Consider the following 342,216-nt stretch of genomic DNA (forward strand, 5'->3'; position numbering starts at 1 on the left):
GTACTGCAGGGGGGACCCTGTGGGAGAGTAGGACGCCGCCGAACAATCATTGTGGGAAAGCCCCGCACCTCTGGTGCGGGGCTTTTCTGCGTTTAGGGTGACTTCTATGCGCTACGACCTGGTCATCTTCGACAACGACGGCGTGCTCGTGGACAGTGAGCCCCTCTCCAACACGATCCTGGCCGGCTACCTCACGGAGCTGGGACACCCCACCACGTACGAGGAGTCGGTCCGCGACTACATGGGGTCGGCCGTGCACCGGATCCACGAACTGGTCCTAGAGCGTTCGGGGGAGCGGCTGCCCGCAGACTTCGACGAGGTCTTCCACGGGCGCGTGTTCGCCGCGTTCCAGCGGGAGTTGGAGGCCGTCGCCGGGGCCGAGGACGTCGTGAAGCTGTTGGCGGACGCGGGAGTGCCGTACTGCGTGGCGTCGTCCGGGAGCCATGAGCGGATCCGGGTCGGGCACCGGAAGACGGGGCTCGACGCGTTGTTCCGCGACGAGATCGTCTTCAGCGCCCAGGACGTCGGCCGCGGGAAGCCGGCACCCGACCTCTTCCTCCATGCCGCCGAGCGCATGGGCGTCGCCCCGGAGCGGTGCGCGGTGGTCGAGGACAGCGCCCTCGGGGTGCGGGCGGCGGTGGCGGCCGGGATGGACGTGTACGGGTTCACCGCGATGACCCCGCGGGAGCGGCTGGTGGGGGCCACGGGGTACTTCGGGGCGATGGACGAGCTGCCGGCCACATTGGGCATGTGATCCATCTACCGCGCGGTAGGTTCCGGCCCTACGCTGTGCCGCCATGACGGATGCGCGTGTGCGGCGTGGGCGGGGAGCTCTCGCGGTCGGCTTTTTCGTGCAGGGTGTCACCTTTGCCCTGCTCGTGACCCGAATACCGGCGATCCAGGACCGGTACGGGATCTCCGACGGGTTGCTGCCCCTGTTCCTGGCGGCCGTGCCCGTGCTCGCCGGCGTGGCGAGCGTGCTCACCGAGAAGGTGGTGGCCCGGGTCGGCCCCGCGCGGGTGCTGCGCTGGGCCCAGCCCGTGGTGCTGCTGGCGCTCCTGGCCGTGGGGGCCGGGTCGCAGCTGTGGCAGGCGGCGGTGGCGCTCGGGGTGTTCGGGCTCGCGGTCGGCGCGCTCGACGCCTCCATGAACATGCTGGGGGTGAGCCTCCAGCGGGCGTACGGGCGGAGCATCATGCTCGGCTTCCACGCCGCGTACAGCCTCGGCGGGATCGCGGGGGCGTCGCTGGCCTGGGCGGGGGCGCACTGGCATCTGTCGCTGTTCGTGTCGTACCTGCCGGTGGTGGCGGTGCTGCTGCCGGTGGTGCTCGTCGGGAGCCGCTGGTACGTGGCCGGGGAGCCGGGAGAGCCGGGCGAGGTCGCCGGGGCCGGCGGGGCCGCGGGCGGTGGTGGTGTGGTGTTCCGGATGCTGCTGCCGCTGTGTCTGGTGATGACCTTCGCGTACATCGGGGACTCGACGGTCTCGAACTGGTCGGCGAAGTACCTGCAGGACGTCCTCGGCTCCTCGGAGGAGCTGGCGACCGTGCCGTACAACGCGTACATGGTGACGACGCTGCTCGGGCGGTCCGTCGGGGACTTCGGGGTGCGGCGGTTCGGCGCGGTGCTCGTGGTGCGGTGCGGGGCGGTGCTCGCGGCGCTCGGGTTCGCGGTGGTGGCGGTGGCGCCGGGGGCGTGGGTGGGGATGGCCGGGTTCACGGTCCTCGGGCTCGGGCTGAGCGTGATCGTCCCGCAGACCTTCGCGGCCGCGGGGCGCCTGTTCCCGGCGGCGAGCGATGCGGCCGTGGCGCGGCTGAACGTCTTCAACTACGTGGGCTTCCTGGTCGGCTCGCCGCTGGTGGGGGCGCTGGGCGACGCGTGGAGCTATCGCGGGGCGATGCTGGTGCCGATGGTGCTGGTCCTGGTGACGGTGGTGTACGCCACGTCGTTCGGCTCGGAGAAGGCCCGATACGGTGGCTCGCATGAGCGGCCGCGCACTGTTGATGTGGGATGAAGCTGTCACGGGCTACGACTTCGGGTCGGAGCACCCGATGGATCCGGTGCGTCTGGCGCTGACCATGGGGTTGGTGCGGGCGTACGGCCTCGACCGGGCCGTGGACGTGGTGGCGGCGAAGCCGGCGGGGGAGTCGACGCTGCGGCTCGTGCACCGCGAGGACTATGTGGCGGCCGTGCGGGCGGCCTCGGTCGATCCGCGCGCGGCCGACCAGGCGTACGGGCTCGGGACGGTGGACGATCCGGCGTTCGCGGGGATGCACGAGGTGTCGGCGCTGATCGCCGGGCAGTCGGTGGGGGCCGCCGAGGCGGTGTGGCGCGGGGACGCGGCGCACGCGGTCAACTTCGCGGGCGGGCTGCACCATGCGATGCCGGGGGCGGCGTCGGGGTTCTGCATCTACAACGACGCCTCGCTGGCCATCGCCCGGCTGCTCGAACTGGGCGCGGAGCGGGTCGCGTACGTGGATGTGGACGTGCACCACGGGGACGGGGTGCAGGCGGCGTTCTGGGACGATCCGCGGGTCCTGACGATCTCCCTGCACGAGCATCCGCGGACGCTGTTCCCGCAGACCGGCTGGCCGGAGGAGACGGGCGGTGCCGGGGCCGGTGAGGGCGGTGCGGTGAACCTGGCGCTGCCGGCCGGGACCGGGGACGCGGGCTGGCTGCGTGCCTTCCACGCGGTGGTGCCGGAGCTGATCGCCGATTTCCGGCCGCAGGTGCTGGTGACGCAGCACGGGGCGGACACGCACTTCGAGGATCCGCTGGCGCACCTGGCGGTGTCGCTGGACGCGCAGCGGGCGGTGCAGGAGGCCTGTCACGAGCTGGCGCACGCCCATGTCGAGGGCGGCAGGTGGGTGGCGCTGGGCGGCGGCGGGTACGCGGTCGTGGACGTCGTACCGCGGTCGTGGACGCATCTGGTGGGGATCGCGGCGCACGCTCCGGTCGATCCTGAGTCGGTGATCCCGTCCTCGTGGCGGGACGAGGCGTACGCGCGGACGCGGCAGCCCGGTCCGGTGCGGATGACGGACGGGCGGTGGCCGGTGGGCTGGCAGGACTGGGCGGCCGGCTATGACCCGGCGGACCGCCTCGACCAGGCGATCCTGGCGACCCGCAAGGCGGTGTTCCCGCTGCGCGGGCTGCTGGTCTGAGCCTGGCCTGAACCCGTCGCGCACTGGTGCGTGGGGGTTACGCCAACGGGGCGGTGTGCGGGGGGTTTCGGCTCCGGCGCAGTGTCGTTCCGGCAGCATCGGGAGGGTGTTGAGTACCGGGGCGCTGCGGGCGCATCTGTTGGCGGCGGGGTTGGCGGGGACGGTGTCGACCCCGCGGGAGACGAGCCTGCGCAGCTATCGGCTCTTCGCGGCGCGCGACCCCCGGGTGACCTTGGGGATCGATCCGCTGTGGGGGTGGGACGAGGCCGAGCTGCTGCGGCTGATGGCGGACAAGTGCGGGGTGTCGGGCGATCCGGCGCACCGCTCGGGGCCCGACGTGATCGATCCGGAGCGGACGCTGCGGGGGCTCGACGCGTTCGCCGCGCGTCTCGGTGAGGCGGCGGCGAGGCGGGCTCCGGTGCTGTTCGGTACGGGGCATCCGCATCGTCTGCTGGGTTTCTACGCCGCGCTTGCAGACGCTTTGTCGGCGGCGGGATGTCTTGTTCTCACCCCGGCGCAGGGGCGATGTGTCGACATAACGACCCGGTTCGGCCTACGTACGTACCTCGTGGACTACGTACGGGGTGTCGCGCTGGTGCGCGAAGCCGACCTGTCCGCCGCAGGGCGTGAGACCGGGGCGCACACGCACTCGCCGCTGCCGGTTAGGGCCGTCCTGGAAAGCGCAGCCGGGGAGGGCCGGCCGCTGCCGGAGCTGGTGGTCGGGGACCACGGCTGGGTCTGCGGGGCAGGTCAGCTGGGTATCGAAGCCATCGGTCTCGCCGATACGGACGATCCCGCGCTGTTCGTCGGCGAGGCGGAAGGGCAGGTGTCCGTGGCCGTTCCGCTTGATGACGGGGTGCGCTCGGACTACTACCGTCCACTCACTCGCTATGTACTCAATCGAGCGTGTCTGTCACGGTAAACGGCCGATGGCAGCTCCTCTTCCCCACTCGTACCACCCGCCCCTAGTCTGGGCGTGAGCGCTCAGCGACGAAGAGTCACCGGAGGGGAAGCCGGTGGGCGTCGTGTGCGGAAGGTACAGGTGGGTCATGGCTGCTGGCGACAGGCCTCTCAACGAGGTGAAGTTTCTGACCGTGGCGGAGGTCGCCTCGGTGATGCGCGTCTCGAAGATGACCGTGTACCGCTTGGTGCACAGCGGTCATCTGCCGGCGATCCGGGTGGGGAGGTCCTTCCGGGTGCCGGAACAAGCGGTTCACGAATACCTCAGGGAGTCCTTCGTGGGGGTGGCGACCGCGTAGCGAGCGCGTGGCCGGGAGCCCGGTTCCGCCCTCGGATTACGAGCGGGTCGCTCGGGGCGGTAGGCTAGCCCCTCGTAGGTCGTGTGGGCCCAGACGCCCCGCACCGATCCCCGCTGGCGCGGGGATGTTCCGAGTAGTGAGCGAGGGTAGTCGTGGGCTCTGTTATCAAGAAGCGGCGTAAGCGGATGGCGAAGAAGAAGCACCGCAAGCTGCTCAAGCGCACCCGTGTTCAGCGTCGCAACAAGAAGTAAGCGACCGCTGTAACGACGGCGTTCTGCGTCGGCGTGGCCCCCCACCGGTTTCCGGTGGGGGGCCACGCCTTTTATTGCGCCGAAATGTGGAGGCGCTACGGTGGCGGTCAGCGGAACACCGATGGAAGACCGACGGAAGGCGCTTGTCTTGGGCAAGGTCGTGCTCGTCACCGGTGCGGCCCGGCACCTCGGCGCCCGTCTCGTACGGCGCCTCCAGCGGGACCCGGAGGTCGGGCGGGTGATCGCCGTGGACGCGGCGGAGTCCCCGCATCCGCTCGCCGGCGCCGAGTTCGTACGCGCCGACATCCGGCAGCCCGCGATCGCCAAGGTCCTGGCCCAGCACGAGGTGGACACGGTCGTCCACATGGACGTCACCGGAACGGCCATGGGCGGCGGCGGCCGTACGTCGGTCAAGGAGACCAACGTCATCGGCACCATGCAGCTCCTCGGCGCCTGCCAGAAGTCGCCGCGGGTGAAGCGGCTCGTGGTCAAGTCCAGCACCAGCGTGTACGGGGCCGCGCCCCGCGACCCGGCGGTCTTCACCGAGACGACGCCCGCGAAGTCGCTGCCGAGCGGGGGCTTCGCCAAGGACGCGGTCGAGGTCGAGGGATACGTGCGGGGCTTCGCCCGGCGCCGCCCGGACGTGGCGGTGTGCGTGCTGCGCTTCGCGAACATCCTCGGGCCGCGGGTGGACTCCCCGCTCGCCGAGTACCTGGACCTGCCGGTGCTGCCGACCGTCCTCGGCTACGACCCGCGGCTGCAGTTCGTCCACGAGGACGACGTCATGGACGTCCTGGAGCTCGCGTCCCGGGAGCCGCGCCGGGCCACCCTCAACAGCGGCACGTTCAACGTGGCGGGCGACGGGGTGCTGCTGCTCTCCCAGTGCGCGCGGCGACTCGGCCGGCCGACGGTGCCGGTGCTGCTGCCCGCGGTGACCTGGGTGGGGCAGGCGCTGCGCACGGTCGGGATCACCGACTTCTCGCCGGAGCAGATCCGGCTGCTCACCCACGGCCGGGTGGTGTCCACGGTGCAGATGCGCGAGACCCTCGGCTTCACGCCCCGCTACACGACGGCGGAGGCCTTCGCGGACTTCGCGGCGAGCCGCGGGCCGGGCCTGCTGCCGCCGGAGCTGCTCGCGGGGGCCGTGGACCGGCTCGCCGGCCGGCTCGCCCCCGCCCCCACCTTCCCAGCCCGCTGAACAGGAGCCCAGATCGCGATGGCGGACGCCAAGGTCATTCCGTTCGACGACGACCGGTCGCGGGCCCGGCGCCGGCCCCCCGCCCGCGGCGGCGGGGAGGCCGCCGTGCGGGCGCTGCCGGCGCAGCAGCCCCCGGTGGCGGAGGAGGCGTCCGAAGGGCCCGGGGAGCCCGTCGAGGGCCGGCAGCCGCGGGACGGTTGGGAGCGGCGCCTCGCGGGCGGTCTGGCGTTTCTGCGGCGGCGGGTGACCGGTGACTACGAGGTCGACGAGTTCGGCTACGACAAGGAGCTCACCGACCAGGTCCTGATGTCGCTGCTGCGCCCGGTGTACGAGAAGTACTTCCGGGTGGAGGTGAAGGGCGTCGAGAACATCCCGAAGGACGGCGGAGCCCTGGTGGTGGCCAACCACTCCGGGACGGTGCCGCTGGACGGTCTGATGATGCAGGTGGCCGTGCACGACCACCACCCGGCCGGGCGGCATCTGCGGCTGCTCGCGGCGGACCTGGTCTTCATGCTGCCGGTGGTGAACGAGCTGGCCCGCAAGGCCGGTCACACGCTGGCCTGCGCGGAGGACGCGGAGCGGCTGCTGCGGGCCGGGGAGGTCGTCGGCGTGATGCCGGAGGGCTTCAAGGGCATCGGGAAGCCCTTCGCCGAGCGGTACAAGCTGCAGCGCTTCGGGCGGGGCGGCTTCGTGTCGACGGCGCTGCGCGCGGGGGTGCCGATCGTGCCGTGCTCGATCGTGGGCGCGGAGGAGATCTACCCGATGCTCGGCAACGCCAAGACGCTGGCGCGGGTGCTGGGGCTGCCGTACTTCCCGCTGACCCCGACCTTCCCGTGGCTGGGGCCGATGGGCGCGCTGCCGCTGCCGACGAAGTGGACCATCCAGTTCGGCGAGCCGATCCCGACGGACGGCTTTCCGCCGGAGGCGGCGGAGGATCCGATGCTGATGTTCAACCTGACCGACCAGGTGCGCGAGCAGATCCAGCACACGCTCTACAAGCTGCTGGTGCAGCGGCGGTCGGTGTTCTTCTGACGTACGGGTTCGTGCGAGGCGGGGGTACGGGAGAGGGGGCGCCGCCTGTGTCAGGCGGCGCCCCCTCTCCCGTACCCCGGGGCTACCTCACGTCCTCGCTGTCGATGCCCAGGCCCGGCAGCAGGCCGGGGAGGATGGGCGGGATCGTCACGTCCGGCGTGGTGGGTGTGGCCTCGTCGGTCGGGGTGCTGCTCTGGCCGCTCGTCGGCGGGTTGAGCAGGCCGCCCGTGTTGCCGCCGAGGAGACCCTCCTCCTTGGGCGCACCGGTGCCGGTGCTGGAGCCCGAGGGGTGCGGCTGGGTGGCCTCGCCCTTCGCGGAGGGGGTGGCGGCCGGGGTGCCCGGGTGGTGCGGGCCGGCCGACGGGGTGTTTCGCGGCGTGCTCGGGCCGCCGGAACCGATCGTGCCGCGCTCGGGGGTGCGCGGGAGGACGGACTGGAGCGGCTCGACCTCTTCGTCTATGGCCTTGAAGACGTCGTTCACCTGGTTGCCCACGTCGGCGAGCTGGACGGGGAGCCGCTCGCGCAGTCCCTCCCAGGTGGCCCGGTGGGACTGGGCGAAGGCGTTGAGCCGGGCCATGGGGCCGATCTCGCCGTCCCGCTCGTAGGCCTGGCGGAGCAGCCGGTGGCCTTCGGCGGCGTCGTGCTCCATGCCGCTCAGCACCCGGCGGATCTCGCCGAGCGACTCGTGGTCGAGGTCGCCGGCGCGGCCGCGCTCCATGAGCCTGCGGGCCTCGCTCAGCCGGGTGGACGCCTGGTCGAGGTAGATCCCGCCGCGGTCGGCGTCGTCGTCCGCGATCCCGAGCTTGATGTCCTCCATGCCCCGCTTGAGTCCGTAGAGCGGGTCACCGGGGAGGGCGTCGGAGCTGGCGGCGGCCACGCCGCTGAACGCTCCCGCGGCCACACCGACCGTGAGTCCGCCCGCGGCGAGGCCCTTGGTCCAGCGGGACCGTGGTCGCAACTTCCGGAGCGGGGAGGCCCGGTGGGCTCCCTTGCCGCTGCCGGCGGTCCGCTGCTCCGGCACGGTAGGGCCCGCGGAAGCGCCTCCCTCCGCGAACATCGCCTCCATGGCGGCCACGAGCTGGGCCCGCTGCACCACCTTGACCTCGGGGTCCATCTCCGGCTTCGGCAGCTCGCCGAGACCGTTCGCCAGGGCCAACAGCCGTCCCTGCTCGGCCGATTCGGCCGTCGCTTCGGGCTGCTCGGCCGCCGCGCCCTCGGACGTCCGATCCTCCAGGGCCTGGGCGAAGGCGTTCGCCCGCCGGTGCGCCGATACGTTCGCGATCACTGGCGGCACCTCCTCTCGTCATGACGGTCGACTCCCCGGGGGGTTCGGAGGGTTGCACACCTTGAGCGCATCCACACGAAAGAGTGAGTGGACGTGGACATGGCGTGACCACAGGGAGCCTGCATTTCGCACAACGAGCGGCGCGGCACTTGGGTTACGCGCGAAAGATGATCGGACCAGTGCGTCATCGAGGCGTCACCGACTGTGAGTTGGTCTCGGGTGGTGGTGGCGTGGGGGGGCGGGGCGGTGCGGGGGCGCGTGTGGGGGGCGCGCGGCCCTCAGCGGGCGTCGTCCGGGAGGAGGCGGGCCAGGGTGCGGACGGCCCGGTACTGGAGGGTCTTGATCGCGCCCTCGTTCTTGCCCATGACCCGGGCGGTCTCGGCGACCGACAGGCCCTGGAGGAAGCGGAGGGTCACGCACTCCTGCTGTTGGGGGTTGAGGCGGCGCACGGCGTCGAGCAGGGCGGCGTTGGAGAGCGACTCCAGGACGGAGTCCTCGGGGCTGCGTTCGACCTCGTTGGCGTCGAGCATCTCGCCGGTGGTCACCTCGAGGCGGAAGCGGCTCGACTTGAAGTGGTCGGCGACGAGGTTGCGCGCGATGGTGACCAGCCAGGCGCCGAAGTCGCGGCCCTGCCAGGTGAAGGTGGAGATCCGGCGCAGGGCGCGCAGGAACGTCTCACTGGTGAGGTCCTCCGCCGTCGCCTTGCCGCCGACGCGGTAGTAGATATAGCGGTAGACCGTGTCGCTGTATTGGTCGTAGAGCCGGCCGAAGGCGTCGGCCTCGCCGGCCTGGGCGCGTTCGACCAGGTCCATCATGCGTGCGCTGTCGCTGTCGGCGGTGGGCCGGCGGGCGGCGGTCGAGGTTCCGGTGCCGCCCCGGGTGCCGCGTCTGCCGACAGCGGCACCGCTCTCGGCCAGGGCGTAGCAGGGACCGACGGGTGCCGGTCCGGCGAAGGCGGGTGCGAGGCCGGCGTACGCGGTGGGGACGAAGCCGCGCAAGTGGTCGAGGACCGTTGCGCGCAGCGTAGCCAGGCCCGAGGCGTCAACCCCGACGTGTGGGTACACGGGACTCCCAGAGGCAGAGCTTCCATCACGTGCAGTGCGGGACCGTTCACTCGTCGTGGCGACGTGTGGGGTCCCTTGTGCGTCTGAGGAGAATAACGCTTCGTACAGGCAGCGCTACACCCAGTTGCTCAAATCATCGATTCCGTCGCATCTGTTACCGCTTGCGGGCGGAACAAGTCGCACTTCGTGACCGGTTGCTGATCGGATTACTTCCGAGTGTGATCACGGGCGGGTTGGGTTGTGCCCGAGTGCGGGACGGGGGAGTGATCGGGGCCGCTGTCGGGTAGGGACGGAGGAATGCCCGGGTGTCGATGGGCGCGGGCGTGTTCGACCACGTACGGGTGAGGCGGATTGGTCCTGGGTTGTCCCAGATGATCGCAGCCGAAACGTATCGGCAGACCGTGACACGCCGAGAAGTGATCTTCGGCGTGGTCCTTCTCCCGCTGGGGCGGGCGGCCTTCAGCGGCGGCGGCGGTGCAGCGCGAGCGCGGCGGCCGTGCCACCGGCGAGGGCGCCGACGCCCGCGGCGGCCGGGATGCCGACCTTGGCGGCCTTGCGGCCGGTCCGGTAGTCCCGCAGCCGCCAGTCGCGCTCCCGGGCGTGCTTGCGCAGCTTGCCGTCCGGGTTCACGGCGTAGGGGTGCCCGACGAGCGAGAGCATCGGGATGTCGTTGTGCGAGTCGCTGTACGCGGCGCAGCGCGCGAGGTCCAGGCCCTCGGCGGCGGCCAGCGCGCGCACGGCCTCGGCCTTGGCGGGCCCGTGCAGGAGCTCGCCGACCAGGCGCCCGGTGTAGACGCCGTCGACCGACTCGGCGACCGTGCCGAGCGCGCCGGTGAGGCCGAGGCGGCGGGCGATGATCGTGGCGGTCTCGACGGGGGCGGCGGTGACCAGCCAGACCTTCTGGCCCGCGTCCAGGTGCGCCTGGGCGAGCGCCCGGGTGCCCGGCCAGATGCGGTCGGCCATGTACTCGTCGTAGATCTCCTCGCCGATGGACATCAGCTCGGAGACGCGGTGGCCCTTGACGATGGACAGGGCGCTGTCGCGGGCCTCCTGCATGTGCTCGGGGTCCTCGACCCCGGCGAGCCGGAACCAGACCTGGGCCCAGGCGAAGCGGGCGAGTTCGCGGCGCTGGAAGAACTTCCGCTTGTACAGGCCGCGGCCGAAGTGGAAGATCGCGGCGCCCTGCATCACGGTGTTGTCGAGGTCGAAGAAGGCGGCGGCCTCGGTGTCGCCGGCGACCGGGAACTCCGGCTCCGGGGGTGCGGTTTCCGCGGCGGTCCGTGCCCGCTGGTGCTCTTCCCGCTCCAGTTCGAGCTCTTGCGAGGTCTTGCGGGCCGCCTCGGCGGCGGCCTCGCCTGCCAGGACGCTGCGCGCGGTCGCGGAGCGCCTACGGGGGGTGAGCCATCCCAGAGCGGCCATGTCGTTGAGCATAGCCAGTCTGTTCGGTCCTTCCCGACTCGTGAGGATGCCGTGGTGTGAACAGTGGGCACCGCGCGTGTGACCCCGGTCGTGCGGCCCGCGCAGAATGGACGGCATGTTCGGACGTACGAAGAAGAAGGCCGGCCCGCGCACGGTGACGCTGATCGGCAAGCCGGGGTGCCATCTGTGCGACGACGCCCGGGTGGTGATCGAGGCCGTCTGCGCCGAGACCGGGGCACTCTGGGAGGAGAAGGACATCACCCAGGACGAGGAGCTCCACCGGGCGTACTGGGAGCAGATTCCCGTGGTCCTCGTCGACGGTGAACAGCACACGTTCTGGCGGGTGGACGCCGGGCGGCTCCGGCGCGAACTGGGTGCGTGACCGAAAGACGGTTACCATCGTGGACGTTTTGTTGGGTTTCGGGGGCGGCGTCGTGAGGAGAGTGTGCGGTTTTGCCCCCTTCGGGTTCTCAACGCTCTGAGGCCGTCCGCGGTTCCGTACCGTCGCGAACCGGCCGCGTGACCCCGGTCACTTTGGCCAGACAAAACGGACACCATCTTTGTGCACGCGTTCACAAAGACATAGCCTGCATTCGACGGGGCGGTCCTGGGACACACGGCCGCCTGCAGCCCCGCTCATCCCGCAGGAGCACCGTGGCAACTGGCCGAACTCACCGACCGGCGACCCGTAGCCGAGGAATTCCCGAGGCCACCGTCGCCCGCCTTCCGCTGTATCTGCGTGCCCTCACGGCGCTGTCGGAGCGGTCCGTACCCACGGTCTCCTCCGAGGAGCTCGCGGCCGCCGCGGGGGTCAACTCCGCGAAGCTGCGCAAGGACTTCAGCTACCTCGGCTCGTACGGGACGCGCGGCGTCGGCTACGACGTCGAGTACCTCGTCTACCAGATCTCCCGCGAACTCGGCCTGACCCAGGACTGGCCGGTCGTGATCGTCGGCATCGGTAACCTCGGCGCCGCGCTCGCCGGCTACGGCGGCTTCGCCTCCCGTGGCTTCCGGGTCGCCGCCCTGATCGACGCCGACCCCGCCATGACCGGCAAGCCGGTCGCCGGGATCCCCGTCCAGCACAGCGACGACCTCGAGAAGATCGTCACCGAGGACGGCGTCTCCATCGGCGTCATCGCGACCCCGGCCGGCGTCGCCCAGCAGGTCTGCGACCGGCTGGTGGCCGCCGGAGTCACCTCCATCCTGAACTTCGCCCCGACCGTGCTCTCCGTGCCCGACGGCGTGGACGTCCGCAAGGTCGACCTCTCCATCGAGCTGCAGATCCTCGCCTTCCACGAGCAGCGCAAGGCCGGCGAGGAGCCGGGCGCCGAAAGCCCCGAGGACGCCGAGGGCGCCCACGGTGCCGTCGTGCCGCAGGCCGGCCGTGGCGCGGACGCGGGCGAGCGCAAGGGACCTGACGGGGACATGCCCGCCGTGATGCCGGCATGAGCCTCCTCGTCGTCGGTCTCAGCCACCGCAGCGCCCCCGTCAGCGTCCTGGAGCGGGCCTCCCTCTCCGCCGACGCCCGGGCCAAGCTGCTCCACGACACCCTCGCCGCCGAACCGGCCGCCGAGGGCGCCGTCCTGGCCACCTGCAACCGCATCGAGCTCTACGCCGACGTGGACAAGTTCCACGCCGGTGTCGCCGAGCTGTCCACGCTGCTCGCCCAGCACAGCGGCGTCGGCCTCGAAGAGCTCACCCCTTATCTCTATGTGCACTACGAGGACCGGGCCGTCCACCACCTCTTCTCGGTGGCCTGCGGCCTGGACTCCATGGTCGTCGGCGAGGGCCAGATCCTCGGCCAGATCAAGGACGCCCTCGCCGTCGGCCAGGACCTGCACACCGCGGGCCGGCTCCTGAACGACCTGTTCCAGCAGGCCCTGCGGGTCGGCAAGCGGGCCCACAGCGAGACCGGCATCGACCGGGCCGGGCAGTCGCTCGTCACCTTCGGGCTCCAGCAGCTCGCCGAGGGCACCGACGTCGACGCCTGGGCCAAGGGCAAGCGCGCCCTGGTCATCGGCGCCGGCTCCATGTCCTCGCTGGCCGCCGCCACCCTCGCCCGCGCCGGCGTCGGCGAGATCGTCATCGCCAACCGCACGGCCGCCCGCGCCGACCGGCTCGTGGAGATCCTCACCGAGCCCGGAGGTACGGGCGTGGCCGCACGCGCGGTCGAGATGGTTGCCGTCGGCGACGAACTGACACGTGCCGACATCGTCGTCTCCTGCACCGGGGCCACCGGACTCGTCCTGACCGGCGAGGACGTCGAGCACGCGCTGCGCGACCGCACCGAGCCCCTGTACCTCCTCGACCTCGCCATGCCCCGCGACATCGACGCCGCCGCCCACCGCATGCCGGGCGCCCGCCTCGTCGACATCGAGTCGCTGGCCGAGGCCTCCGCCGACGCGCCCATGGCCGCCGACGTCGACCAGGTGCGCACCATCGTCTCCGACGAGGTCGCCGCCTTCGGCGCCGCCCAGCGCGCCGCGCACATCACGCCGACCGTGGTCGCCCTGCGCGCCATGGCAGCCGACGTGGTCGCCGGCGAGGTCGCCCGCCTCGAAGGCCGGCTGCCCGACCTCGACGACAAGCAGCGCGCCGAGATCACCCAGACCGTGCGCCGTGTGGTCGACAAGCTCCTGCACGCGCCGACCGTGCGCGTCAAGCAGCTCGCCAGCGAGCCCGGCGGCGCCGGGTACGCGGACGCACTGCGGACACTCTTCGACCTCGACCCGGAGACGGTTGCCTCTGTCAGCCGGGCCGACCTGAACGACGGTGACGTCAAGAACCGAGGGCGAGTATGACCGAGAGGGCACTGAGGCTCGGGACCAGGCGCAGCAAGCTCGCCATGGCCCAGTCCGGACATGTGGCCGACGCCGTCCGGCAGCTGACCGGCCGGCCCGTCGAGCTCGTGGAGATCACGACGTACGGGGACACCTCCCGCGAGCACCTCGCGCAGATCGGCGGCACCGGTGTGTTCGTCGCCGCGCTGCGCGACGCGCTGCTCGCCGGCGAGGTCGACTTCGCCGTGCACTCCCTCAAGGACCTGCCGACCACCCCGCACCCCGAGCTGGCGCTGGCGGCGATCCCCCCGCGCGAGGACCCGCGCGACGTCCTCGTCGCCGGCCCCGGCACCACGCTCGACCGGCTGCCCGCGGGCGCCCGGATCGGCACCGGCTCCCCGCGCCGCATGGCCCAGCTCAACGCCTACGCGCGCAGCCACGGCCTGACCATCGAGACCGTACCGATCCGGGGCAACATCGACACCCGCGTCGGCTATGTACGCAGCGGAGAACTGGACGCGGTGGTACTCGCCGCGGCCGGACTCAACCGCATCGGCGGAACCGAGGAGCTCACCGGCTCCCTGTCGCTCGACCACCTGTCGGTCGACACGGTCCTGCCCGCCCCCGGCCAGGGGGCCCTGGCCATCGAGTGCGCGGCGTCCGACGCCGGCCTCGTCGCCACGCTCGCCGAGCTCGACGACCCGCACACCCGGGCCGCCGTGACCGCCGAGCGATCCCTGCTCGCCGCCCTGGAGGCCGGCTGCTCCGCACCCGTGGGTGCGCTGGCCGACCTGCTGGCCGACGACCCCGGTCACGGGCAGGTTGTCACCGAAATGCGCCTGCGCGGCGTCGTCGGCACCACCGACGGCTCCACGCTGGTGCAGCTGTCCACCACCGGTCCCGTACCCACCTCCTACGACGAGGCGGTGGCCCTCGGACGCGAACTCGCGGACGAGATGCTCGCCAAGGGTGCGGCCGGTCTTATGGGGGAGCGAGCACTTTGAGCCCCACCAGCCCGACCACCAGCCCCGCGTCCGCCGCCGCCTTCGGCCACGGTCACGTCACCTTCCTCGGCGCCGGACCCGGCGACCCCGGACTGCTGACACTCCGGGCCGTCGAAGCCCTGGCCGGCGCGGACGTTCTGATCGCCGAGCCGGAGGTGCTCGAAGTCGTTCGCGGCCATGCGCGCGCGGGCGTGAGCACGCCTGAGCTGACGGTCGTTGACGACGCGTCAACAACCGTCGGCGTCCCCGTGTTGAGGGATGCGACCAATCTTGTCATGGAGGCCGCACGGGGCGGCAAGCGGGTCGTCCGTGCGGTGACCGGCGACCCCGGCCTCGACGGAAACGCAGGTCAGGAGATGCTCGCCTGCGCCGCCGAGGGCATCGCCTTCGAGGTCGTGCCCGGTGTCGCCACCGCCGTCGGCGTGCCCGCGTACGCCGGTGTGCCGCTGCGCGACGCCCAGGGCACCGACGTGCGCTTCGTCGACGCCCGCACCGCCGACGACCGCTGCTGGGCCGAGGTCGGCGCCTCCGACGGCACCGTCGTCGTCTCGACCTCCCTGGACTCGGTCGCCGCGGCGGCCGGTGAGCTGGTGGCGGCTGGCCGTAAGCCGGACACCCCGCTCACCGTGACCATCGCCGGCACGACCACGCGCCAGCGCACCTGGACGGCCACGCTCGGCACCATCGCCCAGGTCTTCAAGCAGGGCAAGGTGCTCCCCTCGCCCGAGGGCCACCGGCCGGCGATAGCCGTGGTCGGCGAGCGCAGCGCCCCCGCGCAGCGCGACCAGCTGTCGTGGTTCGAGTCCAAGCCGCTCTTCGGCTGGCGGGTGCTCGTGCCGCGGACCAAGGAGCAGGCCGCGTCGCTCTCCGACCAGCTGCGTTCCTACGGCGCCGTGCCGCACGAGGTGCCGACCATCGCCGTCGAGCCGCCGCGCACCCCGCAGCAGATGGAGCGTGCGGTCAAGGGCCTGGTGACCGGCCGCTACGAGTGGATCGCCTTCACCTCCGTGAACGCGGTCAAGGCCGTCCGCGAGAAGTTCGAGGAGTACGGGCTCGACGCCCGCGCCTTCGCCGGGATCAAGGTCGCGGCGGTGGGCGAGCAGACCGCGGCCGCGCTCGTCGACTTCGGCGTGAAGCCGGACCTGGTGCCGTCGGGCGAGCAGTCGGCCGCCGGCCTCCTGGAGGACTGGCCGCCGTACGACCCGGTCTTCGACCCGATCGACCGCGTCTTCCTGCCGCGCGCCGACATCGCGACCGAGACCCTGGTCGCCGGCCTGATCGAGCTGGGCTGGGAGGTCGACGACGTCACCGCCTACCGGACCGTCCGGGCCTCGCCGCCGCCGGCGGACACCCGCGAGGCGATCAAGGGCGGCGGCTTCGACGCGGTCCTCTTCACCTCCTCGTCCACCGTGCGCAACCTCGTCGGCATCGCCGGCAAGCCGCACAACGTGACGGTCATCGCCTGTATCGGCCCGGCGACCGCCAAGACGGCGGAGGAGCACGGCCTCCGGGTCGACGTCCTCTCGCCGGAGCCGTCGGTCCACAAGCTCGCCGAGGCGCTCGCGGACTTCGGCCTGCGGCGCCGCGAGGCGGCGCTGGAGGCCGGCGACCCGGTCACCCGCCCCAGCGAGCGGCGCCCCGGGGCGCGGCGACGCCGGACGACGTGACGCCGAACGGCGTGCGGTGACACGACGCGCGGGGCGCGGGTCCTTCGGGGCCCGCGCCCCGCGCGCGTTGCCCACAACCGGTCGGTAAAGGCACCGGTCGTACGGGCGTAGCCTCGGGGGATGAGTGCGTATGGATCCTTTCCCGGGGCGCGGCCCCGCCGACTGCGGACGACTCCTGCCATGCGACGGATGGTCGCCGAGACGCGACTGCATCCGGCCGATCTGATCCTTCCCGCGTTCGTGCGGGAGGGCGCCACCGAGCCCGTGCCGATCGCCGCGATGCCCGGCGTCGTCCAGCACTCCAGGGACACGCTGCGCAAGGCCGCCGTGGAGGCCGTCGCCGCCGGGGTCTCCGGGATCATGCTGTTCGGCGTCCCCGAGGACGCGAAGAAGGACGCCGCCGGCACCGCCGGCACCGACCCGGACGGCATCCTGCAGCTCGCCATCCGCGACGTGCGCGCCGAGGTCGGCGACGACCTCGTGATCATGTCCGACCTCTGCCTCGACGAGTACACCGACCACGGCCACTGCGGCGTCCTGGACGCCGACGGGCGCGTCGACAACGACGCCACCCTGGAGCGCTACGCCGAGATGGCCCAGGTCCAGGCCGACGCCGGCGTCCACGTCGTCGGCCCCTCCGGGATGATGGACGGCCAGGTCGGCGTGATCCGCGACGCCCTGGACACCATCGGCAAGGAGGACGTGTCGATCCTCGCGTACACCGCGAAGTACTCCTCCGCCTTCTACGGCCCCTTCCGCGAGGCCGTCGCCTCCTCGCTCAGCGGCGACCGCAAGACGTACCAGCAGGACCCCGCCAACCTCCGCGAGTCGATGCGCGAGCTGGCCCTCGACCTGGAGGAGGGCGCGGACATGGTCATGGTCAAGCCCGCGGGCCCCTACCTGGACGTCCTCGCCAAGGTCGCCGAGTCCGTGGACGTGCCCGTCGCCGCGTACCAGATCAGCGGCGAGTACGCGATGGTCGAGGCCGCCGCGGAGAAGGGCTGGATCGACCGGGACAAGGCCATCTTCGAGACCCTCACCGGCATCCGCCGCGCCGGCGCGCAGATGATCCTCACGTACTGGGCGACGGAGGTCGCGCAGAAGCTGGGTGCGGCGCACTCTGGATAGGTAGCCGACAGGTACCCCGCCGGAGGTGGTCCTCATGACGCACATGAACACGCTTGTCGGATGGCACGTCGAGATGGAGTTCAAGGAGGAGGGCGACCGGACGAAGGCGGCGGCGATGGTGCGGCTCGGCGACGGCACCGAGTTCCGCGCCCACGGCAACGCCAATCGGCACCCCTCCGACCCGGAGCAGTTGCGGGTGGGAGAGGAGATCGCCGGCGCCCGGGCGCTGATGGACCTCGCCTCTCAGCTGCTCCAGAAGGCGCATGTCGAGATAGACGAGGTCTCGGGACGGACCTCCCACCCGATCAACCGTTGAGGGCTCTCAGTACGTGAGGGCCTCCTCCAGGGTGCGCTGCCAGTACGAGACGGCGGCGCCGTCGTCGGCGAACGTGCCGCTCGGCGCCGCCACCGTCGTCCCGCTGCTCGGGGTCAGATGGACCTTGATCGTGCGGATGGTGCGCCCGTGGGTGTCGGGGCCCGGCTCGCCCGTCAGGATCAGCGACGCGTAGCCCGACTCGCCCGGCGCCAGCGTGACGACCGCCTGCGGCTTGCTGTCCTCCACGACCCTGATCGGCGCCTGCGGGTCGTCGAAGCCCACGGTGGGCGCGTTCAGGGCGTTGCAGGGGCGGCTTCCCACATTGGTCACGGTCAGCACCAGGTGGTTGATCGGGCGGCTCACCTTGCTCGCCACGATCTTCGTGTCGGCCGCCGTGCAGCTGGCCGTGCCGGCCCTGGAAGGCGCGGGTGAGGCGGGCTTCGAGGCGCGCTTCGAGGCGGTCGGCCGCGGGGCGGTGGGCTGCGCGGGCTGCGTCGCCGGCTGCTTCGGGGCGGACGGGGCGGACGGGGCGGACGGGGCCGTCGTGGGCGTCGTCGGGGCGGTCGACTGCGCCGACGCGTTCTTCGCCGATGTGACCGGCGCCGGGTCCGCGGTCGCCTTCGCCCCGTCGGACTGGCAGGCGGTGAGGGCGAGCGCCGCGGCGAGAGCGGTCGCGGGCAGGGTCAGACGGCGGGCGAGAGTGCGCATGTGTGGGTTCCCCGTGAGGTCGATGGAAGGGTCAGTGACCGGTCAGAAGAGCGAGCACGACCGCCGCGCAGGCGATCAGCACCGCTACGGCCAGTGCGTCGGTGACGCTGCTGTTCGGCATGGCTCAAACCCTGCGGGGTGCGGTGATCCACCCGCAATCGGCACGGGACAATGGGGGACGCTGGAACGCTCACACCCACTGTGACCTGGGGAAACGACCACCCCCTGGAATGCGTTCCCGGGACACGGGGAGATGCCGATGGAGGCGGTGGACGGCTTCGCGGAGCTCATGCGGGGGCTGAAGGAACGGTCCGGGCTGAGCTACGGCGTGCTGGCGAAACGGCTCCACGTCAGCACCTCGACCCTCCACCGGTACTGCAACGGCGACGCGGTCCCGACCGAGTTCGCCCCCGTCGAACGCCTCGGGCGCCTGTGCGGGGCCACCCGCGAAGAGCTCGTCGACCTGCACCGGGCCTGGATCCTCGCGGACGAGGCGAGGCGACGGGGGAAGGGCGACCCCGAGCCGGAGATCGAGAAGCAGACCCCGCCCGATCCCGAGACGGCCGAGCCGGAGGCGGCCGCCGAGCCGCAGGCGGTCGCCGGGGCGGTCGCCGAGGTGGTGACCGTCGGGCCCGCCGCCGGCCGTGCGCCCCGGTCCCGTACGCGGCTCCTCGCCCTGGTCGCCGGCCTCGCCGTCCTCGGGCTCGTCGTCCCCGTCGCGTACGTCGTGGGGCGCGCCGACGACAGCCCCGCCGGAGGCGACGCGGGCTCCGCCGGGGGCGCCGCCGACACCGGGCCGCCCGCGCCGCTGAGCGTCGGCATCAGCTCGTACAACTGGGCCGAACCCTGCGGCCAGTACTACGTGCTCGACCAGAAGCCCGGGCACGTTCCGCCGCCGCCCCCGCCCCCGGACACCCGAGGCTGGGCCCGTGCGCTCGGCGGCATCGACGGCGGGCACATGCAGCTCCAGCTCACCGTCACCGGACGCACCCAGGCGCCCGTCGTCCTCACCGGACTCCATGTGCGCGTCGCCGAGCGCGGGAAACCGCTGGGCGGATCGGTGTACTCCATGGGCGACGGCTGCGGCAGCGGCATCACCCCGCAGACCTTCGACGTCGACCTCGACGCCCCCCGCCCCTACCCCAAGCCCGTCGCCGGGCAGGACGCCGACCGCGTGGTGCCCGCGAAGGACTTCCCGTACAAGGTCTCCACCGGCGACCCCCAGGTCCTCAACCTGGACGTGCACACCGAGCGGAACGTCGCCTCCTGGTACCTGGAACTCGCCTGGAGCAGCGGCGAGCAGCACGGGACGATCCGCGTGGACGACGGCGGGCAGCTGTTCCGCACCACCGCGATCGAGGGACGCACGACCTACGGCTACTGGCCCGACAAGGGGACCTGGGTCGCACAGCAGTGACCCGGGCCCCCTCGGCGGGACGGGCGCGTCAGAGGCGCTCGGGCGTCCGGATGCCCAGCAGTGCCATGCCCTGGTGCAGCGTGCGGGCGGTCAGGTCGCACAGGAAGAGGCGGTTCTCGACCTGGTCCGGGGTGTCCGCCTTCAGGACCGGGCACTCCGAGTAGAACGTCGTGTACAGCGAGGCCAGCTGGTAGAGGTAGGCCGCCAGCTTGTGCGGGGCGTACTCCGCGGCCGCCTCCTGGACCAGCTCGCCGAACGAGTCCAGGTGCAGACCCAGCGCACGCTCCGACGGCGCCAGCGCCAGCTCCGGGTGGGCGGCCGGCTTCGCGTCCCCCGCCTTCCGCAGGATCGACTGGATGCGCGCGTACGCGTACTGCAGGTACACCGACGTGTCGCCGTTGAGCGACACCATCTGGTCCAGGTCGAACTTGTAGTCCCGCGCCGCCGACGTCGACAGGTCCGCGTACTTCACCGCGCCGATGCCCACCTGGGCACCCCGCTCGGCGATCTCCGCCTCCGACAGGTCCTGGGCCTTCTCGCGGACCACGGCCGACGCGCGGTCGATCGCCTCGTCCAGCAGATCCACCAGCCGCACCGTCTCGCCCTCACGGGTCTTGAACGGCTTGCCGTCCTTGCCGAGGACCGTGCCGAAGGCCAGCTGGACCGCCTTGACGTCCTCGTTCAGCCAGCCCGCCCGGCGGGCCGTCTCGAAGACCATCTTGAAGTGCAGCGACTGGCGCGCGTCCACCACGTACAGCAGGGAGGTCGCCTTCAGGTTCTGCACCCGGTCGCGGATCGCCGACAGGTCCGTCGCCGCGTAGCCGAAGCCGCCGTCGGACTTCTGCACGATCAGCGGCGTCGGCTTGCCGTCCGGGCCCTTCACGTCGTCGAAGAACACGCACAGCGCACCCTCCGAGCGGACCGCCACGCCCGACTCCTCCAGGATGCGGCAGGTCTCCACCAGCATGTCGTTGTAGCCGGACTCGCCGACCACGTCGCCGTCCCGGATGTCCATGTCCAGCTTGTCGAAGACCGAGTAGAAGTAGATCTTCGACTCGTCGACGAACCGCTGCCACAGGGCCAGCGTCTCCTCGTCGCCCGCCTGGAGGTCCACCACGCGCGCCCGGGCCCGCGTCTTGAACTCCTCGTCCGAGTCGAACAGCGCGCGCGAGGCCTTGTACAGCCGGTTCAGGTTCGACATGGCCTCCTCGCCGGAGACCTCGGCCTCCGAGGAGTGGTCCAGCTCGTGCGGGTGCTCGATCAGGTACTGGATGAGCATGCCGAACTGGGTGCCCCAGTCGCCGATGTGGTGGCGCCGGACCACCGTCTCGCCCGTGAACTCGAGGATCTCGACCATCGCCGCGCCGATCACCGCCGACCGCAGGTGCCCGACGTGCATCTCCTTCGCCACGTTCGGCTGGGCGTAGTCGATGACCGTCGTGCCCGCCGACTCGTTGAACGGCACGCCCAGACGCGCGTCCGCGGCCCGCGCGGCCAGCGTCCGAACGATCGCCTCGTCGGTGACCGTGATGTTCAGGAAGCCGGGGCCGGAGACCTCGATCTCCTTCAGCACGTCGTTCGCCGGGATCGCCTCGACGACCTGCGTCGCCAGCTCACGCGGGTTGCCCTTGAGGCGCTTGGCCAGCGCCAGGATGCCGTTGGCCTGGAAGTCGGCCCGGTCGCTTCGTCGCAGCAGCGGGTCGGCGGACCCGGCATCCGGCAGAGCCGCCGAGAGGCCGTCCGCGAGGCGCTGCTGCACGGTCGAAGCGAGGGAAGGGACCGAGGCCATGAGCTTCCGTTCCTGTAGTCGAAGCGGGTGGGCTATATCGCTTGTCAAGTGTCCCATGGGTCGGCAACGTGTTTTCTCCACCTGTGGACAACCTCGGAGCGCGCCGTTCCGTCTGGGACAATGGCTGAAGCAAGGCTGCAAGGCTTTCGAGGGAACAAGGAAGAAGGACGAACCGACCGTGGCTCAGAGCAGCACCGAGACCGACTGGGTCTCCCGTTTCGCGGACGAGGTCATCACCGAGTCGGAGCGACGTGCGCCTGGCAAACCGGTCGTCGTCGCCTCCGGCCTGTCCCCGTCCGGCCCCATCCACCTGGGCAACCTGCGCGAGGTCATGACCCCGCACCTGGTCGCCGACGAGATCCGCCGCCGGGGCCACGAGGTCCGCCACCTCATCTCCTGGGACGACTACGACCGCTACCGCAAGGTGCCGAACGGCATCGAGGGCATCGACGAGTCCTGGGCCGAGCACATCGGCAAGCCCCTGACCTCCGTCCCCGCCCCGGCCGGCTCCCCCCACGCCAACTGGGCCGAGCACTTCAAGGCCGCCATGGTCGAGGCCCTCGCCGAGCTCGGCGTCACCTACGACCCCATCAGCCAGACGGAGCAGTACACCTCGGGCGCCTACCGCGAGCAGATCCTGCACGCCATGAAGCACCGCGGCGACATCGACGCCATCCTCGACCAGTACCGGACGAAGAGGGCCCCGAAGAAGCAGTCGCAGAAGCCCGTCGACGCCGCCGAGCTCGAAGCCGAGGAAGGCTCCGGCGCGGCCGCCGAGGACGACGGCTCCGGCGGCGGCGCCGGCTACTTCCCGTACAAGCCCTACTGCGGGCAGTGCGAGAAGGACCTCACCACGGTCACCTCCTACGACGACGAGACCACCGAGCTCGCCTACACCTGCTCCTCCTGCGGCTTCGCCGAGACGGTCAAGCTCAGCGAGTTCAACCGCGGCAAGCTGGTCTGGAAGGTCGACTGGCCCATGCGCTGGGCCTACGAGGGCGTCATCTTCGAGCCCTCCGGCGTGGACCACTCCTCGCCCGGCTCCTCCTTCCAGGTAGGCGGCCAGATCGTCGGCATCTTCGACGGCGTCCAGCCCATCGGCCCCATGTACGCCTTCGTCGGCATCAGCGGCATGGCCAAGATGTCCTCCTCCCGCGGAGGCGTCCCCACGGCCGCCGACGCCCTGGAGATCATGGAGCCGCAGATCCTGCGCTGGCTCTACGCCCGCCGCCGCCCCAACCAGTCCTTCAAGATCGCCTTCGACCAGGAGATCCAGCGGCTCTACGACGAGTGGGACAAGCTCGAGGCCAAGGTCGCCGACGGCACCGCCCTGCCCGCCGACGCCGCCGCGCACTCGCGCGCCGCCCGCACCGCCGCCGGAGAGCTCCCGCGCACCCCGCGCCCGCTCCCCTACCGCACGCTCGCCTCGGTCATGGACATCACCGCCGGCCACGACGAGCAGACCCTCCGCATCCTCACCGAACTCGACCCGGACAACCCCGTCACCTCCCTCGACGAGGTCCGCCCCCGGCTCGACCGCGCGGAGAACTGGATCACCACCCAGGTCCCGGCCGACCAGCGCACCATCGTCCGCGAGGAGCCCGACACCGAGCTCCTCGGGAGCCTCGACGACGAAGGCCGCGAATCCCTCCGCCTGCTCCTGGAGGGCCTCGACAGCCACTGGTCCCTCGACGGCCTCACCACCCTGGTCTACGGCGTCCCCAAGGTCATGGCCGGCCTCACCCCCGAAGCCAAGCCCACCCCCGAGCTGAAGCTGGCCCAGCGCTCCTTCTTCGCCCTCCTCTACAAGCTGCTCGTCAGCCGCGAGACGGGCCCCCGCCTGCCCACCCTCCTCCTCGCCGTCGGCGCGGACCGGGTGCGCAAGCTCCTCGGCGCGTAAGCGCCACCCGCACACGACGAAGGCCGCCACCCGCAACGCGGGCGGCGGCCTTCGTACGTACCGGCTACGGCGTGTGGGTCTCCGCCCACTCCTGCTCGATCCGGTGCCGCAACTGCGGCGTCAGCTCCCGCAGGATCGACGCACTCCGCGGATGCGTGATCCCGTACATGTCGCTCAGCCTGATGTCGAGCTGCTCCGACGTCGGGAACTCCTGGTTCTCCTCCAGGAAGTCCCACATCGCCTTGTACGCCGACTCCGCGAACTCGTCCCCCGAAGGCTCCTCGTCCACGAACTCCTGGTACTCCTCGAAGCCCTCGGGACCCGGCGGAGGCACATCCTCCGGACCCTGCGGAATCGGCACCGGAGTGGGCTCCAGCCCCTCCACGATCTGCGGGTTGTACGTGCCCTCGTACGCCTCGGGCGAGACCTGCGGAGCGTCGAACCACGGACTCTCGTGGTTCACCGGCACCGGAACCTCCGCCGGCGCCTCCGGCCGCACCGGAACCCCCGACTGCACCGGCACCTGCGCCTGCGCCTGCGCCTGCACCAGCTCCGGGGCCTGCGCCTGCGCCTGCACCAGCTCCGCCGGCTGCGGCGCCGGCTGCGGCCCCGCCGGCAGCAGCACCGGCTCCACGCCCGCCGCCGCCAGCCCCGCCGCCGCCGTCTCCGCCAACGGCACGCCGTACTTCGCCAGACGCAACGGCATCAGCGCCTCCACCGGCGCCTTCCGCCGCCACGCCCGCCCGAAACGAGCCTGCAGACGCGCCTGGTAGATCAACCGGTCCTGCTCCAGCTTGATCACCTGCTCGTACGACCGCAGCTCCCACAGCTTCATCCGCCGCCACAACCGGAACGTCGGCACCGGCGACAGCAGCCAACGCGTCAGCCGCACGCCCTCCATGTGCTTGTCGGCCGTGATGTCCGCGATCCGCCCGACCGCATGCCGGGCCGCCTCCACCGCCACGACGAACAGCACCGGAATCACCGCGTGCATGCCCACACCCAGCGGATCAGGCCACGCCGCCGCACCGTTGAACGCGATCGTCGCCGCCGTCAGCAACCACGCCGTCTGGCGCAGCAACGGGAACGGGATACGGATCCACGTCAGCAGCAGATCGAGCGCCAGCAGCACACAGATGCCCGCGTCGATGCCGATGGGGAAGAAATACGAGAAGGTGCCGAAGCCCTTGTCGATCGCGAGCTCGCGCACGGCGGCGTACGAGCCGGCGAAACCGATCCCCGCGATGATCACCGCACCGGCGACCACCATGCCGATGAGTATTCGGTGCGTCCGTGTCAGCTGCATCGCGGCCACCCGCGATCCCCTCCCGTCAAACGACAACTCGCGGGCACAGCGTGGCACACGCACGACGGGCCCGACCCCCGGGGGAGGGACGGACCCGTCGCAAACGAACGCAAACCCCTACTTGTTGGCCGCCGAGACCGCGGCGACCGCCTCCTTGGCCGCCTTCAGCGCACCATCGGTGATCGTCTTGCTCGACGGACCGTCCGCACCCGCGTACCCGGCACCGTTGTACGACAGCAGCACCAGCACATTGCCCGTACGCGCCACCACCGACGCGTACGTGAAGTCCTCGTCCGTCTTCCGGAGCTGGTACGTCACCGTGTTCGCCTCGTCGCCGATGCCACCCGCGGTCATCGTCTTCAGCTTCTTGGCACCCTGCGTGCCCTGGACCTTCGCCAGCTCCTTGGCGTAGTTCTCCGCGGCCCGCTCCTGCCCACTGCCGAGCGTCGCGTCCGACTCGTAACGGTAGAAGGACACATCGAGCCAGCGGTACTGCGAACCGTCCACGCCCTTGTCCTGAAGACCGTTCCAGGAACACCCGCCCCGGCTCGTCACATCGCTCGACGCCGCCGCCGTACCGTTCTTCGCCTTCGCCTTCGGCACCAGACTCGCCGTCGTCTTCGCCGACACCGCCTTGCACACGTCCGGCAGCTTCGCGAACCTCGCGGGCTCCACCGTCTTCGTCGGCGTGGGCTTCACACTCGCCGAAGCCGAAGCCGAGGCCTGCTCCGAGGAGCCCGACCCCTTGTCACCGGAGTCCGAGCCGGAAGAACAGCCGACGGCGACGAGCATCACCGGGACGGCGGCACAGGCGAGTATGCGGGAGAGTCGCGAGACGGATCGCTGCATGGTTCCTTCAGTCGCTTGTCGTACAGGCCCGCGCCACACACGGACCGGGCGGCCGGCGGCCGGGGTACGCCGACACGTTACGTGGTCCCACCCCGCTCACGGAGCGGGACCGGACCACTACTCCTCCAGCCGCTCCGCGAGCAGCCGAGCCAGATTCCGGGCCTTTTCCTGCAGTTCCCCGCTGTCCGGAGCATCCGACGAGGCCGTCGCCTGCTCCTCGTACTGGACCGTCACGATGACGTTCGATGTGCGGAACACCACGCTCACGAGCCGCTTCACACCCGCCGGACCGGTCGTCGTGAGCGCGTCGTCCAGATACGCCACCTCACCCAGACCGTCCAGGGCACGCGGCTCGAGACCCGTCGTGGGCGAGACGGTCGGAGCCGCCGGCCCCGACGGCGAACCGCCCGTCGGCCGCACCGTCGACGCCAGCGCCGTCGCGGCCTGCGCCGGCGCATGACCACCGGACGCGGTCCCGGAGGCGGTCGCGCTCGCGCTCGCGTCCGGGCTCGGCGGCGCGTCGGGCGACTTCGGCGCCACCGGAATCCCCGCCGCCGTCTGCTTCGCCGCGTACACCTCCTGCGCCCGGTCGTCGTCGCTCACCGCCGGGTCGTACGACACGACCCGCTCGATGTCGAGCGTCAGCCGGTGCGCGGCATCGGGCGCGTCCGCCTTCCAGCTGCACCCCACCCGGCGGTCCGTGTCGAACGTGACGGCCGCGGTCCCGCGGTACGCCCGGTCGCGCTCGGCGTCGGGCAGCGTGGCCGCGCCCGGCAGCAGGTCCTTCAGGGTGGCCTGCGGGACGGCGCCGCACGGCTCGAAGAGGGTGCGGTAGCGGCCGGGGGGCGCGGCGGGGGCGGCGGGCCCGGCCTTGGCGTCGACGGCGCCGACGTCGGTCGTCGTACCGGAGGAACAGCCGCTCAGGCCGAAGCCGAGACCGAGGGCGAGAGCGGCCGCGGTGAGCACCGCGGGCCTGGTCCGGCCGGGTGCGTACGCCTTTCGCTGCACGATCCCAGGCTCCCTTCTCCCGGAGGCATCCCCCGAAAACCGTTTGTCGCTCCCTATGGGGCGATGAACACAATGTCTATCGCACGCGCCGCTGTTGATGCCGGTCCGTAGTCACCTGTACGGGCTTGTGCTCCGGTTTTTGCGCTATCAGACTTTATGGGGGAATCGAGGGGTTATGTCGTACGTAGAGGTATCGGGAGCAAAGGTCCCCATCCGCCTGTGGACCGACCCGGCCACGGTCGACGAGGGCGCCATGCGCCAGCTCCAGAACACCGCGACCCTGCCGTGGATCAAGGGCCTGGCGGTCATGCCGGACGTGCATTACGGCAAGGGCGCGACGGTCGGCTCGGTGATCGCGATGCAGGGCGCGGTGTGCCCGGCGGCGGTCGGCGTGGACATCGGCTGCGGCATGTCGGCCGTCAAGACGTCGCTGACGGCGAACGACCTGCCGGGCGACCTGTCGCGCCTGCGGTCGAAGATCGAGCAGGCGATCCCGGTGGGGCGGGGGTTGCACCGGGAGATGGTGGACCCGGGGCGGCTGTTCCAGTTCCCGACGAAGGGGTTCGGGGAGCTGTGGTCGCGGTTCGACACGGTCGCGGACGCGGTGAAGTTCCGCCGGGAGCGGGCGGAGAAGCAAATGGGCACGCTCGGGTCGGGAAATCACTTTACTGAGCTCTGTGTCGATACGTCCGGTTCGGTATGGCTCATGCTGCACTCCGGGTCCCGCAACATCGGCAAGGAGCTCGCCGAGTACCACATCGGCGAGGCGCAGAAGCTGGCCCACAACCAGGGGCTCGTCGACCGCGACCTCGCGGTGTTCGTCGCGGACACCCCGCAGATGGCGGCCTACCGGAACGACCTGTTCTGGGCGCAGGAGTACGCCAAGTACAACCGCGCCATCATGATGGCGCTCTTCCAGGAGGTCGTGCGCCGGGAGTTCCGCAAGGCGAAGGTGACCTTCGAGCCGGTGATCTCCTGCCACCACAACTACGTGGCGGAGGAGCGGTACGAGGGCATGGACATGCTCGTGACCCGCAAGGGTGCGATCCGGGCCGGCTCCGGGGAGTTCGGGATCATCCCGGGTTCGATGGGCACCGGTTCGTACATCGTGAAGGGCCTGGGCAACGCGGCCTCGTTCAACTCCGCCTCGCACGGAGCGGGCCGCCGGATGAGCCGGAGCGCGGCCAAGCGGCGCTTCTCGACCCGGGACCTGGAGGAGCAGACGCGGGGCGTGGAGTGCCGCAAGGACTCCGGCGTCGTGGACGAGATCCCGGGTGCCTACAAGCCGATCGAGCAGGTCATGGAACAGCAGCGGGATCTGGTCGAGGTGGTCGCGAAGCTGAAGCAGGTCATCTGCGTGAAGGGCTGAGCCGGGCAGGGCCGAGGGCTGAGGGCGTCCCGGTGGGACGCCCTCAGCTGGTGTCAGAGCTCCCGGTGGACCTTCGTGTTGGAGGCCTGGGCTCGGGGGCGGACGACCAGGAGGTCGATGTTGACGTGCGGGGGGCGGGTGCAGGCCCAGGTGATGGTGTCGGCGACGTCGTCGGCGGTGAGGGGTTCGGCCACGCCCGCGTAGACCTTGGCGGCCTTCTCGGTGTCGCCGCCGAAGCGGGTGGTGGCGAACTCCTCGGTCTTGACCATGCCGGGGGCGATCTCGATGACGCGGACGGGGGTGCCGACGATCTCCAGGCGGAGGGTCTCGGCGAGGACGCGGGCGCCGTTCTTGGCGGCGACGTAGCCGGCGCCGCCTTCGTAGGTGCCGTGGCCGGCGGTGGAGGAGAGGACGACCACGGTGCCGTCGCCGCTCGCGGTGAGGGCGGGGAGCAGGGCCTGGGTCATGTGCAGGGTGCCGAGGACGTTGACCTCGTACATGCGGCGCCAGTCCTCGGGGTCGCCGGTGGCGACGGGGTCGGCGCCGAGTGCGCCGCCGGCGTTGTTGACCAGGACGGCGAGGGTGCGGAAGGCGGTGGCGAACTCGTCGACGGCGGCGCGGTCGGTGACGTCGAGGGCGTAGGCGGTGGCCTGGTGGCCGGCCTCGTTGATCTCGGCGGCGAGGGCTTCGATGCGGTCCTTGCGGCGGGCGGTGAGGACCACGCGGTAGCCGGCGGCGGCGAGCTGTCGGGCGGTGGCCGCGCCGATTCCGCTGCTCGCTCCGGTGACGACGGCGATGGGGGTACCGGCGGCAGTCATGACGTGCTCCTCGCGCGTGTGGTCGGTTGCGGTCTCGGTCGCCCGGTCAGGATAGGCGGGCGGTGGTCAGCGGCCGCGGGGGGCGTACATGATCACGGCCATGCCGGCGAGGCAGACGAGTGCGCCGACGACGTCCCAGCGGTCGGGGCGGTAGCCGTCGGCGACCATGCCCCAGGCGAGGGAGCCGGCGACGAAGACCCCGCCGTAGGCGGCGAGGATGCGGCCGAACTCGGCGTCGGGCTGGAGGGTGGCGACGAAGCCGTAGACGCCGAGGGCGATGACTCCGGCGCCGATCCAGATCCAGCCGCGGTGTTCGCGTACGCCTTGCCAGACGAGCCAGGCGCCGCCGATCTCGAAGAGGGCGGCGAGGAGGAACAGGGCGGCGGAGCGGGCGATGAGCATGGGCTGAGGGTGTCATCCGGGGAGGGGTGGGCGGGCGCCGCGGGACACGCGGCTGATGGGTAGTCAGAAAGTATGGGTATATGTAGGTATCTTCTGGGCATGAGTGCGATGCGTAAGGCTCTGCTCGGGGCGGCCCTCGCCGCCGTCCTGGTGGCCGGTTCGGGTGCGGGTGCCCATGCCGTGGGGCCCGTGGCGGAGGCGGATCTGGCCCATCACGGGCATGTGTCCCTCTGGGACGGGCGGCTCGGGGTGTGGCTGGTGAGCGAGAACCACGGCCCGTCGGACGTCTCCCAGGCGACCGTGCGGCTCGCCTTCTCGGTGCCCATGGCCGGCGGCCAGGAGCTGCCGCCGGCCTGTCTGTGGAGCAGCGACCGGGTGGTGTCCTGCCGGACCGGTGAGCTGCGGGCGGCCGGGGCGGTCGGCGAGCTGGCCCTGGATCTGCGGACCGCCGGGCGTCCGGAGGAGCTGACCGTGGACATCCGCACGGTCTGGCGGGACGGCGTCGCGGACCGGAACTCCCGTAACGACCGGCATCGTGTGCTGGTGCTGGCCACCGGTGATCCGTACGTGTTCTGAGGCCGGTCAGCGTGTGAGCGGCGTCGTGTAGCCGTCGGGGCGGACCAGGAGTGTGGTGCGGTCGGCCGGGTCCGCCCAGGTGGCCCGGACGAGGTGTTCGGGTGCGACCGGGGTGGTGTTCGGCGGCGGGGTCGGGGTCGTGCCCTCGGGGGCGATCAGGACGAACCGGCCCTTGCGCAGTACCTCGTACAGCCGTCCCTCGCGCAGGGCCAGGTCCGGGGCGCGCCGGGTCCCGGAGCCGTAGGTGATGCCGATGCCGCTGATCAGGCCGATGGCCCGGGCCGCGAGGGGGCGGGCGGTGCCGAGCAGTCGGGTGGCGAGGGCGCGGGCGGTGCGCTGGAGCGGGGTGCGGGCCATGGCGAGGCGGACGAGGGTGCCGCTGCTGCGCAGCACCATGGCGCCGACGGGGTGGCGTTCGGCCTGGTAGCTGTCGAGGAGGGCTTCGGGGTCGTGGGCCTCGCCGCGCAGGACGGCGGCGAGTTTCCAGGAGAGGTTGGCGGCGTCCTGGAGGCCGGTGTTCATGCCCTGGCCGCCGGCGGGGGAGTGGACGTGGGCGGCGTCTCCGGCGAGGAAGACGCGGCCCACGCGGTAGGCGGGGGCCTGGCGTTCGTCGCTGTGGAAGCGGGAGACCCAGCGGGCGTCGTGCATGCCGAGGTCGCTGCCGAGGGCCCGGCGGGTGATCTCCCGCACCTCGTCGAGGTCGACCGGGTCGGTGTCGTCGGCCTGGTGGGTGCGGTCCCAGCCCATCACCCGGTACCAGCCGTCGCCGAACGGGGCGACGAAGGCGAAGGCGTCGTCGGCCGCGGTGACGTTGAGCAGGGTGCCCGGTTCGTCGGTGAGGCGGACGTCGGCCAGGACCATGGAGCGGATCACCGAGTGGCCGGGGAAGGGCAGGCCGAGCGCGGTGCGCACGGAGCTGCGGACGCCGTCGGTGCCGACGAGGTAGCGGGCGCGGAGGGTGGTCGTCGGGGTGGTGGGGGCGTCGCCGGTGGGGACTTCGGTGGTGGGGAGCGCGGCCGTGCCGAGTGCGGCGGTGGTGAGTTCGGCGGTGACGGAGTCGGCGTCCTGGTGCAGACCGTGCAGCTCCGTTCCGTACCGGATGTCCACACCTGTGGACAGCGCCCGGCGTTCCAGGAGTCGTTCCACCTCGTACTGCGGGGTGAGGAGGAGGAACGGGAAGCGGGTGGGCAGCCGGTCGAGGCTGAGGGAGACGCGGCCGAAGAGGCGCATGTCGGCGACGGGGGTGCCGGTGGCGAGCAGTTCGTCGGCGAGGCCGCGGGCGTCGAGCTGTTCCAGGGTGCGGGCGTGGACGCTGAAGGCGCGGGTGAGGTTGCTGATGCCGGGCGGCCGGCGCTCGACGAGGGTGACCCGCAGACCGGCGGCGGCGAGGTCGCCGGCGAGGAGGAGGCCGGTGGGCCCGGCGCCGACGACGAGGACGTCGGTGCCGGTATCGGTGTGGGGTGTCGTGGTCTTCGTGTCCGTCGTGCCCTGGGTGGTCATCGCTGCCTCCGGGAGGGGTGCGCTCACACATCAACGGTTGTTGGCCAACGCGTGTTGGTCAACGCTTGTTGGCAAAGGTAGGCCCGGCCGGAATGGTGTGTCAACGCCTGTTGGCCTACAGTCGTTGGCATGACGACCGCACGCCGCTCCGACGCCACCCGCGCCGCGATCCTCGAAGCCGCCCGCGAGCGCTTCGCCAGCGAGGGCTACGAGCGCGCCACCATCCGCGCCATCGCCCGGGACGCCGGCATCGACCCGTCGATGGTCATGCGGTACTACGGCAACAAGGAGGGGCTGTTCGCCGCGGCCTCGGACTTCGAGCTGGAGCTCCGCGAACTCGGCTCGCTGCCCGCCGAGGACATCGGTGCGGCGCTCGTCGCGCACTTCCTCGACCGCTGGGAGCGCGACGACGTCCTGACCGGTCTGCTGCGGGTCGGCGTCACCAACCCCGCCGGGACCCAGCGGATGCGGGAGATCTTCGCCGAGCAGCTCGGGCCGATCACGCGCGGTGTCTGCCCGGACCCCGCCGAGGCGCCGCGCCGGGCCGCGCTCGTGGCCTCCCAGATCCTCGGCATGGCGCTCACCCGCTACGTGCTGCGACTGCCGCCCGCGGCGGAGATGTCCCGCGAGGAGGTCGCCGCCTGGCTCGGGCCGACCGTCCAGCGCTATCTGACGGCGGAGCGCCCGTAGCGAGTCCGGGTAGGCGTCCGTACCTGTTTCGTACACTCTCTGCATGCCGCAGAAGAACACCGCGCGCCGCGACGAGCTGATGACCGGGCTCCAGGGGGAGGCCCGCCGCTACATGGCCGCCTACGCCCTGTTCAACCAGGCCGTCGCCGACCACCTGGGGCTGCATCCGACGGACGTGCAGTGCCTCAACCTGCTCGGCCTGGAACGGGACCCGGTCACCATCGGGCGCGTCGCCGAGCTCACCGGGCTCACCACCGGCTCCGCCACCCGGCTCGTGGACCGCCTGGAGCGCGCCGGATACGTACGGCGGGAGCGGGACGCGGAGGACCGGCGGCGGGTCATGGTGGCGCCGGTGCCCGAGCGGATGGCCGAGCTCGGCGCCTTCTGGCGGCGGCTCAACGGGACCTGGGGCAGCCTCTTCGAGGACTACACCGACGCGGAGATCGAACTGCTCACCGGCTACATGCGGCGGACGGTCGAGCTGAGCACCGCGCAGATCGAGCGGCTGCGGTCCGGGGAGTTCGAGGCGTCGTAGACGCCCCCGACAGGAGGCGCCGGCCGGAGCCCCGTCGGCCGGAGCCCCGTCGGCCGGAGCCCCGCCTCCCGGGCCCTCAGTGTGCCGCTGCCCCGCCGAACTCCCGCAGCGCCTCGCTGACGATCGTCTCCAGGCGGGCGTGGTGGGCGCCCCGCCAGTAGACCCTGCCGCACTCGGTGCACTGCGCGAAGACGTCGTACGTGTGCTCCGTGCCCCGCTCCAGACGGTCGCGCACCGCCTCCTTGTCGGCCTCCGTCAGCTGCCCGTTGCAGGCGGTGCAGCGGGTCCAGGGCGCGAGCTCCGGCGCGAACCGGCCGAGGACGTCGCGGAGCTGGGCGTCGGGCTGGTCGCTGTAGACGTACGCGCCGGCCCACAGCTCCCGGCGGCGCAGCAGTCCGCGGTCGCGCGAGAGCATCACGCGCCGCTCCTTCGCGGACCGCGCGGCCAGCGCCGGGTCGCCGATGTCCTCGCTCTCGTACGCCGCGTCGACGCCCAGCAGGCGCAGCCGCCGGGCGAGCGTGCCGAGGTGGACGTCGAGCAGGAACCGCAGCGGGGCGCCGGGGACGGACTGGGGGCGCTCGACGCCCTCGACGTCGACGGTCTCGCCGGCCGCGGGCACGTGCGAGGGGGCCACCGGGCGTCCGTCCACGAGCAGCCGGCCCGCCTCGGTCAGCGGCACGCCCAGCGACTCGACGACGTGCCCGAGCGAGGACGCGCCGTCGGTCGCCACCGCGGTGTGTCCCGCGCGGCGTTCGGCCGAGACGAAGAGGTGCAGGGCGGGGGCGAAGCTGATCTGGATCTCCGGTCCGTTCACGGGGACAGGATGGCACCGGGCCCGCCGCCCGGCCAGGGAATTCCTGTCGGACCGGGCCGGACCCGGGGTACGGTCCCGCCATGAAGATCATCGATGTGGAGCCCGGTGACCCGCGCCTGGAGTCCGACCTGCTGCCGGTCCTGAGGGAGCTGCGCCCGCACCTGACGCCCGAGCTCTTCCGGGACGTGTACGAGCGCGGGCACGCGCAGGGCCTGCGGTTCAGCGCGGCCTACGCGGACGACGGGGCGTGCGTCGGGGTGGCCGGGTGGCGGATCGTCCACAACACCAGCTCCGTGCGGAAGCTGTACGTGGACGACCTGGTGACGCGGGGCGCGAGCCGCTCCACCGGGGTCGGGCACGCGCTCGTCGAGCACCTCGAAGGGCATGCCCGCGAGGCCGACTGCTTCGAGCTCAACCTGGACTCCGGCACCCAGCGCACCGGAGCCCACCGCTTCTATCTGCGCGAGCGCTTCGACATCGTGGCCTTCCACTTCACGAGGATGCTCAAGACCCTGGGCGAGTGAGGTCGAACCGCCAGTCGTTGCACCGCATGGGCCGGCCCGGCGGGTACTCGAACCCGCGCTCCGCGAGGAGCGTGAAGCCGGCCTTGCGGCAGACCGCGTTCGACGGGGCGTTGTCCGTGGACGGGTAGGCGTGCAGATGGGGGAAGCGGCCCTCGGCCCGGGCCCGTTCCACGACCGCGCGCGTCGCCGCCGTCGCCACGCCCCGGCCCTGGAAGCCGGGCAGCACGGTCCAGCCCGTCTCGTAGACCGGTGCGCTGCCGTCCTCCGTGTGCTCCCAGAAGCCGATCGCGCCCGCCGTGACCTCCTCCGGCAGCAGCACGATCCGGAACATGCACCCGGGCCGGGCCGGGTCCGCGCCCAGCCGCTCGTAGCGCCGCTGCCGGGCCACGAGCTGTTCCTCGCTCTCCGGGCCGCCCAGATGCTCCATCAGTTCCGGTGCGTTCATGGCCCGCAGGAGCCAGAGGTCCCCGTCCGACCAGGGTTCGAGCCGTACCGTGCCGTCGTCGTGCGCCCTGCCGTCGCCGCCGGTCCCGCCGTTGTCGTCCATGGGCCCGGACCCTAGGGCACGCCGCCGACAGTGCCGCGCTCAGCGCAGCCGGCCCGCCGAGGTGAGGGAGAGGCGGGAGACGACCTGGCCGAAGGCCTGCTCCTCGTCGGCGGTGAGGGCGACCGTCTCCTGCGGGTGCCAGATCCGCTCCAGCGGGGCGTGCGCCCGGTCGCGGCGGGCGCGGGCGCGCAGGCCGAGGGCGACCCACACCGCGGCGGACAGCGCCAGCAGGCCGAAGAGGGTGATCACACGGGGGTCCGAGAACTGGCCGGGCAAGGTCATGGCTGACTCCAAAACGCGATGACGAGCGCGATTCCTGCTGCTTCCTCCCGACCCGTTCAGTTAACACCACCCTGGGGGTCTTTCGGCAGGGGGGTCCGGGACCAAAGTCCCGGCCGTCCCGCCGCCCCGAGGCCCTCTTGTGCGGGCCGTGGAACCGCTTCAAGGTGGCGGGAAGGGAGATTTCCGGCCGGGAGGGAGCAGTCGCATGGCGGACGCGACGGGCACGGGCGCGTGGGGTTTCACGGACGACCGGGGCGCGGCCCTGGCGGCGGGGCGCAGGCCGGAGCGGGTGGTGGCGTACGTGCGGGCGGGGGCGGCCCTGCTGGACCTGGGGGTGCGGCCGGTCGCGGTGTACGGCTCCGGGCACGACGGCGAGCTGCTCGACCCGGTCAAGGCGGGCGGTCTGATGGCGGCGGGCGTGCCGTACCTGGGGCCGGGGCGGGCCCTGGACGCGGAGCGGCTGCGGGCGCTGGGCGGCGTGGACCTGGTGGTGGACGTCACGTACGACGGCAAGAGCCCGTACGCGGTGGACGAGGCGCTCGTCGAGGGGCTCGGGGTGCCGTTGGCGGCGCTGTCGGTGGGCGGTGACCTCCCGCTGCCGGCGATCGTGGCCCGCTTCGGGGAGCTGGGCGTCGCGCTGGGCGCCGCGGCCGGGGCCTCGGGCCGGGTGGCCGACGCGGAGGCGGCGGTGCGGGCGGCGGCGGGCCGGGCGGACGTGGCGGTGCTGGCGCTGTCGGGGGCCGGGCCCGAGCAGGTGCACCTGGCCAGGCCCGGGGCCTGGCCGGAGCTGGCGCGGCTCGCGGAGCTGGGGGTGCGGTTCGTCGACCCGGGGCCGGGGCCGGGGGCGAACTGGCTGACGGCCGACTGGGAGTACGCGGTCGGTCTCGCGCCCGATCTGGTGCTGTTCGACAGCCGGGCGAACGCGGTGCCGCCGCACGTGGTCCCGCAGGGCGCCCGGCTCGCCCCGTGGAACCCGGAGACCCCGCCGAGCCCGGCGGCCTGCGCCCGTTTCCTCCAGGACCTGGCGGCGGCCCTGGAGGACCGGGAGCCCTAGCCGGGTCCGGAAAGTCCCGTCCGGCCCGCGGGCGGGCGGCGCCGTTCTCCGGGCACCCCCGGCCGGCGACGGCTACGGCAGCCGTGCCCGCAGCGAGGCGGCGAACTCCTCCGCCCTGGTCAGCTGGGCGTGGAGTTCGGCGACGCGTTCGGTCGCGGCCCGTTCGTAGGTGCGGACGCGGGCGACGAGGGCGGCGCGGGTGGCCGGGTCGAGTTCGCCGGGGGTGTCCGGGGCGTCGGCGGCGAGCCGGTCGACGGCGGTGAGCAGGTCGCGGGTCTCGTCGAGGGTGAAGCCGAGCGGCTTCATCCGGCGGATCACCATCAGGCGGGCCACGTCGGCGTCCGTGTAGAGGGGGAAGCCGCCCTCGGAGGCGGCGGAGGGGACGACGAGGCCGCTGTCCTCGTACTGGCGGATGGTGCGCAGGGGCAGTTCCGTCCGGGCCGCGACCTCGCCGATCTGCAGGGGGTCGGCGGTCGTGCGGGGGGCGGTGCGCGCTGTGCTCACGGCGTGGAGTCCTTCCTGGTGTGGGCCCTCGTACGGGGGCTCCGGCGGGCGCGGCTTCCGCGCATTACATCCGATTCGTCCTAACTTCAGCACTTATGAGAGCTGGAAGCGTGGCGAAACGCCTGCTGGTCGGACGTCCGTTGGACAGCGCACGGCTCGGCGAGACCCTGCTGCCCAAACGACTCGCCCTGCCGATCTTCTGCAGCGACCCCCTCTCCTCCGTCGCGTACGCCACGGAGGAGATCCTGCTGATCCTCGCCCTCGGCGGCCTGGCCGTGCTCCATCTGGCCTGGTACGCGGCGGTCGGCATCGTCGTCCTGCTGCTCGTCGTCGTCGCCTCCTACCGGCAGACCTGCTACGCCTACCCGGGCGGCGGCGGGGCCTACGTGGTCTCCGCCGAGAACCTGGGCACCACCGCGGCCCTGACCGCGGCCAGCGCGCTGCTCATCGACTACGTGATGACCGTGGCCGTCTCCGTCGTCTCCGGGGTCGCCGCGATCACCTCCGCCGTGCCCGCCCTCGACGGCCACGCGACCGCCCTCTCGGTGCTCTTCGTGGCCGTGCTCGCCTGGCTCAACCTGCGCGGGGTGCGCGAGTCGGGCCGCTGGTTCGCCCTGCCGACGTACGCGTTCATCGCCGTGATCTATCTGATGTTCGCGGTCGCGGCCGTGCGGATGGCGAGCGGCGCCACGATCAGGGCCGAGTCGGCCGACCTGCCCGTCGAGGCGGTCTCCACCTACTCGGGCATCGCGCTCGTGCTGCTCGGGCTGCGGGCCTTCGCCTCCGGCTGCACGGCGCTGACCGGCGTCGAGGCGATCAGCAACGGCGTGCCGGCCTTCGAGAAGCCCAAGAGCCGCAACGCGGCCATGACCCTGGCGGTCATGGGCGGGCTCTCCGTCACCATGTTCTTCGGGATCACCGTGCTGGCCATGGTCTACGACGTGCACGTCGCCGAGGACCCGACCGAGCTGGGGCTGCCGCCCGGCACGGCGACCTCGACCGCGCTCGCCCAGATCGGCCGCGCCACCTTCGGCGACTGGCACGTGCTCTTCTACGCCCTCCAGGCCGTCACCGCGGGCGTCCTGATCCTGGCGGCCAACACCGCCTTCAACGGCTTCCCGATGCTCGCCTCCGTCCTGGGGCGCGACCACTTCGTGCCGCACCAGCTCGTCCACCGCGGCGACCGGCTCGTCTACTCCAACGGCGTCATCCTCCTGGCCCTCGCCGCCGTCGCCCTGATCGTCGCCTTCGACGCCAACCTCACCCGGCTCATCCAGCTCTACATCCTGGGCGTCTTCGTCTCCTTCACCCTGTCCCAGGCGGGCATGGTCAGGCACTGGCGGCGAGAACTCGCCACACCGGCCGGCGCCGCCGAGCGCGGGCACATCCTGCGGCGCCTGGCGATCAACGCGTTCGGGGCCTGTCTGACGGCCGTGGTCCTCGTCATCGTCCTGATCACCAAGTTCACGCACGGCGCCTGGATCGTCGTCATCGCGATGCCGCTGCTCTTCGCCGGGATGAAGGGGGTGCGCCGGCACTACGACGCCGTCGCCGCGGAGGTGGCCGTCGCCCCCGACGCCCGGCCGCGCCCGCTCGCGGCCAACCACGTCCTGGTCCTGGTCTCCTCGGTCAACGCGCCGAGCCTGCGGGCCCTGTCGTACGCGAAGACCCTGAAGCCGGCCTCGCTGACCGCGGTCACCGTCGCCGAGGCCCCGGCCCAGGCGGAGGCCCTGCGCGCCGCCTGGCAGGCGCACGGCATCGACGTACCGCTGCGGGTGCTCGACTCGCCCTACCGCTCGATCGTCCAGCCCCTGCTGCGGCACATCCGCGACGCGCCCGAGCGCACCGTGGACTCGGTGGTCTCCGTCGTCATCCCCGAGTACGTCGTCGGCCGCTGGTGGGAGCAGCCGCTGCACAACCAGAGCGCGCTGCGGCTGAAGGCGCGGCTGCTGTTCATGCGGAACGTCGTCGTCATCGACGTGCCCTACCGGCTCGCCTCGGCCCGGGAGCTGGCCGCCGAGCGGGCGAAGGCCGCCGGGGGCCGAAAGCGCTAGGGCCAGACCAGGCAGTACGGCTGGTGGCCGGCCTCGTGCAGACGGACCGAGAAGTCCTGCCACTCGTGGAGCAGCTGGTAGACGTTGAAGGCGTCGCGCGGGCCGCCGCGGTCGGGGACGGTGGACCAGATGAAGGCGGCGGCGCCGACGGACTCCTCGCCGATGCCGCGCAGCGGGTCGACCACGGTCATGGGCAGCTTCACCACGGCGTAGTCGGGGTGCAGGACGACCAGTTCCAGCGGGGGCACCTTGTGCAGGGGCATGCCCTGGATGCCGGTGAGCACCATCGCGGCTATGGTCTCCGGCTTGATCTTGGTGAACATGCCGCCCATGCCGAGCTCGTCGCCGCCGAGCTCCTCGGGGCGCATCGAGATGGGGACACGGGCCGCCGTCGCGCCGTCGGGCGCGCCGAAGTACTTGTACGTCACCCCCAAGCCGCCTCCCCGTGCTTCCCCGGCCTTGGGCTCGCCGACCCCCGGCTCGGCCGCCTCCCCCGTTCTGGGTTCGTTCGCCCTGGGCTCCTCGGCCCGCCGGCGCCGGTGCCTCCCCCGCCGGACAGGCTCGGGACCCAGGTCGTCAGTCCCCTCGCCCGGTCCGCCACCGCGATGCATATCTCCACCCGACTGCTGTTCCAGGCCGCGCGTCTCCGCGGCGCGACCCGATCATCGTGACAATGACCTCCCCCACGTTCGTACGGTGAAACACCTGTCCGCAAGAACGCCGTGGCCTCTGACACCATGGATTCCGTGAGCCATCCCTATGACGCCCCAGTTTCGCAGACGCGGAGGACAGACGCCCCGGCGTAATTCAGGGGGTGCCCACACCATCCCTCCGTACTCGCAGGTCAGGATCCCAGTGCCGTATTCATACGAAGCCCCAGTCTCACAGACGCTTTTCGACCGCGCGTCCCTTGTGACGCCCGGCGGCGTGAACTCACCGGTGCGCGCCTTCCGTGCCGTGGGCGGTACGCCCCGGTTCATGGTGTCCGGTACCGGTCCGTACCTCACCGATGCCGACGGGCGTGAGTACGTCGACCTCGTCTGCTCGTGGGGACCGATGATCCTCGGCCACGCGCACCCCGAGGTGACGGCGGCCGTGCAGGCCGCGGTGGCCCGTGGCACCTCGTTCGGCACGCCGGGCGAGGGCGAGGTCGCGCTGGCGGAGGAGATCGTCGCGCGGGTCGAGCCGGTGGAGCAGGTCCGGCTGGTCTCCAGCGGCACGGAGGCCACGATGTCGGCCATCCGCCTGGCCCGCGGGTTCACCGGCCGCGCCAAGGTCGTCAAGTTCGCCGGCTGCTACCACGGGCACGTGGACGCGCTGCTCGCCGCGGCCGGCTCCGGCGTCGCCACCTTCGGTCTGCCCGACACGCCCGGGGTGACCGGCGCGCAGGCCGGGGACACCATCGTGCTGCCGTACAACGACCTGGAGGCGGTGCACGAGGCGTTCCACCGCTACCCGGGCGAGATCGCCTGTGTGATCACCGAGGCCTCCCCGGGCAACATGGGCGTCGTCCCGCCGCTGCCGGGCTTCAACCAGGGCCTGAAGGACGCCTGCGAGAAGAACGGCGCGCTGTTCATCTCCGACGAGGTCATGACCGGTTTCCGCACCTCGAAGGCCGGCTGGTACGGCGTCGACGGCGTGAAGCCGGACCTGATGACCTTCGGCAAGGTCATGGGCGGCGGCTTCCCCGCCGCGGCCTTCGGCGGCCGTGCGGACGTCATGGGCCACCTCGCCCCGGCCGGCCCGGTCTACCAGGCGGGCACCCTGTCGGGCAATCCGGTCGCGACCGCCGCCGGTCTCGCGCAGCTGAGGCTGCTCGACGACGCCGCGTACGAGAAGGTGAACGCGGTCTCCGCCGAGATCCAGGGCCTGGTCACCGACGCGCTCGCCAAGGAGGGCGTGGCGCACCGGCTGCAGACCGCGTCCAACATGTTCTCGGTCTTCTTCACCTCCACCGAGGTGCGCACCTACGAGGAGGCGAAGAAGCAGGAGGCCTTCCGCTTCAACGCCTTCTTCCACTCGATGCTCGCGGACGGGGTCTACCTGCCGCCGTCGGCGTTCGAGTCCTGGTTCGTGTCGGCCGCGCACGACGAGCGCGCGGTCGAGCGGATCGCCGCCGCCCTGCCGGCCGCCGCCCGCGCCGCCGCGGAGGCCACGGCATGAGCGACGCGACGAGCCGCCCGAAGGGCGACCAGGACATCACCGTCGTCCACCTGATGCGGCACGGCGAGGTCCACAACCCGGACGGCGTGCTGTACGGCCGCCGCGCCGGCTACCACCTCTCCGAGCTGGGCCGGCAGATGGCCGACCGGGTCGCCGAGCACCTGGCGGGCCGGGACATCACGTACGTGGTGGCCTCCCCGCTGGAGCGGGCCCAGGAGACGGCCGCGCCGATCGCCAAGACCCACGGTCTCGACCTGGCCAGCGACGAGCGCCTGATCGAGGCGGCGAACGTCTTCGAGGGCAAGACCTTCGGCGTGGGCGACGGCGCGCTGCGCAAGCCGGGCAACTGGAAGCACCTGACGAACCCGTTCCAGCCGTCGTGGGGCGAGCCCTACATCGAGCAGGTCGTGCGGATGATGGGCGCGCTCGACGCGGCGAAGGACGCGGCGCGCGGGCACGAGGCGGTGTGCGTGAGCCACCAGCTCCCGATCTGGATCGTGCGCAGCTTCGTGGAGAAGCGCCGGCTGTGGCACGACCCGCGGCGCCGGCAGTGCACGCTGGCCTCGCTGACCTCGTTCACGTACCAGGGCGACCGGATCGTGTCGGTGGGGTACAGCGAGCCGGCCCTCGATCTGGTGCCGGTGCACCTGCGCGCGGGTGCGAAGCCTGTGAAGGGTAAGGCCAAGGCCTTCGGCGCGTAGCGTTTTCGCTCTATCGTTCGGGGCGACCGGGTGGCGATTCCGCCGCCGGGTCGCCCCTAAATATTTGTTCGGATTTCCGGAACCTCCGTGTTCATCCCTGCATCTCACTCATTGTCGGTTTGGATGACCTTGAGGTCATATGCGTCAGTGTGAATGGGGTCGGCATGCGCGGGATCAATCGAAGGAGTCTGCTCGGGGCGGGGGTTGGTGCCGCCGCTGCACTGGGGTTGGCCGCGTGCACCAGCGGAAATCAGGACAAGCCTGGGCGTTCCGGGCCCGGTAAGGGCGGGGACACGACCGGCGGCGGGGACGTCACCCCCACGCCCACCAAGGACGACGGCAAGCTCATCGGCGACGGTTCCACCGCCGACACCGGAAAGCAGCCGAACCAGCCCGACGCCCCCGTGCCGCTCGAACCCGGCCAGACCCCGCCGCAGTTCGTGATCTTCTCCTGGGACGGTGCCGGCGAGGTCGGCAACGGTCTCTTCCCGCGCTTCCTCGAACTGGCCAAGAACCACGACGCGGCGATGACCTTCTTCCTCTCCGGGCTCTATCTGCTGCCCGAGTCGAAGGCCCAGCTCTACCGCCCGCCGAACAACCGCGTGGGCGCCTCCGACATCGGCTACCTCACCGACGACCACGTCAAGCAGACCCTGAAGTACGTCCGCCAGGCCTGGCTCGAAGGCCACGAGATCGGCACCCACTTCAACGGGCACTTCTGCGGGGGCTCCGGCTCGGTCGCCAACTGGACGCCCGCCCAGTGGCAGAGCGAGATCGACCAGGCGGTCGGCTTCGTCACGAAGTGGAAGACCAACACCGGCTGGACCGACCTCGACCCGCTGCCCTTCGACTACACCAAGGAGCTCGTCGGCGGCCGCACCCCCTGCCTGCTCGGCCAGGACAACCTGCTGCCCACCGCCAAGCGGCTCGGCTGGCGCTACGACGCCAGCTCCCCGGGCGGCCGCCAGATGTGGCCGGTCAAGCGCGGCGGACTGTGGGACCTGCCCCTGCAGGCGGTGCCCTTCCCCGGGCACTCCTTCGAGGTCCTGTCGATGGACTACAACATGCTCGCCAACCAGTCGAAGAACTCGACCAAGGGCATGCCCTCGCGCTACCCGGGCTGGCGCAAGCAGGCCACCGAGGCCTACCTGGCCGGCTTCAACCGCGCGTACGAGTCGAACCGCGCCCCCTTCTACATCGGCAACCACTTCGAGCAGTGGAACGGCGGCATCTACATGGACGCCGTCGAGGAGGCCCTCAAGGGCATGGCCGGCAAGAAGGACGTCCGGCTCGTCTCCTTCCGGCAGTTCTGCGACTGGCTGGACGTCCAGGACCCGAAGATCCTCGCCAAGCTCCGCACCCTCGAGGTCGGCCAGCAGCCGGCGGGCGGCTGGAACGCGTTCCTCCGGCCGGCTTAGGCGATCTTGACAAGGGGCATCTTGGGCACGTAGGGGGGTGCCCAAGATCCGCGAAACGCCCATGCGAAACTTTTCACATGAGTCTTAGCCGCGCCTCGCGACGCACCCTGCTCGCGGTCGGAACCGTGACGATCGCCCTTGCTCTCTCGGCCTGCAGCTCGGACGGCAACGGCAAGTCCGGCGGCGGTGGCGACACCGGCTTCGTGACCAACACGGGCGGGATCTCCACCGTCGCCAAGGGCGAGCGCAAGCCCATCGCGACGATCGCGGGCGAGACCCTCGAAGGCAAGCAGCTCGACGTCGCCGGCCTCAAGGGCAAGGTCGTCGTCCTCAACGTCTGGGGCTCGTGGTGCCCGCCCTGCCGCGCCGAGGCGCCGCACTTCGCCAAGGTGGCCGAGGACCTGAAGGCCAAGGGCGTCGAGTTCGTCGGCATCAACACCCGCGACCCCAACAAGCAGCCGGCGCTCGCCTTCGAGGCCGACTACGGGGTGCCCTACCCCAGCCTCTACGACCCGGCCGGCAAGCTCATCGTCAACGGCTTCCCCAAGGGCACCCTCAACCCGCAGGCCATCCCGTCCACCGTGGTCCTCGACAAGGACGGCAAGGTCGCCGCGCGTTCGCTGATGGCACTCGACGAGGCCAAGCTCCGCTCCATGATCGAACCGTTGATCGCGGAGAAGTGAGAGGGACGACGTGAACGAGACGGTCTTCAGCGGAGCCCTTCTGCTGGCCCTGCCCATCGCCGTGCTCGGCGGCCTGGTCTCCTTCTTCTCCCCGTGCGTGCTGCCGCTCGTACCGGGCTACCTGAGCTACGTCACCGGCGTCACCGGCACCGACCTCGCCGAGGCCCGCCGCGGCCGGATGGCGGCCGGAGCCGGCCTCTTCGTGCTCGGCTTCTCGGCCGTCTTCGTCTCCGGCGGCGCGCTCTTCGGCTTCTTCGGCTCCACGCTCCAGGAGTACCGAGGGACGCTCACCAACGTCCTCGGCGTCCTCATGATCCTCATGGGCGTCTTCTTCGTCGGCCTGATGCCCTGGTTCACCCAGCGCGAGTTCCGCTTCCACAAGAAGCCCGTCACCGGCCTCGTCGGCGCGCCGCTGCTCGGCGCCCTCTTCGGCATCGGCTGGACGCCCTGCATCGGCCCGACCCTCGCCTCCGTCACCGCGCTCGCCGCCGACCAGGCCAGCGCCGGCCGCGGGGCGCTGCTGACCGTCGCGTACTGCCTCGGCCTCGGGCTGCCCTTCATCCTCACCGCCGTCGCCTTCCGCAAGGCCCTCGGCGCGTTCGGCTGGGTCAAGAAGCACTACACCTGGGTGATGCGGATCGGCGGCGCGATGATGATCGTCACCGGTCTGCTGCTCCTCACAGGAGTGTGGGACAGCATGGTCGCCGACATGCAGGGCTGGTCCAGCGGTTTCACGGTGGGGATCTGAGGGTTTTCGACATGAGCAACACCGGTAGCACCGACACGGCGGAGCGCGACGGCAACCTCGGCGAGGCCGGGGCGCAGCTGTCCACCGCCCCCCGCGAGGAGACCGCCCTCGGCGGGCCCTCCCTCGGCCCGCTCGGCTGGATCCGCTGGTTCTGGCGCCAGCTGACGTCCATGCGGGTCGCCCTGATCCTGCTCTTCATGCTCTCGCTCGGCGCGATCCCCGGCTCCCTCATCCCGCAGACCAGCGCGGACGAGCTGAAGGTGCGAGCCTTCAAGGACGCCCACAAGACGCTCACGCCGCTCTACGAGAAGCTCCAGTTCTTCGACGTCTACAGCTCGGTGTGGTTCTCCGCGATCTACATCCTGCTCTTCGTCTCCCTCATCGGCTGCATCGTGCCCCGCACCTGGCAGTTCGTCGGCCAGCTCCGGGGCCGCCCGCCGGGCGCCCCCAAGCGGCTCACCCGGCTGCCCGCGTACACGACCTGGCGCACCGGGGCCGAGCCCGAGCAGGTCCGCGAGGCCGCGCTCGCGATGCTCAAGGGGCGCCGCTACCGCGCCCACACGGTCGGGGACGCCGTCGCCGCCGAGAAGGGCTACCTGCGCGAGGCCGGCAACCTGGTCTTCCACGTCGCCCTGATCGTGATGCTGGTGGCCTTCGCCTGGGGCGTGATGTTCAAGTCCGAGGGCGGCAAGCTGATCGTCGAGGGCGACGGCTTCTCCAACACCCTCACGCAGTACGACGACTTCAAGTCCGGCTCCCAGTTCGGCACCGACGAGCTGGAGCCGTTCAGCTTCACCCTGGACAGCTTCACCGGCACGTACGAGAAGAGCGGCCCGCAGCGCGGCACCCCGCGCACCTTCGAGGCGGCCGTGCGCTACTCCGAGCTCGGCGGGCCGGAGAAGAAGGCGGTCATCCGGGTCAACGAGCCGCTGAAGGTCGGGGACGCGAAGGTCTTCCTGATCGCCCACGGCTACGCGCCCGTCGTCACCGTCAAGGACGGCCGGGGCAAGGTCGTCTACCACGGCGCGGTCCCGCTGCTGCCCTTCGACAACAACATCACCTCCACCGGCGCGATCAAGGTGATGGACGGCTACCGCGACAAGAACGGCAAGAAGGAACAGCTCGGCTTCAACACCTTCTTCGTGCCGACCTTCGCCGGCGCCGGCAAGGGCCAGATGTTCTCCCAGTTCCCCGCGCTGGACTTCCCCGTGATGGCCGTCACCGGCTACCACGGCGACCTGCGCGTCAACTCCGGCCTGCCGCAGAACGTGTACCAGCTGGACACCTCCAAGATGAAGCAGTTCAAGGTCCAGGGAGGCACCGGCAGCGCCAACCGGCTGCTGCCCGGCGAGACCATGACGCTGCCCGACGGGGCCGGCTCGATCACCTTCGAGAAGGAGATCAAGGAGTGGGCCAGCTTCTCCATCACCCAGCAGCCCGGTAACGGCCTCGCCCTCTCCGGGGCGGTCGCCGCGATCGCCGGACTCAGCGGCTCGCTGTTCATCCAGCGCCGCCGGGTCTGGGTCCGCGCCGTCCGGGGCGAGGACGGCGTCACCGTCGTCGAGATGGCCGGGCTCGGCCGGAGCGAGTCCGCCAAGCTGCCCGAGGAGCTGGCCGAGCTCGCGGTCGCGCTCAACACCGAGGCGCCGACCGCGCCGGAACCCGCAGAAGACCCCGCAGAAGACCCTGCCGAGAAGTCCGAAGGGGCTGAGAAGTGATCCTCGCCGCCGAGACCAACCAGAGCCTGGCGCAGATGAGCGACCTGCTCGTCTACTCCTCCATGGCCGTCTACACGCTGGCCTTTTTCGCCCACATCGCCGAGTGGGTACTCGGCAGCCGCAGCAAGGTCGGCCGCACCGCCGCCGCGCTCACCCGGACCGGGGCGGGCCCGGCCCCGGCCGTGAGCGTCCAGGTCAGGACGGCCGGCGGAGGCACCGCCGTACTCGACAAGCCGAAGGTCGTCACCCGCTCCGCGGCCGGTGCCCGGGACGTCCCGGACGGCCCCGGCGCGGCCGGCGGCACCGTCAAGGGCGACCTCTACGGCCGGATCGCCGTCTCGCTCACCGCGCTCGCCTTCGTCATCGAGGCGGCCGGCGTGCTGACCCGCGCCCTGTCCGTGCAGCGGGCCCCCTGGGGCAACATGTACGAGTTCTCCACCACCTTCTCGACGGTGGCGGTCGGCACGTACCTCGGCTTCCTCCTCGCCAAGAAGAACGTGCGCTGGATCGGGCTCCCGCTGGTCACCACCGTCCTGCTGGACCTCGGCATGGCCGTCACCTGGCTGAAGACGCCCAGCGACCAGCTGGTCCCGGCGCTCGACTCCTACTGGCTGTGGATCCACGTCTCCACCGCGATCTTCTGCGGCGCCGTCTTCTACCTGGGCGCGGTCGCCACGCTGCTCTACCTCTTCCGCGACTCCTACGAGGCCAAGCTGGCGGGCGGCGGGAACCCGGGCGCCTTCGCCCGCTCGGTGCTGGAGCGGCTGCCGTCGGCGGCCTCCCTGGACAAGTTCTCCTACCGGGTCAACGCGGCGGTCTTCCCGCTGTGGACCTTCACGATCATCGCGGGCGCGATCTGGGCCGGCGACGCGTGGGGCCGCTACTGGGGCTGGGACGCCAAGGAGGTCTGGTCCTTCATCACCTGGGTCGGCTACGCCGCGTATCTCCACGCCCGGGCGACGGCCGGCTGGAAGGGCCGCAAGGCCGCGTACATCGCGCTCATCGCCTTCGCCTGCTTCCTCTTCAACTACTACGGCGTCAACATCTTCGTCAGCAGCAAGCACTCCTACGCGGGCGTCTGAGCTCGCGAGGGCCGGGCCCCGGGGCCACGCTGGAGGTATGAGCGAGATACCCCGGGGCAGGAGCGAGACCCACGACGGCGACACGCATCTGCTGCGGTTCACGGTCGAGCTCCCGCACCCGATGATCGCGGTGTGGGCCGCCGTGGCCACGCCGGAGGGCCTGCCGCAGTGGCTCTGCGCGGCCGACCCCCTGGAGCCGCGGCTCGACGGGCACGTCACGCTGCGCTGGCTCAACAGCGACACGGTCGTCTCGGGACGGGTCACCGCCTGGGACCACGACTACGTGGCCGAGTACACGGTCGGCCCGCCGCACGGCCGGATCCGCTTCCACCTGGAACCGGGCCCGGACGGCGGCGGGTCGACCGTGCTGCGTTTCACGACGGAGTTCCGCGGGACGCGGGGCGCGAAGCTGGACATGCTGGCCGGCTGGCACGACCACCTGGAGCGGCTGCGGGACGCCCTGGACGGGCGGCCGACGCACTGGGAGTCCTGGTCGCCCGAGCGCTGGCAGGAGCTGCGGGCGCTGTACGCCCGGGACGACGCGCCCTGGCCGAAGTGGGAGCCGTAGGGGACGGCCCCAGGGGCGGTCACCCCCGCTTCGGCGGCAGGCAGCTCTCGGCCGGGGGTTTCCCCTCCGGCCAGGCGATCTGGACGAAGCGCTGGGTGCCGTCCTGGGCGAGTTCCACGATCGGGACCGCCTTGTTGTACGGGTTGCCGTAGTTGTCCAGGCAGATCCAGCCGCTCGCGCCCTGCACCCGCAGCGAGCCCTTCACCTGCGGCCACTGGACGGGAACGTCGGCGAGCTCCGGGTAGGCGGCCTTGTCCGGGGTGGCCTGGCGGATCGCGTGGACGGCCGTCGCCATCGCGTCGTACGCGACGATCGCCTGCCCGTCGGCGAGCGCGACCGGCTGCTTGGAGGCACGGGCGACGTCGCCGACGAAGGTCTCGTACGCCACCGTCGAGCCGCCCGTCGCCGGGACCGGTCGGCCGGGCGCGGGCCGCCAGGCGTCGGGGTGGGCGAGCGAGGCGTAGCGGACGGTGAGGCGCGCCTTGAGGGCGGAGCGGTCGAGCTTGGCGTCGCCGCCCAGGTAGGAGCCCTCGTCGCCGGTGAGGATCGTGAAGCGGCGCTCGGCGCAGCCGCGGGCGCCCAGCGCGTTGATGAACTGGCGCAGCTGGGTGTGGCGCCCGGCGAAGAACACGGTCTCGGCGCGGGTGTCGCAGATCAGATGGGTGATCTGCCGGAAGGTGTTGGCGGTGGTGCCCTCCTCGGTGGGGTCGGCGGGCGAGGTGAAGAGCTGCGGCTCGTAGGGGGCGCCCTTGAGGGAGGCGGCGAAGGCGGCCTTGAGGGTGTCGGTGTAGTGGTCGCCGGTGCGGGTGTCCTGGACGAGCAGTGCCCTGGCGGCGTCGACCCGGCCGAAGTGGGCGAGGGCCCTGGCCTCGTCGCTGTTGGTGGGGGAGACCCGGGCGAGGCCGGGGTAGCGGTTGTGGCCCGGGCCGTTGGCGATGTCGTCGGCGGTGATGGTGGTGCCGACGACGGCGATGCCGGCGCCGGTCAGGGCCGTCACCGCCTGGCGTATCTCGGTGGAGGAGGTGGCGACGCCGGTGACCGCGCGCAGCCGGGCGGGCGCGTCGGTCATCGCCTTGAGCTGCTCGACGGTGGTCGCCCAGTGGGCGTTGCCCCTGCCGGTGTTGGCGAGGACGAGGCGGATCTTCGGGGTCTCGCTGTTGGACTCGTGGTTGGCCCGGTACTGGCGGGCGTAGGCGCCCTGCAGTTCGTGCAGGACCTTGACGCGCATGCCGGGGTCGGGCGAGGTCAGCGGCAGCAGCACGGCGACGGTGGCGTACTCGTCGGCCTTGAGCGTGGCGTTCTCGCGGTGGATGAGCCCGGCGATCTCGGCGAGGGCGTCGACGCCGAAGGCGTAGCCGTCGCCGTTGACGCCGATGCACTCGTCGGAGCCCTGGGGGCGGGCCACGCCGGCCGCGCAGGAACGGTCCTCCGGAGTGACCCAGGCCCGGATCCCGTAGAACAGCGGCACCCCGAGCACCACGAGGGCGATCAGCGCGGCGAAGAGCTTCTGCCGCGGGGTGTAGAGGTAACGGTTGCGCAGCCGGTTGGCCATGGCCTCAGACTCCGTCCTCGCGGCCGGGCGGCAGCGAGAGCCGCCGCCAGGCGTGAATGTCCCTCGGCCAGTGGGTGGCCGCGTCCCACAGCGGGCTGTTGCCGGTGAGGTGGCGGCCGGACAGCTGGCGCAGCTCGTGTGCCAGCTTGTCGGTCACGTCCTCGTCGGGCAGGGCGAGCGGATCGGTGAGCAGCCATACGGCGTGCAGCAGGCGCCGTACGGACAGATGCAGCGCGGTCGCCTCGGCGTCGAGCCCGGCGGGCAGCCGGTCGGGCGCGTGCCGGCCGAGGGCGGCGTCGCGCCGCGGGTCGGGTCCGGTGGCGCCGGGCGCGCGGGGGTAGGGCGCGGAGGCGATGAACCGCAGCCGGCCCAGCCAGCCCACCACGTCGGGCTCGTGGAAGGTGGTGCGCAGGTGGTCGACGGCGTTCTCGACCCGTCCCAGGGCGAGCTCGTGGTGGAGCCGGTAGGGGCGGCCCGTGCCCTGGTCGTCCCGCTCGTAGTGCCGGTGCAGGGTCTCGTGGACCGCGCGCCAGGCGGCGTGCCGCGGATGGTCGCCGTCGGCGAAGCGCAGCCGGTGCAGCAGCAGGGCGCGCAGCAGCGGGTCGGCGACGAAGTGCTCGGGGCCCTCCGGCCAGTCCTCGGCGCGCAGTTCGTCGCGGACCCGCAGCGCCATGTCGCCGTCGCGGGACTCGGTGTGCAGCCGGGTGCGGGCGAGCAGCCGGGCGGACACCTCGTCGTGGGCGGCGGCGAGCACCGTGAAGGGCTCCAGGCGCGGCTGCGGGAGCAGCGCGGCGAGCAGGGCCGGGACGACCGGCACGGGACGGGCGTCCTCGCGGAGCTCCACGTCGCGGTCGAGCAGGGCGCCGGGGGTGAGCGCGGGCCGCTCGCCGCGCGGGGTCTCGGCGGCGGCCTGCCCGAGCAGCGTCACGCCGAGCGGGCGGCCGCCGGTGAGCCGGTGGACGCCCCGGGCCAGGTCGGCGGGGGTGAGCCCGGAGGGGTCGAGACGGTCGAAGGCGGCCTGGGTCTGGGCGGGGGAGAGCGGGGTGAGCTCGACGGCGAGGATGCCGGAGGTGATGTCGCCGCCGCGTTCGCAGGGCGCCCGGTGGGTGGTCTCGGGCAGCCGCAGCCGGCGGGCGTGCCGCAGGCCCTCGTGGTCGCGGACGCGGGAGGCGGCGAAGACGACGACCTTGTCGCGGAGCCCGTCGTGGCGGGCCCGCAGGATGGGCTCGACGAGCCGGCGGCCGAGCTCGCCGTGGGCGTTGTCGAGGAGGAGGACGGGCCTGCCGCGGCGGGTGCCGACCCGGGTGAGGCCCTTGTAGGCCTGGCCCAGGTCCTCGACGAGCGCGCCGACGAGGAAGTCCTCCGCCTCCTGGCGGCGTCGGCCGCGCTGCTCGAAGTCGATGGCGAGCTGCTGGAGCCCGGCCTTGCCGCGCCCGCCGGCGTTGCGGTAACTGCCGTACCAGTTCTCCGACTTCCTGTGGAACTTGCCGAAGACCTCCTCCAGGACCGTCTCGACGGTGGCCTCGGCCAGCAGTCCGGCGAGGGGGACGGCGGCGTCGGCGAAGGTGGCGGCGAGCTTGGTGAGGACCTTGGTGACCCAGTTGGTGGCCGCGCCCTTGGTGGCGTCGACGGTCGACAGGACCGGGCCGAGCCGCTGGAGGTCGCGCTGGGCACGCTCCTCGTCCTCCTGGGTCCAGCTGATGGAGGCGACCGCGACGAGGCCGAGCGAGAGCCGCGGGAACTGGACGGGCTTCGCCCCCGTCACCCGCGGCGACAGCTGGACGGCGAGCTCGGCGAGCGCGCCCGTGAGCTCGGTCCAGCCGGGGCCGTGGTCGGCGGGCGGGGTGATGGCGGCGCAGTCGATCAGGGCGAGCGGGGTGGCGCCCCGGTAGGTGTTGCGCAGCTGCTTGAGCAGGGCCGTCTTGCCCATGCCGCGCCCGCCGGTGAAGACGACGACGGGCGGGTCGTCGCCGTGCTCGTACGGGACGCGGGCGAAGTCCCGGCCGCCGAGGCCGATGAGCCGCGCCGCGAGTCCCGTCTCGTGGAACACCGCCTCGCGACCGTACAGGACTCTGTCCACCCGCTACCCCCCGCGCATCCCACCAGACGTGCCCCGTCACATCCCAAGTCAAGGATATCCGGCGGGTGTTGGGAATCCAGGGAGTTCACCGTGAGCGTTCGCCCGCCTTCACCGGACGTCTCCGTCCGCCGTGATCGCGTCGAGCTGCGCCCGCAGATGGGCGTGGGACTCGATCCCGTTGATGGTGGTGCCCGGGTCGCACTCGTAGAAGTAGACGAGCGACATGAGCTCCTCGTCCGGCGCGTCCGCGGGCGGCGGCAGTACCCGGTGTCGCCCCGAGCGCCAGCGCCCGCCGGTCCACACGGCCATCAGGTCGCCGATGTTGACGGTGAAGGCCGCCGGGTCGTACGGGGCGTCGGCCCAGCCGCCGCCGTCCGTGTACACCTGGAGCCCGCCCTTGCCGGCCTGCCGGTCCAGGACCGTGACCGTGCCGAAGTCCGTGTGCGGCCCGATCCGGAACTGCCCGGGCTCGGGCTCGCCGAGCCGCTCCCGCCCCGGGTACCAGTTGACGTTGAAGCCGAAGGTGGGGTGCCCGGTGTGCCGGGTGAAGAAGTCGGCGCCCTCGCCGAGCGCGAGCCCGAGCAGGCCGAGGACCCGGTCGGACAGCGCCTGCATCCGCGCCAGGTACTCCTCCACCAGCGGCCTCAGCTCCGGCACCTCGGCCGGCCAGCGGTTGGGCAGGAACCACTCGGCGTCGACCTCGGGCCGCCCGGTGGGCCGGTCCGCGGCGAAGGACAGCGACTCCTTCAGGTCGGGCGGGGTCGCGGTGCCCTCCGCGTACCCGTTGGCCTCCGCCCCGGGCCCGAGCCAGCCCCGCCCGCCGACCTTCACGGCGTACCGCTGCTTCACCTCGGCGGGCAGGTGGAAGAAGGCGCGGGCGCTCTCCCGGATCGCGGCGGGCAGGGTGGGATCGATGCCGTGCCCGCTGACCAGCAGGAATCCGGCCCTGCGCAGCGCACGGTCGATCGCCCCGAGCGCGGGCTCGGCCGCGGAGAGGTCCACGGTCGGAATGCCGCCGCCACTGCTGTCCTCGCTGCCGTCTCTCATCACCGACGCCCTCGCTCGCTGTCTCTGGTCACCGACGACCTCGCCGGCGCTCCCTGGTCATCGACGACCTCGCCGGCGCCCACTGGTCACCGACGACCTCGCCGGCGCTCCCTGGTCACCGACGTCCTCGCCGGCGCTCCCTGGTCACCGACGTCCCCGCTCGCTGTCACTCGTCACCGATGTCCTCGTTCCACAGCTCGGGCCGCTCCTCGATGAATCCCCGCATCAGCTCGGCGCACTCGGGGTCGTCGAGCACGACCACGTCCACCCCGTGCTCCGCCAGCCACTCGTGCCCGCCCTGGAAGGTCCGCGCCTCCCCGACCACCACCCGCGAGATGCCGAACTGCCGCACGAGCCCGGAGCAGTACCAGCACGGCGACAGCGTCGTCACCATCGTCGTCCCCCGGTACGACCGCTGCCGCCCCGCCGCCCGGAACGCCTCCGTCTCCGCGTGCGCCGACGGATCGCCGCCCTGCACCCGCCGGTTGCGCCCGCGCCCGAGCAGCCTGCCGTCGGCCCCGTACAGCGCGGCCCCGATCGGAATCCCGCCTTCACCGAGCCCGGCCCGCGCCTCGTCGAGCGCGGTGGCGAGCCGGTGGCGGTCCTGTTCCCTGTCCATGGGGGGACCCTTCCCCCGACGGGGGGAAGTGATGGACGTGATCCCGCCCAAACCCCCTGTGCGGGCGATCGGGAATGACCGCCTCGCACGTCCTCACCCCCGAGCACCGCATCACCTCGGGCCTGACGGAACCGACGTACACGGACCGAGGTCCCGACGACGGCATCGCCTGCGAGGCGTTGCCGAGGCGCATGGGAACCACCCCTCAGCCCGTGGTGCGACCGCCGTGCCGACCAGGACAGTGGCACCCCCGCCCACGACCCCGACGGCATTGCCGTCCTTCGGAGTACGGGGCGGTCTGGGCGGAGCGGCCGCGCCCCACCGGCTGGAGGAGGGCTTGAGCAGCGGAAGCGCCCTGCCAGGTCCGCTACGTCACGGGCAACCTGTAGCGCATCCGGTACCGGTGCGCCGCCTTCGTCATCAAGGTGGCTTCGATCGGACGCCGGTCGTCGGAGTAGACCACGCGGAAGGCGACCAGGACGGGCATGTCCTTGGGAAGCTCCAGTGCCACGACCTCTTCCTCCGTCGGGATCTCGGACGACAACTCGTCCACGAACTCACGCGGGGGAAAGCCCATCGAATCGAGGAGCGCCGGGGTACCGCCTCGAATGCGCTTCTTCTCCTGTACGGCCGTGCCTTCGACCAGGCTCAGCGGATAGTACGACCGCGTGAGCTCTGTCGGTTCGTCGTCCAGGAACAGGATCTGCTTCCGGAGCACGGCTCGTTCGCCGTCACCGAGGCGCAGGGCGTCGGCCACCTCCTTCGGCGGGACGACGACCTCGACTTCCAGAAGCTGGGACCTTCCGAGGCGCTGCCGCTTCGCGGCTTCGGACACCCACGGGTATGGCTCGCCCGGCGCGGCCGGCCTCATGTACGCGATGGGCTCGACGGACTCCTGTGCGTGCTGCCGCACGTACACGCCCTTGCCGGGGAGGCCTTCGACGAGTCCTTCGGCCTTCAGTGTCTGGAGGGCCTTCTGGACGGTCGTGTTGGCCACGCCGCCGTGCTGCTCCATCAGCTCTGCCGTCGAGCCCAGCTTGCTCCCCGGGAGAAGGTCTCCTCGGGTGATCTGCCGACGGAGCTCTGCCGCGATCTTCTGGTGCGGTGATCTCGGATCCTTGAACACCTTCGCCATCACGCGCCCTGCTTCCCGAGCCGATACGTGAGATGCCTGCTGGCCGGCATGGTCATCAGGGATGCCTCCATCGGTGTTCCGTCGGCGGTCAGCGTCAGGCGGAGCAGGTGCAGCACAGCGCTGCCTTCCGGCAGGTCCAACCGCTCGCGTTCTTCCGTAGTGGCGAGGGCGGCACTCACGTCCTCCACGACCTCGGCGCCGGTGTATCCGAGTTCTTTGAGGAGAGTGACGGCGCCGCCGGGCACCTTGCGCGGTTCCGCCAGGGGCGTGCCCCCGGCAATGGCTGCGGGGTAATAGGAGTCGGCGAGTTCCACGGGCCGGTCGTCGAGCAGAATCAGGCGGCTCCTGACGATCACGCGCTCGCCGGCGGACAGCCGCAGGGCGCTGCGGACCGCGTCGGGGGCCTCCACCTCGCCCGCTTGGAGAAGACGTTGGCCGCCACTGTGCCCACGGCGAGCGGCCTCCTCGGTCCAGGCATCGCTTTGGCCGGGTTCGCGGGGCGCCAGGTACGGCGCGGTCTCGCTGATCCACGCATCGCCCGACATCTTCGTACCTCCAGCTCGCAGTTGCCAGCGACCCTACTTCCTCGCTTCTTCCGAACTGAAGAGCCAACCTTAAGTGCTTGCCGCTTATGGTTGTTTGCGCTTAAGGTCGGCTCATGGAAACGACGGACGCTGATGAACCGCAGCTCGGTGCTCCCGTACCGCCGACGGGTCTGAGCCAGGCCCTCCGCGCGCGCCGAGGCCGGATGGCGGAAGTTCCTCGACCGGTGGGCGGACACCTGCGCCGTTCCTGGCGAGGGCTCCTACGTCACGCCCTCAGAGGAGAACGCTCCCTCGACGGAGGCGTAGCCCTCGTCGGTTCGCCGAGGAGTACGGCGCCGCCGTGCTGATCGGCCGCCGTGCCATACGGGGACCCCGCGAGTCCGTCGCTGGCCAGTGCCGACAAAGACCCCGGCGAGGTGGCTAGACCTCCCGGGGTACGGCCACCAACTTCAAAGGAGTTGATGACGTGCGGAACCCTATTGCGCACGTGTGCGGCAGAGTGCTGATCCCTCTGCTGCTGGGGCTGCTCACGCCGACCCTGCCACCCACTGGCAGGCATCGCCCCCGTCAGGCCATCCATCCGCTTCCGACACCCCCGACCCCAGCGCCGCACCTTCGCGCCCCCGCCCGGCGTTCTCCGTACGCCCGGGAGCAGACGGCACCGATCGACGGCTCGCGGTCGCCGTTGGCGCGCCCCTACCTGTCCGGTACTGGCGGGCGGTCGGCGCAGTGCAAGAGGCGCCGGGTGCTCTGGGCGGCGACGGTCGGTCCGGACGTCGATCACCGCGACATCCATGCCAGGAGCCCCCGATGAAGCGCTGTGGGGCACGGCGGTCCGTGGTCGCCGTCGCGGAAGTCGTACGTCCGGTCTGGGTCGGCTCGGTCTGCGTGCTCGCCGTGGCACACGACGGCCCGCACCGCGACCGCGCGGGCGACGGATGGTGGGTGACACCGGAGATCGCCGACGCGGTGACCGTGTCCCTGCTAGCGGGCGCGCTTACGGGTACTCCCGAGCCGGAGTACCGGTCACCCCGATGCATCGTCGGCCGCCACGATCACTGTCAGGACGACACCCCCCCCGCGACAGCGGCGTGCCAGGGGTCCGCCATCTCGTCTGCGGATGCCCCTGCCATCCGGCACCCCTCGCCCCGCACGACGAGCACCCATGAGCCGCCGTACCCGGACGGCCGTACTTCTCATGGCCTCCGTCATCGCGCCGCTGCTCCTGCTCCTGCAGTCCCTCACTCAAGGCCGACCATGACCCAGCCGGGCGCCGCACCCATGGTGAGACGCCCGGCTCAGTCAGTAGCGCCGTTCCGCTGCGGCTGTCTCTGCGAGGGGAGCGAGGTCGAGGCCGATGATGCGCATGGCGCCGGTGCGCAGGAGCTCGTGGTTGAAGTACAGGGCAGCGAAGCGGTGTTCCCTGTACGTCTCGAACTCCCTTTTCGCGCCGAGGATGTTGGCCAGACGGCCAGTGCCTGCCACTCGGGCTCGGGACGCCTGGCTCGTGATCCACTGGGCGTGCTGCTCGGCCTGGTCACGCTCGCGGCAGAACTGGGTGGCCAGTGTCCACAGGGCGCCCGGGGATGTGCTGGGGTTGAGGACTGCAACGATGCCGATTTCCCCGTACGGGATGTCTCCCTCCGAGCGTGTGGTGTAGGCGAAGAGCTCGCCGAACATGTGGAAGACGGTGACGCGGTCGCTGTCGACGACGGGCATGAGTTCGGCCTTCGGGGAGGGCCGTCCGGCCCACGCATGCGACGGGGGCCGGACGGTCGGGGCGGGGCCGGGTCAGCAGCAGGGACCGTCGCCGCAGCAGGCCGGTTCGTTGCAGTCCGCGGCGGTGCCCCAGAGCTGCTTGTCGACCTCGAAACCGGCCTCGCGGATCAGGTCGGTGACGTCGTGCATGAGGCCGAGCGTTCGGGTCTTGCTGTTCGGGGCGTGGTGGAGGAACCGCCCGAAGCGCTCCTCGCACCAGTCGGCGTACTCCTGGCTGTGGAGCATGAACGTGTGCCAGGCGGGGTCGACCTGGCGGCTCGGCGCCATGACGTCTCCCTTGCCGGAGCTGCCCATGGTCCACAGGAAGGCGAGGCCCTGGTCCATGACGGCCTCGGCCGTGGGCAGCTCCATGCGGTACTCGTCCGCGCAGAACGCGGCGAGCCGCTGGAACAGTTCCGGCTGGACCAGGTCCCGGCCGTGACGGACTTCAACTGCGGTCGCGGTCATGCGATGCTCCTTGGGTGCGTGCCCGGCGTGCGGCCTTCCCGCCCGCCGTCGTGCGTGGGCCCCGTTCCGGAGGCCCGGTTCCGCTCGCGGTCTGTCCGGCCAAGGAGAAGACCGGGGCGGAGCCCCGCCTGTTGACGGGGAGCTCAGGAAGCGCGGCCCTGCCGGCGCCGGAACTTCTGGAGGTCGAGACGGAGGCCGCCGATGTTCGGCTGCGTCCACGGGCGCGGACGGGCGAGGAAACACTCCGGGTCGCCGAACCGGTGCCAGTAGGCCGGCGGGTGAGCCGCTCGGTCGCTGTGGTCCTCGATGTCAACGGCCTCTCCGTTGATCGGCTTCTGGCAGTAGCCGCAGTACTTGGTCGCCATGCCCCAGGACGGTAGGTCGCGCAATTGCGGGACCGCGCGAAGATTGCACCGTATTGCGCGAGAAGCCTCGATGGCTTCGGGGTATTGCTCAGGCAGACCCGAAAGCAGCGCGTACTCGGCCGATGAGCCGCTGCGCTTGCGTGCCGTACACGGCGGACTCCGACAGCCAGTCCCACGACCGCTCGTACAGTTCCAAAGACGCCTCGTCCGCAAGCCACATCTCGGTATTGATGGTCTCGACGATTACGAGACGCCGGTCGTAGATCCAGAATCCGTGCGAAGGGGCGCGCCGCAGTGGAGCGGCGAGAGGGACGATGCCGAGCTTCACGTTGGCGAGGCCGATCACGCCCATAAGGCGGTCGAGTTGGGCGACGTGGACCGGGCCGGGGCTTGTGCTTGCATGCAGAGCGGGCTCGTAGATGAGGAAGTGGAAAGTCTTGTCGGGGTCGTAGAGCGCCTCCTGGCGCCTTACGCGGGCCCGCACTGCGGCGTCGACGTCTCGGGGGGTGCGCCGAAACTCCGCGTTCTGTTCGAAAACGTAACGAGCGTACTCGGGGGTCTGGAGCAGGCCGGGTACGCGCACGACCTCGACGCCGCGGGTCAGGATCGTCGCGGCGGTCTCGGCGATGCCCTGCTCCTGGCGGGCGCGGTGGCCTGCCGCGAGTTGGCGTTTCCATGACCGGTACGTCGTTTCAAGGCCTGCGGTACGGGCCTTGAGTTCGGCGATGACCTCGGGCTTTCCTGCGGCGCGGGCCCACGCTTCCATATCGCCTACCGACGGGGTCTGCTTCCCCGCCTGCAGCCTCGACACCTTGGAGGCGGGCCATCCGAGTCGCTCTGCAAAGTCCTTGCCGCTCAATCCCGTCTCGGCGCGCAGTTCGCGCAGTCGCGCGCCGAGAGCTTCCCGCCCGGACTGAAAATCAGTACTGCTCACATCGAGGAACGTACCCGCTTCGCGTACTCGGCGGTGGGTACGGCGTGGTGCCACGCGGCGTCACGGGTCTGGCAGGCGGCGGCCACCTCGGCCGGGTCCTCGGAGAGGATGACGCCGAGGGTGGTGTCGTCTTCGCCGAAAACGAAGCGGGCGAGGATTCGGGAGTCGAAGAGCCAGAAGTCGTAGTCGGGCAGTCGAAGGCGCTCCGCCTCGGCACGGCTCAGGTTGCGGATGTCCTCGCCGGCCGAGACGTTTCCCGGTCCGGTGGCGAGGAGGAATTCCTGCCCCTCGGTGAGCGGCTCGTCGACCAGCCGCACGCGTTCGAAGCGCTTACCGGCGGCCACCTGCTTCTGGACGTTCACGCGCCAGGCGTTGAAGGGCTCAGCCGTGATGTCGTGGCCGGCCTTCCAGCGGGCCCACTTCGGGCTGTTGCGGTCGGAGGCGTAGCCGCGACGGGTTTCCAGGCGCCACGCGGTGTGCTTGAACTCGCGGAATAGATCGCTGATTTCGGAGAACGGAACCATCTCGCCGACCTCGGCGCGCGGGGCGAATCTGGTCAGCAGCCCGCGGGGTACCGTCACGAACGTCTCGGACTTCTTGACGTCGCGGAGCTGTGCCAGCAGCGTGGGGTCGGTCACGCGCTCACCCTGCACGAGGATCTCGCCCGTGGAATCGATCTCGTACAGGGTGGGGCAGTCGCCGTCCTCGCTGGTCGTACCAAGGAACCTGAGCGGCATGTCCGGACCTCCCGTGCCGGTGGTTGGGGCATCCAGGATGCGCGGCTGTGCGATGGCGCGGGGCCCGATTGCGCGGGATTGCGGGAGTGGCCCACCCGAACGCGAGAAAGGCCCCATCGGCCCGCCCGATGGGCCCATCGGCAGGACGCCCCACTGGCTCGTGGACCGCCCCCGGCCCCCGTTCGTAGCGTCAGGGGCATGAGAAACGAGACCAGGGGAACCGTCGAACTGACCCTCGCCATGGTGCTCTCCGGCACCCTCGGCATCTTCGTCGTCGAGTCCGGGGCGTCCCCGTTCAGCGTGGTGTTCTTCCGGTGCCTCTTCGGGGCCGTCGCGCTCGGTGCGTACAGCCTGGCGCGGGGGTTCTTCACCGGGCACGGGTTCACCCCGGGGAAGCTCGGACTCGCCGCGCTCGGCGGTGCGTTCATCGTCTTCAACTGGGTGTTCCTCTTCGAGGCGTACGAGGCCACCTCGATCTCCTTCGCCACCGTCGTGTACCACACGCAGCCGTTCTTCCTGGTGCTGCTCGGCGCCCTCGTGCTGCGGGAGCGGATCAGCGCGGCCAAGCTCGGATGGCTCGGGGTCGCGTTCGCGGGGCTCGTGCTCGTGTCCGGGGTGCGGCCCGGGGACACCGCCTCGCTCAAGGGCCTCGGCTTCGCCCTCGCGGCCGCCGTGCTCTACGCGCTGTCGACGGTGGTGACGAAGCGGATCAGCGGCGTCCGGCCGCATCTCATCGCGCTCGTCCAGGTCGGCGTCGGGATCCCGCTGCTGCTGCCCTTCGCCGACTTCGGCGAGGCCGCGCGGCTCGGCGCCGGGTGGGGCTGGCTCGCCGGGCTCGGCATCCTGCACACCGGGGTGATGTACGTGCTGATGTACGCGGCGTACGCCAAGCTGCCCACCGCCCGGATCGCGGTGCTCGCCTTCACCTACCCCGCCGTCGCGATGCTCGCCGACTGGCTCGTCTACGGGCACCACATCGGCCTCGTCCAGGCGCTCGGCGTCCCGCTGATCGTGCTGGCCAGCCTCAGGGTGAACCGGGCGCCTCGCGCACGAGCCGCCGCGCCTGCTCCACGAACAGACGCACATGCGCCGGCAGCCGCTTCCCCCGCCGCCACGCGATCTGCGTGAACAACGTGAACGGCGGCTCCCAGTCGAGCGCCGTCAGCGCCCCGGACGCCAGCTCCTCGGAGACGGTGATCCGGGGCAGCAGCGCGATCCCGAGGCCCGCGGCCACGCCCCGCTTGCTCGCCTCGATGGTGCCGAACTCCAGGAAGGAGGGGGAGTGCGGCGCCAGCTCCGCCTCGAACAGGTCGCGGTAGGCGCAGCCCGGCTCCGTGCCCACCAGGCTCACCGCCGCCAGGTCCGCGGACGTCAGCCCGCTCCGGCCGGCCAGCTCGTGACCCGGCGCGGCGACCAGGACCAGCGGCTCCTCGCCGAGGACCTCGCTCTCCAGGCCCTCGTGCCCGGTCTCCCGCTCCATCAGCAGACCCAGGTCGTACGTGCCCTCCCGCAGGGCCTGGCGGGTCGCGTCGCCGAGCGTCGGGCGCAGGGTCAGCTGCACCTTCGGGTAGCGGTGGTGGAAGAGCTCCAGGAGCGGCGGCAGCCGGTAGGAGGTGAGGGACTCCATCGTGCCGACGGCGATCGTGCCGGCCGGCTCGTCGGCCGCGGTGACCGCGGCCCTGGCCTCGTCGGCGAGCTCGATCATCTGCCGCGCGTACGGCAGCAGCCGGGCGCCCGCCTCGGTGAGCCGGATGCGGGAGCCGAGCCGCTCGAAGAGCTCGACGCCGAGGGACGACTCCAGGGACCGGATCTGGGTCGTGACGCTCGACTGGGCGTACGCCAGCTCGGCGGCCGCACGGGTGAAGGAGAGGACGGTGGCGACCTTCTCGAAGGTGACCAGGAGCCGCAGCTCCATCAGCCCTCCTTGTCTCCGGCCTCGCCCTGCTCACGCCGCTTGAGCTCCTCCTCGCGGCGGCGCAGGTCGGCCTCCCAGTCCTTGAGGAGGGACTCGTCCTTCTGCTGCTCCTCGCGGAGCGACCTCAGGAACTCCGGGTTGTCGTCCGGCGCGACCCAGCCGCCCGAGCCCCCCGCGCCGCCCCCGGCCACGGCCCGGCGCTGCTTGCCGGCCACGAACCAGACGACCGGGCCGACGATCCAGAAGAGCAGGATGATGACGACCCAGGCCACCTTGGGCAGGTGCTTGGTCTCTTCCTCGGGCGTGTTGAGGCAGTCGATGAACGCGTAGATCGTCAGCGCCAGCGGCAGGATGTACATCAGTGCCCTGAGCATGCGGGACAGCCCCCTGGAAGCAGCGGCGGGAGCGCGTTTCGACGGCCCCGGTGACGAGTCAAGCCTAGCCGGTGACCGATACTGACCCCTATGGCTTACGACGATCTCCGCTCGCTGCTCAGGGCGCTGGAGCGCGAAGGCGACCTCAAGCGCATCAAGGCCGAAGTCGACCCGTACCTGGAGGTCGGGGAGATCGTCGACCGGGTGAACAAGGCGGGAGGCCCGGCGCTGCTCTTCGAGAACGTGAAGGGCTCCGCCATGCCCCTCGCGATGAACGTCTTCGGGACCGACCGCCGGCTGCTCAAGGCGCTCGGGCTGAAGTCGTACGAGGAGATCTCCGAGAAGATCGGCGGGCTGCTCAAGCCGGAGCTCCCGCACGGCTTCGTCGGGGTCCGGGAGGCCTTCGGGAAGCTGGGCTCGATGGTCCACGTGCCGCCGAAGAAGGTGAAGCCCGGGGACGCCCCCGTCCAGGAGGTCGTGCTCACCGGCGACGACGTCGACCTGGACCGGCTGCCGGCGCTGTTCACCTGGCCCAAGGACGGCGGCTCCTTCTTCAACCTGGGTCTGACCCACACCAAGCACCCCGAGACCGGGGTCCGCAACCTCGGCCTCTACCGCCTCCAGCGCCACGACAAGCGCACCATCGGCATGCACTGGCAGATCCACAAGGACAGCCGCAACCACTACGCGGTCGCGGCGAAGCGGGGGGAGCGGCTGCCGGTCGCGATCGCCTTCGGCTGCCCGCCGGCCGTCACGTACGCCTCCACGGCGCCGCTGCCGGGCGACATCGACGAGTACCTCTTCGCCGGCTTCGTTCAGGGCAAGCGGATCGAGATGGTCGACTGCAAGACCGTCCCGCTCCAGGTCCCCGCCCAGGCGGAGGTCGTGATCGAGGGCTGGCTCGAGCCGGGCGAGATGCTGCCCGAGGGCCCCTTCGGCGACCACACCGGTTTCTACACGCCGCAGGAGCCGTTCCCCGCCCTGAAGATCGACTGCATCACGATGCGCAGGCGTCCGCTGCTCCAGTCGATCGTGGTCGGCCGCCCGCCGACCGAGGACGGCCCGCTGGGCCGGGCGACGGAGCGGTTCTTCCTGCCGCTGCTCAAGATCATCGTGCCGGACATCGTCGACTACCACCTGCCGGAGTCCGGCGGCTTCCACAACTGCGCGATCGTCTCGATCGACAAGAAGTACCCGAAGCACGCGCAGAAGGTCATGCACGCCATCTGGGGCGCGCACATGATGTCGCTGACCAAGCTGATCATCGTGGTGGACTCCGACTGCGACGTCCACGACCTGCACGAGGTGTCCTGGCGGGCCCTCGGCAACACCGACTACGCCCGTGACCTCACGGTCGTCGAGGGGCCGGTGGACCACCTGGACCACGCCTCCTACCAGCAGTTCTGGGGCGGCAAGGCGGGCATCGACGCGACGAAGAAGCTGCCCGAGGAGGGCTACACCCGCGACGGCGGCTGGCCGGACATGGTGGAGTCGGACCCGGCGACGGCGGCCCTGGTGGACCGCCGCTGGAAGGAGTACGGGCTGTGACCACGGCAGCGGTGCCCGGCGCCCAGCCGGGCCGCACGAAAGCCTTCCTCCGCCTCGTGATGATCGAGCACTCGGTCTTCGCGCTGCCCTTCGCGTACATCGCCGCGCTGACCGCGATGTACCAGCTGGACCAGGAGATCCACTGGTGGACGCTGTTCCTGGTGACGGTGTGCATGGTGGGCCTGCGGACCTTCGCCATGGCCTGCAACCGGATCATCGACCGCGAGATCGACGCCCGTAACCCGCGCACCGCCAACCGCGAGCTGGTGACGGGCGCGGTGTCGGTGCGGTCGGCGTGGACCGGCGCCGGTGTGGCCGTCGTCGTCTTCCTCGGCGCCGCGGCCCTGCTCAACCCGCTGTGCCTGGCGCTCGCGCCGCTCGCCGTGATCCCGATGGTGGTCTATCCGTACGGCAAGCGGTTCACGAACTTCCCGCACGCGATCCTCGGGCTCGCCCAGTCCATCGGCCCGATCGGCGCCTGGCTCGCGGTGACGGGCGAGTGGTCGTGGGACGCGGTGATCCTGGGCCTCGCGGTCGGCGTCTGGATCGGCGGCTTCGACCTGATCTTCGCCTGCCAGGACGTGCAGGCCGACCGCGCGCACGGCGTGATGTCGGTCCCGGCCCGCTTCGGCATCCCCGCCGCCCTGTGGGGCGCCCGGGTCTCGGCCGTGGTGACCACGGGCCTGCTGGTCTGGTACGCCCTGGCGACGGACGCGGGCGTCTTCTTCTGGGCCGGTCTGGTGATCGTGGCGGTGGCCTTCTGCTACGAACACTCGATCGTCCGGCCGCACGACCTGTCCCGCCTGAACAGGGCGTTCTTCACGGTCAACGGTTTCATCGGGATCGCCCTCTTCGTGTGCGCGCTGCTCGACCTGCTGGTGCGCGGGCTGTCCCTGTAGTGGCCGGATAGGCTCGTCGGCGTGGAGCAGGTGAACAGGCAGCAGCGTCGTCCGTGGGTCGTCGGGGTGTCGGGGGCGTCGGGGACGCCGTACGCCGCCGCCGTGCTGCGGGGGCTGCTCGCGGCCGGGGAGAGTGTCGATCTGGTGGTGTCGCGGGCCTCGCGTCTCACGCTGCTCGACGAGACGGGGATCGCCTTCCGGGACGCGCACTGGCGCGAGGACCTGGCGGCATGGCTGGCGCGCGGGGCGGACGGGAAGCCGGACACCTTCAGGGTGGACGCGGCGGCGCTGGACGACGTGCGGTACTGGGCGGCCGGGGATCTGGCCGCCGGGCCGTCCTCCGGCTCGTACGGGGCCAAGGGGATGCTGGTCGTGCCGGCGTCGACGGCCGCGGTGGCGGGGGTCGCGCTCGGGCTCTCGAAGGACCTGCTCCAGCGGGTCGCGAGCGTGACGCTCAAGGAGCGGCGGCCGCTGGTGGTGGCCGTGCGGGAGACCCCGCTGAACGGGCAGACCCTCAAGCACATGGTGGCGCTGGACGAGGCGGGCGCCGTGGTGCTGCCCGCCTCTCCGGCGTTCTACGCGGGGGCGACGCACATCCAGGATCTGGTGGACTTCGTCGCCGGGCGGGTGCTCGACGCGGCAGGCGTGCCGCACCGGCTGTACCGCCGCTGGGAAGGAGAGCTGGGTGCGGCTCTCCGGTCTGATTAGCGCTTCTTGGCGCGCTTCTTCGCAGCGCGCTTCGCAGCGACGGACGTCTGGTGGGCACGCGAGCGGTTGGCCATCTCCTGCAGCTCGCGCATGCGGGCGTAGGCCATCTCGATCGTGTACACGGTGATCACCACTCCTGAAAGATCGTCTTTGATCTACTAAAAGATTCACAGGGCGTCGTCCCTGTGTACCTTAGATTCTATACCTAAACTCGCGGTATCGCTGGACAATGGAAGGCTTCATACCTATGGACGCCGTGGACAGGCAGCTCATCCAGGCTCTGCGCGAGAACGGCAGGGCCTCGTACGCCGAGCTCGGCCGGCTCGTCGGGCTCTCCGGCCCCTCCGTCACCGACCGCATCAACCGCCTCGAGGCCGCCGGAGTCATCACCGGCTATCGCGCCACCGTCGACGCCGCCTCGCTCGGCCTCGGCGTGACCGCCCTCATCGGCATCTCCCTCTCCGACGCGGCCGACCACGAGGACGTGGCCCGCCGGCTGAAGGACCTGGCCGAGATCGAGGACTGCTGGTTCATCGCCGGCGACGACTCCTTCATGCTCAAGGTCCGCGCCAACGACGTGGACGGTCTGGAGAAGACGATCCGCCGGCTCAGCGGGACGAAGGGCGTGTCGCGGACCCGTACCACGATCGTGCTGTCCACGAAGTGGGAGAACCGGGTCGGGGACCTGCCCGAAGAGGGCTGAGGCGGAGCGGCAATGGGGGTGCCCCCGCCCGAAGAGCGGGGGAGTACGGTGGGCACGCCTGGTTTCGGAGATTAAGGGAGGCGACCGTATGGACGCGGGGCTCAAGCGTGAGCTGGAGCAGAAGGTCCTCGCCGGCGAGCGGCTGAGCCGTGAGGACGGCATCGCCCTGTACGAGTCGGACGACCTCGCCTGGCTCGGCGGACTGGCCCACGAGGTCCGGACCCGCAAGAACGGCGACGTGGTGCACTTCAACGTCAACCGTCATCTGAACATGACGAACGTGTGCACCGCCTCCTGCGCGTACTGCTCCTTCCAGCGCAAGCCGGGCGAGAAGGACGCGTACACCATGCGCATCGAGGAGGCCGTGCGCCTCGCGAAGGCGATGGAGAACGAGAACCTCACCGAGCTGCACATCGTCAACGGGCTGCACCCCAACCTGCCCTGGCGCTACTACCCGCGTTCGCTCTCCGAGCTGAAGAAGGCCCTGCCGAACGTCTCGCTGAAGGCCTTCACCGCCACCGAGATCCACCACTTCGAGACCATCTCGGGCCTGTCGGCCTCGGAGATCCTCGACGAGTTGATCGACGCCGGTCTGGAGTCCCTGACCGGCGGCGGCGCCGAGATCTTCGACTGGGAGGTCCGGCAGCACATCGTGGACCACCGCACCCACTGGGAGGACTGGTCCCGCATCCACCGCCTCGCGCACGAGAAGGGTCTGAAGACCCCGTGCACGATGCTGTACGGGCACATCGAGGAGCCGCGCCACCGCGTGGACCACGTGCTGCGGCTGCGGGAGCTCCAGGACGAGACCGGCGGCTTCCAGGTCTTCATCCCGCTGCGCTACCAGCACGACTTCGTGGACATGCAGGACGGCAAGATCCGCAACAAGCTCCAGGCCCGCACCACGATGGCCACCGGGGCCGAGGCGCTGAAGACCTTCGCCGTCTCGCGGCTGCTCTTCGACAACGTCCCGCACGTCAAGGTGTTCTGGGTGATGCACGGCGTCCAGACCGCGCAGCTGGCGCTCCAGCACGGCGCGGACGACATGGACGGCTCGGTCGTCGAGTACAAGATCACGCACGACGCCGACAACTACGGCACCCCGAACAAGCTGGGCCGCGAGGACCTGCTGGAGCTCATCCGGGACGCCGGTTTCCGGCCGGTGGAGCGCAACACGCGCTACGAGGTCATCCGCGAGTACCCGGGGCCGGACGCGGAGCGGCGCGAGACGCCGCAGCCGATGCGCTTCTGATCCCGTTCCCTCCTACGCGAGCGGCAGCAGCATGACGATGTCGTCGCGGTCGTCACCCGGGGCCACCCGGATGGCGGCCGGGACGCGGCCGACCTCCTTGTAGCCGGCCCGCGCGTAGAAGGCGTCGACGCCGGTGCCGCCCCGGCAGGTGAGCCGGATGGCCTCGATGTGCTCGAAGCCCTCGGCGGTCCGCGCCGCCCGTTCGACGGCGGCCATCAGATCGCGCCCGTACCCCTTGCCCTGGTGCCGGGGGTGCACCATCACCGTGTACAGCCACACCCAGTGCGTCATCAGGCGGTGGCTGTTGTACGTGAAGAAGGCGGTGGCGGCGATCTCGCCCCGCTCGTCGCGGCCGACCAGCAGGCGGGTGTCGCCCTTCGCCATCCCGACCAGGTGCGTGAGCAGCGCGGGCCGGATCTCCTCGGGCGTCACGGGCGGTACGAAGCCGACCGCACCGCCCGCGTTGGAGACGTCCGCCCACAGGGCGAGCACTCCGTCGCGCAGGGCGGGGCCGACGGGCGGGTCCAACTCGAAGGTAAGGGCCATAAATGGAGAGTATCCATTACCGGCTCGGGCGCTCAAGGGCGTTCCGACCCCCGGACCCGGTGATCGTTCCGTGCCGTGCTTCACTGGGGTGACGCTCGTCCGGTATGGGAGGGACTGACATGCTCCGCTACACCCTGATGCGCCTCGGCATCTTCGCCGGGAGCTTCCTCGCGCTGTGGGGCCTGGTCTACCTCGGCGTGCTGCCGCGCGGCCTCGGCGACTCCAACCTGCTGTGGGTCCTGGTGCTCTCGATCGTGGTCTCCGCTCCGCTCAGCTTCGTGCTGCTGCGCAAGGAGCGCGACGCGATGAGCGCCCAGATCGTCGAGAAGGTCGACCGCGCCAAGGGCCGGCTCGACGCGAACCGCTCCGCCGAGGACGCGGTCTGAGCGACGGCGGGCTCCGGCCCGCGTGACATAAAGCGCGCGTAAGCGACATCACACTCCGCCCCAGGCGGGAGCTTCGAAGGCTCCCGCCTGGGGTTTTCTTCGTTTCGAAGGCTTTTACCTCAAAGAACCCCTTTGAGGATCCCAAAGTTCAAGTGTTAACGTGTTCGACATGAAGACCGCAGTGCGCCTCCCCCATGCCGTGAGCCCCCGGCTCGTGGCGCGCCTGCACGTCGATCTCTGCCGCTGTATGTCCGCGGTCTGTTGCCGCGAGCTCTGACCCGGCATCATGCAGCGGCACCCGCGCTTCGAGCGCGTGTGAGTGCCGCACCCCCGTCCCCGTATTTCCCGATACGCACCGCTGGAGTGTGTCCGTGTCCGCGTCCTCGTCCGCGCCCGTGGCGAAGTCCCGCATACCCAAGATCCCGTTCTGGGCCCAGATCGTCGCCGGTCTGGTCATCGGCGTCCTGCTCGGCTGGCTCGCCCGCAGCCAGGACATCGGCTGGCTGCAGGAGACCCTGACCCAGGTCGGCGGCATCTTCGTCCAGCTCCTGAAGCTGGCCGTCGCCCCGCTCGTCTTCTTCGCGATCCTGGTGTCGATCACCAACCTCCGCAAGGTCAACAACGCGGCCCGGCTCGCCGCGCAGACCCTGATCTGGTTCATGATCACCTCGCTGATCGCCGTCGCCATCGGCCTCGCGATCGGCCTGCTCACCAACCCCGGCTCCGGCACCGGCCTCACGCCGAAGGACGGCAAGCTGCCCGAGCACCAGGGCAGCTGGATCGACTTCCTCACCGGCATCATCCCGACGGACGTCATCACGCCCTTCACCGAGCTGAACGTCCTCCAGATCGTCTTCATGGCCGCCGTGGCCGGCATCGCCGCCCTCAAGCTCGGCGAGAAGGCCCAGCCGATCCTCTCCCTCTCGGAGTCGGTCCTGGAACTGCTGCAGAAGGCCCTGTGGTGGGTCATCCGGCTCGCCCCGATCGGCACCGCCGGCCTCATCGGCAAGGCCATCGTCAACTACGGCTGGGACCTGATCGGCAAGTACGCCACCTTCACCGCCGACGTCTACGTCGGCTGCGCCCTGGTCCTCTTCGGCGTCTACCCCCTGCTCCTCGCGACCGTCGCCAAGCTGAACCCGCTGCAGTTCTTCAAGGGCGCCTGGCCGGCCATCCAGCTGGCCTTCGTCTCCCGCTCCTCGGTCGGCACCATGCCGGTCACCCAGCGGGTCACCGAGCGCCTCGGCGTCCCGAAGGAGTACGCGTCCTTCTCCGTGCCGTTCGGCGCCACGACGAAGATGGACGGCTGCGCCGCGATCTACCCGGCGCTCGCCGCGATCTTCATCGCGCAGATCTTCGACGTGCAGCTGGGCGTCAAGGAGTACCTGCTGATCGCCTTCGTCTCGGTCATCGGCTCGGCGGCCACCGCCGGTCTCACCGGCGCGACGGTCATGCTGACCCTGACCCTGTCGACCCTGGGTCTGCCGCTGGAGGGCGTCGGCCTGCTGATGGCCATCGACCCGATCCTCGACATGATGCGCACGGCCACGAACGTCGCCGGCCAGGCCCTGGTCCCGGTGCTCGTGTCCTCCCGCGAGAAGATCCTCGACCGCGCCGCGTACGACTCGGCCTCGGCCTCCCCGGTCGACGACCTGGTCGACGCCCGTGAGGCGGAGCAGAAGGTGGCAGTGCCGGCCGCGGCCTGACGCCACGCCCGGCCCGTACGTGAGGCCCATGCCCCTGGAGAAGGGGCATGGGCCTCACGGCTTTTCCGCGGGCTCCCGCTCCTCGCCGCGGTCCTGCCGGGGGCCCGTCTCCGGGGTCGAGTAGAGGATGTCGCGGGCCTGGTCCGCGGCGCGGGCGATGCTCTCGCCGATGAACTCGACGAAGCGTGCGATCGTCTCCAGCCGGGCGGCGGCGGGGCTGCCGGGGCCGAGGATGTTCACGCCCTGCCGGGCGGTCTCGGCGAGCAGCAGGTTGGCCCGGGCGCCGGCGATCGTCCCCTGGTACCAGACGTCGTTGTCGACGGTGTAGCGCTCGCGGCGCCGCTCGTCGCGCTCCCGGCGGACGAGGCCCTGGTCGTCGAGGAAGGAGATGGCCTTGGAGACGGACGCCGGGCTGACCTGGAGGCGCTGGGAGAGCTCGGACGCGGTGAGCGTGCCCTCGTCGCTGATGTAGAGGGCCATGAGCACCCGGGCCATCATCTTGGGCAGGCCCTGCTGCATGAGGAGCGTCGTGAACGTCTCCTCGTACTCGCGCACGGCCTCGACGTCGCGCCCTTCGGCCCGCGGCGGCGCCCCGGCTCCCCGGGGTGCGGGCTGCCTGCGCTGGTGGGTGCGGCGTTCGGTGGCGCGCTGGGCCAGGTCGGCGCGGTAGCCGGTGGGGCCGCCGTTGCGCATCACCTCGCGCGTGACCGTCGAGGTGGGGCGGTCGAGACGCCGGGCGATCTCCGCGTAGGCGAGGCCGTCGGCCACTCCCAGCGCGATCTGCTGGCGTTCCTGCTGGGTGAGTCTGCCTCCCGGCATCGCGGTCTCCCTCTCGGTGCTTGTCCGTCGCCCTCAGCATAGCGTTCACTCATCGCCCATTGCAACGGCTGGCGGGGGTGACGTTGCGTTAAATCCATAACCGTTGCAACGATTTATCTAGTCTGACCTGCATAGATGTCATTGATAAGCAACGAGCTTGTTGCCGAGTCTGTGAATGCAACGTAGCTTTTCCCGTGTCGGAAACACCGACGGAGCAAACGGAAAGCCCGGGAGGGCACCATGCAGAAGTTCGCCACCACCGCCCCGATCACCACCGTCCTCGACATCCCCGCCGGCCGCGTGCAGCTCATCGCCGCCGACCGCGCCGACGCCACGGTCGAGGTCCGCCCCGCCAACGCCGGCAAGGGCCGCGACGTCAAGGCCGCCGAGCGGGTCCGGGTCGCCTTCGCCGACGGGGTGCTCCGCGTCGAGTCCCCCGAGGCCGAGAACAAGCTCCTCGGCAACTCGGGCGCCGTCGAGGTCACCGTCCAGCTCCCGGCCGGCTCCCGGGTCGAGGCCAAGACCGCCGCGGCCGAGCTCCGCGGCGTCGGTCGCCTCGGCGACGTCGTCCTCGAGACCGCGCAGGGCCCGGTCAAGCTCGACGAGGCCGCGAGCGCCGAAGTCCGCGTCCAGGACGGCGACATCACCATCGGCCGGCTCACCGGACCGGCCGTGCTCCGCACCATGAACGGCGACCTCAAGGTCGCCGAGGCCGTCCGCGGCGACCTCGAACTGCGCACCGAGAAGGGCGACATCGAGATCGGCGCCGCCCGCGGCAGTTCCGCCACCCTCGACGCCGGCACCGACTACGGCCGGATCGCCAACAGCCTGCAGAACAGCAAGGGCGCCGACGCCGAGCTGACCATCCGCGCCACCACCTCGTACGGCGACATCACGGCCCGCAGCAACTGACCCCGAACCCGAACCCGGACCCGACCCGGACCCGGACCCGACCCCGACCCCGACCCGAACCCGGACCCGGACCCGCCCCGGACCCGACCCGGACCCGGCCCCGGCCCGCCCCCCCGAACAAGCCTGAGGAGCGCTCGACATGACCCACCTGGCCATCGCGGCGAACGGACTGCGCAAGTCCTACGGAGACAAGGTCGTGCTCGACGGCGTCGACCTGGCCGTCCCCGAAGGGAGCGTCTTCGCCCTGCTCGGCCCGAACGGCGCCGGCAAGACCACCGCCGTGAAGATCCTCTCCACCCTGATCTCCGCCGACGCCGGCACCGGCGCCGTCCACGTCGGCGGCCACGACCTGGCCGCCGACCCGCAGGCGGTGCGCGCCGCCATCGGCGTCACCGGCCAGTTCTCCGCCGTCGACGGCCTCATCACCGGCGAGGAGAACATGCTGCTCATGGCGGACCTCCACCACCTCTCCCGGCCGGAGGGCCGCCGGGTCGCGGCCGAACTCCTGGAACGCTTCGACCTGGTGGAGGCCGCCAAGAAGCCCGCGTCCACCTACTCCGGCGGCATGAAGCGGCGCCTGGACATCGCCATGACGCTCGTCGGTTCGCCGCGGATCATCTTCCTGGACGAGCCGACCACGGGCCTCGACCCGCGTTCCCGGCACAACATGTGGCAGATCATCCGCGAGCTGGTCTCCGACGGCGTCACCGTCTTCCTCACCACCCAGTACCTGGAGGAGGCCGACGAGCTCGCCGACCGGATCGCCGTGCTCAACGACGGCAGGATCGCGGCCCAGGGCACGGCCGAGGAGCTCAAGCGGCTCATCCCCGGCGGCCACGTCCGGCTCCGCTTCACCGACCCCGCCGCCTACCGGCGGGCCGGCGCCGCCCTCGACGGAGCCGCACGCGACGACGAGGCCCTCACCCTGCAGATCGCCGGCGACGGCAGCCAGCGCGAACTGCGCTCCCTGCTCGACCGCCTGGACGCGGCGGGCATCGAGGCCGACGAACTGACCGTCCACACCCCCGACCTCGACGACGTCTTCTTCGCCCTGACCGACAGCGCCCGCCTTCCCCAGCAGCCCCACTCGACCAAGGAGAACGCCCGATGAGTTCCCTCGCCCTCGCCCTGCGCGACTCGAAGACGATGCTCCGGCGCAACCTCCTGCACGCCCGGCGCTATCCGTCGCTCACCCTGAACCTGCTGCTCACGCCGATCATGCTGCTCCTGCTGTTCGTCTACATCTTCGGCGACACCATGAGCGCGGGCATCGGCGGCGGCGACCGCGCCGACTACATCGCCTACCTCGTCCCCGGTCTGCTCCTGATGACCATCGGCAGCACCACGATCGGCACGGCGGTCTCCGTCTCCAACGACATGACCGAGGGCATCATCGCCCGCTTCAGGACCATGGCCATCCACCGCGGTTCGGTCCTCGTCGGACACGTCGTCGGCAGCGTCCTGCAGTCGGTCGCCAGCGTGGTCCTCGTCGGCGCCGTCGGCGTGGCGATCGGCTTCCGCTCCACGGACGCCACCGCCCTGGAGTGGCTCGCCGCCTTCGGCCTGCTCGTCCTGTTCTCCCTCGCCCTCACCTGGATCGCCGTCGGCATGGGCCTGATCAGCCCGAACGCGGAGGCCGCCAGCAACAACGCGATGCCGCTGATCTTCCTGCCGCTGATCTCCAGCGCCTTCGTCCCGGTCGACGCGATGCCGGGCTGGTTCCAGCCGATCGCCGAGTACCAGCCCTTCACCCCCGCCATCGAGACCCTGCGCGGTCTGCTCCTCGGCACCGGGATCGGCCACGACGGTTGGCTCGCGGTCGCCTGGTGCGTCGGCCTCGCCGTCCTCGGCTACTTCTGGTCGACCTCGAAGTTCGACCGGGACCCGCGGTAGCCGCCGCCGTGACGGCGCGAGCCGGCCCCCGCACCACCCGCACGACCCGCACCACCCCTTACGACCCGCCCCACCCGTACCGCCCCAGGGCGGCGCACCCCGACAGCACGTCGGAGCGCGCCGCCCTTCCGGCGTACCGGGGGCCGGGTTCGTGGGGCCGGGTTCGTGGGTCCGTGGTCGTGGATCTGTCCAAATTCCCTGCCGCGCCCTAGATTTACCCGGAAGTAAGGTTACTGTCCGGTTCTCGACGCCCGAGGAGCCGCACGTGCCCGTCTCCGAGCCGCCGTCCGCTCCGCTCGCTCCGCCCACCGCGCCGCAGCCCGCGCTCGTCCGCGTCGACGGGACCGTACGCGAGGCGTCCGTGCCCGCCCTCGTCCCGCCCGTCCGCCGCGGCTCGCTCGCCGACCTGCCCTACGCCACCGCCCGCGAGGAACCCGCGGCGGTGCTCTTCGCCCGCAAACGGCCCGACGGCGGCTGGGCCGACATCACCGCCTCCGCCTTCGCGGCCGAGGTGCACTCCGTCGCCAAGGGGCTCATCGCGCAGGGGCTGCGGCCCGGCGACCGGCTCGCGCTGATGGCCCGCACCCGCTACGAGTGGACCCTGATCGACTTCGCCGCCTGGGCCGCCGGGCTGATCACCGTCCCCCTCTACCCGACGTCCTCCGCGTACCAGGTCCGCTGGATCCTCCAGGACTCCGGCGCCACCGCCTGCATCGTCGAGGACCCCCAGCAGGCCCGGCTGGTCTCCGCCGAACGGCGCCAACTCCCCACGCTCGGACAGCTCTGGGTGCTCGACACCGGCGCCGTCGACCAGCTGCGCAAGGCCGGCGCGCACGTCCCCGACGAGGCCGTCACCTCCCGCCGCGGGCTGCTCACCCCCGAGACCCTCGCCACCCTCGTCTACACCTCCGGCACCACCGGCCGCCCCAAGGGCTGCGCCCTCACCCACGGCAACTTCCTCGCCGAGGTCGACAACGCGGTCGAGCTGCTGCACCCGGTGTTCCGCTCCGTGAGCAAGGAACCCGCCTCCACCCTCCTCTTCCTCCCGCTCTCCCACGTCTTCGGCCGCATGGTCGCCATCGGCTGCGTCCGCGCCCGCGTCAAGGTCGGCCACACCCCGTCCGTCGAGAGCGACGAACTCCTCGCCGACCTGGCCGCCTTCCGCCCGACCTTCCTGCTCGCCATCCCGTACGTCCTGGAGAAGGTCTTCCACACCGCCCGCGCCACCGCCGAACGCGCCGGCCGCGCCGCCTCCTTCGACCGCGCCGCCCGCGTCGCCGAACGCTACGGCCACGACCCCCGCCCCTCGCTCGGCCTGCGCGCCGCGCACGCCCTCTACGAACCGCTCGTCTACCGCCGCATCCGGGCGGCCCTCGGCGGCCGGGTCCGCCACGTCATCAGCGGCGGCTCACCGCTCGGCGCGCGGCTCGCCGAGTTCTTCGCGGGCGCGGGCATCGAGGTCTACGAGGGGTACGGCCTGACGGAGACCACCGCCGCCGCCACCGTCACCCCCCTGCAGGGGCCGCGCCCGGGCACCGTCGGGCGCCCGCTGCCCGGCACGGCGGTGCGGATCGCCGACGACGGGGAGATCTGGCTCAAGGGCGGCCATGTCTTCGCCGGCTACTGGGACGCCCAGCGCGGGGTCGCCCTGCCGTACACCGACCAGGGCTGGTTCCCGACCGGTGACCTCGGCGCCCTCGACGACGAGGGCCACCTGCGGATCACCGGCCGCAAGAAGGACATCATCGTCACCTCCGCCGGCAAGAACGTGGCCCCCGCGCCCCTGGAGGACTGGCTGCGCGCCCATCCCCTCGTCGCCCAGTGCATGGTCCTGGGCGACGGCCGCCCGTACGTCACCGCGCTGATCACCCTCGACCACGAGGGCCTGCTCCACTGGCGCCACATGCGCCGCAAGGACCACCTCGCCCTGTGGGAGCTGGCCCGCGACGAGGAGCTGCGCGCCCTCGTCCAGCGGGCCGTCGACGAGGCGAACCGGCTGGTGTCGCGGGCGGAGTCGATCCGCGCCTTCCGGGTGCTGACCCGGGAGTGGTCGGAGGCGAGCGGACACCTGACGCCGTCGCTGAAGCTGCGACGGCGGGCGGTGCTGCGGGACTTCGCGCGGGAGATCGAGGAGATGTACGAGTGACATGCCCTCAGGGCCAGAGCAGTTCGCGCACCCAGGCGGTCCCGCTCCGCCGGTACCGCAGCCGGACGTGCCGCCGCTGCTCGTCGCCCTGGAAGAACTCGACCTCGCTCGGCTCGACCACGTACAGCGTCCAGCTCGGCGCGTCGGCGTCCGGCTCCCGCCGGGCCCGCTCCCAGGCGGCGGCGCTCGCCTCGGCGAGGGTCCGGGCCGAGTCCAGGACCTCGCTCTGGTGCCCGACGAGCGCGGAGGCGAGGGCGCCGGTCGTACGGGCGTGGAGGTCGGCGTACGCCTCCTCGGGCGTGCCGGTGGACACCCGCCCCCGGACGCGCACCTGGCGGCCCTGGACCGGCCAGTAGAAGGTGAGCGCCGCCTCGGGCCGGGCGGCGAGCTGCTTCCCCTTGGCGCTGCCGGCGTGCGAGGCGAAGTGCCAGCCGCGCTCGTCGGCGTCGTGCAGCATCACGATCCGCACGTCGGGCCGCCCGTCCGCGTCGGCGGTGGCGAGCGCCATGGTGTGCGGCTCGACGGCCTTGGCCTCCACGGCGGACACGAACCACTCGCGGAAGAGGGGGAGCGGCTCGGCGGGCGCGGTGGCGGGGTCGAAGGCGGGCAGCTCGGTGTCCCAGACCCGGGACGACCGCAGGGCCTCGATGAAGGGCGACTGGTCGTTGCTCATGCCGCCCATCATGAGGCCCTGCCCGCGCGTCGTCGGTCAGCCCGTGTAGTAGCCGGCGATGTCGGCGATCAGGTCGACGGTGCCGGAGTGGTTGTAGAAGGTGACCTTGCCGTCCCTGACGGGCACGACGACGAGGTTGGGGATGGTCTGCCCGGCGGTGAAGTTGAGGTTGGAGGCGGCGGTGCGGGTCGTCCCGTACGGGTAGACGGAGACGAATCCGGTGGTGGTCGGGGAGGTCGCCGTCACGTTCAGCACGACGGCGGAGTAGCTGCCCCCGACCTCCAGGCTGACGGTCCTGCCCGCTCCCACCTTCGCCCTGGCGACGCCGGTGCCGTTGCGGGTGTCCATGAGCCGCTTGGGCTGCATGCCGGTGAAGACGGAGCCGGTGTCCTTCTTGAAGTACCCGGCGACGTCGGCGATGAGGTCGACGCTGCCGTACTTGTTGTAGAAGGTGACCTTGCCGTCCTTGACCGGGACGACGACGAGGTTGGGGACGGTCTGCCCGGCGGTGAAGTTGAGGTTGGAGGCGGCGGTGCGGGTCGTCCCGTACGGGTGGACCGAGACGAAGCTGGTGGCGGTCGGGTTCGTCGCCGTCACGTTCATGACGACGGCGGTCGCCCCCGGCTCGGTGACGGGCAGCGTGACGGTGCCGTTCGCCCCGACCTTGGCCTTGGCGACGCCGGTGCCGTTGCGGGTGTCCATCAGCCGGGTCGGTGTGACGGGTCGGTAGGCGGAGCCGGTGGTGTCGCCGGTGTAGTAGCCGGCGACGTCGGCGAGGAGGTCGACGGTGCCGGCGCGGTTGTAGAACTTCACGTAGCCGTCGACGACCGGGACGGTCACGAGGTTGGCCGCGGTCCGGCCGGCCGTGAAGTTGAGGTTCGACGCCGAGGTCTGGCGGGTGCCCGAGGGGTAGACGGAGACGAAGCTCGCGGCGGTCGCGTTGGTCGCGGTCACGTGGAGGACCACGGCGGTCGCGCCCGTGGCGGGGACTCCGCCGACGCCCGCCACCTTGAGCGAGACGGTCTTCCCGGCCCCGACCCCGGCCTTCGGCACACCGAGGCCGGTGCGGGTGTCCATGAGGCGGGTGGGAGTGACGGGGGAGTAGGTGCCGGGGAGGGTGGTGAGGCCGATGTCGAAGGCCTCGACCGTTCCGGTACGGCGGATGGCGGCTCCGTCGCCCGCTGCGGGCTGCGCGGTCATGGCGTAGGTGTACGTGCCGTCCTCGACACCACGGCCGAGGTCGTCACGGCTGTCCCAGTCGACCGCGACGGCGGCGCCGCTTCCGGCGGTGCCGCGGTAGGTGCGGACGACCTTGCCGGCGGAGTTCCTGATCTCGACGCTCCACGCGCCGACGGCGCGGGACATGCGCCAGCGCAGGACGCTGGTGCCGCCGGAGACCATGCGCTGGTTGACGTCGAGCAGCGTGAACGGCTGCGGGGCGAAGGGGGTCCGCTTGAGGTGGATCTCCTGCGTGTCCGGCGCGACGAACGCCACGTCGCCGCCGAACTTGTCCACGGTCCAGGTCGTCCTGCGGCCGGAGCCGGACGCCGAGGCCGGCAGGTCCGCGAGGTCCGTGGTCCGACCGGTGAGCGCGTCCGTCAGCCTCAGCTTGTCGCCCTCGTGCCGGACGACGAAGCCGTCGCCGAGCAGCGCCTCGCCGGTGGGCACGGCCACGCTCTTCTTGAGCGTCCGGTCGTAGACCCCGGCCTTGGTGGCGCCACAGGCCCAGTACAGCCAGCGGCCCGTGGCCTGGAGCTCGGTGGGCCGGCAGCCGGACCCCAGGTCGACGGCCGCCGAGGTCGTCCTCGTCTTCAGGTCGTACGAGTCGACCTGGCCCGCGGTCGCCGCGGGCTTCCACGCCTTGGTGCCCCAGACGGCCGCCGGGGAGTCGGTCAGGGTGAGCAGGACGGACGGCTCGTCCGCGTGGAAGTTCTCGAGGTCGCCGACGTAGGTCTTGGTGCCGCTGGTCGCCACGACGTAGCGGCCGGCGGCGTCGGTGACGGTGCCCTGGGCGGGGAGCGAGAAGGACTTGTAGGAGCTGGTGGTGGTGGGGGCGGCGATGGCGGTCCCCCAGGAGGTCACGGAGTCGCCGTCGCCGAGGGAGGCGAGCCCGTCGACGGTGCCGGCCGGGAAGCCGAACCGCACCTTCGGGGTTGTCGGGGCGCCCGTGCCGTTCGTGTCGACGTCGAGCAGCTGGACGAAGCCGTTGCGGGGGCTCAGGAAGCTGACCCGGCCGCCGCCGAGCGCGAGGTCGGTGAGGGGCCGGGGGACGGCCGGCACGGTGCGTACCGTCGTGAGCGTGGGCTTCCCGTCGGTCCCGGGGGTGATGCGGCGCACCGCCCAGTCGTCGGCGCTGGTGCCGCCGACCGTGAGGAGGCTGCCGTCGGGTGCGGCGATGATCCTGCCGGTCGTCTTCGGCAGCAGGTCCACGGCCGCACCCCCGCCGAGCGGAACCGCCCGGAGCGCCGGGGTGAGGGAGCCGACCTCCACGGCGCGCGCGGTGGAGAGCACCCAGTCGCCGAGGACGGCGAATTCCACCTGGGTCCGGGAGCCTTCGGGCGGTGCCACGGTCGTCACCGGCGGGGCGGCGGGGGCGGACCGGGGCACGGTGAGCACCGTGCCCGAGCCCTTCAGGCTCAGGATGTGGCCCGGCGAGAGGCGGTAGGAGGTGGTGCCGGCGAGCGCGGCCGGGAGTTCGGTGAGGGCGGCGCTCGCGAAGTCGAGGTAGAACGCCCGGTCGCCGGCCGGGTCGGTGAGGAGAGCGCCCCGGGAGTCCTGTGCCTCCGAGACGAGGTCCTTCAGACCCGCGGGAAGCCCGGTCACCGCGCGCTCGGCAGGCTTGCCGTCCACGGAGGAGACCAGCGCGGCCGAGGTGAGCAGGCCCCCGTCGTAGGTGCCGGCCAGCACGCTGTCGGCGGTGAAGGCATCGGCCCAGAACCGGCCCGCGGGCAGGAGGATCGACGTCTTGTGATCGGTCGCGAGATCGGTGATCTCCACACCGCCGTCGATCGCGCGGGCGGCGAGACCGGAGTGGCCCCCCGCCGCGGACGGAGCCACGGTCTTCGTCGCTCCCGAGGCCGCGTCCGTCCACAGGACGCTGTCGCTGCCCTCCTGGCGGTGTACGTAGCCGCCGGCCCCGGCCTGGAAGGGGAAGTCCCAGCGCGGTGTGTCCCGCCCCGGGTTCGGGATCACGAGCTCGTCCGAGACGGTGGTCGGCGCGTCGGCGGCGGTCGCCGGGCCGGTGGCCGTGGCGCTCAGGCCCGCGGCGATGGCGAGGGTCGTGGCGGTGGCAAGCGCTCTGCGCGTACGCACACGGACGTGTGACTGCAAGGTGGTTCCCCTCCGGAAGCCTGATCAGGCAGGGACGGGTGGCCTTCGTTCGCGCGTGCCCCGCGCGGCCCCCTCCGGCACTTCCCGTCCGAAGGCGCGATCGTAACAGGGGCCTCATCCGCACCGGAAGCGATTTCGAACCAGTTCAAACCGCCCGGAGCGTCTCGTACTTCGCGTACTCCTTCACCGGCACCGCGTGCGCGGCCCGCTGGATCTCCTCGCGGATCTTGCGCGCGATCACGTTCTTCCACGGCATCTTCGGCAGCGTCCGCACCAGGAACATCCGCAGCGCGATCTTCCGGCGGGACGCGACCGTCATCTCCTTGGCCATCTTCTCCGCGAAGCGCTGGTTGAGCTCCACGCCCGGCCGCATCGCCGCCTCGTACGCCGCGAAGGCCGCCACGTGGTCCCCGCCCGCCGCCGCGAGCTCGCCCGCCAGGACGTAGGCGCCGGTCAGGGCGAGGCCCGTGCCCTGGCCCGAGGCGGGGGAGGTGCAGTGGGCGGCGTCGCCGAGCAGGACGACCCGGCCGCTCGACCAGCGGTCCATGCGGATCGTGGCGATCTGGTCGAAGTAGAAGTCGTCGGCGTCCGCCGCGTCCGCGATCAGCCGCGGGATCTCCCAGTCGTCGCCCGCGAAGGCCTCGGCCAGCAGGCGCTTCTGCGCGGTGCCGTCGCGGTGGTCGTACGCGAGCTCGGCGGGCGAGGCGAAGACGAAGCAGTTCTTGGCGGTGCCGGCGCTCTCGCCGGAGGTGCTGTAGACGGAGACCAGCTTGTTCGGGCGGGCGTGGTAGGTCTCCCAGCGGGTCAGCCCCAGCCGGTCCGGGCCCGTGAAGATCGAGATGTACGCGCCGAGGTGCTGCCGGAAGCGGCGCTCGTCGCCGAAGACCAGGCGCCGGGTGTGCGAGTGCATCCCGTCCGCGCCCACCACCAGGTCGAAGCGGCGCCGGGTGCCGCTCTCGAAGACGACGTCGACGCCCTCCCCGTCGTCGTGCAGGGAGGCGACGGAGTCGCCGAAGACGTACTCGACGTCCTCCCGGGTCTTGTCGTGGAGGATGCGCGCCAGGTCGCCGCGCATGATCTCGTCGTCCTGCTCCTCCCGCCCGCCGAAGATCTCGGCGGGCAGCTCGCCGACGGTGCGGCCCTGCGCGTCGACGTACGAACCGCCGTCCATGTCCGTGGAGGCGGCGCGCACCTCGTCGAGGATGCCCATCCGCGCGCAGATCTCGATGGCGTCGCCGCGCAGGTCGACCTTGTAGCCGCCGGTGCGCAGGGCGGGGGCCTTCTCGACGACGGTCGGGGCGAACCCGTAGCGGTGCAGCCAGAGGGCGAGGGCGGGGCCGGCGATCGAGGCGCCGGAGATCAGGACGGTACGCATGGCAGGACTCCTTGTCGGGTGGTGCGGGGCCGTCTCCGGCCCCGTACACATGACTATACGGATGTCCTACACGTCTGTCTATGACGCTTGTATAGATCGCGAGGGAAGGGGGAGGGGGGGAAGGGGGAGGGGCGAAGGGGGCCAGGGAGGGGGGCGAGGTCGTGTGGGACGGGGTGGGGGGTCAGCCCCGTCCCAGCACCACCGTCCCCGACGAGCAGAACCAGCCCCCCGTCCCCGACGCCACCGCCAGCTCCGGCAGGGAGCCGTCCCGGCGGCGCACCTGGAGCCCCGGCGCCTCGCCGCGCAGCTGGCGCACCGCCTCGACCAGGAGGAACAGGCCCCGCATCCCCGGGTGGCAGGCCGAGAGGCCACCGCCGTCCGTGTTGACCGGGAGGCGGTCCTCGCGCCCCTTCTCCTCGAAGAACGCGCCCCCCTCGCCCTTGGCGCAGAAGCCCAGGTCCTCCAGGGTCACCAGGGTCATATAGGTGAACGCGTCGTAGATCTCGGCCAGTTCGATGTCGGCCGGGGTCACCCCCGCCCGCTCGAAGGCGAGCCGGCCGCTGGCGGCCGCGGGGGAGACCGTGAAGTCCTCCCACTCCGACATCGTCGTGTGCGAGACGTACTCGCCGGTGCCCAGCACCCAGACCGGCGCCTTCGCCGTGTCCGGCACGTACTCCTCCGCCGCCAGCAGCACCGCGCAGCCGCCGTCGCTGCGGATGCAGCACTGCAGCTTGGTGAACGGGTCCGCGATCATCGGGCCGCCGAGCACCTCGTCGACCGTGATCGGGGTCCGGAACATCGCCTCCGGATTGAGCGCGGCGTTGGCCCTCGCCTGGACGGCCACCTCGGCCAGCTGCTCCAGGGTCGTGCCGTACTCGTGCATGTGGCGGCGGGCGGCCATCGCGTACTTGGCGATCAGGGTGTGGCCGTACGGCACCTCGAACTGGAGCGGCCCGCGGGAGCCGAAGGAGAGGTTGGAGGTGCGCCGGCGGGCCTTGATGTCGGCGCGGGCGGTGGAGCCGTAGACCAGCAGGACGGCGTTGGCGCGGCCGGTCGCGATGGCGTCGGCGGCGTGCGCCGCCATGACCTCCCAGGTGGCGCCGCCGACGGCGGTCGAGTCCACCCAGCGGGGCCGGAGCCCCAGGTATTCGGCGACCTCCACCGGGGCGAGGGTGCCGAGGCCGGCCGAGGCGAGGCCGTCGATCACCGAGCGGTCGAGCCCGCTGTCCGCGAGGGCGCGGCGGGCGGCCTGGGCGTGCAGGGCGTAGGGAGTGGCCTCGTCGACGCGGCCGCAGTCGGAGAGGGATATGCCGACGACGGCGACGCGGCGACGGCGGTCCCCTGAGGTGGTGGGCATGAATCTGACGGTACATCAGATAGTCGCGATCCGGTGGGCTCGTGCGGGTGTTGCGGGCTGTGCTTCTGGCGCCCGCCCCTCTAACATGACGGCCCGTCAGTTACGGAGGGGAGCCCCATGCGTACCGCCGCCGTCACCGAAGAGCAGCAGGAGATCCGCAGGACCCTGCGCGAACTCCTCGTCAAGCGGGCCGGGCCGGCCGAGATCCGCGCCGCCGTCGCGACCCCCGAGGGCTACGACACCGGGCTCTGGGCCACCATGGCCGGCACCCTCGGCCTGCCCGGACTCGCGCTGCCCGAGAAGTACGGGGGAGTCGGCTGCGGCCCCGCCGAACTCGCCCTCGCCTGCGAGGAGACCGGCCGGGCCCTCGTCCCCTCGCCGCTGATCGCCACCGCCGTCCTCGTCGCCCCGCTGATCGCCGCCCTCGGCACCGAACGGCAGCGCGCCGAGTTGCTGCCCCGGATCGCCGACGGCTCGCTGACCTGCGCCCTCGCCCTGCCCGGCGGCTCGCTCCCGCTCGCCCTCGGGCTCACCGGCGACAACGCGGCCGAGCCCTGGGCGGGCGGCGGACGCTCCGGCGGCGTCCAGGCGACCCGGACCGCGGGCGACGACGCCCCCTGGTCGCTGTACGGCGAGGCCGTCCACGTCCTCGACGGGCACAGCGCCGGGCTGCTCCTGGTCGCCGCCCACGCCGGAGGCTTCCCGCGCAGCCGCACCCTGCTCTTCCTCGTGCGGGCCGCGGAGGGCGTCGCCGGCCTGGTGCGGCAGCGGCAGCCCGCGCTCGACGTCACCCGCTCCCAGGCCACCGTCCAACTCCGGGACGTCCGAGCCGAATTGCTCGGAGCCGAAGAGGCCGAGCCGGCCGCCGCCCTCGCCGCGCTCGCCGCGACCGGGCGCACCGCCGCCGTCGCGCTCGCCGCCGAGGCGGTCGGCGCCGCCCGCGCCGCCCTCGACCGCACCGTCGAGTACGTCGGCACCCGCGAGCAGTTCGGGCGGCCCGTCGGCTCCTTCCAGGCGGTCAAGCACCGCCTCGCCGACCTCCTCGTCCAGGTCGAGTCCGCGCGCTCGCTCGCCTTCTGCGCCGCCCTCGACGACGCCGAACCGGAGGCCGGCGCGCCGGCCCTCGCCCAGGCCCTCGAAGCGCTCCGCGCGGCCGCCGCCGAGACCGTCCAGCTGCACGGCGGCATCGGCATCACCTGGGAGCACGACGCCCACCTCTACTTCAAGCGCGCGGCCGCGGACGAGCTCCTCTTCGGCCCCGCCCACCGGCTGCGCGCGCACGCGGCCGAACGCAGCGGACTCTTCGGAGAGGTGGCCTGAATGCCGATCGGACTGCGGATGATGCAGAAGGTGTCCTCCACCCGCGCCTTCGCCAGGGTCGCCCCGCACTTCATCCCCGCGATGGACAAGGCCGTGCACCGGCTGACCCGGGGAAAGGTGATGCTGAGCGCCCGGATGCTGCCCGGTGTGGTCCTCACCGCCAAGGGCGCGAAGTCCGGACGGCCGAGGGTGACCCCGCTCGCCTGCATGCCGGAGCCGGAGGCCGGGACCTGGCTGCTGATCGGCTCCAACTTCGGCCGCCCGGGGCACCCGGCCTGGACCGCCAACCTGCTCGCCCACCCGGACGCCGAGATCAGCTGGCGCGGCGAGAGCTTCCCCGTACGGGCCAGGCTGCTCACGGGACAGGAGCGGGCGGCGGCCTGGCGGGCGGCGCTGGAGTTCTGGCCGCCGTACGCGACGTACCAGGCGCGGATCGAGCGGGAGATCCGGCTCTTCCGGCTGACCCGGGCGTGAAAGAACGCCGGCGGCAGCCCCGTGCGTACGACTGCGTACGACTTGCGGGACCGCCGCCGGCGCGACAGGACGGGTGAAGGGAGCCCGCGGGCTCACCGGGAGGGGGCTACTTCGTCGGCTTCTTGCCCGTGATCCCCAGGTGCACCAACAGGGCGAGGTTCGGCTTGAGTTCGGCCTGCTTCACACCCCAGGTCTGGAAGCCCTTCTGGTGGCCGGCGACCGACGCCAGCATCGCCACCAGCGAGCCCGCCATCGCCGCGGGGCTGACGTCCTTGTCGACCTTGCCCTTCGACTGGAGCTCCTTCACCGCGTCCGTCAGGGAGTTGGTGACCGAGTTCAGGATCTTCATGCGGATCTTGTAGAACCGCTTGTCGCCCTCCGCGGCCCCGAGGTCCACCACCCGCAGGATCGCGTCGTGCCGCCGCCAGAAGTCCAGGAACCCCTCGACGAGTTCCTCGGAGGTCTGCCAACCGGCCTTGCCGACCCAGGAGCGGCCGGAGACCAGATCGGTCAACCCCGCGCCCTCCTTGGCCATTTCCTCCGCGATCTCGAGGACGGCGCCCTCGACGTCCGGGAAGTACTGGTAGAACGTCGCGGGTGAAGTGCCCGCCTTCCGGGCCACATCGATGACCTTGACGTCCCGGTAGGGCGAGGAGCTGAGCATCTCGCCGAGGCAGTCCAGCAGCTTCTGCCGGGTCGCCTGGCCGCGTCGTCCGGCCACGCGGCCGTCGACGGTGCGTACTTGTCCTGTCATGCCGTCAGCTTACCGAGGGGTGATCGGCGCGCGATTCGGCCGACTGCAAATGGGTATCGGGCCCCCACGGCGGCCCTGCGGCGGCCCTGCGGCGGCCCTGCGGCGGCCCTGCGGCGGCCCTGCGGCGGCCCCGCGCCGGCCCGGCGACACCCTGGCCACAGCCCGGCGGCAGCCCGGCACGGCCCTCCGCGGAGACCCCTGCCGAGACCCCTGCCGAGACCCCTGCCGAGACCTCCGCCGAGACCCTCCGTCGCGTCCCCCAACCCCGATAGGCTTATTAACAGCCTGTGGACAACTTCGGTGGACAACCCGGCGGGAACCCTTGCGGGACAAGGCCTCCCGCCCTCCTAAAGGCTCATATGTTCGTTTTTAGGGGGGTGCGGTCCGGAAGGACGGACCCTAGCGTGGGGCCATGGCGGTATACACACAGGGCACCCCCTGCTGGGTGGACGCGCAGCTCCCCGACCTCGAGGCGGGCAAGCGCTTCTACGGCGAACTCCTCGGCTGGGGCTTCGACCCCGACCGCGACGAGGCCCTCCTCGACGGCAAGCGGGTCGCCGGGCTGCTCCCCAAGCGGGACGGCCGGATGCCCACCACCTGGACCGTCTACCTCGCCACCTCCGACGCCGGCACCGTCGCCGCCCGGATCAAGGCCGCCGGCGGCCAGATGGTGATGGACCCCTACCCCGTCGGCCCCTTCGGCGTCCGGGCCCTGGCCGCCGACCCCGGCGGCGCCGTCTTCGGACTGCGCCAGTCCGGCGACGACGACGGCTTCGAGACCGTCAACGAACCCGGCGCCTTCTGCTGGATGGAGGTCTACACCCGGGAGCCCGAGGCGGTCGACACCTTCTACGCCACCGTCTTCGGCTGGCTCGGCAGCCAGGCCGACCCCGCCGCCGAGGGCCGCGGCGACGCCTTCGACTACCGCGTCTGGTCCCCGCCCGGCTCGCGCCCCGGCGACGACACCGCCTTCGGCGGCCGCGCCGTCATCACCGACGCCTTCCCCGCCGAGATGCCCGGCCACGTCCTCGTCTACTTCGCCGTCCGCGACTGCGACGAGGCCTGCGCCACCGCCGTCCGCCTCGGCGGGCGGGTCGCCACCGACCCCTTCGACACCCCCCACGGCCGGATCGCCGTCCTCCACGACAACCAGGGCGCCCGTTTCGCCGTCCTCTCGGAGCCGTCGTAACGGCCCCGGGACCGAACGGTGATATGAGGTAGGACACCCCGATCCGCCCCCGGGTTCGCAACCACCGCCCCGGACAGGAACAATCAGGGTCCACGGGGCCGTACCCTCATGGCCCTACGGGGAGGTGGCAGGCAAGTGGAGCAGCTGACGCAGCACGACCCGAGACGGATCGGGCCCTTCGAGGTGCTGGGCCGGCTCGGCGCGGGCGGAATGGGCCTCGTCTATCTCGCGCGCTCGGCGTCCGGGCGGCGCGTGGCGATCAAGACCGTGCGGACGGAGCTCGCCGAGGACCAGCTGTTCCGTGTCCGCTTCACCCGTGAGGTGGAGGCCGCGCGGGCCGTCTCCGGCTTCTACACCGCGGCCGTCGTGGACGCCGATCCGCGGGCCGCCGTGCCGTGGCTGGCCACCGCGTACGTGCCGGCGCCCTCCCTCGAAGAGATAGTGAACGAGTGCGGGCCGCTCCCGGCCCAGGCGGTGCGCTGGCTCGCGGCCGGCGTCGCCGAGGCCCTGCAGTCCATCCACGGCGCCGGGCTCGTCCACCGCGACCTCAAGCCCTCCAACGTCCTCGTCGTCGAGGACGGCCCCCGGGTGATCGACTTCGGCATCGCGTCCGGCGTCTCCAACACGCGCCTGACCATGACCAACGTCGCCGTCGGCACCCCGGCCTACATGTCTCCCGAGCAGGCCCGCGACTCGCGCAGCGTCACCGGCGCGAGCGATGTCTTCTCGCTGGGCTCGATGCTGGTGTTCGCCGCGACCGGGCACGCGCCCTTCCACGGGGCCAACCCCGTCGAGACCGTCTTCATGCTGCTGCGCGAGGGCCCCGACCTGGAGGGGCTGCCGGACGAGCTGCGCCCGCTGATCGACTCCTGCATGCAGATGGACGTCAGCAAGCGCCCCAGCCCGGCCGACCTCCAGGCCCAGCTCGCCCCGCACCTCTTCGGCTCCGGCAGCGACGACAGCGGCACGGCGGCGGCCTGGCTGCCGCAGCGTGCCACCGCGATGATCGAGGCGCGCCGAGGCGGGCGCCCCACCCCGCCCCCGGCCGACCCGCCGATGCCGCCGCGCCCGCCCCGGGGGCCCGCCGACTGGGGCGGCGACCCCCGCTCCGACCGGCCCTCCGACCGGCCCTCCGACCGGCCCGCCGGTCAGCCGGGCGGCGGGCGGCACGCCGGACCCGCGGCCGCCCCGGTGCCCGACGGCGGGCCCGTACGGCTCGCCGGCGCCGCCGTGCCCATCGGCCCCGGCCCCCGGGTCGCCGACACCCGTGCCGCCGTCGGCCTGGGCCTCGGCGCCGCCGCGGGCACCGCCACCGGCTGGATCCGCCCGCCCGGCGGCTCCGCCGGCACCGAGCCCGGCCCGCCGCCGGGCTCCCGCCCGCTGCCCGCCCCCGCCCAGGCCCCCGAGGCGCAGCAGCCCCAGCCGGCCCCCGAGGCGCCCGGCCACTGGCGGCCCTGGCGCTTCCGCATGTCCAACGACGTCTGGGGCACCCCCGTCGTCGACGGCGACCTGCTCTACGTCACCTCCTTCGAGGTGCACGCCCTGGACACGGCGAGCGGCCGGCGCCAGTTCAAGACGCGGGACGTCGCCTGGTCCATGGCGGTCGCCGGGGGCCGGATCCACGCCTCCGACGGGCCGACGCTGTACGCGCTCGACGCCCTCGACGGCAGCGAGCGCTGGCGGCTGCACACGGACGCCTGGGTGTACTCCCTCCAGGTGGACCGCGGCACCGTCGTCACCGGCACCCGTGGCGGCGGCGTCCAGGGCTGGGAGGCCTCCAACGGCGCCAAGCTGTGGGAGATCACCGGCGCCCAGACGGACTTCGAGACCCCCGAGGGCGGGCCCTTCGTGCACGGCGACACCGTGTACGTGTGGCGCGACGCCCGGCTCCAGGCGCTCGACGCCCGGACCGGCGTCGAGCGCTGGTCGTACCCGATCGGCGACGCCGCCTCCTGTGCGCAGGTGCCGGTCCGGGTGGCCCCGGCCGAGGACGGCTGTGTGTACATCTCGGCCGGCACCCGGGTGCTCTCCGTCGACATCGCGAGCGGGCACGTCCGCTGGCACTTCGAGGCGCCGGCCGTCTTCCTCTCGCCGCCGGCCTTCGCGCCGGGCCCGGCCGTGACCGGCGGCGGGGTCTACCTCGCCGACCACCTGGGCACGGTGTACGCACTCGACGCGACCACCGGCAAGGACCGCTGGCGGATCGCCACCGAGCCCCGCCAGTCCCTGGAGCCGGTCCTCGTCGCCGCGGGCAACGTCCATGTCGGCAGCGGCAGCGCGCTCTACACGCTCGACGCGGTCACCGGCACCCCGAAGTGGCGGTTCGCGGCGGGTGGCGAGCTGATCGGCACGCCGGTCGTCGCGGACGGCCGGGTGCACTTCGGCTCGGCCGACCACGTCCTCTACACGCTGGACGCGACCGGCGGCCAGCTGCGCTGGAAGCTGGCGACGGGCGGCGAGATCACCGGTTCGCCGGTGGCCAGGAACGGCGTCGTGTACGCGTGCAGCAAGGACCGCTGTGTGTACGCGCTGGACGCGGTGAAGGGGACGGCGACCAACCGGGGCGCCTAGGCGACGGCTCCTCCTCGGGCCCCCGGCGGCTACGCCCGGCCGCCCGGGGGCGACGGGGGCGGGGAGGCCTCGTCGCGGCCCGGCGGCTGCGGGTACGACCGGGTGTCGTCCGGCGACTGCGGGTACGACGGGGGCTCGTCCGGCGGCCCGTAGGCGTACGGACCGGCGGTCTGCGTCCGCTCGGACGGCCGGTCCGGCTGCGGCTGTCCGTCGAGGGTCGGGTGGGTCGGCGCGTACGGCTGGTCCACCCGGGTGGTGCGGCGCCGACGGCCCGACATCACGACCGCGCCCAGGAGCAGCAGCACCCCGCCGCCGAAGGCGTTGGCGACGCCGTCGCCGAGGCCGCGGCCGTCGCCCCCGACGGTCAGGCTTCCCTCGGCCTGTCCGACCCGCACCATCCACAGGATGGTGAAGCCGAGCACGACCACCCCGGCCAGGGCGACGAGCAGCCGGGAGCGCAGGACGACGCCGAGCAGGGTCAGCAGCGCGGCGAAGGCGAAGGGCAGCAGGATCGAGCCGATGACCTCGGCCTTGGCGTCGGTGATGCCGGTGAAGAGGTCGTCGATCGGATAGTCGCGCCCGTGACGGCCGTCGTACCAGGCACGGAAGGGGCTCCAGACGGCGGCCGTCGCTCCGGCGAGCGCCAGGACCGAGCCGACGATGTTGCGGATCATCGTGCGGCCTCCTCGGGTCCGGGCTCTCGCTGTCGACGCTACGCCGGGTGCGGGGGGCCCGCCACGCGGCGCGGGCGCCTCGCTAGGGTGACGCGCACACGACGAACGAACGGGGTGGGGGAATGGTCCGCACACGGCTCAAGCTCGCGGCGACGCTCACGGTGGTGGTGCTCGCCCTGACCGGCTTCCAGACGAGCAGCGGCGGTCACGGCGGCGGCCACGGCTCGGGCAAGAGCAGCGGCAAGTCGGGCAAGAGCAAGAGCGGCAGCAGCGGGAGCAGCGGCGGCGGCTGCTCCAGTTCCAAGAAGAAGAACGACGACTACGACGACTACGACGGGGACGGTTCGGGCGGCTCCACGGCCACCGCCGGCCCCACCGCCTCGGGCAGCGCGTACCCGAAGGGCGGCGTCGAGGTCGTCGTGGTCGACTGCGTGAAGCCCGCGCAGAAGAAGCGCAAGGGCAAGCCGGCCCGGAAGGCCGACACCACCGCCACCCTGCGGATCGTGACGCGCGACGGCTGGTCCGCGGGGACCTATGTGGTGACCCTGGAGTTCAAGGGCAGGACCGGTTCGGCGGTGGACCGGGTCGAGACCCGGGTCGCGGTCGGGGCCGAGGAGTCGAAGGACTTCGAGGTCGCGATGAAGAACCCGCGGGCCGTCGACCAGGTCAGGAACTGCTACGTCTACGACGTGCGCAAGCAGACCGCGGACACCCCCACGCCCACCCCTACCGCGTCCGGTAGCCCGTCGTCCTCCTCGTGAACAGCTCGGCCTGCCGCTTCGCCGGCAGGTTCCCCAGGGTGACCAGGTGCGGCGCGTGGGCGAGCGCCTGGGCGCGGGCGGCCTCCCTGGCCGACCACAGGGCCCGGACGGTCCCCTGGACGGCCTCGGTGGGGTAGGAGGCGATGACGGCGGCGGCGTCCCGGGCGGCGGCGAGCGCGCCGCCGGGGGCGGTCAGCTCGGAGACCAGGCCGGTCTCGTACGCGCGCCGGGCGGAGACCCGTTCGGCGGTGCCCATGAGGGCCATCCGGGCGACTTCCCCGTACGGCATCCGCTGCGCCATGTGGATGGTCTCGAAGGCGGAGACCATGCCGTAGGAGGTGTGCGGGTCGAAGAAGCTCGCGTCCTCGCCGGCCACCAGGAACTCGGCCTCGCCGAGCAGGTAGAACGCCCCGCCGCAGGCCATTCCCTCGACCGCGGCGATCACCGGTTTCCACAGGTCGTTGGCCTTGGGGCCGATCGTGAGCAGCGGGTCGTCGATGGTGTACGGCGAGGGGGGCTGCGGCACGTCGGCGGCGGCCGTGCGGTCGATGCCGGTGCAGAAGGCCCGGCGGCCGGCGCCGGTGACGACGACGGCGCGGACCTCGTCCTCGTAGCGGAAGCCCCGCCAGGCCGCGGCGAGCGCGCCGGCCATCTCCAGGGTGAGGGCGTTGTGCTTGTCGGCCCGGTCGAGGGTGACGACGGCGACGCCGGTCTCCTTGTCCCGCTCGACGCGGATCCCGGGGGTGTCCGGCCCGGTCATCCGCGCTCCAGCAGCCAGCGCGGCACGACGGCCCCGTCGATCTCGGCGAACGCCACCCGTACGGCCGCGCCGATCCGCAGCCGGGCCGGGTCGACGGAGTTCAGCGGGGCGTCGGGGGCGGCGACGACGTTGCCGGCGAGGCGGATGCGGGGGGCGTCGGAGAGCTCGACGAGGACCGCGTTGTACGGGGCCTGGGCGGCGTAGTCGGGGAGCAGCGGCGGGTGGGGGATGACGTAGGACCAGATCCGGCCGCGGCCGGACATGAGGCGCCACTCGCTGTCGAAGGACTGGCAGTGCGGGCAGCAGGGGCGGGGCGGGAAGCGGAGTTCGCCGCAGTCGGGGGCCGCGCAGGCCTGGACACGGAGCTCGCCGCGGGCGGCGTACTCCCAGAAGGGGGCGCCGTCCTCGTCGGTGACGGGGGTGAGCAGGGCCATGGGTCTCAGCTCCTCAGCAGGATGGCGGACGTGGGGACGCCCTCGCCGGCGGTGACCAGGCAGGTGGCGGCGTCGGGGACCTGGGCGGTGGAGCTGCCGCGGAGCTGTTTGACGCCCTCGTTGATGAGGTTGAAGCCGTGGACGTAGGCCTCGGAGAGGCCGCCGCCGCCGGTGTTGAGGGGGAGCCGTCCGCCGAGTTCCAGGGCGCCGCCCTCGGTGAAGGCGGCACCCTCGCCGCGGCCGCAGAAGCCGTAGCCCTCCAGGGAGAGCGGGATGAGGGGGGTGAAGGCGTCGTAGATCTGGGCGACGTCGACGTCGTCGGGCCCGAAGTCGGCCTGCTTCCACAGGTGTCGGGCGGCGGTCCAGGCGGGTCCGGAGAGCGGGTCGTCGTTCCAGTAGTTGACCATGCCGTGGTGCTGGGCGGGCAGGCCCTGGGCGGCGGAGTGCACGTAGACGGGCTTCTGGCGGCAGTCGCGGGCGCGTTCGGCGGAGACGATCACGCAGGCCAGGGCCCCGTCGGTCTCCAGGCAGTTGTCGAAGAGGCAGAGCGGCTCGCTGATCCAGCGGGAGGTCATGTACATCTCGCGGGTCAGCGGGCGCTCGTACATCATCGCGGCGGGGTTCTGGTTGGCCCGGTTGCGGCAGGCGAGGGCGACGTTGAAGAGGTGGTCGCGGGTGGCGCCGTACTCGTGCATGTAGCGGCGGGCGAGCATGCCGATCTCGTCGGCGGGGCGGAGCAGCCCGAAGGGGCGGGTCCACTGGCCGGGGGTGGGCAGCTGGACGGCGGTGTTCTTCCAGGGGCGCGGCCCGCTGCCGCGCTTGCGGGACCGCCAGGCGACGCCGACGGTCGCCTGTCCGGCGGCGATGGCGGCGGCGAGGTGTCCGACGGTGGCGCAGGAACCGCCGCCGCCGTATCCGACCTTGCTGAAGAAGGTGACGTCGCCTGCCCCGATGGCCTTCGCCACCTCGACCTCGTCGGTCTCCTCCATGGTGTACGAGGCGAAGGCGTCGACCTCGGAGGGGGCGATTCCGGCGTCGTCGAGGGCGGCGAGGATCGCCCGGCAGGCGAGGGCCTTCTCGGACTCCGGGAGCTGTTTGGCGAAGGGGGTCTGGCCTATCCCGACGATGGCTGTTGCGTCCTTGAGCACGAGGTCCTCCCGGCACGGCAGCACTGCTGACAGCGCGTCAGGCTACAGCTAATCTGACGGATAGTCAGCTACGGGAGGGGTGGACGATGACGCCGGAGTACGGCTCGATACCTGACTCGATACCGGAGTTGGTGCGCTGGGCGGCCGAGCGCTACGGGCCGCGCGAGGCGGTCGTCGACGGCCGCACCCGGATCTCGTACGCCGAGCTCGGCGAGCGCGTCGAGCGCGCGGCGGCGGCGTGCCTGGCCGCCGGGATCCGGGCGGGGGACCGGGTCGGCATCTGGGCCCCCAACACCCTCGACTGGATCGTCTCGGCGCTCGGCGCGGTGACGGCGGGCGCGGTGCTCGTCCCGCTCAACACCCGCTTCAAGGGTGCGGAGGCGGCGGACGTACTGGCCCGGTCCCGGGCCCGCCTGCTCTTCGTCACCGGCACCTTCCTCGGCACCTCCTACGTGGCCTCGCTGCGCCGGGCCGGGGTGGAACTGCCGGATCTGGAGCGGGTGGTGGTCTTCGGCGACACGGCACCGGACGACGCCGGCTACACGACCTGGAAATCCTTCCTCTCGGAGGGCAACGAGGTCCCGGCGGCACAGGTGTGGTCGAGGGCCGGGTCGATCCCCTCCTCGGCCCCCTCGGACATCATCTACACCTCCGGCACCACCGGCCGCCCCAAGGGCGCCGTCATCACCCACGAACAGACCCTGCGCTGCTACGCGGCGTGGAGCGAGCTGGCCGGACTCAGGGAGGGCGACCGCTACCTCATCGTGAACCCCTTCTTCCACACCTTCGGCTACAAGGCCGGAGTCATCGCCTGCCTCCAGCGCGGGGCGGTGATGATCCCGCAGCCGGTCTTCAACGTGGACACGGTCCTCGCCAACATCGCGGCGGAACGCGTCTCGGTCCTCCCGGGCCCGCCCACCCTCCACCAGTCCCTGCTCGACCACCCCTCCCGCGGCTCCCACGACCTGTCGACCCTGCGCCTGGTCGTCACCGGCGCCGCGGTGGTCCCGCTGCAGCTGGTCGAACGGCTCCGGAGCGAGCTGGGCGTCGGCACGGTCCTCACGGCGTACGGCCTCTCCGAGGCGAGCGGCATCGTCACGATGTGCCGCCGCGGCGATCCGGCGGAGGTGATCGCGCGCACCTCGGGCCGCCCGATCCCTGGTACGGAGCTCCGCCTCTCCTCCTCGGGCGAGGTCCTGGTCCGCGGCTTCAACGTGATGCGCGGCTACTTCGAGGACGAGGAGGCGACGGCCGCGGCGATCGACGAGGACGGCTGGCTGCACACGGGCGACGTCGGCGTCCTGGACCCGGCCGGCAACCTGCGCATCACCGACCGGATCAAGGACATGTTCATCGTCGGCGGCTTCAACGCCTACCCGGCGGAGATCGAGCAGCTCCTCGGACTCCACCCGGACATCGCCGACGTCGCCGTCATCGGCATCCCGGACCCCCGCCTCGGCGAGGTCGGCAAGGCCTTCGCGGTCCGCCGCCCGGGCGCCCGGGTGACCGCCGACGACCTGATCGCCTGGTCCCGCCGCGAGATGGCCAACTACAAGGTCCCGCGCGAGGTCGAGTTCGTCTCCGAGCTGCCGCGCAACGCGAGCGGCAAGGTGGTGAAGGGGGCGCTGCGGGCCCGCTGACCCCGGCGGACGCCAAAGGGCCTGGACCGGTTGTGCCGGTCCAGGCCCTCCCCCCTGCGCGCGCGTGGCGTGCCTCGTCCCGGTGGGGCGGACGGTCCCCACCGCCTGCCGTCCGGGACGTGATCGATCATCGTGGAACTCGAACGCGGGTACGAGCCCGGCCGGTGTACTTCGTCAGGTCCGCGCGGCCCGACGGCGCGGCCCGCGACCGTCCGACGTGCGGCGGAGGGGCCGGGCGTGAACCCGGCCCCTCCGTCCTACGATCGCCCACGCCCACCGCACCGGACCGTGCCCCCGGATCCCCCCGGACCGGGGGCGTCCCCCGAACCGGTGCGGCGTTTCCCTGCGGACGACCACGGCCCCGGCGACTCCCCCGATGGCGCCTCCGGAACCGTCCCCGTGGTGTGCGGTTCAGATGGTCGGCTTGGCCGGCTCGGACGTGGCGTGCATGTCCAGGGTGGTGATCTCGTCCTTCTTGCCCGTGACCTTCGCGGTGATGGCATCGATCGCGGGCTCGGACGTGGCGTGCATGTCCTTGGTGGTGATCCCGCTCTCGGTGCCGCCGGTGGCGTGCATGTCCTGAGGCTTGACGACCGGGTCCTGCTCGATCGGGTTGCTCATCTCGTCAGCTCCTGCGTCTGATGGTTGGGGATGCGGCGCTCGATCCGTCCGGCCGCTCCCCCGTGACCAGCCGGACGGATCTCTCGTGGCCGCTCACCCTAGTTGCCAGCAGTGACGGCCTTGCCGGTGACCCGTCTGCCCCCCGACGCGACGGATCGACAAGAGAATCGTGCCGCGCGGGGATAAACGAACGATGAACGTGCAGGCCGAGGGAGTTCAGGCCGCCGAGATGACGTTCAGCAGCTCGCGGACCTCTGCCGCCTCGGGGGAGTCGAGCCTCTCGAAGACGTCGAGCGCCTCCTGCCAGCAGACCTGGGCGCGGCCCGACTGGCCGATGCCGCAGAGGGCCCGTCCGAGCACCGTCAGCACGTTCGCGCGGCGCCACTCACCGCCGATGCCCCGCAGGACGGTGAGCGCCATCTCCGCGTTGGACGCCGCCTGCGCGTGACGTCGCGCCGCGATGTCCACCTCCGCCAGACGGAACAGGGTCATGCCCTCCCACAGCCGCTGCCGGCTGTCCCGGAACACCTCCAGCGCCTCCCGCAGCCGGTCGACGGCCGGACCGAGCTGCCGGGCCTCGGTGAGCGCGAGGCCCAGGGCGTAGCGCCCGTTGGCGCCGCGCAGCGACTGCCCGATCGAGTCGTAGATCGCCGTGCCCTCCTCGGCGAGGGCGATCGCCTGCGCGGTGCGCCCGGTGGCGAGGTGGATCCGGGACAGGTTGCACAGGGCGCTCGCCTCGCCGGGCCGGTCGCCGATGCCGCGGAACCGCTCGATGGCGTGGGCGAGATGCAGCTCGCCCTCCTCGAACCGGCTCTGGTACAGGGCGATGATGCCCCGCGCGTTGGCCGACCAGCAGGCCGGCAGCGGGTCGTCGGCGGCCTTCGCGCAGGCCAGCGACAGCGTCGCGTCGCGGTCGGCCTCCTCGAAGCGGCCCGCGGTGTGGTGGACGCCGGCCAGTGCCATCAGGGCCCGGCCCTCGGCGCGTGCGTCCGCGAACTCGTGGGCCGCGTCGCGGACGCCCGAGGCGATCGCCTCGAACTCCTTCGCGTTCGTCCCGGACTCGCCCAGGTCCAGCGCCGCCCACAGCAGGTCCACCGCCCGCCGCAGCGTCCCCGGCGCCGTCGCCGACTGGCGCACGCAGGCCAGGAGGCAGTTGGCCTCGGCGTAGAGCCAGTCCTGGGCGGCGTGCCGGTCGGTGAAGGCGAGGCCCTCGTACGCGGTGGCCTCAAGGTGGTCGACGAGCCGGTCGCCGGGCCGTTCCAGCGCGTAGACGCGCGAGGCCGTCGACAGATAGAAGTCCAGCAGCCGCGACAGCGCCAGTTCGCGTTCCGCCGGGGGCTGTTCGTCGCGTTCGGCGCAGGCGCGCGCATAGAGCCGCACGAGGTCGTGGTAGCGGTAGCGGCCGGGGGCGGCGGACTCGACGAGGGAGGTGTCGACAAGGGCCTCCAGGAGGTCCTCGGTCTCCCACTCGGGGAGGTCCAGGACGGCCGCGGCCGCCGCCAGCGAGATGTCCGGGCCGTCCGCGAGGCCCAGCAGGCGGAAGGCGCGGGCCTGGGCCGGCTCCAGCTGGCCGTAGCCGAGCTCGAAGGTCGCCTTGACGGCCAGGTCGCCGGCCTGGAGCTCGTCGAGCCGGCGCCGCTCGTCGGCCAGCTTGGCGGCCAGGACCGAGACCGTCCAGGTGCGCCGCGCGGCCAGGCGCGAGGCGGCGATGCGGATGGCCAGCGGCAGGAAGCCGCAGGCCGCGACCACGTCGAGGGCGGCCTCGCGCTCCGACTGGACACGCTCGCTGCCCACGATCCGGGTGAAGAGCTGCAGGGCTTCCTCGGGCGACATCACGTCCAGGTCGACGAGGTGCGCACCGGCCAGGTCGACCATGCGGATCCGGCTGGTGACCAGGGCCGCGCAGCCCGCCGTCCCCGGCAGCAGCGGGCGGACCTGGGCGGCGTCCCGGGCGTTGTCCAGCAGGACCAGGACCCGGCGGCCGTCGAGCGTGGAGCGGTAGAGGGCCGCGCGCTCGTCCAGCGAGTCGGGGATCGCCGAGTCCGGGGTGCCCAGGGCCCGCAGGAACGCCCCGAGGACCGTCTCCGGGGCCACCGCGCGCGAGCCCGCGCCCTGGAGGTCGACGTACAGCTGCCCGTCCGGGAAGTGCGGCCTGGCCTCGTGGGCCACGTGCACGGCCAGGGTCGTCTTGCCGACGCCTCCGATGCCCGCGAGGGCGGAGACCGCCATGACGTGCCCCTCGGCCGTCGCCAGCCGGTTGCCCAGCTCCCGTACGAAGGAGGCGCGGCCGGTGAAGTCCGGCACGGTCGCGGGCAGCTGCGCGGGGCGGGCCACGGGCGCCGCGGCCGGGGGCTGCTCGTCCACGGGGCGGGCGAGTTCGGCGTCGGCCTGGAGGATGCGCTGCTGGAGGCGGGAGAGCTCGGGGTTCGGATCGACCCCCAGCTCGTCGGCGAGCAGCCGGCGCGTGTCGGCGTAGACGGCGAGGGCCTCCGCCTGCCGGCCGGAGCGGTAGAGCGCGAGCATCAGCAGTTCGCGCAGGCGCTCGCGCAGCGGGTGGGCGGCGGTGAGGGCGGTCAGCTCGGAGACGGCCTCCGCGTGGGCGCCGACCTCCAGGTCCAGGTCGAGGCGGGTCTCCAGGAGCTGGAGCCGCCACTCCTCCAGGCGGGTGCGCTGGGCCTCGGCGTACGGTCCGGGGACGGAGGCGAGGGTCTCGCCCTCCCACCGTCCGAGCGCCTCGTTCAGCCGGTCGCGGGCGGCGCACCGCTGCCCCGCGGCGCGCAGCTTCTCGGCCTGGGCGGCCAGCTCGTGGGCCTCGGCGAGGTCGAGGGTGAGACCGGGCGCGGTGGTGCGCAGCGCGTAGCCGCCGGACTCGCTGACCAGCACCCCGGGGTCGAGGATCTTGCGCAGCCGGGAGGCGTACGTACGGACGGCGGCGAGCGCCTGGGAGGGCGGCTCCTCGCCCCAGATGGCGTCGATCAGCTCGGCGGCGGTGGCCGTGCGCCCGTCGCGCAGGAGGAGCGCGGCGAGCAGGGCCCGCTGCTGCGGCGAGCCGGTGGGCAGCGCCTCCTCGCCCCGCGCGGCCCGCACGGGGCCGAGCACACCGAAGCGGAGCGCGGCGGGGGCGGGCGGCGTGGTGGCGGGCACGCCGGGGGCACCGGCCGTGCCCGTACCTTCGACGGGGGCACCGCTCGTGCTCGTACGCATGTCGGAGGCCGTGCTCGTGCCCGTGCCCGTGTCGGAGACGCCCTTCGCGCTCCCGGCCACGGCGTTGCCGGTCTCCCTCGTCCCGTTTCCGGGCGTGCGGGAGTCCCGTTCCTCGGCCGGCCCGGTGCCGGTCCCGTCGGAACCCGTCGCCGGAGTCCGTTGCTCCGGAACCCGCGGCCCGTTCTCACGGTCCATTAGCTCCCCCTGCCCGTACCGCTGGTTTCGCCCAAGACAGTCTGCCTTGTCCGCAGGGCGCTCGTCAGCATCGGGTCGGCCGATCCGGCATCGCACGCGAGCCCGATAGCTGACGAACCGTCAGATCGGCGCTACCGTGAACGGCATGGAGAGCTTCCCCAAGATCATCTCGGTGGACGACCACACCGTGGAGCCCCCGCACGTCTGGCAGGACCGGCTCCCGTCCCGCTATCGCGACACCGGCCCCCGGATCGTCCGCGCCCCGCTGAAGGAAATGACCTTTCTGGGCGGAAAGTTCGCCCCCGTCATGGGTGCCAAGGGGGACGAAGGCCCCATAGGCGACTGGTGGGTCTACGAGGACCTGCACCGCCCGCTGACCCGCCTCGACACCGCCGTCGGCTACGACCGCGACGAGATACGCCTGGAGGTCATCACCTACGAGCAGATGCGGCCCGGCTCGTACTCCGTGCCCGAGCGGCTCGCCGACATGGACGTCAACCACGTCCAGTCGGCGCTCTGCTTCCCGACCTTCCCCCGGTTCTGTGGTCAGACCTTCACAGAAGCCGCCGATCGTGAACTCGGACTCCTCGGGGTGCGGGCCTACAACGACTGGATGGTCGAGGAGTGGTGCGGCCCCGAGGCGGGGGGCCGGCTCATCCCGCTGACCCTGATCCCGCTCTGGGACCCCGAGCTCGCCGCCGCCGAGGTCCGCCGCAACGCGGCCCGCGGGGTCAGGGCGGTCGCCTTCTCCGAGATACCGCCGCACCTCGGGCTGCCCTCCGTCCACACCGACCACTGGGATCCGTTCCTGCGCGCCTGCGACGAGACCGGCACCGTGATCGCCATGCACATCGGCTCCTCCAGCCGGATGCCGTCCACCTCCGCCGACGCCCCGCCCGCGGTCGGCTCCACCATCACCTTCGCCAACTGCTGCTTCTCGATGGTCGACTGGCTGATGAGCGGCAAGTTCGAGCGCTTTCCCAACCTGCGGATCATGTACGCGGAGGGGCAGATCGGGTGGATCCCGTACATCCTGGAGCGCGCGAACGTCGTGTGGGAGGAGAACCGCGGCTGGGGCGGCGTCGCCGAGAAGGTGCTGCGCCCGCCGTCGGAGCTGTTCGCCGAGCACGTCTTCGGCTGCTTCTTCGACGACGCCTTCGGACTGCGGAACCTGGACGCGATCGGCGTCGGGAACGTCCTCTACGAGACCGACTACCCGCACTCGGACTCCACCTGGCCCAAGTCCCGCGAGGTCGGCGAGGCGCAGATGGGCCATCTGGCGCCGGACGTGGTCGAGCGGATCGTCCGCGGCAACGCGATCGACCTCCTCGGGCTGACCGAGGACGGCCTCTGGCGGCCCTGAGCGCCGCGCGAGAAGGCACCCGCCCGTGGGTCGCCGCGCGAGAAGGCACCCGCCCGTGGGTCGCCGCGTGAGAAGGGCCCGCCCGGCCCGCCGAGGGAGGCGGACCGGGCGGGGGCTGGGCGGCGGGCGCGGCTCGGGAGGAGCCGGTCCGCGCGTCGTCTACTCCGGGATCAGGGTCCACATCTGGTTGGTGCCGCCGGTGCAGGTCCACTGCTGGGCCCGGGCGCCGTTCACCTTGCTCCAGCCCGCGATCTCCAGGCACTTCCCGCTGTTCTTGTTGATCAGGTAGAACACGTTGTCGCTGATGTAGTGCTCGTCCCACTGCTGGTTGTCGCCGCCGTGGCAGTCCCACATGTGGACCGTCGCGCCGTTGTCCTTGCTCCAGCCGGCGACGTCCAGGCACTTGCCGGTGTGGGCGCTCTTCTCCATCCCCCACCACTGGGAGCCGTACCAGTGGCCGTCCGCGGCCCACTGCTGGTTCGCACCCCCGTGGTAGTCCCACTGGTTCACCAGGGCGCCGTTGGCCGTGGACCAGCCGCCGACCTCCAGGACCCGCCCGCTGTTGAGGTTCTTGTAGGCGAATCCCGGAATGTCGTCCGCCGCGGCGGGCGACGCCTGGACGCCGGCGACGAGTGCGAGCGCCGCGACGGCCGTTCCGAGCGCGCGCAGCGCGGCGGTCTTCTTGCGGGTGTTCATGCTGCTCCCCCTGAGCTGATTCCTCTGCGTGCCGCGTCCACGCTGCCGCACGGCCCGCCCCGCGGTCTTGGAGAAAAGCGCATCTCTTCCGTCGCGGCCCGGGACCGTCGGGACCGACCCCTTGTCTGATGGGCCGTCAGGAGACAGCATGGGGGCCGTCGTTCGTAACTGACGGAACGTCAGATATGAGGAGGAGGGCTCCCCATGGTCGTGTACGGGATGCAGCTGCCCGTCCAGTCCCAGAGCGCCATGTACGCCGAGCCCTGGGAGGCCGCCGCCGGGCCCGCCGACCTCCTCGCGGTCGCCCGCGCCGCCGACGAGCTCGGCTTCGACTACATCGCGAGCTGCGAGCACGTCGCCGTCCCGCGCCGGCTCGCCGGGGCGATGAGCACCATCTGGTACGACCCGGTGGCCACCCTCTCGTTCCTGGCGGCGGCCACCGAGCGGGTCCGGCTGCTCTCCCACGTGGCCCTGGTCGGGCTGCGCCACCCGCTGGTCTCGGCGAAGGCGTACGCGACGCTCGACCACCTCTCCGGCGGGCGGCTCGTCCTCGGGGTGGGCGCCGGGCACCTCCCGGAGGAGTTCGAGACCCTCGGCGTCGACTTCGCCCGGCGCGGCGGGGTCCTCGACGAGACCGTCGACGCGCTGCGGGCGGCGCTCGGGCCCGAGGAGTTCCCGGAGCACAGCGGCGAGCGCTTCGCCTTCCGCGACCTCGGCCAGCGGCCCCGGCCCGCACAGGAGCACGTGCCCATCTGGGTCGGCGGCTCCTCGCCCGCCGCCGTGCGCAGGGCCGCCCTCAAGGGGGACGGCTGGCTGCCGCAGGGCGACCCGCGCGGGGCCCTTCCCGAGCAGATCGCCCGGCTGAAGCGGCTGCGCGAGGAGGCCGGGATCGAGGCGCCGCTCACCGTCGGGGCGATCACCGAGGCGCTGTACGTCGGACAGCCCGGCTGGGACACCGGCCGGCGCACCCTGAGCGGCAAGCCGCAGGCGCTCGCCGAGTCGCTGCGCGCCTACGGGGAGATGGGCGTGGACCAGATCCAGGTGCGGTTCCGCTGCCGGAGCCGGGCCGAACTCGTGGACCAGATGGGGGCTTTCGCCACCGAGGTCGCCCCGCACCTCATATGACAGGAGAAGGAGTCGGCGCATGGGCAAACTGGACGGGCGGGTCGTCGTCATCACGGGCGCGGCGCGCGGGCAGGGCGAGCAGGAGGCGCGGCTCTTCGCCGCCGAGGGGGCCCGGGTGGTCCTGGGGGACGTCCTGGACGGCCCCGGCGAGGCGCTCGCCAAGGAGCTGGGGGAGGACCGGGCGCTCTACGTCCACCTGGACGTCACCAGCGAGGAGGAGTGGGCGGCCGCGGTGGCCGCCGCGAAGGAGCGCTTCGGGCGGATCGACGGCCTGGTGAACAACGCGGGCATCCTGCGCTTCAACGAGCTGGTGTCGACGCCGCTGGAGGAGTTCCAGGCGATCGTGCGGGTCAACCAGGTCGGCTGCTTCCTCGGCATCAAGGCCGTGGTGCCCGAGATCGAGGCGGCCGGCGGCGGCACGATCGTGAACACCGCCTCGTACACGGGCGTGACGGGCATGGCGGGGGTGGGTGCCTACGCGGCGAGCAAGCACGCCGTCCTCGGCCTCACCCGGGTCGCCTCCCTGGAGCTGGCGGCCAAGGGGATCCGGGTGAACGCGGTCTGCCCCGGGGCCATCGACACGCCCATGAGCAATCCGGAGGGCGTGGACCCGGCGGCCACGGCCGAGCTCTACCGGAAGCTGGTGCCGCTGGGGCGGATCGGGCGGCCGGAGGAGGTGGCGGCCCTCGCGCTCTTCCTGACCGGCGAGGACTCTGCGTACATCACGGGGCAGCCGTTCGTCATCGACGGCGGCTGGCTGGCCGGTGTCAGCCTCTTCTGAGCATTTCCTGACGCTCCATCAGGTATTGACGCACCCGTCGTGCGGTGCGACAGTCGGGCACATCGCTGATCTGACGCTTCGTCAGAAACGTCGTCAGACACTCACGAGGACGGTGAACTTCCGTGGAATTCGGGATCTTCGTACAGGGATACGTCGGCAAGCGCGCCGAGACCGATCCCGAAGCCGAGCACAAGGCCCTCATGGAGGAGACCGAGTACGTCATCCAGGCGGACAGGTCCGGGTTCAAGTACGCCTGGGCCTCCGAGCACCACTTCCTGGAGGAGTACTCCCACCTCTCCGCCAACGACGTCTACCTCGGCTACCTCGCCCACGCCACCGAGCGCATCCACCTCGGCTCCGGCATCTTCAACCCGCTCGCCCAGGTCAACCACCCGGTGAAGGTCGCCGAGAAGGTCGCCATGCTCGACCACCTCTCCGGCGGCCGCTTCGAGTTCGGCTCCGGCCGCGGCGCGGGTTCGCACGAGATCCTCGGCTTCTTCCCGGGCATCACGGACATGAACCACACCAAGGAGATCTGGGAGGAGACCATCGCCGAGTTCCCCAAGATGTGGCTCCAGGAGGAGTACGAGGGGTTCCAGGGCAAGCACTGGTCGCTTCCGCCGCGCAAGATCCTCCCCAAGCCGTACGGCAAGTCCCACCCGGCCATGTGGTACGCGGCCGGTTCCCCGTCCTCGTACGCGATGGCCGGCCGCAAGGGCCTGGGTGTGCTGGGCTTCAGCGTGCAGAAGGTCTCCGACATGGAGTGGGTCGTCGAGTCGTACAAGAACGCGATCAAGGAGGCCAAGGCGGTCGGCGACTTCGTCAACGACAACGTCATGGTCACGTCGACGGCGATCTGCGCGGAGACCCACGACAAGGCCGTCGAGATCGCGGTGGGCGGCGGCCTCAACTACCTCCAGTCCCTCCTCTTCCGCTACCACGACACCTTCCCCCGCCCCGAGGGCATCCCGGAGTGGCCGGAGCTCCTCCCCGAGTACTCGGCGGAGATCATCGAACTCCTCATCGCGGAGGAGCTGATGATCTGCGGCGACCCGTCGGAGGTGCTGGCGCAGTGCAGGCGCTGGGAGCAGGCGGGCGCGGACCAGCTGTCGTTCGGGCTGCCGATCGGGATCTCGTACGAGGACACGATGAACTCGATCAGGCTCATCGGGGAGCACGTGATCCCCGAGATCGACACGGACCCGGTCCACCGCACGACCCGCTTCCGCCAAAACGCCCAGCCCTGACGGGCCCCGCGCTCCGTCCCGCCCCGCCGGTCGTGACCCGCGCCGCCACCGCGCGGGGCCGCCGGGCCCACCCCCGTGTGGGCCGCCTCGCCCACCCCCGTGTGGGCAATCGTCCCGCAGGGCGGGACGGGTGGGCACACGGGACGGCGCTCTTAGCGGCGCCTCCGCTCCCCGTGCCTGAAGCCCCGCCCCGACTGCGCCGCACCCGTGGTGCGGGTTCAGGCGCGGGAGCCTAGGCCCGGCAAGGGGCGCCGTCCGTTGTGCCCACCCGTTCCGCCCCAGCGGAACGAATGCCCACAACGGCGGGCCGCGAGGCCCACAACCGGCGGCGCGAGGCCCGCAACAGGGCCGGCCGCAGGCGGGGGGCGGGCGCCGACCCGGTGGGGTACGGGATCGGCGTTCGCGGGCGTGAGGTCCCGCGGTCGGGCCCGGGCCCGGATCGAAGAAGCGCGGGGCGGTGTCTTCCCGGACCGCCGCCCCGTACCGGCCCCGGCCGGAGGCCGTTCCGCGGCGGCCCCGGCCGGGGCACACCCGCGTCCACGCGCAGAAAGGGACGGCCATGCTCGACCACCTGATCAAGGGCGCCACCGTCGTCGACGGCACCGGCGCCCCCGCCTTCACCGCCGACGTCGGCATCCGCGACGGCCGGATCGCCGTCGTCGCCGAGCCCGGCGCCGTCGCCGAGGAGGCCAGGACCAGCGAGGACGCCACCGGTCTCGTCCTCGCCCCCGGCTTCGTCGACCCGCACACCCACTACGACGCCCAGCTCTTCTGGGACCCCTTCGCCACCCCGTCCATGAACCACGGCGTCACCACCGTCGCCGGCGGCAACTGCGGCTTCACCCTCGCCCCGCTCCACCCGGACCGGCCCGAGGACGCCGACTACACGCGCCGGATGATGTCCAAGGTCGAGGGCATGGCCCTCAAGGCCCTGGAGGAGGGCGTCGACTGGAGCTGGTCCTCCTTCGCCGAGTACCTCGACGCCCTCGACGGGCGGATCGCCGTCAACGCCGGCTTCATGGTCGGGCACTGCGCCCTGCGCCGGTACGTGATGGGGCCGGACGCGATCGGCGGGCAGCCCACCGAGGAGCAGCTCGACCGCATGGTCGCGCTGCTCAAGGAGGCCATGGCGGCGGGGGCCTGGGGGTTGTCCACCACCCAGTCGTCCACCCACTCCGACGGCGACGGCGCCCCCGTCGCCTCCCGGCACGCCGGGCCCGCCGAACTCATCGCCCTGTCCCGGGCGGTCGGCGAGCACGAGGGCACGCAGATCGAGGCGATCCTGGCGGGCTGCCTCGACCAGTTCTCGGACGCCGAGATCGACCTGTTCGTGGAGATGACGGCGGCCGCCGGGCGCCCCCTCAACTGGAACGTCCTCACCATCGACGCCACCGTCCCCGAGCGCGTCCCGCGCCAGCTGCTCGCCTCCGAGCGCGCCCGCAAGTCCGGCGGCCGGATCGTCGCGCTCACCATGCCGATCCTCACCCCCATGAACATGTCGCTCGGCACCTTCTGCGCGCTCAACCTCATCCCCGGCTGGGGCGAGATCCTGGGCCTCCCGGTGCCCGAGCGGATCGCGAAGCTCCGCGACCCCGCCGTACGGGCCGAGATGCTGCGGCGCGCCGACTCCAAGGAGGCCGGCGTCTTCCGGCGCCTGGCGAACTTCGGCCGGTACGTCATCGGCGACACGTACAGCAGGGAGAACGAGGGCCTGACCGGCCGGGTCGTGAGGGACATCGCGGCCGAGCGCGGCCAGGACGCCTTCCAGTGCCTCGTCGAGATCTGCGCCAACGACGAGCTGCGCACCGTCCTGTGGCCCATGCCCACCGACAACGACCCGGCGTCCTGGGCGCTGCGCCGGGAGACCTGGCAGCACGAGGACGTGCTGCTCGGCGGCTCCGACGCGGGCGCCCATCTGGACCGGATGTGCGGGGCGCCGTACACCACCCGCTTCCTCGGCGACTGTCTGCGCGGCCGGAAGCTGGTCCCGCTGGAGCAGGCGGTGAAGATGCTCAGCGACGACCCGGCCCGGCTCTTCGGGCTGCGCGAGCGCGGCCGGATCGCCGAGGGCTTCCACGCCGACCTGGTCCTCTTCGACCCCGAGCGGATCGACGCGGGCCCGGCGACCCTGGTCCACGACCTGCCGGGCGACAGCCCCCGGCTCGACTCGCGCGCGGTCGGCATCGTGTCGGTGCGGGTCAACGGGGTGGAGACGGTACGCGACGACGAGGTGACGGGCGCCATTCCGGGCCGGGTGCTGCGCTCGGGCCAGGACACGAGGACGGTGAGTACGCGATGACCCGCGAGACCCCCCGCGAGACCCTCCGAGAGATCCCCCGTGAGATCCCCCGTGAGATAAGGGAACGCCTCTATATAGGAGGGGAGTGGGTCGAGCCCGACGGCGGTCACTACGAGGTGGTCGACCCCGCCTCGGAGGAGCTCGTCGGCCTGGCGCCCGAGGCCTCCCGGGCCCAGGTGTACGAGGCTGCCGAGGCCGCCCGCGCGGCCTTCGCGACCTGGTCGCGGACGAAGCCGGAGGAGCGGGCCGCGATCCTGGACCGGGCCGCCGACCTGATGGCCCGGGACGCCGAGGCGAACACGCTGCTGGCCCGCGCGGAGACCGGGGCGACCACGGCGACGGCCCGCGGGATGCAGGTCGCCGTGGGCTCCTCGCGCTTCCGGCGGTACGCGCGCGGTGCCCTGGAGCCGGTCGAGCAGGCGCTGCCCCCGCAGATCAACGAGGCGGGGCCGATGGGGAAGGCCGGGGTGTTCGGGGCGGTGGCGGTGCGGCGCCCGGTCGGCGTGGTCACCTGCATCACCTCGTACAACAACCCCTGGGCCAACCCGGCCGGCAAGATCGCCCCGGCGCTCGCCATGGGCAACACGGTCGTGGTGAAGCCCGCCCCACAGGACCCGCTGTCGGTCTTCGCGATGGTCCGCGCCCTGGAGGAGGCGGGCGTCCCGGCGGGGGTGGTCAACCTCGTCACGGGCTCCGCGCCGGCGGTGGGCGAGGCGGCCGTGGACTCCCCGGCGGTCGACATGGTCTCGTTCACCGGTTCCACTGCCGTGGGGCAGGCGATCGGCGAGGTCTGCGGCCGGGACCTGAAGCGGCAGCTGATGGAGCTGGGCGGCAAGGGCGCGGCGCTGGTCTTCGACGACGCCGATCTGGACGCGGCGGTGATGGGGATCGGCACGACCTTCTCCTTCTACAGCGGGCAGATCTGCACGGCGCCGACCCGGGTGCTCGCCCAGCGCGGGATCCATGACCGGCTGATCGAGAAGCTGACCGGCTATCTCGGCTACATGAAGGTCGGCGACCCGGCGGCGCGGGGCACGGTGGTCGGTCCGGTGATCTCGGCGGCGCACCGGGACCGGGTGGAGTCGTACGTGGAGCTGGGGCGCAAGGAGGGGGCCACGGTGGTGGCGGGCGGGGAGCGCCCGGACTTCGACCGCGGCTTCTATGTGGCCCCGACCCTCCTGGCGGACTGCACCCCCGGGATGCGGGTGGTGCGGGAGGAGATCTTCGGACCCGTGGTCGTGGTGGTCCCGTTCGACGACGAGGAGGAGGGCGTCGCGCTCGCGAACGACAGCGACTACGGACTGATCGACTACGTGTGGTCCGGGGACGTGGCCCGCGCCTTCCGGATCGCGGGGCTGCTGCGCGCCGGCGGGGTCGGGGTGAACACCATCGGCCGGAACATGGAGGCGCCGTTCGGCGGCTTCAAGAAGAGCGGGGTCGGGCGGGACGTGGGCTCGTACGCGCTGCACGCGTACAGCGAGCTGCAGGCGGTGGTCTGGCCGGGCTGAGCGCCGGTCGCGGACCGGGGCGGGCCCCTTCCCGGGCCCTTCGGAAAATTCTTCGGGAAAATTTGGAAACGGACATTCAGGACAGTGCTGCGGTTCCCGCATATCGGACACTCCGCGCCGGACCTACCGCTTGGTCGGTCCCGCGCGGTAGTCGATCTTTCAATCATTGGCGGGTGTCCGGGTTCGACCTCGCAATGCAAGGCAATGATCGATCAGATGAGCGGACTTCGATCTTCCGGATGTGGAAACCGCAGCATTTAACGTCCTGTTCATGACTCAGGTGGATGCGCGGCCCCAGGCCGGAGACACGGTAAGGGGCGTCGCGGCCCCAGACGGCGCCGCCGACAACCACGGCGTGCGCACCAAGGGCCTCGGCGGCAACTCCGTCGGCCTGCTCGGCAGCGCCGTCATCGGCATCTCCACCGTCGCCCCCGTCTACTGCCTCACCTCGACGCTCGGCTCCACCGCCGGCGAGGTCGGCCTCCAGATGCCCGCCGTCTTCCTCGCGGGCTTCCTGCCGATGCTCCTCGTCGCCTTCGCGTACCGCGAACTCAACAAGGTCATGCCCGACTGCGGCACCTCCTTCACCTGGACCGTGAAGGCCTTCGGCCCCAAGGTCGGCTGGATGTGCGGCTGGGGCCTGGTCATCGCGACGATCATCGTCCTGTCCAACCTGGCGGGCGTCGCCACCTCGTACTTCTGGCTGCTCGCCGGAGAGGTCACCAACAGTCCCTCGATCGCCGCCCTGGACGACGACAAGGCCGTCCACATCGTCACCTGCCTCGCCCTGATCGCCGCTGCCACCGCGATCAGCTACCGCGGCATGACCGCCACCAAGGGCGTCCAGTACACCCTCGTCGGCCTCCAGCTCCTCGTCCTCGGCCTCTTCGTGGCGATGGCGCTGTCGAAGGCCGGCTCCTTCGAGACCTCGGTCGACTTCTCCTGGTCCTGGATGAACCCGTTCGCGGTCCAGTCCTTCGCCGCCTTCACGGCCGGCCTGTCCCTGTCGATCTTCATGTACTGGGGCTGGGACACCTGCATGACCGCCAACGAGGAGACCCGCGGCAGCGAGAAGACCCCCGGCCGCGCCGCCCTCATCGCGATGGTCGTCCTGGTCGGCTCCTACCTGGCCACCGGCGTCGCCGCCCAGATGGCCGTCGGCTCCGGCGACAAGGGCCTCGGCCTCGCCAACCCGGAGACCTCCGACAACGTCTTCGCCGCCCTGGCCGGCCCCGTCATGGGCCCCGCCCTCGGCATCCTGCTCTTCCTCGCCGTGCTCGCCTCGGCCGCCGCCAGCCTCCAGACGACCTTCATCCCGGTCGCCCGCACGGTCCTGGCCATGTCCACCTACGAGGCCCTGCCGAAGTCCTTCACGAGGGTCCACCCGGTCTTCAAGACCCCCGGCAGGGCCACGATCGTCGCCGGCGTCGCCACCGGCGTCTTCTACACGGTGATGACCCTGGTCAGCGAGCACGTCCTGGTCGACACGATCTACGCGCTCGGCCTGATGATCTGCTTCTACTACGCCCTGACGGCCTTCGCCTGCGTCTGGTACTTCCGCGGCGAGCTGTTCCGCTCCGTGCGCGACCTCGCCTTCAAGGGCCTCATGCCGGCCCTCGGCGGCCTGATGCTGACCGCCGTCTTCGGCAAGACGCTGTACGACATGTGGGACCCGGCCTACGGCTCAGGCTCCGCCGTCTTCGGCGTCGGCTCGGTCTTCGTCATCGGCGTCGGGCTGCTGCTGCTCGGCGTGGTGATCATGCTGGTGATGCAGCGCCGCAGCCCCGCGTTCTTCCGCGGCGAGGTGCTCACCAAGGAGACCCCGTCGCTGGTGGTCGCGGACTGATGGACTCCGCGACCGTCGGCTGACGGAAACGACGAGGTGGCGGGCCCGTGGGGGGTCCCGCCACCTTCGTCGTCCCTGGGCTCGGTCAGTGCTGGCCGGGCAGCAGCCCCTGCACCAGCTTGTTGGGCGCCGGCATCTCGGCCGGGGCCGCCCCCTTGCCCTGCGGCGTCAGGACGCCGCTGAGCGGAACCACCGAGGGCAGGTTGGCGCCGGCGGTGTCGGCGGCGGCGGTCCCGGCGGTGGCGGCGAGCCCGCCCGCCACGGCGAGACCGGTCAGGGCGGCTGCGGTGAGGATCTTCTTCATGCCCGCTCCAACGCGGACGGCACGGATCCGGTTACGGGGCCCCACCGGGCCCTACCAGGTCGCGCCGGCCGGCTGCCGGGTGGTCGCGTTCAGCCGGTTGAAGAGGTTGGTGATCCCGATCCACAGCACGATCTGCGCCAGCTGCCTCTCGTCGTAGTGCCGCGCCGCCTCGTCCCACACGGCGTCCGGCACCGCGTCGGACCGGTCGGCCAGCCGGGTCGCGTGCTCGGCGAGCGCGAGCGCGGCCCGCTCGGCCGCGGAGAAGTACGGCGTCTCCCGCCACGCCGCCACCGCGTGCAGCCTCTCGTCGCTCTCCCCTTCCTTCCGCGACTTCAGCGCACCGCCGACGACGCAGTAGGAGCAGCCGTTGATCTGGCTGGCCCGCAGATGGACCAGGTCGAGCGTGGCGGCGGGCACGTCGCCACCGGACTGGGCGGCCTTCGCGAGCCGCAGGATCGAGCCCATGGCCTCGGGCAGGACGGCGGCGGGGTTGGACATGCGGACGGCGGTCATGGAGGTCTCCTTAGGATGCGCGTATGCATGCGGACGCGGGGATGGACGTTCAGGGGACGACGAGCTGGCTGATGCGCCCGGCGCGGGCGGCGGACGTGGAGTCCGTCGCCGAGCTGAAGGCCGTCGTGATGCGCGACGACCTGGTGCGCCTGGGCCGGTATGACGAGCACCGGGTGCGCCGGCGGCTGCGGGACGAGTTCCGCCCCGAGCACACCTCGGTCGTCGAGGTGGACGGAGCGTTCGCGGGCTGCGTCGCCTTCGGGCCGCACGAGCACAAGCCCGGCCGCTACCTGGCGCACTTCTACCTCGCCCCCGAGGCCCAGGGCAGGGGCCTCGGGACGGCGGTGCTCGCGACGCTGCTCGACCGGGCGGACGCCGAGGGCGTACCCGTGCGGCTGACCGTGGTCCGGGGCAGCGCGGCGCGCCGGCTCTACGAGCGGGCGGGCTTCACGGTCGAGTCCGAGGACCCGATCGACGTACGGATGGTCAGAACGCCGCGCCGGCCGGCTGCCGGGTCGTGACGTTGATCCGGTTGAAGAGGTTGGTGACGCCGACCATGAGCACGATCGCGGCCAGCTGCTTCTCGTCGTAGTGGTCGGCGGCCGCGTCCCACACCTCGTCCGGCACGGCGTCCGAGGTGTCGGCGAGCCTGGTCGCCGCCTCGGCCAGGGCGAGCGCCGCGCGCTCCTCGTCGGAGAAGTACGGCGCCTCGCGCCAGGCGGCGACCGCGAACAGCTTCTCGTCGCTGACGCCGTTCTTCCGGGCGCTCCTGGCGCCGTAGTCGACGCAGAATCCGCAGTTGTTGATCTGGCTGGCCCGCAGGTGCACGAGCTCCAGGGTGGACTCCGGGACACCGCCCTGACGCGTGGCCTTCAGCAGTTCCATGATCGCCGGACCGGCGTCGGAGAGCAGGTAGGCGGGGTTCTTCATCCGGGCCTCGACCTCGTGCTGCATGGTGCGCTCCTCGTGTTCGTGGGCGTTTTCCGTTGCCTTCACTGCACTGACGGAGCGCGCGACGCGGATGTGACAGCTCCCGGGAGATTTCTTCGGATCAGTTTTCCGCGGGGCCGTCCCCGGCCGGTTCGGCGATGAGCGCCGTGCCGACCGTGCGGAAGCCGAGCCGGGCGTAGAGGTGGGCGACGGTGTCGTCCGTGGCGGTCAGGAAGACCGTCTCGACGCCGTGCGCGCGGGCGTCCGCGACGAGCGCGGCCGTGACCGCGAGCCCCAGGCCGCGGCGGCGGGCCTCCGGGCGGGTGCCGACCCCGACGACCTCGCTGACCGGGCCCACCGGCTGGTGCTGGCCCGCCGAGAGCGCGGTGCCGTCCGGGCCGAAGGCCGCCGCGAGCCGGGTCAGACCGGCCGCGATCCTGGCCCCCACCTGCTCGGCGGCTCCGGGCGTGGGCGTGGCGCCGAAGGCGGCGTACGAGGCGGCGACGGCACCGTCCAGATCCGGGTCCCGGTCACCGACCATCCGCACCCCGTACCCCTCCGGCAGCACGGGCAGCTCCTCCGCGTCCTGGGTGAGCACCATCAGCGGATGCTCGTGCACCACGAGCCCGCTCGCCTCGACCGCCGCCCGCAGCCCCGGCGTGGTCTCCGCCACCCACTCGAAGGCCTCGGGCGCCCCCAGCTCACGCTGCCGGGCCCGTACCGCCTGCACGGCCGCCACCGTCACCTCGCCGGTGTGACCGAGCGCGGGCCGCGCGTAGTACGGCCAGCCCTCCCCCTCCCGTACGAAGAGGGTCAGCGGCCCGAACTCCTCGGCGCGGGCGGCGGATCGGGGAACGGCGTCGTCATAGGCCTCGAGTCGGTTCAGCATGGGGACAGCATGGATCACGGGCTGTGGATCATCGAGGGAATATGCCTCGGCCCGCCCGCGCGCGATGATGGGCCCATGACCGAGATCCTCACCCCCCGACTCCTCCTGCGCCGCTGGACCGACGACGACCTCGTCCCGATGGCCGAGATCAACGCCGACCCGGAGGTCATGCGCTGGATCGGCGACGGCTCCGTGCTCGACCTGGAGCGGACGGCCGAGCGGATCGAGCACTGGGAGGAGGAGTGGGACGAGGAGGGCTTCGGGCTCTTCGCCGTCGAGCTGCTCGGCTCCGGGGAGCTGATCGGCTTCACGGGCCTCTCGGTGCCGCGGTTCCTGCCGGAGGCGGCGCCGGACGTGGAGATCGGCTGGCGGCTCGGGCGCCAGTTCTGGGGCCAGGGCTACGCCTCCGAGGCCGCCCACGCGGCCCTGGAGTTCGCCCTCCAGGACCGCGGCCTCGACCGGGTGATCAGCATCTCCAGGGCCGGGAACACCGCCTCGGAGAACGTGATGCGCAAGCTCGGCATGAGCCTGGAGCGGGAGACCGTCCACCCGGAGTTCGGGCACCCGCTCCGGATCCACGCCATCGACCTCACCGAGTACCGGGCCTGACCTCCAGGAACACCGGGTTGGTGAAGGCGGCGAGCGCCCCCGGCAGCGGCGGGGCCGTCGCCGGGTGCCGGACCTCCGCGCGTACGTACGTGGCGTAGGCGGCGGTCGTCGTCCACTCGGCGGTGTCCGTGCCCTGGGCCGTGTGCAGGACGCCCTGGTCGGTGACGAAGCGGAGGGTCGCGCCCGGCGGGGCGCCGGTGACGCGCAGCCGGGCGGTGACCGGTTCGCCGGCGGGCACGGCGAGCCGCTCGCCGATCCCGGCCTCGCGGCCGCGCGCGTCGGTGACGCCGAACTCCACGGCGACCGCAGCGGATTCGGCGACATAGCTCCGCCCCGCCCGCAGCCCGTCCAGGATCGCCGCCCGGCTCAGCTCCTCCGCGAGGACGACCGTCTGCGGGGTGCCGACCCGGTCCGGGTCGCGGTGGGCGTCGCTGCTGCCCATCGCCGGCGTCCGGCGCCCCCGGGCCAGGGCCGCGTCCCAGCCGGCCAGGGCGATCTCGTCGTCCGGGGTGTAGGGGCCGTTCCACACCTCCACCGCGTCCGCCTCGCCGAAGCCGAACTTCCAGGCGCAGCCGATGCAGGTGGCCTGCGGGTGCGCCGGGACGACCAGGCCGCCGGCCCGCCGGATCTCGCGGGCGTAGTGCGCGAAACGGTTCTCCCTGGCCCGGTAGCGCCAGTCGACGAAGGTGCCGGGATCGGTGCCGAGGGCGAGGACGTGCCCGTTGCGGGTGGTGACCTCCTCGCCCAGCAGGACCAGCAGGTCGTCCCCCGCGTGCGGGGCCCACGCGCCGTGCCCGGCATGGGTGTTGTGCTCGGTCGTGGCCAGGAAGTCCAGCCCCGCGGCCCGCGCGAGGGCGGCGACCTCGGCCGGGGTGCGGCGCCCGTCCGAGTACACGGTGTGCAGGTGGCAGTCGCCCCGGTACCAGGCCCGGCCGCGCCCCCGGGCCCGCTCGGGCGGGTAGGCGGCCGGCGTGGCGGGCGCGTCCGGGCCCGTCCGCAGGGTCACCGTCACCGTGTACGCGAGGCCCTGCGGGGCGACCGTGTACGGGGCGAGGACGACGTGCCAGGTGCCGGGCCGCAGCGGGCCCGCGACATATCCGGGGGTCGCGTCGTCCGCCCGTACGAAGAACTCCTTGCGCGCCCCGCCGGACCAGCCGCGGAAACCCCGGCCGCCGAGCGCGATGCCACGCTGGTCGAACAGTCCGATGTCGAGGGCGTTGCCCTGGGTGCCGGCGGGCACGGCAGGCCGGTCGTAGGTGTACGCCACCCGCAGCTCGCACACCCCGCGCGGCAGCTCCAGCGGCAGGTACACGTAGTCGGGGGAGCCCGGCGGGAGGCTGCCGCTCACCGTACGGGTGAGATCCCCACCGTCCGCCCGGGCGAAGCTCACGGTCCCCAAGGTAAGCGCGGTCGCGGCGCCCGTCGCGAGGAGCGCGCGTCTGGTCGTCTGCGTCATGCCCGTGACTGTCCTCCGGGCGCGTGAACGAGGGAACAACACGAGGGGCTTCCCGCCCCTCGGAATTCCACCCCGCAAGCCCTACCGTGCGCCTATGCGGATCTCGACCACGATCTTCCTGACCGACGAGACCATCACCCCCGTGCGGCTCGCCCGCGCCCTCGAGGAGCGGGGCTTCGCCGGGCTCTACCTGCCCGAGCACACCCACATCCCCACCGAGCGCACCACGCCCTACCCCAACGGCGGCCCGCTCCCCCCGGAGTACACCCGCATCCTCGACCCGTACGTCGCCCTCGGCCAGGCCGCCGCCGTCACCGCGCGCCTGCTGCTCGGCACCGGCGTCACCCTGGTCGCCGAGCACGACCCCATCTCCCTCGCCAAGCGCGTCGCCACCCTCGACCACCTGTCCGGCGGCCGCTTCACCCTCGGCGTCGGCTTCGGCTGGAACCGGGAGGAGGCCGACGACCACGGCGTCGCGTGGTCCACCCGCCGCGAACGCACCCGTGAGGCGATGCACCTGATGCGCGCCCTGTGGTCCCCCGAGCCCACCGCGTACGCGGGTCCCTCCGGCCTCTCCGTCCGCGCCTCCCACGCCTGGCCGAAGCCCGCGGGCGGCGCCCCCCGCACCCTCGTCGGCGGCGCGGCGGGCCCCAGGCTCTTCGACCACATCGCCGACTACGCCGACGGCTGGATGCCCATCGGCGGCCACGGCCTCACCCGGACCCTCCCCCTCCTGCGCGACACCTGGGAACAGGCCGGCCGCGACCCGAAGACCCTCCAGATCGTCCCGTACGCGATCCTCCCCACCCCCGGAAAGCTCGCCCACTACGCGGACCTGGGCTGCGAGGAGGTCGTCGTCCAGCTGCCGCCGGGGGAGGAGGGGGAGGTGCTGCGGGCGCTGGACGGCTATGCGGCGTTCCTGTGACGGGTGCTGCCGGGTGGGCATGAAGCCGGACTCTCCCCGTTGGTGTGCCGGGCGCTCATCGTAGGACCGCCAGTAGAGGGGGGAACGAGTACGCATACTCACCTCAGGCGAGCGCTCGTATGCTCGCTCCATGACGGATCACCAGGCACGACGTCCCGCAGGCCCCACCGAGAACGCGATGCGCCGCGCCCTCAGGCGGGCCAGGGACGGGGTCGCGCTCGACGTCGCCGAAGCCGCCGTGCTGCTGCAGGCGCGCGGGGCGGACCTGGCGGAGCTGGTCGGCGCGGCCGGGCGCGTGCGGGACGCCGGACTCGCGGCGGCCGGGCGGCCGGGGGTCGTCACGTACTCGAAGAGCGTGTTCATACCGCTGACCCGGCTGTGTCGCGACAAATGCCACTACTGCACCTTCGCGACCGTGCCCGGCAAGCTGCGCCGCGACGGGCACGGGATGTTCATGTCGCCCGACGAGGTGCTGGAGATCGCCCGCCGCGGCGCCGAACTCGGCTGCAAGGAAGCGCTGATCACCCTCGGGGACAAGCCGGAGGACCGCTGGCCCGAGGCGCGGGAGTGGCTGGACGCGCACGGCTACGACGACACCATCGCGTACGTGCGGGCCATGGCGATCCGGATCCTGGAGGAGACCGGCCTGCTGCCGCACCTCAACCCGGGGGTCCTGTCCTGGACGGACTTCCAGCGGCTCAAGCCCGTCGCCCCCAGCATGGGGATGATGCTGGAGACCACGGCGACCCGGCTGTGGAGCGAGCCGGGCGGTCCGCACCACGGCTCGCCCGACAAGGAACCGGCCGTGCGGCTGCGGGTGCTCGAGGACGCCGGGCGGTCCTCCGTGCCGTTCACCTCGGGGCTGCTGCTCGGGATCGGCGAGACGTACGAGGAGCGCGCCGAGTCGCTGTTCGCGCTGCGCCGGATCGCCCGCGCCTACCACGGCATCCAGGAGCTGATCATCCAGAACTTCCGCGCCAAGCCGGACACGGCGATGCGCGGGATGCCCGACGCCGAGCTCGACGACCTGGTCGCCACCGTGGCCGTCGCCCGGCTCATCATGGGCCCGAGCGCCTGCCTCCAGGCCCCGCCGAACCTCGTCGACGACGAGTACGAGCGGCTCATCGCCGCCGGCATCGACGACTGGGGCGGGGTGTCCCCGCTCACCATCGACCACGTCAACCCCGAGCGGCCCTGGCCGCAGATCGAGGAGCTCGCGGAGCGGTCCCGGGCCGCCGGTTTCGAGCTGCGCGAACGGCTCTGCGTCTACCCCGAGTTCGTCGTCCGCGGCGAGCCCTGGCTGGACCCGCGGCTGCTGCCCCACGTGCGGGCCCTCGCCGACCCGGAGACCGGCCTCGCGAACCCCGACGCGCCCGTGCGCGGGCTGCCCTGGCAGGAGCCGGACGAGGCGTTCGCCGCCGCCGGCCGCACCGATCTGCACCGCACCATCGACACCGAGGGCCGCACCGGCGACCGGCGCGAGGACTTCGACGAGGTGTACGGGGACTGGGAGGCGCTGCGCGAGGCCGCCGCGCCCGGCATGGTCCCGCAGCGGATCGACACCGACGTCCGCGAGGCGCTCGCCGTCGCCGCCGACGACCCGACCCGGCTCGACGACGCCCAGGCGCTGGCCCTGCTGCACGCCGACGGGCCCGCCCTCGACGCGCTGACCCGGATCGCCGACGACGTGCGGCGCGCGGCGGTCGGCGACGACGTGACGTACATCGTCACGCGGAACATCAACTTCACCAACGTCTGCTACACCGGCTGCCGGTTCTGTGCCTTCGCCCAGCGGCGCACGGACGCCGACGCGTACACCCTCTCCCTCGACCAGGTCGCGGACCGCGCCCAGCAGGCCTGGGAGGTCGGCGCGGTCGAGGTGTGCATGCAGGGCGGCATCCACCCGGACCTGCCCGGCACGGCCTACTTCGACATCGCCCGGGCGGTGAAGGAGCGCGTCCCGGGCATGCACGTGCACGCCTTCTCCCCGATGGAGGTCGTCAACGGGGCCTCGCGCACCGGGCTGTCGATCCGGGAGTGGCTGACGGCGGCGAAGGAGGCGGGTCTCGACTCGATCCCCGGGACCGCCGCGGAGATCCTCGACGACGAGGTCCGCTGGGTGCTCACCAAGGGCAAGCTGCCCACGGCCACCTGGATCGAGGTCGTCACCACCGCCCACGAGCTGGGCATCCGCTCCTCGTCGACGATGATGTACGGGCATGTGGACCAGCCCCGGCACTGGCTCGGCCACTTCCGCACCCTGGCCCGCATCCAGCAGGAGACCGGTGGCTTCACCGAGTTCGTGACGCTGCCCTTCATCCACACCAACGCGCCCGTCTACCTCGCGGGCATCGCCCGCCCCGGCCCGACGGTCCGCGACAACCGCGCGGTCACGGCGATGGCCCGTCTGCTGCTCCACCCGCACATCCCGAACATCCAGACCAGCTGGGTCAAGCTCGGCACGGAGGGCGCCGCCGAGATGCTCCGCTCGGGCGCCAACGACCTCGGCGGGACCCTGATGGAGGAGACCATCTCGCGCATGGCGGGGTCGAGTTACGGCTCGTACCGCTCCATCCGCGACCTGGAGGCCATCGCCGATGCCGCCGGCCGCCCGTCCCGGCCGCGCACGACCCTGTACGGGGAGGTCCCCGAGGAGCGGCAGCGCGCGGCGCGCGCCTCGGACGGGCACCTGCCGGAGCTGCTGCCGGTGGTGCAGGCCGAGTGAGAGTGCGTGGCGAATGATCAACGACAACGGTCAAAACCGGACCGAAGGGCGTCGGATCGCATAACGTTCCACGCCCCGAACGAGCGCATCCGGTCTATTACAGTGCTGGACCAGGAGCCGCCGACCGGGGAGGGCGCACCGTGACCACCACCACCGCGGCCGTGTGGGGCCGCGCCGAGCAGCAGGACTTCCGTGCCCGGGTCCGCGGCTGTCTGCTCGGCGGCGCCGTGGGCGACGCCCTCGGCGCCGGGGCGGCCGGACGCACCCTCGCCGAGCTGCGCGCGGCCCACGGCCCCGAGGGGCTGACCGAACCGGTCCCCGCGCACGGCCGCCTGGGCGCCGTCACGGCCGCCACGCAGATGGCCCTGTTCACCGTGGACGGCCTCATCCGCGCCCAGGTCCGCCGCGACACCGGCGCCTGGCACCCGCCCACCGACGTCCACCGGGCGCATCTGCGGTGGGCGGCGACCCAGCGCGACTGGGGCCCCGACGAACGACGCCCCGACCTCGGCTGGCTGGCCCGCGAGGAGTGGCTCTACGCCCGCCGGGACCCCGCCAAGGCGTGTCTGACCGGGCTCGGCGACGAGGTCCTCGGCACCCTGGACCGGCCCAAGAACCCCGGCGCTGCGGACTCCGGCGCCCTGGTCCGCTCGGCACCCTTCGGGCTGCTGGTCGGCTGGGAGCCGCAGCTGGTGTGCCAGCTGGCGGTCGAGTGCGCGGCGCAGACCCATGGCGACCCGGCCGCCCATCTCGCGGCCGGCGCCCTCGCCGTCGTCGTGCACGGACTGGCCCGCGGCGACAGCGTGGACGGCGCCGTCCGCACGGCGCTGGCCCAGCTCGCCCCGCGCCCCGGCCACGAGCCGGTGACCGGGGCCCTGGAGGCCGCGCTGGCCGCCGTGCGCCAGGGGATGCCGGACGCGGCGCGGGTGGCGGCGCTCGGCGCGGACGAGGACCGGGCCGAGGGGCAGCTGGCGGCGGGCGTCTACTGCGCCCTGGTCGGCGAGGACGTCCGGCACGGGCTGCGGCTCGCGGTCAACCACGACGGCCCGTCCGCGGCGACCGGTGCGGTGACCGGGGCGCTGCTCGGCGCCCTGCACGGCGAGACGGCCCTCCCGCCGGCCTGGGTGGCCGTTCTGGAGGGCCGCTCGACGGTCCTGGAGCTCGCCGACGACTTCGCGATGGAGATGACGCAGGGCGCCGCCCTGCACGGTCCGGGGGTCGTGGAGGCGGCCACCGGCTGGCTGGCCCGCTACCCCAGGGGCTGACCGCTCCGCTCGCCGCCCTGCGCGGGCACGGCGGCCGCGCCGTCGCTGCCCCGGTCGCCGTCACCGCCGCCGAGCCGGTCGAGCAGCGCGTCCCGCTCGGGCGTGGCCTCCGGCTTCACGTACCCGATCAGCACGTACAGCACGAGCGAGGTGGCGAGCGGCGAGACGATCTGGATCTGCAGCTCGACGCCGTCGAGTCCGTAGGTGGTGAGCCAGAAGGCGAGCAGCCCGGCCGCCCAGGAGACGAGCGCGGCCGTCGGACCGGACTTCCGGAAGGTCTTCAGGAGCCCCAGCATGAAGGGGATCGCGATCGGACCCATCAGCCCGGCCACCCACTTGATGACGACGGTGATGATGTCCTTGAAGGCGGGGGAGTGGACCTGGGTGGCCACCGCCATCGACAGGCCGAGGAAGGCGATGGTCGAGAGCCGCGCGGCGAGCAGCCCCGCCCGCCGCGACCAGCCGCGGGCCGCCCGGCTGAGGGCGGGCGCGATGTCCCGGGTGAAGACGGCCGCGATGGCGTTGGCGTCGGAGGAGCACATGGCCATGGTGTGCGAGAAGAAGCCCACGATGACCAGGCCGAGCAGGCCGTGCGGCAGCAGCTGCTCGGTCATCAGGGCGTAGGCGTCGGAGGCGTCGGGCTTCGTCGGCCGGACGAGCAGCGGCGCGCACCACATGGGGAAGAAGAGGACGAGCGGCCAGACGAACCAGAGCACGGCGGAGAGCCGGCCGGAGCGGGTGGCCTCGCGGGCGGAGGGCGTGGCCATGTAGCGCTGGGCCTGGTTCCACATGCCGCCGCTGTACTCGAAGGTCTTGATGAAGAGGTACGCGAGGAGGAAGGTCAGCGTGTACGGGCCGGCCGTCGGCGCCGTGTGCCCCTGGAGCTCGGGGCGGTCCCACACGGTCCACAGCGCCTCGATCCCGCCCAGCCTGCCGAGGACGGCGACGAGCATGGCGACGCCGGCGAGCAACTGGATGACGAACTGGCCGAGTTCGGTGAGCGCGTCGGCCCACAGGCCGCCGACCGTGCAGTAGATGCCGGTGACGACGCCGGTGACGAGGATGCCCTGGTCCAGGGAGATCCCGGTGAAGACGGAGAGCAGGGTGGCGATGGCGGCCCACTTGGCGCCCACGTCCACGATCTTCAGGAGCACCCCGGACCAGGCGAGGGCCTGCTGGGTGGGCAGGTCGTAGCGGTTCTTCAGGTACTCCAGCGGGGAGGCGACGCGGAGGCGGGAGCGGAGCCGGTTGAGGCGGGGCGCGAAGAGGTGGGCGCCGACGGCGATGCCGAGGGCGATGGGGAAGGACCAGGTGACGTAGGAGGTGACGCCGTAGGTGTAGGCGATGCCGGCGTACCCGGTGAACATCACGGCGCTGTACCCGGACATGTGGTGGGAGATGCCGGAGAGCCACCAGGGCATGCGGCCGCCGGCGGTGAAGAAGTCGGAGACGTCCTCGACGCGCTTGTGGGACCAGACGCCGATCGCGACCATCACGCCGAAGTAGGCGATGAGCACGGCCCAGTCGAGACTGTTCATGCGTCCCCTCCATGGGGTCCCGGTCCGCCTTGTGAACGCCGTTCATCGTGTGGGGAGTTGCAAGGCAGGGACAAGGCAATGGAGGGTCAAGGGGCAGTAAAAACGTTCTGTTTACTGACCCTTGTTCACGTCCATGAACGTTGCATGTTCGGGGCGGCCCCCGGCGCCTCCTGTCGGCGGCCACCCGGCGCCCCCTGGTCAGCGCATCAGCTCCCCCGCGTTCACCAGCAGCGACTGCCCGGTGATGGCCCGCGCCCGGTCCGAGGCGAGGAAGGCCGCGGCCTCGGCCACGTCCCCGTCCGTCGCCAGCTCCGGAAGCGCCATCCGCTCGGTGAGCCGGCCGAGCACCTCGGCCTCCGGTACCTGCTCGGTGTGCGCCGTGAACTGCACGTACGCCTGGACCGGCGGTCCCCACATCCAGCCCGGCAGCACGGTGTTGACCCGGATCCGGTGCGGGCCGAGCTCGCGCGCCATCGAGTACATCGCCGAGGTCAGCGCACCCTTGGACGCCGCGTACGCCGCCTGCCACACCTGCGAGGGCGCGGCCACCGCCGACTGGGTGCCGATCAGCACGACCGAGCCGCCCCGCTCCTTCAGGGCCGGCAGGCAGGCCCGCGTCATCCGCAGCGTGCCGAGCAGGTTCACGTCCAGGACGCCCTGCCAGGTCGCGAAGTCGGCGTCCTCCAGGCCGCCGAAGTACGAGTCCCAGGCGGCCACGTGCACCACCGCGTCGATCCGGCCGAAGCGCTCCACCGCGAGGGCGGCGAGCGCCTCGCACTGGGACTCGTCGGTGATGTCGGTGACCCGGTAGGCGGTGCGCCCGCCGCCGGGGTCGATCTCGGCCGCCGACTTGGCCAGGTTGGCCTCGGTGCGGGCCCCGAGGACCGCGTGGCCCCCGTCCCGTACCACCGTCTCGGCGATCCGGTGGCCGAGCCCCGCGCCGACGCCCGACACGACGACGGTCTTTCCCTGGAGCAGTCCTTGGAACGCCATCCGGAACCTCCCTGGGCCTGTTCATTGATCTGACGGCCCGTCAGAGTAGGTGCACCGAACCGAGCAGGGAAGGGGCAGGACGATGAGCGACACCGAGACGTACGCGGAACTGGCGTCGGTCGGCCCGTACGGGGTGCACCCCGGCCACGCGCTGATCACCATGGTCGAGCCGCACCCGGGCCACGAGTACGCCTACAACCGCTGGTACGAGGACGACCACTACTACGCCGGCGCCATGGCCATGCCCTGGATGTTCGCCGGCCGCCGCTGGGTCGCCACCCGGGCGCTCCAGGAGCTGCGCGGGCCGGAGAAGTCCGCGGTCGCCCAGCCCGTCACCGCGGGCTGCTACCTCTCCACGTACTGGATCACCGAGGGCCGCTACGACGAGCACATGAAGTGGACCGTCGGGATCAACAAGCGCCTCAACCGCGACGCCCGGGTCTACCACGACCGCACCCACGTCTTCACCTCGTTCCAGGACCACGAGGCGACGGTCTACCGGGACGGGGCCGCCGGTCCCCGCGACTTCCACGCCCTGGACCACCCCTACGCCGGGCTCGTCCTCCAGGTGGTCGACACCGAGGGGCCCGAGGCGCGCGACGCCCTCGTGGAGCGGCTGCGCTCGCGAGAGCTGCCGCGGCGGCTCGCGGGCTCGCCCGCGGCGATGGTGACGCTCTTCCGGCCCACCCCGCTGCCCGGGGACCGGATGACGTACGTGAAGCAGGTCGAGGGCGTCGACACCCGGCTGACCCTGCTGTGGTTCCTGGAGCGCGACCCGCGCGACTGCTGGGCCGACCACTTCGCCGACCTGGTCACGGCGGACTGGGGCGGCCGGGTGGAGCTGGTGGCGCCGTTCGTCCCGACGGTGCCGGGGACGGACCGGTACGTGGACGAGCTGAGGTAGCGGGGAAAGGCCGAGCCCCCTCGGCCAGGACGGCGGACCGGTCGAGAGGGCTCTTTCCCTTGCCGTGCTGCTGCCGGGGTCACAGCTCCCCGGCGCTCACCTCGCCCACGAACGCGTTCCAGGAACCCGGTCCGAAAGAGAGGGAAGGGCCCTCGGGGGCCTTGGAGTCGCGGACCGCGATCGCGCTCACGACGGGCGACTTGACCTCGACGCAGGCCCCGTTGCCGCCGGAATACGAGGACTTGGTCCAGGTGTCCGTGCCGCCCTGAATGATGCCCATGTTTCTCAACTCCGGTTTCTGTAGGTGTCGCGCCAACGTTGTTTGCTTGGCGTGATCGACGCTACTCGCCCGGCCCTGTTCGGGGGGACATGCGTTCACTCGACCGGATGGCATATTCCAGCGGAGCTTCCGCCGGGAGGAGCCGGGGGTGTACCGTACCGGCCTCATCCCGTCTGGCCAGGTCGAATGGCGGCATTCACCCCGGATTTCCGTCGGCGTACTCCTTGGCGATCTTTGTGATGAACTCCCGGGTCTGCTCCGCGTTCAGCGCCTGTGCCCGCAAATGCTCGTACATCACGCTGTACTTCGCGACGTCCTGCGCCTTCTCCAGATACAGGTCGCTCGTCACGCCCTCGATGTAGACCACGCTGGAGTCGGACGTGTCGGGGAATTCCAGAATCGCGTAATGCCCGCTGATGCCCGGGTGCGCGCCCATGTCGAACGGCAGCACCTGCACCGTCACGTGCGGCAGGTTGGACTGCTCGATCAGGTGCTCCAGCTGTTCCACCATCAGCTGCCTGCTGCCCACCACCCGGCGCAGCGCGCCCTCGTCGATGACCGCCCACAGCCGCAGCGGACGCTCCTCGTCCTTGATGCGGTCCTGCCGGCGGGTGCGGACGGTGACCCGCTTGTCGATGTCCGCGGGCGTGGACTCCGGCAGCGCCCCGCTGATGACCGCCTCGGCGTAGCCGTGCGTCTGCAGCAGGCCCGGAATGATCTGCGGCTCGTACACCCGCAGGCTCTCCGCGTCCGTCTCCAGACCGATGTAGACGCTGTACGGGATGTCGCCGAAGGCGTGCCACCAGCCCTGCTGGCGGGAGTCCTTGGCCATCTGCATGAGGGAGTCGACCACCCGCTCGTCCTCGACCTCGTACACCCCGCACAGGTCGCGGACATCACGCTGGCTGATGGAGCGACGGCCGTTCTCGAGGCGGCTGATCTTGGACTGGGAGACGAGGAGACGCTCGGCGACCTGCTCGGCCGTCATGTTCTTCGCTTCCCGGAGCCGGCGCAGCTCCTGGCCCAATCGGCGTCGCCTGACGGTGGGGTTGACACTGGACGCCACGGAAACTGCACCTCCGGCATTCGGCTGCGTAGCTGTGAGTATCTACTGCTTGGCAGACTGCCACCAAAGGCGAGGTGTGCGCTGGGAAATCACCAGACGTGCGCGTGCGGGACGGCCGTCACGACGGCCGTCCCGCACGCGTATGCGGCTCCCGGTGCGGAACGTGGGTCACATGGCGGCGCGGGCCATGCTGCCCCGGCGCGGCTGCGACGGAACCCCGCCCGCCGGCGCGTTGCGGCGTGGCTGTGCGGCCACACCGTTCTGGACGTCCATCACGGCGTGCGCCACGAGGCCGCCCATGGGGTCGTGCCGGATCAGGTCGCGCAGCCGGGACCGCGACGACCGTCCTTCGTTGCCCGGGTACAGGTGCTTGCCGAGACCGACCGAGTGGGCCAGCGCGGCGAGCGCCGCGGTCCGCGGGTCCGGCGGTACGCCGGTGCGGATCGCACTGTCCAGCCGGGCCCTGATGTCCCGGCTGATCGCCGTGTCCGTCGCCTGGTAGCGAGTCGTCGGCAACACCCCGCACATCTGGCCCTCCACGGCATGCACCATGCCGCAGCGCTCCAGGTGCGCGAGATAGATCTGGCGCAGCCCCAGTCGGGGCCCGCCGATCCAGTGGACGGCCCGTACCGGACTGCCGCGCCTGCGCAGCAGTTCCAGTGCGGAGTCCAGAGTCGGATCTCCGGTCGGCCGTGGCATCACCACGGCGATACGATCCCCGTCAGGGGCTATCCGTCCTGCCAGAGCCAGCTCCACTAGCTGTGCTCCGGCGAGGCCGAGGTCGAGCGACTGCGGCTGCGCTGTGGTACCCGTGGCCGGGTCCAGAGCGAGCAGCAGAAGCTCCTCCGGAATTGTTCTGCGGCTCCTGCCCATCCATGCCTCCCCGCGTGGATGAATGACAGGGTGACCCCTCTCACATTCATCTGTCGAGAGTGCCTGGGCGGTTCGTACGGGAACCGGCAGGTATGTCGTTCTCGTCTAGCACGGGAGCCAAGGGGTTCACACAGGACACTGGTAGATGGTTCGGACGTCCGGACGGGTTCCGGACGCTTTTCGTATGACGTTTCGTATGACGTTTCGTCTGACGCATGGAGGAGGCACGGTGGCGGGCGAGTCCCCCGACAAGGCGGAGCAGCGGGAGAGCGCGGCCGGCGGCGACGGCAAGGACCCGCGGCTGTCCGTGCTCCAGGACCGCGTGGACGAGCCGACGGCGGTCTTCAAGGCCCTGGCTCCGCGGACGGCACCGGAGGACGAGCCGGTGGGGGATGAGCCTGCGGGGGATGAGTCTGCGGCGGCTGAGGCGGAGGCTGAGGCTGGGGCCGGGGCTGGTGGCGAGGCTGGGGCGGCTGAGGCCGGGGCTGAGGCCGAGGGGTCCGGGGACGGCGACCGTCTGCGGGCCGCTGTGGCGGCGTGGGTCGCCACGGGGGACGAGGACGAGCGCGCAGAGGGTTCCGCGGGCGACGAGGGCGACGAGGGCCACGAGGGCGCGGCGGGCGGCGAGGCGCCGTCTGGGGCGTCTGAGGTGTCCGAGGCGTCGGAGGTGTCTGAGGGCGAGCCCAGGGCGGAGGCCGAGGCCGAGGAGGCCCCTGAGGCCCGGGAGACGGCCGAGGAGGCCCCGAAGGACCCCGCTCCCGCCCCGGCCGAGTCCTGGTTCGCCGCGCGGAAGCCCGCGGAGCCGAAGGCCGAGCCCGAGGCCGAGGTCAAGGCGGAAGCCGAGACGGAGGCCAAGCCGGAACCCGCGCCCGCGGTGGACCAGCCGACCGCGGTCTTCAAGGCGCCCGCGCCCGTGACGGACCAGCCGACCGCCGTCTTCAAGGCGATCAAGCAGCCTGTCGAGCCCGGGGCCGAGGCAAAGACCGAGCCCAAGGCCGAGCCCAAGGCCGAGCCCAAGGCCGAGGCAGAGGCGGAACCGGAGGCCGAGCCCAAGGCCCCGGCAAAGGCACCCGCCCAGTCGCCCGCCAAGCCCCCCGTGGACCAGCCGACCACGGCCCTGAAGCTGCCCGAGTCGATGTTCCGCCCGCTCAAGGGCGACATCACCCAGGAGCAGCCGAAGCCGTCCGCGTCCGCATCCGCGCCGGCGGCGGCGGGCAAGGCGACCCCGGCGGTCACTCCCACGGTCACTCCCACGGCCACCCCCGCGACCGCTCCCGCGACCGCGCAGACACCCCCCGCCTCCCTCTCCGAGCCGGAGCGGACCCGGCAGCAGCCGCTGCCGCCCCGCCCGCCGCTGGAGATCCTGGCGGAGCTGACGAACACCCCGCCGCCGCCGGAGACCCCGCTGCGGACCGGCGTGCGCCGGGTGAAGATCTGGACCCCGCTGGTCCTCCTGCTCCTCGTCGTGTTTGCGGTCGTACAGCTTGTGCGCCCGCTGCCGGACCCGGCCCTGACGCTCACGGCCGCCCCCACGTACACCTTCGAGGGCGGCGAGCTGCGGATGCCGTGGCCGTCCGAGGGCCAGGGCGCCGCGGAGGTCGAGGGAGTGGGCTCGCTCGGCACGTACGGCCCGCAGAAGCCGGCGCCGATCGCGAGCGTCGCGAAGACGATGACCGCGTACGTGATCCTCCGCGACCACCCGATCAAGGGCTCCGAGACGGGCCCGAAGATCGAGGTGGACGCCATCGCCGGCGAGCAGGCGAAGGCGAAGGACGAGTCGACGGCCCCGATCAAGGAGGGCCAGACGTACACGGAGAAGGAGCTGCTGGAGCTCCTGATGATCCCGTCGGGCAACAACGTGGCGCGGCTGCTGGCCCGCTGGGACGCCGGTTCGGAGGCCGCGTTCGTCGAGAAGATGAACGCCGCGGCCAAGGACCTCGGGATGACCGGCTCGACGTACACGGACCCGTCGGGTCTCCAGTCGAGCACCATGTCGACCCCGCTGGACCAGCTGAAGCTGGCGAAGGCGGCCATGCAGTACGACGTGTTCCGCGCGATCGTGGACATGCCGAACGTGACGATCGACGGCATCCCCGGCCGGATCGAGAACAACAACAAGATCCTGCTGGAGCCGGGTGTGACCGGCATCAAGACGGGTTCGTCCACCCCGGCCGGCGGCAACCTGCTGTGGGCGGCGAACACGGTCGTCGACGGCAAGAAGCACCGCATCCTCGGCATCGTGATGGGGGCCAAGGACGCCGACCAGCTCTACAAGAAGCTGGATCTGGCGATCAAGAACAGCCTCACCCTCATCCAGCAGGCCCAGAAGGACGTCACCTCCGCGGCCGTGGTCAAGAAGGGCCAGGTCCTCGGGTACGTGGACGACGGCCTCGGCGGCCGGACGCCGATCGTGGCGACGAAGGAGCTGCGGGCGATCGGCTGGCCGGGCCTGAAGGTGAGCCTGGAGCTCACGAACGGCGGAAAGGCCCTCCCGCACTCCGGCAAGGCCGGCGACGTGGTCGGCCAGGTGTCGATCGGCACGGGCAACGGCAAGGTCAGCGCGCCGGTGGCGCTGCAGGACGACCTGGTCGAGCCCGGCTTCGACAAGAAGCTCACCCGCATCGGCTGAGGCCGTTCGGCCGGGTGCCCGGGGAGCTCCCCGGGCACCCGGCTGTTAGCGTCGTGCCGGGAACGGGCATCGGCCCGGAATCGGCCCGGAACATCAGCTCGGTACGGAAGGGCGCCAAGGGCAGGACAGGGGAGAGGGCCGCAGTTGACCACCGCAGAGGGGACCCGGGGAACCGGAGGCCAAACCCACGTGTCTTCGCCTTCGCGAATAGAGCTGCCGGGCCAGCGACCGGCCCCGGAGCAGCCCGCGCCCCTCGCACCGCCGCGCCGCAAGCGCCGCTACCCGGTCCTGGTGGCGACGGCCGTGGCGGCCGTCACCCACGTGCTCTGGTTCTTCTTCTTCGCGAACAGCGGCGGTGATCTGGCCGCGCAGGACGCGTGGGCGGAGTTCGTCGGACGGCACCCGGACTCGGCGTACAACCTCGCCTGGTACGGGGGGATGCACCCGGTCTCGTACAGCGTGGTGTCGCCGTATGTGATGTCGGTGCTCGGCGTGCGGACCACGATGATGATCGCGGGGACGCTGTCGGCGGCGCTGACGGCGCTGATCCTGGTGCGGGTGCGGGCGGTCCGCAACCCGATGGCGTGCGCGCTGGCGGGTGTCTTCGCGTTCCTCTGCAACGCGCTGTCGGGGCGGGTGACGTTCGGCCTCGGGATGATGTTCGCGCTGGGCGCGGTCGCGGCGGTGTTCTGCTGGCCGCACCGCTGGCGCTACCACCGCTGGGCGAAGGCCGCGGTGGCGGCGCCGCTGGCGGGCATCGCGACGGCGTGCAGCCCGGTGGCGGGGCTGTTCCTGGGCGTGGCGGCGGCGGCGCTGTTCCTGAACAAGCGCCGCCCGGGCGCGTACGCGCTGGGCCTGGCCCCGGTGGCGGTCGTGGCCGTCTCGGCGTGGCTGTTCCCCTTCTCGGGCACGCAGCCGATGTCCCTGATGTCGACCTCGCTCCCCTTCCTCTTCGGCGTCCTGTGCCTGGTGCTGGTCCCCAAGGACTGGCGCACGATCCGCACGGGCGCGGCGGTCTACTCGGCGGGCACGCTGCTGACCTGGCTGATCGACTCGCAGATCGGCTCGAACGTGTCCCGCCTGGTGATGCTGTTCGCCGGCGTGGTCCTGCTGGCCGCCCTCCCGTACGCCCGCCCCCGCTCCCGCCGCTGGTACGCGATCGTCCTGGCCTTCGTGGGCCTGAACGTGTGGATCGGCTTCAAGGGCGTCGACGACGTGATCCGCACCGCCCCGGACGCCTCCTGGGCCCGCGAGGTCGCCCCGCTGATCAACCAGCTCCAGGTGCGGAACGCGGGGCAGGCCCGCGTGGAGGTCGTCCCGGCCTCCAGCCACCGCGAGTCCTCCGCGCTGGCCCCGTACATCAACCTGGCCCGCGGCTGGAACCGCCAGGCGGACATGGAGCGCAACCCGCTCTTCTACGACGACACCCTGAACGCGGCGAACTACCAGGACTGGCTCGGCCGCTGGGCCGTCCACTACGTCGTCCTCCCGACGGGCGCCCCCGACTCGGGCGCCGAACGCGAGGCGGAACTGGTCGACGGCGGCCTGCCCTACCTCCGCCAGATCTGGTCGGACGCCAACTGGCGCCTGTACGAGGTCACCGACCCCACCCCCCTGGCGGACCCGCCGGCCAAGGTCGAGAAGGCGGAGGCCAACGAGGTGACCATCCACCTCGACACGCCGGGCCGCGTCCTGATCCGCGTCCCGTACTCCCCGTGGCTGGCCCTCCTGGACGCCGACGGCGGCAAGATCGAACCCCCGCAGGAGACCGAGGCCTCCAAGAAGGCCCGCGAGTCCTCGGAGACGGACCTCCCGAAGGTCTTCGCCAACAAGGAGGGCTGCCTCCTGAAGGCCGAACCGGACGCCGAGGGCGACGAATGGACCGAACTCCTCGCCCCCAAACCGGGCACCTACCGCCTGGGCGCCCCGTACAAGCTCTTCCCCCGAGGCACGACGTGCCCGGAGGAACTCCGCTAGGCCCCCACCCACACCACAGGGCCCCCACCACAACGGGCAGATGCCCGCGCCCGTGCGCCCCCGGCAGGCTCCGGACCTGCGAGACCCGCTCTAGGAGGTCGGCCGGCGTGCCCGAGGCGGGGCGGACTGCTGCTCGCGACTGCCGCGCGGAGCCGCGGCGGACTGCTGTCATCCACCGTCGTTGATGTCAGTTGTGGATGTCGGCTGTCGCCGTTCTGCGAACGGCCGCCGGTAGTCCGAGGCGTCCCCGACCGGGGGATAGTCCCTGCTGAACGCTACGTAGACGGGGAACTCGAGGTCGCCGACCTCCAGGAGCTGGAAGATGTCCAGGTCGTGGATCGCGTACCGATGCAGGTATTGGGTGAAGAGCTTCAGCTCGTCGTCCGACAGAGGCTCGTCGTGCCGCTCGTTGTGCATGCCGCCCCCGTTGACTCCTGTCGCCCCGGAAACGGACGATACCCGGGCTGAAGTACACCGGTGGCTCCTGGGCGCCACCGCTACCGTGCGGGCATGGGGAGCGGACGAAAGCACTGGAGAGACAGGCTCGGGACACCGAAGACACTCGTGCTGTACCGCCCGCCCGACGTGTGGCGGTGTGCCATGTACTTCTCCGGCGGCGTTGTCGACGGCCATCTCGCCCAGCCCCGTGCCGACAACGGACCAGCCGAAGCTCAGACGGCCGCGCACGCCAAGGCCGGGGAACTGACATCCTGCGCCCGTGAGAATGACATGGGCCGACTTCTGGGCACTGATAGCCACCCTGAACGGCGAAGCCACTGAAGAGAGCTGCCACCGCCTCGCTGAGGTGCTGAGCCGACGCCCCGTCTCTGACATCGTCGGCTTCGCGGAACGGCACGCCGAGGCGCTCTACCGCCTGGATCAGGAGAAGTTCGGCACCCTGCCCGTGGTCGACCTGACGGCCCGGTTCGGCAGCCCGTTCCCGCAGTCGTCCGACGTGTTCCTGTACGCGCGCTGCGCTGTGGTGGCTGCGGGCCAGGCTGTGTGGGAGAGCGTCTTCTCCGACGTCGACAAGTTCGCGCCGTACACCTCAAGCGAGCGTGACGGCGAATGGCTGCTGTACGTGCCGGACAAGGCGTACGAGCTGGCCACCGGCGAGGAGTGGGACCGCCCGACGCGGTACTGCTTCGAGAGCTACTCCAACAGGGACGGCTGGCCAGGCTTGCGGGACTGAGGCGAGTTACTGCTCGATCGGGATCTCGTAGACGATCTCGCAGAGGGCGGCGGCCGATGATGTCGGCGGACCGGCTGCTCCGGAGGCGGCCCGGTCGTGCGTGATCGTCGCCGTTGATGTCAGTCGTGGATGTCAAAGGGCACCTAGGAACGTTCCTAGGTGCCCTTTTCCCTTGTGCCCCCGGCAGGATTCGAACCTGCGACACCCGCTTTAGGAGAGCGGTGCTCTATCCCCTGAGCTACGAAGGCGGGGTTTCAACGCTCGACAGTGTAGCGGGTGGGGCCGTGGGGGGATCGGTCCGAAGGGGGGTCAGTGGGGGAAACGGTTCTGGTAGTCCGGGTTCGCGATCGGGATGGACGCCAGGAACTCGTGGGGGAGGTCGAAGGCCGTGGTGAGGGTCGGGAGGTGGGGGGTGAGGGTCGCGAGGGTGTGGTTCGTCGTGGGGTGGAGGGCGTTCACCTGGGCGGGGGTCAGGTGGCCCGCGGCGAGGAGGTCGCCGGTGTGGGGGCGCAGTTCGTGGAGGAGGAAGAGGCGGGCCAGGTCCTCCAGGAGGGGGCGGGTCGTCGTGGCCCGCGTGGTCGCGGCGAGGAAGGCGTCGGCGGCGGCGAGGCGGGCGTGGGCCGCGACCATCTCCAGGGCGGCGCCCGAGGTCTCGTTCCAGCGCCCGACGGGGTCCCCCGAGGGGCCGTCGCGCAGGGCGGTGCGGGCGCGGGTCTGCCAGATGCGTTCGACGCAGGCGTGCAGGTCGCGGAGGAAGGCGAGGTCCGTCAGCTCGCCCTCGGGAGCGTTCGCGGGACCCGCTTCGTGGGCGAAGACCAGTTCGGAGGCGGCCTTCTGCCAGATGACCAGGTTGTCGCCCTCGGCGGTGATGCCGCCCTCGACGTTGAGCGGCAGCTCGGACAGGCCGTTCTCGGGGAAGAGGCCCTGGGCGCCGCAGCGCTCGCGGCTCTCGATGGTGATGTCCCGGGCCTGCCAGGTGATCCACCCCTTGGCGACGGCGACGAGCCGTTCCGCCGCCTCGCGGTCCTCGCGGTCCGTGGGGTCGTGGGCCGCCCAGTGGTCGAGGACGGCCCGGTGCAGGAAGGTCATCGCGTAGGCGGTGGCGACCGCCCCCAGCAGGCGGCCCTGGTGGCTGCGGTGGGCGGTGAGCGGAAGGCGCTCGCCGGCTCGGGGTGCGGCCACCTGCCGGTGCTGGGCGTAGCGGGCGGCGATGGCGAGGGCGGCGCGGGCCATGCCCAGGGTGCCGGCGCTCATGCAGAGCTTGCCGACGGTGACCCGGCCCACGGAGCGCAGGAACCGCTTGCGCCGGTTGCCCAGGCTGCTGCTGAAGCGCCCGTCCTTGTCGAGCCGCCCGTGCGCGGCCTCCAGCAGCGCCTCGCGCGGCAGCCGGACCCGGTCGAACGAGGTCAGGCAGTGGTCGACGGGGGTGCCGGTGCGGTCCGGGAGGCGGTGCACCCGTATACCGGGCAGATGCCCGTGCTCGTCGCTGAGCGGGGTGAGGAAGAGGAAGACGCCCTGGTCCTCGCCGTCCACGAGCAGCCGGGCCGCGACCAGGGCGGTCTTCGGGCCGCCGGTGAGGCTCGTGTTGGGCATGAACTTCTGCGCCCCGGCGTTCGGGGTGTGCAGCTCGAAGCCGCCGGTCTCGCGGTCCAGGACGGCGACGGTCTCCAGGGCGGCGACGTCGTTGCCGTGGGCGAGCTCGGTGCACAGGAAGGTGCCGGTGCGCTCCATGGCGGTGTACGCGGTGAGGTCGCGCCGGTAGCCGTCGTGGTCGAGCAGGCTGCCGAGGAAGAGGTTGTAGTGCACGCTGGCCAGCGTGCACAGGCCGCCGTCGATGAATCCGGTCCACTCGTGGAGCGCGGCGAGCCGGTGGGCGTCGTAGCAGAGCACCTCGGCGCCGGCGCCGGCGACGGTGTCGTTGACCAGGCGGAGCCGCTCGTACGAGAGGGCCGTGCGCTCGGCGGGGCTCAGGCCGGGGCGGTGCGCGAAGGCCTCACCGGAGACCAGTCGGCGCCACTCGGTGTGGATGCGGTCCCGGCCGTCCGCGTCGAAGAGGAGCCGGGTGAGCTCGCGCGCTCCGGCGGCCGGGTTCGGGATCGGGTTCGGGGCCGGGTTGGCGGTCGGGGTGGCGGTCGGGCTCGGGGCCGGGTTGGGGGCCGGGTTGGGGGCCGGGTTCAGGGTGCGCTCCGGGTCCTCGGCGCCCGTGAGATCCTCGATGACGCCGTGAGGGCTTTCAGCGCCTCCCCTGAGAGGCGTCTCCGCGTGCTGGAGCATCGGCTCGTCCCCCGAAGAGAGTGGACCCGGTAGGGATCGTGGTCCTGCGTGTGTCCGGCGTGTGTCCTGCTTGGTGGTGACCTGCCCGATTAAAGATACGGACCCACCGGTTTTGTTTCAATATCCTTGTCAAACCGGTTGGATGGTTTTATTCTCGAAATGTGGACGTGTGAAGAATCCGGTCTCGCCCGGCCCTCACCCTACTGCCGGCGGGAGTTCGTGCGGACCGGTCGCCGACTCATCACTCCATGTGAGCCGTTGGAATACCAGCCTCTCGGTCTTCTGCGGGCCGCGAGGTACGGAGGATGTAGTGGCACAACAAGAACGGGCCATCCGCACACGCCAGAAGATCGTGCTCGCGGCGGCCGAACTGTTCGACGAGGTCGGCTACGAGGCGGCGACCATCTCCGAGGTCCTGAAGAAGTGCGGCGTCACCAAGGGTGCCCTGTACTTCCACTTCTCCTCCAAGGAGGAGCTCGCCCAGGAGGTGCTCGCCGGCCAGGTCGCGGCCCTGCCGCCGGTGCCCGAGCGTGAGCTGCTGCTGCAGCAGCTCACCGACGAGGCGCTGGTCCTCGCCCATCTGCTCCACGTCGGCGACCCCATGGTGCGCGGCAGCGTGCGCCTCACCGTGGACCAGGGCTCGCCCCACGACGGGCTCGACCGCCGGGTCCCCATGCAGGGCTGGATCGACCACAATGTGGACGTCCTCAGCCGCGCAAAGGAGGCCGGCGAGCTGCTTCCTCACGTGGACATCCCCTCGGCGGCCGCCCTGTTCACCGGCAGTTTCACCGGAGTCCAGGTGCTGTCCAAGATCATGACCGGGCACGGCGACATCGTGGAGAGGGTCGCGGACCTCATGCGGACCCTCCTCAGCGCCATCGCCGTGCCGGGCGTCCTCGTCCGGCTCGACTTCACGCCCTCCCGGGCGGAGCGGTCGTACGAGGAGGCGGCACGGATCCGTGACGCCGGCGCCGGTGTCGATGCCGGCGTAAGCGCCAGTGCCGGCACCGGTGCCGATGCGGTCACGGTCGTCGGCGGCTGACCGTCGCCGGGCTGTCGGTAGGCCGGAGGATCGGTGGACCGGTGGATCGGTAGGCCGGTAGGCCGGTGGATCGGTAGGCCGGTAGGCCGGTCGGTCGGTGGACCGGCAGGTCGGTTGACCAGCGGTCGACGCGGCCGGCGGTCCGAGGCCAGTGGTCACGGCCCAGGGGAGGGGAGGAGAGTTCTCCTCGGTTGCGTGTGCGGTGGGGGCGCGGAACACAAGGACGAACCGAATGGAGCTCACGCACATGGACATGGCTGCCTGCCCCCACGCCGCCCGTACCCCCCACCCCCTCGACGTCACCGGCCGCGACCTCGCCGGCGAGGCCGCCGTGCTGCGCGCGCACGGGCCCGCCGTCCAGGTCGAACTGCCCGGCGGCGTCCGGGCCTGGGCCGTCGTCGGCCAGGAGTACGTCGAGCGGCTGCTGCTCGACCCCCGGGTCTCCAAGGACGCCCGCCGCCACTGGCCGGCCTTCGCCGAGGGCCTGATCACCCCCGAGTGGCCGCTCTACCCCTGGGTCGCCAACGAGAACATGCTCTTCTCGTACGGGGCCGAGCACGCCCGACTGCGCCGCCTGGTCGCCGCCGCGTTCACCGCCCGCAGAACCGCCGCCCTCAGGCCCAGGGTCGAGGAGATAGCGGCCTCCCTCCTCGATCCGCTCGCCACCGCGCTCGCCGCCGGCGAGACCGTCGAACTCCGCACCGCCTACGCCGAGTCGCTGCCCCTCCAGGTCATCTGCGAGCTCTTCGGCGTCGCCGAGGGGGCCGCCCGCGACGAACTCTGCGCCGCCCTGCGCACGGTGTTCAGCTCCAGCGTCTCCGCGGCCACCATGGAAGCCGCCCGCGGCACCGCCTTCCGGCTGCTCGCGGAGCTCGTCGCCGACCGGCGCCAGGCGCCCGGCGACGACCTCACCTCCTCCCTGATCGCCGCCCGCGACGGCGCCGACGCGCTCACCGAGAACGAACTCCTCGGCTCGCTCTTCCTGTTGATCGCCGCGGGACAGGACACCACCGCCGCGCTCATCGTCAACGCCGCCGCCGCCCTGCTCGCCCACCCCGAGCAGCTGGCCCACGTCCGCGCCGGACGGGCCACCTGGGAGGACGTCGTCGCCGAGACCCTGCGCACCCACAGCCCCGCCGCGTACTCGCCGATGCGCTTCGCCGTCGAGGACATCGAGCTCGACGGCGTACGGATCGCCCAGGGCGACCCGATCCTGGTCAACTTCGCGGCCGGCGGCCTCGATCCGGCCCGTTACGGGGCGGACGCCGCCCGCTTCGACGTCCTGCGCACCGACCGCGACACCCTCGGCTTCGGGCACGGCGTGCACCGCTGCCTCGGCTCCCCGCTCGCCGTCCTGGAGGCGACCGTCGCCCTCTCCGCGCTCTTCGACCGCTTCCCCGGTCTGGAACTGGGCTGCAAGGCGGAGGAGTTGGCTCCGATGCCGACCTTCCTGCTCAACGGGTACGGCGCGTTGCCCGTGCGGCTCGCCGACTAGCCGTTCCGCGCCCGCTCCGCGCCCGCTCCGCGCCCGATCCGCACCCGCCCCGCCGGGCTCCGTCGCCTCCGTCGCGCAGTCTCTTTTCCGTCCACCGAAAACCGCAGGGCCGGTTTGTTAAAGTCGGGATGAGAGGCGGGCGATGACGGAGCGACGGAGAACCCTTGGCCAAGCAGGAACGGGCGATTCGGACCCGTAACGCGCTCATCGAGTCCGCTGCCGCCCTCTTCGACCGCGACGGCTTCGAGGTCGCCTCGCTCGCCACCATCAGCGCCCGCGCCGGGGTCAGCAGTGGTGCGTTGCACTTCCACTTCCAGAGCAAGGCGGCGCTCGCCGACGCGGTCGTCGGCGCGGCCGGGGAGCGGCTCGTGCGGATCACCCGGGACCGCGAGGCGCTGCCGCTGCAGACCCTGATCGACGCCAGCCACGAGCTGGTCCAGGGGCTGCGCGCCGACTGCGTGCTGCGCGCGGGCTTCGACCTGAGCGCGGGCAACGAGCGGCGGCCGCGCGCGACCCAGGACCTGCGGCGGATATGGCGCGAGTGGGTCGAGGCGACCGTGGCCCGGGCCGAGCGGGAGGGGCTGCTCGCCCCCGACGTGGCGGCCCGGGACGTAGCCGCGGCGGTGGTGGCGGTGGCCGCGGGGCACGAGGTGCTGGGGCATCAGGACCCGTGCTGGCTGGAGCGGGCGCCGTTGACCCGGTTCTGGTCCTTCCTGCTGCCCCGGGTGGTCGGCGACGCCCGCGTCGGTCTCTTCGTCGCCTCGGGCGACCCGTCCGCGGAGCCGGCGGGGCGCTGAGGCCCGGCCGCCGCGCGTGGCCGATGCCCGCCCTTGACGCCCCGCAGGCGCGGGCATAGCGTCGAGCGGCGAACTGAGCAAGCGCTTAGAAAGAGGCAGCCGTGGTGGTCGAGCCGCAGTCCGACGCGGGTACGGAAACGACGGAAGCGATGACGGCGGCGACGACCGCGCCCGAAGCGACGGCCGCGAAGACGGCGCCCGAAGCGACGGCCGATAAGACGGCGCCCGAAGCGACGGCGGCGGAGGCTACCCCCGACGCGACGGCCGCGAAGACCGCACCCGAAGCGACGGCCGCGAAGACGGCGCCCGAAGCGACGGCAGGAAAGACGGCGCCCGGAGCGACAGCAGCGATGACGGCGCCCGAAGCGAAGACCGCGCCCGAAGCGACGGCGGCGGAGGGCGGCCCGTCGGCCGTGGACGCCCCCGACCCCACCGCCCGCCTCCTCACCGCCCCCGGCGCCCCCTTCGCCGTCGACGGCGGCGTGTACACGGGTGGGCCCCGGACCCTGCGCGAGTTCGTCGAGGCCACCTGGGCCTTCGGTGAGCGCCCCTTCCTCGTCTCCGACGACGGGGTGCTGAGCTACCGGGAGTTCTTCGACGCCGCCTGCGGCCTCGCCCGCCGTCTCGTCGACGTGCACGGCCTGCGCCCCGGCGACCGCGCCGTCGTCGCGATGCGCAACCACCCCGAGTGGCAGATCGCCTTCTGGGCCGCGCAGCTCGCCGGGCTCGTCGCCGTGCCGCTCAACGCCTGGTGGACCGAGGACGAGCTCGCGTACGCCCTCGACGACTGCACGCCCCGCGTCCTGCTCGTCGACGGCGAGCGGGTCCCGCGCGTCGCCGCCTGGGCCCGGGCCCGTTCCGTACCCGGCATCGTCTTCCACGGGGAGCCCGACGGCGCCCTGCCGGAGGGCTTCGAGGCGTACGTCCCCGACACCGACCCGGTCCTCGGGCCGCCGCCCGTGGACGTGCTCCCCGAGCAGGACGCCACCATCATCTACACCTCGGGGACCACCGGCCGCCCCAAGGGGGCCGTCGCCACCCATCTCGCGCAGGCCGGGGCCGCGATGAACCCGCGCTATCACGCGGCCGCCTCGGCGCTGCGCCGCGGCGAGGTGCCGGGGGCCGGTCCGGTGCCGGTGTCGCTCACCACCTTCCCCTTCTTCCACGTCGCCGCGTTCACCTCCTTCTACTCGGTGATGGCGGCCGGCGGCACGCTCGTCCTGATGCGGAAGTGGGACGCGGACCGGGCCCTGGAACTGATCCGCACCCACCGCGTCACCCACTACGCCGGCGTCCCGACCACCGCGCTCCAACTGCTCGACGCCGCCGAGCGCGCCGGGGACCCGCTGGAGACGCTGACCATGCTCAACACCGGGGGAGCCGCGGCCCCGCCGGGGATCGTGCGGCGGATCGCCGCGCGGTACGGGGAGCGCGTCGAACCCCGCAACGGCTACGGCCTCACCGAGACCTGCGGCGGGGTGCTGGCCAACTTCGGCGCCGAGTACCGCGCCCACCCCGACAGCGTGGGGCGGCCCACCCCCGCCACCGAGGTGCGGATCGACCGGCCGGACGCGGAGGGCGTCGGCGAGCTGTGGCTGCGCGGCCAGTCGCTGGTCCGGGGCTACTGGGGCGACGAGGAGGCCACCCGTGCCGCCTTCACGCCCGAGGGCTGGTTCCGCACCGGCGACCTCGCGTATGTGCGGGAGGGGCGGGTCACGGTCGTCGACCGGATCAAGGACCTGGTGATCCGCGGCGGCGAGAACGTGTACTGCGCCGAGGTCGAGGGCGTGCTCCACGCCCACCCGGACGTCGTCGAGGCGGCCGTCCTCGGCGTCCCGCACCCGGCCCTGGGCGAGGAGGTCGCCGCCGTGGTGCGGCTGCGCGAGGGCGCGACGGCGGGGGCCGAGCAGCTGAGGGCGCACGTCGGTGCGCGGCTCGCGGCCTTCAAGGTGCCGGCGCATGTCCTCGTACGGGAGGCGGAGCTGCCCCGCAACGAGACGGGGAAGGTCCTCAAGCGCCGGATCCGGGACGAGCTCGCGGACGGGCTCCGGGGCGCGTGAACGCGTAAACGAGGCGGCGCGCAACCGAGGCGGCGCGCACCCGCACCCGAGAAGGCGCAAATCCGAGGCGGCGCGCGAACCGACAGGGCGCAAACCCGAGGCGGCGCAAATCCGTTAGGGCGCAAACCCGAGGCGGCCCGCACCCGAGTAGGCGCAAACACGAGGAAGCGCTCGTCACGACCAGCGGCCGGCGCCCCGGCGGGCGTCAGGCGCGTGACACCCGCACCCGGAAGGCGCCCGTCGTGCCGTCCTCCGAGAGGACGTTGATCCGGATGCCGTTCGCGCGGTCGGTGAAGGTCTCGCCCGGGCGGTACGGGGCGTCCGAGAGCTCCGCGTGGACGTTGGGGCGCCGGGTGCAGCCCCCGCTGCTGTGGTCGCTGTCGGTGACGGTGACCGGGCCGCGGCCGGTGTCCACGTCGGTGTCGACGCGGTAGATGAGCACGCCCGGCTCGCAGACGGCCTCGTCGTTGCCCTCGCGGGTGCGGACCTCGACGGCGTACCCGGCCTTGTCGGAGAGCGGGACGAAGACCAGCTTGGGGCCGCCGGTGGTGGCCAGCGGGGTCAGGGTGTACTCGGCGGCGCCGGTGCGCGAGGCGCAGCGGATCTGGTCGTTGTCCAGCCAGCCCAGCTTCCACTTGTGCCAGCCGAGGAGGTCGTTGTTGGCCCCCCAGTCCTCGGACATGATGTCCCAGTGCCCGACGGTGCCGCCGCCGTCGGAGGTGTAGAGGTCGGGCAGCCCGAAGACGTGGCCGTTCTCGTGCGGCAGGACCCGGTAGCCGGTCTCGGCGTACGTCCCCGAGCCGTCGTCCTGGCGGCTGTAGACGAAGGACGTGTTGGAGAGCGGGACCCCGTCCGCGTAGGGGGCGTCGTCGTTGCCGGAGAAGGTGACGGACAGGACGGTGTCGAGGGCGGAGGGTCCGGCGTTGGGCGTGACGAGGATGTTGACCAGGTCGTACGCGCTGAAGTCCACCCGGGCGTCGGCGGCCTTGATGATGTCCTCGACGAGCTTGCGGTAGCCCGGCTCGTACGGCGATCCGCGTTCGACCCCGTAGGAGGTGAACGGCCGCGGCATCCGCAGCCAGTCGGGTATCGGGACCTCGGGCTGGTAGTGGAGCCGGCCGTAGGAGCTGGTGCGGAACCAGTCCGCGGTCTGGGGGAAGAACTCGCGGAAGCGGCTCATGGCGGTGCCCTCGCCGGGTGCGTCCGGGAAGTCGACCATCAGGTTGAGCGCCCGGACCCGGCCCGTGGAGCGCGCGTATCCGGGGGAGGTCGGCAGACCCTCCGACATCTGCACACCCATCGTCGTGGCGATCCGGCACGGGCCGAGCGGCGCTTCCCCGGGACCCGCGGCGACGGGGCCCGCGGAGGCGGGGACCGGGCCGGGCAGGGTGGTGCTGGCCGATGCCAGGGCGGCGAGCGCGAGCGCGGTCGCCGACGCCAGGGCGATGGGTCTGCGTATCCGTCGGCGGGACTCCTGCATGCGGTCGCCTCCTGATCTGCGCCGATCGGCCGGCGCGTGTGATCAGCCTGTGGCGGGGGTCGGGGGTGCGCGCGTCGGGTGGCCCGACCGGGGTACTCGACCCACGACGCGGATGATGTGACCCAGGTCACACGTAAGGCGGGAAATAACCGGGGACTGCGTCCCCGTTTAACCGTGTGTTCCGCGAAGTGGGGAGTTGGTCCCCGGATCGCATCGGAGCACGGCGCACCGGATCGCATCGCTCGGATCGGATCGGATCGGATCCGATCGGGTCGGGTCGGGTCGGGTCGGGTCACGTCGCTCGGGTCGCATCGCTTCGGATCGCATCGCTTCGGGACGCATCGGATTGCATCGGATCGCATCGGAAACCTGGGAGGCAGCGCAGTGAGCAGCACCGCCGACACCGCACCCGTCCGCCGTGTGCCGCGCCCCCGCGCGGACGCGCTGCGCAACCGCGAGCGGATCGTGACGGCGGCCCGGGAGATGTTCGTGGAGTTCGGCGCCCAGGTGCCGCTCGACGAGATCGCGCGCCGCGCGGGCGTCGGCAACGCCACGCTCTACCGCAACTTCCCCGAGCGCGGCGACCTCGTCCGCGAGGTCGTCAACTCCCTCATGGCCCGCGTCACCGAGCGGGCCCTGGAGGCCGCCGAGCAGGAGGCGGACACCTTCGCCGCCCTCCGCCGCTTCGTCCACGCCGCCGCCGACGAGCGGATCGGGGCCCTGTGCCCGATGCTCGACGGCGACTTCGACAAGCACCACCCCGATCTGCACGCCGAGCAGGAGCGCCTGGAGGAGGCCGTGCAGGGCCTCGTCGACCGGGCGCAGGCGGCCGGCCGGCTCCGTGCCGACGTGGGCGTCGGGGACCTGATGGTCGCGGTCTCCCAGCTCACCCGGCCGCTGCCCGGGACGGCCTGTCTCAACATGGACCGCTTCGTCCACCGCCATCTGCAGGTGTTCCTGGACGGTCTGGAGGCGCCCGCGCGCTCCGAACTGCCCGGTGCCGCCGCCACCCTCGACGACCTGAGGAGCGAGTCCAGCTGCTCGACCTCATGAGCCCGCCCCGACCGAGGAGGCCCTGAGCCGTAGTCCCGGTCGCGGATCCCCGCACGCCCCACCCGCGACCCCCTTGTAACTCCCCGTAACTCCTCAGAACTCCCTTACAGAACTCCCTTACAGAACTCCCTTACAGAACTCCCTTACAGAAGTCCCTTTTTCACCAGTACGCGCCAAGAGGTGGCTACCCCCATGTCGAAAATCACCGAGTCCTCCCCGCCGGCCCAGGCCGACCCGAGCCGCTGGAAAGCCCTGGTCTTCATCGCCCTGGCCCAGCTGATGGTCGTGCTCGACGCGACGATCGTGAACATCGCGCTGCCCTCCGCCCAGCAGGACCTGGGGATCTCGGACGGCAACCGGCAGTGGGTCATCACCGCCTACGCCCTCGCCTTCGGCGGTCTGCTCCTGTTCGGCGGCCGGGTCGCCGACCTGTGGGGCCGCAAGCGCACCTTCGTGGTCGGCCTGATCGGCTTCGCCGCGGCCTCCGCCCTCGGTGGCGCCGCCACCGGTGAGGCGATGATGCTCGGCGCCCGCGCGCTGCAGGGCGCGTTCGGCGCGCTGCTCGCCCCGGCGGCCCTCTCCCTGCTCGCGGTGATGTTCACCGACGCCAAGGAGCGCGCCAAGGCCTTCGGCATCTACGGTGCGATCGCCGGTGGCGGCGGCGCCGTGGGTCTCATCCTCGGCGGCTTCCTCACCGAGTACCTGAACTGGCGCTGGACCTTCTTCGTCAACATCCCGTTCGCCGTCGTCGCCGCCCTCGGCGCGTACTTCGTGATCCGCGAGCCGGCCGGCGGCCGCAACCGCTCGCCGCTCGACGTCCCGGGCGTGGTGCTGTCGACCCTGGGTCTGGTCTCCCTGGTGTACGGCTTCACGCGGGCCGAGTCCGACGGCTGGACGGACCCGACGACCATCGGCCTGTTCGTCGCCTCGGTCGTGCTGCTCGCCGCCTTCGCCCTCACCGAGTCGCGGGTGAAGTCCCCGCTGCTGCCGCTGCGCGTCGTCACCGACCGCAACCGCGGCGGCGTCTACCTCTCGCTCGGCCTCGCGGTCATCGCGATGTTCGGTCTGTTCCTGTTCCTGACCTACTACCTGCAGGTCGTGAAGGGGTACTCGCCGGTCAAGACGGGCTTCGCCTTCCTTCCGATGATCGCGGGCATGATCACGGGCTCCACCCAGATCGGTACGCGTCTGATGACCCGGGTCCCGCCGCGCTTCCTGATGGGCCCCGGCTTCCTGACCGCCGCGCTCGGCATGCTGCTGCTGACCCAGCTGGAGATCGGCTCCTCGTACGCCGGTCTGATCCTGCCGGCGCAGCTGCTGCTGGGCCTCGGCATGGGTACGGCGTTCATGCCGGCGATGTCCCTGGCCACGCACGGGGTCGACCCGCGCGACGCCGGAGTGGCCTCCGCGATGGTCAACACCTCGCAGCAGGTCGGCGGCGCCATCGGCACGGCCCTGCTGAACACGATCGCCGCCTCGGCGACCACCGCCTACCTGGCCGACCACGCGGCCGGGGCGACCACCCCGGCGGCGCAGAAGCTGCTCCAGCTCCAGGGCATGGTCGAGGGCTACTCGGCCGCGATCTGGTGGGCGGTCGGCATCCTGGCCGTCTCGGCGACCATCGCCCTGACGCTGATCAACACCGGCAAGCCGGGCACGGGCGCGGTGGCGGCCTCCGGCTCCGGCGCGGGCGCCGGGGACGAGGTGAAGGTCCCGGTCATCGCCCACTGACCCGCCGAGTACAGCGCCACCTCTCGCGTCACCGCCTGCCCTGGCTCCCGTTCAGCGGAGCCAGGGCAGGTCCGCGTCCGGGTCCGCGGGCTGGAGCCCCTCCGCCATCGTCCGCATGATCGCGCCGAGCTGCTCGACCTGCGCGGGGGTGAGCCGGTCGAAGAGGGCCTGCCGTACGGCGGCGACATGGCCCGGGGCGGTCCTGCGCAGCACCTCGTAGCCCTCGTCCGTGAGGGTGGCGAACTGGCCGCGCTTGTCGGACGGGCACTCCTCGCGCGCCACCCAGCCGTTCTTCTCCAGGCGGGCGACGGCGTGCGAGAGTCGGGAGCGGGTGATCTTCGCGCTCCTGGCCAGCTCCGTCATCCGCATCCGGCGCCGGGGGGCCTGGGAGAGCTGGACGAGCAGCCCGTAATAGGTGTGCGGCATCCCGGCGTCGCGCTGGAGCTGGCGGTCGAGATGGTCCTCCAGCAGGGTGGTGGCATGGAGGTAGGCGCGCCAGACGCACTGTTCCTCGTCGCTGAGCCAGCGGGGCTCGGGTTCGGTCACGGTCATGGCATCCATCGTACGACCCGTTCTTGAAAGTTGAACTATATGGACTTACGCTGTCCGTGACAGCGAGCTTGAAAGTTCAAGAACAAGTTCAGGATCAGGTGAAGGAAGGCGGCGGACGCCATGGACGCCACGCAGGTACGAATGCCGGCCCTCTATCTCTCCCACGGCGCCCCGCCGCTCGCCGACGACCCCGTCTGGCCCGGCGAGCTCGCCGCCTGGTCCGCGACGCTGCCCCGCCCCAAGGCGATCCTCATGGTCTCGGCACACTGGGAGGAGGCCCCGCTCGCCCTCGGCGCCACCGAGACCGTCCCGCTCGTCTACGACTTCTGGGGCTTCCCCGAGCACTACTACCGGGTCCGGTACGCGGCCCCCGGCGCGCCCGGGCTCGCCGAGTCCGTCCGCAAGCTGCTGCGCGCCCCCGGCACCCCCGTCCAGGACATCCCGGACCGCGGGCTCGACCACGGGGCGTACGTGCCCCTGGTCGAGATGTTCCCCGGCGCCGACATCCCCGTCCTGCAGATCTCCATGCCCACCCTCGACCCGCGCCGCCTGATGGAGATCGGGCGCAGGCTGGCCCCGCTGCGCGACGAGGGGGTCCTGATCGTCGGCAGCGGCTTCTTCACCCACAACCTGGCCGCCCTGCGCCACACCGGCCCCGGCGTGCCCGGCTGGTCCGCCGAGTTCGACGCCTGGGGGCACGAGGCCCTCGCGGCGCACGACGTCGACGCCCTGCTCGACTTCGAGGCGAAGTCCCCCGCGGGCCGACTCGCCCACCCGCGCACCGAGCACTTCGCCCCGCTCTTCGTGACGATGGGCGCGGCGGACGCGGCCGGCGACCTGGAGCGGGAGCGGAGCGTGATCGACGGCTTCTGGATGGGGCTGGCGAAGCGATCGGTGCAGTTCGGCTAGCCACATGCGGTTCGGCCGGCTCGGTGCGGGTCGGCTGGCCGAGTGCCGGTTCGGCCGGCTCTGCGTGGCTCGGCTGGCCGAGTGCCGTTCGGCCGGCTCTGCGCGGGTCGGCTAGCGGTCCCCCGCCGGGACCCCGTGGAGGTCCTTCTCGTACCAGGCCACGTCCCAGTAGCGGCCGAACTTGCGGCCCACCTCCCCGTACGTACCGATGTGGCGGAAGCCGAAGCGGGCGTGGAGGCGGACCGAGGGCTCGTTCGGCTGCGCGATCCCCGCGTACGCGCGGTGGACGTCCTCCGTGGCCAGGGCCTTGAACAGGTGCTCGTACAGCAGGGTGCCGACGCCGCGGCCGCCGGCCGTGGGGGAGAGGTAGACGCTGACCTCCACGGAGGTGGCGTACGCGGCCTTCGGGCGGAAGGCGCTGCTCGACGCGTACCCCAGGATCTCGCCCGTGCCGGCGTGCTGGGCAACCAGAAGGCGGTGGGGGCCGTCTTCAGGGTGGGAGCGGAGCCAAGGGAGTCGCTGCTCCGGGGTGAAGGGCTCCGTGTCGAATGTGATCGCGGTCTCACGCACGTAGTGGTTGTACAGCTCGGTCAGAGCCGCCAGATCGCCCTCCGCAGCCGGTCTGACCTGCGTGTCCGTGGGTTCCGTCACCGTGCCCTCCCCGTGTCCGGCCGCGCAGGATACTGCATGATCGCGAAAATCCATGTGCCGGGTGGGAATTCTGTCCTGATTCCAGTCGTTGTTTCCGTCGGATGCAGGGCACCCGGAAGGGTGTCGCGACCTACTCAGCAAGGGAGCACGCATGGCAACCCGTGCCGTCGCCCGTCGTCAGTCCTCCGCCGCGAGCGGAAGCAGCCGGGCAAGCAGCGTTCGCGCCGTGGGCGGGGAGATCGCCGACCGCGACCTGGTCGGCATGTACCTCGACGAGATCGCGCGCACGCCCCTGCTCGACGCCGCCAAGGAGGTCGAGCTCTCCCAGACCATCGAGGCGGGCGTGTACGCCCAGCAGATCCTCGACGGTGAGATGGAGAGCGAGGCGGGCGGCGCGACCCGTGAGGAGCTCGAGGCGCTGGTCGCCGAGGGCGAGCGTGCCAAGGACCTCTTCATCAAGTCGAACCTGCGACTCGTCGTCGCCGTGGCCCGGCGCTACCCGCGCAGCGGACTGCCGCTGCTCGACCTGATCCAGGAGGGGAACGCGGGCCTGGTCCGCGCGGTCGAGAAGTTCGACTACGCGAAGGGCTTCAAGTTCTCGACGTACGCCACGTGGTGGATCCGCCAGGCCATCACCCGGTCCATCGCCGACCAGTCCCGCACGATCCGGCTGCCCGTCCACCTGGTGGAGGAGCTGGGCCGGATCCGCCGGGTGCAGCGCGAGTTCAACCGCGAGCACGGCCGCGAGCCGGAGCCCGCGGAGGTCGCGGCCGAGCTGGGCTCGACGCCGGAGCGGGTCGTCGACGTCCTGGACTGGGCGCGCGACCCGGTCTCGCTCAACATGTCGGTGGACGACGAGGGCGAGACGCAGTTCGGCGACCTCCTGGAGGACACGTCGGCCATCTCGCCGGAGCAGTCGGTGCTGACGCTGCTGCGCAGCGAGGAGCTCGACGACCTCATCGACAAGCTGGACCACCGGACGGCCTCGATCATCCGGATGCGGTACGGCATCGAGGACGGGCGCGAGCGGACGCTCACCGAGGTCGGCAAGGAACACGGCCTGACCCGCGAGCGCATCCGCCAGATCGAGAAGCACGCGCTGCTCGAACTGAAGAAGATGGCGCGGGACACGGGCTTCGACGCGGTGGCGTGACACCGGGCGAGCCGGCGGAGGCCCGACCCCTTCGGGGCCGGGCCCGCCCGGATCTCAGGCGTGCGCTGGTTGCCCGGGGCCCGGGTCTCCAGACGGGCGCCGGCTGTCCGGGGCCCGAGTGTCAGGAGTGCGGTCTCAACCCTCCGCGCCGGCCGCGGCCAGGCGGGTCGCCAGCTCGCGGGTGTAGGCGAGCAGCGCGTCCGGGGCGTGGATCGTGAACGGGGCGTCCACATGGGCGAGCCAGAGCGCCGTCCACTCGACGGAGTCCGTCGTGTGGGCCCGCAGCCGGCAGCTGCCCGGACCCGTGGCGACCGGCGCCAGATGGCCCGGCAGCCGTGCCACGACGAACTCGGCCGGCGCCTCGAAGCTCACGTCCAGCTCCATCTCGGGCTGGGCCCGCGAGAGCGAGTTCTTCAGCAGCTGCGCCGCGTCCGCCGCCGGGAGCTCCCGCGGGGTGAAGCGCGCCCCCGTCGGGAACGGCTCGCTCACCCGGTCCACCCGGAACGTGCGCCAGTCCTCCCGCCCCAGGTCGTACGCGACCAGGTACCAGCGCCGCCCCGTCGACACCAGCCGGTAGGGCTCCACCAGGCGCCGGCTCTCCGCGCCGTCGCCCGCCCGGTAGCCGAACCGCAGCCGCTCCTGGCCGGTCACCGCGCCCGCCAGCGCGGTCAGCGTCTGCGGGGCGACCGTCGCCCCGTCCCCGCGGGTCAGCGGGATCGTCGCGTTCTGCAGGGTGGAGACCCGGTGCCGCAGCCGGGACGGCAGCACCTGCTCCAGCTTGGCCAGGGCCCGTACGGAGGCCTCCTCGATGCCCTCGATGGCGTGCCCCGCCCCGGCCCGCAGCCCGACCGCGATGGCCACGGCCTCCTCGTCGTCGAGGAGCAGCGGCGGCATCGCCGTACCGGCGACCAGGCGGTAGCCGCCGACCGCGCCCTTGCTCGCCTCGACCGGGTAGCCGAGGTCGCGGAGCCGGTCGATGTCCCGCCGGATCGTGCGCGGCGAGACCGCGAGCCGCTCGGCGAGCTCGCTGCCGGGCCACTCGCGCGGGGTCTGGAGGAGCGACAGCAGATTCAGGAGTCGTGCCGGAGTGTCCGTCATGCGTTCAAGGATGCGGTTCATCTAGGACATCAGCTGGCCTATATGGCTCTTATGTTTCTCGTATGAGTTCACACGACGCCGTCACGGACGCCGCTGCGGCCGCCGACAAGAGACGCTGGATCGCCCTCGCCATCGTCATGACCGCCGCCTTCATGGATCTGGTCGACGCCACGATCGTCAACATCGCGATCCCCAGCATCGAGCGGGACCTCGGCGCCTCGTTCGGCGCGATCCAGTGGATCACCGCCGGTTACGCCCTGGCGTTCGCCGCGGGCCTGATCACCGGCGGCCGCCTCGGCGACATCTACGGCCGCAAGCGCCTCTTCCTGGTCGGCACCGCGGGCTTCACGCTCGCCTCCGCGCTGTGCGGCGTCGCCGCGAACCAGGAGATGCTGGTCGGCTCCCGCCTCCTCCAGGGCGCGGCGGCGGCCATGATGGTGCCGCAGGTCCTGTCGATCGTGCACGTCACCTTCCCCGCGCACGAGCGCGGCAAGGTCTTCGGCATGTTCGGCGCCGTCATCGGCCTGGGCGCGGTCTCCGGCCCGCTGCTCGGCGCGCTGCTCACGCAGTGGAACATCGCGGGCCTCGAATGGCGCCCGATCTTCCTGATCAACCTGCCGGTCGGCATCGCCGCCCTCGTCCTCGGCCGCCGCTTCATCACCGAGTCGAAGGCCCCGAAGGCGCTCCGTCTCGACCTGGTGGGCGTGGTCCTGGTGACCGTCGCGCTGCTCATGCTGATCTATCCGCTGACCCGCGGCCGTGAGCTGGGCTGGCCGCTGTGGGGCCATCTGATGATGGCCGGCAGCCTCGTCGTCTTCGGCGCCCTCGTGGCGTACGAGAAGTACAAGACGAAGAAGGACGGCTCGCCGCTCGTCGAGCTCTCGCTGTTCCGGGTGAAGAGCTTCGCGGCCGGCATCGCCGTCCAGCTGACCTTCGGCGTCGTGATGGGCATCTTCTTCCTGGTCTGGACGCTCTACATGCAGATCGGCCTCGGCTGGACCCCGCTGAAGGCGGGTCTGACCGGTGTGCCGTTCTCGATCGCGGTCTCCACGGCGGCGGGCCTGTCCGTCCAGCAGCTCGTGCCGCGCTTCGGTCGCAAGGTGCTCCAGGCGGGCGCCCTGACCATGGCCGCGGGCATCCTGCTCTACCTCTTCGAGGCGGGCCGCTACGGGACCGGGATCCACTCCTGGCAGATGATCCCGCCGCTGGTCGTGATGGGTCTCGGCATGGGCCTCATCGTCGCCCCGCTGACGGACGCGGTCCTGTCGGAGGTGCCGCGCGAGCACGCCGGTTCGGCCTCGGGCCTGATCAACACGACCGGGCAGATGGGCAACGCGCTCGGCCTCGGCCTGGTGTCGGTGGTGTTCTTCGGGACGATCGACGACGAGCGGCTGGCCAAGGCCCCGCAGGAGACGGGCGCGGCCTTCACGGACGCCTTCCGGAACTCGCTGGGCTGGGCCGCGGTGGTCCTCGGCGTCATCTTCCTGGTGATGTTCGCGCTGCCGGCCAAGCCGAAGCAGCACCTGGAGGGCGGGGCGGACGACGCCGAGGCGCCCGTCCCGTCCGACGGCGCGGCGGCCGCGGTGGAGAAGGAGACGGCGCTCGTCTAGAGCGCGCGCCGTGTGAGCACAGGGCCCTGGTCCCGGGATTCGCCTCCCGGAACCGGGGCCTTCGTCATGCGCCCGGACGGCCCTTCGACCCGAATCCTCGGCAAGCCCCCCAGGATGCCCGTTCCTGCCCGTATTCATGCCCGATTCCTTTTACTTTCCGGAATCGCGGACGTAATCTGATGCTGAAACCACAGGTTCGGGCATGGAACGGACGTAAACCCACATGTACGCACCGGAGCGCCAGCAGGCGATCCTCCGCCTCGCCCGCGAGAGCGGCCGAGTCGACGTGCTCTCCCTCGCCGAGGAGTTCCAGGTCACCGCAGAGACCGTACGGCGCGACCTCAAGGCCCTCGACCGGGCGGGGCTCGTCCGCCGGGTGCACGGCGGGGCGATACCGGCCGGGCGGCTCGACTTCGAGCCCGACCTCGCCGAGCGCGAGTCCACCGCGGCCGACGAGAAGGAGCGGATCGTGCGCGCCGCCCTCGCCGAACTCCCCGAGGAGGGCAGCGTCGTGCTCGACGCGGGCAGCACGCTCGCCCGGCTGGCCGCCGCGTTCCCCCTCGACCGCGACCTGACCGTCGTCACCCACGCCCTGCCCGTCGCCGCCCGGCTGGCCGACCACCCCGGCATCGACCTCCACCTCGTCGGCGGACGGGTCAGGCACCGCACCCGCGCCGCCGTCGACGCGTGGGCCCTGCGGGCCTACGGCGAGGTCCGCGTCGACGTGGCCTTCGTCGCCACCAACGGTTTCTCGGCCCGGCACGGCCTGACCACCCCCGACCTCGCCGAGGCCGCCGTCAAGCGGGCCGTGATCGCCTCCGCCCGCCGGGTCGTGCTGCTCGCCGACTCGGCCAAACACGGCCAGGAGCACTTCGCCCGCTTCGGCGCCCTCGCCGACGTGGACCTGCTCATCACCGACAGCGGGCTCAGCCCCGAGGACGCCGCGGCGATCGAGGCCGCGGGAACGGAAGTCGTACGCACATGATCCTCACCGTCACCCCCAACCCCTCCCTCGACCGGACCTACGAGGTGCCGGCCCTGGAGCGCGGCGAGGTGCTGCGCGCCTCCGGGGAGCGCGTCGACCCCGGCGGCAAGGGCGTCAACGTCTCCCGCGCGGTCGCCGCCGCCGGACACCGCACCGTCGCCGTCGTCCCGCTCGGCGGGGCGCCCGGTGCGCTGGTCGCCCAACTCCTCGCGGACCAGGGCATCGAGGTGGCTCCGGTGCCGGTGGCCGGACACACCCGTTCCAACATCGCCGTCGCCGAACCCGACGGAACGCTGACGAAGATCAACGCGCCGGGCCCCGAGCTCTCCCCCGAGGAGTCCGAGGCCGTCCTCGCCACGGTCTCCGCCTACTCCCCGGCCGCCGACTGGATCGCCTGCTGCGGCAGCCTCCCGCGCGGCCTCGCCCCCGAGTGGTACGCCGAGCTGGTCGGCCGCGCCCACGGCGCCGGCGCCCGGATCGCCCTCGACACCTCCGGACCCTCCCTCCTCGCGGCGCTCGCCGCCCGCCCCGACGTCGTCAAGCCGAACGCCGAGGAGCTCGCCGAGGCCGTCGGCCGCCCGCTCGTCACCGTCGGCGACGTGGTCAAGGCGGCGGAGGAACTGCGCGAACGGGGCGCGGGCGCGGTCCTCGCCAGCCTCGGCGCGGACGGGCAGCTGCTCGTCACGGCGGAGGGCACCTGGTACGGCCGGGCCCCCGTCGCCGCGATCCGCTCCGACGTCGGCGCGGGCGACGCCTCGCTGGCCGGGTTCCTGGCCGCGGGCGGCGAGGGCCCCGAGGCCCTGGCCGCCGCCCTCGCCCACGGCGCGGCCGCCGTCCAGCTCCCCGGCAGCCAGATGCCGACCCCGCGGGACCTGGAGCCCTCGGCGGTGACGGTGACGTCCGAGCCGCCGCTTGACCTGGTGCTCGGCGGCGCACCGGCGGCCGCGCGATGAGCCCGGCGACCGGCCGGTCACCCCTGGCCCCGCACCCGACCCCGACCCCGTACCCGACCCCGTCCGGCGTCCCCGTGACCGCCGACGTACCTCTGGATCTCGTCCTCAGCGAGCAAGGGAGCCCGCGATGAGCAGCATGATCAGCGCGGACCTGGTCGATCTCGACCTGGTCGCCGACAGCAAGGAGGCGGCGGCCCGTTCGCTTGCCGAGCGGATGGTCGCACGGGGCCGGGTGACCGACCTCGACGGCTTCCTGGCGGACGTCGCCGCGCGCGAGGCCCAGATGCCGACCGGGCTGGACGGGGGCATCGGCATCCCGCACTGCCGCAGCGCGCACGTCACCGAGCCGACCCTGGCCTTCGGCCGCTCGGCTGCGGGTGTCGACTTCGGTGCGCCCGACGGCCCCGCGGACCTGATCTTCCTGATCGCCGCCCCGGCCGGTGCGGACGACGCCCATCTCACGATCCTCTCCTCCCTGGCCCGGCACCTGATGGACCCCGAGTTCACGGGGGCGCTCAGGTCGGTGTCCTCTCCGGCGGCAGCGGCGGCGCTGATCGCGGGGGAGGAGGCCCCCGAGGAGGAGGCGCCGGAAGGGCGAGCCCGGGAAGCAGGAGCCCCTGAAGAAGGAGCCCGGGAAGCAGGAGCCCCTGAAGAAGGAGCCCGGGAAACGGGAGCCCTGGAAGAGGGAACGCCGGAAGAGGGAACGCCGGATGGGGGAGCCCCGGGGGAGCCGGACGGGCAGGCCGCCGAGCCGGTCGCCGCGCCGGCCGGAGCATCCTTCCGGATCGTCGCCGTCACCTCCTGCCCCACCGGCATCGCCCACACCTACATGGCCGCCGAGGCGCTGGAGAAGGCGGGCGAGGCGGCCGGCGTGGAGCTGGTGGTCGAGACGCAGGGCTCGGCCGGCTTCACCCGGCTCGACCCGGCGGTCGTGGCCGCCGCGGACGGCGTGATCTTCGCGCATGACGTCCCGGTACGGGAGAAGGAACGGTTCGCCGGAAAGCCGACCGTTGATGTCGGCGTCAAGGCCGGCATCAACCGCCCCGCCGAACTCATCGCGGAGGTCCGCGACAAGGCCGCCCGCGGCGAGACCACCGCAGCGGCCGCCCGGCCCACTCCCGTGGAGGGAGCCGGCGAGCCGAACGAGGGCTACGGCACCAAGCTCCGCAAGTGGCTCATGTCCGGTGTCAGTTACATGGTGCCGTTCGTCGCCGCCGGCGGTCTGCTCATCGCCCTGGGCTTCGCGCTCGGCGGCTGGGACATCGACAAGGCGCCCTCCGTCGCCCAGCACTTCGACTGGGGCCAGATCGACAGCTGGGCCGCCCTGATGTTCCAGATCGGCGGACTGGCCTTCGGCTTCCTCGTCCCGGTCCTCGCCGGCTACATCGCGTACGGCATGGCGGACCGCCCCGGTCTCGTCCCCGGCTTCGTCGGCGGCGCCATCGCCCTCACTATCAACGCGGGCTTCCTCGGCGGCCTCGTCGCCGGTCTGGTGGCCGGTGGCACCGTGCTCGCCATCCAGAGGGTGCGGATCCCCGCCGTCCTCAGGGGCATCATGCCGGTCGTCGTGATCCCGCTGCTCTCGTCGATCGTCGTCGGCTTCCTGATGTTCCTCGTCATCGGCAAGCCCATCGCGAGCCTGCAGAAGGCGCTGACCGACTGGCTGTCCGGACTCTCCGGCGCCAACGCGATCCTGCTCGGCGTGATCCTCGGCCTGATGATGTGCTTCGACCTCGGCGGCCCCGTCAACAAGGTCGCGTACGCCTTCGCCGTCGGCGGTCTCGCCAACCCCAACGAGGGCTCGCTCATGGTCATGGCCGCCGTGATGGGCGCCGGCATGGTGCCGCCGCTCGCGATGGCGCTGGCCACGACCGTGCGCGGCAGGCTCTTCACCAGGACCGAGCGGGAGAACGGCAAGGCCGCCTGGGTGCTCGGCGCCTCCTTCATCTCCGAGGGCGCGATCCCGTTCGCCGCGGCCGACCCGCTGCGGGTCATCCCCGCCGCGATGGCGGGCGGCGCGGTCACCGGAGCCCTGTCGATGGCCTTCGAGTGCACCCTCCGCGCCCCGCACGGCGGTGTGTTCGTGATCCCGCTGATCGGCAACCCGCTGCTGTACCTGCTCGCGATCGCGGCGGGCACGGTGGTCAGCGCCGGACTCGTCATCCTCCTCAAGAGCATGCGGAAGCCCGCACCTTCGGAGACCGAGACCGAGACCGAGACCGCGGCCGGGGCACGGACCGCGGCCGGGGCACGGACCGGGGCCGGGGCACGGGCCGAGGACGGGTCCGAGCGCCAGGTGGCCACCGCGGCCTGACCGGAGCGGGCGGCGCGGTGCCGCGGTGGGGAGTGGCCCGGGCGGGCCGCTCCCCCTCCGGCGTCAGCGCACCCGGGAGCGGGACTCCATCGCCTCGCGGGCCGCGCGCTCGTCCTCGTACACCTCGCACATGTGGCGGCCGTCCGGGGTCGCCGTGTGCTCGACCTCCCAGAGGCTCAGCTCGGTGCCGTCGAGGAGCAGGAACTGGTGCTCGTAGAGGGTGAAGCCGGCGTCCCGGCCGCCCTCGACGGAGCACTGGCGCCCGAAGGCCTGGGTGATGTGGTGGCCGAAGGCGAGCCGCAGCCGTCGGGCCGTCGCCTCGCCGGGCCGGTCCGCGTTCTCCGCGCGCCGCAGCACCCGGCGGGCGTGGTCCGCGGAGTTGTCCGGCACGTACATCCTGGGCTGGGCCGGTATCGGGCGGGCGAGGAGCGCGCTCAGCACCTCCAGGTCGTCGTCCTCGTCGGCCGGAGCGCCGTCGGCGCGCTCCACGGACCAGCCGAGCGAGGGGCCGGCCGGCAGCCGGGAGGCGGCGAGCCGTGCCTCGGACTCCTCCACGTACAGCTCGTGCTGCTCGGTGCCGTCGCGGCCCGAGTTGTGCACCAGCTCCCAGAGGCTGATCGTGCTGCCGTCGGCCAGCAGATACGTGTGGCGGTAGGTGGTGCGGTGCAGCGAGGCGCTGTGGTGCGAGGAGTGCAGCGCGCTGGAGTGGGCGAGCGCCGACGCCAGGCGCTCGACCGTGGAGTCGGGCAGATCGAAGGAGTTGAGCGCCCGGCCGAGGAGCCGCTCAACCTGGGTGTCGGTCGTCTCGTACGGATCGTGCGAAGGATCCTGCGGATCGTGCGGATCGTTCAAGGGGGTCTCCAGGCCGTCGCCGCATGTCACTTGGTGCTTGCTAAACGTAGTCCTTGGGTCTGACATCGTGTCCGGCGTTCGGGAAAACGATCGGGGGCGCGCGCCGAGTTCCCGCGCCCCCGAGCGAGTTCGTCAACTCCCTTTGGTATACCGGCAGTCGGTTCGAAGGGCTAGGAGTCGGGCGCGTCGCCGTAGAGCTCGCGGTACGAGGGGTGGTCGCCGCCCGGTCCGCTCACCCCGGTCTCGGGTGCGAGAAGCGCCTGGACGATGGCCCGGGTGACCAAGTCCGCGCCCGCCGCAAGGATCTCGTTGAGGTCGAGCGGCCCCGCCTCCGCGGCCGTTTCGCGCTCCCCGGTCGCGAGGGCGAAGACGGTGTCGCCGTCGTTCAGCAGGTGCACCGGACGGACGGCGCGCGCGATTCCGTCGTGCGCCGTCCCCGCGAGCTTCTGCGCCTGGGCGCGGGTCAGCACCGCGTCCGTGGCGACCACCGCGAGTGTGGTGTTCATCGGGGGTACGGAGAGCTTCGCCCGGGCCCCCGCGAGCCTGCGCCGCGCCGCCTCGTGCACGGCGGGGTCGGGGTAGGAGGGGCGGCCGCCGCCCGTGAAGTACCGCCCGTACGGCACGCCCGTCTCGGGGTCGACCGCCGAGCCGACCGCGTTGACGACGACCAGCGCGCCGACCGTGATCCCCGAGGCCAGCACCGTGCTCGCCGTCCCCACCCCGCCCTTCAGGCCGCCGACCACGGCCCCCGTGCCCGCACCCACCGCGCCCGTCGCCACCGGCGCGCGGAGCCCGCTCGCCGCGGCGTCCTCGACCGCGGCCCGGCCCGTCGCGGCGTCGGGCCGGGCCGAGAAGTCGCCGCCCCTGCCCAGGTCGAAGAGACAGGCGGCGGGCACCACCGGCACCACATGGCGCGGGTCGGGCCCCACCCGAACCCCGCGCCCCCGCTCCTCCAGCCAGGCCATCACCCCGGCCGCCGAATCGAGTCCGTACGCGCTGCCACCGGTCAGCACGACGGCGTCGATCCGCTGGACGAGGTTGCGGGGGTCGAGCGCGTCCGTCTCCCGGGTGCCGGGGCCCCCGCCGCGCACGTCCACCGCGGCCACCGCCCCGCCCTCGGGGGCGAGGACGACGGTGGTCCCGGAGAGCGCCCCGGCCCCCGGGACCCGCGCGTGGCCGACCCGCAGGCCGCGCACGTCGGTGAGCGCGTCGTTGCGGGCGTCGTTGCGGGCGTCGTCGAGTGGGCTGGTGGCTGCGTCGGTGGGGCCTTCGTGCCGATGCGGTGTCATGTCCCCTGCGTACCACGGGGTCAGCGCTTGGGCCCCAGGTAGGTGCCGCCCGAGGCGTCGATCACGGTGCCGGTGATCCAGCGGCCGTCCTCGGAGGCGAGGAAGGCGACCGGGGCGGCGATGTCCTCGGGCTGCCCGACCCAGGGCAGCGCCTGCCCGGCGATCAGCATCTCCTCCAGCTGCGGCACGGCGGCCATCGCGGCGGTCAGCGAAGCGGTCTGCGTCGGCCCCGGGGAGACCGTGTTGACGGTGATACGGCGGGCGCCGGCCACGTTGGCGAGGGTGCGGGTGAAGGTCTCCATGGCGCCCTTGGTCATCGCGTACGCCAGCTCGTCGGAGAGCGAGATCCGCGTGACGGCGGAGCCGATGTTGACGATCGCGCCGCCGTCGCGCAGCGCCGGCAGGAGCTGCTGCACCAGGAAGAAGGGGGCCCGTACGTTGACCGCGAAGAGGCGGTCGAACTGCTCGGGCGTCTCGTCGTGGAGGTGCCCGCCCGAGGAGGTGACGGCCGCGTTGTTCACGAGCACGTCCAGCCCGGCGTCCCCGGTGTGCGCGACGAGACCGGCCCGCACCCCCTCGACGAGCGCGAGGACCCCCTCGTACGAGCCGAGCTCGGCCCCGACGGCGAACGCCCGGCCGCCGTCGCCGGCGATCAGCTCGACGGTCTCCTGGGCGGCGGCCCCGTCGGACCCGTAGTGCACGCCGACGACGAGACCGTCCTGCGCGAGCCGCCGGGCGATGGCCCGCCCGATGCCACGGGAGGCACCGGTGACCAGCGCGGTGCGGGGGGCGGGGTCGGTGACGGAGGGGGTGACGGAGGCGGTGACGGAGGCGGCGACGGCGGGGGCGGGGGCGTTCGGCGCGGTGTTCGCGATGCTCTGCATGGTGGCGGACTCTCCTCGGGAGGTTCGGTTGCCGGGCTTTCGCCTCGACGCGAAGTCGACGCGAAGCAGACGGGATGCCGACGGGATGCCGACGGGATGCCGACGGGATGCCGACGGGATGCCGACGGGCAGCCGGCGTGAAGTGGACGAGAAGGAGAGTGGCCGGGGCCGCTGACCGTCGGCGCACGAAGCGCTGACGGGGGCTGACGGAGGGGCTGACGGGGGCTGACGGAGGGGCTGACGAGGGCTGGCAGGGGCACGGCGGGGGCGGGGACGGCGGGGACGGCGGGGACGGCGGGGGCCGGGGCGGCGGGGACAGCGGGGACGGCGGGGGATGACGGCGGGCTGTGACGGGTGTCGGCGGCGGTTGGTGGGCGGGTGGATGGGTGGGGCGGGGATGGGCGCCTGTCGGCGAGGAGGCCGATGGGCGCCGGCGGCGGGTGGGGCGGGGCGGGCGCGGGTTCGCCGCTCGGAGCCGGCCGGGGACGTCGGCGGGGCGTGCCTCGCCCGTGGGCGGGGGCGAGCGGACCCGGACCGGGCCCGGCCGTCCGGGCCCGCGGCGACGGCGAGCGGGTGCCGCCCGCCGTCGAGCGCACCGGTTGCGGGCGGGCGGGTTCGGGGCGGGCCCGGGTGCCGCTCGTCGCCGGGGGCGCCGGTTGCGGGCGGGCGGGTTCGGGGCGGGCCCGGGTGCCGCCCGTCGCCGGGGGCGCCGGTTGCGGTCGTCCGGCTTCGGGTGCGGGTCAGGCCGAGGCGGGCCGGGCGAGGCCGGCCCGGCGGGCCGTCTCCGTCGCGCGGGCGCGGTCCGCGGCGGCCGCGTCCTCGTCGCCCGCGGCCTCGTGCCGGTCGGCGCGGCGCAGCAGCAGGTCGACGATGTCCTCGGCGACCCCCAGCGACTCGAAGAGGGCCAGCGCCTCGGCCAGCAGGGGCCCGGGCTCGTCGGAGAGCGCGGCGAGCCCTTCGAGCGCCGTGGCGGTGCCCCACCGCTCCCCGAGCGCCCGGAACCCCTCCAGGGCCCGTGTCAGGCACCGCCGGGCCTCCTCCGACTCGCCCCGCGCGAGCGCCAGATGCCCCTGGCCCGCCAGGTCCAGGGAGCGCGACCACGGGTCGTCGGGCACCGGGAGCCGGGCCTCGGGGCCGACGGACGTGGCCCACAGGAAGGCCGTGAAGGGCTGCCGCAGCGGCTCCTCGCGACGGCAGAGCAGGCCCCGGGCCCGCTCGACGCGCGCCTCGTCCCGCGCCCCGGTGGCGAGCAGCACGCACAGGGCGTACTCCTCGCCGAGCACCGTGACGGGCGACGGCTCGGCCCCCTCGGCCCGGTCGAGCACGCGGGCCGCCAGGCCCGCCACCTGGCCGCGCAGGCCGCGCAGCCACCAGTACGGCGTCAGCGCGGCCACCAGACGGAGCCCGTCCGCCGGGTCCGCGCGGCGCAGGGCCGCGCGCAGGTCGGCGTCCTCGGCGTCGAGGCGGGCCAGCCAGTCCAGTTGGGCCGCCCCGCGCAGTTCGGGGTCGGCGGCCCGGGCGAGCCGCAGGTAGTACGCGGTGTGGGCGGCGGGCGCCGGGTCGTCGGCGGGCAGCCGGCCGGCCGCGTAGGCGCGGATGGTCTCCAGCATCCGGTACCGTCCGCCCGCGGCCCGCTCCACCAGGGACTTCTCGGCCAGCGATGCCAGGACGTCCTCGGCGTCCGCGAGCTCCGTGCCGCAGACCCGGGCCACGGCCTCCGCGGTCGCCCCGCCGCGGAAGACCGAGAGACGCGCGGCGAGCGTCCGCTCCTCCTCGGTCAGCAGGGACCAGCTCCATTCGACCACCCCGGCGAGCGTGCGGTGCCGCTCCGGCGCCGTACGGTCGCCCCGCGAGAGCAGCCGGAACCGGTCGCCGAGGCGGTCCGCCAGCTCGTCCACGGTCAGCGCCCGCAGCCGGGCCGCCGCCAGTTCGACGGCGAGCGGCAGCCCGTCGAGCGCGGCGCACACCTCGTCGACGCGCGGATGGCCGGCGAACCCCGGCCGGGCCGCGGCCCCGCGCCGTACGAACAGCTCCTGCGCCGCGCGGGGCTCCAGCGCGCCCAGCGGCAGCAGCGACTCGCCCGTGATGCCCAGCGCCTCCCGGCTGGTGGCGAGCACCCGCAGGCGGGGGCAGTCCGCCAGCAACTCCCGTACGAGCGGTGCCGTCTCGTCCAGTACGTGCTCGCAGTTGTCGACGACCAGGAGCAGCTCCCGCCCCGCGAGGGCCTCCACGAGCCGCTCCGGCGCGGCCGAATCCCGCACCCCGAGCGCCCGTGCGAAGGCCCCGGCGACCTCTCCGGGGCCGACCGCCCCCAGATCGACGAAGACGGCCTCGCTCGGGGGCGCGGGCGAGGTCGGCTCAGAGCCCCCGGCCCCAGCCCCGGCACCGCCCCCGGCACCCGCCTCGGCCCCGGCCCCGGCCCCAGCCTCGGCCTCGGCCCCGGCCCCGGCCCCGGCACCACCCCCGGCACCGACCCCGGCCGCGCCGACTCCTCCGGTCTCCCGTTCGGCCGTCACGTCGGCCGCCGCCGCCAGGGCGAGCCGGGTCTTGCCCGCGCCGCCGGGGCCCACCAGGGTCACGAGCCGGACCGCGGGGGCGGCCGTCAACAGCGCGCCCAGCCGCTCCCGTTCGGGCTCCCGCCCCACGAAGTCCGTGAGCGGCGCGGGCAGCCGCGACGGGCGCCCGGGCCCGCTCACGAGCCGTGCCGCGGCCGCCTCCCCGCGCAGCACGGCCAGGTGCGCCGCCGCCAGTTCGGCCGAGGGGTCCGCCCCGAGCTCCTCGGCGAGCGCCCCGCGCACCTCCTCGTAGGCCGCGAGTGCCTCCGCCTGTCGTCCGGTGCCGGCGAGCGCGCGTATCTGGAGGGCGCGCAGCCGCTCGCGGAGGGGGTGGACGGCGGCGGCCTCGGTCAGTTCCCGTACGAGCGGGGCGGGATCCTCGCCCGAGGCGAGCCGCGCCGCCGCGCACTCCTCCACGGCGTCGAGCCGCAGCGCGTCGAGCCGGGCCGCCTGCCCCGCGGCGAACGGGGCCTCTCGTACGTCCGCGAGGGCGGGCCCCCGCCACAGCCCGAGCGCCTCGCGCAGCAGCCGCGCCGCCCGTACGGGATCCCCGGCGGCCCCGGCCAGGGCGCCCTCCCGCGCGAGCCGCTCGAAGCGGAGGGCGTCCACGTCCTCCGGATCGGCGCCGGTCAGCCGGTACCCGGCAGGGGAGTGCTCCACGGCCACCCCCTCGGGCAGGAGCCGGCGCAGCCGCGAGACCTGCGACTGGAGGGCGTTCGCGGCACCGGCCGGGGGCGTGTCCCCGTACAGCCCGTCGACGAGCCGCCCCGCGGTGACCGTCCGGCCCGCGTCGAGCAGCAGCAGCGCGAGCAGCGCGCGGACGCGGGGCCCGCCGGGGACGGCGGCGCCGGAGACGGTGAGCGGGCCGAGGAGCCGGAAGATCATGCGGGGCATTGTGGCTCAGGGGGTGTCGCGGGCGTCATGGCGGGCGGCGTCGCGGGCGTCGCGGGCGTCCCGGGTGGCCGGGTTGGTCGCGGTCAGGATCACCCCCACGGCGACGGTGGCGGCGGCCACCAGGCCGGCCGCGAAGACGGCCCAGTGCCCGGCGAACGTACACATCAGGATGGCGAGCGAGGAGACGGGCAGGACGGCCTGCTGGGCGAAGCCGACCTTGAAGTAGCGGGCGTGCAGGAGCCACACGCACATCAGGAAGACGGCCGAGGGGATGGTGACGGCGGAGGAGGCGGCGAGCGTGGAGATGTGCGCCTTGCCGACGGCCTGCTCGACGGAGATCTCGATGCCCGCCCCGATCGCGGCGGCCGAGGTGAAGATCAGGTAGTGGCCGTAGCCCCACAGGAAGCCCTGGCGGTTGGAGGAGAGCCGGTCGTGGGCGGGGACGACGAAGTAGATCCACCAGGCGGCGAAGACGATGAGCAGTCCTCCGGCGGCGATCGGCAGCACTTCCCGCAGCGCGTCGTTCTCCGTGACGCCCGACTTCACGGCGACCGTCGCCGCGGCGATCGTCTCGCCGAGCACGATGATGGTGAACAGGCCGTACCGCTCGGCGATGTGGTGCGGGTGCCACTGCGTGGTGACGTCCTTCTCCGCGTACATCGGCACCGCCATCTCGGCCAGCGCCATCACGAGGAACACCCAGGGGCGCACGTCCTCGGGCGCGACCAGCAGCGCCGTCCAGCCGACCTGGCAGGCGATGACCCCGCCCGCGTACCGCAGGCACATCGTCCGCTCGGCGGGGTCGGTCGCGTGGTGGGCGGCGCGCAGCCACTGGGAGGAGAGCGCGAGCCGCATCACGACGTAGCCGATGTAGACGACGAGGAAGTCGTGGTCCTCGAAGGCGCGGGACACGCCGGCGGCGAGGATGAGGACGCCGGAGATCTGGACGAGGGTGACGACGCGGTAGAGGACGTCGTCGTTGTCGTAGGCGGAGGCGAACCAGGTGAAGTTCATCCACGCCCACCACACCGCCCAGAAGACCATCGCGTAGTTGAGGACCCCTGTCCCGGCGTGGCCCTCGGCGACGGCGTGCACGAGCTCGGCGCCGGCCTGGGCGACGGCGACGACGAAACAGAGGTCGAAGAAGAGCTCCAGCGGAGTGGCGGCGCGGTGCGCCTCCTCGCGGGAGCGGGCGGTGAGCGGCAGGAACGGTTGCGTCATGCCCCACAGGACAGCAGACGCGGCGCTATCCGCGGAGCCCCGGCGCGCCGCTCGGTACCGACGACGGCGCCGCCGCCGTGCCGTCCCCGCGGGCCGACTCGTACCGCGCGGCCACCAGCTGCGCGACCCGCGGGTGGTCGGCCAGCGGGTCCGAGAGCGCCCACACGCCCGGCAGGGCGGCCAGGGCCTGGGTGAAGCGGCCCGGGGCCAGCAGGTGGGCGGCGACCGCGATCCGGCGGAAGCCGCGGGCGCGGAGGGCGGCGAGGGCCTCGGCGACCGGCGGGGCGGCCGGGCCGTTCGCCGAGCAGTACGCGGCCGTCACCGGGACCGGGACCAGGTGCGCCAGCTGGTCGAGGGCGGCCCGCGTGCCGTCGTTGCCGCCCGGCCGGGACGAGCCGGCCCCGGCGACGACGACGGCGTCGGCCGGTCCGCCGGCCGTCCGCTCGGCGGCGCGCAGCCGGTCGTACAGCGCGAGCCCGACACCCGGTTCGCCGCTCAGCCCGCGCGTGACGGCGCAGTCGAAGTGCCGGGCGACGGTGGGGATGTCGACGGTGCGGTGGTAGCCGTCGCCGAGCAGGAGCGGAACGACGACGGCGCCGGCCCGGTCGGCGAGCACGTACGGCAACGACGGCTTCTGGTGGTCCAGGTGTCCGACGGCGACGGGCGCGCCGGTGAGCCGGTGCACGGCGTCGGCGAGCCGGCCGACGGTCGCCCCGGCCTCGGGCACGGCGCTGCCGTGGACGGCGAGTACGAGATCCCGCATGACGCTGCCTCCGCTCCGAGCCGGCGCTGCTTCCGGTTCACCTTGGGTTGCTGGGCGCGGGCAGCTGGGCGCGGATTGATGGTTGCCGGTCGTTGGTTGCCGGTTGCCGGTTGCCGGTTGCCGGTTGCCGGTTGCCGGTTGCCGGTTGCCGGTTGCCGGTTGATGGTTGCCGGTTGATGGTTGCCGGTCGCCGGTCGCCGGTCGCCGGTTGATGGTGCCTGGTCGCCGGTTCCCCGGCTCGCCGGTTCGCCGGTCGCTCCGGAGTCGAGACCGTCGGGAGAAGGTCCTGGACCTGCCCAGGGCGGCCCGGGACCCGTCCGGGGTCGCTCCAGGGCCCGACCCGGATTAGCTCCAGCACTCGTCCGGGGCTGCCCAGGGCCCGACCCGGATTAGCTCCAGCACTCGTCCGGGGCTGCCCAGGGCCCGACCGGATTAGCTCCAGCACCCGTCCGCGGCTGCCCAGGACCCGTCCGGGGTTGCTCCAGGGCCCGTCCGGGGCCGTGCCGCCGGTGTCGTACGGCGGCACGGCCCGCTCGGGAACCACGCTATGCCCGCCCGCGCCGCCCTCCGCCCCGCCGCAGGTCCCGTCCCGTAGGGCCACAAGTCCCGGACCCTCGGGTCCTTTTCGGGCCCGGCCGGGTGTCCGCCCCGGCCTACGGTCGAAGGCGACGGAGCACGGGAATCACCCCACCTCCCCCTCCCACCCCACGGAGACCGCCATGCCCGCCCCCGCCCCCTCCGGCCCTGCCGCTTCCGGCCCCGCCGCGCAGACCCGGAACCTCGTGCTGATCGGCCACGGCATGGTCGGCCACCGCCTCCTGGAGGCCCTGGCCGAGCGGGGTGCGCTCGCCGGTCCCGAGGGCGGGCCCGGCTGGCGGGCGGTGGTCCTGGGCGAGGAGGACGTCCCCGCGTACGACCGGGTGCACCTCTCCTCGGTCTTCACCGGCACCGATCCGGCCCGGCTCGCCCTCCCCGCCCTCGACGAAGGCCTCGTCGACCTGCGGCTCGGCGATCCCGCCGAACACGTCGACACCGCCGCCCGCACGGTCACCACGACCTCCGGCGCCGTCGTGCCGTACGACGTGCTCGTCATGGCCACCGGCTCGTATCCGTTCGTCCCGCCGATCCCCGGCGCCGACGCGGCGGGCTGCTTCACGTACCGCACGCTCTACGACGTCGACGCCCTCACCTCGTACGCCACCACGGATGAGGACGTCCGTACCGGCGTGGTCATCGGCGGCGGGCTGCTCGGCCTGGAGGCGGCGGGCGCGCTGCGCACCCTCGGGCTCGCCACGCACGTCGTGGAGTTCGCGCCCCGGCTGATGCCGCTGCAGGTCGACGACGGCGGCGCGGCGGCGCTGCGCGCGACCATCGAGTCGATGGGCGTGGCCGTGCACACGGGTGTCGGGGCGGCCGAGGTCGACGTCGACGCCGACGGACGGGTGCGGTCCCTGAAGCTGTCCGACGGCACGGTGATCCCCGCCGACCTGGTCGTCTTCTCCGCGGGCGTACGGCCGAGGGACCGCCTCGCGCGGGAGGCGGGGCTCGCGGTCGGCGACCGCGGGGGAGTGGTGGTCGACGAGCACTGCAGGACCACCGACCCGTTCGTGTACGCGATGGGCGAGTGCGCCCAGACCTCCGACGGCCGGGTCTACGGCCTGGTCGCCCCCGGCTACCAGATGGCTGAGGTGGTCGCGGACCGGCTCGCGGGGCCTGGCGACGCGGTGTTCACCGGCGCCGACACCTCGACCAAGCTGAAGCTGCTGGGGGCGGACGTGGCGTCCTTCGGCGACCCGTTCGCGGACGAGCCCCTGGCCACCGAGATCGTGTTCTCGGACGGGCGCGAGGGCGTCTACAAGAAGCTGCTGCTGGGCCCGGACGGGCAGCTCCTCGGCGGCATCCTCGTGGGTGACGCCGAGGCGTACGGTTCGCTGAAGCCGCACGCGGGGCGGCGGCTTCCCGCGCCCCCCGAGGCGTTCATCCTGCCGTCCGGCGGAGGGGACGCGGCGCTGCCCGGCGCGGACGCGCTGCCGGACGACGCCGTCGTCTGCTCGTGCCACAACGTGACCAAGGGCGCGGTGCGGGAGGCGATCGCCGAGCACGGGCTCGCGGACGTCGGCGGCGTCAAGCGCTGCACCAAGGCGGGGACGGGCTGCGGCGGCTGTGTGAACACCCTCCAGGCGGTCCTCGACGCGGCCGGTGTCGAGAAGCCGCGCGGACTGTGCGAACACTTCCCGGAGCTGAGCCGCCCCGAGCTCTACGAGCTGATCCGCACGGAACACATCCGCTCCTTCACCGAGTTGATGGAGCGGTACGGGCAGGTTGACGCGGTGTCGCGCGCGGCAGGAGCGTCGGAGGAGGGCGCCGCCGCGGCCCCGGGCCGTACGGCGACCGGCGCCGGGGCCTCCAGCGCCGAGGCCTCCGCCCGTACGGCGAATGGCGCCGCGGTGTCCGCCCGTACGGCGACCGGCGCCGCGGTCTCCGGCTGCGCCGTCTGCAAGCCCGTCGTCGCCAACGTCCTCGGCACCCTCGCCCCCGAACTCGGCCTGCGTCACGTCCTGGAGGGCGAACAGGCCGCGCTCCAGGACTCCAACGACCTGTTCCTCGCCAACCTGCAGAAGGACGGCACCTATTCGGTCGTGCCGCGCGTCCCCGGCGGCGAGATCACCGCCGAGCAGCTCATCGTCATCGGCGAGGTGGCCCGCGACCACGGCCTGTACAGCAAGATCACGGGCGGGCAGCGCATCGACCTCTTCGGTGCCCGCAAGGAGGACCTGCCCGCCATCTGGCGCCGGCTGATCGGCGCCGGATTCGAGTCGGGGCAGGCGTACGGCAAGTCGCTGCGTACGGTGAAGTCCTGCGTCGGGGCGAAGTTCTGCCGCTTCGGGCAGGGCGACTCGGTGCAGCTCGCGATCGACCTGGAGCTGCGCTACCGGGGACTGCGCGCCCCGCACAAGATCAAGGGCGGGGTGTCGGGCTGTCTGCGCGAGTGCGCGGAGGCCCGGGGCAAGGACATCGGCGTGATCGCCACCGCCGGCGGCTGGAACCTGTACGTCTGCGGCAACGGCGGGGCCACTCCGCGCCATGCCGACCTGCTCGCCTCCGACCTGTCGGCGGCGGAGCTGTTCGCGCTGGTCGACCGCTTCCTCATGTACTACGTCCGCACGGGCGAGCGCCTGGAGCGCACCTCGGCGTGGCTGGAGCGCCTCGGGGGGAGCGGCGAGGGCATCGAGCACCTGCGCGAGGTGCTCGTGGCGGACTCGCTGGGCATCTGCGAGGAGCTGGAGGCGCAGATGGAGCGGCACGTGGCCGCGTACCTTGACGAGTGGCAGGCGGTCCTGGAGGACCCGGCGGCCCTGGAGCGCTTCGCGCCGCATGTGGCCGGGGTGGAGTTCCTGGAGCCCGGCCGGGGCAGGGCGGCGGTCCTCGCCGACGGGACGGAGGCGGCGCTGTTCAGGGGCGGCACGGGCGAGGTGTACGCGGTGGGCAACCGGGACCCGTTCTCGGGCGCCGACGTCATCGCGAACGGGATCATGGGCACGCGGGGCGGGGTGCCGGTGGTGGCCTCGCCGATGCACAAGCAGGAGTTCGACCTGAGGACCGGCGTCTGCCTGGACGACCCGTCGGTGACGCTGCCGGTGCTGGAGGCCCCGGTGGTCCCGGAGACCCCGGTGGTCCTGGAGGCCCCGGTGGTCCCGGAGGCCCCGGTGGTCCCTAGGGCCCGCGGCTGACGGGACCTACGCCGCCGCGTCCGCCGACGATGGACTCTCACGTACCCCTTATGCGGCGGCGCAGCCTGGAAGAGCAGAACACCCGGCTGGATCCCCAATCGGATCCCCACCGGATCCCCAATCGGATCCCCCACCGGATCCCCCACCGGATCCCCAATCGGATCCCCCACCGGATCCCCAAGGAAGGCCCCCACCAGGCCCCTTCCGCAGGACCCTCCCGCAGGACCCCTCAGCAAGACCCCGAGAAACCCCAGGGAAGCGCCATGAGTTCCGTAGCCCAGGACAGCAGAACGACAGGCGGGCCGGCACCCGCCTCGTACGACGCGGAGCAGTACCGTCCCGGTCGGCCGATCAGCGACTGGGAGCCCGAGAACGAGCTCTTCTGGAAGTCCATCGGCAAGAAGGTCGCCGCCCGCAACCTGTGGATCGCGGTGCCGGCGCTGCTCGTGGCCTTCGTCGTCTGGCAGGTGTGGTCGGTCACCGCGACCAACCTGAAGGACGTCGGCTTCTCCTTCTCCACCTCCCAGCTGTTCTGGCTGACGGCCATCCCCGGTCTGACCGGCGGCACGGCCCGGATCTTCTACACCTTCCTCGGCCCGATGATCGGCCAGCGCCGCTTCACCGCCCTGTCGACCGTGGTGCTGATCGTGCCGCTGATCTGGCTCGGCATCGCGATCCAGGACCCGTCGACCTCGTACGGCGTGATGGTCGCGATCGCCGCGCTGTGCGGCATCGGCGGCGCCAACTTCGCCTCCTCCCTCGCCAACATCGGCTTCTTCTTCCCGAAGGCCAGGAAGGGCAGCGCGACCGGCATCAACGGTGGTCTGGGCAACCTGGGCGTCTCGGTGGTCCAGCTGCTGACCCCGATCGTCATCACCTGGTCGACGATCGCCGTCGGGTCCGCCCAGCACAAGGCGGACGGCACCCCGGTCTACCTGCAGAACGCCGCGTTCATCTGGGTGCCCGTGCTGCTGGTCCTGGCCGCCGTCGCCTGGTTCGGGCAGAACGACCTCAAGGTCGCGTCCACGCCGTTCAGCCGCCAGAAGATCATCTTCAAGCGCAAGCACAACTGGCTGATGACCTGGCTCTACGTCGGCACCTTCGGCTCCTTCATCGGCTTCGCCGCGGCGCTCCCGATGCTGATCAAGACCACCTTCCCGGACTACTCGGTCGCCACCTACGCCTGGATGGGCCCCGCGGTGGGCGCCCTGGCCCGGTGGGCGGGCGGCTGGATCGCGGACAAGTGGGGCGGTGCGCGGGTGACGATCCTGTCCTTCGTCGGCATGGCCGTCTCCATCATCGGCGTGATCAACTTCCTGCCCTCGGGCGGTGACGGCGGCTCCTTCTACGGCTTCTTCCTCTGCTTCCTCGCCGCGTTCTTCTTCTCCGGAATCGGCAACGGATCGACCTTCCGCCAGATCCCGGTCATATTCCGCGGCACCCACCTGAAGGGGCTCACGGAAGGCACCCCGGAGCACGCCAGGGCCCTGAAGCAGGCGGAAATGGAGTCCGGCGCGGTCACCGGCTTCACCTCGGCCATCGCGGCCTACGGCTTCTTCTTCATCCCGGCCCTCTTCGGCTCGGTGGCCGTGACCAGCGCGATGTGGGGATTCGTCGCCTTCTACGCCAGCTGCATGGTCGTGACCTGGTGGTTCTACGCCCGCAAGGGCGCCGAGGCCCCCAGCTGACCGGCGCCCTCGGCCCCTCGGAGAGGCCCTGGGAAAAGGCCCCGCCCAGGCGGGGCCTTTTCCCGTTCCCGAAACGGGACCTACGGCCATCGACTGGTGACCAATGCCGCCCCAAGTGATCGATCAAAAGGCGTGGAATGGAGACAAGCAAAGAGGCTATTTCGAGTGATCGAGAAGGCGGTGCGGGCAGTGACTGCGACCCCTGCTGAAGCGACGTTGAACGAGCGGAACGAGCGCGCCTGGAAGGGCTTCAAGGGCGGCCTCTGGCGCGACGCCATCGACGTCCGCGACTTCATCCAGCAGAACTACACGCCGTACGAGGGCGACGACTCCTTCCTCGCCGGCCCCACCGAGCGGACCACCGCCGTGTGGAAGGCCATCACGGACAAGTTCCCGGAGGAGCGCGCCAAGGGCGTCTACGACGTCGCCCACGACATCCCGTCCACCATCACCGCCCACGCCCCCGGCTACATCGACCGCGACAAGGACCTCATCGTCGGCCTCCAGACGGACGCGCCGCTCAAGCGCGCGATCATGCCGTACGGCGGCTGGCGGATGGTCGCCGGCGCACTGGAGACCTACGGCTACCCGGTCTCCCCGGAGCTGGAGAAGGTCTTCACCGAGTACCGCAAGACCCACAACGCCGGTGTCTTCGACGCGTACACCCCCGAGATCCGCGCCGCCCGCAAGGCCGGCATCGTCACCGGGCTCCCCGACGCCTACGGCCGCGGCCGCATCATCGGCGACTACCGCCGGGTCGCCCTGTACGGCGTCGACCGCCTCATCGCGGTGAAGAAGGAGGAGAAGGCCGAGCTGGACGTCCTCCCCGCCGGCAACCGTTCGCTCGAGGAGACCATCCGGCTGCGCGAGGAGCTCTCCGAGCAGATGCGCGCCCTCGGCGAGCTGAAGGCGATGGCCGCCTCCTACGGCTACGACATCTCCGGCCCGGCCGGCACCGGCCGCGAGGCCATCCAGTGGCTGTACTTCGCCTACCTCGCCGCCGTGAAGGAGCAGAACGGCGCCGCGATGTCGCTGGGCCGCACCTCCACCTTCGTCGACGTCTACCTCCAGCGGGACCTCGAAGCCGGTCTCCTCACCGAGGAGCAGGCCCAGGAGCTGGTCGACGACTTCATCATCAAGCTGCGCATCGTCCGCTTCCTGCGCACCCCCGAGTACGACGAGCTGTTCTCCGGCGATCCGACCTGGGTCACCGAGTCCATCGCCGGCATGGGCGAGGACGGGCGTCCGCTGGTCAGCAAGACCTCGTTCCGCTACCTCCAGACCCTCTACAACCTCGGCCCGGCGCCCGAGCCGAACATGACCGTCTTCTGGTCGCCGCGACTTCCGCAGGGCTTCAAGGAGTTCTGTGCCAAGGTCTCGATCGACACCTCCTCCGTGCAGTACGAGTCGGACGAGCTGATGCGGCCCCGCTTCGGCGACGACACCGCCATCGCCTGCTGCGTCTCGGCCATGCCGGTCGGCAAGCAGATGCAGTTCTTCGGCGCCCGCGTGAACCTCGCCAAGACCCTCCTCTACGCGATCAACGGCGGCCGCGACGAGAAGTCCGGCGCCCAGGTCGGCCCCGACACCGGTGCCATCACCTCCGACGTGCTCGACTACGACGAGGTCATGCGCAAGTTCGACGAGCAGATGGAGTGGCTCGCGAGCGTCTACGTCCACGCCCTGAACGTCATCCACTACATGCACGACCGGTACGCCTACGAGCGCATCGAGATGGCGCTCCACGACCGCGACGTGCGCCGCACCATGGCCTGCGGCATCGCCGGCCTCTCGGTGGCCGCCGACTCGCTGGCCGCCGTCAAGTACGCCAAGGTCACCCCGCTGCGCGACGAGACGGGCCTGGCCACCGACTACGCGATCGAGGGCGAGTACCCGGCGTACGGCAACAACGACGAGCGCGCGGACGAGATTGCGGTGTGGCTGGTCGAGGAGTTCATGCGGAAGGTGCGCAAGCACCCGACCTACCGCGACGCCGAACACACCCAGTCCGTCCTGACCATCACCTCCAACGTCGTCTACGGCAAGAAGACCGGCAACACCCCCGACGGGCGCCGCGCCGGCGAGCCGTTCTCCCCGGGCGCCAACCCGATGAACGGCCGCGACACCCACGGCTACGTCGCCTCGGCCCTGTCGGTCGCCAAGCTCCCGTACGAGGACGCCGAGGACGGCATCTCGCTGACCAACACCGTCACCCCGGACGGCCTGGGCCGCACCCCCGAGGAGCGCATCAGGAACCTCGCCGGTGTCCTCGACGGCTACATGGCCAGCGACGGCTTCCACATGAACGTCAACGTCCTCAACCGGGATGTGCTGATGGACGCGATGGAGCACCCGGAGAACTACCCGCAGCTCACCATCCGGGTCTCCGGATACGCGGTGAACTTCGTCCGCCTCACCCGCGAGCAGCAGCTCGACGTCCTCAACCGCACCTTCCACGGCTCCCTGTAGCCCCCGGGCCGGCCCTCACCGGCCGGCCCCACCCCGACCGCGCGGCCCCGGGGCCCGACCCCTCGACCCTCACCCGGGCCCCGGAGCCGCGCGCGAAACCCCTCTCCCCTCCGCCCGGACAGGAGGCCCCTGCCATGGCCGTACTCCTCGGCTCGGACATTCCGACCCTTCCCTCCAGGCCGACCCCGCCGGCCACCCCGGCCGCCGCGGCGACCCAGCGGCCCTCCGAGGGCTCCGTGCACTCCTGGGACCTGTCCACCGGCGTCGACGGCCCCGGCACCCGCTTCGTCACCTTCCTCTCCGGCTGTCCCCTGACCTGTCTGTACTGCCACAACCCCGACACCTGGCGGATGCGCGACGGCAAGCGCACCTCTGCCGACGACGTGATCGCGGAAGCGAGCAAGTACACCCGCTTCATCTCGGCATCCGGCGGCGGAGCCACCGTCTCGGGCGGTGAACCCCTGCTCCAGCCCGTCTTCACCGGCGAGCTGCTGCACCGGATGAAGCACGAGCTCGGGCTGCACACCGCCCTCGACACCTCGGGCTTCCTGGGCGTGCGCGCGACCGACGCCCTGCTGCGCGACACCGACCTGGTGCTTCTCGACATCAAGTCCTGGGACCCGGACACGTACCAGAAGGTGACCGGCCGGCCGCTGCGGCCGACCCTGGACTTCGCCCGCCGCCTCGCCGACCTCGGCCAGGAGGTCCACGTCCGCTTCGTGCTCGTCCCGGGGCTGACCGACGACCCCGCCAACATCGAGGGAGTCGCCGCCTTCGCCGGGGGTCTCGGCAATGTCTCCCGCGTGGACATCCTCCCCTTCCACAAGCTCGGTGAAGCGAAGTGGCGAGCACTCGCCAAGCCCTTCTCCCTCCACGGCACTCCCTCGCCCACTCCGGAGCAGGTGGCCGCCGCACGCGAGGTCTTCCGGGCCCACGGTCTGTACGCCGTCTAAGGGGCCGGGCCGCGTGGGTGACGTGTTCACCCGGCTGCGTTTCACATCAGGACAAAAATGAACGAACCGCCCTACGGTGATCGGGTGACCGAGCCACCCAAGGCCCCTGCCGAGCCCCCGCGGGCCCCCGCGCCCTCCCAGGCCGTCGCCGGGACGCCCACCGCCCCCGTCGACCCGCCGCCCCAGACCCCCGCCCAGGTGCGCCGCCGCGCGACCTTCGCCGGGGTCGTCGTCTCCGTCCTGCTGATCCTCGCGATCGTCTTCGGCAGCCGGCTGCTGCGCGACTTCGACTCGGCCCTCCTGCCGTATGCGGTGGCCACGGTCTTCCTCGCCTTCGGCGTCGCCTACCGCTACACCGTGTGGGTCTCGGCCCCCGGTGCCCGGCGCCTGTTCAAGCAGGGCTGGCGGGCCTTCTTCTCCGCCGAGAACTTCCGCAAGGCGCCCACCGCGCTGCCCAGGATGATCGCCACCTATCTCGGCTTCCAGAAGTTCCTCGGCGCCCGCTCGCACGCCCGCTGGGCCGCCCACCAGCTGATCTTCTGGGGCTGTGTGCTCGCCGCCCTGATCACCTTCCCGCTGACCTGGGGCTGGTTCACCTTCACCTCGTCCACCGGCTCGGGCCCCGGCTACGAGATGCGGATCTGGGGCTTCAAGGTCCTCGGCTTCGACTCGCTCAACATCGTCGGCTGGCTGATGTTCCACGGCCTGGACATCGCCGCCGTCCTCGTCATCCCCGGCGCCTGCTACTTCCTGTGGCGCCGGATGAAGGACCGCGGAGCCATCACCGGCCAGCGCTTCGCCTACGACCTGGTCCCGCTGATCGCCCTCATCGTGATCTCGGTGACCGGCCTGCTGCTCACCTTCTCCTCGATCTTCCTGCACGGCGGCGGCTACGAGTTCCTGGCGATCCTGCACATGGTGTCGGTGGTCTTCACCCTCATCTACATCCCGTTCGGGAAGTTCTTCCACATCGTCCAGCGGCCGGCCGCCGTCGGCATGCAGCTGTTCAAGTACACCGCGCGCCGCAAGGACGGAACCGTCGCCGGGACCGCCGCCGGAGCGGACACCGCCGAGGGGCTCCTCGCCTGCCGCCGCTGCTCCGAGCCCATCGACACCGCCCCCTACGTCGAGAACCTCCAGGGCACCATGCGCGACCTCCGGCTCGAATTCGACGAATGGGCCGAGTACTGCCCCCGCTGCAAGCGCGTCCTGCGCGGAAACGCCTACCTCACCCACGTCAAGAAGGGCTTCAAGTGACGCACGCGCAGCCCGGGCAACCGCTGCCTCTCGACCCCTCCGTCGCCCCGCCCGGCACCCGCAACTTCCGCGACGCCGGCGGCATCCCCGCCGACCGCTGGCACGCCGACCAGAACGGCGAGACCCTCGTCCCCACCCACTGCTGCTTCTGCGGCGTGCAGTGCGGCATGTATCTGCGCGTCGACCACGCGGGCAAGGTCTTCGGCGTCGAACCCCGCAACCACGACATCAACCGGATGCGGCTCTGCCCCAAGGGCATCAACGCCTACCAGCAGGTCAACCACCCCGACCGGCTCACCTCCCCGCTCATGCGGCGCAACCGCGACGAGCCCTTCCGCGAGGTCAGCTGGGAGGAGGCGCTCGACTTCACCGTCTCCGAGGTCCGCCGCATCCAGAGCGAGTACGGAAACGACGCCTTCGGCCTGCTCGGCGGAGCCAGCCTCTTCTCCGAGAAGACCTATCTGGTCGGCAAGTTCGCCCGGGTCGCCCTCAAGACCCGCCACGTCGACTACAACGGGCGCCTGTGCATGGTCTCCGCCGCCGGAGCCAACAAGCTGGCCTTCGGCATCGACCGGGCCGGCAACCCCTTCTCCGACATCCTCCTCACCGACTGCCTCCTGATCGCGGGCTCCAACGTCGGCGAGTGCTTCCCCGTGATGACCCAGTACCTCTGGGGAGCCCGGGACCGCGGCGCCACCCTCATCGTCGTCGACCCGCGCGAGACGCCCATCGCCCGCACCGCCGACCTGCACGTCGCCCTCAAGCCCGGCACCGACTCCGCCTTCTTCAACGCCGTCCTGAACGTCGTCATCGCCGAGGGCCTCACCGACGAGGCCTACCTCGCCGCGAACACCACGGGCTGGGACGAGGTGAAGAAGACCGTCGCCGACTATCCGCCCTCCCGCTCCGCCGAGATCTGCGGCGTCCCCGAGGAGCAGATCGTCCAGGTCGCCCGCATGTTCGCCGGCGCGGACAAGGCCATGGCCTGGCACGCCCGCGGCGTCGAGCACCACTCCCAGGGCGTCGAGAACTGCCTGTCGATCATCAACCTGTGCGTCGCCACCGGGAACATCGGCCGCCCCGGCGCCGGCTACGGCACCATCACCGGCCAGGGCAACGGCCAGGGCGGGCGCGAACACGGCCAGAAGTCCGATCTGCTGCCCGGCGGCCGCTCCATCTCCAACCCCGAGCACCGCCGCCAGATCTGCGAGATCTGGGGCATCGACGAGTCCGAACTCCCACCCGCCGGCACCTCCATGATGGAGATGGTCTGGCAGATGCAGCGCCGCGAGATCCGCGGCCTCATCGGCATCTGCAACAACCCCTTCGTCTCCCTCCCCAACTACGCCACGGTCAAGGACGGGTACGACACCGCCGAGTTCCACGCCCAGTTCGACTTCTTCCTCTCCGAGACCGCGGCCAACGCCCACGTCGTCTTCCCCGTCACCGTCTGGGCCGAGGACGAGGGCGTCATGGCCAACGCCGAGGCCCGGGTCGTCAAACACAACAAGGCCCAGGAACCCCCCGCCGGCGTCCGCACCGACACCTGGGTCATCTGCGAACTCGCCAGACGGCTCGGCGCCGGCGACAAGTTCGACTTCCCCGACTCCCGCTCCGTCTTCGAGGAACTGCGCATCGCCTCCGCGGGCACGGTCAACGACTACTACGGCATCACCTACGAGCGGCTCGAGGAGACCGGCGGCATCGCCTGGCCCTGCCCCGACACCGAGCACCCGGGAACCCCCCGCCTCTTCGAGGACGGCCGGACCTACCACCCCGACGGCAAGATCCATATGCAGGTCGTCGAGTGGCACCCGCCCATGGACCCGTACAGCGAGGAATTCCCCCTCTCGCTCACCACCGGACGCACCGTCGCCCACTTCCTCTCCGGCAATCAGACCCGCCGCCTGGGCGCCCTCGTCGAGCAGACCCCGCGCCCCTGGGTCGAGGTCCACCCCTCCCTCGGATTCCGCAACGGCGACCCCGTCCGCGTCGTCACCCGCCGCGGCAGCGAGGTCTTCCCCGCCCTGGTCACCGAGGCCATCCGCCCCGACACCGTCTTCGTCCCCTACCACTGGCCGGTGCCCACCGCCGCCAACGCGATGACCATCGACGCCCTCGACCCCCGCTCCAAGATCCCCGAGTACAAGGTCTGCGCCGCCCGCGTCGAGCCTGCCGAACGCATCGACGAGGTCCCGGCCCCGCCCACCGCACCCGGCCAGGTCGCCTACCCGGAGACCCAGGTCTCCCGCGTCGACCCCCTGCCCCCCACGGCCCCCCAGGGCCGTGGCACCTCGGAGAGGAGCTGACGCCGCACATGATGGGCCGCACCATCTTCATCGACCCGGGCCGCTGCATCGGCTGTCAGGCCTGCGTGTCCGCCTGCCGCGAGTGCGACTCGCACCGCGGCAAGTCGATGATCCACCTCGACTACCCCGACGAGGGGCGTTCCGTCGCCTCCCTTCCCACCGTCTGCATGCACTGCGAGGACCCCGTCGCCCCCTGCGCCGAGGTCTGCCCCGCCGACGCCATCCTGGTCACCGCCGACGGCGTCGTGCAGCAGGCCGACACCACCCGCTGCATCGGCTGCGCCAACTGCGTCAACGCCTGCCCCTTCGGCGTCCCGAAGATCGACCTCCAGGCGAAGCTGCAGATGAAGTGCAACCTCTGCTACGACCGCACCGCCTACGGCCTGGCACCCATGTGCGCCACCGTCTGCCCCACCGGCGCCCTCTTCTACGGAACCCTCGACGAGCTGCGCGCCGAACGCCCCGGAGTCCAGGTCGCCGACTCCTTCACCTTCGGGTCCACCACCGTCTCCACCGGCGTGGCGATGGTCGTCCCCGCCGACAAGGTCCAGTGGCCGGTCCCCGGCGGACTGCCCATCGTCGAAGTCAACGGAGTGGACGTCCGATGAGCCTTACCGAGCAGCCCTCCGACAACGAAGCCGAAGCCCCCGACGCGGCCCAGGCCGCCCTCCGCGACCGCATCTCCGCCGACTCGCTCACCACCCGCCGCGACTACCTCCGGATCGTCGCGACCGTCTCCGGCGGCCTGGCCGTCGGCGGCGTCGCCGTCGCCTCCGGCATCCTGCACCGGCACGGCGACGCCGACGGAGCGCCCCGGCCCAAGAAGATCGCGGACCAGATCCCGCCCGGAGAGTCCGTCGCCTTCCGCTACCCGGAGGAGGCCGACCGCGCCGTCGCCGTCCGGCTGGAGGACGGCACCCTCGCCGGCTACTCCGCCGTCTGCACCCACCTCGCCTGCGCCGTGCTCTGGCGCAAGGACCGGGGGAGCGAGGGCGAGCTGTACTGCCCCTGCCACGAGGGAGTCTTCGACGCCCGCACCGGAGAGGTCACCGCCGGCCCGCCGCCCCGGCCGCTGCCGAAGGTGCTCCTGGTCGAGGACGCCGACGGCAGCGTCTGGGCCGTGGGCACCACGCGCTCCGGCGAAAGCGTCCAGGAAGGCCTCTGCCGACAGCTCGGCGAGGAACGGCCCGACCTGGCCGGGCGCCTCGGCTGCCCGGGCGCCGCCGGCGGCAGCCCGCTCGGCAGCACCGTGGAGAGGAGCCGCCGGACATGACCGACGACCTGTTCCCCAAGGACCCTGCCGCCCCGGGCAGCGGGCCCGAGGCCCCCGCGGACCTCCCGCCCCGGCCCGCCTACACCCCCGGCAGCACCCAGCGGCGCCTCAACCGCCCGGTCCACGAGCGCTACCCCCAGATCAGGCCCACCAGCGGCTACGGCGACCCCCGGATCCGGCACACCGGCCCCGGCCCAGGCGCCGGAACCGAGCAGGAGCCCGAACGCTCCTCCAAGCTCACCGCCCGGCTGGCACTGGCGCTCACCGTGGTCGTGGGCCAGCTGTGGGGCCTGACGATCGTGGTCGACGAGTGGATGGCCGGCGACACCGGCACCGCCTGGTGGGGGGCGGGCTTCCTGGTCCTGTCCTTCCTCGTCGTCCTCGGCCTGTGGGCGCTCGACCCGAAGGACCGCTGAGAAGGCTCCGGATCGGCCCGGTACGGGGCGGTGCTCCCGGCGTACCCTGAAGACATGAGCACCGCCCCCGCCCACGGATCGCGAACAGCGAAGCAGTCCGACTCTCGAATCGACCCCCAACCCAGGCCGGCACTGATCTTCGACGATCCGCTGGACCAGCAATCCGCGGACGACACGGACCGCGGGTGGGGCGAGCGGCCTCCAGCAGGTGGCGACAGCGCCGCCGACCTTGCGCGCTTCCTCGACGAGAAGCCGCCGCACCACCTCTGACGCCGACGCGAGCCGTCGGTCAGGAGGTGGGGTGCGCCCCCGTGCCGGCGCCGGAGGACGGACCGCGCTGCGCGACGAGGGTGTCGCGGATCTCCTTGAGCACCTCCAGCTCGCTGACCTCCAGCGTCTCCTGGACGCCTTCCTTCGCCTTGTCGTGCGCGGCGCGCTTCGCCAGCACCTTGGCCATGGGCAGCACCATCAGGAAGTAGACGACGGCCGCGGTGATGAGGAAGCTGAGGATGGCGCTGAGGACCAGGCCCCACTCCAGCTGGATGCCCTGCATCTCGCCGTTCACGACCCGGCACGGGTCCTTGAGGCAGGACTTGTAGCTCTCCAGGTTCTTGGTGCCGAAGGCGCCGACGATCGGGTTGATGATGCCCTTGACCACCGAGTTCACGATGTTGGTGAACGCGGCACCGATGACGACCGCGACAGCCAGGTCGATGACATTGCCTCGCATGAGGAAGGCCTTGAAGCCCTCCAGCACGCTTTCCTTCTTCGCGCTCACCATGGTGCCCTTCGTCTTGTGTGCAGTGTGCGGAGCCATTACGCCGCGATCGGCGCAGAGGCGTCCAATCCGTACACACGGGACGGTGACTTGACAGGCCGTCAGTGCGAATCAGCACAGCGTCACCGCCAGTTGGGACGTCATGCCCGCACCGGCGAGCGCCATGGCCGTCGGGCGTGGAACGGACAGGACGACCAACGCCCCACCGTCCGAACGAGTCTCGCCCGGGCTGGGCACTTCGGCCACTCGGGCGCCTGAGGCGACCACCCGGGCCTCCGCGCTGCCGCCGCCTCCGACCGGCGTCGGGACGGGCGCGGCGATCACGTCCACCCGGTCCCCGGGCCGCAGCAGCCGGACGGTCTCCGCGTCGGCGATCCGCACCGGGGCCGACACGAGCGGCACGGCGGGCGGCCGGTGCCGCTCCTGCGCCGCGGGCCGCGGAGGCGGCTGGCCGACCAGGTCGTCGGCGCCCGCCGCGCCGGCCGCGGCGAGCGCGGCGGCCGTCATCGCCAGGACCACGGCCGGGGCCCGGCGCCTGCGCCGCAGCGCCCGGCGCAGCCGCAGCCTCCCGCCGCGCACGCGCAGCGGATCGAACTGCGGAACACCGCACGGCGCGGGCACCGAGGCGCGGGTGTGGGGGAGGCAGGAGTCTGTCGTCATCGCGGGTACCGCCTGTCGTGAGTGGAGCCGTCCGCCGGACCGTCCGGCGAACCGCACTCACCATCCCGCCCTCGCCGCGATCCCGCTCGGGCCTGTGGACAGGCAGGCCGTTGTGGACAACTTCCTCACTCCCGCGAGCGATTGCCGCCGTGCCGGGCCGTCCGCGACGCTTGATGCAGTCCGGTCCGCACGGCGTCTCACCCCGCCGCGAGGTCAGGGCAGTTCGAAGCCCAGGTCCCACCCGTCGTGGGCCCGGGTGCACAGGCAGTCCCGGTCGGTCGTCGCGGGGAGCGCGCCCACCGCGTCGAAGAGCACATCGCGCAGCCGGCCCACGTTCTCGCCGAACACACGCAGTACCTCGGAGTGCGAGACGCCGTCCCCCGTCTCCGCGCCCGCGTCCAGATCCGTCACCAGTGCGAGGGAGGTGTAGCAGAGTCCCAGTTCCCGGGCGAGCACGGCCTCGGGGTGGCCGGTCATGCCGACTACCGACCAACCCGCGGCCGCGTGCCAGCGCGACTCGGCGCGCGTGGAGAAACGGGGACCCTCGACGACGACCATGGTTCCGCCGTCGACGGGTTCCCAGCCCTGCCCCCGGGCGGCCTTCAGGGCCACCCTGCGCCCGTCGGGGCAGTAGGGGTCGGCGAAGCTGACGTGGACCACGTTCGGGACGGCCCCGTCCTGGCGCGGTTCGCCGTCGAAGTAGGTCTGCGCGCGGCTCTTCGTCCGGTCGATCAGCTGGTCGGGTACGACGAGGGTGCCGGGGCCGTACTCCTCGCGCAGGCCGCCCACGGCACAGGGGCCGAGGATCTGCCGGACGCCGACCGAGCGAAGGGCCCAGAGGTTGGCGCGGTAGTTGATCCGGTGCGGCGGCACGCTGTGGCCGCGGCCGTGCCGGGGTAGGAAGGCGACCCGTCGGCCGGCGACCTCGCCGAGGAAGAGGGAGTCGCTGGGGCTGCCGTACGGGGTGTCGACCGGCACCTCGGTCACATCGTCCAGGAAGGAGTAGAGCCCGGAGCCGCCGATCACGCCGATGTCTGCGAACACGTCGCTCGTCATGGCGGTCACCCTAGCCGCCCCGCACTACGCGAAATGCCCTGCCGAAGGAATCGACAGGGCACTCGCGAGAAAGGTGGATCAGGCCGCCGAGGTGGAGCTCGACGAGGCCGCCGGCTTCGAGTCCGAAGACGAAGACGCGGACGTGCTGCTCGACGAAGACGACGAGGTGGAGGACGACGTCGAAGAGGACTTCGACGAAGCCGGCGAGCTGCTGGACGACGAGCCGCGGCTGTCGTTCCGGTAGAAGCCGGAGCCCTTGAACACGATGCCGACAGCCGAGAACACCTTCTTCAGGCGTCCCTTGCAGCTGGGGCACTCGGTCAGAGCGTCATCCGTGAACTTCTGCACCGCCTCGAGGCCCTCGCCGCACTCGGTGCACTGGTACTGGTAGGTCGGCACTTGTCTTCCTCCTGGCACTCACACTCATCGAGTGCTAACGACGATCCATAGTGACGTATTCCGCGGATTCAGTCCACCGTCACGGGGACTCGGTGACCGATGCCACGCGCGGCGACGCGGCCCGGCGTGCGCGGCTGGAGCCGCGAGCGCAGGGCGACCAGGGTGACGAGAGCGAGCACGGTGCCCGCCATCGGCACCAGGAAACCGGTGCTCGCGCCGTGGGCGTCGGCCAGCCGGCCGGCGACGGTGACGGCTCCGGCCTGGCCCAGGGCCACGGCGCCGGTGAGCCAGGTGAAGGCCTCGGTGCGGGACGAGGACGGGACCAGGGTCTCGACGATCGTGTAGCCGGTGATCAGGGCCGGGGCGATGCACAGACCCACGACCAGGCCGAGGGCGCCGAGCAGCAGGACCGAGTGTGCGGACCACAGAAGGGAGGCGGCGACGGTGAGGCCGGCGTAGCCGAGGATCAGCCGGCGGCGGGGGCCGATCTTCCAGGCGACGGCGCCCATGGCGATGCCGGCGAGCATGTTGCCGGCGGCGAAGACGCCGTACAGCAGGCCGTTGGCGCCGGGGTTGCCGATCTCCTCGGTGAAGGCGGTGAGCGAGACCTGCATGCCGCCGAAGACCGAGCCGATGCCCAGGAAGGCGATGGCGAGGACACGGACGCCGGGGATGGACAGGGCCGAGCGGTGCGGCTCGCCGCCTGCCTGGCCGGCGGCGGCGGTCAGGCCGAAGGCCGGCTGGGTGCCGCGCTGGGCGGCGAAGAACAGGCCGCCGACCAGGGTGAGGGCGGCCTCGGCGATCAGGCCGGCCGCCGGGTGCACTCCGGTGCACAGGGCGGTGGCGAGGACCGGGCCGACGACGAAGGTGAACTCGTCGGTGACCGACTCGAACGCGGCGGCGGTCGGCATCAGGGGCGTGCCGTCCAGCTTGGCGGCCCAGCGGGCCCGGACCATGGGCCCGACCTGCGGCACCGAGGCGCCGGAGGGGACGGCCGCGAGGAACAGGGCCCACAGCGGGGCGCCGGAGAGCGCCAGTGCGACGAGAAGGGAGACGGAGGCGGTGTGGATGAGCACACCGGGGATGAGGACGGCCCGCTGCCCGAAGCGGTCGGCGAGCTTGCCGCTCTGCGGGGCGAACAGTGCCATCGAGACGCCGGTGACGGCGGCGACGGCGCCGGCGCTGCCGTAGGAACCGGTGGTGTGCTGGACGAGCAGCACGATGCCGATGGTCAGCATCGCGAAGGGCTGTCGGGCGGCGAAGCCCGGCAGGAGGAAGGAGAGAGCTCCAGGGGTGCGCAGCAGCTGCCCGTACCCGGGCCGCTTCTCGGAGACGACCGTGGACGCCACGGTCCATGCCTTTCTGCCGCCTGGTAGCGGGCCCGAGCACGGTGGTGCGGGTGTCGCCGAGAGCTGTCCTCATGCGCGGAACTGCGGTAGATACCGGGCCCCACTGCGAGGGCGCCGCGGCCGCCATACGGTCGCGCCAGCTCTGCGTCAGGCAGAGTTGGTTCGATCAAGTGTGCCTTCATGGTACAGGGAAGGGCGCCTTCCCGCCTGGGAAAACGCCCGCGCACCTGAATTAATGCCTGGGATTAACCGGATGTTCGCCGGAACGGGTTGGGGAAGGGGCCTCGGCGGCGGTCCGGGGCGGTGACGGTGGTGGCACCGCCGGTGCCCAGCCAGCCGGCGAGCTTGCCGCCCTGGCCGACGGCCCGCAGTCGGCGCTCGGTGGCGTCGCGCACCGGGTCGGTGGCGACGACGAGGAGCTCGTCGCCGCGGCGCAGCACGGTGGCGGGGCCGGGGACGAAGCTCGCGCCCTCCCGTACGACGAGGGTGACTGCGGCGCCGGCGGGGAGGCGGAGCTCGGCGACCTCGACGCCGTGCATCTTGGAGCTCGCCGGGATGGCGACGGAGAGGAGGTGTCCGCGCAGCCGCTCCAGCGGGGCGGACTCGACGCCGAGGTCGGCCGCCTCGGCGGAGTCGCCCAGCTTGAGGGCCCTGGCCAGCCAGGGCAGGGTCGGGCCCTGGACCAGGGTGTAGACGACGACCAGCACGAAGACGATGTTGAAGATCCGCTCGCTGCCCTCGATCCCGGAGACCATCGGGATGGTCGCGAGGATGATGGGCACGGCTCCGCGCAGGCCGGCCCAGGACATCAGGGCCTGCTCCTGCCAGGGGATGCGGAAGGGAAGGAGGCTGACGAGGACCTCCATGGGGCGGGCGACCACGGTGAGGACGAGGCCGATGACGATGGCCGGCCAGAAGTCGTTGCCGAGCTCGTGCGGGGTGACGAGCAGGCCGAGCAGGACGAACATGCCGATCTGGGCGATCCAGCCGAGTCCCTCGGCGAAGCCGCGGTTGGCGGGGGCGTGGGGCAGCTTGGCGTTGCCGAGCACCATCGAGGCCAGGTAGACGGCGAGGAAGCCGGATCCGTGGGCCAGGGCGCCGGCGGCGTAGGCGACGACGGCGATGGCCATGACGGCGATCGGGTAGAGGCCGGAGGCGGGCAGGGCGACGTGGCGCAGGCCGTAGGCGCCGAGGAAGCCGACGGCGAGGCCGACGGCGACGCCGATGGCGAGCTCCAGGGCGATCTCGCCGACGAGGACGTACCAGGCGTCGACGTGGCCGACGGTGGAGAAGGCGACGACGAGGATGACGACGGGGGCGTCGTTGAAGCCGGATTCGGCCTCCAGGACACCGGTGACGCGGGAGGGCAGCGGCACCTTGCGCAGTACGGAGAAGACGGCGGCGGCGTCGGTGGAGGAGACGACGGCGCCGATGATGAGGGCCTGCTGCCATTCCAGGCCGACGAGGTAGTGCGCGGCCGAGGCCGTGATGCCCACGCTCACCGCGACGCCGACGGTCGACAGCACGACCGCCGCGGGCAACGCGGGTTTGATCTCCTTCCACTTGGTGCCCAGGCCACCCTCGGCCAGGATCACCACGAGTGCGGCGTAGCCGATCACCTGGGTCAGTTCGGCGTTGTCGAAGGCGACGTTGCCGATGCCGTCCTGCCCGATGGCGACCCCGATCCCGAGATAGAGCAACAGGCTGGGGAGCCCGCTCCGGGAGGAGATCCGCACCGCTGCGACAGCGATGAGCAGTACGAGCGAGCAGATGAGCAGGAGTTCGTTGAGCTGGTGGACAGTCAGTGGCCGATCCTTCCCCTCACGTGCAGCTGGATCGTTCCTCCAGCGCCGACACTTCGTTACCTTACCTAATCTTTAACGTTTTCTTGACGCCTCCTTGGTGTTATCTCGCACAACCGTGCGTATAGGTACGGTCTTCTTCCTGACACCGCGTCCAGGCCCTCCGGACGCTGCGCCTAAGGTTGCTCCCGTACTCCAGGACCACCCTGCCCCTCGAAGGACAGCGATGCCCTCCAACACGACCGCGCCCCCCGCCAAGAAGAAGGGGCGGCGTGCCCGCCTGATCGTCCTCGTCCTGGTCCTCGCTCTGGTCGCGGGCATCGGATACGGGGCGTACTGGGGCGTCAGCACCGTCCGGGGCTCGTTCCCGCAGACCACGGGCACGATCAGGATCGACAAGCTCTCCGGACCGGTCGAGGTCAAGCGCGACGCCTACGGCGTCCCGCAGATCTACGCCGACAACGAGGCCGACCTCTTCCGCGCCCAGGGCTATGTCCAGGCGCAGGACCGCTTCTACGAGATGGACGTCCGCCGCCATATGACGGCCGGCCGCCTCTCCGAGATGTTCGGCAAGAGCCAGGTCGACACCGACGCCTTCCTGCGCACGCTCGGCTGGCGGCAGGTCGCGCAGCAGGAGTACGACAAGGTCCTGTCGGCGGACACCAAGAAGAATCTCCAGGCATATGCCGAGGGCGTCAACGCCTATCTCAAGGACCGGGACCCGTCCGACATCTCCGTCGAGTACGCGGCCCTGGCCTTCACCGAGGACTACACGATCGAGCCGTGGACCCCGGTCGACTCGGTGGCCTGGCTCAAGGCCATGGCCTGGGACCTGCGCGGCAACATGCAGGACGAGATCGACCGTTCGCTGATGACCAGCCGGCTCACCCCGCAGCAGATCAAGGACCTCTACCCGGGCTACCCGTACGAGATCCACCAGCCGATCGTCACGCAGGGCGCCGTCGACAAGATCACCGGGAAGTTCGACCCCGCCGCCGAGGCACGCGGCAACGGCAGCGGCACGAGCGCCACCGACGCCCTCAGCGGCACCCAGGCGCAGCTCGCGGCGCTCTCCGACGCCCTGGACGAGATCCCCGCGCTGATCGGCCCCAACGGCAACGGCATCGGCTCGAACTCCTGGGTCGTCTCCGGGAAGTACACGACCTCCGGCAAGCCGCTGCTCGCCAACGACCCGCACCTCGCGCCGATGCTGCCGTCCCTCTGGTACCAGATGGGCCTGCACTGCCGCTCCGTCTCGGCCACCTGCCGCTACGACGTCGCCGGCTACACCTTCTCCGGCACCCCGGGCGTGATCATCGGCCACAACGACTCCATCGCCTGGGGCTTCACCAACCTCGGCGCCGACGTCACCGACCTCTACCTGGAGAAGGTCGGTGAGCAGGGCTACGTGGTCGACGGCAAGACCAAGCCGTTCCGGACCCGCGAGGAGACCATCAAGGTCGCCGGCGGCGCCGACCGCCCCATCACCATCCGCTCCACCGACAACGGCCCGCTGCTCTCGGACCGCTCCACCGAGCTGGAGAAGGTCGGCCGGCAGGCCCCCGTCGGCAACGCCGCCCCCGACCGCGGCACCGGCTACGGAGTGTCGCTGCGGTGGACCGCGCTGCAGCCCGGCAAGTCGATGGACGCCGTCTTCGAGCTCAACCGCGCGAAGGACTTCAAGAGCTTCCGCGCCGCGGCCAAGGACTTCGAGGTCCCGTCCCAGAACATGATCTACGCCGACACCGAGGGCCACATCGGCTACCAGTCGCCCGGCAAGATCCCGGTCCGCACCAAGGGCTACGACGGCACCATGCCCGCGCCCGGCTGGGACTCCTCGTACGACTGGAAGGGCTACATCCCCTTCGACGAGCTGCCCTACGAGTACGACCCGGAGCGCGGCTACGTCGTGACCGCCAACCAGGCCGTCGTCGACGAGAAGAAGTACCCCTACCTCCTCACCAAGGACTGGGGCTACGGCTCGCGCAGCCAGCGGATCAACGACCTGATCGAGTCGAAGATCAAGGACGGCGGCAAGATCTCGCCGGACGACATGCAGACCATGCAGATGGACAACCGCAGCGAGATCGCGACGCTGCTCAACCCGCTGCTGCTGAAGATCGACGTCTCCGACCCGTACGTCCGCGAGGCGCAGAAGCTGCTCGAGGGCTGGGACTACACCCAGGAGCCGGACTCGGCGGCCGCCGCGTACTTCAACGCGGTCTGGCGCAACGTCCTCAAGCTGGCCTTCGGCGACAAGCTGCCCAAGGAGCTGCGCGTCGAGGGCGAGTGCATCAACGTGCGCCGGGTCGACGCCACCGGGCCGATCGACGAGCAGAACAAGCTGGTCCGCGAGTGCGGCGAGCGCGACGCCGACTCCGCCCAGCCGGACGGCGGCGACCGCTGGTACGAGGTGGTCCGCCCGCTGCTCAAGCAGGAGAAGAACGAGTGGTGGAAGACGCCGGGCGACCGGTTGAACGCCGCCACCGAGACCCGTGACCAGCTGCTCGCCCAGGCGATGAAGGACGCGCGCTGGGAGCTGACCGCCAAGCTCGGCAAGGACGTCTCCACCTGGAGCTGGGGCCGGCTGCACCAGCTGACCCTGAAGAACCAGACCCTCGGCACCGCGGGCCCCGGCTTCGTGCAGTCGCTGCTCAACCGCGGGCCGTGGAACCTGGGCGGCGGCGAGGCGGCGGTCGACGCCACCGGTTGGAACGCGGCCGGCGGCTACGAGGTGATCTGGGTCCCCTCGATGCGGATGGTCGTCAACGTCGGCGACTGGGACAAGTCCCGCTGGATCAACCTCTCCGGTGCCTCCGGCCACGCCTTCAACAGCCACTACACCGACCAGACCGACAAGTGGGTCAAGGGCGAGCTGCTGGACTGGGCGTACGGGAAGGCGGCGGTCGACACCGCCACCAAGGACACCCTGACGCTGCAGCCCTAGGAAAGATCAGGGCCTGAAGCGCCGGACCCCCTCCGGGGTCACCACCGCGTGCACGGGGTGGTCGTGCGGTTCCTCCGGGACCCGCGCGACCACCTCGTTCGCGTAGAGGAGCACCACGAGCGCCGGATCGGCACCGGCCCTGACGAGGCGGGCGAGGACCCGGTCGTACGAGCCGCCGCCCCGCCCGAGCCGCAGGCCGCGCGCGTCGACCGCGAGGCCCGGGAGCAGCACCGCGTCCGCCGCGCACACGGCCTCCGGCCCCAGGCGCGGCCCCGCCGGTTCGAGCAGACCGCGGCCGGCCTTCGCGAGCTTCTCGGGCCCCTCGTAGACGGCCCAGTCGAGGTCGTTGTCGGGAAGCAGCACCGGCAGCAGCACCCGTACGCCCCGCGCGCGCAGCGCGTCGAGCAGGGCGCGCGTGCCCGGTTCGCGCCCCACCGAGACATACGCGGCGACGGTCCCGGCCTGCGCGAGCTCGGCGAGGTCGAGCGCGGAGCGCGCGAGGAGCTCGGCGGCGCGCGCCCTGGCCCCGGGCGTCAGCGCGGCGCGGGCGTCGAGCAGCGCACGGCGCAAGACGGTCTTCTCGGACGGTTCACCACTCGGTTCCTGGCTCAACGCGGCTCGAATTCCTCTTGTATCGGGCGGTAGCGGTACGAGGTCGAGAAACCTCACGGGAGGCTCATCTTCCTCCCATAAGGAACGGCTAGGGTGCAGCGCATGACTCAGACGCCGCCCCTCACCAAGGCTGTCATCCCTGCCGCCGGCCTCGGCACCCGGTTCCTCCCGGCGACCAAGGCGACGCCCAAGGAGATGCTCCCGGTCGTCGACAAGCCGGCGATCCAGTACGTCGTGGAGGAGGCCGTCGCGGCCGGGCTCTCGGACGTGCTGATGATCACCGGCCGCAACAAGCGTCCCCTGGAGGACCACTTCGACCGGAACTACGAGCTGGAGGAGGCGCTCTCCCGCAAGGGCGACGAGGAACGCCTGGCGAAGGTCCAGGAGTCGAGCGACCTGGCGACCATGCACTACGTACGCCAGGGCGACCCGCGCGGTCTCGGCCACGCCGTGCTGTGCGCGGCCCCGCACGTGGGCGACGAGCCGTTCGCCGTGCTCCTCGGCGACGACCTGATCGATCCGCGGGACCCGCTCCTCGCGCGGATGGTCGAGGTGCGCGAGCGCTTCGGCGGCAGCGTCGTGGCGCTGATGGAGGTCGAGCCGTCCCAGATCCACCTCTACGGCTGCGCGGCGGTCGGCCCGACCGGCGAGGCGGACGTGGTGAAGGTGTCGGGCCTGGTGGAGAAGCCCGAGCCGGCGGAGGCACCCAGCAACTACGCGGTCATCGGCCGTTACGTCCTGGACCCGGCCGTCTTCGGCATACTGCGGGAGACCGAGCCGGGCCGCGGCGGCGAGATCCAGCTGACCGACGCCCTGCAGAAGCTCGTCCAGGACGAGCGGGTCGGCGGCCCGGTCCACGGCGTCGTCTTCAAGGGCCGCCGCTATGACACCGGGGACCGCGGGGACTATCTGCGTGCCATTGTCAGACTGGCGTGCGAACGTGAAGATCTGGGACCGGACTTCCGGACCTGGCTCCGCAGGTACGTCAGCGAGGAGATGTAGCACCTTGAGCAGCAGTACGGCACCGTCGGCCCACGGCCCGTCCGACCCCTGCGCCGGCCCCGCCCGCGGCCTGTGGTCCGTCGACGAGCACCTCGACGACATCCTGGCGGCGGTCGCCCCGCTCGAGCCCATCGAGCTGCAACTGCCCGAGGCCCAGGGCTGTGTCCTCGTCGAGGACGTCACGGTGCCGGTCTCGCTGCCGCCCTTCGACAACAGCTCCATGGACGGGTACGCGGTGCGGGTCGCCGACGTCGCCGGGGCGAGCGAGGAGTTCCCGGCCGTCCTCACCGTCATCGGCGACGTGGCCGCGGGCGCCGGCGGCCTGCCCGAGGTCGGCCCCGGGCAGGCCGCCCGGATCATGACCGGCGCCCCGCTGCCGCCGGGCGCCGAGGCCGTCGTCCCGGTCGAGTGGACCGACGGCGGTACGGGCGGGGGAGCCGCCGGTGCGATGCGCCCGGCGAGCGCCGCCCCGGAGGGCGCGGCCGGCGAGGTCCGCGTCCACCGCGAGGCGGAGGCCCGCGCCCACGTGCGGGCGCGCGGCAGCGACGTCCAGGCCGGTGAGCTCGCCCTCGCGGCGGGCACGGTCCTCGGCCCGCCGCAGATCGGCCTGCTGGCGGCGATCGGCCGCGGCACGGTGCGGGTCAGGCCCCGCCCGCGCGTGGTCGTGATCTCCACCGGCAGCGAACTGGCACAGCCCGGCGAGCCGTTGGCCGAGGGCCAGATCTACGACTCCAACAGCTTCGCCCTGGCCGCCGCCGCGCGCGACGCCGGAGCCCTCGCCTTCCGGGTCCCGGCGGTCGCCGACGACGCCGAGTCGCTGCGCGCGGCGATCGAGGACCAGCTGATCCGGGCCGACCTGATCGTCACCACCGGCGGGGTCAGCGTCGGCGCGTACGACGTGGTCAAGGAGGCGCTGACGGCGGACGGGGAGGTCGACTTCCGCAAGCTGGCCATGCAGCCGGGCAAGCCGCAGGGCTTCGGCATGATCGGCCCGGAGCACACCCCGCTGCTCGCCCTGCCGGGCAACCCGGTCTCCTCGTACGTGTCGTTCGAGCTCTTCGTCCGGCCCGCGATCCGCGCCCTCATGGGGCTGGCCGACCGGGCGGACACCGCGCGGCCGACGCTCCGGGCGGTGCTGGAGACGGACCGGTCGCTGTCCTCGCCGGCCGGGCGGCGCCAGTTCCTGCGCGGGACGTACGACGCCGCCTCGGGCACCGTCACCCCCGTGGGCGGAGCCGGCTCCCATCTGATCGGTGCGCTCGCGCACGCGGACGCGCTGCTCGTCGTACCGGAGGAGGTGACCGCCGTCGAGCCCGGCACCGAGCTGGACGTGGTCCTCCTCGGCTGAGGAGGCCCTGGTGGGGGTACCGTGTCGTCCCACACAGCGACCGGGAGTGTCACCGCCATGAGCACGCAGCAAGGACTCACCCACATCGACGAGGCGGGGGCGGCCCGCATGGTCGACGTCTCCGCGAAGGACGTCACGGCCCGCACCGCCCGCGCCAGCGGCCGCGTCCTCGTCTCGCCGCGCGTGATCGAGCTCCTGCGCGGCGAGGGCGTGCCGAAGGGCGACGCCCTGGCGACGGCGCGGATCGCCGGGATCATGGGGGCGAAGAAGACCCCGGACCTGATCCCGCTCTGCCACCCGCTGGCCGTCTCGGGCGTCACGCTGGACCTGACGGTCGCGGACGACGCGGTCGAGATCCTGGCTACCGTGAAGACCACGGACCGCACGGGCGTCGAGATGGAGGCCCTGACGGCGGTGTCGGTGGCGGCGCTGACCGTCGTCGACATGGTCAAGGCGGTCGACAAGGGCGCCGTCATCTCCGACGTCCGGGTGGAGGAGAAGACGGGCGGCAAGTCGGGCCACTGGACGCGGAGCGCGTCGTGACCCGCGCGGGGCGCGTGGCCGGGGCCCACGACCACGAGCACGACCACGAGCACGGTCACGGGCGCGGTCACGGGCGCGAGGAGCACCCGCCGGCGGTGCTCGACGCCGGTGTCGGCGGTGCCCTGCTCGCCCCGTACGCCGCGCTCGTCGTCACCGCCTCCAACCGGGCGGCCGCCGGGGTCTACGAGGACAAGGGCGGCCCGCTGATCGCCGAGGCGCTGCGGGCGCTGGGCTTCGCCGTGGACGGCCCGCAGGTCGTCCCGGACGGCGCGCCCGTCGAGGCGGCGCTGCGCGCCGGGGTCGAGGCGGGGTACGACGCGATCGTCACCACGGGTGGTACGGGCATCTCGCCGACCGACGAGACCCCCGAGGTCACCCGCCGCGTCCTCGACCGGGAGATCCCCGGCATCCCGGAGGCGATCCGCGCGTACGGCCGGGAGAAGGTGCCGACGGCGGCGCTCTCGCGCGGGCTCGCCGGGGTCGCCCGGGGCACGCTGATCGTCAACCTGCCCGGTTCGACGGGCGGGGTGCGGGACGGACTCGCGGTCCTGGAGCCGCTGCTGGTCCATGCCGTGGACCAGATCCGCGGCGGCGACCACCCGAGACCGGCGTCGGAAGCGGGCCCGGAGTCATGATCCCGTCCTGGCCCGTGGTCCTGGTGGACGGCGATGTGCTGCTCCGCCCGATAAAGATGCGCGACCAGCGGGCCTGGCGCGAGGTGAACCGGCGCAACCGGGACTGGCTGCGTCCCTGGGAGGCGACCGTCCCGCCGCCGGGCCCCGGCGGCCCGGTCGCGCAGCGCCCCACGTACCGCCAGATGGTCCGTCATCTGCGGTCGGAGGCGAACGCGGGGCGGATGCTGCCGTTCGTCATCGAGTACCAGGGGCGTCTGGTCGGGCAGTTGACGGTCGCGGGGATCACCTGGGGCTCGATGTGCTCGGGGCACGTGGGCTACTGGGTGGACAGCGAGGTGGCCGGGCGGGGCGTGATGCCGACGGCGGTCGCGCTCGCCGTGGACCACTGCTTCCGGACGGTGGGGCTGCACCGGATGGAGGTCTGCATCCGCCCGGAGAACGGCCCCTCGCGGCGGGTCGTGGAGAAGCTGGGCTTCCGGGAGGAGGGGCTGCGCCCCCGCTACCTCCACATCGACGGAGCCTGGCGGGACCACCTGGTCTTCGCGCTGACGGCGGAAGAGGTGCCGGAGGGGCTGCTGCGGCGCTGGCACCAGGCGCGCCGCCAACACCACTGATTGACATGGATGTTCGAATAAATCCTCTATCGATCTGAACAATCACAAAAAAGTTCAGTGATATGAGCCAGATCGTGCGACACACCGGCCCAATTGGCCGATGCCTCCCTCGGAACCCCTCTACCGTGTGAGGCGTGAGCAGCAGCGGCCTCATCTACGCAGTCATCGTCGGGGCCTGGGCCGCCTACCTGGTGCCGATGTGGCTCCGCAGGCAGGACGAGCTGAACGAAGCCCGTCCGACGGAACGCTTCAGCACCGCCATCCGGCTGCTGTCCGGACGGGCGGGAATGGAGCGCCGGTACGCCAAGGAGCTCAAGGGTCGGGATCGTGCGGCGGAGGGTACGGCGCCCGAGGTGGACCCGGACGCGGCGACCGAGCATCTGAGCTCGGTCGACGTCCGGGGCTTCTGCGCGCCCGCGGCCAGGACGGAAGCCCGCCTGGAGATCCCCGAACCGGTCCCGACGGCCCCCACCCAGGTGCAGCCCCAGGCGCCCGCCCCCGCATCGGCCCGGCGTACGCCGAGCGCGGCCGCGGAGCGGGCCCGCAGGGGCAAGGCGCTGGCCCGGCGCAGGCGCACCACGGTGCTCCTCTTCCTGGCCTTCACCCTCGGCTCGGTCGTCGCGGCCGTCGGCGGCCTGGCCTTCCTGTGGGCGCCCGGCGTCCCGGCCGTGCTCCTGAGCGCGTACATCGTGTACCTGCGGGTGCAGGAGCGTCGGCGCTTCGTCTACGTGATGGACCGCCGCAACGCCGAGGCCGCGGCCGCCCGCCTGCGCGAGAGCCGTCGCCCCGCCCCGACGCCCGAGCCGGAGGCCGCCGAGACCCCGGCGCCCGCCCCGGCCGTCTCCCCGCAGGAGGCGGGCCGGCGCGCCCTGGTGGAGCAGACGGACCACGCGGAGTGGGTGGACCAGCAGCGCGACCGCGGCCCGGCCCGCGGCGACAGCTGGGAGCCGGTCCCGGTCCCGCTCCCGACCTATGTCACCGCCCCGGTCGCCCCGCGCGCCTCGGGCGGGGTCGACATCACGGACCCGGAGACCTGGAGCGCGGCCCGCTCCTCGACGGCGGCGGACCCGACCCCGCCCCCCGCCCCGGCCCCGCGCCAGCGCACGACCCCGCCCCGCACCCGCCGCGACCACGGCCGGACCCCGCTCTTCGACCAGTACGCCGACGACGACCGCCCCCGCGCGGCCAACGAGTGACCCCTCAGCCGGGGGCCTGCGACGGCCCCCGGCTGACCTGCGGGGGAGCGGATTTCCAACATCGCCCGTAGGGATGCTAATGTTTCACACGTCGCAAGGGCCTGTGGCGCAGTCTGGTAGCGCACCTCGTTCGCATCGAGGGGGTCTGGGGTTCAAATCCCCACAGGTCCACAGACACAGAGGATCCCGTCCGATCGCAAGATCGGGCGGGATCCTCTGCTTTTCATGTGGTGATCACCGTTTCAGGGAGCGGGCGACCGCGATCATCGCGCCGGAGACGTCGACGCCGTGCACCTCGGCGGCGCCGCGGCGCTTGAACTCGCGGCTGTAGTAGCCGGTGCCGCAGGCCGGGTCGTCGTACAGCTGACCGCTCATCGCGCTGTTCCCCTCCGTCAGGTGGCGTCGGCCTGGGGCAGGCCGCGGTCTCTGGCGAAGAGTCTCCTCCCGGGGGCCGGAGGGGCTGCACTGACCGAAACTCCGAAGATCGGGAGGCGAGTTGGTCGTGTGGTTCTCGGGGGGAGGGGCCGGGCGGTGGTGGGATCGCATGAGCGGCGGGCGGGCGGGGGTGTGGCTCCGCCCCGGCCGGTGGGGCCGGGGCGGAGTGGAAGGGGCGGAAGGGGGTGCGTCGGTCAGGACGTCTGGGCCTTTGCGTAGAGGTTCTGGGCGTCCGTGCCGAAGTACGGGCCGAACATGCGGTTCGGCAGGAAGTTGTAGCCGAAGCTGTTCACGGAGGCCTGCAGGCCCGTGCCCGTCGCCTCGTTGAACGACACGAACCAGGGGCCGCCGCTGGAGCCGCCGGTCATGTTGCAGCCGAGGCCGTGGTCCTGCGAGAGCAGGAAGTCCTTGGACGAGTTGCCGGAGCAGTAGACCAGCTTCGTTCCGTCGTACGGGGACGCGGCCGGGAAGCCGAACGCGTACATCGGCTTGTTGTAGCCGCCGTTGAACTGGATGCCCTGCGCGCCCGTGACCGACGTGAGGGTCCGGCCGTTCAGCGGGGCGACGACCGCCGCGCCGACGTCGTAGTTGATGTCCTCGCTCGCCTCCCACTGCGGGGTGGTGAGCGTCTTCGTGGCCGTCCACTGGCCGTACGGGGCGTTGCCGTCGGCGTACGCGGGGACGAAGACCCAGTTGGTGTGCCAGGCGCCCTGGTACTTGACGCAGTGGCCCGCCGTGATGACCGTGCTGGCGTTCTGGCTGGTGACGGCGTTGCCCGAGCAGGAGGCCGTGCGGCCCTGGAAGGTGAAGAAGACGCGGCCCGAGGTCTTCACCACCGCGCCGCCGGACGTCCACGCCCCGCCGGCCTGGGGGAAGGCGGTCGGGGTGGACGCGTCCGCCGCCGGGCTCGTCGCCGGGATCGTCGTCGGGGTCGAGGAGCGGGCGACGGCGGCCGGGTGGCCGGTCGGGTGGGTGAGCCCGAGGTCGAGCGGGGTTGCCGCACGCATGCGGGCCGGGGTCCAGAAGGCCGCGGCCTGGCGCTGTGCCGGGGTGGTGAACGAGTGGCCCGTGTCACCGGCGTTCGCGGTGGCCTGGGCCGTGCCCGGTGCGGCCAGGCCGAGGGCCGCGAGGGCGCCGGCGGTGAGCAGGGCGGCTGTGGCGAAGCGATGGCGTCTCACGCATGTCTCCTTCTGCCGGGGCAGGTGGGGGATGAGAATGCGGTGCGGATCGTTGTGCTTGCGCGCAGAGCAGCGTGCCAGAGCTTCGGTGGTTTGTCAGGGGCGCGTCACGGCCAATCTCGGCGGGGAGCGCCCTCAGAGCTGCTTCGCGAAGCAGCGGCTGTTCGGGTAGTCCCGGTAGTAGCCGAACTTCGCGCACGGCTCGTAGCCGCTGGAGGTGTACAGCGCTATCGCCTCCGGCTGGGCCGTGCCCGTCTCCAGGACCATGCGGGTGCGGCCCGCCGCGCGGGCGTCGGCCTCCAGGGCGGCGAGGATCCGGCGGGCGAGGCCCAGACCGCGCGCCTCCGGGATCACGTACATGCGCTTCAGCTCGGCGTCGCCGTCCGCGTAGCCCTCGTCGTTCGCCTCCTGGGAGCGCCAGCCGCCGGTCGCGACCGGGTGGCCCTCGGGGGCGTACGCGATCAGGTAGAGGCCCCTGGGCGGGGCGAACATCGTCGCGTCGAGCGGTGTGAGATCGCCCTCACCCTCCCCGTCGTCGTCCGCGTAGCGCTCGGCGTACTCCAGCTGGACGGCGTCGTTGAGCTTGACCGCGTCCGGGTGGTCGTAAGGGGTGGGGCGAATATCCACGCGATGCATCGTACATGTATGCGGTGCCTGGGTGTCGGTATTCTCCCCGGATGCTCACTGTGACGTCCGTGAATGTCAATGGTCTGCGCGCCGCCGCCAAGAAGGGCTTCGTCGAGTGGCTCGCCCAGACCTCCGCCGACGTGGTCTGCCTCCAGGAGGTGCGCGCCGAGGAGGCGCAGCTGCCCGCCGAGGTCCGCGCCCCCGAGGGCTGGTTCACCGCCCACGCGCCCGCCGCCGCCAAGGGGCGCGCCGGCGTCTCGCTCTACACGCGGCGCGAGCCCGACGCCGTACGGGTCGGCTTCGGGGTCGCGGAGTTCGACGCCAGTGGGCGCTATGTCGAGGCCGACCTGCCCGGCGTGACCGTCGCCAGCCTCTATCTGCCCTCCGGCGAGGTCGGCACCGAGCGGCAGGACGAGAAGATCCGCTTCATGGACGCGTTCCTGCCGTACCTGAAGGAGCTCAGGGAGCGCGCCGCCGCCGACGGCCGCGAGGTCGTCGTCTGCGGCGACTGGAACATCGCCCACCGCGAGGCCGACCTCAAGAACTGGAAGGCCAACCAGAAGAGCGCCGGCTTCCTCCCCGAGGAGCGGGCGTGGCTGGGCCGGGTCTTCGACGAGGGCGACGGCGGGTACGTGGACGTCGTCCGCGCCCTCCACCCGGACCAGGAGGGGCCCTACTCCTGGTGGTCCTACCGCGGGCGGGCCTTCGACAACGACACCGGCTGGCGGATCGACTACCAGGTCGCCACGCCCCGACTCGCCGGGCGGGCCGTCAAGGCGTTCGTCGAGCGGGCCGCCACCCACGCGGAGCGGTGGAGCGACCACGCGCCCGTGACCGCCGTCTACGAGCTGTAGCCCCGGGGGCCCTCGGGCCCCGGGGGCGCCGGGGCCCGTCAGGCGGTGCCGGGCGGGTCCGGGCGCAGGCGCCGGTCCAGGGCCAGTGAGAGTTCCGCCTCGACCACGCTCTTGGCCAGTGGCCGCAGCTTCTGGAGGTCCCGGTCGGCGGCGTACGTGCCGAGCAGCTCCGTGAAGAGTTCGGCCAGCGCCTCCGCGTGCTCGCGGACCTTGCCGCCCGCGGCCAGGACGGCGGCCAGCGGGACGCCCTCGCGGACGAGGGCGGCGGAGACGTCGAGCAGGCGCCGGCTGACGTGGACGATGTCCTCGCCGTCCGTGGCGAGATAGCCGAGGTCGAGCGCGGCGGCCAGGTTCTCCGGCGTCACCTCGCCGGCGAAGTGGTCCGCCAGCTCCTCCGGGGTGAGCCGGACCGGCTCCTCCTCGGTGGGGGTGCCCAGCTCCAGGACCTCGCCGACGTCGCGTCCTGACTCGAAGGCGGCGGTGAGGTCGGCGATCCCGTTGAGGGTGTGGCCGCGGTCGAGCAGGGCCGCGATGGTGCGGAGCCGCGCCAGGTGGCGCTCGTCGTACCAGGCGATGCGGCCCTCCCGGCGGGGCGGCGGTATCAGTCCCCGCTCGCGGTAGAAGCGCAGGGTGCGCACGGTGATTCCGGCCGCCTCGGCCAGGTCGGCCATGCGGTACTCGCGCGGGGCGGGCGGTGCCGGTGCCTCAGGCTCGGTGGCGGGGGTGGCTGTGGCCGTGGCTGTAGTCGGGGCCGTGGTCGTGGCCGTAGCCGTAGTAGTCGGGGGCGTAGTCGGCGCCGTGGCCGTGGTCGGGGGTGTGGTCGTGGCCGTAGGCATGGGCTCCGGCTCCGAGGTCCCGGCCTCCGTGCCCGTGGCCTGCGCTTCCGAGGTCCCGGTCTCCGTGCCCGTGGCCTGCGCTCCCGAGGTCCCGGCCTCCGTGCCCGTGCCCGTGGCCTGCGTGTGCGGTGCTGACGGGTTCGGTTTCGGCTCCGGGGCGGTCCCCGCGGTCCCCGCCCGTTCTGCTGATCGTTTCGCCACGCTCGCCAGCCTATGTTGTACCGCCGGTAACTTTCCCGGCCCCGACCCCTACCGCTCGGTATGCCGCTGCTCTACAGTCCCGATTGTGCCAGTGATTGCTGGCGGAATCTTGGCCGGGCGCACGGGAGGCGGCATGGCGAAGCACGAGCACGTACGGGTGGCGGTGATCGGATCGGGATTCGGCGGACTCGGCGCCGCCGTCCGGCTGCGCCGCGAGGGGATCACCGACTTCGTCGTCCTGGAGCGCGCCGACTCCGTGGGCGGCACCTGGCGCGACAACAGCTATCCCGGCTGCGCCTGCGACGTCCCCTCGCACCTCTACTCCTTCTCCTTCGCGCCCAACCCCGACTGGCCCCGCACCTTCTCGGGGCAGCGCCACATCCGCGCGTACCTGGAGCACGTCACCGACACCTTCGGGATCCGCCCGCACCTGCGGCTCGGCCACGAGGTGACCCGGATGGTCTGGGACGAGGACGAGCTGCGCTGGGAGATCGAGACGAGCCGCGGCACCTTCTCCGCCGACGTCGTCGTCTCCGCCACCGGGCCGCTCTCCGACCCCAAGATCCCCGACATCCCCGGGCTCGACGGCTTCACCGGCAAGGTCTTCCACTCCGCGCAGTGGGACCACGACTACGACCTCACCGGCAAGCGGGTCGCGGTCGTCGGCACCGGCGCCTCCGCCATCCAGATCGTCCCGGCGATCCAGCCGAAGGTCGGCAGGCTCACCCTCTTCCAGCGCACGCCCCCGTGGGTCATGCCCCGCGCGGACCGCGCCATCAGCGCCCCCGAGCGCTGGCTGCACCGGCAGCTGCCGTTCACCACGGTCGCCCGCCGCGGACTGCTCTGGGGCATCCGCGAGCTCCAGGTCAGCGCCTTCACCAAGCGCCCGGGAGAGCTGGGCCTGGTCGAGGGGCTCGCCAAGGCCAACATGGCCAGGGCGATCAAGGACCCGGCGCTGCGGGCCAAGCTGACCCCCTCGTACCGCATCGGCTGCAAGCGCATCCTGCTCTCCAACTCCTACTACCCCGCCCTCGCGCAGCCCAATGTCGACGTCGTGGCCTCCGGTCTCAAGGAGGTCAGGGGCGGCACCCTGGTCGCCGCCGACGGGACCGAGACCGAGGTCGACGCGATCGTCTTCGGCACCGGCTTCCACGTCACCGACATGCCGATCGCCCCGCGGGTCATCGGCGCGGAGGGGCGCTCCCTCGCCGACCACTGGAAGGGCGGGATGGAGTCGCTGCGCGGCGCGACCGTCGCCGGCTTCCCCAACTGGATGACGATCATCGGGCCCAACACCGGCCTCGGGAACTCCTCCATGATCCTGATGATCGAGTCCCAGCTGAACTACATGGCCGACTACCTGCGCCAACTCGACACCCTCGGCGGCCGGTCCGCCCTCGCCGCCCGGCCCTCCGCCGTCGGTGCCTGGAACCGCAAGGTGCAGGCCCGGATGGAGCGGACCGTGTGGAAGGCCGGCGGCTGCGAGAGCTGGTACCTCGACGCCAACGGCCGCAACACCACCCTGTGGCCCGGCACCACCGGCGAGTTCCGGCGCGAGACGCGGACCGTGGACCTCGCCGAGTACGAGGTGCTGCGGATCCCCGCCAAGCCGCAGTCGGCCCGTCGTACGGCGACGCGGAAGAAGGAGACCGCCAAGTGAGCCCCGCCCCGCGCGAACTGACCGCGCTCTCCGCCGACGGCTCGACCCTGCACGTCGAGGTGTACGGCCCCGAGGGCGCCCCCGCGGTCGTCCTCGCCCACGGCTGGACCTGCTCGACCCGCTTCTGGGACGCGCAGATCCGGGACCTCTCCGTCGACCACCGGGTCATCGCCTACGACCAGCGCGGCCACGGGCGCAGCCCGGCCCCCGCGCCCGGCGGCAAGGGCTATGCGACGGAGGCGCTCGCCGACGACCTTCAGGCCGTGCTCGCGGCCACCCTCAGACCCGGCGAACGGGCCGTGGTGGCGGGGCACTCCATGGGCGGCATGACGGTCATGGCCGCGGCCGGCCGGCCGGAGCTGCGGACCCGCGCCGCCGCCGTCCTGCTCTGCTCGACCGGGCCCTCCCGGCTCGCCGCCGAGTCCCTGGTCCTCCCGCTGCGCGCCGGCGGGCTGCGGACCCGGCTGACCCGCGCGGTGCTCGGTGCGAAGGCGCCGCTCGGGCCGGTCACGGCCGTCTCGAAGAAGATCCTCAAGTACGCGACGATGGGACCGGGAACGCCCCCCGACCGGGTCGACGCCTGCGCCCGGATCGTGCACGCCTGCCCGCGCGGGGCGCGCGTCGGCTGGTCGCACGTCCTGGCCGGACTCGACCTGGAGGCGGGGGTGCGGGAGCTGCGGCTGCCCGTGGCCGTGCTCGTCGGCACCGCCGACCGGCTCACCCCGCCCGTCCACTCCCGCGCGATGGCCGCCGTCCTGCCGCACTGCACGGGACTGGTGGAGCTGCCCGGGATGGGGCACATGACACCGGTGGAGGCCCCGGAGGCCGTCACCGCGCAGATCCGCGAACTGACGCTCACCTACCTGGGCGCGAAGCAGAACGAGGAGGCAGGGGCATGAGCAGGGTCAGCCTGGAGGGGCAGGTCGCGGTCGTCACCGGGGGAGCCCGCGGGGTCGGCGAACTCCTCGCCCGCAAGCTCTCCGCGCGCGGCGCCAGGATCGCGCTGGTCGGTCTCGAACCCGAGCTCCTGAAGGAGGTCGCCGGGCGGCTGCACACCGAGGCCGACTGGTGGCACGCGGACGTCACCGACCACGAGGCGATGGCGAAGGTCGCCGCCGAGGTGAAGGAGCGCTTCGGCAAGGTCGACATCGTGGTCGCCAACGCGGGTGTCGCCGCGGGCGGTCCGTTCGTGGACTCCGACCCCGTCGCGTGGCGGCGGGTGATCGAGGTCAACCTGATCGGCGGCGCCGTCACCGCCCGGGCGTTCCTGCCGGTGCTGATGGAGTCCCGCGGCTACTTCCTGCAGATCGCCTCGCTCGCCGCGATGACGCCGGCGCCGATGATGACGGCGTACTGCGCCTCCAAGTCCGGCGTGGAGGCCTTCGCGCACAGCCTGCGCGCGGAGGTCGCGTACAAGGGGGTGAAGGTCGGCGTCGGCTACCTCTCCTGGACCGACACGGACATGGTGCGGGGCGCGGACCAGGACGACGTGATGAAGGAGCTGCGGCAGCGGCTGCCGTGGCCGTCGAACCGCACCTACCCGCTCGGCCCGGCCGTCGACCGGATCGTCGCGGGCGTCGAGCGCCGCTCGGCCCATGTCTACGCCCAGTGGTGGCTGCGCGGGATGCAGTCGACCCGCGGCTATCTGCCCGGGATCATCGCCACCGTCGGGCAGCGCGAGATGCGGCGCTTCGAGCCGCGGCTCGGCTCGGTCTCCAAGGGCCTGGTGGGCGCGGGAGGGGCAGCGGACGAACAGGAGCGCGGCGAGCGGGTGTGACGCTGCGTATCCGGTCGAGGTGCGGAGGGTGACCTGCCGTGCCACGCTGGTCGAGGCCCAAGGGGCGACAAGGCCCCCTACCCCTCACACCCTTCTAGGAGTGAATGTTCATGGGCATCAAGGACCAGTTCCAGGACAAGGCGCAGGAGCTCTCGGACCGGGCCAAGCAGGCCGCGGGGTCGAAGAAGCAGGAAGCGTCCGAGCGTGCCTCGCAGGCCAGGGACCGTGCTCAGCACGAGTCGGACCGTGCTCGGCACGAGTCGGACCGGGCCCGCCAGGAGGAGCAGGACCGCTTCGACATGGACTACGACGCCTGACGTCCGTCCTGTGAGGAAGGCGCACCCGGGACGCCGGGTGCGCCTTCGCGCGTAGGCGGCCCGTTTCCTCCGCGCCGCGGACGGACTCTGCCTGTGGATAACTCCCTGCACGAAAGCGGGGAGTTACGTACCGTGATCCTCATGTCCGCGAACGAGCCCGTACTTGAGCGCATCCGACCCGATCACGCGCCCGCCCTGCTCGCCTTCGAGCGGGAGAACAGGGCCTACTTCCTCGCGTCCGTCCCCGACCGGGGGGACGCCTACTTCGCCGAGTTCGACGAGCGGCACCGCGAGCTGATGGACGCCCAGGAGGCGGGGGAGATCCACTTCCACGTCCTCGTCGCCGAGGACGGGGAGATAGTCGGCCGGCTGAATCTGAACGACGTCGACCAGGCGGACGGCAGCGCCGAGCTGGGCTATCGGCTGGCCGAGAAGGCCACCGGGCGCGGGCTCGCGACCCGCGGGGTGCGCGCGCTGTGCCGGCTGGCGCGCGAGGAGTACGGCCTGAGACGGCTCACCGCCGTCACCACCCTGGACAACGCGGCCTCCCGGGCGGTGCTCGCCCGGGTCGGCTTCGGCGCGGTCGGCGGCGTGACCCTGGACGACGGCGGGCCGGGCATCACCTACGAGCTGGACCTCGGCGGCAGTTTCGGCCGGGAGTGGTCCGGCAGCCCCTCGTAGCCAGGGGGGCTCGCCGCGGGGGTCTCCTCCAGCAGCGCGAGGGCGATGTGCACGGCGTCGTCGAGCTGGGCGTAGCGGCCCTCGGCCCAGTCGAGGGGGGTGCGCAGGACCGCGAGGTCCGGTTCGACGCCGTGGTTCTCGATGGACCAGCCGTACTCGGGGAACCAGGCGGCGTTCATCGGCACGGTGATCTGGGTGCCGTCGCCGAGCCGGTGGCGGCCCGTCATGCCGACGACACCGCCCCAGGTGCGCTGGCCGACGACGGGGCCGAGGCCGAGCAGCTTGAACGCGGCGGTGATCATGTCGCCGTCGGACGAGGTGGCCTCGTCGGCGAGGGCGACGACGGGTCCGCGGGGGGCGTTGGAGGCGTACGAGACGGGCTGGGCGTTACGGGTGAGGTCCCAGCCCAGGATGCGGCGGGTCAGCTTCTCTATGACCAGCTCGCTGATGTGGCCGCCGGCGTTGCCGCGCACGTCCACGATGAGGGCCGGCCGGGAGACCTCCATGCGCAGGTCGCGGTTGAACTGGGCCCAGCCGGAGCCGCCCATGTCGGGGATGTGCAGATAGCCGCAGCGGCCGCCGCTGAGCTCCCGGACCACCGCACGCCGTTTCGCCACCCAGTCCTGGTAGCGCAGCGGGCGTTCGTCGACGAGCGGGACGACGGCGATGCGGCGGGAGCGGCCCCCGGACTCGGCGGCCTGGAAGGTGAGCTCGACGGTCGTGCCGCCGGTGCCGGAGAGCAGCGGGTAGGGGCCGGCGACCGGGTCGACGGGGCGCCCGTCGACATGGGTGAGGACGGCGCCCTCGCGGATGCCGGTGCCGGCGAGGGGGGAGCGGGCCTTGGAGTCGGAGGAGTCGCCGGGCAGGATCCGCTTGACCACCCAGCGGCCGTCGCGGAGCACGAAGTTGGTGCCCAGCAGGCCCTGGGCGCGCTGGTAGTGCGCGGGACCCTCGTTGCGGCGGGCGGGGGTGACGTACGCGTGGGAGGTGCCGAGTTCGCCGAGGACCTCGCGCACCAGGTCGGCGAACTCGTCGGGGGAGGCGCACCGTTCGACCAGCGGGCGGTACTGGTCGAGCACCGCCGTCCAGTCGACGCCGCCCATGTCCGGCTCCCAGAAGTAGGCGCGGATGATCCGGCCGGCCTCGTCGAAGGCCTGCCGCCACTCGGCCGCCGGGTCCACCTCGTGCACGATCCGGCGCAGGTCGAGGTAGACGGTGGAGTCGGAGTCGCCAGGCTCGGTGGCGGGGACGGCGCGCAGTTCGCCCTCGTCGACGACGACGAGCCGGGAGGCGTCACCGCTGACCGCGAACCAGTCGAGGTGGGTGACGAGTTCGGTCTTGCGGGCCTTGGTGATGTTGTAGTGCTCCAGGGTGGGCCTGGGCGAGGGGTCGGAGGGATTGGCGAAGGTCTCGCCGAGCGCACCGGAGATCGGCCACCGCAGCCAGACCAGACCGCCGCCGGCCACCGGGTGCAGCGCCGAGTACTTGGAGGCGGTGACGGGGAAGGGCGTGACCCGGTCGGCGAGCCCCTCGATCTCGACGGTGACCGTCCCGTCGCCGGTGCCGGCCTCCTCGTCGGCGGGGTCCATGCCGCCGGCCGCCGGCCGCCCGTCGGGCAGCAGGGCGAACGGGGAGGGGGTCGCGGAGGAGAGCGGTACGAGATAGGGGCGGCAGCCCAGCGGGAAGGAGAGGTCGCCGGTGTGCACGTCGTACACCGGGTCGAAGCCCCGCCAGGAGAGGAAGGCGAGATAGCGCCCGTCGCGGGTGAAGACCGGGTTCTCGTCCTCGAAGCGCCCGTTGGTGACGTCGACGATGGTGGGGGCGCCCGGTCCGGAGATCCGGGCCATCTTGATGGACCGCAGGGAGCGCCCGATGCCGGGGTGCGACCAGGTGAGCCAGGCCCCGTCGGGGGAGAAGGCGAGGTCGCGGACGGGGCCGTTGACGGAGCGGATGAGCTCGGTGACGAGCTCGTCCGGGGCGGCGCCCTCGCTCCCGCCGGAGCCCGCCGAGGGCTCCTCCTCGGCGCTCTCCTCAGGGCCCGCCGTGCCTCCCGCGGGGCTTCCCGCGGGGCTTCCCGCGGGGCTTCCCGCGGGGCTTCCCGCGGGGCTTCCCGCCGTGCCTCCCGCGGGGCCTCCCGCCGGGCTTCCCGCGGGGCTTCCCGCGGGGCTTCCCGCGGGGCTTCCCGCGGGGCTTCCCGCGGGGCTTCCCGCGGGGCTTCCCGCCGGGCTTCCCGCGGGGCTTCCCGCGGGGCTTCCCGCCGGGCTTCCCGCGGGGCCTCCCGCCGTGCCTCCCTGCTGGGCAGCCGTCGGGCCTCCCTCCTGGGCACCCGTCGGGCCTCCCTTCCGGGCTGCGTCCAGGTCTCCCTCCGGCTGTTCTTCCGGGTGCCCCTCCGAGTGCCCCTCCGAGGCCCCCGAGTGCCCCTCAAAGGCCCCCTCCAAGCCCGCCGCCAGGCCCTCCTCGGCTTCCTCCGTGGTGTCGATGAGCAGCAGTCGTCCGTCGTCGGAGGCGATGGCGAGCCGTTCGCCGTCGGGGTCGGAGACCATCTCCTCGACCCTGCCGAGCCGCCCCGCGGCGAGCCGGCGCGGCTCCCGGTCGCCGCTGGCGCGCGGGAGGTAGGCGATCTCGATGGCGTCCTCGCCCTCCGCGTCCGTGACGTACGCGACCTGGCCGCCGCTGCCCAGCATCTCGGGCAGCCTGACCCGTACGCCAGGGGTGTCGGCGATGGTGCGGGCCGGGCCGTCGCGGTGGGTCAGCCAGTAGAGGCTGCCGCGGACCGTGACGGCGCTGGCCCGTCCGGTCTCGTCGACGGAGAGGCCGTCGACGTGGTGGGCGGTCGGCACCTGGTAGGGCCGGCGGCCGGCGCGCGGTCCGCCGAGCCGGACCTCCAGGCGGCGGGGCCGGGAGTCGGCGGTCAGCTCGTCGACGATCCACAGCTCGCCGGCGCACTGGTAGACGACCCGGCGCCCGTCGCTGGAGGCGTGCCGGGCGTAGAAGTCGGCGTGGTCGGTGTGCCGGCGCAGGTCGGTGCCGTCGGGCAGGCAGGAGTACAGGTTGCCGATGCCCTCGTGGTCGGAGAGGAAGGCGATCCGCTGACCGCCGCCCTCGCCCTCGGGCGCGGCGACGAACATGGGCGAGTCGAGCTGCCCGCCGAGCTCTTCGAGGAGCTGCTCGCCGTGCAGCCAGAGGCGGCCCATCGCCCCGCCCCGGTAGCGCTTCCAGGAGGCCGGCTCGTGCGGCGGCCGACCGGTGAGCAGCAGGGTGCGGCGCTGTCCGTCCAGGTCGGCGACGGCGATGTCGGAGACCGGGCCCCAGGGCATCCGGCCCCCGGGGGAGCCGTCGGTGGGCACGGTGTAGGCCCAGGAGAAGTACGAGAAGGGCTGGCCGTGCGAGGAGACGGCGAGGATGTCGCCCTCGGGGGACCAGCCGCAGACCCGGGTGTCGGTCGACCCCCAGTAGGTGAGCCGCCGGGCCGGGCCGCCGTCGACCGGCACGAGATGGATCTCGGGGTCGAGGCTGCGCCAGTTCGTGTACGCCAGATGGCGCCCGTCGGGGGAGAAGCGCGGGTGGCCGACCCGGGTCCGGTCGACCGTGACCCGCCAGGCCCGTCCTGGGCGGTGCCCCTCAGGCACGAGCGGGGCGACCCAGAGGTCGTCCTCGGTCGCGAAACAGAGCAGCTCGTCGTGCAGGTGCGGGAAGCGCAGGTACGCGAGGTCGTCACTCACCTCCTCATGCTTTCCGCGCGAGGGGGGTGCGGCAACTCGTACGTGTGAGCGGGGTGTGGTCGCAGAGCGGTCGGGCGGAGGTCGGACGGAGGTCGGGCTGAGGTCGGAGCCCGGCCTGGGTGCGGTCGGAGCGCGGGCCGGGGTGCGGTCCGGATGTGGGCGAGGACACGTACGAAACGGTTTCGTTTCGTTGGGCGCGGGGGTATCTTCGTACTGTACGAAACCGTTTCGTTCGGTCAGGAGGTTGCGCATGGCCCGCACCAGGCTCACTCCCGAGCGGGAGTCCGAGCTGCACGCAGCCGTGCTCGACCTGCTCCGCGAGGTCGGTTACGACGCCCTCACCATGGACGCCGTCGCCGCCCGCACCCACTCCAGCAAGGCCACCCTCTACCGCCAGTGGGGGAGCAAGCCCGAGCTGGTCGCCCGGGCGCTGCGCGCGAACAAGCCGGCCCATCTCTCCGAGATCGACACCGGCAGCCTGCGCGGCGACTTCGAGCTCATGCTGGAACGGACCGACGACTGCCAGATGGAGAAGGACTCCGCGCTGATGCGGGGCCTGGCCCATGCCGTCCACACCAACCCGGACCTGCACAAGGCACTGCGCGAGCTGCTCATCGAACCCGAGATGAACGGCATCGAGGACGTGGTGCGCAGGGCCGTCCGCAGGGGTGAGGTCGGCGCCGACAACCCGGCGCTGAAGCTCGTCCCGCACATGCTGATCGGCGCGTTCATCGCCCGGCCGCTGATCGAGGATCAGCCGGTCGACCGCGCCTTCCTCAGCGCCTACGTCAACGCCGTCGTGCTCCCCTCACTCGGCGTCTGACTCCGCACCCCCCTTCCTTCTCCATCCAGCTCCATCCAGCTCCATCCAGTTCCAACCAGTTCCACCCCGCACCACCCAGCTCCACCCCTCTCCACCTGACGTCGCACCGCTCACGCCGTCGGGCCGGCTCCCCATGCCCTGTCCCACTCAACACCGGGAGTACGCCCCCGTGGCCACGTTCCTCTACAAGCTCGGCCGTTCCGCCTTCCGGCGCCGACGGCTCGTCGCCCTCCTGTGGGTGGCGCTCCTCGCCCTCGCCGGCGTCGGCGCGGCCACCGCGCCCACCGCGACCTCCAGCTCCTTCTCGATCCCCGGCACCGAGGCCCAGCGCGCCTTCGACCTGCTCGAAGAGCGCTTCCCGGGCGCCGGAGCCGACGGGGCCACCGCCCGTGTCGTCTTCAAGGCGCCCGCCGGCGAGAAGATGACCGCCCCGGAGAACAAGGCCGTGGTCCAGGAGACCATCGCCTCCCTGAAGTCCGGCTCGGACCAGATCGTCCAGGTCACCGACCCGTACACCGCGCAGGCCGTCTCCCGCGACGGCTCGACCGCCTATGTCTCCGTGACGTACAAGGTCAACGCGATGGAGCTGACCGACGCGACCCGTGACGCCCTCAAGGAGACCGGCCACGAGGCGCAGGGCAAGGGGCTGACCGTCGAGATCGGCGGCGACGCGCTCCAGACCATGCCGGAGCAGGGCGCGAGCGAGGCCATCGGCATCGTCCTCGCGGGCATCGTGCTCGTCATCACCTTCGGTTCGCTCGTCGCGGCGGGTCTCCCGCTGCTGACCGCGATCATCGGCGTCGGCATCGGCGTCTCCACGATCACCGCGCTCGCGAACGTCCTGGACCTCGGCACCACCACCTCCACGCTCGCGTCGATGATCGGCCTCGCCGTCGGCATCGACTACGCCCTCTTCATCGTCTCCCGCTACCGCGCGGAGCTCGCCGGCGGGCACACCAAGGAGGAGGCCGCCGGGCGCGCGGTCGGCACGGCCGGCTCCGCGGTCGTCTTCGCCGGACTCACCGTCGTCATCGCCCTGGTCGGCCTGGCCGTCGTCAACATCCCGATGCTGACGAAGATGGGCTTCGCCGCGGCCGGCACGGTCGTCATCGCGGTCCTCATCGCGCTCACCCTCATCCCGGCCCTGCTCGGCTTCGCCGGCGACAAGGTCGTCAGCCGCAAGCAGCGCAAGGGCACCGCCAAGGCGAGCGACAAGCCCAACGGCGGCACCCGCTGGGCCCGCTTCGTCATCCGCCGCCCGCTGATGGTGCTCGTCGTCGGCGTCCTCGGCCTGGGCGCGATCGCCGTGCCCGCCGCCTCCCTGGAGATGGGCCTGCCGGACGACGGCGTGAAGCCCACCTCCACCAGCGAGCGCCGCGCGTACGACGCGCTGTCCGACGGCTTCGGCCCCGGCTTCAACGGCCCGCTGCTCGTCGTCGTGGACGGCGACAAGGCGACCGCCGACAAGACGGTCTCCACGATCAAGGGCCTCGACGGCTGGGCGGCGGTCACCCCGGCGACCCCCAACAAGGCCGGCGACGCCGCCATGATCACGGTGATCCCGAAGGACCGCCCGTCCTCGGCCGCCACCGAGGGCCTGGTCCACGACATCCGCGACGCCACCGGCGACGACGTCCTCGTCACCGGCGCCACCGCGATGAACATCGACTTCTCGCAGAAGATGAACGACGCGCTCGTGCCCTACCTGGCACTCGTCGTCGGCCTGGCCTTCGTCCTGCTGACCCTCGTCTTCCGCTCGGTCCTGGTGCCGCTCAAGGCGGCCCTCGGCTTCCTGCTCTCGGTGGTCGCCGCCCTCGGCGCGGTCGTCGCGGTCTTCCAGTGGGGCTGGCTGGGCAGCCTGTTCGGCGTCGAGCAGACCGGCCCGATCATGTCGATGATGCCGATCTTCATGGTGGGTGTCGTCTTCGGTCTCGCGATGGACTACGAGGTCTTCCTCGTCACCCGGATGCGCGAGGCGTACGTGCACGGCGAGCGGCCCGGCGAGGCGATCGTGACCGGCTTCCGGTACAGCGCCCGGGTGGTCACCGCCGCCGCGGTGATCATGATCGCGGTCTTCTCCGGCTTCATCGGCATGGACGACCAGATGGTCAAGATGATCGGCTTCGGCCTCGCCGTCGCCGTCCTCTTCGACGCCTTCGTGGTCCGCATGGCGATCGTGCCCGCGGTGCTCGCGCTCCTCGGCCACAAGGCCTGGTGGCTGCCGAAGTGGCTCGGCCGCGTGCTGCCCAACGTGGACGTGGAGGGCGAGGCGCTGGCCAGGAAGGACGCCGGCGAGGAGGCGAAGGAGCTCGTCTCGGTCTGACCCGGCGAGCCGTACGCCGTCATGGACTCCGGGGCCGCCGCTTGAGCGGGCGGTGGGCCCCGGACCGCGCCGGGACCTGTGGGGACGGGGAACCGACGCGACCCTGCGCCGTCACCGTGTCGTAGCCGACGCGGTGGCGGCGTAGGTGTGTCGCAGGAAGCGCATCAGGGCCGTGGTGTCGAACTGGACGACGGCCACCCCGTCCACGCCGTGGAACTCCACGACGGTCTGGACCCGGCCGCAGGGCCAGACCCCGATGTCGCCGCGCCGGGCGGGGCCGCGCAGCCCGGTCTCCAGGAGCGAGCGGGGGAAGGACCACTCGATGTCGCCCGGGAAGACGAAGCGGACGGTGGCGGGGGAGAAGTCGGCGTCGTAGCGGAGGGCGACGGGGACGGGGCGCGAGAGCGGGGCGTCGGTGACGATCCGTCCCCGGGCGTGGTCCTCGACGGCATGGGCATCGTGGTCATCCGGGGCAGGCGTCATCGGACGGCTCCTCACGTTCTCCGCATTTGCCCTCTAATGTCCCATATTTTCCGGCGCGTGTGCGGGTCGAGTCCGCTGCTTTTGTGTTCCCTGCGCTCTTGCAAGCTCTTCGCAGGTGCGCTCTATGATGCGGGACGTGCATGTACCTGACGGATTCATCAACGCGCCCGTGTCGGCAGCCGCCGGAGTCGTCGCCGCCGGCGCCGTCGCCGTCAGCCTGCGCGGCGCCCGCAAGGAGCTGGACGAGCGGACGGCCCCGCTCGCCGGCCTCGTCGCGGCCTTCATCTTCGCCGTGCAGATGCTCAACTTCCCGGTCGCCGCGGGAACGAGCGGGCACCTCCTCGGCGGCGCGCTCGCCGCGATCCTCGTCGGCCCCTACACCGGCGTGCTGTGCATCGCCGTCGTCCTGCTCATGCAGGGCGTCCTGTTCGCCGACGGCGGCCTCACCGCGCTCGGCGTGAACATCACCGTCATGGGCGTGGTCACCGTCGTCGTGTCCTACGCCCTCTTCCGCGGCCTGGTCCTCGCGCTGCCGCGCACCCGCCGCTCGGTGACCATCGCCTCCTTCGTCGCCGCGCTGGTCTCCGTACCGGCCGCGGCCACCGCCTTCACCGCGATCTACGCGATCGGCGGCACCACCGAGGTCCCGATCCCCAAGGTCCTCACCGCGATGGTCGGCGTCCACGTCCTCATCGGCCTCGGCGAGGCCGTCATCACCATGCTCACCGTCGGCGCGGTCATCGCCGTCCGGCCCGACCTCGTGCACGGCGCGCGCGGCCTGGCCGCGCCGCTCAAGCTGCGGATCGACGGCGAGCTCGTCGACGCCGCCCCGGCCGCCGCCCCGGTCGCCGCCGGCTCCCCGCGCAGGCTGTGGATCGGCGGCGTGGTCACCGCCCTCGTCCTCGCCGGCTTCGTCTCCTTCTACGCCTCCGCGAGCCCGGACGGCCTGGAGAAGGTCGCCGCCGACAAGGGCATCGACAGCAAGGTCCAGCCGCACGCCGCCGCCGACTCCCCGCTCGCCGACTACGGCGTCAAGGACGTCACGAACGCGCGCCTGTCCGGCGGCCTCGCCGGAGTGATCGGCGTGGGCGCGACGCTCGCCGTCGGCACCGGCGCCTTCTGGGCCGTGCGCCGCCGCAGGACCGCCGGGACCGCCCCCGCCGAGACCGCCCCCTCCCGCGTGGACGCCTGATGGGCGCGGGGCACGCCCACAAGCTCTACCGGCGCGGGGACTCGCCGGTCCACGCGCTGCCCCCGCACACCAAGCTGGCGGCCGTCTTCGCCTTCGTCGTCGTGGTCGTCTCCACCCCGCGCGAGGCCGTCTGGGCCTTCGGCGCGTACGCCGTCCTGCTCGGCCTCGTCGCCGCGCGGGCCCGGGTGCCGGCCGGCTTCCTGCTGAAGCGGCTGCTCATCGAGGTCCCGTTCGTGGCCTTCGCGGTGCTCATGCCCTTCGTCGTGCCGGGCGAACAGACCGAGGTGCTCGGCGTCTCCCTCTCCGTCCCCGGCCTGTGGGGCGCCTGGAACGTGCTGGCCAAGGGCACCCTCGGCGTCGCCGCCTCCGTGCTGCTCGCCGCCACCACCGAACTGCGCGAGCTGCTCCTGGGCCTCCAGCGGCTGAAGCTCCCCCCGCTGCTCGTCCAGATCGCCTCCTTCATGATCCGGTACGGCGACGTGATCACCGACGAGATGCGCCGGATGTCCATCGCCCGCCGCTCCCGCGGCTTCGAGGCCCGCGGCGTACGCCACTGGGGCGTCCTCGCCAAGTCGGCCGGCGCCCTCTTCATCCGCTCCTACGAGCGCGGCGAGCGGGTCCACCTCGCCATGGTCAGCCGCGGCTACACCGGGTCGATGCCGGTCATCGACGAGGTCACCGCCACCACCGCGCAGTGGCGCCTGGCCGCCGTGCTCCCGCTCGCCGCCCTCCTGATCTGCCTCCTCGGATGGACGCTATGACCCCACCCCCCTCGCTGGACGTGCACGGCCTCGCCTACGCCTACCCCGACGGCCACCAGGCCCTGTTCGGAGTGGACCTGACCGTCGGGCGCGGCGAGCGGGTCGCCCTGCTCGGCCCGAACGGCGCCGGCAAGACCACCCTCGTGCTCCACCTCAACGGCATCCTCACCGGCGGCGCGGGAAGCGTGACCGTCGCCGGGCTCCCGGTCGCGCAGAAGAACCTGGCCGAGATCAGGCGCCGGGTCGGCATCGTCTTCCAGGACCCCGACGACCAGCTCTTCATGCCGACCGTGCGCGAGGACGTCGCCTTCGGCCCGGCGGCGGCCGGACTGCGCGGGGCCGCCCTGGAGGAGTGCGTCCGGCGCGCCCTGGAGCGGGTCGGCATGGCGGAGTACGCCGACCGGCCTCCGCACCACCTCTCGTTCGGGCAGCGCCGCCGGGTGGCCGTCGCGACCGTCCTCGCGATGGAGCCGGAGATCCTCGTCCTCGACGAACCCTCCTCCAACCTGGACCCGGCCTCGCGCCGCGAACTCGCCGACATCCTGCGCTCCCTGGACGTCACGGTCCTGATGGTCACCCACGACCTGCCGTACGCCCTGGAGCTCTGCCCGCGCTCGGTGATCCTCAGCGAGGGCGTGATCGCCGCCGACGGACGGACCGCCGACATCCTCACCGACGAGGAGCTGATGGCCCGGCACCGCCTGGAACTGCCGTACGGCTTCGTGCCGAGCTCCGTCGCCTGACGGACCCCGGAATCGGCGGGCGGCGCCGCCCGTTGCACCATGGGGGGTCGTTCGTACGAGAGGAAGCGTGGGTCAGGTGGACGTCCAGGGCACGGTGGCGGCGGGTTTCGAGCCGGTCAGGGACGCGTTCCTGCGCAACTTCGAGCAGCGCGGCGAGCAGGGCGCGGCGGTCGCCGTGTACCGGGACGGCGCCAAGGTCGTGGACCTGTGGGCGGGCACCCGCGACGTGACCGGCGGGGCCCCGTGGGCCGAGGACACCGCCCAGGTCGTCCGCTCCGCCACCAAGGGCGTGTCGGCCGCCGTCCCGCTCCTGCTCCACCAGCGCGGCCTGCTCGACCTGGACGCCCCGGTCGGCACGTACTGGCCCGAGTTCAAGGCCGCCGGCAAGGACCGGGTGACCGTACGCCAGCTCCTCGCGCACCGCGCGGGCGTGCCCGTCCTCGACCGCCCGCTGACGCTGGCCGAGGCGGTCGACCTGCCGACGGCGTCCGCCGCCATCGCCGCGCAGGCCCCCGTCTGGGAGCCCGGCACGGCCCACGGCTACCACCCCCACACCTTCAGCTGGCTGCTCTCCGGCCTGGTCCAGCGGGTCACCGGCCGCACGATAGGCCGCTGGGTCGCCCAGGAGATCACGGCACCGCTCGGCCTGGACCTGTGGATAGGCCTGCCCGACGCGGAGGCCCACCGGGTCGGCCGCCTCGGCCCGGTCGAGGAGCGGGAGCCCGCCGACAGCGGGGCGCTCAGGCTGCGCCCCAAGCGCGCGGTCTCCGAGGCGTACCAGGACCCGGCGTCCCTCACCCGGCGGGCCTTCGGGGTGATCGAGCCCGCCCCCGACGAGAACGACCCGGTCTACCGCGCGGCCGAACTCCCGGGCTCGGCGGGCGTGGCCACGGCCCGCTCGCTGGCCCGCTTCTACGCCTCGACGCTGGGCCCGGTCGACGGCGGCCCCCGTCTGTTCGCCCCGGCGACGCTGACCCTGGCCCGCACGGAGGAGTCCGCGGGAGCGGACCGGGTCCTGCTCGTCGGCACCCGCTTCGGCCTCGGCCACATGCTGCACGGCCCCGCCTCGCCGCTCCTCGGCCCGACCTCCTTCGGCCACCCGGGCCGCGGCGGTTCCCTGGGCTTCGCCGACCCCGAGTCCGGGGTCGCCTTCGGCTACGTCACCAACGGCATGCGCAAGACGGTCACGGCCGACCCGCGCGCCCAGGCCCTGATCCGGGCGGTCCGCGCGGCGCTGTAGCGCTCGCGGGGACCGATGCCCGCTACCCGCCGGCGGTCACGGCGGCCTCAGCTCGCGTACAGCATCAGGCCGATGCCCACCACCATGAGCCCCGCCGCCGCGATCCTCGGCCCGCCGAAGCGCTCCTTGAACAGGACCGCGCCGATGGCCGCGCCCACGATGATGGACGACTCGCGCAGGGCCGCGACCGGAGCCAGCGGGGCCTTCGTCTGGGCCCACAGGACGAGGGCGTACGCGCAGACCGAGAGGGCCGCGCCGAGCAGTCCCCGGGCCGCGTACGGGCGCAGTTCGCCCGGCAGGGACGAGCGGCGGCGGAAGAGGGCGTACGCGGGGATCGCGAGGCCCTCCAGGAGCATCAGCCAGGCGATGTAGCCGAGCGGGGTGCCCGAGGCGCGTACGCCGACGCCGTCGACGACCGTGTACGCGGCGATGGACAGGCCCGTCGCGCCCGCGGCCAGCAGGGCCGGCCAGTGCGGGCGGGCGCCCTTGCCGCGGATGCCCCACAGGGCGAGGCCGGTGAGGCCCGCGCAGGCGACCGCGACGCCGGCGAGCTGCTCGGGGGAGGGGATCTCGGCGAGGAACAGCGCGGCGGCCACGGTCACCACGAGCGGCGCCGTGCCCCGCGCGATCGGGTACATCTGCCCGAAGTCGCCGAGCGAGAAGGACCTCATGAGCAGCGCGTAGTAGCCGACGTGCAGCAGCGCCGAGGCGACCAGGTACGGCCAGGCCCCCGCCGCCGGCAGGGGGACGAAGCACGCGGCGACGCCGCCGATCAGGGCGCCGCCGCCGGATATCAGGGTGAAGGACAGCAGCTGGTCCCTGATGCGGGCCGCGATCGCGTTCCAGGTGGCGTGCGTCACCGCCGCGACCAGCACGGCGGCGACGACCAGCGGCGTCACGCCGTTCGCTCGCGGACGTCCACCAGCGTCCCGCCCGCGTGTGCGATCAGCGACTTCGGGTCCAGGGCGAAGACGGTGTGCGGGGTGCCGGCCGCCGCCCACACCACCTCGTGGTCGAGCAGCCCGCGGTCGGCGAGCACCCGGGTGCGGGTGCGGTGCCCGAACGGGGGGACGCCGCCGATGGCGTAGCCGGTGGTCTCCCGGACCAGCCGCGCGTCGGCGCGGCTCACCCGTTCGGCGCCCAGCTCCTCGCGGACCCGCTCGACGTCGACCCGCGAGGCCCCGTCCATCAGGACCAGCACGGGCACGCCTTCCCCGAGCTCCGGGCTTTGCTCGAGCAGGGGGGACCCCCATGCCGCGAAGATCAGCGACTTCACGATCTCCGAGACCGCGCAGCCGATGGCCTCGGCGGCCTGCTGCGCGGTCCGGGTCTCGTCCGGGAAGCGCCGGACCTCGACATCGAGCCCCAGCTCCTTCAGGGCGGCGGCGAACTGCGGGTGGGCGTCGGCGTGTGAGGGCGTCATGGCACCGCACGCTAGCGGTCGGTGTACGGGCCACGCGACCGCATTCCAGGCCTCGGACCGGTCGGTTGTCCGGCCTCGGTCCGGACGGGTGCTCGGCCCTCGGACCGGTCGGTTGCCCGCCCTCGGACCGGTCGGACGCCCGGCCCTCGGACCGCTCGGTTGCCCGCCTTCGGACCGGTAGGTTGCCCGCCTTCGGTCCGGTCGGTTGCCCGCCCTCGGTCCGGAAGGGTGCCCGGCCCGAGGGTGGGGCAGGTGCCCGGCCCTAGGGCCGGGGCGCTAGCCCGCGTTGAGCACCTTGGCCACGAGCGGTCCCGCCGCGTCCACGCCGTGCCCGCCGCCCTCGACCAGGGCCGCGGCCGCGAGGTCGTCCGCGAACGCCGTGAACCAGGAGTCCGAGGCGGTCTGGCCGTCGACCTCCGCCGAGCCGGTCTTCGCGCCCTTGTCTCCGGCGCGGACCGAGGACATCACGCCGGACGCCGTGCCGTAGCCGGCCGTCGCCGTCTGCCGCATCATGTCGCGCAACTGCCGGGCCACGGACGGCGACAGCTTCCGGTCGGTCGTGGCGAACTCGCGGTCGTCCACGTCCTGCGCGACCAGATACGGCTGTTTGAAGCCGCCGTTCTTCGCGGTGGCGGTGATCGAGGCGATGTTCAGCGGGCTCATCTGGACACCGCCCTGGCCGATGTACTCGGCGGCGGCCTCGCCGCCCGTCGCCGGCAGGACCCGGCCGTCGAAGGACGGGATGCCGGTCTTCCAGTCGCGGCCTATGCCGAAGACCTCCGAGGCCTCCGTGACCAGGGCCGAGTCGTCGCCCACGTCGTCGATCTTCTTGATGAAGGCCGTGTTGCAGGAGCGGGCGAAGCTCTTCGCGAAGGTGGCGCCGTCGAGGGAGAAGCCGTCGAGGTTCCGGAAGGTCCTGCCGTAGTACATGGCCGTCGGCGGGCACTCGGTCGCCTGGTCCGCCTTGACCAGGCCCTTCTCCAGGAGCAGCGCGGCCGTGACGATCTTCATCGTGGAGCCGGGCGCCTTCGAGCCCGAGAACGCCGTGTTGAAGCCGCCCGCCGGGCTGTTGGCCACCGCCCGCACCGCACCCGTCGACGGCTGCACCGCCACCACGGACGCGTGCCCGTACCGGGCCACCGCCTTCTCGGCGGCCGCCTGCACATCCGCGTCGATCGTCGTCTGCAGCTTCCCCGCCTTGCCCTTGGCGAGGGTGAGCAGCGTGGTCTTCGGGCCCTGCGGGCCGCCGGAGTCGAGGTAGGTCTCGATGCCGGGGGTGCCGCCCGCGGTCGACCCGTACCGCTCGCGCAGCTGGTCGAGGACCGGGCCGAGCGACGGGTACTCCTGCGCGGTGAGCACCCGGCCCTCGCGGTCCACGGCCTCGATCTCGCCGCTCGTCGCCGCGCCCGTGCGGATCACCGCGCCGGGCGTCGTCAGCTTCGGGTGCAGCACCGACGGCTTCCAGTCGACCAGCGGCCGCCCGGTGGTGAGCCCGCGCACGACGGTGAGCTTCGAGGAGTACGTCCACGGCTTGGAGACGTTCTCGTACGTGATGGTGGCCTTCACCGTGAACGGCACGGTCGTCCCGCTCGCGGGCCCCGGCGTGACCGTCATGGCCGACACCTTCGCCTCCTCGCGGAAGACCGCCACGGACGGCTGGGCGCTCGCCGGGTCGTTGGTGGCCTGGCCCGCCAGCTCGGCCTCCCCGCCGGCCCAGGCCGACAGGAACTGCCGCGCCGCCTGTGTCACCTCGTCGGAGGTGACCGGCCCGGTCTTCTTTCCCGCCGGTCCGGACATGCCGGTCGAGCCGTCCGATCCTCCGGTGATGCCGGTCCAGAGGTTGTAGCCCCCGTAACCGACCCCGCTCGCCACGACGACGAAGACTCCTCCGACGATCGCGACCTTCACACCACTGCGCATGGTTGCGCCTCCCTCCCCCAGGTGTGGCCTCTCGCCAGACTATGGGGAAGGTGTGACAGCGGGGGACGGTCGTTACCGGAAAGCGACCGGACCGTCTGTTTTTCGTTCCTGGACGGCTACACCCAGGTGTCGAGCCACATCCGGTTCCGCCAGGCGTCCATCGGAATCGACTGCCCGGTGTACAGGGGCCAGAAATAGATGAAATTCCAGACGATGAGGAGAACGAGCACTCCCGCGCCCACCGCACCGAAAGTGCGCCGCCTTTCCGATGAGCCCGGCGGTCCCACGATCGCCCCGATCATCATCGCCACCGCGAGACACAGGAACGGGACGAACACCACCGCGTAGAAAAGGAAAATGGTGCGTTCCTGGTAGAGCAGCCACGGCGCCCAGCCGGCCAGGACGCCGCAGGCCACGGCGCCCGCGCGCCAGTCCCGGCGGAAGGCCCAGCGCCACAGGACGTACAGGATCGCGAAGCAGGCCGCCCACCACAGCAGCGGGGTGCCGAGGGCCAAGACCTCCTGGGCGCACTTCTCGGTCGCGGTCGCCGGGCAGCCGGCCTCGCCGGGGGCGGGGGACTCGTAGAAGTAGGAGACCGGACGGCCGAGGACGAGCCAGCTCCACGGGTTGGACTCGTAGGTGTGCGGCGAGCTCAGGCCCACGTGGAACTTGTAGACCTCGGTCTCGTAGTGCCACAGGCTGCGCAGCCAGTCGGGCAGCCAGCCCCAGGTGCCGCCGCCGCCGACCTTGTCCTGCTCGGCGGCCCAGTTGCGGAAGTAGCCCTTGTCCGTGACGATCCAGCCGGTCCAGGAGAGCAGATACGTCCCGATCGCGACGGGCACGACGGAGACGAAGGCCGGCAGCAGGTCGCGCTTGAGGACGGCCTCGTACGGACGGACCGCACCGGCCGTACGGCGGGCGCCGAGGTCCCACAGGACGGTCATCAGGCCGAACGCGGCCATGATGTAGAGGCCGTTCCACTTGGTGCCGGCCGCCAGGCCCAGCATCACACCGGCGGTGAGCCGCCAGGGGCGCCAGCCCAGCCGCAGCTTCTCGGCGACCGAGGCGTCCGGCCGCAGCACCCCCTCGTCGTCCTCGGGGAGCCCCGCCGCGAGCCTGGCCCGCGACGTGTCCCGGTCGACGACCAGGCAGCCGAAGGCGGCCAGCACGAAGAACATCAGCACCTGGTCGAGCAGCGCGGTGCGGCTCATCACGAAGTGCAGGCCGTCCACGGTGAGCAGGGCGCCCGCCAGACAGCCCAGGAACGTCGAGCGGAACAGGCGCCGGCCGATCCGGCACAGCATCAGCACCGACAGGGTGCCGAGCAGCGCGACCATGAAGCGCCAGCCGAAGGGCTCGAAGCCGAAGACCTTCTCGCCGGCGCCGATGATCCATTTGCCGACCGGCGGATGCACGACGTAGCCGGGGTCGGTCGGCACGAGGACCGCTCCGGGATCGCTCAGGATCGTCTTGTCGATGTCCTTCGGCCACGCCCCCTCGTACCCCTGGTTGATCAGGGCCCAGGAGTCCTTGGCGTAGTACGTCTCGTCGAATATCACCGCGTGCGGCCTGCCCAGGTTCCAGAACCGCAGCAGCCCCGCGACCAGCGCGACCAGCAGCGGACCGGCCCAGGCGGACACCCGCCAGATCCGGTCGGCGACGGCCGGACCGATCCCCAGGAGCGACCACAGGCGCTCCGACGGGCGGGCGTACGGCGGCACGAGCCGCTCCCGCAGACCGATGGACAGGGCGCCCGTGGTGTCCGGGCGGTAGCCGAACTGCCGCAGCCGCCGCTGCCACGAAGAGGGCTCTGCCACGGTGGGTGCCACGGGGTGCTGACCCTCCAGGGCCTCGGGTGCGGTACTGGTCACCGCGCCATCGTAGGGAACGCGCCTGTGCGCGTCGCCTGTCCGGGCTGGGAGGATGACCCGTGTGACAGGAACGCTGGTACTTGCAGGGACCCCCATCGGCGACATCGCGGACGCACCGCCACGGCTCGCCACCGAACTGGAGAACGCGGACATCGTGGCCGCGGAGGACACCCGCAGGCTGCGCGGACTCACCCGCGCGCTCGGCATCCACACCACCGGCCGGGTCGTCTCCTACTTCGAGGGCAACGAGTCCGCCCGCACCCCCGAACTGGTCGAGGCGCTCGTCGGCGGGGCGCGGGTGCTGCTCGTCACCGACGCCGGCATGCCGTCCGTCTCCGACCCGGGCTACCGGCTGGTGGCCGCCGCCGTCGAGCAGGACATCAAGGTCACGGCCGTGCCGGGCCCGTCGGCCGTGCTCACCGCGCTCGCGCTGTCCGGCCTGCCCGTGGACCGCTTCTGCTTCGAGGGCTTCCTGCCCCGCAAGGCGGGCGAGCGGCTCGGACGGCTGCGCGAGGTCGCGGGCGAGCGGCGCACCCTCGTCTACTTCGAGGCCCCGCACCGGCTGGACGACACCCTCGCCGCGATGGCCGAGGTCTTCGGCGCCGAGCGCCGGGCCGCCGTCTGCCGCGAGCTGACCAAGACCTACGAGGAGGTCAAGCGGGGCCCGCTCGGCGAGCTCGCCGCCTGGGCGGCCGAGGGCGTACGCGGCGAGATCACCGTCGTCGTCGAGGGCGCCCCGGAGACCGGGCCCGAGGAACTGGACGCCGAGGAGCTGGTGCGCAGGGTGCGGGTGCGCGAGGAGGCGGGGGAGCGGCGCAAGGAGGCCATCGCGGCGGTCGCCGCCGAGGCCGGGGTTCCCAAGCGGGAGGTGTTCGATGCCGTGGTCGCGGCAAAGAATGCGGCCGCACCAGGCCCCGGTAACGGTAAAGGACTAATCTGAAAGGCAAAGCGGAACCCCGCGGCGGGCCCGTCCGAAGCCCCTTAGGGCAAGGGAACGCCAAAGAGCTTCCATGGTTTTTCCGGCGCTGATGCGCTCCGGCCCGAAAAGGCGTCCACTGGATCAGTGGAGAGGAGCTGGAATGAGTGAGATCACCGGCACCGGAACGCCCGTCGCGCACGAGGCGTACGCCTTCGCCTGCATGAGGTGCGGCTATGGCTGGGAGCAGGCGTACGACATCGAGCACCACGTCGACGCGAAGGGCCACGAATTCATCGTCTACAAGGCCGACGGAGAGCGGGTCCCGTCCCCGCTGTCCAGTCCGACCTGCATGAACTGCGGCGGCCACGTCGTCCGGATCATGCGCGCGGGCCAGGTGTCCTCCGTGCTGGACACCGTGGCGGCGGCCGAGCGGCACGGCCGCGGGTCCAGGGCGACGAAGCCGGTGTCCATCGCCGGACCGATCGGCCAGGAGCTGACGGAGGACGACCCGCCCGGTCCCGAACCCCACAAGCCCGAACACCACTGGCACCTCTCCGACCTGCTGCACCCGTTCCGCTCCCGGCGCTAGACCCGGCCCGGCGCCGGACCGGGCCCGGCCCGGCGCCGGGAGGAACGCCTTGGCGGGGGGACTCATGGCCCTCGTACGATCGGGCCATGAGTTCCAAGGACGCCCCGCCGCCGCTGCCCGAGCCCCTGCCGGTCCCGGTCGCGGACTCGCACACCCATCTCGACATGCAGTCCGGCACCGTCGAGGAGGCCCTGACCAAGGCCGCCGCCGTCGGCGTCACCACGGTCGTCCAGGTCGGCTGCGACCTCAAGGGCTCGCAGTGGGCCGCCGAGACCGCCGCCGCGCACGCGAACGTGCACGCGGCCGTCGCCCTGCACCCCAACGAGGCCCCGCGGATCGTCCTCGGCGACCCGGACGGCTGGTCCCGCCAGGGCGCCCGTGAGGCCGGCGGCGACGCGGCCCTCGACGAGGCGCTCGCCGAGATCGACCGGCTCGCCGCCCTGCCGCACGTCCTCGGCGTCGGCGAGACCGGACTCGACTACTTCCGCACCGGCCCCGAGGGCATGGCCGCGCAGGAGCGTTCCTTCCGCGCCCACATCGAGATCGCCAAGCGGCGCGGCAAGGCCCTCGTCATCCACGACCGCGAGGCCCACGCCGACGTGCTGCGGGTCCTCGACGAGGAGGGCGCCCCCGAGCGGACCGTCTTCCACTGCTACTCCGGCGACGCCGAGATGGCCGAGATCTGCGCCGCCAAGGGCTACTACATGTCCTTCGCCGGCAACGTCACCTTCAAGAACGCGCAGCCGCTGCGCGACGCCCTCGCCGTCGCCCCGCTGGAGCTCGTCCTGGTCGAGACGGACGCCCCCTTCCTCACCCCCGCGCCCTACCGCGGCCGCCCCAACGCCCCGTACCTGATCCCGGTCACCCTCCGGGCCATGGCCGAGGTGCGGGGCATCGGCGAGGAGGAGCTGGCCGGGGCCATCGCCGCGAACACGGCCCGCGCCTTCGACTACTGAGGCCACCGGCCCCCGAGCCCGTTGATCATCACCGATCCATAACGGTTACGTAAGGTAGTCGGGTCGTTTTGGAGAGTGACCGCGCTCGGGGCTAGGGTCCCGGCCTCGTGAGCACTTCGCATCGATCCGGGGCTCGCCGGGCGGCCCGCCGGCGCAAGGCGAGCCCGCCGGCCGCCACAGGGGGCCTGCGGCGGATCGTCCCGCAGGCCCTCGTCGTGGCCTTCCTCGCCGGCGGCACCACCGCCTTCGTCGCCCAGGACAAGGCCGTCCGGCTCTCCGTGGACGGGGTCCCGCGCACCCTGCACACCTTCGCCGACGACGTCGACGAGCTCCTCGCCGACGAGGGCCTCGCCGTCGGCGACCACGACATCGTCGCCCCCGCCCCCGGCGCCGCCCTGGCCAGCGGCGACGAGGTCGTCGTCCGGTACGGGCGCCCCGTCGCCCTCACCCTCGACGGGCAGCGCCGCCAGGTGTGGACCACCGCGAGGACCGTCGACGGCGCCCTGCGCCAGCTCGGCGTCCGCGCGGAGGGCGCCTACCTCTCCGTCTCCCGCTCCGCGCCCATCTCCCGCCAGGGCCTCGCCCTCGACGTGCGCACCGAGCGGACCGTCACCTTCCTCGCCGACGGGCGCGAGCGGACCGTCCGCACCAACGCGGCCACCGTCCGCGAGGCCCTCGACGAGGTAGGCATCACCCTCTCGGGCCAGGACACCACCTCGGTGCCGCCCGGCTCCTTCCCGCGCGACGGGCAGACCGTCACCGTGCTGCGGATCACCGGCACCCAGGAGATCCGCGAGGAGCCGGTGCCGTTCGCCGTCGAGCGGGTCCGCGACCCCGAGCTCTTCGCCGGCACCGAGCTCGTCGAACGCCAGGGCGTCCCGGGCGTCCGCCGCGTCACGTACAGCCTGCGCACCGTCAACGGCGTCCGCCAGCGGCCCCGCCGCACCGGCGAGGAGACCGTCCGCGAGCCCGTCACCCAGAAGATCAGGGTCGGCACCCGGCCGCTGCCCACCTCCGTCGCCGGCGCCGACGGCCTGAACTGGGGCGCGCTCGCCGCCTGCGAGTCCGGCGGCCGCCCCGGCGCCGTCGACCCCTCCGGCACCTACGGCGGGCTCTACCAGTTCGACCCCGGCACCTGGCGCTCCCTCGGGGGCAGCGGAGTCGCCCAGGACGCGCCCGCCGCGGAGCAGACCTACCGGGCGAAGAAGCTCTACGTGACCCGGGGGGCGACTCCGTGGCCCCACTGCGGCCGTAGGCTGTACCGGTGAGCACCACCACCGGACCCGACAGTCCCGACGCCCTCCTCGGCCCCGCAGACATCCGCGAGCTGGCCGCCGCCCTCGGCGTGCGCCCCACCAAGCAGAAGGGCCAGAACTTCGTCATCGACGCGAACACGGTCCGGCGGATCGTCCGCACCGCCGAGGTGCGCCCCGACGACGTGGTCGTGGAGGTGGGACCGGGGCTCGGCTCCCTCACCCTCGCGCTGCTCGAGGCCGCGGACCGGGTGACCGCCGTCGAGATCGACGACATCCTCGCCGCCGCCCTGCCCTCGACCATCGCCGCCCGCATGCCGCAGAAGAAGGACCGCTTCGCGCTGGTCCACTCCGACGCGATGCACGTCGAGGAGCTCCCGGGCCCGCCGCCCACCGCGCTCGTCGCCAACCTGCCGTACAACGTGGCCGTCCCGGTCCTGCTGCACATGCTGGACCGCTTCCCGACCATCGAGCGGACCCTCGTCATGGTCCAGGCCGAGGTCGCCGACCGGCTCGCCGCCCGCCCCGGGAACAAGGTCTACGGCGTGCCGTCGGTCAAGGCCAACTGGTACGCGGACGTGAAGCGGGCCGGCGCCATCGGCCGCAACGTCTTCTGGCCGGCGCCCAACGTCGACTCGGGCCTGGTCTCCCTGGTGCGGCGCACCGAGCCCGTCAGGACGACCGCCTCCAAGCAGGAGGTGTTCGCCGTCGTCGACGCCGCCTTCGCCCAGCGCCGCAAGACCCTGCGCGCCGCCCTCGCCGGCTGGGCGGGCTCGCCCGCCGCGGCCGAGGCGGCCCTGGTGGCGGCCGGCATCTCGCCGCAGGCGCGCGGCGAGGCCCTGACGGTCGAGGAGTTCGCCCGGATCGCGGAGCACAAGGAGGCCGGGGCATGAGCGGCTCCGTCACCGTACGGGTCCCCGCCAAGGTCAACGTCCAGCTCGCGGTCGGCGGCGCCCGCCCCGACGGCTTCCACGACCTGGCCAACGTCTTCCTCGCGGTCTCCCTGTACGACGAGGTCACGGCGACCCCGGCCGCGGAGCTGACGGTCACCTGTGAGGGCCCCGACGCCGACAAGGTGCCGCTCGACCGCACCAACCTGGCGGCGCGGGCGGCCGAGCTGCTCGCCGCCCGGCACGGCATCGCCCCCGACGTGCACCTGCACATCGCCAAGGACATCCCGGTGGCGGGCGGCATGGCCGGTGGCAGCGCCGACGGCGCCGGCGCCCTGCTGGCCTGCGACGCGCTGTGGGGCCTGAACTCCTCGCGCGCCGAACTCCTGGAGATCTGCGCCGAACTGGGCAGCGACGTGCCGTTCAGTCTGGTCGGCGGCGCCGCGCTCGGCGTCGGGCGGGGCGAGCGGCTGACGGAGCTGCCGGTCGGCGGCGCCTTCCACTGGGTCTTCGCGGTCGCCGACGGCGGGCTCTCCACCCCGGCCGTGTACGGCGAGTTCGACCGTCTCAACGAGGCGGTCGAGGTGCCGGAGCCGGTCGCCTCGCCGGCCCTGCTCGACGCCCTGCGCACCGGCGACACGGCCGCCCTGGCCGGGAGCCTCGCCAACGACCTCCAGGCCGCCGCCCTGTCGCTGCGGCCCTCGCTGGCCGCGACCCTGACGGCCGGCACGGAGGCGGGCGCGCTGGCCGCGCTGGTCTCGGGCTCGGGACCGACGACGGCGTTCCTGGTCAAGGACGCGGAGGCCGCCGCGGCGGTCGCGGCGGCCCTCACGGCCTCGGGCACCTGCCGCACGGCCCGGGTGGCGACCGCTCCGGCGGCGGGCGCGCGGGTCCTGTAGGCCGCTCAGTCCTTGTTCTTGGAGATCCGGGCGAGCAGCAGGTTCGGGTCGGGGTCCACGGTGTCGAAGAAGGCCGCGCTGTTCACGTAGACGGTCTTGGCGTGCACCGCGGCCGAGGTCGGGTTGTCGAGCCCGTCGGCCGCCGTGAGCACGGTCTTGTGGCTGCCGTCGGGGCGCACGAGTTCGAGCTTGTGCACGGTGTTGAGGGCGGCCAGGACCGTGTCGCCGTGCCCGGTGAAGGTGAAGTCGTCGATGGACGTGAGCCCGGTCGCCCGGGTCTCGACCGCTCCTGCGGTCCGGTCGGGGCCGGGGCCGAACGGGATCCGCAGCAGCGTCCCCTTGGCCGTGTTGCTCACCCAGACGGCCCGGTCGTGGATCTTGATGCCGTTGGCGCCGAAGGGGGTCTCCGCGGTGGGTTCGAGCGCGGCCCCGCTCGCCCAGACCGTGGGCTCGCCGCCGGTCACGGGCAGGCTCCAGACCCGGCCGAGCCCCGTGTCGGCGGTGTAGAGGGTGCCGCACTCCTCGTCGAGGGCGAGCCCGTTCGGGAAGGCGTTCGCGGGGAAGAAGCCGATCTGCTCCGGCTCGCCGCCGGGCGTGAGGCGCCAGACGCCGGTCTCCTTGGTGCCGGTGACGTACGTGACGTACAGGGTGCCGTCGCCGGCGCGGGCGATGCCCAGGACGACGGCCCCGCCGACGGGCGTCGAGGCGCCCGGCACCTCGGGCAGGGTCGCCAGGATCCGCGTGGTGCCGTCCTTGGCGACGCGGGCGACCTGACGGGCGAAGGCGAAGGTGATGTCGGCGGAGCCGTCGGGTTCCAGGGCGATGTTCTCCGGGGTCTGCCCGGCGGCGAAGTCGAAGTGGGCGACGATGCGCGGGTGGCTGACGGTCGGGTCGCCGCCCGCGGCGGCGGGCGCCGCGGCGAGCAGGGTGAGGGCGGCGCAGGCCGCGAACGCGGCGGCCAGGCGGGGGCTTGGGGGCATGGTGTCTCCTCGACGGGGGCGGGTGCGGGTCCGGAGGCGTACGCGGGTCCGGCTGGGACACCGGCACACCCTCGAACATGACGGATCGTCGATCGGCCCGTCCCGCAGCCGGGGCCGGACAGTCGCCCGCGCGGCCGAGGACAGCACTCCGTTCGTACTCATGCGCGGGTTGAGTATCCGCGCCCTGCCGGTGCCGCCCGCGCGGGCGGCACCGTACCCGCATGGGAACCAGCGCGCGTGACCTCGCTGCCGCGACCCCGGCGAGCCGGGACCGCTATGTCGACCTGCTCCGGGTCGCCTCGCTCGCCGTCGTCGTCCTCGGCCACTGGCTGATGGCCGCGGTGACCGCCGACGGGCAGGTCGGCAACCTCCTCGCCGTCGTCCCCGGGCTCCAGGTGCTGACCTGGGCGCTCCAGGTGATGCCGGTGTTCTTCTTCGTCGGCGGCTTCGCGCACGCCCTCGCCCACCGCTCCCGGCCGCGGTACGCGGCCTTCCTGCGGGCCCGGCTGCAGCGGCTGCTGCGCCCCACGATGGTCTTCATCGGGGTGTGGGGGGCGCTCGCGCTCGCCGTCCAACTGCTCGGTGCGGACGGGGGACTGACCGGGGTGGCGCTGCGGCTGGTCACCCAGCCGCTGTGGTTCGTCGGGATCTACCTGGCGATGGTCGCCTTCACCCCGCCGCTCCTGAGGCTCCACGAACGCCTGGGCTGGGGCGCGTTCGGCGCGCTGGTCGCGGGCGCGGTGGCGGTGGACGTGCTGCGGTTCGCGGCCGGGGTGCCGTACGTGGAGTTCCTGAACTTCGCCTTCGTGTGGCTGGCGGTCCACCAGCTGGGCTTCCTGCGCGCCGACGGCATGATCCGCCGCCCGGCGTTCCTCGCGGCGGCGGGCCTCGCGGGCGCGGGGCTGCTCGTGGCCCTCGGGCCGTACCCGCTCTCCATGGTCGGCATGCCCGGCGAGAAGGTCTCCAACATGGCCCCGCCGACCCTCGCCCTGCTCTGCCACGGCCTGTGGCTGGTCGGCGCGGTCGAACTCCTGAAGGGGCCCGGCGCCCGGCTGACGGCCCGCGCCCGGGTCTGGCGGGCGGTGGTCGCCGCGAACGGCATCGCCATGACGGCGTTCCTGTGGCACCTGACGGCCATGCTGGGCGTGTACGGCGCCCTGCTCGCGCTCGACGTGCCGCTGCCGGCCCCCGCCACCGGCGCCTGGTGGACCCAGCTGCCCCTGCGCCTCGCCGCCGCGGTCGCCGTCACGGCCCTGCTGGTCGGCGTCTTCCGCCGCTTCGAGCGCCCGGCGCCCGCGGCCCCGTCCGACGGCACCGGCGGGCCGATCGCCGCGCTCGGCATCACGCTCGCCCTGCTCGGCGTCCTGGGCCTGTCGATGACGGGCTTCGGCGGCCTCCTGGAGGGCCACTCCGCCACCCTGATCGCGATCCGCGTGACCGCACCCGCGGCGGTCGCGATGGCGCTCGCGGGGTGGTTCCTGGTGGAGCGGGCGGGGCGCGGTTAGGCCGTGTCCGGTCGTGTCCGTTCTCAGCCGAGGTCGTCCACCTCTTCGGTGCTCGGTCCCTCGCAGCCGTGCGCCCTCGCCGAACGCTCGGCGAAGCGCCGGAGCGCGGCGCGCAGGGCCGGGTGGTCGAGGGCGAGGGGGCTCGTGGCGCGGCCCTCGGCGCTCGCGTACACGTCATAGGCGGCGCGGCGGACCCCGTCGTCGCACCGGCTCCACAGCGCGTAGCGACCGTCGGGGTGGTCGCCCGCGCGGTCGGTGAGCGAGTCCAGGCGGTCCCGCAGGCTCTCGTCCAGGGCGGGGCCGTACGAGGCGGTGAAGGTGTACAGCGGTGCGCCCCGCAGGCCGCCGAGCACGCAGCCCTCCTGGAGCTTGGGGTCCGCGGCCGTCTCGACGGCGGTACGGACTCCCCAGCGGGCGGCGGTCGGCGCGTCCACGATCCCGGCGCAGCTGCCGGAGACCGAGCCGAAGGGCTTGTGGTCCCAGGCGGTCACCGAGACGCCGACCCGGCGCACCGGCTCGCCCTCGGCGACCCGGCACCCCTGCTGCCGGGCGTAGGCCGTGGCCGTCCCGGTCATGACGGCGGTGAGCCGGGCGCGGTCCTCGGGGCGGCCGAAGTCGAGGCGGTCGGTCCTGGCCCGCACCTCGGCGACGAGGCCCTTGCCCGGCTTGCCGACGCAGGCGAGCAGCACCGAGGCGACGGCGTCGCCCCGGTCGCGGGCCGCCCGGTCGGGGTCGTAGGAGAAGCCGCCGGTCCAGCCGTGGCCGAGGGGCGCGTCGGTGCGGTCCGCCTCGACCGGTGCCGCGCGCTCGCCCGCGTCGCTCACCGTCACGCGCAGGTCGATCCCGCCGTCCTCCTCGTCGTCGACCTCGCTCACCCTGCACTGCCACCAGCGTTCGCCGCGGCCGTGCCGGATGTCCGCCGTGACCTCCGCCCCGCCCACCAGCTCCCGCAGCGGGCCCGCCGCCAGGGTGCCGTCGCAGGCCGAGTCGAGGGCGCCGTCCTCGCCCCAGGCGCCCGAGATCCAGGTGATTCCGCCCGCGACGAGGACCGCTCCGACGGTGAGGGCGGCCGCGAGTCCCAGCCGGCGGCTCCGCTTCGGTGTCTCCGTGCTCACTGCCACACCGTCCCCAGGCTCTTCGAGTCGCGGCAGTGCGCCGCCTCCAGATAGCGGCCGAGCAGCGCGTCCGCCCGGTCCGCGAGGCCGCCCTTCTCGCTGCCCGTCACGCTCACCCGGTGCAGACCCGGGCCCTCGGCGCAGCGGGCCTCGGCCCAGGCGGCGACCGTGAAGGAGCGCGCGTCGGCGCGGGGCGGGGTGCCCTGCCCCGCGGCGGCGAGCTCGCGGCCGTACTCCGTGCGCACCTCCGGCAGCAGCTCGCCCCACCAGCTCGCCGAGGTCACGCCGAGGGCCTGCGTGCCCTTCAGGGCGCCCGTGTCGCAGCCGCGGGCCGCCGGGTGGGTGGCGCCCCGGTCACGCTCCCCGGTCGGCTTCCAGCCGGCTCCGAGGTCCGCGGTGCGGAACCAGCGGCAGGACTCCGGAGTGGCCTTCCCGTCCGCGTCGGCCGGGTCGGCCGGGTCGTCCGGCGCTTCCCCGGCGCCACCGGTGAAGGGCTTCACGTCCGCCGGCCGTACGGGCGCCCCGCCGCAGCGGTGCTCGACGCGCAGCCCGTCCGCGACGGCGGCCACCGCCGGGGCGACCGCGTCGCGCGGGGCCGCGCCGGTCGTCTCGCCGGACAGCGAGCCGTGGACCCGGAAGCTCCTCACCGGCCGCGGGTACCCGGGCAGGCCGCCCGGGCAGGCGACCGTGACCTGGACGTCGGCCCGCCGGTGGTCCTCGCCCCAGCGCGGCTCGCGCTCGTAGGGGTCCCCGGTGATCTGCTCGATCCGGACGCCCTTCAGGGGCGCGTCCAGGACCGGCGTCGCCGTCACGTCGAGCTCGCCCCCGTCGGCGCCCACCCCGCACGAGACCAGCCCGCGCGGCCCGGGTCCGGTCCGCGCGCGCCACCACTCGTCGTCGGGGAGCAGCGCCCGCACCGCGTCCGCGGGCAGCACCCCGCCGCAGGCCCGGGCCAGGGCGTCCGTGTTGTGGTTCTCCCGCCGCTCGGCCCTGACCAGGACGAAACCCGTGACCAGCGCCGCGAGCAGGACCACCGCGCTCGCCTGGGGCAGCCAGCGGTGCCGCCGGAACCGCGCCCCCACCGCATCGCCCATCCCAGGCCCCCGCCCCGTACACAGTTGCGAACGAAATCACCGCACGCTATCCCACCCGCCCCACCCGTCTACCCTGGACGTCGATCGATCCCCCGCCACAGGAGTGAAATGGCCGTCAATCTGGTCAATGTCGAGTCCGTCAGCAAGGTGTACGGCACCCGTGCACTGCTCGACGGGGTATCCCTCGGCGTCTCCGAAGGGGACCGGATCGGTGTCGTCGGCCGCAACGGCGACGGCAAGACCACGCTGATCCGGATGCTCGCCAAGCTGGAGGAGGCCGACACCGGCCGGGTCACCCACAGCGGCGGGCTGCGGCTCGGGGTGCTCACCCAGCACGACTCGCTCGACCCGAAGGCGACCATCCGCCACGAGGTCATCGGCGTCATGGCCGACCACGAGTGGGCGGGCAGCGCCAAGATCCGCGACGTGCTCACCGGCCTGTTCGGCGGGCTCGACCTGCCCGGCTTCGAGAACGGCCTCGACACCGTGATCGGGCCGCTGTCCGGTGGCGAGCGGCGCCGGATCGCGCTCGCCAAGCTGCTCATCGAGGACCAGGACCTGATCGTCCTCGACGAGCCCACCAACCACCTCGACGTCGAGGGCATCGCCTGGCTCGCCGGCCACCTGCAGAACCGGCGCTCCGCGCTCGTCTGCGTCACCCACGACCGCTGGTTCCTCGACCAGGTCTGCACCCGCATGTGGGACGTGCAGCGCGGCACCGTCTACGAGTACGAGGGCGGCTACTCCGACTACGTCTTCGCCCGCGCCGAGCGCGAGCGGATCGCGGCCACGGAGGAGGTCAAGCGGCAGAACCTGGTCCGCAAGGAGCTCGCCTGGCTGCGCCGCGGCGCCCCGGCCCGCACCTCCAAGCCGCGCTTCCGCATCGAGGCCGCCAACGCGCTCATCGCGGACGTGCCGGAGCCCCGCGACACCTCCGAGCTGATGAAGTTCGCCAACGCCCGGCTCGGCAAGACCGTCTTCGACCTGGAGGACGTGACCGTCACCGCCGGGCCGAAGACGCTCCTGCGCCACCTCACCTGGCAGCTCGGCCCCGGCGACCGCATCGGCCTGGTCGGCGTCAACGGCGCCGGCAAGACCTCGCTGCTGCGCGCCCTGGCCGAGGCCGCCCGCACCGAGGGCGAGGCGCAGCCGCCGGCCGGCCGGATCGTGGTCGGCAAGACCGTCCGGCTCGCCTACCTCTCCCAGGACGTCACCGAACTCCCCGCCGAACTGCGCGTCCTGGAGGCCGTGCAGCAGATCCGCGACCGGGTCGACCTCGGCAAGGGCCGGGAGATGAGCGCCGGACAGCTCTGCGAGCAGTTCGGCTTCGGCAGGGACAAGCAGTGGACGCCCGTCGGCGACCTCTCCGGCGGCGAGCGGCGCCGGCTCCAGCTGCTCCGGCTGCTCATGGACGAGCCCAACGTGCTCTTCCTCGACGAGCCGACCAACGACCTCGACATCGAGACCCTGACCCAGCTGGAGGACCTGCTCGACGGCTGGCCGGGCTCGATGGTGGTCATCTCCCACGACCGGTTCTTCCTGGAGCGCACCACCGACCGGACCTTCGCGCTGCTCGGCGACCAGACGCTGCGGATGCTGCCGCGCGGCATCGACGAGTACCTGGAGCGGCGCCGGAAGATGATCGAGGCCGCCGCCCCGGCCCCGGCCGCCCCCGCCGCCGCGCCGAAGCAGGGGGTGTCGGCCGCCGACGCGCGCGCCGCGAAGAAGGAGTTGCAGAAGGTCGAGCGGCAGCTCGACAAGATCTCCGACAAGGAGGCCAAGCTGCACACCCGGATCGCGGAGAACGCCACGGACTTCGAGAAGGTCGCGAAGCTCGACGCCGAGCTGCGGGAACTCGCCGGGGAGCGCGAGGAATTGGAAATGCGCTGGCTCGAACTGGCCGAGGACGCGTAGAGAAGTCGTAGAGACCGCATAACGACGGCATCACGGGCCGGTCCTCCCTTGGGAACAAGGGGCGGACCGGTCACTTTTGCGCCATCGCGTGAGTGGTAGAAAGAAAACCCGCTCACAAAAGGGGGAAGCGCTGATGACCCAGCCGCCCAGCAACCAGCCGCCGGGGGGCTTCGGCGCTCCGGACCCGAACGTCCCGCCGGTCCCGCCGATGCCTCCGCAGGCACCCGCGGCTCCGCCGGTCCCGCCGCAGGCGCCGCAGGCGCAGCCGGGCCCGTACGGGTACCCGCAGCAGGCCCCGCAGACGCCTCCGCCGGGGCCGTACCAGCAGCCCGGGCCCTACCAGCAGCAGCCGCAGCAGGGCCCGTACGGCTATCCGCAGCAGCAGCCGGGTCCGTACGGCCAGCAGCCCGGCCCGTACGGTCAGCAGCCCAACCCGTACGGCGGCTACCCCACCGCCCCGATGCAGCAGACGCCGCCCCCGGGCGGCGGCAAGAACCCGTTCAAGGGCAAGCCCGGCGTCATCGTCGCCGCGGCCGCGGCCGCGCTGCTCGTCATCGGCGGCGTCAGCTGGTTCGCGCTCAGCGGTGACGACGAGAAGGACCCGGTCGCCCAGCCGACCACCTCCGCCACCACCACCCCGAAGCCGACGGACTCCGTCGACGAGGGCGACGGCAGCGGCGACGGCGAGAACGGCGACGAGAGCCTGAACGCCGGCCGCAAGGACGGCGAAGCGAAGATCAACTGGCTGCTCAAGAACAACGTCGACCTGCCGCGCAACGGCGCCGACGTCTACGGCCCGTGGATCGTCGGCGACACCGTCGTCAAGGCCATGTACAAGGGCATCGACGGCTACAGCCTGGCCGACGGCTCCGCGAAGTGGCACATCGACGTGCCCTTCGAGCTGTGCGCCGCGCCGCCGGAGCCCGCCGCGAACGGCACCATGGTCTTCGCGTACAACGACAGCGCGGGCGACCGGGCCAAGTGCACCCAGATGCAGCAGGTCGACCTCAAGACCGGCAAGGCGGGCTGGAAGAAGGCCGTCCCGAAGGCCACCGGCCTCTTCGCCTTCTCCGACAACACCCTGGCCATCAGCGGCAACACGGTCACCGCGGCCGGCTCCAGCTCCGCGTACGGCTTCTCGCTGACCGACGGCAAGCAGCTGTTCTCCTCGCCGACCAGCGGCTGCAAGCCCTTCGCCTACGCGGGCGGCAGCAAGCTGATCGCCGCCTCCAAGTGCCCCTCGGGCGACGTGAACAAGGAGTCGCAGGCGGTCAGCGAGGTCGACCCGAACACGGGCAAGCCCAAGTGGACCTTCAAGCTGGAGGTCAACTGGGAGGTGGACCGGGTCTACTCGGTCGACCCGCTGGTCGTCTCGGCCACCCAGCGCGAGCAGAAGAAGTGGGCGATCTTCTCGCTCAAGGCCAACGGCACCGAGCGCTCGCAGATCCAGGGCGGCAAGGACAAGTTCGCCCCCCGCTGCGGCGGCTCGTTCGTCGTCTTCGGCAAGAACCTGCAGGGCTGCACCGGTGTCGCGGCCGACGCGAACACCTTCTACATGGCCACCGAGACCGCGTACGGCACGCCCAACGACGTCATCGCCTTCGACCTCAACACCGGCAAGCCCAAGTGGCGCTCCAAGGCGCCCGGCGAGGCGCAGATGACCCCGCTGCGCATGGAGGGGTCCGAGGTGCTGGTCTACGTCGAGCCGCGCTACGACACGGGCGGCGCGGTGGCGACCATCGCCCCGACCGGCGGTGCGCCGAAGGTGCTGCTCCAGCACCAGGCGGCGGTCTCGACGGTCGAGAGCTCCTTCTACGACGCGGGCTACGCGTACGGCAACGGCACGTTCGTGATCGCCGCGGGCCGGGTCTCCGCCTCCAACGACAAGGAGGAGAAGGAGACCAAGACGATGATGGCGTACGGCAAGTGACGCCCCGCCCGTCCCGTCCGCTCCCCGACTCCTCCGAGGTACCCACGTCATGACGCAGCCACCGCCGCCACCGCCGAACCAGCCCCCCGGCCCGCCGCCGGGCGGTTTCGGCGCCCCGCAGGACCCGCCGCCGGGCGGCTTCGGCGCGCCCCAGGACCCGCCGCCGGGCGGCTTCGGCGCGCCCCAGGACCCGCCGCCGGGCGGGTTCGGCGCCCCGACGCCCCCGCCGCAGTACGGCTACCCCCAGCAGCCGCCGGCGCCCCCGCAGCAGGCCCCGTACGGCTACCCGCAGCAGCCGCCCACCCAGCCGCAGCCGCAGTACGGGTATCCGCAGCAGCAGCCGTATCCGCAGCAGTCGCCGTATCCGCAGCAGTACCAGCAGACGCCTCCGCCGGGTTCCGGCGGCGGCAAGAAGCTGTCGGCGCAGATGCAGATCATCATCGCGGCGGTCGTCGCCGTGGTGCTGATCATCGGCGGCGGCCTGTGGTACGCGAACTCCGGCGGGGGTGACGACAAGGACAAGGACGCCAAGGGCACCTCCGGCGCCACCACCGGGGGCGGTACGGGCGGCGCATCGGGCGGCGGGCTCGACGGGGCCGGCAAGGAGAAGGCCCCGTCGAACACCTCGGCCAAGATGACCGTCCAGCTGCCGCAGCCCAAGGTCGAGGACGTCACCGACGTCTCCGGCTCCTGGATCACCGCCAAGGCGTACGTGAAGACCGGGGTCAACTCGGTCGTCGGCTACGACCTCGACAAGGGCACCGTGCTGTGGACGCTGCCGCTGACCGGCCAGGTCTGCGGCGCCACGCAGCACGTCACGGCGGACGGCAAGACGCCGATCCTCTTCGAGGCGACCAAGCGGCTGCCCCCGAAGAACTACCAGCCGTGCACCGAGGTCGGCCTGATCGACCTCAACACCGGCAAGCTGGTCTGGTCGACGTCCGTCACCGGAGGCTCCGCGGGCGACAGCAAGGCCCGCTTCAGCGAGGTCACGCTGAGCGGCGCGACCGTCGCGGTCGGCGGCACCGACGGCGGCGCGGCCTTCGACGTGGCCAACGGCAACCCGCGCTGGAAGCCGCAGGCCAACAGCAACAACTGCTACGACATGGGCTACGGCGGCGGCGCGGGCCTGGTCGCGGCCCGCAAGTGCGGTTCGTACGGCAGCCAGTACGTGCTGATCCAGAACCTCAACCCGGTCAGCGGCGCCCCGATCTCGCAGTTCAAGATGCCCGCGGGCGTCGAGTACGCGGCGGTCGTCTCCACCAAGCCGCTGGTGGTGGCCGCCGACGTCGGCGACACCGCGACCGACGGCTCCGGCATCTCGGACTTCTTCTCCATCGACGAGAAGACCGGCAAGCTGAAGGCGAAGATCACCGCGGACTCCGAGCGCTACGCGGCCCGCTGCCGCTCCACCGAGGTGGAGAACTGCAGCAAGGTCGTGGTGGGCAACGGCCGGCTCTACCTGCCGACCGAGGAGCACGAGGGCACCACCGGGGAGTACGGCGACGAGACCAACGAGATCGTCGCGTTCGACCTGGCCACCGGCAAGCCGGTGCCCGAGAAGGCCGACGCGGGCGACCGCTACACGCTGGTCCCGCTCCGCATGGACGGCGGCAACATCATCGCGTACAAGCTGCCGCCCTACGACAAGGGCGGGCAGATCGTCTCCATCGACGGCGGCTCCATGAAGGAGACCAAGCTCCTGGAGAACCCGGTGGTGAAGGGCATCGACAGCCCCGAGCGGTCCTTCTCCTCGGACTACGTGGAGGCCGTGTACGCCGACGGGCGGCTGTTCCTCTCCGAGGTCATGATCGACAAGCAGCGCTCGGCGTCCTCCACCAAGGAGTACCTGGTGGTGGGATACAGCACCCGCTGACGCTCCGTCATCGCTACAGTCCGGCGCACCGATGCACATCGGTGCGCCGGACTGTTTGCACATGGGCCTGTTTGGCGAAGAATTCGACAGTCTGGGGGGTCAGGGAGAGATGGGGGCCAGATCGATGGGCGTTCGGCTCATGGTGGTCGACGACCACCGACTGCACGCGGAGGCGCTCGCCTCGGCGCTGAAGCTGCGCGGGCACCGGGTGCTCGCGTCGGCGGCGCCGGTGGCGGGTGCGGCGGAGCTGGTGGTGAGCCGTGCGCCGGAGGTCTGTCTGCTGGGCACCTCGGCGCCGGCCGAACCGGGCGCCTTCGACCCGGTCGTACGGATCAAGCGGGAGCGGCCCCAGGTGGCCGTGGTGGTGCTGGGTCCGGTGCCCTCGCCGCGCGGTATCGCGGCGGCCTTCGCGGCCGGGGCCTCGGGCTACGTCCGGCACGACGAGCGGATCGAGGGCGTCGAGCGGGCGCTGATGAAGGCCAGGGCGGGGGAGGCGGCGGTGGCTCCGCTGCTGCTCCAGAGCGCCTTCGCGGAGCTGCTCAACCCGGCGGCGCAGCCGGACGACGAGGGCCAGCGGCTGCTGCGGCTGCTCACCCCGCGGGAGGCGGAGGTCCTGGTCCGGGTGGCGGAGGGGGAGGACACCCGGGTGATCGCGGCGGGGATGGCGATCGCGCCGAGCACGGCGCGGACGCATGTGCAGCGGGTGCTGATGAAGCTGGGGGTCGGCTCGCGGCTGGAGGCGGCGGCGCTGGCGGCGCGGACCGGGCTGCTGGACCGGGTGCCGGTGCAGCGGGCGTAGGGACTGCCTTCCGGTCCGGTCCGGGCCGGGCCGGTCCGGGCCGGGCTGCGGGGCCCGGGGCCCGGTCTCGTCCTTCGTGTGGGTGACGGGCCTGGACGACTGTTGACCTTCGTTGTTTGATTGTGGTTTTTTATGGGTGGTTCTGTTTGCTGGAGGCTGTTGGAGGCCGCCCGCCGTGAAGAAGACCCTGACCCACCTCGCCGACGGGCGGGAGCTCCTCTACTTCGACGCCGCGGACGACACCGTCCGCGAGGCCGTCGACCACCGGCCGCTCGACCCCGTCACCTCCGCCTCCGAGGTCCGCCACGACCCGCTGCTCGGCGAGGACGTGGCCATCGCCTCGCACCGGCAGGGCCGGATCTACCACCCGCCCGCCGACAGCTGCCCGCTCTGCCCCTCCACGCCGGCCTGGCAGAGCGAGATCCCGGCCGCCGACTACGAGGTGGCGGTCTTCGAGAACCGCTTCCCCTCGCTCTCCGGCGCCAACGGACGCTGCGAGGTCGTCTGCTTCACCTCCGACCACAAGGCCTCCTTCGCCGACCTCACCGAGGAGCGGGCCGCCCTGGTCCTCGCCGCCTGGACCGACCGCACCGCCGAGCTCTCCGCCCGTCCCGGCGTCCGGCAGGTCTACTGCTTCGAGAACCGGGGCGCCGAGATCGGCGTCACCCTGGCCCACCCGCACGGCCAGATCTACGCCTTCCCCTTCACCACGCCCCGCACGGCCACCATGCTCCGCAACGCCGTCGCGCACCGCGCAGGCACCGGACGCAACCTCTTCGAGGACGTGCTGGAGCGCGAGCGGGCCGGGGAGCGGGTGGTGCTCGCCGGCGAGCACTGGACGGCCTTCGTGCCGTACGCCGCCCGCTGGCCGTACGAGGTGCACCTCTACCCGAACCGGCGGGCGGCCGACCTCACCGCCCTCGACGGGGCGGCCCGCGCGGAGTTCCCGCGGCTCTACCTCGAACTGCTGCGGCGCTTCGACCGGATCTTCGGCACGGACCAGCCGCCGACGCCCTACATCGCCGCCTGGCACCAGGCGCCGGTGGCCGGCGCCGGCCGGGAGGAGTTCGCGCTGCACCTGGAGCTTTTCACCGTCCGCCGGGCCTCTGGCAAGCTGAAGTACCTCGCGGGCACCGAGTCCGGCATGGGCGCGTTCATGAACGACGTGTCGCCGGAGTCCGCGGCCGACAGACTCCGAGAGGTGGCAAGCAGTTGAGTAAGTACCTGGTGACGGGTGGAGCAGGCTACGTGGGCAGCACGGTCGCGGCCCACCTCCTGGAGGCGGGGCACGAGGTCACCGTCCTCGACGACCTCTCCACCGGCTTCCGTGAGGGCGTTCCCGCCGGGGCGGCCTTCATCGAGGGCCGCATCCAGGACGCCGCGCGGTGGCTCGACTCCAGCTTTGACGGCGTGCTGCACTTCGCCGCCTTCTCCCAGGTCGGCGAGTCCGTCGCCAGGCCGGAGAGGTACTGGGACAACAACGTCGGCGGCACCATGGCGCTGATCGCCGCCATGCGCGAGGCCGGCGTGCGCCGCCTGGTGTTCTCCTCGACCGCCGCCACCTACGGCGAGCCGGAGACCGTGCCGATCACCGAGGCCGCGCCGACCGCGCCGACCAACCCCTACGGCGCGACCAAGCTGGCCGTCGACCACATGATCACCGGCGAGTGCGCCGCCCACGGCCTCGCCGCGGTCTCGCTGCGCTACTTCAACGTGGCCGGCGCCTACAAGGAGTGCGGCGAGCGGCACGACCCCGAGTCGCACCTCATCCCGCTGGTCCTGCAGGTCGCCCTCGGGCAGCGCGAGGCGATCAACGTCTACGGCGACGACTACCCGACGCCCGACGGCACCTGCGTGCGCGACTACATCCACGTCGCGGACCTCGCGGAGGCCCATCTGCTCGCCCTGGACGCGATGACCGAGGGCGAGCACCTGATCTGCAACCTCGGCAACGGCAACGGCTTCTCCGTGCGGGAGGTCGTCGAGACCGTCCGCAAGGTCACCGGCCACCCGGTGCCCGAGGTGATGGCCGAGCGCCGCGCCGGTGACCCGGCCGTGCTCGTCGCCTCGGCCGACACCGCGCGCGAGCGCCTCGGCTGGAACCCGTCCCGCCCGGATCTGGCGGCCATCGTCGAGGACGCCTGGGCGTTCGCGCGCAAGAAGGAGCAGGGGCAGGCATGAGAGACGTCGCGGCGGAGTTCGGCGCGCTGTACGGAGCGGCCCCCGACGGGGTCTGGGCCGCTCCCGGGCGGGTCAACCTGATCGGTGAGTACACCGACTTCAACGAGGGCTTCGTGCTCCCGCTGGCTCTGCCGCACACGGCCGTGGCCGCCGTCTCCCGCCGGGACGACGGGGTTCTGCGGCTGCACTCCGGCGACGTCGGGGGCGGCGTCGTCCAGCTCGACGTCGACGCCCTGGAGCCGCTGTCCGGGGCCTCGGGATACGGCTGGGCCGCGTATCCGGCCGGTGTGGTGTGGGCGCTGCGGGCGGCCGGGCACGCGGTGACCGGCGCCGACGTCCACCTCGCGTCGACGGTGCCGACCGGCGCCGGACTCTCCTCGTCGGCCGCGCTGGAGGTGGTCACGGCCCTCGCGCTGAACGATCTGTTCGGGCTCGGGCTGTCCCGGCCCGAGCTCGCCGTGATCGCCCAGCGCGCGGAGAACGCCTTCGTGGGCGTGCCGTGCGGGGTGATGGACCAGATGGCCTCCGCGTGCGCCACCGAGGGCCACGCCCTGCACCTGGACACGCGCGACCTGTCGTACCGGCAGGTGCCGTTCGACCTGGCCGCCCGGGGGCTCTGCCTGCTGGTCGTCGACACGCGGGTGAAGCACGCGCTCGGGGACGGCGCGTACGCGGAGCGGCGCGCCGGGTGTGAAGCGGGTGCGCGGGCGCTCGGCGTGCGCGCGCTGCGCGACGTTCCCGCCGCGCAACTGTCCGATGTGCTCGCGCGTTTGGGTGATGAAACGGTTCGCCGCTATGTCCGGCACGTCGTCTCCGACAACGACCGGGTCGAGCGGGTGATCGCCCTCCTCGACGCCGGGGATCCCCGCGCGGTCGGCGCCCTCCTCACCGAGGGCCACGCCTCGCTCCGTGACGACCTGCGCGTCTCCTGTGCCGAGCTGGACCTCGCGGTCGAGGCGGCGAACGCGGCGGGGGCGCTCGGCGCGCGGATGACCGGCGGCGGCTTCGGCGGCTCGGCGGTCGTCCTGGTGGAGGCGGACGCGGCGGACGCGGTCGCCGCCGCGGTCGCCAAGGCCTTCGCCGAGGCGGGCCACACCGCACCCGGCGTCTTCCCGGCGGTCCCGTCGGCGGGCGCGCGCCGGGTGGCCTGAGGCGCCCGGTCCGGTCACCGCGACCGGCCGGGTTGACGATCCGTCAGGTCCCCAACTCCCCCCAACTGCGCACACTTCCGCGATTCGGCTTCCGTCGGCCCGCCGCGCCCTTACCCTGGTGCGCAGCGCCGGTGGGGGCCGGTGCTGATCAGGGGTATCGAGACCCGCCGGGTACGGCGCCCGGGGCGGGGGTAACTGTCATGGCACGGCGGCGGCTGTGCGTTCGGCGGTGCCCGCCCCCGGCGTCGTGCCCGCGCCGGGCCGTTCCTCGACACTTGGGGGTGTCCGTGGCCCGTATCCGGGTTCTGGTGGTCGACGACCACCGCATCTTCGCCGAGTCGCTCGCAGCCGCCCTCGCGGCGGAGCCCGACGTCGACGTCACCGCCGCGGGCAGCGGCCCGGCCGCTCTGCGCTGCCTGGACCGCGGCGTGGGGGAGGGGCGGCGGTTCGACGTGATGCTCGTCGACGCCGACCTCGGCGGGGGCGACGGGATCGCCCTGGTGGCCGGCGTGCGCGAGGGGCGGCCCGGGCTGCGCAGCGTGGTCCTCGCGGAGCGGGACGACGCCCACCGGGCGGCGCTCGCGCTGCAGGCCGGCGCCTGGGGGTGGGTGGCCAAGGACTGCTCGCTGCAGCGGCTGCTCGCCGTCGTGCGCGGGGTGCTGCGGGACGAGACCCATCTGCCGCCGGCGCTGCTCACGGGAGTCCTGCGGGAGCTGACGGAGGCGCGCAAGCACCGTACGGAGAGCGAGCGGCTGGTGGAGTCGCTGACCCCGCGCGAGCGGGAGGTGCTGCGCTGCATGGTGGCCGGTCTGGGCCGCAAGGCGGTCGCGGAGCGCCTCTTCCTGTCCCCGCACACCGTGCGGACCCATATGCAGAACGTGCTGGGCAAGCTGGGCGTGCACTCGACGCTGGCGGCGGTGGCGCTGGCGCGGCGGGCCGGGGTGGGTCCGGTGGAGGACGCGGGGCCGGTGGTGGTCCCCGCGCCGGTGCTAGCCGGGGACGTTGTCGAACGGGGCGGTCAGCTGGCGTAGCAGGGCGGCGAGCTCGCTGCGCTCGGTGCGGGAGAGCCGGGCCAGGATGGCCCGCTCCTGGGCGAGGAGGCCGGCGAGCGCCTGGTCCGCGCGGTCGCGGCCCTCGGGCGTGAGGCGGACCAGGACGCCACGGCGGTCGCTGGGGTCGGGCAGGCGCTCGACCAGGCCCTTCTTGGTGAGCCGGTCGATGCGGTTGGTCATGGTGCCCGAGGTGACCAGGGTCTGGGTGAGCAGCTGGCCGGGGGAGAGCTGGTAGGGCGCGCCGGCCCGGCGGAGCGAGGTCAGGACGTCGAACTCCCAGGGCTCCAGCTGGTGCTCGGAGAAGGCGAGACGACGGGCGCGGTCGAGGTGCCGGGCCAGGCGTGAGACACGGCTGAGCACCTCGAGCGGTTCCACGTCGAGGTCCGGGCGCTCGCGGCGCCATGCAGCGACCAGTCGGTCGACCTCGTCCTCCATGACGATCAGTGTAGAGGGTCCCTTGACATAAAGTCTCTTGGTATTAAGTCTCTCTACGTCAAGTATCTTGATATAGAGATATAGTCTGCTGGACTATGGGGAAGAGACCGGGCCGGAACTCCGTTCCGCTTCGGCTATTCGTTCCAGCAAGGGGGCTTCGAACATGCATTCCGTGGAATCCGCCGCACCGACATGGGACCCACAGCAGTACCTGCGTCACGCCGGTCACCGCACCCGACCGTTCCTCGACCTGCTCGCCCGAATACCGCAGCTGCCCAACCAGAACCGGCCGGCCCGGGTCGCCGACCTCGGCTGCGGACCCGGCAACGTCACGGTGCTGCTCGCCGACCGCTGGCCCGACGCGCACATCACCGGCCTCGACCTCTCGCCCGAGATGCTGGAGCGGGCCGAGAAGGACTGGGCCGGCACCACGGCGGGGGGCGGCTGGATCGACTTCCGGGCGGCCGACGCGGCCCACTGGACGCCGGAGGAGCCGTACGACCTGATCGTGTCCAACGCGGCCCTTCAGTGGGTGCCGAACCACCCGGAGTCCTTCGCCGCGTGGATCGCCGGACTGCGGCCCGGCGGCACCCTCGCCTTCCAGGTCCCCGGCAATTTCACCTCGCCCAGCCACGCCCTGCTCGGCGAGCTCTGCGAGACCCCGGAGTGGCGCGAGCGCGTCGGCGACCAGGGCCGGCGTTTCGTCCACATCCTCGAACCGGCCGACTACCTCCAGCGGCTGACCGACCTCGGCTGCGAGACGGACGTCTGGGAGACCACCTACCACCAGATGCTCACCGGCGAGGACCCCGTCCTCGACTGGGTCAAGGGCACCGCGCTGCGGCCCGTCCTGACCGCCCTGAAGGACGACCGCGCCGCCACCGAGGCCTTCCTCGACCAGTACCGCGAACGGCTCCGCGAGGCCTACCCGCCGGGCCCGCACGGCACCGCGTTCCCGTTCCGGAGGATCTTCGCCATCGCCAGGAAGGCCGCCTGATGCTGTTACCCGTCGACCACGTCCGGCTCGCCGCCCCCATCGGAGGCGAGGACCTGCCGCGCGCCCACCACGGGGACGTCCTCGGCACGACCGAGATCCCGAAGCCGCAGGTCCCCGCCGCACGAGGAGGCTGCCGGTTCGCCGCGGCCGACGGAGCCGTCCGGCTCCACCCGGGGGCCCTGGCCGGCTCCCGCCCCGCCCGCACGGCCCACCCGGGCCTGCGGGTGACGGGAATCCGGGACTACGCGGACTACGCGGCCCGCCTGGAGAAACGCGGGGGCAGAGTCCTCTGGGACGCCCGTCTGCCAGGCCACCGGCGCCGCCACGCCGAAGACCCGGTCGGAAACCGTCCGGAGTTCCCGGAGCCCCTGGAATGACCCACCCGGCGTGCGGCCGGCCCCGGCCGGCCGCACCCTTGGTCCATGACCGCCCGCAACTCCCCGACGGGCCCGCCGCCCGGGCCCCGGTCGGGGCCGCCCGACCGGAGACCCGCGGGCGCGCGCCGACCGCTGTGGACCCACGCGGTCACGGCCACCGCCGGCCTCGGCGTCGGGGTCCTGATCGGGCTGGTCCTCGCCGATGACGGCGGGTCGGCCGGGGCCGTGGGCCCCACGGTCACCGTCACCGCCACGCCGCCGCCCGGAGCGGACGGCACCACCCCGGCCGGCGACACCGTATCGGGACCGCCCGACACCGGTACGGCCGCGCCCCGCGGCACGATCCCCGGGGACGGCACCTTCTTCGTCGGCAAGGAGGTGGCGCCGGGCACGTACCGCAGCGACGGACCCGCCGACCCCAACGTGCCCTACTGCTCCTGGGCGCGGCTCAAGGGCACCACCGGGAACCCCGGCGACCTGCTCGCCGCCGACGGTTCGAAGGGGCCGCTCACGGTGACCGTGCTCCCCTCCGACGTGGCGTTCAAGACCGAGGGGTGCAAGCCCTGGCGCAGGGCCGGCTAGGCCTCAGCTCTTGCGGTGCCCTATCAACCGCGGCTTCTGCTCCAGGCCGTCCAGGCCGTGCCAGGCCAGGTTCACCAGGTGCGCCGCCACCTCCGCCTTCTTCGGCTTGCGGACGTCCAGCCACCACTGGCCGGTCAGGGCCACGCTGCCGACCAGGGCCTGGGCGTACAGCGGGGCGAGCTTCGGATCGAAGCCGCGGGCCTTGAACTCCAGGCCCAGGATGTCCTCGACCTGCGTGGCGATGTCGCTGATCAGCGAGGCGAAGGTGCCCGTCGACTGGGCCACCGGAGAGTCGCGGACCAGGATGCGGAAGCCGTCCGTGTAGCGCTCGATGTAGTCGAGCAGCGCGAAGGCCGCCTGCTCCAGCAGCTCGCGCGGGTGGCCGGCGGTCAGCGCCCCCGTCACCATGTCGAGGAGCTGGCGCATCTCGCGGTCCACCACGACCGCGTACAGGCCCTCCTTGCCGCCGAAGTGCTCGTACACCACCGGCTTGGACACCCCGGCCTTCGCCGCGATCTCCTCCACCGACGTGCCCTCGAAGCCCTTCTCCGCGAAGAGCGTGCGACCGATGTCGAGGAGCTGCTCGCGGCGCTCGGCGCCCGTCATCCTCACCCGGCGGCCACGCCGGGGCTTCGGTTCGCTCGTACTGCCTGCACTGCCGTCGATCGCCACGTCTTCCATCATGCCGCGTCGGCGGGTGCGCCCTGGCGCCGGGCTTCGATGCGGGCGGCCGCCGGCCAGCGCACGTCGGAGGCCCAGCCCAGCTGCTCGAACCAGCGGATCAGCCGCGCGCTGGAGTCGACCTGGCCCCTCAGCACGCCGTGCCGGGCCGAGGTCGGGTCCGCGTGGTGCAGGTTGTGCCAGGACTCGCCGCAGGACAGCACCGCGAGCCACCACACGTTGCCCGAGCGGTCGCGCGACTTGAAGGGACGCTTGCCCACCGCGTGGCAGATCGAGTTGATCGACCAGGTGACGTGGTGCAGCAGCGCCACCCGGACCAGGGAGCCCCAGAAGAACGCCGTGAACGCGCCCCACCACGACATGGTGACCAGACCGCCGACCACCGGCGGGATCGCCAGCGACACCACCGTCCACAGCACGAACTGGCGCGAGATCCGGCGGATCGCCGGGTCCTTGATCAGATCGGGCGCGTACTTGTGCTGCGGCGTCTGCTCCTCGTCGAACATCCAGCCGATGTGCGCCCACCACAGCCCCTTCATCAGGGCCGGCACCGTCTCCCCGAACCGCCACGGCGAGTGCGGGTCGCCCTCGGCGTCCGAGAACTTGTGGTGCTTGCGGTGGTCGGCGACCCAGCGCACCAGCGGCCCCTCGACCGCCAGCGAGCCCATGATCGCCAGCGCGATCCGCAGCGGGCGCTTCGCCTTGAACGAGCCGTGCGTGAAGTAGCGGTGGAAGCCGATCGTGATGCCGTGGCAGCCGATGAAGTACATCGCCGTCATGAGGCCGAGATCCAGCCAGCTGACCCCCCAGCCCCACGTCAGCGGCACCGCCGCGAGCAGGGCGAGGAAGGGCACCGTGATGAACAGCAGCAGCGTGATCTGCTCGACCGAACGCTTGCTGTCACCGCCCAGCGTGGCGGAGGGCAGTTCCGGGGCGGCCGGAGCGGTCTCGCGCGCCGTGGGTTCCGAGGTCACGTCGGGGCTGATGGTCATGGGCGTCCCAGGGGGTGAGGATGAGGGATACGTGGGGAGATGAGCGGATACGCACGGATATGCACGGATGCGTCATCGATGCGTACGGAAAGGGAGCCATAGGCTACGGTCCCGTAACCTACGGCGACGTAAGTATGGCAGCGCGTCGGCGCGCGGCAAGAGCGCCTAAGCCGGGGCGTTGCCCGCGCCGCGGCGACCGACACCTATCCTGTGTGCGTCGGACAGCGCGGTCCGCAAGCCTCCAGTACCCCTCCAGACGTGCTCAAACACTGCAAGGAGCCGCACCTGTGAGCAGTGCCGACCAGACCTCCACCGCCAGCGCCGAACTGCGCTCCGACATCCGCCGACTGGGCGACCTGCTGGGCGAGACGCTCGTCCGCCAGGAGGGCCCGGAGCTCCTGGACCTCGTCGAGAAGGTCCGCCGCCTCACGCGCGAGGACGGCGAGGCCGCCGCCGAGCTGCTGCGCGGTGTCGAGCTGGAGACCGCCGCCCGCCTGGTGCGCGCCTTCTCCACCTACTTCCACCTCGCCAACGTCACCGAGCAGGTCCACCGCGGTCGCGAGATGCGCGAGAAGCGTGCCGCCGAGGGCGGGCTGCTCGCCCGGACGGCGGACATGCTCAAGGAGGGCGACCCCGCCCACGTACGCGAGACGATCAAGAACCTCAACGTACGGCCGGTGTTCACCGCCCACCCGACCGAGGCCGCCCGGCGCTCCGTCCTCAACAAGCTGCGCCGCATCGCCGCGCTCCTGGAGACGCCGGTCATCGAGGCCGACCGGCGCCGGCTCGACCTGCGGCTCGCCGAGAACATCGACCTCATCTGGCAGACCGACGAGCTCCGCGTGGTCCGTCCCGAGCCCGCCGACGAGGCCCGCAACGCCATCTACTACCTGGACGAGCTGCACGCCGGCGCCGTCGGCGACGTCCTGGAGGACCTCGCCGCCGAGCTGGAGCGGGTCGGCTTCGAGCTGCCCGCCGGCACCCGCCCTCTCACCTTCGGCACCTGGATCGGCGGCGACCGCGACGGCAACCCCAACGTCACCCCGCAGGTCACCTGGGACGTGCTGATCCTCCAGCACGAGCACGGCATCACCGACGCCCTCGAACTCGTCGACTTCCTGCGCGGACTGCTCTCCAACTCCATCCGCTACACCGGCGCCACCCAGGAGCTCCTGGACTCCCTCCAGGCCGACCTGGAGCGCCTCCCGGAGATCAGCCCCCGCTACAAGCGCCTCAACGCCGAGGAGCCCTACCGGCTCAAGGCCACCTGCATCCGCCAGAAGCTCGTCAACACCCGCGAGCGCCTGGCCACCGGCACCCCGCACGTCGAGGGCCGCGACTACCTCGGCACCGCCGAGCTGCTCCGCGACCTCACCCTGATCCAGACCTCGCTGCGCGAGCACCGCGGCGGCCTGTTCGCCGACGGCCGGATGGACCGCACCATCCGCACCCTGGCCGCGTTCGGCCTCCAGCTCGCCACCATGGACGTCCGCGAGCACGCCGACGCCCACCACCACGCCCTCGGGCAGCTCTTCGACCGGCTCGGCGAGGAGTCCTGGCGCTACGCCGACATGCCCCGCGACTACCGGCAGAAGCTGCTCGCCAAGGAGCTGCGCTCGCGCCGCCCGCTGGCCCCCACGCCGGCCCCGCTGGACGCGGCCGGGCAGAAGACCCTCGGCGTCTTCCACACCGTCAAGGAGGCCTTCGAGCGCTTCGGCCCCGAGGTCATCGAGTCCTACATCATCTCGATGTGCCAGGGCGCCGACGACGTCTTCGCCGCCACCGTCCTGGCCCGCGAGGCCGGTCTGATCGACCTGCACGCCGGCTGGGCCAAGATCGGCATCGTGCCGCTCCTGGAGACCACGGACGAGCTCAGGGCCGCCGACGTCATCCTCAACGACATGCTGGCCGACCCCTCCTACCGGCGCCTCGTCTCGCTGCGCGGCGACGTCCAGGAGGTCATGCTCGGCTACTCCGACTCCTCGAAGTTCGGCGGCATCACCACCTCCCAGTGGGAGATCCACCGCGCCCAGCGCCGGCTCCGCGACGTCGCCCATCGCTACGGCGTGCGGCTGCGCCTCTTCCACGGCCGCGGCGGCACCGTCGGCCGCGGCGGCGGCCCCTCGCACGACGCGATCCTCGCCCAGCCCTGGGGCACCCTGGAGGGCGAGATCAAGGTGACCGAGCAGGGCGAGGTCATCTCCGACAAGTACCTCATCCCGTCGCTGGCCCGCGAGAACCTCGAACTGACCGTCGCGGCCACCCTCCAGGCCTCCGCCCTGCACACCGCGCCGCGCCAGTCCGACGAGGCGCTGGCCCGCTGGGACGCGGCCATGGACACCGTCTCGGAAGCCGCGCACACCGCGTACCGCCAGCTCGTCGAGGACCCCGGCCTGCCGGCGTACTTCCTCGCCTCCACCCCCGTCGACCAGCTCGCCGACCTGCACCTGGGCTCACGGCCCTCCCGCCGCCCGGGCTCAGGCGTCTCCCTCGACGGACTCCGCGCCATCCCCTGGGTGTTCGGCTGGACCCAGTCCCGCCAGATCGTGCCCGGCTGGTTCGGCGTCGGCTCCGGCCTCAAGGCGCTGCGCGAGGCCGGCCTCGACCCGGTCCTCGGCGAGATGTACGAGCACTGGCACTTCTTCCGCAACTTCCTCTCCAACGTCGAGATGACGCTGGCCAAGACGGACCTGCGGATCGCCCGCCACTACGTCGACACCCTCGTCCCGGACGAGCTCAAGCACATCTTCGACACCATCGAGGCCGAGCACGCGCTCACCGTCGAGGAGGTCCTCAAGGTGACGGGCGGCGAGAAGCTGCTCGACTCCAACCCGGTGCTCCAGCAGACCTTCGCCATCCGCGACGCCTACCTGGACCCGATCTCCTACCTCCAGGTCGCCCTCCTCGCCCGCCAGCGCGCCGCCGCCGAAAGCGGCGAGGAGCCGGACCCGCTGCTCGCCCGCGCCCTCCTGCTCACGGTGAACGGCGTGGCGGCGGGGCTGCGCAACACCGGCTGACGCTCTCCGGATACGGCAGTGCCCCCGCGGGCTTCCCCGCGGGGGCACTGTCATGACGGCGTGTCGCGTCAGTGCTGCTGCGCCTTGCGACGACGGCTCACCAGGAACGCACCGGCACCCGCGAGGGCGACGGCGACGGCGGCGAGGATGCCGACGGGGGCGCTGGAGCCCGTCTCGGCGAGACCGCCGCCGGCGGAGTCGCCCTTGTCACCGGGGGCGGTGGTGGCGCCGGCCGGGGTGGAGGCGGACGGCGACTCGGAGGAGCCGGGCGTCTCGGTGCCGGGGGTGCCGGACGGCGTGCCCGTGGGGGTGCCGGACGGGGTGCCCGAGGGGGTGCCGGACGGCGTCTCGGACGGGGTGCCCGAGGGGGTGCCGGACGGGGTGCCCGTGGGGGTGCCGGGGTTCTCCTCGCCGGGCTCGCAGTCGGTCTTGAAGACCTTGTGCTTCGCGCGGCCGTTCTCGCCCTCGAAGTTCCAGAACAGCTTGTACTGGCCGTTCGGGAGGGTCATGTCCGCGGTGCGCTCGTGGCCGTCACCGTCGAGGACGATGGTGCCTTCCTTGACCGTGGTGCCCTTGTCCTGGTCGTTGTTGGCCCAGGCCTCGATGTGCCACTCGACCTTCTGCTCGGCGTCGAAGCCGAACGCGTCCAGGTAGAAGGAGCAGACCTTCGGCTGGTTGGCCTTGATCTCCTCGCCGGTCTTCGAGTCGTGGATCTTCACGGTGCCGTTGTCACCGTGCGGGTTGCCACTGGCGGAAGCCGCCGGAGCCAGAACGAGGGAGCCCGCAACGGCTGCGACGAGCGCGCCGGCGGAGATGAGGGAACGTCGCATGTGCTGTCGTCCATCTGTGGGATGAGGTTTGCCGTGGGAGGTGGCGGGGGCAGCCTATCCGTAGCTTTAAGTCATCCTTAAGCCAAAGGGTCATAACGATCCAGCAGGATCACGCCGCGCTGTCTGAAAAGAATCAGAGCGCGAAGAATGCGCCCAGCAGAACAGCCGCCCCCGCCCCCGCGGCCGCCCACCCCGTCCGCGGCAACCGCATCCCGCCACCCACCAGCGGCGCCGCCAACAGCAGCGCCCCGCCCAGCGGGAGCCACGCGTGCAGACCGCCGCCCCAGCCCGCCCGGACCGCCTCGTCCGTGCCCGGCTTCACCACCACCGGCAGCGTCTCGCCCTCCTCCGCCGCCACCGAGTGCGCGATCCGCACCGCCCGCAGCCGCGAGGCCGGATCGTCCGGTACGTAACGGCCGCTGCACGTCTCCTCGTTGCAGCCGGTCACCGTCAACGTGCCGTGCTCACGGCCCTTCGGCAGCAGCACGTGCTGCGCCGTGGCCCAGGAGGACCAGGCGCCCGCGACGAGCAGGAGCAGGACGACGAGGGCCATGGCGGCATTACGGGCGAGCGTCATGACCCGCGATCGTACAGTCGTACCGGCCGGGGGCCAGGGGCCGTCCTACGAGTTGTACGCCGACTGCGCCCGCTCCAGGCCCTCCGTCACCAGGCACTCCACCGCGTCCGCCGCCCGGTCCACGAAGTAGTCCAGCTCCTTGCGCTCGGTCGACGAGAAGTCCTTCAGAACGAAGTCCGCCACCTGCATCCGGCCCGGCGGACGCCCGATGCCGAACCGCAGCCGGTGGTACTCCGCACCCATCGACTTCGTCATCGACTTCAGGCCGTTGTGCCCGTTGTCCCCGCCGCCGAGCTTCAGCCGCAGCACCCCGTAGTCGATGTCCAGCTCGTCGTGGACCGCCACGATGTGCGCCGTCGGCACCTTGTAGAAGTCGCGCAGCGCCGTCACCGGGCCGCCCGACAGGTTCATGTACGACAGCGGCTTCGCCAGCACCACCCGGCGGTTTGCCGGCCCGGGCGGACCCATCCGGCCCTCCACCACCTGCGCCTGCGCCTTCTGCGCCCGCTTGAACTTGCCGCCGATCCGCTCGGCCAGCAGGTCCGCCACCATGAAGCCCACGTTGTGCCGGTTGCCCGCGTACTCCGGGCCCGGATTGCCGAGGCCGACGATCAGCCAGGGGGCGTTCGCGTCGTCCGTCATCTGCGTCACGTCTCCTCGAATGCGTACAGGTCCGTCTTGCGTCCGGACAGAAAGAAACGGGGTGCCGGGCCGTTTCCGGCCCGTCACCCCGTCACGTCAGGCAGAGCCTACGGCTCAGGCCTCGGCGCCCTCGGCAGCCTCGGTCTCGCCCTCGGCGGCCGGCTCCTCGGCCTGCGCGGCCAGGACCTGCAGGACGACGGCGTCGCCCTCGGTCACCAGGGTGACGCCCTTGGGCAGCGCGATGTCCTGCGCCAGGACGGAGGCGCCGGCCTCCAGGCCCTCGACGGAGACCGTGACGGCCTCGGGCAGGTGGGTGGCCTCGGCCTCGACCGAGAGGGTGTTCAGAACGTGCTCGAGCAGGTTGCCGCCGGCGGCCAGCTCGCCCTCGGCGGTGACCGGAACCTCGACGGTGACCTTCTCGCCGCGCTTCACGAGAAGCAGGTCGACGTGCTCCAGGAAGCCCTTCAGCGGGTCACGCTGGGCGGCCTTCGGGATCGCCAGCTCGTTGCGGCCCTCGATGTCCAGGGAGAGCAGGACGTTCGGGGTACGCAGCGCCATCGACAGCTCGTGGCCCGGGAGGGTCAGGTGAACCGGCTCGGAGCCGTGGCCGTAGAGGACACCGGGAACCTTGGCGTCACGGCGGATCTTGCGGGCGGCGCCCTTGCCGAACTCGGTGCGGATCGAAGCGGCGAGCTTGACCTCGGACATGTGCACTCCTCGTAGTGTGGTGACGAAAGACGACTGTCACCCGGCCACGACTGGCGATGGCCTGCTACGAAGAGCGCGTCGATAACGGACCGCCGGAATCCACAGGATCCGGCCTCCCTCGCCGAGCAACCACGACAGTCTAGCCGCAGCCCACCGCCCGCCCAAATGGATCACCCCCGGTCAGCCCCAGCACCTTCGCCGGCCCTGCCCACCCTGCGCCACGAGGCCGGCGTCGTGGAGTACCCGAACGGCGGCCGGTCGCGATCGGACACGGGGACACGGGGTACACGAGGACATGAGTAAGGGCCGCTCCCCACGGGGAAGCGGCCCCTACTCAAGCCCTAAACGGAACGGCGGCTCAGTGCTCCTCGAAGAGGCTCGTCACCGAACCGTCCTCGAACACCTCACGCACCGCACGCGCGATCGTCGGCGCGATCGACAGCACCGTGATCTTGTCCAGCTCCAGCGAGCTCGGGTCCGGCAGCGTGTCCGTGAACACGAACTCGCTCACCTTCGAGTTCTTCAGACGATCGGCGGCCGGCCCCGACAGGATGCCGTGCGTCGCCGTCACGATGACGTCCTCCGCACCGTGCGCGAACAGGGCGTCCGCCGCCGCGCAGATCGTGCCCGCCGTGTCGACCATGTCGTCCACCAGGACACACACACGGCCCTTCACGTCACCGACGACCTCGTGGACCGTCACCTGGTTGGCGACGTCCTTGTCACGACGCTTGTGCACGATCGCCAGCGGCGCGTCCAGACGGTCGCACCAGCGGTCCGCGACCCGCACCCGACCGGCGTCCGGAGACACGATCGTCAGCTTCTTGCGGTCCACCTTCGCACCCACGTAGTCCGCGAGGACCGGCAGCGCCGACAGGTGGTCCACCGGACCGTCGAAGAAGCCCTGGATCTGGTCCGTGTGCAGGTCGACCGTCAGGATGCGGTCCGCACCCGCGGTCTTCAGCAGATCCGCGACCAGACGGGCCGAGATCGGCTCGCGGCCACGGTGCTTCTTGTCCTGACGGGCATAGCCGTACGACGGGATGATCACGGTGATGCTCCGGGCCGAAGCCCGCTTCAGAGCATCGATCATGATCAGCTGCTCCATGATCCACTTGTTGATCGGAGCCGTGTGGCTCTGGATCAGGAAGCAGTCCGCGCCACGCGCCGACTCCTGGAAGCGGACGTAGATCTCACCGTTGGCGAAGTCGAAAGCCTTGGTCGGCACGATGCCGACACCCAGCTGGTGTGCGACCTCCTCGGCCAGCTCGGGGTGGGCGCGGCCGGAGAAGAGCATCAGCTTCTTCTCGCCGGTCGTCTTGATCCCGGTCACAGCACTGTCTCCTCGACGGTTTCTCTGGCCGCGGATCCCCGCGCTCCCGTGCGCGTGTGCGAGCCAGCCGAATTTGTGTGCACGTATCACGGTACGCCGAGTTCGACGTACTCGTTTCCGGTCAGCTTTCGCCGACGGAGTTCTCCACCGCGGACTGAGCAGCCTGCGCGGCCGCACTCCCCGGCCGCTTGCGGGCCACCCAACCCTCGATATTCCGCTGCTGGCCACGGGCGACGGCCAGCGAACCCGGCGGCACGTCCTTCGTGATCACCGAGCCAGCGGCCGTGTACGCCCCGTCCCCGATCGTGATGGGTGCCACAAACATGTTGTCCGAACCCGTACGGCAGTGGGAGCCGATCGTCGTGTGGTGCTTCGACTCGCCGTCGTAGTTCACGAAGACACTCGCCGCGCCGATGTTCGTGTACTCACCGATCGTCGCGTCACCCACATACGACAGATGGGGGACCTTCGTGCCCTCGCCCACCACGGCGTTCTTCATCTCGACGTACGTGCCGGCCTTCGCCTTCGCACCCAGCCGCGTCCCCGGACGCAGATAGGCGAACGGACCCACGGACGCCCCCTCGCCCACCACGGCGGAATCCGCGACCGTGTTGTCCACCCGCGCACCACGCGCCACCGTCGTGTCCGTCAGCCGCGTGTTCGGACCCACCACGGCGTCCTCACCCACATGCGTCGCACCCAGCAGCAGCGTGTTCGGCAGCACCACCGCGTCCGCCTCGAACGTCACCGTCACATCCACGAACGTCGACGCCGGATCCACCACCGTCACACCCGCCAGCATCGCCCGCTCCACGAGCCGCTGATTCAGCAGCGCACGAGCCTCCGCCAGCTGCACCCGGTTGTTGATCCCCAGGATCTCCCGGTGGTCCACCGCCACCGAGGCACCCACCCGGTGCCCCGCCTCACGCAGGATCGACAGCACGTCGGTGAGGTACTCCTCGCCCTGGCTGTTGTCCGTCCGCACCTTGCCCAGCGCGTCCGCGAGCAGCACACCGTCGAACGCGAACACCCCGGAGTTGATCTCACGGATCGCCCGCTGCGCCTCGGAGGCGTCCTTGTGCTCGACGATCGCGGTCACGGCACCGCTCGCCCCGTCCCGCACGATCCGCCCGTAGCCGGTCGCGTCCGGCACCTCGGCGGTCAGCACGGTCACGGCGTTGCCGTCGGCGGCGTGCGTCGCGGCGAGCGCCCGCAGCGTCTCCCCGGACAGCAGCGGAGTGTCGCCGCAGACCACGACCACGGTCCCCTCGGGCGCCCGCCCGAGCTCGCCGAGCGCCATCCGCACCGCGTGCCCGGTCCCGTTCTGCTCCTCCTGCACCGCGGTCCGCGTCCCCGCGTAGTGCGCGTCCAGATGTCCCCTGACCTGCTCCCGCGCATGCCCGACGACCACGACCAGGTCCTCGGGCTCCAGCTCACGGGCGGCGGAGACGACATGCCCGACGAGCGAACGCCCGGCGATCTCGTGCAGAACCTTGGGGGTCTTCGACTTCATGCGGGTGCCCTCACCCGCTGCGAGGACGACGACGGCGGCCGGGCGGTTGGCGCTCACGGGTGTGCCCTTCGGCTTTGGTGGGTGGACTTCCGAAGGATACCGGGGGGTACCGGGCGCGGAACGAGCGCGGGTCCCGACCGGTGAGGTCGGGACCCGCGTGTGTGAGCTCCCGGAGAAGGATTCGAACCCTCATTCAATGGACCAAAACCATTTGTCCTGCCCTTAGACGATCCGGGATTATCTGTCCCCTACGCCCGATTTGACTGATCGAGTGTGGAGGCAGCCCCTACTATGCCGCACCAGGCGCCCTCGATGCGACGGTACAGCTCGGCGCTTCCGCGGACCCGTACGGCGAGGCACCCCCGATAGGCGTCCGCGACGTTCTTCCGTGTCGTCTTGGGTGCGTGGCGCTTGAGCGTCGTCTTCCCGAAGCGCTCAGGGGCGGCGCCGGTGACATCGGCCCAGTAGCGCTCGGCGGCGGGCACGTCCGCGTTCTCATGGATCATCAGGTGGTAGGTGTGCCGTGCCCGGTCGACACCGATGAGATCGAGCCAGGCCAGGAACGTCCGGATCATGCCCGGGTCGCTGTTCACGAAGGTGACCCGCTCGCGGCGCTCGTACGGCTTGTCCTTCGTGCCTTCGGCCCAGTACAGGGCCACCCCGACCAGGAAGAGCTCCCGGTCGGACAGGGACCCGACGGCGCGCGCGGCCGCCTCCTTGGTCCGCTGTCGCTCCTCCTCGCGGACCCGCAGCGTCGCTTCCCAGCCCTTGCGGGCGATCTCCGACGCCTCCGCGCGGCTGCGCCCGCGCTCCGGCTTCGGCAGGTCCCGCACCCACAGGGAGATCGAGCTCTTCGAGCAGCCGAGCTCCAGCTGGATCTGGTCGTAGGTCCGGCCTTCGAGCCGCAGCTCCCGCGCCCGCGCCCGCAGAGCGTCCTTGGCGTTGGGTCGGCGGGTCCAGTCCGGCGGGGGTTCGCCTTCGAGCAGGCGGTTGAGGAGGTCGTTGTTGTCGATGTGGATGCGGTCGCGGATCTGGCGGCGGCTGAGGCCCTCGCGGCGCAGCGCGACCGCCCGATCGCGCAGGCTCTCGAAGTCCGTGTACTTGCTCGTGCTGGAGGTCATGGCACGAGCGTCGTCCGGAATGCGGACGGGCGGGTCGAAAACGCTGGCGGTTCAACAGTTCGAGGGACTGGTGTCCGCGCGTGTTGACGGGCGGCGCTCCCGGGTGGGGCGGAGGTGGGAAAATCGTTGGCCCTCGCCCGTAGGGTGGAAGGCATGACCACAACGGGGGCAGACCAGGACGCGGCGGGCATGCGGGCGCCGCGTTCGTGGTGGTGGTGGGGGAGACGGCGCAGTGTCGTGCTGGACGTGGCGCTCGCCGTGGTGTCCGCGCTGGAGTGCGGGCTGGAGGGGATCGGCTTCGCGGGGAAGGCGTCGTTGCCGGTGCCCGTGGGGGTGCTGTTCGGGCTGGTCGTGGGTTCGGTGCTGCTCGTGCGGCGCCGCTGGCCGATCACCGTGGTGCTCGTCTCGATCGCCGTCACGCCCGCCGAGATGGGCTATCTGATGGGCATCGTCGGCCTGTACTCGCTGGCCGCGTCCGAGGTGCCCCGGCGTTTCACCGCCGCGCTCGCCGGCATGTCCACGGTCGCCGTGTACGTGGTGACGATGGTCCGGCTCCGCGAGGACGTCGCGCAGGCCGATGTGGATCAGCAGGACTTCGATCCGAGTGGCTGGTACGTCCCGGTCGTCTCGCTCTTCATGACGCTCGGGCTCAACGCCCCGCCGGTGCTCTTCGGCCTCTACATAGGCGCCCGGCGCCGGCTCATGGAGTCCTTGCGCGAGCGGGCCGACAGCCTGGAGCAGGAGTTGTCGCTGCTCGCGGACCGGGCGGAGCAGCGGGCGCAGTGGGCGCGGCAGGAGGAGCGGACGCGGATCGCGCGGGAGATGCACGACGTGGTGGCGCACCGGGTGTCGCTGATGGTGGTGCACGCGGCGGCTTTGCAGGCGGTGGCGTTGAAGGATCCGCAGAAGGCGGTGAAGAACGCGGCGCTGGTGGGGGACATGGGTCGGCAGGCGTTGACGGAGTTGCGGGAGATGCTGGGGGTGCTGCGGGAGGAGGTGCCGACGGCGTCGGCGGCTCTTCCGCTCGCCGCGGTCGGGCGGGCGGCGGCGGCTGCCGCCGAGGCGGCGGCGGAGGACGGCGGGCCTTGTCTGGATGCTCTGGAGGATCTGGTCGAGCAGTCGCGGCAGGCGGGGGCCGTGGTGGAGCTGGTGGTGACGGGGGAGCCGCGGGCGTATGGGGCCGAGGTGGAGCAGACGGCTTATCGGGTCGTTCAGGAGGCGTTGACCAACGTCCACAAGCATGCGGCGGGTGCGAAGGTCGTGGTGCGTCTGGCGCACCGGGCGGCGGAGGTCGCGATGCAGGTGGAGAACGGTCCGTCGGACGCGACGGCCGCGGACGCGCATCTGCCGAGCGGGGGGAACGGTCTGGTCGGCATGCGGGAGCGGGTGTCGGGTCTGGGCGGGGTGTTCGTGTCGGGGCCGACGGACGCGGGTGGTTTCCGGGTGAGTGCGGTGCTGCCGGTGGCCGTGGGGCCGGTGGCGGGGGAGCCGGCGGCCTAGCTACGGCGCTGCCACCAGTCGCGTCGGCTGCGTTCCGGTGATGAGGGTGGCGAGGGCGGCGTCGATGTCCCGGCCCAGGTACCAGTCGCCGGTGTGGTCGATGCTGTAGACGCGTCCTTCGATGTCCATGGCCAGGACCGCCCGGTGTTCGCCTTCTTCCCCGAGTGGTGCCAGTTCGGTGTCGAGGGCGCGGCCGAGGTCGCCGAGGGTGCGGGCGAGGTGGATGCCGGCGAGCGGGTCGAAGCGGATGGCGGCGGGGGCTATCTGGCGGCCGGGGCCGGGGGCGGTGACGCGCAGGCCGCCGAATTCGGCCCAGGCCTCGACGGCGGCGGGGAAGACGCTGTGCCGGTGTCCGGCGGGTGTGATGTGGGCGCGCAGGGTGTCGGCCCACTCTTCGGCGAGCTTGATGTCCCAGCGGCCGGGCTGCCAGCCGGCCTCGCGCAGGGCGGCGTCGACGTTGACCGGGAATCGGGTGCTGTTCAGGTCGGGCATGGGTGTGGTTCAGCCGTTCTGGGCGTGGGCCGGCTCAGGTGGCGGTCGGGTCGACGGTGCGGACTCCGAAGTGGGCGAGCATCGCCGTACAGGAGCGGCAGGGTGTCGCGTAGCTGCCGTGCAGCGGGTCGCCGTCCTCGCGGATGCGCCGTGCGGTGAGCTTGGCGTGTTTGAGGGAGCGGCGGGCCTCGCTCTGGGTGAGCGGTTTGCGTTGGGCGCGCTTGGAGCGGGCGCTTTCGGTGGCGGTGAGGTGCCGGGAGAGCAGGATGGCTTCCGGGCAGCGTCCGGTGAAGCGTTCGCGCTGGCCGCTCGTGAGGGTGTCGAGGAAGTCCTGGACGAGTGGGTGGAGGGCGGGCGCCTGGTCGCCGCGGGCGGCGGTGCAGGTGAGGGTCTCGCCGCGGACGGAGAGGGCCGCGCCGACGGCGGGCAGGATTCCGTCGCGGCGGTGTCGCAGTAACGGGGCGCGCTGGTGGTCGGCGTCGCTGCCCCAACTGAGGCGTGGGTCACCCTGTGTGGGTGCTGGTGCCGGTGTGGTGCTTGCTTGCATGGTGCTGTTCTTCCCCTCCTGCAATCCCCCGAGTTGCGGGAACAGCCTGCCAAACGCGGTGCCGGATGTGGAAGCTGGGGCGCGGAAACGTGCTTTCGGTGTGTCGGAATCATGGCGGTCCTGTCATGCCGTCGTGACACGGGGTCACGATGGGCGGGGTGGGCGCATCGGGCCGGGTCGTGGTCGGGCGGCAGCGCTTAGGCTGTGCGGACCAACCAGCAGCAGCCTGGCAGCAGCCGGCAGCAGTCACAGGGGGCAACCGCCATGACGACAGGTCGGCTCGGCCAGGACACCGCGCCGCCGAACGCGGCGTACGCCGGGCAGGTCGTGCACTTCCCGGATCCGGTCCGGGCCTCCCGGCATCCCCGAGGGGTGCGGGTGGACGAGCGCGGCTACCCGGATTTCTCGCCGTACGCGCGGGCGGCGGCGGAGATCGCCGATCCGCCGGAGGGTTTCGGCGTCGACGAACTGCGCCTGACGGACTATGTGTCGGCGAACGCGGCGCTGGCCGCGACGGGGCACGAGCTGTGGGACACGATTCCGGCGGTGGCGACGCCGCACGGCTGGACCTGGCACCACGTGGCGCACTCGCGGCGTCTGGAGCTGGTTCCGGTCGAGGTGAAGGCGTTGCTGCGGCATCACGGTGGTGTGACGACGGCCGCGGTGGATCAGGCGAAGCGTGGTACGCGTCCGTTGCAGGAGACCCGGCCGGCGCACTTCGGGCTGCCGAAGCGGGCGATGCCGGTGTCGGAGCAGCAGCTGCAGGGTGTCGAGGAGGATCTCGGCTATCGGCTGCCGGGTGCGTACCGGTCGTTCCTGAAGGCGGCGGGCGGTTGTGCGCCGGTGGGTGCGGCGCTGGACGCGGAGCTGGGTCTGCTGGTGGACCAGCCGTTCTTCACGGTCCGTGAGGAGGCGGGGGTCAATGACCTGGTGTACGTCAACAAGTGTCTGCGTGACCATCTGACGAAGGACTACCTGGGTGTGGCCTTCGTGCAGGGCGGTCTGCTCGCGCTGAAGGTGAAGGGCGAGGCGGTCGGTTCGGTGTGGTTCTGCGCCTATGACGACGCGCGGGATCGTGACGGCTGGACGGTGAACGAGCGGGTGGAGCGGCTGCTGCTGCCCTGTGGTGCGGACTTCGACGCTTTCCTCCAGCGGCTCGCGGGCAATCCGCCGGAGCTGGAGACGGTGGCGAACCTGATGGTGGACGGCGGCTTCGCGCGCGCCGTTCCCGTGGTCCCGGTGGGGGAGTGAACTGGCTGTGGTGACGTTCGCGCAGGCGCAGGAGCGCGCCGAGGAGTGGATCAACGGCGATGTGCCGGCGTATCTGCACCGTGAGGTGCGGGTGCGGGAGTTCGGGCTGGGCTTCGTGGTGTGGGCCGAGGACCGTGAGGAGGCGCCGACCCCGGACGGGGGCCGGCAGCGGCTGGTGATCGCGCGTGACAGCGGCGAGGCGACGTTGTGGCCGGGTCTTCCGGTGGCTGAGGTCATCCGTCGTTACGAGGAGGAGTACGGCGCTTCCGCGGAGGCGGCGGCGGCGATTCCGCCGCAGGCGCCGGCCCGGGTCGACCTGAACCAGACGTCGTTCCTGCTGAGCCCGCCGGAGTGGCTCCAGGAGGCGGCGGACAAGATCGGTCTGCCGCCGGTGGAGTCGAACGCGTCGCAGGCGAGTGCGGGGGCGTCGGCGGAGGGCGGGTCGGCGGGGCCGGGTGCGGATGCGGATGTGCCGTCGGCGCCTGCGCCGGAGCCGGTGGCTGTTCCCCTGCCCGCGCCGGTGGTTGCGGCTGAGTCCGTGTCCGCGCCGGTGGTTGCGGCTGAGCCCGTGTCCGCGCCGGTGGCGGAGTCCGTGTCTGTGCCGGTCGTCGAGGGCGAGCCGGAGGTCGTGTCCGTGCCCGGGGCTTCGGCTCCGTCGGACGCTCCTTCTGCGGAGCCTCTGTCCGGGGCCGGGTCCTTGCCCGGGTCCGGGTCCGGGTCCGAGGCCGAGCCGGTCGCGCCGGGTGCGCAGGGCCCGCGGAGCGCGCCGAGTCCTTGGGCGGACGCGAACGCGAGTGCCGGGGGCGCCGACGGTGCCGTGCCGCTGCCCGCGACGGTGTTCGCGCCGCCGCTCTCCGGTGCGGACGACGACGACACCCCGGCGCCGGTCGTGGGAGCGGACGCTCCGACGGCGCTGATGAAGGGCGGCAGCGCGCTGCCGGCGACCGCGATCGCCCCGCGACTGAACACGGACGGCACGTTCGCGCAGGGCGGCCCCGGCGGGGCGCCCGCGGGGCCGGCGCCCTCCGCTCCCCCTGCCCCCGCGGCCCCTCCCGAGGTGCCGGGTGCCCCCGGTGCCTCGGACATCGCGGATGCGGCGACCAGCAAGGCGTCCACCCCGCCGCCCGGTGGCTATGTGCGGACGCAGCTCGTGTCGCAGCTGGGGCCCGAGGGCCCCGGGGTGCAGCCGCCCGCGCCGCCCGGCCCGCCCACGCCTCCCGGTCCTCCGGGTCCTCCGGGTCCTCCCGCGCCTCCCGGCGCGACCCCGCCGCAGGCCGTGCACCACGCGGCGACGATGCTGGCGCACCCGAACCAGGGTGGGCCGGGTGCTCCGCCGCCTCCGCCTCCGCCTCCGGGTGTGCCCGGGACGCCGCCGGGTGGCGTGGCGCACGCGGCGACGATGCTGGCGCACCCGAACCAGGGTGGGCCGGGTGCTCCGCCGCCTCCGCCTCCGCCTCCGGGTGTGCCCGGGACGCCGCCCGGTGGGATCGCGCATGCCGCGACGATGCTGGCGCAGCCGGGTCCCGCGGGGCCGCCCCCGCCGCCCGGCCCGGCCCCGGCGCCGATGAACGCGCCCGCGCCCGCGCCGGCGCAGGCGTACGGGTATCCGCAGCCCGGTCCCACGGGGCTGCCGACCGTGGGTCCCGGCTACCAGGCCGTGCTGCGCTACCGCGCGCCCGACGGTTCGGAGCAGCAGATCATCCGCCGCTCCGCGCCCGGTACCCCGCACCCGGAGTGGCAGATCCTGCACGAGCTGCGGGCGATGAACGTGCCGCCGCAGCAGGTGCTGGAGCTGCACACGGAGCTGGAGTCCTGTGAGCTGCCGGGTGGTTACTGCGCGCGGATGATCCGGGAGACCTGGCCGCAGGCGCGGATCACCAACATCGCTCCGTACGGGCGTGATCACGCCGGCCGGCAGCAGGGCATGCAGCAACTGATCACCCACCAGGGCGAGTTGCACCAGGTCGCGGACGGTCCGGCGCGCCCGGCGCCGGTGCGGGCGCCGCTGCCGCAGGTGCAGCCGGCGCCGCCGCTGCCGCCGGACGGGGTGGCGCAGGAGCTGGCCGGGGCGTTCGGTCCCGGCATCCTGCGCTTCGACCAGCGCGCGGTGTCCCGGCAGGGTGTGCCGGAGCTGGTGGCGGTCACGCTCGTGTGGGCGGGTCTGCCGGCCGACTTCGGCCCGTTCTTCTGGGCGCAGCCGGCCGTGCCGGTGGTGCCGACGCTCGCGGAGCTCGCCGCGCAGCGCCAGGTGCAGCCCGCGCCGGACGCCGGTTCGTACCTGGTGCTCGGTTCGGACTTCGGCCGGGCGATCTGCGTCCAGTACGGCACGGCGCACATCGTCGCCGTGCCGGTGGAGGCCGGTCCGGGCGGGCAGTCGGTGCCGCCGCAGTTCGTGAACACGGGGCTGCCGGAGTTCGTCCGCTGCCTCGCGCTGCTCGGGCGGATGTGGCGGCTGCGCTTCGGGCTCAACCCGGAGCAGGCGGGCCGCTGGACGACCGACTTCCAGGCCCAGTTGGCGATGCTGGACCCGGCCGCGCTGTCGTCGCCGGAGAACTGGTGGTCCGTGCTCCTGGAGCAGATGTGGGACGGCCTCCTGTAGCGGCCGTGCGCACGATGTGACGAAAGGCGCTCGATGTGTACTCACGTCGAGCGTCTTTTGTCCGTTCTGATGCCGCATCCTTGATGTTTGTTGGACATAAGGGAGTCGAAGGGGCGTCAGGGATGAGTTTCGTCGTCGGACGGGGTCGCGGTTACCGCCCCGAGCAGGTCGACCGCTACCTGGCCGCGCTCTCCGAGGAGCGCGACGGCGCGTGGGAGCGCGCGGCGCGTCTGACCGTCCTCGCCAAGGAGATGGAGGAGGAGGCCGCCCGGCTCCGCGAGGCCGTCGCCGCGCTCGCCCCGCAGCGCTACGACAACCTCAGCGAGCGCGCCCGCCGCATCCTGGAGCTCGCCGAGGCCGAGGACGAGGCCCTGGTCCGGGCCGCCGAAGCGGAGGCGCAGGAGCTCGCCGGGGCGGCGGAGGCGGCCGCCGAGGAGGCGGCCGCGGCGGCCAAGGCGTACGCGGAGGGCGTGCGCGCCGCGGCGGACTCGGCGGCCCGGGCGACCGTCAGGGAGGCCGGGCTCCAGGCCGACGCGATACGGACCTCGGCGCAGCGCGACGCCGACAAGACCCGGGCCGAGGCGCGCGCCGCCTTCGAGGAGACCCGGCGCGAGGCCGAGGCGCTCCGCACCGCGCAGCGCGAGGAGCACCAGGCGCGTCACGAGGAGGCCGAGCGGGCGGCGGCGGAGCGGGTGGCCGAGCTCGAGGCCCGGCACGCCGAGCTCGTCGCGCACGCCGAGGGCGGGCTCGCCGAGGCGCAGCGCGGGCTCGCCGAGACCAGGGAGGCCGCGCGGCACGGCCAGGAGGACGCGGAGGCGAAGGCCGCGGAGATCCTCGCCGAGGCGCGGCTGAAGCAGGAGCGGATCGAGCGCGAGACGGAGCGGGTGCTGCGCGAGCACGAGGAGGCCCGCGACGAGATCCACTCCCACATGGAGCACATCCGCTCCTCGCTCGCGGCCCTGACCGGGCGCGTCGAGCCGCCTCGGCGGGAGGCGGACGGGGCGGCGGACGGGACGGCCCACGGAACGGCGGAAGGGACGGCCGACGGAACGTCGGAAGGGACGGCCGAAGGGTCGGCCGACGCGTAGACGCGGGGCGACGGCCGGACGGACCGCACTGCGCAATTCCGAAGAAGCGCGCCCGCCTTCCCCCTCCCTAGCGTGGTCGGCATGGATACGAACAAGGTCGACGCCACCGCCCTCCGCACCGCCCTCTGGCGGGCCCTGCACGTCCGGGTCGACCCGGCGCCGCACGTCCTCGCGGACGAGGTCGGGCTCCGCCTCGCCGCCCCCGGCGAGGGCTGGACCGGCCGCCCGGACATGGACCCGGGGCGTACGAGCCGGATGCGGGCGTCCATCGTGGCCCGGGCCCGGTTCATCGAGGACCTGGTGGTGGAGCGGGCCGCGCAGGGAGTCGCCCAGTACGTCGTCCTCGGCGCCGGCCTGGACACCTTCGCCCAGCGCAGGCCCGAGGTCGCGGCCGGGCTGCGGGTGTTCGAGGTGGACCGGCCGGACACCCAGGCCTGGAAGCGGCGGCGCCTGGACGAGCTCGGCTACGGCGTGCCCGACTGGCTGTCGCTGGTGCCGGTGGACTTCGAGGAGGGCCGGTCCTGGTGGGAGCGGCTCGTGGCGGCCGGGTTCGACCCGGAGCGGCCCGCGGTCGTGGCGTCCACGGGGGTGCTGATGTACCTCACGCGGGAGGCGGCCGCGGCCACGCTGGGCCGGGTCGCGAAGCTCGCTCCGGGGTCCACGCTGGCGGCGACGTTCATGCTCCCGCTCGACCTCGTCGCGGCCGAGGAGCGCCCGGCGCTCGCCGCGACACAGCGCGCCGCCCAGGCCGCGGGGACGCCCTTCCGCAGCCTCTACTCCCCGCGGGAGATGCTGGAGCTGGCCCGCGGGACGGGCTTCACACAGGCCCGGCACGTGTCGGCCGGGGAGCTCGCCGAGCGCTACTTCGCGGGCCGGCCGGACGGTCTGCGGCCGTCCAGCGCCGAGGAGTTGCTGGTGGCGACCGTCGAGGCGCCGGTCCCCTCCAGGAGCGCGCGGCCCGGCCCGCTCGCCCGGTAGTACCCCTCGCGCCGGTAGCGGTGGCCGGTCACCAGGCCCGCGTCCCGCTGCCGTCCTGCCGCTGGTGCTCAGCTCGCGGCCGGGGCGGTCCCGGCGGCCTCGTCGGTCTCGCCCTGGTGCTCGGTGAGGACGGGGAAGCGGCGCGGGGCGAGGGTGAGCAGCACGACCAGGGCGAGGGCGGCCGCGCAGGCCGCGCCCAGATAGACGTAGTCGACGGCGGCGTCGACCGCCCGGCGCAGGTGGTCGGCGGTCTGCCCGGCGCTGGAGCCGGGCGTCTCCAGCGCCTTGACCAGGCCGTCGAGGTCGCCGCCCGCGTCGCCGAGGCGGGCGGCGAGCACCCCGTTGGCGACGGCGCCGAACAGGGCGGCGCCGACGCTCTGCCCGACCTGGCGGACGAAGAGCACGGAGGCGGTGGTCGTCCCGCGCTCCTCGTACGGGACGGTCGACTGGACGCCGACGATCAGCGGCAGCTGGAAGAAGCCGAGGGCCCCGCCGAGCAGCAGCATCAGCAGGGCGGGCTGCCAGGGTTCGCCGGGGAAGGGCAGCAGGGGGAACGCGAGCAGGACCAGCAGGGCCCCGGTCATGCCGAGGACGGCGGTCTGGCGGAAGCCGATGCGGGTGTAGACCCGGTTGGCGAAGGCGGCGGTGACGGGCCAGCTCAGCGTCATCGCGGAGAGCACGAAGCCGGCGGCGATCGGGCCGAGGCCGAGGACGGCCTGGGCGTAGGTGGGCAGGAAGACGGTCGGCGCGACCATCAGCAGGCCCAGGGCGCCGAGTGCCAGGTTGACGGCGGCTATCGTGCGGCGGCGCCAGACCCAGCCGGGGATGATCGGTTCGGCGGCCCGGCGTTCGATGAGGACGGTGAGCGCGGCGAGTGCCGCGGCTCCGCCGAACAGGCCGAGCGAGGGGGCCGAGAACCACGGCCAGGCGACCCCGCCCTGGACGAGCGCGGTCAGGAGCAGGGTGCCGGTGGCGAAGATGGCGAGCGCGCCGGCCCAGTCGACGGAGAGCCGCGGCCGGGCGGGCTTCGCGCCGCCGCCGGCTTCGCGTCCCGGCCCGGCTCCCGCTGCGTCCCCTAGGGGTCGGCCCGGCTCCACCAGATAGCGGGCGATCAGCCACAACGCCGCCGCTCCGACCGGCAGGTTGACCAGGAAGATCCAGCGCCAGTCCGCGTATCCGGCGAGCAGCCCGCCCGCCGCCGGGCCGGCCACCGCGGCCGTGGCCCACACGGAGGAGAGCCGGGCCTGGATCCGGGGGCGCTCCTTCAGCGGGTAGAGGTCGGCGGCGATCGTCTGGACCGTGCCCTGCAGGGCGCCGCCGCCCAGCCCCTGGACGACGCGGAAGGCGATGAGCGAGCCCATGTCCCAGGCGGACGCGCACAGCACGGAGCCGGTCAGGAAGAGGACGATGCCCGCGATCAGGACGGGCTTGCGTCCGAAGGTGTCGCTGAGCTTCCCGTACACCGGCAGGGTGACCGTCACGGCGAGGAGATAGCCGGAGAACAGCCAGGAGAAGACGGACAGGCCGCCGAGGTCGCCGACGATCTGCGGGACGGCGGTGGACACCACCGTGCCGTCGAGCGCGGCGAGCGCCATGCCCAGCATCAGCGCCGCGACGACGGGCCCGCGCCGGGTGGTGCCCGCCGGGGGCGGTGCGGTCTTCCTCGTGGTCGCCTCGGACACCGGACCCGCCCCTCTCCCCAACCAGCCGGATGCTTCGTACATCTAAGTGCGCCCGGGCCACCCTCTCACTCGATCCTTCGATGGAGAACCCCTAGGGGTCCCTCCCCCATACAGCCCAGGGACCGCTCGTCCCGGCGGAGGACGAGCCGCGCGCCGTCCGTCCTTAGCTTGGTCTTACGCAACGGCACACCAAGACGTAGCGCGCATCCAAGGCGTAGAGAACATGGGAGACATACCGTGACTTCGGCTGTGACCGCCCCCACGCACGGGGGTACGGGTGGGAGGACGGCCGTCGCCGCGCGGGCGCGACAGGTCGTCAAGGCGTACGGCACGGGGGAGACCCGGGTCGTCGCGCTGGACCACGTCGACGTGGACATCGCCCGCGGCGCGTTCACCGCGATCATGGGCCCCTCGGGCTCCGGCAAGTCCACGCTGATGCACTGCCTCGCCGGCCTCGACACCGTCACCAGCGGACGGATCTTCCTCGACGAGACCGAGATCACCGGCCTGAAGGACAAGAAGCTGACCCGGCTGCGGCGCGACCGCATCGGGTTCGTCTTCCAGGCCTTCAACCTGCTCCCCACGCTCAACGCGCTGGAGAACATCACGCTGCCGATGGACATCGCCGGCCGCAAGCCCGACCAGGAGTGGCTGCGCCGGGTCGTCGACACGGTCGGTCTCGGCGAGCGCCTCAGGCACCGCCCCACCCAGCTCTCCGGCGGCCAGCAGCAGCGCGTCGCCGTGGCCCGCGCGCTCGCCGCCCGGCCCGAGATCGTCTTCGGCGACGAGCCGACCGGAAACCTCGACTCCCGGGCCGGCGCCGAAGTCCTCGGCTTCCTGCGCCAGTCGGTCGACGAGCTGGGCCAGACCATCGTCATGGTCACCCACGACCCCGTCGCCGCGTCCTACGCGGACCGGGTCCTCTACCTCGCCGACGGGCGCATCGTCGACGAGATGCACCGGCCCACCGCGGAGGCCGTACTCGACCGCATGAAGGACTTCGACGCGCGCGGGCGGACGTCATGACCGTCCTCAAGACCTCCCTGCGCAGCTTCCTCGCGCACAAGGGCCGCATGGCGCTCTCAGCCGTCGCCGTCCTGCTCTCCGTCGCCTTCGTCTGCGGCACCCTGGTGTTCAGCGACACCATGAACACCACCTTCGACAAGCTCTTCGCCTCCACCGCCTCCGACGTCAGCGTCAGCCCGAAGGACGCCGCCGAGAACGACGAGATCCCGCAGAACGGGCGCCCCGCGACCCTGCCCGCCGCCCTCGTCGAGCGGGTGCGGGGCGTCGACGGCGCCCGCAACGTGCAGGGCGGCGTCGTCTCCATGTCGGTCACCGTCGTCGACTCCCGCAACGAGAACGTCGGACCCACCTCCGGCGCCCCGACCATCGCGGGCAACTGGTCCCCGAACGAGCTGCGTTCGGTCGAGATCAGCTCCGGCCACGAGCCGCGCGGCCCCACCGAGGTGATGGTCGACGGCGGCACCGCCGAGAAGCACCACCTGAAGATCGGTGACGAGCTGCGCACCATCGCCGTCACCGGCGACTTCACCGCGCGGATCTCCGGCATCGTCGACTTCAGGGTCACCAACCCCGGCGCCACCCTCGTCTACTTCGACACCGCCACCGCCCAGCGCGAACTCCTCGGCAAGCCGGGCGTGTTCACCCAGATCACCGCCGACGCGGCGCCCGGGGTCAGCGACGAGGCGCTGAAGGCGCGGATCGCGTCCGCCGTCGGCTCCGGCTACACGCTGCGGACCGCCGCCGAGGCCGCCGACGCGGGCCGCGAGGACGTCGCCGGCTTCCTCGACGTCATGAAGTACGCGATGCTCGGCTTCGCCGGGATCGCCTTCCTCGTCGGCATCTTCCTCATCGTCAACACGTTCTCCATGCTGGTCGCCCAGCGCACCCGCGAGATCGGCCTCATGCGGGCCATCGGCTCCAGCCGCCGCCAGATCAACCGCTCCGTCCTCGTCGAGGCGCTGCTCCTCGGCGTCGTCGGCTCGGTCGCGGGCGTGGCCGCCGGGGTGGGCCTCGCCGTCGGCCTGATGAAGCTCATGGCCTCCATGGGCATGGAGCTGTCCACCGAGGACCTCACCGTCCGCTGGACCACGCCCGTCGTCGGGCTCGCCCTCGGGGTCGTCGTCACCCTCCTCGCCGCCTTCGTCCCCGCCCGCCGGGCCTCGAAGGTCTCCCCGATGGCCGCCCTGCGCGACGCCGGCACGCCCGCCGACGCCAAGGCCGGTGCGGTACGCGCGGTGCTCGGCCTGCTGCTCACCGCCGCCGGCGGTGGCGCGCTGTGGACCGCGACCCAGGCCGAGAAGGCCGGCGCGGGCTCGCTCTGGCTCGGCCTCGGCGTCGTCCTGTCCCTGCTCGGCTTCGTCGTGATCGGCCCGCTGCTGTCGGGCGGGGTGGTCCGCGCCCTCGGCGTCGTCGTCCTGCGGGTCTTCGGCCCGGTCGGCCGCATGGCCGAACGCAACGCCCTGCGCAACCCGCGCCGCACCGGCGCCACCGGCGCGGCCCTGATGATCGGCCTCGCGCTCGTCGCCTGCCTGTCCGTGGTCGGCTCGTCGATGGTCGCCTCCGCCACGGAGGAGCTCGACCGGTCCGTCGGCGCCGACTTCATCGTCCAGTCCGCCAACGGGCAGCCCGTCGTGCCGCAGGCCCAGGCGGCCGTGGAGAAGGCGCCCGGCCTGGACCACGTCACCGAGTACAAGTGGGTCGAGGCGGTCGTCACCGACCCGCACGGCAAGGCGAAGGAGACCGGCCTGGTCGCCGCGGACCCGACGTACGCGAAGGACGTGCGCCGCGACACCACGGCGGGCACGCTGTCCGAGGCGTACGGACCCGGCGCGATGTCCGTGGGCAGCCTCTACGCCGCCGAGCACGGGGTGAAGGTGGGCGACACGCTCACGGTCGCCTTCAAGGGCGGCGAGCGGGCCCGGCTGAAGGTCGCCGCGATCACCTCCGACGACAACAACATCGACAAGGGCGTGATGTACACGAACATCACGACCGCGGCCCGCCACCTCGCGGACGAGCGGATGCCCAAGAGCGTGATCGTCTTCGCCACGGCCAAGGACGGCCAGGAGACGGCCGCGTACGAGGCGCTCAAGAAGGCCCTCGCGCCCTACCCGCAGTACAAGGTCGCCGATCAGGCCGACTACAAGAAGCAGCTCCAGGACCAGGTGGGCCAGCTGCTCAACATCGTGTACGGGCTGCTCGCCCTCGCGATCATCGTCGCCGTCCTCGGCGTGGTGAACACCCTCGCCCTCTCGGTCGTGGAGCGCACCCGGGAGATCGGCCTCATGCGGGCCATCGGACTCTCCCGCCGCCAGCTGCGCCGCATGATCCGCCTGGAGTCGGTCGTCATCGCCCTCTTCGGCGCCCTCCTGGGCCTCGCCCTCGGCATGACCTGGGGCACCGCCGCCCAGAAGCTCCTCGCCCTGGAGGGTCTCACCGTCCTGGAGATCCCCTGGCCGACGATCGTCGCCGTCTTCGTCGGCTCGGCCTTCGTGGGCCTCTTCGCGGCCCTGGTGCCGGCCTTCCGGGCCGGGCGGATGAACGTCCTGAACGCGATCGCGACGGAGTAGGGGGCCCGCCGCACCCCGCGGCCGCCGCCGCACCGGCCCTCTGACGGCCCGGTTCGGCGGCGGCTGTCGGTGGGGCGTCGTACGCTGGGAACCCCCGGCCCGTGCGACGTGTCGGGCGGTTCGCGTTGCCCACTGTCGGGATGGAAGCCCCATGAGCCTGCACGGTCTGCTTGACGTCGTCGTCCGAGACGCGGCCCTCGCCGAAGCGGTCAAGGCCGCCACGGACGCCCATCGTCCCCACGTCGACCTCGTCGGCCCGCCCGCCGCCCGCCCCTTCGTCGTCGCCGCGCTCGCCCGGGAGGCCGGGCGCACGGTGCTCGCGGTCACCGCCACCGGGCGGGAGGCCGAGGACCTGGCCGCCGCGCTGCGCTCGCTCCTCGACCCGGACACGGTCGTCGAGTACCCGTCCTGGGAGACCCTCCCGCACGAGCGCCTCTCGCCCCGCTCCGACACCGTCGGCCGCCGCCTCGCCGTGCTGCGCAGGCTCGCCCACCCGCGCGCGGACGACCCCGCCGCGGGGCCCGTCAGCGTCGTCGTCGCCCCCATCCGCTCCGTGCTCCAGCCGCAGGTCAAGGGCCTGGGGGACCTGGAGCCCGTGGCGCTCAGAAGCGGCCAGACGGCCGATCTGAACGAGGTCGTCGAGGGCCTCGCGGCCGCCGCGTACTCCCGGGTCGAGCTCGTCGAGAAGCGTGGCGAGTTCGCCGTGCGCGGCGGCATCCTGGACGTCTTCCCGCCCACCGAGGAGCACCCGCTCCGCATCGAGTTCTGGGGCGACGACGTCGAGGAGATCCGCTACTTCAAGGTCGCCGACCAGCGCTCCCTCGAAGTCGCCGAGCACGGCCTGTGGGCCCCGCCCTGCCGCGAGCTGCTGCTGACCGATGACGTACGGGAGCGGGCCGCCGCCCTCGCGGAGCAGCACCCCGAGCTCGGCGAGCTGCTCAACAAGATCGCCGAGGGGATCGCCGTGGAGGGCATGGAGTCCCTCGCGCCCGTCCTCGTCGACGACATGGAGCTGCTGCTCGACGTCCTCCCCAAGGGCTCGATGGCCGTCGTCTGCGACCCCGAGCGGGTGCGGACCCGGGCCGCCGACCTGGTGGCGACGAGCCAGGAGTTCCTGCAGGCGTCGTGGGCGGCGACGGCCGGGGGCGGCGAGGCCCCGATCGACGTCGGCGCGGCCTCCCTGTGGGGGATCGCCGACGTCCGCGACCGGGCCCGCGAGCTGGACATGATGTGGTGGTCGGTGTCCCCGTTCGCCGCCGACGAGACCGTCGACGCGACGCTGTCGTCAGCCGGCGGGCCGGCGGAGCTCAAGCTCGGCATGCACGCCCCGGAGAGCTACCGCGGCGACACCGCCAAGGCGCTCGCCGACACCAAGGGCTGGCTGGCCGACGGCTGGCGCACGGTGTACGTGACGGAGGCCCACGGCCCCGCCTCCCGCACCGTCGAGGTCCTCGGCAACGAGGGCATCGCCGCCCGCCTGGACGGCGACCTGACGGAGATCACCCCGTCCGTCGTCCACGTCGCCTGCGGCTCCATCGACTACGGCTTCGTCGACCCGGCGCTCAAGCTCGCCGTCCTCACCGAGACCGACCTGTCCGGGCAGAAGGCCGCCGGCAAGGACGGGCAGCGGATGCCCGCCAAGCGGCGCAAGACGATCGACCCGCTGACCCTGGAGGTCGGCGACTACATCGTCCACGAGCAGCACGGCGTCGGCCGCTACATCGAGATGGTCCAGCGGACCGTGCAGGGCGCCACCCGCGAGTACCTCCTCGTCGAGTACGCGCCCGCCAAGCGCGGCCAGCCCGGCGACCGCCTCTACATCCCCACCGACCAGCTGGAGCAGGTCACCAAGTACGTGGGCGGCGAGGCCCCGACCCTGCACCGCCTCGGCGGCGCCGACTGGACCAAGACCAAGGCCCGGGCGAAGAAGGCGGTCAAGGAGATCGCCGCCGACCTCATCAAGCTGTACTCGGCCCGGATGGCCGCCCCCGGTCACGCCTTCGGCCCCGACACCCCCTGGCAGCGGGAGCTGGAGGACGCCTTCCCGTACGCGGAGACGCCCGACCAGCTGTCCACCATCGCCGAGGTGAAGGAGGACATGGAGAAGACCGTCCCCATGGACCGCCTGATCTGCGGCGACGTCGGCTACGGCAAGACGGAGATCGCCGTCCGCGCCGCCTTCAAGGCCGTCCAGGACGGCAAGCAGGTCGCCGTCCTCGTCCCGACCACCCTGCTCGTGCAGCAGCACTTCGGCACCTTCTCCGAGCGGTACGGACAGTTCCCCGTCAACGTCCGCGCCCTGTCCCGCTTCCAGACCGACGCCGAGTCGAAGGCGACGATGGAGGGGCTCAAGGACGGCTCCGTCGACGTCGTCATCGGCACCCACCGCCTGTTCTCCTCCGAGACGAAGTTCAAGGACCTGGGCCTGGTCATCGTCGACGAGGAGCAGCGCTTCGGCGTCGAGCACAAGGAGCAGCTGAAGAAGCTGCGGGCCAACGTCGACGTCCTGACGATGTCGGCGACCCCCATCCCCCGTACGCTGGAGATGGCGGTCACCGGCATCCGCGAGATGTCGACGATCACCACCCCGCCGGAGGAGCGGCACCCGGTCCTCACCTTCGTCGGCCCGTACGAGGAGAAGCAGATCGGCGCGGCCATCCGCCGCGAACTGCTGCGCGAGGGCCAGGTCTTCTACATCCACAACCGCGTCGAGTCCATCGACCGGGCCGCCGCCCGGCTGCGCGAGATCGTCCCCGAGGCGCGGATCGCGACGGCCCACGGCCAGATGTCGGAGCAGGCCCTGGAGCAGGTCGTCGTCGACTTCTGGGAGAAGAAGTTCGACGTCCTCGTCTCGACGACGATCGTCGAGTCCGGCATCGACATCTCCAACGCCAACACCCTGATCGTCGAGCGCGGCGACAACTTCGGCCTCTCCCAGCTGCACCAGCTGCGCGGCCGCGTCGGCCGTGGCCGCGAGCGCGGCTACGCCTACTTCCTCTACCCGCCGGAGAAGCCCCTGACGGAGACCGCCCACGAGCGGCTCGCCACGATCGCCCAGCACACCGAGATGGGCGCGGGCATGTACGTGGCGATGAAGGACCTGGAGATCCGCGGCGCGGGCAACCTGCTCGGCGGGGAGCAGTCCGGCCACATCGCGGGCGTCGGCTTCGACCTGTACGTCCGCATGGTCGGCGAGGCCGTCGCCGACTACCGGGCGCAGATGGAGGGCGGCGAGGAGGAAGAGGCCCCGCTGGAGGTCAAGATCGAGCTCCCGGTCGACGCCCACATGCCGCACGACTACGCGCCGGGCGAGCGACTGCGCCTCCAGGCCTACCGGTCCATCGCCTCCGCCAACTCGGAGGAGGACATCAAGGCCGTGCGCGAGGAGCTCACCGACCGCTACGGCAAGCTGCCCGAGCCGGTCGAGAACCTCCTCCTGGTCGCCGGGCTGCGCATGCTCGCCCGCGCCTGCGGGGTCGGCGAGATCGTCCTCCAGGGTCCCAACATCCGCTTCGCGCCTGTGGAGTTGCGCGAGTCCCAGGAGCTGCGCCTCAAGCGCCTCTACCCGCGCACGGTCATCAAGCCGGCGGTCCACCAGATCCTCGTGCCGCGCCCGACGACCGGGAAGATCGGCGGGAAGCCGGTGGTGGGACGCGAACTGCTGGCGTGGACCGGGGAGTTCCTGGCGGAGATCCTGGGTTCCTGACCACCCCCGGGGCCGCGCCCGGGCCCCCAGGGCCGCGCCCGGGCCGTCCCCGCGCCGTGGCCGTCCCCGGGTCGCGCCTTGGCTGCCCCCGGGGCGCGCCTGGGCCCGTCCCCGTTCCGGCGGCATGAGCCGGAACGGGGACGGGGTCCCGGTCCTACAGGGCGTCCAGGTCCAGCGCCTGCGCCATCGCGCGGTAGCCCGCGTCGTCCGGGTGGAGGTGGTCGCCGGAGTCGTAGGCGGGGAGGAGCCGGTCCGGGTCGGTCGGGTCGGCGACCGCGCGCTCGAAGTCGACGATCCCGTCGTACGCGCCCGAGGTGCGCACCCAGGCGTTGAACGCCTCGCGCTTGGCCTCGTTCCCGGGGGTGAAGTAGGCGGAGCCCTTGACCGGGGTCAGGGTCGCGCCGATCACCTTGAGGCCGTGGGCGTGCGCCTGGCGGATCAGCGTGCGGTGGCCCGCGATGAGGCGCTCGACGGAGACCTCGGGGGTCGGGCCGCCGGGGAAGGACGGTCCGCTGCCGCCGATGTCGTTGAGGCCTTCCAGGAGGATGACCGTGCCCACGCCCTTCTCCGTGAGCACGTCCTTCTCGAAGCGGGAGATGCCCTTCTCGCCGGCCCAGGCCACGTCGTTGGTGACCTCGTTGCCGCCGATGCCGTGGTTGAGGACGGCCCGCGGGGAGCCGGCCGCGGCGAGGCGTTCGGCGAGCTCGTCGGGGTAGCGGGCGTCGGCGTCCGGGGTGGCGCCGACGCCGTCGGTGATGGAGTCGCCGAAGGCGACGATGCCGTCGCGGCGGACCGTGTGCGGGCCGCCGGAGACCTCGACGCCGGAGAGGTAGTACCAGGACGAGCTGGTCTCGGTGAACGCCGTACCTGCCACGTCGGCACGGTGGTCGCCGGCGGCCCGGTAGCTGGTGGCGCCGGCGAGGTGGTGGAAGGTGGCGGGGCCGGTCGGGCCCGCCAGGTACAGGGTGACGGTGACGGACTCCAGGGCGCCGGTACGGAACGGCACGCCGTCGCTCAGCAGGGTCCCGCCGGCCGGGACGGTGACCGAGCCGTGCCCGCCGAAGGTGAGCGCGCGGACCGTGCCGGGCCGCACGGCGCCGCCCTCGGCGGTGCGGGCGACGGTCGCGCCGGTGATCCGGAGCGGGGTGCTGCCGTAACGGTTGGTCAGCTCGATGCGGGCCCGGGTGCCGCCCGCGGTGACCCGTACGGTCTGGCGGACGGTCTGGTCGTCGAAGCCGGCCGTGGACCAGTTGGGCGCGAAGGGCGCCGTGGCCGGCTGCGGGGAGGCGGCCCAGGCGCCGCGCCAGCCGGTGTCGCCGCCGCGGCTCGGCGCTGCGGCGGTGCCGGCGGTGGCGGCCGTGGCGGCCGTGGCGGCGGACGCGCCGGTGGTGGGCAGCGCGGTGAGGATGGTCGCGGCCAGCAGGGCGATGCCTGCGCGCCGGAGGGTGCTGGTGGTCTTCATGTGTTCCGCCCGTTGTCGTGTGCCGTGGTCTTTCGTGTGCGCACGACCAGGGACAAGTCTTGATCGACTCGGGCTATTCCTGTGTGCCGGAGCCGAGTTGAGCGGAACCGAGCAGTCCGGTGAGTCCGCGGAACGCCTCGCCCGGGTCCCGGCCGCCGAGCGCGGCGTCGAGGTTGTGGGTGAGGAGCAGGGTCGCGAAGCCGTGGGCCAGCGACCAGGCGGCGACGCCGGTGTCGCGGGGGGCGTCGGTGGTGGCCGGCAGCGCGCCGACACCGGCGCGCAGCTCGGCGGCGGCCCGCTCCTTCGCGGCGAGCAGCTCCGGGTCGTCGGCGCGGTGCAGGTCGGGCTGGAACATGACCTGGAAATGGGCCGGGTGGGCGACGGCGAACCGCACGTACCGCACCCCGCGCTCCCGCAGGTCGGGGGCGTCGGCGAGGGCTTCGGCGAGGAGGTCGTAGCCCTGGGCGGCGATCGCGGTGAGCAGGCCCGTGCGGTCCTTGAAGTGGTGGGCGGGGGCCGCGTGCGAGACGCCCGCGCGGCGGGCGAGGTCGCGCAGGCTGAGCGCGGCGGGGCCCTCGCCGCCGATCACGTCGAGGGCGGCGGTGAGCACGGCCTGCCGCAGATCGCCGTGGTGGTAGGTGCGCCGGGTGGTCATGGCAGCAGCGTACGCGGAATCTAGGCATTGACAAGTTCGAGGGGCGGGAGGAATCTAGTCGGTGACAAGATGGTGTGTGGACGCAGTGGACGGGAGACGTCATGACCGCACAGCCCCAGACCCGTAGCGGGAGCCAGGTCGAGGCCGGAAGTCAGGTCGAGGCCGGGAGTCAGGTCGAGGCCGGAAGTCAGGCCGAGGTCGGCAGCCGGGCCGAGGCCGGGGGCCGGAGCGAGGTCGAGCCCGCCCGCGTGCGCCAGATGTGGCACCTGCTCGAACCCCTGCACGCCGTGCTCTACTACGCCCCCGAGGCCTTCGGCCAGGCCGCCGCCCTCGGCTACCGCGTGGACGAGCGGTGGCCCGCCTACTTCGCCTGGCGCGCCGCTCCCCTCGGGTCCGCCGGGAGCGCCCGGGTGACCTCCGCCTTCTACAGCTTCGCGCCCGACATGGTCGCCCGGTACGTCCCCGCCGTCTGGGGCGTCGCCACCCCCGCCGAGGTCCTGGCGGCCCGGCTCCGCGCCGTCGACCTGACCTACCGGGCCGTCCTGGGCGAGGCCGTGGTCGACGGCCCCGAGCTCGCCGAGGCCGCCGCCCTCGCCCGCCGTGCCGCGGAGGCCGCCGGGACCGCGGGTCGCCCGCTGGCCGCCGCCAACGCCGAGCTGCCCTGGCCCGGCGCCCCGCACCTCGTCCTGTGGCAGGCCGCCACGATCCTGCGCGAGCACCGCGGCGACGGGCACCTCGCCGCGCTCCTGGCCGCCGGTCTCGACCCGGCCGAGGCGCTGGTCTCCTTCGCCGCCGTCGGTGCCGCCGCCGAGACCACCTTCGCGAGCCGCGGCTGGACCGGGGCGGAGTGGTCCGCCGCCCGTCGACGCCTCGCCGCCCGTGGCCTCCTCGGCGCCGACGGCGCCGCCACCGAGGCCGGGCGCGCCCTGCGCGCCGAGGTCGAGCGCCGCACGGACGAACTGGCCGCCGCCCCCTGGGCCGCCCTCGGTCCGCAGTCCACCGCCCGCCTCTCCGAACTGCTCGGCGGGCCGTGGCTCGCGGTCATCGGCTCCGGTCTGCTGCCCGCGGAGAACACGCTGGGAATCGGCAGGATCTAAAGAGGTATCAAATAGGATCTTCCGGTGCTGACGTACCAAAAGACCCTCTTCGCCTCGGCCTTCGCCGTCCTCGCCCTGCTCGCCAACGCCGCCTGCGCGCCGCTCGCCGGAAGCGACGCGTCCGGCGGCGGCGGCGCGCCCCCGAAGCCGGCCGGGGGAGGCACCGCGCTCGCCGCCGTGGACGGGCTCACCGTGAAGGGGCGTGCGCCCAGGACCGGATACGAGCGGGCGAGGTTCGGGCGCGCCTGGGCCGATGTGGACGGCAACGGCTGCGGCACCCGTGACGACATACTCCGGCGCGACCTCACCGGAGTGCGCTTCACCGACGGCCGGTGCAAGGTCGCCTCCGGGACGCTCGCGAACGACCCGTACACCGGCGGTTCCCTCGCCTATGTGCGCGGTCGCAGCAAGGTCGACATCGACCACGTCGTGGCCCTCTCCGACGCCTGGCAGAAGGGCGCGCAGAAGTGGGACGCCGGCACCAGGCTGCGGTTCGCGAACGATCCGCTCAATCTGCTCGCGGTCGACTCGGCGACCAACCGCCGCAAGTCCGACGGCGACGCGGCGACCTGGCTGCCGCCCAACAAGGCGTACCGGTGCACCTACGTGGCCCGGCAGGTCGCGGTGAAGAGGAAGTACGGGGTGTGGGTGACGCCGGGGGAGCGGGAAGCGATGAAGCGGGTGCTGGCGAAGTGCCCGGAGCAGCGGCTGCCGTAGGGGCGAGGCCGGAGAAAAACGTTTCTTCCCTGGTGGGAGGGGTGGTTAGCATCTCCGGCATGGACCTGCACATCACGACCCTCGCCGAACGCCCCGAACTCGAGGGCGCTCTGTGGCAGATGAAGGACCTCTGGCCGGAGTTCATGATGTACGACCCGGTCGGCTGGGCGAACATGGGGCAGATCGCCACCGCGTTCCCCGAGTACGTCCTCGTCGCCACCGACCCCGACGGCAAGGTCGTCGCCCGGGGCTTCAGCGTGCCCTTCCAGCTCCGGGCCGAGGGCCGTGGCGAGCTGCCCGGCACCGGCTGGGACCAGGTCCTGCTGTGGGCGTTCTCCGACCTGCGGCACGGTCGCACCCCCGACACGGTCAGCGCGATCGAGATCACCGTGGACACGAGCGCGCTCGGCAACGGCCTCTCGCACGTCATGCTGGCCGCGATGCGCGACAACGCCCGCCGGCTCGGCTTCGCCGAGGTGGTCGCCCCCGTGCGCCCCAACGGCAAGCACAAGGAGGCGGAGTCGGCGATGCACGAGTACGCCTTCCGCACCCGCGAGGACGGCCTGCCGGTGGACCCGTGGCTGCGCGTCCACGTCCGCGCGGGAGCCACGGTGGAGAAGGTCGCCCCGGCCTCGATGACGATCGGCGCCTCCGTGGAGCAGTGGCGGCAGTGGACGGGCCTCCCGTTCGACACCGACGGCCCCGTCGAGGTCGAAGGCGCCCTGGTGCCGGTCCACTGCGAGGCCTCCCGCGGTTACGCGGTGTACGTCGAGCCCAATGTGTGGGTCCGGCACCGGGTCTGAAACTCCGATCGCCGAACGGCGCAAGGACGTAACGACGCGAAGGCGTGAAGGCCGCTCCCCAGCGGTGGCCTTCACGCCTTTCCCGTCCCCGGATCCCCCCGGATCCCCCCGGATCCCCTAGCCCCCCTCGGGCCCGGGTCCGTCAGCCGAGCTGCTTCTCGTCGACCACGTCCTTGGCCGGCGGCGCCTTCGCCTCGACCGGCTTGTCGTAGTCGGAGAAGGAGATCGTGCCGGGCTCCTTGCCGCCCGCCGTCACGATCTTCAGCAGGTACGGCTTGCCCTCCGTGGCCACGTAGAGCGTGGTCTTCTCGTCGTCGAAGGCCTGGGTGAGCATCAGCGCCTTCTTCCCGCCGACCGTCGTCTCCTTGCCCTTGACCGCGAGGTTCGCGCCCTGCTGGAACTGCCCGAGCAGCGACTTCAGGTCGCACAGTTCGAGGCTGTCCTTGGCGTCGGGGTCCTTCGCGTCGGTCTTCATCCAGCGGCCCTTGAGCTCCTTGAGCACGGCCGCCTGCACCTCGGCCGACTCGCCCTTCGCCTGCTCCTTCAGGAAGGCCTCGTCGAAGCGGAGGTAGACGGACTTGTCGTCCGGCTTGACCAGCTCGGCGGTCCCCGTCGCGCCGACCGTCATCGTGCCGGCGCACCGGCCCCGGACGTCGGTCTTGAGGTAGGCCTTGATCGGGCCGTCGGTGGTCTTCAGGGCGACGTCGAGGGTGAGCGAGTCCGCGCTCTTCGTCGCGCCGATGGCCTTGTTGGCGATCTGGGGCCCGGTCAGGTCCCCGAAGGGTCCGGCCGGCTTGGCGGCGTCGGCCTTGTCGCCGGAGAAGGGGCCGCAGGCGGTCGCGCCGAGCGCGACGGCGGCGCACAGGGCCGAGACGAGGGCGGTGCGGCGGAGGCGGACGGTGGCAGACATGGTGGTTCTCCGGGGGATCGGGGTCTATCGGGTGGTGCGAGGGAGGCGGTGGGGGTGCGGGGTGCTACGCGGCGCCGGCCGGGTCAGCCGACCTTGAGCTCCCACTGCGAGGCGTTGTAGTCCAGGCCGGGGCTGACCTCGACGGTGAGGTCCTCGGCGGCGGCCGGGGCGTCGAAGGCGAAGGTGGCGGTGGCCTTCTTGCCGGGCAGGACGGTGCCGCTGAAGCCGCTGCCGACCTTGTCGTCGAAGATCTGCTCGGCCGTGGTGCCGTCCTTGCCGGCGCGGGCGTCCAGGGTCACCAGGGTCGTGTCGAACTTCTTCTTGCCGCCGTTCTCGATGGTGACGGTGACCTGCCACGCCTTGTTGCCCGCGGTGTGGCCGGCCGCGTACTCGCTCGGGGAGAACTTCTTCGCCGGCGAGACGGTGACCTTCACGTCGTCGTCGTAGACGACGGTGTCGTCGGCCGCGAGCGCCTTGGCCTTGGGGTCCGTGGCGCCCTTGCCGGCGCCCTTGCCCAACGGGGCCTTGGAGGTCGGGTCCTTCGGCGCGGAGTCCTTGATCGCCTTGTCGATCTTGTCCGCCGCGTCGCTGACCACCGTGTAGGCGAGGACCGCGCCGACGATCGAGAGGATCAGGGCCGCGAGGCCGAGGATCGCGCCGGTCAGCGCCACGCCCTTGTTGCTCGCCTGGCCCCGCTTCGCCCGGCCGGTGCCGATGACGCCGAGGATCAGCGCGATCAGGCCGAGGATGCCGGCCAGCCAGAAGAAGAACGGGATGAAGCCGGAGACCGTGCCGATGATGCCGAGGACCAGGGCCGCGGTGCCGAGTCCGTTGCGCATGGCCACCGGGGAGGGGGCGTGCGGGAGCTGCGTGTCGTACGACATGGGTGTGTCCTCCCGGACAGTGGGTTTGTCTGGCGCGATGGATCAATAACAGCATAGCCTGTGAACCGAGTCAACAAGGTTCACGGGAAATGGGTCGACTCACGCTGTGAAGTGGTGTGGGCGGGGTTCGTCAGTAAGATCGGCGTCACACACACGGCATGAGGGGAGTTGAGGCAGGTGCCCGACAGCGCAGCAGAGGTGACCGCCGCGGGCATCGCCCGTCTCGCGGGGGTCGGCCGGGCGGCCGTGAGCAACTGGCGCCGCCGCCACGCCGACTTCCCCAAGCCCGTCGGCGGCACGGAGACCAGCCCCTCCTTCGCCCTCGCCGACGTCGAGGAGTGGCTGCGCGTCCAGGGCAAGCTCGCCGAGGTGCCCCTGCGCGAGCGCGTCTGGCAGCTCGTCGCCGGCCACCCCGCCGGCGCCGTCACCGCCCTGGTGCACGCGGGCTGCGTTCTCCTCCTCGTACGGGACAGGCGGGCGGCCCGGCCGATGCTGTCCGCCACCCCCGACGAGCGGCTCGCCGAGGTGCTCCCCGTCCCCCTGGCCGAGACGCTGACCGAGCGCCTGGGCGTCGAGAGGGCGGTCCGCACCCCGTCCGCGGCCGAACTCGCCCCCTCCGTGCCGCTCCTGCGCGGGGTCGTGGAGCTGGCCACCGAGTCCGCCGAGTCCGCCGAGCCCACGGGGTCCGGCGAGTCCGGCGGCGGGAGCGCCGGCGTGCGCGAGGCGTACGAGTTCCTGCTCGGGCGCCATCTGGACGCCAACCCGCGCCAGTACACCCTGACCCCGCCCGGCCCCGCCGCCCTCATGGCGGCGCTCGCCGGCCCCGCGGCCACCGTCCTCGATCCCGCCTGCGGCACCGGAGCCCTGCTCGCCGCCGCCCTGACCGCCGCCGGCCCCGCCACCGCCACCGGCCCCGCGGGAGCGGCCGCTCCCACCGCGCTCCACGGCCAGGACGCCGACTCCGACCTGGCCGCGCTGACCGCCCTGCGCCTGGCCCTGGCCACCGACGCCGACGTGCGCGTCCACGCGGGAGACACCCTGCGTGCCGACGCCTTCCCGGCGCTCGCCGCCGACGCCGTGCTGTGCCACCCGCCGTTCAACGAGCGCAACTGGGGCCACGACGAACTGGCCTACGACCCCCGCTGGGAGTACGGCTTCCCGGCCCGTACGGAGTCCGAACTGGCCTGGGTCCAGCACGCGCTCGCCCGGCTGCGGCCCGGCGGCAGCGCCGTCCTGCTCATGCCGCCCGCCGCCGCGTCCCGCCGCTCCGGCCGCCGCATCCGTGCCGACCTGCTGCGCCGCGGCGCCCTGCGGGCCGTCGTCGCCCTCCCGGCCGGCGCGGCACCCCCGTACGGCATCCCGCTCCACCTGTGGGTGCTGCGCCGCCCCGTCCCCGGCGAACGCCCGCCCGCCGAGCTGCTGCTCGTCGACACCGCGTCCGAACAGGGCGCCGCCGGGCGCGAGCGGCTCGACTGGCCCGCCGTGGAGAGCGCCGTCCTCGACGCCTGGCGGCCCTTCGGCCGCGACGGCGCCCTCGCCGAGACGCCCGGCGAGAGCCGCGGCGTCCCGGTCATCGAGCTCCTCGACGACGACGTCGACCTCGCCCCCGCCCGCCATCTGCCGCCGCCCGCCGCCGCCGAGGGCGCCGCGCAGCTGTCCGGGGTGCGCGAGCGGCTCACCGAGACCCTGCGCCGCACCCGGGAACTGACCCCGCCGCCCGCCGCCGACCCCGTCGCCGGCGGACTGCGCTGGCCCGCGACGACGGTCGGCGAGCTGGCCCGCGCGGGCGCGCTCACCCTGCGCGCGGGAGGAGCGGGAACGGCCGCTCCCACCGCCCCCGTCGCCGTCCTCACCGACACCGACGTCCTCGCCGGCCAGGCGCCCTCGGGCGCGCTGCCCGAGGCCTCCGCCGAGGGCCCGGGGGAGGAGCCGGTGCTCCTGGCCGTGGGAGACGTCGTCGTGCCCGTCCTCGGCGGCGGCTCCGTCACCCGGGTCGTCGACCCCGCGACCGCGGGCGCCGCCCTCGGCCGCAACGTGCACCTGCTGCGCCCCGACCCGGCCGCCCTCGACCCCTGGTTCCTGGCCGGCTTCCTGCGCGCCACCGCCAACAAGCGCCAGGCCAGCTCGTACGCCTCGACCGCCACCCGGCTCGACGTGCGCCGCCTCCAGCTGCCGCGTCTGCCGCTCGCCGAACAGCAGCGGTACGGGGAGCGGTTCCGCGCGCTCGCGGAGTTCGAGGAGGCGCTGCGGCTCGCGGGACGCCTCGGCGAGCAGCTGGTGCAGGGCATGTACGACGGGCTCGCGGACGGCACGGTGGCTCCCTGAGGCTCCCGGAAGGCTCCTGACGGCCCGGGCCGCACTTGTATACGCTCGTCCTCGACAACAGAGCCATTCAGGTGACCCGGGAGCAGGAATGTACGGCCACGGCTATCCGCAGCCCGCGCCGCCGCAGCGCGGTGTTCCGGCTTCGGTCATCGTGCTGCGGGTGCTCTTCGCGGTGCTCCCGCTGCTCAGCATCGGCTTCCTCACCTGGGGGACGGCCCTGCGGATCGCGCTGCTGACCCGACGGGTCGTCGACTGGGTCCTGTTCGGTCTCTGCGTGGGCGTCGTCATCGCGAGCCTCGTGCTGATGCCGGAGGACGAGAAGGCGAGCCGGGCGGACTGGGTCGTGGGGATGATCCTGCTCAACGCGGTGGCGTTCACGGCGTATTACCTGGCCGTGGACATCCGCCTGGACCGCACCCGCCTCGCGGGTGCGGCCGCCGCCCCGGTGCCGTCGCCGTACAACCCGTACGCGGCGACGGCCCCGCAGCAGACCCCGTCCTACGGCTACCCGCAGCCGCAGCCGCAGCCGCCGGTCCGGCCCCAGCCGGTGGCGGAGCCCCGGCCGCAGGCCGTCGCCCCGCCGCAGCCTCCCGTGGCGAGCCCCCGCATCGACCAGGTCCGCGCCGAGCTCGACGAGCTCAGCGACCTCCTCCGCAAGGACAAGGACCCCCGGGAAGGCGGGCGGTGAACGGCCGGGTCATCGGCGGGCGCTACGAGCTGTCCACCCTGATCGGCCAGGGCGGCATGGGCCAGGTCTGGACGGCGTACGACGGCCGGCTCGACCGGCGGGTCGCGGTGAAGCTGCTCAGCCCGGCCGCCATCAGCGGCCCCGCGACCGCGGCCCAGGAGCTGCGCCGCCGCTTCGTGCGCGAGTGCAGGGTGACCGCCCAGGTCGGGCACCCCGGACTCGTCACCGTCCACGACGCGGGCAGCGACGGCGACGACCTGTACCTGGTCATGCAGTACGTGGAGGGCGCCGACCTCGCCGACCACCTCGCCGAGCACGACCCCTACCCGTGGCCGTGGGCGGTGTCCGTCGCCGCCCAGCTGTGCGCGGTGCTCGCGGCCGTGCACGCGGTGCCGATCGTGCACCGCGACCTCAAGCCGCGGAACGTGATGGTCCGCCCCGACGGCACGGTCACCGTGCTCGACCTGGGCGTGGCCTCCGTCCTGGACACCGACACCACGCGCCTCACCCACACCGGTTCGCCGATCGGCAGCCCCGCCTACATGGCGCCCGAGCAGGCGATGGGCGGCGCCGTCGGCCCGTACACCGACCTGTACGCGCTGGGGGTGCTGCTCCACGAACTCCTCAGCGGAAACGTGCCGTTCGCCGGCTCGACCGCGCTCGGCGTGCTGCACCGGCACCTGTACGAGCCGCCCGTCCCGGTCCGCCGGCTTCGCCCCGAGGTGCCCGAGGCCCTCGAAGCCCTCGTCCTGCGGCTGCTCGCGAAGGACCCGCTGGCCCGGCCCTCGGGCGCGCAGGAGGTGTACGAGCAGCTGCTGCCGCTCCTGCCGCCGCGCGGCGCGCCGGGTCCTGCGGGCCCGCTCGACCCGACCCGCCCGTTCCGCCGGCCGCACGCCCCCTGGCCCGACCACGCGGTGCAGGTCGCCGCGCCCCCGGCGCCGGTGGTGGCGCCCGCCCCCTCGAAGCCGGACGTGGCCGCCGCGGTCGACGAGGTGAAGCGCCTCCTGGGGGAGGGCTCCCTGACCCGGGCCGTGGACATCCTCGGCGGGATCCTCCCGGCGGCGGCCGCGGAGCACGGCGAGCACTCGCCGGTCGTGCGCATCCTGCGCAAGCAGTACGCGACGACGCTGATGGACGACGGCCAGTACCGGCGTGCCCTGCCGGAGCTGCGGCGCCTCGCGGAGGACCGCGCGGCGGAGGCGGGCCCGGCCGATCCCGCGACCCTTCAGTTCCGTTATGACGCCGCCCAGTGCCTGGAGCAGCTGGGCGACCCGGCGGCCGCGCTCGCCGAATACCGGGCGCTCCTGCCGTACTTCGAGCCCGCCACCGGCCCCGACCGGCAGACCCGCGCCTTCGACATCCGGCACCGGATCGGCCTGCTGCTGCTCGCGATGGGGGACCTCGGCGCGGGGCGGGCGCAGTTGCAGGCGCTGCTGTACGACGCGGAGCGGGCGTACGGGGTGTACCACCCGCTCGCCGCGGATCTGCGGCGGGCGCTGGAGCGGCAGCAGCGGGTGGATCCGCGGCTCTGAGGCGCGGGGCGGGCCGGGCCGATCTGACGGACCGGCAGAGTCACGACTCCGTATCTGATTGGACAACGGAGCGAACAGGTCCGATTTGGTCTTTTTGCGGTCTGTAACGTGCGCGTTCGATCATGTCCACGCCGTTCAAGGATGCCTCGATGACCACGCCTCCGCCGTCCGACCCGTTCGCCGCCGCCCCCGCGCAGGCGCCCGCCCCCGAGAAGAAGGGCGGCGCGCTGAAGAAGGTCGGCAGCATCGTCGTGCTCGCGGCGGTCGCCATCGCCGTCAAGGTCGGTCTGCCCTACCTCACCGGTGAGGCCCCCGTGCACGCCAAGGCCGGCGAGTGCGTCACCGTGAGCGGCCCGGACAACGACCCCAAGGTCGACTCCCAGCCCTGCGACTCCGGCAAGCCCGACCTGTACAAGGTCGTCAAGGTCGTCGACGACACCTTCGACGTGGAGAAGTGCGGCCAGGAGAGCGAGGTCGCCCTCGCGCAGCAGCTCGACTCGGACAAGTTCGTGCTCTGCCTGAACGCCGTCAAGAAGTAACCGCGCACACCGCGCGACGGCGAAGGGGCCGGTCCCGTGGGACCGGCCCCTTCGTGGTGCCTGACGTGTGCCGTCAGCCGCCGAGCAGGGTGCCGACCGGCGACAGCTGGTTTCCCGACAGGGGCAGCTGCCCGACGGCGGGCACGCTCTGTGCCACGGAGGGGGCGGCGGTCGCCGCCTCGTCGTCACCGGGGCCGTCGGCCACGGCCGCCCCGGCCGATCCGAGGGCGAGGGCCCCCGCCAACAGCACGCCGCCGACGATCTTGGACTTGGACTTCATGGGCCCGCCTTCCGGGAGTCATGACCGGTACGGCGTGCCCAACGACGGGCCGGTCCGACGGGATACGTCCCCGCGGCCAGGGGGTGTCAGGCCCGGGCCAGCTCCGCGTTCGCGCGTTCCGTCACCAGGGCCAGGACGCGGCCGGCGACCGCCAGGTCCTCGTCCGGGATGCCGGCGTAGATGCGGGCGGAGGCCTCGGCGGTCTCGGCGGCGGTGGTGTCGCTCAGCTCCTGCCCGGCGGCGGAGAGCCGCAGCAGGGTCGGGTCGGCGGGGGCCGCTTCGAGGAGCTTCGCCGCCGTCATCTCCTCGACCACGTCCCGTACGAGCGACTCCTCGATCTTCAACGAGTTGATGACGTCGGCGACAAGCTGCTCGCGGCCGACGGTGCCGCCCGCGAGGGCGACGGCCCGGAGCGTCACGCTCTGCTGGAAGGTGAGGCCGTGCCGGGTCAGGACGCCCTCCAGGACGGCGCGGGCGGCGTAGTGCGCCAGCGCGATGACGCGCCCGTTGGTGGTGGGTGCGGTGGTGGTCATGACTGCTCCTTCTTGTCGGCGGCGTCGTGCGGATCAAGAGGTACGTCGAGAGGTACGTCGAGCAGGGTGGCCAGCTCCTCGGTGAACTGGCGGGTGCGCGGCGAGTCCTGGCCGCCGAGGGGCTCCAGGAGCTGGTCGAGCAGCCCCTGGATCACCGTGATCGCGCGCCGGGTGACGTCCCGCCCCTGCTCGGTGAGCTCCAGCCGCATGGCGCGCGGGTCGGCCGGGTCCCGGGTGCGGGCGACGAGGCCGGAGGACTCCAGGGCCCGGGCCAGCTTGGACACGTACAGCGGTTCCAGACCGGTGTGGTCGGCGAGCTGACGCTGACTGGGGCGCTGTCCGCTGCGCGCCATGCCGTGCAGGGACGCCATCAGCGCGTACTGCGCGTGGGTCATGCCCAGGGGGGCGACCGCGCGGTCGACGGCGACCCGCCACTTCATGGACAGGCGCCAGACCAGGAAACCGGCGGTGGCTCTGTTCTCGGCTGCTGAGCTCATGGCGGATACAGTACATGGCTACTATGTACATGGCTACTATTTTTCGGGAGGGCGCCGCGGACCGCGACGCCCCTTGCCTCACCTCCGCCAGAACAGGTGGTGCACGACCCCGCTCGGACTCGGCACGACCTCCAGGTGGAAGCGGTCGGTCAGCTCCTCCGGCGACTCCCAGAGCCGGAGCCCCGAGCCGAGCTCCACCGGCGAGACCGCGACGTGCATCGTGTCGACGAGACCGGCGTCGAGGAACTGCCGGATCGTCGAGACCCCGCCGCCGAGCCGCACGTCCTTGCCGTCCGCCGCCTCCCGCGCCCGTTCCAGGACCGAGGCCGGGTCGCCGCCGACGAAGTGGAACGTGGTGTCGGAGAGCGCGATCGACGGGCGCTCGTGGTGGGTCAGGACGAACACCGGCGTGTGGAACGGCGGCTCGTCGCCCCACCAGCCCTGCCAGTCGTGGTCCTCCCAGGGGCCGCGCTGCGGACCGAACTTGTTGCGGCCCATGATCTCCGCGCCGATGTTCCGGGCGAAGTCCCGCGTGAAGTAGTCGTCGAGGCCGCGGCTGCCGCCCGGGTCGGTCCGCATGGGCCAGCTCGCCGTGGCACCGGCCCAGGCGAACAGCCGCTCCGGCCGGGGCAGGCCGAACGGGCTCTCCAGGCTCTGGTCCGCACTGGCGCCCGCGCCGATCCCGTCACTCGACACGTTGAAGTTCATGACTCTCAGCAGCTGGTCCACGGCTCTCCTCCGTCGGGTTCTGTCGCATCCTGCGGGGCGAAACGCCCCCACACCCGTACGTCGAACGGGGCGTGTCGGAATCGACAGAGCCCCGGAACCCGAACGGACCCGCCCGCGCCGGCCCGGCAGCAGCCGCCCGCGCACCTGTCGGTCACCCGCGTCGCGGGAGCCCTGTCAAGCGCGCACCCCGCCGGGCGCGAGGTGACCAACCTGCCCGGGAAGCGCGGGAGTCGGCCCGCGACGTCGAACCGTCGCCGTCGCCCATGCCCCCAGCAGCAGTGCCGCCGCCCCGCCGACGGCCAGGCCGGCCCGTAGTCCCGGCGGCCGGTAGGAGCAGGTGATCTCCGTGCGGCCCTCCGCGCGGACCGCCACCAGGCCGCCGTACGCCTCGGCGGGCCGCCCCGCGCAGTGCCAGCCCGCGATGCGCGGGGCGGCGAGGACCACCGTGCCGCGGGTGCCGGGGCGCAGGGTGGCGCGGAAACCGCTGTCGGTGACGGTGAGGGCCGTCGGGGCGGTGGCCCGGAGTGCCGCCACGGCCGCCCGGAGCCGGGTGTGGTCCAGGCACCCGAGCTCCCCGTGCGGGCCGCGGCCGGTGAGGGCCGGGCGGGCGGCGGGGCCGGTCCTGACGCCCAGCGACGTCAGAGCGGCCCGCCATTTGGGGAGCTGCCCGCGCAGGGTGACCGTACGGGCGCCGAGGCGGGCCGTGCCGGTGAAGTCGGGCGCCCACAGGAAGGTCTCCGTGCCGGTGCGGCAGGCGCCGTCGGGCCCCGGGGGCTCGTAGACCCGGGCGCCCAGGAGGAGCTCCTGGTTGCGGAAGGGGGAGGGGCCGTACGAGGGCCCGCGGCCGGCCGGCCGCACCGTCACGAGCGGGGCCGCCGGCCCCGTACGGACCACGGCGCCGTCCCGCCAGCGCGCCCCCACCGCGAACAGGGCGTCGGTCACCGGATTGTCGAGGCTCTGCAGATTGCGCCCCCGGGAGGTCCAGCCGGCGCCCAGGGCCGCCATCGTGCGGGTCAGCACGTCCGGAGTGAGGCTGCTGTAGTAGGCGCCGCCCTGGCCGCCGAGCAGCATCGGCTCGTTGCCGGTGGTCTGGGGGCGGCCGGAGTCGGTGCGGTAGGCGGGCCAGCCGTCGGCCTCGGCGAGCGCGGCGGCCCGACGGGTGTCGGCGGCGCTCCAGGCGGGATAGTCGTCGAGCCGGGCGAGCCGCTCCCGGTCGCCGTACGCCGTGGTGGCGGCGGCCTGCGCGACCAGGACCGCGGCCAGGACGGGGACGGCGAGCCGCCCGCGGCGCACGAACGGCGCCGTGAGGCCCGCCGCGAACAGGACCCAGCCCCATCCCGTCGCCTGCGCGCTGCCCAGCGCGCCCAGGCCGAGGAGGGCGACGAGCCCCGCGCCGCCGAGCAGCGCCCGCCGCTCCGGGAGGCCGTCCGCGACCGCCTGCCAGGCGGCGAGGACGAGGACGCCGGCCAGGACGAAGGTCTGCCGGTACGGACTGCCGTTCGGGGTCGCGAAGACGTGCCACACCAGGTGCGTCGGGCCCCACTGGAGGGAGAGCGCGACGCCCGCCGCGAGCAGCGGCCAGCGCCACTCGCGGCGGAACGGTAGGGAGGCCGCCAGGACCGGGACCGCGGTGAAGACGAAGAGGGCCGGGGTGGAGAAGCCGTAGGTGGCGGGCATCAGACGCGCGGCCAGGTCCGCCCCGCCCGCCGCCGCGAAGTCCCGGACGACGCCCGGGTAGGCGTGCCGGGTGCCGAGGAAGACCGGGAGGAGGACGGGCGCGGCGAGCCCCACCCCGAGCAGCACGGTCGCCGCGCCCCGCAGCAGCACCCGCCGGCGCGGCGCCGTGACCAGCAGGACCAGGGCGGCGCCGATCGTGGCCATGTAGGCGGTGTAGAAGTTCGCGGTCCAGCACCCGGCGACGAGCAGCGTCCCGAGCAGCGGCCGGCGCCCCTCCCGCACCCACACCCCCACCAGGCACAGCAGCGGGAAGGCGATCAGGCCGTCCATCCACATCGGGTTGTAGACGGCCTCCAGGAGCGCCCAGCCGCACAGCCCGTACGCGGCGCCGAGCAGCCCCGCGCCCCACCAGACGCCCTCGCGGATCCGCAGCAGCGTCCACGCCGTCGCCGCCGCCGCGGCCGCCGACTTCAGGACGGTGATCGCGTACAGCGCGTACGCGAGGTCGGCGCGCGGGAAGAGGGCGACGAGCGGGGCGAACGGGCTCGTCAGATAGGTGCCGAGGTCGGGCAGGAAGCCGCTGCCCCAGCCGGACTGCCAGTTGAGCAGCAGCCCGCCGTCGGCCCGCCCGTGCAGCAGGTCCCACAGGTGCGCGTGGAAGGGCAGGAACTGGTTGCCCAGGTCGTTGACGCTGCGCCGGTGCGGGCCGAAGGGGAAGGTGCGGGCGACGGCGTCCCCCGCGCACACGGCGAGCACGGTGAGCAGCGCGGCGAGCCCGGCGGCGCGCGGGCCGCGGTTCCGGATCTTCATCGTGTTTCGAATATGACAGCGAGAAGCGGCGCGAAGGGAGGAAATCGGGGTGCGGGAAGGTCAGTTCATTCAATGGTCGTCTCCGCGTCACCGGTCGAATCCGGCACCGACATCCGCAGCCGTTGTCGTGGCGTGCGTGCTGCTCTCGATCGTGGTCCCGTGCTTCAACGAAGAAGAGATCATCGGTCGCTTCCACGACCATGTGACGAAGGAACTCTCCCGTTTCGACGGCGAATTCGAGATCGTCTACGTGGACGACGGAAGCCATGACCGTACGCTGCCGCTCCTGGAGGAGATCGCCGTGGGCGACCCCCGGGCGCGCTATGTCTCCTTCAGCCGCAACTTCGGCAAGGAGGCCGCGATGCTGGCCGGTCTCCAGCACGCGGGCGGCGACGCCGTCGTCATCATGGACGCCGACCTCCAGCACCCGCCGGAGCTCGTGCACCGCATGGTGGCGCTGCACGCCGAGGGCTACGACCAGGTCATCGCCCGGCGGACCCGCACCGGCGACCGGGTCACCCGCACGCTGACCGCCCGCGCGTACTACTGGGCGATCAACCGGCTCGTGGACGTCGAGCTCGTCGACGGCGTCGGCGACTTCCGGCTGCTTTCCCGCCGCACGGTCGACTCGATTCTCGAACTGACCGAATACAACCGTTTCTCGAAGGGCCTCTTCGCCTGGGTCGGATTCCGGACGACGACGTTCGAGTACGAGAACGCGGTGCGCGAGGAGGGCCGTTCGAAATGGACCTTCGGAAAGCTGCTCAACTACGGCCTCGACGGTCTGCTCTCCTTCAACAACAAGCCGCTGCGGGCCGCCGTCTATCTCGGGATGATGCTGGTCGCGATGGCTTTCGCCTACGCCGCCTGGATCGTCGGTGTCGCCCTGGTGAACGGCGTGGAGACCCCCGGATACGTCACCCTGCTCGTCACGGTCACGGCGCTCGCGGGCGTCCAGATGGTGATGCTGGGCCTGGTCGGGGAGTACGTCGGACGTATCTACTACGAGGTGAAGCGGCGCCCCCACTTCCTGGTGAAGGCCACCAACGTGCGCGTGCCGATGCCCCGTGACGAGGAGCTCCTGCGGCGATGACGACGACCTGGCAGGTGGTGCGCTTCGCCCTGGTCGGCGCCGTCAACACCGGTACGTACTACGGGCTCTACCTGCTCCTCGGGCTGTGGCTCCCGTACCTCGCCGCGCACGTCCTGGCGTTCGCGCTCTCCATGGTCGGCTCCTTCTTCCTCACCTCCTACTTCACCTACCGCACCCGTCCGACCTGGCGGAAGTTCCTGCTCTTCCCCCTGACGAACGCCGCCAACTTCGTCATCACGACCGCCGGCGTCTACGTGCTCGTGGAACTGCTCTCCTTCGACAGCACCTACGCCCCGCTGCTCGCCGCGGCGGCCGCCGTCCCGGTCACCTTCGTCCTCTCCCGGACGATCATGCTGGGACCCGACACCACCCGAACACGTGAGTCGTTGACCGAAACAGTCGCTTCCAAGTAGTGGCCCGGGCCACGGCGACTGCCTAACATCGATCACCGCACGGTCGTCCCACTGACGCACGACCCACGCCGGGAGGCTCCTTTGCACCGCCGCACCGCGCTCTCCGTCTCCGCCGTCGCCCTGCTCGCCGCGGCCCCCCTGCTCGCCGCCTGTGGCAGCGACGCCCATCCCGGGGCGGCGGCCGTCGTCGGCGGGCAGCGCATCGAGGTCTCCAGCCTGCAGGCGCAGGTCCAGGACGTGCGGGCCGCCCAGCACGCCTCGCCGCAGTCCGCGCAGCTGATCAAGGAGACGGGCGACCTGAGCCGGCGGAAGCTGCACGGCATGATCTTCGACCGGGTGGTCGCGAAGGTCGCCGCGGACAACGGGGTCGGCGCCAGCCGCGGCGAGATCCAGAAGGCCCGCGCCGACTTCGCCCGGCAGAGCGGCGGCGAGCAGCAGATGAAGGCCCTGCTGCTCCAGCAGCAGGGGGTCGCGCCCGACGAGATCGACGACGTCGCCCGGCGGGCCGTCCTCATGAACAAGATCGCCGCGAAGCTGGGCGCCACCGACACCCCCGAGGGCCAGAAGAAGCTCACCGAGGCGTTCGGCCGGGCCTCCAAGGCGCTCAGGATCGACGTCAACCCGCGCTTCGGCACCTGGGACGACGAGAAGATCCAGCTCGCCACCTACACCGCGCCCTGGGTGCGGCAGATCAGCAAGGCGCCCGGGCAGAGCCTGTAGGGCGCGGGCCGGGGTAGGTTCGAGGGGTGAACGCCCTCAACCCTGACCCCGGCCGCATCGTCCTGCTCACCGCAAGCCACCGCGTCGCGCCCGGACTGCTGTCCTGGCCCGCCTGGCAGGCGCTGCACGCGGCCGACCGGGTGCTGTGTCCCGACGCCGGCCACCCCCAGCTGCCCTATCTGCGCGAGGCGGGCGTCGACGTCGAGTCGGCGCGGCCCTCCGCGCAGGAGCTGGTCGAGGCCTGCGCCGGTGGCCGGACGGTCGTGGTGCTGCCCTCCGGGGAGGGCGACGCGGCGCTGACCGACGGCCTCGCCCGGCTCGCCGGCTCCGGCCGGGTCGCCATGCCCGACCTGGAGCTGCTGCCCGGCTCGTACGACCTGCCGGGCGCCCGGCTGCTCGACCTGGTGCAGGTCATGGACCGGATCAGGCGCGAGTGCCCCTGGTCCTCGCAGCAGACGCACAAGGGCCTGGCGAAGTACGGCATCGAGGAGGCGTACGAGCTCGTCGAGGCCATCGAGGACGGCGACCGCGAGGCGCTGCGCGAGGAGCTGGGCGACGTGCTGCTCCAGGTCGTCTTCCACGCCCGGATCGCGGAGGAGGACGCCGAGGAGCCGTTCTCCGTGGACGACGTGGCCGGGACGATCGTCGAGAAGCTCGTCCACCGCCATCCGCACGTCTTCGGCGACGCGACCGCGCAGACGCCGGAGGAGGTCAAGGAGCACTGGCTGCGGACCAAGGCCGCGGAGAAGCGGCGGGAGTCGGTGACCGACGGGGTGCCGCTCGGCCAGCCCGGTCTGGCGCTCGCCGCCAAGCTCGCGGGCCGGGTGCGCACCGCGGGTCTCGATGTCGCCCCGCCTGCGGGCGACGGCATCGGCTACGAGCTGCTGGCCCTGGCGGTGCGGGCGGAGGCCGCCGGGGTCGACCCGGAGGCGGCCCTGCGGGCGGCCGGCCGGCTCTACCGGGACGCGATCCGCGCGGCGGAGGGCGTGGGGGAGGCGTAGGGCTCGGGCCTCGCGTGGCCGTGGGCGTTCGGGAGTTCCGAGGGCTCAGTCGTCAGTGTCGCGTGGCCGCGGTTGTTCGGGGGTCCGAGGGCTCAGCCGTCCCGCGGCGCGCGGGCCTCCGGGTTGTGCCAGTGCAGCGGGGGCGGTTCGAGCAGCCACTCCGCGCGGGTGCTCGGGCGCCTGGTGAAGCGGCCCACGGCCGGGAGCGCGTCGCGGAAGATGCGCGCGGGGTCGGTGCCGAGCTCCTCCAGTTCCTCGGCGACCTCGACGAGGAAGCCGGGCGGGCCCGAGAGGTAGACGTCGTGGGCCGGCCAGTTGACGGCCGCGCGCAGGGTCTGGACGAGGCGCTCGGTGGCCTGGTCGCGGGGGCGGCGGGGCGCGGCGGTGATGTAGGTGACGGAGAGCCGGGGTATGAGCGCGCGCAGCCGCTCGGCGTCGGGCTTGCCGTACAGGTACTCCTTGGCGCGGGCGACGAGGAACAGCCGGCCCTCCAGCTCCGGCTCGTCCACGGCGGCCTCCTCCAGGAGGGCCCGCACGGGAGCCCAGCCGGTGCCGGCGGCTATGAAGGTGCGGGGCTTGCCGGGCGGGGTGCGGGCGGTGAGCGCGCCGCCCGGGCTGCTGAGCCGGAGGGTCTCGCCGGCCCGCAGCCGCTCGGTGAGCGCGGTGCTCATCACTCCGTTCCGCACCCGGCTGACGTGGAGTTCGAGGGTGCCGTCGGGGCGGGGCGCGTTGGCGAAGGAGTAGGTGCGCCAGACCCGGGGCAGATGGAGCGTGCTGACGCTGACGTACTGGCCGGGCTGGTACGGGTAGGGGCGGCGGGGCCGCAGGGTCAGCAGGGCCAGGTCGTCGCCGTAGCGCTCGTGGCGGACGACGTCGGCGTCCCACCAGGCGGGCTGCCCCTCCGCCTCGGCCGCGGCGGCGCCGGCCATCATCAGCTCGGCGACGCGCCCGTACGCCTCGCTCCACTCCTTCTCCGCCTCCACCGTCCAGGCGGGTCCGGAGGCGTGGGCGAAGGCGGCGAGCAGGCTGGAACCGACGGCGGCGTACAGCGCGGGCGAGGCGAGGAACTTGCGGTGGTCGCGGCCGAGTTCGCCGAGATAGCGGGCGAGGGCCGGGTCCTCGAGGTGGGTCACCACATGGGTGAGGGCGGCGAAGAGACGGTCCCGCTGGGGGCCCAGGTCCCGGGGGAAGAGTTCGCGCACGCCCGGGTTGTTCCAGAAGAGGTGCGAGTAGAAGAAGGTGACGGCGTGTTCGGCCCGTCTCTCGACGACCGCGAACGTACTTCGTAGCAACTGGGCATCCACGGGGTGAATCTAGGCCACGGGCCGTCACGTGACGATCACAACCTCATGGACGGCAGGTGGAATCCGCGTCTGCCGGGACCGCGGACGTCTAGCTTTCCGATCATGAGACTGCTCTGTAGAGGACATGGCGATCGACGGCCCGGGCGGCGCCGGACCGCCCGGCGCTCCGTGACGTGGACGGCCGCACTCGCCGTCCTCCTCCCGGCCGTTCCGGCGCTCGGGCTCACCGCGGCGGCCCCCGCCGCCGCGAGCGGCACCCGGATATCCACCGACGGCGACCTGGGCACCCAGCAGGTCCTGTTCCGCTCCGGCACCGCCGGCTACGGCTGCTTCCGGATACCGACCCTGGTCAGGACGGCCAAGGGCACGCTGCTCGCCTTCGCCGAGGGCCGCACCTCCCCCTCGTGCGCGGACCGCGGCCCCATCGACATCGTGATGCGCCGCTCCACCAACGACGGACGCACCTGGTCCCCGATCCGGGTCGTCCTCTCCGGCAACGAGACCGACCCCGACGCCCCGCACGTACGGGGCAACCCCTCGCCGGTCGCCGAGAAGGACGGCGCCGTCCTCCTCCTCTCCAACTCCGAGAGCTCCACCCCGGTCAGCACCCGGATGTCCTGGGTGCAGCAGAGCGACGACGACGGCCTCAGCTTCGGCGCCCCGCGCGCCATCCCGCGGCTGACGACGAGCGGCAGGAAGTGGTTCGGCACCGGCCCCTCGCACGGCATCCAGGTCCAGGAGGGCCCGCACGCCGGGCGCCTGGTCGTCGGCGCCTACGAGACGGTGGGCGACACCGCCGGCGCGGAGGACCAGCGGGCCGGCGTCCTCTACAGCGACGACCGGGGCAGGACCTGGACCGCGAGCATCACCGAGAACTCCTTCCTGCGCGCCGGGGACCTGCCCGCCCCGCCGCCCGGCAGCACGCCCGACACCCCCGTCGCCAAGCCCGGCGAGCCGGTGGTGGCCGAACTGCCCGGCGGGCGGCTCTACGTCAGCGCCCGCAGCCCCTTCGACGTGCGGGTCAGCGCCACCGACCCCACGCAGGTGGAGGGCCACCGCACCCACAGCCTCGCCGTCGACGACACCGCGACCGGCGCGCTCAAGGTGCCGAAGTTCCAGCTGACGCAGGGCTGGAAGGGCCCGGACGTGCAGGTGGGCCTCCTCGCCCCGCGCGACACCTACCGCTCCCGGCCCGGCGACCTGCTGCTGATGTCGACGCCCTCGCACCCGACGCTGCGCCAGGGCATGCGGATCCGGTACTCCGACAACGGCGGCACCACCTGGCAGGACGCCCCCGGCGGACAGGTCGCCAAGGTGCTCGGCGACCGGGCCGGCTACTCCGACCTGGCCGAGCTGTCGGCCGGCGAGATCGGCATGGTCCACGAGGGCGGCCAGTCCTTCTCCGCCGAGAACGTCTACTTCACCCGCTTCGCGGTGAGCGAGCTCGGCCTCCCGGGCACCTTCGCCGGCAAGGGCTCCGCGCTGCCGGCGATCTCCCCGGCCGCCGGCCGCACCAGCCCGGACACCACCGCCCAGGCCAACGACGGCTACCTCGGCAGCGGCGCGACGCTCGGTACGGGAGCCACGTTCGGCACCCGGACGTTCGGGCAGGGCCTGAAGCTCGACGGCGGCGCCAACGGCAACGCCGGCTCCGCCGACCTGCCGTACACCCCCTCGCTCGACCCGGGGGCCTCGGACGTCACGTACTCCCTCTTCTTCCGGTACGACGCCACAGCCACCACCCCGCAGCAGACCCTGCTCTGGGGCTACGGGCTCGGCGACCCCAAGCCGCAGGTGTGGGTCCGCGTCCAGCCGGGGAACGACCAGGTCATGGCCCGGGTCGAGGGCGACAGCGGGCAGCACGTCACGCTCACCCTCAAGGCGCCGGCGCACCCGAGCGCACGGGCCTTCGGCGACGGCCTCTGGCACCACCTGGTCCTCACCCGCCAGGGGGCCGCCGTCACGCTCCGGGTCGACGACCTCGTCGCCCAGGACACCCGCACCGACGTCGGCCGGCTCGCCGTGCCGCGCACCGGCGACCCGGCCGGCATCCGGCTCGGCGACAAGCTCGGCACCGACCCCAACGACGGGTTCACCGGCACCCTCGACGAGTTCCGGATGTACGCCGCGGTCCTCACCGACGCCGAGCGCGAGGCGCTGCGCGGCGCGCAGCCCGAGACCGTGGCCCCGGCCGCGCTCAAGGCCCACCTGCCCTTCGAGGTGGTCGACACCGCCGACCCCGTGACGCTCGTGAACACCCGCATCCAGGACGACGTCTCCGGCCACTGCGCCGACGGCACCGTCCTCGGCACCACCAGCACGGAGGCCGCGGTCGTCAAGGGACGCATCAGCTCCGGCGCCCTCAAGGTCGACGCGAACCTGCCGGGCGTGGAGGTCCCTTACGTCCCCGCGGTGGACAACGGCGCGGGCGAGTTCACCTTCGCCCTCTGGTTCCGTTACGACGCCACGGCGCAGCCGCAGGACGCGGCGCTGCTGTGGGCGTACGGGTCCACCTCCGGCAAGCCCTCGCTGTGGGTGCGGGCCAAACCGTCCGCCGACCGGCTGACGGCCCGCCTGGAGACGGCCGGGGTCTCCCTCCCGATCGACGTGATCGACACCAGGGCCGATCGGACCGCGTTCGGCGACAACGCCTGGCACCTGCTGACCCTGACCCGCAGGAAGGCGAGCCCGGAGGCCGCGGCGACCACCGTCACCCTGCGCGTCGACAACACCTACGCCACCACCGCGGAGGGCCTCACCGGCTCCTTCACGGACGGCATCGCCGCCCCCGAGGGCTTCCGGGTCGGCTCCAAGCCCACCGGCACCGACGTCCTCACCGGCGAGCTCGACGACTTCCGCTTCTACAAGCGGGCCCTGTCGTCGACCGAGGAGACCGGCCTCTACAACACGGCCGTCGGCGGGTCGAGCGCTCCGCGCGACCCGTCCGTCTGGTGGACCATGGACGGCAACAACACCGAGCAGCACCTGGTGACCCGGTTCGCCGACGACCCCGCCGCCCGCGCCACCCCCGACGCCTCGCAGCACTGCGGCCACGCCCTGGTGCGCACCGGCGCCACCGTCACCGACACCGGCGCCAGGTTCGGCCGGAGCCTCGACCTCGACGGCGTGAGCGGCACCGTGGAGCTCCCGTACGGCGAGGACCGGGCGCTGGGCGCGGGCGACTTCACCCTGGCGACCTGGGTGCGCTTCCGGCAGGCCGAGAACCAGACGCCGGTGCTCGTCTGGGCGTACGGCGTCGGCACCTCGGAGCGCCAGCTGTGGATCCGGGCCGTGTCCCAGGAGAACAAGGTGGTCGCCCACCTCCAGACCGACCGCGGGACCACCAGCCTGGAGGCCAGGGCCCCGGCCGGGACCGTCTTCGGCGACGGCACCTGGCGGCAGGTCGTGCTGCGCCGAGCGGGCGGGACGCTGACCCTGTCGGTCGGCGACGGGACCGCGCTCCAGGCCGTCGCGACCGGAGCCGTCTCCGGTGCGGTCACCTCCGACGACGGTTTCGACGTGCGGGGCATCCAGCTCGGCGCGCGGCCCGACGGGGCCGATGCCAAGGACCGGCTGAAGGGCTCGCTGGACGAGTTCACGCTGATCCGCAGGGCGCTCTCGGACGCGGAGATCACCACGGTGGGCGGCCCGCTGCCGGTGGACAGCGCCACCGCGGTCCGGCTGGCGTTCGACCAGCTGACGGCGAAGGGGGTGTACGCCCGGATGTGAGCCCGGGCGGGGCCGGGGCCGCGCGGTCCCGCCACGGCGGGGGGTTAGTGTCGGGAGCATGCCCGACCAGCCCCCCGCCGCCTCCGTTCCGCCGCCCGCCCCCGAGCTCTTCACCTGGGAGTTCGCCACCGACCCGTACCCCGCCTACGCCTGGCTGCGCGAGCACGCGCCGGTGCACCGGGCGAAGCTGCCCAGCGGGGTGGAGGCCTGGCTGGTGACCCGGTACGCGGACGCCCGGCAGGCGCTCGCCGACCAGCGGCTCTCGAAGAACCCGGCGCACCACGACGAGCCGGCGCACGCCAAGGGCAAGACGGGCATCCCGGGCGAGCGCAAGGCCGAGCTGATGACCCACCTGCTCAACATCGACCCGCCGGACCACACCCGGCTGCGGCGGCTCGTGTCGAAGGCGTTCACCCCGCGCCGGGTCGCCGAGTTCGCCCCGCGGGTGCAGGAGCTGACGGACCGGCTCATCGACGGCTTCGCCGAGCGGGGGAGCGCGGACCTGATCCACGAGTTCGCCTTCCCCCTGCCCATCTACGCGATCTGCGACCTGCTCGGTGTGCCGCGCGAGGACCAGGACGACTTCCGGGACTGGGCCGGGATGATGATCCGGCACGGCGGCGGGCCGCGCGGCGGGGTGGCGCGCTCGGTGAAGAAGATGCGCGGCTATCTGCTGGAGCTGATCCACAAGAAGCGCGAGGACCCGGGGGACGACCTGATCTCCGGACTCATCAGGGCCTCCGACCACGGCGAGCACCTCACCGAGAACGAGGCCGCGGCGATGGCCTTCATCCTCCTCTTCGCCGGCTTCGAGACCACGGTCAACCTCATCGGCAACGGTGTGTACGCGCTGCTGCGCCACCCGGAGCAGCGGGCCCGGCTGCAGGACTCGCTCGCGGCGGGGGAGACCGGGCTGCTGGAGACCGGGGTCGAGGAGCTGCTGCGGTTCGACGGACCGGTGGAGCTGGCGACCTGGCGGTTCGCGACCGAGGCGCTGACCATCGGCGGGCAGGAGATCCCGGCCGGCGACCCGGTCCTGGTGGTCCTCGCGGCCGCCGACCGCGACCCGGCGCGCTTCGAGGAGCCCGACACCCTCGATCTGGCGCGGCGCGACAACCAGCACCTCGGGTACGGGCACGGCATCCACTACTGCCTGGGGGCGCCGCTGGCCCGGCTGGAGGGGCAGTCGGCGCTGGCGACGCTCCTGACTCGCCTGCCGGACCTGCGACTTGGGGCCGATCCGGAGGAACTGCGGTGGCGCGGTGGGCTGATCATGCGTGGCCTGCGCACGCTTCCGGTCGAGTTCACGCCTTCCCACAAAGAGGCGCAGAACTGACGGACCATCAATAATGTGATCTTCGCGTGATCTCCGCTGCATCGACTTGTGACTCACGTTCGAATGCCGCTACGTTCCACCCCAGTCTCAGCAGTCACGCGAAAGGCCCTCCGTATGCGCTCCGGTAACGGTCGTCACCGCAGACCCCGCCAGGCCCCCGCGCTCGTCGTCGCGGCGGGCGTGACCGGTTCGGCCATGGCCCTGCCGCTGCTCGCCACCGGCTCCGCCTCCGCCGCCGACGCCCCGACCTGGGACCGGGTCGCCGAGTGCGAGTCGGGCGGCGCGTGGAGCGCCAACTTCGGCAACGGCCTCTACGGCGGTCTGCAGTTCACCCAGGAGAGCTGGGAGCGCCACGGCGGCCTCGCGTACGCGCCGAGCGCCGACCTCGCCAGCCGGGCGCAGCAGATCGCGATCGCCGACAAGGCGCTCGCCGCGGGAGACACCCAGTGGGCCACCTGTGCCCCGATCGCGGGTCTGGAGAACGACGGCAGGAAGCCGGCCGTCGTCCCGGGGCCCGCCGTGCAGCCCAAGGAGTCCACCGGTCCGGTCGCCGAGTCCAACCGGACGGACGGCCTTCCCTCCGGCTCCGTGGCGAGCCCCGCGGTCCCGGCCGCGCCCACGACCCCCGCCGCCCCGGCCACCCCGTCGGCCGGCACCACGACCGCGCCCGCGACTCCGACCACCCCCGGGACCCCTGCCACGCCCGGTTCGACGGTGACGCCCGGTTCGCCGGATGAGACGGTTACGCCCGGTACGCCGGATTCGAGCACTCCCGGCACCGGCAAGCACCGCGGTGACGCGGCGTCGGAGGAACCGGGCAAGCCGGACACCGCACCCGAACCCGGACGGCACGCGGCCCCGACTGACGGGGCGACGGGTGACGCGACCGGCGCCGACTCCACGGCGGGGGACGCCGCTACGACAGGGAAGTCGGACAAGACCGGCCAAGCGGACAAGGTCGACGAATACACCGTCAAGCCGGGTGACAGTCTGTCGGACATTGCGCAGGAGAACGCGCTCCCCGGTGGGTGGACCGCCCTCTACGACGCCAACAAGAAGACGGTCGGTGCCGATCCCGACCTCATTCTCCCTGGTCAGAGCCTTGAGCTGAAGACTGACGGCGCCTCGGCTGAGGGGTAGTTAGAGGCTGAATGTCCGTTATGAGCCAGTGAGACATGGGTCTCTCTTGCCGAACGGGCGTGTCACGTCCGCAAACTTTGCTCGTGTCGCCCCTCACCTGCGCAAACACCCGGCATCGGGGTGCAAGTAGGGGCGATTTCTCCGGGTTGATGGTCTTTGAACTTCCGCGGGGTCTGTGTCTACGGTCGTGACCGCTCGCCACCGCGGGCCCCGTCGACCGGTACGCCGAATCCTGCCGCCGGCCGAGGGGAAGTCGTCGCGTCAAGCGCCGAAGGCAGGAGCGGGGGACCCAAGGTAAGTGCCGGCCCCGGCCGTTGAGACAGACGGCCGACGATCGGCTTGGGGTGAAGCCGCGTGCAAGGACACGCGGCCGGGCAACTCACTCGCCCGAACCCGACAGCTCACCTCGTAGGCGTCGGTGAGGAGAATTCCCATGCTGTTTTCCGGCAACAAGGGCAAACACCGTCGTCCCTCCAAGGCCACCCGCGCCGTCGCCCTCGCCGGCGTCGCCGGTGTCGCCGTGGCGGCCCCGCTGATGACCGCCGGCACCGCCTCGGCCGCCACCAGCTCCGAGTGGGACGCCGTCGCCGCGTGCGAGTCCGGCGGCAACTGGTCCATCAACACCGGCAACGGCTACTACGGCGGCCTGCAGTTCTCGGCCTCCACCTGGGCCGCGTACGGCGGCACCGCCTACGCCTCGACCGCCGACCAGGCCTCGAAGTCGCAGCAGATCGCCATCGCCGAGAAGGTCCTGGCCGGCCAGGGCAAGGGCGCGTGGCCGAGCTGTGGCGTGGGCCTCTCCGGCGCCTCCTACGACGGCGGCTCCGCCTCGTCGAACTCCTCCGGCTCCTCTTCGAGCTCCTCCTCCTCGTCGCAGCGCTCCACCGAGCAGCCGACGACCCGCAGCGAGCAGCGCCAGGCGCCGAAGCGGACCGCGCCCGAGAAGACCGAGTCGAAGAAGACCGTCACCACCCCGACCGGCAAGAAGGTCAAGAAGGGCGACGGCGAGTACAAGGTCGTCGCCGGCGACACCCTCGGCAAGATCGCCCAGGCGCACGGCGTCAAGGGCGGCTGGGCCAAGCTCTTCGAGCTGAACAAGGACGTCGTCGACAACGCCGACCTGATCTACCCGGGCCAGCAGCTCCACCTCAAGTGAGCCTGCCGACCCTCCCGCGGTGAGTGACCACCCCGGTCCGGAGTGCCCTTCCCCCGTGCGCTCCGGGCCGGGGTTTCCCCGTTCCGTGGTCGCCCCGGCCCCTACCGATCAGTAGTAAGGGGTCTTTCGTCCTCAGATGCATGCCCTTGGGTCCTTTTTCGTCCCAGCGGGCGGGCGCCCGGCTGGCCGGAGCCCCCGAGCCGGTTAGGCTCTTGTCGCAAGGCGAACGAGACCTTGCCGCATGCGTCACAACCAGCGTCACATCCCAGAAGGAGATGCTCGTGCCGTCCATCGACGTCGTCGTAGCCCGGGAAATCCTGGACTCCCGAGGCAACCCCACCGTCGAGGTCGAGGTCGGCCTCGACGACGGCAGCACCGGCCGTGCTGCCGTTCCGTCCGGTGCCTCCACCGGTGCGTTCGAGGCCCTCGAGCTTCGCGACGGTGACCCCAACCGCTACCAGGGCAAGGGCGTCGAGAAGGCCGTCCTCGCGGTCATCGAGCAGATCGGCCCGGAGCTCGTCGGCTACGACGCCACCGAGCAGCGCCTGATCGACCAGGCGATGTTCGACCTGGACGCCACCCCGGACAAGTCCTCCCTCGGCGCCAACGCCATCCTCGGCGTCTCCCTCGCCGTGGCGCACGCCGCCTCCGAGGCCTCCGACCTGCCGCTCTTCCGCTACCTCGGCGGCCCGAACGCGCACCTGCTGCCCGTTCCGATGATGAACATCCTGAACGGCGGCTCGCACGCCGACTCCAACGTGGACATCCAGGAGTTCATGATCGCTCCGATCGGCGCGGAGTCCTTCTCCGAGGCCCTGCGCTGGGGCACCGAGGTCTACCACACCCTCAAGTCCGTCCTGAAGACCAAGGGCCTGTCCACCGGCCTGGGCGACGAGGGCGGCTTCGCCCCGAACCTGGACTCCAACCGCGCCGCGCTCGACCTCATCGTCGAGGCCATCAAGCAGGCCGGCTACGTCCCGGGCAAGGACATCGCGCTCGCGCTCGACTGCGCCGCCTCCGAGTTCTACAAGGACGGCAAGTACGAGTTCGAGGGCAAGGCCCGCTCGGCCGCCGAGATGACCGAGTACTACGAGGAGCTCGTCTCCGCGTACCCGCTGGTCTCCATCGAGGACCCGCTGTTCGAGGACGACTGGGCCGGCTGGAAGGTCATCACCGACAAGCTCGGCTCCAAGGTCCAGCTCGTCGGCGACGACCTGTTCGTCACCAACCCCGAGCGCCTCGCCCGCGGCATCGAGGAGGGCTCCGCCAACGCCCTCCTGGTCAAGGTCAACCAGATCGGCTCGCTGACCGAGACCCTGGACGCCGTCGAGCTGGCCCAGCGCAACGGCTTCAAGTGCATGATGTCCCACCGCTCCGGCGAGACCGAGGACGTCACCATCGCCGACCTGGCCGTCGCCACCAACTGCGGCCAGATCAAGACCGGCGCCCCGGCCCGCTCCGAGCGCGTCGCCAAGTACAACCAGCTGCTGCGCATCGAGGAGATCCTCGACGACGCCGCGGTGTACGCGGGTCGCTCCGCCTTCCCGCGCTTCAAGGGCTGACCTGCCTGAAGCCGTAGTTACGTCCGTCCCCGCACCCGGTCCCGTACCGTGTGCGGGGACGTACGTGTGACCAGGGCCGGCAGCACGAAGGGGAGGCGCACGACATGGCCGTGAAGGACCGGGACCGGTTCTCGACCGCGACCCGGATCAGGCTGCTCGGCGAGCAGACCGCCGCCCGTGTCTACCGCTCCCAGACCCGCCGCCAGGACCGCCGCTCGCGGCTCACCGGCCGGGCGGCCTTCCTCGCCCTGGTCGTCTGCTCGCTGGTGGTGGCGCTGGCCTACCCGATGCGGCAGTACGTCTCCCAGCAGGGCGAGATCGCCGACCAGCAGCGCAAGGCCGCCGAGGCCGCCCGGCGGGTCGAGGAGCTGCGGGACGAGAAGGCACGCCTCCAGGACCCGGCCTATGTGCGCCGGCTGGCCCGCGAGCACCTGCACTACGTGATGCCCGGCGAGACCGGCTTCACGGTGAACGACCCCGACGCGGAGCACCGGCCCCGCACCGACCAGGGCGCGACGGACCGCCCCTGGTACGACAACCTGTGGGACGGCGTGGACAACGCCGACCGCCACTGACCAACCCAGGATCACCCCATGGAATCGCCTCCTCCGCAGACCGAACGCACCGAGCCGACCGAGGCGGACGTCGCCGCGTTCGAGGCCCAGCTCGGCCGGCCGCCCCGCGGCCTGCGTGCCATCGCGCACCGCTGCCCGTGCGGCAACCCGGACGTCGTCGAGACCGCTCCCCGGCTCCCCGACGGCACCCCGTTCCCGACCACGTACTACCTGACCTGCCCCCGGGCGGCCTCGGCCATCGGCACCCTGGAGGCCAACGGGGTCATGAAGGAGATGCAGGCCCGGCTCGCCACCGACCCGGAGCTCGCCGCCGCCTACCGCGCCGCGCACGAGGACTACATCGCGCGCCGCGACGCCATCGAGGTCCTGGAGGGCTTCCCGAGCGCCGGCGGCATGCCGGACCGGGTCAAGTGCCTGCACGTCCTCGTCGGCCACTCGCTGGTCGCGGGCCCGGGCGTGAACCCGTTCGGCGACGAGGCGCTGGCCATGCTGCCCGAGTGGTGGGCGAAGGGGCCGTGCGTGACCCCGTGCACCGACGCGACGGACAAGGACGAGGAGCAGAAGTGACCCGGGTCGCCGGAATCGACTGCGGTACGAACTCCATCCGCCTCCTCGTCGCCGACGTGCACCCGGAGACGGGCGAGCTGATCGAGCTGGACCGGCGGATGACCATCGTCCGGCTCGGCCAGGGCGTCGACCGGACCGGTCGGCTCGCCCCCGAGGCGCTGGAGCGGACCTTCGCGGCCTGCCGCGAGTACGCGGCCGTCATCGAGGAGTTCGGCGCCACGAAGGTGCGCTTCGTCGCCACCTCCGCCTCCCGTGACGCCGAGAACCGGGCCGACTTCGTCAACGGCGTCGTGGAGATCCTGGGCGTCGAGCCGGAGGTCATCACCGGCGACCAGGAGGCCGAGTTCTCCTTCACCGGCGCCACCGGCGAGCTGCACGGCGCCGACCGGCGCCTGGTGGTGGACATCGGCGGCGGCTCCACCGAGTTCGTGGTGGGCAACAAGCACGTCGAGGCGGCCCGTTCGGTCGACATCGGCTGCGTACGCCTGACCGAGCGGCACGTGCGGCACGACCCGCCGACGGCCGAGGAGATCGCCGCGATCCGCGCCGACGTGCGCGCGGCCATGGACCTGGCCGCCGAGACCGTTCCGCTCGGGGAGGCCGAGACCCTGGTGGGCCTGGCCGGCTCGGTCACCACGGTCGCCGCGATCGCGCTCGGGCTGCCGGAGTACGACTCCACGAAGATCCACCACGCCCGGATCTCCCGGGCCCGGGTCGACGAGGTGGTGGCCCGGCTGCTCGCCTCCACCCACGACGAGCGGGCCGCGATCCCGGTGATCCACCCCGGCCGGGTCGACGTGATCATCGCGGGCGCCCTGGTCCTCGCGGAGATCATGGAGCGGACCGGCGCCGCCGAGGTGGTCGTCAGCGAGCACGACATCCTCGATGGGATCGCGCTATCCGTCGCATAGCGGGCGCCTATGGGGCCTGACAGGGCCCCTTCCGCGACGCCCCGTCGGAAAGCTTCGTGAAGTTCTTCACAAGGAAAAGGGCCCTGATGGCGCCCGAGGAGGGCCTTTGGTCCCTCCGAGGGGGTTCTCAGGGCCCTTTCGCAGGCGCGGAGGGCAGTTCGCTCGATGTTTCCATCGTGTGAACGCACCCCTTGGTACGGCGTTAACGAAGGCTCTCCGGACCAGTTCACAGGGGGTGAACAACGTCCGCGGGCCGCCCCTGGTTCCTTTGCTGGACCATGACCTGGGTCACGTGGGCCGCGGAGTGTAGCAGAGGTCCCCTGGAAGCTTGTGAAGGGGCGCACGAGCAACCCCCCTGGGAGGGGTGGATACTCGGATGCATGAGCACCACGGAGCGTCCCAGGATCCTCGTAGTAGGCGGCGGGTACGTAGGCCTGTACGCAGCTCGGCGCATCCTCAAGAAGATGCGCTACGCGGAGGCGACCGTCACGGTCGTCGACCCGCGGTCGTACATGACCTACCAGCCCTTCCTCCCCGAAGCCGCCGCCGGCAGCATCTCGCCGCGCCACGTCGTCGTCCCGCTGCGACGCGTCGTGCGCGGAGCGGAGGTGCTCACCGGCCGGGTCACCACCATCGACCAGGACCGCAAGGTCGCCACGGTCGCGCCGCTCGTCGGCGAGGCCTATGAGCTGCCCTTCGACTACCTGGTCATTGCGATGGGTGCCGTCTCCCGCACCTTCCCGATCCCCGGCCTCGCCGAGCAGGGCATCGGCATGAAGGGCATCGAGGAGGCCATCGGCCTGCGCAACCACGTCCTCGAGCAGCTCGACAAGGCCGACTCGACGACCGACGAGGAGGTCCGCCGCAAGGCGCTGACCTTCGTCTTCGTGGGCGGCGGCTTCGCCGGCGCGGAGACCATCGGCGAGGTCGAGGACATGGCCCGCGACGCGGCGAAGTACTACCAGAACGTGAAGCGCGAGGACATGCGCTTCATCCTGGTCGACGCCGCCGACAAGATCCTTCCCGAGGTCGGCCCGAAGCTCGGCCAGTACGGCAAGGAGCACCTCGAGGGCCGCGGCATCGAGATCTACCTCCAGACCTCGATGGACTCCTGCGTCGACGGCCACGTCGTGCTGAAGAACGGCCTCGAGGTCGACTCCAACACGATCGTCTGGACCGCCGGTGTGAAGCCGAACCCGGCGCTCGCCCGCTTCGGTCTGCCGCTCGGCCCCCGCGGCCACGTGGACTGCAACGAGAAGCTCCAGGTCAACGGCCTCGACTACGTGTGGGCCGCGGGCGACAACGCCCAGGTCCCGGACATGGCCTCGCGCCGTGCCGGTGTCGAGAACGCCTGGTGCCCGCCGAACGCCCAGCACGCCCTGCGCCAGGCCAAGGTCCTCGGCGACAACGTGGTGTCGGGCATGCGCGGCTTCCCGCAGAAGGAGTACGCGCACTCCAACAAGGGCGCCGTCGCGGGTCTCGGCCTGCACAAGGGCGTCGCGATGATCGTCATGGGCAAGACCAAGATCAAGCTCAAGGGCCGTCTCGCCTGGTACATGCACCGTGGCTACCACGGCATGGCGATGCCGACCTGGAACCGCAAGATCCGCATCTTCGCCGACTGGACCCTCGGCATGTTCCTCAAGCGCGAGGTCGTCTCCCTGGGCGCCATGGAGACCCCCCGCGAGGAGTTCTACGAGGCGGCCAAGCCCGCCCCGGCGCCGGCCGCCCCGGCGCAGGAGAAGGCCAAGGCCTGACCCCGTAACACCCGTAGTACACGCAAGGCCGTAAAAGGGCCGTCCGCCATCCGTGGTGCGGACGGCCCTTCGCGTGTTTTTCCGGACTGTTTTCGCCGTCGCGGGAGTGGATCCCCTACCGACGGTGTTCCCATGGTGACGAGCATTTCTGGGGCACGAGATCACGGAGGTGTTGCACCATGGCCGACGCCGCGTCGCGGCTGACCGCCCTCGCCGAGGACGTACTGGGAGCGCGGATCCCGGTCCGGCTGCGGGCCTGGGACGGCAGTGAAGCCGGCCCCGCCGACGGCCCCGTACTGATCGTGCGCGAGCGCCGCGCCCTGCGCCGGCTGCTGTGGAAGCCGGGCGAGCTGGGCCTGGCCCGGGCCTGGGTGGCCGGCGAGATCGACGTCGAGGGGGACCTGTACGAGGTCCTCGACCGGCTGGCCGGATTCATCTGGGAGCGCGGTGAGGAGCCGCGCGGCGCCCTGGAGACCGTCCGCGACCCGAAGGTGCGGGCGGCGGCCAAGGCGCTGCTGAAGCTGGCCGGCCCGTTCCCGCCGCCGAAGCCGCCCGTCGAGGAGATGCGCGGCCGCAGCGGCCTGCGGCACAGCAGGCGCCGGGACAAGCAGGCGATCAGTCACCACTACGACGTGGGCAACGACTTCTACGCGCTGGTGCTCGGCCCGTCGATGGTCTACTCGTGCGCCTACTGGACCGAGCGGGGCACCCTGGAGGACGCCCAGCGCGACAAGCTCGACCTGATCGCGCGCAAGCTGCGCCTGAAGGAGGGCGACCGGCTGCTCGACGTCGGCTGCGGCTGGGGCTCGATGGCGATCCACGCGGCCCGGGAGTACGGGGCGCGGGTCGTCGGCATCACCCTCTCCCGTGAGCAGGCCGCGTTCGCGCGCAAGCGGATCGCGGACGAGGGGCTCACGGACCGGATCGAGATCCGGGTGCAGGACTACCGGGACGTCACGGACGGACCGTTCGACGCGATCTCCTCGATCGGCATGGCCGAGCACGTGGGCGCCGTGAAGTACCGGGAGTACGCCGACATCCTGTACGGGCTCCTGAAGCCCGGCGGGCGGCTGCTCAACCACCAGATCTCGCGCCGCCCGGAGCCGGACGAGGAGGCGTACGAGGTGGACGCCTTCATCGACGCGTACGTCTTCCCCGACGGCGAACTGGCCCCGATGGGACGCACCCTGACGACCCTTGAGGAAGCGGGGTTCGAGGTGCGGGACGTGGAGGCGATCCGCGAGCACTACGCGCTGACGCTGCGCCGCTGGGTGGCCAATCTGGAGAGCCGCTGGGACGAGGCGGTGCGGCTGGTCTCGCCGGGCCGGGCGCGGATCTGGCGTCTGTACATGGCGGCCTCGGCGGTCTCGTTCGAGCGCAACCGCATCGGGGTGAACCAGTTCCTGGCCGTGAAGACGCCGGTCTCGGGCGTCTCGGGCGTGGCCCTGCGGCCGAGGGTGTGGAACGAGCCCCAGGAGTCCCGGGAGTCCCACGAACCCCAGGAATCTCAGGAGCTCCAGAAGTCCTAGGAGCCCCACGAGCCCCAAGAGCGCTGATACGTTCGGACCTTCGGGTTCCGGAAGCGGGGTGCCGGTGCGAACCGGCACCCCCTTTCCTTTGTGTCCCGATTGTCATGCATATGTCGTTCTCGCGCTCGAGGGGGAATCTTGCGCCGTCCTACCCGTCTGGCACTCGCCCTGGCCGCCGCCGTCGGCCTGCTCGCGGCCTCCCCGGCCCCGGCCGGTGCCGACACCACCGCAGTGACCACCACGGCCACCTTCAACGACCCGTCCGGCGACGCCGCCGCCCAGAACCGGGTCCGCGACCACATCATCAGCCTCATCGACCAGACCCCGGCGGGCGCCTCCATCACCGCCGGGCTCTACACCTTCACCGACGACTCCGTCACCGACGCCCTGGGCAACGCCAAGAACCGTGGCGTGAACGTCAAGGTCATCGTCGACAACACCTCGGTCACCATGGCCGGCGGCGAGTACACGCGCCTCGTCGCCCGCCTCGGCACCGACCGCGCCCAGGCCTCGTGGGTCTTCGCCTGTCCGGCGGGCCGCGGCTGCATCGGCTCCCGGCAGCTGCCGGGCGACACCGACGGCGCCATCAACCACAACAAGTTCTGGCTGTTCTCGAACACCGGCGGCGCGAACGACGTCGTCGTGCAGACCTCGGCCAACATGACCGGCGTCCAGCGCACCGACCTGTTCAACAACGCCGTCACCATCGTCGACACCGGCCTCTACGGCATCTACCAGGCCTACTTCGCCGACCTGCTCAGCTACGGCAGCACCACGTCCGGGCTCAGCCACTACTACAAGACCCCGGCCAGCGGCCCGTACAAGGCGTACTTCTTCCCGCGCAAGGAGACCGCCGGCACCACGTACGACAACGACGCCTCCACCGACACCATCAAGCTGATCCTGGACAACGTCAGCTGCGCGGGCGGCACCCAGATCCGCATGGCCGCCAACCTCTTCACCCGCGACGAGGTCGCCACCAAGCTCGTCGCCCTGAAGAACGCCGGCTGCTCCGTGATCCTGGCCCACGACGGCTACCCGGGCTCCATGGGCACCACCGTCGAGTCGATCATCTCGGGCAAGCTCACCCAGCGCGTCCAGTGCTACGAGGACCGCGGCACCGGCGTCGCCAAGGCGGGCCTGCACTCCAAGTACCTGCTGATCGAGGGCACGTACGACGGGGTGGCCGGCAAGAAGCTGGTGTGGACCGGCAGCCACAACTACACCTACCCGGCGCTGCGGGCCAATGACGAGACGCTGCTGAAGATAGACAACGCCGCTCTCTACGACCAGTTCAAGGCCAACCACCAGTACCTGATGTCGTACTGCGCGGGCAGCTGACCCCGTCAGCCCCCGGCACGCCGAAGGGCCGGCCTCCCGCGCGGGGAGACCGGCCCTTCCGGCCGCCTGGGCGGCCGGTGCTACTCGGCCTTGATGGCGGAGAGCATGTTCAGCTTCGCCGCGCTGCGCGCCGGCCACAGGGAGGCGAGGACGCCGACCAGTCCGGCCAGGAGCAGGAAGAGCCCGATCCGGTCCCACGGGAGGACCAGCGCGTAGCCCGGCAGGCTGTTCTTGAACGTCTCGCCGATCGCCCAGCCGAGGAACGCGCCGAGGCCGATGCCGACCACCGCGCCGAACAGCGAGATGACCACGGCTTCGAGGCGCACCATCCGCTTCACCCGGCGCCGGTCGAGACCGATCGCCCGCAGCATGCCGATCTCCTGCTGGCGCTCGAAGACCGACATGGCCAGGGTGTTGACGACTCCGAGCACCGCGATGATCAGGGCCATCGCGAGCAGGCCGTACATGATGTTCAGCAGCATGTTGATGACGCCGCCGAACTGGTCGCGGATGTCCTTCTGGTCCATGACCGTCATGGCCGGGTTGTCGCCCAGCGCCTTCATCAGGGCCTTCTCGGCCGAGGCGGAGGCGCCGCCGTCCATCTTCACGAGGATCTGCGGGATGTACGGCTTGGGGTCGTGCGCGTTGAGGATCTCGGCGTCCAGGACCAGCGGCGAGACGAACTCGCTGGCCTCGTAGACGGCGCCGACCGTCAGCGTGCCCTTCTTCTTGTCGGAGAACTCCACCGGCAGGGTCGAGCCGACCTTCCAGCCCTGCTTCTGCGCGGTCTTGTCGTCGACGGCGACCCGGCCCTGGGCGAGGGTGCCCATCGAACCGTCGACCACCTTCAGGTTGAGCACCTTCTCGATGGCGCCCGGGGTGACACCGGAGGCGGACCTGAAGTCGCCCTTCACCTGGAGGTAGCCCGCCTGCTGCGGCGAGACGGCCGTCAGGCCCGGGGTCTTGCGCACGGCGTCCAGGGCGGCCTGGTTGAGGCCGTCACCGCTCGCCATGGAGATCATGTAGTCGGCCTTGACCTGGTCGGTCGTCATCCGGTCCACGGCCGAGCCGACCGTGGCGCCGAGCACCGACAGACCGGTGACCAGGGTGAGGCCGATGGCGAGGGCGGAGGCCGTGGCCCCGGTGCGGCGCGGGTTGCGGACCGCGTTCTGGCCGGCCAGCGAGCCGGCCACGCCGAAGGGCTTCAGGAACGGGCGGGCCAGTGCGATCACCGGGCGGGAGAGCAGCGGGATCAGCACGATCACGCCGATGAGCGCGAGGAACGCGCCGGCCGCGATGTACATCCGGCCGTCGTCGCCGCCCGTGCCGGCGCCCGCGACGATGCCGGCCAGGCCCAGGGCGGTGACGATCGCGCCGATGGTGTTGCGCACGACCAGCGACTTGGTGGTGGCCACCGCGTGGACGCTGCTCATGGCGGCGACCGGCGGGATCTTCGCGGCGCGGCGGCCGGGCAGCCAGGCGGCCAGCATGGTGACCAGGATGCCGACGGCGAGCGCGGAGACGAGCGGGGTGGTGCCGACCACGAGCTCGCCGTCCGGGACCTTCAGGCCGAAGGCGTTCATGGCGGAGCGCAGGGTCGCGGCGAGTCCGATGCCGAGCCCGAAGCCGACCACGGAGGCGACCAGGCCGACCAGTCCGGCCTCCGCGAGGACGGAGCGGGTGATCTGCTTGCGCGAGGCGCCGACGGCGCGCATCAGCGCGAGTTCCTTGGTGCGCTGGGCGACCAGCATCGTGAAGGTGTTGGAGATCAGGAAGACGCCGACGAAGAGCGCGATGGCGGCGAAGCCGAGCAGCATCTGGTTGAGCGCGCCGAGGCCGGCCTCGATGTCCTCGGCCTGCTTGTCGGCGAGGGCCTGACCGGTCTGGGCGTCGGCGGTGTCGCCGACGACCTTCTGCACCTCGGCGAGGATCTTCGCGTCGTCGGCGCCGGGCTTGCCGGCGACGTTGATGTCGAGGAAGTGGCCGGGCTTGAGGAAGAGCTTCTGCGCGGTGGGGGTGTCGAAGACGACGAGGCTGCCGCCGGCGTTCACGGCGCCGTCCTCGGTGGTGAACACACCGGAGAGGGTGTACGTCTCCACGGGGCCGTTGGTTGCGACGCGGACCTCGTCGCCGACCTTGTAGCCGCCCTTGTCGGCGGTGTCCCGGTCGAGCGCGATCTGGTCGTGCCGCACCGGGCCCTCGCCGCTGGTGAAGGCGTACGCGGAGTCCTTGCCGTCCGGGCCGGGGGCGAAGTTGGTGCCCTTGTTGGACCAGCCGGCGCCGATCAGCTTGCCGTTCTTGTCGGGCACGCCGGCGAAGCCGTTGACCCGGCCGGTCGCCGAGGCGACGCCGTCCAGGGAGGCGATCTTCTGCCGGGTCTGCTCGGAGAGCCCCGGCGTCTGGTTCGGGTCCTGCTGGTTGGGGGCGGCGCTGACGGCGACGGCGACGTCGTCGTAGCTCTTGGCGGACTGGCCGCGGAAGGCGTTGGAGAGGGTGTCGGTGAAGACGAGGGTGCCGGAGACGAAGGCCACGCCGAGCATCACGGCGAGGACGGTCATCAGCAGCCTGGCCTTGTGCGCGAGCACATTGCGCAGGGCGGTACGGAACATGGGTGGGGTCCTGAACGGAAGCAGGGGCGGAGGACGGGGGCGGGGGCCTGGGGGCCGCGGCCGGAGACGGGGCCCAGGGCCCTGGGCTCAGCTCGTGCGGCCCTTGGCGTCGAAGGCCTTCATGCGGTCGAGCACGCCGTCCGCCGTGGGGTGGAGCATCTCGTCGACGATCCGGCCGTCCGCCAGGAAGATCACGCGGTCCGCGTAGGAGGCGGCGACCGGGTCGTGGGTGACCATCACCACGGTCTGGCCGAGCTCGCGCACCGAGTTGCGCAGGAAGCCCAGGACCTCGGCGCCGGAGCGCGAGTCCAGGTTTCCGGTGGGCTCGTCGCCGAAGATGATCTCGGGCTTGGAGGCCAGCGCGCGGGCCACGGCCACGCGCTGCTGCTGGCCGCCGGAGAGCTGCGAGGGACGGTGGCCGAGCCGGCCGGACAGGCCGATCATGTCGATGACCGTCTGCACCCACTGCTTGTCGGGCTTGCGGCCGGCGATGTCCATCGGCAGCGTGATGTTCTCCAGGGCGGTCAGCGTCGGCAGCAGGTTGAACGCCTGGAAGATGAAGCCGATCTTGTCCCGGCGCAGCTGCGTGAGCTGCTTGTCCTTCAGGGTGCCGAGCTCGGTCTCGCCGATCCGGACGGAGCCGGAGCTGAAGGAGTCGAGGCCGGCGACACAGTGCATCAGGGTCGACTTGCCGGAGCCGGAGGGGCCCATGATCGCGGTGAACTCGCCCTGGCGGAAGTCCACGCTGACGCGGTCGAGGGCGACCACCTGGGTCTCGCCCTGTCCGTAGACCTTGGAGAGGTCGGTGGCGCGGGCGGCCACCGCGGTCGAGCGGGGCACGGTGGGGGTGGTGGTCACGACGGACTCCTGTCACTGCGACTGTTCGGGAACCACTCCATCGTGTCGAGCGTTAGGGCGCCGGACGTCCGTCCACATGCCCGTTCCCGGGGCAGCCTCGAGTCGGACCGGACCGGCCCGCCCTCCTCCTGAGGTATGACGGCGACCCTGATGTTGACGGACTACGGAGGGGTAGTCGGCGAGTTTCCGTCAATCCGTCACGCCGGTCTTTGCCGGTGCGACCCCGGCCGCCCTTCGCCGAAGGGGCCCCACCTGCGCTGACGCACCCTCAGGTGTCAATAAAATAAGACAACATCGCGACACCGTTCCGCTGAACGAGCGACCCGCCCCGATAGGCTCATGTGCCAACGCGGAGCTTCGCGACCCGCCCGGATGGTGGAATGCAGACACGGCGAGCTTAAACCTCGCTGGCCTTCGGGCCGTACCGGTTCGAATCCGGTTCCGGGCACAGCTCCTCCCCACGCCCTCCCCCGTTCACCGAAAGATCCTCCCCGAGCACTAGGGAGTTTCTTTTGCTTCCCTATTACTCTTGAGGGGACGCCGCGCAGTGCGGCCATGGAGGAGTGAGATGAGGAGCAGCAACCCGGTCTTCTCGCGACGGGGGTTCAGCCGCGACAACGGCTACGCCGGCTTCAACGCGCAGCAGCCGCAGGCCGGGGGCCCCGCCGTCGGAACCAACCCCTACGCGACGAACCCGTACGCGACCAACCCGTACGCCCCGCAGGACACCGCGCTCGGTGCCCCGCAGCAGGTGCGCGGCAACGTGATGACGATCGACGACGTGGTGAGCCGCACGGCCATCACGCTCGGTACGGTCGTGCTCACCGCCGTGCTGTCCTGGCTGCTGCTGCCGGTCGACCCGGCGAACCTGGGCAAGTCCTACGGCATCGGCGTCGGCGCCGCCCTGGTGGCGCTGGTCCTGTCGCTCGTGCAGTCGTTCAAGCGCAAGCCCGTTCCGGCGCTGATCCTGGGCTACGCGGCCTTCGAGGGCGTCTTCCTCGGTGTGATCTCCGCCGCCGTCTCGACCTACATCGCGGACGGCGTCGTCATCCAGGCCGTGCTCGGCACGATGGCGGTCTTCGCCGGCGTGCTGATCGCGTACAAGATGCGCTGGATCCGCGTCACCCGCCGTTTCTACGGCTTCGTGATGGCCGCCGCGATGGGCTTCATGCTGCTCATGGTGGTCAACCTGCTGTTCGCCGTCTTCGGCGGCGGTGACGGCCTGGGCTTCCGCAGCGGCGGCCTCGGCATCCTGTTCGGCGTCATCGGCATCGTCCTCGGCGCCTGCTTCCTCGCCCTCGACTTCAAGCAGGTCGAGGACGGCATCACCTACGGCGCTCCGCGCGAGGAGTCCTGGCTGGCGGCCTTCGGCCTCACCATGACCCTGGTGTGGATCTACCTGGAGGCGCTGCGTCTGCTGTCGATCCTCCAGGGCGACGACTGACGCCTCACCGCGTGAGGGAAGGGCCCGCCCGGCAGCCGCCGGGCGGGCCCTTCCGCGTTCCGGGGGCCTAGTCGACGTAGGCGTCCAGGAGCACCCGGGCGGCGTCCTTGGCCTGGGCGGCCGGCTCCGAGGTGCCGTTGATGCCGGCGACGGCCATGGCGCCGTTGGCCAGCAGGGCGAGCTGGTCGGCGAGGGCGGGCGGGGCGTTCATGGCGTCGGTCTGCTCGGCGAAGTAGTCCCGCAGGGCCTGCTTGTGGCCCCGGGCGATGTCGGCGATGTCGGGGGAGATGCCGCCCATCTCGCCGAAGGTGTTGATGAAGGCGCAGCCCCGGAACCCGGGGTCCGCGAACCAGTCGCCGAGGTAGTCGAAGACCGCGAGGCTGCGCCCGTACGGAGTGGTGGCATGGGTCGCGCCGTGGGCGGCGATCGCCTCGCGGACGGCGCCGTCGCGGCGCTTGAGGACCGCCCAGACCAGATGGTCCTTGGAGGGGAAGAGCTGGTAGAGGCGCTTGAGCGAGACGCCTGACGCGCTGCGGATGGCGTCCATGCCGACGGCCTGGACCCCCCGCTCGTCGAACAGGGTCTCGGCCGTCTCCAGGAGCTTCAGCTCGGCGGTCTCCGCGTCCATCCCGATCACTCCTCGGCTATCCGCTTGCGTTGAGAACCATCGTTCTCCTACTCTACAGGTCATCGGGAGAACGATCGTTCTCCCGCTCGGAACCCGAGAAGGGGACAGCCATGTCCGTATTCGCGCTGCGCGGCCGCACCGAGAACATCGACGGCCTGGAGGTCTTCTACCGGGAGGCGGGCGACCCGGACCGCCCCACCCTCGTGCTGCTGCACGGCTTCCCGGCCAGCTCGCACATGTACCGCGGACTGATGGCCGAGCTCGCCGACGCCTACCACCTGATCGCGCCCGACCACATCGGCTTCGGCGCCTCCGCGGCGCCGGCCGTGACCGAGTTCGACTACGGCTTCGAGAAGCTCACCGAGATCACCCTGAAGCTCCTCGACCGCCTCGGCGTCGACCGCTTCGCCCTCTACGTCCAGGACTACGGCGCCCCCATCGGGCTGCGCATCGCCTCCCGCCACCCCGAGCGGATCACCGCGATCGTCACCCAGAGCGGCAACGCCTACATGGAGGGCTTCACGCCCTTCTGGGACGTGCTGTTCGCGCACGCCGAGGACCGCGCGACCCACGAGCCCGCCGTACGCGAGCTGCTCACCGCGGAGGCCACCCGCTGGCAGTACACCCACGGCGTCCCGGCCGACCGGCTCGACCGCGTCGGGCCCGAGACCTGGACCCTGGACCAGGCAGGCCTCGACCGGCCCGGCAACAAGGAGATCCAGCTCCAGCTCTTCTGGGACTACCAGTTCAACCTGGACGGCTACCCGGCCTTCCAGGAGTACTTCCGCACCCACCGTCCGCCGCTGCTCGCCGCCTGGGGCCGCGGCGACGAGATCTTCGGCCCGGCCGGGGCCGAGGCCTTCGCCCGCGACCTGCCGGACGCGGAGATCCACCTCCTGGACGCCGGGCACTTCGCCCTGGAGACGCACGGCGAGGAGATCGCGGAGCTGGTCCGCGACTTCCTCGACCGGCGGGTGAAGGGGTGAGCGACGGCGGTCCGCCGCCCGGGCCGAACCGCCGCCCGGGCCCTGGGCCGTGTCCGGCCTAGAGCATGCGGCGGGCCGCCCGGCGCAGGTCGTACTCGTGGATGATCGCCTTGGCGTGGCCGTACGCCAGGTCGTGCGCCCCGCGCAGCCAGCTGACCTTGTCCTCGAAGCGGAGGAGCGAGGGGCCCTCCTCGACGGTCTTCAGCCAGTCGGAGATCTCGCGGCCCGTGCAGTGCGGGATGCGGGCGAGGAGGTTGCGGTGGGTCTCTTCGGAGAAGGTGTGGGACATCGGCGCCTCCGGACGCGTTGTGCCTTTTGCTCCTTCACGTCACCGTGCCCGAGTGTTCGCTCGTTGGCAATGGTGCCCGGGCGGCGCATAGGGTCGTGCCGTGCGCGATACGAGTGAACTGACCACCGCGGCAGAGCGGTTCGCCGACCGGCTGCGGTCCGCCCCGCAGAGCCGCCTCCAGCGCGGCGCCGCGGCCGAAGGGCTGGCACTGGCGAGGGAGTTGGCGAACCGGGCGCAGCGCGCCGAGTTCCCCGGCCGGGAGCCGGTGAGCATGCCGGACGCCGGGGTGTTCGTGGTCGCGGACCAGTTGACGGTCGCCGCCGCGGATCTGGCCGAAACACTGCGGACGGCCCCGGCCGGCGCCCCCGAGGGGGACCTGGACGAGGCCGTGAGGCTGGTACGGGAGGCGGAGGCCCGATCCGGCCTCTGACTTCTGCTGCTACAGGCTCGCGATCACGCGGTCGGCCAGGATGTACACGTTGTCCTCCGCCGCGTCGCCGCAGGAGAAGGTCAGGGCGTAGGCGCCGGAGATGCCCGAGCCGCCGAGCAGGACCGGGGTGTGGCCGGAGCGCAGGGCCTCGGCGAGGCGCTCGGCGGTCTCCCGGTGGCCGGGGGTCATACAGAGCGTGGTGCCGTCGGCGAAGACGTACACGTCCAGCGTGCCCAGCGGGCCGGGGCGGACGTCGGTCAGCGCCGTGGCGGTGTCCGCCAGCTCCTCCAGGCGGGCCACCGTGCGCTCGTGGTCGGTGACCACGGGGGTCTGGACCGGCACGAAGTCGGGGTGCGAGGGGTGACGGCGGCGGGCCGCGGCCAGCTCGGGGGAGTCCTCCGGGTACTCGGAGGCCCCGGCCGGCTCCGGGAACTCGTCGAAGGCGTCGAAGGTGTCGAACGCGTCCAGCGGGTCGGGACCGTCGAGCGCGGCGGCCTCCGCCTCCATCGCCTCCAGGGCCATCGCCTCCAGGCCCACGAAGTCGGCCTGGCGCGGCACGAAGTAGGGGCCCTCCTCGGCCGGGCCGCCCGCTCCGCCGAGCAGCGACGGGGCGTCGGCGGCGTCCCTGGCCTCCTGCGCGGCCCAGAAGGCCCGCGCCTCCGCCAGCTCGCGCTCGCGCTCCTCGGCCAGCGCCTCGGCGACCGCGGCCCGTATCTCGGCGGCGGGCGTCTGGCGGGCGTGCGGGACGGACAGGCCGTTCGCCGCGGCGAGTTCGCCACGCAGCGCGATGACCTGCTTACGGAGGGCGTGGGCGGAGTGCAGGGCGGCGACGCCCACGGCGGTGGCAGCAGCCGTGGTCACCAGCAGGGCAAGAGACAGTGCGCTCACTGACGTACTCCCGATTCCGAGTCGATCCCCCCGACTTCCTACATCAGCTTGTCGTGGGGTGGCGCTCCCTGTCAGTGCATTACGTCACGAATTGGACAGGTATTTATGCCAGGTGTTTAGTCCCGAAACGGCCGTGACCTGGGAAAACGACTCTCCCCCGGGACGTAGGTCACATCCTGGGGGAGATTCGGTCACGGCTTGGACGCGGGGCGGTTAGGAGAGTCGCTCTCCGCTTTCGGCCGCACGGGGCTTCGCCTCCGCCGCGGGCGGCGGCCGCCCCCGTTCCCCGGGCGGCCCCATCCTCCGCTGCGGCTCAGCTCAGGCGCTCGATGACCATGGCCATGCCCTGGCCACCGCCCACGCACATGGTCTCCAGGCCGAACTGCTTGTCGTGGAACTGGAGGCTGTTGATCAGCGTGCCGGTGATGCGGGCGCCGGTCATGCCGAACGGGTGGCCGACGGCGATGGCGCCGCCGTTGACGTTGACCTTGTCCAGATCGAAGCCCAGGTCCCGGTAGGACGGGATCACCTGGGCGGCGAACGCCTCGTTGATCTCGACCAGGTCGATGTCGGACGTGGTCAGGCCGGCCCGCTGCAGCGCCTGCTTCGACGCCTCGACCGGGCCGAGGCCCATGATCTCGGGGGAGAGGCCGGAGACGCCGGTGGAGACGATCCGGGCCAGCGGGGTCAGACCCAGCTCGCGCGCCTTGGTGTCGGACATGATCACGAGCGCGGCGGCGCCGTCGTTCAGCGGGCAGCAGTTGCCGGCGGTGACCAGGCCGTCGGGGCGGAACACCGGCTTGAGGCCGGAGACGCCCTCCAGGGTCACGCCGGCGCGCGGGCCGTCGTCCTGCGAGACGACGGTGCCGTCCGGCAGGGTCACCGGGGTGATCTCGCGGGCCCAGAAGCCGTTCTTGATGGCCTGCTCGGCGAGGTTCTGCGAGCGCACGCCGAACTCGTCCATCTCCTGGCGGGTGACGCCCTTCCAGCGGGCCAGGTTCTCGGCGGTCTGGCCCATGGCGATGTACGCGTCCGGGACGAGGCCGTCCTCGCGCGGGTCGTGCCAGGTGGAGCCCTCGGAGGCGGCGACCGCGGCGGTGCGGGCCTCGGCCTCGGCGAAGAACGGGTTGTGGGTGTCCGGCCACGAGTCCGAGTTGCCCTTGGCGAAGCTCGACACCATCTCGACGCCCGCCGAGATGAAGACGTCGCCCTCGCCCGCCTTGATCGCGTGCAGCGCCATGCGCGAGGTCTGCAGCGAGGAGGAGCAGTAGCGGGTGATCGTGCAGCCCGGGAGGTGGTCCATCCCCATCTGCACGGCCACGATCCGGCCGAGGTTGTTGCCCTGCTCGCCGCCGGGCAGACCGCAGCCGAGCATCAGGTCGTCGATGTCGCGCGGGTCCAGCTCGGGGACCTTGGCGAGGGCGGCCTGGATGATCGTGGCGGTGAGGTCGTCGGGTCGCAGGTCCTTGAGGGAGCCCTTGAAGGCCCGGCCGATCGGGGAACGGGCGGTCGAGACGATCACGGCTTCGGGCATCACGGCTCCAGGAGGGTGCTGGGTGGGCGGACTGAAAGGGAAGTTACCCGTACGTACCGCACGGGGTCACCGGCCGCGGCATGTGATGCGGACCTCTTTTCTAAGCGTACGCTCAGGAGGTCCCCCGGCGGCTCAGTCCTGCCGTACGGTCGCGCTCCGCGAGCCCGGACCGTCCTCCTCCCCCTCCGCCACGGGCTCCGCCGCGGGCGCGCCCGGCACCGGGAGCCGCCGGCGCCTGCGGTGCTTCAGCAGGGCCCAGGGGGCGCGGGCGCCGGTGACCTCCGTACCGGCCTCCTTCGCCGCCTCCGCGGCCGCCTTGGCCACCGGCAGCATGTTCTCGCGCCGGTCGGTGTCGATCCGGTCCGCCTCCGGCCACATCGCGAGCGCCGCGCAGACCGTCGGCAGCAGCGCCATCGCCGCCGTCGCGTACCCCTCCGCCGAGGGATGGAAGTTGTCCACCCCGAACATCTCGCGCGGGTTCGCGGCGAACTCGGGCCCGAGCAGGTCGCCCAGCGACACCGTCCGCCCGCCCTGCTCCACCACCACGATCGTCTGCGCCGCCGCGAGCTGCCGCGAGGCCCGCCGGGCCAGCCAGCGCAGCGGCTGGTAGACCGGCTCGATCGTGCCCAGGTCCGGGCAGGTGCCGACCACCACCTCCGCGCCGGCGGTCCGCAGCCGGCGCACCGCGGACGCCAGACAGCGCACCGACTGGGTCGCCGGCATCCGGTGCGTGACGTCATTCGCGCCGATCATGATCACGCACACGTCCGGTGCCCCGGCCGGGGCGGCGAGCAGCAGCGACACCTGCCGCTCCAGGTCGTCCGAGCGCGCCCCGGGCAGCGCCACGTTCCTCAGGTCCACCGGGCGCTCCGCCACCGCCGCGAGCCCGGAGGCCAGCAGCGCCCCCGGCGTCTGGCCCGTGCGCCGCACGCCCTGGCCCGCCGCCGTGGAATCACCCAGAAGGGCCAGCCGCAGCGGCTCCTCGCCGCCGTACGCGCGCCCGTAGCGCCCGTCCGCGCCCGGCGGCAGCGGAGCGACCCCGCCCCCCACCGACCTCTTGGCCAGCTGCACCTCGGCCAGGAGGACCCCGACGGCGGCCACACCGAGCAGTCCGATGCTCCCGCCGCCGTACGCCGCACCCGCCGCGATCCGCCGTGCCACCCTCGCCCTGGACATCGGGGCCGTCACCTCCTTCACGCCACGTCGTGGTTACTCCTGCCCCGTAAGCGCCACCGCCTACGCATCCCACGCAATACGCTGGCAGCACCATTACGGAGACCCCGGAGATTACGGTGCAATACCACGACTCGATGATCAGCCTCGTCGGCAACACCCCGCTGGTGAAGCTCAACAGCGTCACTGCGGGAATCAAGGCCACCGTGCTGGCCAAGGTCGAGTACTTCAACCCGGGCGGATCGGTCAAGGACCGCATCGCCCTGCGCATGATCGAGGCGGCCGAGGAGAGCGGTGCGCTCAAGCCCGGCGGCACCATCGTCGAGCCCACGTCCGGCAACACCGGCGTCGGCCTGGCGATCGTGGCCCAGCAGAAGGGCTACAAGTGCATCTTCGTCTGCCCCGACAAGGTGTCCACGGACAAGATCAACGTCCTGCGCGCGTACGGCGCCGAGGTCGTCGTCTGCCCGACCGCCGTCGACCCCGAGCACCCCGACTCGTACTACAACGTGTCGGACCGCCTCGTGCGCGAGACGCCGGGCGCCTGGAAGCCCGACCAGTACTCGAACCCGAACAACCCGCGCTCGCACTACGAGACGACGGGCCCCGAGCTCTGGGAGCAGACGGACGGCAGGATCACCCACTTCGTCGCGGGCGTCGGCACCGGCGGCACGATCTCCGGCACCGGCAAGTACCTGAAGGAGGCCAGCGGCGGCAAGGTCACGATCGTCGGCGCCGACCCCGAGGGCTCGGTCTACTCCGGCGGCTCGGGCCGCCCGTACCTGGTCGAGGGCGTGGGCGAGGACTTCTGGCCGACCGCCTACGACGCCTCGGTCACCGACCGGATCGTCGCGGTCTCCGACAAGGACTCCTTCCAGATGACCCGCCGCCTCGCCAAGGAGGAGGGCCTGCTCGTGGGCGGCTCCTGCGGCATGGCGGTCGTCGCCGCCCTGGAGGTCGCGCGCGAGCTCGGCCCCGACGACGTCGTGGTCGTGCTGCTGCCGGACTCCGGCCGCGGCTACCTGTCCAAGATCTTCAACGACGAGTGGATGGCCGACTACGGCTTCCTGGAGGACACCAGCTCCGCCACCGTCGCCGACGTGCTGCGCCACAAGTCGCACGGCCTGCCCTCGCTCGTCCACATGCACCCGGACGAGACCGTCGGCCAGGCCATCGAGGTGCTGCGCGAGTACGGCGTCTCCCAGATGCCGATCGTCAAGCCCGGCGCCGGCCACCCCGACGTCATGGCCGCCGAGGTCGTCGGCTCGGTGGTCGAGCGCGAGCTCCTGAGCGCCCTCTTCACGCAGAAGGCCGCCCTGGAGGACCCGCTGGAGCACCACATGTGCGCCCCGCTGCCGCAGGTCGGCTCGGGCGAGCCGGTCGCCGACCTGATGTCCGTCCTCGGCGACGCGGACGCGGCCATCGTGCTGGTCGAGGGCAAGCCGACCGACGTGGTCAGCCGCCAGGACCTGCTGGCCTTCCTCGCCGCCAACGGGGGCACCCGCCAGCACTGAGCGGCACCGGGCGCCGCTTCCGGGCCGTACCGGGCGGGTGACCGCGGGTACGTTCGCGCAACTGGTACGAGCGCGTCACGTACCCGCAGCACCCGCTTAACACGCCTCCGGCAGATTGGACTTGTCGGCGTCACGGACCTCCGGAGCGGCTCCCGGACCTCCACCGACGCCGCGGACGCGGACCGGCCCTGACCCGGGCCCGTGTCCCTCGCGGGGACCGCCGTCGTCCCGCCCCCCGGCAACGGGGGTGCGGCGGTCCCCGCGCAAGCCTCCCCTTGCCCTGCTGCATATCCTCATACAGAGTTCTGGATGAGTGAATAAGCGGAAGGGGGACGGCATGAGCGACAGCCCGGCCGGACGGCTGCAGGCGCTCTTCGAAGGGCAACGGCTGACACCGACACAGCGACGGATCGCGCACTGCATGGTCCGCCGCGCCGCCGACGTGCCCTTCCTCTCCAGCGTCGAGCTGGCCGAGCTCGCCGGCGTCAGCCAGCCCTCCGTCACCCGCTTCGCCGTCGCCCTCGGCTTCGACGGCTACCCGGCGCTGCGCCGGCACCTGCGCGAGAGCGCGCCCGAGGCGCCCGAGAAGGCGCCCGGGCCCACCGGGCACAACGAGTACCAGCAGGCCGTCCTCGCCGAGATCGAGAACCTGCGGCACCTCGCCGGGCTGCTCGCCGATCCCGCGCCCGTCGAGCGGGCCGGCCGGCTGCTCGCCGGCTCCCGCCCGCTGCCCGTGCTCGGCCTGCGGGCCGCCTCCTCGCAGGCCCGCGGCTTCGCCTACTTCGCCGCCAAGGTGCACCCGGACGTCCGGCTGCTCGACGAGGGCGGCTCCATGCTCACCGACCGCATCGACGCGGCCGTACGGGCCGGGGCCACGGCGCTGCTCTGCTTCGCGCTGCCCCGGCACCCGCGCGAGGTCGTCGAGGCGCTGGAGTACGCGCGCTCGGCCGGGCTCACCGTGGTGACCGTCGCCGAGTCCGCGTTCGCGCCCGTCGCCGCCCACAGCGACCTGCTCATCCCGGCCGCCGTCGGCACCGGTCTCGCCTTCGACACCGCCTGCGCGCCGATGCTGCTCGGCCGGGTGCTCCTGGAGGCGATGGCGGACGAACTGCCGGACGCGCAGGCCCGCCTGGAGGAGTTCGACACCAAGGCGGCCGCGCGCGGGCTCTTCGTGGAGTAGGGCTCCGGCGCGTGGGGGCCGGGGTCTCAGACCTCCAGCTCCTCCTCGATGCGCTTCAGCTGGTGCCGGGCCATCGCCAGGTTGGCCCGGTTCTTGTCGAGTGCCAGGTAGAGGAACAGGCCGTTCGAGCCCCGGGACTTGAGCAGCCGGATCAGGTGGTACTGGGTGTTGAGGGTGATCAGGATGTCCTCGATCCCCTCCTGCAGGCCCAGCATCTCCATCGTCCGGACCTTGGCGCGGACCACGTCGGTGTTGCCCGCCGCGGCCATGTTCAGGTCGAGCTCCTTGCCGCCGCCGATGGTGCCGAGCGCCATGCCGCTCGTGTAGTCGACGAGGGCGGCGCCGATGGCGCCTTCGATCTGCGCGGCTTCCTTGAGGGCTGTCTCGGTGTTCGCCATGGCTGTCGTACTTCCTTCGTGAGAGGGGATGTGCGAGGGGATGTGCCGTTTCAGTTCAGGTCTCTGCGCTCCAGTGCGCCGTCCACGAGCTCCCCTATCCGGGCGCTCGACCGGCGGGCCTCCAGATGCAGCCGGCCCACGTTGATCCGCGGCTCGGCGAGCAGGGTCAGGACGGCCGAGCCGCCCGCCGCGTACGTCGCCACATAGCCGTGCTCGCCCCGGACCAGCAGCTCGCGGAAGGCGCCCTGCCCGGTGGTGTCCGTCAGCCGCTGCCCGACTCCGAGCGCCGCGGCCGTCAGCGCGGCCACGCTCTCCGCCTCGCCGTCGACGGTGTCCTGGGCCAGGACCAGGCCGTCCGCGCTGGCGGCGAGGGCTCCGGTCAGCTGCGGCAGGCGGGCCCGCAGCCGTCTCAGCTCGCCGAGGACCTCGGCTTCTGCGGTCATCAGTTGTCTCCTCTCGGCGCGCAGGCGCAGGGCACGCCTCATCACAGTGCTGCCTCCAGGGCGTCGCGGAGCCGGCGGAGCAGGGCGATGTCCGGGTCGGTGGCGACCTCGCCGACCCAGGCGGGCACGGCGGGTGGGGCGGGCGGCGGCGCTTCGCTCGGGGTCGACACGAGCCCGGCCGCCGCGAGCCGCCGTACGTCGAGCAGGGTGTGGAAGGCGGGCCGGCCGAGCAGCCGCGCGATCTCCGCCGGGGTCCGGACCCCGTCCGCCGCCGCCAGCAGCGCCCGCTGCCGGGCGCCCACCGGCTGCCCGGGGGCGGCCGGGCGGGGCACCACGGGGGCGGTGTCGACGGCCGGATAGGGCCAGACGCTGTCGAGCAGCTCGCGGCGGCGCACGGTCTCCCGCTCGACCGCCTCGGCGGCGACCGGCCGCACCGAGCCGAACCAGTGCCCCACCCCGTACCGGAAGCGGCTCGGGCCGCTGGTGGGGGCGAGGGCGAAGAAGGCCGCGTCGAAGACGGCGCCCAGGTGGCAGATCTCCAGCTCGCCGCCGTGCAGCCGGCCGCTGTCGACCAGGAAGCGCCCGACCGCGCGCAGCGCCCCGGCCCGGTCCACGGCCTCGTCCCAGCCCGCGCGGGGCAGCCGCCCGCCCGCGGTGAGCAGGACGTCGAGTCCGGGCGCGGAGGGGCTCTCGGCGTGCACGACCCGGCCGTCGACGAGGTAGAGCGTGCCGTGGTCGCGCAGCAGGGCGCCGGTCGCCTTCTCGGCGGCGAGGCGGGTGAGCATGGGGGAGACGGTCATCCGAGGACCAGCCTCTCCGCGAGGTCGCCGAGCCGGATCCGCGCGAGGGCGAGGTTCCCGGCGTCCCGGTCGAGCCAGAGGTGCAGGAAGACGCTGCTGTCGAAGGCCGTCTCGACGAAGCGGAGCAGGTGGTAGCCGGTGCGGGTGGTGAGGATCAGATCCTCCACGGGCGCGGCCCCGACCGCCTCGGCCCCGGCGGCGGGCGACTCGAACTCGGCCGCGGCACGGGCCAGTTCGGCGGTCTCGGCGGCCGTCGTCTCATGGTCGCCGACCGGGGACTCGCCCGCCGCGCCGAGCGCCAGGCCACTGGTCCAGTCGACCAGCCACGCGCCGCGCGCCCCCGGCAGGCCCATGGCCTCCAGTAGGCACTCGTCGATTCCGGGCACGCGAGATCCCCTCCCGATGCGGCGTGCGGGCGTACGGCAGTAACGGTGACGCTACTCAACGTCGCGGCGCGGGGCAGGGGTTTGGCATTTTCCAGAGGAATTTGTCACCGGCGGGTGCGGGACTGTCCGGTCAGCCGCGGCTCTCGACCGCCGTGGCGATCTCCGCCAGGTCCTTGGCGAGCGCCCGGGCCACCGCCCGCGCGCCGAAGCGGCCGGCCAGGCGGGCGAGCAGACCCGGGGCGCGGTCGTGCGCGGGGCGGGCGGTGAAGGTCATGCGCAGGGTGGTCGCCCCGGCCGAGACCGCCGGGCCCTCGGGGAGCAGGGCCATCTCGCACACGTAGTGCATGCCGTGCGAGTCGGCCACCGTGACATAGCGCTCGGGCGGCTCGCAGGCCGTCACGGTCATCTCCTCCGTGGCCGACCGGCCCATCATCCGCCGGGTCTCGCGCCAGCGGGTGCCCACCGCGAATCCGCCCTCGGTGAGCACCTCGACCTTCTCGACGCCGCTGAGCACCCGGGGCAGGTCCGGCAGGTCGGTGATGGACTCCCAGACCCGGCCCGGGGAGGCGGCGACCCGGCGTTCGACGACGACGGAGGTGGTTCCTGTCATGGCTTCATGGGACCACCGTCCGCCGTCTCCCGCAGGAGCGCGTCGGGCCGGTCGCCGCCCGACTCCGCCACGATCTCGTCGAGGGTCTGGGCCCGGCGTACGGTCGTGAAGGCGATGCCGCCGTCCTCCGTCGGGGTGAATCCGTGGACGGCGGGCCGGGGCAGGCTGTTGTACGCGTAGTGGTGGGCGAAGTAGTACGCCCCGGTGTCCGGCACGGCCACCACGTCGTCCGGCCGCAGCAGGGGCAGCAGCCGGCCGGTGGCCAGCAGGTCCCCGGCGAAGCAGGCGGGCCCCGCCACGTCCTGGACGGTCTCCTCGCCGGTGCGGGGGCGGCCCTCGGCGTCGTACGCGAGGACGCGCAGCGGCCAGGACTCCGGCGCGTACACGGTGCGGGTGGCGAGCTGGACCCCGGCGTGGGTGACGGCGATCGGGCGCCCGCCGGAGACCTTGGTGTACTCGACGCGGGCGAGCACCGTGCCGTGTTTGGCGAGCAGCGAGCGCCCGAACTCGGTGACCAGGGCGTAGCGCCCGTCGAACAGGCCGGGGACGGTCGCGGCGAGCAGCCGGGCGTACTCGGCGTAGGTGGGGGTCTCCTCGTCGGAGGCGAAGTTCACCGGCAGTCCGCCGCCGATGTCGAGGGTGTCGATCTGCTGCCGCCCGGCCTTGGTGTTGATCTCCTCGGCCAGGGCGTACGCGGCGCCGACCCCTTCGGCCATCAGGGCGAGCGGGATGCCCTGGGAGCCGGTGTGGGTGTGCAGCCGGGTCAGCCAGGGGCGGTCGAGGTAGGCCTGCACGACCGCCTCGCGGGCGCCCTCGTCGCGCAGCGCCACGCCGAACTTGGAGGTGGCGGTGGCGGTGGAGAGCGCGCCGATGGTGCCGGCCCCGATCTGCGGGTTGACCCGCAGGCCGAGCGGCGAGGCGGTGGGCGCGGAGGCGACCAGCGCGTCGAGCCGGGCCAGCTCCTGGAGGTTGTCGGCGTTGACGGCGATGCCCAGCGCGAGGGCCTGGCGCAGTTCGGCCGGGGTCTTGGCGGGGGAGTCGAGGACGGTACGGGCCGGGGGCACCCCGGCGGCACGGGCCAGCGCCAGCTCGCCGGGGCTGGCGACCTCGACGCCGAGCCCCGCGTCGTACAGCAGGCGCAGGACGGGCACCAGCGGGGCGGCCTTGACGGCGAAGGCGTGCAGCACGGGGGCGTCGGTGACGGCGGCGAAAGCACTGGTCAGGGCCTGGGCGGAGGCGCGGACGCCGGCGGTGTCGAGGAGCGCGACGACGGGTTCGGAGGGGGTGAGGAGGCCTTGTCCGACGGCGGCGCGGACGGCGAGGTCGCGGCGGTTCGGTCCGGGGGAGGGGACCGGGGTGGAAGCCAGGGAGGAAGCCATCCGCCCATCCCACCACCGGGCGGGGTGGCCCCGCAGCTGTTGACTAAGTCTATTCAGCCGGTCAGGATGTGAATATCTGAACCACATTCGAGGAGGCATCGCCATGTCAGGACCCCGCCCCGTACGGGCCCCGCGCGGTACGGAACTGAGCGCCCTGGGATGGCAGCAGGAAGCCGCCCTCCGGATGCTCCAGAACAACCTCGACCCCGAGGTCGCCGAGCACCCCGACAAGCTCGTCGTCTACGGCGGCACCGGCAAGGCGGCCCGCGACTGGCGCTCCTTCGACGCCATGGTGCGCACCCTGCGCACCCTCAAGCAGGACGAGACCATGCTGGTCCAGTCCGGCCGCCCGGTCGGCGTCATGCAGACCCACGAGTGGGCCCCCCGCGTCCTCATCGCCAACTCCAACCTGGTCGGCGACTGGGCCAACTGGGAGGAGTTCCGGCGCCTGGAGCAGCTCGGCCTCACCATGTACGGCCAGATGACCGCAGGCTCCTGGATCTACATCGGCACCCAGGGCATCCTCCAGGGCACCTACGAGACCTTCGCCGCCGTCGCCGCGAAGAAGTTCAACGGCACCCTGGCCGGCACCATCACCCTCACCGCCGGCCTCGGCGGCATGGGCGGCGCCCAGCCGCTGGCCGTCACCATGAACGACGGCGTCGCCATCTGCATCGACGTCGACCCGCGCGCCATCGAGCGCCGCATCGAGCACCGCTACCTGGACGTCAGGGCCGACAACCTGGCCCACGCCCTCCAGCTGGCGACCGAGGCCCGCGACGCCCGCCGCCCGCTCTCCATCGGCCTCCTCGGCAACGCCGCGGAGCTGGTGCCGCAGATGCTCGCCGAGGGCGCCCCCATCGACATCGTGACCGACCAGACCTCGGCCCACGACCCGCTGTCCTACCTGCCGGTCGGCGTGGCCTTCGAGGACATGGCCGACGCCGCCGCCAAGGACCCGGCCGGCTTCACCCGGCGCGCCCGCGAGTCGATGGCCAAGCACGTCGAGGCCATGGTCGGCTTCATGGACGCCGGCGCCGAGGTCTTCGACTACGGCAACTCCATCCGCGGCGAGGCCCAGCTGGCCGGCTACGACCGCGCCTTCGCCTTCCCCGGCTTCGTCCCCGCCTACATCCGCCCGCTCTTCTGCGAGGGCAAGGGACCGTTCCGCTGGGCCGCCCTGTCCGGCGAGGCCTCGGACATCCACAAGACCGACAAGGCGATCCTCGACCTCTTCCCGGAGAACGAGTCCCTCGCCCGCTGGATCAAGATGGCCGGCGAGCGCGTCCACTTCCAGGGCCTGCCCGCCCGCATCTGCTGGCTCGGCCAGGGCGAGCGCGACAAGGCCGGCGACATGTTCAACGACATGGTCGCCGACGGCACCCTCGCCGCCCCGCTCGCGATCGGCCGCGACCACCTCGACTGCGGCTCGGTGGCCTCCCCGTACCGCGAGACCGAGGCCATGCTCGACGGCTCCGACGCCATCGCCGACTGGCCGCTCCTCAACGCCATGGTGAACGTCGCCTCCGGCGCCTCCTGGGTCTCCCTCCACCACGGCGGCGGCGTCGGCATGGGCCGCTCCATCCACGCCGGTCAGGTCACCGTCGCCGACGGCACCGCCCTCGCGGGCGAGAAGATCCGCCGCGTGCTCACCAACGACCCCGGCATGGGCGTGATCCGCCACGTCGACGCCGGCTACGACATCGCCGAGCGGGTCGCCGACGAGAAGGGCGTCCGCGTCCCGATGCGCGAGGGTGACTCCGCGTGACCTCGTCATCCGACGCCGCCGAGGCGCCCCGGGGCACCGCCCCGGGCGCCCCGGCGGCGGGCGCGGGGGAGTGGACCTCCCCCTCCTTCCACGCCATGTGGCGCAGCCTCGCCCCCCTCGGCCGCGACGCCTCCTCCGGCGGCTACCGCCGCTACGCCTGGACCGGCGCCGACGCCGACTGCCGGCTCTGGTTCCGGATGCAGGCCGAGGCCCGCCGCCTCGACGTCGAGACCGACCGCAACGGCAACCAGTGGGCCTGGCTCGGCGACCCGAACGCCGGTGACGCCGTCGTCACCGGCTCCCACCTGGACTCCGTCCCGGACGGCGGCGCCTTCGACGGCCCCCTCGGCGTCGTGTCCTCCTTCGCCGCGCTCGACGAACTGCGCGCCCGCGGCGTCCGGTTCAGGCGCCCGCTCGCCATCGTCAACTTCGGCGACGAGGAGGGCGCCCGCTTCGGACTCGCCTGCGTCGGCTCCCGCCTCACCTCCGGACAGCTGACCAAGGAGAAGGCGTACGAGCTGCGCGACGCCGACGGCATCAGCCTCCCGCAGGCGATGGAGGCCGCCGGCTACGACCCCGCGGCCATCGGCCCCGACCCCGAGCGCCTGGCGCGCATCGGCGCCTTCGTCGAGCTCCACGTCGAACAGGGCCGCGCCCTCGACCTGTCCGGCGATCCCGTCGGCATCGCCTCCGCGATCTGGCCGCACGGCCGCTGGCGCTACGACTTCGCCGGCGAGGCCAACCACGCCGGCACCACCCGGCTCGTCGACCGCCGCGACCCGATGCTCACCTACGCGGAGACGGTCCTCGCCGCCCGCCGCGAGGCCGAACTCGCGGGCGCCGTCGCCACCTTCGGCAAGATCGCCGTGGAGCCCAACGGCGTCAACGCCATCCCGTCGCTGGTCCGCGGCTGGCTCGACGCGCGCGCCGCCGACCAGGACGCCCTGGACGCGGTCATCGCCGGCGTCGAGACGGCGGCACGGGAACACGCCGAGCGCGCGGGCATCGACCTCACGGTCGTCCGGGAGTCCTTCACCCCGGTCGTGGACTTCGACCACGCCCTGCGCGACGAACTCGGCCGCATCCTGTCCGAGCGGACCGGCGACAAGATCCCGGTCCTGGGCACGGGTGCGGGACACGACGCCGGAATCCTCTCCGCGTCGATCCCGACCGCCATGCTGTTCGTACGCAACCCCACGGGCGTCTCGCACTCCCCGGCCGAGTTCGCGGCCGAGGACGACTGCGTGGCGGGCGTCCGCGCCCTCGCCGACGTACTGGAGGACCTGGCGTGCAGGTGACCTACTGGCTGGAGCACGCCTGGCTCGGCACCCACGTCGAGCCGGGCGTGGCGCTGGAGGTGTCGGACGGCCGCGTCACGGCGGTCCGGACGGGCACGGAAGCGCCGCCCCCGGGCGCCGTGGTCCTCCGCGGCCTGACGATCCCGGGCCTGGCGAACGCCCACTCGCACGCCTTCCACCGCGCCCTGCGCGGCACGGTCCAGGTGGGCAGCGGCACCTTCTGGACCTGGCGCGAGGTGATGTACGCGGTCGCCCAGCGCCTGACGCCGGAGACGTACTTCACGCTGGCCCGGGCGGTGTACGCGGAGATGGCGCTGGCCGGCATCACGTCCGTCGGCGAGTTCCACTACCTGCACCACGCGCCCGGCGGCACCCCGTACGCCGACCCCAACGCGATGGGCGAGGCCCTGATCGCCGCGGCCGGCGAGGCGGGCATCCGCATCACGCTCCTCGACACGGCCTACCTCTCCGCCGGCTTCGGCGCCGCCCCCGAACCGCACCAGCTGCGCTTCACCGACGGCACGGCCGACGCGTGGGCGGAACGCGTGTCGGCGCTGAAGGAGCGCGAGGGCGTCCGCATCGGCGCGGCGATCCACTCGGTACGCGCGGTGCCGGCGACCCAGCTCTCCACCGTCGCCGGCTGGGCCCAGGACCGCCAGGCCCCCCTGCACGTCCACCTCTCCGAGCAGACGGCGGAGAACGACGCCTGCCAGGCGGCGCACGGCATGACGCCGACGCAGCTCCTGGCGGAGCACGGCGTCCTCGGCGCGCGCACGACGGGCGTCCACAACACCCATATGACGGACGGGGACATCGCCCTGATCGGCGGCTCGTCCACCGGCACCTGCATGTGCCCGACCACGGAACGCGACCTGGCCGACGGCATCGGCCCGGCGGTCGCCCTCCAGCGCGCGGGCTCCCCGCTGTCCCTGGGCAGCGACAGCCACGCCGTCGTCGACCTCCTGGAGGAGGCGCGGGCCATGGAACTGAACGAGCGCCTGCGCACCCGCACCCGCGGCCACTGGACGGCGGCGGCCCTGCTCCGCGCGGCCACGGCCGACGGCCACGCGGCCCTCGGGTGGGCGGACGCGGGCACCCTGGAGCCGGGCGCCCTGGCCGACTTCACGACGCTGTCCCTGGACTCGGTCCGCACGGCCGGCCCGGCCCCGCGCCTGGCGGCCGAGACGGCGGTCTTCGCGGCGACGGCGACGGACGTCCACCACGTCGTGGTGGGCGGCCGGGTGGTCGTACGCGACGGAGCACACGTCTCGGTGCCGGACACGGGCAGGGCGCTGGCGGACGCGATCAAGACCCTCAGAGACTGAACCGGCCCCCGGCCACCGGCCCGTACCCGCCCCTCAACGGAGAGCCCCCCATGTCGACGACGACGGTCATCACGAACATCGCCACCCTGGTCACGAACGACCCGAACCAGGGCGACGGTTCGCCGCTCGGCCTGCTGACGAACGCCGCGCTGGTCCTGGCGGACGACAAGGTCGCCTGGACCGGCCCGGCCGCGAAGGCCCCCGCGGCCGACCGCCGGGTCGACGCGCAGGGCCGCGCCGTGATCCCCGGCTTCGTCGACTCCCACTCCCACCTCGTCTTCGCGGGCGACCGCACCGCCGAGTTCAACGCCCGCATGTCCGGCCGGCCCTACCAGGCCGGCGGCATCCGCACGACGGTCGCCGCCACGCGCGCGGCGACGGACGCGGAGCTGTCGGCGAACGTGGCGCACTACATGAAGGAGGCCCTGCAGCAGGGCACGACCACCTTCGAGACCAAGTCCGGCTACGGCCTGACGGTCGAGGACGAGGCCCGCGCCCTGCGCATCGCGGCCGAGCACACGGACGAGGTCACGTACCTGGGCGCGCACATCGTCTCGCCGGACTACGCGGACGACCCGGCGGCGTACGTGGACCTCGTCACCGGGGAGATGCTGGAGGCCTGCGCCCCGTACGCCCGCTGGGTGGACGTGTTCTGCGAGAAGGGCGCGTTCGACGGCGACCAGGCGCGGGCGATCCTGACGGCGGGCAAGGCGAAGGGCCTCCTCCCGCGCGTCCACGCCAACCAGCTGTCGTACGGGCCGGGCGTGCAGCTCGCGGTCGAGCTGGACGCGGCGAGCGCGGACCACTGCACGCACCTGACGGACGCGGACGTGGACGCGCTGGCCTCCGGCAACACGGTGGCCACGCTGCTCCCCGGCGCGGAGTTCTCCACCCGGGCGCAGTGGCCGGACGCCCGACGCCTCCTGGACGCGGGCGTGACGGTGGCGCTGTCCACGGACTGCAACCCCGGCTCGTCCTTCACGTCCTCGGTACCGTTCTGCATCGCGCTGGCGGTCCGCGACATGCGGATGACCCCCGACGAGGCCCTCTGGTCCGCCACGGCCGGCGGCGCGGCGGCCCTCCGCCGCACGGACGTGGGCCACCTCACCCCCGGCTCCCGAGCCGACCTGACCGTCCTCGCCGCCCCGTCCCACGTCCACCTGGCCTACCGCCCGGGCGTGCCGCTGGTGTCGGAGGTCTGGCGCAAGGGCGCCCGGGTGGCCTGACGGCCTCGGCGCCGGCCTTGCCGTTCCCGATACCGGGCGTCCCGGACGGGTCGTCGGCAAGGCCTGCGCCGCGCGGAGTTCACTCCTCGACGGTCAGTCCCCTGCGGAGCCGTGCGAGGGTGCGGGAGAGCAGGCGGGAGACGTGCATCTGGGAGATGCCGAGTTCCTCGCCGATCTCCGACTGGGTGAGTCCCGCGGTGAAGCGCAGGGAGAGGATGCGGCGTTCACGCGCGGGCAGGGAGGCGATCATCGGCTTGAGGGACTCGACGTACTCGATGCCCTCGATGCCGTGGTCCTCGTAGCCGAGCCGGTCGGCGAGCGTGGCGCCCTCGGCGTCGGACTCCTCGGGCGGGGCGTCGAGGGAGCTCGCGGTGTAGGCGTTGGCCGCGGCCATGCCCTCGACGACCTCCTCGGCGCGGATGCCGAGCTCCTGGGCGAGCTCCTCGACGGTGGGGGCCCGGTCAAGGCGCTGGGCGAGTTCGTCGCCGGCCTTGGCGAGGTCGATGCGGAGCTCCTGGAGCCTGCGCGGGACGTGCACCGACCACGAGGTGTCGCGGAAGAAGCGCTTGATCTCGCCGATGATGGTCGGCATCGCGAAGGTGGGGAACTCGACGCCGCGGGCCAGGTCGAAGCGGTCGATCGCCTTGATGAGGCCTATGGTGCCGACCTGGACGATGTCCTCCATGGGTTCGCTGCGGGAGCGGAACCGCGAGGCGGCGAACGTGACCAGGGCCAGGTTGAGTTCGATCAGGGTGTTGCGGACGTACGCGTACTCGTGGGTGCCCTCTTCCAGGTCGCCCAGGCGGGCGAAGAGGGTCTTGGACAGCGCGCGCGCGTCGTGCGGCGCGATCTCGTCCGCGGGCGGGATCTCCGGGAGATCCGCGAGCTCGGTGCGCTCCGGGACGTCGAGCCGGGGTGACATGGTCTCCTCCATCATTTGTTTCTCGCTGCGGTTTGCGGCGCCTCCAAGCCGGCCATACGGAACGTGTCCTACTAGCCCTACCCGGTCGCCCCCGATGGTTGCAAGTGGCAATTGTCCGCTTCATGTGCATATGCGGTGGAGCTTGTGTGCGGTGAGCGGGTCCGCACTTGTATGGTTCGAGGCATGTACCGCGAGCAGATCGGCAGCGCACCTGGGCGGTTTCGGGTCGAGGTCCGGACCATGGGGGCGAGCGAGGTGCTCACCCTGGTGGGTGAGCTCGATCACCACACCGCCGAGCTGTTGCGTGTGCCACTCGAGCGCGCCCTCGACGAGGGTCGGTCGCGCCTCGTGCTCGACTGCTCACGGCTCGAGTTCTGCGACTCCAGCGGGCTCAACGTGCTGCTCGTCGCGCGACTGAGGGCGGAGGCCGCCGGCGGCGGGATCCACCTGGCCCGGATGCGGCCGGTCGTGGCCCGGGTCTTCGAGATCACGGGCGCGGAGGCGGTCTTCACCGTCCACGACTCCCTCGAATCGGCGCTCCCCGGCTGAGCGCGCGTCGCCGCGACCGGCGCCCCGCGCCCCGGCCCTCTGTCCTGAACTCGTGAATCGGCTGAAACGGTGAGGTGAAGCGTTGAAGGAGACCGCCTCCGGCGACCTCGAGGTCCGCACCCTCGCCCTCGGGGCGGCCAGCGGCACCGTGCCGCTGGCGCGTGACTTCACCCGTCAGGCGCTCTACGACTGGGGCTGGCTGCCCGCCGCCACCGCCGACCGCCGCGCCGCCGCCGAGGACGTCCTGCTCGTGGTCTCCGAGCTCGTCACCAACGCCTGCCTGCACGCCGAGGGCCCCGAGAGCCTGCGCGTGCTGCGGCTCGCCGGAGTGCTGCGCCTCGAAGTCGCCGACCGCGGCGCCGGCCAGCCCGCCCCACGCACCCCGCACCGCGCCGGACGGCCCGGCGGACACGGCATGTTCATCGTCCAGAGACTCTGCCGCGCCTGGGGCATCGACCGCACGCCTGGCGCCCCCGGCAAGACGGTGTGGGCCGAACTGGGCGCCCCCGCATAGGACTTTCACTTCCCTCTCTCTTCCCTCCACAGGGCCCCCGGCGTACCTTGACGGCCAATCTGATAGGTCGTCAGTAACCGTGCGGTGAGGGGTGCTCGAAGTGCCGAACCGGAGGAGAACGGCCGCCGCGACGGCGGCGATGACGGTGGCGGGCGCGGCGGTCCTGCTCACCGCCCCCGCGGCCCAGGCCGCGGTCGTCGACGTCGACTACGCCTGCGTGACGAAGATCGGCCCCAAGGGCGCCGTCTCGCCCGTCGGCATCACCGCCGTCAAGAACGGCGGCTCGTACACCATCACCATGTCCTTCGAGAAGGGCGTCTCCGACAGCCCCGTCGAACTCCCGAAGGGCGTGATGACCCCGCGCGCCGAGCTCGTCGTCGGCGGCGCGGACAGCGGCAGGGTCCAGGTCAAGGGCGCGCCCAACACCGCCGCCATCCCGCCGAACACCCCCATCAAGATCGGGAAGTTGACGGGGACGTACACCCCGAAGAAGAGCGGCAAGGTCACCTTCACGGCCGGGGTCCTCACCGTCCACGCCCTCGGCATGGACGCCGCCACCTGCACCCCCAAGAACAACCCGGCACCCGCCCTCGAACTCGACGTCACGGCCGCCGGCGGCGGCGACTCCGAGGGCACCGGCGGCCAGGGCGGCTCGGGCGATTCCGGCGGCGGTGCCGGGACCCTGCCCAAGACCGGTCCGCTCGACTCGGCGGCAGCCCTCGGCACCCTCGGCGGCACCGTGCTGCTGACCGGCGCGGCCGGGGTGCTCTGGCTCACCCGGCGCACGGCGCGCTGATGCGGACGGCGTGGGCCGGGACCGGAGCCGCCGCGCTCGCCCTCCTCGGGGCGGTCGCCGCGGCACCCGCGCCCGGCTGGACGGCGGCGCCCGCCGCGGGGCGCCCGTACGTCTACCTGGAGGGCGCAGCGGGCAGCGTGCTCCAGGACACCCTGTCCGTCACCAACCCGGGCGCCCGCCCGCTCACCGTCCGGCTCTCCGGCCAGGGCGCGCCCGTCGCCTTCGCGTCGCGGAGCGTCACCGTGCCGCCCAGGACCCGCGCGGACGTGCCCTTCGCGGTCACCGTCACCGCCGACACCCCGCCCGGCGAGCACCGCGGCACGATCCGGGCCGGCGCGGCGGGCCGGGAGGCCGTCGTCCCGCTCCATCTGCGGGTCAGCGGGCCGCGGCTCGCCGCGCTCACCGTCGAGGACGTCCGCGTCGACCGCTCCGGCACCCTGCACTACACGCTCGTCAACCGCGGCAACACCCTCCTCGCCCCGCGCCTGGCCGTCCGCGCCGACGGCGCCCTCGGCCGCCGCCTCGTCGACCGGCCGGAACGCCCGCTGCCGCTGACCCTGCGGCCCGGCGAGCGGGCGGCCCGCACCGAACCCTGGCCCGACCCGCCCGCCCTGGACTCGGTCACCGTCCGTCTGACGGCCACCGCCGCGGGCGCCGTCCCCGCGACCGCCGCCGCGGACACCGTCTTCGCCTCCGCGGCGGGCGTCGGCGCCGCGGCCGCCGCCCTGCTCGGGACGGCCGGCGCGACCGCGTACGCGATACGGAGGAAGCGATGAGGCCGACGGAGCCGATGAGGCCGAAGGGGCCGACGGGGCCGGCGCGTACGGGAGCGGCCCTCGCCCTGCTCGCCGCGCTGCTGCTCGCCCTGCTGCCCACCGCCGCCGAGGCCGCCGATGCCGCCGAGGCCGCCCCGAAGGTGGCGCTCTCGCAGAGCAAGGGCGGCAAGGGCGGCGAGATCACCGTCAGCGGCTCCGGCTGGAAGCCGGGCGCCCTGCTGATGCTGCTGATCTGCGGCCAGTCCGCGCCCGGAAAGGGCGTCATCGGCGGCACCAACTCCTGCGCGAACACCGACGGCAGGGCCGCCACCGTCGGCGCCCAGGGCTCCTTCAGCCAGAAGCTGCCCGTCGCCGAACCGCCCAAGCCCTGCCCCTGCGTGGTCCACGTCGCCGGGGTGACCGGGCAACAGGACGCCGTGGACACCGCGTTCACCGTCGCCGGGCACCCGACCGCCCCGCTGCCCGAGCCGTCCGGCGGCGGGCGGCTCGCCGTGCTCGCCTCCGTGCGGCTCGAAGGGTCCAGCGGCGTCCTCGTCTGGTTCGGCGCGCCCGCCCGCCGCGAGGTGGTCTTCACCGTCGGCAACCTCGGCCAGACCCCCGTCAAGGACCCGGTCTTCGAGGTCGGCACCAGCCACGGCGTCTTCTCCCCGCAGTACGAGGAGCGGCAGTGGCGCGGCACCCTGCAGCCCGGCCGCAAGGCACTGGTCAGGCTGCCCGTCGAACTGACCGCGGGCGCCCACGGCGACTACCAGGTGTCCGTACGGTACGGCGGCAAGGTGCTGGTCGAGCAGCCCTGGGGCGTCGGGCGGCCGTGGGGCGTCCTGCTCTTCTGGCTGCTGCTCGCCGTCGTCGTCCCGGCCGCGCTCTTCCGCATCGGCATGGCGGTCGTCGACCGCACGAGGCCGGCGGGCGGCCGGCGCCCGAGCACGCGGCAGCGGCCGCACCGGCTGCCGGAGCGCGCCCCCCTCCCCGTACCGCCGGCGTCCGCCGGTGACGAACCGACCGCGGTCCTGCCGTGGTTCACCCCCCGATCCGCACCGTCAGAGAACAGTCCGACGACGAAGGGACAGTCGTGAGCACGACACGCACGACCCGGAGGACGCTCGCGGCGGGCGTCGCGCTGATGCTCGGCGGCGCGGGAATCCTGCTGACCGCGAGCCCCGCGCTGGCCGCCGAGGTCTCCTACAAGACCGAGTGCATCCCGCCCTCGATCTCCGGCCTCCCACCGGTGCAGGGCACCACCAAGGTGCAGATCACCGCACCCGCGGAGGCGAAGGTGGGCGACGAGGTGGAGGTGGTCTGGAAGACGGTCGAGGCCGCTTCCAAGAACCCCGACGTCCTCGACCTGGACAAGGACACCGTGAAGCCGAGCGGCACCGTCAGGCTCGGCGGCGCGGCGAGCGGCACCCTGTCGATGGAGGGCCCGCGGCAGAACCCGCCGATCAAGAAGAACAGCCCGATGGTGCTGCCGGACATGAAGGGCAAGCTGAAGCTGGAGAAGGCCGGCGAGATCACGCTGACGCCGGACAAGTACACGATCAACGTGTCCAAGCCGCTGTCGACGGACACGAAGTGCTCGCCGAAGGAGACGGTCGGGGTCGCGGCCACGATCAAGGTCACCGCCGGGGGAGGCACGACGTCGGGCGGCGGTACCACCTCGGGCGGCTCGACCACCTCCTCGGGCGGAACCACCTCGGGCGGCTCCACGACCACCTCGGGCGGGACGACGTCGGGTGGCTCGACCACCACGTCCGGCGGCTCCACGACGACCTCCGGTGGAACCACCTCCGGCGGAACCACCTCCGGCGGAACCACCTCCGGCGGAACCACCTCCGGCGGAACCACCTCCGGCGGAACCACCTCCGGCGGAACCACCTCCGGCGGCTCCACGACGACCTCCGGCGGCGGCACCTCCGGCGGGGGCGGCGGGCAGACCGACTTCCCCGGCAAGCAGGTCACGGTGAACCTGGCCTGCCAGTCTCCCGGCCCCGCCGCGATCACCTCCAAGGTGACCATCAACGCCAAGAAGAGCGGCGGCTCGTACGCCCTGACCGTGAAGACCGCCAAGGGCGTCATGAACAGCCCGGCCCCGCTCCCCGCGGGCGCCCTCAAGCCGTCCATGGCGGTGAGGCTCGGCGGAGCCGACAGCGGCACCGTGACCGTCACGGGCGCCGCCAACCCGGCTCCGCTGGAGATGGGCAAGCCGGTCGACCTGACCGACATGACCGGCACGTACAAGCCGGGCGCGAGCGGCAAGGCCACGCTCAGCCCCGGCAAGCTGACCATCAACGTCTCGCTCGGCGGCTCGGTGATCGTCATCCCCTGCGAGGTCAAGGGCAGCGCCCCGGTCTCCCTGGAGCTCGACACCACCAAGCAGGCCGGCGGCGCCTCCGGGGGCGGCGGCAGCAGCTCCACCTCGGGTGGCTCCACCTCCGGCGGCGGCGACCTCGCCCAGACCGGCGCGGAGGACACCGGCGCCCTGCGCGCCCTCGCCCTCGTGGCGGGCACGGTGATCCTGCTCGGCGGCGCGGTCTTCACCTTCACGCCGTGGGCGCGGCTGCGGCGCTAGGAGAGCGCGGAAACGGCGGAGGGCCGCCGCACCGGTTCGGTGCGGCGGCCCTCCGTGCGTCCGTGGGGCGCGGGTGCGTCAGTGGACGTCGCCCATGAGCGCCTGGACCTTGTTGCGGTACATGTAGATCGCGAATCCGGCGATCACGGCCAGCGCGGCCTGCAGGGCGATGATCCCGGTTCCGTTCAGGTCCACGCCCGCGATGGAGAGCAGACCCGTGGTGCAGTCACCGGCGGTGACGGCGAGGAACCAGACACCCATCATCTGCGAGGCGTACTTCTTCGGCGCCATCTTCGTCGTGACGGAGAGGCCGACCGGGGAGAGGCACAGCTCACCGATGGTCTGGATCATGTAGATCGAGACGAGCCACATCGGGGAGACCTTGGTGCCGTCGCCCGCCATGTTCATCGGGATGATGAAGATGAAGAAGGACGCGCCGACCAGGACGATGCCCATCGCGAACTTCACGATGGTGTTGGGCTCCTGGTTCCGGCGGGCCAGCCACAGCCACAGCCAGGCGAAGACCGGGGCCAGCGCCATGACGAACAGCGGGTTCAGGGACTGGTACCAGGTGGCGGAGAAGCCGAGGCCGAAGACGGTGTCGGCGGTCTTGTCGTCGGCGAACAGCGACAGGGTCGAGCCACCCTGGTCGTAGATCATCCAGAAGACGGCGGCGGCGACGAAGAACCAGATGTAGCCGGTCACCCGCGACTGCTCGGTCTTGTCGAGGTCCTTGTCGCGCTTGATGCGGGCGAGGACGGCGACCGGGATGATCAGGCCGGCGAGGGTGAGCGGGACCAGCGCCCAGTTCAGGGTGTACAGGCCCAGGGCGACGACGGCGCCGTAGAAGGCGGCGGCGAGGACCAGGACGAGGCAGACCTTGACCAGGATGCCCTTGCGCTCCTCGGGCGTCAGCGGGTTCGGGACCTCGCTGCTCTTCGGGTTGAGGCTCTTGCCGAAGGCGAGGAAGACGGCCAGGCCCAGGCCCATGCCGACCGCGGCGAGCGCGAAGCCGACGTGCCAGTTGACTTCCTTGCCGATCGTTCCGATGAGGAGCGGGGCGACGAAGGCACCGAGGTTGATGCCGACGTAGAAGAGGGTGAAGCCACCGTCACGGCGCGGGTCGTCCGGGCCGTTGTAGAGGTGGCCGACCATCGTGGAGATGTTGGCCTTGAGCAGACCGGAGCCGACGGCGACGAGCGCCAGACCCACGAAGAACATCGCCTGCCCGGGCAGGGCCAGCGAGATGTGACCACCCATGATCACGAAGCCGGCGATGGCGACCGTCTTGCGGGCACCCCAGACACGGTCGCCGAACCAGCCACCGGGCATGGCCATCAGGTAGACCATCGACACGTACACGGAGTAGATCGCCGTGGCCGTGGCGGCCGTCATCGCCAGACCGCCGCCCTGGCTGCCCTTGGCGGCGTCGACGCCACCGGAGACCAGGTAGTAGACCAGCAGGGCCCGCATTCCGTAGTAGGAGAAGCGCTCCCACATCTCGGTGAAGAAGAGGGTGGTCAGGCCGCGGGGGTGGCCGAGGAACGTCTTCTGGTACCGGGGAACTCCGGTCGAAGCCGTCGTCAGGCTGGACGCCATGTCGATCCTTGCTCTGTCGGGACGCTCGCTTCGTGAGCGGGGGCGCCCGGTGGGGGAGGCCGGCACCGGGGAGGTGCGGTCGCACCTCTCCGGGATCCACGCCCTGACGCGTCGTCGCGCCGTCGGACCCGGCCCACAGGTCATTCAGCGTTCCCAAGGCTGCCGGAGCACACCTTGTGCAGAAAAGAGACCCTTGGCGCACCAACACGGCCAAAGGTCCCCGATTACCGCTACAGAACACTCGACACCATACGACACGACAGTGCCGGATATGGAAGGACTTGAGAGATGGATCACAGGTGGCGGCGGAACCAACTTCCTTCATTCGAAGGTCATCAGCAGGTTACGGTCCAAGATCCACAGGCTCGGCACGGGGCCGGTGGATCACGCCCCGGCACCGTCGCCGACCGGACTACCATCACTCCATGACCCGTGTACTGCTCGCCGAGGACGACGCCTCCATCTCGGAACCGCTGGCCCGCGCCCTGCGGCGGGAGGGCTACGAGGTCGAGGTGAGAGAGGACGGCCCGACCGCCCTCGACGCCGGACTCCAGGGCGGGGTCGACCTGGTCGTGCTCGACCTGGGCCTGCCCGGCATGGACGGCCTGGAGGTCGCCCGGCGGCTGCGTGCCGAGGGCCACACCGTGCCGATCCTGGTCCTCACCGCCCGCGCCGACGAGGTCGACACCGTCGTCGGGCTCGACGCCGGCGCCGACGACTACGTCACCAAGCCCTTCCGGCTCGCCGAGCTCCTCGCCCGCGTCCGGGCCCTGCTCCGGCGCGGCGCCACCGAGCCCGCCGCCGCGCCCACCACCCACGGCGTGCGGATCGACGTCGAGTCGCACCGCGCCTGGATGGGCGACGAGGAGCTCCAGCTCACCGCGAAGGAGTTCGACCTGCTGCGGGTCCTGGTCCGCGACGCGGGCCGGGTCGTCACCCGTGACCAGCTGATGCGCGAGGTCTGGGACACCACCTGGTGGTCCTCCACCAAGACCCTCGACATGCACATCTCCTGGCTCCGCAAGAAGCTCGGCGACGACGCGGCGAACCCCCGCTACATCGCCACCGTCCGGGGCGTCGGCTTCCGCTTCGAGAAGAGCTAGGCCCCGACCCCGTGCGCCGCCGCCTGATCAACTCCACGCTCGCCGTGGTGCTCGTCGTGATCGCCGTCTTCGGGGTCTCCCTGGTGATCGTCGAGTCCCGCACCATCTCCAACAGCGCCCAGGAGAGCGTGGACTCCGAGGCGCTGCGGCTCGTCTCCATCGTCGACAGCCGGCTCATCGGCGGGGAGCCGGTCAATCCGGACATCCTGGCCGAGCAGAGCGGCGCCAAGCGCTACGCCCGGATCACCATCCCCGGCCGCGCCCCCATCGAGATCGGCAGCCGCCCCGGCGGCGAGGTCATCAGGGGCCTGGCCGAGGGCGAGCGCGGCGAGACGGTCACCGTGGAGGAGGCCCGCTCGGTCGTCACCGACGAGGTGGCCCGCACCCTGATGATCATCGCCACGGTGGCGCTGCTGTGCGTCGTGGCGGCCGTCCTGCTCGCCGTACGGCAGGCGAACAAGCTGGCCTCGCCGCTCACCGACCTCGCCGAGACCGCCGAGCGGCTCGGCTCCGGCGACCCGCGGCCCCGGCACAAGCGGTACGGAGTCCCCGAGCTCGACCGGGTCGCGGACGTCCTCGACGCCTCCGCCGAGCGGATCGCCCGGATGCTCACCGCCGAGCGCCGGCTCGCCGCCGACGCCTCCCACCAGCTCCGTACGCCCCTCACGGCGCTCTCCATGCGCCTGGAGGAGGTCGCCATGGCCGACGAGCTCGACACGGTCAGGGAGGAGGCGACGATCGCGCTCACCCAGGTGGAGCGGCTCACCGACGTGGTCGAGCGGCTGCTCACGAACTCCCGCGACCCCCGTACCGGCTCCGCCGTCGCCTTCGACCTGGACGAGGTCATCAAGCAGCAGATCGAGGAGTGGCGCCCCGCCTACCGCAGCGCAGGCCGGGCCATCGTGCACTCCGGCAAGCAGGGCATGCGGGCCGTGGGCACCCCGGGCGCGGTCGCCCAGGTCCTGGCGGCGCTCATCGAGAACTCGCTCATGCACGGCGGCGGCACGGTCGCCCTGCGCACCCGGGTGACCGGCAACCAGTCCGTGATCGAGGTCACCGACGAGGGCCCGGGCGTCCCCGCCGACCTCGGGGCGCGGATCTTCGAGCGGGCGGTCAGCGGGCGCAGCTCCACGGGCATCGGCCTCGCCGTCGCCCGGGACCTCGCGGAGGCCGACGGCGGGCGGCTGGAGCTGCTCCAGCAGCAGCCGCCGGTGTTCGCCCTCTTCCTCGGCCGCGAGGTCCGCAGCCGCACGGAGCCGGAAGCGGAACGCCCGGTCCGCTGAGCGGACCGGGCACGGAGGGGCGACCAGGGGCTACCAGGGGCGTGACGGGGGCGGACCGGGCCGGTCCGGCCCCTGTCAGACCCGGTCAGACGCGGTCGGGCTGCTTGCGGGAGGCCTGGCGGGGCGCCTGCTCCAGGAAGGACTCGGCGGTCTGCACCGCCTCCTTCGCGGGCAGCGCCTTGAAGACCCAGGTGCGGTAGGACCAGAAGCGGAACAGCGTCGCGACACCGATGCCGAAGAACTTGAAGAAGTTGCTCGCCAGCGGGGTGTCCCAGCCGAAGCCGTACGTCGCCGCGTAGAGCACGCCGTTCTCGATCACCATGCCGACCAGGCTGAACAGCAGGAACAGGGTGAGTTCCTTGGTCCGCCCGGACTTGTCGCGGTCGCGGTACGTGAAGTAGCGGAACCCCACGTAGTTGAAGGCGATCGCCACCACCGTGGCGATGATGCTCGCCCTGACCACGGGGAGCTCGGTCAGGTGGCGGACCAGGTTGAAGACGGCCAGGTTCACCAGGACGCCGAGTCCGCCGACCACACCGAACTTCGCGACCTCGCGGACGAGCCGGTCCACTCGCATGCGCAGCGCGCCGGGTTCACTCATCGTGATGGCTCTGTCCCGTCCGTATCGGATGTCCTCCGGCCGACGCCCGGACGGCGCCAACCAAACCATGCTAACCAGCCCTCCTGTCGACCGCCCGTGTTGCGGACGATCCGTGTGCGAGCCCACTCCGGGCTGTGACAAAACACAGCCGGACGAGTGTCCGCAACTTGTGCGGATACCCTAAGAGGGTGACGTTCCCGGTAGTCGGCATGGTCGGCGGCGGTCAGCTCGCCCGTATGACCCACGAGGCGGGTATCCCCCTCGGCCTGAAGTTCAAGCTCCTCAGTGACACCCCGCAGGACTCGGCGGCCCAGGTGGTCAGCGAAGTCGTCATCGGCGACTATCGCGACCTGGACACGCTGCGTGACTTCGCGCGCGGCTGCGACGTGATCACCTTCGATCACGAGCACGTGCCCGCGGAGCACCTGGCGGCCCTGGAGGCGGACGGCGTCGTCGTCCGCCCAGGCCGTGCGGCCCTCGCGCACGCCCAGGACAAGGGGGTGATGCGGGCGAAGCTCGACGAGATCGGCGCGCCGAGCCCGCGGCACCGCCTGGTCGCGGACCCGGCCGACGCGGCGGCCTTCGCCGCCGAGGGCGACGGGTTCCCGATCATCCTGAAGACCGTGCGCGGCGGCTACGACGGCAAGGGCGTCTGGTTCGTGCGCTCCGAGGCGGACGCCCACGACGCCTTCAAGGCGGGCGTGGCGGTCCTCGCCGAGGAGAAGGTCGACTTCGCGCGCGAGCTCGCCGCGAACATCGTCCGCTCCCCGCACGGGCAGGCCGTCGCCTACCCCGTCGTGGAGTCCCGGCAGGTCGACGGGGTCTGCGACACGGTGATCGCACCGGCGCCCGACCTCTCCGACGAGCTGGCGGGCCAGGCGCAGGAGCTGGCCCTGCGGATCGCCAAGGAGCTGGACGTGGTCGGCCACCTCGCGGTCGAGCTCTTCGAGACCCGCGACGGCCGCATCCTCGTCAACGAGCTCGCCATGCGCCCGCACAACTCGGGGCACTGGACCCAGGACGGCGCGGTCACCTCGCAGTTCGCCAACCACGTCCGTGCCGTCCTCGACCTTCCGCTGGGCGACCCGCGCCCCCGCGCGAAGTGGACCGTGATGTGCAATGTTCTCGGTGGCGACTTCCCGGACATGTACTCCGCGTACCTGCACTGCATGGCCAGGGATCCGCAGCTGAAGATCCACATGTACGGCAAGGACGTGAAGCCCGGTCGCAAGGTGGGCCACGTCAACACCTACGGCGACGACCTGGACGAGGTGCTGGAGCGCGCCCGCCACGCCGCCGACTACCTGCGAGGGACGATCGTTGAGTAATCCGCTCATTGGCATCGCGATGGGGTCCGACTCGGACTGGTCCGTCATGGAGGCCGCGGCGCAGGCCCTGGACGAGTTCGAGATCGCGTACGAGGTGAACGTCCTCTCCGCGCACCGGATGCCGCGCGAGATGATCGCGTACGGCGAGCAGGCGGCCGAGCGCGGGCTGAAGGCGGTCATCGCGGGTGCGGGCGGCGCCGCCCACCTGCCGGGCATGCTCGCGTCGGTCACCCCGCTGCCCGTCATCGGCGTCCCGGTGCCGCTGAAGTACCTCGACGGGATGGACTCGCTGCTCTCCATCGTGCAGATGCCGGCCGGCGTCCCGGTCGCCACCGTCTCGGTCGGCGGCGCCCGCAACGCGGGCCTCCTCGCGGCCCGGATCCTCGCCGCGCACGATCCCGAACTGCTCGCCCGTATGCAGGAGTTCCAGCAGGAGCTGAACGACCAGGCGACCGAGAAGGGCAGGCGCCTGCGGGCCAAGGTCGAGGGTGCGGAGTCCTTCGGGTTCGCCCGATGAGCGCGGCCGACCGCCTCGCGGAGGCGCGCGGACTGCTCGCCTCCGCCCCCGTGGTCGACGGGCACAACGACCTGCCCTGGGCGCTGCGCGAGCACTGCGGCTACGACCTCGACAAGCTCGACATCGCCGGGGACCAGTCCGGCGCCCTCCACACCGACCTCGCCCGTCTCCGGGCGGGCGGTGTGGGGGCCCAGTTCTGGTCGGTCTACGTGCCGGGCGGACTGGCCGGCGACCACGCGGTGAGCGCCACCCTGGAGCAGATCGACGCCGTCGACCTGCTCCTCGCGCGTTACGGGGCCGACCTGGCGCCCGCGCTGACCGCGGACGACATGGAGGCGGCCCGCAAGGAGGGACGGATCGCGTCCCTCAAGGGTGCCGAGGGCGGCCACTCGATCAACAACTCGCTGGCCACCCTGCGTGCCCTGCACACCCTGGGCGTCCGCTATATGACGCTCACGCACAACGAGAACAACGACTGGGCGGACTCGGCCACCGACGAGCCGAGGCACGGCGGTCTGACGGCCTTCGGCCGCGAGGTCGTCCGCGAGATGAACCGCACCGGCATGCTGGTCGACCTCTCGCACGTGGCGGCGACGACGATGCACGCCGCACTGGACACCACCGCGGCCCCGGTGATCTTCTCCCACTCCTCCTCCCGCGCGGTCTGCGACCATCCGCGGAACATCCCGGACGACGTCCTGGAGCGGCTGCCCGGCAACGGCGGTGTGGCGATGGCGACGTTCGTGCCGAAGTTCATCCTGCAGGCGGCGGTCGAGTGGACGAACCGGGCCGACGAGAACATGCGCGCCCACGGCTTCCACCACCTCGCCACCACGCCCGACGCGATGGCGGTCCACCGCGCCTTCGAGGCCGAGCACCCGCGCCCGATCGCGACGACGGCGACGGTCGCCGACCACCTCGACCACATGCGCGAGGTCGCCGGCATCGACCACATCGGCATCGGCGGCGACTACGACGGCACGGCCTTCACCCCGTCCGGCCTCGACGACGTGGCGGGCTACCCGAACCTGATCGCGGAGCTGCTCGAACGCGGCTGGTCGCACGCGGACCTGGCGAAGCTGACGTGGTCCAACGCGGTACGGGTGCTGCGCGACGCGGAGTCGGTGGCGCGGGAGCAGAGCGCGCTGCGGGGACCGTCCGTGGCGACGATCAAGTCGGTGACCGCGTAAGGCGGTTGACGCCGACCGAACAGCACGCCGAAGGCCCCGCGCCCGCGGGGCCTTCGGCACTTCCGCACCCACCCGAACGGAGCAGCCCGCCGCGCCGGTCCGGCGGGTGGGTGGCACGGTGGACCGTACTGCCTCAGTAGTACGGAGTTGAGCCACCCATGGCAGATCTGCTGGACGATCCCACCACCACGACGTTCACCGTCGCCCACGCCGCGTCCGCGGGCGACCAGGATCCCCCCGAACATCCCCGGCCCCTCGACGAGTCGACCCGTGCGCGCGCCCTGCTCGCGGCGCAGCCGGTCGTCGAGGGGCACACGGAACCGCCCCGCGTGCTCGACCCGGAGGACCTTCCTCCGGTCCGGGCGCCGGAGGCGGGAGCCCAGCTCTGGTCGCTGCGCGTGGGCGCGGACGAGGGCGTGCTCGGCACCCTGCGCCGGATCGACGCGATCCGCGCGCTGGTGGCCGCCTATCCCGAGGAGCTGCGCCTGGCGTACACGACGTCGGAGCTGGCCCACGCCGAGGCGTGCGGCCGGGTGGCCGCCCTGCTCGGCCCGGTGAGCTGGGAGGCGGTCGGCGGTTCCGTCGCCGCGCTCCGGGCGTATCACGCGCTGGGCGTACGGGCGGTCAACCTGACCCGCTACGACCGGTTCGCCCGCGAGGCGGTCCGTGAGATGAACCGCCTCGGCCTGACCGTGGACCTGACGGGGGCCGACCCCGACACCATCCGCCAGACCCTCGCGGTGGGCCGGGCCCCGGTCCTGCTCACCCGCGCGGATCCCGACGGCATGCCGGACGACGTCCTGGGCCTGCTGGGCGAGAACGGCGGCGTGTGCATGGTCCCGGTCACGCCGGACGCGTCGGCGACGGCGGACACCCTGGACCGCGTGCGGGCCCTGGCGGGCCCGGCCTCCCTGGGCCTCTCCCACGCGACCGACCCGGCGGCGGGCTATGCCCCGCTCTTCGCGGAGCTCCTCCGCAGGGGCTGGCCGGCGGGGGACCTGGTGGCGCTGGCGCACGCCAACGCGACCCGAGTCCTCCGCGAAACGGAGTTCCAGGCCAGAACGACCCGCCTGAAAGCCGCCTGAAAAAGGGGCCCGCCGCACCAGCGCCGGGCCCCTCGGCCTGTCCCCCCCGTCCGGGCCGCCTCCACCGGCGAAGCGCGCGCCGCCGGGCCCCCGCCCCTGCGGGCCGCCTCCGCCCGCGGAGTGTGAGCCCCCGCGCCCCTGCCCGTGCGGGGCGCCTCGCCCACCCCCGTGTGGGCCGCCGCGCCCCTGCCCGCGTGGGCCGCCTCCGCCCGCGGAGTGTGGGCAATCGTCCCGCAGGGCGGGACGGGTGGGCACACGGGACGGCGCCCTTAGCGGCGCCTCCGCTCCCAGTGCCTTGACCCGCACCACGACCGCGCCGCACTAGGGGTGCGGGTCAGGGCGCGGGAGCCTAGGCCCGGCAAGGGGCGCCGTCCGTTGTGCCCACCCGTTCCGCCCCAGCGGAACGAATGCCCACAACGGGGTGCGGGCCCACAACGGGGGGCGGGCGCGGCCGGGAGGGTGGGCACCGCCCCAGCGGAACGAATGCCCACAACGGCGGGGCGGGCCGCAGGCCCTCGACGGCGGGGCGTCGCCGCGGTGGGGCGGGTGCGGCCGGTGCGCTCAGGCGCGAGGGCGGCCCATGGCTCGGTAGGTCCAGCCGGCTTCGCGCCAGCGGTTCGGGTCCAGGGCGTTGCGCCCGTCCAGGATCACCGGGGAGGAGACGACCGCCGCCAGCTCCACCGGATCCACCGCCTCGCGGAACTCCCGCCACTCGGTGAGATGGAGCACCACGTCCGCCCCCCGCACCGCCTCGACGACCGAGTCCGCGTACGCCAGCGTGGGGAAGAGCCGGCGCGCGTTCGCCATGCCCTTGGGGTCGTAGACGGTGACCTGGCCGCCCTGGAGATGGATCTGGCCCGCCACGTTCAGCGCGGGCGAGTCGCGCACGTCGTCCGAGTCGGGCTTGAAGGTCGCGCCGAGGACGGCGACCCGCCTGCCGAGGAAGCCCCCGCCCAGCGCCTCCCGCGCCATCTCCACCATGGACGCGCGGCGCCGCATGTTGATGGAGTCGATCTCGCGCAGGAAGGTCAGCGCCTGGTCCGCGCCCAGCTCGCCCGCCCGGGCCATGAAGGCCCGGATGTCCTTGGGCAGGCAGCCGCCGCCGAAGCCGATCCCGGCCCGCAGGAACTTGTTGCCGATCCGCTCGTCGTGCCCGATCGCCTCGGCCAGCTTGGCGACGTCGCCGCCGGCCGCCTCGCAGACCTCCGCCATCGCGTTGATGAAGGAGATCTTCGTGGCCAGGAAGGAGTTGGCGGAGGTCTTCACCAGCTCGGCGGTGGGGTAGTCGGTCACCACGAAGGGCGAGCCCTCCGCCACCGGCACCGCGTACACCGAGCGCAGCAGCTTCTCCGCGCGGGAGCCGCCCTCGTCGGCGCCGACGCCGATCACGATCCGGTCCGGGTGGAGGGTGTCCTGGACGGCGAAGCCCTCGCGCAGGAACTCCGGGTTCCAGGCCAGGTCGACGCCCTCGGGCAGCAGCCCGGCGAGCCGCTGTGCCGAGCCGACGGGCACGGTCGACTTGCCGACGACGAGCGCGCCCTCGCGCACCACGCCGGAGAGCGAGGCGAAGGCGGCGTCGACGTACGACATGTCACACGCGTACTCGCCGTGCTTCTGCGGCGTGTTCACACAGACGAAGTGGACGTCGCCGAACGCGCCGACCTCCTCCCAGGAGGTGGTGAACCGCAGCCGCCCGCTGGAGCCCTCGATCCCGGCGACGTGCTGCGCGAGCAGTTCCTCCAGGCCCGGCTCGTACATGGGGACGCGCCCGGCGGAGAGCATCTCGATCTTCTCGGGCACGACGTCGAGCCCGAGGACCTCGAAGCCGAGCTCAGCCATGGCCGCGGCGTGGGTGGCGCCGAGGTATCCGGTGCCGATCACGGTGATCTTGAGGGCCATGCGGGACTCCCTGTGCGTACGGGCGGGAAATGCCTGCCCGAGCATAGTCGGGGCCTGGATCGCGGCCCGGCCAAGCCCTACGCTTTGGGTTACTTAACGGTAGTTAGCAAAGCGTGGGAGTGAGTGAGCATGGCGGGTTCGGCCAAGGACTTCGACCTGTATCGCCCGTCCGAGGAGCACGACATGCTCCGTGAGTCGGTCCGTGCGCTGGCGGAGGCGAAGATCGCGCCGTTCG

At 72.4% G+C, this 342,216-nt stretch carries 303 protein-coding genes, 4 tRNA genes and 1 riboswitch; of the genes, 179 read left to right on the forward strand and 128 right to left on the reverse strand.

The genetic code is table 11. The annotated features are described in order from the left end of the window. The first annotated feature begins 106 nt into the window (after nt 1–106). The 8 genes from ACH414_RS26245 (at nt 107) to ACH414_RS26280 (ending at nt 6,896) form a co-directional block, all read left to right on the forward strand. A complete protein-coding gene (locus tag ACH414_RS26245; protein WP_382549362.1) occupies nt 107–754 on the forward strand; it encodes an HAD family hydrolase in 648 nt (215 codons plus the stop codon). A 43-nt stretch (nt 755–797) separates the two neighbouring features. Continuing rightward, nucleotides 798–2,009, forward strand: a complete 1,212-nt coding sequence (locus ACH414_RS26250) for an MFS transporter (RefSeq protein WP_398943575.1) — start codon at nt 798–800, stop codon at nt 2,007–2,009. Continuing rightward, nucleotides 1,978–3,156: an acetoin utilization protein AcuC gene (locus ACH414_RS26255; RefSeq protein ID WP_382549366.1), complete on the forward strand. Its 1,179-nt coding sequence runs from the start codon at nt 1,978–1,980 to the stop codon at nt 3,154–3,156. The genes ACH414_RS26250 and ACH414_RS26255 overlap by 32 nt, the downstream gene beginning before the upstream one ends. 106 nt (nt 3,157–3,262) lie before the next feature. Next, nucleotides 3,263–4,078 (forward strand): phosphatase, encoded by an 816-nt coding sequence (locus tag ACH414_RS26260; RefSeq protein WP_382549368.1) that lies wholly within the window; start codon nt 3,263–3,265, stop codon nt 4,076–4,078. Nucleotides 4,079–4,205: 127 nt separating this feature from the next. Continuing rightward, the gene (locus tag ACH414_RS26265) at nt 4,206–4,415 is read left to right on the forward strand and encodes a helix-turn-helix domain-containing protein (protein ID WP_046910004.1); all 210 of its coding nucleotides are present in this window, start codon (nt 4,206–4,208) and stop codon (nt 4,413–4,415) included. A gap of 152 nt (nt 4,416–4,567) precedes the next feature. Continuing rightward, nucleotides 4,568–4,666 (forward strand): 30S ribosomal protein bS22, encoded by a 99-nt coding sequence (locus ACH414_RS26270; RefSeq protein WP_003948845.1) that lies wholly within the window; start codon nt 4,568–4,570, stop codon nt 4,664–4,666. A gap of 148 nt (nt 4,667–4,814) precedes the next feature. Further along, a complete protein-coding gene (locus ACH414_RS26275) occupies nt 4,815–5,864 on the forward strand; it encodes an NAD-dependent epimerase/dehydratase family protein (RefSeq protein WP_386570671.1) in 1,050 nt (349 codons plus the stop codon). Nucleotides 5,865–5,882: 18 nt separating this feature from the next. After that, the gene (locus ACH414_RS26280) at nt 5,883–6,896 is read left to right on the forward strand and encodes a lysophospholipid acyltransferase family protein (protein WP_382549373.1); all 1,014 of its coding nucleotides are present in this window, start codon (nt 5,883–5,885) and stop codon (nt 6,894–6,896) included. A gap of 82 nt (nt 6,897–6,978) precedes the next feature. Here ACH414_RS26280 and ACH414_RS26285 read toward each other — a convergent pair whose 3' ends face one another. The 3 genes from ACH414_RS26285 to ACH414_RS26295 all read right to left on the reverse strand — a co-directional run bounded on the left by ACH414_RS26285 (nt 6,979) and on the right by ACH414_RS26295 (nt 10,664). Continuing rightward, complete coding sequence (locus ACH414_RS26285; RefSeq protein ID WP_382541447.1) at nt 6,979–8,181, reverse strand: DUF5667 domain-containing protein; 1,203 nt, start codon at nt 8,179–8,181, stop codon at nt 6,979–6,981. Nucleotides 8,182–8,459: 278 nt separating this feature from the next. Beyond that, on the reverse strand, nt 8,460–9,245 hold the full coding sequence (locus ACH414_RS26290; RefSeq protein WP_382541449.1) for an ECF subfamily RNA polymerase sigma factor, BldN family: 786 nt from the start codon (nt 9,243–9,245) through the stop codon (nt 8,460–8,462). A gap of 459 nt (nt 9,246–9,704) precedes the next feature. Beyond that, on the reverse strand, nt 9,705–10,664 hold the full coding sequence (locus ACH414_RS26295) for an HAD family hydrolase (protein WP_391769804.1): 960 nt from the start codon (nt 10,662–10,664) through the stop codon (nt 9,705–9,707). Between the two features lie 106 nt (nt 10,665–10,770). Here ACH414_RS26295 and ACH414_RS26300 point away from each other — a divergent pair, with 106 nt between their 5' ends. From ACH414_RS26300 to ACH414_RS26330, 7 genes are all read left to right on the forward strand, one after another. Beyond that, nucleotides 10,771–11,046, forward strand: coding sequence for a glutaredoxin family protein (locus tag ACH414_RS26300; protein ID WP_382541455.1), 276 nt, complete (start codon nt 10,771–10,773; stop codon nt 11,044–11,046). 272 nt (nt 11,047–11,318) lie between these two features. Continuing rightward, the gene (locus ACH414_RS26305) at nt 11,319–12,113 is read left to right on the forward strand and encodes a redox-sensing transcriptional repressor Rex (protein WP_382541458.1); all 795 of its coding nucleotides are present in this window, start codon (nt 11,319–11,321) and stop codon (nt 12,111–12,113) included. Then, nucleotides 12,110–13,465 carry a glutamyl-tRNA reductase gene (locus tag ACH414_RS26310; RefSeq protein ID WP_382541460.1) on the forward strand — a complete coding sequence of 452 codons (1,356 nt, stop codon included), beginning with the start codon at nt 12,110–12,112 and terminating at the stop codon, nt 13,463–13,465. The genes ACH414_RS26305 and ACH414_RS26310 overlap by 4 nt, the downstream gene beginning before the upstream one ends. Next, the gene (gene hemC / locus ACH414_RS26315; protein ID WP_382541463.1) at nt 13,462–14,448 is read left to right on the forward strand and encodes a hydroxymethylbilane synthase; all 987 of its coding nucleotides are present in this window, start codon (nt 13,462–13,464) and stop codon (nt 14,446–14,448) included. The genes ACH414_RS26310 and hemC overlap by 4 nt, the downstream gene beginning before the upstream one ends. After that, entirely contained in the window at nt 14,445–16,115 is a 1,671-nt protein-coding gene (locus tag ACH414_RS26320) for a uroporphyrinogen-III synthase (RefSeq protein WP_382541466.1), read from the forward strand. The genes hemC and ACH414_RS26320 overlap by 4 nt, the downstream gene beginning before the upstream one ends. Nucleotides 16,116–16,235: 120 nt before the next feature. Continuing rightward, entirely contained in the window at nt 16,236–17,243 is a 1,008-nt protein-coding gene (gene hemB / locus ACH414_RS26325; RefSeq protein WP_382541469.1) for a porphobilinogen synthase, read from the forward strand. A gap of 43 nt (nt 17,244–17,286) precedes the next feature. Beyond that, nucleotides 17,287–17,559: a DUF1876 domain-containing protein gene (locus ACH414_RS26330; RefSeq protein ID WP_382542214.1), complete on the forward strand. Its 273-nt coding sequence runs from the start codon at nt 17,287–17,289 to the stop codon at nt 17,557–17,559. 6 nt (nt 17,560–17,565) lie between these two features. Here the strand turns inward: ACH414_RS26330 and ACH414_RS26335 are convergent, their stop codons facing one another. Further along, nucleotides 17,566–18,267, reverse strand: a complete 702-nt coding sequence (locus ACH414_RS26335; RefSeq protein WP_398943582.1) for a DUF4232 domain-containing protein — start codon at nt 18,265–18,267, stop codon at nt 17,566–17,568. A 259-nt stretch (nt 18,268–18,526) separates the two neighbouring features. Here ACH414_RS26335 and ACH414_RS26340 point away from each other — a divergent pair, with 259 nt between their 5' ends. Beyond that, a complete protein-coding gene (locus tag ACH414_RS26340; RefSeq protein WP_398943583.1) occupies nt 18,527–19,684 on the forward strand; it encodes a helix-turn-helix domain-containing protein in 1,158 nt (385 codons plus the stop codon). A gap of 28 nt (nt 19,685–19,712) precedes the next feature. Here ACH414_RS26340 and argS read toward each other — a convergent pair whose 3' ends face one another. Next, nucleotides 19,713–21,473, reverse strand: coding sequence for an arginine--tRNA ligase (gene argS, locus ACH414_RS26345; RefSeq protein WP_382541478.1), 1,761 nt, complete (start codon nt 21,471–21,473; stop codon nt 19,713–19,715). Nucleotides 21,474–21,651: 178 nt separating this feature from the next. On the opposite strand from argS, the gene lysS reads away from it, so the two are divergent. Further along, complete coding sequence (gene lysS, locus ACH414_RS26350; RefSeq protein WP_398943585.1) at nt 21,652–23,373, forward strand: lysine--tRNA ligase; 1,722 nt, start codon at nt 21,652–21,654, stop codon at nt 23,371–23,373. 64 nt (nt 23,374–23,437) lie between these two features. Here lysS and ACH414_RS26355 read toward each other — a convergent pair whose 3' ends face one another. The 3 genes from ACH414_RS26355 to ACH414_RS26365 form a co-directional block, all read right to left on the reverse strand. After that, nucleotides 23,438–24,688 carry a DUF2637 domain-containing protein gene (locus ACH414_RS26355; protein ID WP_398943586.1) on the reverse strand — a complete coding sequence of 417 codons (1,251 nt, stop codon included), beginning with the start codon at nt 24,686–24,688 and terminating at the stop codon, nt 23,438–23,440. 108 nt (nt 24,689–24,796) lie between these two features. Continuing rightward, nucleotides 24,797–25,528, reverse strand: coding sequence for a DUF3558 domain-containing protein (locus ACH414_RS26360; RefSeq protein ID WP_382541484.1), 732 nt, complete (start codon nt 25,526–25,528; stop codon nt 24,797–24,799). Nucleotides 25,529–25,645: 117 nt separating this feature from the next. Then, the gene (locus tag ACH414_RS26365) at nt 25,646–26,536 is read right to left on the reverse strand and encodes a DUF3558 domain-containing protein (protein ID WP_391769808.1); all 891 of its coding nucleotides are present in this window, start codon (nt 26,534–26,536) and stop codon (nt 25,646–25,648) included. A gap of 175 nt (nt 26,537–26,711) precedes the next feature. Here ACH414_RS26365 and ACH414_RS26370 point away from each other — a divergent pair, with 175 nt between their 5' ends. Continuing rightward, nucleotides 26,712–27,905 carry an RtcB family protein gene (locus ACH414_RS26370; protein ID WP_382541490.1) on the forward strand — a complete coding sequence of 398 codons (1,194 nt, stop codon included), beginning with the start codon at nt 26,712–26,714 and terminating at the stop codon, nt 27,903–27,905. Between the two features lie 53 nt (nt 27,906–27,958). On the opposite strand, the gene ACH414_RS26375 is transcribed toward ACH414_RS26370, so the two are convergent. Then, the gene (locus ACH414_RS26375; protein ID WP_382541493.1) at nt 27,959–28,723 is read right to left on the reverse strand and encodes an SDR family NAD(P)-dependent oxidoreductase; all 765 of its coding nucleotides are present in this window, start codon (nt 28,721–28,723) and stop codon (nt 27,959–27,961) included. Nucleotides 28,724–28,789: 66 nt separating this feature from the next. Beyond that, nucleotides 28,790–29,125, reverse strand: coding sequence for a YnfA family protein (locus ACH414_RS26380; RefSeq protein ID WP_382541495.1), 336 nt, complete (start codon nt 29,123–29,125; stop codon nt 28,790–28,792). A gap of 99 nt (nt 29,126–29,224) precedes the next feature. Here ACH414_RS26380 and ACH414_RS26385 point away from each other — a divergent pair, with 99 nt between their 5' ends. Beyond that, nucleotides 29,225–29,701, forward strand: coding sequence for a hypothetical protein (locus tag ACH414_RS26385; protein WP_382541498.1), 477 nt, complete (start codon nt 29,225–29,227; stop codon nt 29,699–29,701). A gap of 6 nt (nt 29,702–29,707) precedes the next feature. Here the strand turns inward: ACH414_RS26385 and ACH414_RS26390 are convergent, their stop codons facing one another. Next, on the reverse strand, nt 29,708–31,201 hold the full coding sequence (locus ACH414_RS26390; RefSeq protein ID WP_398943784.1) for an FAD-dependent monooxygenase: 1,494 nt from the start codon (nt 31,199–31,201) through the stop codon (nt 29,708–29,710). Between the two features lie 129 nt (nt 31,202–31,330). Between ACH414_RS26390 and ACH414_RS26395 the strand changes: the two genes are divergently transcribed. After that, nucleotides 31,331–31,891, forward strand: a complete 561-nt coding sequence (locus ACH414_RS26395) for a TetR family transcriptional regulator (RefSeq protein ID WP_382541501.1) — start codon at nt 31,331–31,333, stop codon at nt 31,889–31,891. Between the two features lie 43 nt (nt 31,892–31,934). Continuing rightward, nucleotides 31,935–32,426, forward strand: a complete 492-nt coding sequence (locus tag ACH414_RS26400) for a MarR family winged helix-turn-helix transcriptional regulator (protein ID WP_391769811.1) — start codon at nt 31,935–31,937, stop codon at nt 32,424–32,426. A 76-nt stretch (nt 32,427–32,502) separates the two neighbouring features. Here the strand turns inward: ACH414_RS26400 and ACH414_RS26405 are convergent, their stop codons facing one another. Beyond that, nucleotides 32,503–33,240, reverse strand: a complete 738-nt coding sequence (locus ACH414_RS26405) for a Mut7-C RNAse domain-containing protein (protein ID WP_382541507.1) — start codon at nt 33,238–33,240, stop codon at nt 32,503–32,505. Nucleotides 33,241–33,320: 80 nt separating this feature from the next. On the opposite strand from ACH414_RS26405, the gene ACH414_RS26410 reads away from it, so the two are divergent. Further along, on the forward strand, nt 33,321–33,764 hold the full coding sequence (locus ACH414_RS26410) for a GNAT family N-acetyltransferase (RefSeq protein WP_386566075.1): 444 nt from the start codon (nt 33,321–33,323) through the stop codon (nt 33,762–33,764). Here ACH414_RS26410 and ACH414_RS26415 read toward each other — a convergent pair. Continuing rightward, entirely contained in the window at nt 33,745–34,311 is a 567-nt protein-coding gene (locus ACH414_RS26415; RefSeq protein ID WP_382541513.1) for a GNAT family N-acetyltransferase, read from the reverse strand. The two genes, ACH414_RS26410 and ACH414_RS26415, sit on opposite strands and share 20 nt — an antisense overlap. Nucleotides 34,312–34,350: 39 nt before the next feature. Next, entirely contained in the window at nt 34,351–34,593 is a 243-nt protein-coding gene (locus ACH414_RS26420) for a hypothetical protein (RefSeq protein WP_382541515.1), read from the reverse strand. A gap of 205 nt (nt 34,594–34,798) precedes the next feature. On the opposite strand from ACH414_RS26420, the gene ACH414_RS26425 reads away from it, so the two are divergent. Then, the gene (locus tag ACH414_RS26425) at nt 34,799–35,647 is read left to right on the forward strand and encodes an ABC transporter substrate-binding protein (RefSeq protein ID WP_398943591.1); all 849 of its coding nucleotides are present in this window, start codon (nt 34,799–34,801) and stop codon (nt 35,645–35,647) included. 72 nt (nt 35,648–35,719) lie between these two features. On the opposite strand, the gene ACH414_RS26430 is transcribed toward ACH414_RS26425, so the two are convergent. Further along, nucleotides 35,720–36,151, reverse strand: a complete 432-nt coding sequence (locus ACH414_RS26430) for a MerR family transcriptional regulator (protein ID WP_382541521.1) — start codon at nt 36,149–36,151, stop codon at nt 35,720–35,722. 95 nt (nt 36,152–36,246) lie between these two features. Between ACH414_RS26430 and ACH414_RS26435 the strand changes: the two genes are divergently transcribed. After that, nucleotides 36,247–38,205, forward strand: coding sequence for an APC family permease (locus tag ACH414_RS26435; RefSeq protein WP_382541523.1), 1,959 nt, complete (start codon nt 36,247–36,249; stop codon nt 38,203–38,205). Here the strand turns inward: ACH414_RS26435 and ACH414_RS26440 are convergent. Further along, nucleotides 38,202–38,816 carry a hypothetical protein gene (locus ACH414_RS26440; protein ID WP_382541526.1) on the reverse strand — a complete coding sequence of 205 codons (615 nt, stop codon included), beginning with the start codon at nt 38,814–38,816 and terminating at the stop codon, nt 38,202–38,204. The genes ACH414_RS26435 and ACH414_RS26440 overlap by 4 nt on opposite strands. A 244-nt stretch (nt 38,817–39,060) precedes the next feature. Between ACH414_RS26440 and hemL the strand changes: the two genes are divergently transcribed. The 8 genes from hemL to ACH414_RS26480 all read left to right on the forward strand — a co-directional run bounded on the left by hemL (nt 39,061) and on the right by ACH414_RS26480 (nt 47,286). Beyond that, nucleotides 39,061–40,368: a glutamate-1-semialdehyde 2,1-aminomutase gene (gene hemL / locus ACH414_RS26445; RefSeq protein ID WP_382541528.1), complete on the forward strand. Its 1,308-nt coding sequence runs from the start codon at nt 39,061–39,063 to the stop codon at nt 40,366–40,368. Continuing rightward, on the forward strand, nt 40,365–41,069 hold the full coding sequence (locus ACH414_RS26450; RefSeq protein ID WP_382541531.1) for a histidine phosphatase family protein: 705 nt from the start codon (nt 40,365–40,367) through the stop codon (nt 41,067–41,069). Before hemL ends, ACH414_RS26450 begins: the two co-directional genes overlap by 4 nt. A gap of 164 nt (nt 41,070–41,233) precedes the next feature. Further along, entirely contained in the window at nt 41,234–42,487 is a 1,254-nt protein-coding gene (locus tag ACH414_RS26455) for a hypothetical protein (RefSeq protein WP_382541534.1), read from the forward strand. 77 nt (nt 42,488–42,564) lie between these two features. Beyond that, nucleotides 42,565–43,170 carry a TlpA family protein disulfide reductase gene (locus ACH414_RS26460; protein WP_391769814.1) on the forward strand — a complete coding sequence of 202 codons (606 nt, stop codon included), beginning with the start codon at nt 42,565–42,567 and terminating at the stop codon, nt 43,168–43,170. A gap of 10 nt (nt 43,171–43,180) precedes the next feature. Continuing rightward, entirely contained in the window at nt 43,181–43,918 is a 738-nt protein-coding gene (locus ACH414_RS26465; RefSeq protein ID WP_382541540.1) for a cytochrome c biogenesis CcdA family protein, read from the forward strand. An 11-nt stretch (nt 43,919–43,929) separates the two neighbouring features. Beyond that, nucleotides 43,930–45,636 (forward strand): cytochrome c biogenesis protein ResB, encoded by a 1,707-nt coding sequence (locus tag ACH414_RS26470; protein WP_398943594.1) that lies wholly within the window; start codon nt 43,930–43,932, stop codon nt 45,634–45,636. Then, nucleotides 45,633–46,718: a c-type cytochrome biogenesis protein CcsB gene (gene ccsB, locus ACH414_RS26475; protein WP_382541545.1), complete on the forward strand. Its 1,086-nt coding sequence runs from the start codon at nt 45,633–45,635 to the stop codon at nt 46,716–46,718. The genes ACH414_RS26470 and ccsB overlap by 4 nt, the downstream gene beginning before the upstream one ends. A 37-nt stretch (nt 46,719–46,755) precedes the next feature. Further along, nucleotides 46,756–47,286: an SRPBCC domain-containing protein gene (locus tag ACH414_RS26480; protein ID WP_386566084.1), complete on the forward strand. Its 531-nt coding sequence runs from the start codon at nt 46,756–46,758 to the stop codon at nt 47,284–47,286. A 19-nt stretch (nt 47,287–47,305) separates the two neighbouring features. On the opposite strand, the gene ACH414_RS26485 is transcribed toward ACH414_RS26480, so the two are convergent. The 11 genes from ACH414_RS26485 to ACH414_RS26535 form a co-directional block, all read right to left on the reverse strand. Then, nucleotides 47,306–48,838 (reverse strand): hypothetical protein, encoded by a 1,533-nt coding sequence (locus ACH414_RS26485; protein WP_382541551.1) that lies wholly within the window; start codon nt 48,836–48,838, stop codon nt 47,306–47,308. A gap of 4 nt (nt 48,839–48,842) precedes the next feature. Further along, nucleotides 48,843–50,918, reverse strand: coding sequence for a hypothetical protein (locus ACH414_RS26490; protein WP_398943598.1), 2,076 nt, complete (start codon nt 50,916–50,918; stop codon nt 48,843–48,845). Nucleotides 50,919–51,026: 108 nt separating this feature from the next. Beyond that, the gene (locus tag ACH414_RS26495) at nt 51,027–51,965 is read right to left on the reverse strand and encodes an isopenicillin N synthase family dioxygenase (RefSeq protein ID WP_398943601.1); all 939 of its coding nucleotides are present in this window, start codon (nt 51,963–51,965) and stop codon (nt 51,027–51,029) included. 166 nt (nt 51,966–52,131) lie between these two features. Then, nucleotides 52,132–52,584: a nucleoside deaminase gene (locus ACH414_RS26500; RefSeq protein ID WP_398943602.1), complete on the reverse strand. Its 453-nt coding sequence runs from the start codon at nt 52,582–52,584 to the stop codon at nt 52,132–52,134. 367 nt (nt 52,585–52,951) lie between these two features. Then, complete coding sequence (locus ACH414_RS26505; RefSeq protein WP_398943604.1) at nt 52,952–53,719, reverse strand: GntR family transcriptional regulator; 768 nt, start codon at nt 53,717–53,719, stop codon at nt 52,952–52,954. Beyond that, the gene (locus ACH414_RS26510) at nt 53,719–54,264 is read right to left on the reverse strand and encodes a GntR family transcriptional regulator (RefSeq protein ID WP_398943606.1); all 546 of its coding nucleotides are present in this window, start codon (nt 54,262–54,264) and stop codon (nt 53,719–53,721) included. The genes ACH414_RS26505 and ACH414_RS26510 overlap by 1 nt, the downstream gene beginning before the upstream one ends. 1,302 nt (nt 54,265–55,566) lie before the next feature. Then, on the reverse strand, nt 55,567–55,983 hold the full coding sequence (locus ACH414_RS26515) for a hypothetical protein (protein ID WP_398943608.1): 417 nt from the start codon (nt 55,981–55,983) through the stop codon (nt 55,567–55,569). Nucleotides 55,984–56,055: 72 nt separating this feature from the next. Further along, nucleotides 56,056–56,490: a glycine-rich domain-containing protein gene (locus ACH414_RS26520; RefSeq protein WP_382541568.1), complete on the reverse strand. Its 435-nt coding sequence runs from the start codon at nt 56,488–56,490 to the stop codon at nt 56,056–56,058. A 143-nt stretch (nt 56,491–56,633) separates the two neighbouring features. Next, nucleotides 56,634–56,855, reverse strand: a complete 222-nt coding sequence (locus tag ACH414_RS26525; RefSeq protein WP_382541570.1) for a hypothetical protein — start codon at nt 56,853–56,855, stop codon at nt 56,634–56,636. An 88-nt stretch (nt 56,856–56,943) separates the two neighbouring features. Continuing rightward, on the reverse strand, nt 56,944–57,789 hold the full coding sequence (locus ACH414_RS26530) for a helix-turn-helix domain-containing protein (protein ID WP_398943610.1): 846 nt from the start codon (nt 57,787–57,789) through the stop codon (nt 56,944–56,946). Then, nucleotides 57,786–58,526 (reverse strand): DUF6879 family protein, encoded by a 741-nt coding sequence (locus tag ACH414_RS26535; RefSeq protein ID WP_398943612.1) that lies wholly within the window; start codon nt 58,524–58,526, stop codon nt 57,786–57,788. Before ACH414_RS26535 ends, ACH414_RS26530 begins: the two co-directional genes overlap by 4 nt. Before the next feature lie 198 nt (nt 58,527–58,724). Here ACH414_RS26535 and ACH414_RS26540 point away from each other — a divergent pair, with 198 nt between their 5' ends. Further along, nucleotides 58,725–59,654: a DMT family transporter gene (locus ACH414_RS26540; RefSeq protein WP_382541579.1), complete on the forward strand. Its 930-nt coding sequence runs from the start codon at nt 58,725–58,727 to the stop codon at nt 59,652–59,654. On the opposite strand, the gene ACH414_RS26545 is transcribed toward ACH414_RS26540, so the two are convergent. Both ACH414_RS26545 and ACH414_RS26550 read right to left on the reverse strand, forming a co-directional pair. Then, nucleotides 59,551–60,441, reverse strand: coding sequence for a LysR family transcriptional regulator (locus ACH414_RS26545; protein ID WP_398943614.1), 891 nt, complete (start codon nt 60,439–60,441; stop codon nt 59,551–59,553). The two genes, ACH414_RS26540 and ACH414_RS26545, sit on opposite strands and share 104 nt — an antisense overlap. Beyond that, a complete protein-coding gene (locus ACH414_RS26550) occupies nt 60,441–60,815 on the reverse strand; it encodes a PLD nuclease N-terminal domain-containing protein (RefSeq protein WP_382541585.1) in 375 nt (124 codons plus the stop codon). Before ACH414_RS26550 ends, ACH414_RS26545 begins: the two co-directional genes overlap by 1 nt. Before the next feature lie 90 nt (nt 60,816–60,905). Between ACH414_RS26550 and ACH414_RS26555 the strand changes: the two genes are divergently transcribed. Genes ACH414_RS26555 through ACH414_RS26565 form a run of 3 tightly spaced genes read left to right on the forward strand, consistent with a single transcriptional unit; the run spans nt 60,906 to nt 63,970 of the window. After that, a complete protein-coding gene (locus ACH414_RS26555; protein ID WP_382541588.1) occupies nt 60,906–62,363 on the forward strand; it encodes a menaquinone biosynthesis decarboxylase in 1,458 nt (485 codons plus the stop codon). After that, the gene (mqnP, locus tag ACH414_RS26560; protein WP_382541591.1) at nt 62,360–63,262 is read left to right on the forward strand and encodes a menaquinone biosynthesis prenyltransferase MqnP; all 903 of its coding nucleotides are present in this window, start codon (nt 62,360–62,362) and stop codon (nt 63,260–63,262) included. The genes ACH414_RS26555 and mqnP overlap by 4 nt, the downstream gene beginning before the upstream one ends. A gap of 30 nt (nt 63,263–63,292) precedes the next feature. Next, the gene (locus ACH414_RS26565) at nt 63,293–63,970 is read left to right on the forward strand and encodes a UbiX family flavin prenyltransferase (protein WP_386566307.1); all 678 of its coding nucleotides are present in this window, start codon (nt 63,293–63,295) and stop codon (nt 63,968–63,970) included. Here the strand turns inward: ACH414_RS26565 and ACH414_RS26570 are convergent. Further along, on the reverse strand, nt 63,967–64,101 hold the full coding sequence (locus ACH414_RS26570; RefSeq protein WP_383649530.1) for a hypothetical protein: 135 nt from the start codon (nt 64,099–64,101) through the stop codon (nt 63,967–63,969). The two genes, ACH414_RS26565 and ACH414_RS26570, sit on opposite strands and share 4 nt — an antisense overlap. Nucleotides 64,102–64,217: 116 nt before the next feature. On the opposite strand from ACH414_RS26570, the gene ACH414_RS26575 reads away from it, so the two are divergent. Both ACH414_RS26575 and mqnE read left to right on the forward strand, forming a co-directional pair. Continuing rightward, on the forward strand, nt 64,218–64,673 hold the full coding sequence (locus ACH414_RS26575; RefSeq protein ID WP_031013392.1) for an Lrp/AsnC family transcriptional regulator: 456 nt from the start codon (nt 64,218–64,220) through the stop codon (nt 64,671–64,673). An 88-nt stretch (nt 64,674–64,761) separates the two neighbouring features. After that, a complete protein-coding gene (mqnE, locus tag ACH414_RS26580; RefSeq protein ID WP_382541594.1) occupies nt 64,762–65,925 on the forward strand; it encodes an aminofutalosine synthase MqnE in 1,164 nt (387 codons plus the stop codon). A gap of 12 nt (nt 65,926–65,937) precedes the next feature. On the opposite strand, the gene ACH414_RS26585 is transcribed toward mqnE, so the two are convergent. Further along, a complete protein-coding gene (locus ACH414_RS26585; RefSeq protein ID WP_382541597.1) occupies nt 65,938–66,471 on the reverse strand; it encodes a GNAT family N-acetyltransferase in 534 nt (177 codons plus the stop codon). A 119-nt stretch (nt 66,472–66,590) separates the two neighbouring features. Between ACH414_RS26585 and ACH414_RS26590 the strand changes: the two genes are divergently transcribed. Continuing rightward, the gene (locus ACH414_RS26590; RefSeq protein WP_382541600.1) at nt 66,591–66,857 is read left to right on the forward strand and encodes a DUF4229 domain-containing protein; all 267 of its coding nucleotides are present in this window, start codon (nt 66,591–66,593) and stop codon (nt 66,855–66,857) included. Between the two features lie 365 nt (nt 66,858–67,222). Continuing rightward, nucleotides 67,223–68,563, forward strand: a complete 1,341-nt coding sequence (locus ACH414_RS26595) for a dicarboxylate/amino acid:cation symporter (protein ID WP_382541603.1) — start codon at nt 67,223–67,225, stop codon at nt 68,561–68,563. 54 nt (nt 68,564–68,617) lie between these two features. Here the strand turns inward: ACH414_RS26595 and ACH414_RS26600 are convergent, their stop codons facing one another. Further along, the gene (locus ACH414_RS26600; protein ID WP_391769817.1) at nt 68,618–69,382 is read right to left on the reverse strand and encodes a helix-turn-helix domain-containing protein; all 765 of its coding nucleotides are present in this window, start codon (nt 69,380–69,382) and stop codon (nt 68,618–68,620) included. Nucleotides 69,383–69,622: 240 nt separating this feature from the next. On the opposite strand from ACH414_RS26600, the gene ACH414_RS26605 reads away from it, so the two are divergent. From ACH414_RS26605 to ACH414_RS26620, 4 genes are all read left to right on the forward strand, one after another. Beyond that, nucleotides 69,623–70,294, forward strand: a complete 672-nt coding sequence (locus ACH414_RS26605) for a DUF4097 family beta strand repeat-containing protein (protein ID WP_382541607.1) — start codon at nt 69,623–69,625, stop codon at nt 70,292–70,294. Nucleotides 70,295–70,433: 139 nt separating this feature from the next. Beyond that, the gene (locus ACH414_RS26610) at nt 70,434–71,405 is read left to right on the forward strand and encodes an ATP-binding cassette domain-containing protein (RefSeq protein WP_398943621.1); all 972 of its coding nucleotides are present in this window, start codon (nt 70,434–70,436) and stop codon (nt 71,403–71,405) included. After that, nucleotides 71,402–72,187, forward strand: a complete 786-nt coding sequence (locus ACH414_RS26615) for an ABC transporter permease (protein ID WP_398943623.1) — start codon at nt 71,402–71,404, stop codon at nt 72,185–72,187. Before ACH414_RS26610 ends, ACH414_RS26615 begins: the two co-directional genes overlap by 4 nt. A gap of 265 nt (nt 72,188–72,452) precedes the next feature. Continuing rightward, complete coding sequence (locus tag ACH414_RS26620; protein WP_398943624.1) at nt 72,453–74,333, forward strand: AMP-dependent synthetase/ligase; 1,881 nt, start codon at nt 72,453–72,455, stop codon at nt 74,331–74,333. 7 nt (nt 74,334–74,340) lie between these two features. On the opposite strand, the gene ACH414_RS26625 is transcribed toward ACH414_RS26620, so the two are convergent. From ACH414_RS26625 to ACH414_RS26640, 4 genes are all read right to left on the reverse strand, one after another. Next, nucleotides 74,341–75,006 carry a pyridoxal 5'-phosphate synthase gene (locus tag ACH414_RS26625; protein WP_382541617.1) on the reverse strand — a complete coding sequence of 222 codons (666 nt, stop codon included), beginning with the start codon at nt 75,004–75,006 and terminating at the stop codon, nt 74,341–74,343. Nucleotides 75,007–75,042: 36 nt separating this feature from the next. Then, complete coding sequence (locus tag ACH414_RS26630) at nt 75,043–78,318, reverse strand: FlgD immunoglobulin-like domain containing protein (protein WP_398943626.1); 3,276 nt, start codon at nt 78,316–78,318, stop codon at nt 75,043–75,045. Nucleotides 78,319–78,481: 163 nt separating this feature from the next. Then, entirely contained in the window at nt 78,482–79,711 is a 1,230-nt protein-coding gene (locus ACH414_RS26635) for an FAD-dependent monooxygenase (RefSeq protein WP_382541622.1), read from the reverse strand. A 181-nt stretch (nt 79,712–79,892) separates the two neighbouring features. After that, nucleotides 79,893–81,068: a thiolase C-terminal domain-containing protein gene (locus ACH414_RS26640; protein ID WP_398943629.1), complete on the reverse strand. Its 1,176-nt coding sequence runs from the start codon at nt 81,066–81,068 to the stop codon at nt 79,893–79,895. Nucleotides 81,069–81,185: 117 nt separating this feature from the next. On the opposite strand from ACH414_RS26640, the gene ACH414_RS26645 reads away from it, so the two are divergent. Together ACH414_RS26645 and ACH414_RS26650 are read left to right on the forward strand one after the other, a co-directional pair. Beyond that, nucleotides 81,186–82,388, forward strand: coding sequence for an acyl-CoA dehydrogenase family protein (locus ACH414_RS26645; protein WP_386566108.1), 1,203 nt, complete (start codon nt 81,186–81,188; stop codon nt 82,386–82,388). Beyond that, the gene (locus ACH414_RS26650) at nt 82,389–82,862 is read left to right on the forward strand and encodes a nitroreductase family deazaflavin-dependent oxidoreductase (RefSeq protein WP_391769822.1); all 474 of its coding nucleotides are present in this window, start codon (nt 82,389–82,391) and stop codon (nt 82,860–82,862) included. Nucleotides 82,863–82,968: 106 nt separating this feature from the next. Here the strand turns inward: ACH414_RS26650 and ACH414_RS26655 are convergent, their stop codons facing one another. Beyond that, on the reverse strand, nt 82,969–83,616 hold the full coding sequence (locus ACH414_RS26655; protein WP_382541633.1) for a TetR family transcriptional regulator: 648 nt from the start codon (nt 83,614–83,616) through the stop codon (nt 82,969–82,971). 412 nt (nt 83,617–84,028) lie between these two features. Between ACH414_RS26655 and ACH414_RS26660 the strand changes: the two genes are divergently transcribed. Both ACH414_RS26660 and ACH414_RS26665 read left to right on the forward strand, forming a co-directional pair. Beyond that, nucleotides 84,029–84,805: a VOC family protein gene (locus ACH414_RS26660; RefSeq protein WP_398943632.1), complete on the forward strand. Its 777-nt coding sequence runs from the start codon at nt 84,029–84,031 to the stop codon at nt 84,803–84,805. 108 nt (nt 84,806–84,913) lie between these two features. Continuing rightward, nucleotides 84,914–87,376: a PQQ-binding-like beta-propeller repeat protein gene (locus ACH414_RS26665; RefSeq protein ID WP_398943634.1), complete on the forward strand. Its 2,463-nt coding sequence runs from the start codon at nt 84,914–84,916 to the stop codon at nt 87,374–87,376. A gap of 29 nt (nt 87,377–87,405) precedes the next feature. Here the strand turns inward: ACH414_RS26665 and ACH414_RS26670 are convergent, their stop codons facing one another. Further along, complete coding sequence (locus ACH414_RS26670; RefSeq protein WP_386566113.1) at nt 87,406–88,050, reverse strand: hypothetical protein; 645 nt, start codon at nt 88,048–88,050, stop codon at nt 87,406–87,408. A 122-nt stretch (nt 88,051–88,172) separates the two neighbouring features. On the opposite strand from ACH414_RS26670, the gene ACH414_RS26675 reads away from it, so the two are divergent. Further along, on the forward strand, nt 88,173–88,811 hold the full coding sequence (locus tag ACH414_RS26675; protein WP_398943636.1) for a hypothetical protein: 639 nt from the start codon (nt 88,173–88,175) through the stop codon (nt 88,809–88,811). Here ACH414_RS26675 and ACH414_RS26680 read toward each other — a convergent pair. From ACH414_RS26680 to ACH414_RS26690, 3 genes are read right to left on the reverse strand one after another with little or no spacing between them, the layout of a single operon-like run. Then, on the reverse strand, nt 88,777–89,571 hold the full coding sequence (locus ACH414_RS26680) for an enoyl-CoA hydratase/isomerase family protein (protein WP_398943638.1): 795 nt from the start codon (nt 89,569–89,571) through the stop codon (nt 88,777–88,779). The genes ACH414_RS26675 and ACH414_RS26680 overlap by 35 nt on opposite strands. Then, nucleotides 89,568–90,005 carry a Zn-ribbon domain-containing OB-fold protein gene (locus ACH414_RS26685; protein WP_382541651.1) on the reverse strand — a complete coding sequence of 146 codons (438 nt, stop codon included), beginning with the start codon at nt 90,003–90,005 and terminating at the stop codon, nt 89,568–89,570. The genes ACH414_RS26680 and ACH414_RS26685 overlap by 4 nt, the downstream gene beginning before the upstream one ends. 5 nt (nt 90,006–90,010) lie before the next feature. Next, nucleotides 90,011–91,153 carry a lipid-transfer protein gene (locus tag ACH414_RS26690; RefSeq protein WP_386566117.1) on the reverse strand — a complete coding sequence of 381 codons (1,143 nt, stop codon included), beginning with the start codon at nt 91,151–91,153 and terminating at the stop codon, nt 90,011–90,013. Nucleotides 91,154–91,239: 86 nt separating this feature from the next. On the opposite strand from ACH414_RS26690, the gene ACH414_RS26695 reads away from it, so the two are divergent. Then, the gene (locus ACH414_RS26695) at nt 91,240–92,793 is read left to right on the forward strand and encodes a FadD3 family acyl-CoA ligase (RefSeq protein WP_398943640.1); all 1,554 of its coding nucleotides are present in this window, start codon (nt 91,240–91,242) and stop codon (nt 92,791–92,793) included. A 411-nt stretch (nt 92,794–93,204) separates the two neighbouring features. On the opposite strand, the gene ACH414_RS26700 is transcribed toward ACH414_RS26695, so the two are convergent. Together ACH414_RS26700 and ACH414_RS26705 are read right to left on the reverse strand one after the other, a co-directional pair. Continuing rightward, nucleotides 93,205–93,414 (reverse strand): hypothetical protein, encoded by a 210-nt coding sequence (locus ACH414_RS26700; protein WP_382541660.1) that lies wholly within the window; start codon nt 93,412–93,414, stop codon nt 93,205–93,207. Nucleotides 93,415–93,630: 216 nt separating this feature from the next. Further along, nucleotides 93,631–96,618: a BTAD domain-containing putative transcriptional regulator gene (locus ACH414_RS26705; protein ID WP_398943786.1), complete on the reverse strand. Its 2,988-nt coding sequence runs from the start codon at nt 96,616–96,618 to the stop codon at nt 93,631–93,633. A gap of 340 nt (nt 96,619–96,958) precedes the next feature. On the opposite strand from ACH414_RS26705, the gene ACH414_RS26710 reads away from it, so the two are divergent. Further along, the gene (locus ACH414_RS26710) at nt 96,959–98,176 is read left to right on the forward strand and encodes an amidohydrolase family protein (RefSeq protein ID WP_382541665.1); all 1,218 of its coding nucleotides are present in this window, start codon (nt 96,959–96,961) and stop codon (nt 98,174–98,176) included. 159 nt (nt 98,177–98,335) lie between these two features. Here ACH414_RS26710 and ACH414_RS26715 read toward each other — a convergent pair whose 3' ends face one another. Continuing rightward, nucleotides 98,336–98,872 (reverse strand): RICIN domain-containing protein, encoded by a 537-nt coding sequence (locus ACH414_RS26715; protein ID WP_382541668.1) that lies wholly within the window; start codon nt 98,870–98,872, stop codon nt 98,336–98,338. Between the two features lie 204 nt (nt 98,873–99,076). On the opposite strand from ACH414_RS26715, the gene ACH414_RS26720 reads away from it, so the two are divergent. The 6 genes from ACH414_RS26720 to ACH414_RS26745 all read left to right on the forward strand — a co-directional run bounded on the left by ACH414_RS26720 (nt 99,077) and on the right by ACH414_RS26745 (nt 107,678). Beyond that, nucleotides 99,077–99,997 carry an LLM class F420-dependent oxidoreductase gene (locus tag ACH414_RS26720; protein ID WP_398943643.1) on the forward strand — a complete coding sequence of 307 codons (921 nt, stop codon included), beginning with the start codon at nt 99,077–99,079 and terminating at the stop codon, nt 99,995–99,997. A gap of 19 nt (nt 99,998–100,016) precedes the next feature. Next, the gene (locus tag ACH414_RS26725) at nt 100,017–100,778 is read left to right on the forward strand and encodes an SDR family NAD(P)-dependent oxidoreductase (RefSeq protein ID WP_398943645.1); all 762 of its coding nucleotides are present in this window, start codon (nt 100,017–100,019) and stop codon (nt 100,776–100,778) included. 122 nt (nt 100,779–100,900) lie between these two features. Further along, a complete protein-coding gene (locus ACH414_RS26730; RefSeq protein ID WP_382541676.1) occupies nt 100,901–102,025 on the forward strand; it encodes an LLM class flavin-dependent oxidoreductase in 1,125 nt (374 codons plus the stop codon). A gap of 559 nt (nt 102,026–102,584) precedes the next feature. Beyond that, nucleotides 102,585–104,324 (forward strand): amidohydrolase family protein, encoded by a 1,740-nt coding sequence (locus tag ACH414_RS26735; RefSeq protein WP_398943647.1) that lies wholly within the window; start codon nt 102,585–102,587, stop codon nt 104,322–104,324. Then, a complete protein-coding gene (locus tag ACH414_RS26740) occupies nt 104,321–105,832 on the forward strand; it encodes an aldehyde dehydrogenase family protein (protein ID WP_398943649.1) in 1,512 nt (503 codons plus the stop codon). The genes ACH414_RS26735 and ACH414_RS26740 overlap by 4 nt, the downstream gene beginning before the upstream one ends. 271 nt (nt 105,833–106,103) lie before the next feature. Then, nucleotides 106,104–107,678: an APC family permease gene (locus ACH414_RS26745; protein WP_382541684.1), complete on the forward strand. Its 1,575-nt coding sequence runs from the start codon at nt 106,104–106,106 to the stop codon at nt 107,676–107,678. 85 nt (nt 107,679–107,763) lie between these two features. Here the strand turns inward: ACH414_RS26745 and ACH414_RS26750 are convergent, their stop codons facing one another. Together ACH414_RS26750 and ACH414_RS26755 are read right to left on the reverse strand one after the other, a co-directional pair. Further along, complete coding sequence (locus tag ACH414_RS26750; protein WP_382541687.1) at nt 107,764–107,982, reverse strand: hypothetical protein; 219 nt, start codon at nt 107,980–107,982, stop codon at nt 107,764–107,766. A gap of 51 nt (nt 107,983–108,033) precedes the next feature. Further along, nucleotides 108,034–108,495: a carboxymuconolactone decarboxylase family protein gene (locus tag ACH414_RS26755; protein WP_382541690.1), complete on the reverse strand. Its 462-nt coding sequence runs from the start codon at nt 108,493–108,495 to the stop codon at nt 108,034–108,036. A 23-nt stretch (nt 108,496–108,518) separates the two neighbouring features. On the opposite strand from ACH414_RS26755, the gene ACH414_RS26760 reads away from it, so the two are divergent. Next, nucleotides 108,519–109,016, forward strand: a complete 498-nt coding sequence (locus ACH414_RS26760; protein WP_382541693.1) for a GNAT family N-acetyltransferase — start codon at nt 108,519–108,521, stop codon at nt 109,014–109,016. On the opposite strand, the gene ACH414_RS26765 is transcribed toward ACH414_RS26760, so the two are convergent. After that, complete coding sequence (locus tag ACH414_RS26765; protein WP_382541696.1) at nt 108,982–109,449, reverse strand: carboxymuconolactone decarboxylase family protein; 468 nt, start codon at nt 109,447–109,449, stop codon at nt 108,982–108,984. The two genes, ACH414_RS26760 and ACH414_RS26765, sit on opposite strands and share 35 nt — an antisense overlap. 97 nt (nt 109,450–109,546) lie before the next feature. Further along, the gene (locus ACH414_RS26770; protein ID WP_398943653.1) at nt 109,547–110,314 is read right to left on the reverse strand and encodes a GNAT family N-acetyltransferase; all 768 of its coding nucleotides are present in this window, start codon (nt 110,312–110,314) and stop codon (nt 109,547–109,549) included. 75 nt (nt 110,315–110,389) lie between these two features. On the opposite strand from ACH414_RS26770, the gene ACH414_RS26775 reads away from it, so the two are divergent. Beyond that, a complete protein-coding gene (locus ACH414_RS26775; RefSeq protein WP_382541702.1) occupies nt 110,390–110,923 on the forward strand; it encodes a GNAT family N-acetyltransferase in 534 nt (177 codons plus the stop codon). Here ACH414_RS26775 and ACH414_RS26780 read toward each other — a convergent pair. Next, nucleotides 110,904–112,379: a CehA/McbA family metallohydrolase gene (locus tag ACH414_RS26780; RefSeq protein WP_382541704.1), complete on the reverse strand. Its 1,476-nt coding sequence runs from the start codon at nt 112,377–112,379 to the stop codon at nt 110,904–110,906. The genes ACH414_RS26775 and ACH414_RS26780 overlap by 20 nt on opposite strands. Before the next feature lie 94 nt (nt 112,380–112,473). Here ACH414_RS26780 and ACH414_RS26785 point away from each other — a divergent pair, with 94 nt between their 5' ends. From ACH414_RS26785 to ACH414_RS26795, 3 genes are all read left to right on the forward strand, one after another. Then, nucleotides 112,474–113,304 carry an LLM class F420-dependent oxidoreductase gene (locus ACH414_RS26785; protein WP_382541707.1) on the forward strand — a complete coding sequence of 277 codons (831 nt, stop codon included), beginning with the start codon at nt 112,474–112,476 and terminating at the stop codon, nt 113,302–113,304. Nucleotides 113,305–113,434: 130 nt separating this feature from the next. Beyond that, nucleotides 113,435–116,029 carry a bifunctional FO biosynthesis protein CofGH gene (locus ACH414_RS26790; protein WP_398943654.1) on the forward strand — a complete coding sequence of 865 codons (2,595 nt, stop codon included), beginning with the start codon at nt 113,435–113,437 and terminating at the stop codon, nt 116,027–116,029. A gap of 140 nt (nt 116,030–116,169) precedes the next feature. Further along, nucleotides 116,170–117,294, forward strand: a complete 1,125-nt coding sequence (locus tag ACH414_RS26795) for an ADP-ribosylglycohydrolase family protein (RefSeq protein WP_386566139.1) — start codon at nt 116,170–116,172, stop codon at nt 117,292–117,294. On the opposite strand, the gene ACH414_RS26800 is transcribed toward ACH414_RS26795, so the two are convergent. Both ACH414_RS26800 and ACH414_RS26805 read right to left on the reverse strand, forming a co-directional pair. Continuing rightward, nucleotides 117,279–118,832 carry a sodium:solute symporter family protein gene (locus ACH414_RS26800; RefSeq protein WP_398943655.1) on the reverse strand — a complete coding sequence of 518 codons (1,554 nt, stop codon included), beginning with the start codon at nt 118,830–118,832 and terminating at the stop codon, nt 117,279–117,281. The two genes, ACH414_RS26795 and ACH414_RS26800, sit on opposite strands and share 16 nt — an antisense overlap. 198 nt (nt 118,833–119,030) lie before the next feature. Next, nucleotides 119,031–119,825, reverse strand: a complete 795-nt coding sequence (locus ACH414_RS26805) for an SDR family oxidoreductase (RefSeq protein ID WP_382541719.1) — start codon at nt 119,823–119,825, stop codon at nt 119,031–119,033. 82 nt (nt 119,826–119,907) lie between these two features. On the opposite strand from ACH414_RS26805, the gene ACH414_RS26810 reads away from it, so the two are divergent. Next, nucleotides 119,908–120,729: a hypothetical protein gene (locus tag ACH414_RS26810; RefSeq protein WP_386566143.1), complete on the forward strand. Its 822-nt coding sequence runs from the start codon at nt 119,908–119,910 to the stop codon at nt 120,727–120,729. Between the two features lie 79 nt (nt 120,730–120,808). Here ACH414_RS26810 and ACH414_RS26815 read toward each other — a convergent pair whose 3' ends face one another. From ACH414_RS26815 to ACH414_RS26825, 3 genes are all read right to left on the reverse strand, one after another. Next, nucleotides 120,809–121,009 carry a DUF397 domain-containing protein gene (locus tag ACH414_RS26815; RefSeq protein WP_382541725.1) on the reverse strand — a complete coding sequence of 67 codons (201 nt, stop codon included), beginning with the start codon at nt 121,007–121,009 and terminating at the stop codon, nt 120,809–120,811. A gap of 196 nt (nt 121,010–121,205) precedes the next feature. Further along, a complete protein-coding gene (locus ACH414_RS26820) occupies nt 121,206–122,075 on the reverse strand; it encodes a helix-turn-helix domain-containing protein (RefSeq protein ID WP_382541727.1) in 870 nt (289 codons plus the stop codon). 168 nt (nt 122,076–122,243) lie between these two features. Beyond that, nucleotides 122,244–122,948 (reverse strand): GPP34 family phosphoprotein, encoded by a 705-nt coding sequence (locus ACH414_RS26825; protein ID WP_382541729.1) that lies wholly within the window; start codon nt 122,946–122,948, stop codon nt 122,244–122,246. A gap of 196 nt (nt 122,949–123,144) precedes the next feature. On the opposite strand from ACH414_RS26825, the gene ACH414_RS26830 reads away from it, so the two are divergent. Together ACH414_RS26830 and ACH414_RS26835 are read left to right on the forward strand one after the other, a co-directional pair. Beyond that, nucleotides 123,145–125,577 (forward strand): D-alanyl-D-alanine carboxypeptidase family protein, encoded by a 2,433-nt coding sequence (locus ACH414_RS26830; protein ID WP_398943659.1) that lies wholly within the window; start codon nt 123,145–123,147, stop codon nt 125,575–125,577. 189 nt (nt 125,578–125,766) lie between these two features. Continuing rightward, complete coding sequence (locus ACH414_RS26835; protein WP_398943661.1) at nt 125,767–127,554, forward strand: MFS transporter; 1,788 nt, start codon at nt 125,767–125,769, stop codon at nt 127,552–127,554. Between the two features lie 168 nt (nt 127,555–127,722). On the opposite strand, the gene ACH414_RS26840 is transcribed toward ACH414_RS26835, so the two are convergent. Further along, complete coding sequence (locus tag ACH414_RS26840; RefSeq protein WP_382541737.1) at nt 127,723–127,971, reverse strand: hypothetical protein; 249 nt, start codon at nt 127,969–127,971, stop codon at nt 127,723–127,725. Between the two features lie 307 nt (nt 127,972–128,278). Between ACH414_RS26840 and ACH414_RS26845 the strand changes: the two genes are divergently transcribed. Then, the gene (locus ACH414_RS26845; RefSeq protein WP_398943788.1) at nt 128,279–128,746 is read left to right on the forward strand and encodes a DUF4240 domain-containing protein; all 468 of its coding nucleotides are present in this window, start codon (nt 128,279–128,281) and stop codon (nt 128,744–128,746) included. Nucleotides 128,747–128,921: 175 nt separating this feature from the next. On the opposite strand, the gene ACH414_RS26850 is transcribed toward ACH414_RS26845, so the two are convergent. Both ACH414_RS26850 and ACH414_RS26855 read right to left on the reverse strand, forming a co-directional pair. Next, nucleotides 128,922–128,994, reverse strand: a tRNA-Arg gene (locus ACH414_RS26850). A 61-nt stretch (nt 128,995–129,055) separates the two neighbouring features. Then, entirely contained in the window at nt 129,056–131,020 is a 1,965-nt protein-coding gene (locus tag ACH414_RS26855) for an acyl-CoA dehydrogenase (protein ID WP_398943663.1), read from the reverse strand. 310 nt (nt 131,021–131,330) lie between these two features. Here ACH414_RS26855 and ACH414_RS26860 point away from each other — a divergent pair, with 310 nt between their 5' ends. The 4 genes from ACH414_RS26860 to ACH414_RS26875 all read left to right on the forward strand — a co-directional run bounded on the left by ACH414_RS26860 (nt 131,331) and on the right by ACH414_RS26875 (nt 136,414). Continuing rightward, nucleotides 131,331–132,062 carry a ScbR family autoregulator-binding transcription factor gene (locus ACH414_RS26860; RefSeq protein ID WP_398943664.1) on the forward strand — a complete coding sequence of 244 codons (732 nt, stop codon included), beginning with the start codon at nt 131,331–131,333 and terminating at the stop codon, nt 132,060–132,062. A gap of 232 nt (nt 132,063–132,294) precedes the next feature. Then, nucleotides 132,295–133,557 carry a cytochrome P450 gene (locus tag ACH414_RS26865; protein WP_382541746.1) on the forward strand — a complete coding sequence of 421 codons (1,263 nt, stop codon included), beginning with the start codon at nt 132,295–132,297 and terminating at the stop codon, nt 133,555–133,557. Between the two features lie 164 nt (nt 133,558–133,721). After that, on the forward strand, nt 133,722–134,354 hold the full coding sequence (locus tag ACH414_RS26870) for a ScbR family autoregulator-binding transcription factor (RefSeq protein ID WP_382541748.1): 633 nt from the start codon (nt 133,722–133,724) through the stop codon (nt 134,352–134,354). A gap of 350 nt (nt 134,355–134,704) precedes the next feature. Beyond that, on the forward strand, nt 134,705–136,414 hold the full coding sequence (locus ACH414_RS26875) for a class I adenylate-forming enzyme family protein (protein WP_398943791.1): 1,710 nt from the start codon (nt 134,705–134,707) through the stop codon (nt 136,412–136,414). A 205-nt stretch (nt 136,415–136,619) separates the two neighbouring features. On the opposite strand, the gene ACH414_RS26880 is transcribed toward ACH414_RS26875, so the two are convergent. Next, nucleotides 136,620–137,894, reverse strand: coding sequence for a M6 family metalloprotease domain-containing protein (locus ACH414_RS26880; protein WP_398943667.1), 1,275 nt, complete (start codon nt 137,892–137,894; stop codon nt 136,620–136,622). 384 nt (nt 137,895–138,278) lie between these two features. Here ACH414_RS26880 and ACH414_RS26885 point away from each other — a divergent pair, with 384 nt between their 5' ends. Next, nucleotides 138,279–138,947 (forward strand): TetR/AcrR family transcriptional regulator, encoded by a 669-nt coding sequence (locus tag ACH414_RS26885; RefSeq protein ID WP_382541753.1) that lies wholly within the window; start codon nt 138,279–138,281, stop codon nt 138,945–138,947. A gap of 192 nt (nt 138,948–139,139) precedes the next feature. Next, on the forward strand, nt 139,140–140,678 hold the full coding sequence (locus ACH414_RS26890) for an MFS transporter (protein WP_382541755.1): 1,539 nt from the start codon (nt 139,140–139,142) through the stop codon (nt 140,676–140,678). A 51-nt stretch (nt 140,679–140,729) separates the two neighbouring features. On the opposite strand, the gene ACH414_RS26895 is transcribed toward ACH414_RS26890, so the two are convergent. Beyond that, complete coding sequence (locus tag ACH414_RS26895) at nt 140,730–141,230, reverse strand: MarR family winged helix-turn-helix transcriptional regulator (RefSeq protein ID WP_382541758.1); 501 nt, start codon at nt 141,228–141,230, stop codon at nt 140,730–140,732. Between the two features lie 120 nt (nt 141,231–141,350). Between ACH414_RS26895 and ACH414_RS26900 the strand changes: the two genes are divergently transcribed. Beyond that, the gene (locus ACH414_RS26900) at nt 141,351–142,139 is read left to right on the forward strand and encodes a dioxygenase (protein WP_398943669.1); all 789 of its coding nucleotides are present in this window, start codon (nt 141,351–141,353) and stop codon (nt 142,137–142,139) included. 111 nt (nt 142,140–142,250) lie between these two features. Here the strand turns inward: ACH414_RS26900 and ACH414_RS26905 are convergent, their stop codons facing one another. Further along, nucleotides 142,251–142,790: a GNAT family N-acetyltransferase gene (locus ACH414_RS26905; RefSeq protein ID WP_386566157.1), complete on the reverse strand. Its 540-nt coding sequence runs from the start codon at nt 142,788–142,790 to the stop codon at nt 142,251–142,253. A gap of 151 nt (nt 142,791–142,941) precedes the next feature. Here ACH414_RS26905 and ACH414_RS26910 point away from each other — a divergent pair, with 151 nt between their 5' ends. Further along, the gene (locus ACH414_RS26910; RefSeq protein WP_382541767.1) at nt 142,942–143,943 is read left to right on the forward strand and encodes an RNA polymerase sigma factor RpoD/SigA; all 1,002 of its coding nucleotides are present in this window, start codon (nt 142,942–142,944) and stop codon (nt 143,941–143,943) included. Between the two features lie 135 nt (nt 143,944–144,078). Here ACH414_RS26910 and ACH414_RS26915 read toward each other — a convergent pair whose 3' ends face one another. Further along, entirely contained in the window at nt 144,079–145,041 is a 963-nt protein-coding gene (locus ACH414_RS26915) for a helix-turn-helix transcriptional regulator (RefSeq protein ID WP_398943671.1), read from the reverse strand. Between the two features lie 62 nt (nt 145,042–145,103). On the opposite strand from ACH414_RS26915, the gene ACH414_RS26920 reads away from it, so the two are divergent. From ACH414_RS26920 to ACH414_RS26935, 4 genes are all read left to right on the forward strand, one after another. Continuing rightward, the gene (locus ACH414_RS26920; RefSeq protein ID WP_382541772.1) at nt 145,104–146,651 is read left to right on the forward strand and encodes an MFS transporter; all 1,548 of its coding nucleotides are present in this window, start codon (nt 145,104–145,106) and stop codon (nt 146,649–146,651) included. Between the two features lie 223 nt (nt 146,652–146,874). Next, the gene (locus ACH414_RS26925; protein WP_382541775.1) at nt 146,875–147,636 is read left to right on the forward strand and encodes a DeoR/GlpR family DNA-binding transcription regulator; all 762 of its coding nucleotides are present in this window, start codon (nt 146,875–146,877) and stop codon (nt 147,634–147,636) included. Further along, nucleotides 147,633–148,589 carry a 1-phosphofructokinase gene (gene pfkB, locus ACH414_RS26930; RefSeq protein WP_382541778.1) on the forward strand — a complete coding sequence of 319 codons (957 nt, stop codon included), beginning with the start codon at nt 147,633–147,635 and terminating at the stop codon, nt 148,587–148,589. The genes ACH414_RS26925 and pfkB overlap by 4 nt, the downstream gene beginning before the upstream one ends. A 127-nt stretch (nt 148,590–148,716) precedes the next feature. Then, nucleotides 148,717–150,903, forward strand: coding sequence for a fructose-specific PTS transporter subunit EIIC (locus ACH414_RS26935; protein ID WP_398943672.1), 2,187 nt, complete (start codon nt 148,717–148,719; stop codon nt 150,901–150,903). A gap of 63 nt (nt 150,904–150,966) precedes the next feature. Here ACH414_RS26935 and ACH414_RS26940 read toward each other — a convergent pair whose 3' ends face one another. The 6 genes from ACH414_RS26940 to ACH414_RS26965 all read right to left on the reverse strand — a co-directional run bounded on the left by ACH414_RS26940 (nt 150,967) and on the right by ACH414_RS26965 (nt 159,361). Then, nucleotides 150,967–151,755 carry a DUF6227 family protein gene (locus tag ACH414_RS26940; RefSeq protein ID WP_382541783.1) on the reverse strand — a complete coding sequence of 263 codons (789 nt, stop codon included), beginning with the start codon at nt 151,753–151,755 and terminating at the stop codon, nt 150,967–150,969. A gap of 170 nt (nt 151,756–151,925) precedes the next feature. After that, entirely contained in the window at nt 151,926–153,044 is a 1,119-nt protein-coding gene (locus tag ACH414_RS26945) for a P1 family peptidase (RefSeq protein ID WP_398943675.1), read from the reverse strand. A gap of 20 nt (nt 153,045–153,064) precedes the next feature. Next, on the reverse strand, nt 153,065–153,928 hold the full coding sequence (locus tag ACH414_RS26950; protein ID WP_386566167.1) for an SDR family oxidoreductase: 864 nt from the start codon (nt 153,926–153,928) through the stop codon (nt 153,065–153,067). Nucleotides 153,929–154,668: 740 nt separating this feature from the next. Further along, entirely contained in the window at nt 154,669–157,368 is a 2,700-nt protein-coding gene (locus ACH414_RS26955) for an ATP-binding protein (RefSeq protein ID WP_398943677.1), read from the reverse strand. A 15-nt stretch (nt 157,369–157,383) separates the two neighbouring features. Next, on the reverse strand, nt 157,384–158,598 hold the full coding sequence (locus ACH414_RS26960) for a low temperature requirement protein A (RefSeq protein WP_382541795.1): 1,215 nt from the start codon (nt 158,596–158,598) through the stop codon (nt 157,384–157,386). 25 nt (nt 158,599–158,623) lie between these two features. After that, on the reverse strand, nt 158,624–159,361 hold the full coding sequence (locus ACH414_RS26965; RefSeq protein ID WP_398943680.1) for a sirohydrochlorin chelatase: 738 nt from the start codon (nt 159,359–159,361) through the stop codon (nt 158,624–158,626). 719 nt (nt 159,362–160,080) lie between these two features. Here ACH414_RS26965 and ACH414_RS26970 point away from each other — a divergent pair. From ACH414_RS26970 to ACH414_RS27015, 10 genes are all read left to right on the forward strand, one after another. Continuing rightward, nucleotides 160,081–163,092, forward strand: coding sequence for an FAD-dependent oxidoreductase (locus ACH414_RS26970; RefSeq protein WP_398943681.1), 3,012 nt, complete (start codon nt 160,081–160,083; stop codon nt 163,090–163,092). Between the two features lie 263 nt (nt 163,093–163,355). Then, the gene (locus ACH414_RS26975; RefSeq protein ID WP_382541804.1) at nt 163,356–164,780 is read left to right on the forward strand and encodes an MFS transporter; all 1,425 of its coding nucleotides are present in this window, start codon (nt 163,356–163,358) and stop codon (nt 164,778–164,780) included. A gap of 180 nt (nt 164,781–164,960) precedes the next feature. Then, nucleotides 164,961–167,249: a formate C-acetyltransferase gene (gene pflB / locus ACH414_RS26980; protein ID WP_386566311.1), complete on the forward strand. Its 2,289-nt coding sequence runs from the start codon at nt 164,961–164,963 to the stop codon at nt 167,247–167,249. A gap of 134 nt (nt 167,250–167,383) precedes the next feature. Beyond that, a complete protein-coding gene (pflA, locus tag ACH414_RS26985) occupies nt 167,384–168,202 on the forward strand; it encodes a pyruvate formate-lyase-activating protein (protein ID WP_386566177.1) in 819 nt (272 codons plus the stop codon). Nucleotides 168,203–168,259: 57 nt separating this feature from the next. After that, nucleotides 168,260–169,459: an MFS transporter gene (locus ACH414_RS26990; protein ID WP_386566179.1), complete on the forward strand. Its 1,200-nt coding sequence runs from the start codon at nt 168,260–168,262 to the stop codon at nt 169,457–169,459. After that, the gene (locus tag ACH414_RS26995; protein ID WP_398943684.1) at nt 169,456–171,768 is read left to right on the forward strand and encodes a molybdopterin oxidoreductase family protein; all 2,313 of its coding nucleotides are present in this window, start codon (nt 169,456–169,458) and stop codon (nt 171,766–171,768) included. Before ACH414_RS26990 ends, ACH414_RS26995 begins: the two co-directional genes overlap by 4 nt. A gap of 8 nt (nt 171,769–171,776) precedes the next feature. Next, the gene (locus tag ACH414_RS27000) at nt 171,777–172,376 is read left to right on the forward strand and encodes a 4Fe-4S dicluster domain-containing protein (RefSeq protein ID WP_382541815.1); all 600 of its coding nucleotides are present in this window, start codon (nt 171,777–171,779) and stop codon (nt 172,374–172,376) included. After that, on the forward strand, nt 172,373–173,041 hold the full coding sequence (locus ACH414_RS27005; protein WP_382541817.1) for a ubiquinol-cytochrome c reductase iron-sulfur subunit: 669 nt from the start codon (nt 172,373–172,375) through the stop codon (nt 173,039–173,041). The genes ACH414_RS27000 and ACH414_RS27005 overlap by 4 nt, the downstream gene beginning before the upstream one ends. Beyond that, the gene (locus ACH414_RS27010; protein WP_398943687.1) at nt 173,038–173,457 is read left to right on the forward strand and encodes a hypothetical protein; all 420 of its coding nucleotides are present in this window, start codon (nt 173,038–173,040) and stop codon (nt 173,455–173,457) included. The genes ACH414_RS27005 and ACH414_RS27010 overlap by 4 nt, the downstream gene beginning before the upstream one ends. Before the next feature lie 54 nt (nt 173,458–173,511). Continuing rightward, the gene (locus ACH414_RS27015; protein ID WP_382541823.1) at nt 173,512–173,727 is read left to right on the forward strand and encodes a hypothetical protein; all 216 of its coding nucleotides are present in this window, start codon (nt 173,512–173,514) and stop codon (nt 173,725–173,727) included. Nucleotides 173,728–173,746: 19 nt separating this feature from the next. Here the strand turns inward: ACH414_RS27015 and mscL are convergent, their stop codons facing one another. The 6 genes from mscL to ACH414_RS27045 all read right to left on the reverse strand — a co-directional run bounded on the left by mscL (nt 173,747) and on the right by ACH414_RS27045 (nt 179,504). Then, entirely contained in the window at nt 173,747–174,238 is a 492-nt protein-coding gene (gene mscL / locus ACH414_RS27020) for a large conductance mechanosensitive channel protein MscL (RefSeq protein ID WP_382541826.1), read from the reverse strand. 108 nt (nt 174,239–174,346) lie between these two features. Then, the gene (locus tag ACH414_RS27025) at nt 174,347–174,895 is read right to left on the reverse strand and encodes a hypothetical protein (protein ID WP_398943690.1); all 549 of its coding nucleotides are present in this window, start codon (nt 174,893–174,895) and stop codon (nt 174,347–174,349) included. Between the two features lie 213 nt (nt 174,896–175,108). Then, complete coding sequence (locus tag ACH414_RS27030; protein WP_382541831.1) at nt 175,109–175,951, reverse strand: S-methyl-5'-thioadenosine phosphorylase; 843 nt, start codon at nt 175,949–175,951, stop codon at nt 175,109–175,111. Nucleotides 175,952–176,029: 78 nt separating this feature from the next. After that, complete coding sequence (locus ACH414_RS27035; protein ID WP_382541834.1) at nt 176,030–176,350, reverse strand: FmdB family zinc ribbon protein; 321 nt, start codon at nt 176,348–176,350, stop codon at nt 176,030–176,032. 68 nt (nt 176,351–176,418) lie between these two features. Further along, the gene (locus tag ACH414_RS27040; RefSeq protein ID WP_386566183.1) at nt 176,419–177,699 is read right to left on the reverse strand and encodes an MFS transporter; all 1,281 of its coding nucleotides are present in this window, start codon (nt 177,697–177,699) and stop codon (nt 176,419–176,421) included. 245 nt (nt 177,700–177,944) lie between these two features. After that, complete coding sequence (locus tag ACH414_RS27045; protein WP_382542229.1) at nt 177,945–179,504, reverse strand: potassium/proton antiporter; 1,560 nt, start codon at nt 179,502–179,504, stop codon at nt 177,945–177,947. A gap of 223 nt (nt 179,505–179,727) precedes the next feature. On the opposite strand from ACH414_RS27045, the gene ACH414_RS27050 reads away from it, so the two are divergent. Then, nucleotides 179,728–182,448 (forward strand): penicillin acylase family protein, encoded by a 2,721-nt coding sequence (locus ACH414_RS27050; RefSeq protein ID WP_382541839.1) that lies wholly within the window; start codon nt 179,728–179,730, stop codon nt 182,446–182,448. 6 nt (nt 182,449–182,454) lie between these two features. Here the strand turns inward: ACH414_RS27050 and ACH414_RS27055 are convergent, their stop codons facing one another. Further along, nucleotides 182,455–183,018: a 5-formyltetrahydrofolate cyclo-ligase gene (locus ACH414_RS27055; protein ID WP_398943692.1), complete on the reverse strand. Its 564-nt coding sequence runs from the start codon at nt 183,016–183,018 to the stop codon at nt 182,455–182,457. Between the two features lie 144 nt (nt 183,019–183,162). Here ACH414_RS27055 and galU point away from each other — a divergent pair, with 144 nt between their 5' ends. The 7 genes from galU to ACH414_RS27090 all read left to right on the forward strand — a co-directional run bounded on the left by galU (nt 183,163) and on the right by ACH414_RS27090 (nt 188,569). Next, nucleotides 183,163–184,062, forward strand: a complete 900-nt coding sequence (gene galU, locus ACH414_RS27060) for a UTP--glucose-1-phosphate uridylyltransferase GalU (RefSeq protein ID WP_382541845.1) — start codon at nt 183,163–183,165, stop codon at nt 184,060–184,062. A 4-nt stretch (nt 184,063–184,066) separates the two neighbouring features. Next, nucleotides 184,067–185,410, forward strand: a complete 1,344-nt coding sequence (gene glp, locus ACH414_RS27065; protein WP_386566187.1) for a gephyrin-like molybdotransferase Glp — start codon at nt 184,067–184,069, stop codon at nt 185,408–185,410. A 57-nt stretch (nt 185,411–185,467) separates the two neighbouring features. After that, on the forward strand, nt 185,468–185,953 hold the full coding sequence (moaC, locus tag ACH414_RS27070; protein WP_382541850.1) for a cyclic pyranopterin monophosphate synthase MoaC: 486 nt from the start codon (nt 185,468–185,470) through the stop codon (nt 185,951–185,953). A 95-nt stretch (nt 185,954–186,048) separates the two neighbouring features. Beyond that, on the forward strand, nt 186,049–186,588 hold the full coding sequence (locus tag ACH414_RS27075) for a molybdenum cofactor biosynthesis protein B (protein ID WP_382542232.1): 540 nt from the start codon (nt 186,049–186,051) through the stop codon (nt 186,586–186,588). Further along, entirely contained in the window at nt 186,585–187,202 is a 618-nt protein-coding gene (locus ACH414_RS27080) for a GNAT family N-acetyltransferase (protein WP_382541853.1), read from the forward strand. The genes ACH414_RS27075 and ACH414_RS27080 overlap by 4 nt, the downstream gene beginning before the upstream one ends. 134 nt (nt 187,203–187,336) lie before the next feature. Then, nucleotides 187,337–188,398, forward strand: coding sequence for a gephyrin-like molybdotransferase receptor GlpR (gene glpR / locus ACH414_RS27085; protein WP_382541856.1), 1,062 nt, complete (start codon nt 187,337–187,339; stop codon nt 188,396–188,398). Nucleotides 188,399–188,495: 97 nt separating this feature from the next. Beyond that, nucleotides 188,496–188,569 (forward strand) — tRNA-Ala (locus ACH414_RS27090). A 63-nt stretch (nt 188,570–188,632) separates the two neighbouring features. Here the strand turns inward: ACH414_RS27090 and ACH414_RS27095 are convergent. The 3 genes from ACH414_RS27095 to ACH414_RS27105 all read right to left on the reverse strand — a co-directional run bounded on the left by ACH414_RS27095 (nt 188,633) and on the right by ACH414_RS27105 (nt 190,647). Then, a complete protein-coding gene (locus ACH414_RS27095) occupies nt 188,633–188,773 on the reverse strand; it encodes a class I SAM-dependent methyltransferase (RefSeq protein WP_398943696.1) in 141 nt (46 codons plus the stop codon). Nucleotides 188,774–189,027: 254 nt separating this feature from the next. After that, nucleotides 189,028–190,011, reverse strand: coding sequence for a trypsin-like serine peptidase (locus ACH414_RS27100; protein WP_386566191.1), 984 nt, complete (start codon nt 190,009–190,011; stop codon nt 189,028–189,030). Nucleotides 190,012–190,146: 135 nt separating this feature from the next. Further along, nucleotides 190,147–190,647: a GNAT family N-acetyltransferase gene (locus tag ACH414_RS27105; protein WP_398943699.1), complete on the reverse strand. Its 501-nt coding sequence runs from the start codon at nt 190,645–190,647 to the stop codon at nt 190,147–190,149. A gap of 41 nt (nt 190,648–190,688) precedes the next feature. Here ACH414_RS27105 and ACH414_RS27110 point away from each other — a divergent pair, with 41 nt between their 5' ends. Then, nucleotides 190,689–191,492, forward strand: a complete 804-nt coding sequence (locus ACH414_RS27110) for an exodeoxyribonuclease III (protein ID WP_382541873.1) — start codon at nt 190,689–190,691, stop codon at nt 191,490–191,492. A 38-nt stretch (nt 191,493–191,530) separates the two neighbouring features. Here ACH414_RS27110 and ACH414_RS27115 read toward each other — a convergent pair whose 3' ends face one another. Further along, the gene (locus ACH414_RS27115; protein WP_382541876.1) at nt 191,531–192,163 is read right to left on the reverse strand and encodes a MerR family transcriptional regulator; all 633 of its coding nucleotides are present in this window, start codon (nt 192,161–192,163) and stop codon (nt 191,531–191,533) included. Nucleotides 192,164–192,662: 499 nt separating this feature from the next. On the opposite strand from ACH414_RS27115, the gene ACH414_RS27120 reads away from it, so the two are divergent. From ACH414_RS27120 to ACH414_RS27140, 5 genes are all read left to right on the forward strand, one after another. After that, nucleotides 192,663–194,189, forward strand: coding sequence for a flavin-containing monooxygenase (locus ACH414_RS27120; RefSeq protein ID WP_382541879.1), 1,527 nt, complete (start codon nt 192,663–192,665; stop codon nt 194,187–194,189). Next, nucleotides 194,186–195,088: an alpha/beta fold hydrolase gene (locus tag ACH414_RS27125; protein ID WP_398943703.1), complete on the forward strand. Its 903-nt coding sequence runs from the start codon at nt 194,186–194,188 to the stop codon at nt 195,086–195,088. The genes ACH414_RS27120 and ACH414_RS27125 overlap by 4 nt, the downstream gene beginning before the upstream one ends. Further along, nucleotides 195,085–195,966, forward strand: coding sequence for an SDR family oxidoreductase (locus ACH414_RS27130; RefSeq protein ID WP_382541885.1), 882 nt, complete (start codon nt 195,085–195,087; stop codon nt 195,964–195,966). The genes ACH414_RS27125 and ACH414_RS27130 overlap by 4 nt, the downstream gene beginning before the upstream one ends. Before the next feature lie 110 nt (nt 195,967–196,076). Continuing rightward, entirely contained in the window at nt 196,077–196,283 is a 207-nt protein-coding gene (locus tag ACH414_RS27135) for a hypothetical protein (RefSeq protein ID WP_382541888.1), read from the forward strand. Nucleotides 196,284–196,424: 141 nt separating this feature from the next. After that, entirely contained in the window at nt 196,425–196,964 is a 540-nt protein-coding gene (locus tag ACH414_RS27140; RefSeq protein WP_398943706.1) for a GNAT family N-acetyltransferase, read from the forward strand. Here the strand turns inward: ACH414_RS27140 and ACH414_RS27145 are convergent. Further along, nucleotides 196,907–200,686 (reverse strand): S41 family peptidase, encoded by a 3,780-nt coding sequence (locus ACH414_RS27145; RefSeq protein ID WP_398943708.1) that lies wholly within the window; start codon nt 200,684–200,686, stop codon nt 196,907–196,909. The two genes, ACH414_RS27140 and ACH414_RS27145, sit on opposite strands and share 58 nt — an antisense overlap. 250 nt (nt 200,687–200,936) lie before the next feature. Here ACH414_RS27145 and ACH414_RS27150 point away from each other — a divergent pair, with 250 nt between their 5' ends. Both ACH414_RS27150 and ACH414_RS27155 read left to right on the forward strand, forming a co-directional pair. Next, nucleotides 200,937–201,509 carry a TetR/AcrR family transcriptional regulator gene (locus ACH414_RS27150; RefSeq protein WP_398943710.1) on the forward strand — a complete coding sequence of 191 codons (573 nt, stop codon included), beginning with the start codon at nt 200,937–200,939 and terminating at the stop codon, nt 201,507–201,509. A gap of 169 nt (nt 201,510–201,678) precedes the next feature. After that, on the forward strand, nt 201,679–203,832 hold the full coding sequence (locus ACH414_RS27155) for an MMPL family transporter (RefSeq protein WP_398943712.1): 2,154 nt from the start codon (nt 201,679–201,681) through the stop codon (nt 203,830–203,832). Nucleotides 203,833–203,943: 111 nt separating this feature from the next. Here the strand turns inward: ACH414_RS27155 and ACH414_RS27160 are convergent, their stop codons facing one another. Further along, a complete protein-coding gene (locus ACH414_RS27160; protein ID WP_386566201.1) occupies nt 203,944–204,315 on the reverse strand; it encodes an SsgA family sporulation/cell division regulator in 372 nt (123 codons plus the stop codon). 136 nt (nt 204,316–204,451) lie between these two features. On the opposite strand from ACH414_RS27160, the gene ACH414_RS27165 reads away from it, so the two are divergent. The 4 genes from ACH414_RS27165 to ACH414_RS27180 all read left to right on the forward strand — a co-directional run bounded on the left by ACH414_RS27165 (nt 204,452) and on the right by ACH414_RS27180 (nt 208,251). Continuing rightward, nucleotides 204,452–205,507, forward strand: coding sequence for an energy-coupling factor ABC transporter permease (locus ACH414_RS27165; RefSeq protein WP_386566203.1), 1,056 nt, complete (start codon nt 204,452–204,454; stop codon nt 205,505–205,507). Then, the gene (cbiQ, locus tag ACH414_RS27170) at nt 205,507–206,268 is read left to right on the forward strand and encodes a cobalt ECF transporter T component CbiQ (protein ID WP_382541908.1); all 762 of its coding nucleotides are present in this window, start codon (nt 205,507–205,509) and stop codon (nt 206,266–206,268) included. Before ACH414_RS27165 ends, cbiQ begins: the two co-directional genes overlap by 1 nt. After that, entirely contained in the window at nt 206,256–207,011 is a 756-nt protein-coding gene (locus tag ACH414_RS27175; RefSeq protein WP_386566206.1) for an energy-coupling factor ABC transporter ATP-binding protein, read from the forward strand. Before cbiQ ends, ACH414_RS27175 begins: the two co-directional genes overlap by 13 nt. Before the next feature lie 76 nt (nt 207,012–207,087). Next, entirely contained in the window at nt 207,088–208,251 is a 1,164-nt protein-coding gene (locus ACH414_RS27180; protein WP_386566313.1) for a serine hydrolase domain-containing protein, read from the forward strand. A gap of 47 nt (nt 208,252–208,298) precedes the next feature. Here ACH414_RS27180 and ACH414_RS27185 read toward each other — a convergent pair whose 3' ends face one another. The 4 genes from ACH414_RS27185 to ACH414_RS27200 all read right to left on the reverse strand — a co-directional run bounded on the left by ACH414_RS27185 (nt 208,299) and on the right by ACH414_RS27200 (nt 213,465). Beyond that, a complete protein-coding gene (locus ACH414_RS27185; protein ID WP_382541914.1) occupies nt 208,299–209,150 on the reverse strand; it encodes an EamA family transporter in 852 nt (283 codons plus the stop codon). Continuing rightward, a complete protein-coding gene (locus tag ACH414_RS27190) occupies nt 209,147–209,674 on the reverse strand; it encodes a YbaK/EbsC family protein (protein ID WP_382541916.1) in 528 nt (175 codons plus the stop codon). The genes ACH414_RS27185 and ACH414_RS27190 overlap by 4 nt, the downstream gene beginning before the upstream one ends. 276 nt (nt 209,675–209,950) lie before the next feature. Further along, entirely contained in the window at nt 209,951–211,594 is a 1,644-nt protein-coding gene (locus tag ACH414_RS27195) for a penicillin-binding transpeptidase domain-containing protein (RefSeq protein ID WP_398943716.1), read from the reverse strand. A 116-nt stretch (nt 211,595–211,710) separates the two neighbouring features. Then, complete coding sequence (locus ACH414_RS27200; RefSeq protein ID WP_386566210.1) at nt 211,711–213,465, reverse strand: dolichyl-phosphate-mannose--protein mannosyltransferase; 1,755 nt, start codon at nt 213,463–213,465, stop codon at nt 211,711–211,713. Nucleotides 213,466–213,517: 52 nt separating this feature from the next. On the opposite strand from ACH414_RS27200, the gene rsmI reads away from it, so the two are divergent. From rsmI to ACH414_RS27230, 6 genes are all read left to right on the forward strand, one after another. Then, complete coding sequence (rsmI, locus tag ACH414_RS27205) at nt 213,518–214,405, forward strand: 16S rRNA (cytidine(1402)-2'-O)-methyltransferase (RefSeq protein WP_382541925.1); 888 nt, start codon at nt 213,518–213,520, stop codon at nt 214,403–214,405. Nucleotides 214,406–214,544: 139 nt separating this feature from the next. Beyond that, a complete protein-coding gene (locus tag ACH414_RS27210) occupies nt 214,545–214,973 on the forward strand; it encodes a hypothetical protein (protein WP_382541928.1) in 429 nt (142 codons plus the stop codon). A gap of 86 nt (nt 214,974–215,059) precedes the next feature. Then, nucleotides 215,060–215,929 carry a TatD family hydrolase gene (locus ACH414_RS27215; protein WP_382541931.1) on the forward strand — a complete coding sequence of 290 codons (870 nt, stop codon included), beginning with the start codon at nt 215,060–215,062 and terminating at the stop codon, nt 215,927–215,929. A gap of 107 nt (nt 215,930–216,036) precedes the next feature. Next, entirely contained in the window at nt 216,037–217,197 is a 1,161-nt protein-coding gene (locus ACH414_RS27220; RefSeq protein ID WP_382541934.1) for a ubiquitin-like domain-containing protein, read from the forward strand. Then, nucleotides 217,194–218,075 (forward strand): 16S rRNA (adenine(1518)-N(6)/adenine(1519)-N(6))-dimethyltransferase RsmA, encoded by an 882-nt coding sequence (gene rsmA, locus ACH414_RS27225; protein ID WP_382541937.1) that lies wholly within the window; start codon nt 217,194–217,196, stop codon nt 218,073–218,075. Before ACH414_RS27220 ends, rsmA begins: the two co-directional genes overlap by 4 nt. Next, nucleotides 218,072–218,971, forward strand: a complete 900-nt coding sequence (locus ACH414_RS27230) for a 4-(cytidine 5'-diphospho)-2-C-methyl-D-erythritol kinase (protein WP_386566213.1) — start codon at nt 218,072–218,074, stop codon at nt 218,969–218,971. The genes rsmA and ACH414_RS27230 overlap by 4 nt, the downstream gene beginning before the upstream one ends. 5 nt (nt 218,972–218,976) lie before the next feature. Here ACH414_RS27230 and ACH414_RS27235 read toward each other — a convergent pair whose 3' ends face one another. Beyond that, complete coding sequence (locus ACH414_RS27235; RefSeq protein WP_386566215.1) at nt 218,977–219,951, reverse strand: hypothetical protein; 975 nt, start codon at nt 219,949–219,951, stop codon at nt 218,977–218,979. Nucleotides 219,952–220,172: 221 nt separating this feature from the next. Here ACH414_RS27235 and ACH414_RS27240 point away from each other — a divergent pair, with 221 nt between their 5' ends. Beyond that, entirely contained in the window at nt 220,173–221,456 is a 1,284-nt protein-coding gene (locus ACH414_RS27240) for an acyltransferase (RefSeq protein ID WP_398943719.1), read from the forward strand. A gap of 23 nt (nt 221,457–221,479) precedes the next feature. On the opposite strand, the gene ACH414_RS27245 is transcribed toward ACH414_RS27240, so the two are convergent. Beyond that, nucleotides 221,480–222,571, reverse strand: a complete 1,092-nt coding sequence (locus ACH414_RS27245; RefSeq protein WP_398943721.1) for a hypothetical protein — start codon at nt 222,569–222,571, stop codon at nt 221,480–221,482. Further along, nucleotides 222,568–223,665 carry a hypothetical protein gene (locus tag ACH414_RS27250; RefSeq protein ID WP_398943723.1) on the reverse strand — a complete coding sequence of 366 codons (1,098 nt, stop codon included), beginning with the start codon at nt 223,663–223,665 and terminating at the stop codon, nt 222,568–222,570. The genes ACH414_RS27245 and ACH414_RS27250 overlap by 4 nt, the downstream gene beginning before the upstream one ends. 108 nt (nt 223,666–223,773) lie before the next feature. Between ACH414_RS27250 and ACH414_RS27255 the strand changes: the two genes are divergently transcribed. The 8 genes from ACH414_RS27255 to ACH414_RS27290 all read left to right on the forward strand — a co-directional run bounded on the left by ACH414_RS27255 (nt 223,774) and on the right by ACH414_RS27290 (nt 234,547). Continuing rightward, entirely contained in the window at nt 223,774–225,579 is a 1,806-nt protein-coding gene (locus ACH414_RS27255; RefSeq protein WP_382541952.1) for an ABC-F family ATP-binding cassette domain-containing protein, read from the forward strand. Between the two features lie 133 nt (nt 225,580–225,712). Continuing rightward, nucleotides 225,713–227,509: a PQQ-binding-like beta-propeller repeat protein gene (locus ACH414_RS27260; protein WP_382541955.1), complete on the forward strand. Its 1,797-nt coding sequence runs from the start codon at nt 225,713–225,715 to the stop codon at nt 227,507–227,509. A gap of 49 nt (nt 227,510–227,558) precedes the next feature. After that, nucleotides 227,559–229,385: a PQQ-binding-like beta-propeller repeat protein gene (locus tag ACH414_RS27265; protein WP_398943725.1), complete on the forward strand. Its 1,827-nt coding sequence runs from the start codon at nt 227,559–227,561 to the stop codon at nt 229,383–229,385. 124 nt (nt 229,386–229,509) lie between these two features. Continuing rightward, nucleotides 229,510–230,184, forward strand: coding sequence for a LuxR C-terminal-related transcriptional regulator (locus ACH414_RS27270; protein WP_386566224.1), 675 nt, complete (start codon nt 229,510–229,512; stop codon nt 230,182–230,184). Nucleotides 230,185–230,359: 175 nt separating this feature from the next. Next, entirely contained in the window at nt 230,360–231,400 is a 1,041-nt protein-coding gene (gene galT / locus ACH414_RS27275; protein WP_391769869.1) for a galactose-1-phosphate uridylyltransferase, read from the forward strand. Continuing rightward, entirely contained in the window at nt 231,397–232,365 is a 969-nt protein-coding gene (gene galE / locus ACH414_RS27280; protein ID WP_398943728.1) for a UDP-glucose 4-epimerase GalE, read from the forward strand. The genes galT and galE overlap by 4 nt, the downstream gene beginning before the upstream one ends. After that, nucleotides 232,362–233,516, forward strand: a complete 1,155-nt coding sequence (gene galK, locus ACH414_RS27285) for a galactokinase (RefSeq protein ID WP_382541967.1) — start codon at nt 232,362–232,364, stop codon at nt 233,514–233,516. The genes galE and galK overlap by 4 nt, the downstream gene beginning before the upstream one ends. A gap of 287 nt (nt 233,517–233,803) precedes the next feature. Next, nucleotides 233,804–234,547 (forward strand): LuxR C-terminal-related transcriptional regulator, encoded by a 744-nt coding sequence (locus ACH414_RS27290; RefSeq protein ID WP_398943730.1) that lies wholly within the window; start codon nt 233,804–233,806, stop codon nt 234,545–234,547. On the opposite strand, the gene ACH414_RS27295 is transcribed toward ACH414_RS27290, so the two are convergent. Then, nucleotides 234,506–235,003, reverse strand: a complete 498-nt coding sequence (locus ACH414_RS27295) for a MarR family winged helix-turn-helix transcriptional regulator (RefSeq protein WP_382541972.1) — start codon at nt 235,001–235,003, stop codon at nt 234,506–234,508. The genes ACH414_RS27290 and ACH414_RS27295 overlap by 42 nt on opposite strands. A 163-nt stretch (nt 235,004–235,166) precedes the next feature. Here ACH414_RS27295 and ACH414_RS27300 point away from each other — a divergent pair, with 163 nt between their 5' ends. Genes ACH414_RS27300 through ACH414_RS27310 form a run of 3 tightly spaced genes read left to right on the forward strand, consistent with a single transcriptional unit; the run spans nt 235,167 to nt 236,959 of the window. After that, on the forward strand, nt 235,167–236,000 hold the full coding sequence (locus tag ACH414_RS27300; protein ID WP_382541975.1) for a trans-aconitate 2-methyltransferase: 834 nt from the start codon (nt 235,167–235,169) through the stop codon (nt 235,998–236,000). Further along, a complete protein-coding gene (locus ACH414_RS27305; RefSeq protein WP_386566232.1) occupies nt 236,000–236,377 on the forward strand; it encodes a glyoxalase in 378 nt (125 codons plus the stop codon). Before ACH414_RS27300 ends, ACH414_RS27305 begins: the two co-directional genes overlap by 1 nt. 45 nt (nt 236,378–236,422) lie before the next feature. After that, nucleotides 236,423–236,959, forward strand: a complete 537-nt coding sequence (locus tag ACH414_RS27310; protein ID WP_398943732.1) for a hypothetical protein — start codon at nt 236,423–236,425, stop codon at nt 236,957–236,959. A 3-nt stretch (nt 236,960–236,962) separates the two neighbouring features. On the opposite strand, the gene ACH414_RS27315 is transcribed toward ACH414_RS27310, so the two are convergent. Both ACH414_RS27315 and ACH414_RS27320 read right to left on the reverse strand, forming a co-directional pair. Further along, entirely contained in the window at nt 236,963–237,643 is a 681-nt protein-coding gene (locus ACH414_RS27315; protein ID WP_382541983.1) for a TetR/AcrR family transcriptional regulator, read from the reverse strand. Continuing rightward, a complete protein-coding gene (locus tag ACH414_RS27320) occupies nt 237,640–238,632 on the reverse strand; it encodes an acyl-CoA desaturase (protein WP_382541985.1) in 993 nt (330 codons plus the stop codon). The genes ACH414_RS27315 and ACH414_RS27320 overlap by 4 nt, the downstream gene beginning before the upstream one ends. Nucleotides 238,633–238,919: 287 nt before the next feature. On the opposite strand from ACH414_RS27320, the gene ppc reads away from it, so the two are divergent. After that, nucleotides 238,920–241,649 (forward strand): phosphoenolpyruvate carboxylase, encoded by a 2,730-nt coding sequence (ppc, locus tag ACH414_RS27325; RefSeq protein WP_382541988.1) that lies wholly within the window; start codon nt 238,920–238,922, stop codon nt 241,647–241,649. A 68-nt stretch (nt 241,650–241,717) separates the two neighbouring features. Here ppc and ACH414_RS27330 read toward each other — a convergent pair whose 3' ends face one another. The 8 genes from ACH414_RS27330 to ACH414_RS27365 all read right to left on the reverse strand — a co-directional run bounded on the left by ACH414_RS27330 (nt 241,718) and on the right by ACH414_RS27365 (nt 248,373). Then, nucleotides 241,718–242,479 carry an LPXTG cell wall anchor domain-containing protein gene (locus tag ACH414_RS27330; protein WP_382541991.1) on the reverse strand — a complete coding sequence of 254 codons (762 nt, stop codon included), beginning with the start codon at nt 242,477–242,479 and terminating at the stop codon, nt 241,718–241,720. 133 nt (nt 242,480–242,612) lie between these two features. Then, nucleotides 242,613–243,056, reverse strand: coding sequence for a hypothetical protein (locus ACH414_RS27335; RefSeq protein ID WP_382541994.1), 444 nt, complete (start codon nt 243,054–243,056; stop codon nt 242,613–242,615). Nucleotides 243,057–243,101: 45 nt separating this feature from the next. Next, complete coding sequence (gene pth / locus ACH414_RS27340; protein ID WP_382542238.1) at nt 243,102–243,698, reverse strand: aminoacyl-tRNA hydrolase; 597 nt, start codon at nt 243,696–243,698, stop codon at nt 243,102–243,104. Nucleotides 243,699–243,812: 114 nt separating this feature from the next. Continuing rightward, nucleotides 243,813–244,406: a 50S ribosomal protein L25/general stress protein Ctc gene (locus ACH414_RS27345; RefSeq protein WP_382541996.1), complete on the reverse strand. Its 594-nt coding sequence runs from the start codon at nt 244,404–244,406 to the stop codon at nt 243,813–243,815. Between the two features lie 358 nt (nt 244,407–244,764). Next, nucleotides 244,765–245,739, reverse strand: coding sequence for a ribose-phosphate diphosphokinase (locus ACH414_RS27350; RefSeq protein WP_382541999.1), 975 nt, complete (start codon nt 245,737–245,739; stop codon nt 244,765–244,767). Between the two features lie 121 nt (nt 245,740–245,860). Then, nucleotides 245,861–247,309: a bifunctional UDP-N-acetylglucosamine diphosphorylase/glucosamine-1-phosphate N-acetyltransferase GlmU gene (gene glmU / locus ACH414_RS27355; protein ID WP_386566239.1), complete on the reverse strand. Its 1,449-nt coding sequence runs from the start codon at nt 247,307–247,309 to the stop codon at nt 245,861–245,863. Between the two features lie 109 nt (nt 247,310–247,418). Next, nucleotides 247,419–247,489 (reverse strand) — tRNA-Gln (locus tag ACH414_RS27360). A gap of 11 nt (nt 247,490–247,500) precedes the next feature. Next, complete coding sequence (locus ACH414_RS27365) at nt 247,501–248,373, reverse strand: hypothetical protein (protein ID WP_398943735.1); 873 nt, start codon at nt 248,371–248,373, stop codon at nt 247,501–247,503. Nucleotides 248,374–248,526: 153 nt separating this feature from the next. On the opposite strand from ACH414_RS27365, the gene ACH414_RS27370 reads away from it, so the two are divergent. Next, nucleotides 248,527–249,873 (forward strand): sensor histidine kinase, encoded by a 1,347-nt coding sequence (locus ACH414_RS27370; protein ID WP_382542007.1) that lies wholly within the window; start codon nt 248,527–248,529, stop codon nt 249,871–249,873. Here ACH414_RS27370 and ACH414_RS27375 read toward each other — a convergent pair whose 3' ends face one another. Beyond that, a complete protein-coding gene (locus ACH414_RS27375; RefSeq protein ID WP_382542009.1) occupies nt 249,874–250,365 on the reverse strand; it encodes an SUKH-3 domain-containing protein in 492 nt (163 codons plus the stop codon). 34 nt (nt 250,366–250,399) lie between these two features. Further along, nucleotides 250,400–250,912, reverse strand: a complete 513-nt coding sequence (locus ACH414_RS27380; protein ID WP_386566243.1) for a YwqJ-related putative deaminase — start codon at nt 250,910–250,912, stop codon at nt 250,400–250,402. Between the two features lie 264 nt (nt 250,913–251,176). Here ACH414_RS27380 and ACH414_RS27385 point away from each other — a divergent pair, with 264 nt between their 5' ends. From ACH414_RS27385 to ACH414_RS27400, 4 genes are all read left to right on the forward strand, one after another. Then, nucleotides 251,177–252,163, forward strand: coding sequence for an HNH endonuclease (locus ACH414_RS27385; RefSeq protein ID WP_382542014.1), 987 nt, complete (start codon nt 251,177–251,179; stop codon nt 252,161–252,163). Between the two features lie 7 nt (nt 252,164–252,170). Then, nucleotides 252,171–254,762: an SUKH-4 family immunity protein gene (locus ACH414_RS27390; RefSeq protein ID WP_398943738.1), complete on the forward strand. Its 2,592-nt coding sequence runs from the start codon at nt 252,171–252,173 to the stop codon at nt 254,760–254,762. A gap of 122 nt (nt 254,763–254,884) precedes the next feature. Continuing rightward, a complete protein-coding gene (locus ACH414_RS27395; protein WP_398943740.1) occupies nt 254,885–255,850 on the forward strand; it encodes a cellulose-binding protein in 966 nt (321 codons plus the stop codon). A gap of 81 nt (nt 255,851–255,931) precedes the next feature. Next, nucleotides 255,932–256,828: a class I SAM-dependent methyltransferase gene (locus ACH414_RS27400; RefSeq protein WP_382542021.1), complete on the forward strand. Its 897-nt coding sequence runs from the start codon at nt 255,932–255,934 to the stop codon at nt 256,826–256,828. Between the two features lie 68 nt (nt 256,829–256,896). Here the strand turns inward: ACH414_RS27400 and ACH414_RS27405 are convergent, their stop codons facing one another. Continuing rightward, nucleotides 256,897–258,552: an MFS transporter gene (locus ACH414_RS27405; protein WP_386566252.1), complete on the reverse strand. Its 1,656-nt coding sequence runs from the start codon at nt 258,550–258,552 to the stop codon at nt 256,897–256,899. A 195-nt stretch (nt 258,553–258,747) separates the two neighbouring features. On the opposite strand from ACH414_RS27405, the gene ACH414_RS27410 reads away from it, so the two are divergent. From ACH414_RS27410 to mfd, 3 genes are all read left to right on the forward strand, one after another. Further along, nucleotides 258,748–259,536, forward strand: a complete 789-nt coding sequence (locus ACH414_RS27410) for an ABC transporter ATP-binding protein (RefSeq protein WP_382542026.1) — start codon at nt 258,748–258,750, stop codon at nt 259,534–259,536. Next, nucleotides 259,533–262,106, forward strand: coding sequence for an ABC transporter permease (locus ACH414_RS27415; RefSeq protein ID WP_382542029.1), 2,574 nt, complete (start codon nt 259,533–259,535; stop codon nt 262,104–262,106). Before ACH414_RS27410 ends, ACH414_RS27415 begins: the two co-directional genes overlap by 4 nt. Nucleotides 262,107–262,257: 151 nt before the next feature. Next, entirely contained in the window at nt 262,258–265,812 is a 3,555-nt protein-coding gene (gene mfd / locus ACH414_RS27420) for a transcription-repair coupling factor (RefSeq protein WP_382542031.1), read from the forward strand. A gap of 154 nt (nt 265,813–265,966) precedes the next feature. Here the strand turns inward: mfd and ACH414_RS27425 are convergent, their stop codons facing one another. Both ACH414_RS27425 and ACH414_RS27430 read right to left on the reverse strand, forming a co-directional pair. After that, nucleotides 265,967–267,274, reverse strand: coding sequence for an SGNH/GDSL hydrolase family protein (locus ACH414_RS27425; RefSeq protein WP_398943744.1), 1,308 nt, complete (start codon nt 267,272–267,274; stop codon nt 265,967–265,969). Nucleotides 267,275–267,347: 73 nt separating this feature from the next. Further along, nucleotides 267,348–267,929, reverse strand: coding sequence for a TetR/AcrR family transcriptional regulator (locus ACH414_RS27430; protein WP_382542037.1), 582 nt, complete (start codon nt 267,927–267,929; stop codon nt 267,348–267,350). 257 nt (nt 267,930–268,186) lie between these two features. Here ACH414_RS27430 and ACH414_RS27435 point away from each other — a divergent pair, with 257 nt between their 5' ends. From ACH414_RS27435 to ACH414_RS27445, 3 genes are read left to right on the forward strand one after another with little or no spacing between them, the layout of a single operon-like run. Then, nucleotides 268,187–269,026 carry a hypothetical protein gene (locus ACH414_RS27435; RefSeq protein WP_398943794.1) on the forward strand — a complete coding sequence of 280 codons (840 nt, stop codon included), beginning with the start codon at nt 268,187–268,189 and terminating at the stop codon, nt 269,024–269,026. A gap of 24 nt (nt 269,027–269,050) precedes the next feature. Beyond that, complete coding sequence (locus ACH414_RS27440) at nt 269,051–269,743, forward strand: HNH endonuclease family protein (RefSeq protein ID WP_382542040.1); 693 nt, start codon at nt 269,051–269,053, stop codon at nt 269,741–269,743. Nucleotides 269,744–269,802: 59 nt separating this feature from the next. Then, nucleotides 269,803–270,546: an N-acetyltransferase gene (locus ACH414_RS27445; RefSeq protein WP_382542043.1), complete on the forward strand. Its 744-nt coding sequence runs from the start codon at nt 269,803–269,805 to the stop codon at nt 270,544–270,546. Nucleotides 270,547–270,688: 142 nt separating this feature from the next. Here ACH414_RS27445 and ACH414_RS27450 read toward each other — a convergent pair whose 3' ends face one another. Both ACH414_RS27450 and ACH414_RS27455 read right to left on the reverse strand, forming a co-directional pair. Beyond that, nucleotides 270,689–271,456: a hypothetical protein gene (locus ACH414_RS27450; RefSeq protein ID WP_382542045.1), complete on the reverse strand. Its 768-nt coding sequence runs from the start codon at nt 271,454–271,456 to the stop codon at nt 270,689–270,691. Between the two features lie 83 nt (nt 271,457–271,539). Beyond that, nucleotides 271,540–272,340: a DUF4190 domain-containing protein gene (locus ACH414_RS27455; protein ID WP_391769880.1), complete on the reverse strand. Its 801-nt coding sequence runs from the start codon at nt 272,338–272,340 to the stop codon at nt 271,540–271,542. A gap of 177 nt (nt 272,341–272,517) precedes the next feature. Between ACH414_RS27455 and ACH414_RS27460 the strand changes: the two genes are divergently transcribed. From ACH414_RS27460 to ACH414_RS27475, 4 genes are all read left to right on the forward strand, one after another. Next, nucleotides 272,518–274,665, forward strand: a complete 2,148-nt coding sequence (locus tag ACH414_RS27460) for an N-6 DNA methylase (RefSeq protein ID WP_398943747.1) — start codon at nt 272,518–272,520, stop codon at nt 274,663–274,665. A gap of 88 nt (nt 274,666–274,753) precedes the next feature. Beyond that, on the forward strand, nt 274,754–275,353 hold the full coding sequence (locus ACH414_RS27465) for a hypothetical protein (protein ID WP_382542054.1): 600 nt from the start codon (nt 274,754–274,756) through the stop codon (nt 275,351–275,353). Then, nucleotides 275,350–276,885 (forward strand): protein kinase, encoded by a 1,536-nt coding sequence (locus ACH414_RS27470; protein ID WP_382542057.1) that lies wholly within the window; start codon nt 275,350–275,352, stop codon nt 276,883–276,885. The genes ACH414_RS27465 and ACH414_RS27470 overlap by 4 nt, the downstream gene beginning before the upstream one ends. Before the next feature lie 149 nt (nt 276,886–277,034). Then, nucleotides 277,035–277,424, forward strand: a complete 390-nt coding sequence (locus tag ACH414_RS27475; protein WP_382542060.1) for a hypothetical protein — start codon at nt 277,035–277,037, stop codon at nt 277,422–277,424. 73 nt (nt 277,425–277,497) lie between these two features. Here ACH414_RS27475 and ACH414_RS27480 read toward each other — a convergent pair whose 3' ends face one another. The 5 genes from ACH414_RS27480 to ACH414_RS27500 all read right to left on the reverse strand — a co-directional run bounded on the left by ACH414_RS27480 (nt 277,498) and on the right by ACH414_RS27500 (nt 281,950). Beyond that, complete coding sequence (locus tag ACH414_RS27480; RefSeq protein ID WP_391769883.1) at nt 277,498–277,704, reverse strand: hypothetical protein; 207 nt, start codon at nt 277,702–277,704, stop codon at nt 277,498–277,500. Nucleotides 277,705–277,790: 86 nt separating this feature from the next. Beyond that, entirely contained in the window at nt 277,791–278,237 is a 447-nt protein-coding gene (locus ACH414_RS27485) for a MarR family transcriptional regulator (RefSeq protein ID WP_398943749.1), read from the reverse strand. Continuing rightward, on the reverse strand, nt 278,234–278,734 hold the full coding sequence (locus ACH414_RS27490) for a MarR family winged helix-turn-helix transcriptional regulator (RefSeq protein ID WP_382542068.1): 501 nt from the start codon (nt 278,732–278,734) through the stop codon (nt 278,234–278,236). The genes ACH414_RS27485 and ACH414_RS27490 overlap by 4 nt, the downstream gene beginning before the upstream one ends. Nucleotides 278,735–278,812: 78 nt before the next feature. Continuing rightward, complete coding sequence (locus ACH414_RS27495; RefSeq protein WP_382542071.1) at nt 278,813–279,463, reverse strand: dihydrofolate reductase family protein; 651 nt, start codon at nt 279,461–279,463, stop codon at nt 278,813–278,815. Nucleotides 279,464–279,637: 174 nt separating this feature from the next. Next, on the reverse strand, nt 279,638–281,950 hold the full coding sequence (locus ACH414_RS27500; RefSeq protein WP_398943752.1) for a YfhO family protein: 2,313 nt from the start codon (nt 281,948–281,950) through the stop codon (nt 279,638–279,640). 136 nt (nt 281,951–282,086) lie between these two features. Between ACH414_RS27500 and ACH414_RS27505 the strand changes: the two genes are divergently transcribed. From ACH414_RS27505 to ACH414_RS27520, 4 genes are all read left to right on the forward strand, one after another. Further along, nucleotides 282,087–283,043 carry a glycosyltransferase family 2 protein gene (locus ACH414_RS27505; protein WP_382542076.1) on the forward strand — a complete coding sequence of 319 codons (957 nt, stop codon included), beginning with the start codon at nt 282,087–282,089 and terminating at the stop codon, nt 283,041–283,043. Next, nucleotides 283,040–283,456 (forward strand): GtrA family protein, encoded by a 417-nt coding sequence (locus ACH414_RS27510; RefSeq protein ID WP_382542079.1) that lies wholly within the window; start codon nt 283,040–283,042, stop codon nt 283,454–283,456. The genes ACH414_RS27505 and ACH414_RS27510 overlap by 4 nt, the downstream gene beginning before the upstream one ends. 81 nt (nt 283,457–283,537) lie before the next feature. Further along, nucleotides 283,538–284,176, forward strand: a complete 639-nt coding sequence (locus tag ACH414_RS27515) for a SurA N-terminal domain-containing protein (protein WP_398943755.1) — start codon at nt 283,538–283,540, stop codon at nt 284,174–284,176. Nucleotides 284,177–284,202: 26 nt separating this feature from the next. Next, nucleotides 284,203–285,177, forward strand: a complete 975-nt coding sequence (locus ACH414_RS27520; RefSeq protein ID WP_382542085.1) for a nucleoside triphosphate pyrophosphohydrolase — start codon at nt 284,203–284,205, stop codon at nt 285,175–285,177. Between the two features lie 92 nt (nt 285,178–285,269). On the opposite strand, the gene ACH414_RS27525 is transcribed toward ACH414_RS27520, so the two are convergent. Beyond that, nucleotides 285,270–286,481 carry an FAD-binding oxidoreductase gene (locus ACH414_RS27525; protein WP_382542088.1) on the reverse strand — a complete coding sequence of 404 codons (1,212 nt, stop codon included), beginning with the start codon at nt 286,479–286,481 and terminating at the stop codon, nt 285,270–285,272. A gap of 168 nt (nt 286,482–286,649) precedes the next feature. Between ACH414_RS27525 and ACH414_RS27530 the strand changes: the two genes are divergently transcribed. From ACH414_RS27530 to ACH414_RS27580, 11 genes are all read left to right on the forward strand, one after another. Further along, complete coding sequence (locus ACH414_RS27530; protein ID WP_382542090.1) at nt 286,650–290,210, forward strand: LamG-like jellyroll fold domain-containing protein; 3,561 nt, start codon at nt 286,650–286,652, stop codon at nt 290,208–290,210. A 58-nt stretch (nt 290,211–290,268) separates the two neighbouring features. Beyond that, complete coding sequence (locus ACH414_RS27535) at nt 290,269–291,546, forward strand: cytochrome P450 (protein ID WP_386566281.1); 1,278 nt, start codon at nt 290,269–290,271, stop codon at nt 291,544–291,546. A 114-nt stretch (nt 291,547–291,660) separates the two neighbouring features. Continuing rightward, a complete protein-coding gene (locus ACH414_RS27540) occupies nt 291,661–292,686 on the forward strand; it encodes a transglycosylase family protein (protein WP_398943759.1) in 1,026 nt (341 codons plus the stop codon). Nucleotides 292,687–292,942: 256 nt separating this feature from the next. Beyond that, nucleotides 292,943–293,116: riboswitch (cyclic di-AMP (ydaO/yuaA leader) on the forward strand. A gap of 3 nt (nt 293,117–293,119) precedes the next feature. Continuing rightward, nucleotides 293,120–293,842 carry a transglycosylase family protein gene (locus tag ACH414_RS27545; RefSeq protein ID WP_398943760.1) on the forward strand — a complete coding sequence of 241 codons (723 nt, stop codon included), beginning with the start codon at nt 293,120–293,122 and terminating at the stop codon, nt 293,840–293,842. Between the two features lie 275 nt (nt 293,843–294,117). Continuing rightward, entirely contained in the window at nt 294,118–295,404 is a 1,287-nt protein-coding gene (gene eno, locus ACH414_RS27550) for a phosphopyruvate hydratase (RefSeq protein ID WP_382542101.1), read from the forward strand. A gap of 104 nt (nt 295,405–295,508) precedes the next feature. Further along, nucleotides 295,509–295,979, forward strand: a complete 471-nt coding sequence (locus ACH414_RS27555) for a septum formation initiator family protein (RefSeq protein WP_382542104.1) — start codon at nt 295,509–295,511, stop codon at nt 295,977–295,979. An 18-nt stretch (nt 295,980–295,997) separates the two neighbouring features. Further along, entirely contained in the window at nt 295,998–296,546 is a 549-nt protein-coding gene (locus ACH414_RS27560; protein ID WP_398943762.1) for a DUF501 domain-containing protein, read from the forward strand. Beyond that, nucleotides 296,543–297,457: an exopolyphosphatase gene (locus ACH414_RS27565; RefSeq protein ID WP_382542109.1), complete on the forward strand. Its 915-nt coding sequence runs from the start codon at nt 296,543–296,545 to the stop codon at nt 297,455–297,457. Before ACH414_RS27560 ends, ACH414_RS27565 begins: the two co-directional genes overlap by 4 nt. 380 nt (nt 297,458–297,837) lie before the next feature. Then, nucleotides 297,838–299,214 carry an NAD(P)/FAD-dependent oxidoreductase gene (locus ACH414_RS27570; protein ID WP_382542112.1) on the forward strand — a complete coding sequence of 459 codons (1,377 nt, stop codon included), beginning with the start codon at nt 297,838–297,840 and terminating at the stop codon, nt 299,212–299,214. 179 nt (nt 299,215–299,393) lie between these two features. Next, the gene (locus ACH414_RS27575; protein ID WP_398943765.1) at nt 299,394–300,743 is read left to right on the forward strand and encodes a class I SAM-dependent methyltransferase; all 1,350 of its coding nucleotides are present in this window, start codon (nt 299,394–299,396) and stop codon (nt 300,741–300,743) included. Between the two features lie 138 nt (nt 300,744–300,881). Beyond that, on the forward strand, nt 300,882–302,084 hold the full coding sequence (locus tag ACH414_RS27580) for a phospholipase D-like domain-containing protein (RefSeq protein ID WP_382542119.1): 1,203 nt from the start codon (nt 300,882–300,884) through the stop codon (nt 302,082–302,084). A gap of 80 nt (nt 302,085–302,164) precedes the next feature. Here the strand turns inward: ACH414_RS27580 and ACH414_RS27585 are convergent, their stop codons facing one another. Continuing rightward, complete coding sequence (locus tag ACH414_RS27585; RefSeq protein ID WP_382542122.1) at nt 302,165–304,693, reverse strand: ABC transporter permease; 2,529 nt, start codon at nt 304,691–304,693, stop codon at nt 302,165–302,167. A gap of 87 nt (nt 304,694–304,780) precedes the next feature. Next, nucleotides 304,781–305,551, reverse strand: coding sequence for an ABC transporter ATP-binding protein (locus ACH414_RS27590; RefSeq protein WP_382542125.1), 771 nt, complete (start codon nt 305,549–305,551; stop codon nt 304,781–304,783). A 366-nt stretch (nt 305,552–305,917) separates the two neighbouring features. Here ACH414_RS27590 and ACH414_RS27595 point away from each other — a divergent pair. Beyond that, nucleotides 305,918–305,999: transfer RNA gene (locus tag ACH414_RS27595), tRNA-Leu, on the forward strand. A 120-nt stretch (nt 306,000–306,119) separates the two neighbouring features. After that, complete coding sequence (locus tag ACH414_RS27600; RefSeq protein WP_382542128.1) at nt 306,120–306,995, forward strand: Bax inhibitor-1/YccA family protein; 876 nt, start codon at nt 306,120–306,122, stop codon at nt 306,993–306,995. A gap of 67 nt (nt 306,996–307,062) precedes the next feature. Here the strand turns inward: ACH414_RS27600 and ACH414_RS27605 are convergent, their stop codons facing one another. Then, entirely contained in the window at nt 307,063–307,623 is a 561-nt protein-coding gene (locus ACH414_RS27605) for a TetR/AcrR family transcriptional regulator (protein ID WP_382542131.1), read from the reverse strand. Nucleotides 307,624–307,733: 110 nt separating this feature from the next. Here ACH414_RS27605 and ACH414_RS27610 point away from each other — a divergent pair, with 110 nt between their 5' ends. Continuing rightward, a complete protein-coding gene (locus tag ACH414_RS27610; RefSeq protein WP_398943768.1) occupies nt 307,734–308,609 on the forward strand; it encodes an alpha/beta fold hydrolase in 876 nt (291 codons plus the stop codon). A 58-nt stretch (nt 308,610–308,667) separates the two neighbouring features. Here the strand turns inward: ACH414_RS27610 and ACH414_RS27615 are convergent, their stop codons facing one another. Then, nucleotides 308,668–308,898 (reverse strand): DUF4287 domain-containing protein, encoded by a 231-nt coding sequence (locus tag ACH414_RS27615; protein WP_382542136.1) that lies wholly within the window; start codon nt 308,896–308,898, stop codon nt 308,668–308,670. Nucleotides 308,899–308,998: 100 nt separating this feature from the next. Between ACH414_RS27615 and ACH414_RS27620 the strand changes: the two genes are divergently transcribed. Then, entirely contained in the window at nt 308,999–309,328 is a 330-nt protein-coding gene (locus ACH414_RS27620; RefSeq protein WP_398943770.1) for a hypothetical protein, read from the forward strand. Nucleotides 309,329–309,337: 9 nt separating this feature from the next. On the opposite strand, the gene ACH414_RS27625 is transcribed toward ACH414_RS27620, so the two are convergent. From ACH414_RS27625 to ACH414_RS27635, 3 genes are all read right to left on the reverse strand, one after another. After that, complete coding sequence (locus ACH414_RS27625) at nt 309,338–310,216, reverse strand: hypothetical protein (RefSeq protein WP_382542142.1); 879 nt, start codon at nt 310,214–310,216, stop codon at nt 309,338–309,340. Between the two features lie 313 nt (nt 310,217–310,529). Further along, entirely contained in the window at nt 310,530–311,750 is a 1,221-nt protein-coding gene (locus tag ACH414_RS27630) for an acetyl-CoA C-acetyltransferase (RefSeq protein WP_382542144.1), read from the reverse strand. A gap of 132 nt (nt 311,751–311,882) precedes the next feature. Then, nucleotides 311,883–312,926: an SGNH/GDSL hydrolase family protein gene (locus tag ACH414_RS27635; RefSeq protein ID WP_382542147.1), complete on the reverse strand. Its 1,044-nt coding sequence runs from the start codon at nt 312,924–312,926 to the stop codon at nt 311,883–311,885. Between the two features lie 116 nt (nt 312,927–313,042). Here ACH414_RS27635 and ACH414_RS27640 point away from each other — a divergent pair, with 116 nt between their 5' ends. Then, complete coding sequence (locus ACH414_RS27640) at nt 313,043–314,437, forward strand: cystathionine beta-synthase (RefSeq protein ID WP_382542149.1); 1,395 nt, start codon at nt 313,043–313,045, stop codon at nt 314,435–314,437. Nucleotides 314,438–314,774: 337 nt separating this feature from the next. Further along, nucleotides 314,775–315,617, forward strand: a complete 843-nt coding sequence (locus ACH414_RS27645; protein WP_382542152.1) for a MurR/RpiR family transcriptional regulator — start codon at nt 314,775–314,777, stop codon at nt 315,615–315,617. Between the two features lie 26 nt (nt 315,618–315,643). On the opposite strand, the gene ACH414_RS27650 is transcribed toward ACH414_RS27645, so the two are convergent. The 6 genes from ACH414_RS27650 to ACH414_RS27675 all read right to left on the reverse strand — a co-directional run bounded on the left by ACH414_RS27650 (nt 315,644) and on the right by ACH414_RS27675 (nt 319,633). Beyond that, nucleotides 315,644–316,015, reverse strand: coding sequence for a hypothetical protein (locus tag ACH414_RS27650; RefSeq protein WP_382542155.1), 372 nt, complete (start codon nt 316,013–316,015; stop codon nt 315,644–315,646). A 50-nt stretch (nt 316,016–316,065) separates the two neighbouring features. After that, on the reverse strand, nt 316,066–316,500 hold the full coding sequence (locus ACH414_RS27655) for a roadblock/LC7 domain-containing protein (protein ID WP_382542157.1): 435 nt from the start codon (nt 316,498–316,500) through the stop codon (nt 316,066–316,068). Continuing rightward, nucleotides 316,500–317,258 carry a transcriptional regulator gene (locus ACH414_RS27660; RefSeq protein ID WP_382542160.1) on the reverse strand — a complete coding sequence of 253 codons (759 nt, stop codon included), beginning with the start codon at nt 317,256–317,258 and terminating at the stop codon, nt 316,500–316,502. Before ACH414_RS27660 ends, ACH414_RS27655 begins: the two co-directional genes overlap by 1 nt. After that, a complete protein-coding gene (locus ACH414_RS27665) occupies nt 317,255–317,644 on the reverse strand; it encodes a hypothetical protein (RefSeq protein WP_382542163.1) in 390 nt (129 codons plus the stop codon). Before ACH414_RS27665 ends, ACH414_RS27660 begins: the two co-directional genes overlap by 4 nt. Nucleotides 317,645–317,774: 130 nt before the next feature. Beyond that, nucleotides 317,775–318,254: an SRPBCC family protein gene (locus ACH414_RS27670; protein WP_382542166.1), complete on the reverse strand. Its 480-nt coding sequence runs from the start codon at nt 318,252–318,254 to the stop codon at nt 317,775–317,777. Then, the gene (locus tag ACH414_RS27675; protein ID WP_382542169.1) at nt 318,251–319,633 is read right to left on the reverse strand and encodes a diaminopimelate decarboxylase; all 1,383 of its coding nucleotides are present in this window, start codon (nt 319,631–319,633) and stop codon (nt 318,251–318,253) included. Before ACH414_RS27675 ends, ACH414_RS27670 begins: the two co-directional genes overlap by 4 nt. Nucleotides 319,634–319,736: 103 nt before the next feature. On the opposite strand from ACH414_RS27675, the gene hutU reads away from it, so the two are divergent. The 4 genes from hutU to hutI all read left to right on the forward strand — a co-directional run bounded on the left by hutU (nt 319,737) and on the right by hutI (nt 325,250). Further along, nucleotides 319,737–321,401: a urocanate hydratase gene (hutU, locus tag ACH414_RS27680; RefSeq protein WP_398943776.1), complete on the forward strand. Its 1,665-nt coding sequence runs from the start codon at nt 319,737–319,739 to the stop codon at nt 321,399–321,401. Nucleotides 321,402–321,496: 95 nt separating this feature from the next. Beyond that, a complete protein-coding gene (locus ACH414_RS27685; protein WP_386566317.1) occupies nt 321,497–322,699 on the forward strand; it encodes an allantoate amidohydrolase in 1,203 nt (400 codons plus the stop codon). After that, nucleotides 322,690–324,024 (forward strand): formimidoylglutamate deiminase, encoded by a 1,335-nt coding sequence (locus ACH414_RS27690; RefSeq protein ID WP_391769891.1) that lies wholly within the window; start codon nt 322,690–322,692, stop codon nt 324,022–324,024. The genes ACH414_RS27685 and ACH414_RS27690 overlap by 10 nt, the downstream gene beginning before the upstream one ends. A gap of 50 nt (nt 324,025–324,074) precedes the next feature. After that, the gene (hutI, locus tag ACH414_RS27695; protein WP_382542177.1) at nt 324,075–325,250 is read left to right on the forward strand and encodes an imidazolonepropionase; all 1,176 of its coding nucleotides are present in this window, start codon (nt 324,075–324,077) and stop codon (nt 325,248–325,250) included. Nucleotides 325,251–325,329: 79 nt separating this feature from the next. Here the strand turns inward: hutI and ACH414_RS27700 are convergent, their stop codons facing one another. Beyond that, complete coding sequence (locus ACH414_RS27700) at nt 325,330–326,184, reverse strand: RNA polymerase sigma factor SigF (protein ID WP_382542246.1); 855 nt, start codon at nt 326,182–326,184, stop codon at nt 325,330–325,332. Between the two features lie 171 nt (nt 326,185–326,355). Between ACH414_RS27700 and ACH414_RS27705 the strand changes: the two genes are divergently transcribed. The 6 genes from ACH414_RS27705 to ACH414_RS27730 all read left to right on the forward strand — a co-directional run bounded on the left by ACH414_RS27705 (nt 326,356) and on the right by ACH414_RS27730 (nt 331,376). After that, on the forward strand, nt 326,356–326,721 hold the full coding sequence (locus ACH414_RS27705) for an STAS domain-containing protein (RefSeq protein ID WP_382542180.1): 366 nt from the start codon (nt 326,356–326,358) through the stop codon (nt 326,719–326,721). A gap of 82 nt (nt 326,722–326,803) precedes the next feature. Next, nucleotides 326,804–327,235 carry an ATP-binding protein gene (locus ACH414_RS27710; RefSeq protein ID WP_382542182.1) on the forward strand — a complete coding sequence of 144 codons (432 nt, stop codon included), beginning with the start codon at nt 326,804–326,806 and terminating at the stop codon, nt 327,233–327,235. 100 nt (nt 327,236–327,335) lie between these two features. Next, nucleotides 327,336–328,031 carry a peptidase gene (locus tag ACH414_RS27715; protein WP_382542185.1) on the forward strand — a complete coding sequence of 232 codons (696 nt, stop codon included), beginning with the start codon at nt 327,336–327,338 and terminating at the stop codon, nt 328,029–328,031. Continuing rightward, nucleotides 328,031–328,807, forward strand: a complete 777-nt coding sequence (locus tag ACH414_RS27720; RefSeq protein ID WP_382542188.1) for a hypothetical protein — start codon at nt 328,031–328,033, stop codon at nt 328,805–328,807. The genes ACH414_RS27715 and ACH414_RS27720 overlap by 1 nt, the downstream gene beginning before the upstream one ends. After that, on the forward strand, nt 328,804–329,883 hold the full coding sequence (locus ACH414_RS27725; protein WP_398943778.1) for a hypothetical protein: 1,080 nt from the start codon (nt 328,804–328,806) through the stop codon (nt 329,881–329,883). The genes ACH414_RS27720 and ACH414_RS27725 overlap by 4 nt, the downstream gene beginning before the upstream one ends. A 47-nt stretch (nt 329,884–329,930) precedes the next feature. Continuing rightward, complete coding sequence (locus tag ACH414_RS27730; protein ID WP_398943796.1) at nt 329,931–331,376, forward strand: hypothetical protein; 1,446 nt, start codon at nt 329,931–329,933, stop codon at nt 331,374–331,376. 78 nt (nt 331,377–331,454) lie between these two features. Here ACH414_RS27730 and ACH414_RS27735 read toward each other — a convergent pair whose 3' ends face one another. Next, entirely contained in the window at nt 331,455–332,975 is a 1,521-nt protein-coding gene (locus ACH414_RS27735) for a peptide MFS transporter (protein WP_382542194.1), read from the reverse strand. 425 nt (nt 332,976–333,400) lie between these two features. Here ACH414_RS27735 and ACH414_RS27740 point away from each other — a divergent pair, with 425 nt between their 5' ends. Then, nucleotides 333,401–334,078 carry a response regulator transcription factor gene (locus ACH414_RS27740; protein ID WP_132916780.1) on the forward strand — a complete coding sequence of 226 codons (678 nt, stop codon included), beginning with the start codon at nt 333,401–333,403 and terminating at the stop codon, nt 334,076–334,078. An 11-nt stretch (nt 334,079–334,089) separates the two neighbouring features. Next, entirely contained in the window at nt 334,090–335,361 is a 1,272-nt protein-coding gene (locus ACH414_RS27745; RefSeq protein WP_382542197.1) for an ATP-binding protein, read from the forward strand. Between the two features lie 85 nt (nt 335,362–335,446). Here ACH414_RS27745 and ACH414_RS27750 read toward each other — a convergent pair whose 3' ends face one another. Next, nucleotides 335,447–335,962, reverse strand: coding sequence for a GtrA family protein (locus tag ACH414_RS27750; protein WP_398943781.1), 516 nt, complete (start codon nt 335,960–335,962; stop codon nt 335,447–335,449). Between the two features lie 209 nt (nt 335,963–336,171). Here ACH414_RS27750 and ACH414_RS27755 point away from each other — a divergent pair, with 209 nt between their 5' ends. The 4 genes from ACH414_RS27755 to ACH414_RS27770 all read left to right on the forward strand — a co-directional run bounded on the left by ACH414_RS27755 (nt 336,172) and on the right by ACH414_RS27770 (nt 340,082). Next, complete coding sequence (locus ACH414_RS27755; RefSeq protein ID WP_382542252.1) at nt 336,172–337,290, forward strand: 5-(carboxyamino)imidazole ribonucleotide synthase; 1,119 nt, start codon at nt 336,172–336,174, stop codon at nt 337,288–337,290. A gap of 19 nt (nt 337,291–337,309) precedes the next feature. Next, the gene (gene purE / locus ACH414_RS27760) at nt 337,310–337,807 is read left to right on the forward strand and encodes a 5-(carboxyamino)imidazole ribonucleotide mutase (RefSeq protein WP_382542202.1); all 498 of its coding nucleotides are present in this window, start codon (nt 337,310–337,312) and stop codon (nt 337,805–337,807) included. Next, on the forward strand, nt 337,804–338,997 hold the full coding sequence (locus ACH414_RS27765) for a dipeptidase (RefSeq protein WP_382542205.1): 1,194 nt from the start codon (nt 337,804–337,806) through the stop codon (nt 338,995–338,997). The genes purE and ACH414_RS27765 overlap by 4 nt, the downstream gene beginning before the upstream one ends. A gap of 158 nt (nt 338,998–339,155) precedes the next feature. Further along, nucleotides 339,156–340,082, forward strand: a complete 927-nt coding sequence (locus tag ACH414_RS27770) for a membrane dipeptidase (protein WP_382542208.1) — start codon at nt 339,156–339,158, stop codon at nt 340,080–340,082. A 561-nt stretch (nt 340,083–340,643) separates the two neighbouring features. Here the strand turns inward: ACH414_RS27770 and ACH414_RS27775 are convergent. Further along, nucleotides 340,644–341,981, reverse strand: coding sequence for a UDP-glucose dehydrogenase family protein (locus ACH414_RS27775; protein WP_382542211.1), 1,338 nt, complete (start codon nt 341,979–341,981; stop codon nt 340,644–340,646). Nucleotides 341,982–342,216: the final 235 nt, after the last annotated feature.

Source organism: Streptomyces sp. NPDC020422 (assembly GCF_044386705.1).
In the GTDB taxonomy this organism is placed as follows: domain Bacteria; phylum Actinomycetota; class Actinomycetes; order Streptomycetales; family Streptomycetaceae; genus Streptomyces.

Excerpts from the sequence above, each read along its gene's own strand:
- ACH414_RS26510 (WP_398943606.1), bottom strand. The coding sequence starts at position 54,264 with ATGTCGGGCGATGCGTGGATCAGCGAGACCGCGCCGTACCTGGCGCCC.
- ACH414_RS26705 (WP_398943786.1), bottom strand. The coding sequence starts at position 96,618 with ATGCGTACGAGCACGAGCGGTGCCCCCGTCGAAGGTACGGGCACGGCC.
- ACH414_RS26660 (WP_398943632.1), top strand. The coding sequence starts at position 84,029 with ATGGCGGTATACACACAGGGCACCCCCTGCTGGGTGGACGCGCAGCTC.
- ACH414_RS27080 (WP_382541853.1), top strand. The coding sequence starts at position 186,585 with ATGATCCCGTCCTGGCCCGTGGTCCTGGTGGACGGCGATGTGCTGCTC.
- ACH414_RS26855 (WP_398943663.1), bottom strand. The coding sequence starts at position 131,020 with ATGCTCCAGCACGCGGAGACGCCTCTCAGGGGAGGCGCTGAAAGCCCT.
- ACH414_RS27380 (WP_386566243.1), bottom strand. The coding sequence starts at position 250,912 with ATGCAAGCAAGCACCACACCGGCACCAGCACCCACACAGGGTGACCCA.
- ACH414_RS26950 (WP_386566167.1), bottom strand. The coding sequence starts at position 153,928 with ATGCAGAGCATCGCGAACACCGCGCCGAACGCCCCCGCCCCCGCCGTC.
- ACH414_RS26745 (WP_382541684.1), top strand. The coding sequence starts at position 106,104 with ATGACTCAGGTGGATGCGCGGCCCCAGGCCGGAGACACGGTAAGGGGC.
- ACH414_RS26965 (WP_398943680.1), bottom strand. The coding sequence starts at position 159,361 with ATGCGGGATCTCGTACTCGCCGTCCACGGCAGCGCCGTGCCCGAGGCC.
- ACH414_RS27010 (WP_398943687.1), top strand. The coding sequence starts at position 173,038 with ATGACCGACGACCTGTTCCCCAAGGACCCTGCCGCCCCGGGCAGCGGG.
- ACH414_RS27560 (WP_398943762.1), top strand. The coding sequence starts at position 295,998 with ATGGAATCGCCTCCTCCGCAGACCGAACGCACCGAGCCGACCGAGGCG.
- ACH414_RS26250 (WP_398943575.1), top strand. The coding sequence starts at position 798 with ATGACGGATGCGCGTGTGCGGCGTGGGCGGGGAGCTCTCGCGGTCGGC.
- ACH414_RS27260 (WP_382541955.1), top strand. The coding sequence starts at position 225,713 with ATGACCCAGCCGCCCAGCAACCAGCCGCCGGGGGGCTTCGGCGCTCCG.
- ACH414_RS26420 (WP_382541515.1), bottom strand. The coding sequence starts at position 34,593 with ATGACCTTGCCCGGCCAGTTCTCGGACCCCCGTGTGATCACCCTCTTC.
- ACH414_RS26685 (WP_382541651.1), bottom strand. The coding sequence starts at position 90,005 with ATGGCCCTGCTCACCCCCGTCACCGACGAGGACGGCGCCCCCTTCTGG.
- ACH414_RS27330 (WP_382541991.1), bottom strand. The coding sequence starts at position 242,479 with ATGCGACGTTCCCTCATCTCCGCCGGCGCGCTCGTCGCAGCCGTTGCG.
- ACH414_RS27540 (WP_398943759.1), top strand. The coding sequence starts at position 291,661 with ATGCGCTCCGGTAACGGTCGTCACCGCAGACCCCGCCAGGCCCCCGCG.
- ACH414_RS26810 (WP_386566143.1), top strand. The coding sequence starts at position 119,908 with ATGAGCGACACCGAGACGTACGCGGAACTGGCGTCGGTCGGCCCGTAC.
- ACH414_RS26875 (WP_398943791.1), top strand. The coding sequence starts at position 134,705 with ATGACGGCGCCCGAAGCGAAGACCGCGCCCGAAGCGACGGCGGCGGAG.
- ACH414_RS27765 (WP_382542205.1), top strand. The coding sequence starts at position 337,804 with ATGAGCGCGGCCGACCGCCTCGCGGAGGCGCGCGGACTGCTCGCCTCC.
- ACH414_RS26410 (WP_386566075.1), top strand. The coding sequence starts at position 33,321 with ATGAAGATCATCGATGTGGAGCCCGGTGACCCGCGCCTGGAGTCCGAC.
- ACH414_RS26600 (WP_391769817.1), bottom strand. The coding sequence starts at position 69,382 with ATGCCGGGAGGCAGACTCACCCAGCAGGAACGCCAGCAGATCGCGCTG.
- ACH414_RS26550 (WP_382541585.1), bottom strand. The coding sequence starts at position 60,815 with ATGCTCAGGGCACTGATGTACATCCTGCCGCTGGCGCTGACGATCTAC.
- ACH414_RS27365 (WP_398943735.1), bottom strand. The coding sequence starts at position 248,373 with ATGACCTCCAGCACGAGCAAGTACACGGACTTCGAGAGCCTGCGCGAT.
- ACH414_RS26610 (WP_398943621.1), top strand. The coding sequence starts at position 70,434 with ATGACCCACCTGGCCATCGCGGCGAACGGACTGCGCAAGTCCTACGGA.
- ACH414_RS26740 (WP_398943649.1), top strand. The coding sequence starts at position 104,321 with ATGACCCGCGAGACCCCCCGCGAGACCCTCCGAGAGATCCCCCGTGAG.
- ACH414_RS27095 (WP_398943696.1), bottom strand. The coding sequence starts at position 188,773 with ATGAGCGGTCAGCTGTACGACGACCCGGCCTGCGGCACCGGCTACTAC.
- ACH414_RS27415 (WP_382542029.1), top strand. The coding sequence starts at position 259,533 with ATGACCGTCCTCAAGACCTCCCTGCGCAGCTTCCTCGCGCACAAGGGC.
- pth (WP_382542238.1), bottom strand. The coding sequence starts at position 243,698 with ATGACGGACGACGCGAACGCCCCCTGGCTGATCGTCGGCCTCGGCAAT.
- argS (WP_382541478.1), bottom strand. The coding sequence starts at position 21,473 with ATGGCCTCGGTCCCTTCCCTCGCTTCGACCGTGCAGCAGCGCCTCGCG.
- ACH414_RS26245 (WP_382549362.1), top strand. The coding sequence starts at position 107 with ATGCGCTACGACCTGGTCATCTTCGACAACGACGGCGTGCTCGTGGAC.
- ACH414_RS26830 (WP_398943659.1), top strand. The coding sequence starts at position 123,145 with ATGACGTTTCGTCTGACGCATGGAGGAGGCACGGTGGCGGGCGAGTCC.
- ACH414_RS27375 (WP_382542009.1), bottom strand. The coding sequence starts at position 250,365 with ATGCCCGACCTGAACAGCACCCGATTCCCGGTCAACGTCGACGCCGCC.
- ACH414_RS27750 (WP_398943781.1), bottom strand. The coding sequence starts at position 335,962 with ATGAGTGAACCCGGCGCGCTGCGCATGCGAGTGGACCGGCTCGTCCGC.
- mscL (WP_382541826.1), bottom strand. The coding sequence starts at position 174,238 with ATGGTGAGCGCGAAGAAGGAAAGCGTGCTGGAGGGCTTCAAGGCCTTC.
- ACH414_RS26900 (WP_398943669.1), top strand. The coding sequence starts at position 141,351 with ATGGACGCCACGCAGGTACGAATGCCGGCCCTCTATCTCTCCCACGGC.
- ACH414_RS26450 (WP_382541531.1), top strand. The coding sequence starts at position 40,365 with ATGAGCGACGCGACGAGCCGCCCGAAGGGCGACCAGGACATCACCGTC.
- ACH414_RS26395 (WP_382541501.1), top strand. The coding sequence starts at position 31,331 with ATGACGACCGCACGCCGCTCCGACGCCACCCGCGCCGCGATCCTCGAA.
- ACH414_RS26645 (WP_386566108.1), top strand. The coding sequence starts at position 81,186 with ATGCGTACCGCCGCCGTCACCGAAGAGCAGCAGGAGATCCGCAGGACC.
- ACH414_RS26765 (WP_382541696.1), bottom strand. The coding sequence starts at position 109,449 with ATGCAGCACGAGGTCGAGGCCCGGATGAAGAACCCCGCCTACCTGCTC.
- ACH414_RS27455 (WP_391769880.1), bottom strand. The coding sequence starts at position 272,340 with ATGTCGTACGACACGCAGCTCCCGCACGCCCCCTCCCCGGTGGCCATG.
- ACH414_RS27485 (WP_398943749.1), bottom strand. The coding sequence starts at position 278,237 with ATGACCACCACCGCACCCACCACCAACGGGCGCGTCATCGCGCTGGCG.
- ACH414_RS27050 (WP_382541839.1), top strand. The coding sequence starts at position 179,728 with ATGCCCTCCAACACGACCGCGCCCCCCGCCAAGAAGAAGGGGCGGCGT.
- ACH414_RS26960 (WP_382541795.1), bottom strand. The coding sequence starts at position 158,598 with ATGACGCAACCGTTCCTGCCGCTCACCGCCCGCTCCCGCGAGGAGGCG.
- ACH414_RS26755 (WP_382541690.1), bottom strand. The coding sequence starts at position 108,495 with ATGACCGCCGTCCGCATGTCCAACCCCGCCGCCGTCCTGCCCGAGGCC.
- ACH414_RS27585 (WP_382542122.1), bottom strand. The coding sequence starts at position 304,693 with ATGTTCCGTACCGCCCTGCGCAATGTGCTCGCGCACAAGGCCAGGCTG.
- ACH414_RS26505 (WP_398943604.1), bottom strand. The coding sequence starts at position 53,719 with ATGGCGAAGGTGTTCAAGGATCCGAGATCACCGCACCAGAAGATCGCG.
- ACH414_RS26770 (WP_398943653.1), bottom strand. The coding sequence starts at position 110,314 with ATGCTGAACCGACTCGAGGCCTATGACGACGCCGTTCCCCGATCCGCC.
- ACH414_RS27135 (WP_382541888.1), top strand. The coding sequence starts at position 196,077 with ATGGGCATCAAGGACCAGTTCCAGGACAAGGCGCAGGAGCTCTCGGAC.
- ACH414_RS27320 (WP_382541985.1), bottom strand. The coding sequence starts at position 238,632 with ATGACCATCAGCCCCGACGTGACCTCGGAACCCACGGCGCGCGAGACC.
- ACH414_RS26800 (WP_398943655.1), bottom strand. The coding sequence starts at position 118,832 with ATGAACAGTCTCGACTGGGCCGTGCTCATCGCCTACTTCGGCGTGATG.
- ACH414_RS26540 (WP_382541579.1), top strand. The coding sequence starts at position 58,725 with ATGAGAAACGAGACCAGGGGAACCGTCGAACTGACCCTCGCCATGGTG.
- ACH414_RS27535 (WP_386566281.1), top strand. The coding sequence starts at position 290,269 with ATGCCCGACCAGCCCCCCGCCGCCTCCGTTCCGCCGCCCGCCCCCGAG.
- ACH414_RS26440 (WP_382541526.1), bottom strand. The coding sequence starts at position 38,816 with ATGCATCGCGGTGGCGGACCGGGCGAGGGGACTGACGACCTGGGTCCC.
- ACH414_RS26845 (WP_398943788.1), top strand. The coding sequence starts at position 128,279 with ATGACATGGGCCGACTTCTGGGCACTGATAGCCACCCTGAACGGCGAA.
- ACH414_RS26480 (WP_386566084.1), top strand. The coding sequence starts at position 46,756 with ATGAGCGAGATACCCCGGGGCAGGAGCGAGACCCACGACGGCGACACG.
- ACH414_RS27720 (WP_382542188.1), top strand. The coding sequence starts at position 328,031 with ATGCGGACGGCGTGGGCCGGGACCGGAGCCGCCGCGCTCGCCCTCCTC.
- ACH414_RS27315 (WP_382541983.1), bottom strand. The coding sequence starts at position 237,643 with ATGATGGAAGACGTGGCGATCGACGGCAGTGCAGGCAGTACGAGCGAA.
- ACH414_RS27670 (WP_382542166.1), bottom strand. The coding sequence starts at position 318,254 with ATGACAGGAACCACCTCCGTCGTCGTCGAACGCCGGGTCGCCGCCTCC.
- rsmI (WP_382541925.1), top strand. The coding sequence starts at position 213,518 with ATGACCCGTGTGACAGGAACGCTGGTACTTGCAGGGACCCCCATCGGC.
- ACH414_RS27235 (WP_386566215.1), bottom strand. The coding sequence starts at position 219,951 with ATGCCCCCAAGCCCCCGCCTGGCCGCCGCGTTCGCGGCCTGCGCCGCC.
- ACH414_RS27635 (WP_382542147.1), bottom strand. The coding sequence starts at position 312,926 with ATGTCCAGGGCGAGGGTGGCACGGCGGATCGCGGCGGGTGCGGCGTAC.
- mqnE (WP_382541594.1), top strand. The coding sequence starts at position 64,762 with ATGGACGCGGGGCTCAAGCGTGAGCTGGAGCAGAAGGTCCTCGCCGGC.
- ACH414_RS27105 (WP_398943699.1), bottom strand. The coding sequence starts at position 190,647 with ATGCATCGCGTGGATATTCGCCCCACCCCTTACGACCACCCGGACGCG.
- ACH414_RS27730 (WP_398943796.1), top strand. The coding sequence starts at position 329,931 with ATGCTCGGCGGCGCGGGAATCCTGCTGACCGCGAGCCCCGCGCTGGCC.
- cbiQ (WP_382541908.1), top strand. The coding sequence starts at position 205,507 with ATGGGCGCGGGGCACGCCCACAAGCTCTACCGGCGCGGGGACTCGCCG.
- ACH414_RS26500 (WP_398943602.1), bottom strand. The coding sequence starts at position 52,584 with ATGGACAGGGAACAGGACCGCCACCGGCTCGCCACCGCGCTCGACGAG.
- ACH414_RS26650 (WP_391769822.1), top strand. The coding sequence starts at position 82,389 with ATGCCGATCGGACTGCGGATGATGCAGAAGGTGTCCTCCACCCGCGCC.
- ACH414_RS27030 (WP_382541831.1), bottom strand. The coding sequence starts at position 175,951 with ATGACGAGCGACGTGTTCGCAGACATCGGCGTGATCGGCGGCTCCGGG.
- pfkB (WP_382541778.1), top strand. The coding sequence starts at position 147,633 with ATGATCCTCACCGTCACCCCCAACCCCTCCCTCGACCGGACCTACGAG.
- hutI (WP_382542177.1), top strand. The coding sequence starts at position 324,075 with ATGTCGACGACGACGGTCATCACGAACATCGCCACCCTGGTCACGAAC.
- ACH414_RS26895 (WP_382541758.1), bottom strand. The coding sequence starts at position 141,230 with ATGACCGTGACCGAACCCGAGCCCCGCTGGCTCAGCGACGAGGAACAG.
- ACH414_RS26750 (WP_382541687.1), bottom strand. The coding sequence starts at position 107,982 with ATGAAGAAGATCCTCACCGCAGCCGCCCTGACCGGTCTCGCCGTGGCG.
- ACH414_RS27660 (WP_382542160.1), bottom strand. The coding sequence starts at position 317,258 with ATGACCGTCTCCCCCATGCTCACCCGCCTCGCCGCCGAGAAGGCGACC.
- ACH414_RS26485 (WP_382541551.1), bottom strand. The coding sequence starts at position 48,838 with ATGGCCAACCGGCTGCGCAACCGTTACCTCTACACCCCGCGGCAGAAG.
- ACH414_RS26340 (WP_398943583.1), top strand. The coding sequence starts at position 18,527 with ATGGAGGCGGTGGACGGCTTCGCGGAGCTCATGCGGGGGCTGAAGGAA.
- ACH414_RS26615 (WP_398943623.1), top strand. The coding sequence starts at position 71,402 with ATGAGTTCCCTCGCCCTCGCCCTGCGCGACTCGAAGACGATGCTCCGG.
- ACH414_RS27270 (WP_386566224.1), top strand. The coding sequence starts at position 229,510 with ATGGGCGTTCGGCTCATGGTGGTCGACGACCACCGACTGCACGCGGAG.
- ACH414_RS27450 (WP_382542045.1), bottom strand. The coding sequence starts at position 271,456 with ATGTCTGCCACCGTCCGCCTCCGCCGCACCGCCCTCGTCTCGGCCCTG.
- ACH414_RS26920 (WP_382541772.1), top strand. The coding sequence starts at position 145,104 with ATGAGTTCACACGACGCCGTCACGGACGCCGCTGCGGCCGCCGACAAG.
- ACH414_RS26890 (WP_382541755.1), top strand. The coding sequence starts at position 139,140 with ATGTCGAAAATCACCGAGTCCTCCCCGCCGGCCCAGGCCGACCCGAGC.
- ACH414_RS27250 (WP_398943723.1), bottom strand. The coding sequence starts at position 223,665 with ATGGGCGATGCGGTGGGGGCGCGGTTCCGGCGGCACCGCTGGCTGCCC.
- ACH414_RS27110 (WP_382541873.1), top strand. The coding sequence starts at position 190,689 with ATGCTCACTGTGACGTCCGTGAATGTCAATGGTCTGCGCGCCGCCGCC.
- ACH414_RS27605 (WP_382542131.1), bottom strand. The coding sequence starts at position 307,623 with ATGGACGCGGAGACCGCCGAGCTGAAGCTCCTGGAGACGGCCGAGACC.
- ACH414_RS26435 (WP_382541523.1), top strand. The coding sequence starts at position 36,247 with ATGAGAGCTGGAAGCGTGGCGAAACGCCTGCTGGTCGGACGTCCGTTG.
- ACH414_RS27295 (WP_382541972.1), bottom strand. The coding sequence starts at position 235,003 with ATGGAGGACGAGGTCGACCGACTGGTCGCTGCATGGCGCCGCGAGCGC.
- ACH414_RS27115 (WP_382541876.1), bottom strand. The coding sequence starts at position 192,163 with ATGGCCGACCTGGCCGAGGCGGCCGGAATCACCGTGCGCACCCTGCGC.
- ACH414_RS26495 (WP_398943601.1), bottom strand. The coding sequence starts at position 51,965 with ATGAGAGACGGCAGCGAGGACAGCAGTGGCGGCGGCATTCCGACCGTG.
- ACH414_RS26880 (WP_398943667.1), bottom strand. The coding sequence starts at position 137,894 with ATGCAGGAGTCCCGCCGACGGATACGCAGACCCATCGCCCTGGCGTCG.
- ACH414_RS26515 (WP_398943608.1), bottom strand. The coding sequence starts at position 55,983 with ATGCCCGTCGTCGACAGCGACCGCGTCACCGTCTTCCACATGTTCGGC.
- ACH414_RS27310 (WP_398943732.1), top strand. The coding sequence starts at position 236,423 with ATGACCGCCCGCAACTCCCCGACGGGCCCGCCGCCCGGGCCCCGGTCG.
- ACH414_RS26790 (WP_398943654.1), top strand. The coding sequence starts at position 113,435 with ATGACGGATCACCAGGCACGACGTCCCGCAGGCCCCACCGAGAACGCG.
- ACH414_RS27240 (WP_398943719.1), top strand. The coding sequence starts at position 220,173 with ATGGGAACCAGCGCGCGTGACCTCGCTGCCGCGACCCCGGCGAGCCGG.
- ACH414_RS27600 (WP_382542128.1), top strand. The coding sequence starts at position 306,120 with ATGAGGAGCAGCAACCCGGTCTTCTCGCGACGGGGGTTCAGCCGCGAC.
- ACH414_RS27615 (WP_382542136.1), bottom strand. The coding sequence starts at position 308,898 with ATGTCCCACACCTTCTCCGAAGAGACCCACCGCAACCTCCTCGCCCGC.
- ACH414_RS26955 (WP_398943677.1), bottom strand. The coding sequence starts at position 157,368 with ATGATCTTCCGGCTCCTCGGCCCGCTCACCGTCTCCGGCGCCGCCGTC.
- ACH414_RS27650 (WP_382542155.1), bottom strand. The coding sequence starts at position 316,015 with ATGGCGAACACCGAGACAGCCCTCAAGGAAGCCGCGCAGATCGAAGGC.
- ACH414_RS27510 (WP_382542079.1), top strand. The coding sequence starts at position 283,040 with ATGACGACGACCTGGCAGGTGGTGCGCTTCGCCCTGGTCGGCGCCGTC.
- ACH414_RS26720 (WP_398943643.1), top strand. The coding sequence starts at position 99,077 with ATGGTCGTGTACGGGATGCAGCTGCCCGTCCAGTCCCAGAGCGCCATG.
- ACH414_RS27150 (WP_398943710.1), top strand. The coding sequence starts at position 200,937 with ATGGCCCGCACCAGGCTCACTCCCGAGCGGGAGTCCGAGCTGCACGCA.
- ACH414_RS27475 (WP_382542060.1), top strand. The coding sequence starts at position 277,035 with ATGACCACGCCTCCGCCGTCCGACCCGTTCGCCGCCGCCCCCGCGCAG.
- ACH414_RS26805 (WP_382541719.1), bottom strand. The coding sequence starts at position 119,825 with ATGGCGTTCCAAGGACTGCTCCAGGGAAAGACCGTCGTCGTGTCGGGC.
- ACH414_RS27570 (WP_382542112.1), top strand. The coding sequence starts at position 297,838 with ATGAGCACCACGGAGCGTCCCAGGATCCTCGTAGTAGGCGGCGGGTAC.
- ACH414_RS26925 (WP_382541775.1), top strand. The coding sequence starts at position 146,875 with ATGTACGCACCGGAGCGCCAGCAGGCGATCCTCCGCCTCGCCCGCGAG.
- hemC (WP_382541463.1), top strand. The coding sequence starts at position 13,462 with ATGACCGAGAGGGCACTGAGGCTCGGGACCAGGCGCAGCAAGCTCGCC.
- ACH414_RS27230 (WP_386566213.1), top strand. The coding sequence starts at position 218,072 with ATGAGCGGCTCCGTCACCGTACGGGTCCCCGCCAAGGTCAACGTCCAG.
- ACH414_RS27400 (WP_382542021.1), top strand. The coding sequence starts at position 255,932 with ATGGATACGAACAAGGTCGACGCCACCGCCCTCCGCACCGCCCTCTGG.
- ACH414_RS26825 (WP_382541729.1), bottom strand. The coding sequence starts at position 122,948 with ATGGGCAGGAGCCGCAGAACAATTCCGGAGGAGCTTCTGCTGCTCGCT.
- ACH414_RS27255 (WP_382541952.1), top strand. The coding sequence starts at position 223,774 with ATGGCCGTCAATCTGGTCAATGTCGAGTCCGTCAGCAAGGTGTACGGC.
- ACH414_RS27735 (WP_382542194.1), bottom strand. The coding sequence starts at position 332,975 with ATGGCGTCCAGCCTGACGACGGCTTCGACCGGAGTTCCCCGGTACCAG.
- ACH414_RS26335 (WP_398943582.1), bottom strand. The coding sequence starts at position 18,267 with ATGCGCACTCTCGCCCGCCGTCTGACCCTGCCCGCGACCGCTCTCGCC.
- ACH414_RS26715 (WP_382541668.1), bottom strand. The coding sequence starts at position 98,872 with ATGAACACCCGCAAGAAGACCGCCGCGCTGCGCGCGCTCGGAACGGCC.
- ACH414_RS27345 (WP_382541996.1), bottom strand. The coding sequence starts at position 244,406 with ATGTCCGAGGTCAAGCTCGCCGCTTCGATCCGCACCGAGTTCGGCAAG.
- ACH414_RS27130 (WP_382541885.1), top strand. The coding sequence starts at position 195,085 with ATGAGCAGGGTCAGCCTGGAGGGGCAGGTCGCGGTCGTCACCGGGGGA.
- ACH414_RS26700 (WP_382541660.1), bottom strand. The coding sequence starts at position 93,414 with ATGAGCAACCCGATCGAGCAGGACCCGGTCGTCAAGCCTCAGGACATG.
- ACH414_RS27370 (WP_382542007.1), top strand. The coding sequence starts at position 248,527 with ATGACCACAACGGGGGCAGACCAGGACGCGGCGGGCATGCGGGCGCCG.
- ACH414_RS26300 (WP_382541455.1), top strand. The coding sequence starts at position 10,771 with ATGGACGGCATGTTCGGACGTACGAAGAAGAAGGCCGGCCCGCGCACG.
- ACH414_RS27630 (WP_382542144.1), bottom strand. The coding sequence starts at position 311,750 with ATGCCCGAAGCCGTGATCGTCTCGACCGCCCGTTCCCCGATCGGCCGG.
- ACH414_RS26545 (WP_398943614.1), bottom strand. The coding sequence starts at position 60,441 with ATGGAGCTGCGGCTCCTGGTCACCTTCGAGAAGGTCGCCACCGTCCTC.
- ACH414_RS27210 (WP_382541928.1), top strand. The coding sequence starts at position 214,545 with ATGAGTGAGATCACCGGCACCGGAACGCCCGTCGCGCACGAGGCGTAC.
- ACH414_RS26695 (WP_398943640.1), top strand. The coding sequence starts at position 91,240 with ATGACGCCGGAGTACGGCTCGATACCTGACTCGATACCGGAGTTGGTG.
- ACH414_RS27705 (WP_382542180.1), top strand. The coding sequence starts at position 326,356 with ATGTACCGCGAGCAGATCGGCAGCGCACCTGGGCGGTTTCGGGTCGAG.
- ACH414_RS27545 (WP_398943760.1), top strand. The coding sequence starts at position 293,120 with ATGCTGTTTTCCGGCAACAAGGGCAAACACCGTCGTCCCTCCAAGGCC.
- ACH414_RS27610 (WP_398943768.1), top strand. The coding sequence starts at position 307,734 with ATGTCCGTATTCGCGCTGCGCGGCCGCACCGAGAACATCGACGGCCTG.
- ACH414_RS27645 (WP_382542152.1), top strand. The coding sequence starts at position 314,775 with ATGAGCGACAGCCCGGCCGGACGGCTGCAGGCGCTCTTCGAAGGGCAA.
- ACH414_RS26655 (WP_382541633.1), bottom strand. The coding sequence starts at position 83,616 with ATGACAGGACAAGTACGCACCGTCGACGGCCGCGTGGCCGGACGACGC.
- ACH414_RS26665 (WP_398943634.1), top strand. The coding sequence starts at position 84,914 with ATGGCCCTACGGGGAGGTGGCAGGCAAGTGGAGCAGCTGACGCAGCAC.
- ACH414_RS27465 (WP_382542054.1), top strand. The coding sequence starts at position 274,754 with ATGTACGGCCACGGCTATCCGCAGCCCGCGCCGCCGCAGCGCGGTGTT.
- ACH414_RS26375 (WP_382541493.1), bottom strand. The coding sequence starts at position 28,723 with ATGACTGCCGCCGGTACCCCCATCGCCGTCGTCACCGGAGCGAGCAGC.
- mfd (WP_382542031.1), top strand. The coding sequence starts at position 262,258 with ATGAGCCTGCACGGTCTGCTTGACGTCGTCGTCCGAGACGCGGCCCTC.
- ACH414_RS26535 (WP_398943612.1), bottom strand. The coding sequence starts at position 58,526 with ATGCCGCTCAGGTTCCTTGGTACGACCAGCGAGGACGGCGACTGCCCC.
- ACH414_RS27655 (WP_382542157.1), bottom strand. The coding sequence starts at position 316,500 with ATGAGGCGTGCCCTGCGCCTGCGCGCCGAGAGGAGACAACTGATGACC.
- ACH414_RS26390 (WP_398943784.1), bottom strand. The coding sequence starts at position 31,201 with ATGACCACCCAGGGCACGACGGACACGAAGACCACGACACCCCACACC.
- ACH414_RS26675 (WP_398943636.1), top strand. The coding sequence starts at position 88,173 with ATGGTCCGCACACGGCTCAAGCTCGCGGCGACGCTCACGGTGGTGGTG.
- ACH414_RS26385 (WP_382541498.1), top strand. The coding sequence starts at position 29,225 with ATGAGTGCGATGCGTAAGGCTCTGCTCGGGGCGGCCCTCGCCGCCGTC.
- ACH414_RS26470 (WP_398943594.1), top strand. The coding sequence starts at position 43,930 with ATGAGCAACACCGGTAGCACCGACACGGCGGAGCGCGACGGCAACCTC.
- ACH414_RS26635 (WP_382541622.1), bottom strand. The coding sequence starts at position 79,711 with ATGCGTACCGTCCTGATCTCCGGCGCCTCGATCGCCGGCCCCGCCCTC.
- ACH414_RS26975 (WP_382541804.1), top strand. The coding sequence starts at position 163,356 with ATGAGTTCCGTAGCCCAGGACAGCAGAACGACAGGCGGGCCGGCACCC.
- ACH414_RS26990 (WP_386566179.1), top strand. The coding sequence starts at position 168,260 with ATGAACGAACCGCCCTACGGTGATCGGGTGACCGAGCCACCCAAGGCC.
- ACH414_RS27175 (WP_386566206.1), top strand. The coding sequence starts at position 206,256 with ATGGACGCTATGACCCCACCCCCCTCGCTGGACGTGCACGGCCTCGCC.
- ACH414_RS27005 (WP_382541817.1), top strand. The coding sequence starts at position 172,373 with ATGAGCCTTACCGAGCAGCCCTCCGACAACGAAGCCGAAGCCCCCGAC.
- pflA (WP_386566177.1), top strand. The coding sequence starts at position 167,384 with ATGGCCGTACTCCTCGGCTCGGACATTCCGACCCTTCCCTCCAGGCCG.
- ACH414_RS26815 (WP_382541725.1), bottom strand. The coding sequence starts at position 121,009 with ATGGGCATCATTCAGGGCGGCACGGACACCTGGACCAAGTCCTCGTAT.
- ACH414_RS26555 (WP_382541588.1), top strand. The coding sequence starts at position 60,906 with ATGGCTTACGACGATCTCCGCTCGCTGCTCAGGGCGCTGGAGCGCGAA.
- ACH414_RS26280 (WP_382549373.1), top strand. The coding sequence starts at position 5,883 with ATGGCGGACGCCAAGGTCATTCCGTTCGACGACGACCGGTCGCGGGCC.
- ACH414_RS27755 (WP_382542252.1), top strand. The coding sequence starts at position 336,172 with ATGGTCGGCGGCGGTCAGCTCGCCCGTATGACCCACGAGGCGGGTATC.
- ACH414_RS26640 (WP_398943629.1), bottom strand. The coding sequence starts at position 81,068 with ATGCCCACCACCTCAGGGGACCGCCGTCGCCGCGTCGCCGTCGTCGGC.
- ACH414_RS27425 (WP_398943744.1), bottom strand. The coding sequence starts at position 267,274 with ATGAAGACCACCAGCACCCTCCGGCGCGCAGGCATCGCCCTGCTGGCC.
- ACH414_RS26725 (WP_398943645.1), top strand. The coding sequence starts at position 100,017 with ATGGGCAAACTGGACGGGCGGGTCGTCGTCATCACGGGCGCGGCGCGC.
- ACH414_RS27195 (WP_398943716.1), bottom strand. The coding sequence starts at position 211,594 with ATGCGCAGTGGTGTGAAGGTCGCGATCGTCGGAGGAGTCTTCGTCGTC.
- ACH414_RS26585 (WP_382541597.1), bottom strand. The coding sequence starts at position 66,471 with ATGGCCCTTACCTTCGAGTTGGACCCGCCCGTCGGCCCCGCCCTGCGC.
- ACH414_RS26455 (WP_382541534.1), top strand. The coding sequence starts at position 41,234 with ATGCGCGGGATCAATCGAAGGAGTCTGCTCGGGGCGGGGGTTGGTGCC.
- ACH414_RS27190 (WP_382541916.1), bottom strand. The coding sequence starts at position 209,674 with ATGACGCCCTCACACGCCGACGCCCACCCGCAGTTCGCCGCCGCCCTG.
- ACH414_RS27385 (WP_382542014.1), top strand. The coding sequence starts at position 251,177 with ATGACGACAGGTCGGCTCGGCCAGGACACCGCGCCGCCGAACGCGGCG.
- ACH414_RS26310 (WP_382541460.1), top strand. The coding sequence starts at position 12,110 with ATGAGCCTCCTCGTCGTCGGTCTCAGCCACCGCAGCGCCCCCGTCAGC.
- ACH414_RS26785 (WP_382541707.1), top strand. The coding sequence starts at position 112,474 with ATGCGGATCTCGACCACGATCTTCCTGACCGACGAGACCATCACCCCC.
- ACH414_RS26460 (WP_391769814.1), top strand. The coding sequence starts at position 42,565 with ATGAGTCTTAGCCGCGCCTCGCGACGCACCCTGCTCGCGGTCGGAACC.
- ACH414_RS27000 (WP_382541815.1), top strand. The coding sequence starts at position 171,777 with ATGATGGGCCGCACCATCTTCATCGACCCGGGCCGCTGCATCGGCTGT.
- ACH414_RS27405 (WP_386566252.1), bottom strand. The coding sequence starts at position 258,552 with ATGTACGAAGCATCCGGCTGGTTGGGGAGAGGGGCGGGTCCGGTGTCC.
- ACH414_RS26590 (WP_382541600.1), top strand. The coding sequence starts at position 66,591 with ATGCTCCGCTACACCCTGATGCGCCTCGGCATCTTCGCCGGGAGCTTC.
- purE (WP_382542202.1), top strand. The coding sequence starts at position 337,310 with ATGGGGTCCGACTCGGACTGGTCCGTCATGGAGGCCGCGGCGCAGGCC.
- ACH414_RS27555 (WP_382542104.1), top strand. The coding sequence starts at position 295,509 with ATGGCCGTGAAGGACCGGGACCGGTTCTCGACCGCGACCCGGATCAGG.
- ACH414_RS27775 (WP_382542211.1), bottom strand. The coding sequence starts at position 341,981 with ATGGCCCTCAAGATCACCGTGATCGGCACCGGATACCTCGGCGCCACC.
- ACH414_RS26255 (WP_382549366.1), top strand. The coding sequence starts at position 1,978 with ATGAGCGGCCGCGCACTGTTGATGTGGGATGAAGCTGTCACGGGCTAC.
- galU (WP_382541845.1), top strand. The coding sequence starts at position 183,163 with ATGACTCAGACGCCGCCCCTCACCAAGGCTGTCATCCCTGCCGCCGGC.
- galK (WP_382541967.1), top strand. The coding sequence starts at position 232,362 with ATGAGAGACGTCGCGGCGGAGTTCGGCGCGCTGTACGGAGCGGCCCCC.
- ACH414_RS27500 (WP_398943752.1), bottom strand. The coding sequence starts at position 281,950 with ATGAAGATCCGGAACCGCGGCCCGCGCGCCGCCGGGCTCGCCGCGCTG.
- ACH414_RS27025 (WP_398943690.1), bottom strand. The coding sequence starts at position 174,895 with ATGACGACAGACTCCTGCCTCCCCCACACCCGCGCCTCGGTGCCCGCG.
- ACH414_RS27740 (WP_132916780.1), top strand. The coding sequence starts at position 333,401 with ATGACCCGTGTACTGCTCGCCGAGGACGACGCCTCCATCTCGGAACCG.
- ACH414_RS27305 (WP_386566232.1), top strand. The coding sequence starts at position 236,000 with ATGCTGTTACCCGTCGACCACGTCCGGCTCGCCGCCCCCATCGGAGGC.
- ACH414_RS26840 (WP_382541737.1), bottom strand. The coding sequence starts at position 127,971 with ATGCACAACGAGCGGCACGACGAGCCTCTGTCGGACGACGAGCTGAAG.
- ACH414_RS27700 (WP_382542246.1), bottom strand. The coding sequence starts at position 326,184 with ATGGAGGAGACCATGTCACCCCGGCTCGACGTCCCGGAGCGCACCGAG.
- ACH414_RS26910 (WP_382541767.1), top strand. The coding sequence starts at position 142,942 with ATGGCAACCCGTGCCGTCGCCCGTCGTCAGTCCTCCGCCGCGAGCGGA.
- ACH414_RS26760 (WP_382541693.1), top strand. The coding sequence starts at position 108,519 with ATGCATGCGGACGCGGGGATGGACGTTCAGGGGACGACGAGCTGGCTG.
- hutU (WP_398943776.1), top strand. The coding sequence starts at position 319,737 with ATGTCAGGACCCCGCCCCGTACGGGCCCCGCGCGGTACGGAACTGAGC.
- ACH414_RS27395 (WP_398943740.1), top strand. The coding sequence starts at position 254,885 with ATGAGTTTCGTCGTCGGACGGGGTCGCGGTTACCGCCCCGAGCAGGTC.
- ACH414_RS27685 (WP_386566317.1), top strand. The coding sequence starts at position 321,497 with ATGTGGCGCAGCCTCGCCCCCCTCGGCCGCGACGCCTCCTCCGGCGGC.
- ACH414_RS27480 (WP_391769883.1), bottom strand. The coding sequence starts at position 277,704 with ATGAAGTCCAAGTCCAAGATCGTCGGCGGCGTGCTGTTGGCGGGGGCC.
- ACH414_RS26265 (WP_046910004.1), top strand. The coding sequence starts at position 4,206 with ATGGCTGCTGGCGACAGGCCTCTCAACGAGGTGAAGTTTCTGACCGTG.
- ACH414_RS27725 (WP_398943778.1), top strand. The coding sequence starts at position 328,804 with ATGAGGCCGACGGAGCCGATGAGGCCGAAGGGGCCGACGGGGCCGGCG.
- ACH414_RS26680 (WP_398943638.1), bottom strand. The coding sequence starts at position 89,571 with ATGACCGGGCCGGACACCCCCGGGATCCGCGTCGAGCGGGACAAGGAG.
- ACH414_RS26915 (WP_398943671.1), bottom strand. The coding sequence starts at position 145,041 with ATGACGGACACTCCGGCACGACTCCTGAATCTGCTGTCGCTCCTCCAG.
- ACH414_RS26625 (WP_382541617.1), bottom strand. The coding sequence starts at position 75,006 with ATGAGCAACGACCAGTCGCCCTTCATCGAGGCCCTGCGGTCGTCCCGG.
- hemB (WP_382541469.1), top strand. The coding sequence starts at position 16,236 with ATGAGTGCGTATGGATCCTTTCCCGGGGCGCGGCCCCGCCGACTGCGG.
- ACH414_RS27300 (WP_382541975.1), top strand. The coding sequence starts at position 235,167 with ATGCATTCCGTGGAATCCGCCGCACCGACATGGGACCCACAGCAGTAC.
- ACH414_RS27160 (WP_386566201.1), bottom strand. The coding sequence starts at position 204,315 with ATGACGCCTGCCCCGGATGACCACGATGCCCATGCCGTCGAGGACCAC.
- ACH414_RS26525 (WP_382541570.1), bottom strand. The coding sequence starts at position 56,855 with ATGGCGACCAAGTACTGCGGCTACTGCCAGAAGCCGATCAACGGAGAG.
- ACH414_RS26400 (WP_391769811.1), top strand. The coding sequence starts at position 31,935 with ATGCCGCAGAAGAACACCGCGCGCCGCGACGAGCTGATGACCGGGCTC.
- ACH414_RS27575 (WP_398943765.1), top strand. The coding sequence starts at position 299,394 with ATGGCCGACGCCGCGTCGCGGCTGACCGCCCTCGCCGAGGACGTACTG.
- ACH414_RS26425 (WP_398943591.1), top strand. The coding sequence starts at position 34,799 with ATGGCGGACGCGACGGGCACGGGCGCGTGGGGTTTCACGGACGACCGG.
- ACH414_RS26575 (WP_031013392.1), top strand. The coding sequence starts at position 64,218 with ATGGACGCCGTGGACAGGCAGCTCATCCAGGCTCTGCGCGAGAACGGC.
- ACH414_RS26970 (WP_398943681.1), top strand. The coding sequence starts at position 160,081 with ATGCCCGCCCCCGCCCCCTCCGGCCCTGCCGCTTCCGGCCCCGCCGCG.
- ACH414_RS27490 (WP_382542068.1), bottom strand. The coding sequence starts at position 278,734 with ATGAGCTCAGCAGCCGAGAACAGAGCCACCGCCGGTTTCCTGGTCTGG.
- ACH414_RS27015 (WP_382541823.1), top strand. The coding sequence starts at position 173,512 with ATGAGCACCGCCCCCGCCCACGGATCGCGAACAGCGAAGCAGTCCGAC.
- ACH414_RS26670 (WP_386566113.1), bottom strand. The coding sequence starts at position 88,050 with ATGATCCGCAACATCGTCGGCTCGGTCCTGGCGCTCGCCGGAGCGACG.
- moaC (WP_382541850.1), top strand. The coding sequence starts at position 185,468 with ATGAGCACGCAGCAAGGACTCACCCACATCGACGAGGCGGGGGCGGCC.
- ACH414_RS26865 (WP_382541746.1), top strand. The coding sequence starts at position 132,295 with ATGGAGCTCACGCACATGGACATGGCTGCCTGCCCCCACGCCGCCCGT.
- ACH414_RS26360 (WP_382541484.1), bottom strand. The coding sequence starts at position 25,528 with ATGCAGCGATCCGTCTCGCGACTCTCCCGCATACTCGCCTGTGCCGCC.
- ACH414_RS26780 (WP_382541704.1), bottom strand. The coding sequence starts at position 112,379 with ATGACGCAGACGACCAGACGCGCGCTCCTCGCGACGGGCGCCGCGACC.
- ACH414_RS27335 (WP_382541994.1), bottom strand. The coding sequence starts at position 243,056 with ATGACGCTCGCCCGTAATGCCGCCATGGCCCTCGTCGTCCTGCTCCTG.
- ACH414_RS26945 (WP_398943675.1), bottom strand. The coding sequence starts at position 153,044 with ATGACACCGCATCGGCACGAAGGCCCCACCGACGCAGCCACCAGCCCA.
- ACH414_RS27265 (WP_398943725.1), top strand. The coding sequence starts at position 227,559 with ATGACGCAGCCACCGCCGCCACCGCCGAACCAGCCCCCCGGCCCGCCG.
- ACH414_RS26330 (WP_382542214.1), top strand. The coding sequence starts at position 17,287 with ATGAACACGCTTGTCGGATGGCACGTCGAGATGGAGTTCAAGGAGGAG.
- ACH414_RS27140 (WP_398943706.1), top strand. The coding sequence starts at position 196,425 with ATGTCCGCGAACGAGCCCGTACTTGAGCGCATCCGACCCGATCACGCG.
- ACH414_RS26370 (WP_382541490.1), top strand. The coding sequence starts at position 26,712 with ATGTCGTACGTAGAGGTATCGGGAGCAAAGGTCCCCATCCGCCTGTGG.
- ACH414_RS27770 (WP_382542208.1), top strand. The coding sequence starts at position 339,156 with ATGGCAGATCTGCTGGACGATCCCACCACCACGACGTTCACCGTCGCC.
- ACH414_RS26605 (WP_382541607.1), top strand. The coding sequence starts at position 69,623 with ATGCAGAAGTTCGCCACCACCGCCCCGATCACCACCGTCCTCGACATC.
- ACH414_RS27120 (WP_382541879.1), top strand. The coding sequence starts at position 192,663 with ATGGCGAAGCACGAGCACGTACGGGTGGCGGTGATCGGATCGGGATTC.
- ACH414_RS26710 (WP_382541665.1), top strand. The coding sequence starts at position 96,959 with ATGGAGAGCTTCCCCAAGATCATCTCGGTGGACGACCACACCGTGGAG.
- ACH414_RS26520 (WP_382541568.1), bottom strand. The coding sequence starts at position 56,490 with ATGACCGCGACCGCAGTTGAAGTCCGTCACGGCCGGGACCTGGTCCAG.
- ACH414_RS26735 (WP_398943647.1), top strand. The coding sequence starts at position 102,585 with ATGCTCGACCACCTGATCAAGGGCGCCACCGTCGTCGACGGCACCGGC.
- ACH414_RS27445 (WP_382542043.1), top strand. The coding sequence starts at position 269,803 with ATGGACCTGCACATCACGACCCTCGCCGAACGCCCCGAACTCGAGGGC.
- ACH414_RS26935 (WP_398943672.1), top strand. The coding sequence starts at position 148,717 with ATGAGCAGCATGATCAGCGCGGACCTGGTCGATCTCGACCTGGTCGCC.
- ACH414_RS26775 (WP_382541702.1), top strand. The coding sequence starts at position 110,390 with ATGACCGAGATCCTCACCCCCCGACTCCTCCTGCGCCGCTGGACCGAC.
- ACH414_RS27430 (WP_382542037.1), bottom strand. The coding sequence starts at position 267,929 with ATGACCACCCGGCGCACCTACCACCACGGCGATCTGCGGCAGGCCGTG.
- ACH414_RS26295 (WP_391769804.1), bottom strand. The coding sequence starts at position 10,664 with ATGGCCGCTCTGGGATGGCTCACCCCCCGTAGGCGCTCCGCGACCGCG.
- ACH414_RS27215 (WP_382541931.1), top strand. The coding sequence starts at position 215,060 with ATGAGTTCCAAGGACGCCCCGCCGCCGCTGCCCGAGCCCCTGCCGGTC.
- ACH414_RS27435 (WP_398943794.1), top strand. The coding sequence starts at position 268,187 with ATGTGGCACCTGCTCGAACCCCTGCACGCCGTGCTCTACTACGCCCCC.
- ACH414_RS26380 (WP_382541495.1), bottom strand. The coding sequence starts at position 29,125 with ATGCTCATCGCCCGCTCCGCCGCCCTGTTCCTCCTCGCCGCCCTCTTC.
- ACH414_RS26415 (WP_382541513.1), bottom strand. The coding sequence starts at position 34,311 with ATGGACGACAACGGCGGGACCGGCGGCGACGGCAGGGCGCACGACGAC.
- eno (WP_382542101.1), top strand. The coding sequence starts at position 294,118 with ATGCTCGTGCCGTCCATCGACGTCGTCGTAGCCCGGGAAATCCTGGAC.
- ACH414_RS27675 (WP_382542169.1), bottom strand. The coding sequence starts at position 319,633 with ATGGCTTCCTCCCTGGCTTCCACCCCGGTCCCCTCCCCCGGACCGAAC.